We start from the raw sequence: 461,373 nt of genomic DNA, 5'->3' as shown, positions 1-461,373 counted from the left end.
TGCTATTTCTTCAGATGACAAAGAAGTTGGCCAATTGATCGCTGAAGCTATGGAGCGCGTTGGTAACGACGGTGTTATCACAATTGAAGAATCTAAAGGCTTCTCTACTGAACTAGAAGTAGTAGAAGGTATGCAATTTGACCGTGGATATGCTTCTCCATACATGGTAACTGATTCTGATAAAATGGAAGCAGTTCTTGAAAATCCATATGTATTAATTACGGATAAAAAGATTTCTAGCATTCAAGAAATCCTACCAGTATTAGAGCAAGTTGTTCAACAAGGTAAGCCATTATTACTAATCGCTGAAGATGTTGAAGGTGAAGCTCTTGCAACTCTAGTTGTGAACAAACTTCGTGGTACATTCAATGCAGTAGCTGTTAAAGCTCCTGGATTTGGTGACCGTCGTAAAGCAATGCTAGAAGATATCGCAATCCTAACTGGTGGTCAAGTTATCACTGAAGATTTAGGTTTAGACCTTAAATCTGCTGACATCACTCAATTAGGTCGCGCTTCTAAGATTGTTGTAACAAAAGAAAATACAACAATCGTTGAAGGTGCTGGTGAGTCTGATAAGATTGCATCTCGCGTTAACAATATCCGTGTTCAAATGGAAGAAACTACTTCTGAATTTGACAAAGAAAAATTACAAGAGCGCCTAGCTAAATTAGCTGGTGGAGTTGCAGTAATCAAAGTTGGTGCTGCTACTGAAACTGAGTTAAAAGAACGCAAGCTTCGCATTGAAGATGCTCTTAACGCAACTCGTGCAGCAGTTGAAGAAGGTATCGTTTCAGGTGGTGGTACAGCACTTGTGAACGTATATAACAAAGTAGCTGCTATCGAATTAGCTGGAGACGAAGCAACTGGTGTAAACATCGTTCTTCGTGCATTGGAAGAGCCAGTACGTCAAATCGCTCACAACGCTGGTCTTGAAGGATCTGTAGTTGTTGAACGCTTGAAAAACGAAGAAATCGGAATTGGCTTCAACGCAGCGACTGGTGAGTGGGTAAACATGATCGACGCTGGTATCGTTGACCCAACTAAGGTAACTCGTTCTGCACTTCAAAACGCAGCATCTGTTTCAGCTATGTTCTTAACAACTGAAGCAGTAATTGCTGACCTACCAGAAAAAGATGCTCCTGCAATGCCTGACATGGGCGGCATGGGTGGAATGGGCGGCATGATGTAATTAGGGTTTTAAAACCCTTTTATATCAACATTCCGCAACATGTAGTTACCCAAAGGGTAACAAATGGGTAACATAGGGTAACAAAAAAATTAGAGGTTTTCCATGAGTTGAGCAAACTTGCGGGAAGCCTCTTTTTTCATGCTCTTAGTAACATGTAGATAAACGTGTTTTGTAGTATCATCATCTTTATGTCCGAGACGTTCCATGATTTCTGGTAAACTTAATCCAGCTTCAGCAAGTAATGTAGTATGAGTATGTCTCAGAGAGTGGGGTGTTAACTCTCGAGTAATCGTTTCAGCATTTTGTCCTTCAGATGGGATTAACGTAGCTTTGTTATCGGGCTTGTTTCGGTTAAGTCCTGCAATCTTTAATAAACGCTTCATACGATTCTCAATAGTCTTTACTAACTCTGGATAACCAGGATTAGTTTCATCCATTTTTGCAAACACAAAATCCTCATCGTGGTACTGTTTACGAAGTCTCATACGGACCTTATTTTGTTCAGCTTGGAGCTTTTTAAGTAAAGCTAGAACTTTTGAATCCACATCAATCGTCCGTTTAGCTGATTGTGTTTTAGGAGGCACCAGTTGATACTTCCTAATGTTGTTCGTTGGATTATAAAGAGTCTTTGTAATTGAAATTGACCCTTCATCAAAATCAATGTCTTTCCACTTTAACGCGCAAAGTTCTCCCACACGCATTCCCGTATAGGCTAATAACATAAAAATTGGATAATCTCTTTCTAATCCTTTTCCTTTCGCTGTTTGCAAGAATTTTGAGAGCTCCTCCTTTTCCATGTATTTTGGTAGCTCATCTTCTTTTTCTAACTCCTCTATGGATTTGGCTGTTTTTGGTACATAAGCAAACTCAGTAGGGTCTTTTTTAATCAATTCCATCTCTATGGCTTTCTTAAAAATCATCCGTCCAGTACGATGCGCACCATCCATCGTATTATCAGCAAAACCTCGTTTTTTTAAGTCATTTAAAGCATCCTGATACTTTTTACGGGTGATATCTTTTAATTTTAATTTCGCAAAATAATCCAATAAACGCTGAATTTCATGTTTTCGAATACGAATAGTGCCTGGTTTTTTCGGCTTGCCTGATGTTCTATAGATTTCTAGCCACTCATAAGCGAATTCTTCAAATTTGATGTTTTTTTCTTCCACATAAGTTCCTTGCGTTAGTTCAGCAAATAAAAGAGCTGCAGCTTCCTGAGCCTCCGTTTTGGTGTTGAAGCCGCCTTTCTTTTTCTGTTTTCTTTTTCCTGTTTTCGGATCGGTACCTACGTCAATGATGTAAGACCATTTGGCGCCACAAGAGCATTTTTTGGTTTTCTTGCTTTCGCCTTTAGAATCAACGCATTTACAATGCGGTTTATAAAAATGTCCTTTCATAATAAATCCTCCTTTACTTTGGCCAAAATTTAACTTCAACTACTTTTCCTAGGATATGAACATCCTTAGCGGGAATAAGCTGTGGTTCCATTGATGGGTTTGATGGAATTAGCATACACATATGACCGTGACGTTTTACTCTTTTTAAAGTAGCATGATCACCATTTATAGCTACAACTGCAATTTCATGCGGATGAACTTCTTCTTGTTTCGCAACTACGACAACATCACCATCGTGTATCCGATCTCCAATCATGCTGTCGCCTTTGACCCTAAGAGCAAATCCTTCTTTCCCTCGCAAAACATTAGGGTCGACTAATGTGTATTCTGCCAAACTCTCAATCATTTCAATAGGTTGTCCTGCCTGGATACTCCCGAGGACTGGGATTTTTAACATTGATTCAAGACTGTATGGCATAGAGTTTTCAGCAACAATATCATGTTTCTCCTTTTGATGAGCGGCTGTTTGTTTCTGCTTATCCATAAAATTTCCGATGGATGCCCAGAAATCAATTACATCAGGTGCATTCTCTAACTCTTCTTGTTCTTCATCGGTCATATGGAAATACCCTGGGTATTTTTTCATAAGTGCCATAGCTTTAATTATTACTTCATCATCAATAAGCATAAGGATATCTCTGACACTTGGATGGGAACCGTAAATAAGACCTGCCCATACCAAGCGTAGAGGATCTCCCCCAGTAATCTCTGCGAAAGCTTGATTTACTTCTTCTGACGCTGCATATTTTGGATCTTTCCGTAGTTTAGATATATAAGTTCTATCTACCTTGACACCTTTTTCTTTTTTCATTTTCTCCGCTATTTCAGATAAACTCATTCCGCTCCGATTAATGTATAAATCAATTAACTCTGGATAATTCATAACTTTTCCGCCTCCATATTTGATAACTATTGATAATTTTAACATATTGTTGACTTTTTAATCAACGTTTTTATAAATAAATGATTATTTAGTCATTGACTTTGGAAAACGTTGGTTATAACATGATAAATATAAATAGTGACTAAATAATCAACAGTAGAACAAACAGTCACACAGGTCCAGAGAAGGAGGTGCAAAAATGAAATATCATACTTTGTTAAGAAGAGCGATTGAAAAGAAGGGGATCTCACTTACCCAAGTATCCTTCCGTCTAGCCAAAAAAGATATCTGTTTGGATAAATCAGTCCTCAGCAAGCTTCAGAATGGAAAACTTCCACCGGCTAGAGACGAGATAAACATAGCCTTGGCTGAAATTCTTGAAATAGATGTAAACCAATTTAGATTAGCTGCAGCTAAAGAAATAATTCCCAAATCGTTGTTCGAACTCATTAAATCAGCAGGTTAATAAAACAGGAAAGGGTGTAACGAATGAAGGAAAAAACGTTGGAAGAATACCCGGAGATTATGACTGCCTCTCATATCGCAAGTTATCTTCATATATCACGTAGACGTGTGTATGAACTATTAAAGTTGTCCCCTGCAAACGGGGGAATTCCATGCATTGAGATTGGGATTTCAAAACGTGTGCTAAGAGAGGATTTAATGAAATGGATTGAAATGCAAAAAGTATCTTAAAGGATGGTGAGAAAAGTGGCACAGGAAAAGTTTCCAGTAGCCAAACACTTAAACGTAAATGAGTATTTGTTACTCTTGAAAGTTTATGCAGCTCACAATCGTAGCATGGGTTTAGAGAAGAGAAAGAAATATACACTCTCCAATATTGTAAAGGTTGAAAAAAACATAAAAGAAAATTGTTTAAATGTCCACTATGATAATGGCGACTGGTGGCATTATTCAGCAAATGGTACTTGGTATTAGAAAGAAAATACGAAGGAGTGAATGTAGCTTGTTAAAATATTTAAATACGTTCGAACGATGGGTATTTGGTATTTGGGCGTTATTAATAGTGCTAAAGTGCATAAGTGATATTACATCGTAGTTCGAACAAATTGGAGGTTAATTACCTCATTTCTTTTTAACCACTTGGCGAAATTTGAGGAACGATTTAATGAATAACTTTAAGGAGGTGAACATAGTGAAAGAAATCGACAAGTCGCTTGGAAAGGTTTATCCAGTTTTAGGCATGGTAATGTTTGCGACTTTGATGTTAGTTTTCGCTTTTGGCAGTTGGTGGAACTAGTAATTTCCTAGATACATAGAAAGGTAGGTGACAAAGTGGACAAGCGTAAATCATTGCTCAATGAAATTATGAAAGTAGCTTGTTTGATTGAAATTTATGACAACCGAAAGCATTATGTTTTATCAGCATTTTACCGTAGGGTTTATCAGGATTTGATTGATCAAGTTGTATAAGGAGGGGTGGAAATTGGGGAAAGTACACGTTTGGTATATGACTGAGGAAGAGCGCCTAGCTTATATTGCTAAACATCCAATTGTGCCTACAGAAAAGCCTAATGGTACTGATTTTGCAACCATTAAGGAAATGAAGTGTAAGAAAGGCAGAACTAAAATATTGAACAATGTGGCTGAAGCTAAAATCCACCAAATGTTTATTAGCGGAGATCCACTAAAGGAAATCGCTGAATCGGTTGGGTTAAGTTATGCTACTGTTCAAAAATTCATCACATTAGAACGGAAAAATGACCCTGATAAATGGCCAAGGAGATATTAGAAAGGGGTGAATAAAGTGGATATTAATGAGATCCATTCAAAATTTATTAAAGGTGAAAAAATTTCAGTGATTGCTTATCAGTTTGGAGTAAGTGAAAGACGTATTCAACAACTAATAAGTGAACAACGCAAACTAGCACCTTCTAAATGGCCATCAAGAAGGAATAGAAAATCAAATGTTCATTTGTTTCATGTATACGAATGTAGTGATTGTTCAGTGACTTTTGCAGTCGAACAAGCTTATGAAGACCAATCGGATGTATGTTGTCCAATTTGCTGGACGGATACCAACCTTAGAGATGTAGCTTCAGGAGAAATGAAAATAACATGACCCACCAGCTGCAACTGATGGGCCCAAAATAACAAATCTCAAAATCATTATAACACGAAAGGGGTTATTCCTTAAATGGCACCGAAAACAATTGATTTACCATTAAGTGCTTTAGCTAATGGAGCTATCCAAGAAAAGTTGGATGGTGAATTAAAAAAGGTATTTGAAAATATCCACGACCCTAACACGAAGGCTGAGGACAAACGTACTGTCACAATAAAATTGGAGTTTGTGCCTGATGAAAATCGTCAGACTGTGAAGGTTAATAGCAATATATCTATAAAGTTGGCAAATGTGAAGGATGTTTCCATGACTGTGCTAACAGGTAAAAACCTAACCAATGGAAAGATTGAAGCAAAAGAACTTAAGTCCAGTGTACCAGGTCAAACCTATTTAGATCCGGATGATTTAACTCAAAAGTCGGATGTAGGTGTACCAATCGATGTAATTGAGCGTGAAATGAATAGAAAAAATGTAATTAATCTACAAGCGGAGAGAGGGTAAATAAAAATGATAAAAGAAGCAATTAAATACTTATTAGACCTGTCAGTTATGCCACATGACCGATTCGTGACTATCGAGGATTCCGAAGGGAATGAACGCAATTTCGTGACCGATTGTGAAGGGAATTCTAAAGAGATTAAACCATTATTGATTCGTGCAAATGAGCCACTTCTTGTTAATACACTTACTGGTTTAGTTGAATACCTAAAAGCAAATGTTGAGCGAGTTAATTCGAAATTTTACTTGCAAGTATTTGATGAAAGAACAGTGTACCTAAAAGGGGTTCTTGATAGGAATGGAGATAGGGAAACACTCGTTGTTGCCAATGCTATTGTACCTAGATTTAGTTACGGTCATTTTCTTGACACAGAAGAACTTATCATTGCTTTTCAATCAAAATTTACTCAGACACATGATCGGGATTTGATATTGAAAGTTGTAGGTAACATCAAAGAAGAAAATGTTCGTGAGACTGGAGATAACGGAATCTCCCAAGCGGTCACAATTAAAACAGGAGTTGCTTCAGCTGATGATGTTTTAGTACCTAATCCTGTTAGATTAGCACCATATCGTACCTTCTTAGAGGTAGAACAACCGGCTAGTGATTTCATTTTCCGCATGAAAAAAGGTCCATTGGGTGCGATTTTTGAAGCTGATGGCGGAGCTTGGAGAAATCAAGCGATTGTAAACATCCGAGAGTATTTAAAAGAAGAATTATATGAAGAAATCGATTCAGGAAGAATCACTATCATTGCCTAGGCGAAGGGAGGAGAAACCATTGATTAAAATCAACAAACTTGAAATAGAAAATGTAAAACGTGTTAAGGCTGTAAAAGTTGATTTTACACCTACTGGATTGAATTTAATTGGCGGTAAAAATAATCAAGGTAAAACTAGTGTGCTGGACACCATCGCCTGGGCTCTTGGGGGTAACAAATATCGTCCAAGTAAAGCCGAACGTGAAGGTAGTGTTATCCCACCGTATATACACCTTGTATTGTCGAATGGATTGATTGTTGAACGCAAAGGAAAAAATAGTGAACTCAAAGTAATTGATCCGAATGGCCAGAAAGCAGGGCAACAGTTACTAAACAGTTTTGTCGAGGAATTAGCCATCGATTTACCTAAGTTCATGAATTCGACTAGTAAGGAAAAAGCAAACATTCTTCTTCGAATTATTGGTGTAGGGGACAAGCTTTTTGAATTGGAAAGACAAGAACAAGAAATTTATAATCAGCGTCGCACAATCGGGCAAATCGCTGACCAAAAAGCAAAGTTTGCTAAAGAGCAACCATACTATCCTGATGCACCAAAGGAACCTATTTCAGCTTCGGATTTAATTAAACAACAACAAGAAATCTTGGCTAGAAACGGAGAGAACCAAAGGAAGCGTCAAAACCTTTCGCAATTACAAGCTCTACGAGAAAGTCAAGGTCAAGAAATTGCCAGGCTTGAAGCTCAATTGATCCAATTAAAAGAGGCTTATATGCAAACTGGTGAAGATTTAGCAATTGCTCAGAAAGATGCATTGGAATTAATCGATGAATCTACAGAGCAATTAGAAGCAAATATCCAACAGATTGATGAAATTAATAGAAAAGTCCGTGCAAATCTCGATAAGGATAAAGCGGAAACTGATGCAAATGAATATCGAGCACAGTATGAAAAGCTTTCTACAGCTATCGAAGAGGTTCGTAAGCAAAAGACAGACTTGCTCTCTAATGCTGATTTACCGCTTGAAGGATTATCTGTTGAAGATGGGGATCTCATATACAACGGTCAGAAATGGGACAACATGAGTGGAGCTGACCAATTACGAGTATCCACAGCCATTGTTCGTAAATTAAAGCCTAACTGCGGTTTTATCCTTCTGGACAAGTTAGAGCAGATGGATATAGATACTTTAAATGAGTTCGGTCAATGGTTAGAGCAAGAAGGTTTACAGGCAATTGCAACTCGAGTAAGCACAGGTGAAGAATGCTCCATCATAATTGAGGATGGCTATGTTGCTGGACAGGAGAACGTACCATTCCAAACACCACAACAGCCACCAGTTGTTGAAACTAAAACTTGGAAAGCAGGTGAATTCTAATGGAGGTTATCAGCGGAAAAATTGAGAAAGCAAAAAAAGTCGTTTTGTATGGTCCTGAGGGAATTGGAAAATCATCTCTTGCTGCACAATTTCCTAATCCTATTTTCATAGATACAGAGGGTTCAACTACAGAGTTATTGGTTGACCGTTTGAAAAAGCCATCTAGTTGGACTGAATTAAATCAACAAGTTGAATGGGTGAAAGGGCAAGTAGGAAGATTCAAAACACTTATCATCGATACAATCGATTGGGCTGAGATGCAATGTACTGAATTCGTTTGTGCTTCACATAACAAAAAAGGTGTAGAGGATTTTGGTTACGGAAATGGATACGTCTATGTGAAAGAAGAGTTGGGAAGATTCCTAAATAAGTTAAGTGATGTAGTTGAAGCAGGAATCAACGTTGTTTTGACCGCACATAGTCAGATTGTTAAATTCGAACAGCCAGACGAAATGGGCTCCTATGATCGTTATCAGTTAAAGCTTGGGAAGAAGACAAGTTCACAAACTGCACCATTGGTAAAAGAGTGGGCAGACATGGTGTTATTCATTAATTACAAGACGTATAGCGTCGCTGTTGATGATAAAGGCAAAAAGCATAAAGGGCAAGGTGGGGTACGTACAATTTTTGCTACTCATCATCCTGCATGGGATGCTAAAAACCGTCACGGGCTACCTGATGAGTTTCCTTTAGATTACGCATATATTGCTCATATTTTTAACGGACAATCGCAAGCACAGATGAATGTGGCTCCAACAACACCGACACCAACACCGGTTATGCAGGAACCACAACAAGCGCCTATACAACAACCAACTCAGCCAACGCAAGTTGAGCATCAACAATCCGCACCACAACCAACTGTGGTAAACATTGATCCAGCTATTCCGGCATCGCTGCGTGACTTAATGCTACAGAATGGAGTATCTGAGGAAGAAATTCAAGTTGTGGTTAGTCAAAAAGGTTATTACCCGATGGGAACACCCATTTCTAATTATGACAAAGGTTTTATTGAAGGCGTTCTTGTAGGAGCGTGGACACAAGTTTTCGGCATGGTACAAGAGTTTAGAAAAACTCTACCATTCAATTAAAAATTTATCACATAGGAGGAAATACAAATGAGTCAAGAAATTGAACGCGAATTAGGTTGGGATGATGAGATAGAAAAGGAAGGTGGCAGTTTTGTCTTATTGCCAGCTGGAGATTATAACTTTACGGTGGAAAAATTTGAACGAGGCAGATTCCAAGGTAGTGAAAAAATGCCACCTTGTAATCAAGCTAAATTAACTTTGACAATCCACAGTTCAGAACATGGTAATGTAACTATATTTCATAATCTAATGTTGCACACCAAAACGGAAGGTTTCTTATCTAATTTCTTCACTGGAATTGGACAAAAGAAACCGGGCGAAAGATTAAAAATGAATTGGAATTTGGTAACCGGAGCAAAGGGTAGATGCAAAGTTATTCAAAATAAATATAAATCCAAAGGTGAAGAACGAGTTAATAACCAAATTGAAACATTTTATCCTTATGAAGATTATTTAAAGCATAGTGGCGGTGCTCAGCAACCAATGCAGGGATATCAACAACCGATGCAACCACAGCAACAGCTAAATCAAAGCTATCAACAACAGCCACAACAACCAATGCAACAGCAGCCTAATATGCAGCAATCGCCATTCCCTACAGGTAATCAACAAGGCGGATGGGCGCCAGGGCAATTTTAGGAGGTAACCAATGAAACTTAGAGACTATCAACAAACTGCTCGTGAATCCATTCAAAAAGAATGGGAACAGGGTATTAAAAAAACATTACTGGTCTTACCTACTGGATGCGGAAAGACAATTGTTTTTTCAAAAGTCATTGAAGACCGGGTAAAAAAGGGCGAGCGTGTTCTCGTCCTTGCCCACCGAGGCGAATTATTAGATCAAGCAGCTGATAAATTGGAGAAAAGCACAGGTTTAAAATGTGCAACAGAAAAAGCAGAGCAGACCTCAATAGGTAGTTGGTACCGTGTAGTTGTCGGTAGTGTTCAAACAATGATGCGAGAAAGTCGGTTAATGAAGTTCGACAAGGATTTCTTCGATACCATCATTATCGATGAAGCACATCACTGTATATCGGATAGCTATCAACGTGTATTGAATTACTTTGAATCTGCAAATGTATTAGGTGTAACAGCTACTCCTGACAGGGGGGATATGCGGAACCTTGGCGCATATTTTGAAAGCTTAGCTTTTGAATATACCTTACCTAAAGCAATCAAAGCAGGATACTTAAGTCCAATTAAAGCATTAACCATTCCTTTGACATTAGACTTATCCACAGTTGGTCAACAGGCTGGGGATTTCAAAACGAGTGATTTAGGTACAGCATTAGATCCTTACCTTGAATCAATCGCGGACGAAATGTGGAGAGTCGCCAAAGATAGAAAGATAGTAGTCTTTCTTCCCTTAGTGAAAACAAGCCAAAAATTTACGGAAATTTTAAATGATAAAGGCTTTAAATCAGCAGAGGTCAACGGAGATTCAAAAGACCGAGCAAAGGTTTTAGAAGACTTTGACAAAGATAAATACAACGTTTTATGTAACTCAATGTTATTAACAGAAGGATGGGATTGCCCATCAGTCGATTGTGTAGTAGTCCTTAGACCAACAAAAGTAAGAAGCTTATACAGCCAGATGGTTGGGCGCGGTACCCGACTTCATCCTGGAAAAACTGAATTATTGTTACTCGATTTTCTTTGGCATACAGAACGCCACGAACTTTGTCATCCAGCACACCTAATTGCAGAGAATGAAGAAGTGGCCAAAGCAATGACTAAGCAGATTGAAGAGGCTGGTGTTGCACTGGATTTAGAAGCTGTAGAAAAACAAGCAGCTGAAGATGTAATCGCTCAACGTGAAGAAGCACTTGCTAAACAACTGGCAGAAATGAAACGTAGGAAGCGTAAGTTAGTGGATCCTCTCCAATTTGAAATGAGTATCCAAGCAGAGGACCTTTCAAGTTATGTTCCGTCCTTTGGTTGGGAAATGGGACCGCCTAGTGAGAAACAAATCAACACTTTAGAAAAGCTTGGAATCCTTCCTGATGAAATCGATAACGCTGGTAAAGCTACTAAACTATTGGAACGTTTAGATAGAAGACGTGAACAAGGCCTAACGACACCAAAACAAATTCGTTTCTTAGAGCAAAGAGGATTCGAACACGTAGGCACATGGCAATTTGAAACGGCCAAGAAATTGATTGACCGTATTGCAGCTAATGGTTGGAAAATTCCTGCCGGAATAAATCCAAAAGAATATCGTGAGGCATAATAGATAAATTTTGAAATAGGAGAGGTTCAAAAATGACTTATGTAATGAGCAAACGTATGTATAAAGAATTCACAACTGGTAAAGCATCCATTTCACACAAACAGCTAATTGAACACATTAACAACACATTCGGGCTAAGAGGACAAGTTGTAGACGTAAAGGTATCGAAGTAACCAAAAGGAGGAAATGAAAATGCCAGAATCAGCTTTTGATGGGACTGTTTTAGAGGGTAGAGAAAGAAGATATACAGTCTTAAACGAAAGAGATATTAAAAAATATGCTACAAAAAATCAGATTGAATTATTGAATGAAACCTTAGATGACGTACTTACCAGTGTAGAAATCGGAAGAAAAAATGATGGTAAAAATGCTTATAATAGCTACATCATTATCAATGTTGATGAGCCTTATATTGATGAAATTGTTGCTGTTATGAAAAAACACGGACATATGGTTTAAAGTCGCTATCCGATGAAATTAACATACATGCTGCAAGAGGAAGTTGGTGAATCACTTGGAACGTAAATTGAATCTACTCGCATTATTAGAATACGTGGATCCTGCTTTTCTTGATTATCAAGAATGGCTAAATGTAGGGATGGCACTTAAACATGAAGGATATACAGCAAGCGACTGGGACGAGTGGAGCAAACGGGATGGAGCACGTTACCATCCCGGTGAATGCTTCAAAAAATGGACTTCATTTGAGGGCTCAGGTGTAACAGGAGCTACAATTACACAGATGGCCAAAGATAATGGCTGGGAACCGCGTTCGTCACAGAAAGAAGATCATGAGTTAGATTGGAACGATGAAATTTCAGGTAATGATGATTATGTTGTTGTCGATAAGAACTGGATTGAAGGACAAGAAATCAGTGAGCCAACTGAATGGAATCCAGTACGTGAAATCACTCGTTATTTAGAAACTTTATTTCAATCTACTGATAATGTCGGATACGTAACAGAAACATATCAAATCATCGATGAAAAAACAGGAGAAATTATTTATAAGCCAACTTCTGGTGCTTATGATCGTACAGCTGGCCAATTAATCGAAGCATTAAATAAATGCGATGGAGATATAGGAAGTGTCCTTGGCGATTACAAAGAAGAAGCAGGAGCCTGGATTCGATTTAACCCATTGGATGGTAAAGGTGTTAAAAATGCGAATGTATCCGATTTTAGATACGCATTAGTTGAATCTGACAACATGGAAATCGAGAAACAAAATGCAATTTATCGCGAGTTAGAATTGCCGATAGCCATCATGGTTCACAGTGGTAGAAGAAGTATTCATGCAATCGTTCGAATTGATGCTCCAAATTATGAAGAGTATCGAAAGCGAGTAGATTACTTATTTAATGTTTGTAAGAAAAACGGCTTAAATATCGATACCCAAAATAGAAATCCATCTCGTTTAAGTCGTCTTCCTGGTATAGTCCGGAATGGTAAAAAACAATTTATTATTGATACCAATATCGGAAAAGCAGATTGGGATGAATGGCACGAATGGATTGAAGATTTAAATGATGATCTTCCTGATATGGAAACCTTAACGGAATTTTGGGACGACATGCCTGAGTTGGCTCCTCCATTAATCGAAGGAGTACTAAGACAAGGACATAAAATGTTGATGGCTGGACCTTCGAAAGCAGGTAAGTCATTCGCATTGATTGAATTGTCCATAGCTATCGCAGAAGGAACTAAATGGCTAGGATGGCAATGTACCCAAGGAAAAGTCTTATACGTAAACCTAGAATTGGATAGAGCCAGTGCCTTACACCGATTTAAGGATGTATATCGTGCATTAGGATTAAGACCAAACAACATTGATAATTTAGACATTTGGAACTTGCGTGGTAAGTCCGTTCCAATGGACAAGCTAGCTCCAAAATTAATTCGTAGAGCGCAAAAGAGGGGATATATCGCGGTTATCATTGACCCTATTTATAAGGTGCTGACAGGTGATGAAAACAGCGCGGATCAGATGGCACATTTTACGAATCAGTTTGACAAAATAGCTACTGAATTAGGTTCAAGTGTTATCTATTGTCATCATCACTCTAAAGGTACACAAGGCGGAAAGAAATCAATGGATAGAGCAAGTGGTTCAGGAGTGTTTGCACGTGACCCTGACGCTTTAATCGACTTGGTTGAGTTAGATCTTACAGACGATTTAATTAAGCAACAGGAAGGTGCAGCAGCTGCTTCCATCTACGCAAATCACATAAAGCTAGTTAATTATGATTACTTCGACGAACATGTTGGAATCGATGACCAACAGAGCGTATCGCAAATGAATACACATGCTAAACGAGTGTTAACTCCTGAACGACTGGAACAAGTAGAATCGGAGATTACAAGAGTTGTCGAAAGTATTCGTGTCCGCTCAGCTTGGCGAGTGGAAGGTACATTGCGTGAGTATCCAAAGTTTGCGCCAGTTAATATGTGGTTCCAGTATCCAGTGCATAAAGTTGATGATACAGGAATCTTGAAAGATATTCAGCCAGAAGGTGATGCACCTGCTTGGAAGAAGAATTTCACCAAGAAAAAGAGTCCAGCAGATAGAAAAAAAGAACAACTGGAAGCTTTGGAAGTAGCATATGAAGCATGTGGAATTGATGAAAAAGTAACTATAAAAGCATTAACCGAGTATATGGGAATTTCCGAAAAATCGGTTAGAAGACGAATAAAAGAACACGGAGATTTCTGGGTAGATGATGGTGAAGTTGGTCGAAAAACAACTTAAGGGACAAGGTCAAAGTCGAAAGTTGTCCCTGTCCCTACAAATGGACAAACTCGATATTTGTCCCTACTCTCTAACAGGGACATTCTCGAAAAACTTCGACTTTGACCCTACGAGGGACAAACTCGATAAATTACCGACTTTGACCCTAGGGACAGACAACCTATATATATATATATATATAAAGTTCGGTGTCCCTCCCTACGGTCGAGGGGAAAGGAAGGTGGGCTTAAGCGCTGCCCACCCATCCTTCCTTCCCTTGTCCTCGACAAAGAAAAAATCTTAAGAGATTAAACGAAATGATTACGATTTAGAAAGAGGATAAAATTTCATGAATGAGTTAACTAGTAAAATTCGTAAATGGGCTATTGATAGAAAAATAGATAGTGCAGATCCAGAAAAACAAATTCTTAAGTTAGGCGAAGAGTTTGGAGAACTTTGCCAGGGGATGGCAAAGAATAAACCGGAGCAAGTAATAGATTCCATTGGCGATATGTATGTGGTCTTAACTATTTTAGCCATGCAGTTGAATGTTGATATTCAATATTGTGTTCAAATGGCATATAACGAAATTGCTGATCGAAAAGGGAAAATGGTCAATGGAGTTTTCGTGAAGGAGGCAGATTTAGAATGAGTTATCCTGAACATTTGCATGAACTTATTGCTGTCGATACTGGTGAAGATATTTATGAGGATTACAGCGATTTAGGCATGATTGAATTCTTTATGCCGATGGTTCCACCAACTACTACTCATCAGCAAAAGCAAGTAACAGTTCGAAACGGCAAGCCAGTGTTTTATGAACCAGAGGACTTAAAAGCAGCTCGAGCGAAATTGATGGCTCACCTTGGTCAACATGTTCCATTAGAAAAATATACAGGTCCAATAAGGATGATTACGAAGTGGTGCTTTCCGATAACAGGAAATCGTAAAGATGGTCAATACAAACACACAAGACCTGATACGGATAATCTACAAAAATTGTTAAAAGATTGCATGACTACTAGTGGATATTGGGAAGATGATGCGCTTGTAGTTTCTGAGATAACCGAAAAGTTTTGGGCAAAGGTTCCAGGTATCTATATTCGAATCGAGGCGATTTGATGGATTACAAAGTGTTTTTTGCTGAAATAGCTGATTGGATTAACAACTGCAACAAGTATGCTATGAGACACGGATTGGATAGCGAGGTCTTCTGGCGATGGGTTGCTACTTCTCTAGGTGAGTTAAGCAATAAGTACAATAACAATCCATTGGTACAAGCACAAACAGTCATGTTATACATGTGGCTTATGGATGTTTATGAGAATGCAAAGGGGAATTCAAATGGATCGTGAGTCAATGATTTTTCAAATTATGATGAATACAAGATATTCCGAAGAGGCTTTAGAAAAAATGACGAATGCTGAACTAGAAGAGCTCTATCAGGTAAAAGTTGAAAAAATATAAAAAATGAGGTGAAGCAATGGGTATCTTATACAACTCAGTTAAGGCTCACCAAGAAATGAAACAGAAAAATGTAATTGACCGCTTAGAGGGACTAGGAGTTAGGCAAAATCGTGATGGTGTTGATATTTATGAATTACAATATCGCGAACTAGTAATGCTACTTGCTTTGCAAGAATTTCGTGACATCAATGCGGAAAGTGATTCGAACAAATGGTTTTGAATCAAGTCTCTATTGTTGATAGTAGGCCAGAATGGATGAGAGTTGAAGACGGAGAGTATGCGTGTAGACGTTGCTCTCTTTACAAACATTGTTCTTCACGTTATGGACTTGAATGCAATAGATTAGGAGGTTCGGAGATTCCTAAGGTAAGGAATGACCGGAGTGGAAGAAAAGACAAATCCTGTGGTAATCGTAAAGGTAAGGCAAGAAGGGTGCGATGAAGAAATGAATCCTATTGATCAAATAAACACAATTATCGCAAATCAAAAGACTGTATCTACAACAAAGCTTGTGCCGATTGTTAAAGCATTTGCAAAAATGTATATCAATACTGTCCAGAAGATGAACAATCAAAAGAACACCATCAATGAATTGAACAAAAAATATCAGCAAGCAAAGCACAAAGCGGATAAGCGCTTAGAAGTAGTCGAGCAATACGAACGATTAAAAATCCATCATAGGAACCTAGAAAGGGAATATAACCTTTTACTCGAAAAGATGGGGAAATGAACGAAATTGCGACATAAAGGGGAGAAGAATAAATGAACTATGAGTCAATGTGGAAAGGTATGAAATCGACATACGAACAGCGATTATCCAAGTTGGAAGCAGAAGGTAAGAAAGGCAGTAATGCTTGGATTAGTGCTAAACGTTTTGTAGATGTAATGACTGGATTTGACCTAAACCAACCTGTGAGTGATGGTATGGAAGAATACCATTTCAGACGTTTCAAACAAGGGATGTAATGTCGCAATCCGAAAAATTAGTGAAATAGGTAGGTGAAGAAATGGAAGTTATATATGCAAATCCATGGTGGACAACACTTTGGTTAGTTATTATGTTTGGCTTTATCAGCGAGATAGGAAAAAACAGGAGGAAAGACGATGAGTAACACTAAATTCCGCCTTACTAAAAATCAACTTGAGATCATTACTCAAGAAGTTATAAAGCAGATCTCTACTCAACAAAAAAAGCTTCAAAAACAAGAAAAGGACTGGCGTTTAAGAAACACCAAGTTGCTTTTAGAAAATTACGATAGATTAAGAGACCATTGCGATGATATTGACCAGCAGAATGAGGAATATGCGCATACAATATTTAACTTAGAGGAATTGACTCTAGAAAGTTTGATGAAATACAGGCTTAAAACCGCGAAAATGATGAGGCATTTTGAAAGGATGCTTAAACACTACGAAGCTGACTGCGAGTATGGGACCGAAGAAGAGCAACGAAGGTACAAGGTGATTTATCACAGGTATCTTAGTGAAAATCGAATCACTGTACAAGGATTATGCGAGCTGTACAATGTTGAACAGGGTACAATTTACCGAGATACAAAGCTTGCAATTAACGACATATCAGTTCTTCTATTTGGGGTTGTAGCCCTTGATATAACTGGGGTTAACCCACGTTAAAAAAATGTTGAAAAAAAGCGAAGTATTTATGTGTTATTATGATAGTGTGAGAAAATTGTAAAAGCGCCAATACTATCAAAAGTGTTGGCGCTTTTTCCATACAGAGGTGTGAAAGTTGCCAAGTAAGCCGTTAAAGCCATGTAATTCACCTGCTTGTAATAAGCTTACATCCGAAAGGTACTGCGAGGAGCATAAAGATTTAGTCAATATATCAAAACGTGAACGAGATAGGTATTATGACAAATACAAACGTGATAAAAAATCGGATGCTTTTTATAAAAGTAAGGAGTGGGAGAAAGCAAGGGAACAAGCACTGAGACGAGATAAGGGACTTTGTGTGCACTGCCTACAACGTAAGTTGATAACCTTTGCGGAAATGGTAGACCACATCATACCGATAAAAATTGCATGGCATTTACGAGTGTATCTCGATAACCTACAGTCCTTATGTAATCAGTGCCACGCGGTTAAGACCGCAGAGGATAAGATAAAATACAAAGGGCTGATAAAGTGAGACATTAGAAAGAATGGACAAGCTTAGAAGTGAATTGTGTTAAATGTATAAACAACAAAAACAATTAGGACATAGGGGCCCCTGAAAAAGTTTTTTAAGGGTCTACGCTGACCGCTCGCCCCCATCCACGTGAATTTTTTTCGCAAAATGAAATTTTTTAGGAGGTGAAACTTTTATGGCAGGAAGACCAAGTAAACCAGTCCAACTTATCAAACTTGAAGGAAACAAGGACAGAAGGACAAAAGCTGAACTTGAACATCGGGAGAAAATGGAGAAGGCACTTTACACAGGAACGAACTTCAAAGAGTCACCTGTCGTGAAAGCAGATCCTGTTGCCCATAAAGAATTTTTGAGATTGAAAAAGCTTTACAAGAAAATAGAATATGTAGACGGTCTGGATGAACAAATCATTAACCGCTATTGCATGCTGGTTAGTCAGGAAAATGCTATGCAGGAAATGATAGTGAAAACAAAACATGATGGTGAAAAAATAGATCTATTCAAAGCGATAAACAAAACAAGAGACGCTCTTCTAAAACTCGAGGATCGGCTTTTCCTAAATCCAACAGCACGGGTCAAAGCTATCCCAAAAGCCCCACCTGAGAAAGAAAAGCCATCTGCGATGGCCGAATTCCTGAAAAGACGTGGATCAAGTGGCTAGGCTAGACAAGAACAGAGCCCTGGAACCAATTGAATTTTTGCAAATGCTAAAAGCGGTTGACGATTTTTACGGTCAGCCGTTTTTGCTTTTAGACTGGCAGCATAACGTCATATGGGATGTCTACGGTACGGTAAACGAGGAAGGGTATCGCCAATACAGGTATGCTTACCTTGAAGTACCAAAGAAAAACGGCAAGACTACTCTCATTGCAGGTCTAGGTCTTTATCACTTAACGTGTGACGGACCAATGGGTCAAATATATTGTTGTGCCGCAGATAGGGCCCAGGCAAGTTTAGTTTACAAGGCAGCAGTTGCAATGATTGACCAGGATGAGGAACTTGCAAAAATCCTAAAGGTCACAGACAGTCGGAAAGAAATACTGAACATTGAAACGGGAACAATCTTAAAAGTTCTTTCCGCAGAAGCTTATTCCAAACACGGAATAAACCCAACAGTGGTCATATTTGATGAATTGCACGCGCAACCAAATCGTGAATTATGGGATGTAATGACGTTTGGAGCAGGTGCAGCACGTAAAGAACCTTTGTGGTGGGTAATCACAACAGCAGGGAATGACCCCGATCGAAACTCCATCGGTTGGGAAATCCATGAACAAGCGGCAAAGATTCGCGACGGGGAGTTAGAAGATCCTCATTGGTATGTCAAAATTTTTGGAGCCTCCGAGGAGGCGGACATATTTGATGAAAAGGTGTGGTTTGAAGCAAACCCATCGCTTGGGCACACCATAAGCATAGAATCAGTAAGACAAGAGGCGTTAGCAGCTCGCAATAGCGAAGCAAGCGAACGCCTTTTTCGTTGGCTCCGTTTAAATCAATGGGTATCGTTGAAACGAATAGGCTGGCAGCCTTTAACGTTGTGGGATAAGACAAACCAGGATTCAGACCACATAAAGAAAAAGTGGGATATTTCAGAGCTAGTTGGTAAAAAGTGTTACCCAGGCCTCGACCTCTCCAGTACAACAGACATCACGGGAGCTGTATATCTCTTCCCTCCTCAAGAAGGTATCCCGGATTGGAGATTCATTCAAGAAGCATGGATCCCGGAGGATAACATGAAAGAACGCGTTAAAAGAGATGGAGTTCCGTATGACAAATGGGTAAATCAAAAATTCTTATATGCCACACCAGGAGATGTAGTTGATTATGACTTTGTAGAAGCTAGGATTCTTGGAGCTAATAAGCAGTATGACATACACACCCTAGGAACGGACCCGTGGAATAGTCGGATGTTAACACAAAGACTCATGCGCGGGGGCATAAATGTGGTCGAGGTACATCAAAACATGGCAAATATGAGTCCTGCCATGAAGATGATCGAACAACTAATGAAAAGAGGGTTAATGTCACACGAAGTAAATCCACTTGCTCGGTGGTGCTGGGGGAATGTGGTCGTTGCAGTGGATGGAAATGAAAACATTAAACCTATGAAAAACAAGTCGAAAGACAGAATTGACGTCACCGTCGCATTAATTAATGCCATGGCCACAGCGATGCTGTTTGAAGAAATTTCGCTAGTTGATTTAACAGAAGCTACTGAAGATTATCTCAAAATGATGGGATGGTGAGGGAGGTGAAAACTTGGCTTGGAAAATGTTTGGTTTTTTAAAAAGAAAAATTAAAAATGAAACCATTGATATGAACAACCCACTGCTTTTGCAATGGTTGGGAATAGATCCGGACACACCGAGGGATAAATTATCCGAAGCAACTTATTTCGCCTGTATGAAGATCATGGCCGAAAGTATGGGTAAGCTGCCTTTGAAAATGTATCAAAGCACAGACAAGGGCATCGTCAAAAGTGATAAGTCTGATATGTTCAACATATTAAGATTAAGACCGAACCCATACATGACAAGTGCAGTTTTTTGGTCTACGGTGGAAATGAACCGAAACCATTACGGTAATGCTTATGTTTGGTGCAGATATGAAGGTCCTCGGCTAAAAGATTTGTGGATTATGCCCAGTAAAGATGTTCAATTGGTCTTTGATGATGCAGGTGTTTTCGGAGATAAAGACAAGCTATATTACCAGTACAATGATAGCCGAACGGGAAAACAGTATGTATTCAGCGATAGAGAGGTTATGCACTTTAAAACCTCTATGACATTCGATGGAATTAGTGGTATGCCCGTTAGGGAAATCCTAAAAAGCACTGTGGAGGGGGCTCTTGAAAGTCAAAAATTTATGAACAACCTCTATAAAACTGGATTAACCGGAAAGGCTGTTCTTGAATACACTGGCGACCTAGACAGTACAGCAAAAGAGAGATTGGTTAAAGGCTTTGAAGAGTTTGCGAATGGTTCTAAAAATGCAGGTAAAATCATCCCGGTGCCATTGGGAATGAAATTAGTCCCTTTGAATATTAAACTCACAGACTCGCAGTTCTTCGAGTTAAAAAAGTACAGCGCCTTACAAATTGCGGCCGCTTTTGGTATCAAACCAAATCAAATAAATGATTATGAAAAGTCAAGTTATGCTTCAGCAGAGGCGCAAAACTTGGCTTTTTATGTTGATACGCTTCTTTTTCCTTTAAAGCAGTATGAAGAAGAAATCACATTTAAGACGTTGAGTGAGAATCTCATTGAATTGGGCTATTTTTGGAAGTTTAACGTGGGTGTTATCCTCCGAGCAGATATTAAATCGCAAATGGAGGCATTATCGAAAGGTGTAAATAACATGATCTACACTCCTAACGAAGCTAGGGGTTATTTAGATCTGCCATCAAAAGATGGCGGCGATGATTTATATGCCAATGGAAACTACATCCCTATTACTGATGTTGGTAAACAGTATGGCGGAGGAGGTGATTAAAAATGCCAAAGACAATCAAAATAAAAGGACCCATCGTATCACGGGATGTTAAATGGATTTATGATTGGTTTGATTATGATTCAACTACATCCTCAGATGTTGAAAACGAACTTCCAACAGATGGATCACCAATTGAAGTTCAGATTAATAGTCCTGGCGGATATGTTGATGAGGGGAGTGAGATTTATTACTTATTAAAAAACTACAAAGGTCGTGTCACAACAGATGTTGTGGGCATGGCAGCTTCTGCCGCATCTGTAATTGCAATGGCTGGCGATACAGTACGTATTGCACCAACTGGGCAAATAATGATTCATAACGTTTCTGGCGGCGCTAGAGGAGATTATAGAACATTGCAACATGAAGCAAACGTACTCGAAAACTTCAACAAGTCAATCGCGAATGCATATATTTTAAAAACAGGTTTGTCCCAAGAAGAATTACTGGATTTGATGAACAAAGAAACTTGGTTGAATGCTCAACAAGCTAAAAAAATGGGCTTTGTTGATGAAATCTTGTTTGAGAATGAAAATCGATTGGTTGCAAGTGATCAATCGGGCATGATCTCACCTGAAATCATCAGCAAAATGAAAAATATGAAGGACAAACTGCTGGATAAAAATGTTGATGATCACATCCCGTTAACTGGAGATGACAATCTTAATACTGATCTAGAATTTGCTAAAGCAAAATTAAAAAATACTATTTTAGGAGGCTATAAATATGCCAAAAAGTGTTGAAATGAAACAAGAATTACAAGCTTTAATCAATAAATCGAAGGCACTACTTAATAGCGAGGAGGCGACTCTTGAAGAAATCCAAAATATTAATAACGAAATAGAGACCCTTCAAGCCAAAATTGCTGTACAGGAAAAAATTGAAGCAGATGAAAAGGCAGCTATGGTAGCTAAAAAACCTGAACCCGTTGCACCAAAGGCGCAAGAAGATCCTACAACGAAATTTATTAACGCTGTTCGCACCCGGTTTAAGAATGCTATGAGCGAAGGTAGTGGAACAGACGGAGGTTATACAGTTCCACAAGATATCCAAACCGCTATTAATGAATTGCGCGAAAGTAAAGACGCACTTCAAACTTTAGTTACCGTTGAACCTGTAAATACATTAAGCGGTTCTCGTGTTTTCAAAACACGCTCACAGCAAACAGGATTCGCAGAAGTTGCAGAAGGTGGAAAGATCGCTGAAAAAGCAACTCCGAAATTCACCCAACTACCATACAGTGTTAAAAAATACGCTGGATTCTTCGCATTAACAAATGAATTGCTGAAAGATAGTGACGCAGCTATTCGCCAAACTTTAATCCGTTGGATTGGAGACGAATCAAGGGTTACTCGTAACCAATTAATTCTTGCGGAACTTAAGAAAAAAGCAAAAACAGCTATCACTGATGTTGATGGCATTAAAAAGGTATTAAACGTTACTTTAGATCCAGCTTTCCGTTACACAGCAACAGTAACTACAAACCAAGATGGATTTAACTGGTTAGATACTCAAAAGGACGGTCAGGGTAGTTACCTTCTACAACCTTCTGCAGTATCTCCAACAGGAAAACAATTATTTGGAGTTCCTGTGGTAGTTGTATCAAACAAAGACCTTCCGAGCGACAATACTGCTGGGACAAAGGCGCCATTTATTATTGGAGACTTGAAAGAGGCTGTTGTATTATTTGACCGTCAAACTACCGAAATCATGGCATCAGATACCGCTATGGACGCATTTGAAACTGACCGCACTTTATTCCGTGCAATTGAGCGTGAAGAAGTTAAAACTCGCGATGCTGAGGCATTTGTTTACGGCGAAGTTGATGTTACTCCAGAAGTTTAATAAGAGCGGCTCCGGCCGTTCTTCCCTTTTGAAAGGGTGATTAGATGATTATTCAATTACAAGAAACTAAAAACTGGCTCCGAATCGATGGAAGCGAAGAGGATGCACTTATCAGTCTTTTAATCGACGCTGCTGAAGAGTATTTAAAGAATGCTACTGGCAGGAAGTTTGACAGCAAAAACAATCAAGCCAGGCTCTTTTGTCTAGTCCTCGTAACAGATTGGTATGAAAACAGGGACTTGATTGGAGCAAAGGTAAGTGAAAAAGTGCGTTTTTCCATTCAGTCTATGATGGTTCAATTGCAAAATATGACGGAGGTGACAGTAGATGGCTAAAAAGAAAGTTGATGTTGAGGAAATGACTTATAAAGTTATTAGCCCTTTCCGAGACAAAAGTACTCAAGAAGTTTATAACATCGGGGATACTTACGAAGCAGATGAGAAACGAGCTGCAGAATTAAAGGGTTATATCGATGAAAAGTCTAGCGAGTAGACTTAACAAGCGAATCACCGTTTTGCGCGCTCCAGATCCAGAAATTGACGTAGATGAAGCTGGACAACCTTTAGATGATTTCATCCCTGTTGCAAAGGTTTGGGCATCCATAGAACCTCTTCGCGGGAGAGAATTGTTTGCTGCACAGCAAGAAAATGTAGAAGTTACCACACGGATTCGAATCAGGTATCGAAAAGGAATCGACCGGACCATGATCGCAAGATTTGAAGATTCAGAGTTTGAATTCCTTTATGTTATTCATGTGAACTTTGAGAAAAAAGAACTTCAAATCATGGCGAAGGAGCGGCAATAATGGCAAGACCTGTACGTCAAAATAATCGAATGCGGCTTAAGGTCGAAGGAGTAGAAGAGCTCGTTAAAATGCTCCGGAAAGCTGATGAAGAAATTCAGAAGGAACTGAACGATCTTGTTTCAGAATGTGCCGAGATTGTATTTCGTGAAGCCGATGCAAGAGTACCGATAGGAGCAACGAACAGAACGCGGGACTCGTTAAGGATTGAAGTAGGGAAAAACAATAACGGAGTTTTCTATGCCAATGTGGTAGTCGGAGCTCGAGATGGAGATACCACAGAAACGAGTTCTTTCTACGTTACTTTTTATGAACTTGGTTCTAGCCATCAGCCGGCACGACCATTTATGAGACCGGCTTACGATAAAAGTAAGGTCAAAATGAGAAAGCACCTGATAGATGGTCTACAAAAAATCATCTTGAGACAAGGAAGGTGATAACTTGATAGAAACAGATTTAAGGGATTATCTTTTGACGCATGATTCATTAACAGCTTTAATTGGAAACAAGCTTTATCCTGGGTGGATTCCTGAAAATGCAAAAATGCCATCAGTAGCATATTTGGGGGTTTCAGGAGTTAGGCACCACGACATTGACGTAGCTTATCCGAGATACCAATTTTCTTGTTTTTCTCCAAGGTATCTAGAAGCCAAGGCAATAGCTGCTGAGCTTAGAGAGATCTTGCAACGATTCAAAGGGAAAATGGGAAATTCAAATATTATTCAGGTGGCATTTCAAAATGAATACGAAAACTATGAAAAAGATACAAAGCTTTATCATATAGCAATAGATTTTAAATTTATATATTGGGAGTGAAATAAATGGCAAGAGCAATGACTACGGTTCAACAACGAAATACAATTCGTTTTGGTTCTGCTAAGTTTGAAGTTGGTGAAACAGAAGAAACGCTGGTTGATTTAGGAGCGATGAGGGGTATTAGCTTTGAAGAGTCCTGGGACGAGATGCAGGTTAAATCAGATAACGCGGGAGTAATTGTTGCTGGAATTACTAACCACCAGGCTAAGATTGCCGGGGATTTAATGGAAATCAATCTTAAAAACCTGTCTATATTACGTGGTGGAATTGATAAGTATGAGGAAGTTGCAGCAGACGCAGAATCAGGGAAGAAAGCAGCCGTTAAACTTCTTTCTGGTGGAGTAAGTACATTTAGTCCGCGAGTCGTTAAAATTACTAACTATAACGATAAAAACGAAGCATTTAGCATTACTGTTTTTAAGGCAAATACAGCAACGGGATTAAACATAACATTCCCTGAAGCTGACGGAGAAGATCCAGCTATGACTCCTATCGAGATGGTTGGTACATTAGACGTTTCGAAAGCTATTGGAGAGCAGTTGTTTGAAATTTATGACGAACAAGGTGTTATTCCTACAGTATAAGCACTCATTAATATGGGTGCTTTTTTATTTATGAAAGGGTGAAATCAATGGCACAAGAAATTTTAGATTTAGACAAATTAGTAACTGCTGAGAGAGTAGTTCGTTTATCGGGTAAAGACATAGACGTTTCAAAGATTCCCTCACGAGTAACCTTAGAAATTGCAGCAAAATCAGATGTTCTTAAATCGGGTTCTAGCGAAAGTTTCCCTCTTATGTTGGATATGGTCGTGAAAATTTGTAAACCGTCTCAACCTGATATTACGCAGGATTGGATTATTGACAATACAAGTTTTGAACAACTGATGGCACTCCTCGATTTTATCTTAAAACCAATTACTGATCGAGCAGCAACAAACGGAAAAAACGCGGAAAGCCCGAGCCAATAGAGCTTGGGCGTATTTTTGCGAGAATGGGGTCAATGTATGCCTGGGCAACACCTGACCATTTGTTAAATAACATGTCAATAGAACAAATTCTCATGTACTACGATTACGGTATAGAGCATGAGACAAATAAAGCAAACATCTTAGTCAACCGAATAGCGGTTGGCTTATTTGGCGTTGAAGACAAGAATCCAAAAAAACGGGATTATAATGATTCTCCAGATAAAGAAGCTTTTTATAAGCATTATGGTGATCGTATCAAACGACCGGAGGTGAAAGAGGTATGAGTCTATTAGGAAATCTTACAGTAGGTATCCTGGGGAATATGGGGGGACTTTCGAACACATTTAAACAAGCTCAATCTGAAGTAGAAAAGTTCGGTAAAAAGATGGAGAGTGTTGGCAAAGATTTAACCTCAATCGGCTCCTCTCTTACCATGATGGTCACTGCACCTATTGTCGCTGTTGGTGGTTCTGCTACTAAACTTGCAATCGACTTTGAGAGTGCTTTTGCAGGAGTTCGAAAAACTGTGGATGCAACGGAAACGGAGTTGGCATTATTTAAACAGGGCATTCGAGATTTAGCTAAAGAGATTCCCATCGCGGCAACTGAGATAGCTGGAATTGCAGAGGCAGCAGGACAGTTAGGCATTAAAAATGAAGCAATTCTAGGATTTACACGTGTCATGGCTGATTTGGGTGTTGCGACAAATATGAGCTCTACTGAAGCAGCTACAGCCCTTGCAAGACTTGCAAATATCACTCAAATGCCCCAAGAGAATTTTGACAGATTGGGTTCTGTCATCGTAGCCCTTGGAAACAACTTAGCCACAACAGAATCGGAAATCGTAGAAATGGGATTAAGATTAGCTGGAGCGGGGAAACAAGTTGGAATGTCCGAAGCTCAAATACTAGCTTTTTCAGGGGCTTTATCATCCGTGGGAATTGAAGCTGAAGCAGGAGGATCTGCATTTTCCAAAGTCATGGTTGAAATGCAACTTGCCGCTGAAAAAGGTGGAAAAGGACTAGATAACTTTGCGAAAGTTGCGGGCATGAGCGCAGGTGATTTCCAGAAGGCTTATAAGGAAGATGCAGCTGGCGCCATGATTAAGTTTATAGAAGGTCTATCAACCGCAGAAGAACGAGGTTTATCTGCAATTGGAATTTTAGACGAGATGGGAATTACAGAAGTTAGATTAAGAGACTCGTTATTACGTGCAGCCGGGGCATCAGATGTATTTACTGGGGCACTCGATTTAGGAACTCAGGCATGGGAAGAAAACAACGCCCTTACAAAAGAGGCAAGTGAACGTTATAAGACAACAGAATCTCAACTGAAAATATTTTGGAATCGAATAAAGGATATTGGAATTACAATTGGAGATGCTTTAATTCCTGCTCTTTTATCCACATTAGATGCAATGGATCCGTTAATAAAAATGTTAGAAAGAGCAGCTGAATGGTTTAAAAACCTTAATCCCGGAATTCAAACAGCAATCATTGCAATGGCTGCAATCGCGGCTGCAATTGGTCCGGTTTTAGTAGTTGCCGGGATGCTAATCTCAAGTGTAGGTTCAATAGTAACAGCATTCGCAGGACTTAGTGGTGCCCTAGCAGGCGTAGGTGGAATTATGGGTATTATTACTGGTCCAATTGGACTAACAGTTCTTGCAGTTGTGGGACTAGGTGCAGCACTGATTGCATTATGGAAAAACAGTGAAACTTTCCGAGAAAACGTGATTGGGATTTTTAACAAAGTAAAGGATACAGCAATTCAAGCATTTGGTATAATCGCCTCATTTGTCGGTGAAAAGATTGCTCAAATCAAGAAATTTTGGGACCAAAACGGTGCGCAATTTTTAGCCGCGGTAGAGAATGTATTCAACGGTATTATGGCTGTGGTTGAATTTGTAATGCCAGCTATTAAATTCTTGATTGAGATGGTGTGGACGGCAATTAAGCAAGTAATTAACGGTGCACTAAATGTGATCATGGGCGTGATAAAAATTTTCTCTGGCCTATTCACAGGAGACTTTTCAAAAATGTGGGAAGGAATAAAACAACTGTTCTTTGGAGCGATTGATGTAATTATTGGATGGATGACCTTAACCTTTGTCGGAGGATTAAGAACGCTTTTGACAAATTTATTAAAGACAGGATTAAATCTTGTCAAAGGATTGGCCGATGGAATAGTGAATTTTTTCAAGAGTTTTTCAACAACAGGACAGAATTTAGCAAAAGGTTTAGTTGATAATGTAGTAAACTTTTTCTTGAATTTACAATCCAGCATAAGCATTATTTTTAATTCAATCCGTAGTTTGGGAGCTTCTATATGGAACGCAATTAAAAATACAATCGTTGAAATTGCAAAAATTATATGGGACTTGGTAGCTAGCAGGTTCACTTCTATGGTATCAAGTATTAGGAATATTTTTGGAACAGTTAGAAGTACAATTAGCAGCATTTGGGACAACGTGATGTCATTCTTTAGAGGCATCAACCTAACAAAGATTGGAGCAGATATCATAAGAGGATTAATAAATGGTATTGGTTCTATGGCATCCGCAGTATGGGAAAAGGCAAAAAGCATAGCGAGTGGAATTGGAAGCACTATTAAAAATGTTCTCGGTATTCGTTCGCCTTCTCGTGTATTAATGGGACTTGGAGAGTTCGCTGGTGAAGGATTGGCCTTAGGTATGGATGGTATGTTATCTAAAATACAATCATCTGCTAAAGCAATGGCGAATGCAGCCATACCGAATATCGCTCCTATTGACATGTCATTAAATGCAAATGGGGGAAGAGGAAGTTCCCCAGGTACAAATGGAGCATCACCATTTAACATTGTGATTCAACCGGCTCCAGTTTACCTTGACGATTATTTAATAGGTGAAATTATGCTCAATCATGTGGACAACCGTCTTAACACTAATGCTCAAATGTTACAGTATATGAAAGGAGAGAGGTAATGAATTTAATCCAGATATGGGACATGAATAATGTAAAAATAGACGTGTCTAAGTATGGCTTAATGGGTTTAAAGCTTAATATTCCCTCTCCTTCATATGAGGTTACGAGAGAAAATATCGACGGCAGACCCGGTGCAGTTACTCTTGGCCGGAATTTGTCTCCAAGACCTCTTAACGCAGAGTTTCTGGTAACTGCTAAGGATTACGCTGATTCACTTTTGTTACGAGATGAACTTTTTAGTTTATTTAGCAAAGGCAATCAGTTTTATATCGGCGAAGTGTATCAACCTGGGAAACGTTGGTTTGTGGAGTGCACAACACAGTGGGACCCCGAAAGGCTAAATACCGAAAATATGACTATTGATATTCCTTTGATTGCTGAAAGTGGAATGGCTGAATCAGTCGGAACAACCTTGGACCCATTTACATTTGACACGAATCTCTGGCAAATCGGGCAAGGGTTACTTGCGGATGAATTAAAATACAATCATTCTGTGGGCGTATTTGATATATACAACGCAGGGGAAAAGATAGACCCACGATACATGGATCTAGTGATTGAATACAAAGGAGCTTCCACAAATCTAACCATAAAGAATGAAACCACAGGTGATGAGTGGATTTATACTGGAACATCGTCCAGCAGCGATGTGATTAAGCTCAATGGAGTGCGCTCTGAAAAGAATGGACTAAGTATATTCAGAAATACGAATAAGCGGTTAATCACACTTAATCCAGGTTGGAATGGATTTCGATTAACAGGAACAAGCGGAACTTTCGAGATTTCATTCAAGTTCCGCTTTTATTATTTGTAAAAGGAGGCTAAACAGTGAGCAGATTTCCAAAATTATTAACTGGTCTCTTTCGTGAGTTTAGGAACTCCTACAATGAAGGTGTGGACCTTGTAGAAAAAGATATAAATAAAGCGGTAGGTGATTCTACATCTGCTTTAACAAAAGCGACTACAGCTGAAACCAACGCAAATGAAGCCAAGACAACAGCAGACACCGTAAAAGAACAATTTGACCGTATTGTTGCTGAAACAGGAGAAAGTAACGCAGAGATTGTCCAGGCTCGTGGCGGAGAGGTAAATTTGAATGCTCGTTTAGAAAAAGTTAATGCGCACTTGGCACACACAACGTCAGATTTACAAAGTAGAGAAATTAATATTATGTTTCCACCATCCCCATTAGTGGGGGCTAAAATGGATGGTGTAACAGATGATACTGTAGCTATTCAAAATTTAATTAATTCTTTAATCAATAACGGAGCAGGCCAAGGAAAAATTATTGTTCCGAAAGGTACAGCAATTATTTCCAACATTGTATTACCACCCGGCATTGTATTAACTGGTGTTGGTAGACATACCTCTATTTTAAAAGGTAAAGTTGGCAGTACTGGTAAAATGGTTACAGACAACGGGAATGCTGCTAAAATTATTATCACCGACTTACAATTACATGGTAATAATCAAAACTACTTAAAATTGTTGGATTTAGGAAATAACGGAATACAATTTGGAACAGAAGGTTATATTGAAAACCTTTTTGCTAGGGATTGTCCAAGTGCGGATGCTTATGATATTAATGGAAATGTTGCATTCTTGAATAAGTTATCAATTCTTTATTGCAAAAGTGGTTTGGTTTTAAAAGGCGCATCTAATCGTGTTAGAGATATTGTTACTTTAGGTAACACAGCGTATGGTATTCAGAACAGCTCTGTATATTCTCTATTTGACGGAATTGAAGTTGAAGCCCCTAGCGCAACATGCGTACCATTCAGCACAACTTCGGCAGACATTACAATAAACTCATTATTGGTTTCGATTGGATCAAATACCCACATTGAGAATCTTGTCCACTTAAACACTACTGAAATGCGATTTTCATTGCAAGGGTTATCAGTATCTTTGGTAAGTGGGGCTACTTATGGAGCGTATATTCTTCATAATGGACTACAATTTTTAAAGCGTGGAGATTATGAAGGAAAGGCTTTTAATTACATTCCTGAAGTTACACAGTTATATCGAATAAACGAAAGTGTAGCAAGTGGTTTAACAAACAGGACTTTACAAATACAACAAGGTCACCCTTCTATGTTGATTGGAGTACAAAATGATATTGCCGATGATGTAACAATCGTTTTAAGTGGCTCAGCAGTTAATACGCAAGGAAAAAAATATGTTATTCAAAACAGTTCCGCTAATAAAACGGTGTGGGTGCGTGGCTCTAATTCTATGTTTATCATTGTTGGTAGTCAAAATATTTCAATGGACACTGCACTAGGATTTCCAGTTAGACCAAGAGCACAATTGACAATAGATTTGGCGACCGGGCAATTATCACAGGCAATAGCAACATACTCTGGCACATACGGAGCAATAGGAAGCTATCCGACAACTGGAAAGTGGTTTGCTGGCGAGGTTATTCACAACCAGTCTAGTCAACTAGGTGTTTCAAAATATTATTCCAAACAATGTATTAAAACTGGCGATTATGATGGAACACCACCTGTATGGGAATTTATTAATAGGGTTTAATTTTCGCAAATGGAACAAAGAGCGACATAAAGGCACTCATGAAAATGGGTGCTTTTTTATTTTGAAACGAGGTGAGAACACATGCTCACAGTGCGCGATTTAATGGGGAATGAGGAACTTTTAACCGACTTTAAGGAGCTAACACTCAATCGTAAAGTGAACGGTGAGAAGGTCATTTCCTTAACCATTTTACCGACACAACACAATGAACATTCCTTTCCAAAGGTGGAAGAAGAATCAATACTCACATTCAACAATGAGGAATATGTCATAAAAAAGGTATCTGGACGAGGAATCGGAAACACCTTTATCAAACGTGTTGAAGCTATCCACAAAATCTATGTCGATTTGATTAACAAACAACAACCACGCATACACAATGGATCTATGACCTTTGCCAATTATTTATCATTTGTTTTCGATGGAACAGGGTATACATTTAGTATCATTGATTCGTTTAATGCTCAATCGTTTGAAAATCTAGGTAATGATAACCGATTAGCTTTACTACAAAAAGGGCTAGAACGGTATAAAGCTGAAATGGATATTTGGAGTACAAATATAAGGTTCAAGAAAAAAGTTGGAAATGATACAGACATTCAATTTAGGTATGGTCACAATATCAAATCAATTGAAAAGAATGTGGATACAACCAACTTAGCGACTGTGATACGTGGTACTGGCGCAGAAGGGATATCGGCTTATTACAGAAGTCCAAATGCTGATATATTCGGGGAAATTGACGCACCACCAGTGAATGATGAACGATTTACAAGCCAAGAAACTTTACTCGAAGAAATGAAGGCACGACTAGAAGATACACCAGAGTTTAGTATCACAATTGATTTTGTGGATTTGAGAGCTGCAGGGTATCCGTGGACTGTCCCGAATGAAGGTGATAGGGTATTTATCATTTATGAACCGATGAATGACTTGTTAATTGAAACTCGTATTCTTGAAATTACAGAAGTGTATGATGTGAATTTTAATGTTATCAAGACAAATGTTACATTAGCGAATTATAAAAAGACATTCGCAGGAACTATGTTTGATAACGTCAATAAGCGCTTAAGAGACATTGTAAACGATGATGGGATAGTACGTTACAATGCACTTGATGAATGGGTGAAAATTGCTACAGAAGCCATCAAAAGCGCTCAAACTGAGTTAGTATTTGAAAATGGTATTATTGCGAGGGATAAAAACAATCCTAATTTTTTAGTTGTACTTAATTCCAATGGATTAGGAATAAGTCGTGATGGTGGTCAAACTTTCAAAGATGCTATCACGTCAGAAGGGTTTGTCTTATCAGCTGGAGCTATCGGTCAATTAAATGCAAATAATATTCAAATTGGTGCTGCAACGACATTTGAAGAAGGATATGACCCTACCAAAATTGTAGGAGTTAATCTTTTACTCAATAGCAGTTTTGAAAAGGATAATCCGGACATTGTACAATGGAAATCGCAATTTGTGAACAGTGTATACATTGGGCTAAATGAACCTAGCGCTTATAAAGGTGAAAAAGTTTTGTTCATGGACTCAAATGGTGGGGATGTACACGTTGCAACAAACATGTTTGTTAAATTAGAAGAAAAAACGTGGTATACAATTTCGTATTATTACCGACTAGCTGGGCATGTAACAGAATCGTCTAGTTATATATATATAGATGGCAACTCCGTTAAACTACCATTCACTGACGGGGTATCAAATGACAAAGTATGGAGAAGGTCGGTTACTCAATTTTACAATGATACAGGTAAGGAAATGCAATTAAGGTTTGGCTATTGGTGTGATGGGTATTCATGGGCAAATTTTGATGCGGTTAAGGTAGAGATGGGGAGAGTTGCAACGCCATATTCACCATCCTTAGATGAAACAGTTAGAGAAGATTTACGATTAACAGCACCTTTACCAACAAGCTTGACACTTAATCAAGATGGGATAAGGGCCACTACATCTAATCCGAATAAATACGCACAAATGGACTATAGAGGGTTTTATGCGAAACAAGGCGCATTTGCAGTGGAACGACCTGACGGTTATTTGTCTGTTCAGGATGGAATCATGCAACATGGATTTGCTGTTCAAGGTTCAACACCAACTTTTAAAACAGCAAATGTGGAAGAAATAGGACAATTCTATAGGACAGCCACACAGAACAGATTTGAGAACGTGCAGCGTTTTACCTTCAAACACGATAGTCGATACTTGCGAATTATCGCTAATATGTCAGTAGACGGTGGGACAGATATGGGCAATGTTGGTTATATCAACTTTGATGTATTCAGTGATGACGAAACGCAAAATATAGCTACAGCAACGGTAACGGAAACTAGGAAACATGCAAATCAAGGGTATCGGAAAGAAGTATTAATTGACTTAGGTGTGCCAACAGGTCAAATATTGGTCTGTTATTGGCGGATGAATTCGAGCAAAAGTTATTTCACGTATGGTTCTGTGAGATATATTGCACAGGAGGGGTAAACATGGGTGTGTCATTTTATTGTGATGTGGATGAAAATGGGAAGATAATTGAGAGCTTAATTGGAGATAGGATTATTCCAATGAAACAATATGACTATTTCTTTTACATCACAGGCAAAAGTTTAGAAACAGTTTTGCAAGAATTACCTAATTATAGAGTGGTAGATCGTGAATTAGTTTTTGAACCAAGTCCTAATGAATAGGGCTTTTTATTTTGCTTTGAAAGGGTGAGGGTAATTTGACAATCGAAATAGGGGTTTTAATTGCAGTTGTATCAGTAGTATTTAGCATTCTTGGTTACACACTCAACAAATCAAAAGAAACAAAATCTGAAAGTAGGCAGGATGCAAAAATTCAAGCGCAGCTCGACTACATTGGCAAAGGCGTGGATGATATTCGCATTGATTTAAAAGCCAATGAGAAACAACTAGTGCACCTGGGAGAACGTGTAACCCGGGTAGAAGAGAGTTCCAAACAAGCTCATAAACGCTTAGATAAAATTGAACAAAAGGGAGATGAATAAAATGTTTGAATTAGCCGTAGTAATAGCGGTCGTCATCGCTTTAACCGAATTTTTTAAAAGATTGGAGTTTGTGCCAAAGAAATACTTACCTGCAGTTACCTTAATTATAGGTTTACTAGCAGGTCTTTTTTATGTGGATGTACCAACTATACAAGAAAAAATAATGTATGGCTTAATGATCGGATTATCAGCTGCAGGTTTATTTGACCAAACAAAAATTATAAAAAAATAAGGGAGATGGTAAGTATGGCAGTGTGGATTGATGATTTTATCCCAATTAACCAATATTCAAGACCTGGAAATAAATTAACCGCACGAAAAAAAGGGATTTTGCATTTTACCGCTAATCCCGGAGCGCCTGCTAAAAATCACGTCACCTATTTTGGCAAGTCGCTAATTGAGCAAAATAATAAATTGCCTAAGGATAAACAACGTTACGCATCAGCACACATTTTTGTAGACAAAAAAGAAGCTAGATGTCTAATCCCATTGGATGAGGTTGCGTTTGCTGCTAACGATGGGAACTATCGTGGAGTACCTGAGCTAAGACCAAATGCAAATTTTTTATCTATCAGTGTGGAGATGTGCCAGGAGCCAGACGGAGCGTTTCACCCGGATACAATTAAAAGGACAGAGGATGTATTTGTTGAACTGTCTAAAATGTTTAATTGGGATCCATTAAAAGACATTGTCCGTCACTACGATGTCACCCATAAAAACTGCCCAGCGCCATGGGTATCAAATCCACAAGAATTTGTTAAGTTTAAAGAAAGGGTGAAAGCGAAAATGTTACCATCAGTAGATGTAACAATCGTTAAAAACAGTGAATATGTCGGTAAAAAGTTAATCGTAAAAAATGATGGACTATGGTTCTATAACACTCCACGATGGGAAATTTGCGATGGTACATCAGACAAAGGACACACGTTTACGATTACAGAAGAATTAATTGTAGACGGTAGAAGAATGGTAAAGTGTCATGATGGCAAATACCGCACAGCAGACCCTAACTTTGTGGATGTTACGCCTAAACCGCTTGATTGGCCATACAGTGTACAGGTTGAAAACATCACTCATAAAGAAGCGCAGGAGATTGTGAGTATGCTGCAATCAAAATATAAGAGTGCGAAAATCTACGGTGTACCAAAGTAATGCGAAATGAAGAAAACTTAACTAAAGGATTGTTGTGGGGAGCATTACTAAGTGTTCCCCTGTGGTTGTCGTTCTTTGGATGGGTAAAACTAATTAAAATAGCCCTCACTTAATTGTGGGGGCTTTTAAAAAGGCAAATTATCCGGTGGCGGAATCCTCTTTATTTGCCTGGTCAAATCTGTTATATCTTTATTTCCCTCATATAGCACCTTCTTAATGAATGTTTCCCTATACCCTGTTTCCTCAATAATACTCTGTATGTACTGATAAGCTACGATGGCAACCGCTAAATCAGGATTCTCTTTATATTCTTTTGGATTGATATTAAAAGGACCACCACTTCGAAGTTTGCTACCTTCAATATTCAGAAATACATCAATGTTTACCTTCACTGAACCTCACCGTTAATAGTAACTTTTGTCGCATTCATAGCACCAGCAACACCAACCACATTATCTACTCCTAAATCAGCTGATGCATATCCATCACCAGACAAAGGACCCCACACTTCTATTTCATCGCCCTCAGTTGCAGTCATTTCATATGGTGGAAAAATAGGCATGATATAACCTTGTTCATTTTTTACTAAAAACGCATTTTCCAAGCTCGTTATTCCTTCTACTTTTTCAATTTTAACCAATTCCCCTTTGAAATGATAATTCATACCTTTGAATTTTTCTTCTGTTTTATCGTAAAGCATAGCACCTGGTTTAGCCGGAAATTCTAAAGCATTCGCCTCAGCTTCAACGATAGGATCAGTTTCTTTTGTTTCTTCTTCTGGAGTACTGTCATCTTTATTTTTTTGAACATCATCTTGAGTTTGCTTAGGTGTTTCCTCTGTTACAGGCTTTCCATTTTCATATCTGGTACATCCACTAATGAGTAATAAAGCGATTAATAAAATAATAAATTTTTTCATTCTTCGTCTCCTTCCAATACTTCATAAAGATCATCAGTTTTACAATTAAGCAATTTCGCCAAAATAAATAATTTTGGGACGGTAGGGTAACTTTCTCCTTTTTTGATTTTGCGAAGCTGATGCTGTTTTACGCCTAGCGCCTCTCGAAAAACTTCGTCGCGTAGACCACTTTTGATTATTAGTTCTTCAATATTACTTTTCAGATTCATAGACATCACCGTCTAATTATTTCTATTTTATGCATGGAAAACCCTTTTATTATTTTTAATCACGTTATTTGTAATTATTTTTTACATGTACAGGCATTTTAATTCACATGTGCCCATATAGTGTTATCAAGTAGGGTAGGAACTAGAGGAAACCTACTTACTCAACTACTTCGGAAAGGGAGATTAATATGAGAAAAACAATGAAAATTGAGGTTGCTAAAAAGGTTTTAGAAGGAAACCAAAAAGGGAAAATCTTTTTAACGAATGAAGGGAGAAAAGTATTGTTAAAAGTTGTTGAAAGGAAGGGTTAATAATGGGGATGAAAAAAATATCTCTTGTACTGAATACGGAAGATCCAGAGCAAGCGAAACTCTACGATTTTGTAAAGCAACTACCAAACGGAAATAAGCGCAATTCCAGCGCTTTTCTACGTCTCCTTGTAGATAGAGCTTATCAGTCTTCAAAAGTGGAAAAGAAGCATGTAATTCGCAATCAAGGTGGGATAAGTATAAAGCTTGATTAGGTAGGAACTAGGTAAGAACCCAGTAAGAATTGAGTAAGATGTAAAAAAAGATAGAGAGCGCCTAAGTCTCTGACACTCTCTAATGTCAGAGTATGCGAGGGAACCTAAAAAATTGCTAGTACGCTTGAAATTTGAGGAGGAAAATTTATGTTTTCTAAAACTAAATACATGTCCGTAGGGCAGTTTGTCCGTAATGAAAAGGAAGATGCCTTAACAAAGTTGAAACGTCATTTCGATAAATATGGGGTTGTTTATAAAATAGTTGGAACCACAATTATCATCTTTGTAGCTGGTGGTGGTTTTGATTTTGCATCTGCAAGTAGCGGCATCGATGTGGAAGCTAAAAAACTCTATTATGAGTTAATCGGTATTGGTAAATGGTTGATCATATTTAAAGGCGGAATCGATATAATTAAGGCAGTTTCAAATGGTGAATTTGATTCAGCAAAAAAACACTTCTTCAGTTATTTGCTAATTTATTTATTCTTACTCGGTTTACCTTATGGAATGGATAAAGTTGACCAGGTGTTTAGAAATATCTCAAGTTAAGGAGTGAATGAAATGGATGAAAAAATCATTTGTGAATACTGTGACCAGGATATTTTGGATGAACTCTACTTGACCGAACACGGGGCGATGCACGAAGAATGTTTGCATGACTATATCATTGACCAATCCACACACTACACCCTACAAGAATATATAGAGAGAATAAATAAGATTAAAGAGGAATATGGGTTATGAAGTTCAAGCTTACATCTGGATTCGGTGAAGTATCTCCTATTCGTAATTGGAAACCTCACACAGGGATTGACCTTGCAATGCCAGAAAATACAACACTGAGGAGTATAAAAGAAGGTGTGGTCGATAAAGTGTACACTGGAGAAAGTTCATTAGGTAAAGGTATAAAAATCAATTTCAATGATGGCACACAAGGAATTTACGGCCACATGAATGAAGTGAAAGCTAAGGTAGGGGAATATGTTAGTCCTGGTGAAGTAATCGGTCTATCAGGTAATACAGGAAATTCCACAGGAGCTCATTTACATTTTGCATTAAAAGAGAATGAACAGTATGTAGATCCTGCTCCAGTAGCTGAACAATTAGCAGAAATAAGCGGTAATGTAAGTCCTGGCATTATTACGAAATTATTGTCAACTAGTGGAGGAGAAACTTTGAAAGAAAAAGCAGCTGACGTTACAACAGATATCATACTTGGTGTTTTAGATGCTCTTAAGGATTTACTCTTAGGTGCAACCTTAATCGGAGCAGGGTTATTAATACTACTTAAAGTTGCTGGTTGGAGAGACGGTGGAAGGTGGGCAGGTGTATTGATTGTCGCTAATATCCTTATAAAATTTCTTTTTGGGATGTATTAAAATTGGAGCAACTTCTTGACGCGACTTTAAGTAATCAATTTATGGAAAGGGTGAAAAAACCATGACGAATCTGCTTTTTATTTGCGCGTTATCCACTGGATTTTATACCTGTTTTCTACTAAAACAAGAAACTGAAATAAAGGTAGTTAGAAAGGTTGGTGCTAATAAGTGAAATCAATTAGATTAACTCATTACGTCCAAATAATAAAACCTGAATATGTTTTTCTGAAGCTTACTCCTAATAATTCAATCCGCAACAATTCTACCCACAAATTAGCTAAAGCAATATCCTCACTATATAAAAACATTATCCAAAACATAAAAAAAGAAGATGCAAAAATAATCAAAGTCCTGGGCAGAGAGTTTCTGCTTGGGACTAAATATTCTTTTGAATTAAATTCGAAAGTAGCTTTCTTAGTTTATATTGAAAAGAAAAAAGTGGAGTTTTATTTCATCATTCCAAAACATTTTTTATCAGTCATTAAGGAAAAAATGACAGATTCCTGGACGAATATAACCTTAAAAAAAGTTAAAGAATTACCTACCTTTTCATTGTCAGCTGCACGATATCAAATGGCATACACAAAAGAAGATGCTTTAAGTTTAGCAACGGATAGAAGGAACAATGACCTTCTTCATTCAAAGCTAAATATTGTGGACGTAATGGAAGAAGGCGACAAAGTAGGAGTATTCTATAACTTCATTCCAACATCACAATTCAGTTGGAGAAGTACTTATGAGAATACGATCAATAAGGTGAAAAGAAATTTACCAACAGACCGAAATAAAATGGGCCTTTCTTATGCTTTAAAGTTAGTCATTGGAATAGTCTCTTCTCTTGTGGATGACATCGGAGAGGCAATAGGGGGAGAGAATAAGTCAAAGAAAAGGGATGAAGGTATTAACTTACTTGGGCAAACCTTAGAACGTTTAAATGGCGGTAAACAGATAAGTGATGCTACTCGTAAAAAAGCTACCGCGACAATTGTAAATACTCAAATTGCGGTAATTAGTGAGAGTAAAGATAAGTTGAGACAGAGAAACAATGCCAGGAGTATTTCACAAAGTTTCGAAACCATTTCAGATGATAATCGACTAGCACCTAAACCATTAAAACCTTTTAACTATACGGATTACAATATCAAAGCAGAAATAAACAAAGTAGGGGACCTTGAAGCACAAAATTTCCTGACAGTTGCCGGGAGAGATATCTTAGAAAAATATAACTTTATTGAAAAAGTAGAAACGCAAGAAACGGAAGTCCCGGAAGATTTACAAAAAGGTGTTATGCGTATCGGTACCAGCACATATAGAGGTCGTAAACAGGATGCGTTTCTATCCACAGATAAAGAATTCAAATATTTATCACTCATTCTTATTGGTCCTAATCGTGCAGGTAAGTCTACATTAATTGGGAACCTAGCTTATGATACAGTAAAAGCCGGAGAATGTACGATTATTTTTGATTACATCGGAAACTGTGAGTTAAGTGATGAAGTTGCGGCTCTCTTTCCACAAGATAAAGTTTTGAATGTGGAATGCAATGATTTTACAAAACTCCAGGGTTTAGGATATAACGAGGTTGAAGTAAGTGCGGATCCGTTCATACAATATGATAATGCTAAAAAACAAACCACACAGTTAATGACATTGGTTAATTCGATTAATACATCAGATACCCATTTATCGCCTAAAATGGAGCGTTATTTAACGAGTGCAGCATTAGTTGTATTCATTACTGGTGGAAGTGTGAGAGATGTATTTCAAGTGCTACAGGACCATAATGCCAGGCATAAATTTTTAAGTAAGGTGCCAAAAAATCAATACGATAACATGCATGAATATATGGTAAGTCTTACAGAATTAAATGAGTACGATAAAGAAGGGGGATTAATGGGAACAAAACTAAACTTAATTGTAGGTATTATTGACCGTTTGAACAAACTAAAATCCAACACATATATGGAGCTCATGTTGAAAAAATCCACAGAGAATAACTTCAATCTTGTGGAGGAAATGCAGAAAAGCCAATTAATTTGTATTCGGATGCCTGAACACATGTTTACCACAGATAATGAAAAGGATGTGTACTGCACTTATTGGATTACGAAAATATGGATGGCTTTACAAATGAGGAAACAAAAATACAAAGGCAATCGCGATCAGATGACGAAGGTTAATTTGGTCATTGATGAATTATATCAGGTTGAGAATACGGAAAAATTCCTAACAACCAAACTGAGCCGATTGCCTAAATTTAATATCAAGCCTATACTAAGCTGCCATTACTTGAACCAAATTAAAACCATACGTCCAGAGTTAAGGAGCGCAAGTGCAAGCTATATGTTAATTGCCGGATGTGATAAAGAGAATTTTAAAGAACTCCAGGATGAATTGAAACCATTTGAACTTGAGGATTTAATGTCACTAAAAAGGTTCCATTCATTGAATTTGATTAAAACAAAGGATGGATATGGCAGGTTTATTACGAAATTGCCTGGACCAGTAAATAAAATGGCAGGTATGGGTGAGGGTCTGCCCACATTAGTTTTATAGTCTCTCAAAACCTCACCCAAAACCTCCCCGTAATCTTTGGTAGATTATACTTTACTGTCCTGTCTAATAGTAATTATGAACGTTCTGTTAATAACAAATATTTCCTGTAATATTTACGACAAAAATCTACAAATTTTGCCATGAAACTATGGTAAATATATAAGAAAGATAATAAAACTTGCTCAAAAACTTGCCTATATGGCAAGTTTTACCCGGCGGGAGGGTGAATAAACCCACCTAGAGCCGGTTATCTTCCTCGATCCATTCGTAGAAGTCTTCTGCGTGACAATTTAGGATTCTAGCTGCCAAGACAGCATTTTCGTAACGCATATCTCGTTGATTTTTGATCCAGCGCGAGACGGTTGACTCGTTCACACACATTCTTCGCGCAAATTCTGCTGGAGTCATGTCTCCTAGCAGTGAAGACAATCGGCATCTCCCTCTACGGAGTGCCATGAATTTCCTCCTTATCCAATATGTTTAAATTATAACTTGGATAAAGCAAGGATTCAATTTGAAAAGGGAGAGAATACAATGCAACAAAGACGACTGCCCAGATTTCTAAATGCTCAACACATTCAGGACATATTGAAAATTTCATCGGCTGAAGCTAATCGTTTATTAGATTTAAATATTTGTCCTTTAATTATAATCGGCAATACCAAAAGGATTATGGCCGAAGACTTTTTTATGTGGCTAGAGGTGAATCAGAGTAACAAATGGGTAACATAAAGGTAACGCAAGGTCGTGAATAGTTGTAAACTATCGTTAAAGATATTACACCTTAACTATTAAAAAACCGCTCTACAGAGCCATTTTATTAAACATCGTTAAAGATATTACAGGAGTTAGAGTTATGGGCGGCATGATGTAATCATCATAAAGCCTTGATAATTTATGGTTTTTAAGTGAATAAAAGAAAAATGCTCATACATTTAAGAATAGTAGTAAAAAGTGCTTGTTTTTTATAAAACCATTTTATTAGAGAAGGTCTTTCATTAGTTTACAGAACTGATGAAAGGCCTATTCTTTTATATTGTTTATATGAATAAATGTTCATTGCTTTTTGAATTAACATCTGTATTACTTAGACATTGGTGAATCTCTTTTATTGTAAAATTAAAAAAGCATGAGCCCGGTTCAATATCGAACTCACGCCTTTAAAAGTGTTTAAAACCTTTATTTAATTTTAAAGGCTAAACCCATAAAGTACTTTTAAAATGATTTAATTATTGTTTCTGTTAATTACTTTCAATTAACTTATTAAGCTGTTCTACTTCTTTTCGAATACTAATGGTTGGTTCCCATGAATCTATAAGGTTGATAGCCTTTAGGTTTGATTTTAGCGCTTTTGTATAATCTCCTTTGCGTGATAACAATTGAGCCATCCCATAATGATAATAAATTAACTCAATTTGATTCGCCTTATTTTTGTCATAGAGAATATGATCAAAAGCTGCTTTTGCCTTATCGAATTCGTCACAATTCACATAGGCGACACCAAGATGAAAATAGGCTTCAATCGTTTTTTCACCGCCATAGATTGAGCTGATTTCGTTGGCCGCTTCGTATAATTGGATTGCTGCTTCAAAATTTCTATGCAATAAGCATAGGTCTCCTCGAACTAATAAAACTCGATGCTGAATAATAGGTGTAGTCTGTACATCCTTTACTTTTTCTAAAATAGCTTCCGCTTTCTCTCGTTTATTTGCTTTTAAAAATAGTCGCGATTTTAAGGTAAGTCCCCAAACCTTTAAGTCGTAAACATCCGTATGATCAGAATTTAAATGCTCGAGTATTTGAAGACCGGCTTCGATTTGTTGAAGGGCTCCGTCCAAGTCATTGACTTCTATAAGTGCCCAACCTAATGTATCAATTCTAAAAAATGCTTCAAGTGTCTTTCTTTCTAATTGATTGGCATAATCAGCCGCTTTTAGTCCATATTCGATTCGTAATGGCAAGTTAATCCGACTTAAAAAATGACTTATCCGGATGATGAGTTCAATTAATAGCTCCTTTTTTTTAGCTTGACTTGACCACTCTAAAACCTTAAGGATGTTCGGCCATTCTTTCTTAATTTGCTCCAAGTCACGACCGAGAAGATAACTCCAATAAACAGAATTTGGCTGTTCTCGTTTTAAATGTGTTTCTAAGTAATGAATATAATAATGGCCCCATCGAATGCGCGCTTCCTTTTCAAAATCTTGATTCTCAGACAAGTGCTGTTCGCCATAAGCTACGACAGTTTGATGTCCGAGATAATATAAATCCCCTTCAACACGTTCTGGTTGAATTAGGGCATGGTTCCGCATTTGTTCAACCGCATAATGAAACTTTCGAACATCTAATCCCGCAGCTGCAGCCCAGCTCTCTTCATCAGGAGGTTTGCTGAAAAAGCATAGCACCTGCCATAGTCGCTGAGTACTTTCATCACATCGTTTCCATGTGCGCCCGAAAAGGAAGTCAAAAAGTTCTAACAGGGAGTAGCCCGCTTTGCCTAGCTCGTGAATTAGTTTCTGAGTTGGAATTTCATTATCTGAAATATACACTATGCTCAGAGCCATCGCTTTAGGATTTCCAGCGGTTGCTAAAATTAACTGATGCTTGATTTCAGGGGAAGTCGTTAATAACTGCTCTATTTTTTTTCGTTTCATTGGAGAATTACATGTTTGTAAGTAACGATTTATTTCATAAGAAAGAAAATTAAGAGCTTCCTCTTTTTCAAGGCCTTTAAGCTGAATGGTCACCATTTCTGGCAAGGCATCCATGTATCTTAGATTTAAGTTCTCACGAGATGTAAGAATTACCTTTACACCTTGAGGAAGATTAGTAATGAATTCGTGTATTTCACTTTCGGCGGTATCGATGCTATCTATAATAAACAAAACAGGCTCATTCCTGGAATAATGAGCTAATGCATTACGGACAACGAAACGTTTTTCATTAATCGATTTATCTATTTGTTCCACACGCCCGAGTTGATAAGCAATTGTATTTAAAAAATCACCAAAGCTTAATCCTTTCCAATCTGCACTAACCCAGATAATACATTTAAATGTTGGCCAATCTACGCCAAATCTTACAGTACCCCCGTAGTAGTCCCTGGCACAAGCATAGGCTACCTCAAGGGCAATTGTCGTTTTTCCCATACCAGCCCATCCGGTAATTAAACAAACTGGTGAAGTAGAAAGAAGCCAATGACGGATTGCTTCCACATCAAGTCTTCGTCCGATAAAGTTACTTGTCAAGCGTGTTGGCAAATTATGCGATAATGGTTGTTCTTGATACGTATTCGTGTCACTGTCTTGTATATCCTGAAACAATCGTGTCACTACTTTTTCAATATCTTCATCAAGAGGTGCACCGAATGACCCATCATTTCGTAACGTTATTGCTTTTTTTAGACATGACGTTACCCATACACGTAAGGCGGGACTGATAACAGGTATCGTAGTGGTCTCGAGTAGTTCGGTAAACCATTGACTATTCATATCCGTTTTTTCAAGTATGATCCAGAGAATCCCGAATAACTTTCCGTCGTCAATCCGGCCAGGAATATATTTTGCGCCCATTTGTCCAATCCAGCTTTTTATTGTGTTGGAAGAGACACCTAGCTGGTAAGCGATTTTATCTAAATAAGATTGTCCTGATGGATTAGTCTCATTTTTTTTTCTTAGTATCTTATAATCAGGATGGAGTTTTAAGGATTTAACACCTAAAGATAACAGTTCCGCGAATTTTTTCTGGTCTTCAAGTTCAGCCATAGTAGTAACCCACCTCCTAATGTCTTCATTTTACCAATAAATCTCTTTTTGTATATGAAAAACCTAAAAGTAAAAAGTACAGTGATACTGTACTTTTATACAGTATCAAAAGCTACTCGAACCTTGGATAAACATGTAAAATTATTTTTTGTAAAATAAAAACCAGGCATGTATGCACTTACATCATGACATTAAGAGACATCATCGTTAGCAAGAAAAGAATAAATGGATGTACTTGTGAAAACAAGATGTAGTTATCAAAATTTTAGTCATGTATAGACGAGTCTGATGCAGAAAGGAAATTATCGATGAATAACACAGTACCGAAAAACATGAAAGCAGCTGTCATGCACAGCATGAGAGAAATTAGCATTGAAACATTACCTATACCTGAAATCAACCGTGATGAAGTTTTGATTAAGGTCATGGCCGTTGGAATCTGTGGTTCAGATTTACATTATTATACCCATGGCAGAATTGGCAAATACATTGTGGAGAAGCCATTTATCCTCGGTCATGAATGCTCAGGTGTAATTGCCGCTGTTGGATCGTCTGTAAATCAATTTAAAGTTGGTGATCGCGTGGCGATCGAACCAGGTGTAACCTGCGGACATTGCGAAGCGTGTAAAGAGGGCCGTTATAACCTTTGTCCAGATGTACAGTTTTTGGCAACACCACCGAATGACGGTGCGTTTGTCCAATATATCAAAATGAGACAAGACTTTGTCTTTTCGATTCCAGACTCGCTTTCTTTTGAAGAAGCTGCATTAATTGAACCTTTTTCTGTCGGTATCCATGCAGCTAATAGAACAAATCTCCAACCTGGATCAACGATTGCGATTATGGGAATGGGACCAGTCGGGCTAATGGCCGTTGCTGCTGCCAAAGCATTTGGGGCAAGCACTATCATCGTAACTGACTTGGAGCCTTTACGGCTCGATGCTGCAAAAAAAATGGGTGCAACTCATGTGATTAATATTCGAGAACAAGATGTTCTAAATGAAATCTCTTGTATTACAAATAGCAGAGGAGTTGACGTTGCTTGGGAAACAGCTGGAAATCCAGCAGCGCTAAAATCCGCTCTAGCTTCTGTGCGCCGGGGTGGAAAACTTGCGATTGTCGGTTTACCTTCACAAAATGAAATACCTCTTAATGTGCCATTTATCGCTGACAATGAAATTGATATTTATGGCATTTTCCGATATGCAAATACGTATCCAAAAGGGATTCAATTTCTGGCTAACGGTATGGTTGACACTATGCATCTTATAACAGATCGCTATTCATTAGCAAATACTGGTGAAGCGATGGAACGAGCACTCAATTATAAAAATGAGTGTTTAAAAATCATCATCTATCCAAATGACTAACCTGTCCTTAATGATAAATATTTCCGATACTTAGGAAAAAGGACTCACTTTTTAATTTAGTAAAGTCTAAATCTTTTGGAGCGGATTAATGATGATAGTTAATCCTTCTCCAAAGCTAATTAAAAAGATTGCAAGTGAAGTGAAACCTCGAATATTCAAAAACTAAGTGTTACTTTTTATGGAAGGAGGAATTGAGAGATTGGTTTACCAGATCCAACTTATCGAATTGAATAATTCTAATGTAAATGAATTTTGAAACGGTTTCTGGAGGTGTAGATTGTGATAGAAACAGAACAATTACCGGTAGTAAAGTCTAAAAACAATGAGAAATCTAGTGCGGGCTTACCCTGGTTAGAACGAATTGGATACGGAATGGGAGATATGTCATATAATATTGTGTTCCAATTTGTTAACGCGTATCTCCTATTCTATTATACGGACGTCAGTGGGATTCATCCCTCGGTGATTGCAACTTTATTTCTAGTAGTAAGAGTTTTAGATGCGATTTTCGATCCAATTATGGGAGTTATTTTAGATAAGACCAACACGAGGTGGGGAAAAGCAAGACCATATTTATTATGGGTCTCACTTCCTTTTGCAATATTTACTTTCTTGTGCTTTACAACTCCTACCTTTGGACCAACTGGAAACATTGTCTATGCGTACATTACATATATTTTACTCGGTATGTCCTTTAGCATGCAAACGATTCCAGTTAACAGCTTAACTGGGCGGATTACAAATGATGTCCAGGAAAGAACAGTATTAACGACAACACGTATGATATTGGTTTATATTGGGATCCTCCTTTCCATTGCATGTGCAACACCACTTGCTACAGCTTTAGGTGGGGAGAATCAAGCATTTGGATTTCAGATGACGGCTTTAGTCTACGCGATTGTCAGTATCGTTTTGAACCTTTTTAGCTTTTTTACAGTTCGAGAGCGAATTGTTCCGAAAAAGAGTGAGAAGCATGGGTTGAAAATGACTTTATCTGTTTTGTTTAAAAACAAGCCTTTGTTAATCCTTGCTTCATCATTTTTGGCGTTTGCCATTGGGTTTAATATTAAACTCAGTACAATGGTGTACTACTTTACGTACAATGTCGATCAAAAGGGACTAGTGTTCTTTGGAACTGTTTTATTTTTTGGTGCAGCGTTAATTAGTAACTTATTTATACCTGTATTTTCTGAAAAATGGGGTAGAAAGAATGTGATGATTATATCGGCCGCTATATCTCTTATTTCGTATATCGGGCTACATTTTACTCCCTATTCTTCGATCACCTTCATTTTAATTTGGTTGTTTGCTTCAGGATTTTTTACTACTCCATTGAATACGCTTGCTTGGGGTATGATTGCAGATTGTGTCGATTATGCTGAATGGAAAACTGGAGTTCGGGCAGATGGGGTTGTTATTTCAAGTATGAGTTTTACGAATAAATTAGGAGTTGCACTTGCTGGGTCGTTTTCTGCAATTTATTTAGGGATAGCAGGATATATTCCCAATGCAGATCAAACAGTAACTTCACTAAACGCTATTAAAAATATGAATGCATTGATACCAGGACTTTTTATTTTACTTTCCATCATAATCATCTGCTTCTACCCTTTGACCGAAAAAGTATATAAAAAGATGATTTCAGATTTGGAGCAAAGGTCTAACTAGGAGTGAATATCGTTATTCATTAATAAAAAGAGATGAAATCTTTCTTCGACTAACATAAATTTAGAATAAGTAAAAGAGTGTGATATACGTGCAAAATAATAGAAGTAAAAATCTTTCAGTTGTATGTGTTGGTGAGTTATTAATTGATTTTTTTTGTACTGAAGTTGAAGTTGATTTAATAGAGGGACGCCAATTTTTAAAAAGTGCTGGCGGTGCACCGGCAAATGTATCAGCTGCGATAGCAAAATTAGGTGGAGACGCAGCGTTTAGCGGAAAAGTAGGAAAGGATCCGTTTGGTTATTTTTTAAAACAAACATTGAATACTGTAAATGTTGATACATCCATGCTTGTCATGGATAAGAAAGCCGCAACAACGCTGGCCTTTGTTTCATTAAAGAAAAATGGAGAGCGAGACTTTGTCTTCCAAAGGGGAGCAGATGCTCTGTTAACAATGGAGGATATAGATCAAGATAAAATAAGTGAAGCGAAAATTCTCCATTTTGGTTCCGCAACGGCTATGTTATCTGATCCATTTTGTACAACCTATTTAAAGCTTATGTCCAATGCTAGGGATTTGGGTCAATTTATATCTTTTGATCCCAACTATCGCGGCGATTTATGGAAGGGAAGAGTCAATGAGTTTGTTACATTCTCAAAAAAGGCGATAGCTTTAAGTGATTTTGTTAAGATAAGTGATGACGAGCTAGAGATAATCACAGGTACTAAAGAGTATGAAGAAGGTGTTAATAGCCTTCATGCAATTGGAGCAAAAATTATAGCGGTTACGCTAGGTAAAAGAGGAACACTGCTGTCTAATGGAAAGAGAAAAGAAATTGTAAAAAGCATTCCAGTTACATCAATTGATTCTACAGGAGCAGGTGACGCTTTTGTCGGTGCAACCTTATTTAGATTAGCGAACACTGATCATATTAAATCTATTAATAATGATTTTGAGCAGCTACGTGATATTGTGACTTTTTCGAATAAGGTTGGAGCTCTCGTTTGTACAAAAATAGGAGCGATTGAAGCACTGCCTTTTATTCAAGAGATAGAAAGTTCTTTGTTTCAACAAGTATGAAGGAATTTAACAGAGATTAATACAAAATTTTATTAATCTCTGTTGTAAAAAATGCTCATAATTTTGCTCATAGACATTTTTTTCTCTATATTAAGATATTTTAAGTGAAAGATGAAAACCTATAATATCAATGAATTTTATAAAACTATTTATCTCTATTAAAAGCCATGATGAATGGGCGGCATGATGTAGACGACTCCTGAACCCTTTGATCCTCAAGGGTTTGTGAGTAATAAATTGCTTTTGGCAACATTTCATAAAAAATAAAAAACATCCTTCGCCATTTAACGGGTGTGAAGTGACCCCTAAAAGTTAGACACGGTTATTTCATAAGGCAGCTTGAGTAAAATGAGTTCGGTATTGCACCGGACTCATTTTTAATTTTGCCTTTATCCGTTTCGTATTATAGTAGTTGGAATATTTTTCTGATGTTCTACACTTTCAAATTCCTTTGAGTAGAGGAACTCCGACTTCATAATGCCAAAGAAGTGAACGACATATCGTTATTTTGAGGATGTATTTTTTGAAAAGCGTTTATTGGGGAGCTAACCATAAAATTGGTTAATTATCTATGTTGTTGTTGATTATACCATGGAATGGCCAGAAATCAATTGTGATGCATTTAGAAAAGAAGTTCATAGATGGGGATGAACGAGCATTGCAAAGATGTGTCACTATGGTAAATGTTGTCTCATGAAATGTTCCATTGCACGGATCGAGTTCGAACTAATGACATGTTCAATCAGGCAGGCTTCCCGATCGGCAATATCCTTATCTATTTGTAGAATATCTATAAAAAATTGTTTAACAACTTTATGTTTGTGAAATATCCCATTTGCATATTCGTATCCCTTAGGAGTAAGATGAATTTCTTTGTAACGTTCATTGTGAACAAGTCCAAATTGTGAGAGCGTAGCCATCGCCCGATTTGTGCTTGCCTTGGTTACCCCGACCTTATCAGCAATATCGGAGAGACGAACGCCTACTCCCTCCTTGGACAAAAGGAAAATAGTTTCCAAATAATCCTCTAAAATGGAACTTAGCTTCATATAATTTAACCTCCAATGAATGAATTTTCCCTTGTGATGATTTTCGATATTGGCTTGGCCACCTCTTTTCACTAACTAAAAATACATCATTTTTTAGTGAAAGTAAATAACCTCACAGAGATAGGTGAGGCAATTCCCCCCCTATTTTGTAGGGCTACGCCGTTCGCACGATTGAAGTAGGGGGTATCCTTGCCTATTTATGATGAAAGTAAGATTTACAGATGACCTCTTTGCTGTTCAAGTAATTTGCGTATCCTTGCTTTATATGGATCCTCAGGTATATTAACAGATGTTGTAGCATATACCTTTGTCTGACAACTGAGCCGCATACCTTCAGAGATACTATCTTCACCTAGTTTGTATCTTTCTATATCAACCACACTAGATACGCCTTCCTGATTTTCGATAAAAACTTTACATGTTGTACAAGAGGCTCTACCGCCACATTTGTGTCTCAACGCTACTCGACCCTGTTTTGCTGCACGTAAAATTGTATGTCCACTCTGGATATTCACTTCTTTCACCATATCATCCGGACCATTAAATATAACCTTTATCATTTATAAACTCAGACTCCTCGTATTAACAGTTTACTTAAACAAAGGGCATATTTGTAGAAATTTCCCTATAACATTCATTGCGAACAAGTCCAAATTAAAAAATATTGCTATCACCTGATTTGCACTTTCCCTCAATCCCTTGACTTTCTCAGTGATATCTGTGAAGTGAAGGCCTCTAACTTCTACAAAAGGAAAATGACTTGCTAATCATCCCCTAAAGCTGAATTCAGCTTCATATTAATTTGATTTCCCCTGAATGTATTTTTCCTTGAGCTAGTTTTCGGTATTGGTTTGGGAGCAATCCGATATGCTTTCGGAAAAAGTCTGAAAAGCTACGTGTTTTTTTGTAACCTAGTTTTCGGGCAAGTTCTCCAATGCTAATTTGCGAATGTTCAAGCGCGTGCTTGGCTTCTTGTATTCTCTTTTTACACATGTATTCGGAAATCGTGCAATTGTACGCATCTTTAAAGGAATATTTCAGTTTGCTTGGAGACATACAGGCTAATTTCGCCAGCTGCTCAATTTGGATACGGAAGTCACCATATTGATTATCAATATAGTTGACGACAGCGGTAACCCCGACTTGATCCTGTTCTGTAAGTAGGGTTTTCTGTGTCCCTGGATGATGGCTGTGGTTTACGATAAGTGCCAGCATCTCAGCTACCTTACTTTCGTAATAAATTCTTCCTGCAGCATTGCTCCCAGTAAAATTCATGATTTGTTTGAGAAGTAAGATAAGCTCAGGGATATGGAGCAACCCGTTATGATGCTCAAGCGCAGTCACAATTTCCTTGTATTCATCCGGAAAGATTTTACTTAAGTAGTGTTCATAATAAGTTGGAGAGAGAACAATACATATGTTACGCACAGCTTCTTGCTTTGGAATGATGCTTTTAAAAACTTTCGCATGACTTCTATACCCTAATAGATATGGGGAGTTGAAGACCGCCTGCTTATCCGCATAGAGCGGGGTCTCATAATATCCGAAACTGATAAAGTCGAATTGCGGGTATTCGAACGGAACGGCTTCGTAAAAGCAAAAATCCATGGCTTGAATAAAAAAATGACCTGTTTTGGCGTAAACCCATACCGTTCCTTCTCCTATGGATGGATCAAGGGAAAAGAGAACGCCGGGCTTTGTATGAAATTGAGAATCAACGAAAAAACCAATCATTTCTAGATAGGCCGTATACTCACTTTCAATTGTAAATGGACGCTCCGGGTGCACGATTACACGCTCCTTTCTACATTTAGTGACGGTGAAAGATAAATCATGTGCCGCTTGAAGACAAAAGTGCTTTGATACTATTGTTTATGAATTTGATGGAGTGTTAAAGTTAGAGTGTTCTAACTTTGTAGGTAGTATAACAAATATTGTATGAAAAACAAAGGGGGTACAAAGAGAAGGTGGAATGGTAGGGAATCGGTTATTTTGCTTGTTTTTTTGTAGGTAAGAAACTATCAAACTTTATTCCGCTGCATAAGTGCAACTAAGGCATTCGCAATAAAGTTTGTATTCTAGTGGGTAAGGCTTCTTAGAAAGAAATGAACGCTTTCGTAAAATTCCCTTCATCGAAGGCGAAATTTTCTAAAGAGTTTATAAAAAATTCATATAGTGAGGAGAAATAATGATGCAAGTACAAAATAAAGCAATCAACAATGAACATATAAATAAAGAATCTAACAATAAGTGGGAAATGAGAGATTATATCACTTTAGCTATTTTCAATGTGGTGATGCTTGTTATCCTTACCATCATCACTTCACTTACGAACACGTTCTCTTTCTTGATTGGCGGAGGAATCGCTGCACTTGTCAACGCTCCCATTTACATGGTCATGTCCAATAAAATCAACAAGAAGGGGATCTTACTCTTTTCTTCGATCATTCTTGGCTTGTTTTTTTTAGCTTTTGGTTTTTTATATTATCTGATTACGATGGCGGCTATAGGTATCCTTTGTGAACTGATCATGTGGGGGAAGGACGCCTATAAAAACACGTTCCGAAATGCCATCGGCTATAGTATTTATAATGTCGGCTACTGCCTTTGCGGTGTCGTACCGCTTGTCTTTTTCAGGGAACAATATGTGGCCACATTGGAGCAAAGTTATTCACAGGTACAGCTAGATGATCTGTTGCATTACTATGGATCGCCCAGCTGGTTTTTAATCATTTGCATCATCACTGTTCTAGGGGCGGTTGCCGGTTCTTTCATTGGACATCTATTGCTAAGAAAGCATGTGAAAAAGGCAAAGTTGGTATGACAAAACTGGATCCAAGGACACATTTGGTTATATTGATTTTGGCAAGTATTCTATCAATGCTTGTGAGCAGCCCGTTGGAAGTACATTTGATGGTCGTTGTAAGCGCTTTGTATTTGTTATGTCATAAACGGATCAGGCACACGGTTTATTTTGTCCTAACTTACTCGGCATTTATGGCGATTATTTCTATTTTGCCTAACATGACGGGAACGTTGATTATCATCTTTTATACATTCGCGCGAATGATGCCGATGATCATGATTGGAGCGGCACTCATGCATTCCTCTCCCAGCAGTATCATGTGCGCGTTTGAAAGAGCGTACGTACCTAAACCAGTTTTGATCATGATTTGCATCTTGATCCGTTTCTTCCCTGTTATTTTTCTCGAAGTGATAGCAATTCGGGACGGCATTCGGGCCAGAGGTATTTTCCCACACTGGTATAGCGTCATACGACATCCGGCTATGGCGTATGAGTGTTTCTTTATGCCACTCATCGTCCGGTGCCTGAAATTGTCATCGGAGCTTGCCTCTTCTGCAGAGCTAAGGGGGATTGAGTGCAGCCGCCGCAGAACCTCGATCCACCCTGTAGGATTTAAAGCTGTCGACAGCATGGCGGTAGGGGGATTCGCTTTGTTAAGCGTAGCGATTTATTGGGTGGGAGGGGCTATTATATGATTGAACTGAATGGTGTTACCTTCCGCTATGGAGATGGGGACGGAGGTTTCAAAAGCGACACCGGCGTAAACAATATCGAATTGACGGTAAGAACCGGAGAGTGTGTTGTGCTATGTGGTCGTTCCGGTTCCGGGAAAAGTACGATTTTACGTCTTGTAAGCGGGCTTGCCCCAAGTTTTTATAGCGGGAGTCTTACCGGTAAGGTGAAGATTGGAGGATTAGTTCCTGCTGACTTAACGCCGGAGGAACGTACGAGACTGCTTGGGGTCGTGTTTCAAGATCCGCGAAGCCAGTTTTTCATGGAAAATGTGCGCGACGAATTGGCGTTTTCAGCTGAAAATCTCGGGCTTCCCCCGGATGAGATTATTCACGGGGTTGAGAAGCAGGCGAATTTGCTCGGTGTTGCCCACTTGCTCGATCGATCTCTTAACCGGTTATCTAGCGGGCAGAAGCAGCGTGTAGCTATCGCCGCCGCGTCTATCCTTTCGCCGCCGCTTTTGATATTGGATGAGCCCACAGCGAATCTGGATCATGAAGCGACACAAATCTTGATTGAAATGTTGGCAAAGCTTAAACAAACCGGTACGACACTGCTCATTAGCGAACATAGAATTCATTCGTTATTGCCCGTTGCCGATTCGTTTGTGTGCATGGACAAAGGCGAAATTGTTCAGACATGGACTAAGGATGAATTTTCCTGGCTTACCTATGAAGATGTTCGTCCATACGGCTTGCGTCATCCGGATATGATAAATATTGCATCCGCGCGCAAATTAGATGAAGTACCCGTGACTGAGCTTGCACTGGAAGGTAAGAAATTAAGTTACCATTACAAAAGAAACAGTGACGGGATTAAGGATGTAGACATCTCACTCCCGAAGGGAAGTGTTACTGCACTTACAGGAGACAATGGCGCGGGTAAGACGACGTTGTGCAAAATTCTATGCGGTCTACTTAATCAGCATGAGGGAACAATCTGCGGCGAAGGAAGTTCCTTATCAGCCGGGCGAAGGCGCGCCTCCAGCTATTTTGTCATGCAGGATGCGGACTACCAGCTCTATGCAGATAGCGTAGGAAATGAAATGGTTTTGGGCAGACATCTAGATGATGCGCTTCGCATAAAGGCGTATGAAGCGATGGAGGCATTTGGTTTGAAGGACCTTTGGGATCGGCACCCCGCCTCACTGTCTGGCGGGGAGAAGCAGCGGGTCACTCTAGCCGCGGCCTACTGCTCAGATGCTGAACTGATCGTACTGGATGAACCAACCAGCGGACTCGACGGTGACGGAGTTCTTAACGTTGCCGTATGGGTGAAAAAGCTTGCGCGAGCAGGGAAAACAATCATCATCATCACACATGACCGTATTCTTTCCTATCTTGCATGCGATCAAATAAAAGAGCTGAAAAAGGAAACCGCTGAGAGGAGAGAAACATTGAAAAATAACAAGAAGGCAGGTATTTCCAGACTTCTGGAGCTTGCGGGTGAAAAGAAGTCACTTCTTGTGTGGTCGGGAATACTGTCTACGCTAAGCGTATTTTTAATGTTGGTACCGTATTTCTCTGTATATGTTGTGATGGCTGAATTATTGAAGCATGCATCGGATCTTTCAGCAGTGGATGGGGCGTATGTCATCCGATGGGCTTTATGGGGAGCCGGCGGAATGGTGTTCGGGTATTTCTTTCTGTATGTAGGGGGAATGTGCTCGCACATAGCCGCATTTCGTATCCTGTATGGGATCAGGAAGAAACTATCGGATCACGTTGGTGCCCTACCGCTTGGCTACTTTAATAAAAATGCCACAGGAAAAATAAAAAAAATCGTGGAACATGATGTGGAAAAGATTGAGCTGTTTATTGCTCACCAATTGCCCGATTTGATCAATACGCTAGTCATGAGTACCGCAATGGCAATAGCTATGTTCTCATTCAATGTTTGGCTTGCTTTGGCATGCATCATCCCCATTCTGATCGGATTTGGCTTTCAATACTCCATGATGGCTGGAAAAAAAGCGAAAGAGGGGATGAAGGAATATTTTGATGCGCTAGAAAATATCAATTCCTCTTCCATCCAGTATATACGGGGCATGCCTTCTATTAAAGTCTTTGGGCAGACGGTTCGTTCTTTTCGGAAATTCCATCAAGACATGCTTCTCTATCGTGACTTCAGTGTCAAGTATACCGATAATTTTCAAAACGGCTATGTTTTTTATAAAGTCATTCTGCTATCGCTAGGAACCTTTATCTTGCCGGTAGGAATGTTATTTATAAGCGGAGATCCCAAGAATGTAGCATTTGCGGCAACACTGATGTTTTTCCTCGTGTTGGCACCGGGTATCTCTACGCCAGTCTTTAAGCTTAACAGTTTTGCATCCACCTTTAATGTAATTGTCGAAAGTGTTAGGCGGATTGACGGGATATTCGCAGAAGCGGTTATAAAAGAGCCGGAAACTTGTCTTACGCCGTCTGCCTATGATGTTCAGTTCCACAATGTCTCCTTTTCTTACAGCAACCAAGGTGAAGAGGTGTTGCAAGGCATCAGTTTTACTGCGGCACAAGGAGAGATTACCGCCTTGGTGGGTCCGTCCGGTTCTGGAAAATCTACCATCGCCCAGTTAATTCCCCGATTTTGGGACGTGCACAAAGGAAGGATCACCATTGGGGGTGTAGATATCAGGAAGATGAAAACAAATGACCTTATGGATACTTTATCTTTCGTGTTTCAGGATACTTTCCTGTTTTCAGATTCCATCTACAATAATATTGCCGTGGGTAGACCTTCAGCTACAAAGGAGGAAGTCTATGCGGCAGCCAAGGCGGCTCAGTGTCACGAGTTTATCCAAGATCTGCCAAGGGGCTATGATACAAAAATCGGTGAAAGTGGCGTGTATCTTTCGGGAGGAGAGGAACAGAGGGTTTCTGTAGCAAGGGCCATTCTAAAAAACGCACCTATTCTTGTGTTGGATGAAGCGACCGCTTACGCGGATCCGGAAAACGAATTTCATATGCAACTTGCTCTGCAGGAACTGATCAAGAGCAAGACGGTGCTGATCATAGCGCACCGCTTGACCACCATCCGTGAGGCCAACCAGATCGTTGTATTGAATGGAGGGCAAGTCGATGATAAAGGGACCCATTACGAACTGTTGTCCCGTGGTGGTTTATACAAAAGCATGTGGGATGCTTATACGCTTTCCGCGGAATGGAATATTGATCGATTGCAGGAAAGGGTGGCGTCCGATTGATGATCAAACAACTGTACTATATTACGGCGGGCAATCCCCGAAAAATGTTGAAGTCCATTCTTTGGACGTTGTTGGCTAATATGGCGAACATGTTCCCTTACGGTTGCCTGGCCTTAGCAGTAAGTGTGATTTACACCTACCATAGTGGAGAGCAGCAATTTCTGCATACACAAAGTCTGTGGTATGCGTGGGAGGGCATGGTATTATGCCTTGTTTTAGTATTTGCATGCGAGCGAATGGCATATCGTTCTATCTATCGAAGCGCCTATGAGTCTTCCGCCGAAGGGCGTGCGAAACTAGCCGAACATATTCGAAAGGTTCCCCTTGGCTTTATTATGAGCAAAGGCTCTGGAGAATTGGGACATACGATGATGAATGATTTTACCCAACTGGAAAATACGGTGACAACCAATGTAGCGCAGCTTATAAGCGGTGCAATGGTACCGATTCTCGCTTTTACCGGACTAACTTTTTTGGACTGGCGAATGGCGGTGGCGATGTTTGCCGGATTTCCTGTAACTATACTTATCCTTTGGGGAGTCTCCAGTTTGGAACGCAAAATCGGCAATAGTCATGCTCAAGCTAAGATCGTTCAAGCTAACAATTTACAGGAATATCTCTATGGCATGAAAATCATCAAAGCCTATAACTTGCGCGGTGAAAATTTTAAAATGTTAGAACAAGCTTTTTATCGTTTTATGAAAGAAAGTATAAAGTTGGAAGGTGGGCTTGGCCCATTCTTCCTGGTCGCCATTGCCTTCATGCAAACAGGGTTGTCATTAATGACGATTACAGGTGTTTATCTCATTTTGGGTGGAGAAATAACAGTACCGCTGTTTGCCGTGTTTTTGCTGATGGGCACCCGTATTTTCGATCCGCTATCGGCTGCTATTATGCGCCTGCCAGCATTTAAATATGATGCCATGGCAGGTAAACGTATTGTAAGTTTACTGGAGGAGCCAGTCATGGAGGGAAATCAGGAACCGCCTGAAAACCACGATATCCGGCTTGAAAATGTGACGTTCGCTTATAACGATCATATCGTATTGGATCAGGTTACTGTTGGGATGGAAGAAAATTCGTTAACCGCTATCGTAGGCCCGTCGGGAAGCGGGAAAAGCACATTGTTACGACTAATTGCGCGGTTTTATGACCCTCAGACAGGGAAGGTACTGTTCGGGGGCATGGATGAACGCGAACTGGATACCGAAAAATTAATGAAAAAAATATCTATGGTATTTCAGGATGTCTATCTGTTCCAGGATACAATTCGCAATAACATCCGTTATGGGCGGGAAGACGCTACTCAAGAGGAAATAGAGGCGGCTGCCAAGGAAGCCTGCTGCCATGATTTCATTATGAAGCTGCCGCAAGGGTATGACACAATGGTAGGAGAAGGCGGATCTACTCTTTCCGGCGGGGAGCGTCAACGTATTTCCATCGCGCGGGCTATGCTCAAAAATGCACCGGTGATTTTGCTCGACGAGGCCACCTCCTCCCTTGATCCGGAAAACGAGGTAGAAATGCAAAAAGCGATCAATCGCCTGATTCAAGGGCGTACGGTTATTATGATCGCCCACAGGCTTAAAACCGTTGTGAATGCAGACAACATCATCGTGATGGACAGAGGCAAAGTAGTAGAACAAGGAAGACATCGAGAGCTGGTTGCAATGGATGGCCTTTATAAAAAACTTTGGGATTTGCAGAGTAGAACGGTAGGATGGAAATTAGCTACTAAACAATAAAAAGTATGCGTTGTTTTCGAAACCATGGGAAGCAAAGTGAGGCAGAGTGTTCAACTTATTGTATATGGATGGTTCATAAGCATTGATTTTGTAATGTTTATGAACATCCTTTATATAGGAATTTATACAAACCTGTCTATATTTATATATAGTTTACATTCAGAATACATTCACTGACCAAATATTACATTCAAAAAGGTATACTTAATCTCGTTATACATAAACGCAAAAATAGCCGTTTTTTATTTTCTTAAACGACCACCTTCTAAGCAGGTGGATTTTGACATAAATGTCATCGACTAAAGTTGCTCTTCAGGCTGAAGTCTTGCTCAAAGACCTTTAATGGCTTCATATAAAGAGTATCAATGTACACGCTGGCTTGTGCAAGTTAGTTTAGGGAAAGATCCTATGACTGAAAAATATAAAAGTACTACTAGAAGAGGATTCCAAAAAGCTACAACTATGATACTTACCAGATTTTATATTATTTCCAGCCACGATATTTATCATATTCTTCGCCTGGTTATAAAAATTTAAATCCTTTAATACGTATAAAAATAAAATGAACCAACAGCCCAATCAACGGCAACACGATAATCCAAGTCCAAGTCCAAAAGCTCCCTAAGTAAAAATGAGAAATTACTGTAATTCCAATAAATCCTCCATATCGGAGAATAAGTACGTATAAAGGGTCTTTTCTAACAAACGAATAGAACAACAACCTGCCTAACAACAGAATGCTTAAAACAACGAAAATTTGAAGAAAAAGCATTTTCTGCCACCTCACTTTTGTATTTAGGAAACAAATTTTCCTTTGGTTAAATTTTATTTAATTATAACTATAATAGCTAATAGTAAACAACTCTTTAATGCACAATTCGACCATTATGGCACAGTTAAAAATGTGAGATAGAGTAGGCATGAAGAAAATGAATTAGTGGATCTATATAAGATGGGATTGATGGGTTAGTTTCTGAATTAGATGGGTTTCTGTTTGATTTCGAAAAAATAGATACGAAGATATCCTATTTTAACAAGTGGTTCGAAAATTACACATATCGCAATTGTGGTGTCCATTTTCATTTCATGGATCTCTTTTACTGGGTTCGGAATGTTTTATAATCAAAGAAGCATTACAACAAAAGTAAGTGTTTCTAATGTCAAAAATTATGCCTTTCCGGACACGGGAAGAATGTGAACAGGAAAAGAAGGATATGCAATTGGCAGAATGGGAAGCGTATTTGGTATAGAAATAAGAAATATTGAGACGGTTCCGACAAAAGGAGAGACGGCTTATTTAGACAATGAAAAAGAGGAATAAAACACTGTTACTGTTAACGAATTATGTGTTTAACAAGTTTTTGTGCGATAACGGCAACAATTTGACAACATTTCAGCAACAATTCATATAACAAACAGTATAAATTGGTAGAAGTAATCTTGTTATAAAGAGTCACAAATGCTTGTTCTGTTAGTGATTATATGACTTTATAGTCATTTATATAATTGAGTGTGGTAGGGGCGGCATGATGTGATAGCTTCTCAATCCCTTGTTCCATAAGGGTTTCTGTGAATTTTGCTAACAAAATGCTAACATAGTCAAATAAAATTAGAGGCTTCTCACTAGTTTAATTAACTAATGAGGAGCTTTTTTTGTTCTAATTCTAAATTTCACTACTAAGTTTTCGGAACTTAAAACAGAAGGGTGTTACCTTGATTTTGGGATTAAATTGTGATTTAATAATTATAATAAATCGTAATGATTACTATTTTCGGTATGGAAAGAGAGGTATTATTTTGGCTAAAAAATCAAAGGTGGCAAAGGAAAGAAAACGCCAACAGCTTGTTGAGCGATATGCAGAATTAAGAAGAGAGTTGAAAGAAAAAGGAGATTATGAAGCCTTAAGAAAGCTTCCGAGGGACTCTTCTCCAACACGTCTGAAAAATCGTTGTGAAGTAACCGGTCGACCACGCGGGTACCTTCGTAAATTTAAAATGTCAAGGATTGCTTTTCGTGAATACTCTCATAAAGGGCAAATACCTGGTGTTAAGAAATCAAGCTGGTAAAGTAAGGTCTTTTTTAAAAAAAAGAATATATTGGAGGTAAATGAGCATGAAAAAAGGAATACATCCTAATTATCATAAAGGTTGTATATATGGACACAACTAGTGGTTTTAAGTTTTTATCTGGATCAACATCTACATCATCTGAAACCATTGAGTGGGAGGATGGTAACACATACCCATTAATAAAGGTTGAGGTTAGTTCTGATACTCATCCTTATTATACTGGTAAACAAAAGTTTTCAGAACGTGGCGGCAGAGCTGACCGTTTTATGAAAAAATATAATATGAATAAGGAATAAACTGTATGCTTATAGTGGTTCTAATAATCACTATAAGCTATTTTTAAATTGACCTAAAATGTGAGGTGATTGTAGTGAATGACCATTTAATTGAATTGTTATTAAAGAGTGTAGTAGCTACCTTGCCAAAAGAGCATCGAGAGCTTTATGAGTATATTGTGGATTTAGAGGATAACTTGGCAAGTAAGTCAAAAACCTCTCAAGAATTCATGTCTCTTCTTGTTAAACATTCTCCACACAAGCAGGCAGCTAGGCATTTTAACCTGGGATATGGAGAGACGATAAAGCTTATGAGAGAAATCGAAGGCGAGATTGATAGAGGAATCAGTATAAGGTTGAAAAATAAGAAGTGGATAGATTTTACGGATAAAGTAAGGCAACAAGAAGGAAAAGAAAGTGCGGACAATACATTTTATTTCCTATCAATTGTGTAATATATATAGATTTTTCATTCTGAAGAGGTGGAAAAAAGATGAACAAAAAAATTCCAGTAACAGTATTAAGTGGCTACTTAGGCTCAGGTAAGACTACTCTCTTAAACCATATTTTAATGAATCGAACCGGACAAAAAATTGCGGTCATCGTAAATGACATGAGTGAAGTTAATATTGATGCAGAGCTTGTCAAGCAAGGTGGTGGGCTTTCACGTACAGATGAAAAATTAGTTGAAATGTCAAACGGTTGTATATGCTGTACGTTGAGAGAAGACTTGTTAATTGAAGTTGAAAAGCTAGCAAAACAAGGCGATATTGATAGTATTATCATAGAATCTACTGGAATAAGTGAACCCGTACCTGTGGCACAAACATTTTCCTATATAGATGAAGAGCTAGGAATTGATTTGACTCGGTTTTGCACGTTAGACACAATGGTAACGGTAGTTGATGCAAATCGTTTCTGGAAGGATTTCCGATCAGGTGAATCCTTGCTAGATCGAAAGGAAGCAATTAGTCTTGAAGATAAGCGTGAAATCGCAGATTTACTGCTAGATCAAATTGAGTTTTGTAATGTTCTTCTATTAAATAAATGTGACTTAGTAGAATCCGAGGAGTTAGATAAACTAGAAAGTGTATTGACTACTTTACAGCCACATGCACGGCTCCTTCGAACCGTTTATGGTGAGGTTAAGCTTGAGGACGTTGTGAATACAGGTTTATTTGACTTTGAACAAGCCAGTTCTTCAGCGGGGTGGATTAAGGAATTAACAGAGGGTCATCATAACCATACATCTGAGACAGAAGAGTATGGTATATCTTCTTTCGTCTATTCTCGTCGTTTACCATTTCATTCTGAGAGATTTCATGCATTTATTCACTCCTTACCAGAAAGCGTTGTTCGTGCGAAAGGTATTGTATGGTGTGCAACTAGGAACGATATAGCACTGCTAATGTCCCAAGCAGGACCATCAGTAAGTGTTGAACCTATTTCCTATTGGGTTGCATCACTATCAGATGAACAACAGCAGGAAATCAAAAGACAAAATCCTAGTGTTTTAGATGATTGGGATATTGAATTTGGAGACCGTCATACGAAATTAGTATTCATCGGAGTCGAACTTAACCCTAATGAGATTAGTAGAGAATTAGATAAATGCTTGTTAACAGCAGAAGAGTTTGACCGAGATTGGTCATTGATGAGAGACCCATTTAAGTGGAATTTACAAAAAGCATAAATAGGAGAAAACTTTATGATTTTATCTGGATATTCGATACAGCAAAAGTTAGAATCAAAGGAACTATCTATTCATCCAATTAACCAAGAACAGATTCAACCTGCTTCAATTGATTTACGTCTAGGAGAACATTTCTTAGTGATTGATGAGCATGCTAATCATCATATTTCAATGGATGAGCCTGCAAATTACAGAGAGATAAAAACAAAGGATAAAATTGTTATTCCACCGCATTCTTTCTTACTAGCGACAACAGTAGAGGTTGTGGAATTGCCCAATAACCTTACAGCATTTGTAGAAGGAAGAAGTTCAATAGGACGGCTTGGCTTATTTATACAAAATGCAGGGTGGGTAGATCCTGGATTCAAGGGTCAGATCACGTTAGAGTTATATAATGCCAACCGTTTGCCAATTGAGTTAACTGTAGGCCGAAGAATCTGTCAGTTGGTTATCGCTACGGTAGACCAGGAGGCTTCTCCTTATGAGGGAAAATATGTAAATCAAACAGGGGCAACAGCAAGTAAGGTTTATCGAGATCCTGAAGTAAGGAAATAGTTTAATGAGTATACAATAAACAAAGAAAGAGGTATAGACCGCTTAAGCTACCTATACCTCTATTAAATGTCTTTTCTAATTTCTCTTACGACATGTGCAATTTCAGGAATAATGAGCTTAATCATTGCTAGTTTTACTGCTCCACTTGACCCAGGAGTAGAAAAGATAGCTGTATCGTTATATACACCAGCAATCGCTCTACTAAGTATTGCTGCAGAACCTATGTCTTCGTTATAACTAAGCATTCTAAAAAGTTCACTAAAACCGACAATTTCTTTTGTTATAATACTTTTTATGGTTTCAATCGTAACATCGCGTTTGGCTATTCCTGTCCCACCATTTAAGAGAACAACATCAACATTTTGATCACCACAGCCTTGTATAATTGCAGAACGTATTTCTTCCTCCTCGTCCTTTACAATTTCATAGTTGATAATCTGATGCCCATTTTCTTCTAAATACTTGTACATTAAGATTCCACTTTTATCGGTTTCTATCGTTCTAGTATCACTCACGGTAATGATTTTACAATTTACTTGTTTTGGTGCCTCACTCTTGTGTTCAGATACACTCACTCTTGTCACCTCAATTAATTATAACTGTAAAAGAAGGAAGTGCCTAACTATGGTCACTTCCTCCTTTAAGTATGCGAATTTACTTTAAAGCTTTTTCAAGTGTTTCGATGTTTTTACGCATTAAACTAAAGTAGTCTTCACTATTCTCAATATCCTCTTGAGTTAGGACGGAAAGATTATGTAAACGAAGAGGTTCAGCTTTAATTTCCTTACGTATAATCTCTGCGATCTTAGGTGTTACGTTCTGTTCAAAAATCACATATTGGATTTGTTTTTCTTTTGCTATTTCAATGATTTTTTTAAGCGCTTTTTGAGATGGTTCATTACTAGGGGATAGACCTGCTACCGCAATTTGGTGAATCCCGTAAGTTTCTTCCCAATAGCCATAAGCTGCGTGTGAAACAAGTATCTCCGGATTTACCTTTGAATCAACGAGTTGATGAAACTCGGAATCTAACTTTTCAAGTTCTTCTTTTAACACATTAAAATTAGTTTCAAATGTTTCCTTCTCAGTAGGTATTAACTCAATTAATGCATTTTTGATATTTTCAGCTAAATGGATAGCACGATAAGGATCTAGCCATACATGCGGATCGTAATCTCCGTGGTGATGGTCGTCATGCCCATGTTCATAGTCATCATGATGTTCTTCGTTATGCCCATGCTCGCCACTTTCGTGGTGTTCATGATCGTCATGTCTATGTGCAATGGCTTCAATACCTTGTGTTGCTTCAACTAATAAAGTGTCTTCAATTTTTAATGCTTCTGCAATTTTCTCAGCATAGAGTTCCATACCTAACCCATTAAAAATAAACGCTTCTGACTCTGCAATATCCACCATTTGTTTTGTTGTTGGTTCATACGTATGTGCATCTGCACCAAGTGGAATTATACTTTTTACCTCCACAAATTCACCACCTATTTTTCTGGTGAAATCCTCTAATGGAAAGAGTGTAGTATAGATTGTTAGTTTTTCACGTTTTTCCGAGTTTTCATTGAGGTCAGTGTATTCTTTAGATGAATTGATCTGTTCTTTTGTAGTACAACCTGTAAGAAGAGTAAATAGAACTAAGATAAGGACAATTAAATTAAATTTATGATTCGCGTTAACATCTCCTTTCAGTTATGTATCTTAACGTAATGTGTCTTGTTTGTAAATAGTAATAATTACGATTTAGGTTAAATATAATAAGAAGGTATTAAAGCAATCTTTAGTGGAGGTTAAAGAATGAAGAAAATTCCTGTGTTAATTTTAAGTGGTTTTTTAGGGAGTGGAAAAACAACACTTCTAAAACAATTACTCCAAACATGTGAAGAGAAGAGAATTACTCCTGCAGTCTTAATGAACGAGATAGGAAAGACAGATATGGATGGAGAAATACTTCTTGAAAAGAATAAACAACAAATCATTGAAAAGTTATTGGATGGTTGTATTTGTTGCAGTAAAAAAAGTGAAGTTGCTAATTCAATTAAAAAGCTCCTTGAAAATAAACCGGATGTTATTTTTATTGAATTGACAGGAGTGGCTAATCCTGAAGAAGTGGTAGATTCATTGACAGAACCTGAATTAATAGATTATCTATATTTAGAAAAAGTTATTACGGTCCTCGATGGAGAGAATGTTCTTGAGTATAATAGTATCTTTGGGTCAGTTCGAGAACTAGTCCAAACAACAAGACGGCAAATTGAAGTTGCTGATATTTTGATAGTAAATAAAATAGATTTAATTTCACAGTCTCAACAGGAGAAGGTAAAGAAAGTAATAAAAAAACAAAATACTATATCACCTGTTTATTTTACGTCATATAGTGAAGTGAATCCAAATCTCTTGTTAACAGGTATAAAGGATAGTAATAGTAAATTACCCTCACATCGAAGTAGGCATTCACACTTTCGTGAGGAAAATAAACATGATCACACTTATAGGCAAAAGAGATCCTATTCACGAATAAATACACTTACTTTGGATTTTAATCAACAAATGAAACCTGCTAAAGTCGATAAATTTTTAAAAAAGTGGCGACCAAACTTATTGAGAGCAAAAGGGTACATTCCTTTAAAGGATGGGTGCTACTTACTACAACACGTTATGAAAAGAACTTATTTGGAACCATCAGAGCACATAGGAAGACATTACTTAGTCATGATCGGTATTGACCTTAATAAAGAAGAAATAGAAAGTGAATGGGCAAAACTAAATGCATAGTGATTAAAGACAACAAAGGAATTATTCTTTTGTTGTTTTTTTTGTGATTAAATCGTAATTATTCAGATTTAGGTGACATGTTCCTACCTTGTCCGCATATATTTTTAAGAAAATATTAATAGTTGGAGGAGCAAATGATACGACGTATTGAACAAAACTTAGCAGAAATAATAGGTTATATTATTCTAGCTTCCGTATTTTACCTTGTAATACTCAATGAACCCTGGACTATTACAGCAATAAAGTTGCCTGAATCCCTTTTAGCTTTTAACACGATTTTCCTTAGTATTTTAATTGAGTCGATTCCCTTTGTGCTAATTGGTGTTTTATAGCGGGTCTAATACAAGTCTTTGTTACAGAAGAACATATAAAAAGGCTGATACCTAAAAATAAATTTATGGCAGTAGGAATGAGTTGTATGTTGGGAGCCCTATTCCCAGCATGTGAATGTGGAATCGTTCCAATCGTAAGAAAGCTAGTTTATAAGGGAGTTCCCATATTTGCAGGGGTGGGCTTTCTTCTAACAGGGCCTCTTATAAATCCTATTGTTATTGCTTCCACCTATATAGCCTTTGGACAGGATGTAAGAATCGCCATATTGAGAATGGGTTTGGGTCTTTTAATAGCAATGGTTATAGCCACAATCATTAGTCTTCTCTTTAAAGGAAATCAATTAAAAAAATCTGCTAGCCTACTTGAATTGGATCAGTCAACAATTCGTTTTCCCGTCTCTTTGCGAATAAAAGCTATGTTTATACACTCCATTGATGAGTTTTTCGATGTGGCTAAGTATTTAATCATTGGAGCAATGCTGGCTGCTTTTGTTCAAACCTTTGTTTCTACAAATTACTTGGCAGGAATAGGAGAAGGAATTGTATATTCAACAGCAATTATGATGGGGCTTGCTTATTTTGTATTATTTAGTACTTTAGGTAAGTTAACTAGAACGAAATTTGTTATGTCCTAAAATGCTATTCTTGATTATTGACTCCGTTATTTACAGAAACAATTATTCTATTAAATATGTTGCATTTTTACAATAAAAGAAGGTGCTGCCTGTTATATAAAGACTCATCTTTTTTTGTTCTATCCTATTTCAAAAAATTCCTTTTGTAATATTCTTATAAAATTAATGTAATATATAGCATTTTACAACCAGATGAAATCATGATATGTCCTTTTGTTATAAAAATAAAGCCGGACGTTATTCTATAGGATTGAGACGAGGTACAAACTTATGTCTATCCTTAATTATTGAACGTATTAATGTAATAGATTCTCAATCTCTTGGTATATATAGATTTGATTGTGATTTGCTAACAAAATACTAACATAATTAAAATAGTTTCTCGTAAGTTATTTAACTTGTGAGAAGCTTCTTTATGTCTTCAATAAATGTAAATACATATAGTTCTTTAATAGAACATTGCATTCAATTCGAGGATGCATCATAGAATTTTTGTGGATTCGTTATTTGGCTGTACCTAACCCAATAATAATAACTTGAATAATGTAACAATATTATATACAATGTTAATCGTAACGATTACGATTTGTGCGAGGGAATAGAAATGCTTGAATGGATTATTGTAGGTGGAGGCGTTCACGGTTGTACGGTTGCTACTTATTTAATAAAAAGTGGTGCTTCTCAGGTTGAGGATATATTAATTATTGATCCTAATGAAGCTCTTTTATATAACTGGAAATGTAATACGGACAGAATAGGGATGGAATACTTGCGTTCTCCAGGTGTTCATCATATTGATGTGAAGCCCTTTAGCTTAGAGCAGTTTGGAAAACAGCTTGGTGATGAAAAAGGGTTTTATGGACATTACAAACGGCCCTCCTTAGATCTGTTCAACGACCATTGTAAGAAGATATTGAAAGAGACAAAGATGGAACAATCATTTTATCAAGGAGAAGTAGTAAGTGTTAAACGTCATGGGCAGGGATGGAACGTACAAACAGATAAAGGTACAACTTTTTCTGGAAAAAGAATCGTTGTAGCCATTAGCACTAGTGGACAGCCAAATATACCTGAATGGGCTCAAGATTTAAAGCGGGCTTCTTCAAATCATTTACAACATATTTATCAAAAAAGTAACTTAGACTTAACGAATCTTAATCCACCAATTGTTGTAGTTGGTGGAGGAATATCTGCCGCACATACAGTCATTAAGTTGTGCAATCTATATCCAGGAAAGGTTACATTGTTAAAACGTCACCCATTCCGCATACACGACTTTGATAGCGACCCAGGATGGCTTGGTCCAAAACATATGCGGACATTTAAAATGATTCCTGATTATGATGAGCGAAGACGCGTTATTCAACACGCTCGCTATCGAGGTTCGATACCGAAAGAGCTTCATTTAAAAATCCGTAGCCTCGTAAAGGAAGGAAAGCTTTCTATCGTTGATGGGGAAGTAAACACAGTCTCGAAAATTAACAAAAACCATAACTTCTTAATACATCTTGATCAACAGGAGAAATCAATTAAGGCTAACTCCGTCATTCTAGCAACTGGCTTTCAATCTTCATTGCCAAATCAAGGCTGGTTAAAGAAATTAATCGTTGAGGAAAAATTAAGTTGTGCTAGTTGTGGATACCCAATTGTAAATGAAAGTCTAGAATGGTGTTCTCATTTATATGTGGCTGGGCCGTTAGCGGAGCTTGCAATCGGACCAGTTTCAAGAAATATATCAGGGGCTAGAAGAGCAGCTGAAAGTATTGTAGGGAATTATATCAACTAAATCGTAATGATATTGATTTTCGATAAAGAGAGGGATAGTTAAATGAAACATAAAATACCTGTTACCGTCCTAAGTGGATATTTAGGTTCTGGAAAAACGACTTTACTAAACCATATTTTAGCTAACAAGGAAGATAAAAAAATTGCCGTCATTGTCAATGATATGAGTGAAGTAAATATTGATGCTTCACTAGTAAAGCAAGGTGGTTTTTCGAGAACAGAGGAAAAGTTAGTTGAACTGCAAAACGGTTGCATCTGTTGTACCCTTCGTGAAGATTTAATGATTGAAGTAGAAAAGTTAGTGAAATCTGGTCATATTGATTATATCGTAATTGAATCAACTGGTATTTCAGAACCGATTCCAGTCGCGCAAACTTTTACTTACATGGATGACGAGCTCAATATAAATCTTACAGAATCCTGTAGACTCGATACGATGGTAACGGTTGTGGATGGGAATCGCTTCTGGCATGATTTTGCTTCAGGTGAAAGCCTCTTAGATCGAAAAGAAGCAACGGATGAGACAGATACAAGAGAAGTTGTTGACTTACTAATTGATCAAATAGAATTTGCTAATGTTATTTTATTGAATAAGATTGATTTAATAAGTGAAGAGGACCGCCAAGAGCTACATGCCGTTTTACAAAAGCTGAACCCAGATGCGAAAATAATTGATACCGTTCAATCCAAGGTAGCATTAAATGAAATATTAAATACCCATCTATTTGACTTTGAAAAGGCTAGTCAAGGTGCTGGATGGATAAAAGAGCTTAATGAAGAGCATACACCCGAAACAGAAGAGTATGGAATAAGCTCATTTGTTTATAGAAAAAGAAAGCCATTTCATCCTGAAAGATGGAGAGAATGGTTAGAGGCCTGGCCCGTTGATGTCGTTCGTGCCAAAGGTTTTTTCTGGTTAGCTTCAAGAAATGATATGGCTGGATTATTATCACAAGCTGGAACATCATTGATTTTTCAGGGAGCGGGAGAATGGGTGGCTGCTTATTCAGAAGAAGAGCGGAAGCGTACTTTACAAGAAGAGCCTGAGCTATTAGAAAGATGGGACGAAAAATATGGTGATCGCATGACAGAGCTAGTGATGATCGGCATTGACATGAACCATCAAGAAATTTCGGATTCACTTGATAAATGCTTATTAACGGATAAAGAAATGGAAGAAGATTGGTCAATCTTTATAGATGAATTACCAGCATTTTATGTAGGTGAGTAATAGTTAAGTAAACGAAATAATTATAAAGCCAGTTCAAAAGCCATGTCTTATATTTTATGAAAGGTATTGTTGTGTAAATCAAAACCATAACAATACCTTTTTATGTCATTGGTTTTAAATTGATGTGGAGGTTTTGGAATGAACTTAAATCAAGTGTATCGTCAGGTTGTTATGGAACACTACAAAAATAAGCGTAGCTTTTATGAGATGGACATATACACGCATAAAATTCATTATAAAAATCCAACGTGTGGTGATGTAATGACCATGTATGCAAACATGGAAGAAGATCATATTAAAGAGCTGTCTTTTATTGGGGAAGGGTGTTCGATTAGCATGGCCGCTTCGTCAATGTTTACAGAGATAGTGAAAAATAAAAGTCTAGAAGAGGTACTAGAGATTTCAAATCTATTTGAACAGATGATTAAAAACGGGTGTAAAATAGATGATGAAAGATTAATGGATTTAATAAGCTTAGAAGGTGTTCATAGTCTACCAGCAAGGTACAATTGTGCCCTAATGCCATTTCAAGCATTTAGCAAATTAATTATGGATAAGGGAGTGTAATCAAACGTGAATAAAGTGGAAGTGTATATATTATCAGGCTTTTTAGGTAGTGGAAAAACGACACTACTACAAAATTTATTAATAGAAGAAAAAGGGCGTGGTAGAAACGTAGCCGTTTTAATGAATGAATTTGGAGATTTTTCGGTAGATACCAATTTAATTGGGGATAAAACACCTCTTAAAGAATTACTAAAGGGATGTATTTGTTGTACGATGAAAGACGAAGTTGAAATTCAACTTCTTTCCTTATATCAGGAACATAAGCCAGATGTTATTTACATTGAAACAACAGGTGTTGCACATCCAATTGAAGTATTAGATGCATGTATATCCCCTGTCATTGCACCGTATATAGAAATGAAATCAATAGTTACGGTACTTGATTTAACAAGATGGCAACAGAAAGAGAAATTGAATCCACAGTATGAAAGACTTTTAGTTCAGCAAGTAGAGCATGGAGATAATTTAGTTTTAAACAAATCAGAACTGCTATCTGTCCAGGAATTAAAAAGATTAAAAGACGAGTTGCAGAAAGTAAATCCTTTCGCAACCATTCATATGACCAATTATTCAAATGTAGCCTTATCACAGATTACTCAAAGGGATTCTACGTTTGACAACAAAAAAGAAGAAGTTCATGCAAAAGATCACCTACAAGTTCAGACAATGACGTATCAATTTGCAGTTCCTATTGAAATGGTAAGACTAGAAGAATGGTTTAAACAAATGCCAGATTCTATATTTAGGGTAAAAGGCTTTGTAAAATTCACTTCCGACCCTAATGGAACATATGTCGTACAGTATGCTTACGGTGTTCCATACTATATAAAGGAGCCAATAAACTTTCCTACAAATATTGTAATTATTGGCTCTAACCTTAACAAAGAAGAGATATATCATGAGCTAAATCAATTAGAAGAAACTCATAGCAAAAAGTGATAGGCGAGAAACCTATCACTTATTACTATGAGTCTACTTTAATGCTATATCCAATGCTTCGATATTTTTTCTCATTAAATTTAAATAATCCTCACCATTGGCGATATCCTCATCTGTTAAAACGGATAGATTATGAAGATAAAGAGGTTCTGCTTTAATCTCTTGACGAATAACCTCTGCAACTTTTGGTGTTACATTTTGCTCAAAGATCACGTATTTAATTTGCTTATCCTTGGCAATATCTATGATTTTCTCAAGTTCCTTTTGAGAAGGCTCGTTAGTAGGGGATAGCCCTGCTACAGCAATTTGATGAATGCCAAAGCTTTCTTCCCAGTATCCGTAAGCTGCGTGTGACACAATCATTTCAGGATTTTCTTTGGACTCTGCTAGCTGATGGAATTCTTCATCTAGCTTTTCAAGTTCACTTTTTAATGTAGAAAAATTGCTTTCAAATTCTTCAGCTGCATCTGGCTTTAACTTAATAAGGGCATCCTTAGTATTTTCTGCTAGTGTAATTGCGCGGTGTGGATCTAGCCAAACATGGGGATCATAATCACCGTGGTGATGATGACCATGCTCATCTTCGTGTGAGTGTTCTTCACCTTCGTGATGCTCATCTTCGTGTGAGTGTTCTTCACCTTCGTGATGCTCGCCTTCATGTGAGTGTTCTTCACCTTCGTGATGCTCGCCTTCATGTGAGTGTTCTTCGCCTTCGTGATGCTCATCTTCATGAGCGTGCTCTTCGCCTTCATGATTCTCATCTTCATGTCCGTGTGAATGCTTAATCGTTTTAATTCCATGCGCAGCTTCAACCATTAATGTTTCTTCATCCTTTAAAGCTTCTGCAATCTTTTCTGCATAAGTCTCCATACCAAGCCCGTTGTAGATGAAGGCATGAGCCTCCCCGATATTAATCATTTGCTTTGTTGTTGGCTCATATGTATGAGCATCTGACCCAGGGGGGAGAATGCTTTCTACCTCTACATACTTACCACCAATTTTTTCAGCAAAGTCCTTGAGTGGAAATAAAGTAGTATAGATCTTAAGTTTAGTTTCCTCCTGGTTAAGAATATCTTCAGAGTTGTTTGTCGTTTCAGTTGTTTTATTTTCTGAATTACAACCGGCGCAGTTGGAGGAGGACACATGGTTAGAAGTTGAAGGAACTTTATATGTAACCACCTATAATGGAGTACAAATCCCTTCTATAAGAACGACAAAATGGAAAATAATTGAGCAACCCACAGAGCCATATGTTTACCCAGTTCTAACAAGGTAGAGGCGTTCTAAAAAAATATTTTGTGTGAAATGCTAACATTTTGCTAACGCAATCCGGAGAATTAAGATAACCCCTCGTTAAAGATGTTACAGTGAAAAATTAGCAAAACCTTTATATAACGCACTCTAAACACACCAAGTTAAAGATATTACACACTCTCACCTTAGGGGCGGCATGATGTAATCAAGTCCTCCAGCCCTTGATATATAAGGGTTTTTAAGTAAGATGAGAGTGGAATGCAACATTTTGCTACATTGAGGATATTAATCGAGGCTTCTCATAAGTTCACTGAACTTTTGGGAGGCTTATTTTTTCATAATTTTAGGCTTCTCATTAATCGGTTCAAATTGATGAGAAGCCATTTTTGGGGGGTTACATGTACGGTTTGTGACCCTAAAGGTCTCATCCGTGCTGGGAACACAAAAAATCAGCCGGAAAAAATTTAATCTTCTTGGCTAATTTGTTAATAAGCATGAATCCGCACGACTTTTTATAGTGCATTCATTTCTTTAATCAATTCCGATATACTTTTCACTTTTCTTCCATTATATTCGGTATACTCCGATTCATATAAATCAATATATACCGTTTGCATCCCAATTTTAATGGCTGGAGCAATATCATTTATATAATTATCACCAATGGATAATCCTTTTTCAGGTCGAATTTTAAACTTTTGTAAGAGGTTTAAAAAATGTTTCTTTGTATCTAGCGGTTTATTTGCTTCTGTGATGATAATTTCAAATATGTCCTGCAAATCTAAATTTTGAAGAATGCGATGTACATTTTCTTTCTGGCTGTTCGTCATTAGCACTATGTTTTTCTTTTCTTTTAAATGTATAAGTGCCTCTCGTAAACCAGTGATTTTGGTTAAATGAAACTGATCTGTTGCCATAAAGTTTTTCGTTTGAACATAGGCTGATTGTGTGTCTTTTATGCCAAAATGCTTTGCACAAACATTTGGGAGCCACCATCCGTCACCAATGGCGATTATTGTATCAGAATCAAAATTTATTGATTGCGGGTAAAGCTCTTGTATTAAATCGGCTTCCAATTCTTTTCCTTCCCAAGTCCATGCCTTTACAACCGTTGATTGAACTGGATCTAATTTTAATACATATTCACGAACAACATCGTATACTTTTCCTATTGTTACAACATGTTCTCCAGAGACTATCTTTTCGTATTCTTTTGTAAAAAGGGGCTGTACATCTTTTGGCAGCTGCTTTTTTAATTGTTCCGAATAATAAAAGAAATGATCTGTATCCTCGTATAAAGTGCCGTCAAAATCAAAAATGACTAATTCCGCGTTTTCTATTATACTTCTTTCCATTGTTACCTCCAGTATTTCTCTAAAAAATTATCCACTAGTATATTGTCAGCATAAAAGCTCTAAAAATATATGAGAATTTAATGGGAATTCAAGATAAAATTGTATGAGGTTGATTTTGTTAATAATTGCTTAAAATTTATAAGAAAGTTGATTTTATAGGCGATATTAATCATTTTTATAATTATAATGAAACTCAATGGCATTACAGATGAGACAATACGCATAAATAGAACAAGTACTAAAATTAATTAGATTGAATAAGATATAGCTGGCAACTGTAACAGACCACATGCCCCATCGGCTAACATTTTGCTAACGCAATAAAATAGAAAACGGTAAAATTCCGTTAAAGATATTACACCTCAGATTAACAAAACCTTGATATACCGACTTTTTGCACACAGCGTTCAATATATTACAAACCTTCATCTTACGGGCGGCATGATGTAAGGCTTTTAAGCCATACATTTGAGAAATAGTTATTACTATTTTTCGCTCAATTTTTACTTCATTCTGATAAGTAGTCATGGAATAAACTTATATCAATATCAATAACCACTACCTATAAAAATTAGGGAGTGGTTTTTTGTGTTGTTAAAATTTGCGTATCAAGATTTTTTGGGTGACCGACGTTTCAAGAACACAACCAAACAGAATGTCTCTAAGCCTAATACAGCAAGTGTCGAGGACAATGCTTGGATATTATGTAAAAGTTGCAATATTGCTAAAGGGACAAAGATTATTATTGAAGTTATAAAAGAAGTCCCAAGCCAGATTTTAGGACCAATGCTCTTACAGCAATATGCCAAACGAATTGTAGAAGGTTTATTTGAAAAAGTAACAATTACTATTGGTTTTTGCTGTTTTCATGTTGTATGTTCCTCCTGAAGTTTTATTTTTATTTCGGTCGTTCATCCACCGGCAGAAAGAAACATAACCATTCCATGGAAAAAAACAATAGATAAAAATTGGAGGGAATAATAAATAGGCTCTATGATTAGTAACAGAGACCTAAAAGAAACATAATTTGTTAAAGAGAGTACACATCGTAACTAATGATTTCGTTTATACAGAACTATCATTGACTTTTCCACTCTCTATTCATGTTTAACCAAAATAATTAAATTCAATGGGGAGGAAAGAAATATGTTACAAAATGAGCTACAAGGGTTGGCAATCGACCCTTACCAAGTTGGTCAGTTAGTTCCTTTAGATCTTCAAAGCCAAGACCTGCATACGATGAGCAGGCGTTGTGGAGGCTGTGGCTTCCGATGCGGCGGCTTCCGTTGTGGAGGTTGTGGCTTCCGATGCGGCGGCTGTTTCGGCTTCCGTTGTGGCGGCTGTGGCGGCTGTGGCGGCTGCTTTGGCTTCAGCTGTTTCGGCTTTGGCCTCGGTTTTGGCGGCTGTTTCGGTTTTATTTAATTCTTTTGGCAGTTTGAGCAGTTTGGAGCCGTGTAATTTCCTAAAGAAAAAATTAATTTTGTTAATCAAAAATGCCCTTGCGTAATTTGTCGCAGGGGCACTTCTTTACTGTTTATCATATTGGACAAAGAATCGTACATAAACTAATAATGCATATTTATATGATTATGAATAAGGAGGGGCTATATGACAAAACTAGACTCGTCCTCACGTCTGAAGGTCAAAAGGGATACTTTTTTTCTTCCAGATCCACATGGCGGTGTGTATTTTAGAAACAACTTAAGCACATTCCGAATGGAAGGTAATACAATCTATCAGTGGATTGAAAAATTAATTCCCTCGTTCAATGGAGAGCTTACATTGGGAGAATTAACAGTGGGATTAACTGCTCCTTATCGGGACAGGGTGTACGAAATAGGAGAAACGTTGTACACCAAAGGTTTTGTACGGGATCTAAGCAAAGAGGCTCCTCATCAATTAAATCGAAACGTTCTTGAAAAGTATGCTACACAAATCGAATTTATAGAGAATTTTATGGAATCTGGTGCGTACCATTTTCAAGAATATCGTCAGGCGAAAGTTCTGGCTGTTGGCTCTGGGCCCTTTATGGTTTCATTGGTTTCCGCGTTAATCGAATCAGGTCTGCCCAAAATAAATGTTATGGTCACAGATTCCATTCCTACCAATTGGCAGAGGCTAGATGAACTGGTGCAAAAGGCACGTAAAACCGATTCTGAAGTCGAGATAAAGAATGTACCCTTTCATAAAGACGCGGGGAGCAGTTTCTGGAGAGAAGCAATTCAGCCCTATGATTGTATTCTATACGTCTCGCAGGATGGCAATATAAATGAACTAAGGGATGTTAATCTGGTTTGCAAACAAGAAAAGAAGGCATTTATGCCATCCATCTATTTAGACCAGGTGGGGCTATCTGGTCCATTTGATCAAACGGATACAGATGTATGCTGGGAGTCCGCATGGCGCAGAATCCATCACTCAGCACTAAAAAAAGATCAACCGCCTCAATCCTTCTCTTCAACAGCGGGATCGATTCTGGCAAACGTTTCAGTATTCGAATTTTTCAAAAGGGCTACAGGGATTGCAGATTCCAATGAGAGTCATCAAATTTACATGCTTGATCTTGAAACCCTGGAAGGAGACTGGCTTTACTTCATCCCACATCCATTGGGTACGTCTACACGTGATACTCTAAGACAGGTGGAAGATTTTGATTTCCGCCTTGAACAGGAAACGGATCGAAATGAACAATCGAGTGACCTCTTAGAGTATTTCAGTCGATTAACGTCAGAGGAAATAGGAATTTTCCATACCTGGGAGGAACGAAATTTACCCCAACTTCCACTTGCACAGTGCTATGTTCAAGCTGTTAACCCCTTTTCAGAGGGACCCGCAGAGCTACTTCCTGAAGTTGTCTGTGCGGGACTAACACATGAAGAAGCAAGAAAAGAGGCCGGGCTTACGGGCATTGAAATGTATGTTTCACAAATGATAAATATGCACGATGTGGGATACAAACATCAGAAGAATAAGGTAGGTGCGAACATACCTGAGGAATTTATAGGGATCGGTGCTGGAGAAACAATCGCAGAGTCTGTTTGTAGAGGCCTTCAAGTATGTTTAGGTGAAGAATTGAAAAAGAGGAAGGTCGATCAGCAGAGTACGGTTTATGGTATTAAGTTGGGAGCAATAGAAGATAAGAGATGCAGATTTTATTTTAATGCCCTGACTACCTTAAATGGTACTCCAACAATTGGTTTCAAAGAGGATGTACTAGGCTTTCCTGTGGCGTGGGTAAGGTCGAATGGCCGTTTGTACAAAAGTGCAGGTTTAAATACAACTTTGGCATTACGTAATGCATTGGAACAAGCGCTTTTGGAAGCTCAAAACCAAGTGAATTCTACAGTAAAGCAAGAGATGGAGTCAGAGGTTTTTCTAGAAAAAAACGAAAGCAAACTGGATATCCCATCTTGTGATGAAATTACGTCTCGGGAGCTATTACAATCGTCTATTCATATATTAAAACGGAACCGCATGCGGCTAGTAATCTATGACTTTGCCTTTGAGCCTTTTTTAAAGCAAGAGCTGGCAGGGGTGTTTGGTGTTCAGGTTCAAGAGGGGGGATCCTAATGGCTGCTTATATACTTATAGATGGTGAGGGTCTATTAGCGGAATATGTCTATGATCAATTGTCCCCAAATTATATTGTTAGGCGCCAAAGCATTCTTGAAGAGGTTCCCGAAAATACAGAATTAGTTCTTGTACTGCACGATACCTGGAAACCACACGTTCATCAAAAAGCCGAAGAGAGGTTAAGGGCCCTAGGTATTCCATGGCTTCGAGGTTTCGTTTCGTTTGGTGAGGGAATCATTGGTCCATTTGTACGACCTGATGTACCGGGATGTTCTCAATGTGCTGACATACGACTTATGTTAGCTGGTCCTGATCGCCAAGAAATGTTGGGGCTTCGGATGAAAATGGCAGCAAGTGAAGGTTTACTCCGTGATGCATGGGTATCACGAACCGGACTATCGCAAATGGCGATCTTGATTAGCAACGAAGTGATGAAGATTCTTCAAGGAGAACAAAGCTGCCTAGGAGAACGGGTGTTCATTACAAATCTAAAAATGTTAACGATCTCCAGCCACTTTTTCTTGCCAGATCCGTTGTGCGCTATGTGCAGTCTAATACCTAAGGACACATCTGAATTGGCTTACATTAAGTTAGAACCCAGCCCTAAATTGAATCCTGCTGGTTACCGATGCCGTTCGATGGATGAATTAAAAAACGTGCTAGTCAAAGATTATCTGGATTATCGTACTGGTATCATGAATGGGAAAATGCAGGATTTCAGGCTACCGTTCGCTGACGTTTTAGTGAACATGCCGTTGTTTGTGGGGGATGAGGGAGTAGCAGGTAGATCTAATTCTTATGAAATGAGTGAGCTAACTGCTATTTTAGAGGGTTTGGAGAGATATTGCGGAATCGAACCTCGAGGCAAAAAGAAGGTAATTCGTGATAGCTATCACAATTTGGCGGATAAAGCATTAAATCCTGCAAAGGTAGGTTTGCATGGGGAGGAACAGTATGCAAAGCCAAAATTTCCATTTAAACCATTTCATCCTGATCAACCAATGAATTGGGTCTGGGGATATTCATTTTTACAAGAACGCCCTATTCTGGTTCCAGAGTTACTGGCCTTTTACAGTTTGGGATATGGAGAAGGATTTGTTTATGAGACTTCCAACGGCTGTGCATTAGGAGGGAGTTTAGAGGAGGCCATTTTCCATGCAATTATGGAGGTCGTTGAGCGAGACTCATTCTTATTAACCTGGTATGCACAACTCCCACTTCCCCGCCTTGACCTTAGTTCTGCGAACGATAAAGAATTGCAGTTGATGGTTAGCCGGATTCGTGAAGTCGCTGGGTATGACCTGCTTTTTTACAATGCGACAATGGAACATGAGATTCCGTGCGTTTGGGCAGTGGCAAAAAACAGAAGTTCCAAGGGTGCAAACCTCATTTGTGCAGCAGGAGCTAATCCTGATCCTGTAAAGGCAGTAAAAAGTGCGATTTACGAACTTGCAGGAATGATGATTAGGAATGACGAAATCTTAGACAAAAATCGACAGAAATATGAAGAAATGTTACAGAATCCGTTTGCTGTACGTACCATGGAGGACCATGGCATGCTATACGGGCTGAAAGAAGCAGAGGAGAATTTAAGTTTTTTATTGGATGAAAATCGTCCTTTACGTACATTTGATGAGGAATTTAAATGTCCGTTGGTGAATGCTGATTTGAAGGATGATGTTGAGGATATTCTAAATAGGTTCCGAAGGTTAGACCTGGAAGTCATTGTGGTTGACCAAACATCACCTATAACCAAAAGGAACAGCTTATTTTGTGTAAAGGTATTAATTCCTGGAATGCTGCCAATGACATTTGGACATCACCTTACACGTATAAGAGGTCTTGACCGGGTACTCAACGTACCTGTGAAACTCGGGTTTAAAAAGCAACCGTTAACATATGAACAGTTGAATCCATATCCCCATCCATTTCCATAACTGCAAGAGTAGGAGGGTTTCAGGTTGGAACTAGATACATTCCTATACAATCTGCATTTTGACACTGATAAACTTCTTACGTCGGATTGGCAACCGGATTGGGAAGACGCACCACTTCCCTATAAACTGTACCGTGGCTTACCAGAGATTCCACTTACCGCAGATGTACCGTTAACCCTCAAAGGGAGAGAAGTTAATTCAATACCAAGCCTAGAGGAGTTTGGTCATTACTTATGGTATGTATTTGGTCTTACTCGATACTCTCAAGTTCCTTTCATTGAGGGCACCGAGGAAAAACCTACTGTAAGCTACGCCCAGTTGTTTCGCAGATTTGTTCCCTCTGGTGGAGCGTTGTATCCCAATGAATTATATGTGTACTTAAAGTTGGAGGATGTACCAGAGGGAGTTTACCACTACGATGTTGCACACCATCGCCTTTTATTGCTACGAGAGGGCAACTACGATTCTTATCTATCCAGAAGTCTTGGAAATCGTTATAATCTTTCAGATTGTTTTTGCACTGTTTTTGTATCGACGGTTTTTTGGAAAAATTTTTACAAATACAATAATTTCTCTTACAGGTTACAAGGGTTAGATGCAGGCGTGCTAATTGGGCAATCGTTGGAAGTTGCGGATAGGATGGGGTTCTCAACACGGGTATGTTATCAATTTCTAGATCGTTCAATCAATCATTTGCTTGGGCTATCTGAACAGGATGAAAGTGTATATGCTGTGATCCCATTATCTATTTATAATGTTGACCAATTTAATATAGAAAAAAATATTTCTGCAACGGAATTGTCAAGGGAAGTTCCGTTGCTCAAGCATGTAACATATAACCGTTCAAAGAGAGTCATTGATTACCCAGTACTGAAAGAGATCAATGAAGCGTCGATGTTGGAAGCAACACATTCATTTGTGAACATAAAAAAAGATGATCCTCTTAACAATGCATTAGGTACAGAGTTAATCATACTGCCATTTACGGAGGCGATGTCATACGATTTAGCATCCGTCTGCAGAGAGAGGCATTCTCCTGATATTGATTTTATGATAGGGAAAGTCAGTCAAACAACAGTATCCACTTTGTTAAATGAGACTTTATCATTTTCATATCAAAAAGACCTTGACAATACCCAGGGGAATCATGATACTGGTTTAAATTTGTATGGCACTTTTTATAACGTGGAAGGTGTTAAAGATGGTGCTTACGCCTATGACAAAGGTGCACATGCACTTCGGAGAATATCTAAGGGGGATTTCCGGGAGTATATACAAAATTGTTTAACAACGCCTATTGTAAATCTGTTTCAAGTTCCACTCTGTCTGCATGTTGTTGGAGACAAGGACCACTACAAAAAGGAACTGGGCTATAGAGGATACAGAATTCAACAGATGGAAGCAGGTATACTCGTGCAAAGGCTGCTCTTGACAGCATGTGCCCTAGAGTTGGGGGGACACCCACTATTAGGATTCGACTCGAACCAAAGTGATGAACTTTACGGGGTCAATTCGATAGGAAAAACAAGCCTTATCCAAATCCCTGTCGGTCCATATCGTTCCCGCGTCTGGTTAAAAGGGAGTTTGAATAGCTAAGATAGCCAGGAGTAATGAACATTTTGGAATTAATTCAAGTGAATTTGAATACTTCAAGGATTGGACTGGTGAAAATAAGGAGATTATCCATTTCCTAGTTGGAGATTTTGATTGAGCTTTTTTAATTTTTACAGCAAAAAACAGGATAGCCCTATTGTTAAAATTTCTTGTACCTCAATAACCATAAAAAGGATTAAATCTTAAAAACTTTGGTTGGCTTCAGTCTTACAGTTTTATAAAATTTAATGGGGTTTTAAAATAAAGCAATTATTGTATTACGTTCTCTTGACCTGCCGCCAGTTCAGAGCTTCCTAGTTCAATTAGGAGCGATTTTTTTAATGTTTTGTTGAATAATAAAGCGTAATAATTGCAAACATTAGATTTTAAAAAGTATATGAAGGTGAACTTAGCTACATCCATAATGAATTGGATTTCTACAATCAATACACCAGTCATGCGGAGTGTGTGAACAACTGTTTCAGAATATCTGCTTGAAATTGCTAACATTTTGCTAACGCAATCTCATGAAAAACGGTAAATTCTCGTTAAAGATGTTACACCTCAGATTTCTTAAAACCCTGATATCCCGTACTTTTCATACTCATCGTTAATGATATTACACACTCTCACCTTACGGGCGGCATGATATAATAAGCCGCTTCACCCCTTGATATATAAGGGTTTTTAAGTAAGATGAGAGTGTGATGTTAACATTTTGTTAACATGATGTTTTTAGCGGAGGCTTCTCATGAGTTGAGCAAACTTGTGGGAAGCTTCTTTTTTCATTTCTTGGGTTACATGGAGTTACACATTTTTTGTGATTTGATCATCGGAATGGCCTAGTCTATCCATGATTTGTTCAAGAGAGACACCAGTTTCGGCAAGAAGTGACGTATGAGTATGCCATAATGAATGTGGTGTTAACTCATAATATAGTTCTGCAATCCTAAGTAGCCTCGCCATTCTGTTTTGAACGGTCTTAATGACAATAGGATAACCAAATTGCCGTTCCATTTTGGCAAAGATAAAGTCTTTGTTATAGTAAGCTTTCCCTAATCGCTTAATGACTTCCTCTTGAACTTTTTTATGTTCCCTTAAAGCGTTTATCACCTCTTCATCGACAATGATTTTACGTCGTGATTTTCTCGTCTTTGGGGTGACTAGCTGATATTTAAGAGTATTGTTATTAGGATTGTAATATGTTTTGTTAATGCTGATCGTATTATTCCTAAAGTCCACACCCTTCCATTTGAGGGCAACCAATTCGCCAACTCTGATTCCTGTGTACGAAAGGATAAGAAACATCAAGTTATCATGTTCAAGACCATGATTCTTGGCTGCAGGCTGTTGAATTAGCCCTTATTTTAAAAAATATAGGCACGAAAAAAGGGTGCAGAGCTATATGGCTCTGGGCCCTTGTTAAGATACGAATATATTTTTCTCTACCTTTTGTTCTCAATGCACAGACACCTAAAACGATGAAATTATCCAATACTGCAATCGAAGATTTAATTTTAGAAGTATATGGCGGGTCAACGGACTTATCCCACGTCCCAAATCTAAGTCTAATCTACCATTTTCCGTTGATTTATACATTCTACTATTCTTATATAATATAATACCAAAGTAAAAAGGTGTAGATGTGTTATTTGATTAGATAATGAAATCGTAATATAGAGGAGAGATGGTTTGATCATGATAGTTTTGAAGAAACGTTTTTTTGCACAAGCAATGGTTTTATTGATGGTAGTATCATTAGTATCTCCAACATCAACAGTCTTTGCGCAAGGGGATCGTACACCACCGACATTAAATAGTTTTGCAGTTTCAGCTAAAGAGGCCACGGTTGATGACCAAGTTAAGATATCGGCAGATGTGACAGATGATTTATCGGGGGTTAAATCTGTAAGGGTGTTTTATGATAATCCGAAAGACACGGGTGGTAAACTTGTTAGCCTCTATTATAACTCTGCAACTGGAAAATATGAAGGGAATTTCAACGTCGGTCAGTATGATGCTGAAGGTAAATGGAAAATAAGTACCATCTCTGTATGGGATAATCAAAGGAATGACTATGAATATATAAACCAAACATCCCCCTTCAGTGATTATAATTCTGAAAGCCGCGATTTAAGCGACTATGATATCCATGTATATGGAACCAATTCAGACGTTACACCGCCAACAGTAAATAGTTTTACAGTTTCAGCTAAAGAGGCTTTCGTTGGTAATCATGTTAAGATGTCGGCAGATATAACAGACGATTTATCAGGGGTTAAATCTGTAGACGTGAGCTATCGTTTTCCGAACGGGGGTACTAGATCTATGGGCCTCTACTATAACTCTAAAACTGGAAAATATGAAGGGACTTTCCCCGTCAATAAGAATGATGCTGAAGGTGAATATAAACTAGAAAAAATCTATGTATGGGATAATCAAAATAATTCCATTGCTTATTATAACGAAAAATTAACTTATATATACCGCGATTTAAGCTATACATCCACTTATGAGGACCGCGATTTAAGCGATTATTCTATTAAAATAGTCCCATCCGATCAAATTAGCCCTGTAACAAAAATGGAACTAAAATCTTCTTTACCAAAGGCTAATGAATGGTACTCAAGTGATGTCAAAGTTTCATTAAATGCTACTGATGATAAATCGGGAGTTGCTAAAACATTATATAAAATAAATGATGGTGATTGGAGCCAGTATACCAATGCGTTCGAATTACAAAACGAAGGCGTAAACACAGTTGAGTATAAGAGCGTTGATAACGCAGGTAATGTTGAAGAAACTAAATCCATTGAGGTAAAAATCGATAAAACAGCACCAACATTAACCGTTTCTTTTGATCAATCTGTTATCACAAATAAAAACCACAAGTTGGTTCCAATAAATGCTTCGGTCAAGGCAGTCGACAATTTATCTGGAGTTGATTCATATGAATTGGTATCGATTGTAAGTAATCAACCGGATCACGCTAAAGGTTCTGGAAATACAACTCAAGATATACAAGGCGCTGAATTCGGGACATCCGATCTAAACTTCTTAGTACGTGCTGAAAGAAGTGGCAGTGGAGACCGTGTTTATACTATTACTTATAGAGCAACCGATAGTGCCGGAAACTCAGTTACTGCGTCTCAGGAAATTGTGGTAAAACACGATAATTCTAAGAAGTAAAAGCTATGTGTATATTTCTCCTAAATTGGTTGAGGAACACAGGATTGAAAATTGTGACAAGGTGGGTTATATCAAAAAGAGAAGGTTCAACAAGATGAAAAACACATGGGTTTGGACAGTTGAAAAATAACTTCTGTAGAGAAAAATGAACAAACGGAATAATGGGATGAAGAGTATTAGGATTATTCCCGCTAACAAAGGAAAAAAAGCTGTTCGAGATGTTTTCACTGACGTAGACATCTAAACCATCATCTTGTAAATAATTGTTTTAAATTACTCTATGAAGTTGTTAATATTTTGCTAACGCAATCCCATAAAAGGCGATAAATCCTCGTTAAAGATGTTACACCTAACAATATCCAAAACGTTGATTTACCGTACGTGTTGCACTCAACGTTAACAATATTACAGACTCTCGTTTTATGGGCGGCATGATGTAATAAACATCATACAGCCTTGATATATAGGAGTTTTTAAGTGGAATAAAGATAAATGCTCAATTTTTTCACTGAAACCATTTTATTTAGAGAAGGTCTTTCATCAGTGTACTAAACTGATGGGAGGCCTTTTCTTCCATATTGGCGGTCATATGAGCATAGATATTCATCGACGTATTAATATCTGTATGTCCAAGCCACTATTGTATTTCTTTAATCCCTACTCCAGCTCTTCCACAAGCATTATGAAAAGGTCAAGTGACTTTATAAAAGAGTCTGGGGCCAGTTATCGAATAAAATAACGGCCTAAAAGATTGCCAACTAGGAAAACCAGAATCAGGATGAGACTAACCGGAAGACTGGTAAATAGTAAATGCCAGTCCATCTGTCCATCTTTGACTAAAAAATAATATGTAACGAGGCAGTAAGGGATAAGGAGGAACAGTGACGTTATGATGCCAGGCGTGTAGCCCCTGAACATGATGGTTTGAACAATATGCATTAATGCCTGCAAAACAAATAAATTAAGAATGGCTGTAAATAAAAGAAAGCTCCCACCGTTAGATGAAAAATGAGCGGTCATCACTGTAGTGAATGAGATAATCAGTAAAATCCATGCAGCCGAAACAGCAAGCTGGGCAGCGGTCGAACCTAGTTTCTCCCTCATTCTTAATGTTCGTTCAACAAAGTTAGTTTTGGGATAGTTGTTTTTGTTAGCAGCCATGGAAGATTCAATGGTTATGATCTCTTCTAAGTCGTGGAAAATAAATATGATAGGAAACAACCAAATTAATGTTTTAAGATCTAAAAATTGGTGGAGAGCCCCTAGCATCTTTTGTCTGCCTCCTTTTAGTTGGTAAGATTTCGTTTTTCTCCAAGGTCTGCCGTCCGATGTGGTTTGTTCATTTTATGGGACAGGATATAAAAGTATGCCAAAGGTCACTCAATTGATTTTATGAATAGACAAATCCTTAATTAAAATTTTCGTGTGACAACCCCGTTAGGAGCTGCCCACCAGCTAATTTTTGATAATGGGCCAGGGAGAGCAAAGGAAAAATATATTCATAACAATGATAATTGAGATAAAAGGCCCCTGCCATTCCCCTTCCTTTTGGGTAAGTCGTCGTCCATTCTTTTTCTTTTTTATCCACTAAAAAAGCTGCACCGTTTTCAATTTCAGGTGTAACTCCAGTTGCGGCAGAGATGAGTGTGTCAAGGGCCCAAGCGGTATGAGTGCGGGTACTTTCGCCCAATGGCACATAAAAATTTTGGATATCACTTTTACAGGATTCTCCCCATCCCCCGTCGGAATTTTGAATTTTCCGCAACCAAGTTAGAGCCTTTTGAATAGCTGGATGATTCGTAGAAACTCCAACTGCTACCAATCCCGTTACAGCCGCCCATGTGCCATAAATATACGCGCCCCATCGCCCCACCCAGGAACCATCGGAATTTTGATGCCGCAACAGCCAACGAATCCCTCTTTTCACCATGGGATGGTGATGATCCAAATGGGTAAAGTTTCCGAAGAACTCTAAAGTCCTTCCCGTTAAATCAACTGTCGACGGATCAATCAATAAATCTTTTCCGCCTTCTATCGGTAACAAGTTCAATACTTTTTTGTTCACATTCTTTTCGAATGCCGCCCAACCGCCGTCATTGTTTTGCATAGAAATGAGCCAGTTTACTCCACGATCCCATGCTTGCCGGCAATCCACTTGCTCTATGGCCAAAGTACGTATCGCCCTCAGTGCTGCTGTTGTGACGTCAATATCTGGATGGATCGTGTTCATGTCTGCAAACCCCCAACCTCCCGGTAACAGGTTCGGCTCATGAATGACCCAATCTCCGTATTTGAGATGCTGACGGGAGAGAATGTAATGATTTGCTTTTTGAACAGTGTTGGATGAATAGGGAACTCCGGATTCTTGTAAAGCATAATTAATTAAAGTCGTATTCCAGACCGTAGCCGTCGTGTACTGGCAGTGAAGTTCTCCGTCAATCCCGCAGGTCATCGCTTTTAAACCTTGCACGGCACGAGTAATGACCGGATGTGTATTTGAATACCCTCTCGCCAGTAAGGCAAAAATCATTAGAAAAGTGGAGCTGAAATAATTACAAAAGGTGCCGTCCGGTTCGATTCGGTCCAGCATATATCTTTCGGCGCGATATAATGTCAATTCTCGAAGGTTTCCATGGTATTGCAGAGCCTGAATTCCCTGTTTAATTAATTTGAACACCGAGCGGACCTCTTCTTCTTGATCCTCTGTAAAAAAACGAACATCTCTTTTTTGAAACAAATCGGACAGATCGGGTGATCTTGGCGTTTTCCTACGAAAATTTGTATTGGCGAGGATTAAAAAAGGGATGATGTTGGCTCTTCCATACACGGAGAGATCAAAAAGATTGATTGGAAAGGAGTCTGGTAAAAGCATCACTTCAATATTAATGGGGAAGTGGGGCCACTCACATTGTCCTGTTAGGGCCAACATGATTTTCAAAAACATATGGACCTCTGTGGCCCCTCCGTTGGCCAAAATAAACCTTCGTGCTGCTTGGATTTCTGGGTCTTTTAGATCCCGGTAACCAGAATAAAGAAGAGAATAATAAGCTTCCACGGTGGATGTCAGATTCCCTTTTTCCTCATCATGAAACAGCTTCCAAGATCCATCTTCCTGCTGTTTTCCGGCGATACGTTTCACCAATTCTTTTATGAACTCTTCATCATTTATCTCCAATGTCCGTAATAAGATAATCATACTGCAGTCTGTTGCGATTCCGGTCTCGAAAGGATAACGCCAGGCACCGTCCTCTGATTGGTCCTGGACGAACTGATTGGCGATTCTGTTAATTTCCTTATATACCCGATGCCTCATATTACATATCCTCTCCAAAAAATTCATCTTTGTATTGTATTCATATTACTTGAGCAACTTGAATATGCATCTTTTGATGGGGAGGACTGAAACAGTCAAAATGAACTTTGAAAAGGATGATGCCATTTTGCCGGACTCTTTATCAGATGTAAAAAAAGAATTGAAAAAAAAAATGAAAAAAAAATCTTCCTTCCCTCTACCCCGTTTATCAGAGTATGATAAAAAATGTATACACCTTATAAGAGAAAAGACGAGACAATTTAACCAAAACAACGTAACACGGACGCAGGCTTATTATCAGTTTTACCTTCAGTATCCTGAAATACATTGGGCCCTTCTTGGCCATATGGTATCGCGAAACGTCGGTTGGAACATGACGGATTTAAAAGGAGAATTGCTTACAAAACTTCTTCCTGAAAGGGATCAGAAAGCCATTTTTTCCTTTTTGGAACGTGGCAGTTGGTTGATTTTTCAAGATGTGTATCCTCAATTTGGGGTTTATGACCTGAGTGTGAGGCGTAGCCAAGAGATGTTCCATCTTTTACCTTTTTTACACACTTCCACATTCATGGAGACGATGTGGCGTTATTTTTGGCGCAGCGGGGATAGCTATACGTTGGCGATTGCCATGGTGATAAATGAACAAAGCTATTTGGAAAAAAGATTAATTCAAAATAATCATTTCAAAAAAACCGTAACCGGTACGGTCAGCTTCAAAATGTATGATTTTTTGCGATTGAATAACATTCTTTTTCCCTACTATGCGGGGGAAATAATGGAGAAACCTTCACTTGTTGGCGCCACCTCACGGCATTTCACTTCACTCCACGAAAGAATTTTAATCGGGAAAGATTTGTATTCCCAGCTTTTTCAGCACGAAGAGATTTTGGCGGGGGTCTTGAAATGGGTACATAAATGTCCTCACACGGGCTCACGGAAAGATTATTGGCCTGATTTGTTTAATGATATTAATGAATCTTTTCCCCGTTCCCTTTATAAACGACGGGTCAAGAATTGCTTGTTGAGAAAGGGCGCAAAGCGGTTGTACAGTCCGCCTTTAAAATACGCCTGGCCAAATACCCCCCATGAAGAAGCGAAGAGCGAAGATTGGTTTGGGGATTGGCATGTTCTGGATTATCTTCATACAGAAGTCAGTTTGAATGAAGATGTTTTAAATAATTATTGTAAAACCCTTGAAACAATTGAACTTGCAATTATGGCGAAGGAAGCCATTCTGTTACGAGAAGAAGAATAATCATACGAGCGGTGGCCCTGACACTGTTCAACTGATGCCAGTGTAATGTGGAATGATTAATTTATAGATTGTCATGAAAAATTCACCTAATATCTCCCTCAGTAAAATCGCTCTTAATCAAGAAGGCCTTCCATCAATTCACTGAATTGGTGAGAGGCCTTTTTTTCTAATTCTGAAAGATAATCGGAACTTTACGAATCTCCTTGGATTTATATACTAACTGCAAATGTCTACGCATAAAGTTTGTATAAATATAATAACATTGCTTAAGGCAAGTATAGATGTCATTATGGTCAAATCCATTTACATATAGGGGGGGGAATATGTTTAAATACTTTTCTTTTATAAAAAAACAAAAACAAAAACAAATAAACCCTCTGTTATTAACAAAATTAGATCGAATTATTGAGTTATTAGAACAGAAAGAAAAGGAAAGTGAAGCAAAATCAATTCAGATTGAGCATGTTCAAATTGATCATTTAGAGAACCTTACCTTTCAGTTAGATAATCTTGATATTGACGAGTTAAGCGGAAAGTTGATGATTGGAAACAATATTATGAGTAAGGGCGATTTGTCTGAATCACTTGATCTAAAAGTGAATAGTAATTTGTTAAAAAAAGAATCTTTATCAGAAACCTCCGCCCCCAAGGAAGAGATTGTGAAAACCTCTAAAGGGTATCGCTTCCGAAACGATCCTTAGATAAATGATTTGCAAACTTCAATGATCTACACATAGATTCATCACTTTTCAATATTTGTAATTTTAATGTCTTGGTCATCGATAATCCCATCCACTCCATCTTGGTCATCTACGTAATTGACATTATGTCTAATCTGATTTTCATGCCCATATAGATTACCTATCGAATAATTATTTTTGTTATTACCATCTATTCCATTTATATGTCCCTTTCCAATACTCAAGGAGTTATTATTCGTCATTGCATTAACGTTTACACTTTCAAGGGTAAGATTCGTTGTATGATTGTCATTTGGCTGTTCAACGTGCAAATTTATGTCACGGTCATCAATGGGGGTATCTACAATATCAGGATCATTTAAAATTAACGTATTGTGAAGGAGCAGATTAGACTGACCACTAATACTTCCAATTACCCGATTCTCTTTTCCGTGGGCACTCCAGCCGATCGCTGAGTTCCGCTCTCCAATAAATATACCTGACTGCCTTTGCATCGTTTGTACATGTATATCTCCGGTAAAGTTAATATGTTTGGAGTTTATCATATAAGGTTCACCACGTTTGAACAATTTTCTAATTCGTTTATTGTACTGTATGTTTAAGGAATTACAATGTTAATATGGTCCGAAAAAAAGAGAGTGACATTCCACTGGAAATTTGAATACCTTACATAAGAAAAGTGGGCAATAGCCACTATACGATACAAATGGCTGCTGTGTAATAAGTATCAAGTAAAAGGAGAAACGGATAACATGCTTAAAATAAAGCTGGGGGACATTAAAGTAACAAGTCTTGGTGATTCTTCAGGTTTTTTTCTTGGAGAAACAAATACACATAAAAATTTTCGTTCAAGTAAAGTGATTACTGAAATCGTTGGAGACTTATCCGGAAAGGAAAATACATTGATTAACAACGAATGGGTTAAAGATACTCTAGAATGGGAGGAGGAATAGATTTATGGAATCAGCTATTTTATCCCCAACCTTCAAGATTGGCACGATTAAAATTGGCGTAATTGAAAGTGCTTCGTGCTTTAGCATCGGAAACAATTTTATTGAAGACTTTCAAAATAGTAAACAGCATAACCAGGGACTTGGTAATATTCATGGTGATAAAAATAACCTTGCTCATATGAAAGCATCACTATCAAAATACGAGCAAAGTCCGACATCAAAAAAACAACAAGAACAAGAGAAAAATCAAAACCCTCATAACCATACTAAAAAACAACAAACCCTTGGTTAATAAAAGGGTTTGTTGTTTTTTAGATTTTATCAATAAATCTATATTTTAAACAGCTTAGACATTTCCTCCAAAATTAGGCTTAATGTCCTGATCAAAGATTACTCCGTCCATTCCTTCAAAGCTATCTGCAATACTATTAAGATTTCCTATGTTGGCATTGCCAATACCATACATACCAGCAAGGTTTAGATTTTGTTTTCTGTTGGCATCCATACCATTAACGACTAATTCACCAACTTGCACGACTGAGCTTGGTTGGGGAGAATTGACATTGAATATTCCTAAATTGATAACTGAAGGCACATTTTTTCCTCCCATTCTGTTCTACTTATAAGTCATCTTATGTAAGGATAAATACTTTGTGACGGTCCCTAATATCACAGATCATAATAAGAATCCATATCAGGTATAGCTCTGGTCTAAAAGACATCATTTGGCTTCAATATATCTCCGGATTTCAGCTCAATCGTTTTGTTTATTAACTCTTCCGTTTGTCCAAATGAGGTGCCACCAAACTCAACAACCATCAATTCTCCTTTTTGATCCTCAATGTCATCTTCGGCAAATAGCTCCTTTTAAAAGTAGGGCAAGTTTTTTGTGTTATAATTTGATTTTTGGATAACTTCTGATAGAAAAATAGACAACAACAAAGAGGTGGCAGCATGAAAGGTCGAACTCATTTAACAATTGGATTAGGTATAGGAGCGTTGGCGTCTGTTAGCCAATCACTTGAAACGATGCCTGTCATTTTAGTTGCATCAGGATTGGCTTCGCTTGCTCCTGATTTAGACGGAAACAATCTATTAAATAAGCGTGTAACGAAGACGGCTAAACTAATTAAAAAAGTCGGGGCATTTGTCGGTATAGCATTAATGATCCTAGCATTGGTTGCATACTTTTTAAATGTAAATGACTTGTCTTTTTTAGATGAAAAATGGTTTACAGAGCAAAATAAACTTCTTCTTTTCGGATGGGGAGCAGTCATTATAGGTCTTTCCCTGAAGAGCCAGGAAACGTTGAAAAATATTCTGATGAGCATCTTAAGTTTATTCCTTTTATACTATGCATTTACGAATGAGTTGTGGTGGTTGGTTATGTTTGCCTTATACATAGGGGGCGCAGGTTGGTTTCCACACCGAGGTCTAACGCATACGATTTGGGCATTGGCTTATTGGTGGTATATGTCCTATCTGTTACAAGTTAGCACTGGGGTGGACAGTTTGGCTCTTATTTCCACTATAGCTTATCTTTCGCATCTTATAGGAGATATGCTAACGAAAAAAGGGGTTAAATTTCTATATCCACTTACCAATAAAGTATTTAAAATGCGTTTTTAAAGCAATAAAAAAGAAGATGAATGCTACATTTTGTAGAGAGTCATCTTCTTTTATTATTCCTTGAACTGTTTGTTTTTGTGTGTAATATCTTAAATTTTAATATCAATCTTTGCGGTTTTCTTTAACTCTTCAACCTGTTGTGCAAGTTTTTCCTGCTGTTTTTGTTGTTGAAGAGATTGTTCGATTTGCGGTTTTACTTCTTCGAGTTTTGGAATTTCTTGTCCAGTACTCTTTCCTTGTTCTGCAAATTGATTATACATTTTTTGAATTTCTTCATCGGTTATTTCACCAACCGGTACTTCTTTTTCTACGTACTGTTGAAGCTTAATATCGTCAGCTATTTGAGTTTCAAATGTTTTCATATCCATGCCGGACTTTTTAAGAGCAGTCTCGAATTCTTCCTCTGTTTTAAACTGTTTTTTTATTTCGTCTAGCTTCTTATTAATTTCTGCATCAGAAACGTTATAGTTTTTTTTATCTGCATCTTGAAGAAGAAGAGTTTGTCCGATTAAGCTGTCAATCGTTTGGTTTTTGGCTTGCTCTGCAGCCTCTTTAGAAGTTGGATCTTGTCCCATTTGCTGCATGAATCCTTGAACAGATGCTAAAGCGCTATTATAGTCGCTTCCTGAAATTTTTTGATCATTCACGATGACAACAGTTTTCTTTTCATCTATTTGCTGTGCTTCTAATTTCTTTTGCATTTCTTCCATTTGCTTTTGCTGTTGCTCCAGCTGAACGGTTTCCGCTGTTTTTGCATTATTTTCTTTACTTTCATCATTTCCTCCGCACGCTGCTAAAACAACGGCCATTAGACCGGTTACTAATGTAAATATCATTTTTTTCATAATCGATCTCCTTCCTTAAGCTAGAAGTATAATTTCTCCTAAAAAAATTACCTAGTGTGCATTATAAAGTTAATCTTATGAAAAATAAACAATACGCGGTCTTTTTTAATATTTAAAACAGGATTGAAACATTTTAACCTGATTGCAATACGCCATTCGTTCATTTGGCGAAAACTAGTGTTACTTAAGAACTCACCTGTATTTTCCAAAATATTATGGTTGTTTTTATTTGAAAACCCTCTCAATTCCGAACGTTAATTAATATTTTAGAAAAAACATCCGTTTTTCGTTGACAGGTAGAATTTATGATGTTACTATGAGTGAGTAAAAATTAAATATTATTCTCGTATAATATTGGGGATATGGCCCGAAAGTTTCTACCAAGCTACCATAAATAGCTTGACTACGAGGTTGCGTATATAAAAATGGAGATAAACGTATGCTTTATTTCCGTTCTCTACCTTCCTACAAGTCAAGCACCGGTATAACTCGGTGCTTTTTAATTTTTACAGAAATAATACAACATGACTTACAGAGGAGGATCATTTCGATGAAAAACACAAAGAAAATCGTAATGATATTATTTATTGCTTTAATGACTGCGGTTATGGCAGCATGCGGAAGTGACTCAGCTAATGAAAATGAGGCTAAGTCTGAAAACGGTGAAGAAGGATTAAAAATTGCTATTGTAACAAGCCCTTCAGGCGTGGATGATGGTAGTTTTAATGAAGATAACTATAATGGAATTTTAAGCTTTATTGAGAAACATCCAACAGCAACAGTTAAGGCTGTTAAAGAAGAAACTGGTGACCCAGCTGCGGCTGTACAAGCTGTTGCTGATATTGTGGCAGATTATGATGTGATTGTAACACCTGGATTTCAATTTGCTGGTGTTTCAAGTATTGCTGTAGAAAACCCGGATAAAATTTTTATTTTAAATGACTCTGAGCCTGCACCTGTAGGTGACCAAACAGATTTCGATAATATCTATGCAATGAACTTTGCTGAACAAGAAAGTGGTTTCTTTGCAGGAATGGCTGCAGCACTTGAAACAAAATCAAATAAAGTAGCGGTTGTAAATGGAATAGCTTATCCGTCAAATGTAAATTATCAATTTGGCTTTGAATCAGGTGTAAATTATGTGAATAAGGTGTATGGAAAAAATGTTGAAATGGTTGAATTATCAGGTTATGCAGGAACTGATGTAACAGGTGCTGATGTTGGTGGTAACTATGCAGGATCTTTTGCAGATGAAGCTACTGGTAAAGTGATCGGAAATGCGTTAATTAAACAAGGTGTAGATATCATCTTTGTTGCTGCAGGTGGTACTGGTAATGGTGTATTCACAGCAGTTAAGGAAGCTGAAGGCGACGTAAAAGTAATTGGTGTAGACGTTGACCAATTTGATGATGGTGTAAATGGTTCTGAAAATATCGTATTAACATCTGCTGTTAAATTCATGGCGATGAATATCGAAAAAACCTTAAATACTGTTGAAGATGGAACTTTTAAAGGTGGTAATGTCGTTCTTTATGCAGATACAGATTCAACTGGTTTTATTAAAGAAGAAGGTCGTCACCAATTATCAGAGGATACACTAAGCAAAATGAATGAAGCTTACGAATTAGTGAAAGAAGGTACAATCGTACCTGCATCTAACTTTAATGATCATACTCCAGAAGAGTTTCCAGGGCTATAAGATTAAAAAGAGCACAATAACGAAGTGAATCATGAGAAGTTTATCATTTCCTCATTTTAGAGGAATGATGAACTTCTTTTATTTCCTATTATTGTGATAAAGGAGAAGAATGATGTCTGATTATATTGTAGAAATGAAACATATAACCAAACGATTTCCTGGAATAGTAGCGAATGATGATGTATCCATTGGTATTAAAAAAGGTGAAATTTTTGCTTTACTTGGAGAAAATGGTGCAGGTAAATCAACATTGATGAGTATTTTAGGTGGTATGTACGAACCCGACGAAGGAGAAATTTTTATTCGTGGAGAAAAAGTGAAAATTAGCTCACCTAATCATGCCGCAAAGCTTAACATCGGAATGGTCCATCAACATTTTAAGTTGGTCTCTGATTATACAATTACCGAGAATATTATCTTAGGGGTTGAGCCAATTAAAAAATTTGCAGGGCTCTTTCCGTACGTAGATCTTCGAAATGCGAATCGTAAAATTGAAGAACTGTCTAAAAACTTTGGCTTAGAAGTGGATCCGACGAAAAAGATTGCCGATCTTACTGTCTCAATGCAGCAACGGGTGGAAATTTTAAAGGTGCTTTATCGTGAAGCAGAAATCCTTATTTTTGATGAACCAACTGCAGTCCTAACGCCACAAGAAATTGAATTCCTACTAGGTATTATCGAAGGTCTTCGAAATGCTGGAAAAACCATTATCTTAATCACACATAAATTAGATGAAATTAAAAAAGTGGCCGATCGATGTGCGGTATTGAACAAAGGTAAATTAATTGATGTGTTGGATGTAAAGACAACATCGGTTAATCTTATGGCTCAATTAATGGTCGGTAGAGAGGTAAGCTTTGAATCTGAAAAAGCACCTGCTCAGTTTAAAGAAGAAGTATTAAAGGTCGAGCATCTAACCATTAAAAATGAAGATGGATTTGAAGTCGTGAAAGATGTTTCCTTTACCATACACGGTGGCGAAATCTTTGCTATTGCCGGAGTTGCAGATAATGGACAGGTTGAAATCGCGGACGCTATCGCTGGATTAACAAAGGTTAGCAGCGGGAAAATATTCCTTGATGGTAAGGACATTACTAACGAAAGTATAAGAAACAGAACAGAAGCTGGAATCTCTTATATACCTGAAGATAGACAAAACTTTGGACTCGTATTGGATTTTGATTTATCAACGAATCTAGCCTTAAAGCAGTACTATAGGGAGCCATTTGCTAGTAAAGGAATCTTGAAAACGGAGGAATTTGAGCAATTTGGTAGTCAGTTGATTGATAAATTTGATATTCGAAGTGGCCAAGGTAATAAGACACAAGTTCGTTCGATGAGTGGTGGTAATCAGCAAAAAGCCATTATTGCTCGCGAAATCGAATTACAATCGCCACTCATGATTTTCGTTCAGCCAACTCGAGGAGTAGATATTGGAGCGATTGAGAACATCCATAAAATGATCATTCAACAACGGGATCAAGGAAAAGCGATTTTACTTGTTTCATTAGAGTTAGATGAAATTATGAATGTAGCGGATACCATAGGAGTTATATATAATGGCCAACTTCAAAAGGTTGCTAGTAGTGAATCATTAACGACGAATGAAGTCGGCGAATATATGATGGGGGCAAAGCATGAGTAAAGATAAAAAGAAAAATAACTTAAGTTATCGTCTTTTACGACTTATAAGTAATGAGAAATGGCAACCTATCTCAATTCCGTTAGTCTCCATACTAATAAGCTTTATTGCGGCGGCTATTGTTATCCTGTTAATTGGTAAAAATCCGTTACAGGCATTTTACAACTTACTTCAAGGAGCAGGGATCATGCCAAAGCCTTCCTATGCAGGATATAAGAGCATGTTAACTGATTTTTTAAGTTTGCTAAATGCGATGACGCCGCTTGTGTTTGCCAGCTTAGCGGTTGCAGTTGCGTTTAGAGCGGGGCTATTTAATATTGGGGTTTCTGGTCAAATGCTCGTCTCTGGTTTTTTAGCGACGATTATCGTCGGTTACAGTGGTTTAGATGCCATCCTTGCAAAGCCGCTTGTGTTAGTAATCGGAATTGTCGCTGGCGGATTAATGGGAGGATTAGTAGGATGGCTAAAATATAGGTTTAATATAAATGAAGTCGTATCTACGATTATGCTAAATTATATTGCGCAATATGTCATAAGCTTTTTTATTCAAATGTATTATGTCGATCCTATTTCAAGACAATCAAAATATATATCAGATGAAGCAAGACTGACTTTAGTTAATGTTGATATAGCTAACTTAAAAATGGATATTCCATTAGGCTTTCTGTTGGCCATTATTATCGCTATTTTAATAAAGTTTTTCTTAGATAAGACAGTAGTAGGTTTTGAAATTAAAGCTGTAGGGTCTAACCGCAATGCGGCAAAATATGCAGGCATTAATGTCGGACGAAATACAGTCTTAGCCATGACGATTTCAGGAGGATTGGCTGGTCTTGCAGGTGTCACCTATTATTTAGGTTATTTTGCTTCCATCCAACCAAAAGTATTATCAAGTATCGGTTTTGATTCCATTGCTGTATCACTTTTAGGAAACTCTCATCCAATTGGTATTATCTTTTCTTCATTTTTAGTATCTATCATTGATCAGGGAAGCACGTATATGAGCTCACAAGCGGGTATCAGACAAGAAATTTCTTCTGTTATCATCGGGTTAATCCTATTGTTTAGTGCATGTGGTGCTTACATGAAATATAAAGTCAGCCGTTTGAAGGAAAAAGAAGTGGAACGAAAGGAGATTGAATCATAATGGATACAATAATTATTGATGGATTATCCTTTGCTCTGCCTCTTTTTATCATCGCAATAGGCGGTATATATAGTGAAAAGAGTGGTATTACGAATCTAGCACTTGAAGGTTTTCAAGGGTTCGGTGCGTTCATCGGGGCGCTATCAGCTGTTTTAATCGCTAATGCTTCTGGTACAGATATTCAAAATCTATTTTACGTGGCGTTACTATTTTCAATGATTGGTGGAATGGCTTTTTCTATTATTCATGCGGTCCTAAGTATTAAGTTTAAGGCTGATCAAGTAATCAGTGGTGTTGTAATTAATATTTTGGCGTTAGCATTAACGACTTTCTTAACGACTCAAATAAATGCAATCGTATTTGGCTCGGCCTCGGACAAGTTCCGTTTAGGTGTATCAGAGCGTTTTACGATTGAAGGTTTAGCCAATATACCAGTAATTGGTGCGGTCTTTACGAATGTATATCCGTTTGAAGTGATTATTATCGTGATTGCCATTTTTGCTTGGTATCTTTTATATAAGACAAAATTCGGTATGCGTCTAAGAGCAAGCGGGGAAAATCCTCATTCAGTAGATGCAGCTGGTGTAGATGTTGCGAAAGTTCGATTTTCTGCTGTGCTTATATCCGGTCTATTATCAGGCCTAGGCGGCATGTGTTTTGCCTATTCCATTTCAGCTAATTTTTCTTCAAATATTTATATGGGATATGGGTTCTTAGCCATCGCTGCATTAATTTTTGGGAACTGGCGGATTCTCCCTACTTTAGCGGCTTGTCTATTATTTGGTTTTGCAAAATCTGGAGGCTCGTTTATTGCTCAGTCAATGGCATTACCAAGTAGTTTCACGGATTTATTCATGATTTTACCGTATGTATTAACGTTATTATTACTAATCTTTTTCTCTAAATCGAATCGTGCTCCGAGAGCATTAGGTGAAATTTATGATAAAGGAAAAAGGTAGATAATTTTATAAAGTCATATTGGCTTCTCATAAGTTGATAAAACTTGTGGGAGGCTTTTTTTCTATTAATCATTAAATGGAAACGTATAGAAATTGTCATCGAACTCGTTTCTTCACCCTGTAAGCCAATTATGTGAAATAAAATGATAGATTCGATATACTAGATATATAACTAATTCTAATGTTTTTTAGAATATAGTTTCTATAAAAACTAATGTCTAAGTAAAAATCAGAAAGGTGGAAATTAAATGAATACGTTAGTAGCAGAAAAAAGAAATAGTACTAAAAAGTCTAGTTTGAAAAAATTGAGAAGTGATGGGAAAATCCCTGCTGTTGTTTATGGAAGTGATATTCAAACAGAATCCATTGCGGTTAACAATGTTGATTTAAGAAAGGTAATAAAGAGCGCTGGAAGAAATGGTATTTTCGCACTAAATCTTGATGGGAACTCAAAGAATGTTATTTTAAGAGATTACCAACATAACCCTGTAACGAAAGACGTCCTTCATGTCGACTTTCTTCAAGTTGATAAGGATACGGAAATTGATACTAAAGTGAATGTGATTTTAAAGGGAACCTCAAATGGAGAGAAATCTGGAGGAGTTGCGAAACAATTTCTTTACGAATTGGACATTACAGCAAAAGCGAATGATCTCCCTGATTTTATTGAGATTGACATCACTGAATTTGAAATTGGCCATTCCGTTCGAGTAGCAGATATTAAAAAGGAATATAGTAAATGCACGATCAAACACGAAGATGATGAAACGATCGTCACAATTGATTATATTAAAGCACAAACAAATGAAGAGGATGAAATGGGTGAAGTTGAAGTTTCAGGTGTCTAATCCTAGCAATCTAACCTGGTAAGTTGAAAATAGGACAATAAGACAGACCCAAAACTACAACCCAAAACACTTGTTGCGACCAAGTGTTTTGCCGTTTATAAGTGTAAACAAAGCCAATAATGATATCAATACTTTTGTAGAAAAAAATTTCTTTTTTGATTAGTCTATAGTAGCAGATTTTCCTTTTTTTCTATAGATTTTCCTTAAAGAATTCAATCATAAAAGACTACTTCCTAAATTCAAGGAGGTAGTCTTTTTTCGTGAAATTTGTCAGTTTTTGTAGGTTAAAACTGGAAATAGACTACTTGACCAGGGGGTGTTTTGTAAGAGATAATACTCGTGAGTAATATAATTTTAATAAAGATAAAAGGCGGCATTATCATGGGACAACGTGGGAGACAGAAGGGGTCAGTTGGGATCAAAAGCAAAGAGGCAATCCTTATGGTTGCAGCAGAAGAATTCGCAGAACATGGATTTCACGAAACGAAGGTCAGTACGATTGTAAAAAGGGCTGGACTCACACAGCCTAGTTTTTATCTCTATTTCTCAAGTAAAGAAGCTATTTTTGAAGAGCTCGTACATACATTTCGTAACAAATTAATCATGCTAACCCAGAGTAGCAGACTTGAACCCGATTTGGATACAAACATACTACCTTCCAAAATAGCTAAAGGTCTTAGTGGGATCTTTGAATTTTTTAACGACCATCGTAATTTGACGAAGATTGGATTTTTTATCGCAAGCGAATCGGAGGAAATTAAGCGAGTTATTGTAAATCATATCACTGAGAATCTTCTAGCAGAACAACAGGATAACTACTTTCGACAAGAGATAGAAATGCAAACCGTTGCAGAGTGCTTAATTGGGGCCATTGAGCGACTTACCATCACGAAATTATTCACAGATGAAAAAAATCCACAACAACTAGCAAATGAAATAGTGGATATCTATTTGTATGGCTTACAAAATCACGAAACCAACTAATAATATATTGGGGGATGGGTAAGATTAAAACGGCAAATAAGGGCGATCTAGTGGAACTTGACGGGGAATGGGTAGAATTAATCATCGAAGCTAAAAATATGGGGATGAAGCTTGAAGATGTGTTGGCTTTTTTTGAAAAAAGGATGAAAGATGGGACCCAAGAAACAGTCAACGATCGTACCTAGCCAGCAATGTATAGCAGATAGGACGTTGCAGATAAAGTCCAGCTATCAACTTAAAGCCAGTCCAAACATTAATAGGTATCACACACTCTCATCTAAATAAACCTCAGTTTCCTTCTTCAATGAAGAAAGCTGAGGTTTTTCTATTGACAAAACCGCTTTCTTTAGCGGATGTGTTACAATAAGGGGAGGTAACCAAATCTCTTGGGCTTAAAACTGATAAGGAAAATGAGGGCGAGGGATTAGCAAACATGCATACTGTTTTTACATATATTGTTACCCTTATTGCAATAGGGATTTCCGTGTTTATTTCGCTTTTTTTTAAGGCTGAACTAGAGCGAATGTTTCGTGAAAAAACGAGTGTGATCGCTTTTCATATATGTAATATACTTATTGTATTAATGGTGTCATTTGCGTTTTATGCAGTATTTACGATTTATATATTTGAGAAGGATTTAAACCTATTGCTTCAAATGCTTATTAACTTGTTCATCATCCTACCTATTTATATCATTGGGAATATCCTGTTTGAAAAAAATAAATTTAAGTTTCGTAAATACAGACCGGCTGAGGATGGAAAAGTGCTTGTGATCAACGAAAAATACTTACAGAAGAAAAAAAGATAGTTTTTAATAGAAGGAAAATGGAAACCAGATACTCACATCTGGTTTTTTGCTATTTTCCGAGATAATTTCCATATAAATTGGCATGTGTCTGGTCATAGCTGAACTAAATAGGGGACTAAGGTACTATCGAAATACTACATATAGCATATTTTGATAAAAATACTGAAAATTTCTTCATATTTGGAGGATATGAAAGGATATGGGAGGATTTTTGAAGGATAAATAATTTCGGCAACCTGAGGTTTTGAAATCATGAAATATGCTAGTTTATCACGAGATATGCTACATTATCAGGTTTGTCCTCATTTTATTATTCCTCTATACTTTTAATATAGACCTTGGGTTCACCCATGTGAAACCAACAAATATCTTTTCCCTCCAAGATCAATAGTTCAAAAGAAGTATCCTCGAAATCTTGCGAAAAATGTAGCCTTTAATATATCTCCTACATTTTTCACCTGACTGATTAATTAATTGTCACCTTTCTATTAATCTAATCACATCGTGCAATTGTTGTATAAGTTTGGAGAAATCCGTAGCGTCAAAAAATGAATGAATATTCATTTTTAGTGAGTTGTCTTTTCTATTAAACTTTAGTAAATAAATCTGTTTACTAATAAATGAAACAAAAAGGGGAGAAATGAAGAATGAGTCGAAAATTATTAATACTATTAGCCGTTTTACTACTCGCGTTAGTTGGATGTAGTAGTGAGGGGTCTTCAGGAGATGGAGAACCAGAAAAAATAGATAAAATTGTGCTTGCTGATGCTGGTTGGGATAGTATTCGCTTCCATAACAGTATTGCACAAAGAATCCTAGAGGAAGGATTTGGCTATCAAACAGATGTTACAGCGGGATCGACTGCTGCAACACTTGAAGGCTTACGTCAAGGTGACATCAATGTGTATATGGAAGTTTGGACTGACAATGTCAAAGAGCTTTATAAAGAAATGACAGATGCTGGGGATATTGAAACAGTAGCTACTAACTTTGATGATAATAGCCAAGGGTTTTATGTTCCCACTTATTTGATTGAAGGGGACAAAGAAAGAGGAATCGAGCCGTTAGCTCCAGATTTAAAAACAGTTGAGGACTTGAAGAAATACCCTGAATTATTCCCTGACCCAGAGGATTCAAGCAAAGGTCTTATCGTAGGTGCTCCTACAGGATGGGCTGTTGGGGAAACAATGTCAGTTAAGGTTGACACATATGGCTTAGGAGATACGTTTAACTATATTAGTCCTGGTTCAGATTCAAGTGCAGTTGCAACGTTAGTTGATGCATATGAAAAGGGCGAAGGATGGGTCGGATATTACTGGTCACCAACATGGGTAACGGCAAAATATGATCTTACTCTTTTAGAAGAACCAGAATATAACGAAGAACAATGGAATGAAGACTTTGGCACTGCATTCCCACCAAATGATGTTGTCGTAGCTGTCCACAAGGATATGCCTGAACAAGCACCAGAGGTTGTGGAGTTTCTAAAAAACTATAAAACGAGTAATGACTTAACAGAAGAAGCTCTTAAATATATGAATGAAAATGATGCATCTGCTGAAGAGGCTGCCCAGTGGTGGATGAAGCAGCATGAAGATGTTTGGACTTCTTGGGTTTCAGAAGATGTCGCTGAAAAAGTAAAAAAATCATTAGAGTAATTTCGTTGTTGTAGTAGTTGGTGTTCGCCAGCTACTACAAATTTATTATAGTAAGAGATTTTGTGAAAAAAGTGAGGTGAATGGTTACATTATGTAACCTACTTATGGGTAGTTTTCCAGAAATACGATGGGAATTTATTGGTGAGTATGTAGAAAAATTTATTAAGTGGATTGATACAACGTTCGAAGGGTTTTTTGATTTCATACATCTAATTTCCTCTCAAACTATCAATGGAATAAGTGGATTTCTTAATTTCATTCCATGGTGGCTCTTCTTAATTATTATTTTCCTTTTAGGATGGCGTTTTAAATCTGTTCTTTCTGGTGTGTTATATGCTTTCTTTATATTTTTAATTGGAACGTTTGGATTATGGGATGTATTGATGATCACGATTGCGATTGTCTTAACATCGGTTCTCATATCCCTCATTATTGGAATTCCACTAGGGGTGTGGATGGCATTTAGTAAAGGATTTTCCATTGTCATGAAGCCGATTTTGGATGCGATGCAGACCATGCCAAGTTTCGTTTATTTAATTCCTGCGATTTTCTTCTTCAGCCTAGGAAATGTTTCAGCAGTATTTGCAACGTTAATTTATGCGTTGCCGCCTGTTATCCGATTGACGGAGCTAGCGATTCGCAATGTGGATAAAGATGTGATTGAATCTGCCCAATCATTCGGATCATCAAGATGGCAAATGCTTACGAAGGTTCAATTACCACAAGCACTTCCAACGATTATGGCAGGGGTAAACCAAACAACCATGATGGCACTTGCGATGGTTGTTATTGCATCAATGGTTGGTGCGAAGGGACTTGGTGAACAGGTTCTGATTGCGATTAATCGCATTGATATGGCACTTGGATTTGAAGCGGGTATCAGTATCGTGTTTCTAGCTATCATTATTGACCGTGTGACATCAGGGGTAGCGAACTCTTTCCAGAAACACAGGAGGTCTGAATAAGCATGGAAATGAAAATTAAAATAGAGAATGTCTCAAAAATATTTGGTCCAAAACCAAAATCCGTTATTCCGATGATTGAAAAAGGAATGAGTAAAAAAGAAATTTTAGAAAAAACCAATCATACCGTTGGTGTGTACAATGCATCAATGGAAATCAAGAAAGGTGAAATCTTTGTCATCATGGGACTATCCGGAAGTGGTAAGTCGACATTGATTCGCTGTTTTAACCTTTTAAATAAACCAACATCCGGATCTATCTATGTAGATGGGGAGGATATTGTTCGTTATAGTTCTTCCCAGTTGAAGAAGTTCAGACAGGATAAAATCGCCATGGTGTTTCAGCACTTTGGGCTATTCAGTCACCGAACGGTATTGGCGAATGTGGAATATGGCCTAGAGATCAAAAATGTCTCAAAGGAAGAACGCAGAGACATTGCGTTAAAAAATATTGAAAGTGTCGGACTAAAAGGATATGAGGATAAATATCCAGGAGAGCTTTCTGGTGGGATGCAGCAGCGCGTGGGACTTGCACGAGCACTTGCAAATGACCCAGATATCCTCCTAATGGATGAACCTTTTAGTGCATTAGACCCACTCATTCGTCGAGAAATGCAGCTTGAGCTTTTAGAACTTCAGGAGAAGCTTCAAAAGACGATTATTTTTATAACACACGATATCAATGAAGCTTTTAAACTTGGAGACCGTGTTGCGGTGATGAAGGACGGGGTAGTCGAGCAAATCGGTACACCGGAGGAAATTATTGAGACCCCTGCGAATGATTATATATCCGAGTTTATAAAAGATATTGACCGCTCTAAGGTTTTACAAGCGGAGCATGTTATGATTCAATCTAATGCGCTGATATCCCTAAAGGACAGTTTACAAGTAGCGGTAAAAGAAATGCAGAAAAATGGGATCTCAAGTGTATTCGTTGTGAATAAGCATAGACGCTTAGAGGGAATTGTGACTATTGACGATTGTATCGATGGGATCAAGGAAAAGAAGACACTGTCTGATGTGATTCGGGACGATATTTTTACAGTATCAAAGGATGAATATATCCAAGACATCATTCCAAAGGCATTGGAAACAAAGTTCCCGTTAGCTGTTGTTGACGAAGACCAACGACTAGTAGGAATCATTCTCCGGGTTCATGTGCTTTCTAGTCTCGTTTAATAGAATACAAGCAAACTCTGGCTCAGATTGTTTTTATAATCTGAGTCTTTTTTGATTAACTGGAGCAGCTATCAAAACTTATGGAACGATGTTTATTGAATTTAGGAATCGTCTATATTCGCTTTTATAATTAGTGTGTGAATAGTATAATAGTTACATATATTGTAAGAGATACGAGTTTTTAGGGGGACGGAAAATGGCGCAGCTTGACACGTTACATCCAGTTTTAGGAAGAGTTATCGAAAATATCGAAAAAGTTATGATCGGAAAAAGAGATGTGGCCACACTAAGCTTGGTTGCATTATTAGCGGAAGGCCATGTTTTACTAGAAGACGTGCCAGGTGTAGGGAAGACAATGATGGTGCGTTCCCTCGCGAAATCCGTGAGCGCGGAATTTAAACGAATTCAGTTTACGCCCGACCTATTACCATCGGATGTAACTGGAACGTCTATTTATAATCCAAAAGAACTCCAGTTTGAATTCAGACCAGGTCCGATTATAGGTCATATTGTACTAGCGGATGAAATCAACCGGACATCTCCGAAGACACAATCTGCTTTACTAGAAGGTATGGAAGAAAGTAGCATCACAGTTGATGGAGTAACAAGACCTTTACCAAAGCCATTCTTTGTCATGGCCACACAAAACCCGATTGAATATGAAGGAACATATCCACTTCCAGAAGCACAGCTCGACCGTTTTCTATTAAAAATGAAAATGGGTTATCCGTCCGTAAATGAAGAAATTGAGGTTTTAAATAGAGCTGAAAGGTCTAAGCCAATTGAGCAGCTTGAAGCAGTCATTACGCTTGAAGAGCTAAGAGCCCTACAAAAGGAAGTAAGGGAAGTCTATGTTGACCAAACCATTAAAGAATATATCGTAGATTTAGTTAGCCGAACGAGAGAGCATAGTTCAATTTATCTAGGGGCTAGTCCACGTGGTTCGATTGCATTAATGAAGGCAGCTCAGGCGTATGCTTTGATTCACGGCAGAGATTTTGTGATTCCAGATGATATCCAATACCTTGCACCATATGTTCTACCACATCGACTCATTTTAAAATCGGAAGCAAGATTCGAAGGAATGACGACCGAGAAGGTAGTGACGAAAATTATTGAAAGAACGCCGATTCCTGTGCAAAGGTCGTTGAATCGTTGATGAGGAAACTATTTCGAAAGCTAAAAGAAACGGGTAAGCTCGTAAATATCTTCCTTCTCATTGTAGCAACTTTTGTATATGCGATGTTTCAAGGTGGGTTTGTCAGCTGGTTTCTATTTTATAGTTTTATCCCCTTTGGGCTATATTCCTTTGCTTTAAGTATCTATCCTCTTAAGGATTTTAAACTGGTTCGTCACATCAACCAAACAGAATATGTGGCAGGGGAAAAATTTGAAGCAACGATTGAAATTAGGCGAAAGATTCCTTTTCCATTAATGTACCTAATTATTGAGGAACTTCTCCCACCACAATTAAAAAAGTATGAGCAATCCAAGCGGTCAAAGGTCATTCTTTTTCCGTGGTTTAAAAGGGAATTGACCTATAAATATGAATTCGATTCAATCCAGAGGGGAGAGCATATATTTGAAGGAATTCGTATCAAGACGGGAGATTTGTTCGGACTGATAGAAAAGGAAGCTATTGCACCGGTTCGAGACCAGTTTCTAGTATATCCACAGTACGTAGATATGATATATCGACAGCTTGAGAGTCGATTTGAACAAGGGATGACATCTTCACATGTAAGATTACAGCGAGATACAGCAATTGCGGTTGGTGTAAGAGACTATACACCAGGGGATCGTTTTTCATGGATCGATTGGAAGGCATCAGCAAGACGAAATAATATTATGACGAAGGAATTCGAGCAGCAGCAAAGCCATGATGTTGTTTTATTCATGGATCGAACGAAGTCCAATCATTTTGAACAGGTTGTCACCTTTACAGCCTCCCTTACAAAAGCTATTTTGAGAAAAGGTGCCCAGGTCTCATTTATCTCCGTTGGGGAGGATCAAGCTGTTTTTCCTTTAAAAGATGGCGAATCCCAGCAGCAAGTGATTTATTACCACCTAGCAAAGGTAAAAGACGATAGTCCTCTACCATTCTCACAAATTGTGGAGTCGGAGATGAAAAAAATCTACCAGCCTGTAACCTTCATGCTTGTTACAAGTGAACTAAGCAAGGATACGATTCATTTAGTTGGCAGATTTACAATGAGAAATGCAGATCTGCAAATGTTCGTCATCAAAGAAAAAGGAACTCAACTAACACAGGATGAGATTAGTGTCCTTGGAGCCATTCGAAAGCATAATGTGTTTGCAAAAGTCGTATATGAAGGGCATTTTGCAGACATTTTCCATGAGGTGAGAAAATCATGAAGCCTAAAATTCCAGCACAACGTGATATTCGGAACCTATTATTGAATGTATTTGGCTTTCTTTTGTTGTGGGAATGGCTGCGACCACTTAAGACTGTGACAGATACGCAGGAGACAGCCGGGTTTGTCATTTTTATTGGGGCATGCTTTCTATTGTTATTTTTACGAGTGCCGTTTTTACTAGGTGCATTCATTAAGGTTTTTCTAATCGTGTATATGATTCACTCGCTCTATTTTAAAGAAAATTTTTTAGATATTACATGGTTGGGTGAACTTGTTGCCGATATTATAAAAAATATTGGGCTCATGTTTCAAGCGAATTGGTGGGGAATGACGCCGATTTTTCGGACGCTTCTCTTTAGTATTTTGCTTTGGTTAATGAGTTATCTCCTTCATTATTGGTTTACTCATCAAAAAAGAATCCTTTTGTTTTTCGTGTTGACCATCATTTATATCACGGTGATCGATACTTTCAGCCCTTATAATGCCCAAATGGCAATCGTTCGAACCGTGTTAATTGGATTCTTCATGCTCGGGATCCTGCAATTTGAGCGTTTAAAGGATAAGGAACTTTCGAAGCATGTAAGCATCGGAAAAAAATGGGCAATTCCTTTAGCTGTTTTTATTCTGTTTTCTACATTTATAGGATACGTCTCCCCGAAGGCTTCACCTCAATGGCCAGACCCGGTTCCATTTTTAAAAGGATATGGACAGGAGAATGCCAATGGTTCGATTAACGGGGTAAAGAAAATAGGCTATGGTACGAATGACCAAAATCTAGGTGGTCCCTTTATTGCCGATGATACGGTCGTCTTTACAGCAAAAACTGAAAAACGCCATTATTGGCGAGTCGAAACCAAGGATACTTATACCGGGAAGGGCTGGAGATTATCAGGGCAACCGGAAAAGGACATTTTTTACGATGAGAATACAGCTGTAAAATGGTATGAGGAAAAAACAGAAGTAGAGGAATTCGAATCTCAAATTCAAATGGATCTAAAATATTCACATATTGTGTATCCGTTAGGATTGACATCTGTTGAGGCAGATCCGGATACCCATTTTAGTGTCAACACATTATCCGAAAAAATCTCGACTTACAAAGGCAATAATGAAGTTAAATTGGAACGCTATTCTCTTCATTATGAGTATCCGAAATACTATATTAATCACTTAAAAGAGGTTACGGAGCCGGGTAGGATTGAGCAGATTGACCTTTTTAGAGAAAGGTACATGCAATTACCAGATAACCTCCCTGAACGTGTAAAAGAACTTGCTGTCGAAATCACAAGTTCACATACAAACCGGTATGACAAAGTAAAGGCGGTCGAAAATTATTTTCAGTTAAATGGGTTTGCATATGATACCCAAAATGTCGCCATCCCAGGAACTAACGAAGATTATGTAGACCAGTTCTTGTTTGATACAAAAGTGGGCTATTGTGATAATTTTTCAACTTCAATGGTCGTTTTATTGAGAGCAGCTGACATTCCTGCAAGGTGGGTTAAAGGCTATACAGAGGGTGAGCGAGTCGAAGTAAACACCTATGAAATCACGAACAATAACGCGCACTCTTGGGTTGAAGTTTATTTTCCGGAGTTTGGTTGGGTACCCTTTGAGCCAACCAATGGATTTAGTAACGCTAATCTATTTTCCTATGATTTAACGATGACTGGAAACGAAAATAGTCAAACACCACAAACAACACCAATGGAAATTCCTGAGGAAAAAGAGGCGGAAGAAACGGTGGCGACACCTGTTTCAGAAGACACGGATAACAGCATCTTTGAAAAACTCGGGGATGCCTTCTCATGGAAATATGTACTGATTTTCTTCTTGAGCCTTTTCTTGATTGCATATGTCTTTTATAAGACGCGAAAAAAGTGGATGCCATACCTATATATTTGGATGTACAAAAACGCCAAAGATGAAGAGGTGTATTTTAAAGCCTATCATGCGTTGCTTAAACAACTAGAACGTGTCGGCCTCCCAAGAAAAGACGGTCAAACCTTGAGGGAATATTCGCTCCAAGTCGATCGCTTTTACAAAGGGCATGAAATGGAACAATTAACATTAAGCTATGAACGAGCCTTATACCGTAAAGACAACGCCTATAAGGAATGGTCAATGTCCGTCGAATTATGGGAAAATTTAATTAAAAAGATATCATCTTGACCAATAGATACCTGCTTGATAAAATTATCACAAATTCAATAGAAATACCTTCGTATATCCTCGATAATATGGTTCGAAAGTTTCTACCAGACCACCGTAAATGGTTTGACTATGAAGGCAGCTATTCTATTTGTGTACGTGAACTAGAATTCTGCCTTTTAATAGGTAGGATTCTATTTTTTTGCATAATATCAGATGGATATATTACAAAATATAACGAGGTGATTTTGTGAATAACGTTCAAGAAATGGTCGTTGTTTTAGATTTCGGAAGCCAATACAATCAATTAATCACAAGAAGAATCCGTGAGTTTGGTGTCTATAGTGAGCTTCACCCACATACGTTGACAGTTGAAGAAATCAAGGCGATGCAGCCAAAGGGAATCATTTTATCTGGTGGTCCAAATAGTGTCTATGATGAAAACTCATTTAGATGTGATGAGAGAATTTTCGATTTAGGCGTGCCTGTATTAGGTATTTGCTACGGAATGCAGCTTATGACACAACACTTTGGTGGCCGAGTAGAAAAGGCTCATAATCGTGAGTACGGAAAAGCAACCATTAATGTTCAAAACGAATCTGCTCTTTTTTCAGATATCCCTAATGAACAAGTGGTGTGGATGAGCCATGGCGATTTAGTTGTTGAAACACCAGACGGCTTCACTGTCGATGCGGTAAGCCCATCTTGTCCAATTTCAGCTATGAGTGATGCTGAGCGCAACTTATATGGGGTTCAATTCCATCCAGAGGTTCGTCATTCTGTCTATGGAAATGACCTTCTGAAAAACTTTGTATTCGGAGTTTGCGGATGTTCAGAAAGCTGGTCCATGGAAAACTTCATTGAAATTGAAATGGAAAAAATTCGTCAAACCGTTGGTGATAAAAAAGTTCTTTGCGCACTTAGCGGGGGTGTAGATTCTTCCGTTGTCGCTGTATTAATTCATAAAGCAATCGGTGATCAATTAACATGTATGTTCGTTGACCACGGTCTTCTTCGTAAGGGAGAAGCTGAAAGTGTGATGAAGACGTTTAGCGAAGGTTTCCATATGAATGTAATTAAAATCGATGCGAAGGACCGTTTCTTATCTAAGCTAAAAGGCGTAAGTGATCCAGAGCAAAAACGTAAAATCATTGGTAATGAGTTTATCTATGTGTTTGATGATGAAGCTGCCAAGCTAGAAGGTATTGATTATCTTGCACAAGGAACTCTTTATACAGATATTATTGAAAGTGGAACAGCAACGGCACAAACCATCAAATCACATCACAATGTTGGTGGACTTCCAGAAGATATGCAGTTTCAATTAATTGAACCACTTAATGCCTTATTTAAGGATGAGGTTCGCGCATTAGGTACGGAGTTAGGTATTCCAGATGAAATCGTTTGGCGTCAACCATTCCCAGGACCTGGGCTAGGAATTCGCGTGTTAGGTGAGATAACAGAGGATAAACTTGAGATTGTTCGTGAATCAGATTACATCTTACGAGAAGAAATTAGAAAAGCAGGTCTTGAGCGCGAAATTTGGCAATACTTTACCGTCCTTCCAGATATCCGAAGTGTTGGAGTAATGGGAGATGCAAGAACATATGATTACACAATTGGTATCCGTGCTGTTACTTCAATTGATGGAATGACATCAGACTGGGCTCGTATCCCTTGGGAAGTTCTAGAAGTCATTTCAACAAGAATAGTGAATGAAGTTAGTCACGTAAACAGAGTTGTGTATGATATTACAAGTAAACCGCCAGCAACAATTGAGTGGGAATAATTTACGAACAATATAAAATAAAAATGAAATAATGTTCGTTTATTTTATTGACTCTCTAGGTACATTGTCATATAATAAAATCGAAATAAAGATTTTGTTGAAATACGTCGTATAATCTTGGGGATATGGCCCAAAAGTTTCTACCAGGCTACCGTAAATTAGCTTGACTACGAGGTATAACAGATAATGAAGAGAGTCAATTAACTATGATTCTTCTTTTCTATCGTTATCCTTAACGTCAAGCGCTTCAGAGCATTCTCTGGAGCGCTTTTGTGCGCTTATTCTATAAGTTACTCAATTCTTTTACGACAATACCGATCAAAGGGAGAGGGAATCATATGAAAAAGTATTTTCAATTCGATGAGCTTGGAACTTCTTATAGACGAGAAATTATAGGCGGAATCACAACGTTCTTATCGATGGCTTATATTTTATTTGTTAACCCATCAATTTTATCATTAAGCGATGTAACAGATTTTCCTGATGCATTAAGAATGGATGCAAACGCAGTATTCGTTGCGACAGCTCTTGCGGCAGCACTCGGTACAATGATCATGGGTGTCGTTGCGAAATACCCTGTAGCCTTAGCTCCAGGTATGGGGCTTAATGCATTCTTTGCTTACTCTGTTGTACTAGGAATGGGAATTTCGTGGCAAACTGCGTTATCAGGCGTTTTAATGTCAGGTATCGTATTAGTTCTCCTAACATTAACTCGTATTCGTGAAAAAATTATCGACGCCATCCCACAAAACTTAAAATTAGCAGTTGGTGCAGGGATTGGATTGTTTATTACATTTATTGGTCTTAAAAATGCAAACATTGTAATTGCTGATCCTGCTACTTTAGTAGCATTAGGTGACTTATCAAATGGAAACACATTATTAGCTGTTTTTGGTGTTGTTATTACCGTCATTTTAATGGTTCGAAAAATTAATGGTGCAGTATTTATCGGTATGGTTATTACAGCGATTGCTGGGATGCTTTTCAATTTAATTGATGCTCCAGACAAAGTTGTGAGCTCAGTACCAAGCTTAGCACCAACATTCGGAGTGGCATTTTCGCACTTCGGAGAAATCTTCAATATGGATATGTTGGTTGTTATCCTTACATTTATGTTTGTAGACTTCTTTGATACAGCAGGAACATTAGTTGGGGTAGCAAACCAAGCGGGAATTATGAAAAATAATAAACTTCCACGTGCAGGAAGAGCCTTGGTTTCAGATTCAACTGGTACAGTAATCGGAGCCATCTTAGGAACATCTTCAACTACATCTTATGTTGAATCAACAGCAGGTGTTGCTGCAGGTGCAAGATCAGGATTTGCTTCAGTTGTAACAGCAGTATTATTCTTATTAGCTCTATTCTTCTCTCCGCTTTTAGGAGTGGTAACACCAGCCGTTACTTCACCAGCATTAATCATCGTTGGTGTTCTAATGGTTGCAAGTTTAGGTGATATTGAATGGAAGAAATTCGAGATTGCGGTTCCGGCGTTCTTAACAATCGTGACAATGCCATTAACATCTAGTATTGCAACAGGTATTGCGATTGGCTTCATCTTTTATCCAATAACAATGATGGTAAAAGGAAAAGCGAAAGAAATTCACCCAATCATGTACGCTTTATTCTTCATCTTTATTTTATATTTCATTTTCTTAGTTTAAAAAAACCAGGGACACTAGATTTAAAATCTGGTGTCCTTTTTTTATTTGGATCAAACTTTGACCGTGTTATCTTACGATATTTGTCGGGTTGTGGGAGAGTGCAGTGGAATTGGTCGAAAATCCCAGAATAATTTAGGTTGACGGTGAAAACTAAACTTGGTATATTAATTAAGTCGCTGCTACAGCGCCTTGAAAAATAATTCACCATTTAAAAGGTGTTGACATAGACTTTTAAAGATGTTATATTATAAAAGTCGCTGATGAACAGCGGGTCAAAAAGTTCTTTGAAAACTGAACACAATACAAGCGTCAACGTTAATTCTAAGTAACAAAACTTATTGAGCAATCAATACTCTTATTGGAGAGTTTGATCCTGGCTCAGGATGAACGCTGGCGGCGTGCCTAATACATGCAAGTCGAGCGAACCTGAGGGAGCTTGCTCCCAAAGGTTAGCGGCGGACGGGTGAGTAACACGTGGGCAACCTGCCTGTAAGACTGGGATAACTTCGGGAAACCGGAGCTAATACCGGATAACATATGAGACCACATGGTCTCGTATTAAAAGATGGCTTCTCGCTATCACTTACAGATGGGCCCGCGGCGCATTAGCTAGTTGGTGAGGTAACGGCTCACCAAGGCAACGATGCGTAGCCGACCTGAGAGGGTGATCGGCCACACTGGGACTGAGACACGGCCCAGACTCCTACGGGAGGCAGCAGTAGGGAATCTTCCGCAATGGACGAAAGTCTGACGGAGCAACGCCGCGTGAGCGAAGAAGGTCTTCGGATCGTAAAGCTCTGTTGTTAGGGAAGAACAAGTATCGTTCGAATAGAGCGGTACCTTGACGGTACCTAACCAGAAAGCCACGGCTAACTACGTGCCAGCAGCCGCGGTAATACGTAGGTGGCAAGCGTTATCCGGAATTATTGGGCGTAAAGCGCGCGCAGGCGGTCCTTTAAGTCTGATGTGAAAGCCCACGGCTCAACCGTGGAGGGTCATTGGAAACTGGGGGACTTGAGTGCAGAAGAGGAGAGCGGAATTCCACGTGTAGCGGTGAAATGCGTAGAGATGTGGAGGAACACCAGTGGCGAAGGCGGCTCTCTGGTCTGTAACTGACGCTGAGGCGCGAAAGCGTGGGGAGCGAACAGGATTAGATACCCTGGTAGTCCACGCCGTAAACGATGAGTGCTAAGTGTTAGAGGGTTTCCGCCCTTTAGTGCTGCAGCAAACGCATTAAGCACTCCGCCTGGGGAGTACGGTCGCAAGACTGAAACTCAAAGGAATTGACGGGGGCCCGCACAAGCGGTGGAGCATGTGGTTTAATTCGAAGCAACGCGAAGAACCTTACCAGGTCTTGACATCCTCTGACACTCCTAGAGATAGGATTTTCCCTTCGGGGACAGAGTGACAGGTGGTGCATGGTTGTCGTCAGCTCGTGTCGTGAGATGTTGGGTTAAGTCCCGCAACGAGCGCAACCCTTGATCTTAGTTGCCAGCATTTAGTTGGGCACTCTAAGGTGACTGCCGGTGACAAACCGGAGGAAGGTGGGGATGACGTCAAATCATCATGCCCCTTATGACCTGGGCTACACACGTGCTACAATGGATGGTACAAAGGGCAGCAAAACCGCGAGGTTAAGCCAATCCCATAAAACCATTCTCAGTTCGGATTGCAGGCTGCAACTCGCCTGCATGAAGCCGGAATCGCTAGTAATCGCGGATCAGCATGCCGCGGTGAATACGTTCCCGGGCCTTGTACACACCGCCCGTCACACCACGAGAGTTTGTAACACCCGAAGTCGGTGGGGTAACCGTAAGGAGCCAGCCGCCTAAGGTGGGACAGATGATTGGGGTGAAGTCGTAACAAGGTAGCCGTATCGGAAGGTGCGGCTGGATCACCTCCTTTCTAAGGAAACTGAAGTTCTACGAACTTCATAAAAAGACGCTTTGTATTGTGGTCAGTTTTGAGAGTGCTTTTGTGCTTTCAAATTCGTTCTTTGAAAACTAGATAACGTAACAAAACATTCATTGAAGTAGTAAAAGTTCTTTAAAACTTAAAGGTGAATGAGAAGCGAGAAGGTCGAGGAACCGATTGAGGAATCACCGGAGCGTACTTTAACGTACGTGAGGATGATGACGACAAGCGGTGACGAAGAGATTCGAAGCTTATCAAAGCCGAATAGGTTAAGTTATGAAGGGCGCACGGTGGATGCCTTGGCACTAGGAGCCGATGAAGGACGGTACTAACACCGATATGCTTCGGGGAGCTGTAAGTAAGCATTGATCCGAAGATTTCCGAATGGGGAAACCCACTGCTCGTAATGGGGCAGTATCCTTACCTGAATTCATAGGGTAAGCGAAGGTAGACCCGGGGAACTGAAACATCTTAGTACCCGGAGGAAGAGAAAGCAAATGCGATTTCCTGAGTAGCGGCGAGCGAAACGGAAGATAGCCCAAACCAAGAGGCTTGCCTCTTGGGGTTGTAGGACACTCTATACGGAGTTACAAAAGAGCGAAGTAGACGAAGCGACCTGGAAAGGTCCGTCAGAGAAGGTAACAACCCTGTAGTTGAAACTTCGTTCTCTCTTGAGTGGATCCTGAGTACGGCGGGACACGTGAAATCCCGTCGGAAGCTGGGAGGACCATCTCCCAAGGCTAAATACTCCCTAGTGACCGATAGTGAACCAGTACCGTGAGGGAAAGGTGAAAAGCACCCCGGGAGGGGAGTGAAAGAGAACCTGAAACCGTGTGCCTACAAGTAGTCAAAGCACATTTATGTGTGATGGCGTGCCTTTTGTAGAATGAACCGGCGAGTTACGATCCCGTGCAAGGTTAAGTTGAAGAGACGGAGCCGCAGCGAAAGCGAGTCTGAATAGGGCGATATAGTACGTGGTCGTAGACCCGAAACCAGGTGATCTACCCATGTCCAGGGTGAAGTTCAGGTAACACTGAATGGAGGCCCGAACCCACGCACGTTGAAAAGTGCGGGGATGAGGTGTGGGTAGCGGAGAAATTCCAATCGAACTTGGAGATAGCTGGTTCTCTCCGAAATAGCTTTAGGGCTAGCCTCGAGTTAGAGTCTTGGAGGTAGAGCACTGATTGGACTAGGGGCCCTCATCGGGTTACCGAATTCAGTCAAACTCCGAATGCCAAAGACTTGATTCTCGGGAGTCAGACTGCGAGTGATAAGATCCGTAGTCAAGAGGGAAACAGCCCAGACCACCAGCTAAGGTCCCAAAGTATACGTTAAGTGGAAAAGGATGTGGAGTTGCTTAGACAACCAGGATGTTGGCTTAGAAGCAGCCACCATTTAAAGAGTGCGTAATAGCTCACTGGTCGAGTGACTCTGCGCCGAAAATGTACCGGGGCTAAACGTATCACCGAAGCTGTGGATTGTTCTTACGAACAATGGTAGGAGAGCGTTCTAAGTGCAGCGAAGTCAGACCGAGAGGACTGGTGGAGCGCTTAGAAGTGAGAATGCCGGTATGAGTAGCGAAAGAGGGGTGAGAATCCCCTCCACCGAATGCCTAAGGTTTCCTGAGGAAGGCTCGTCCGCTCAGGGTTAGTCGGGACCTAAGCCGAGGCTGAAAAGCGTAGGCGATGGACAACAGGTTGAAATTCCTGTACCACCTCATTACCGTTTGAGCAATGGAGGGACGCAGGAGGATAGGGTAAGCGCGCTGTTGGATATGCGCGTCCAAGCAGTTAGACTGGTAAGTAGGCAAATCCGCTTACCGTAAGGTTGAGCTGTGATGGCGAGGGAAATAAAGTACCGAAGTTCCTGATTCCACACTGCCAAGAAAAGCTTCTAGCGAGGTAGAAGGTGCCCGTACCGCAAACCGACACAGGTAGGCGAGGAGAGAATCCTAAGGTGATCGAGAGAACTCTCGTTAAGGAACTCGGCAAAATGACCCCGTAACTTCGGGAGAAGGGGTGCTTTTTAGGGTGAATAGCCCTGAAAAGCCGCAGTGAATAGGCCCAGGCGACTGTTTAGCAAAAACACAGGTCTCTGCGAAGCCGCAAGGCGAAGTATAGGGGCTGACACCTGCCCGGTGCTGGAAGGTTAAGAGGAGGGGTTAGCGTAAGCGAAGCTCTGAATCGAAGCCCCAGTAAACGGCGGCCGTAACTATAACGGTCCTAAGGTAGCGAAATTCCTTGTCAGGTAAGTTCTGACCCGCACGAAAGGTGTAACGATCTGGGCACTGTCTCAACGAGAGACTCGGTGAAATTATAGTACCTGTGAAGATGCAGGTTACCCGCGACAGGACGGAAAGACCCCGTGGAGCTTTACTGCAACCTGATATTGAATTTTGGTACAGCTTGTACAGGATAGGTAGGAGCCTTGGAAGCCGGAGCGCCAGCTTCGGTGGAGGCGTCGGTGGGATACTACCCTGGCTGTATTGAAATTCTAACCCGAAGGCCTTATCGGCCTTGGAGACAGTGTCAGGTGGGCAGTTTGACTGGGGCGGTCGCCTCCTAAAGAGTAACGGAGGCGCCCAAAGGTTCCCTCAGAATGGTTGGAAATCATTCGTAGAGTGTAAAGGCACAAGGGAGCTTGACTGCGAGACCTACAAGTCGAGCAGGGACGAAAGTCGGGCTTAGTGATCCGGTGGTTCCGCATGGAAGGGCCATCGCTCAACGGATAAAAGCTACCCCGGGGATAACAGGCTTATCTCCCCCAAGAGTCCACATCGACGGGGAGGTTTGGCACCTCGATGTCGGCTCATCGCATCCTGGGGCTGTAGTCGGTCCCAAGGGTTGGGCTGTTCGCCCATTAAAGCGGTACGCGAGCTGGGTTCAGAACGTCGTGAGACAGTTCGGTCCCTATCCGTCGTGGGCGTAGGAAATTTGAGAGGAGCTGTCCTTAGTACGAGAGGACCGGGATGGACACACCGCTGGTGTACCAGTTGTCCTGCCAAGGGCATAGCTGGGTAGCTATGTGTGGAAGGGATAAGTGCTGAAAGCATCTAAGCATGAAGCCCCCCTCAAGATGAGATTTCCCATAGTGTTAAACTAGTAAGATCCCTCGAAGATGACGAGGTTGATAGGTCAGAGGTGGAAGCATGGTGACATGTGCAGCTGACTGATACTAATCGATCGAGGACTTAACCAAAATGATGAATGTAGGAGCGTTATCTAGTTTTGAGGGAATGAATCCTTCAACATAGTCTAGTGGCGATAGCGAAGAGGTCACACCCGTTCCCATACCGAACACGGAAGTTAAGCTCTTCAGCGCCGATGGTAGTTGGGACTTTGTCCCTGTGAGAGTAGGACGTCGCTAGGCACACTAAAGATCAGCCGATATGGTTGGTCTTTTTTTGTGTTGTTTTTTTGAGTGGAATTGTTGGGAAATTGTGGTTTACAGAACGTAGCTGTTTGATGTTGTTTTATGGGAAATAGTAATGGAAAGTTAGGAATCGTTCCCGTTTTGAGATTGATTTCAAGTGAATGGTAACGAAAAGGAAGTAATCGTGTCACTTGTGGGAATGTGATGAAGGAAAGGGTAACGGAAAGTGCTGATTCGTTCCCGATTCATGTGTTAGATGAAGGAATAGGTAACGCAAGCTCATACACTGCTTGTTAAGATTGTCATTTTTAATAACTGCATAATGATGACCAAGCGAACGACATAAAGAGGTTCTTAATTGTAAAAGATTAGGAAACACTAATCCAGCAAACATCGCTACCGGTATATCACCCACCCGCAAAACGATAACTGGTATACCTCAAACAGTATTACCGGTATATCACCCACCCGCAAAACGATAAATGGTATACAGCAAACCCCATTAGCGGTATACCACCCACCGCAAACCGATAACTGGTATACCACAAACAGCATTACCGATATATCACCCACTTGCTAAACGATAACTGGTATACCGCAAACAGTATTACCGGTATATCACCCACCCGCAAAACGATAACTGGTATACCGCAAACACCATCAGCGGTATATCACCCACCCGAAAACCAATAACTGGTATACCGCAAACAGCATTACCGGTATACCACCCACCCGCAAAACAATAAATGGTATACCACAAACCCCATCACGGGTATACCACTCGCCCACAAAACAATAACTGATATACCGCAAACCCCATAATGTGTACATTCTCCACTCAAAAAGGAAGTCACTCTCACCCCCGGTTTTATATAATCCTCAAAACATTATTATTGAAACCAAGCCATCATCCATTTCGTATAAATACATATAGAATAGACAATTAGGAAGAGGGTGTTCTCATGCTAGCTGGATTTATTATATGTTTTCTTGTTGGCCTCTTTTGTATTTTTATGGGGTATTTGATTTGGAAGAAGAAGCAGCTATCGCTTATTGCAGGTTATAATGAAGAAACATACAAAGGGGATAAGGAGAAGCTAGCAAAAGTGGTTGGCTTATTTACGATCTTCGTTGGACTGCTTACTATATTATTGCCATTTGGACTTGAGTTTGTTAGTGAGCTCTTTGGATTGCTGTTTGGTGCCGTCATTACGATTGGTTCGATTGCTCTTATTATATATGTAAACAAATTAAATAAGCCAACTGATCCGAAATAAAAATCCCCCACTATGATGTGAGGGATTTTCCCATTCCATTCATTCATTTATTATCTCGATCGACAACCTCGATTTTCTTTCTGGAGTCGTCTGGTATTTGTTTGTGGAGATGAACGAATAGAAGTCCTCTCTTGTAGGTTGCTTTAATCCGGTCTTCTTTTACAGTGTAGGGGAGCTGAATTTCGCGTTCGAAATTTCCTTGAAAAATGCCTTCTTGCAGGATATCAAAACCATTAAAGTTCAAATTGATTTTTCCTTTTACTTCTAGGGTTTGATGTTTGACATAAATATCAACATCCTCCACTTTTGCGAGCCCTGGTAGGCTCAATACGACTAGAAGTTCATTTTCACCTTGATAAATGTTTAGCTGAGAATGGGCGTTATCGAAAAATGGGGCGAATCCGCTCCAGAATTCATCACCAAAAAAATGGTCCCATTGCTTACGCCATTCATTCATATTTTTAAATTGGTCCATTTTCATAGGCGGTCCCTCCTTAAATTTTCGTCATTTACGTACCATAGAATATGGGAAAAAGGGTTGGTATGTGCCTATAAATAAATTCATGATATTATGTTTAGGGAGTTTCCTTAAGGGGAAATGTTTAGTACAATGAATACTTTGGTAAGCTAAGTGAAGGAAGAATTCCTAAGGGGGAGTTAAATTGTTACAGAATGCGTACGTCATGGTCCTTATTATTTTAGTCATTAATATTGTATATGTTTCCTTTTTTACAATGCGGATGATCCTGACAATGAAGGGGCAGCGTTATTTGGCTGCGTTAATCAGTACAGTTGAAGTAGTTATTTATGTCATTGGACTTGGTTTGGTACTTGATAATTTAGATCAGATTCAAAACTTAATTGCATATGCAGTTGGATATGGACTTGGCGTAATTGTTGGAATGAAGATTGAAGAAAAGCTTGCGCTTGGGTATATAACAGTAAATGTGATTACAAAAGAATATGAATTAGATTTACCTAAACTTTTGCGTGATGAGGGGTATGGAGTTACGACCTGGAAGTCCCAAGGAAGGGAAGGCGATCGATTGTCGATGACGATTTTAACCCCACGCAGATATGAGATGAAATTATATAAAACCATTACAGATGTGGATCCGAAGGCATTTGTCGTTGCCTATGAACCAAAGTCCATTCACGGCGGATTTTGGGTCAAGGCTGTAAGGAGAGGGAAGCTTGAATCATGAGTAAACCAAAGAAGCAAAAATTTGAGGTCATGGAAAATGAGACAATTGACCAATGCCTTGACCGAATGCTGGCTGAAGGGTATTTTCCTGTTAGAAGAATGGAGGAACCTGTGTTTCAGGAGGTTAAGCGTAATGGGGAGATTGTCGTTGAACCATGCGGAAGAAAGATTGTTTTTGAAGGAAAATTGCAGTAAAACACGAACGTTTAAAATAACGACCGGATAAAATGTTCGATATTAATTGACAACCCAATAAAACTGTTGTTAAGATTAGGTTAGATAAAATACCTCATATAATCTTGGGAATATGGCCCATAAGTTTCTACCCGATAACCGTAAATTATTGGACTATGAGGGAAAAGTATAATCATACCTATTCTTGACATGGAATGCCCAGGTAGGATTGCTTTCCCCTTTTCGGAAATCAGTCCTATCTGGGCATTTTTCTATTTAAAGGAGGATCTTATGAATCCAGTAGTTGGAGTAATAATGGGAAGTACTTCAGATTGGGAAACAATGAAGGTAGCTTGCAATGTACTTGATGAGATCGGAATTCCTTATGAAAAAAAGGTCGTATCTGCTCATCGAACACCAGATTTAATGTTTGAATATGCGGAAACAGCGAAGGAACGAGGTATTAAGGTTATTATTGCAGGAGCAGGTGGTGCGGCGCATTTACCAGGAATGGTTGCGGCGAAAACAACTTTACCTGTTATCGGAGTTCCCGTTCAATCAAGGGCATTAAATGGACTCGATTCTCTTTTATCCATTGTACAAATGCCTGCTGGAGTGCCGGTTGCAACAGTTGCAATTGGTAAAGCAGGTGCAACGAATGCGGGATTATTGGCGGCTTCCATTCTTGGAACATCCAATCCAGAATGGGATCAAAAGCTGGTTGAAATAAGAGAAACTAGAAAGATTCAAGTACTAGAAAGTAGTGATGAACTTGAATAATCGAATTTTACCAGGGCAAACTATAGGAATTATTGGTGGAGGACAGCTAGGCAGGATGATGGCCATTTCGGCTAAGGAAATGGGATTCTTCGTTGCCGTCCTAGACCCAACACCAAATTCACCATGTGGGCAGGTAGCAGATATTGAAATTACCGCCAATTACGATGACCTTGAAGCAATTAAACAGTTAGCAAGTGTGAGTGATGTAATCACTTATGAATTTGAAAATATAGATTATGAGGCTTTAACATGGCTTGAAGAAAATGCGAATTTACCTCAGGGCAGTCATTTATTAAAAATCACACAGGATCGTGGTACAGAAAAGAGTGCGATCCAGGAGATTGGGTTGCGTGTGGCTCCGTTTCTTCTGATTGAAAATGAAGAGCAATTAGCTGAGGCTGTTGAGACAATCGGTGTTCCATCCGTTTTAAAAACATGTCGTGGTGGCTATGACGGAAAAGGTCAGTTTGTTTTGAAAAAGAGAGCGGATGTCAAAGAGGCAGCAAACCTTCTTGTGTCTGGAATGTGCATTTTAGAAGCATGGGTACCCTTCGAAAAAGAAATATCCGTAATCGTTACAAGAAACTTGGCAGGAGAGGCTAAAACGTTTCCAGTTGCAGAGAATATTCATGTTGATAATATCCTGCATCAATCCATTGTTCCTGCAAGAATCTCAGAAAAAACAGTAGCCAAAGCAAAAGAAATGGCGCTGAAACTCGCTGAAGAATTTCATTTGATAGGAACATTAGCGGTTGAAATGTTTGTGACAGAGGACGGAGAAATCTATATCAATGAATTGGCGCCACGTCCTCATAATTCTGGTCATTATACCATCGATGCTTGTGAGACGTCACAATTTGAGCAGCATGTTCGTTCGGTTTGCAATTGGCCGCTAGGAGAAACAACCCTCTTACGCCCGGTTGTCATGACCAATATTTTAGGTGAGCATCTACATCCTTTACTTGAAAAAGTATCCCTTTTATCTAATGTGAAGGTTCACTTATATGGAAAGAAAGTAGCAAAAGTGAAGAGAAAGATGGGGCATGTTACCGTCTTAGGTAATACAACGGAAGAGGCTTTAGAAAAGTCGAACTCCTTGCAAATTTGGAGCGGTTCACAATTTACCCGTGTTTTAAGATGAGGAGGATACTACATGATTGGTCGTTACACTCGTGAGGAAATGGGGTCCATTTGGACGGAAGAAAATCGGTTTCGTGCTTGGCTTGAGGTTGAAATTTTAGCTTGTGAGGCTTGGGCAGAGTTGGGTGAGATTCCGAAAGAAGATGTTGCCCTTATCCGAAAAAATGCATCCTTTGATGTCGAAAGAATTAAAGAAATTGAAGAGGATACAAGACATGATGTCGTGGCGTTTACACGTGCCGTTTCGGAAACGTTAGGTGATGAAAGAAAATGGGTCCATTACGGATTGACGTCTACAGATGTTGTTGACACTGCCTTATCTTATGTTCTTAAACAAGCAAATGATATTTTACTAAAGGATATTGAAAACTTTATCACTATTTTAGCTGAAAAAGCGAAGGAACATAAATACACGGTCATGATGGGACGTACCCATGGTGTTCATGCCGAGCCTACGACATTTGGCTTGAAACTTGCTTTGTGGCATGAAGAAATGAAGCGAAATCTAGAGCGTTTCAAGCTAGCAGCTGATGGCGTTCAGTTCGGAAAAATTTCAGGCGCAGTTGGTACGTATGCGAATATCGACCCGTTTGTAGAAAAGTATGTTTGTGAAAAGCTTGGCATTTCACCTGCACCGATATCTACACAGACCTTACAACGAGATCGTCATGCTGCGTATATGTCGACATTGGCGCTAATTGCTACTTCGATTGAAAAATTTGCAGTTGAAATTCGTGGCTTGCAAAAGAGTGAAACAAGAGAAGTGGAAGAGTTTTTCGCAAAGGGTCAAAAAGGTTCATCTGCAATGCCACATAAACGAAACCCGATTGGTTCAGAGAATATGACAGGAATGGCTCGTGTGATTCGTGGGTATATGATGACAGCCTATGAAAATGTTCCACTCTGGCATGAGCGTGATATTTCACATTCCTCAGCCGAGCGTATCATTTTACCGGATGCGACGATTGCATTGAATTATATGTTAAACCGTTTTGGAAACATTGTGGGAAATTTAACGGTATTTCCAGAGAACATGAAACGCAATATGGACCGTACACTTGGTTTGATCTATTCACAACGTGTTCTTTTGGCGTTAATTGACTCAGGTTTAACAAGAGAAGAGGCATATGATACGGTTCAGCCAAAAGCAATGGAAGCTTGGGAAAAACAAGTTCCGTTCCGTGAGTTAATTGAGGCAGAAGAAAAGATTACAAGCCGATTAACACCAGCCCAAATTGATAACTGTTTTGATTATAACTACCACCTTAAGCATGTAGATATGATTTTTGAACGCTTAGGTTTATAAACCGTGCCAGTCACTAATCTGAATTTTGAGGGGGAGGAGTCCAAAATGGACCTAAAAAAGCTTAGTTTGCTATATGAAGGAAAGGCTAAGAAACTTTATCAAACTGCTGAAGAATCTATCGTATTAGTGGAATACAAGGATGAAGCCACAGCTTTTAATGGGGAAAAGAAAGCACAAATCGTTGGTAAGGGCCACCTAAATAACGAGATTACAAGCATGCTATTTTCAAAGCTTCATATTGCGGGAATCAGAACACACTTTATCGGAAAACTTTCGCAAAATGAACAACTCGTTAAACGTGTTTCGATTATTCCACTGGAGGTAGTCGTTCGAAATGTGGTTGCGGGAAGTTTTTCAAAGCGAGTGGGTATTGAAGAAGGAACAAACTTAAAGAAACCAATTGTTGAATTTTATTATAAAAATGACGACCTCGGTGATCCACTTGTGAATGAGGATCACATTGATGTCCTAGAACTTGCAACAAAGGAGCAAGTACAGGAACTTAAAGAACAGGCACTTAAAATTAATGACGTATTACGTACCTTCTTTTTAGAACTTCAAATCAGATTAGTAGATTTTAAACTTGAATTCGGTGTAACGAAGGACGGAGAGATACTATTAGCAGATGAAATTTCACCTGATACTTGCCGTTTTTGGGATCTTGAAACGAATGAAAAATTTGATAAGGATGTATTCCGAAGAGACCTTGGTAATTTAACGGATGCTTATACTGAAATTTTAAACCGACTAGGGGGACGAATTGCATGATGTACAAAGTAAAGGTTTATGTGACATTACGAGAAAGTGTTTTAGATCCACAAGGAACGGCTGTTAAGGGGTCCTTGCACCAATTAAATTATAAAGAAGTTCAGGATGTTCGGATTGGAAAATATATGGAGTTAACGATTGATAAATCAGTTGTGGACCTTGACCAAACAGTAAAAGAAATTTGTGAAAAGCTATTAGCAAACACGGTAATTGAGGACTACCGTTATGAGGTTGAGGAGGTTGTCACACAGTGAAATTTGCCGTAATCGTGTTTCCGGGCTCTAACTGCGATGTTGATATGTTTCATGCGATAAAGGATGTGCTTGGGGAAGAAGTTGAGTATGTATGGCATAGTGCCACGAGTCTTGAAGAGTATGACGGCATTTTGCTTCCAGGTGGCTTCTCTTATGGAGATTACCTGCGTACTGGGGCACTTGCTCGTTTTTCAAATGTGATGGATGAAGTCGTAAAAGCAGCGAAGGCAGGTAAGCCAGTTCTTGGTGTTTGCAACGGATTCCAAATTTTATTGGAAGCAGGCCTTTTACCGGGTGCGATGCGCCGTAATGAAAAGTTAAAGTTTATGTGCCGTCCGGTTGAACTACGCGTTGAAAATAATAAATCGATGTTTACTTCTGAATACGAAGCGGGTGAGGTTATTACGGTTCCCATTGCCCATGGTGAAGGAAACTATTATTGCGATGAACAAACACTTGCTAGATTACGTGCGAACAATCAAATTGCGTTCACGTATCACGGGTCAAATCCAAATGGGAGTATTGCAGATATCGCAGGTATTACAAATGAACGAGGTAATGTACTCGGAATGATGCCTCACCCAGAGAGAGCGGTTGAGGATTTATTAGGTAGTGCAGATGGAATTAAGCTATTTCAATCAATTGTGAAAAATTGGAGGTTAGCAGCACATGTCGTTACTTCTTGAACCAAGTCCGGAGCAAATTAAAGAAGAAAAAATATATAGTGAAATGGGTTTAAGTGATTCAGAATTTGAGTTAGTCGAAAAGATTTTAGGAAGACTTCCAAACTATACAGAGACTGGGTTGTTCTCGGTTATGTGGTCTGAGCATTGTAGCTATAAAAACTCAAAGCCTGTGCTACGAAAGTTTCCAGTAACTGGTGAGCGCGTTCTTCAAGGACCTGGTGAAGGTGCCGGAATCGTTGATATTGGTGATAACCAAGCGGTTGTTTTTAAAATTGAAAGTCATAACCACCCATCAGCGGTTGAACCTTATCAAGGGGCCGCAACAGGTGTGGGCGGAATTATCCGTGACGTATTTTCAATGGGAGCAAGACCGATTGCACTATTAAACTCACTTCGTTTTGGTGAGTTAACCTCACCAAGAGTGAAATACTTGTTTGAAGAAGTAGTGGCCGGAATCGCTGGTTATGGAAATTGTATTGGAATTCCTACAGTTGGTGGGGAAGTTCAATTTGACTCTTCATATGAAGGAAATCCACTTGTAAACGCAATGTGTGTTGGATTAATCAACCACGAAGATATTCAAAAAGGCCAGGCAAAAGGTGTTGGCAATACAGTCATGTATATCGGCGCGAAAACTGGCCGTGACGGAATCCATGGTGCAACTTTTGCTTCTGAGGAACTTACAGAGAATTCAGATGCAAAGCGCCCAGCAGTACAGGTTGGAGATCCTTTTATGGAAAAATTATTGCTTGAAGCTAGTTTAGAGATTGTAAAATCAGATGCATTAGTCGGTATTCAAGACATGGGTGCAGCAGGTTTAACGAGCTCATCAGCGGAAATGGCAAGTAAAGCTGGCTCAGGAATTGAAATGAATCTTGACCTTGTCCCACAACGTGAAACAGGAATGACTGGGTATGAAATGATGCTTTCTGAATCACAAGAGCGGATGTTAATTGTTGTTGAAAAAGGCAGAGAGCAAGAAATTCAAGATATCGTCAAAAAATATGACCTTGAAGCTGTCGCAATCGGAAAGGTAACAGACGACAAACAATTTCGCCTCGTACACAAAGGCGAAATTATCGCAGACGTACCAGTTGATGCATTAGCAGAAGATGCGCCTGTCTATTATAAGCCTTCTAGTGAACCTGCTTCCTATCGTGAATTTAAGGAAATGAAGGTGGAAGCTCCAAAGCTTGAAGATATAGGCCAAACACTTTTAGACTTACTTGCACAGCCTACAATCGCAAGCAAGGAATGGGTTTATGACCAATACGACTACATGGTGCGTACAAATACAGTGGTTGCTCCAGGTTCAGATGCTGCTGTTGTAAGAATCCGTGATACCAAGAAAGCACTGGCGATGACAACAGATTGTAACTCTAGATATCTCTATTTAGATCCTGAAGTTGGTGGCCAAATTGCAGTAAGTGAAGCAGCTAGGAACATTGTTTGCTCCGGTGCCGCACCACTAGCAATTACAGATAACTTGAACTTTGGAAATCCAGAGAACCCAGAAATATTTTGGCAGATTGAAAAAGCAGCAGATGGAATTAGTGAGGCTTGCCGAGTGCTGAATACACCAGTGATTGGTGGAAACGTGTCACTCTACAATGAAACGAACGGGAAAGCTATATATCCAACACCAGTGATTGGTATGGTTGGTTTGATTGATGATGTTTCCCATATTACGACTCAGGAATTTAAAGAAGCAGGCGATCTTGTTTATGTCATCGGTGAGGCGAAAGAAGAATTCGCGGGAAGTGAACTTCAAAAATTAATCCATGGAGAAATTTTTGGTCAGGTTCCTGAACTAGATTTAGAGATTGAAAAAAGAAGACAAAAACAACTACTAACTGCAATTCGCGCAGGTGTAATTGCTTCAGCGCATGATGTAGCAGAGGGTGGCTTTGCTGTTGCATTAGCGGAAAAGTCATTCGGTGCAAAAGGCTTAGGTGTGAAGGTACAAATCAAAGGCGATGCGGTAACAGAATTATTTAGTGAAACACAGTCTCGTTTTATCGTGTCTGTAAAAAAAGAAAACAAAGAAAAATTCGAACAGCTAGTAAAGGCAAGTCTTGTTGGAGAAGTAACAGCTGATGGAACGTTTATCATTGAAGATCAAACTGGTAAAAAAATTATGAATCTACCAGTTGATGAATTAAAACGGACTTGGAAAGGAGCTATCCCATGCTTGCTGAACTCAAAGGCCTAAACGAGGAATGTGGTGTATTTGGGATCTGGGGACATCCAGACGCAGCCCAAATTACGTACTATGGATTACACAGCTTACAGCATCGTGGTCAAGAGGGGGCCGGGATTGTTGTTAGCAATGGTGAAAAGCTTCGTATTGTAAAAGGGGAAGGCCTTGTGAACGAAGTTTTTGGCAATGGCGGGCTTGAACAACTACAAGGAAAAGCTGCGATTGGGCATGTTCGTTATGCAACAGCAGGGGGCGGGGGCATTCAAAATGTTCAGCCCCTCCTCTTTAATTCTCAAGTCGGTGGGCTTGCAATTGCCCATAATGGAAATCTTGTAAATGCCAATGACTTAAAACATCAGCTAGAAAACCAAGGGAGTATTTTTCAAACAACCTCCGATACAGAGGTTCTCGCTCATTTAACGAGAAAAAGCGGTTATACCAAAATCAAAGATCGAGTTAAAAATGCATTAACGATGTTAAAAGGGGCCTATGCGTTTTTGGTTATGACTGAAAAGAAAATGATAGTTGCCCTTGATCCAAATGGCCTTCGTCCGTTATCACTTGGTAGAATTGGCGATGCTTGGGTAGTAGCTTCAGAAACTTGTGCATTTGACATTGTGGGAGCAAAATTCGAAAGAGACGTTGAGCCAGGCGAACTAATCGTTATTAACGATGAAGGCATTCATTCTGAGCGTTTTTCATTAGTGACCAATCGTGCGATGTGCAGCATGGAATATATTTATTTTTCTCGACCTGATAGCAATATTAATGGGATCAATGTTCATACCGCTCGTAAAAATTTAGGGAAACAGCTTGCCATTGAAGCTCCGATTGAAGCCGATGTTATAACTGGAGTACCTGATTCTAGTATTTCAGCTGCGATCGGATATGCAGAGCAGTCAGGAATTCCGTATGAACTGGGTCTAATTAAAAATCGATATGTGGGTAGAACGTTTATTAAGCCTTCCCAATCACTACGTGAACAAGGGGTAAAAATGAAACTCTCGGCTGTTCGAGGTGTTGTTGAAGGAAAACGTGTAGTCATGGTTGATGATTCAATTGTACGTGGGACTACAAGTCGACGAATTGTTACCATGCTTCGTGAAGCGGGTGCAACTGAAGTGCATGTTTGCATTAGTTCACCGCCAATGAAGAATCCGTGTTTCTACGGAATTGATACCTCAACACATGAGGAGTTAATTGCTTCTTCACATTCAGTTGAAGAAATTCGTGAACTGATTGGAGCAGATACATTAACGTTTCTAAGTCCGGAAGGGTTAGTAAAAGCAATTGGCAGACCGTTTGAAGGCGAAACGCGTGGACAATGTATGGCGTGTTTTACAGGGAAATACCCAACGGAAATCTTCCCAGATACGGTATTACCACATGAAAAAGTTTTCAGCTAACAGAAGGTAGAGGTGTTCAAAACAATGGCAAATGCTTATAAGCAAGCGGGAGTAGATATTGAAGCAGGCTATGAAGCTGTTTCCAGAATGAAAAAGCATGTCGCAAAAACAGTTCGCCCTGAAGTAATGGGTGGACTTGGTAGCTTTGGTGGTATGTTTGACCTTTCAAAAGTCAATGTGAAAGAGCCTGTTTTAGTTTCGGGCACGGACGGTGTTGGTACGAAGCTCATGTTGGCTTTTATGATGGATAAGCACGATACGATTGGAATCGATGCAGTTGCAATGTGTGTAAATGACATTGTGGTTCAAGGAGCAGAGCCCTTATACTTTTTAGATTATATTGCATGTGGAAAAGCAAAACCTGAAAAAATCGAACAGATTGTAAAAGGAATTGCAGATGGCTGTGAACAAGCGGGTTGTGCATTAATTGGCGGTGAAACAGCTGAAATGCCGGGCATGTATAGTGAGGATGAATATGATCTTGCGGGTTTTTCAGTAGGTGTTGCTGAGAAATCAAAGCTTGTAACAGGAGCTTCTATTAAGCCTGGTGATGTTTTAATTGGTCTTTCCTCCAGTGGCATTCACAGTAACGGCTATTCACTTGTACGTAAGGTGTTACTTGAAGATGGCGGGCTAGATCTTGCGAAAAACTATGGAGAAATCGGTCGTCCATTAGGGGAAGAACTTCTACAGCCTACAAAAATTTATGTGAAATCCTTGTTAAGAGCAATGGAGACATTTGAAATTAAGGGAATGTCCCATATTACTGGTGGAGGTTTTATTGAAAATATTCCTCGGATGCTACCAGACGGTGTGGGGGCGGAAATAGATTATGGCTCATGGCCAATTCCACCCATTTTTGACCTCCTTAAAGAGACAGGTAACCTTAATCGAAAAGAAATGTTTAATATTTTTAATATGGGAATTGGGATGGTTCTTGCTGTTGAAGAAGAGATTCTACAGGATGTGATTGGGCTTCTTGAAGAGCAAGGAGAAAAGGCATTTATTATTGGTCGTATAAAAGAAGGAAACGGTGTAACCTTTGGTGGAGGAGCACTTGTATGAAAAAAATAGCAGTTTTTGCATCAGGCAGTGGCACAAATTTTCAAGCGATTGTGAATTCAATTAAGGAAGGAAGGCTTGCAGCCAAAATTGAATTAGTAGTTTGTGATAAGCCGGGTGCAAAGGTGATTGAGCGGGCCTCAAAGGAATGGGTGGAGACTTTTGTTTTTTCACCAAAAGAATATCCACAAAAATCATTATTTGAAGCAGAAATTGTAGAAAAACTGCGTGCGAAAAATGTAGAATTAATAGTGTTAGCTGGATATATGAGATTAATTGGGGATACACTTTTACAGGCGTATCGTAATAAAATCGTGAACATCCATCCGTCATTACTGCCTGCATTTCCGGGTAAAGATGCGATTGGTCAGGCTTATCAAGCAGGTGTCAACACGACTGGCGTTACGATTCATTATGTCGATGAGGGCATGGATACGGGGCCAATCATTGCACAGCGGGAACTAGCAATCGAACCAGGAGATACGTTAGAAAGCATCGAAGAAAAAGTACATGAAATCGAACATGAATTTTATCCGCAAATCCTGCAATCTCTTGTAACAGCGAAGAGCGGGAATCTACAGTAAGGAGCGAATTAACGTGACAATTAAACGTGCACTTGTCAGTGTTTCAGATAAACAAGGTCTTGTTCCATTTGTAAAAGGCTTAATTGAAAATGGGGTTGAAGTTATCTCAACAGGCGGAACAAAACGTACTCTTGAAGAGGCAGGACTTACCGTTATCGGAATTTCAGAAGTAACCGGCTTTCCAGAAATCATGGATGGGCGAGTAAAAACCCTTCATCCCAATATTCATGGTGGACTTCTTGCAGTTCGAGATAATGTGGAACATGTTAAACAGCTTCAAGAACATCAGATTACACCGATTGATTTAGTTGTTGTAAACCTTTATCCATTCCAACAAACGATTGCAAAGCCAGACGTTCAGTTTGAAGATGCGATTGAAAATATCGATATCGGTGGACCATCTATGCTTCGTTCTGCAGCTAAAAACCACAAGTATGTAACAGTTGTTGTTGACCCACAGGATTACGACGGCGTTTTAGCAGAAATTACGGAAAAGGGTGAGGTCGCAGCACAAACAAAGCTTCGCTTAGGGGCAAAGGTTTTCCGTCATACGGCAGCTTATGATGCAGTCATTGCTGAATTCTTAACAAATGCAGCGGGTGAGGAAAGTCCAGAATCCTTAACGGTTACGTATGAGAAGAAACAAGACCTTCGATATGGAGAAAACCCACATCAAAAGGCTGCATTCTATAAAAAACCATTAGGTACGCCTGTTTCCATTGCGTCTGCCACACAATTACACGGAAAAGAACTATCTTACAATAATATTAATGATGCAGATGCTGCACTACAAATCGTCAAAGAGTTCAAAGAGCCAGCAGCAGTAGCTGTAAAACATATGAACCCTTGTGGAGTAGGAGTGGGAAATACATTAGAGGAAGCATATCAAAAAGCATATGAAGCAGATTCTACATCTATTTTTGGTGGAATTATCGCGGTTAACCGTGAAGTTGACGCACAAACTGCTCATAAATTGCGCGAGATTTTCTTAGAAATTGTTATTGCCCCATCATTTAGCGAAGAAGCTTTTGAGATTCTTTCTTCAAAGAAAAACTTACGTCTACTAACAGTTGATTTTTCCGATGACAAGAAGGCCCTGAAGAAGCTTGTGTCCGTTCGTGGTGGATTGCTTGTTCAGGATGAAGATGCATATGGCTTAGATGATGCAACCATTTCTATTCCGACAAAACGTGAACCAACTGAGCAAGAATGGGCTGATTTAAAGCTTGGCTGGAAGGTCGTAAAACACGTGAAATCAAATGCAATTGTCTTAGCAAAAGACGATATGACAATTGGAATTGGTGCAGGTCAAATGAACCGTGTTGGGTCAGCGAATATTGCGATTACTCAAGCAGGTGAAAAGGCAAAAGGATCAGCACTTGCATCAGATGCCTTCTTCCCAATGGGTGACACAGTTGAAGCTGCAGCAAAAGCAGGTATCACAGCAATCATCCAACCAGGTGGATCAATCCGTGACGAAGAGTCCATTCAAAAAGCAGACGAATACGGAATCGCAATGGTCTTTACTGGAGTACGTCATTTCAAACACTAAGATCATTTAAATCCAATCATTATGGGGTGAATAAATGAAAGTACTAATCGTGGGTCGTGGTGGCCGTGAACATACGCTTGTCTGGAAGGTTGCTCAAAGTCCCAAAGTAGACACAGTTTATGCGGCACCTGGTAATCCAGGCATGAAGGATATTGCTACCTTAGTCAATATCGATGAAAATGATTTTGACCGTCTAATTGAATTCGTTAAGCAAGAACAAGTCGATCTTACTCTAGTCGGTCCCGAGGTTCCATTAATCAATGGGATTGTCAATCGATTTCAGGCAGAAGGCTTAGCCATTTTTGGACCAACAAAAGAAGCGGCTCTGCTTGAAGGTAGTAAATCGTTTGCGAAGGAAATCATGAAAAAATACAAGATTCCAACGGCGGAATACGAAACATTTACCTCTTACGAAGATGCTAAACGATATATCCTAGAAAAAGGTGCCCCAATCGTAATCAAAGCAGATGGCTTAGCTGCTGGAAAAGGTGTGACAGTTGCTCTTACCTTAGATGAGGCCTTATCAAGTGTGTATGACATGCTTGAGGCGAATAAATTTGGCGAAGCAAGTGCTCAGGTTGTGATTGAAGAGTTTCTAGAAGGAGAGGAATTCTCATTAATGGCTTTTGTGGACGGAAAAAAAGCCTATCCCATGGTTATATCACAAGACCATAAGCGTGCCTTTGATAATGATGAGGGTCCAAACACAGGAGGGATGGGTGCCTATTCTCCCGTTCCGCAAATTTCAGAGGAAGTTGTTCAAACAGCGATTGAAACGATCATCAATCCAACCGTTAAAGCGATGGAAGCCGAAGGAAGAAGGTTTACGGGCATTCTTTATGCGGGCTTAATTTTAACTGTAAATGGACCAAAGGTCATCGAATACAATGCTCGTTTTGGCGACCCTGAAACACAGGTAGTTCTCCCACGTTTAGAGTCTGATTTTATTGAAGTGGTCGAAGGACTGCTGGAGCAAAAGGAGATAACCCTTGAGTGGTCTAACAAAGCAACTCTAGGTGTCGTGCTTGCTTCAAAAGGCTATCCAGAAAGCTATGAAAAAGGGGCAATCATTGAAGGGTTAAACAACGTAGATAAAAAAATCTCCGTTTTCCATGCTGGAACAGATAGGGTGAATGGTCAATTTGTTACGAATGGCGGAAGGGTTTTAACCGTTGTTGCAAGCGGTGAGAGCCTTGAAGAAGCCCAGGATATTGTCTACCAAGAAGCGGGAAAAATTCAGTGTTCAAATCTATTTTACCGAAAAGATATCGGGAATAAGGCTCTAGCTCATAGCTCAATGAGCGATGCTAAAGCGCAATTCGTGTAATTAACGCGCAGTCCTGATTATCTAACGCGCAATTAACCTATAGTAGAACGCAAAAAAGGTAAGAGGGACGCCCTCTTACCTTTTTTAAGATGGATTTACTGGAGGAAGCTGTTTTTGTAGTTCTGGCTCTTCTTGCTTCCTTTCAACATATTCATAAAAGAGAGCTGTTAGCGGGCAAAAACGTGTTATCCCCTCAGCTACCTTCATTCCCCCAAGCATTGCAACCACAATAAAGCTTTCGCGCCATGGGCGTTTAACCATTTTTGCTGTTGCCCATGCCAGCATCGTAAACCCACAAGTGATTCGAATTAACGCATTAATCATCCCAATATTTGGTTTCATTTGATTGACCCCTTTACATATCTTTACAAACAAACTTAAAAATTTTTACAAATTTTCACAAAGTCTTTAATGCAGTAAATCGATTAATATGGTACTATAATGTAAAGCGCTTCCATGAGGCTTTAAGCTGAGATAGGAGAGATGGTTAATGGTTGGGCAACGTTACCGCTGGAAAAATAAGCAACTTCGAGAACATGTTGCTGTCATAGATGGAAAAAAATCACCAACGATTCTATTAAAAAATGTCACATACTTAAATCAACTATTAAGAAAATGGATTAACGCACATATTTGGATTTACCAAGATCGCATTGTGTATGTTGGTCAACAGTTACCATCAAAACTCACCGACTGTGAAGTAGTGGAGTGTGATGGGAAATTCGTTGTGCCAGGTTATATTGAACCTCATGCACATTCTTTTCATTTATATAATCCCCACTCATTTGCTCAATATGCATCCCAAACAGGGACAACAACTATCATCAATGACAACTTAGTACTTGCGTTACAAACGACAAAAAAGAAAGCGTTTTCTTTTTTGGAGGAAATGAAGAAACTTCCTGTAACGATGTACTGGTGGTGCCGTTACGACCCTCAGACTGAAATTCATCATGAGGAACAAGCTTTTTCGAACGGGAATGTACTAAGCTGGATAGAACATGATTCAGTTGTTCAAGGTGGAGAATTGACAGGATGGCCAAAGCTGCTTGACGGCGATGACCTTATGCTACATTGGATTCAAGAAACAAAAAGGATTGGAAAGAAAGTTGAAGGGCATTTCCCTGGAGCTTCGGAAAAAACATTAGCCAAATTGATGCTATTAGGTGCTGACAGTGATCATGAATCAATGACAGGAACCGACGTGTTAAATCGTCTACTACAAGGATACACCACTTCGCTACGATACTCATCGATTCGTCCGGACTTGCCTAAAATTTTAGACGAAATTCATGAAATGGGCATTGATCAGTATGATCATTTCATCTTTACGACCGATGGTTCACCGCCTGCTTTTTACGAGCAGGGAATCATTGATAATATGATTAAAATTGCCATTGAAAAAGGCGTGCCAATCATAGATGCGTACAATATGGCGACAATTAATGTGGCAAGACATTATAATATTGAGAACCTCCATGGTATGATTGCAACAGGAAGAATCGCAAACCTTAATATTTTATCAACAAAAGACAATCCGACTCCTGAATCCGTTCTTTCTAAAGGAGTTTGGTTAAAGCGAGATAATAAAGACCAGAATGCGTTTCCAGAATTTCCATGGAAGAGCGAAGGTTTTTCAAATCTTTCTACAAACTGGGATCTAACGCTAGATGATCTTCAATTTTCCATGCCATTTGGAATGAAGATGGAAAATGCGGTTATTATGAAACCATATTCCATTTCCATCGATGCATCTTATGATGAGCTTTCCATGGATCATGATGAGAGCTTTCTAATGCTAGTGGACAGAGAAGGGAAATGGCGTGTAAACACAATCGTAAAAGGTTTTGCAAACCGAATTTCCGGATTTGCAAGTTCTTTCTCAAATACGGGTGATTTTGTATTAATTGGTAAAAATAAAAAGGATATGCTTCTTGCCTTTAATCGAATGAAGGATATAGGCGGTGGAATGGTTTTAACAGAAGGGGGGATCGTCCTGCACGAAATCCCATTAGATATAGGTGGAGTGACATCATCAAAATCTGTGGTAGAATTAAGCTCGCTTGAAAAAGAATTCGTCCGATTAGTCCGGGAACGCGGATATAATCATAGTGATCCGATCTATACGTTAACATTTTTATCGTCTACTCACTTGCCATATATTCGCATCACACCTCAAGGGATTTATGATGTCATGAATAAAATAGTACTCTTTCCGTCAATAATGCGTTAAAATATAAAAGGATTTAACCAAATACGCCAAAACGCATGAGATTTAATTTTAACAAAGGTTGTGTGCTCGATCATGAAAAAGACTTTATACATTTTAGGAATTGTCCTATTACTTCTAACCGCAGCATGTAGTAATAAAGAAGAAGCTTCAAAACAGCAGGATGAGCATGAACCAAAACAAACTGAACCGGTTGCAAAAGAAGAACCGAGCCAAGAGTTTGAACATGTTTTTCCGTTAACAGGGGTACAGACAAATGATGACATAAACAATCGTCCATTTGCTGTAATGGTTAACAATCATCCGCAAGCACGTCCCCAATCCGGTTTACACATGGCCGATGTCGTCTATGAAGTGTTAGCTGAAGGCGATGTTACACGCTTCCTAGCGGTGTTCCAAAGTGAGAAACCAGAGATAATTGGACCTGTTCGTAGTGCGAGAGATTATTATATTGAGTTGAGCAAAGGCTTTGATGCCTTATATGTGGCCCATGGATGGAGCCCTGAAGCCCAACAAATATTGAACAGCGGCAAGGTCGACAACATAAATGGTATGGTCTATGACGGCACTCTGTTTTGGAGAGCTGACCATAATGTTGCTCCCCATAACTCGTATATTTCATTTGAAAATATCGTAAAAGGGGCAGATAAACAAGGATATACAATGGAAGAAGAGGTTCCAAGCTTTGTATTTTTATCTGAGGACGAAGAAAATGGAATCGAAGGAACACAAGCTGAACATGTTCGAGTGTCCTACTCATCAAGAGATATTTTTGCTGCTGTCTATGATTATAATCAAGAAAAAGGCAAGTATGAGCGATATAGCGGTGGCGATCAAACAGTTGACCGAGAAACGAATACTCCAGTGCTACTTGATAATGTGTTAATCGTTGAAATGAATCATCGTTTTATTGATGATTATGGTAGACGCGCCATCGATGTGACCTCTGGAGGTAAAGGCTATTTACTTCAAAAAGGTAAAGCCCAGGAAATTGAGTGGAGAAATGTTGATGGACGAATTGTTCCTTTTGTGAATGGGAAAGAAATTGGCTTTGTTCCAGGAAAAACATGGATTAATATTATTCCAACAACACCAGGAATTGCGGGCGCCGTTTCGTTTGGGAATTAGAAGAACATTTTAAAAAGGGAGATACTATCTATATGCAAATTGATAAATTACGTGGTAAAGAACTTGATCAATTATTTAATGCAATCCTTTCATTAAAAGATCTAGAGGAGTGCTATCGATTCTTTGATGATTTATGTACTGTAAATGAAATTCAATCATTGGCTCAACGCCTTGAAGTTGCAAGAATGCTTCAAGAAGGAAACACGTACCATAAGATTGAAACGGAAACAGGAGCTAGTACGGCGACTATTTCACGTGTCAAACGATGCTTAAATTATGGTAATGATGCCTATCAAATGGCACTAGACCGTGTAAAAGAAACGGAAAATCAATAAACATTGAGACGAAAGTCGGAACCTTGGGGTTTCGGCTTTTTTCTTTGAGGGCAAAAATGATAAAAATAGTATTCATAATTTATAAACAGTATTTTTTAATTAAAAACAGTATTTGTTTGATTAACAACAGTATTTCTAAATTATCAACAGTAAAATAGAAATTATTTGAAATCCACCTAGGTATTAATAGATGCGTGTAGTTTTGTTATAATGGAGGAATGGAAAGATGAATGGAGGATCTTCATGTACGACTTTAGAGAATGGAGACATGTTTTTAAGCTGGATCCGAACAAGGAAATCAGTGAGGAACATTTAGATGCAATTTGTGAATCTGGTACAGATGCCATTATCGTTGGCGGAACGGATGGGGTGACACTAGACAATGTCCTTCACCTTATGTCTGGAATCCGACGCTATACGGTACCTGTTGTTTTAGAAATTTCGAACATCGAGTCAGTTACACCTGGCTTTGATTTATATTTTATTCCAACCGTTTTAAATAGTAGTGATACAAGATGGATGATGGGACTGCACCATGAGGCGGTTAAGGAATATGGAGATGTAATGAATTGGGATGAAATGATAATGCAGGGGTATTGCATCCTCAATGAAGATTGCAAGGCTGCTAAGCTAACGGGGGCCAATGCCTCCTTAAGCAAGGATGAGACGATTGCTTATGCAATCATGGCGGAGAAAATGTTTTCGCTCCCTATCTTTTATTTAGAATATAGCGGGACTTATGGCGATAAGGAAATCGTTGAGGCCGTAAAAAACAACCTAGAAAAAACAAAACTGTTTTATGGCGGGGGAATCAAGACGCCTGAGCAAGCAAAAGAAATGGCTCAATGTGCAGATACTGTTGTTGTTGGGAATATTATCTATGAAGATATAAATACAGCCTTAAAAACAGTACAAGCTGTTAAGGGATAAACGTGGAATTTTATATGGAAATCGGCTAAAATAGAACATATGTACGAATCGGAAAGGAACGGTGAAGACATTGCAATTTATCAGCAATAAATTATTAGCAGGATTAAACGAACAGCAGCAAGAAGCCGTTAAAGCAACAGATGGTCCACTTCTAATTATGGCAGGTGCGGGGAGTGGAAAGACTCGGGTTCTAACACACCGTATTGCATATTTAATGGTGGAAAAGCAAGTAGCACCTTGGAATATATTGGCGATCACCTTCACAAACAAAGCAGCTCGTGAAATGAAGGAACGTGTTCAAGCGATTTTAGGCGGTGCTGCTGAGGACATTTGGATTTCAACGTTCCACTCTATGTGTGTTCGAATTTTACGAAGAGATATCGATCGCTTAGGGTTCAACCGCAATTTTTCAATATTGGATACAACCGACCAGCTTTCGGTTATCAAAAATATTTTAAAAGAGAAAAACATCGATCCGAAGAAATTTGATCCACGTTCGATTCTTGGTACGATTAGCAGTGCGAAAAACGAATTACAAACACCTGAAGAGTATGAAAAAACAGCAGGTGGCATGTATGAACAAATCGTGAGTGATGTCTATAAGTTGTATCAAAAAAGACTTCGTAAAAATCAGGCACTCGATTTTGATGATCTCATTATGATTACGATCCAGCTTTTCAAGCGGGTTCCAGAAGTGCTCGAATTCTATCAACGTAAGTTTCAATACATCCATGTGGATGAGTATCAGGATACGAACCGCGCTCAGTATATCCTAGTTAAACTCCTTGCATCACGTTTTAAGAACTTATGTGTTGTTGGTGATTCCGATCAGTCCATCTACCGTTGGCGTGGCGCAGATATTGCCAATATCCTTTCATTTGAAAAAGACTACAAAAATGCAAAAGTGATTCTTCTTGAACAAAATTACCGTTCAACGCAACGAATCCTAAAGGCTGCAAACCAAGTCATTCAAAACAATATGAATCGTAAAGCAAAAAATCTTTGGACTGAAAATGATGAAGGGAATAAGATTTTTTATTACCGTGCTGACAGCGAGTCAGGAGAAGCACAATTTGTGGCAGGAAAAATACGCGAACTTGTAAATGGCGGAAAACGTTCCTATAAAGATATTGCGATTTTATATCGAACCAATGCCCAATCCCGTGTAATGGAGGAAGTATTACTCAAATCGAATATCAACTACCAAATTGTCGGCGGGATTAAGTTCTATGACCGTAAAGAAATCAAGGATATTTTGGCATACTTACGTGTGATTGCCAATCCAGATGATGATATTAGTTTAACGAGAATCATTAATGTGCCGAAACGTGGAATTGGCGCAACCTCTATTGATAAAATTGCAAACTATGCGATTGCACAGGACCTTTCCATTTTCCAAGCATTACAAGAGGTTGAGCAGATCGGATTAAGCGCGAAAATAACCAATTCGTTACGTGAGTTTCGCGATTTAATTAATAATTGGGACCAAATGCAGGATTATTTATCGGTAACTGAACTGGTTGAGAGTGTGTTAGAGAAAACCGGTTACTTAGAAGCCTTAAAGACGGAAAAAACACTTGAATCGCAAAGCCGAATCGAAAACATCGAAGAATTTTTATCTGTTACACAAAACTTTGAGAAGGCAAACGATGATAAGAGTCTTGTGGCGTTCTTAACCGATTTAGCATTGGTAGCAGATATTGATAAACTTGAAGAAGATGAAAATGATAAAAATAATGCAGTTGTCCTCATGACCTTGCACTCAGCAAAAGGCCTTGAGTTCCCAGTTGTCTTTTTGATGGGATTGGAAGAAGGAGTCTTTCCACATAGTCGATCCCTAATGGAAGAGGCTGAAATGGAGGAAGAACGCCGACTTGCTTATGTTGGAATCACAAGGGCAGAGGAAGAGCTATATATATCGAATGCTCAAATGAGAACTCTATATGGTCGGACGTCAATGAATCCAGTATCACGATTTATTGCGGAAATTCCAGAAGAGCTTCTTGAAGATTTAGGTGCACAACGCAAACAGCAAATGCGTACTCCGTTTTCTTCAACATCATCACCTTCTAGGCAGCCTGAACGAAGAGTCTTCTCAAAACCACTTGCACAGTCAACGGGTGGAGATGAAATTGGCTGGAAGGTTGGCGACAAGGCTGAGCATAAAAAATGGGGAATTGGTACGGTTGTTAGTGTAAAAGGAGAAGGGGAATCAAAGGAATTAGACATTGCTTTCCCTAGTCCAACAGGAATCAAACGATTGCTTGCAAAATTTGCTCCAATCACCAAATCACATTAGGAAAGAGAGGATTGGATGAATGGATAAAACAACAGCACAAGAACGCGTTCGTGAGCTTCATGAGCTTTTAAATCAGTACAATTATGAATACCATGTGTTGGATAAGCCTTCTGTACCGGATGCGGAATATGATCGGTTGATACGGGAATTGATCCAACTTGAGGAGGATTTCCCGGAATTAAAGACGGGAGATTCGCCTACTGTCCGCGTCGGTGGACAGGTTCTTGAATCCTTTCAAAAAGTAGAGCACCAAATTCCGATGTTAAGTCTAGGAAATGCGTTCAATGAGCAGGATTTGCGTGATTTTGATCGCCGTGCTAGACAGGCAGTGGGTGACTCGATTTCCTATGTGTGTGAACTAAAGATAGATGGTCTTGCTGTGTCACTTCGCTATGAACAAGGGCGTTTTGTCCAAGGGTCAACACGTGGTGATGGAACAATTGGAGAAGATATTACCGTTAACTTAAAGACCATTCGATCTATCCCTCTTCGTTTAAAGAAGCCACTTGATATTGAAGTGCGCGGGGAAGCGTTTATGCCTAGAAAATCATTCGAAAGGCTAAACACTAAAAGACTCCAGAACGAGGAAGAACCGTTTGCAAATCCACGGAATGCAGCGGCAGGTTCATTAAGACAACTCGACCCGAAAATTGCTGCAAGTCGCAATCTCGATATCTTTTTATATGCCATTGCAGACACAACCAATTTGGGGGTTGATTCACATAGTGAAGGGCTTAATATGCTTGATGAAGTTGGCTTTAAAACAAATCCAGAACGCAGAAAATGTGCGACTATCGAGGAAGTTCTCGAATACATCACAGAATGGACAGAAAAGCGCCCATCCCTTGCGTATGATATTGATGGAATTGTGATAAAGGTTGATTCTTTTGATCAACAGGATGAGCTTGGCTTTACAGCGAAAAGTCCACGTTGGGCGATTGCTTATAAGTTTCCGGCAGAAGAGGTTGTTACAAAATTAATAGATATCGAATTAAGTGTTGGGAGAACGGGAGTCATTACGCCAACAGCAATCTTAGAACCAGTTCGTGTTGCGGGTACAACCGTTCAGCGGGCATCCCTTCATAATGAGGATTTAATCCGGGAAAAGGATATCCGCATTGGGGACTATGTTGTTGTGAAAAAAGCGGGAGACATCATTCCGGAGGTTGTGAATGTTCTTGTCGAAAAACGGACTGGCGAAGAGTCAGAATTCTTCATGCCGACACACTGTCCTGCCTGTGATAGTGAGTTAGTCCGCTTAGAAGGAGAAGTCGCTTTACGCTGTATTAACCCTAAATGCCCTGCCCAGATTAGGGAAGGCTTGATTCATTTCGTATCCCGTAATGCGATGAATATTGATGGTCTCGGAGAAAAGGTTATTTCGCAATTATTCGATGAAAAATTAATCACCGATGTAGCTGATATCTACACATTGACAAAGGAACAGCTAATTAATCTTGAGCGCATGGGTGAAAAATCAGCTGATAATTTATTAACTGCGATTGAGGTATCGAAATCGAATTCTTTAGAAAAGCTTTTATTTGGTTTAGGAATTCGCCATGTCGGGGCAAAGGCTGCAAAGACCCTAGCTCAACATTTTGAAACAATGGAGAAGCTACAGGTTGCAACTCTAGAAGAACTGACAGCCATTAACGAAATAGGTGAAAAAATGGCAGATGCCGTTGTCACCTATTTTGAGCAATCAGAGGTACATGAACTTTTAAATGAACTGCGTGAATATGGAATTAATATGGAATATAAGGGTCCTAAGCTTGTATCAGTGGAGGATAGTGATTCCTATTTTGCTGGTAAGACCATCGTCCTCACAGGTAAGCTTGAGCAACTAACTAGAAATGAAGCCAAAGCAGAAATTGAGGCCCTTGGGGGAAAAGTGACAGGTAGTGTAAGTAAAAGCACAGATCTTCTAGTTGCGGGTGAAGCAGCAGGTTCTAAGCTTACAAAAGCACAAGATTTACAAATTGAGATTTGGGATGAGGACAGACTGGTACAAGAACTAAGGAAGTAAGAGGTGTCGAACGTGAGAAACCTATACATTCTAGGTTTGGCGATGCTGCTTCTCTTATCTGGATGTGCGCCAAAATTTGATCAAGAGACAGAGGTCGTGCAGGATTCAGATAAAAAAGCGGAAAAGGCGATTATACCTAGATATAATATTTCAGATTCTTATTATAAAGCGGTTATCCCTTATAAAACAGGAAAAGCTCGAGGGATTGTCGCGGCATACATTAACAATCGTTTGGATATTGATGAATTTGAGACGGGATTAATGCGAATCGCTCAAGATTCATTCCCGTCCGATAAATACTTTTTTCAAGAAGGTCAACATTTAGAAAAAGATACGGTACAAGACTGGTTAAAGAGAAAACGAACCGATGCTCAGCAAAAAGCATATGAAGTGGCAGTGGCAAAAGACCCGAAAAAACCTAAACCATTACCAAACGAAGGGCTAAACCCAATTTTTGATACATCAAATGAGGATCCGGGATATGAAGCGGCGATGAAGAAGAGCCCGATTTATATTGGGACAATTGCCGAGCAGAATTATTTAATTAAAAATAACGAGGATAAGTTAGAGGTTGGGGGGATTGTGATTGGGATAGGTATGAACTCCCACCAATATTATAATCTTCCTGCCTCAATGGGTGGCTATCCGAGAGATGTAGAGATTTCAGATGCTGATATTGAAAGAGAAGGTAAAAAAGCAGCTGAGGAAATCATTAACCGAATTCGAACTAATAATGAATATGCAAGTATTCGCGATATTCCGATCGTGGTTGCTTTATTTAAACAAGAGGCAGCTAGTTCTGTTGCTCCGGGTAACTTTATTATGAAGGCAAAAGTGGACGCGAACTCCTCTAAAATTGGGAAATGGGAAACCATTAATGAAAAGTACTATTTCTTCCCATCAACCGAGGCAAAAAACAATTATCCTGATGATGCATTAATGGTACAAAATTTTTCAGACGCCATTGCTGATTTTTTCCCAAATTTCACAGCAGTTGTCGGAAGAGGCTTTTACAAGGATGAAGAATTAAAGGAGCTAACGTTAACCATTCCGATGCAATTCTATGGAAAAGCAGAGGTAATTGGATTCACCCAATATGTAACAGGTCTCATTATGGAGCATTTTGATAACTATATATCACTTCAGGTGTATATCGAATCTGAAAGTGGTGCAGAAAGTGTTATTGTAAGGGATGCAGGTGAAAGCGAACCAATCGTACATGTGTATAATTAAACCAGAGAAAACAAGATCTACTATTTGCGGTAGTTCTTGTTTTTTCATTTTGTAGTCGTCATTTTTAACAACTGATCGAAAATTGTCGAACTTCGTAAAGTTTAGATTATCATTTGAAGAAAGCGCTTTATTTTAGTAGAATGAGATTGTTACATTTAAACACTAAGGGAGGCGGAGTAGAATGGTAGTACCATATAAACATGAACCATTTACGGACTTTTCAATTGAAGAAAATAAGAAAGCGTTTGAGGCCGGCCTTAAAACTGTTGAAGCATATTTAGGTAGTGATTATGATTTAATCATTGGTGGTGAACGCATCTCAACCGAAGATAAAATCATCTCTGTTAACCCTGCAAACAAGGAAGAAGTAGTGGGGCGTGTTTCAAAAGCTAATCGTGAGTTAGCCGAAAAGGCCATGCAGGTTGCATATGAAACGTTCCAAACATGGAGAAAATCAAGCCCGGAAATGCGTGCTAATATTCTTTTTAAAGCTGCAGCGATTGTACGTCGTCGCAAACATGAATTTTCTGCAATTCTAGTAAAAGAAGCAGGTAAGCCATGGAACGAAGCGGACGCAGATACTGCTGAAGCGATTGACTTCATGGAGTACTATGGACGTCAAATGTTGAAATTAAAGGATGGAGTTCCAGTAGAAAGCCGTCCAATTGAACATAATCGTTTTACTTACATCCCGTTAGGTGTTGGGGTTGTCATTTCGCCTTGGAACTTCGCGTTTGCGATTATGGCTGGCATGACAACAGCTGCTTTAGTTTCCGGTAACACCGTACTACTTAAACCAGCTAGTACAACTCCAGTCATAGCAGCGAAATTCATGGAGGTTCTTGAAGAAGCAGGACTACCTGCAGGGGTTGTTAACTATATTTCAGGAAGCGGTTCTGAAGTTGGTGACTACCTAGTCGATCACGCGAAAACTCGCTTTATTAGTTTTACAGGTTCACGTGATGTAGGTCTACGAATCTATGAGCGTGCTTCCAAATTAAATGAAGGTCAAATCTGGCTAAAACGTGTCATCGCAGAAATGGGCGGTAAAGATACAATTGTTGTTGATAAAGAAGCAGATTTAGAACTTGCGGCTAAATCCATAGTGGCATCTGCATTTGGATTCTCTGGACAAAAATGTTCAGCATGTTCACGCGCAGTAATAGTAGAAGATGTATATGATGAGGTTCTAAACCGTGCGGTTGAATTAACAAAAGAATTAACTGTAGGTGACCCTACACAAAAGGGAACATTTATGGGACCAGTTAATGACCAAGGTGCGTATGACAAGATTATGAGCTACGTTGAAATTGGAAAGAACGAAGGGAAACTTCTTCATGGTGGAGAAGGAGACGACTCGAAGGGCTGGTTCATCCAACCAACAATCTTCGCTGATGTAGCGGAGGACGCGCGTATCATGAAGGAGGAAATCTTTGGGCCTGTTGTGGCATTCTGTAAAGCACAAGACTTCAACCATGCAATTGATATTGCCAATAACACAGAGTATGGATTAACAGGTGCAGTGATCTCAAACAACCGAGAAAATATTGAAAAAGCGAAAGAAGACTTCCATGTGGGTAATCTTTACTTCAATCGTGGATGTACAGGTGCGATTGTAGGCTATCAACCATTTGGTGGCTTCAATATGTCTGGAACAGACTCAAAAGCAGGAGGCCCAGACTACCTAATCCTTCACATGCAAGCAAAAACAACTTCAGAAATGCTGTAAAAATGAAACTCCCACTCTTATCGTAGAGTGGGAGTTATTTAAATATGAATTTAATTGCTTATTCTGTATCCTCTTCTGCTCCATCTTCTGTCTCTGTTTGATCGGATTGTTCTGTATCTGGTTGCTCTTGATCAGTATCAGTGTCTTCACTGCTACATGCTGTCATTAAGAAAATTGCTAGTAGGGATGCTCCAATTTTAAACATTAGGTTTTTTTTCATTGGTTACTCTACCTCCAGATAATAGTGTTATTTTTTGATTGGCTGACCAAGCTGCCAATCTAGATACAATATACAACAGACAATCCAGTAAAAGACTTGTTTTACAGTAAATATACAAACTATTTACATTTTATAGAAAATGATAATGAAAACGTTATTTAAAGTGGTAGAAATGTCTCTTGACTTAATGAGAGCAAACAAAAAGGGCGCGGAGAATTCACCGCGCCGACCTTATCTACTTTTAATGGTGATGATGTCCTTTTTTAGGATTAGTGATTACAAATTGTTCTTCAGGAACGTAGAAAAATTGGATCCAAATACCATCTAAAAATTCTGCATCCCTTGTATCTAGAAGGACTTCAACATCTTTATCGGTTTTAACAATTTCGTCGTGCTCTGTTGGATTATCAAATTGAAGGGCATAATGGGCGTGGTTGCCATGATGTTCTGTGATGACAACACGAAGCATTTTTCCTTCAGATTCTTCACTTTCGAGCATCTTCTTCATTATTTTTGCCGCATTACGATTAATTTTTACATTCATCCTGATTCTCCCATTTCCAAGTAAAATTTTATACTACTTATTTTCTCAGTATTTCTGAAAAATAACAAATATATAGCTTTTTTTCGAAAAAAGTTCAATTTAATTTTATTAGTTTTCATGAATAGATATTAGATTATTAGATTCATATTGCAAATTTAATCTAAAATGTTGAATAATTATACATTCGTAATTTAATTACCGAATATTCAATCTGTTCAGTAAACGATATTGTGTTACGATTAATTAGTGTTTTTTGTAATGTGCAGTTATTATCGAAAAATAGGAATTATCATGAAATTGTATATAACTGCATAAGGATAGAAAAAACAAAAAAGTGGGGTGGAAGTGTGGAATTTAATTTAACAGGTGCTACATGGTTTTGGTTGTTCGTGCCGATGCTTTCGTTAATCGTACTATCAACAATCACATTATTTACTGACAAAGGAGAGGATGTCTAAACATGGATATTAATCCACAAACGTTAACAGCCATTATTATTTATCTAATAGGGATGCTAGTCATTGGCATTCTGGCTGCTAGAATGACGAAAAATCTAACAGACTATGTCCTAGGAGGAAGACGACTAGGTGCTGGAGTTGCTGCATTAAGTGCCGGATCGTCTGATATGAGTAGCTGGCTCATGCTTGGTTTGCCTGGAGCATTGTATGCCGGTGGAATGGGTGAAATTTGGCTTGCTGTTGGTTTAGCAGTTGGAGCTTACCTTAATTGGCAATTTATTGCGAAGCCATTCCGAGTGTATACAGAGGTATCAAAGGATTCGATTACGGTACCGGATTTTCTTGAGAACCGATTCCGTGACCATTCAAAGCTTCTACGTGTTATTTCCGCGGTTGTCATCTTAGTGTTTTTTACCTTCTATACTTCTGCAAGTCTTGTCGGTGGAGCAATTCTTTTAGAAAGCTCATTTAAGATGGACTATGAACTTGCCTTATGGGTTGGAGCCGGTGTTATCCTTTCCTATACATTCTTTGGTGGTTTCTTAGCTGCAAGCTGGACCGATTTTGTTCAAGGAATCTTGATGTTCTTAGCATTAATCATAATTCCAATTGTAACTATCTTTGAATTAGGTGGATGGGGAGAAACAGTGAATAAGATTGGAGCGATTGATCCAGCTTATTTAGATGTCATGTCTGGAGCAACAACATTAGGAGTTATTTCACTATTAGCATGGGGCCTAGGTTATTTTGGGCAGCCACATATTATTGTTCGATTTATGGGAATTAAGTCAACAAAAGAAATTCCGAAAGCCCGTTTTATCGGGATGACATGGATGGTCTTATCGTTATTTGGTGCAATCTTTATTGGTTTTACAGGTATTGCGTATTTTGCTGATACCCCACTAGATAATGCAGAGACGGTATTCATTGTCTTTTCACAAGTGTTATTTAACCCATGGGTGGCTGGATTCTTATTAGCAGCAATTCTTGCAGCTATCATGAGTACGGTTGATTCGCAATTGCTTGTTTCTTCAAGTGCCTTGACACAGGACTTCTATAAAGCCATCTTTAAAAAGAATGCTAGTCCAAAAGAAGAAATGTGGGTTGGTAGAATTGCAGTTCTTGTGATTGCCGTAGTTGCTATTTTCCTAGGTTATGACCGTGATAGTAAGGTGTTAGATTTGGTGGGTTATGCATGGGCCGGATTTGGAGCTGCATTTGGTCCTGTTATCATTCTCTCCCTATTCTGGAAACGGATGAATCGTTGGGGAGCGTTAGCCGGAATGATCGTAGGAGCAGTTACAGTCGTTGTCTGGAGTATTCTTTCTACACCTAAATTGAATGAGGCTGGAGAGGTTATAAGAGAAGCTGTCATTCCATTTAGCTTGTATGAAATCGTTCCAGGTTTCCTACTTGCCCTAATTTCGATTATCGTCGTCAGCTTAGTTACAAAAGCACCATCCCAAGAAATCCTAGATGAATTTGACGATGTAAAAGAAAAACTGAAAAACGCATAATTTGATAGAATAAAAAAGAGGCCGTTCCTTTTACAGGTAACGGCCTTCTTATGTTTAGATTCCTAATCCTTCAAGGTATTCATTTACTTGCTCCGGAGTTTTTGCGTTCGCACTATGTAAGTGGCCAAGCTTTTCTCCGCCTTTATAATAAAGGAGACTTGGGATACCCATCACATCATACTTTTCAGCGATTTCAGGGAACTCGTCCTTGTCCATGCTGTACCAAGGAACACTATTGTGTGTGTCAAGAACCTCACCAATGAACGCTTCTAGGCGTCGGCAATCTGGACACCATGTTGTATCGAATTTTACAATAGCCCCTTCAGATTGAATAATCTCATTAAACTGTTCGACAGAAGTAATTCTTTCCATTTCTATCCCTCCACATCCATTAATTGCAACTTTACTATATCAAATTCCTAATCGAAAAGAAAAATAATCTGCCCGACCTCCATTTTTCGTGTTGGTTCTTTTCAAAATCGGGAAGAATGAGGGAGGAATTGTTGCCGAACGCCTGCAATTTTTGATATTATCAGTATATTGTATGGACGGTGGAGGTGAAGGGAAATGTCGAGGATTTCGATTGAAGAAGTAAAACATGTTGCAAACTTAGCACGTTTAGCCGTAACGGAAGATGAAGCAAAGATGTTCCAACAACAGTTGGATGGGATTATTTCATTTGCAGAGCAATTAAATGAATTAGATACAGAAAATGTGGAGCCAACTTCACATGTACTGTCTGTGAAAAATGTGATGCGTGAAGATGTCGCAAAAGAAGGATTACCTGTTGAAGAAGTATTAAAAAATGCACCAGATGCAAAGGATGGTCAATTCCGTGTACCATCAATCATTGAATAAAGGGGGGAGAAAGGATGTCACTTTTTGATCATAAAGTCTCAGAATTACATTCACTTTTACATAAAAAAGAAATTTCAGTTTCAGACCTTGTGGAAGAGTCATTTAAGCGAATCAACGCGGTTGATGATAAGGTACAAGCTTTTTTAACATTAAATGAAGAAAATGCAAGAGATTATGCAAAACAATTAGATGAAGCGCTTGGAAATAGCGATGAGCTGGGTCTATTATTTGGTATGCCGATTGGTGTGAAAGACAATATCGTCACAAAAGGCCTTCGTACGACGGCAGCAAGTAAAATTCTTGAAAACTTTGATCCTATCTATGATGCAACAGCTGTCCAAAAGCTTCAGAAGGCTCAAACGGTTACGGTTGGTAAATTGAACATGGACGAATTTGCAATGGGTTCATCGAATGAAAACTCTGGATTCATGGCAACAAAGAACCCTTGGGATCTCGAACGTGTTCCAGGAGGTTCTAGTGGTGGCTCGGCAGCTGCTGTTGCAGCAGGAGAAGTCTTATTCTCACTCGGCTCCGATACAGGTGGTTCGATTCGTCAACCGGCAGCTTTCTGTGGTGTGGTTGGTTTAAAACCTACGTACGGAAGAGTATCACGTTTTGGTTTAATCGCTTTTGCGTCGTCATTAGATCAAATTGGTCCGCTCACTCGCACAGTTGAGGACAATGCTTATCTTTTACAGGCGATTTCTGGAGTGGATCCAATGGATGCGACTTCTGCTAATGTAGACGTACCGAACTACGTATCAGCACTCACTGGTGATATTAAGGGTTTAAAAATCGCCGTGCCAAAGGAATACCTCGGTGAGGGTGTAAATGAAGAAGTCCGTCAATCTGTTCTTGATTCCTTAAAAGTTCTTGAAGGGCTAGGTGCAACTTGGGAAGAAGTTTCACTTCCACATTCTAAATATGCACTTGCTACTTATTACTTACTTTCCTCATCAGAGGCATCTGCAAACCTTGCTCGTTTCGACGGGGTTCGTTATGGATATCGTACAGACAATGCCGAAAATCTGATTGAAATGTACAAGCAAACAAGAAGCGAGGGCTTTGGGGACGAGGTAAAACGTCGTATCATGCTTGGAACGTTTGCTCTTAGCTCAGGGTATTATGATGCTTACTATAAAAAAGCGCAGAAAGTTCGTACATTAATCAAGAAAGACTTTGAAGATGTATTTGAAAAGTACGATGTGATCATTGGACCTACCACACCGACACCAGCATTTAAGATTGGTGAAAACATGGAGGACCCACTTACTATGTATGCCAATGATATTCTAACCATCCCAGTAAACCTAGCGGGTGTACCAGGAATATCAGTTCCATGTGGTTTTTCAAATGGATTACCACTAGGACTCCAAATTATTGGAAAGCATTTTGATGAAAGTACCATTTATCGTGTTGCAGATGCGTTTGAAAAAGCAACCGATCATCATAAACAAAAACCACAATTGTAAGGGGGGAAAACAAAAATGAAGTTTGAAACAGTTATCGGGTTGGAGGTTCACGTCGAACTGAAAACCGAATCAAAAATATTTTCAAGCGCGCCAAACGAATTTGGGGCTGCTCCAAATACAAACACAAGTGTCGTTGAATTAGGATACCCAGGTGTTCTTCCGGTTGTTAATAAAAAAGCTGTTGAGTGGGCAATGAAGGCTGCTATGGCTTTAAACTGTGAGATTAATCAGGAAACAAAATTTGACCGTAAAAACTATTTTTATCCGGATAATCCAAAGGCCTACCAAATCTCTCAATTTGATAAGCCGATTGGTGAGCATGGCTGGATTGAAATTGAAGTGAACGGTGAAAAGAAAAAGATTGGGATTACTCGTCTTCACCTAGAAGAAGATGCTGGTAAGCTTACTCACTCTGGTCGAGGCTATTCATTAGTCGACCTGAACCGTCAAGGAACACCATTGATTGAAATCGTATCAGAGCCAGACATTCGTACACCAGAAGAAGCATATGCATATTTAGAGAAATTAAAATCAATTGTCCAATATACAGGTGTGTCCGACTGTAAAATGGAGGAGGGCTCACTCCGTTGCGATGCCAACATCTCATTACGTCCTGTCGGTCAACAAGAGTTTGGAACAAAGACAGAGTTAAAGAACCTGAACTCATTCGCATTTGTTAAAAATGGTCTTGAGTATGAGGAAATTCGCCAAGCAGAAGTTTTATCTGCAGGTGGTGTGATTGAACAGGAAACACGCCGATATGATGAATCGTCAAAATCAACGATTTTAATGCGTGTTAAGGAAGGTTCTGATGATTACCGATACTTCCCTGAACCTGACTTAGTGGAACTTTATATTGACGATGAGTGGATGGAAAGAGTTCGTGCAGAAATTCCTGAGCTTCCAGACGTTCGTAAAAAACGTTATATTGAACAACTTGGTCTACCGGAATATGATGCAGCTGTACTTACTGTTACGAAAGAAACCTCAGATTTCTTTGAAGAAACAGTTGCGAACGGTGCAGATGCAAAGCAAGCATCAAACTGGATTATGGGTGAGGTTTCTGGTTACCTAAATGCGGAGCAGAAGGAATTACATGAAATTGCCTTAACGCCAGCGAGTCTTGCAGGCATGATCAAGCTAATCGAGAACGGAACGATTTCTTCTAAGATTGCGAAAACCGTTTTTAAAGAATTAATTGAAAATGGCGGAGAGGCAGAAGCAATCGTGAAGGAAAAAGGCCTCGTTCAGATTTCCGATGAAGGTGCGTTAACAAAGATCATCGTGGAGGTTATCGCAAACAACCCACAATCAGTAGATGATTATAAGAGCGGAAAAGGAAAAGCAATCGGCTTCTTAGTCGGTCAAGTCATGAAACAAACGAAAGGACAAGCTAACCCACAAATGGTTAACAAAATCCTTGTTGAAGAAATGAATAAACTATAATTGCGAAAGGGACCTGCTGAAGAGCGGGTCTTTTTTTCGTGTGCGCCCGGTAGGGGGGAGGACTAAGTGTACATATTTGGTTGAAATAGCACTAGGCATGTGCCGCAAGACTGTTCTAGCGGTACACGCTCGGCTCAAATATCACAGTAGATGTGCCGTAAGCTATGCTTCGGTAGACCGGCCAGCTAGACCTCAACAAGAAGCTTGTGATAAACACAGAAAACGCGAATTCCCCAAAGTTCACAAATAACTAGAATAAACATACGTTTTGATTTTCATTGATTTTAGTAAGGAAAAAACCTATGATATCAAAAAGGAGAATTTTGGAAAGGGAGAGAAAAGAATGAACCCATTGCTTATAGAGTTTCCAGAAGAATTTACGACGGAAAGACTGATCATCCGTATGCCCAAACCGGGAGACGGTAAAGTTGTACATGACGCTATTATGGCTTCAATAAATGAGCTTAAACCGTGGATGCCATTTGCTCAAAAAGAGCAAACGGAACAAGATATAGAATTGAATATTAGATCTGCACATATATCCTTTTTGAAAAGAGAGGATTTAAGATTACTAGTCTTTTTAAAAGAAACCGGGGAATTCATTGCATCTTCTGGATTACATAGAATTGATTGGGCTGTCCCTAAGTTTGAAATAGGATACTGGATTGATAGTCGTTATAGTGGAAAAGGCTACATGACTGAAGCGGTTAAGGGAATTGCTGAGTTTGCTTTCAATGAGTTGAATGCAAATAGAGTTGAAATAAGGTGTGATGAAAAAAATAGGAAGAGTCGAGCGATTCCAGAACGGTTAGGGTTTACTTTGGAAGCTATCTTGAAAAATGAGGATGTATCTCCTGTAACAAATGAATTAAGAAATACATGCATCTATGCAAAAATAGTGTAAGAACCTTTACATGTGGTAGCACAAAAGGCATTGCTTACTAGCAATGCCTTTAATCACTCGATTCAAATCTTACATATAATCTTCAACCAACTCATAGCATCTTACTTCTGTAAGATCAGCCAGTACAGCCACATATTCTAAATGTTCCTGCGTACCACCTTTGTATTTTAGTGATGCTTCTAATGCAGAATCATCTCTATATTTTAGCCAATTCCGTTGCTCATTTCTCAATTGATCCATCTCTTCTGATGAAAGTTGCCCTTTTAGGACTCCATATACTTCATTCAACAATTCATCCCAAGCTTCCCATCGATCGTTTTCCACTTTTTTTAGAGCGAAGGTGGATGTATCGGTTGCTTCCATTTCATCGGTTTCTTTTTTAGTATCATTTAATTTTTTTAGATACTCTTCCTTGAAACTGGCTGTCGTATTTGAAGCTGGTTTTTCTTCTTTTTCGGTTACAATGTTTGATGTATCTTCTTTTTCGTTTGTATCAATATTACTAGTATCAGTGGAATTTGTTTGAGTGTTGTCTGTGTTTGAAGCAGTTTCCGTTGAATCTGTTTTAGCAGTATCATCTTTTTTAGTTTGAGATGTCTGCTCATTTTGGGATGGTTTGTCTAACTTGGTACCTGATTCTTGAGATGAGTCTTGACAAGCCGCCAACAAAATCACAAATACAACTGTCAGTATTGTGAATAAATTTCTTCTATAAAATTTCATGGTAATGGCTCTCCTCCTGTTACGAAAATATCCAATCCATACATATTTTAACATAACATCTTAGTATTCCTTTGCTAAATTGTCATTTTTTGTTTGAATATGGCAGGTATGGAGGAAATGAGTTGTTCAGATTTAAAAAATGACATTTATTTGAAACCTTCTAAGAGTGCTATTCGTAAACTAAGTATATGATTTTTTTCCGAGGGGGTAATGATGATGGAAGACGGTTTTATGTTTTATGTAATCGGTGGCATTCTTCTTCTTTACGTGTTAGTGATGATTCCGATTCAGTACCGAAACATAGCGGCGACGAAGGAAGAATTCAAAAGAACGAAAAAAAGCCATAACGAAACATACGATGATATGTCCTTTGAAGAACAGCAATTACAATTCAATCTTCAAGGAAATCTTATAAATCTACCATCAACCTTAATCGCAACCTTAATCTATAAACTAAAACATCGAAATAAATAACGTGATCGGCAGACCTTCAGTGTTGAGGGTCTTTTTTTATGCGAAAAAATTTTTTTCTAAAAACTGTAGGGTATAGTAGGTGTTAGTTCGTCTAAATGGGTAGACAGAGAGAAAGGGGGAGAGTGCAATTCAAGATGAGGTTCTGATTGAGAAGGCAAAAGCAGGTGATGAGCATGCCTTTCGCTTACTCATTGAAAAATATAAGAATCTAGTATTCAAGGCCATTTATCCTGTTCTTCGTCATGAAAAGGATGCAGAGGATGCGGCACAGGAAGTATTCTTAAAAATCTATTATGCACTCCCCCAATACAGTGCACAGGGCTTTAAAGGATGGATCACCCGTATTGCAGTAAACCATGCTATTGATGTGAAACGGAAGAAGCAGAGGCAAAATGAATTGATTTTAGAGCCAGATGATCTTCCAGCACTCTCTTCATCGGAGGAAAGTGTCGTTATCCCACTTTTACGGAAAGAACAACGTGAATTGGTCAAAAACCGGTTACACGATATGCCTGCGAATTATCGCGAGGTGATCGAAGCCTATTACATAGCGGAAAAAAGCTATAAACAAATCGCGATTGAACAGCAGCTTGAGGTAAAAACAGTTGAAATGAAGCTGTATCGAGCCCGAAATTGGATGAAAAAACATTGGAAGGAGGATGATTTTAAATGAGGCATTTCAGCAATGAAGAGTGGTTGTCGTATATAAAGGATGAGATGGAAGAACCGAAGCGGGAAGAACTCGAAAATCACCTATTCTCTTGCGACCAATGTTTAGAAATCTATATGGAATTAGTGGAATCCCAAGCAGAGGAGTTACCTGCCCTGGATAATGATCGCTTTACAGATGAGGTAACCGCAAAGCTTCCACTACAAAAAGAAAAGCTAAGGAAGTCGTTTTTACAAAGTCCGATTTTTCACTATGGAGTTGCCGCAGTTGTGACATTGACTCTGATGTCAACCGGGGTATTCCAGAGTATGACAGGAATTATCGGTACAGTTGAAGCATCTAGTTTTTCAGAGCAAAAACAATCTGTTTCAAATCATTTGATGGAAAAAGCATTATCGCTGTTTGACATAATCGAAACAAGTCATGAGGAGGGAGAAAAATGAGTTATAATCCAGTACTAGCCTTTTTTCTATCATTTATTCCAGGTGTTGGCCATTTTTACGTGAATCGAAAAGTAAGAGGGTTTCTCTATGGAGTGGGAACCGTTGGCTCCGTTTTAATAGGAATCTTTGGCACATTTATGGTAGGGTATGAGGACCCATTTTTTGTTGGGCTGATCTTTGCATTTTTCGTTGGAGTAATCAATGTGCTCGATATGATCATCTTCCTATTGCGAAATAACAAGCATAATCAACATCAGCAAGTGATTCAATCAGAAGAAGGGCAAGTCGTTTCAGTTCGAACTGATGACTCAGATCGTTTTTATACGATTATCCTTTCATTTATCCCAGGATTGGGGCATTTTCAGCTAGGCTTGATTAATCGTGGTTTAACTTTTCTAATTGGTTTTTTTGGGTTAGGAACGATGGTTGTATTTATTTCAGTGTTTACAAATCAAGGGGCATTCATGGTGTTTCTTGGTGTTCTCCCAATTATTTGGGTATATAACATGTTTGATGCAGTTCAGCTTGTAAGTAAAAAACAGCGTGGAGAAGAATTGGTCGATAAGACAATTTTAGAGGATTTTGAGGAAACAAGACGGGAGCAAGGACGTAAAAGCAAAACGCTCGCAACGGTTCTTGCGATATTCCCAGGAGCTGGGCATTTGTATCTTGGCTTACAAAAACGGGGGATACAGCTGATGGCGGCCTTTTTATTCGCTATATACATTTTAGATGTGCTTCGCCTATCCTTGTTCTTGTTTTTAATCCCAATCATTTGGTTTTATAGCTTCTTCGATGCCCTTCAGAAGGTGTCAAAGCATGGCGAAGAGGAGCTTGAGGATGTTCCCGTGGTCTCCTACATTGTCAACCACCAAAAATGGGTTGGATTCGGTTTAATTGCGCTAGGACTCTATTATTTACTAGTAAATGTTCTCCTACCTACTGTTGGTCCAATGGTTGCGAGAATGTTTCATTTTGATATTCAACACTTCTACTACTCATATTTTCAGGGCACGATCATCTGCATCCTCTTAATCGGTGGTGGCTTGAAGCTTATGGTAGGCAGTAAAAAACGGAAGGAGAATGCGTAATGAGAAAATGGCGTGTTGGTTCTGTGTCAATGGGATTGTCTTTGATTTTACTTGGTGTTCTCCTTTTTGTATCACAAATAAAGGGAATGCCAATGATGGAGCCACTGCTAGTATGGTGGCCGATCATTCTAATCGTCTTAGGAATTGAGATTGTCGTCTATCTCTTTTTATCAAAACAGGAAAATCCAATCGTAAAATATGACTTTTTAAGTATTGTATTTGTAGGGATTATTGGAACGATTGGGATCGGCTTTACTCTGTTGTCATCTGTAGGATTGGTTGATAAGGTTGAAGGTGCGATTGGGGCAGAGCATCGTTCAATGGATTTGCCAGTTGTAGAGGAAAAGATATCAGGTGACATCAAACGAGTGGTCCTTGAAACGAATGGGGTAACAAGTAAAATTGAAGGCTCCGCTAAAAATGAATTACATGTGTTTGGAGTTTACCAAGCAACGGTTCACCCAAAAGCTGAGCCGATCATTTCGGAAACGAGTGATTATGTATTTACGAAGGCTGTTGGTGACACAATGTACGTGACATTGAAAGAACCAGCTGAACAAGCGAGCCCTTTTTCCACGTATACAACTGTAGAGCCAACGGTTATTGTGCCAAGTTCAATTCATTTAGAGGTTCGTGGCCAACAAAATCATGTTTCACTTTATCCTGGTTCCCTTGAAAATAACTGGGTGGTAGACGGAGCATCGAATGTATCAGTTCATGTAGATGAAAAGAGTAATATTCTGCTGTCTGCTATTTCAAATAATGAACTAGAAAATGGAAATATGACGTGGGATAAGATTGACACAACTGAACGAGGCGGGATTGATGAGGTTTACGAGGAAAGTACCCAAGAAAAATTGTACAAGGGCACAAAAAAACTAGGGGAAGGAACTTACAAGCTATCCATTTTTAATAGCGACCTAGTGACTGTTAATCTTGTTGAAAAAATGTAGGAATGATGAAAAGTGCGTTTTGGTTTTGGCCAAGCGCATTTTTAAATAAAAGAATTTGGGCAAGCTGGGTAACCTATTTTTGAATATAGATGAAATAAGAAATAACTGTGAAAAAATGGATTTTTTTGCTAGTGTCAAAATTGATAAAATTGATTGGATAGGCTATGATATAACATAGATGTTTGATTATCTTATTTAGGATGATGAAAATGAAGAGGGCTCGAATTATATATAACCCAACCTCAGGAAGAGAGTTGTTCAAACGACATTTGCCTGAGGTGTTAGAGAAATTAGAAAGAGCAGGGTATGAAACTTCATGCCATGCCACAACTGGAGCAGGAGATGCAACCAATGCTGCACGAATTGCAGTTGAAAGGAAGTATGACCTTGTGATCGCTGCTGGTGGAGATGGAACGATCAATGAGGTTGTGAACGGCTTAGCAGAACAGGATTACCGCCCAACCTTAGGTATTATTCCAGTTGGTACAACAAATGACTTTGCTCGAGCGATTGGAGTGCCTCGAAATATTGATGGTGCTTGTGATGTAATTATAGAAGGAAACTCTGTTCCGATTGATATAGGTCGGATAAATGATAAATATTTTATCAATATTGCCGGCGGAGGAAGGTTAACTGAGTTAACCTATGAGGTGCCAAGTAAGCTTAAAACGATGCTAGGACAGCTTGCGTATTATTTGAAAGGGATGGAGATGCTTCCATCCATTCGTCCAACCGAGGTTAGTGTTGAGTATGATGGTAAGTTGTATGAGGGCGAAATTATGTTATTCCTCGTTTCCTTAACCAATTCTGTCGGAGGCTTTGAAAAGCTTGCTCCAGATTCATCACTCAATGATGGTCTGTTTGATTTATTAATTTTAAAAAAGGCAAACTTAGCCGATTTCATAAAGGTAGCAACGCTTGCCATTCGTGGAGAGCATATCAATGACCCGCATGTGATATACACAAAGGCAAATCGCGTTAAGGTCAATCCAACTGAAAAGATGCAAATTAATCTTGATGGAGAATATGGTGGCTTACTACCTGGCGAATTTGTGAATTTGTATCAGCATATAAATGTATTGGTTTCGAAGGAAAAAGCAGAGAAAATGGAAAAAGAATAAGTAGAGAAAAATCTGGCCTCAGGTCAGATTTTTTTTGCTCAGTCTCTAAGCGTAATTGGAATCGTGCCACGTATATATAACAACCACATTGGCACAACTGCCCCCCAGTATGTTACAATCAGTTCAGCATTTTGAACGTAAAGGAAGAAAACATAATGACAAAACTGAAACCGCCAGTTGAAAAAAATACATTTTATGATGTCACATTTGAGGATCTCACTCATGATGGAGCGGGAGTGGCGAAAATCGAGGGCTTTCCGATTTTTGTTCCGAATGGCCTACCAGACGAGAAAGCGAAAATCAAAGTCATCAAGGTGCAGAAAAACTACGGGTATGGTCGGCTAATTGAGCTTTATGAAAAAAGTAAATTTCGAATAGAGGCTCCTTGTCCGATATATAAAGAATGCGGAGGCTGTCAGCTTCAGCATGTAAGCTATGAGGGTCAGTTGGTAGCAAAACACAAACAGGTCCAGCAAGTGTTATCTCGAATTGGAAAGCTCCTGAATATCAAGGTTCATCCAGTTCTTGGAATGGAAAATCCTTGGCGTTATCGGAATAAGGCGCAGGTTCCAGTAGCAGACAGGGAAGGTGGGCTTGTAGCAGGGTTTTACCAGCAGCGTAGCCATGAAATAATTGACATGGAATCGTGCCTCATCCAACAAGAAAAGAACGATCTGGTCGTGCAAACAGTAAAAACTATTTGTGAGAAGTATGGGATTCGGGCCTATGATGAAAAAAACAACAAGGGTACACTTCGCCATATTATGGCTCGTTATGGTCTTGTCTCAGGTGAAATAATGGTCGTTCTTATCACGAGAACGAAGGAGCTCCCCCAGAAAAATAACATCATCTCGGATATTACTACCAAGGTACCTGGAGTTAAATCAATCGTGCAAAATATAAACCCCAAACAGACGAATGTGATATTTGGAAATGAAACAAATGTCCTTTGGGGCGAAGAATATATATACGATACTATTGGTGATATCAAATTTGCTATCTCGGCTCGGTCTTTTTATCAGGTTAATCCTGAGCAAACAAAGGTGCTTTATGATAAAGCATTGGATTATGCGGAGTTAACGGGTGAAGAAACTGTTATTGATGCCTATTGTGGGATAGGGACAATTTCGTTGTTTCTAGCTCAAAAAGCTAAAAAGGTGTACGGTGTCGAAATTGTTCCAGAAGCGATTGAGGATGCGAAGCGAAACGCAGCACTTAATAATATTCACAATGCAGAGTTTGCGGTAGGAGAAGCTGAGGTTGTCATCCCGAACTGGTATAAGGATGGGGTTAAAGCGGATGTAATCGTTGTTGATCCTCCACGTAAGGGCTGTGATGTTGCATTATTACAAACCATTTTAAACATGAAACCACAGAAAGTCGTGTATGTTTCCTGCAACCCAGCAACACTTGCAAGGGATCTACGGATACTAGAAGACGGTGGATATGAAACGACCGAAGTACAACCAGTCGATATGTTCCCACACACTGTTCACTGCGAAGCAGTCGCAAAGTTGGTATTAAAACCTAATTAGGTGAGGAGATCCTGTTAAATATTGGAGGGGTTAGAATGGCGAACTTAAAATTAAAATCTAAAATTCTTGAAATTGTAGATAATCAAATCAAAATAAACGACCCGAAGATTACAAAAGAAACAATGGAAAGGTTAACGGAGTTGGGCTTCTCAGAAATAGAGTCTAAAGAAATGATAGGCAGAGTGCTTGTCGAGGAAATGTACGATATCCTAAAAAATAAAGTGCCTTTTAATGAAAAACGATATTCCGATAAATTAAATATGCTTCCGTAGTTCCTTGGTTAAAATTGCAAAAAACAATCTGTACTAATCGGCTATTTTTGCGAAAACCCATTTTCAAACAATCGTTTGTTTAATGGGTTTTTTCTGTTATATCAACGTTTCTCAAATTCAATCAAACGTTTGTTTGAATTAAAATGGCCATGACGAGCAGCACAAATTGCTTGCTGTACTAGTCTACTTTATAAGTTGTAAGTAAATAAGATATGAAGAGAAAAGGCCTGTATCGTAGGGGATGCAGGCCTTTTCTCTATGTATGGGTCAACATCCCTCATAATTTTCACATTTTACATAGAATTAAGTGCCTGAGTACGGGAATTATAGTAGCAAAAGGAGGTTACATAACATGGATACAGCTTATAAAGGTACAAATAAAATGATTATTGGGATTGTGTTTGGGGTTATTACATTCTGGCTATTTGCCCAAGCAATGGTGAATGTAGTCCCTGCTGTACAAAAAGATTTGGGAATATCACTAGGAACACTGAACATTGCCATCAGTTTGTCAGCTTTATTCTCAGGTATGTTTATCGTTGCTGCAGGTGGTCTTGCTGACAAAATAGGGCGTAAGAAGATTGCGAATATCGGGTTTATTTTAAGTATTATCGGTTCACTGTGTTTAGTTATAACACAAGGATCTGCGTTGCTCATTCTTGGTCGTGTGATTATAGGTCTATCAGCGGCATGTATTATGCCATCTACTATCGCATTAATGAAGGCTTATTTTGAAGGGGCAGAACGTCAGCGTGCATTAAGTTATTGGTCAATCGGCTCCTGGGGAGGTTCGGGAGTTGCTTCTTTTGCTGGTGGAGCAATTGCCACGTCATTAGGTTGGAGATGGATTTTCGTTTTTTCGATTATCTTTGCAGTCGTTGGTATGTTTTTGTTAAAAGATACACCAGAAAGTAAACAACCATCTTCGGGTAAATTTAAATTTGATTATACTGGCTTAGCTATTTTTATTGTGACAATGATTGCCTTGAACATATTTATTACGTACGGTTCAGATTTAGGATGGACAAGTCCTATTTCTCTTGGCCTTGTTGCAGTAACCATTATAGGTTTACTTATTTTCATTAAAATAGAGAAAAGCAAAGACATCGTCCTTATTGACTTTGCCGTGTTTAAAAATGCACCGTATACAGGTGCCACCGTTTCGAATTTTTTACTGAATGCAATTGCAGGTACCTTAGTTGTTGCAAATACGTATGTACAAGTAGGACGAGGTTTCAGTTCATTCCAAACTGGAATGCTGTCATTAGGTTATTTAGTTACTGTGCTCGCGATGATTCGTGTTGGTGAGAAAATTTTACAAAAAGTAGGAGCGAAAAAGCCGATGATTTGGGGGGCGGTAATTACGACGGTTGGCGTAGGGTTAATGGGCTTAACATTTTTACCAGGCTTTTCTTATACAATAGCTGTTTTTATTGGATTTGCTTTATTTGGACTCGGTCTTGGTATTTACGCGACTCCATCAACAGATACATCTGTATCGAATGCTCCGGCTGATAAGGTTGGCGAAGCAGCTGGTGTTTATAAAATGGCAAGTTCGCTAGGTAGTGCATTTGGTGTGGCGATTTCTACAGCAGCTTACGCGGCGATTGCAGCATCTGGCAACCTTGAGTGGGCAGCTACAGTAGGTATCATTGTCAATGTGATTTTTGGTATCCTATCAATTATCTCGATAATGGTCATGGTTCCAAAAGATGCAGGTAAAACAGCCAAAGAAGGAAAATCAAATCTTAATTCTAAAAAATCAACAACTCGAGAGCCTGTTCCAGAATAACTGAGTAAAAGGAGTATAGGACAATGAAAGAAAAATTAATGGAAATGTTAGAATCTCGCAAGGATGAAATGATTGAAATTCGTAGACACCTACATGAAAATCCAGAGTTATCCTTTAAAGAGGAAAAAACCGCTCAATATATTCTTGATTTTTATAAGGGGAAGGACGTAGAAATTCAATCAAATGTTGGAAATGGTTATGGAATTGTTGTAACAATAAAGGGGGGGAAGTCAGGGAAAAACATAGGTTTACGTGCGGATTTTGATGCACTTCCAATTGTTGAGGAAGCGGACGTTCCTTTTAAATCAAAAAATGAAGGCGTCATGCATGCATGTGGTCACGATGGTCATACAGCATACTTACTAGTGCTTGCGGATTGCTTAATCCAATTAAAAGATGAAATACCAGGAACAATTAAAATTATTCATCAACACGCGGAAGAAGTTCCGCCAGGTGGGGCAAAAAGTATTGTAGAATCAGGTATTCTTGATGATTTAGATAATGTATTCGGAATTCACTTGCTTCCACTAGGTCCTGCAGGGGTAGTAGGGTATCACGCAGGATATTCTTTCAACGGTAGGGCTTACATGAAATTAAAAGTCCAAGGTAGAGGTGGACATGGTTCATCACCACATCTGGCGAATGATGCAATTGTGGCAGGCGCTTATTTTGTAACAGCGGTCCAAACGATTATTAGTCGTCGTTTAAGTCCATTTGAAAATGGTGTCATTACGATTGGCTCATTTGATGGAAAAGGAACCTTTAATGTCATTAAGGATAGCGTCGAGCTTGAAGGTGATATACGTTATATGACAGATGAAACAAGGGAAAAAATTGACCATGAAATTAAACGTCTGGCAAAGGGTCTTGAAGAAGAATTTGGGGTAACATGTGAGCTTACCTATGAAAATGATTACCCACCTCTATACAATGATCCTGAAGTAACTGAAAAAGTCGCGGAATATCTAAAAAATGCAAATGATAAAGACATTAAAGAAGTAAAGGAATTCCCAGCGATGGCACCTTCTGAAGACTTTGCATATTATGCAAAAAAATTCCCATCTTGCTTCTTCTATATTGCATGTACACCAAAGGGTGAAAAGGATCCGTATTTCAATCATCATCCTAAGTTTGATATTGATGAAGATGCGCTCCTTGTTGCAGCAAAAGCAGTGGGACATGTTGTTTGTGGATATTACGAGCTAAGCTAAAAATAATCTGTACTAATCGGCTATTTTCGAGAAAACCCATTTTTAAACAAACGTTTGTTTAATGGGTTTTCTTAAGATTTTCAACGGTTTGCAAATGCAATCAAACGTTTGTTTAAATAAAATAAGTGGTATGAAGCAGGACGGAATCCGTTCTGTACTAGTCATAAATTGACGATAAATTGTCAATTCCAAGCCAACTCATTCTCTTTTTGAAAAACTTGTTCTATAATGAGGTGGGGTGAAAGGCATGGCTCGTGAGCGAAAATTTACAACTGAGGAATTATTTCAGATAACTGAGGAATTGCTTCTAGCACATCATTATGAAGGGTTCCAGTTTAGTTTGGTGGCGGATCATTTACAGGTTTCTCGTGGGGCCATCTATAAGTATTTTGAAAACAAGGAAGAATTGATTACGGAATATATGCTTTTTAAAATGGAGCAATTTCTTCATGAGCTCAAAGAAATCAACACAATTGAGGGGTTCCATGCTCAGTTTGATTTTCTTCTGAATCTCATGTTTAAGAATCCGGAGCTTCATCAATTAATAGAAATTGGTAAACGTGTTCCGGTCGATACAAACGCAAAAGTGAAAGAAAATATAATGAGACTCGAGGGCTACCATCTTAAAATGTACCAATATGTCCAGGGGTTTGTTGAGGCGGGAAAATCCGAAAACTTACTCAACACAAATATACCGGAACCTTTGATATTAGGATACATTTTTCAATCAATCGCTATTCCAAATCATTTTGGTATTCCGCATGAGGTGTGGGTCGAATCGATTAAGCAAATAATTTGTCATGGAATCTACAAAGATTTTTAATTGACACAGCTGTCACTATAAAAGATAATTAACGTGACAACAGTGTCATTTTTTTTGTTATAAAGTGACGTTGGTGTCACTTTGAAAATATAGACTAAGGAGTTGAGTCGTTCTGAAACAGATGCTACAAGCCATTACAGATAAAGTTTCCACAAAAAGAGGAATGTGGATTACATTAGCTACCTGGTTTATTATTACGATGGCATTGGCTGTTTTTGCACCAAACGCAAAGGATTATGAGGTTACAAGGATCGATTCTTTGCCTGAAGATGCAAAATCCGTACTTGCCAAAAATAAGGTGGATGAGTATTTCAAGGATAGTGATGGTACGCCAGGAATATTAGTCTTTCAAGCGAAGGAAGGTCAAATGGAATTTGCAGACCTTGTTAATGTATTCAATCATATCGAGGAAGCAAATATTTCAGGGGTTGAGCAGGTAGTTCCGTTGGCTTCTTTACCACCACAGGCTGCTGTTGGATTTTTCTCGGAAGATCAAACAACTGCACTACTTCCAATCATATTCGATTCTTCGCTCGAAACAAAGGAAGTGCGGGATTCAAAGGATCAAATTATTAAAGTTGTTAAGGAAAATACAGATTTAACGTTGTATGTAACAGGGCCTGCAGGGATTGCAACTGACTCACTCGATTTGTTTTCAAGGGCAGACCTTGTGTTAATTCTTTCAACAGTTGGCCTAATTTTGATTTTATTAATTGTGATTTATCGTTCACCACTTCTTGCGTTAATACCGTTGTTAGCTGCAGTTTTTGTCTATGAAGTTGTGATGCAAACGCTCGGTATATTAGGGAAGGCTGGCCTACTATTAAGTAATCAAACGATTTCAATCATGTCCATTTTATTATTTGCAGCGGTGATTGATTATTCGCTCTTTATTTTTTCTCGATTCCGTGAAGAATTGAAGGGCCATGAAAATAAATATGATGCAATGCGTTCTGCAATGAAGGAAACAGGGATGCCGGTCTTTTTCTCTGGAGGAACGGTTTTAGCAGCAATGCTTGTTTTATTCTTTGCTGAATTCGGAGATTATCGTAATTTCGCGCCGACCTTTGCGACAACGATGGTCGTCATTATGCTTGCATCGATCACATTAGTGCCAGCTCTATTTACACTTTTCGGTCGTAAGTCTTTCTGGCCAAAGGTTCCGAAGGTTGGCGATGAAAAAGTTAAAGACAATTCTATCTGGAGTAAAATTGGTAGGATGGTGGTCAAAAAGCCAGGGCTATCTGTTGCAATTATTGGCATTTTCCTATTAATCTCTGCAGCCAATATGTTCAACCTCACTTATGAGTTTGATACGATGAAGTCCTTTCCAGAAGATATGCCATCTCGACAAGGGTATGAATTGATTGAGGAGAAGTTCGCAAAGGGTGATCTTGCACCATCAACAGTCTTGTATGAAGGAAAAGAAGCATTAACCAAGGAAGAACAAGATGCATTACGAAATGAGTTGCTAGAACAAGAACTTGTAAGTGATGTAAGGATTAATGGATTAGCTAAGGATAATAAAGTAGTAAACTTCAGCTTAACGTTTGAAGAAGGACCATATGATGTCAAAACAATTGATGCGATGGAACAGATGATCAATAACTCTGACACAGTCCTAGCAAATGCAAATGTAGCCGGAGAACTTTATTTTGCAGGCGAAACGGCGACAAAAGTAGACGACCGAAATGTGAACAACAGAGATGTCATTATAATTGTGTTGCTAGAGACAATCTTGATTTTTGGGATGTTAATTGTGTTAACGAAATCCTTTAAAATGCCAATCTATATGATGGGAACAATCTTAGTGTCATTTTTAGCAGCGTTAGGACTAGGGATGTTCTTAACAAACCTATTCTTTGATATTGATACGATTAGTAACAGGGTACCATTGTATTCGTTCGTGTTCCTTGTTGCACTTGGTATTGACTATAACATCATGCTTATTTCCAGATTCCAGGAGGAGCGGAGAACCCATTCTGTTAAAGAAGCTGTACAAATCGCCGTATCCAAAACAGGCGGAGTTATCTCGTCAGCTGGAATCATATTAGCGGCAACATTTGCTGTTCTGATGACACAGCCGGTTCAATTGCTATTTGTCTTCGGTTTTATAGTTGCAGTGGGGATATTATTAGATACCTTCTTAATTCGTGGAGTGCTATTACCAGGTTTAATTGTTTTATTAGAAAAAGACAAAGCGGTAAGTAAGGAGAATAATTGATATCCATAAAGAAGGCTATTATCGACCGTGATAATGGCCTTCTCTTTGTGTTCCGTCCCAATACATGCTTTATTAATTTAATTCATTGACATATATAAATTAATAGTCTAATATAATTTCAGAAAAACCTAGGTGTTTACTCGGTATTTCTCTATTTTCTATAAAAAACAACTGTAGTGGGGGGAACAACAAATGAAAAATAAAAAAGTTGGAATCATTTTTCTGCTTTTTGTATTAGCTTTTGCATTGATAGGATGCAGCAATGAAGGGTCCAAAGATAAAGAAGGGGCTTCTGGAGATAAGAAAACCTATAAAGATGAGATAAATATTGCAGTAACGGCGCAGCCTCCAACATTAGATTCTGCCATGACTGTATCACAGGTTGCTTTAGATATAGCTGGCAATGTATTTGAAACACTTTATACATTAAATAAAGATTATGAGCCAACACCAATGTTAGCAAAATCTGTTGATGTAAGTGAAGATGGTAAAACATATACTTTTACCTTAAGAGAAGGAATTAAATTTCATAACGGTAAAGAAATGACTTCAGAAGATGTGGTCGCTTCAATGAATAGATGGTTGGAAAAATCATCTCGTGCGAAATCCCTTTTGGCTAACGCAAAATTTGCAGCAGAGGGACCATACACAGTTACATTAAGTTTGGAAAATGCGACATCTGACGTGTTAATTGTGATGTCATCGCAATCTAATTTCCCTGCAATTATGCCAAAAGAAATCATTGAGTCAGCTCCTGCTGAAGGGATAACTGAATATATCGGAACAGGTCCGTTCAAATTTGAGGAGTGGAAGCAAGACCAGTACATCCATTTGGTCAAATATGAAGATTACCAATCTGTTGAAGAAGAGCCAAGCGGATTTGCTGGTAAAAAAGAAGCATTTGTAAATGATGTGTTTTATCATTTTGTAACAGATCATTCAACACGTATTGCAGGTATTCAAACAGGTGAGTACGATATCGCTGACAGCATACCAACAGAAAGCTATGAACAGCTTAACAGTTTAGATCACGTGGAAGTTCACACTTTTGTTGGTGGGACACTTACACTATTTTTTAATACGAACAATGGCGCTTTAGCTGACGTTAAAATGAGACAAGCAGTAAATACCGCATTAAATATGGATGAAATTATGATGGCAAGCTTCGTAAACGAAGATCTTTACACATTAGAACCAGGTTATATGAATCCTAATGCAGTTCAATGGAATACGGATGCTGGTAAGGATGTATATAACCAAGCAGACCTTGAAAAAGCAAAAACCTTATTAAAAGAAGCTGGTTACAAAGGCGAGGAAATTACGCTATTAACAACAGGTGACTATGCTGAAATGAGTACTGCAACAACTGTTGTTCAAGAACAGTTAAGACAACTAGGTATGAATGTTAAAATCGATAGCTTCGATTTTCCAACTTTCTTAGAAACTAAAAATGATTTCACAAAGTGGGATATCTTTATTACAAGTAATGGTTATCAGTTAACTCCTCCACAGTTGTTAGCTGTTAATCCTGACTGGGCAGGGCTAAATGATCCGAAGGTTACCGAATTAATTAAAGCGATTAGACAAGCCCCATCAGAAGAAGAATCTTCAGCAAAATGGGATGAATTACAAGGTTATCTATACGAAACCCTATCTTCAACTGCTATCGGACAGTACAAGAGTATTCTTGCCACAACTGATAAACTTGAAGGATTCGAAGTGTTCGAAGCACCAATCATCTGGAATACAAAAGTAATTGAATAGAACATTGATTTTAAAAGAGTACAAGGTCCTCCAATGCCTCATTGCATTGGAGGACTATGTGTTCTATTATATTTTTCATATTTTAAAAGGGGGAATCTCCTTTGATTAGTTATATTATCAAAAGAATAGTATCACTTATACCAGTGTTGTTTGTTGTATCAGTGGCCATTTTCCTCATTGTCCATCTCACTCCTGGTGATCCGGCTGCTGCCATCCTAGGAATCGAAGCATCAGAAGAACAAATTCAAAAATTGAATGAGGAAATGGGACTAGACCTACCAATCTATCAACAGTATGTGAACTGGGTTACTGGAGTTCTTCAGGGGGATTTTGGTGATTCTTATTTTATGAATGAGCCAGTGACAGAATCGATTCTGAATCATCTAGGTCCCACTGTATCACTAGCGATTTTAGCTGAAATTGTTTCTTTACTTCTTGCCATTCCAATTGGAATTATCGCAGCGTATCGCAGGGGCTCTGTTACCGATCAATCACTAATGATTATTTCCTTATTAGGGATGGCCGTTCCAAGCTTTTTACTTGGATTATTACTCATGTTAACGTTCGGTGTGTATTTACAATGGCTTCCAGTAGCTGGTTATGATCCGTTAAGTGAAGGTTTATGGAATCATATTAGATATTTGATTCTTCCAGCAATTGCCTTAGGAACGATACAAGCAGCACTTGTTGCTCGCATGACCCGTTCATCGATGCTTGAGGTATTAAATAAGAACTTTATTAAAACTGCTCGGGCCAAAGGAGTGAAAGAAAGGAAAGTAATATTCAAGCATGCACTACGAAATGCATTCCTGCCTATTCTTACTGTAATCGGCCAATCCTTTGGTACATTAGTGACAGGTGCAGTAGTTGTAGAAACGATTTTTAACTTACCGGGCTTAGGTCAGCTTATTATTAACTCAATTGAAAGAAGAGATTTTGCTGTTATACAAGGTGTCGTATTATTCGTTACGTTAATATATGTGTTTATTAATCTTATCGTTGATTTACTTTATGGTGTCATTGATCCAAGAGTTAGGCTCGATAAAAAATAGAGGGGAGGTTTGACCAGGTGGTAATAGATCGAGAAAACAAATTCCATGAGATGAAAGTAAACTTAAAAAAGCAACAGCGCCAATTAATGGTAAGAAGGTTTTTCTCAAATAAATTAATGGTCATTGGAAGTGCCATATTTGTTGTCTTAATTCTGGTTTCGCTAATAGGTCCTTCCCTTATGTCTTTTGATCCATATGAGATGAAAGTATCACAAAGGCTACAAGCACCTGGTGCGGAGCATTTACTAGGTACGGATGAGTATGGTCGTGACCTTCTAACCAGGATTATCTATGGTGCTAGAGTGTCAATTGGAGTAGGTTTGGCGGTAACAGTTATCTCATCAATTTTAGGTATGATTATTGGACTATATGCAAGTTATTATCGAGTGTTGGATCATATTTTAATGCGCATTTGTGATGGGTTAATGGCTATTCCAGGGATTCTTTTGGCGATTGCTTTAATGGCAGCATTAGGACCATCAGCAATGAATGTCATTATTGCTTTAAGTATCGTGTTTACCCCAAACATTGCTCGGATTGTTCGTTCTTCTGCTTTAGTAGTGCGTGAACAAACTTATATCGAAGCGATGAACGCGCAAGGTGCAAGTACATTCCGTATTATATGGAGACATATTGCTCCAAACACCATATCACCGCTTGTTGTGCAAGCAACATTCGTTTTTGCTGAAACCATTATCTCCGAAGCTGCACTTAGTTTTCTAGGGGCAGGGGTACCGGTACCCGACCCGAGTTGGGGAAATATTTTACAGGCTGGTAAACTAGTCATTTTTAAGGCTTGGTGGATGGTTGTGTTCCCGGGTATTGCGATTATTTTATCTGTATTAGGTTTAAATCTTCTTGGCGATGGGTTAAGAGATTTAATAGACCCACATTCATCAAAGAAAAAATAGGAACCTATTTGAATTAAACATAGATTATAAAAAGGAAGGTATATTCATGGAGAAGCAGCCTTTATTAAACGTGAAAAACCTAAGAACTCATTTTCATACAGAGCGGGGGCGTGTAACTGCTGTAGATGGAATCAGTTTTCAAGTGGATAAAGGTGAGATTCTTGGTGTCGTTGGGGAATCTGGATGCGGAAAAAGTGTCATGTCCCAGTCAATCATGAGATTATTTGATGAAAAGTATACTGCAGAATATGAAGGTGAAATCGAACTTAGTGGGCAGAATTTGCTAGACCTGCCAATCTCACAGATGCAAAAAATTCGCGGAAATGATATCTCCATGATTTTTCAAGATCCACTTAGTTCATTAAACCCCGTATATACAATTGGTGATCAAATTTCAGAATCAATTTTGTTGCACCAGAACGTGACGAGAAAAGTGGCGACCGAAAAGGCAATTGAAATGTTAAGGCTCACAGGGATACCAGCACCAGAAAAGCGGGTGAATGAATACCCACACCAGCTTTCAGGTGGTATGCAGCAACGAGTAATGATTGCGATGGCTTTATCTTGTCAGCCAAAATTATTAATTGCAGATGAACCGACGACTGCCTTAGATGTTACCATCCAATCTCAAATTTTAGATTTAATCTTGGAGTTAAACGAAAAACTTGGAATGGGTGTCATTTTTATTACGCATGATTTAGGGGTTGTCTCTGAAATATGTACCCGTGTAATGGTAATGTATCTTGGTCAGGTTGTAGAGGAAACGGATGTAGATAGCCTTTTCTCAAAACCGCTTCATCCATATACAAAAGGGTTAATGAAATCTATTCCTCAATTAGAAGGGGATCGGTCGCAAAAACTTCATGTAATTGAGGGTAGTGTACCTTCATTAGATAATATTCCAAAAGGATGTCGTTTTGCTGAGCGTTGTCCATTCGCAGATGAACTTTGTAGAGAAAGTACTCCGGAATTAAGAACATATGATGGAGATAAAAAAGTAAGATGCTGGCATTTTGAGAAAATTGCCCAACATGAGGAGGGATAATATGACTCTTCAATCTACTAGTGAAAATGAGCCGATTTTAGATGTTCAAGGTATTAAAAAGTACTTTCCTGTAACCGGGCCACTTGGACGTTTGGGTGGAATTAAGGGTAAGGTTAAAGCAGTAAACGATGTCTCGTTTAAAGTTTTTAAAGGTGAGACATATGGGCTAGTTGGAGAATCAGGAAGTGGAAAGAGCACAACAGGTAGAACGGCGATGAATTTAATAAAGCCAACTGCGGGAAAGGTCTTCTACAAAAATAAAAATATATTTGATTTATCTAAGAAAGAACTTCGCCCCGTGCGTAAAGAGCTTCAAATGGTTTTCCAGGATCCGTTTTCTTCACTGAATCCTCGCATACGCGTTGGTGATACATTGGAGGAACCTTTGGCGATTCATTCATTATTGGCAAATAAAAATGAACGTCGCGAACGGGTATTTGAAATTTTAGACAAAGTAGGAATGCAGGCTGAACACTATTACCGCTTTCCACACGAGTTTTCAGGTGGTCAACGTCAGCGACTTGGATTAGCGCGGGCTTTAATATCAAATCCGGAAATTATCATTTGTGATGAGCCTGTATCCGCATTAGATGTTTCCATACAATCACAGGTAATTAATCTATTACAACAACTACAGGATGAATTTCAACTTTCATACCTTTTCATTACCCATGATATTAGTGTGGTTCGCCATATCTCTGATCGAATCGGTGTTATGTATTTAGGTAAAATTGTGGAGGAGGCTCCGACAGAAAGTTTATTTGAAACTCCACTTCATCCTTATACACAGGCATTATTTTCTGCAGTACCAGGTAAGCATCGAGCGCGAAAAAGGGAAAGAATTGTATTGAAGGGGGAAATCCCTTCGCCTTTAAATCCTCCAACTGGTTGTATGTTCCATACTCGGTGTCCGTTTGCAAATGATATTTGTAGAACAGAAATCCCTCAAAAAAGAGAGATAGCTCCAAACCATTATGTTGCTTGTCATTTGTATGAGTAAATAACATAACTAGACTAGTAGCGATAGAATTTTATGAATGGAGGAAAATGATATGGCTTTTATTAAAAAAGAAAATGGCAGTTTTGGGATCTACAATGAGGAAGGACTTCAGGTAGAGGGGAGCTTTACCCCGAATTCGAATGGATTAAACCCTAAGGAGTTATTAGAAGCATCGATAGGAATGTGTTTGACAATCGTTATTCAAAGAATGTTTGAGAGGGACGGTGTTGAGGTTAACGATGGTGAATTCTCCGTAGAAGTTACAGGTATTAAAGCAGCAAACAGTCCTTCTCGCTTTGAAAAGTTTAATGTGTCGATTACACTTCCCGACCGGTTATCAGATGAATATAAACGTAAAATTATCGTTTCCGCAGAAAGAGCATGTACAATCAGCAACACTGTTACAAGAGGTGCTCAGGTTAAAATTAATTGATTTTTACCAATAGGAATGCGCTGTTAAAAAAGGCCTGCACCGGAGATGGTGCAGGCTTTCTGTCTTTTTCTAACTCTTCATTTTTGGATCTAGTGCGTCACGAAGACCATCACCCATAAGGTTAAAGCCTAATACGGTTAACATAATAGCAAGCCCTGGGAAAATAAGTGTCCAAGGCGCTTGTTGAATATAGCTTCTTGCATCACTAAGCATTCTTCCCCATTCAGGCTCTGGAGCTTGTGCACCTAAACCTAGAAATCCTAAAGCGGCTGCTTCAAGTATGGCTGTTGCAATTCCGAGCGAGCCCTGAACGATAATGGGGGTTATGCTATTTGGAAGGATATGTTTTAAAAGAATGCGAGAATCTTTCATCCCAATAGCCTTTGCCGCCATGATATATTCTTCTTCTTTGATACTAATAACCTTTGAACGGACAAGACGTCCAAAGTTAGGGACGTTTATAATGGCAATTGCAATTAGTGCGTTTTGAAGGGATGGTCCTAAAATTGCAACAATTGCAATGGCTAATAGGATGCTTGGGAATGCTAGCAAAATATCAAATGTTCTAGAAATCAGCATATCAACCCATTTTCCATAGTAGCCAGCAAGAATACCAAGTAAAGAACCGATAATCGCAGAGGCTAATACTGCGAAGAATCCAACCCATAACGAGATTCTTGCACCAAAAATAATTCTTGAGAAAATATCTCTCCCTAAGTCATCCGTCCCAAACCAATGATCTGCGGATGGGGGTTGCAGACTATCTGCTAGGATTGATTCTTTATAGCTTTGTGGAGCAAGAACATCTGCGAAAATTGCTATTAAAATAAAGAAAGCAACAATCCCTGTACCAACAAGTGCTAAGCGATTCTTTTTAAATCCCTTCCAAGCATCTTTCCAAGGAGAGACTACTGTATCGTCATTCCGTTGGACTGATACATTTGATTCTTGTTGAGGAGCCATTTCAGCCATGTGCAATTCCACCTCTTTTCCATTATTGATATTTAATGCGTGGATCAAATACTGCGTATAGTAAGTCAACAATTAGGTTAATAAATACGAAAATCGCTGCAATGAGTAATACGCCTGATTGAACAACAGGGTAATCTCTAAAAGAAATAGCTTCATAAATATATCTTCCGATACCAGGCCAACTGAAAATAGTTTCAGTAAGGATAGCTCCACCTAGAAGAAGTCCCATTTGGAGTCCAATTGTAGTTAAAACCGGAATAAATGCATTTTTTAAGGAGTGTTTATAAACAACCCAAAACATTTTTTGACCTTTTGCTCTTGCTGTTCGAATATAGTCTGAACGCATCACTTCTAGCATGCTCGATCTTGTCATTCTTGCAATAATCGCCATAGGGATTGTTGCTAATGCTATGCTTGGTAAGATTAAGTGTTTCAATGCAACAACAAATTGATTAAAATTCCCTTGGATTAACGTGTCTAGTAAAAATAAGTGCGTGATTGGTTCAATTGGATCACGAATATTCTCTCTTCCTAGTGAAGGTAACCAGTTTAGCTCAAGGGCGAAAATCCATTGTTCCATTAACCCGAGCCAAAAGATAGGAATGGAGACACCGATAAGAGCAAGAACCATCGCTGTATAATCAAACCATGAGTTTTGAAACCATGCACTAATGATTCCAGCATTAACACCAATCACAACGGCAATAATCATGGCAACGAGTGCAAGCTCAAAAGTCGCAGCTAAAAATGGCCAAATTTCTTCAGAAATAGGTGAGCGGGTGCGAAGTGATTCTCCTAAATCACCATGGAGTAAATCACCGATGTACGAAAAATATTGTGTATACCATGGCTCGTCCAGCCCGAGCTGCTGAGTTAATGCTTCTTTGGCAGCGGGTGATGCTTTTTCACCCAATATAGCATCTGCTGGGTCACCAGGGATAAGCCGTAGCATAAAGAACACGATAAGAGACATTCCGATTAAAACCGGAATTAACATGAGTAAACGGCGAACCGTATATGAAAGCATTATGTTCACCCCTTTTGATGGATAAGTTTGTGTTCAAAAAAGGAGGATGAAAAGGAGCCTGTCATCTTGATATGAAGTCACTCTATTCGATGTGTCATTTTCACCGGACCTTTGAACAACATCTATAAAGGGGAGTAACAAGACTCCCCTTCTTAACTATTATTCAAAATATACGTTTGTAAATTTGTCTACACCTGTAGGATGTGGAATAAATCCTTTTAGGCTGCTGCTAGCAGCTAAAGCTGCACGTGCGTGTGCGATTGGAATCCAAGGAGCATCAGTATGAATGATTTCCTGGGCTTGTTTATACATGTCATTTCTTTTTGCATCGTCTGTTTCAGTTTGTGCTGCAATAAGAAGATCATGTAACTCTTGGTTTGCATAACGTGAATAGTTATTTCCGTCAATGCTATCTTGGTCTAATAATACATATAAGAAGTTATCTGGATCACCATTGTCACCAATCCAACCTGCAAGGTAAGATTGTGCTTCGCCGTTTTGAACTTTTTCAAGGAAGGTTGTCCAATCGTATGTGACGATTTCAACTTCTACCCCAATTTTTGCAAAGTCAGCTTGAATGGCTTCAGCAATCTTTTGTGGTTCAGGCATATAATCTCTTGGGTTTGTGAATGTCCAAAGCTCCATTTTGAAACCATCTGGATATCCAGCTTCAGCAAGAAGTTCTTTTGCTTTGTCTAAATCATATGCATATCCTTCGATTTCGTCATTGTATCCTGGCATAAATGAAGGATAAGGGTTAACAGCTGGATCTGCGTTACCCGCATAGAATGTATCGATGATCGATTGTTTATCAACAGCATAGTTAAGTGCTTGACGTACTGTTGGATTATTAAATGGTTCCATTTCAGTGTTAAAACCAAAGTATCCAATGTTCATACCTGGACGTAATAATACTTGCAATGCAGAATCGCTTTCGATTTGTGAAACGTCACTTGGATTTACTCCATCCATTAGATCGATTTCACCTGTTTTTAAAGCAGTTAGACGAGCTGAGTTATCTGGAATGACTCTGAAAATAACTTTTTCAAGTTTTGGAGCTCCTGCCCAATAATCTTCATTTCTTTCAAGAGTTATAGTGTCATTACGTTTCCATTCTTTGAAAACGAATGGTCCAGTACCAACTGGATTCTCACCAAATTTATCGCCTTGTTCTTCAATAGCTGTTGGACTAGCAATTCCAAATGGACCCATTGCTAGGTTGTTTAAAAATGGTGCTTGTGGGCGTTTAAGTGTGAATTTTACAGTATAGTCATCCACTGCTTCAACAGATTTAATGACATGTCCTTCGTCATCTTTAAAGCCACCAAACATAGCAGCGTAGTATACGAATGCACCATCTGTGCCACCGCTCATCCAACGTTCAAAGTTGTAAACAACAGCATCTGCGTTGAAATCTGTACCATCATGGAATTTTACACCTTCTTTTAATGTGAAGGTATACTCTAAAGAATCATCAGAGATTGTCCATTCAGTTGCTAAAGCAGGCTTAACCTCTGTAGTTTCCTCTTCATAATCTAAAAGAGTATCAAAAATGTTTTCAGTAACTTTTAGTGATTCACCATCAGTTACAACACCTGGGTCAAGTGAAGTTGTATCAGCTCCACGACCATAAATTAATGTAGTTTGCGCTTCATCTTTAGCAGATGATGAAGAATCGCCACTATTTGAGTCTTTGTTGCCACAAGCCATTAAAACAGCTGAAAGAGCAACAAAAAGTACTAACGTTTGTAAGAAACGTTTTTTCATAATTTTCCCCTCCAAAAATGTTTATGTTGGGCAGCGATTTATGCTGCCTATTTATATTTGCTCTTCTCCATGAAGATGGCAAGCTGTAAAGTGACCTTGCTCTACCTCTTGGAGAGTAGGAACAACCTGTTTACAAATATCCATTGCCTTTGGGCAACGTGTATGGAACGGGCATCCAGTAGGTGGATTTGATGGACTAGGTACATCACCACTTAGAATAATTCGTTCCTGCTGATGCTCTGGATCCGGAATAGGGACAGAAGAGAGCAAGGCTTCCGTATATGGATGCTTAGGAGATTCGTATAATCGATCACTATCGGTTAACTCTACGATTCTTCCTAAATACATCACTCCAACACGATCGCTAATGTGGCGGACAACGCCTAAGTCATGGGCAATAAATAAATATGTTAAATCAAAGTCCTTCTGTAAATCTTCAAGTAGATTTAGAACCTGAGATTGAATGGAAACATCAAGAGCTGATACAGGTTCATCTGCAATAATAAGTTTTGGTTTAACGGCTAAGGCTCGGGCAATACCAATCCGTTGTCTTTGACCTCCGCTAAATTGATGTGGGTATCGTTTAGCGTGATAGGAGTTTAAGCCAACAATTTCTAGTAGTTCCTGGACTCTTTTTTTTCGTTCTTGCCTATTTCTAAGTCCATGAACGATTAAAGGCTCTTCAATTATTTTTTCAACAGTATGCCGTGGGTTTAGTGATGCAAAAGGATCCTGGAATACCATTTGGATATCTTTTCTCATCTTTCTCATTTCTGAATTAGAAAGAGTCATTAAATCCCTATCTTCAAAAATAATTTTTCCGCCAGTAGGCTCAAGTAGTCGCATAAGCATACGGCCAGTTGTTGATTTTCCACAACCACTTTCCCCAACTAATCCGAGTGTTTCTCCTTTATGTAGTGTGAAGGATACGCCATCAACTGCTTTAACTGCACCTGTTTGCTTTTGAAGGACTCCACTATTAATCGGAAAATGTTTTTGTAGGTCTTTTACTTCCAATAATGTTTCGGACATTCTTTTCTCCCTCCTTTACCGTTTAATGTGATGCATCCTGTAGGAGTAAAGCCTTTGCTTCCGTTTCATGTAGATGACATCTTGCACGTTGGCCATTTCCGACATCTAGTAAACTAGGAGCAACTTCTCTACACTTATCAAATGCATATGGGCATCTTTCTGCAAAATGGCAGCCCTTTTTAATAGAACCCGGGATTGGCACACTGCCAGGTATAGAGAATAGACGGTCTTTTTTAGTTCGAACGTCTGGAACAGACTCGATAAGCCCTTTTGTATAAGGATGCTGAGGATTTTTAAAAAGGGACTTAGTATCGCCTTCTTCAACAACCTTACCTGAATACATAACGGCTATCCTGTCACACATTTCCGCAACGACTCCAAGGTCATGTGTAATCATAATGATAGAAGTATTCGTTTCTTTATTTAGCTTTTTCATCAACTCCAGGATTTGAGCCTGGATGGTCACGTCAAGGGCAGTGGTTGGCTCATCCGCAATCAAAATTTCAGGTTCACAGACCATTGCCATCGCAATCATGACTCTTTGACGCATACCCCCGGATAATTGGTGAGGATATTCATCTATTAATTCGTTTGCCCTTGGAAGTCCAACAAGGTTTAACATCTCAATTGCTCTCATTCGGGCTTCTTTTTTCGAAATCTTATTGTGTATTAAAATAGCTTCAATTAATTGATTCCCGATTGTGAATACAGGGTTTAATGATGTCATTGGCTCTTGGAATATCATTCCGATTTTATTTCCGCGAATTTGTCTCATTCGCTTTTCCTTTGCGAGAACAAGATCTTCTCCGTTAAATAAAATTTCACCGCCAACTATTTTTCCTGGATGCTGCACGAGTTGCATGATAGAAAGAGAAGTTACACTTTTACCGCAACCAGACTCACCGACGATTCCAAGGATCTCACCTTTTTTTAAGTAAAGATCAACCCCGTTTACAGCAGGAATTTGTCCACTATCAGTAAGAAAGTGGGTTTTTAACCCTTTTATTTCTAGAATAGTATCTTCCATAATATCCACCCCTTTCTATATTGGGATACTAATTAAAATTTTTGTAATATATTAATAACAAAGTATAATTATACACCTCGCAATCAGAATTTCAAGAAAAATAAATCGATTAAAAATGATATAAATCTTTTAATAGAGAGAAAAATCGCTTTATTATCATAATGAAATCGCTTAAGTAAATTTTATTGTTATTTCAGAATAAAATATTATGTTAATATTTAATATTATTAGAAAAGTATTAAAATGAAAAAAGGAAGGAGACGAAGGGAGGAGGACAAAAAAATCCCCTTATGTTTCGGATACATAAGGGGTTTGCTTTACTTATTTAATTCTGCGCCATTTTGAATTCTAAGAAAAGCTGGTTGTAGATGGCCAGATTCTTTTTGCCTAGGTTTTCATAAACTTCGAGCCTCTCTGTAAGCTCAGGTGACGGGTAGAATCGCTCATCAGTCACCATATCTTCAGGCATATATTGCAGTGCTTCTTTGTTTGGCGTAGAGTAGCTCACATATTCTGTGTTTTGCGCTGCGACTTCCGCATCCAACATAAAGTTAATGAATTGGTGGGCACCCTCAATATTTTTCGCGGTCTTTGGAATCACCATATTATCAAACCATAGGTTCGAGCCTTCGCTTGGCACCACATAGTCGATATCTTCATTTTCCCACATTATGTCAGCAGCATCACCTGACCATACAATCCCAATTGCCGCCTCTTCATTTTGGATGAGGACTTTTCCTTCGTCACCAACAATGGCTTTGACATTTGGTGTAAGAGTGACGAGTTTTTCTTTCGCTTCTATTAAGTGATCAAGATTTGTATCATTGAGTGAATACCCAATAGAGTTAAGCCCCATTCCCATGATTTCTCTAGCGCCGTCGACCAAGATAATTTCATTCTTTAAGGAAGGATCCCAAAGGTCATTCCAACTAGTAAACTCTTTTCCGTCAAGCATTGTTGGATTAAACACGATTCCAACGGTTCCCCAGAAATACGGAACAGAGTATTTATTGCCTGGATCAAAAGCAAGATCCATGAAACGCTCATCAATGTTTTTTAAATTTGGAAGCTTCGAATGATCAAGAGGGATAAGCAAGTCCTCTTGGCGCATTTTATCAATCATATATTCAGATGGAACTGCGATATCATACGTTGTCCCACCTTGTTCAATTTTTGTCATCATCGCTTCATTGGAGTCAAAGGTTTCGTAAATGACCTTGATTCCAGTTTCCTCTTCAAAGCGGTCAATTAATTCTTCGTCAATATAATCTCCCCAGTTATAAATCGTCAAGGTGTTCCCACTTGCAAGGCCTTGAGACGAATTTAAATAATGGATCAGATAAAGAAGACCAGCTGAGACAAGCACGATTGTTAAGAAAGCACGGATGAGTTTCGTCATTTCCGAACCCCCAATCCACGTGTATTACCACGTTGTGCGATAAAGTAATAGCCGACAGCAAGCAGCATTGTGAAGATAAATAATAGAGTAGACAATGCATTAATATTTAATGAAATTCCGCGGCGTGCAAGCGAGTAGATTTCAACGGAAAGCGTTGAGAAACCATTGCCTGTCACGAAAAAGGTAACTGCGAAATCATCAAAGGAATAGGTTAGTGCCATGAAAAATCCTGCGAAAATCCCTGGTGTAATATAAGGGATAATGACCTTTGTTAAGACTTGCCACTGGCTTGCCCCAAGATCCTTTGCTGCGTCGATTAAACTTGGGCTCATTTCCTTTAATTTAGGTAATACCATGAGTACGACAATTGGAATACAGAAGGCGATATGTGAAAGCAGTACAGAATAAAAGCCTAATTTAATTCCAGCCATAGTTAATAAAATAAGGAAAGATGCACCAATGATAACATCTGGACTTACAATTAAAACGTTATTTAAGGACAATAACGTATTTTGAGTTTGTCTTTTTCTCACAGAGTGAATCCCAATTGCCCCAAGCACCCCGATAATCGTTGAAAAGAGTGCCGATAGCAAGGCGATCACAAATGTATTTAACACAATGATGAGTAATCGTGTATCTCCAAATAGCTCCTTATACCAATCCAAGGTAAAACCCTCGAAATTGTTCATCGTGCCGCCACTATTAAAGGAGTAATAGACCAAATAAAAAATCGGTGCGTATAAAATGAAGAAAATAATAAATAGATATACTTTTGAAGAGATGGTAAGTTTATCTCTCATTTTTAGCACCTCGTTTCTTGCGGTTTCCAGTCACTACCATAATTAGTACCATGAAAATAATAAGGAAGACAGCAATGGTCGAACCCATGCCCCAATCCTGTGTGACGAGAAACTGTTGTTCAATAGCAGTACCAAGTGTGATCACTTTGTTTCCTGCAATTAATCGAGTAAGCATGAATAATGATAGGGCAGGAATAAAGACAACCTGGCATCCTGATTTTACACCCTGAATCGTTAATGGAAAAATGACACGACGAAACGTTGTCCATTTTGATGCTCCAAGGTCTCTAGCAGCGTCCAATAGACTTGGATTTAACTCATCTAATGAGTTAAAGATAGGTAAAATCATAAATGGAATAAAAATATAAACAGATACAAACACAAAGCTGAAATCAGTAAATAATAACTGTCTAGAGCCGATACCCAGTACTTCAAGAATCGCGTTGGCAGTTCCATAGGCTCCAAAAATCCCAATAAAAGCATATGCTTTTAATAGAAGATTGATCCAAGAAGGAGCAATGATGAGAAGCAACCAAAGATGTTTATGCTTCGTTCTAGTGATTAAATAGGCTGTAGGGTATGCGACCAATAATGAGACAGCTGTTATTAAAAAGGCATACCAAAATGAGCTTAATGTCATCTTTAGATAAGTTGGTGTGAAAAATGTTTTGTAATTTATTAATGATAGATTTCCCTCTATATCAAAAAATGAATAATAGAGAACAAGTGTAATCGGAGCAATAACAAATACAAGAATCCATAGTGCATAAGGGATAAAATATATATTGCGAGTCAGCTTATTTTCCATGGCTTTCCCCGTCCACATATGCCTCTAAGCGACGATCATATTCTTCCTCTGTTTCACCAATCCGCATAACATGAATCGCCTCTGGATCAAAGTAAAGTCCGATTTCATCGCCAACTTTAGCTTTCTTTGTAGAGTGTACAAGCCACTCATTTCCATCCTTATCAAAGCCGCAAATTTCATAGTGAACCCCTCTAAAAAGCTGAGAATCTACAACAACTTGAAGCTTTCCTTTTTCAACAGAGGTTATTTCTAGATCTTCAGGACGGATGACAATTTCAACAGGCTCATTGTCTGAAAAACCTTGGTCAACACAATCAAATGTCTTTCCAACGAATTCAACTAAAAAGTCTCGATGCATTTTTCCTTTTACGATATTCGATTCTCCGATAAAATCAGCGACAAAGCGATTGATGGGTTCGTCATATATATCGATAGGGGTGCCACTTTGTTGTATGTCTCCTTTATTCAATACAAATATCTCATCAGACATAGCAAGTGCCTCCTCTTGGTCATGTGTGACAAAGATAAAGGTAATACCAAGTCGCTTTTGAAGGTCACGGAGTTCATATTGCATTTCTGTACGGAGCTTTAAATCAAGTGCTGACAATGGCTCATCCAATAAAATAATCTCAGGCTCGTTCACAATCGCTCGAGCAATTGCCACACGTTGTCTTTGACCACCCGACATTTCTCTAATTTCGCGGTTTTCATAGCCAGTAAGATTGACAAAGCTTAGGGCTTCTTTCACTTTTTTATCGATTTCAGATTGCTTCATTTTTTTTATTCGTAAGCCAAAGGCAACATTTTCATATACATTAAGATGTGGAAATAAAGCATAATCCTGAAACACTGTATTAACCTGACGCTTATTGGCAGGTGTGGTGTTTACTTTTTTGCCATTAAAATAAACCTCTCCATCTGAGGGTTCGATAAATCCTGCGATCAAACGCAAAATCGTTGTTTTTCCACATCCGGATGGACCAAGAAGGGTATAAAACTTTCCTCTTTCAATTTCAAAGCTGACATTGTTAAGGACAGGTGGGTCATTGTCATATTGTTTCGTCACATTTTTAAATTGGATAATAGGTATACTGGTCATAGCAACCCCCTTCTTTCTATATAAAATAAGGTAATAGTTTTTGTGTAATCCGGCATAATTATACACGAATCGGCAAAAAATTCAATAACATTCATAAAGTCAAGTGTAAAAATATAAATGGAGTGATCGTATATAGACCGAAAAAAGAATCTAGTAAATTGGTAGTAGGAATAAATTAACATTTTTAGAAAAAGGTGAGGTTAATTTCATTGACCAAATGTGAAAATAGAAATATAATTATAGTACAATTTGAAATAATCTTTCTTTAAAGATAATTGTATAAAGGAAAGGCAAATTCATTGAAAGATGAAGACGCAAAACTATAGGGGCTTAGTCCAGTTGGACATGCCAGCCAGTTGCCGAGTAAAACTCGTATCGTAAGAGCGAAGATTAATCGGTGTGTGATTAGTCTTTTTTTTTATACCATTAAGTATATTGTTGTTACTATTTTACTAGATTTTTGGATAAATTAGCATGTTCAAAAGGAAGGGGAAAAGGACCGCGTCGACGAAACGCCATGACCAGTGCCATTTTCAACCGGTTTTTTGAACATTCTTTAAAAAAATTTGGAAGTGATTATGCATGAAGAAAACCATCCAGAATCTGAACGTACTAAGAAAACTGAGTGAATTAGTCGAAAAGGTTGGTTTCGAAAAGAACCTGATTTCTGACGAAACTCGTAGCTTTTTTGACGAGATTGGTCAGGAACAAGAGGAACAAAAGATTACTAGCACCCTTTTAACCCAACTCCAACAAATGAACGAACAAATGGAAAATATGCATTGGATGAACAAGCATTACCGTATCCTTCATGAATTTGCCCAAATTTGCAGCAAAACTTTAAATGAAAGCGTTCTTCTTCAAAAGTCCTACGAGATGGTATCACGCGTTATGCCAACGGACTCGTTTTATATTGCCCTGCACAATCCTGGTGATGCACAAATTCAAATGATTTTTATTATGGATAACGGTGAACCTGCCCCACCAAGTACCGTGGAGTTTGGTGAAAATTACACATCAAAGGTTATAAAAACACGAGAAATCGTTCACCTCAAGCATCGAAATCAAAACATTGAGTATGATACGAAAATGGGAGAAGGAGAGCAAGACACAAGGTCTTGTTTATTCGTACCAGTTGTGATGGATGATCAAGTAAAAGGTGTCATTTCAGCACAAAGCTATAGGGATTTCGCCTATCGGAAGGAACACGAGGACCTTTTGCAAATGATCGGTGCTCAAGTTATCAATTCGATTGAAACAGCACGATTATACGGAAAAATTTACACAATGTCCCGCACAGACGAATTAACAGGTTTAAAAAACCATCGTGCTTTCCATGAGGATTTAGGACAATTAATTCGAAATGATGATGGCGAGATTACAGTTATGATGATCGATTCTGATGATTTAAAGCAAGTAAATGACCGCTTCGGCCATGATGCGGGTGATTTATATTTAAAAATACTTGCAGACGGCATGAAAACACTTTGCAATGATAAGATGGAAGGCTATCGATATGCGGGGGATGAGTTCATGATTCTTATTAAAACCCGCATTGATTTGGGTGTGAAGGACATCTACTATAAGTTAAACGAGTATTACTCGGAACACCCACTCATCGTTGATGATGAAAAAATCACCGTTTCAATCAGCACTGGTGTTGGTGTCTATCCGTATAATGGAACAACTGTGGATGCGTTGAAGAAGGCAGCAGATCAAGCCCTTTACGCTGCAAAAGAGAATGGAAAAAATCGAATAGTCGTGGCGAATTAAAAAAGCTCATCCATTTGGATGAGCTTTTTTAATTTTAGTTAATATGGGCAATGATGCCTTCTTCATCGTCTAATACAAGCTTGATTCCTGCATATGGGTCTCGATTCAGAAATTCTCCAAGCCATAAACGAATCGCTTCGATTAGGTTTGCCATGATGAGAACCTGTTTGCGATCGTTGACATATGCTTCAGCGGAGAACCCGTAGTCATCATCATACATAAGCTCTACTTCGACTTCTTCTGGCTTTACTTGTTTTTTCAAGCCAATATAAACACAAACCGCATTAATAATTTCTTGTTCAGAAAGAATTAACGTCTCCATGGGTCTGCCTCATTTTTCTTACGATCTCTAATCATCACGAAGATTTTACGAATGATGACAATCAGAACATAAATCGCTATAACGTTAATCATTAATCCTAAAAATGAGCCGAGCATTCCCATTCCACCTAGAAGACCACCAAACAGGAACCCTGCAAGTCCACCAAGCATAAGGCCTTTCATTAATCCACCAGACATGAATCCACCTTTAGGATTTGTAGTAGTAGACTTGTTTGTCACATTATTATCTGCCTTTTTCTTTTGTTGTTGTTGGAAGTTGGATTTATTTGTGTTTCCTATATTATTATTAAACCCTCTCTTACCTGACTTATAGCCTTTTGCTTCAACAGTTGTTGTTTGGTCTTGGAAGACAAAGTTTCCAAGTGGCGAAAGAATCAGAGTAAGTGCTACCATAGCCGCTAAAACCTTTTTCATATAAATGTGTACCTCCATAAGTTAGTATTGATATTTTTACTATTATAACCTAATATCGTGAAATTCTCTTGTAATTCACCTTCCTCAGTTTTCTACTTTATATACGATGATAAAGGGGGAAGGTTTCATTTTATGGATAAAAATGATGTTGGTAAATTGTAACAAAATCATTAAGGCTAAAAGTTTTTCAATAGAAATTTAAAATAAAGAGTTGATATAAAAAATCCCTTTTCAGGTCGTTTTCACTATAGACGCAGGTAAAAGATGGTTTTCTTATCCTAAGGGCTATAAAAATGGTATAGTATATTTGTAGGAATAGAAGGCAGGAAAGAGGATATATAATGAAAACAGAAGTGCAGTTACAAAAAACATCCCTCATAGCTGATCTTAAATCCCTTTTTAAGGCAGGAGTTTTACTAGCGAATGTTCTACCTGTGTTTTCAGGATTTTGGTTAGCCATTTATTTTACGGGTGCATCATTTCAGGAAAATTTAGGATTGTTTCTATATACAATGGTTGGAAGTACGCTCGTTATGGCGGGGGCTCTAATCATAAACAATTGGTATGATGTTGACATCGACACAGTCATGGACCGTACAAAAAAACGACCAACTGTAACTGGTCATTTTTCATTGAACTTTGTATTGGCTTTAGGCATTATTTGTACAGTATTAGGATTCGTTTCTCTACTTTTCACCACCTATGAAGCCGTCTTTTTTACGTTTGTGGGCTGGTTCACGTATGTCATATTGTACACAATGTGGTCCAAGCGCAGATTTACGATAAATACTGTGATTGGGAGTGTATCAGGCGCCGTTTCTCCATTAATGGGCTGGGCTGCTGTTGCACCGATTGATCATACTGTCCCAATTGTGCTCTTTTTGATTTTATTTGTGTTTCAAATGCCGCATACGTATGCAATTGCGATAAGAAAGTATGACGAATATAAGGCTGCAAACGTTGCGATGCTCCCGGTCGTTCGGGGGTTTGAGGTAACGAAGAAACATTTTCTGTTCTGGGTTATTTGTCTGTTTCCACTACCCTTCTTTTTAGGCGAACTAGGAAAGGTTTTTGTCGTCCTTGCGACTTTGCTTAATATCGGGTGGATCATCTTGAGTATTAAAGGTTTTTCTGTCAAGGATGATATAAAATGGGCTCGCTGGAATTTCCTTTATTCCGTGAACTATATCTTAATTATCTTCCTATTAATGGTCATTGTTACATTGCCAAAGTATCTTGGGTGAAATCAATTGAAACCTCGCTGCATTATTGATGTGGCGGGGTTTTTTTCGTTTTTTATACAGCTGTTGAAGGGCGATAGAGGATGCTTCAGTAGAAAGCGGTCTAGAGCACCATCTGCCTCCTAATAAAAGGAAAGTGTGAACCCTCAAGGTGGTTCAGAGTGCCACCAACCTCCTAATAAAAGGAAAGGGCGTACCCTCAAAGTGTCCTAGAGTGCTATCAGCCTCCTAATAAAAGGAAAGGGCGTACCCTCAAAGTGTCCTAGAGTGCTATCAGTCTCCTAATAAAAGGAAAGTGCGAACCCTCAAATTGTTCTAGAGAGTCAAGCCCTTAATTTTGTGTAAAATTAATTCTATGGCTAACAATATTTATCAGGATATTAGATTTATTTGTGTTAAGGGATTGATTTGTATTGGTTGGAAGGGGGTACCCCCTTCCAACCAATACAAATTTCGCGCGCTTCGCGCTCTATCTCTTTTTGATAGGTAGTTTTTTCATCAATTGTTTCTCTTCGTAGTCCATTAATACAGCTCCAATTAGGCGAAAGGCAGATTGAGTGTTAGGAAAAATTCTTATGACTCTTTCTCTTCGCCGGACTTCTTGGTTCAATCGTTCCAATGAATTTGTACTGTGTATATAAGGATGATATGGAGCTGGCTCGTTTAAATATTGGATGGCATCTTCGAAGCCTTCTTCTAAAATTTGTATTGCTTTTTTAAGTTTAGAATTTTCCTGATAGCTTTTTATAAACTCATCCTTAAATGTGCAGGCGTCTTCTCTTGTCACAGCTCCGAAAATTCTTTTTATATCAAAGATTACCTGTGCCATGTTCTTCTTTGGAAGATCCCCCAAAATATTGCGTTTAAAATGGACAGTGCATCTTTGCCAAGAGGTTCCGATGAATTCGCGTTGAATAGCCTTTTTTAATCCTTCATGAGCATCTGATATTACTAGCTTTGGTGATTGTAATCCACGTGATTTTAAATCTTTGAAAAAACCTTGCCATGCATCAAAATTTTCTACATGATCTACTTTTAGACCAATAACCTCTCTTTGATGTTTTTCATTTATAGCAGTAGCAATATAAACTGCTTTCGACACTACCCGGTGATGTTCGCGGACCTTGATGTACATGGCATCAGCGAAAATATACGGATAGTACATGACATTTAATGGTCGATTTGCCCATTGATTCACGATAGGCTCCAGTTTCTCTGTAAGAGATGAGACGAAGGACTTCGATACATTTTCACCACAGAGCTGCTTTACAACCTTAGTTACGTTTCCGGTTGATACCCCGTTTATCACCATTTCTAACATAGAAAGAACGAAAGCTTTGTCACATCGTTCATACTTTTCAAATATGGATGGAGAAAAGTCGCCTTCACGTGTACGAGGAACACGTAAAGTAATTCGTCCATTAGCTAGTAGTAAATCACGCTCATAATATCCATTACGATAATCACGACGGGTAACAGTCCGTTCATAAGCTTCTGCCTGTAGGTATTCATCACGTTCTTTTTCCATTAATTCATTAAGTACTAAAACTATGGAAGCTTTAACAACTGCTTCGATATTAGAATTCATAACAGCATCTTTTAAATTGTCCAAATTAAGGGTAAACTGAAGTTGAGTCAAGATTAATTCCTCCTTATGTTTTCGTCGCTGATAACATTGTGGCCAAATGGAATTAATTTGACTCATTTTCTTTTTACACAATTATACGGACTTAATCTTCTAGAGTGCTGTCAATTTCCTAATAAAAGGAAAACGCACACCCTAAAACATTTCTAGAGCACCACCAATCTCCTATATAAAGGAAAATGTCTACCTCCAATTGTCACAAGATTCTCCTGTTACTTACATTAACCGAGTGAATAACCACAAGAAATTCAATCACATCCCATCCCAAAAACCAAAACATTCGAAAGGCAAATTCAGATGTCACAAAAACTGACCATCAATCGTCTTGATTATAAAGAAAACAGTGGGAGTGAATATTTATGCAAATTGAAGAAAAAACGTGGGATTGTGTCATTATTGGTGGTGGGATCGCTGGGCTGACTGCTTCCATCTACTTAGCGCGGGCTGGAAAGTCTGTGTTAGTCTTAGAAAAATCAAAAACACTTGGTGGGAGAGGGCGAACAACGAATAAAGTGGATTCATATTTAAACTTTGGTCCACATGCGTTGTATTCGAAAGGGAAATCAATAGAAATCTTAAATGAACTGGGCATTGAAATAGATGGAGGCATCGTCCCAACGAAAGGAAAGATCCTTCATAATGACGAAATTTATGATCTTCCAGCCACAGCTATTAGTCTCTTAACAAGCCCATTATTAAATTGGAAAGCTAAGAAAGAGCTGTTTTCTTTTTTCATTAAATATAAGAAAATAGATACAAGTAGAATTAAAAATATACCATTACGTCAGTGGCTGCAGCATAAGATGAAGAATGAAATGGCCAGGCAACTCATTTTAATGCTATCCCGTTTAGCTACGTATTCGAATGAACCAGAACTGATAAGTGCTGGTACAGCCCTAAAACAGCTTCAATTAGGAAACGCAATTTACTTACATTACGGCTGGCAAAGTATGATAAATGCTTTGGAAAAAACGGCAACCGAAGTAGGAGTCCATTTTCGAACAAACCAAAATGTTAAAAAGGTTGATGGCTCATTTCCACAATTCACAGTGCACACAAACGACGAAACGATTACTACCCACCATGTACTATCAACTTCAACTCCTCATGAAACAGCCAAAATGTTTTCAGAACATGAAAACACTCCTGATATAAAAAATAGCATTCCTGTTCAAGTAGCCTGTATGGACCTTGTTTTATCAAGATTACCAAACCCTCAAATTGATTTTGCGCTGGGGTTAGAAGACCCGTTTTATTTTTCAAATCATTCCAGAATAGCGAAATTAAGTGAACGAGACTACCATGTTGTTCATGTTATGAAATATACAAACACTGATGAGAATACAGAAAGAGAACTATACGATTTTATGGATAAAGTCCAGCCGGGCTGGAAGGAGTATGTTGTCTTTAAACGATATCTTCCTAGAATGACCGTTTCAAATGGTTTAGCTTTAGCCAATCAAAGCAAAAGACCATCACCAAAAGTTGACCAAATACCTGGGTTTTATATTGCGGGGGACTGGGTAGGAGATGGAATGCTTGTAGATGCTTCGTTTCAAAGTGCTAGGAAAGCTGCTCAATTAATCCTTGAAAACACACGATAAAAGGTGGTTTGCTAAAATGCTGGATGAACTGTTTTATCAGCAACATAAGCCTCTCTTGTTTTCGATTGCCTATCGAATGACAGGCACGATTACAGAGTCTGAGGATATTATCCACGATGTTTTACTAGATTTTGAGAGGACTGATCATTACAAAATCGAGAATACAAAAGCCTATCTTTGTAAAATGGTGACCAATCGCTCCATTGATTATTTAAAATCAGCCCGAAAGCAAAGAGAGGTATATGTAGGACCGTGGCTACCTGAACCACTCATCATCTATGATGTTGATCCGATGCATGCCGTTTTATTGCAAGACAATCTTTCGTATGCGCTTCTATCTTTAATGGAACAACTTAGCCCGGTTGAACGAGCGGTGTTTGTGTTGAGAGAAGCATTTGGATATGAATATGATGACATTGCTTCTATTATTGAGAAAGAGGTAGCGAACTGTAGAAAAATTATTAGTAGAGCAAAGAAAAAACTAGATTATAGGGATGACGTAGAAGATTTGCATGTCAATCAGGAGAAACTGCAGCAGTTGGTTCAATCTTTTCTACTTGCTGCTACAACAGGAAATATGGAGAACTTGCTTAGTATGCTCGCTAATGACAGCGTCCTCTATTCAGATGGTGGAGGTAAGGTCAAGGCTGCAGTAGTACCTATCAAAACGAAAGAACGAGTTGCCAACTTTATTTTAGGGCTCATTCGAAAGTTTGGACAGGATGCTCAATTGGAGATCGAATTAGTAAACGTCAATAGACAAATCGGCATATTGATCAAAAGAAATCAACAACCAGAAAATGTGGTATGCTTTGAAATAGAAAACAATCAAATTACACAAATCTTTTCCATTCGCAATCCTGAAAAACTAACATATGCCATAAGTGGATATCAATTTTAATTAGCAAACAACGTTGTAAGGAGACTACCATGGAAGATCAGTATTTCGATGCACTTTTACATGTAAAAACAAGTGGGGGACAAAAGGGGTTTAGTTCATCTGTACATTATTATCGCTATGAGCCGACACCGTATGAAGGACTGGCTGCTTTGTTTGAACACTATCAATTAAAAGAAACAGATCGGGTTGTTGATTTTGGTTGCGGAAAGGGACGGCTGCTTTTTTATATTCATCATCTATTTGAGGCAACTGTTGTTGGAGTGGAGATTGACAAAAGCTTATATCACGATGCCGTTCAAAATCGAGACCGTTATGCCAAGAGGTCAGGTATCCGCAAAGAAGAGATTGAAATTCATCATTGTGCCGCACAGGATTATGAAATTCATCCACTCGATAATCGATTTTACTTTTTTAATCCTTTTTCCATTCAGGTTTTTAAGCATACGATTTCCAATATTCTACGTTCCTATGAGAAGGATCCACGTGGAATAGAGGTTATTCTTTATTATGGATCTACGGATTACACCTATTTTTTGGAGAATAATACTCCATTTCAGATAAAGAAAGAGATTATCATTCCAGAGTTATTTGAAAAAAACACATACGAGAGATTCATGGTTTATCAACTAGGATAGGCAGCTTCCATTAAAGGGGAGTTGCCTGTTTTTATGTAAAAATCTGTATGTTCACCAATTTGTCATTTTTGATTTTGAATGAACAATAAAGGGAGGGAATAGTTTCTGAAAACCAGTAATGGTGAGCGATTTTTGAATTTAAAGAATGTTTTTAAGGACGGAAAAAAGCCTGTTTTTTCGTCCTTTTTTTTATGGGTGTATTAAAAATAACACTTTAAGTGTGATTCAGTTCACAACATTGAGAATGGTTCCTAATTATGATGTAAGTAAGAAGAACATAAGGAGGTTGAGTTGGATGGGAGCTTCAAAAGTTAACCAAAACAAAAAGGCAGACGGGGGATACCAAGGTCGTTTAGTTGGGACTTGGATTTCAGTCGGTGTTGTTGGAGCAGTCATTCTTTTTACGTATATAGTACTATTCGGCCTATTCATGTCTAGATTCTAGGAGGGGTAAAAATGAAAATGCATCTTGATGAAAAAATATGGCTTACAATCAGTTTCGGTATGATCATGGCATTCATGCTTATCACTGGCTACCAAACCTTTGCATTAGAAATGGGACCGCCAAGTCATATGGAAACAATCGATCCTCAGAAAGTTGACGAAACAGCACCATTTGACAAACCAGGTGTATATCAAATTGGTGAAAACGAATATGAAGTAGTGATGACATTAGAAGTATTCGCCTTTAATCCAGGAAACATTGAAGTACCAGCAGGTTCAAAGGTTCACTTTACGATGACATCAAAAGATGTTGTTCACGGATTCGAAGTCGCAGGTACAAACTTAAATGCAATGGTAATGCCAGGACAAATTCAGAAAATCACTCAAACGTTTGATGAACCTGGTGAGTATTTAGTTCTATGTAACGAGTATTGTGGTGCAGGTCACCAATTAATGGCTACTACAATTACAGTGAAATAAAGGAGGGGAGACCATTGGCAACTATATTAAATAACTCAGATTTGACCTTTAAAGAAAAGGCAAACAAGGTTTTAGGTGTAAATCCACAGGACGCAAAAATCTCAAAATCCTATTTATCAGTAGCATTTATCGCATTATTATTAGGTGGACTTTTAGGATTAGTACAAGGTTTAAACCGTGCAGGTCTTCTAGAATTGCCAAGTTGGCTTAACTATTATCAAGTACTAACAGCACACGGTTTATTATTAGTAGTGGTAATGTCTGCATTCTTTACAATCGGTTACTTCTACGCTGGTCTATCACATGAATTAGGTGGATTGCTACCTAAGGTGAGAAAAATGGCGTGGGTTGGTTTCTGGACGAAGATCGTTGGTATCGTACTAGTAGTTATACCAGTCTTAATGAATGAAGCGTCTGTTATGTACACATTCTATCCACCAATGGCGGCACACCCTGTATTCTATATCGGGTTAGCATTAGTGGTGGTTGGTATTTGGATCTTAGCAGCTGGAGCTTTTATGCAAGTGGCAAACTGGAGAAAGAATCATAAAGGTCAACATTTACCAATCCTTTCTTTCTTTGCAACAGGTGTATTTATTCTATTAGTCGGAGCAACAGCATTTGTCGCAGTTGAAGTATTATTCTTGATTCTACCATGGTCACTTGGATGGGTAGACACAATTAACGTAATGGTTTCTCGTACATTATTCTGGGCTTTTGGACATACAGCAGTTAACATCTGGTATTTAACAGCAGTATCAGCATGGTATGTAATCGTACCAAAAATTATTGGCGGAAAACGTTGGAGTGACACACTCACTCGTGTAGTTGTTATCGCATTAGTTATCATGAACATTACCGGTGGATTCCACCATCAAATCATTGACCCAGGAATTAACTTATCAGTAAAATTCCTACACGTATTCATGAGTTTGGCTATCGGTTTCCCATCATTAATGACGGCATGGGCAATGTTTGCAGTATTTGAGCGTACAGGTAGAGCAAAAGGTGGAAAAGGCGCATTAGGATGGTTCAAGAAATTACCTTGGGGCGATGTTCGCTTCTTATCCCCATTCATCGCGATGGCAGCCTTCATCCCAGCTGGTGCAGGTGGTATTGCTCAAACAACAAACCAACTTGACCAAGTCGTTCACAACACAATGTGGGTCGTAGGACACTTCCACTTAACACTAGGTATGTCAGTCGTAATGACTTTCTTTGGAATTAGTTACTGGTTAATCCCACATATTTCAGGTCGTGTAATGACAAAAGGAATGAATAAATTAGGTGTTGTTCAAACCATCATTTGGACAATTGGTATGATTTTAATGTCAGGCTCAATGCATACAGTTGGATTACTCGGTTCACCACGTAGAACATCTTTCTCAGACTACTTTGGTAGTGCGCAGGCTGCAGGCTGGGAACCATTTATGATGGTTGTTGGTATCGGGGCAACCTTATTATTAGTCGCAGTAATCATCCAAGTATATGCAGCATTTAACATGATGTTCTTTGCACCAAAAGGGGTAACAGAATTCCCAATCGCCGAAGTAGAAGAAAATGCTTCAAAAACTCCAGTTTGGACAGAGCGTTGGGGATTATGGGTAGTGCTAATGATTCTCGTCATCGCAATGGCATATGTACTACCACTAACCGATATGATTGTAAATGCACCTCCAGGATCACCACCATTTAAGACTTGGTAAGCCTGAGGTAACGCACAAATAGAAAGAGGTAGCGAAAACAACGGCTATCTCTTTCTATAATTAAAGGAAAAATAGAAATAGGATGTGATCTTCGTGATCAAAAAAAATCGGAAGACATTCGCTTGTATTTTCATATTATTATTTGGATGTGTACTATTCTATACGGGAACCGATGGATTTCAGGCATTTACTGAAGAAACAGCAAGAGTTAATCAGTTAATAGAGGAAAAGCCAACATTTCCAGATGTAACTTTTGAAGATAGCGAGGGACGAACATATCCTATTTCTGAGTTTCAAGATAAATTTGTATTTATCACATTTTTATATACATCTTGTACAACGGTTTGTCCGCAATTGGAAATGAATATGGCACAGGTTTATGAGCAAATCCCACAAGAATACCTTGGAAAAGAGATCGTGTTTTTAAGCATAAGCTTTGATCCAACTAGAGATGACCCAGCAACCTTGAGTAAGTATCGAACCTATTTTGGATCAGACGGAGAAACATGGAGAATGGCAAGGATTTCAGACGAAAACGAATTACAAACCCTTCTTGATGAATTTGGTGTCATTGTCATCCCAGATGGAAGAGGAAATTTTACACATAACTCAGCTTTTTATTTAGTAGATGGGAGCGGTTCTTTGATTGATGTCATGGATTATCGAGAAATCGATGCAGCGGCTGCCAAAGTCATTAGCATCTTAGAAACAGAAAAGGGGGAATAAGCTATGAAACAATTTTTGATCGGACTAGGACTCTTATTCGTATTAGCTCTTCCCCCGGTTGCTAATCTCTTGGAGTCTATCATGATTATCCATATGCATATGCAGATGCCATCAATCGTAATTGCTGGATTTTTTATGGCAAAATTATTTCAACAAAATTTCCCAAGTTTTTTTGAAAAATGGAATCAAGATGGAACACCAGGAATTCTGTTATTCATTGTAATCATGGTGTATTGGACAATACCAAAAACGATGGACGAGACATTAAACTTTACAAGTATGGAAGTGTGGAAATTTTTAAGTCTATCTTTCTTAGCGGGTGTACCGTTACGTGATAGTTGGAAGAAGCTAACTGATCGAGCCAAAAACATTGTGTTTATCTTTTTTACCGTAAAGTATTTAGGTATGGGTGTATTATATATCAATATAAATAATCAATTATGTAATAATTACCTCGTAATCGATCAAATCACTCTGGGCTGGGGATTTATTACAACAGCAATTTGTATTTTAATCTATCTGGTTTATAATAATTTCACTGACCAATCAATATATAAGAATAGTTAAAAGAAGCTGCTTTGTGGCTTCTTTTTCGTTGATTGCCCCCTTTTTAATTCAAAAGATTACATTTGACATCTCTAAAATTAAGGTTCAGAATAATAGCAATATAGACAAAAAAGAGGGTGGAAATGTTGACAAAACGATTTGAGACAAAATTAATACATAGTGTAAAAAAAGGCAATCTACCAATTCGAAGTAAAGTTACACCCATTTATCAAACATCCGCTTTTACATTTGATAACCTTGAGGATTTAGAAGGGTATTACCAAGGTGAAGGAAATTATTTATATTCGCGTATTGGAAATCCAAATCCGGATGAGTTAGGCCAGATGGTAGCAGCCGTGGAAGGTGCACCAGCGGGGATTGCCACATCTTCAGGATTATCTGCAATTTTAGCGGGCATCCTTTCTGTCGTGAAGAGTGGAGACCATATTGTTGCAGCAGACGATGTGTATGGTGGAAGTTTTCACCTTTTACATGAAGAGCTAAAACAGTTTGGAGTTGAAACAACCTTTGTTTCTTTTGGAGACCTTGAACTAGTAGAAAAAGCAATCCAGCCTAATACTAAAATGCTATACACTGAATCGATCACAAATCCACTTTTACGTGTAGAAAACCTACCAGCAGTTGTGGAACTTGCAAAACGCAACGACTTAATTACAGTAGTAGACAATACATTCGCTACACCATTCCATTGCAACCCATATGAACTTGGTGTAGAGCTTGTCGTACATAGTGCGACTAAATATATTGGGGGACATAGTGATATAACTGCTGGAGTAGTTGTGGGAAGAGAAGATTTGGTAGAAAAAGCGCGTGCGAAAGTTACGAATTTAGGTGCAAATGTAAGCCCATTTGAAGCATGGCTAACGACTCGTGGCTTAAAAACATTAGCGGTTCGCATGCAAGTACAATCTTCAAATGCTCGTAAGCTTGCGGATGCGTTACGTAACAATGCGAATATTGCGCGTGTGTATTATCCATTTGAGGAGGAATCCACAGGTTTTGGAGCAATGGTATCTATAGAGCTTGCGAAAACGGTTGATGTAAGTAAGTTTTTCAGGTCAATCGGATGGGTTAAACTTGTTCCAACGTTAGCTGGAGTAGAGACGACTGTAACACATCCTCTCAAAACATCGCACCGTGCATTACCGCCAGAAGCACAGGAAGCATTGGGGATTACAAATGAACTTGTGCGAATCTCTGTAGGAATCGAGCATTACGAGGACATTATTTCCGTCTTTGAACAAGCAATTGAAAAATCTTTAAAATAAGTAACAAGAGTATCCATGAAGAATGGATACTCTTTATTTGATTGGAATCAAAATGTTCATAAACACAAAAAGGATATCTATTAGCATCCTTTTTTCTAAAATAACCTTGTAAGTTCTTCGGTAGTATAATTTCCCCTAATACCCGGTTTTTGCTCAAGATAACGTATGATTTCCTCGTTTGAATTGTCCTCTTTTAGACCTGTAATAATGGTCTCCAAATATCCCATGGAAGGTTTATTAAATGTGACTTCATCTGCATTCCAAGGGGCAGTAAACGTAAAAATTGGATAGCCACCGTCATCACCGAGATATAGGATTCTTCCATACCAAGCTTTTTTGCGAAAAACCATCGACCCGGATTCCTTCACCTTCTGTAAATCAATATCAAACTCAAGTCCACTGTTCTCTTGTTGCAGAACATCGAGAAACTGTTCAGACGTGATCAAATACTTTTTACTATAGGTTACAGCTTCATCGTTTGGGGTTCCATCTATAAAAGCAACACCCTTTGAATCCCATCTCCCAGCTTCCTTCGCAAAATACAATGGGTAAGGAATGGTAAACATACCTTCATCGATTGGAGATGAGGGATCCTTACAACCAACCTCAGTTTCGGTAGAGCCCTTAGGTCTTCCTCCTTTTATGTAACAAAGGAACCGGTCCCTGTTTATATTAGATCCGTAGCTTGCATACCAGATATATTGTTTCATCAACGATCACCAACCTTTATATAATCATATATCATATTAATCTATTTAAATAGTACCTACAAAATCTATCATGCCTTTCCTTTATTCACCAATAATTTATGCGTTCGACCTTTTTCTACTCATTTCCCGAGCAATAATTGTATATTGATGCGGGAATATGATGGTTTTTATAGAAAATCAGCTACAAGGGACCAGGAGAACCGTCCCTCTGGATCCCATATTTTTTTAGGCGGTATTGGAGGTTTTGGCGGCTCATCCCCAGTGCTTCGGCTGTTTTGGTGATGTTATAGTTGCATTGTTGTAGGGATTGTTTTAAGTATAGGGTTTCGATTTCTTCCATGTATTTGTCTAGCGGTTGAATGTCTGTTATTTCTGTGATTTTTGGGTTTGATGTATTTGCCATTTCTGGTTTGGAATGTGTCTTTTTTCGAAAATGCAAGGGGAGATGATTATAGGAAATGGTATTCTCATAGGTGATAACATTCAGTGCTCCCTCAATAATATGCTCTAGCTCCCGAACATTTCCCGGCCAGTCGTATTCCATAAAAACCTGTAATACTCGATCCTCAATCTTCGTCACATTCAATCCAAATAGATGATTATATTTTTCCACAAAGGTGTACGCAAGCTCACGAATGTCTTCCTTCCGGTTTCGGAGTGGTGGGATAAACAGGGTTACAACACTTAGTCTGTAATACAAGTCCTTGCGTAGTCGTCCTTCCGAGATGGCATCAATGGGATCCTCGTTCATCGTTGCAAGGATTCGGGCGTCGACTTTTTTATCTTTCGTATCACCAACTCGTCGGACCGTTTTTTCTTGGATAACGCGCAAAAGCTTTGCTTGTAAGGCTGGATTCAGTGAGTTGATCTCATCTAAAAGCAAAGTCCCACTATTTGCTTGCTCAAATAAGCCAGGGCGATCAATTGCCCCAGTGAATGCTCCTTTTTTTGTGCCAAAAAGGATGCCTTCAATTAAACTATCCGGTAAAGCAGCACAATTTTGAGAGATGAAAGGAGCAGAGGACCTGTTGCTTCCATTGTGAATACTTTGGGCAAAAAGCTCTTTTCCAGTTCCAGTATCTCCAATGATGAGAACAGAAGAGCTTGTCCGAGTTGCTCGCTTGCTAGCCTCAATGACTTCTGTGAGAGCAGCACTACTTCCTATGATGCTATCAAATGTATAATGTGTATCACTTCTTCGATTCATATTTTCACGAAGGAGTTTCTCTAGTTTTGTCACATCACGAGCAATTTCCATCGCCCCAATTCGTTTTCGGTCATCCATAATCGGAATGGTGTTGTTAATAGTGGTAATTTCCTGACCGCGATTATTGTAATACGTCTGCTTTGCATTTTTTATAGGCTCACCATTTTTAAGTACTTGGAGCAATGTGCTGTCTTCGTTTTTATCAAACGAAAATACATCAACAAGTTTCTTATTCAAAACATCATGTTGGTTCATTCCTTCAATTTGCGCCATCTTTTGATTGTAGATGATGGTTGTTCCATCTATGTCTACAACATGGATGCCAACATCAACTTCGTTAACCAACTGTTCAGTCGCCTTTCTTTTTAATAGCTCAGCCTGTTTCATGTTATCTCCACCTTTTCTTTTATTATAAAAGAAATAAATGAAAGCGCATATATTTTTTGCGTTTTTACAGTGAAACGAAAAGATATTTTGCATAAAAACGAGTCTGTCGCAAACGAATTTTGCGTATTACAAATTAATATGAAAATATCTTAAATTCTTTATCTAGTCATAAACTGTTTTTGGTCATGAGAAACCTCAGCAACATGCAGCTTTAAGGCCGGCATGGCTGATTCGTCAAAAAGTTTGGCATGATTTTTGCATAAGATAAATGGTAGGAAGCTATTCTTATGGACTAATGAAAAATGGAGGATAAATAGATGACTCAAACGAAAGTAAACTCAAAAGCAATCATTGAACAAACAGAAAAATTTGGAGCAAACAACTATCACCCACTACCAATCGTGATTTCAAAAGCAGAGGGTGTATGGGTGGAAGATCCTGAAGGCAACAAATACATGGATATGTTAAGTGCCTATTCAGCGGTTAACCAGGGACACCGCCATCCTAAAATTATTCAAGCTTTAAAGGAACAAGCAGATCGCGTAACATTAACATCCCGTGCTTTTCATAATGACCAGCTCGGTCCTTGGTATGAATTAATTTGTAAATTAACCAATAAAGAAATGGCGCTTCCGATGAATACGGGGGCAGAAGCTGTTGAAACAGCTATTAAGGCTGCTCGCAGATGGGCATATGATGTTAAAGGTGTGCAAGAAAATCAAGCTGAAATCATCGCTTGTATTGGGAATTTTCATGGTCGGACGATGACGGCAGTATCCTTATCATCAGAGGAAGAGTATAAGCGTGGATTTGGTCCGATGCTACCGGGAATTAAACTTGTTCCTTATGGTGACATTGAGGCGCTAAAGAATGCCATCACTGAACATACAGCAGCATTTCTGATTGAGCCGATTCAAGGTGAGGCTGGAATTATAATTCCACCCGAAGGTTTCCTCAAGGAAGCGTATGAAGTCTGTAAACAAAATCAAGTTCTTTTTATTGCGGATGAAATTCAAGCTGGACTTTGCCGTTCCGGAAAAATGTTTGCATGTGAATGGGACGGAGTAGAACCTGATATGTATATTTTGGGGAAAGCATTAGGTGGTGGTGTGTTTCCGATATCCTGTGTAGTAGCAAACAAGGATGTACTAGGTGTGTTTAATCCGGGTTCACATGGATCTACTTTCGGTGGAAATCCAATGGCTTGTGCGGTGTCCATAGCCTCAATGAATGTATTATTAGAGGAAAATCTAGCTCAACGTTCACTTGAACTTGGCGACTATTTTCTAGACCGATTAAAAGAGATAAAAAATCCAAAGATTAGAGAGGTACGAGGTCGCGGTTTATTTATTGGAGTTGAACTAACAGAAGTAGCACGTCCATATTGTGAGGCTTTAAAGCAAGAAGGCCTGCTCTGTAAAGAAACGCATGATACGGTCATCCGATTTGCTCCACCTTTAATTGTAACGAAGGAAGAGTTAGATTGGGCAATCGAACGAATTGTGAAGGTTTTAGGATAGAATGAAAAAGGATCAAGACTTTTTGTTTTGATCCTTTTTGTTTTCTTAAGGCATTTCGTCCTCTTTTACTCGGTTTTTAAAAGCTTCATGTGACACAATTCCTTCCATTTGTTCAAATTGTCGACTGTGGTCTTTTTCCTCACTAATGCTGTTCTTTGGAAAGTTGCCAGGATGGCCTTTTTCTTTATGGTTAAAGCTTTTTCCACGACCCATATCCATTTCTCCTTTCAGATTCTTTCCAGTGTAGTTTTTGCATTCCTGTGTTTTGTATGTATTTTACTTTATCTGAAAAAACGCGGAAGTGGAACTTAGCTCCTAATATTAGATAAAAGCGGGAGAACCAAACCAGTACCGTAGAAAAAACAAGGGCTGCTCCTTCTTTTGCATTTAGGATATACTGATATACTAATACTAGATTTTTAATTTGAGGGGAGTTTTAACAATGAGCGAAAAAGACGCGCAGTTTTACATATCACATCTGGGGCTTGAGCCACATCCAGAGGGAGGGTTTTATAAGCAGACTTTTGCTTCAGATGTGATGGTCGATACGGAGCAGGATAACCAAAGAAAATTGTATACGAGTATATATTTTCTACTAGGATCTGAGGATATATCCCATTTACATCGATTAAAATCAGATGAGCTCTGGTATTACCATGGTGGTAGCTCTCTAACAGTCCATATCATTGACGAGTCAGGAGAATACAAAGAAATGCAGCTTGGGCTTAATCTTGACAAAGGAGAGGTTCCGCAAGTTCTCGTGCCTAAAAATTCAATATTTGGCTCTTCGGTTAAAGAAGAAAATACATTCTCACTTGTAGGTTGTATGGTTTCACCTGGATTTGAATTTGAGGATTTTGAATTATTTACACAAGAGGAACTACTTAAGGAATATCCACAGCATGAAACAGTGATACGCAAGCTAGCGCTTGAGAAAAAATAGAGTAGAATAGTAAAAATGCCATTATTCGATATATAACAGCTAAAATATAGATGGATGAATTCGATTTAAACAAACGTTTGATTGAATTTTCAAGTGCTTGATACTATTGGCTTAGGTCGCCAAACAAACATTTGTTTGAAATGCATGTTGCAAAATGAAACAGATTGTTTTGAAACCATATTTCAATAATATGAAGAACGCCTCCCCGACAATGGGAAGGCGTTTTTTACTTTTCTTTGACAAGATAAGGACGGTCCTCTTCCCAATGAACATGAACTGGGAGATTGAAGAAGTTTGAAAGAATATCACTTGTAATGATTTGATTCGTTTGGCCAGAAGCAAATACTTCGCCATTTTTAAGAAGCAATGTTTTCGTAAATACGGGAAGAATTTCTTCCACATGATGGGTGACATAAATAATGGTTGGCGAATCCCCTTTATGGGCGAGTCTTTCAATTGATTCTAATAATTGTTCTCTTGCAATAAAATCCAACCCATTTGTAGGTTCGTCCAAAATGAGAATCGATGGATTTGCCATTAATGCGCGCGCAATCAGTACTCGTTGTTTTTCACCTTGTGATAGAGTTGCATATTCTCGATTTGCATACCCGATACACCCAAGCTCCTCAAGTAGTCCAATTGCTTTTTCTCTCATTTTGTCTGTAGGTATTTCATACAAACCGATGGACGCGAAGGCTCCACTTAAGACAACCTCGAACGCGTTATCAGTCGGGTAGAATTTTTGCTGTAAAGAGGAGGAAACAAAGCCAATATTCTTACGAAGTTCCTCACCAAGATACACCTTTCCAAATTCAAACCCCAGAACTGTTGCTGTTCCACTTGAAGGGAAATTGTAGGCATTGATTAAATCCAATAATGCCGTTTTTCCAGAACCATTCAAACCGTATAGTACCCAATGTTCCCCTTGCTCAATTTGCCAATTAATATGTTGTAGAATAAGCGCATTGTCACGTCGAAGTGTAACATCTACTAAATCCAAAACCACTGTAATCCCTCCTTACGTATAAAATAATAATATCAAATAATTCTGATAAAAGTTAGCCGTGAAGTTTCACAAAATATGGGTCAAAATATAATCCCTTTACACAATCTTTACAGGAAATTTACAATGCTTGTTTATAATTTTATTTATATAGGTAAAAAGACATGGAGTTTGGGGGTTCTACACTTGGGAAAAAGGTTGCGTAAAGAAAAAATGCTAGATAAAGAGAATAACGGCAAAAAACGGTTCATGAAGGGATTTTTACAACGAATTAATTTGAGTGCCCGATTATTTATCCTGTTTGTTTCTTTACTCGTGATATCTGTAGTGACAGTTGGAACAGTCTCATACATAAAGGCAAAAGATACGACAATTGAAACAATTGAAAATCGATTAGTACGTGAAGCAGAGTTTATGAGCTATATTGCAGAAAGTTTAAAATTTGTTTATGTCGGTAAAGACGATTACGATTATTTTATGCAGCAGTTAAATGGGAATGTTCGAGTACAGCAGAAGAAGCTTGAAGCAGATGGAATCGAGGCGGAGTTTTTCTTTATTCAAAACCAAGAAGTAGTCCCTTTCAAGGTAAGTAAAGATGCCATTCCGGATTTTTCAGAAAAAACAATCAAAGAACTTGTTGAACGCAAAAATGGTGTCCTTCATGAAAAGATTAATGGCGAAGATTACACAATCTCGTTCCTTAACATTAAGGAGATAGATGGAGTTTATGGAATCCTCATCCCTACGAAATCCTATACAGGGCCGATCGACCAAATGGCTTATTTTACATTACTTGTAATGGCAGTTAGTATCATTGTGATGACGGTTGTGATTATTTTATTAGTGCGAACAATAGTTAAGCCTTTAAGTGCATTACGAAATACGATGAAAGAAGTAAGGGATGGGAATCTCAAGCATTCAGTCGATATACGTACAACGATTCCTGAAATTACTTCATTGCATAAGAGTTATAATGCCATGATTGATCAAATGAGAAGTATGCTTAATGAATTGAAGACGTCAACGAAAGAATTAGAAGCAACGGGTGATGAATTAAATGATTCATCTAAGGATGCTCTAGAATCTAGTCATCAATTAATCTCAGCGATTGATACAGTAAGACAAGGGGCAGAACATACAGCAAGTAGCTCTGAGGAGAGTGCCATCAGCTTCAGGACGATGTCAACTCGGATAGAGGATATCATGACAAACATGAAAACTGTCATCAATAGCTCAAAGGATATGAATCTTACAGCTGACCGCGGTGGAAAAAATATAGGACAGTTGATTTCATCAAACCAATCATTTGAAGGGGACTTTAACCGTCTCACCAAAACCATCCGAGAAGTGAAAGACTATTCACTCGAGATTACATCACTTGTTGAATTAGTAACAGAAATAGCGAAACAAACCAAATTATTAGCATTAAATGCCACGATTGAAGCAGCACGTGCTGGTGAAGCCGGGAAAGGCTTTGCCGTCGTCGCACAAGAGGTTCAGAAACTTGCAGAGCAATCAACGAAAGCGACAGATGAAATTTCAACTGCAATCGGAAAAATGGAGTCTATTACATTACTTGCTTCAAAGGAATTTGACCAAATGCTGATCCAAATTAATTCCAATCTTCAATTGGCGAATGATTCTAAAATCTCCATTAATGAGTTAATGCAAGGGATTTATGAAGTAAGTGGAAACATTGAAGTTATGCAGGAAGAATTAACAGGCCTCGAGAGCATTGTTCCAGAACTACAGCAATCTGTTACGCAATTCTCATCTGTGTCACAAGAGACATTAGCGAGCGCCGAAGAGATGTTAGCTTTTAGTGAGAGTCAAGTTCAACAAATGGAAAATACAAATAGAGTGGGTAAAAGACTTCATAACCTGTCAAAATCACTATCAGAAATCACTCAGCGTTTTAACGTTAAGTAATGTAAAAGTTCAGGTCATTCGACAAATTTTCTTGTCGAATGGCCTTTTGTGCTAGCGGGACTTTTTGATGTATACTTTTTATATAACGTTTTTGATAGGAGAGTTTCGGTTATGGCTTATAAAAAGGTTCGTTGGGGAATTATTGGTTGTGGAAACGTGACTGAAGTGAAGAGTGGTCCTGCATTTCAAAAAGTCGCGAATTCTGAGTTGGTTGCGGTGATGCGAAGAACAGGTGAATTAGCGAAGGATTATGCTGTGAGACATCATGTGCCGAAATGGTATGACAATGCAGATGAGCTAATTCAAGACCCAGATGTGGATGCTATTTATATTGCAACACCGCCGGGATCTCATAAAGAATATACACTGAAGGCTGCACAGGCTGGCAAGCCCGTGTACGTTGAAAAGCCAATGGCACTAAATTATGAGGAATGTGTAGAAATGATTGAAGCCTGTAAAGAGGCAAATGTTCCATTATATGTCGCCTACTATCGTAGAGCACAACAAAGATTTTTAAAAATAAAAGAGTTGCTGGAGAATGGAGCGGTAGGGGAAGTACGATTTGTATCAACCACACAATACCGGATGGCAACTGAAGATCCAAATGCTTTGCCATGGCGAGTACAACCAAAAATTTCAGGTGGGGGATTATTCTTTGATTTAGGAAGCCATACCCTAGATATATTAGATTTCTTGCTAGGACCGATTAAGGAAGTACACGGATTTGCTTCAAATCATGGCGGTCGTTACAAAGCGGAAGATATTGTAACGGGTACCTATTTATTTGAATCTGGAATTCATGGTGTTGGCAATTGGTGTTTTACCGCATTTCAAGAAGAGGATATGAATGAAATCGTAGGTAGCAAAGGAAAAATTACATTCTCTACTTTCGGAAATGAGCCAATTTTGTTAACAACTGCGAACGGTACAGAAGAGTGGAGTTTTGAGCGCCCTCAGCATGTTCACCAACCACTTGTGGAAACCATTGTAGCAGAATTGACAGGTAAAAGTGGAGTTTGCACAAGCACTGGTGAATCGGGTGCACGAACAAATTGGGTAATGGGCGAAATGGTAAAAGGGTATTATTCAGCTAAATAAAAAGACGAAAGGCGTCCGGTTAATCGGTCGCCATTTGATTGTTTCCAAAAAATTCTTTGAAATGTATAAGTTGCATGGTCCATTTTTCATAAGATTATGATAAAATAGTTGATATTATTATCAGAATAATATAAGATTTCGATTATTACTAAAGATTTATATCAAACGAAAGCTGGGATTAACATGACGACAGATTTTAAACTTGACATCACCCTTACAACTCAGAAGAAAGAGATTCCTCCATTTGACCAATTGGTGTTTGGAACAAGCTTCACTGACCATATGTTTATGTGGGATTACACAGAAGGAAGCGGATGGCACGATGCTCGTATTGTCCCGTATCAATCTATTCCATTAGATCCTGCAGCGACTGTTTTTCATTATGGTCAATCCGTATTTGAAGGATTAAAAGCCTATCGTACAAAGGACGAGGAAATTTTATTATTCAGACCGGATCAGAACATGAAGAGATTCAATAAGTCTAACCAGCGCTTAGTTATGCCGCAGTTTGACGAAGAATTTGCCCTTCATGCTTTGAAGAAGCTTATTGAAATCGATAGAGATTGGGTTCCAAATCTTCCTGGTACTTCCTTGTATATCCGTCCATTTATGATTGCTACGGAAGCACATCTTGGCGTCGATCCGGCTAAAAACTATAAATTAATGATTATCTTATCCCCAGTAGGCTCTTATTATAAAGAAGGTATCAATCCTGTAAAAATTGCAGTAGAGAATAAGTTTGTTCGTGCAGTTGCAGGTGGAACAGGTGATGCAAAAACAGCTGGTAACTATGCTGCAAGTTTATTGGCATCAGAAATTGCAGGTGAAAATGGATACTCCCAAGTATTATGGCTTGACGGTAGAGAGAGAGAATATATTGAAGAAGTAGGCAGCATGAATATCTTCTTTAAAATTAACGGAGAAGTAATTACGCCTGCATTAAACGGTAGTATTCTAGATGGAATCACTCGTAAGTCAATTATTGAACTCTTAAAATACTGGAACATCCCTGTAACAGAACGCAGAATTTCGATTAGCGAAATCCAAGAGGCTTATAATGAAGGTATTCTTGAAGAAGTCTTCGGAACTGGAACAGCTGCTGTAATCTCCCCGGTTGGTGAGCTTTTCTATAATAATGAAAAACTGGTCATTAACAATGGTGAAACAGGCGCGTTATCGAAAAAATTATATGACACCATTACCAGCATTCAAAACGGAACAGCAGAAGACGTGTTTGGATGGACTGTAAAACTATAAAATGTTAAAAATAGTGTTTACCCGATGGGGTAGGCACTATTTTTTTTTGACATTGGAAAAGTGTCTGACTAAACAAAAAGGTTGACTCCATATTCTAATAAGCTATTCTCTTTAGCAGATATAAAAAATATTAAAGCAGCGTATTTCTGAACAGAAATAACAATGATTTTTTGTGTTTGTCTATATTTGTAAATAAAGTGTAACTTTTTATATCTTGTTACGTCTTTAAGGCAAACAATTTTAAGTAAGAATTCGATTTAAACAGGTGGTGAAGTGAGTGGGAGAAGATAGCTCATTAGAAAAGTTAAATGAATGGTACTTCAAATATAGTGTTGATATATATCGATATGTTTTAATGCTGACTGCTGAACAGGAGCTAGCAAAAGATATAACACACGATACCTTTATTAAGGCATTCAAGTACATGGAAAGTTTTAGAGGGGAAGCAAGCGAAAAAAATTGGTTGTATCGAATTGCACATAACACGACCATCGACGAAATACGAAAAAGGAAGCCGTTACGATTTATCGTCAATACTTACGCTTCTATTGCAACAAATGACTATCTTCCAGAAAAAGTAATACAGTTAGGGGAAAGTGAAGAACAGCTTTATCGTTCGCTTCAAAAGCTAAAAAGGGCGTATCGTGAGGTAATCATTTTAAGGAAAATAGAAGAACTAAACATCCGTGAAACAGCTGAAATATTAAATTGGACCGAATCTAAAGTGAAAACTACTTTGTTCAGAGCATTAGAAGCCTTAAGAAAACAAATGATTAAGGAGGGCTATGAGCATGAAACTATCTGAAGAAGAAACGATATACGATGGTGCTTTAAAAAGTTTTCAAAATATCAAATTAACAGCTCAAGAGAAGAGTGAAATCCACCTGAAGATGTTAGAATCTGTAGAAAAATCAGATCGTAGGAAAATAAGGTGGCACATACGTCCAATATTCAATGTCATTTTAGCTGGAATATTATTATTTATTGGAGGATACTTCCTAGTAAGCAAAGTTATCCTTTCAGAGGAAGGTAAGATAGGTCAAGAAAACGTAAAGGTTCCATCTTCATATACTGATATTGAAAAGCAAATATCAGATGTATTACAAACACCTGTGTACATTCCATATCATGAGAATCTTCCATTGAGAACAGCTATGTTTATTATGGAAACAACTAGCACGGAAGAAGGAGAGGTACTAGAACGAAAGCACGGAGCAGCTATTATTGGTTATAGTACCATAGAAGCGGACCAAGCTGATGCAGCAGAATTCGAGCGATTAAAAGAACAGGGACGACCTAAATTAGCACCTTATGAGGTTATTTACGGTGATTTTCTAAAAGCGGAAAAATACGAAGTTACCATTGCCATTATGTCCGAAAAATCTAGTCGAAAAGACCTGATATATTCAGTTTTGTATGGTGAAGAAAGAATAATAGCTGGCCAAACTGTTAAGTACAGAGTAGTTGATACGGGATTACCACTTAACGACAAAGCATACCACTTCAGCTTTAAACTAAATAATGCAGTTTATGTATACAACTTCCCTGTAAAAAATGTAACTGAAGAGGCTGCATATACATTTGTTGAAAAATCATTAAAACAAATTCTAAAAAGATAGCCTAAAAAGAACCGTCATTTAGACGGTCTTTTTGGTTGTAGCAAATATTAATAGAAATTATGAAGAAATGTACTTATGCTAAAGCCTTGTATTCTAAAAGAAAACCAACCAATAAATATAAGAAGCAATGAGCAAACCTACATATGTCCACGATAGGATTCGTTGCCATGTTTTTGAATGGAAGCTTGTAAACAGAAAGGTGATAGGTACTAAAGTCCAAGGTAACAAGACTAATAGACTTAATAAAAACAAACCGACCGAAGTGCCGAGTGATTCAACTCCAAACGACATTTGAGCAACATAGGCAGATGCTCCTAATCCAATAGGTGAAAGTAGAAGTAGGAAACAGCTTTTAAGTTTGAAGGTCGAGAAAAATGTGCTGAGAGATTCTGTTTCAAATATGCGGAATTTAAAATGTGAGAGTGGTTCGCGCAGTTTTTCAGGAACTAATTGCATTTTTCATCACTCCTACTAAAATGGGTATCTGAATCTAGTATAAAAGAATCCTTTAAGATATTTTATATACAAAACAGTTAAAAGTTTTACATATATTCTATTATATTCCATTTTAGTAGATTTATGAATGTTAATTTTGATATATCATACCCTTGCTGTGCCCACTTTTTGAGGCTGAGGATATGATTACTTGTTAATCGTACCGTCACTGATTCTACTCTGGCGATTGAAGGCACGATTAAGGTCTAATCGTACCCTCGTTGATCTCACTCAGGAGATTGAAGGCACGAATAAGGATTAATCGTACCCTCGTTGATCCCACTCGTAGTGATTGAAGGAACGAATAAGGTCTAATCGTACCCTCGTTGCACGCACTCGTAGTGATTGATGGAACGATTAAGGTCTAATCGTACCCTCGTTGATCTCACTCAGGAGATTGAAGGCACGAATAAGGATTAATCGTACCCTCGTTGTTCCCACTCGTAGTGATTGAAGGAACGAATAAAGGCTAATCGTATCCTCGTTGCACGCACTCGTAGTGATTGAAGGAACGAATAAGGTCTAATCGTACCCTCGATGCACGCACTCGTAGTGAATGATGGAACGAATAAGGTCTAATCGTACCCTCGATGCACGCACTCGTGGAGATTGATGGAACAAATAAGGCTTATTCATACCCTCATTGATTCCACTTGTACCGATTGAAGGTACGATTACAACATGGTCGCACCCATATTAACATACTCGCCAAAATTAAAATCTAAAAATTTGCATCGAAAACAACATTATTAAATAATGGAGGTAGTTAATAAACAGTTACAAGTAAGAAATACATAAAATTGGGGGTACAGACATTGGAAATAGGAATTAGTACTTTTGTGGAGACAACACCGGATCCGCAAACAGGTGAGGTCATCAGTCATGCACAAAGAATTCGTGAAGTTGTAGAGGAAATTGTGCTGGCGGATCAAGTAGGCTTGGATATTTTCGGAGTTGGTGAACATCATCGAGAGGATTACGCGGCTTCAGCTCCAGCCATGGTGCTTGCAGCGGCTGCGTCACAAACAAAGAAAATCCGTTTAACAAGTGCGGTTACTGTGCTTTCTTCTGCAGATCCGGTTCGCGTGTTCCAGGACTTTGCAACACTTGATGCCATTTCAAATGGCCGCGCTGAAATCATGGCTGGAAGAGGATCCTTCATCGAATCCTTCCCACTTTTTGGATATGACTTAAAGGATTATGATGAGCTTTTTGAAGAAAAATTAGATTTATTGCTCCACATTCAAAGGTCAGAGAAAGTAACATGGCAAGGGAAACATCGCCCGTCTATCAATAATCGCGGAGTTTATCCACGACCTGTTCAAGATCCGTTACCAATCTGGATTGGAAGTGGTGGAAACCAGGAATCAGTTGTTCGTGCAGGATTATTAGGGTTGCCATTAGTGTTAGCAATCATTGGTGGTAGACCGGTTCAATTTGCACCACTTGTTGAATTATATAAGAGAGCCGTTGCTCATGCCGGTCATGACTTTTCAAAATTAGCAGTTGCCTCACATTCTCATGGATTTGTTGGAGAGACGATGGAAGAAGCAGCAGAAAAATTCTTCCCATCAACCGCACAAGCGATGAGTAAATTAGGCCAAGAGCGTGGCTGGGGCCCATATACTCGTGAAAGCTTTGATTTTGCTCGAAGCTTTGAGGGTGCATTATATGTAGGTGACCCTGAATATGTTGCCAATAAAATTATTCACTTGCGTAAAAATGTAGGGGTTACTCGCTTTATGTTGCATTGCCCTGTTGGAACAATGCCACACGACGATGTGATGCGTTCCATCGAACTATTAGGAAAAGAAGTGGCACCACGCGTTAGAGAAGAAGTAGCAAAGTGGGAAGCCGAAAACGAAGTGAAGTAAGGATGTAGAGGAGAATATAATGAGTAATCTATCTCATAAGCAGTTAGCAACTGAATGCTTCAACAAAGTGTGGGACTTACTTGAAAAACCTGAACGCACAGAAAATGAAACAGAGGAAATGATTCACCTATGTCATGCTTCGTTTTGGCATTGGACACAGGTACCAGATCATACCGACCAAAATCTATCGATAGGATATTGGCAGCTTTCACGGGTTTATGCAGTAGCTGAAAACGGAGAACAGGCCTTATACTATGCAAAGCGTTGTGTAGAAATTAGTGAAAGTGTGGAGTTAGCCCCATTTTATATAGGGTATGGGTACGAAGCATTGGCAAGATCATATATCTTACTAAATCAAAGAGGTCAAGCTGAAGAAGCCATTAATCAAGTAAAGAGCTACACAGAACTTGTGAAAATTGAGGAAAGTAAAAATTTATTACTAGAAGATTTAGCAGATCTAAGGAAAAAATATCATTATCTGTATGAATAATTCATGTAAAATATTGGGATATTACTACCTGAGGTGAATCATATGAAAAAAATAGTAATATCCCTGCTTACTCTTGTCATTTTTTTCCCATACCATGTCGGTGCCGCATCGAATGTGGAATGTCCAAATGTGGGCCAGCTAGAAAATACCACGATTATTTATAAGGATGAGCTCTTGAAGGCATTAGAAACCATTGTCCCTCGTACGTTCGGTGATGGTGATTACTTAAATCACTATGCTGACTGGGAAGTCGTTACAGCACAGCCATTAGATGAAAAGGTAGCAAAGGAATATCAAATGTCCTCCAAGTATTGTGGACAAGAAGTTGCGGATAAGTCTTGGTTAGTAACCTTACATTTCCCTAGATGGGAAGGAAAAAGTGACGTTGCATCAGATGGTCAAATCTTTGTATCAAAAAGCAAAGATAAAGGTTGGTTCGTCTGGTACCGAAATCAATAGAGAAGATTAAACAAAAGAAAGCGTAAATCCGAGTAGAGGATTTACGCTTTCTTTCAGATTTGAAGATCAAATGACTCTTAAATTTTTCGTTCCATGATTGTAGACACTTCTTTAAAACCAAGATCTTCATATAACTTTTTCGCGTAGTTTCCTGAAAATACATTAAGTTGAACCTTACTCAATCCTTCACTTTTTAAAAAGGTAAAAGCTTCTTTACATAGTATTTTAGCTATCCCTTTATTACGATACTTAGGCAGAACATATATTTCAGGGATGATTCCAATCATTTCATCTGTATTAATATCAACTGAACTACCTACTCCGATCCAGCCTAAGACCCTATTGTTTTCAAGACAAATCAAGTAATATCCTCCATTGGATAGAAATGGTGAAATTAATTCTAATGCCTTCTTTTTCCTTTGTTTAACATGCCCCATCGTAGCTTCTTTTAATACCTCCAAAGAATGATTGAGTATTCTTTGGGTTTCATCGTAAGTGGCTCTTCGAATCTGCATTGTTATCCCTCCCTTGTAAAAATACAATTATTTATGTTTGTATTCTGAGAATATGAAAAATATACCTATACGACTAAAACCCATATCCCAAAAATCGAATGACGTCCTTCACCATTTGATAAATTTCCGCGCTTGTCTTAGGACACCTGACCTCTGCGAAACTTAAATTCTCACATAAGATGATAATTATCTAACAGGTTTGGGGGTGAAGTATCGTGTCTGTCGGATATTATCATTCTTTGTGTCATAGATACAGAGGAAGGGCTGTTGAAATAAGAATGCGGGATGGAAGGGTCCATCGTGGAGTTATTCATCGTGTAACTGGTGACCGGGTATATCTCCGTCCAATTGGTCCACGAAGAAATTTTGGAGGCTATGGCTACGGCTATTATGGCTGGGGATGGGGTGGATTTGGAGCTGGTCTTGCCATCGGTGCGATTGCAGGTATTGCCCTAGTTGGGGCGCTCTGGTGGTAGGTTAGTAAGATTAACGATTAGTAAAAAGCAACTGAACATTACGTTGGAGGGCATTTCCCGTTCCTACTGAGACAGGATTGTCCTTCAATGATAACTTTTTCATTAAAACGAAAAAATTGTAGAAAGTGGGGAGATGAAAAAATGGTGTATGGAAGACCAAGACGACCTGTTCCATTTAGACCCAACAGTATAGGTAGACCACGAAGACCATTCACTAATTCGCAGCCATCAAATATTTCTAGTCTAATGTCCCATTTTCAAACATCCGATGGAAAGCTTGATTTTAGTAAGATCTCTACTACAGCGGGACATATGAAAAAGATATATGGTCAAATGAGTCCCTTACTGTCCATGTTTTTGAAAAAATAAAGAATAGGTGGAGTATAGATGAACTACACATATCTCGATAGTTTAGCGACATACGGAGTTGGGGGGGCTCACCCTGGTGGATTACAGCTTACCAAGCAACTATTAGAAAGGGAAACAATAAATCGTAAATCAGCTATACTTGATGTTGGCTGTGGAACCGGCCAAACAGCAGCATTCATTTTCATGCAATATAAGTGCAACATAACAGCAGTAGATATCAATAAAGTGATGGTGAATAAGGCCAAACAAAGATTTCAATCTTTGAGTTTACCAATCAATGTCGTTAAAGGGCGGACTGAAAAATTGCCTTTTGAAAATGGGATTTTCGATTTTATTCTCTCGGAGTCCGTGACAGCATTTACCAATATTCCTACTAGCCTTACAGAATATAAAAGGGTACTAAAGCCAAATGGTGTATTATTGGCGATTGAAATGACAGTTGAACCACATTCCTTCACAGAAAAGGAAAAAAAGTTTATTTGTGACTTTTATGGTGTGTCCGATTTATTAACCGAGGCAGACTGGCGTCATTATTTTCAAAAATCAGGCTTTCGCAATGTAACAGTTGAAAAACACAGTCATCATTTTGTTCCAGAAGACATTATGTATGCAAATGATTTTATGCTTTCAAAACAAATCAATGAAAAACATCATGAAATTATTGCACAGCACCAAGAAATCGTAAGTAAATACAAAGATAAATTAAACTTTAGAGTATATAGGTGTACGGTCTAATTCCCTATCACGAGAAAACGCTTGGAAAACCAAGCGTTATTTGTGTGAGGCGATTTATATTTACTACAAGAGAAAGGATTTTCTTTCGTTCATAAATTGAATAAATGCTTAAGAGTGTGTTATTTTTTCCTTTCCATTGCTTCTGCGGTTTGTTTTACCATTTGATGCCCAAAAACTGCAACACCAGCTGCAATGACTCCATTGAAGACTGCTTCTGCTGTAAATCCAAATAAAACGGCACCTCCTACTAAGGAAACCCCTAATAAGATCCATGTAATCGACCAATTCGGAATAGTAGGCGTTTGTTTTAAGAAAAATCCAATTACCCATAACACAGGGACCAACATATAATAATTTTCATTTAAAAATTGTAGCAAGTCCAAGGTTGTCACCTCCTTTCATGCATCGTATGAACGAGAAGAACAAAGTGCTTGTTCGTATATCCTACTTGTAAAAATATTTTTGTGAGTGAATACTCATTTTTTATTGACTAAAATAAAATCAAGGGTGATAATGTGAGTAATCACTCACTTTTTTGTTGCGTATAAGATCCTTAGTAGGGATGAAGGTAAAAGGGAGGTAGTTTAATGATTAATACGGTGGAAATTGAAAAGGTAAGTAAAAGCTTTGGTAAAAAAGTTGTGTTAAACGAAATCGACCTTACCATCGAGGAAGGAACGATTTATGGATTTATAGGTCCTTCAGGGGCGGGTAAAACGACATTAGTGAAAATGATTGTTGGGATGGATTCACCTGACGCTGGATTCATTCAAGTATTAGGGAAGAAAATGCCGAATTTAGAATTGCTGCAGGATATTGGCTATATGGCCCAATCTGATGCACTCTATACAGAGCTAACGGGGAAGGAAAATCTCGCATTTTTTGCTTCACTTTATAAATTAAATCGAACCGAAACAAAAGAACGAATTGCGTATACAGCTAAATTCGTTAATCTAACGGATGACCTAAATAAAAAGGTCTCTACCTATTCTGGTGGGATGAAACGCCGTTTGTCACTTGCCATCGCCTTAATTCAAAACCCCCAAATTCTTATTTTAGATGAACCAACTGTTGGGATTGATCCAGAGCTAAGGCTGACGATTTGGAATGAACTATTTCGCTTAAAAAAGGAAGAGGGCAAAACGATAATCGTCACTACTCATGTCATGGAAGAAGCAGATCGTTGCGATTATATTGCAATGGTCCGTGATGGTCGAATTTTAACAAGAGGTACGCCGACAGAATTGAAAGAAACATACCATGCAAGTAATTTTGATGAAGTATTTTTACAGGCGGGGAGGGTGAGACAATGAGAACCATCGCCCTTATTAAAAGAATCTTTCAGCAGCTTCTTCGTGATAAGCGAACATTAGCATTATTATTTGTTGCGCCACTTTTAGTCTTATCCCTTATGTACGTTATGTTTAACGGTGATACTGTAGAGCCTACATTAGGTGTTGTTGAGGTTGATGAAAAAGTGGTTACAGCTTTAAAAGAGGTAGATATTCAAATTGAGGAATTCAGCCGATCCAGTAATCCCAAACAAACCATAATCGATCACAATCTCGATGGGTTACTTGAAATGGAAAACAACGAAGTCATTCTCACATTAACAAATAGTGATCCATCAACCGCAAAAACCTTACAAATGAAGGTGAATCAAGTATTTGCCGCACAGGCACAGGAAAAATTAGTAAAACAGGTACCTTCAATCGGAAGCATTCCTAAAATTGATTTAGAAACAAACTATGTGTACGGAAATAGTGATACGATATTTTTTGATGTGCTTAGTCCAATCTTGATTGGCTATTTCGTATTCTTCTTTGTATTTCTCATTTCAGGAATTGGATTGCTCAAGGAGAGAACATCAGGCACCCTAGAGAGATTGATGGCAACACCTATTCGAAGGGGAGAAATTGTGACTGCCTATTTAGTTGGCTTTGGAATCTTTGCTATCATCCAAACTGTGATTGTTGTGTTCTTTACCATTCACGTGTTAGATGTTGTGCTAGTAGGCTCAATCTAGATTGTCATCCTTATAAATTTATTGTTAGCTTTAGTTGCTTTATCATTAGGCATATTATTGTCGGCATTTGCTGCTTCAGAATTTCAAATGATTCAATTTATTCCAATTGTCATTATCCCACAAATATTCTTCTCTGGAATTTTCCCTCTTGAGGGAATGGCAGATTGGCTTCAGCTCATTGCAAAAGTCATGCCTATTTATTATGCAGCAGATGCATTAAAGGGAGTAATGTACCAAGGCTTAGGATTCGCTGATATCAGTTTGGACCTTTTAGCATTAGTCATATTCGCTACTGTTTTTATCATATTGAATGTATTTGCGTTGAAAAAATACCGCGCATTGTAACGAAGGAAGTGAAAGGGATTTGTCTAAAGATAATCTATTAGATGCTATAATTGAACAAACAAAAACATCCAAAAAACCAACTGAAAAGCAACAGAAAATCGCTGAAACAGCCATAAAAATGTTTGCTGACAAAGGATATGCCAATACATCTACAAGTGAAATCGCAAAAGCTGCAGGGGTAGCTGAAGGAACCATTTTCCGCCATTATGGTACAAAGGATAATTTATTGCTGTCGGTGATCATTCCATTTTTAAAAGAAGCTTTACCGGGAATGGCTGAGAAAGTATTTAAAGAGGTATTAACCGAAGATACTGTTCATTTTGAAGATTTTTTAAGAAGGATCATCAAAAACAGGATGGAATTTATCAGTGAAAATCAAGAAATCTTTCGAATTATCGTCAAGGAATTATTATACAGTGAAGAGTTAAAGAAGGAATTTCTTCCCTATTTCTCTGCTAATGTGATGAGACGTGCTGCACATGCATTCGAACTTTTTAAAAGCCGTGGTGAAATAAAGGACCTACCTACAGATGCCCTTTTAAAAATGTTTATGACAACATTTGGTGGATTTCTTGTTACGCATTTTGTTCTTTTACCATCTCACGACACACTTGATATCGAACAAGAAACCGAAAACCTTGTCCGTTTTGTTATGGATGGAATCCGAATCTAAGAAAAGCGATGCCCAATAAATCCGCGGGGCATCGCTTCTTTTTACATGGATATAGATGTTGTTGTTTTTTTTCGACTGGATGTTTCTTTCTTTCCATGCATGAAAAAGTAAAGAAAAATACTCACCAATGCAACCATGCTTAAAATAGAATAAAGCTTGCTGTAGCCGGTTATCGGAACGAGAAAACCTAATAAATAAGGACCAAATCCAAGACCTGCATCTAAAAAGATATAGAAAGTCGAAGTTGCAAGTCCCATGCGATGTGCTGGGGTTAACTTGATCGCGACAGCCTGCGTGCATGATTGCATATTCCCAAATCCAAGCCCAATAAGCGCACCAGAAATAAGAAGTGTGACGCTGTTATGAGCGATGCTTAAAAGAAACATTCCGATTGCAAGGATAATAAAGGCTGGATACATGACATAGTTTGCTCCCTTTATATCCATTAAGCGTCCAGTGAAAGGACGTGAAACAAGAACCGCAATTGAATAGACAAGGAAGAAAAAGCTTGCCGCTGTTACTAAGTCAATTTCAATCGCATAAAAATTGATGAATGAAAGAACACTTGCATAACAAAGTGAAATCGCAAATGTAACAAATGCGATTGGAAGTGCCTTCGGTTCCACGTAATTAGCAACCCGGAAGCCTTTTTGCTCTTGATTTTGATTTGTTGTGTTTTCAATTGGTGGTACATACAAAATGAAAGAAGTGAGTAGACCTATGACGCCAATCCCAAGACATAATCCGAAGATAACCGGGTAGCTCGTATGCTGAGACATAAACAAACCAATAAATGGACCGATTGCTGTTGCTAATGTTGCACTCATACTGAAGTAACCAATTCCTTCACCTCTGCGTTTAGGTGGAATGATCTGTGCAACAATTGTACCTGTTGCGGTGCTTGCGATACCGAGTGTAATCCCATGAATGAAGCGATTGATAAGAAGAAAAGTGATTCCGGCATGTACGAAGTATAAGAAGGTCGTGATGATAAATAAAATTAAACCAATAAATAATGTCTTTTTTCGACCAATCAGATCGATGTAACGTCCTATAAATAGGCGGCCAATAAGTGTTCCGACAATAAAAATTCCGGTGACAAGTCCCGCCTGACTCGTAGAAGCACCATATTCATCGACTGCATAAACCGCAATGATGACAACTAATAGGTAAAAAATAAATGTTAAGAAAAAATTGATGGAGGAAACGATAATAAAATCCTTCGTCCACAGTTTTTGATTATCCAAGTTGTAACTCTCCTCACTTTATTAGATTGTTGCGAATGGCCTTCAGAACATGTACAGCTTCAAGTAGTTCCTTCTCAGAAACACCCTTTATTATTTCCTGTTCAAATTGATCAACCGTCTTCCGGACATCTTGATAAACCTTTTTGCCTAAAACGGTAAGCTGCATTCTCTTTTCTCGCTTGTCTTTACCAGGAATGTGCTCCACATATCCAAGTTCTTCTAAACGATTAATGGTTCTTGTAACCGTAGGCTTTTCAACGCCAAGATAAGTAGAAATTTCCACAAGTGTGGGAGAACCAAAATTTACAATATAGTAAAGAATGGACCATTGCGCCCGATAAAGCTGATGTTTACTAAGCTCAACATTCAGCTGACTTTCAAAAGGACGATACAATTGTGTTAGTTGCTGAAAGAATAATTGAAATGTCTCTATGGGAGTTCACTCCTTTTAGAAAAATAGTTATCGAGGGTAACCATTTGATAATGGTAACAGAAAACACTGTAATAGTCTATGGTAAAACAATGAAATAGTAAAAGGGCGTTGTATAACTGTTTCCAGTTTACACGCCCACTAATGTCGCTAATCCACTATGAGTCATGAACACGATTTTCATGCTCTGTCACTCTACTAATAAAAAACAATGCAACCATTAAGCTACCTGCTGCAGCTAAAAACAACACACTAAATCCAAACAGGTCAATTAAATAACCTAGAGCCGGTGGGGATGTAATAGCTGCCAGTGAGGAAACCAAATAATATAGCCCCGTTCTCGTTCCAAAGCTTTTCTCACTCCCTGTAGAAACAATCAAAGGGTAGGCGTTAATATTAACAAAAGCCCAAAAGATGCCTCCTAAAAATAAAATCGCTCTTAAATAAAACACCGATACAACCCAATTCAACAGCAAAAATGAAACAATTAATCCGATCACTCCGAGTAGAATCACGTTTTTCTTCCCAATTTTCGCACCCAGTAGACCGCTCGGAATCGCGGAAATGACAAAGCTTAATGAAAAAAATGTTAACGAAAACGCAGAGGCACTTTTGGAGAGGCCAATTTCGTTCACTCCATATAAGGTAAATAAAGCCTCCATTCCCTGGATTGCAATAAACCAAAAAAAGATCGCGGCTAATAGATAAAGAGTAGAAGAGTTCAATTCTTCTTTGTAATTAATTTTCGGGACAGTTGTTTCTGTATAAGAAAGGGAATCGCGGTGTTCTTTGATATGTTTAAAAACAATCCATAAAGTGATTAAAAAGATGATGGAAACGGCGATAAAAGGAAGGGTTTCGTCAAAGCTAAATAAATACGAGCCGATACTAAACGCTAAGATTGCCCCACAGCCACCCATAAAGTTGATGATTCCATTCGCCTTTGTTCGTTTATGTTCAGGAGTGATATCTGGCATTAACGCAATTGTCGGGGACCGAAACACCGCCATTGACAAGTTCATACATAACATGAAGATGAGTAAGGAAACTAAGCCGGTGTGAAGGGGAATCAGTGTATAGAAAAGGGCAGCAAGTGGAACGCCAATAAGTAAATAGGGCATCCTGCGCCCAAAACGAGTCCGAGTTCGGTCACTCAGCTGACCGATATATGGCTGTAAAAAGAGAGCGATATAATTATCGATGGTCATTAGAAACCCAATCAAAGCCGTACTCGTAATAAAATTATCAAGAAAAAAAGGAACAAATCCATTATATAAAGACCACCCAAGACTAATGCTAAAGAAGCCAAACCCTAACAGCCATGTTTTTCTCATATGCGCTCTCCTTGATGTGAAATAAAAACAGTAGTACTAATTTATGCGTAGGAGTAGTCCTTTTTGCATGTTTTCTATTTGCAAATACAGAGGTGTTTCATTTGTTTAAAGCATGAAAATATTGTATCGTAAGTGTGATATGTGAATGCAGACAAAAGTAAAATAGAAAGTAGGAATTTGAAGTGAAAGAACGAAGTCTTATCTTTTTTGACATAGATGGAACACTCTTGAACCATAAAAAACAACTGCCAGCCTCAACAAAGGAAGCCATTTTTAAACTAAAGGAACTTGGGCATGAAGTAGCCATTGCTACAGGTCGCGCTCCATTTATGTTCGAAGACCTGCGTGAGGAGCTCGGAATCGGAACGTACGTTAGCTACAACGGTCAATACGTCGTGTTAAATGGAGAAGAAATTTTCACAAATCCATTGAATGAAGAAGCCCTTTTACAGCTAACAGAAACAGCACTTGCCAATAATCACCCTATTGTTTACATGGATCACGAGGACATGAAGGCAAATGTTCCAGAACATGAATTTATTACGGAGAGCATTGCAACTTTAAAAATCAAAAGCTTTCCTACCTATGATCCAAAGTATTATGAAGGACGTAAATTGTTCCAATCGCTACTATTTGTCCAAGAAGGAGAAGAAGTGCAGTACGAAGAAGGGTTTAAGGACTTTGACTTTGTGCGCTGGCACCCAGTTTCTGTTGACGTCCTCCCAAGTGGCGGGTCAAAAGCAAAAGGGATTGAAAAGCTTGTTGAGAAATTCGGAATTCCAGAAGAGCGAGTATATGCGTTTGGTGACGGATTAAATGATTTGGAAATGCTCACCACGATTCACAATAGTGTAGCGATGGGCAATGGGGTTGACGAAGTTAAGGACGTTGCCAAATATGTAACGAAGTCCGTTGAAGAAGACGGCATTTTACACGGACTACAAATGGTTGGATTGTTATAAGGATGGAAGAAGATCGAGATATTCTTGATCTTCTTTTTTATGGTTTTGTAAGAAAATTAGGGATTTCAATGTCAATCTTTGTTTGTTTATTTTATAATAGAAATAGAGTTTATTTCGATTAACGAAACATTATCAAAAGGGGGAATTGCAAAATGGCATTATTGCGATCTGAGGTGCCTGTTGAACAAACGTGGAACCTAGAAGATTTATTTGAAACAGACGAGGCCTGGGAGAGGGAACTTTCGTCAGTCCAATTGGATATCCAAACCGTTACACAATACAAGGGACGTGTTGGTGAAACAGCAAAATCCTTGTTTGACTGCCTAGTAGCAAAGGATGCTCTGCAGGAAAGAGTGATGCGGGTGATGAGCTATGCCGACCTACATATATCGGTTGATGGAACCAACTCCGTGTATCAGGCAAACGCGGCCAGAGCAGCATCCTTACTTTCAAATGTGAGAGCTAGTCTATCATTTATAAAATCAGAATTGCTAGCACTAGACTCAGAAACGATTCGTACATACATAAAAGAAGAAAAAGGGTTGGAGGAATTTGAGAAGACGTTAGCAGATATCCTTGAAGCAAAGGAACATACTCTATCACCAGATGCTGAGGAAGTATTAGCTGCTTTTGGTGAGGTCATGGATTCTCCATATATGATTTATCAAAGAAGTAAAACGTCAGATATGCAGTTTTCGCCATTTACGACGGATGATGGGGTCGAGCATCCACTCACCTTTAATTCATTCCCAAAATATGAGGACTCAGCGAATACGGAACTACGTCGTAAGGCATCCGCTGCTTTTGCTGAAACATTGGATAAATATAAAAACACTTATGCGGCTACATATGCCACAGAGGTGAAAAAGCAGGTGATTGAAGCTCGTTTACGCGGGTTTGGGTCTGTAACAGAGATGCTTCTTGATGAACAACAGGTTACAAAGGAAATGTACCATAATCAGCTAAAGACAATTCAAACTGAATTAGCACCTCATATGCGTCGCCTTGCAAAATTAAAGCAACGCGTATTAGGACTCGAGAAAATGTACTATAGTGATTTAAAGGCACCGCTTGATCCAGATTTCGACCCTGAGGTCACATATGAGGAGGCTTCAAGGTTAGTGCTAGATGCCTTACAGGTGATGGGAACAGAGTATGTTGAAATTATGGAAGAGGGAATCCATAATCGTTGGGTCGACCTAGCCGATAATATTGGAAAACGATCGGGTGCGTTTTGCTCAAGCCCGTATGGCGCCCATCCGTACATTTTAATGACATGGAATAATTCGATGCGTAATACATTTACCCTTGCTCATGAACTGGGACATGCTGGGCACTTTGTGCTAGCGGGGCGCAATCAACGTATTTCAAATACACGTCCTTCTCGCTATTTTATTGAGGCGCCTTCGACAATGAATGAGATGCTTCTAAGTAGATATATTTTGGCTCAGTCAAATGATGAGCGCATGAAACGCTGGGTGATTTTACAATCATTAGGTACCTATTACCACAATTTTGTGACACATATTCTTGAGGGTGAACTACAGCGACGTATATATGAGTTAGCTCACGAAGGCACCCCTATTACAGCCAACATTCTCTGTGAACAAAAAACAGAGTTACTTTCCGCATTCTGGGGAGAAGAAGTCGAAATGGATGAACTAGCTGCACTAACATGGATGCGCCAGCCACATTATTATATGGGCTTATATCCATATACGTATTCCGCGGGGTTAACCGCTTCAACAGCTGCTTCTCAAATGATTCAAGAGGAAGGCCAGCCCGCGGTAGATCGTTGGCTATCAGCATTAAAAGCGGGTGGAACACTAAAGCCCCTACAGTTAATGAAACTTGCTGGAGTGGACATGTCAACACCAGAGCCAATTAAAAAAGCTGTAGCTTATGTTGGTTCATTGGTGGATGAGCTTGAAAAAAGCTTTTAAATTAATTCAGCAGAAGTCAGCTACTTCTGCTAAATTAATTTAAAGTCTCCGGCGGATGCCACAGATTTTCAAAGGAATCTATTCGAGCAAAAGATCAAAGACTAAGAACGCCACATCCTGTGACAATGTCTTTGTGACCCACATCATGTGGGCCTAATAAAATCTGGGCGCAAATACGCCAAAGCGTATTTGATTGATTTTTACGTGTAAAAATGGAATGGCAACATAATCTAAGGAAAGTTGAAATTTCATGTTAGCCCAATGATTCATTTGTTTGCCTTTGTAGTACAATAGTAGTAATAATGCAGAACAAATAAAATGGGGGATTCACATGGACGATATGGAAAAGCATTATTCGGAAGAGAAGTTTTGGGAAAAACTTAAAAAGTTTGCTCTAAGAGCAGGTCATTCTGTGGTATATACGGCGCTTTTGCTTTACTATGTGCTACAAAAGCCGAATCTACCTGCAAAAGCAAGGGTGACAATTCTTGCTGCGTTGGGCTATTTTATTTTTCCGGTTGACCTCATTCCAGACATCGCTGCAGGTATTGGTTTTACAGATGATCTTGGCGCTTTAGGTGTTGCGCTTTTCCAAGTAGCCATGCATATTGATGAAGATGTCAAAGCAAAGGCTAAAGCAAAGCTTGTTGATTGGTTTGGTGATGATGTCGATACCTCAGATGTAGATGAAAAACTTTAGAATATATTAGCGACAGAACTACCCTATTTTGCATGGGGTAGTTCTTTTAGTAAGGTGATGGAACGTGGTGTTTTTGGTTCATAATGTAGCATCCCTTTTTCCTTGAGACGATCAAGGTATGCCTTGATTGTGCTTGTTGAGCTCACAGATGTACAAAGTCTTGAAAGCTCACGCATCGTCGGAGCTTTGTGGTGTTTCATCATATATTTAACGACTTGTTCATATATTTCTTGTTCCGTATGTTCCATCCTCATTTGTAGTGTTCTAATTTGCAAATTTCACATCTCCTTTGTTCCTTGGTACGGCTGCTGATAAAATGCTATCTATTTTAAAGGTTCTTTTTTTATTGCGAAGCAAGCAATAGGCTTTAATTGTGGTTTCTTGGATTTCCAATACTTGAATGTTGCGTTGGGTAAGAACTCCATTTTGAGACATATAGATGATTTCGATAGGTGTGTGTTGAAGCAGGGCACGCTGTAAAATCCCGCGCATGTAATCATCTCCTTTTTTATATTATATACGAACATACATTCTATTATCAACAAAAACAAGAACGTTTATTCGTATTTCTTGTTAAAAGTTTTTGGAACAAGCATGAAATAGTCGTTTCGTGGTTTTGCGGTACAAGCTCGAGGGGAAAAACGCGTAAGCATGTCCCGCAAGCAAGGTTTTGCGGCACAAGCTTGAGGGGAGGAACACGTAAGCATGTCCCGCAAGAGAAACATTGCGGGAAATGCTCAAGGGAAAAACGCACAAGCTTGTCCCACACAAGAGCGACCTCACGAAAACACCCGCCTCCCAACAGGAGGCGGGCCATAAAATACAAACCTATGTCCACCGATAATATTCTTTAAACCAGTTCACAAATTTAGTAAGGCCTTCTTCTATTGAAATCTTGGGTTGAAATCCGATCGCTTCATGCAAATCAGTAATATCAGCGTACGTTTCTTTGACATCCCCACGCTGCATCGGATACAACTGGATGTTAGCTTGTTTTCCAATTGCTTTTTCCAAGGTCCTAATGAAATTAATTAGGCTTACTGGACTGTTATTGCCGATATTATAAATTTTATAGGGGGCGTTGCTTGAGCTAGGATCTGGATCCAATGGGTCCCAGTCAGAGTTTTTAGATGGGGGGTGGTCGAGTAAACCAATAATCCCATCCACAATATCATCAATATACGTAAAATCCCTGCGCATGTCACCATTATTAAAGACTTTGATAGGTCTGCCTTCTAAAATATCTTGTGTAAACAAATAATAGGCCATATCGGGGCGCCCCCAAGGTCCATATACAGTAAAAAAACGGAGCCCGGTAATTGGTATATTAAAAAGGTGGCTATAGGAGTGAGCCATGAGCTCATTTGATTTTTTCGTAGCAGCATATAAGCTTACCGGATGGTCAACAGAGTCTTTAGTTGAAAACGGAATGCTCGCGTTTGCTCCGTATACCGAGCTTGAGGATGCAAACAGGAGATGGTCAACAGGATGATGGCGGCAGGCCTCTAAGATATTGAGGAAGCCTACTAGATTTGAATGGACATATACTTGCGGATGCTTGAGGCTGTAACGAACACCGGCCTGTGCTGCAAGATTAATCACTATATTGATTTGCTCTCTTGTAAACAGCTCATGTAGTTTCCCGGAATCTGCCAAATCCAGTTGATAGAATATGAAATTATTATGTTGCCTAAGCTGAAGGAGGCGTTCCTTTTTTAAGCGAACATCGTAGTAGTTGTTGAGATTGTCAACACCGATGACATGATATCCCTTTGCGAGTAGACGTGTTGATAAATGATAGCCAATAAAGCCTGCAGCTCCAGTTACAAGAATGCTCATAATTCTCTAACCTTCCTTTGTTAAAGGAATGGGGGTTTTGGTCCATTCATGATAGGTTTTTAAATCTAGGCTTTTCACTTGCTCTAAAAACGCCTCAAGAAATCCTCTTTCATGTAAATCTTGAAATAACTCGAGTGGACGATTTTGGTTACGCGTAAATGAGTACACATGGTCAACCATTTTAAAGCCATTCTTTGTAATAATAATATGGCGCAGTGGTGCATCAATTTGATTGAAGCCTTCCTTTTTCATGTGTGTAAGGATATCCAGTAGATTTCTTGTAACCTCTGCTGGAAGCTTGGTTTGTTTTTTTAGATACGTATTTAGGTCTGGTCCAGATAGATATTCCATCACAACATAATTTTCCTCTGCCTCGTATACCTTTGGAATGAAGGATAAGTGCTGGCAAGATAATAAAACATCTTGTTCTTGTTGAGCATGATTGGTTTTTCCATAAACCTTGACACAACGGTCTTCTGATAATCGATATACAGCACCCTGATGCCCTTTTCCAATCAATAGCTGTGAATAGGAGCTATCGACCTTCACACTATCACCCCGATCGGGTTGTATGAGCATTTTTTTAAAGCTTATTTTTTGATTAAAATAGCTGTCCCACTCTTTGTAAGTGTCAGGTGCTAGTTTTTGGACCTGCATGAGAAAGGATTCCTTCAAAAGGAGTAATTTTAAATCGCGAATTAATTTAATCGGCACAGGATGATCTCGTTTAAATGCATTCACATGGTCGACTACCTTCAATTCATCGTTTACGACGAAGATATGGCGAAGTGGGGCGTCTATCATTGTAAATTTGGATTTTCTAAACCCTTCTAGCATCTGTAAAAGTTTCTTCGTGATTTCTTCGGGCATGAACATGCTTCCAAGAAGATAGTCTTTTAAGCTAGGTCCGTTTAAGTATTCCATCACCACATAATTTTCTCCTGTTTCATAGACCTTTGGAATGAAGGGGTTCTTTTTGGCTGTTTTTAAAGCCTCCTGTTCCATTTTGGCTTTAAAAGGGTCTACAAAAATTTTCACACATGTATTCTGGGAGAGCTTGAAAACAGCGCCTTGAGCCCCCTTTCCAATGAGAGGGTATGAGGTAGGATTATGGATTTTTAGTGTTTTTTCAGGTTTTGTTACAGTTATTGAAGTAAAGTCATTCATTTTGATCCTCCTAATAGTTCATCATAGAAGCGAGCTTGCTGCTTAAGTTGGGCAGTTAATTCGAAGTTTTGTTCTACTTTTTGACGTGCAGCAGTTGCGAAGGGGAGCCATAATGATTGGGTAGTTAGCATGTGTTCTAGTGCGAGTGCAAGTTCATCAATATCGTTTTCTGGCACTAAGAAACCATCTACATTATGTGTCACCAGTTCTGGAATTCCTGCATGTGTCGTTGAGATGACGGGTATCCCAGTTGCCATTGCTTCCTTTACTGTATTTGGAATTCCTTCCACGTCTCCGTTAGTTGCAGTTAGACTTGCCGCGCAAAAGAGGTCTGCCTTTTTCATGTGTTCATGTACTTGTGCTTTTGGTAGATGTTGTAGCAATCGAAAGGAATCACCTAAATTTAATTGGGATGCCAATTGTTTGAGGTAATCTTCTAACGGTCCACGACCGATAAGTGTAAGGGTTGCATTTGGGAATGATTGACGGATTTTAGCAAACGCTTGGAGCAAAACATGGTGCCCTTTTTTTTCTACTAATCTCCCAATTGAGAGTATATTTTGTGTGCCGGTTATTTCAGGTGACCGAAATTGAAATTGGTTAAGGTCCACACCTCCGTATAACACTCTGATTTTCTCTTCGGGGCAGCCCCATTCAATCATTCTCTCAGCTAAAAAATGGCATACAGGGAATAACATTTCTGTTTGCTTAAAAAGCAATTTCATATGATCTAAATAGGTGAAATGCTGGTCTGCCAAGGTTCCATCACGCCCTCTAATGCTTGTGACCATGGGTAAGCCTGTTTTTTCCTTAAAAGGTAGCAAAAGAATTCCAAGTTGTCCGTGATGGGCATGTATAAGCTTTATCTTTTGTTTTTTAACAAAATTCTTAGGTGATTCAATTTCATTTAAATAGTAAACATTATCATTTAAGAGGGACATATCTACCATATATTTCGGCTGTCTTACAACATGAATATAATCATAGTCAGGCACATTTCTGATTTGTGGAATGTATTGGGTGGGGTCTACACGTAAGTTTAAGTGCATAGCAGTAGGCAAATCTATCGACTCCTTCCATTTTTGTGGTAGTCTTTTCCATTACTCTATGCACAATTGTACGTAGTGTTTGGACAAAATTCCTAGATTAAGAGGGTACAAATGTGGAAATAAAAAAACACCAGGTTGATAGCCTGGTGTTTTACGGTTTTGTGGTCATGTTTGGAGTAGTCTGTTGGGTGGGTTCTACAATTCTTTTTCCTTGGACACCGCCCGTTTCCAGCAAATGAATGATTTTTTCAAGATGCTCTTCTTTTTCAACAACAACGAAATTAACCAATGGAAAAAATCCTTTTACCTTAATCGTTAGCTTGTAGCTAAAATTCATCCGGTCATTAATGCCATACAAATCATGCCAACGCACAATTCGTTCAACCTCATATTCCTTGACTCGGCTATAAGAAAAATACCGACCCTGTAGGATAATGCCCTTTGGTAATATAAAAAGATTCCCACGGTGGCGAATAGCACTGATAATGGCAAAAAAGAGATACGCCATCGAGAAGAAGGAGGACCCTAAAAAATCAGTTGTAAGGATGACAATCAGTAAACCCAAAAGGACCAAGATTGCAACAACGGTTCCCCATTTGACAAATTTATAAGATCTAGTTGATTTAGAAAGTTGTTCCATTTCCTTATACTCAGTAGGAATAAGGATCCCACGAAATTCCTCTTCTGTTTGTGGAAAAAGAGCTTCTTTCGAAAGATCAACAGCCTTTTTGATACTCATTCTATACTGTATTAAGTAATACACTCCTAGTATGTAAACAATGGTGAAAAAGATATTGAGAAACAAGCCATCACCCACCTGAAATTAACATTATTTTCTATCTTTATTTTTTCATAAAAATGCCCGTTTGAAAAGGAAAACAGACCACATTGATGTGGTCCTTCATGTTCCTATGCTTGTTTTGCGTCTTCCACGATGTGGTACAGCAGGTGGGCAAGGTGATGGATTGGTCCATATTCTTGCTCTTCGTCTTCGGATTCTTCTTCTGAGAACTCAAGGTCATTGAGATACAATGCCATAAATTCATAAAAATCCTTAAGCTCAAATTCGAAACAGTAGGATGGATCTTCACTTTCTTCTTCATATTGGAGGGCAAGGTAATGGATATTCCCCTCGGCATCTTCACCATCGAAAAAGACAAAAAATCCAATATTCGTATCTAGCTCAAATAGGTGTCTTGTGCCACCTTCCGTTACACGATTAAAATCTTCTTCTTCAAGAATATCGACTTTCATTGCTTCAACTGCATCTTCCTTATGAAACGAAACAGAAATTGACTTCATTGATTACACCTCCTTGGTATCCTCTATAGAATGTACAGAAAAAAGCAAACAAAATCAAACAGGTTATAAAAGTTATTTCAATATAGTTGTTAAACTATTCGTAATTTAGTAGACTTTATATATATTTCTAATTTTTGTAAAAGGAACGAAAAAACCTATGAAAACTTCACTTTTAAACAAGGTATCTAAGCAACTCGCATTGTGGTGTATTTCAACCGTTTTGCTTTTAATCATTATCTTTATTCCACGAGATGTCATATTTGAAACTAGTAAATATGGAGATATACAAAAAATTGTATATGACTATAGTGTGGAGCAACATGTTGGTAATATAAAAGACTTTTTTGCATTTTTTCAAGAAAATCACGGTTTAGGTTTTTATTCTGATGGAGATACAGTTGAGTCTCATGTGTTAAAAACGTCAGGAAGAAGTCTTTTGCTTATTATTCCGGCTATTTTCATCGGTTTCTTTTTAGGAATTATAAAAGGGGTTATTGATTATTTACTAAAGAATAAAAAAACTGGAGTGGGGAGTGGGATGACGTGGTTTATGTTATCTATTCCAGACCTCTTTTTTATGATAGGAATCCAGCTCTTACTCATGTTTTTATATGAAATTGGACTATTCCTGCATATTGATTTATATGGGCATGAAAAGCTCGAAAACGTCATTGTGTGTATTCTATTTTTAGCCATGTATCCTTTATTTCTAATCGCCAATATTACATATACGAGTCTTGTTGAAGAGGAAACAAAGGATTACATTAGAACGGCCAAGTCAAAAGGAATTTCTCGCTTTAAAACGATTACGTTACATATGTTGAAAAACGCCTTGCAGAAAATCAACGTAAATAGCAATACGATGACTTTATACGTCTTATCCAATTTATTTATAGTGGAATTCCTTACGAACTATCGAGGAGCTGCCTTTTATTTTTACAAGGCAATCGCGGCTCCAAGAAGATTTGTAGAAGGAACCAGTTTCCATATGAATACTAATAGTGCAGTAGGGTTTGTGCTCGTATTTACCCTCATTATCCTACTTTCGAATCTGTTATTTCTATGGTTAAGTCATTTGGTATCACCGAAAGGAAAAGAAGCATGAAGAATCCATCACTTACAATTGGAACAATTATTTTAAGTTTTATCGTAATGATTGCTATTTTTGGACCGTATCTTCCGTTTGTTGATGAAGATTTAACGGAGCATTTATACCTAAAATATGAAGATGGAACAATGGTAACACCACCGTTTTCACCATCAAAGGAATTCCTGTTAGGAAGTGACCGAGAAGGTGTTGATTTGTTAAGCAGACTTGTCATTGGTACCAGAGAAACACTTCTTATTATCTTTAGCGTAGTAATCATCCGGATGTTGCTTGGGACATTTTTGGGGATTGGGGCTTTTTATTCACGTCTTCTAAAAGTGGTTTTACAGGTTTGGCATCAGTTATTTTCATATATTCCCTCTATTTTGCTGCTTGTCATGATTGTAGGGATCCCTTTCTTTTTATACTCTCCGAACCGACCGTTTTGGTTTATCCTTGTTTTGGCATTAATTGAGGTTGGTAGAGTAGGAGATGTCATTTTTAAATATGTGAGTGATATTGCCGCTAAGCCTTATTATGAAGCGGGCATTGTTGCGGGTGGTTCTCCGTTTCGTTTATCACAACGTTATTTCTACCCCAATATGAAACCGCAACTCATAACTCTTATTGCAAATGAGTTAGGACGTACTTTGTTTCTAATTGCCCAGCTTGGGATTGTTGGGATTTTTATTAGTGTCGCATTTGAAAATGATGCATCTGGTACCATTTATGCCGTAAACACTTCGGATTCCTGGCCATTGGTACTCTCGACCATTCTAAAAGACATGTGGGGTGTGAAAATCATTCCATTCAGTGCTATTTTCTTAATTTCCATTACAGTTCTATCGTTTTATTTAATTGGAAACGGGCTAGTGAAGAAAACAAATAAGTAATGATTAAGGGGTACATCCGTATTTTAGAAGAATGATAGTTTTGAGGTATAGATATGAAAAAACTTGGCTATCCTTCTTAAAGAGGTGAGAGACGGATGAAGATGACAATTGCACTAATCCTATCGTTTGGAATACTAGCCGGATTTTTTTCAGATAATGAAGCTACTCAAGGAAATGATCTTGGAGATATAAAAGAACTCGCGGACAAAAATAGCGTTGAAATTTCATCATGGATGGCTTTATCTCGAAGCAAGGTTGGACAAGCAAATGATCTAAAGGAAATGAAACATCAAATTGAACAATTCATGAGCAATCATGATTCATATAGCTGGAAAAGTATTCTTGAAGAAGATAGTCATTATGTATGGCAGGGTAAAAAAGAAAATGAACACGGAATAACTGAGTCGATTAAGCTAAAAGCTTATCTATCAGGCGGAAAATATGAAATTGCGGTTACCAATGAAGCGATAGGAACAAAATTAACTGCAGAGCAAATTAACTGGGTTAGCGAAACTTTCGAGGATAGCAAAACTTTTTATTCCATATCAGGTGTACTGTCTTCTAAAAACCAATTAAGTTTGGTTTTGGGAGAATTGATTGAAGATGCACAAGCAAAAGTGGTGGAACAGCTTCAGGAAGATACCTTTGTTTCTGTTTCAGCCTACTCGAAGGTTTTTGAATCGGAGTTAATGACGTCCGAACAAGAAAAAATTAACCTGCAGGTTGGTCTTAGAGCAGACATAGAGAATGAAGAAATCGATGTCACAATTGGAACACCGATTATTACAACGGAATATTAAAATTGAGGGCTTGGAATTCCAAGTCCTTTTTTCTTTACAAAAACTTTACAGAATCTTATCGTTCCAATGAAAGTCCAGACTTTATAATAAAAATAGACATCTTGTTAACTATGTACAAAGGTAGGAGCCCATGGAGACAAATCATTTACGCAATTTTATACACTTTCTTGCTTTTTTAAAAAACAAAAGGGCCACATTATACCAAGAATACAAACGGGACGAAGAACTTAAGGTTCTCATGCATAAGTCAAAAGTAACAACCATGTTTCAACCCATACTCTCACTCGAGGAAGGTTCTACTGAAGGCTTTGAAGTATTGAATAGACCTGAAAGTACTGTGCATTTTCCAACAACTGAAACCTTTTATGACTATGTAGGGGAAAGCTCTTATGTGGTTATGGTAGAACAATTTTTACGCAATCTTTCAATTGAACGATTTGCAGAACAGATAAAAAAACAAAATGAATGTAGGAATCCACTTGTGTTTCTTAATATCCAAACACAGGTATTGGCAGACCCATGTTGGCGGAGTGGGATCACGATGGAATTGCTTAAAAAACATAATCTATCCCCAAGCCAAATTGTATTAGAGTTAACAGAAAAACAATCGGTCAAAAATTATCATCAATTTAAAGAATTGATTGAACATTATCGACAGCAAGGCTTTCGAATCGCGGTTGATGATGCGGGGACTGGGTATAACAGCTTACAGACGCTTGTATATCTTAAGCCTGAATTTATTAAGCTCGATAAGTCACTTATACGCAATATTCACTGTCACCGAGAAAACCAGCACTTAGTAAGATTGTTGGTAAAATATGCAATGCAGGTAGGAACGAAAATTATTGCGGAAGGCATTGAAACTGATGATGAACTTGAGTTTTTGCAAAATCTTGGGGTGCATTTGGGACAAGGTTTTGCACTTGGAAGACCCAATCAAAAGCTGCAACAAGGAACCATGCCTAAAGTCAAAAAACATCATCAATTAGCGTTAACACTATAAAAGAGAAGACCCTTGTTTAAAAAAGAGTCTTCTCTTTTATTTGTTCTTCATAATCTTCTAAGGTAAGATAGATGCTATTTTTTGTGGTTTTGCAGTAGCTTTTTACTTTTGCTGATTCCAAGCTTAATTGTTCGAGGGATGTAATGGGCCGCTTTCTATTTTGAACAACGGCAATTGAGATGCTTGCCAATGGTAACTTTTCGAAGACACCCTGCCTACTTACGCCAGATACATATCCCTTGATAAGATCCTCTTGTGTATAGAATATCTTTAGTGAGTCAGTAAACTGTGCAATAATGCTTTCACAAATGGGTTGATAGTGATGATGTGGTATAGTTGCAATGAAGTCGTCTCCACCAATATGTCCAATGAAAGAGGGCTCATTTTCAGCGGTCATGACAGCATCGCTAAGAATCATTGCTGTTTCTTTAATTAACTCATCACCCTTTGAAAATCCGTATGTATCGTTGAAGGCTTTGAAGGAATCGATATCAATATATAACACACTAAACTTTTTATAGGTTAGGACCTCTTGTAATGTTTCTTTGATTACATTGTTTCCGGGTAATCCGGTTAATGGGTTAGAGTAGCGTGCATTTCTTATCTGAATTTCTGCAAGCTTCATTATGAGTTCGCGAATACTAACGGTTCCAAATAAGTTGTTTTCCTTTGTTACAATCACGACATCATATAAATGCTCCAATTTTCGATTCATGGCCAAAGTACTTACTTCCGTTAAAGATAAATGATAATCCACGATTAAAATTTCTTGATCCATGACTAAATCAATCGTTCGTTTCATAAAGAGGTCAAATCCATATTTGATGGAGAGCCTTTGAAAAAAGTGAGTTTTCATTACCAGCCCTACTGGCTTTTGATCCGAGCAAACAACAATTCCCTCGATAGCAGTCTCTTTTTCGAATATCGTATAAACTTCCTCACATTTTGTTGAAGGAGACACTATGAAACTTTCTATCGCAATTTCTCCTATCACAATGTCCATTTAACAGTCCATCTCCTATACTATTATTTTTTCTATTTTTATAGGAATAGAGAAATAATACCAATTACCTATAAATAGATTATCAGTCTCCTATTAATAATTTAATGTAACAACGTTAATGTTTTGTAAATAATGTATTAATAAAAAAAAGGGGCTGTCCCATAAGTCCTAAAAAATTAGGCAAGGGAGAAAAACGAGTCGTTTTTCTCCCTTGCCTTTTTTGGTTTTTCGATTCTTCTCTAAAAGTAGCTGGCGGATGCCTGCTACTTTCAGTATGTTGTGGGCTAATGCCACAATTCCAAACTCAACATGCACTTTGTCGAGTCCCCGTAACGAAAACCTGCGGAACGACCTATTGCCCTTGATGTGACCGAACACACTTTCTATTTCAACTTTACGTCGAGCGTAGATTGCGGCCTTTTCTTCACATTCAAGGGCTGCCTTAGCCTTGGCTTTCATTTCTTCAAAAATGGTATTCCGATGGACCTGACGATTACCTTTTGCTTTTGTGCATTGTGCTTTTAGTGGGCAATCTGTACAATCTTCACATTCATATATTTTGAAGCTTTGCTCGTAGCCAGACTGATTCTTTTTGTTCAGGTTTTTTTAAAACGACACTTTCATTCCGTTCGGGCAAATAAAACAGTCATCTTCTTCCACATAAGTCCAGTTTTTTGCGTTTTTGATATCTTTTTTATATTTGCGTGTTTGTTCCTTTAAATAGCTCCCATAAGGAATAAGAAATTCGAATCGTTGTTCTTTCTCATCACCAACGGCATATACATAATTCTCTTCACTACCATAACCTGCATCTGCACTCACTACTTTAGGCATTGGTAGAGAGGATTTGGCTAGTTTCTCCATGTGTGGAATTAAATAACGTGTGTCCGTTGGGCGTTGATGGATTGAATAGTGTAGAATAAACTGTTTTTCAGTTCCTACTTGTACGTTATATCCATGCTTAAGTTGGCCATTTTTCATATGATCTTCTTTCATTCGCATAAAGGTGGCATCTTTGTCCGTTTTCGAATAACTATTACGGTCACCGAACACTTCATTTTGTTCCTTATATTTAGTCATGCGAGGTATGAATTCCTCACGGATTTGCTTGATTGTTTTCTTTAATTGACTGCGTTCTTGTCTTTTTTCTTTACGAATGTCCTTATCCGTTTCGCTATCAATTACTTCTGTTAGTACCTCAACTTTTTCCTCGAGTTTTTCGGCAACTTCTACTAATTCTTGTTCAGTAATTTCTTGTTCTTGATCTGTTGATTGCTGTTCTAGTTGTGTTTCTGACTACATTAATTCATGGATATGCTGAAGGGTTTCCTTCATTTTTCCTTTTAATTTCTCCTCAAAATTTGAAGTAGCCCGTTTCCATACAAAACTATACTTGTTGGCATTGGCTTCAATCTTAGTGCCATCCAAAAAGTAATTTTCGAATGTTATGTAGTTCTCTTCGATCAACTTGTGAATCATAGCTTCGAATAGCTCATCCATAAAGTCTTTCATGCGTCCCCCGCGGAACTCATTAATTGTACGGAAATCTGGTTGTTGCATCGCTGACAACCACATGGCCGGGATACTTTCAGTTGTTAATTTTGCGATTCCACGACAAGAATAAACCTTTTGCGAGTAGCCGTAAAGGATGATTTTAAGCATCAATTTAGGATGGTAAGGACTTCTGCCGCCACCTACATAGTACGAAAATAGTTTCTCATCAGGTATAACCTCAACCATTTCGTTTACTACACGGGCTTCATGATGTTCTGGAATAAGAGATTCGATATCATAAATCATTTGAATTTGTCGATTATCGTAGGGTTTAAATGTAGGAGATAATTGTCTTGGATTAGCTTCTTTTGGTTTTTCACTTTCTTGCTTTTCAACTTTTTGAACTTCCAGATTCTCCTCCGCGTACTCTGGAAAAAGGGAAGGTTGCATGTTATAATTTTCATTAGTAATCAATTGATTGCTCATAAAAAATCATCCTTTCTGGAATGTTGTGTGGTAACTTCATTTTACTAAAAAGGATGATTTTTTTGTGTAGTTTTTTAAAAAATTGGTGTTAATACGACTGAATTTTGTAAACTTGTTGATTGTAGCGGAAGGTACGAGACTCCTGCGGGAAAAGCGTGGCCAGGGGAGACCCCGCAGGAGCTTGCGACGAGGAGGCTCCCGGACCGCCCGCGGAAAGCGAGTACCTGCAGCGGAAATCAACAACCATTTATAAATAAATATATCCAAAAACAAAAAATGAGGGGCTATCCTCAAATGTCATTTTTCAATGACTTTTCGGACAGCCCCATTTTTTATGCAATCGTAGCAGTATGTTCTAGGTTTTCAGCAGCTGTCGTAACGTTTGACATAGCTTGACCGAATTCATTAATTGTTTCAGTTATATGTGAGATTTCAACACTAACGCTTGATATAGAATCTAGAGATGTATGGATCAACTCCATAATTTTATTAAATGCCTCATGGGCTATTGATGATTTTGTGATACCTTCATCTACTACTATATTTACATCAGTCAATGATTGATTAACGTTGTCGGTATACTCGTTTGAAGAAATGATTAATTCCTCTATTTGACTAATAGAATTTTTCGTTTGTACTGCTAATTTTCGTACTTCATCCGCAACTACTGCAAAGCCTTTGCCGTATTCACCTGCTCTCGCTGCTTCAATTGCTGAGTTAAGGGCAAGTAAATTTGTTTGGTCTGCTATGGTTTGTACAATACCTATTACACCTTTAATTTGTTGTGTAGATTCAACAAGATTATTTACCATATTATTCATATTATGTATATGAGTCTTGATAGATTGAATGTGGTTTACTAATTCATGTAATTCTCTTTGCCCTTCACTAACGACTTGTTGAGTCATTTTACTTTGCTCATTCGTTTTAGAAACAGCTTCATTTACCTCATTACTATTCTCAATTAGGGTATCGACGGTAGCCGTTGTTTGTTCTACTGTAGCCACTAATTCCGAACTAACCTCAAGTATTTTATTTTTTACTCCATATCGCACATTTTCATATTCCGTTTTACGCTGGTTCTCATTTTCAATCTCGTACGCTTCTAGAACGAGCTGTTGCTCAAAGCTTAGTATTTTTGTAATCGCAATGATAATTACCTTCAATTCTCCTTGGTGTCTAATATTTTCAAATAGCAATTCAATAATCGACTTCTGTAAATTTTGGAAGGCTCCCATATACCATTCTGGTTTAAGACCTATATGATAATGGATCTTAGCTACTCGAATTCTCTTTTCTATAAATTCCTCATCTAGATCAGCATTAAACATTTCAATGATATGCCTTTTTAATGTGTTTCTTAGACTTTCCACAGTACTATGTTTTTCGATGATTCTTTTTAATTCATTATTTTCAAGGACATTGTTATAAAAATCATTTACTAATTTCTCGATATGTCCCTGAATAATGGGTTGCATTTTAGCAATAATATGTAATTCCTCATTCGTTAGTCTTATCATATCTAGCTTCGTGAGTGTCTTTTTATCTACTACTTTAATTTTGTTTTTTTCACTACTTACTCCTTCGAGAAGGAGAGGCTCTTTTCTTTTTCTCCAAGCAATTCCCATTAGAATTCCCCCAATTTCTATTAGGTTGGTTGCGCTACTAGCTCAGAATTTATCCAAGCGTCCATCGTACAGATAAATCTTCCAAGCTCCCTTTATTTTAACTATATACTTAATTAGCTAGTTATATATGATAGGTACATTGACAATAATTTGAACAGAACGTTAAGTTTTTGTTAATCAAGAAAATGCATAAAACAATGGAGGTTATTCATTGAGAAACAAGAGTGAATTTTTATGACTTTTTTAAATCTTATGTTAAATTAATAGAATGAATAAACTTCGAAGAAAGGATGAACATAATGTCACTTGAGAGTGTAAAAGAGCATTTTAAAAAATGGAACCGTGAAAAGGATGTTATGGAGTTTGAAACAGTCAGCGCAACAGTTGATCAGGCTGCTGAAACAATTGGTGTTGCTCCCGAAAGGATTGCGAAAACCTTATCTTTTCGCGGGGAAGGCGATACAGCCATTTTAGTCGTCGCAGCGGGTGATGCAAAAATTGATAATAAGAAATTCCGTCACACCTTTGGATTCAAGGCTAGAATGCTGTCTGCAGACGAAGTCGTTGAGCAAACTGGACATGTAATTGGCGGCGTATGCCCGTTTGGACTTGCGAACGATCTTGACGTATATCTTGATGAGTCTTTGAAGCGTTTTACAACCGTATTTCCTGCGTGTGGTAGCATTAACTCAGCTATCGAATTAACATGTGATGAGCTATTCCAGTATGCAGAAGCAAAGGAATGGGTAGATGTGTGCAAAGGATGGCAAACTGAAGATACCAAGGATAAGGTAGCGGTACATAACGAATAAGTGGGTCAGAGGGACAGGTTCGTCGTCCCACCATATTTTAACTGGGGCAATGAACATATCCCTAGATTTCGAGGAATTCTCTTCATCGAGATAATGAAGAGGGAATCGCGTCGGAAGGACCTGGGAAATCCTGTTCATCACACTTAACTGCCCCTGTGTCCCATCAGTTTGCCAAGAAAGCTTAAATTGAATATCGAGCCCACGTAAAGTTTATTGGAACAAAACGAACCCACCTAACATACTCTGCTATGTAAGCCCAGATAGACTAAAAACATAGGAGGGTTACAGATGTTTCATGCAAGGTTGGTTCAATATACATTAGGAACTGGACAGAGACTAGTCGCAGAGAAGCTAACAAAAGAATTTGATAAAGAAAGTAGATACTTAATGGGATTTAGAGGAAATGTTTATTTCTTTGATGATTCCTCTGGTGAATATAGAGTAGTAAATTATTGGGATACGAAGCAAGATGCTGAAGCCGCCCATAAGGTAATCTCTCCTAAACTAGAAGAAGTGTTACAGAAGTATACGAATGAAAAGCCTATTTATCGGTTCTTTGAAATTTTTGATGCGATTGACGATGGAGATATCATCGCCTCCCATACGATTACCAAATGAAAAAGAGCTTGAAACCCAAGCTCTTTTACTTAATTCACTAGCCCTATCGATTTTAATCCGTTGAATACTCCAGAATTCTCAACGTCTGTTGTTTTATATTTGGCATAGGAAAATAAATCAGGATTAGCGTTCCCCATTGCAAATCCTGAACCAACTGCAGACAGCATTTCTTTATCATTCATGCCATCTCCAAATGCGGCTGCTTGCTCAGGCAGAAGTTGGAGTGCAGACAAAACGGCTTTAACTGCCACCCCTTTGTTAACCTTCTCACGAATCACATCACGACAGTTTTTCATACCTTCCACATTGACAGAAGAAAGATGAATACCGTTGATATGTTCAAACTTCTTTTCTGCATGTTCCTCGGTTGTAATAATGGTTGAACCTAAAATTTCTTCTTTGTGCATGTCGTCATACAACGCATTCTTTTTTAGATGGAAAGTCTTGATGAACTCTTTTACAATGCCTGATTCCATGCTAGGGAATATATTTTTATTTTTAGAGTACAGGACAATATCAAAGTTATTTTCTTGTGTCGTCTTTAATAGGTTGTCGACTAAGCTAGGGGGAAGAGGTTCGTTAAAGAGTGTTTTGTCATTATGTACGGCAAATGCTCCGTTGTAGGCAATATAGGATGAAACGGAAAGTTCATCACCAATATCCGTAATTTCATGAAGGGGTCTTCCGGTTGCAAGAAATACCTCAATCCCTTTATCTTTAAGCTGAGCAACTGCATTTTTTGTTGATTGCTCGATTGTATCGTCCGGTCGTAAAATCGTTCCATCTATATCAAGAAAAACAATTTTTATATCAGGCATTTAATTTCTCCTTTTTGAATTAGTATACCATGTTGGTTAGTTTGAAACCTGTTTGCGAGTTTATTCGTATAAGTAAGTATGAAGGAGGGACGGACATGCGAGCAAAGATTGGTGGCCTCATTTTTTTAGTCGTATTTATTTTTATTTTTCCGATTCAAGGACTTGCTGTCGATTATTGGATCAATGATGTGATAATGGATGCGTACCTGCAAGATGATGGGACTGTTCATGTAACCGAAGCCCATACATTCGAATTTGATGGGGAATTTAACGGGATCACCCGAACCGTTATTCCGAAAAAGGGGAGTTCGATAAAGGATTTTTCCGCATCTGAAAATGGGGAAGAGTTGCGAGTTGAAAAGGAAGACGACCTCTATAAAATTCATCGTAAGGGGAAAAACGAGACAATTACTGTCAAACTCACCTATACGATTAAGAATGGAGTAGAAATTTATAAGGATGTAGCACAATTTTATTGGCCGTTTTTTGATAACAGGAATGAATCAACCTATGAGAATTTAGTCATTACCATTCATCCACCTCAATCAACGAGCAATGTGATTGCATTTGGTTATGATGAGGCATTTCAATCGGAATCGGTTCAATCTGATGGCTCGGCCGTGTTCCACTTCGGAGAGGTTCCAAGTGAAACAAATGGGGATATCCGCGTTGCCTATCCTGTTGAATTGTTTTCAGGGGCAAACTATGTCACTGCTGATAAGCCGATGAAAGAGGAAATTGTAAATGATAAAAATCAACTGCTGATAAAAGCACAAGAAAGAGCTGAGACAAAAGAAACTCTTTCAAAGGTTGCAATTGTGTTAGTTCCAATTTTTACTTTCTTCTTTTTAGTGATAATTGTTCGAAATCGATTTGAAGGAAAAGCAAAACTTGCAGCAGTTAAAAGTGAAATGCTCAATCCCAGTGCACTTCCAAAACAGGTGATGAGCTTACCAGCAACCATAGTCTTTACAAATCATAACTATCTACCACAGGGGCAATCAATGGCCGCAGCATTATTGGATTTGGTGAGAAAAAAGATGGTAAGACAGGTTTCAGATGAAAAATTTCAGCTCATGAATCAGGAAGCGGCATTGCCACATGAAAGGATTTTAATAGAGTGGTTATTTGAAAAAATAGGTCGGAATGGTGTGTTTGACTTTTCAGACCTCCAGTCCTACTCAAAAAACAAAAAGAACTCTGGAAATTACTCAAGTTTCCAAATGAAATGGGGAGAGGCTGTCCGGAATGAAGTGAAGGAGCACCATCTCTATGAGGATAAGTCTAATTTCAAATTATTCCTAGGCCTATTAAGCATTGTACTAGTTCCATTTCTATTCTTGTTCCCGATGTATGAGTTATTTTCATGGTTTGTCTTAACATTGATTTTGTTTGGTGGAATCATTATTTACTTGATTGCCTATCGTCCAAAGAATAGAGAAGGACTTAAGATTTTTCATGAGTGGTTGATGTTTAAAGGAAACTATAAGGCTTTGTCACCCGATGAGTGGAAAAAATGGTCAGAGGATGACCAGATGCGCGCCTATATTTATGGGCTAGGTACGGGGGATAAAGGAATGATGAAGCAGAATGATGATTTGATATTCGCTCTTAATAAACCGTACCGCTATGAAAGTGGAGGATTTTACCCGTATTCCGTGTATTCTTTCGGATATGTCGGACCAAACGCCTCGGCCCAGTTCGAATCTGCGAATGATTCTATTGGAACCGGCAGCAGTTCTAGTAGCAGCAGTGGCGGAGGAACCGGTGGTGGCGGAGGCGGATCTGGGGCTTTTTAGTAGGTGAGTATGCATCTCAAGGATCCTTAGTGGAAAAAAGTAGCCCTGGAAAGTCCTTCATAAGCAATTAAAAAGCGGCAGCCAAAAGGCTTCCGCTTTACCTATTTTTAATACAATTTTCCCTGACGATACAGTACAGTCGAAAGTCTCATCACAGAATGGATATAACAATTTTGTCGCAATGTGAAGGTATCACCAAAGAATGCCGGTAAAATAGAATCCAATGTTCCTTTCATTTTCTTAAAGAGCTGACTAAAAACTTCTTCCTCTGAATAAAATTGAGTTTCACGGCCTTGTAGCCATTCCAAGTAGGACACAATAACCCCACCAGCATTTGCAAGAATGTCCGGGATAATCAGGACACCTTTTTTACTTAAGAGGTCGTCTGCATCACTTGTTATCGGAGCATTCGCACCCTCAACAATAATCGGTGCCTTCACTTTTTCCATATTGTCTGTACGAATTTGATCTTCTAACGCAGCCAGGATGAGACCATCTACATCGAGGTAAAGAATAGCTTCTCTGTCTAGTATGTCTGCCTTTACTCCCGCAATAGTCAATTCCTCGACTGAAACAGGAAGATCACCCTTGTTTCCTTTTGTGAATTTTACGAGGGCTGGAATATTTAAACCATCCTCATTAAATAAGGTAACATTCCGGTCGCTAACCGCGACGACTTTATTTTGAAGATAAGAACATTGGTACGCTTCTAGTGCGGCAACTGAACCAACATTTCCAAAGCCTTGAACAGCCAGTTTCATTGGTTTATTTTCAAACTTTGTAACTGCGTTTGCAAAGATGCTATCAGTAGTAGTGAGAAGAATTTTTTGGCTCTGAGGAAAGTCGTGAAACAGATAACGGAAGGTAAAATATACCCCTTTCCCAGTTGCCGCACGTCTACCTAAAGAACCTCCGTTGACCACGCTTTTTCCTGTAAAACTACCTCGATATGGGCTACCAGGTCGAATGCTTTTGTATTCCGCCATCATCCAGTCCATCTCTCGTTCACCAGAACCCACATCTGGTGCTGGGATATCCTTATCAGGACCGAGACTGTCGGCAAAGTAACGAACATATTTTTGACAAATCAAATGAAGTTCTTTTTCGGATAGTGTTCTAGGATTGACAACAAGGCCGCCTTTTCCGCCACCAAAAGGAACATCATGGAGTGCATTTTTTAATGTCATCAGGGATGCAAGATTAATCACTTCATCCTCATTGACTGTTTCATGGAACCGGATTCCGCCCTTATAAGGACCTAAAGCATTATTATGCTGTACGCGATAGGCTGGTATTCGAACCACCTGACCATTTTCTAACGGGATTCTTAAAAAAGACTTATGTACATGATTCGGAGTTGAAAGTATGGAGGCTAACGAGGTAAAAATTGCTCCCGGGTTTTTCCTGTTAATTCTGGAATAAACGTGTCATCTGTCATCAACGCGTCTAATGAATTTTGGACAATTTGTTTTGTTTTATTCAATTTCATTCTTCCTTTTGTTTGAAAGCGCTTCTCCTAAAAGTGTAACATGTGGACAAGCTCTGTGTCCCAACATATGTTTACATAGGGAGTATGCCTGACAATTGATGTCTTCCAAACCCACTCTTGACGATTTCCTTAGACTCTTATAAGATATGAAAGGATACCCGAATTCATCGGGAGAGGTTCATAGCTCAAAACCCTCTATAAAAAACTATGGATACATGACATTATGCCATGTCCATATAGGACGTGGCTTTTTTCGTATTTTTATCCATCCTAGTTTTTGCAAAATAGATTGGTAGTAGGTGAATCTCTCTTTAAGGTGTTGGGAAAACATTTTACAGGGAGGTTTTTTTATGTCTGGAAGAAGTCATGAAGAAGGATTGAAGGATTTAACTTTACTGGGGAATCAAAACACAAAATATAGTTTTGATTATGCACCAGAGGTTTTGGAGGCGGTCGATAATTTACATGTGGACCGCGATTATTTTGTCAAGTTCAATTGCCCGGAGTTTACAAGTCTTTGCCCATTAACTCATCAGCCGGATTTTGCAACGATGTACATCTCGTATATCCCTGATAAAAAGATTGTAGAAAGTAAGTCTTTAAAGCTGTATTTATTTAGTTTCCGTAATCATGGTGATTTTCACGAGGATTGTGTAAATATCATTATGAATGACCTTATTAAACTACTAGATCCACGTTATATCGAGGTGTGGGGGAAATTTACTCCACGTGGAGGGATTTCAATTGATCCTTGGTGTAACTATGGAAAGCCAAGTACGAAATATGAGGAAATGGCCCAGTTTCGCTTGATGAACCACGACCTCTATCCTGAAAAAGTAGATAACCGATAAGGGAAGGGAATAGCTATGATTTTATACTTAAATGGAATATTTGTAGGACTTTTAATTTTGGCCAATATTGTAGCGGTTAAGCTTTTTAGTGTGGGTACATTTTTGATGCTTCCAGCAGCGGTGATTGTGTACATTTTTACCTATCCAATCATTGATGTCATCGTGGAAGTGTACGGAAGACAAGAAGCACAACGAACTGTTAAAGCAGGTCTGTTTACTCAGGTGCTTGCTCTTATCTTTATTACAATCACGATCCAATTACCAGCAGCACCAGTGTTTGGTGCTCAGGATTCATTTGAAACGATCCTAGGTGGAAGTTTCCGTGTCATTTTAGCAAGTTTGATTTCGTATGCAATTAGTCAAAATCTAGATGTATTTGTGTTTAATAAATTGAAGAAGAAGCATGGTCCCAAAAAACTTTGGCTACGAAACAATGCTTCCACGATGGTAAGCCAATTAGTGGATACTTCTATTTTCATCACAATTGCTTTTGTAGGAATGATGCCAGTTGGCGCATTAATAGGCTTGATTTTTACTCAATACATTTTTAAGTTTTTTGCTGCTATTCTCACAACACCACTGGTCTATTTGTTAGTGGGAATCGTGCGAAAAAAAGAATCTCCAACCGCTGTTCAAGGGTAATAACAAAGAACCGTTTTCAGCGGTTCTTTTTGTTTGCACTTTTTTAAACATTCAAATATGATAATACATATCAGATTAATAGGGATTTGGGAGGCCGTACTATGTCTAAAAAAATATTTATTATCCATGAAAATGATGAGTGGACTGCTCATTTAACAAAACGTTTAGATGAGCTACAGCTTCCATACGAGGCTTGGCATCTTGATAAGGGGATCATTGATTTGACGTCTGAGCCACCCGAGGGAGTGTTCTACAATCGAATGAGTGCCTCCTCTCACACAAGGGACCACCGATTTGCTCCCGAGTTAACAGGTGGGATATTAGACTGGCTTGAACACCATAATCGTACGGTGTTTAATGGAAGTAATGCATTGCGTCTAGAGTTAAGTAAAATAAAACAGTACACAGCCCTTGAGGCAAATGGGGTTCGCACTCCGAAAACAATCGGGGCAGTCGGCCGTGAACAAATTATCGAAGCAGCTGAAAAACTAGGGACAACACCATTTATCACAAAACATAATCGGGCAGGAAAGGGGCTTGGCGTTCAATTATTTCAAACTGTGGAATCATTGAAAGCATACGTGAACAGTCCCGCATTCGAAGAACCGGTTGACGGTATTACGCTTATTCAGGAATATATCCAATCACCAGAATCCTATATTACAAGAGCTGAATTTGTTGGCGGAAAATATGTGTATTCTGTACGGGTTGATACGTCTGAAGGGTTTGAGCTTTGCCCGGCAGATGCATGTCAAATTGGCGATTTGTTTTGCCCAGTTGGGGAAGAAATAGAAGTTCGTCCTAAGTTTGAAATAACAGAAGACGTTGACCCAGCTTTGATAAAGCGGTATGAAGCTTTTCTAAAAGCTGTAAAAATCGATGTAGCTGGAATCGAGTTTGTGAAAAATGCCGCTGGCGAAATATTCACCTATGACGTTAACACAAACACAAACTACAACTCCGATGCCGAAGCCAAAGCAGGCAAATACGGAATGCTAGAACTTGCCAAATTTCTTGGAAAAGCTTTGTAGGACCGCAGGGACAGTTCTTCTGGTTCTTTGTTATATTGTACGCAAAGAGAAACAAAGGGTAGCCATAATCGCTACCCTTTGTTTGTTTTTACCGCATAAATTTTAAATAAAATATACGCGATGGCTGACAGGAATATACCTGAGATATAAGGTAAACCAACTGAGACTGAGTAGAGCAAGCCACCTAAAATAGGTCCAAGAATTCTTCCGAGTGAATCGAAGGAAGACAATAATCCTGTAACACTTCCATGGCCAGTCTTGACACGCTTTGTTAATAAAGCCGATACTGCAGGGCGAATAACGCCATTTCCAACCCCGAAAATTGTCAGGAATATTGCGGCAGTCAGGAAATTTTTCGTGAATAAAATAAGGAAGAAACCTATCGCAGACACGAATATCCCGATTTGGATGACAAAGCCTTCACCGAAGCGCTTTGTCAATCTTCCAACTAGCCCACCTTGAACGATCGCTCCGGCGAGCCCCATAATCATAAAAATATAACCTAGTTCAGTTGTTCCTAAACCAGCTTTTTCCGCGGCGAAGTAAGCAAAGGTAGCCTCAAGACCAGACAGAGATAATGTGATAAATAGTGAAAGGAAAAACAGAACAGATTCCGGACCGTTGAGTGCTTTTAAGAGGCCTGTTCTTTTTCTCTCTGTTTTGTGTCTTTCCTCTTTTGGCAATGATTCTTTAAGAACGAACATCACGAGGAAAAAAGTTAATAAGGATAAGGTTCCCGCAATATAAAAAGGCATCTGTAAGTCCGTTTTTGAAAAAATGCCACCAATCGCTGGTCCAAAAATAAATCCAAGACCAATCGATGCACCAATGACACCCATTCCTTTTCCACGATCTTCCTCAGACGTAATATCGGCTGCATACGCCATGACGGTCGGCATATTTGCAGCTGAAAGGAAGCCACCGATGATTCTAGCTGCAAAAAGCATCCATAGCTCTGTAGATAAGGCCATTAAAAAGAATGAAACAGCAAGGCCGAAAATGCCAATCATGATAACTGGCTTACGTCCAATCCGATCAGAAATTCTTCCCCACATGGGTGCAAATAAGAATTGCATTAAGGAATAGACAGCCATTAGCAGACCTAATTCAGTTGGTGAAGCACCAAGGTCTTCTGCATAAAAGGGGATAACAGGAATAATGATTCCGAACCCGACATAAACCAAAAACATAACAGCAAAAAGAATCGGTAACGCTTTTTTTGTATCCAAATTATGTCACTCCAGTATGATAGCTTACCTTCCTATAATAAATTAAATGAGAACAATTTGCGAGTCGTTGAAGGGGAGGAGTTATAAAAAATTAACAAAAAAAGCACCTTCATGATGAAGATGCTTTTGTAGGAACTTGTCTCTTTTACATAATACGTCTTACATGACCATTGAAGTGACTTTTCCAGTAACCATGTGTCATATCAGCAACGCCAACCCCAGTAGAGGTTTGTGAACCGATAAATTTACCGCCGCCAATATAAATTCCAACATGACCATCTGTTTTATACGTATTAAAGAATACTAAGTCACCAGGTTTCATGTCACTAACTGAAACTGCAGTACCTTGGCTTCTTAATGCACTTGTGCTAGAACCAACACTTACCCCAGCTTGTGAGAATGCCCAGTGTACAAAGCCTGAACAGTCAAAACGACCGTTTGCAATGTCATAAGCACTTCTTCCACCGCCAAATACATATACCGAGTTACCAATGTACTTATATCCTGCATTAATGACAGTACTGATTGATCCTGTTACCTTTGGTGTTGAAGTTGGTACTGCAGGAACAGATGCAGTTGATGTTGATTTAGATGTTGATGTCGAAGTAGTTGATGTATTGGTAACAGCAGGAGTAGCTGTAATCATACTTGCACGAAGTTCTTCGATATCGGCTAATGTTTTTTGTTCTTTAGATTGTAAGGCAGCCTTTAAGGCGTCATTTTGAGTTTTTTGTTCTTCAATTTGACCCTGCATTTCTACCAATTCTTCTTTTTTATCTTTTAAAGAAGTTAGTGTTTCTTGAATGGTATCTTGTTTATCTTTTACTAGATTGATAGCTTCCGCTTGTTCGTCGATTATTTTTTGGTCAGCCTGCATAATTGTAGAAACTGCACTTACACGATTAATAAAATCTGAGAAGTTTTGAGCACCAAAAATAACATCTAGGTAACTAATTGTTCCACCAGATTCCTGCATCATGCGAGCACGCTCTTTAAGGATTTCATTACGTGCTTCAATTTCTTTTTCAAGTTGGTCAATCTCAGCTTGAAGAGTATGTACTTGTTCTTCAGACTTTTTAATTTCCGCTTCTGTTTGAGCGATCATTTTACGGTTATCTTCAATTGCTTGGTCAACTTTTGCAATTTGTGCGTTTAATTTTTTCAAAGCATTTTGCGTTTCGGTAAGATCACTTTGAAGGGTACTCATCGTATTTGCACTAGTTTGTATCACATATGGAGAAAAGGCACTTAGCATTAAAGTGGCACTTAAGGTTACGAGTGTCTTTTTCAAAATTATTCCTACTTTCTTACTAATCTACTTAGTCTATTACGTAGTTTTTACTATCCCATAGTATCATATATTTCTATGAATTTCTCCATTTGTCGCGAAATTGTTACATAATGTTAAAATTGTAATATTTCAAAACTCAATAGAATAAAGGATTGTAATAAAGGAACCCCACTTTTAATGTCGAAATTAATTTTGTAATAAACGAAATGTTATCTGATAGATTGTTGTGGAATTATCCTACTTTGGTCGGGTGAGAGGGACATCATTCCTACTATAGACTGGTATTAAGGGGGGAAGGGATTGATTTTGAAATCCCTTGAAAGGGGTGGATAAGACGCTAAATAAAGATATGTCTGGAAAATAATAGATCCACTAGCGTCTTGAATTCACCTAGATCTCTTCAAACTGTTTGATTCTATTTTTTATGTGATTAGGAATAGGTGCTGACTTTTTTGTAACATTGTTGTAATTTACTTGTACTGTTTCCGATTCAATAAGAATATCGTCATCGCGTTTGATAATGGTTTCAAGGGTAAGGCTTGAACCGCCTACTTTTTTCACACGAACATACACCTTTATTAAGTCATCTAGTAATGCTGGTTTTTTGTACTCAATCGTGCTTTTAACAAGAACCGGCTCAAACTGTGAAGACTGGGGATTTGTAAGCCAATCGGGACTTAGTATTTCACGCATGTACTCAGTAAAGCCGATATCGATATATGTAAGATAATGCGCATTAAAAACAATTTTTTGTCCATCGATTTCAGAATATCTGACACGAATGGTATGTGAGAATTTAAAATTTTCCATGTGGGATACCTCCTTTTTAAAGAGTATATTCTGCAAAGCAGGTTCTTTTCCTGCATAATGGAAAGTAAAAGATTGATAACATAGAAAGGTCGTACATGAAAATGAATTTTACACACATGAAGGGGATTTTACAGTCTTATGTAGTTGCGAGTGTTGGGGGCGTATTGTTTTATTTGTTACACTTTCCAATTCCGTGGATACTCGGACCAATGACGTTCATGATTTTATACAAAGCGATTACTCATAAAAAAATGGTTGTATCAACAAGGTTGTATAACGTTGGGCTTGCAACACTGGGAATTTACTTTGGATTATCCTTTACCAAGGAAACATTTGTTATCGTATATCCCTATATCATTCCATTTTTATTCACGACTATTTTGCTACTAACAGTTAGTGTTCTAAATAGTATTTTTGTGACTCGTTTTATTAAAATTGACCCGATGACAAGTGTTTTTGGATCGATTCCTGGGGGACTTTCAGAGATGGTAGCGGCAAGCCATTCGTTAAAAGCAAATTCCGCAATGGTGACAATATTTCAAACGGTGCGCTTGCTAACGGTCGTATTTATGGTTCCGTTTATTGTAACCCATTGGTTCATCGCGGGTGCAGGGAATGCATATGAGGTGACAAAAAATATTAGCAGTGTTCCGTTCTATGCATATTTATGGTTTGGGTTAGCACTATTGGTAGGGTGGCTCCTTCGAGATAAGCTGCCAGCGGCTTATGTCATTGGGCCACTCGCGGTTACAGCGATTTTTGGTGTCACAGGAGTAGGCCTGCCAAGTATCCCATCATGGTTTTTGATTCTTGCCCAAATTACGGTTGGAATGAGGATGGGGAATAATATCAATTTGAGAGATTTAAAGATTGGTGGAAAATATTGTGGGGTATATTTTGTACTCACAGTGTTTTTGCTAGCAATATCATTTGGATTAGGGTATATCTTTGCTATTTTCTCAGACTTGGATTTACCAACAGCACTCTTAAGTTTGGCACCAGGTGGCCTAGTAGAGATGGTGTTAACGGCTACAGCCATCGGAGCAGACCCAGCTGTCGTCAGTTCACTACAACTAATCCGTCTGTTATTCATCATATTACTTGTTCCTAGCTTTTTAAAATGGATGTTTACTAGGAAGGAAAAAGCAGCTGCTTGATAAAAAAAGGATTCAAACAAACGTTTAATTGAAGTCTGCAGCCCTTGAGGGGTAATGGGTGTGCTTTAAACAAGCGTTTGATTGAAAACTCTCTGACTTTGTAAGCAAAAATTCAAACAAACGTTTAATTGGAAATTGAAACCCTTGTGTACCAAGGGATAGAACGCTAAACAAACGTTTGATTGAAAAGTATTATGTCAACTAAAACGGTGAATGAAAGCAAAAAAAGGAGCCATCTCAAAATGGCTCCTTTCTGCGAATAAATTAAGCTCCCCATTCCTCTTTTGAAGGACCATAAACACCAGGTACCTTCAAATCTGCTTGACGCATGAGGATTGTCATTTGTCCACGGTGGTGAATTTGGTGGGTATTCACCATTTTAAGCGTTGCCCCTTTTGGCATTTGTTGACCAAAGATATCCGCTACTTCTTTTAAGCTTTCGTCATTCCATTGTTCTTTCACTGCAGAAATGAAATTTTCACTCGTTTTTCTGTAGCCATCAGCAATTTCTTTGGCAGAGGTTGGTACTGCCTCACCGTTTGCACCTTCAAACTGGAGTCCAGTTAGTGAAACAATATGATGAAGTGAAGTCACAACATGCCACGCAAGCTCACCTAATGTGCGATGGCCAGGCGCAACCGCTTGTGATAAGGATTCATCGGTTAAAGCATCTAAAATTTTTTGTGTTGCTCCGCCTTCGTATTGCCAATCTTGAACAAACTCTTCAATTGTATGGTACATATGTATCCCTCCTAAAAATATGGTTACTATCATTATACTTCATGCACATATAAAAACCATTTTAAACGATTTTATTAAAGTTAATGTTTTATCATTCAAATGCTTGTAAAATAGAAGTGGATACTAGATTTATACGACAAAGGGTGTTGTAGTGTGAAGGATATAACAATTGGCTCACTCTTAGACGTGATTGGAGAATTGTTCTCTGACGAAATTTCGATAGCGGTTTCAAATACAAAGGAATATGTCTATTATCGGCCAAGTAAACGTATTGATCTCAAAATAAAACCAGGTGATAAGGTAAAAGAGGGGACCATCGCCTATAAAGCAATTACTTCCAAACAAAAGGCTTCCGAATTTATCAATCGGGATGTATTTGGTATTCCTTATCATGGAATGGCTGTACCCTTTTTTCATGGTAATGAGTTAGAGGGATGTGTCACAGCAATCTACCCTGCCTTAACAGATGGAAAATCGGTTGTGACCGTGAAATCTCAGGATGGCTGGATTCCCATCCCATTTTCTGAATGTCTGTATCTAGAGGCAAAGGATAAGAAGACTCATGTATACACAAAAGACTTCTCTGGAACACATAAATACTCCCTACAGGAATTCGAATATACTTTGCCAAAGGATTCTTTTATCCGATGTCACCGGTCGTTTATCGTGAATGTTAATCAAATAAAAGAAATTCACCCTGATACTCATTCCACGTTCGTCCTAGAAATGAACAATGGAGCACGAGTCCCAGTCAGTCAAAACTATTCCAGCTATTTTCGAAAACTGTTAGGGTTCTAATTTTCTAGAAAAAGAACAAATCTGCTGCTTTAGGGATTTGTTCTTCTTTTTTATCGGATTTTATTGTTCTTTACTCCAGAAATCCCTAATCATGTGGTGATTCCTTGTAAAATTATCTTAATATTCAATTTCATAAAGGGGATGGGAGAAATGAATAACAAACTAGATCGCATTAAGGATACCCGTCTGCATGACCGTGTTGTAACACCGGAAGAAGCGGCAAAATGGATCGAGGACGGTATGACGTTAGGACTAAGTGGCTTTACACGTGCGGGTGATGTGAAAGCGGTTCCGTTTGCACTTGTAAAACGAGCTGAGACCGAACCATTAAAAGTAAACGTATATACAGGAGCATCATTAGGCTCTGATGTTGATAAATTATTTGCAGAAGCAGGAATTTTGGGTAAGCGTTTACCGTTCCAGGCTGATCCAACAATGAGGAAGGGTATTAACCAAGGGGACTTCTTATTTGTAGACCAACACTTATCACATACATCAGAATTAATACGCTCAAATGTAATGGATGTGGACATTGCAATTTTGGAAGCGGTTTCGATAAAAGAAGATGGTTTAATCATTCCAACAACGTCAATCGGAAACTCATTAACATTTGCTCAGCATGCAAAATCAATTATCGTTGAAATCAACCTTGCCCAAACACCTGAGCTTGAGGGAGTTCATGATTTATATGCACCTGGCAAACAGGGGAAGAGAGAGCCGATTCCTTTAACAAAATCAGATGACAGAATTGGCCTGCCTGGAATTAAAGTGGATGCTGATAAAATAAAAGGAATCGTGTTTACAGAACAAACTGATTCACCTTCAACAATCGTGCCACCTGATGAGGAAACAGAGATCATGGCACAGCATCTATTAACATTTTTACGTAAAGAAATTGAAGCAGGACGTTTAACTGAGAAGCTTGCACCTTTACAATCTGGTATTGGCTCTGTAGCAAACGCGGTTCTTCACGGTATGCTTGATTCGGAGTTTGCAGAATTAGAGGTTTATTCTGAGGTATTACAGGATGCGGTATTTGACTTAATGGACGCCGGTAAAGTAAACTTTGCTTCCTGCTGTTCGATCACTCTATCAGAAGAAAAAATGAAAAAAGTATTTGCGAACTTTGACCAGTATCGAGACCGCTTGATCATGAGACCTCAGGAGATTTCAAATCATCCTGAAATCATTCGTCGTCTCGGACTAATTTCCATCAACACAGCCTTAGAACTTGATATTTACGGAAACGTGAATTCAACCCATGTGCTTGGGACAAAGATGATGAATGGAATAGGTGGGTCTGGTGACTTTGCTCGAAATGCACGCCTTGCGATTTTCGTCACGAAGTCCATTGCAAAAGGTGGAAACATTTCAAGTATCGTTCCGTTCGTTTCCCATGTCGACCATACAGAGCATGATGTGGATGTTATCGTTACAGAGCAAGGATATGCAGATTTACGTGGCCTCGCACCAAGAGAACGTGTAGAATTGCTCATCGAAAACTGTGCACATCCAAAGTATAAACAGCAGTTACGTGAGTATTACCAAGAAGCCCTAACCAGAGGCGGTCAAACACCTCACGTACTAGAAAAAGCATTTTCGTGGCACACAAATTTTGCCCAAACAGGCACAATGCTGCAAAGTGAATTAGTGGAAGCATAAAATGAATAGTAGCCGTATAAAGAAGAAATTCTTTATGCGGTTTTTTTATAGGTCAAAAGTAATATGTCCCATGATTTGAAATCATGATACGATTAACAAAAAAGTGATTAGAGAAGAGGGGTTAGATGAAGCAAATCAAGGCATTTGTTGGCTGCTTTTTCATCGCAGTGTCGGCGTTTTTGTATGCCACAAAACACATTACTGCTGCGATCATATCATCCAATATCAATCGCCCGGACGTAAATTATTATGAAGGTGCCTATAAGCTCGTCGGTTTCGGCATCAATTTTTGGATCATTATATCCTTGCTGGTTGGAGTCGCTATTATCATAAGCCTACTCACACAAGGAGTCGCACTCCCATTTAAAAAGAAACAACCAATCCAAGAAAATCCCCACCAGTGAATGGATGGGGATTTAGTAACGAAAATTTTAAAAAGGCTTTAAAATCATTAATGCAATGACAATCAAAAAGATCGTGTTCTCAGTATGCTCCACTCTAAATAGAGCCTTTGCCAAAGGATAGTATTCTGCAGGAATGTCATCCCCTTGATGTGATTCCAATAACGCTTTTACTGGTTTTGATTTAGGCGTAAGAGCAAATGGTCCCATTGCCAACGCAACAAGGAAGAGTAGTAAACTTGTTATGTACCACCCCATTTTAAACAGATATGGATGAATCGCCCCCATTAAAAGTCCGGATACAAGCAGGAGAATACCTCCAATCATGACAAAAATATGGAGTTTATGTCTGATTGCGTATGAATGTCGAAGCTCGGTCATTGTGTCTCCTGACTTCACAACGGTTGTTAAAATAAAGCCAGGTCCCATTCCAAGGATGGCTGAAAAAATATGTATGAAAACAAGTACTTGATAAATGACATCCATTCGATGGAAACCCCCATTCACAACATATTTCACTATTAATGATAGCACCTTACTAAAAATAACAAGTGATATTCCTCACAATTCTCCATTCATTATCTTACTATTTTGTGACAGTGGGTTTCCAGTAAGAAATACGTGATATAATAGAAAAAGGTTTTAGAAAGGTAAAGAAGGGGGGCAATATTGATGAACAGAATCACGAAATTTTTATATATTGTTTTAGGTTTTCTTTTCTTGGTTCTTGGAGCAGTAGGCATTGTGCTGCCACTCATTCCAACAACGCCCCTGTTACTGCTTGCTTCCTTCTTTTTTGTAAAGGGATCGGACCGCTTTGATCGTTGGTTTAAAAGCACTAGTTTATATAAAAAGTATTTAGAAGGCTTTGTGAAGCGACGTGAAATGACGCTAAGGCAGAAGCTAACAATTCTATTAACCGCAGATGCAATGATAGCAGTCCCGTTTATTATTCTTGATAGCATAGCCGTAAAACTACTTTTAGTCGCGGTTGTTATTTATAAATACTACTACTTCATCACAAAAATAAAAACCGTAGCACCAGAAATGAGTGCAATACAGGAACAGGCACTTGTTGAAAAAACAAGCCATAAATAAACGTTAAAACCCTTGTCCATCATAGCGATGACAAGGGTTTTCTATTAATCCTCTAGCTTGCTAAACTCGTGTACCCACACTTTCATCTGAGGGAGCCATGGCATTCCCGGATGGTATGATAGAATCGACTCTTTATATTCATCAACCGTGTTGAAGCCTTCTCTTTTTGCGTCTTCATCTGTTAGCTCTCCAAGGGATTGCTCGTATACGTGGTCAATTCTAAATGATTGACCTTCAAGGGTCATTATTTCCCCAACATCGGCATATCTGCCATTTCTACGTGTAGCTGTTTTTTTACCTTCAAGAACCTTTTTAATGTCCGACTCCATTGTGACAAGACGGTCAATAGAACATGTTTTAGCTGGTAGTTCATTATTAGGTGTAGTCATTTCCAAGCTCCTTTCGATTCACGTTATGAACGAATGATTTTTTTACCATTCACCTTTCATTATAACAGTGTGTCAATTAGGCTGTCTTTCGGTCAAAATACCTTCTTAAGCCTTCCCCTAAAATGGTGAATGTAAACATCGTAAAGGAGATTGCTATACATGTCCAAAATGGGATCCAAATGGAACTGAGCATGTCTTTTTTAGCTTGCCCAAGTAAGGTTGGCCAATTTAGACTTGTGTTAATCATTTCCCCAACACCATAATTCGTTTGAACAAACACTTGGGAAAGGAACACGCCAAAAATGCCAAGCTGCGCAATTAATAAGCAGGTTCTTCCGATATCAATAAAGAAATTAACCATGATTGCTGGATATGTATTCGGTAAAATATTACCTAAAGCAAGTCGAAGCGGGGAGATTCCAACGGTGATTCCAGCCTCAATATAAGGCTTCCTTACAATTCGTTGTGTTTCCTCACGAATGATATGACTTACTTTTCCTACCTCAATTAATGCTAATAGTAAAACCGACCACCATAACCTGTTATCGTTCATAACAAGTGCTGGTATGGCTAATAAAAGCAACGCAGAAAAAATGATTGGAATACTTGAAAAGACATTATTCCAAGTTGTAACAATCCAGGAAATCGGATTGTTTTTTCTGGTAGCGAGTAACCCAAGCGGGATTGCAATCAGGTAGCGGAGGACAACTATTCCGATAATGATTTTTAGTGTGTCCTTTGCGCCAACAATTAAAACACTTAACAAGTCTCTTCCTTCATGGTCAGACCCAAAAGGAGGCTGCTGTTCAGGGGTGAATGGTGCTTTAAGTAAGTTCTTTCCACCATCTAAGAAACGAATTCTGCCCTCTTCGATACCTTCTTTTACATACGGGAAATGAGGCCCGACAAACGTAACAATAAGTAAAATACCTAACATAATTAGGCCAGTGATTAAAAACCAATTTCGATTCAACTTAGAACACCCCCTTATTTCGGATCCAATCTCATTTTGATGACTTGACTAATAATATGGGCAACCATCACCAGCATGAGGAAACTTATACAAATCCCAATGATTAACCCACGTTCATCGGCCCCGCCACCCGGTGGGATGAAATTTGTATAGCCAATTGCAGTAAACAAACGATAAGCAGCGCCCTGATAACCTAGTAAATATTCGACAACCAATAAGTTTGATAGAACAAACACCATTATCGATTGTAGATGACTTGAAACCGTGATGAAACATGATCTCATCATATGGTTAAAGAGAACTTTATTTTTTGTAAATCCTTTAGCGAATGCTACTTGAATATATGGTTCGCGATCCTGGGTCAGTAGGGAAACAGATGTTATTCTCGCAACATACAGCATCGGCGCAATGGAGATAAGAATACTAGGTGCAATAAACTTCCACCAAGCCTCGGTACCCATAATGCTAAAATCAGGAACATATAATAGGATAAAATAGCTTAAACAGATGGTGATAAAAAAGTCTGGTACCCCCGATAAAAACCAAGTGGCGCCACTTCCTAAAAAGCTTTTTTTCGTATTTGTAAACCGGTAATCCAGTATCCCCTTTAATACCCCGAACACAATACTAAGAATATATCCAATCAAGATAATCTTGAGGCTTCTTGGAAAAAATTTTGCGATTTCATCCTCGGCTGTTAGGGTCGCAAACTTTGTGCCTCCAAGACTTTTATTCTCATATACATTCTTTAAAAACGTACTTACATTTGTAGCATATTCCTTCAAATTAAAATGATAGGAATACACAACGGTCATCGCCTTACCTTCCACTTCAATACTCGGTTCGCGAGGGAAAAGAACGAATAAAAACACACATAAGAACACACATATATAGATGACAAAGATCTTCCCAAACTCTTTGACAACCCCCACAAAAACACCTCTCTTTTAGAAAATACCTACTATTTCAAATATATTCGAAATTCCAGTTCCTGTCACCACCCGTTTTGTCCCGCATTAACGGGCAGTAAATCCCTCCATGGTCGGATAACTGCCCGTAAAAGCCCGATTGGTTCAACTAACAATCAGTGGGAGAAAAAGCAGACTAAGAGGGTTATGTCCTGTCGCAACGTCTGCACTAGCACTTCCTGTGCGTCGATAAAACCTCACTGATTGAAGTTTCACTTTATGTCGAATGATTTAGTTCTATCGTCCTGCTAGAGGTTCATAATATGTAAGGAGTAAGGCGCAGATAGTGGAGAATTGTCAATTCAATGTTTCTTTTAGACTATCAATGTGCTAATATAGTAAAAAAATGAATTATTTAAATTTTATAAAAATAGAAAGGGGTTACATTCGTGAAAAAAGTAACGGTTTTTTCAATCTTGCTTGTTTTTCTTTTCTTAGCAGCCTGTGGAACGAGTGATACGAGTGGGACAGGCGGAGAAAAAGAGGGAGAAGACGCAGGTAAAAAAACACTTAAGGTCATGACAGATGCGGCCTATGCACCATTCGAGTTCATGGAGGGGGACAAAATTGTTGGTTTTGAAATCGATGTTCTAAACGCTGTAGCTGAGGAAGCAGGTTACGAACTAGATATCAAACATACTGGTTGGGACCCCATTTTCGTTGAATTAAACAAAGGGTCTTATGACATGGCAATATCATCGATTTCAATTACCGAAGACCGTGAGAAGGAATATCTTTTTACGATACCTTTCTTCTTATCAACAAACAAGATCATGATTCCAGAAGATAGTGACATCAAAACGGCTGAAGATCTAAAGGGGAAAAAGGTAGCAGTTCAGGCTTCTACAACAGGCCATTTTGCAGTTGAAAAGGTATTAGGTGAAAAGCATCCTGATATTAAAGCTTTTGAAAATAATAACCTAGCAATCCTTGAACTTGAAAGTGGTGGTGCGGAGGCAGTTGTAGCGGATAACGGTGTTATTGAATACTATGCTGCGCAAAATCCAGACAAAAAGCTAAAGGTTGTTGGAGACAAGGATACGTTTGATGCGGAGTTCTATGGAATGATGTTCCCTAAGGGCAGTGACGACTTAAAAGCCGATTTTGATAAGGCAATTGAAGCTGTTATTGAAAGCGGAAAATACACAGAAATATATAAAGAATGGTTTGGTGCAGAGCCAGATTTAGAAGCACTTAAGGCAGAACAAGAAGCGTCAAAATAAGGAGAGCAAAATTGCGTAACGACAACAACGTGTTACGCAATTTTTGCCTTTATATTTAAAAGATAAGAAAGTATAAAATTTTTACGTAGTTTTCGATGTCTAGCTCCAGGCGCCATCGGCTCGAGGTCATAAGCCATTCGCTTCGGAAGGCAAGAAGCGCCTTCTGTCAGCGCTCGTCTTATGCTTGTCGCCGATAGGCGGGCGCCTTGCGCTTTTCTTAGTACCGATAATTTAATCATACAGGGGGACGCAGCATGGATTTTAAGTTTGACATTCTCATTGACTACCTTCCCTATTTTGGACAGGGGACATTGCTTACCATCGGTTTATCGATTGCTGGTATTTTGCTTGGGACAATCCTAGGCTTATTTATTGGGCTTGGAAAAATGGTTCGAAATAAATGGGTGGCGTTTCCATTTGTTTGTTATGTGACGTTCTTCCGTGGGACACCACTTCTCGTTCAAATCTTTTTAGTTCACTTCGGAGTTGTTCCATTATTTTTAGGCGGAACAAACGGAATTGTTGCAGGTGTGATCGCACTTACTTTAAACGCGTCCGCATACATAGCAGAAATTTTTAGAGCGGGCATTCAGTCCCTTGACCGTGGACAAATGGAAGCCGCACGATCTTTAGGTATGACACATGCACAAGCGATGAGATACGTCATTATCCCGCAAGCCTTTAAGCGGATGATTCCTCCATTAGGAAATGAATTTGTGATTCTCATAAAAGACTCATCCCTTCTTTCAGTAGTTGCGACTCCAGAAATCATGCATTGGGGACGGATGATGATGGGACAGCATGCCCGCGTGTGGGAGCCATACTTAATGGCAGCCTTCATTTATTTAATTCTCACTCTTTCATTAACCATTCTATTAAACTATCTAGAAAAGAGGTTGAAAACTGAATGATTAAAATAGACAATATTAAGAAATCGTTTGGGGAAAATGAGGTGCTCAAAGGAATCTCCGTCGAAATCGAACCTCAGGAGGTTGTTGTAGTGATTGGACCCTCAGGTTCTGGAAAATCAACCTTCTTACGCTGCATAAATGTATTAGAAACAATCAATGAAGGGCATGTCTATATTGAGGGAATCGATATTACAGATAAAAAGACAAACATCAACCAAATTAGAACGGACGTCGGTATGGTGTTTCAGCAGTTTAATCTTTTCCCTCATAAAACGGTGATGGAAAACATCATGCTTTCTCCGTTAAAGGTAAAAAAGGTCTCCAATGAAAAAGCATATAATAAAGGGATGGAACTTTTAAAAAAGGTAGGTCTTGCTGAAAAAGCAGATGCCTATCCAGACTCCTTGTCAGGTGGACAAAAACAGCGAGTGGCGATTGCGAGAGCACTTGCGATGGAGCCGAAAATTATGCTATTTGATGAACCGACCTCTGCTCTTGATCCTGAAATGGTTGGTGAGGTTTTAGAGGTTATGAAGCAGTTGGCGCGAGAGGGAATGACCATGGTTGTTGTGACCCACGAAATGGGTTTTGCGCGTGAAGTTGGTGACCGTGTCCTCTTTATGGACGATGGCTATATCGTGGAGGAAAACAAACCAAAAGAACTGTTCGAAAATCCTCAGCATGTTCGTACAAAAGCATTTTTAAGTAAAATACTTTAACCCTGGCACGTGGTGTGTCAGGTATTTCTTTGATAGGGAGGCTGAAAAATGGACATGATTGAAAAAGCGATTGTGGTTGCAAGTAAGGCACATGATGGGCAATACCGAAAGCTCACCAATATTCCATACATCACACATCCACTTGGTGTCGCTCTGATTTTAATGAAAGTAAATGCTCGTGAGGAACTGATAGCAGCTGGAATCCTACACGATACGGTAGAGGATACAGAGCTTACTTTAGAAGATATAAGAGACGGTTTTAGTGATGAGGTTGCAAAACTTGTGGAAGGTTGTTCAGAGCCCGATAAATCTCTACCTTGGGAAGCAAGAAAAGAGCATACCATTTCATTCCTACGGACGGCTTCCGAAGATACTCGAACAGTCGTATGTGCGGATAAACTTCATAATATCCGGTCGATTATCCACGATTACCAAGAAAAGGGCGACCAAGTTTGGGAAAGGTTTAGTCGCGGCAAGGAAAAACAAGAATGGTATTACCGAAACATCGTCGAAAGCCTAGGTCATGCCTCCACATTTCCATTAATAGAAGAGCTAAAAAAAGAAGTCGATACATTGTTTGGTTAAAATGTAATGTCTCAAAGGATAACTTTGGGGCTTTTTTTATTGTTGACCAATGTGGTCATTGAGGAATATAATGGAATTGACCAGTTTGGTCAATGATAAATGGAGGATTTACCATGCATTCAAAATTTTTCAACTTAGATCAAGAAAAACAGGAACGAATTTTAAATGCAGCCACAAAAGAGTTTGCTGAAAAAAACTATGCAAATGCATCCACAAATGAGATTGTGAAGCAAGCTGGTATTTCGAAGGGGCTGTTGTTTCATTATTTTAAAAACAAAAAAGAACTTTATTTGTTTTTATATGACTATTATTTAAAGTTAATGGTCAATGAATTATTTGCAAATATTGATCTAGATGAACCTGATATTTTTAACAAATACCGCAGCATAACACTGATTAAATTCGAACTAATGAAAAAACACCCAGAGATGTTCAACTTTATTAGGTTTGCTTTTGAAGAAGATTCACCTGAAATCAAAATTGAACTAGAAAAAAGGAACAAGGATGTCCTAAAGAGTAGTTACTCGAGGTTGGCTAATTCGATTGACGTTTCAAAATTTAAAGAAGGAATCGACGTTCAAAAAGCGATGAATATTATTTTTTGGTCACTTGAAGCTTTTGGATACCAAAAGCAAGAGCAAACAAAGGCTATTCCATTAGACCAATTAAATAGTGAAGACTTGGTTAAAGAAATGGACGAATATATCGAAATGCTAAAACAAGCATTTTACAAATAATGTTGGGAGTGGTCAGTAATGAATGTAATTGAACTTCAGAACCTAACAAAGATGTATGGAAAAACCAGGGGAATCGAGGATATTAGCTTTCATGTTGAGGAAGGGGAGATCTTCGGGTTTATCGGACCGAATGGAGCTGGGAAATCGACAACAATCCGCACCATGCTATCACTCATATATCCAACAAGCGGGAGTGCTAAAATTTTTGGAAAGGATTCAGTCCAGTTCACATCTGAAATCAAAAAGGAAATAGGCTATCTACCATCAGAAGTTTTTTACTATGACAATATGAAAGTGAAGGATTTGCTCAAGTATTCTGCCAGTTTTTATAAAAAAGACTGCACGAAGCGAATGAAAGAGTTGGCGGAAATTATGGAACTCGACCTGAATCGTAAAATTGATGATTTATCTCTGGGAAACAAGAAAAAGGTAGGGATCGTTCAGGGACTGCTACACGAACCAAAGCTTGTGATCCTTGATGAACCGACGAGTGGGCTTGACCCACTGATGCAGCAGCGCTTTTTTGATTTGCTAGAGGAGGAAAATAAAAAAGGGGTAACGATTCTTTTCTCCTCTCATATTTTGAGTGAAGTTCAACGTCTTTGCGATCGAGTTGCCATTATTAAAGAAGGAAAAATTATCACGGTTGAGAAGATAAGTACATTAAAAGATAACAATTTTAAGAGATTTACAGTTGAAACAGCACAACCAATAGATAAAAGCTATTTTTCCATTCTGGGTGTAAATAATTTAGATGTGAATAACAATGAAATAAGCTTCTTGTTCAAGGGTGATATCAATGCAGTGATGGAGAAAATCGCTGGAATCGAGATTACGAACTTATCTGTTACGGAGCCAGACCTTGAGGAGATCTTCATGCATTATTACGAGAAGGAGGCCTAATCCGTTATGAATGTCTTTTTTCATGAAGTAAGGGCCTATCGAAAAACGACTATCATTTGGACGTTGTCACTAGTCGGGGTGATGGCATTGTTCATGTCCATGTTTCCGACAATTGCAAAAGATATTGAAGAGTATCAAAAGGTATTAGATGGTTTTCCTGACGCAATGAAACAAGCATTAGGGCTCCAGGTGGAAACCTTTGGGTCTGTTCTTGGATTCTACTCCTATGTGTTTGTGTATATCAGTCTATGCGGGGCGATCCAAGCAATGAATTTGGGTACGGCCATCGTATCAAAGGAAGTAAGAGAGAAGACAGCTGATTTCTTACTAACCAAGCCAATTACTCGAAAAGCCATTTTAACAGCAAAAATGGTAGCGGCGTTCACTTCGATTATGTTTACAAGCCTTATATACATTCTTGCGTCGTGGCTAGTGGTAGCTGTAGTTGCGACGGATGACTATAGTATAAAAGCATTTTTTCTAATTTCCCTAACCTTGTTTTTATTGCAAGTTATTTTTCTAGGGATTGGAATTTTTCTATCTGTATTTCTTCCTAAAATTAAATCGGTTCTCTCGGTTTCGTTAGGGACGGTTTTTGCATTTTTTATTATTGGCATGCTTAGTTCAACAGGAGGAGATGAGTATAAACGGTATTTGTCTCCTTTTAAATATTTTGATTCCTCCTATATAATCGAGCACACAAGTTATGAGGGAGTGTTTTTATTAGTAGGATTAGGAATCGTGTTAATTGCGACCATTGCAAGCTTTTTCCACTATACGAAAAAGGATATTCATTCCGTTTGAGGAAGGAGGTTTTTACGATGAATATATTTTTAAGGGAACTGAAAGCGTATCGTAAGTCCCTCTTAATTTGGATCGTTGGCATTGTCCTGCTTGTTATGATGGGAAAGACGGAATACTCCAGCCTTTCTACTTCAGGTCAATCCTTGAATGAGCTAATTGAGTCGATGCCAAAAGCGTTGCAGGCGCTTATGGGGACAGGGACGTTAGATGTATCGACGCCGATTGGGTATTTTTCAATTTTATATGTATATTTGCTATTGATGGCAACAATCCACGGGGCAATGATCGGCGCGTCAATCATTGCAAAAGAAGAGCGAGATAAAACCTTTGAATTTCTATTTGTAAAACCTATTACTCGAACGAAGGTCATTACGATGAAACTTATGGCTGGATTTGTTAACCTTGTCGTTTTTAATGTTGTTACAACTGTTGCGACGATCCTCCTATTCGAAATGAATAATGAAATTGCGGACATATTAATGTTGATGGGTGGGATGTTCATTTTACAGGTTTTATTTTTAATGATAGGCTCTGCTCTTGCTTCTGTTATTCGTAATCCGAAACGTGCAGCACCGATTGCAACGGGAATCTTACTGTTGACCTTTATTTTATCGATTGTGATTGATTTAAGTGAAAAATTAGAGGTCCTCAAATTCATTGTGCCATTTAAGTATTTCTCCGCGGAAAATATGTTGACTGGGGATGGGTTTGAAGCGGTGTTTGTGATTATTTCCCTTAGCTTAATCGCCATTCTCACCGCAACAACGTTTATTTTTTATAAAAAGAGAGATTTGAACGTATAAAAAAGGAGCTTTTATAAGCTCCTTTTACGCATTTTTATAGGTAAGATTGATCATCGGTACGCCTAAAAATCGCTTAATAGCTATGGCACATGCACCCATTTGAACGGCTTTCTTTCCAAAAGTTGAAACTGACAATTGGCGATAATGGATAATAGAAGAGTTTAGGTGTTCTTCTATTTTTTTGATCGAGTCCGGGAAAAGACGAAGGATTTCTCCATCAAGTACAATGGTATCTGGATTATACATATTAATCATGTTATTTAAACCAATCGAAAGATAGTATATAAAATGCTCAAGATGTTCAATGATGTCATCGTCACCTTCCTCGATTAGTCTTTGCAAATCATCGTATGTAAAGGAAGAAAGGTCTTTTTCAGCTTTAATATTTTCAAGGAATACAATTTCTGAGGCATATTGTTCCCAACAGCCTTCATTGCCACAAGGACAAGGTCTACCATGTGGGACAACGATCATATGACCGATTTCACCAGCGAAGCCGTCATTTCCTCTAAAAAAATGATTATCCACAATCATACCAAGCCCAATGCCAGAATAAATCGTGGTACATAGAAGGCTGTTGGTTTCATGATGGTGAAAGACTCTTTCAGCAAAAGCGGACATATTTGCGTTATTTTCAATTTGGATGTTGAGCTTGCACGCTTTTTCAAGGTCTGCTTTTAAATCGACAGACCGCCACTGGAAGCGAGGCACGAAATGAATTTTTTCATCCTTTCCAACAAGTCCATGAATGGCAATGACGACGCCGATAATGCCGTAACGGTTATCATTGAACTCTATATCCAATAAATTAATTTGTTCAATTAAAATGTGCAAAATGTAGTCATAGTCTAGACTAGTGCAATCCATTGTTTTTTCAAAAATAGGTTTTCCGAGCAGGTCTGAAATGGTAAAGGAGATTTGTCCGTAATCCACATCAATTCCAAGCGCATAGCCTGCATTCGCGTTTAATGAAAGCATAATGGGCTTTCTCCCAACACTATTATGCTCAAGCTGCGTTTCGATAATTAAGTCTTCATTTAGTAAGTCAGCAACCTGTGCAGAGACTGTCGCCCTAGTAAGTGCTGTAGCTTTGGAAATGTCAGCCCTTGAGATCATACCTTCTTCGACTATTTTCTCGAGAATAAGCGAACGATTTATTTTTTTAATATATGCTGCATCTCCGGTAATCATACAAATCCTCCATTTGCAAGTAAGTACAATTAATTTACGATCGTTAAAAGAAGATTTCATCATTAAGTTACACATAATTATAAGCAATATGTGTATTTTATTTGATGGCGCTTTCATAAAAAGAAAGTTAGATTTGAATTAATTGTTTAAGCTTAGATAATTGACGAATAAAGATAAGGGTGGTACATTATTAATGTTATAATTTGTTTAGTGAACGAATTAATTATACATCTTATTTTAAAGATTGAAAAGATTGGATTTTTTAGGTAGGGTATAACAATATAGAATTATTATTTTAATAGTTTAGGAGTGTGGTTAAATGAAGACAGCTTTAAATAACAAAGAACTAGATTTGTTAGCAATTAACACGATTCGTACGCTATCCATCGATGGTGTAGAGAAAGCCAATTCTGGACATCCAGGTATGCCAATGGGTGCTGCACCGATGGCTTACACTCTATGGGCAAAAGAAATGAATCACAACCCTGTAAACCCAAACTGGTTCAACCGTGATCGCTTTGTTTTATCTGCTGGACATGGTTCCATGCTTTTATATAGTCTATTACATTTATTTGGTTATGATGTAACAATGGAAGACCTAAAGAACTTCCGTCAATGGGGAAGCAGAACTCCAGGACATCCTGAGTTTGGACATACTCCTGGTGTTGAAGCAACTACTGGTCCACTAGGACAAGGTATTGCAATGGCTGTTGGTATGGCGATGGCTGAAAGACATCTTGCTGAAACATATAACAAAGACAATTATGAAATCGTTAACCACTTTACATATGGAATTTGTGGTGACGGTGACCTCATGGAAGGTGTTTCTGCAGAAGCGGCTTCACTTGCGGGTCATTTAAAATTAGGTCGTCTTGTCGTAATGTACGATTCTAATGACATTTCATTAGATGGTGATTTAAACCTTTCTTTTTCTGAAAGTGTTGAAGATCGTTTTAAAGCATACGGATGGCAAGTAATCCGTGTTGAAAACGGAAATGATATGGATGAAATTCAAAAAGCGTTACAAGAAGCAAAAGCGGATTTAAACCGTCCAACTTTAATTGAAGTTAAGACAACAATCGGTTTCGGTTCTCCAAATAAAGGAGGAAAATCTACATCACACGGTGCTCCACTAGGTAAAGATGAAGTTGCTTTAACGAAGGCTTCATACGGATGGACTTATGAAGAGCCATTCTTCGTTCCGGAAGAAGTACGTGAGCACTACAGCCAATTTGTAGAAGCTGGCAAACAAAAAGAAAGTGTATGGAATGAATTATTTGCAGAATATAAAAAAGAATACCCTGAATTAGCGAAGCAATTTGAAATGGCATTAAATGGCGAACTACCTGAAAACTGGGAAGCTTCACTTCCAAACTTTGAAGCTGGAACTTCATTCGCTACCCGTGATGCTTCAGGTAAATCATTAAATGCTGCTGCTACTGCCATTCCACAATTAATCGGTGGTTCAGCAGACTTAGCAGGTTCAAACAAAACGTTAATCACTTCTGAAAAGAACTATGCAATCGACAGCTTTGCTGCTCGTAACATCTGGTTCGGTGTTAGAGAATTTGCAATGGGTGCTGCACTTAACGGTATGGCACTTCATGGAGGAGTAAAAGTATTCGGAGCTACCTTCTTCGTATTCTCTGATTACCTCCGTCCAGCTATTCGTCTTGCTGCTCTAATGAAGCTACCTGTAACTTATGTGTTTACACATGATTCAATTGCAGTTGGAGAAGACGGCCCAACACATGAGCCAGTTGAACAATTAGCTGCATTACGTGCAATGCCAGGTCTTTCAATTTTACGTCCAGCTGATGCAAAAGAAACTGCTGCAGCATGGCGCTTAGCGATTGAAAGTACTGACACACCTACAGCACTTGTCTTAACTCGCCAAGGTTTACCAACTTTAGAGCTTGACAGTGAAGCTGTATATGAAGGTGTTAAAAAAGGTGCTTATGTTGTTTCTGAAGCAAACGGAGAAGTTGCGGGTCTATTACTTGCAACAGGTTCTGAAGTTTCATTAGCTATTGCAGCCCAAAAAGAATTAGAAAAAGAAGGCATCTTCGTATCTGTAGTAAGTATGCCAAGCTGGGATCGTTTCGAAAAGCAATCTGCTGAGTACAAAGAAAGTGTTCTTCCAAAATCTGTGAAGGCTCGTCTTGGTATCGAAATGGCTTCTCCACTTGGATGGAAAGAATTCGTTGGCGACGAAGGTAAAGTTCTTGCTATTAACACATTTGGAGCATCTGCACCTGCAGATAAAGTTCTTGCTGAGTATGGCTTTACAGTAGAGAACGTTGTAAAGAACTTTAAAGAAGTTCTTTAATATAGTAGTTTTTACTAAATGCATTTGACTCGCCTTTCGCGAATAGGTGAGTCAAATGTGCTTAAAATATCTGTGATACAATAAAGTTACTGGAGGGAAAAAGAAATGAAATTTTTTATCGATACAGCTAACCTAGATGATATTAAAAAAGCATACAAAATGGGTGTTTTATCTGGTGTAACAACAAACCCATCACTTGTTGTAAAAGAAGGCGTTAAATTCGAAGACCGCATTGCTGAAATCCTTCAAGCTGTGCCAGAAGTAGAAAGCGTATCTGCAGAAGTTTCTCCAGATGCTGAAACTGCTGAACAAATGATTGCAGAAGCAGAAGAGCTTCTAAAAATCAACGGTGGCGACAAAAACATCACAATCAAAGTTCCAATGACTGTGGCTGGTTTAGAAGCAACTCGTTACCTATCTAAAAAAGGCGTTAAAACAAACGTTACTCTAATTTTCACTATGAACCAAGCGTTATTAGCAGCTCGCGCTGGTGCAACATATGTATCTCCATTCTTAGGTCGTCTTGACGACATTTCTGAAGATGGTGTACAACTTGTTGAAAAAATTGCTGAGCTCTTCCGTGTTCACAACTTAGATTCTCAAATCATCGCTGCATCTGTAAGACACCCAGACCACGTTACTCGCGTAGCATTAGCTGGTGCTCACATCGCAACGATTCCATACTCTGTAATTGAGCAACTTACTAAGCACCCACTTACAGACCAAGGTTTAGAAAAGTTCGCAGCTGACTGGGTAAAAGCTGTAAAATAATTTAGATAGTCAGTTTTGAAAACCCCGATTCGCTATGGTTTGATGCGGATTGGGGTTTTTTGGTGCTTTGATGAGGATTTAAGTTTTATGAGAGGCTGCTGATTCATGGAACTGGTTATCATAGAGATGATGAAGACCTAAACGCAGCTGCAGATTCGGATAACTGGTTATCATAGAGGGAATGAAGACAAAAACGAGGCTGCAAATTCGGATAACTGGTTATCATGAAGGGAATGAAGACAAAAATGCGGTTGCAGATTCGGAGAACCGGTCATCATAGAGAGAATGAAGACCTAAACTAGGCTGCAGATTCGGAGAAGTGGTTATCATAGAGATGATGAAGACCTAAATGCAGCTGCAGATTCGGATAACTGGTTATCATAGAGAGAATGAAGACCTAAACGCAGCTGTGGATACATGGAACTGGTTATCATAGAGTGGATGAAGCCCAAAAATCGGCCGACGAAACAGAAAAACGGTCATCATCAAGTGGATGATGACCTAATCTATCGGATAGACCACACGAAAAGGTCATCAGCATAATAGAAGCCTTAACACGCGCGTGGGCTAAAAAAATCCATCATCAAAATTGATGATGGATTAACTATCATTCTATACGTATCCAGGGAAGTAATTTTTGTTTTATTCATAATAAGTCCATTGCCGCACCCCCACACTTTTAAAATTGTTTTTGAGTATCTTTTGAATTTTTCTTTTTGTGGGATTACCACCACACCACTCATAAACAACATTAGTCGTAATCTTTTGGTCCGGAAAGAGTATCATAAATTCGTGAACGGTTCTTAATACAGCGTCAGCAACCACTTCACTATACCCGCATTTTTTACATTTGCATTTTCGACCTTCAATAACGATTGAAAATGAATCGCACACTTTACAAGTAATTCCTTTATGTAGCTGCTCATAATGATAACTTGGAATCTTAGAATAAGGAGATTTTGTGATATGTAAGGAAACTAACAGATCAGCAATTCTTTTCTGTTTTTCATTTATTTTTGAGGGGGTTGTATCTAATGCCCTTAAGTAATTATTGAGCTGCGTTGGAAAAATGGCTTGTAAATTTAGGGGTGCTTGGTAAAGAGTAAAAGTAGGGTGGTTAAAAACAACTGAAGCCTCAATTGGTAGGTGACATCCGTGGGTGCGAAGAAATTGGCTTAGTAACGATTCGCTGCGATTCAATTGGAGTAAGGGATTGCTAACTTCATGCTTGGGTTTTTTATATAATTTATTCGACTCATAATAGTAGTCCCCTTCATAATATTTAACCTCATAAGTGTGGATTTTGCTATCGATCAAAATAAGGGTATCAATTTGGAATGTTGTATTATTCACCTCGAGTAACAAATCATTGAAAATTAAGCAGTCGCATTGAAGTTTTTCTGTCAAAGAGTCGAATAATAGTTCACCTTCGTAACCCTTTTTTAGATTTACATAATATTGCTTGTCCTTGTTGGATAATTCAATTCGCTTGTTTAAAATTTCAAGAGTAACTATTTCATCAGATTTGGTACGGTGTTTATAAATCATAGTCCACTTCCTTTTCTCGTATTTAAGTACATTATATTTAAAATTTAGTAGATTCAAAGCAAAAAAATTATGATTGAAACCAATCAATTCAAGGCAATATAAATCAAAGTAGTGTAATAAATGGATGGTGTTTGAGATGGTAAAGGCCTATTCGTGGCTTACTTTTTGTGTAGTCGTTTGGGGAAGTAATTTTATATTTGGAAAAATGTTAGTTTTACATTTTTCACCAACTATACTAACGATGTTAAGATTATTGTTTATTGTTCTTTTATTAGTAGGTTTATCTTCATTCAATAGACAACGGAAAATGAATAAATCGGACTTTGCTTCCGTTTTTATATTAGGGATAGTTGGTGTTTTTATAAACCACTGGTCCTTTTTTAAAGGATTGCAAACAGCTGATCCAACCACTTCTGCATTAATTTTAGCCACGACTCCCATTTTAACAGGGGTCTTAGCTGCAATTTTTTTAAAAGAAAAATTAACAATCCGTATGTTCATTGGCTCAGTTGTAGCGATTATCGGTATTTATTTTGTTGTAACAAAAGGGGCATTTACTTCCATTCATGTTGATAGAGGACTTTTATGGATAGTTTTAACCATGGTCACATTTGCGATTATGATTATTATGACAAGACGATTATCTACCAGAATGTCGCCACTTGCCATTACGTTATATTCAAATATAGTGGGTTTATTTGTATCAATTCCATTTGTATTTATATTAGACTCTCCACTAAGGATAAGCTCAAATTTTTCTGATTGGGCATTGTTAATCGTAACGGCTATTGTTGTACATGGAATTGCGAATCTGATCTGGAATAACTATATTCGCTATGTTGATGCATCGAAGGCTTCGATATTATCTAATTTGGAACCTTTTGTTGCGATGGTAATGGGATTCTTACTATTAGCAAAACCAATAACGGGTGCGGAAATAATCGGCTCCCTATTTATCGTAGGGGGTGTGATATTATCTACATATCAGCGAAGAATGTCTACATAAAAGCCTGCCCTGGGGCAGGCCATTCAAACTTTATTTCGGCACAACAAGCTCTAACCTAGTGCCTTTTCCAACCTCAGACTCCAACGTAATGCTTCCGCCAATGCTTCGGGCACGTTCTTCCATGCTGAAGAGACCGACGCCGTTTCCTTTTTCATCAGAAGTAAAGCCTTGACCGTTGTCAATCACTTCGACGACAACGTAAGACTCTTTTTCGTGAATCTTTACAACCGCGTCGGACACATTGGCGTATTTCGCGATATTCGTTAAGGCCTCTTGGACAACGCGATAAATCGTTGTTTCCTTATGAATATCAAGACGCGACTTTAATGTACATTCAAAATCTACATGAATGCCATAATGCTGGGAATAATTTTCGACATATTTTCGTAAAGCTGGCACAACACCTAAATCGTCCAGAACAGAAGGGCGAAGTTCCCAGGCTAGGCTACGAATATCCTCCATCATAAAAGAAACATCTTGCCGTAAGTGCCCAAGACGTTCATCTGGTTTTTCACTAAGCAGTTGATCGAGTTGAATTAATAACGAAAACATACTTTGTCCAATTCCATCGTGGAGTTCTCGTGAAAAACGTTTCCGTTCTTCTTCTTGGATACTGATTACCCGCGTCATCATACTTTTTAACTCTTCCTGGGTTTCCTTTAAAGCAGTGACCTCGTGACGAACAGCCAAATATTGATTGGGGCGTCACTGCATGATCGTCAACAATCAGTAGTTTAACCACAATAATCCTCCCCATTTCACAATATTCTTATTATACCATGTTAGCGAACCATTTTTTAGTTCAAGAAATTGTTATAAATAAGGGGTTTTTCCTTCAAAGATAGGGAGGTTCCCTGATATGTTTTAAATCACAGTTCTTCTACAATAAGTATAAGTTAATTGATTGAGGAGGAGTTTGTATGCAGGCAAAAGCTGCTGCCGTGCAAAAGAAGCAGTCACCGGCTTATAACAATGCATTTGCTTCAAAGTTTGCCAAGTCCATGTTTTTATCTATTCTAGGGCTGGCCATTTTAACATTTATCGGTACAAGGATGTTTACACATGTTGATTTAAACCTTTATGGCTATATGGTTGGAACGATTGTTTTTATAGGAGGCTTCTTTTATCGCTTCATTGCGTGGGGAGAAAGACCACCAACCAAGATCATCATTAAAAAAGGCATAAAACTTATATTTCGAAAATCTACCCCAAAAACATCAGTTGAGCATTTAGGTACATACAATTTCATCTGGAATAGGGGAATTTACCGATGGACTCAGCACGTTTTAATTGGTTGGGGCTGTATCCTTTCTTGCTTGGTTACATTTCCACTAGTCTTCGGTTGGATGTACTTCACAATGGATGACAATGGTTATTACAACATTATCGCGTTGGGGATGCAAATCATGACGGTACCTGCAGATGGTATCATCGCGAACCTTTCTTATAATGCGCTAAATATTACGGCAGTTATGGTAATCTCAGGAGTTTGCATGGCGCTTTACCGCCGTGTGAAAAACTTTCAAGCGAAAGCAGAACAAAAATTCATTTATGACTTGATGCCACTTTATATGCTTTTGTTCGTAAGTGTTACCGGTTTACTTTTAACCTTCATGAACATTTTCTTACATGGCGCAGGGCAGCCTGTGATGTCGATGATTCACCAATGGTCGGTCATTATGACTTTGATCTACTTACCATTTGGAAAACTGGCTCATATTCCATTCCGTCCAATGAGTGTCTTGGCGAGAAACTATCGTGAGCATTATACCGAAAAAGAACCGAAGCAATGTAAGGTTTGTGGAGGAAGCTTTGTTTCAGTAGAACAATCACAAGATGTCATCAATGTACTTGATGTGAACGATATTCATTTTAAAACAAAAGAAGGTCATCATTTAGCTGAAATGTGCCTTCCATGTCGTAGAAAATACCGGATTGCACAATTTTCCGGCTTCCCGACCCACGAGGTAAAAGTCAAGGAGGCAAATCAGAATGCAAAGGGATAAATTTTTTAAAGAAATCGAAAATGTCATTCATCCAAACGAAAAATTAATTAAAACGCATTGTAGCTATTGTGGCATGCAGTGCGGAATGAACCTGAGAGTCAATACAGCTACAAATAAAATTGTTGGAGTTGAGCCGCGTTATGACTGGCCAGTAACCGTCGGAAAAATGTGTCCGAAAGGAGTTACCGCATACCAGCAAACAAATCATAAGGACCGAATCTTAAAGCCACTCATTCGCGATGACGCCTCATTAAAAGGGACAAAAAATGGCTTTCGTGAGGCAAGTTGGGATGAGGCATACGAGTTAATCGTAAAAAACTTCACGAAGCTTCAAAAGGATTATGGAAAGGACTCATTATCCGTCTTCAGTGGCGTGTCCATGACGAACGAAAAATGTTATTTGACTGGGAAGTTTGCTCGTGTCGCTTTAGGTACTCGCTACATCGACTACAACGGACGTTTCTGTATGTCGAGTGCAGCCGGCGGATTCCTTCGTTCCTTCGGGGTTGACCGTGGATCAACACTTCCATGGACTGACATTCATGAAACCGATTGTTTATTTATTGCCGGAAGTAACACAGCAGAGTGCCATCCAACCTCCATGTTCCGTGTTTGGAACGTACAAGAACGAGGCGGATACATCATTGTTGTTGACCCGCGTGAAACACCTATCGCAAGAAGAGCGGATGTACATCTTGATTTAAAACCAGGAACTGACTTAGCATTAGCAAACGGAATTTTACATTTACTAATTAAAAATGGATATACAGATGAAGAATTTATCGCCAATCACACGAATGGCTTTGAAGAGACGAAGGAACTTGTGAAGGAATTCACACCTGAATATACGAGTCAACTCACTGGAGTGGCACCTGAAAAAATCATTCGTGCCGCAGAAATATACGGAAAAGCTCCAAATGCTGTCGTTATGTTTGCTCGTGGAATTGAGCAGCAGCATAAAGGTGTGGATAATGTATCGGGCTATACGAATATGGCGCTAGTCACAGGTAAAATTGGTCGACCAAAATCAGGTGTTGCGACATTCACAGGTCAAGGAAACGGTCAGGGTGGACGTGAGCATGGTCAAAAATCAGACCTATTACCGGGTTACCGCAAACTGACAAATCCACAACACGTAAAAGAAGTTTGCCAAGTTTGGGGAATAACACCGGAAGAAATGCCACAACCAGGTGTTTCTGCCTATGAAATGTTTGAGCTAATGGAGCAAAAAACGATTCGTGGATTATATCTTCTTTGCTCAAATCCAGCAGTCTCTGCACCAAACTTGAACTTTGTGAGAAAAGCTCTTAAAACACTAGACTTTATGGTATGTGCAGACTTTTACTTATCAGAGTCAGCAGAGTTTGCAGATGTCGTACTTCCATCTGTGACATGGTCTGAAGATGAAGGAACGGTTACAAATATCGAAGGGCGAATCATTAAAATTAATAAAGCCCAAGAACCAATTGGTGAATCAAAGCCTGACTGGCAAATGCAGGCTGAGCTTGCAGAGCGTCTTGGAAGAGGAAAATATTTTTCACACTTAAAAACAGCTAGAGATGTTGCAGATGAATTCCGCCTTGCAAGTAAGGGTGGATATGCCGATTACTACGGGGCAACATGGGATAAAATCGATAAGCAAGACGGGGTATTCTGGCCTTGCCGTGATGAAGAAGACAAGGGAACACCACATATGTTCCTCGATAAAAAATTCTATCATCCAGATGGAAAGGCTAAGATATGTGCATTGCCATACCGCCCACCGGCTGAAGAACCGGATGAAACATATCCGCTTCGCCTAACAACAGGACGTGTCGTGTACCACTATTTATCTGGTAACCAAACAAGACGGATTCCATTCTTACACGATATGTGTCCGGAACCATATGTTGAAGTTCATCCAGAAACAGCAGCAAAATACGAGATTCAGCATGAAGAACGAGTTCGCCTATTTACAAGAAGGGGTGAAAGTATTTATAAAGTAAAAATTACAGAAGCCATCCGAAAAGATACCGTGTTTGTTCCATATCATTTCGGTCACGAGGAATCTATTAATCTACTGACAATTGCAGCGCTTGATCCAATCTCAAGAATGCCAGAATTCAAGGCATGTGCTGCTCAGATTGAAAAACTAGTTGTAAAGAAGGTGCAGTAAATGCAAAAGAGGCTTTACTTAGAACTTGAAAACTGTATCGGGTGCCGCTCTTGCCTTGCGGCTTGTACGCAATGTGGTGGGCATGAACAGCGTAATAGAAACTATGTGTATGACGTTAACCCACTTGTGAATAGGCAAACCATGCCTCTTATGTGCCTTCATTGTGTAAACCCAGCATGTGCAAGAAGCTGTCCGGCACAAGCGATTCAAATCCATGAGTCAGGTGCTGTGCTATCCGCACTTGTTGAAAAATGTATTGGCTGCCAAAACTGTACAATTGCTTGTCCATATGGAATTCCAAAATTCGATGAAGAACAAAACCTAATGTACAAATGTGACCTATGTATTGATCGGTCAAAGGATGGGATTCCACCAATGTGTGCAAGTGTTTGTCCATCAAACACGATTCAATGGTTGACAGATGAAGAAATTGAAGCGAAAAAACAGAAACATAATCTCGACAACGGAAAATGGGTTACAAGCATGCCGCTTGAAGGAGAAACAAACGTAAAGATTAGTTTACCTGGTATCTTACAGGGCATTGAGAAGTTATTTTAAATATGTGTTCAAAAAGGAGGATGAAGAGGACCGAGATTTTCAAGGCGGTGCAGCTTTGAGGACCGGAGCGTTTGTAGTTAATACGTGAGGACCGGAGAAGCAAGCCAACGCAGAAAATCGATGCGTCATATTCACCGGACTTTTTGAACTTCCCCTAAGGAGTGATGGGAATGCCGTCTGATAAAAATAATAAGATCCCTTTTAATGAGGATAATTACACGCATAATATTAACCGCAATAATGAACGAAGCCTTGACCGCCGTGGTTTCATGAAGACATTGGTTGGAGCTGCTGGAGTGTTTGCGATTTCGTCGTTGCCATGGGGGGCTGTGGCCGCAAAGGAATTAATGGGACTTGGTGATAAAGAATACACCCATAAAAAAATTATTGATGTGAATAAATTGGCAGTTGGGGATTCAACAAATTTTACCTTCCCCGGCGACCATGATGATGCGATTTTAATTAGGCTTTCTGATACTAAATATGTAGCTTATCAAAATGCCTGCACCCATCTTCGCTGCCCGGTATTTTGGGTGAAGGAGGAAGGACAAATGGTTTGTCCTTGTCACCATGGCTTCTTTGATGCCGAAACTGGCGCACCAACTGCTGGTCCTCCGCGACGTCCATTACCGGAAATTCAAGTGAAGGTGGAGAACGGTGCAGTCTATGCAGTGAGGGTGAAACGTTATGAAGCGTAGTTACCTAGGCGTCCTGGTCCTATCTGTCATCTTGTTTTTGAATATCATTTTTACACAAAAAATGGTTCACCAATATTTTTACGAAAATTATGTAAATACGCTCATCTTTTGCGGCCTAAACATCGTGTTGTTCCCGGTCGCATGGGTTGTCTATAAAAAGTTGAAAAAGGCGTGACAAACATGAACAGCGAAACCTATCTTGATTTTTGTTTTATTAGAGAGGCAACCGGAAATTTTACAGATGAAATCAATGAACTTTTAACAAAACTTTTTAAAGGTATACGGTTGAATTGGTATTTGGAAGAAAAGACCGAAGAGGGCATTGAGATTGTGATTGCTGAGGTGAAGGGCATGAGCAGATGGCAATCAGAGGAGGAAGTTACTGAGTACATCGAAACGCATGCCGAGGAAGCCTTTTGGTCTTATCTCCAAGGCTATAAAATGTTTATCTATCCTGCAAAGAAGGGGTGCAGCAGCTGTGGAGTTAACTGAAATCAAATATTTAGAAACGTTTATCTCGGAAGAAATGGAAGTCTCCATTTTGGATGAAGACGGGGATGACAAAGCCCCGTTTGTGAAAAAGGAAATAGTTAAAACGGAGCTTTGTCCTGATGGAACCCACCTTCGAATTTATTTTGACCGACTCCAGTTTTTTGCTGTGCCGTTAACAGCTGAGGTAGCCATAAGCGATGACTTATGGTCAGCCTTTGATCAGCAAGCGGGACTAACCTATGTCGTTAAAAAAGGAAGTGATCATAATGGTTAAAAAAATTCAACTTCCCTTACAAACTTTAAACCTGATCGTTGGTTTTATGGTCTGGGTACTTATTTCATCCCTTTTACCGTTTATGAAAGAGGATATTGCAATCCCAGCGAATCAATTAGCATTGGTGACTGCAATTCCGGTAATCCTTGGTTCAATTCTGCGAGTTCCACTTGGATACTACGCGAACCAATTTGGTGCAAGAAAGATCTTTTTACTTAGTTTTGTTCTATTATTGTTTCCAGTTTACTATATTAGTATAGCGAATTCGGTAACTGACCTATTAATCGGGGGACTCTTCCTTGGGATTGGGGGAGCAGTGTTCTCAGTAGGTGTAACATCCCTACCAAAGTATTATCCGAAGGAAAAACACGGATTTGTTAACGGAATCTACGGTGCAGGGAACCTTGGAACCGCGATTTCCACGTTTGCAGCACCTGTAATTGCGACCAAAATTGGTTGGTCATTAACCGTTCAACTTTATTTAATCATTCTAGCAGTCTTTATTTTGGCAAACTTTTTATTAGGAGATAAAAAGGAAGTAAAGGTTCAAACTCCATTGATGGAACAAATCAAGGGTGTCTATAAAAATGAAAAACTATGGCTTTTAAGCTTATTCTATTTTCTTACATTCGGGTCTTTTGTGGCTTTTACCGTGTATTTACCCAACTTTTTAGTGGAGAATTTCAGTTTAGATAAAATCGATGCAGGTCTAAGAACAGCAGGTTTTATCGTGCTTGCGACTATCATGCGACCAATCGGTGGTTGGCTTGCCGACCGTTTCCATTCTCTAATACTATTAATGTTTGTGTTCGGATGCTATACCGTATCTGCTATGATTTTGTCATTTGCTCCATCAATCGGCTGGTACACGGTCGGATGCTTAACGATTGCTTTCTGTGCGGGAATCGGAAATGGAGTTATTTTTAAATTGGTGCCAATGTATTTCCAAAAGCAAGCGGGAATTGTGAATGGTATTGTTTCTGCAATCGGTGGACTAGGAGGATTTTTCCCGCCTATTCTCTTGGGAATTCTCTACCATGTAAATGGACATTACGCAATTGGATTTATGGCCTTATCTGAGGTGGCATTAGCAAGTTTAATTCTTGTGATATGGATGTACTATAATGGACGAATGGAGCTTGCAAAACAGATCATCGATCATACGGCTGAAGGAATCATGGTTACCGATTTGCATGGAAAAATCATTTCTGTAAATCCAGCTTTCACGACGATTACAGGTTTTTCTGAAGAGGAAATTATCGGGAAAACGCCAAACATCTTAAAATCAGGTAAACAAACAAAGGAATTTTATCAAGAGCTCTGGAAGAGGATTGAAACAGAAGGCTTCTGGCAAGGGCAAATTTGGAATAAACGCAAAGACGGCTCAAACTATTTACAATGGCTAACAATTAGCGCAATTAAAAATGACTCCGGGGATATCGTACAATACGCGGGTATGCTTAGTGATATGACCGGAAAACGAATTAAAGAAGGCTAAAATCAAATACGCCTTGGCGTATTTGCGCCCGATTTTTTAGGCCCACACGAGGTGGGTCACAAAGACGTTGCCACAGGATGTGGCGTACTTAGTCTTTGATCTTAAGCTCGAAAAATTTCCTTTGAAAAATCGTGGCATCCGCCGGAGGCTTTAACTTTATTCAGTCCAAGTATGAACCTCTACTTTTAGCTTTTTGTGCTTTTTCATGTTTTTCTGCTATAAAAGTAAGGAACTTCCACTGAATAAAGTTAAAAAAAATGAATCCTTTCGTGGGATTCATTTTTTTATTGCTGCAATTTCATCTGCTACCCTTTTTAAGTGCTCTACTTGTTCTGTTGTGTATTTTACTTCAGTGCGTGAGCCGATTAGAAGGACTGCTCCAACCTTGCCATTCATATGGATGGGGACAGCGACAGCTGATACTAGGTTTTCAGCAAGCATGATTGGGTATTGAAGTCGAGTACGCTGTCGGTCAGGAGTATCAATATCCAAAATCATGGTTGTACCGAAACGGACAACAGAGCCTGATAACCCTTTGCCAGGTCGAATCACCATGTTTTTAAAGCGGTTATTTGTATAACCATGTGCATATTCCCAGCGGATTGTCTGATTCCCTTGATCAACATGTGCAATCGCAGAGAAATCACTTGAGGTGTTCATACACAAATCATGAAGTTTTTGTTCAATTTCCACTTGTATCGCTTCCATGAGAATCTCTCCTCGACTACTGATGGTGATTTCTTTATATCAACGAAAAATATATTTAGTCCTCCTATCTATTGTAAATCTTTTTAATGTCTTTGTATCTCAGGGAATTCCCTTAACTTTATTGCTTTAAAAGATGATATTTAGACCTGTTTTAAGGGAATTTCCTATGTAGGTGCTTGACTAGGGGAAAATCACTGAAGATTAAATAGGGGAATTTGGAAGAAAAGTTCAGGACTTCCCCCGATACCTTGTTATAACTATTAGCCGTATGATTATAGTATAAAGTCATGGCGGGGGGATTCAAAATGGCAATGATTATTCGGGAATTAAATAACGAGATTCCTCACATAGAGTCAGTTAATGAAAGCATCGACCAATTTCTATCTGAACAAAACTTAAATAAATTAAAGAGCATAATGCGTATTCGAAATGTAGCGGCAGGAACTCACCTTTTTTGGGAAGGTGAAGAAGCAGAAAAAATGTACTATATCATCTCGGGAAGAGTGAAGCTTCGTGCATCCTCAGAACGCGGAAAGGACTTCTTATTATCGATAAAAGAAAAAGGAAGTCTAATTGGTGAATTTGGTGGTTTTACTGAAAAGCTATACTACAATTACCGTGCTGATGTAGAAGAGGAAACGGAAATTGGCATTATCCATATGAGTGATTTGAAAAAATTATTATACCAATTCGGCAATTTTGCAGTTGAATTCATGAGCTGGATAGGCTGGACACAGCGCATTATGCAAAACAAATTGTACGATTTCCTATTCCTTGATAAACAAGGTGCACTGGCAGCGACATTAATCAAATTAACCACAATACATGGTGTCAAATGCAAAGATGGGATCCTGATTGCAATCGAGTTAACAAACAAGGACTTAGGTGATTTCATCGGTACCACTCGTGAAAGCGTTAATCGTCTCTTAAATGGCTGGAAGCGGGAAGGGATTGTTGAAATGTATGACCATAAAATAGTCATTTACCGCATGGACCGGCTATATGAACTTAGCGAGTACTCTGGTGGTGTTCAATAGGAACACAGGTAGGGACACAGGGACAGGTTCCGCGTCCCATATTTAAAGAAGGTGACCAATATGAGGTCACCTTCTTTGTGTTTAATTAGAGAACAAACACATTATATTCTTTTTAAAGAACAATTTTGAGAGAAATAGAGTAAAAAAGAGATTTAAAGAGAAAAATGGTCATTATATAGAACGAATGACCGATTTCAAGTGTTTTCAATATAGGTTGTTCGATATATGATAAAACTAGTTTATTATAAAGAACGAATGGGAATTTAGGAGGAAAAGAAAATGAAGAAAAGTTTTAGGTACCATTGCAAATAGCTTTTTTACTAGTGGGCTTTGGTTGTATTCAATGTTAGAATTGAGGTGTTTTCGTGAGGATTTTTTCATTAGTAGAAAACGAAAGAATGATTGAAATAGTTGAATCAAGTTTGGAAGATAGTGAGTTTCAAGTGGAATGGTTAGCGCACGAGGCAAAGCTTTACGAAAAGCTACGAATGTACAAGGAGTCCCTTGTCTTTTTGCCGGAATCCTATTTGTACAATATTTATGAAGTGGGCTCCTTTATTACGAGGCATCTCCCAGAAAGTAAGGTCGTGCTAGTCCTAAACTCCGAAGACGAGTTTGACCCGGATCAAGCAGGAAAGCATGACGTGTTATTCCTTGAATCTGACCCTGATGACCTTCAGCATAGCATACTCTCACTCATATACACATTTAAAGAAAATCTGAAAACGAATGTTTATAAGTAAAATATATGCGCATGGCTTGGGCAATCAATCCCTGAATCCATGCGCTTGTTTTATTTAAATCACTGCTTTTATTCGTGTTTTCGACTTTGTGTTTTTTTGCCAAAGAATTGTAATGAATAACGTGACCATAAGAAGTAAAAGACCTAGAACAAATGGATAAATGATCTGGACGTCATATAATAATCCACCAAGTGTTGGCCCTAATATATTTCCAATGCTCATGTATGCATTGTTCATTCCCATCGCAAATCCTTGTTCGTTACCTGCAAGCTTAGAAATCAAGGTATTTAACACTGGACGTAGGATAGAAGTCGCAAGGAAGATGAGCAACGAAATGCCAAAAAAGAGTTCAAAACTGTTCGCAAATAATGAAAGAAGGAAGCCGAAAGCAGCTACAGTAATAAAAATGTTTAAGATTTTTCCTTCTCCAAAGCGAGTGACCATACGATCCACTACAAATAATTGAACAATTACACTAACAAGCCCTGTGGATGTAACCATTAATGCGATGTCCTGTGGGGTTGCGTTGTATTGGTTATCAACAAACAGACCAATAACTGATTCAAATGCCATCAAACCGAAGCTCATGACAAGTGTGATAATCAATGGAATGAAAAATGGCATCCGTACGGAGCGTACAAGCTTTTTTGCCATGGTTTCATCATCAACTGGCATGAAACCTTCTACCTTTTGTTGGCTTTCCTTTAGGACTGCAAAAGAGAAAATAACCGACACTAGCGAAACCAATGCGGAGATTAAAAACGGAAATTTTATCCCATAGTCTGCTAAGAATCCACCAATTCCAGGTCCCACAACAATTCCAAGTGACATAGCAGCTGATATATAACTATTCCCTTTTGCACGTTGTTCCATTGTTGTAATATCAGCTACATAGGCAAATATAGCTGGAATGAGAAGGGCTGCACCGATTCCACCAACAATTCGAGATGCATACAAGAGCCATATCGAATCCACAAAATAAAAAATAAACATGGAAAGTGTTAAACCTGTTAGTCCGTAGATTATCATTTTTCTACGGCCATATTGGTCCGTCCACTTTCCAGCGATTGGTGAAAAAATAAATTGTGCTCCTGCAAAAATGGCAATCATAAGGCCAGCTGCTTTTCCTCCCTCATTAATCGATTCAAGATAAGCAGGTAAAATGGGAATAATAATTCCAAAACTCCCGATTGCGATAAACATATTGATCATTAAAATGATCATTTTTTTTCGTTGATCCGCCGTCATCGATCCACCTCTTTTTATTTATGATAAAGTCATTACATTTCTAATCTATTTTTCAATAACTATACTAAGTTATTACATCTTCAAGTAGATGTCAAAGAGAATATGTACCAAAAATTCGACAAAGTTTGGATAGACAAGCATGATGAGACAAAAGGGTATAATAAAAGAAAAAACGAGGTCGTTCTAATGAAGAGTTTTGCTAATTTTAATTTAAGTGATGAGATTGAAAAAGCACTTTCGGGTTTACAGTATAAAACACCTACTACTATTCAAGAGAAGGTCATTCCAGTTGCTTTGCAAAAAAAGGACATTGTTGGGAAGTCAAAAACGGGTAGCGGTAAGACAGCAGCGTTTGCGATTCCGATTTGTGAATTAGTACAATGGGAAGAAAACAAGCCGCAAGCTTTAATCTTAACTCCGACTAGAGAGCTTGCTGCACAGGTGAAGGAAGATGTTATCAACATTGGTCGGTTTAAGCGAATAAAGGCTACCGCTATATTCGGAAAACAATCCTATGAACGACAAAAGCTAGAGCTGAAGCAAAAGACGCATGTTGTGGTAGGGACACCAGGTAGGGTGCTAGACCACCTTCAAAAGGGAACTCTGTTTGTGGACCATCTAAAATTCCTCGTGATTGATGAAGCGGATGAAATGCTGAATATGGGTTTTATTGAACAGGTAGAGGCTATTATCAAAAAACTACCAGAAGATCGAGTTACGATGTTATTTTCAGCAACTTTACCGGAAGATATCGAAAATCTTTCGGCCCGATATATGAAAACACCAACGTATATCAATGTAGAAGAGACTGCTCAAGCAACTGTTGATCATTTTTTAATGAAAACAGAGGAAGAAGACAAGCTTCCCTTATTAAAGGCTGTTACGATTGTTGAAAATCCGGATAGTTGTATTATCTTTTGCAGGACGCAGCAGGGCGTGGACGAGTTGTATCGAAAGCTGAAAAAAGCCCATTATTCCTGTGACAAACTCCATGGAAGCATGGTCCAAGAAGATCGTTTCGCCGTTATGGATGATTTTAAAAAAGGAATGTTTCGCTACTTAGTGGCTACTGATATTGCCGCACGGGGAATAGATGTTGAGAACATTTCCCTTGTCATCAGTTTTGATGTTCCACAAGACAAAGAACGTTATGTTCACCGAATCGGAAGGACAGGTCGTGCGGGTAAAACTGGGAAAGCCATTACCTTTGCAACATCTAGAGAAGAGAATTTAGTTAAGGAAATCGAAGAATACATTGGCGAAGAAATTAGGAGGATCGAATCTCCAAGTCATACCGAGGTCACTCGTGCAAAGTCAGCTTTTGAGGAGAAGATGAACACTAAGCCACGACCTAAGCATGATAAAGCAGAGCAAGTCAATAAAGGTATTGTAAAGCTCTATTTTAATGGTGGAAAGAAAAAGAAGCTACGAGCGGTGGATTTTGTAGGGACGATTGCAAAAATCCCTGGGGTAACCGCTGAAGATATTGGGATCATTACCATCCAGGAAAACGCAACATATGTAGACATCCTAAACGGGAAAGGATCCCTTGTTCTAGCGGCAATGAAGGATACCGCAATAAAAGGAAAGCAGTTAAAGGTGCATGTCGCTAGATAGGTACAGTATCCGCCTCTCATTTGTTTTTGCTGATGGGACAGTGAACCTGTCCCTCTGACCCATAAACAGTAACATGCAAAAAAGGGATTTTCCAGTATTTGTAGAATAGATATTATCTATATTCTATAGGATGAGAGGTTGGATGGTGTGGGGATATTTTCGAAGAAACCTGATTTTGTGATTCCTTCTAGCGGGATACAATCCGTTGAGGAAATTACTGTTGGAGGCATTAAGCAAACCATTTTAATTCAAGCAGTTGATGTGTCAAAACCAGTTCTCCTGCTTATTCATGGCGGTCCTTCGTTGCCACTGCCAGGAGTTTCTTCCAAGGGTCGGGACTATACGATTGTGACAAATACGCAGGAACTCGTTAAACACTTTGTTGTTATATTTTGGGATCAGAGGGGGACAGGAAAATCTTATCACAAGGAAATTCCACAAGAATCTATGACAATAGAACAATTTATTTCGGATGCCAATGAACTAACAGACTATTTACGGGACCGATTTAAGCAAGAAAAGATTTTCCTAGCCGCACATTCCTGGGGTACTACGATTGGTTTAAATTTAGTATCTATGTATCCTGAAAAGTTTTATTCGTATATTGGATTTTCCCAGATTATTAGTTGGACGGAAAATGATCGACTCGCTTTGAAATGGCTAAAGGAAGAAGCGAAAAGACGTGGAAATAAGAAAGCAATTGTTGAATTAGAAAATGTAGGTGAGCCCCCTTACTTAGAAAGTTTTGACCAATGGAGTCTTATTCGAAAGTGGCAGCGTATTTTTAATACTTTGGTTTATCAAACTGAAAATGCACCTGGGCTATTTACACTTACAATGGATATGGTGAGATCTGATGAGTATTCGCTTAAGGATGTGTATCATACATACTATAAAGGATTTAAGCTTGTTTACTCGCAAAGTTTCATAGAGGAGCTAGCTACGAATAATTTTATGGAAACAGTTTCTGAACTTCCTATACCTGTTACATTTATTCACGGCAGACAAGATTTTCATGTGAATGGAAGTTTAGTAGAGGAGTTTGTAAATCGGCTTGATGCACCAAAAGGAAAACGTATTGTATGGTTAGAAAAGTCAGCCCATGCTTTTCATCCAGATGATACAAGGTTAAATGAACAAAATTTAATAGAAGAGCTGCAGCATTTGGAAATGAAGTAGTTTTAAGGAATGGAGCATCCGGTAAATGCTCCATTTTTTTGGTGTCACCTCAAGAGATATCCCTTTCAACGAATCCGTTCTAGAATTCCCTTGAACTAATTCTTTCCTGATTTTTATGTTGAACACAGACATGCAGGCAGGAATACTCATAAAAGGAGCGAGGTATTGGTATAATGGGGAATAACTAAGATGAACGATGAAGGGGAGGACCGGGTATGACGAAGCCGAATATGGACGATTATCTTCAACAGGGCATACACGGAGCGAAGGAAATAAAGCCAGAGGAACGTAAAAAGTTTCTTGGAACCATTCGAGAACGAGTCGAATTTGCACTAACACAGTCTCAGGTTAGAGAAAATAAAGTATACAAGGAGATTGAAGAGGCTTGTAAAAAGAACAACAAAGTACATATGTACTTGAATGGCCATATAAGTTATCGCTTTTTGTCCAAGTATGTGAAACTGGCGGGGGCAAATAACATCGAGTACACCATTGTAACAAACAAAGACTATAATTCAGATCTTGGGCTTGTCCTCGCGTTCGATCATGCGATTGACAAAGAAGACATCTATATTGGTTATAAAGTTAAACCAGATTTGACACCACCGAAAAACACCGAGAAAAAAGGACTATTTTCACTTTTTAAAAAAGCTTTAAAAAGTAAGTAACGGGCTCAGTACTATAAGTCACAAGCAAATGATAGGTCAACTATCATATATATTAAGAGTTTTAACGGTACAAGAAAAAGCATGGAATGTCCATGCTTTTTTATGTGCTTTTGTATAGAGGGGCGACGTAAACCCTATGCATATAAACATAAAGCTCAGGTTAAGCTTTATTATGAAAGAAACTCCAAATCGGTAAGTTCAATGTTCTATTCCCACTAACAAAGCCTTGCACGAAAAAAGTAAACATAATCGAGGTTTCCTAAGATGGAATTACAGAAAAAACAATTTTTAAATAAAAATTTATCGATCCTAACTTGGAAATTATCTATAGGCTCGATTATATCTTGGGAATTAGCCGAACTCTTAGGTTCCCATCATCCTTATTTAGCTCCACTTACTGTCATCCTAACTATCCAATCTACAATGGATAAAACGATTAGCCTTTCGATAAAACGTATGATTGGAACGATAATCGGAATTTTTGTTACGGTATTAATAGCAAAACACTTACCTGTTGAGGGTTGGGTCTTGGGAATGTTAATCCTATTAGGGTGTTACATCTCCATGTATTTAAAATTGGACAAAAAAGTTCTCCATCAGGTATCACTTACGATCTTATTTGTTTTTGTTTTTGAACATCAATCAAAGAGCTACGCCACTGACAGGTTGAGAGACTCATTTGTCGGTGTATTAGTTGCCGGGATCCTTCAATTGGTTTGGTTCCGGATATTTTCACGAAAAACGTAAATAGACGGGATTTTTCCAGTTGTCCTACTAACGGTTGTGAAATCTTTTGCGAATCATAATTATCATAACACCGAGTATGAATGCACAAACCCCATTAAACAACACGAGCTTCATATTTGCTTCCCAGTGTATAACGATTTGACCTACCAAAGTGATAAATAAAATGATTAGTAATACGAATAGCCATTTAGACTGAATTGATTTCATTGATGCTCCTCCACTAAATAACTTAAATCCATCTTTTTTCTTTCGCGACGGTTACAGCTTCGGTGCGGTTTTTTACGCCCAGCTTATTAATGATCTCTGATATATAATTACGGACAGTACCGGGAGATAAAAAGAGTTGTGCTGAAATTTCCTTTGAAGTTTTCCCTTCTGAAGCCAATCGCAGTACGTCCTGCTCACGTTCAGTAAGAGGATTGTCTTCTTTCATACTACCGAATATTAATTCAGGAGCAAATTCACGTTTGCCCTTCATCACACTCCGAATAGACTCTGCAAGTTCATCAACCGAGCCATCCTTTAACATATAACCATGTACGCCGATTTTAACGGCTTTTTCAAAATAACCCGGACGAGCAAATGTCGTTAAGATGATGACTTTACAAGTTGCTAAACTCTTTTTTGCTTCTTCAGCCACTTCAAGACCGCTCATATACGGCATTTCGATATCCATGAGACAAATATCAGGCTTGAGGGAGAGAATTAACTCTAATGCCTCTTTGCCATTTGAAGCCTCGCCAACTATTTCAATATCATCTTCAAAGTCTAATAAAGAGCCTAATGCTCCTCTGAGCATTCCTTGATCCTCGGCGATTATTACTCTAATCAAGAACCAACACCAGCCTTTTTCTCTTTAGCGATAAGCGGAATCGTGATAATGAGCTTCGTCCCATTTTGCGATGTAATTTTTAAAAAACCGTCTAGTAAACGTAGTCTTTCATTGATTCCTTTTAACCCGTTACCTTCAGCCGTTTTTTCTTCAAGACCTTTTCCGTTATCATAGATGGAAAGTTCAAGTTTACCCGGCAAATTTAAAAGTTGGACAGTACAACTAGTGGCTTGGCTATGTTTGACAACATTTGTTATGCCTTCCTTCAGACACAAACTTAGGATGTTTTGTGTCAGCAATGGGACGTCCTCGAGCTTTGAATCTCCATTAAATACAAATGAAATACCTGCTGCCTGCAAAATAGTCTCCGTTTCAATGAGTTCCTCTGCGACTGTAATGGCCCTCATGTCAGACACTAATTCTCTCACTTGTCTAAGTGCAGAGCGGGAGGTGCGTTCAATTTCCTTCGTTTCAAGCTTGGCTTTTTCAAGATCCTTGCTGATCAATTTATGAACAAGTTGACTTTTTAACGTAATCATCGATAGTGTATGTCCCAATGTATCATGAAGATCCCTTGCAATCCTCAATCTCTCTTCTCGCTTCACGAGTTCTTCAATTTGTTCATTGGCTTCTTCCAACTTTTTTTCTAGCTCCATACGGCTATTCATAGAACGGATGCCGAAAGGGGAGAGGAACATAATTACAATAAAAATCGCACTATAATAGAGGTCTTCTAGAACTAGTGATTCCCAACGAACGATGATGGGAAGAAGGATTGCACCGGCTAATAACCCTAAGCCACATTTAAAAAACCGTTTATTCTGATACCAACCTATAAAATGGGCTGAAAAGAATCCTAAAAAAACATTATATAGATTATAAAAGATTGCTAGAATAACAATAATGAAAATTTGTACGACCAGCCAGAATGTGTATGCTTTTATAGAAGATGAGTTATAGAGCTGCCGGTACGTCACAAGGAACAATAATAAAAGACCAATCCCGACAATCTGCTTCCAACCTTGTTCGTAAAATACATAATAAGCAGGTAAGGCTAGATACACTAAAAAAATATAGGGGAAGAACCCATACCTTGCAGGAAAGACCCTAAACTTCCTTAAATGATGAAGCATTCAGTTGACCACCGCCACTTCCTGTTTTCTTCTTGTATATCCTGATAGTAACACGAATAGGAGAAGATACCCAATCAAAAGTGCGAAATTAAGCCAATGCGGATGACCACCGCGAACAATTTCCCAGGCGCCGCTGCCAAAATGATAAGATGGGAGCCATTTTCCAATGCTTTGTACGAAGTTCGGCAGGATTTCCATCGGCATCCACATACCACCACTTATGGCGAGCACCATATAAATCATATTCGAAACACCCGAAGCAGTATCTACTCTTTTCATCGTTCCAACAAGTGTCCCTATTGCGAGAAAAGGCAGTGAACCGAATAAAATCCATAATCCAGCCATGATCCAATCTAATGCAGAGAGAGAAACGCCGTTAATGAGTGCCCCAGCAGTAAAAATAATGATGATTGAAAAAATATGAATCGCGGTTTGCCCCACCATTTTTGCTGCGAAATATGCTTGGTCAGACAAAGGGGTAATTCTCATAAACATGGACCAGCCTTGTTTTCTTTCCTCAACAAGCCGGATCCCGAGTGTCATAATGGCAGAGCCCATCACACTAAACGTCGTCATTGACATTAAATAATGAGCCTTCCATAACTGCTGATCATCCATTCCTGAATTAAAGACTCTCGTGAAAACAAAATAAAAAGCAATCGGCATGAACAATGACCAAAATACATAATAAGGATTTCTGAAAATCCTCAAAATCTCAACTTTACATTGCATGAAAAAACCGTTCATTTTTAGATAGCCTCCCTTTTTTCAACCAATTGTTCAAATGCATCTTCAAGGCGACCGCGGTCGATTTCGATATTTTGGACGGGGAGCTTTTGACTAAATATAGAGGCCAAAACAGCATCTGTATTGTCAGTTAATAAAAAGATCCGACCGTTCTTTTCATATACATCCGTTACATGGGCAATGGTTTTCATTTTTTCATAGCTTATTGCGGAAAGGGGACTAAATGAAACAGATTGTTTTAACAGCCTAGTCTTTATTTTATCAGGGGTTCCGTCAGCAACAATTTTTCCTTCATGAAACAGAACAACTCTTTCAGCGATGTCGTCGGCTTCTTGTAAATAATGGGTAGTGAAAATGATGGTTTTTCCACGATTTTTCAATTCGTTTATGGTATTCCAAAACAGTTTTCTTGAGGTCACATCCATGCCGACTGTCGGTTCATCAAAGAAAAGGACATCGGGATTACCTGCCATAGCGAGTGCAAAGCCAAGACGGCGTTTTTGACCACCAGAAAGTTTATTGGCGCGTTTTTGCAATTCATCCTTCGTAAAGCCAGTAAACTCCACTAATTCCTCATAGGGTAAGGCTTTTGGATAATAGCTTCTGAATAGTTGTATAATCTCCGAGACCTTTAAAGCGTCGATCACACTAACCTCTTGTAGCAAAGCGCCGATTCTTTCACGGGTGGCTTTTTCCTTTGGTGATTTTCCGAATACCTTAACATGACCCTCGGATGGCTCTAATAATCCTAACAACATCATCATTGTGGTCGTCTTTCCTGCACCATTTGGTCCTAGAATGGCAACAACCTCACCCATTTGAATGGAAAGAGAGATTTTATCGACGGCTGTTTTGTTTTTAAACAACTTACTAACCTGGTTTAGTTCAATAATCGGTTCCATAAAAACACCTCCACCATTATTGTAAAACGCTAGAACAATCTCGGTTAGTGGAGAATGTCATCAACTTAGATGACTTTTGTCATGTGTATAAGGTAGATAACCCAGATTTGAGATAATTCGCTCCGGGTTGTGATTGCCCGAAATAGAAAAAAGGGAAAGTTCTCAAGACACCTCCATATATTATAAAGAAGATAAAATTGGGGGTGAAAAAAATGAACATTATAGGGAAGAGTGTTATTCGAAAAGAAGCCTTTGACAAGGTGACAGGAAGAGCAATGTATACCGCTGATGAACGATCCGCCCACACACTTCATGTGAAGATGAAAACAAGCCCATATGGACATGCAAAGATGGTATCAATAGACGATACATTAGCCAAAAATATCCCAGGTGTAAAAGCAATTATCCTTGGGAGGAGTGATTTTCCGCTTACGGGGGAAGAAATAAGGGATCGTCCTCCACTTGCAGTAGAGAAAGTAAGATACTATGGAGAACCTGTAGCTCTTGTTGTGGCAGAGCGTCCGGACATTGCTAAAGAAGCAGCAGAGTTGATTGATATAAAATATGAATTACTACCCGTCATCCATAATCCATCAGAAGCCCTCAAAGAAGATGCTCCACTCATACACCCAAACTTGAGTAATTATGAAACGATAGGAACAGCTTATCCTACACCTAATTCCAATATATCCAATACGACAAAAATACGGAAAGGGAACATGAATCTAGGTTGGAAGCAATCGGAAGTGATTGTTGAGGGAACGTATAAGTTTTCTCCATCTAGCCATTCAGCGATGGAAACGAGAAGTGCAACAGCAGAAATTAAACCAGATGGTTATGTTTACATTACGACTTCCTCACAAGCACCCTTTATGGTGAAAAAATTACTGAGTATTTATTTTAAGATAGAGGTTGGAAAAATTGTTGTCGAAACCCCTTTTGTAGGTGGAGGTTATGGAGGAAAGGCCCCTGTTCAATGGGAAATCCTTGCATATCTTGCATCTCAAGCCGTCGGAGGAAGGCGTGTACAACTTACATATACACGAGAAGAAGATTTAACGACTGCACCATGTCATGTTGGTTTAGAAGCGAAAGTAAGAATTGGAAGTACCAAGGAAGGAATTATAAAAGCGGCTGAAATGGTTTACCTTTTCGATGGCGGGGCCTATTCCGATAAAGCGATTGATGTAAGCCGTGCTGGCGGAGTGGATTGTACAGGACCGTATCATATCGAAAATGTATGGTGCAATTCATTTTGCATATACACGAATCACCCATATGGAAGTCCATTTAGAGGGTTTGGTCATTCGGAGGTACTATTTGCGTTTGAACGAACAATGGATAAACTATCAAGAAAACTAGGAATGGATCCTCTTGAGTTACGAAAGAGAAACGCGATTCTTCCTGGGCACACCACTCCGACACAGGTTGTATTAAACAGAAGCAATGTTGGAAATTTACCAGCATGTATTGATCGCTTAAAAGAACTGATTAACTGGAATCAGGGACAAATGGAAGAAGTAAATGAAAGAAAAATTCGGGTTAAGGGGATTGCGTGTAGTTGGAAAACATCTACTATTGATCCGGACGCTAGTTCCGGTGTTATCCTTACTTTTAATCCAGATGGAAGTATTAATTTAATGTCAGGTGTAGTTGAAATTGGAACAGGGACAAAGACCGTTCTGGCTCAAATTCTTGCAGAAAGATTGAAACTAAGCATTGATAAAATACATGTAAGAATGCAGATTGATACACAAACGACCCCAGAGCATTGGAAGACAGTAGCCAGTAGAGGGACTTTTATGGGTGGAAGAGCAGTATTAGAAGCTGCGGAAGATGTGATTAGACAAATAAAGGACATTGCAGCTTGCGTATTAAGGGTTTCGACAGAAGACCTTGAAGTAGCCGACGGTAAAGTGTTCTTACGTGATGATCCGAAAGTAAGTTTGGATTTTAAAGAAGTTGTCTATGGATATACTTTTCCAAATGGAAATACAATTGGTGGTCAAATTATGGGTCACGGAAATTATGTAATAAGAAGAATGACAAAATTAGATCCAAATACAGGCGCTGGTCAACCTGGTCCGGAATGGACTGTAGCAGCCCACGCGGTCGAAGTAGAATACGATAAAAGAGATTTTACATACCAACTCAAAAAAGCCGTAACGGTAGTGGACATTGGAACCGTCTTGAATCGTAAAGCAGCAGTCGGTCAAGTAATGGGAGCTATGAGTATGGGGTTAGCTTATGCGGGTAGAGAAACCTTTATTTTTGATCATTTAGGCAGAGTCACAAACCCACAGCTTCGAACCTATAGACCTATTCATTACGGAGAAAATCCGGACTATCTTGTAGATTTTGTGACTACACCCCAGATAGACGCTCCCTATGGGGCGAGAGGGGTTGGGGAACACGGAATATTGGGAATGCCAGCAGCACTAGCTAATAGCCTGACTCTTGCAGCGGGTGTCGAACTAAATGAACTGCCAGTGACACCTGAATTAATTTGGAGATGTAAGGGGGAGGAGATTTGATATCCTATGATTTCGAGTACCACAACCCCAAAACGTATCAGGAAGCAGTACGTTTATTCAATGAGTCAGATAAAGAGGGAAAATCCCCCATGTATTATTCGGGTGGAACAGAAATTATTACACTAGGGAGATTAAATATCGTAAGAACTGGTTCTGTTATCGATATTAAAAATATCCTTGAATGTAAGGTTCACGAGTTAAATGAGGAGTTCCTTGTATTAGGTGCATCTCTCTCGTTAACAACTATTGAGGAGAAGAACCTATTTCCGTTATTGAGTCAAACTGTTAGTGAGATTGCCGACCGTACAGCGAGAAATAAGATTACAGTCGGTGGGAATATATGTGGTCAGATTTTTTATCGGGAAGCGGTATTGCCTTTTTTATTAACGGATAGCACCTTAATTATTGCAAACAACCAAGGCATAAGAAGCGTTCCTATTTCAGAAATCTTTAAGGAGCAGCTTTTATTAAAACGAGGCGAGTTGCTTATGCAAATAAAGACAGAACGAAAATTTTTAGAAGTGCCCTTTTTTACCATAAAGAGAAGACGCCAATGGAATACGGGATATCCTTTACTGACTGTGGCTGCGCTTAAATTTGAACAGGACATTCGAGTTGCGATTAGTGGTCTTTCACCTTTTCCCTTTCGTTCCTATCAAATAGAAGATGCGTTAAACAAAACAGAGCTTTCCTATAAAGAGAGAATAGAACTTGCCATTAACAGCCTAAACGTACCAATCTTGAATGACACGGAAGGCACTTCACGTTACAGAATTTTTGTATTAAAAAATATCCTTTATGATGTGTTACAAACATTAGGAGGAGAGGAAAATGAAGCCATCTGAATTCAAAAAAAGCTCAACGTTACGAATAAATGGTGAGGAATCAGAGGTATCCTTTCGCATGTCAGCGACTCTTTTAGGTGTTTTACGCTCTAAATTAGGGTTTACGGGGGCGAAACCCGGCTGCTTAAATGGTGACTGCGGAGCATGTACGGTTATCATTGATGGGATTGCTCAAAAGTCCTGCCTGAATTTGGCGGTAGAGTCGATTGGTAAAGAGATTGTTACAATTGAAGGTTTAGATTCGCCGATTCAAGGGGCTTTTGTAGATTGCTTTGCTTTTCAATGTGGATATTGTACACCGGGTTTTATAATGAATTGCCATGCTTTATTAGAATCAAAGAAGAACCCTTCAGATGAAGAAATAACGAAGTGGCTCGAATCAAATATCTGTCGCTGCACAGGTTATTTAGAAATTGAGAAAGCGGTCAAATCTGCCATAAACTTTTCGCATGATCAGTAGGTATGCAGAAAGTTGGTGAGAAAACATGCATGATGTTTTTCAAGTAATAGAACAGGCAATAAGGAGTACTCAACCTAGTGTAATGGCCACAATCATTCATGTAGAGGGCTCTGCTTATCTAAAGGAAGGCACCTCTATGTTATTTTACGAGGATGGAAAAAAAGTTGGCATGATTAGCCCAGGCTGTTTAGAAGAAGATTTGAGCTATAGAGTGAAAGAAGTATTCAATGATGGGAAAAGCCAAACGGTTGTTTACGATTCGACCGCAGAAGATGATGTCATATGGGGACAAGAAATTGGCTGTGGCGGAGTAATTTATATTTTACTAGAAATGGTGGATGTTAGCCTAAAAGAGAACTTAAGAAGAGTTCGTGCTCAACTGAAAAGTGGGATAAGGGTGTTACATGTAATCAAATTTGCTTCGAATTTTACCGTTGAATTTTCAGGATACCGTACAGAAAAAGGAGAAGTGATTGGTGATAACAGAATAGAAACCATAGATACTAGCAAATGGCCCACTAAATCAGGTTTGATAAATCTAATATACTACCATACCTATATTCCGGGAAAACGTCTGATCATCTTTGGAGCTGGCCCCGATGTAAAACCATTAGTGGAATTAGCGGCACAAACAGGGTTTTCTGTAATTGTTTGTGATTGGCGTGAATCACTCTGTAACAGAGATCACTTTCTACAAGCCGATGATTTCATAGTTGGATTTCCAAATGATGTTTTTCAGAAGCTTACCTTCACTCATGAAGATTTTGTTGTCTTAATGACTCACAATTTAAAAAGGGATAAAGAAATTGTGTCCTTCCTATTAAAAAAGAAACCACGATATTTTGGTATTTTAGGATCAAAGCATAGAATTAATTTATTGTTTGGTCAATCTAGCAAACCTCCATGGGCTTCAGCCCCCGTAGGCTTACCTATTGGAGCAGAGGGAGCTACTGAAATAGCCATAAGTATACTGGCTGAAATGATTTTAGTAATGAGAGGTGAAAAAGGGGAGGTAGGTGCTATAAATGAAAGTGGTGGGCATTTACCTCGCAGCAGGAAAGAGTAGTCGAATGGGAAAAAATAAATTATTGCTCGAGTTTAGGGGGCTCCCATTAGGTTCGATTGCACTTAAAAACGCCCTTGATTCTGCTATCGATTATGTTCTTGTAGTCACCAACGAAAATGATCCATTGTCATGGGTTGATTCATCTATGTTTTCAAAACCATATCAGAAAAGATGGACGAAAATTCCTTCAAAAGAGAGCAAAGGGGGCCAGTCTTACTCCATAAAAACTGGCTTGAAGGAAGCAATAAAAATGAATGCAGATGCAGTGATTATTTTGCTCGCGGATCAACCATTCGTAACCTCCCAAATGATTGATTTTCTAATAAAGGCATATGGGTTAGAAAAATCAAAAGAAATTCTTGGGTACAGGAATGAGAATGTCGTGTATCCTCCCATCCTATTTTCGAAAAAAATGTTTCCGAAACTTATGGAATTGCACGGGGATATCGGTGCAAAAAAAATAATCGCCAATTTTAATAATAAGATTTTATTTGATACCGAGATTGATAAAGTAAGAGATGTCGATACGCCCGAAGATTATGAAGCCATCAAAAAATTCGAATAACTAACTGGGTTAAGGTGTTATTTATAGGTTTAATGTAATACCTATATAGAATGCCTTATTTTTGCTGCCATAAATCTATAAGGAACTTCCTGTTTCTATCTGCAAAAAATATGTTTGATTTTCTTGGAATTCCATAAACTAGGGGAAATGTAAAATGGAATGTTTGGAGGAGGAGAACGAAGAATGAGGACGCAAAAGTTGCAGCTGCCACTTCAAACGGCAAGTTTGGTTGTTGGATTTATGGTGTGGGTGATTCTGTCATCCTTGATGTCGAGTATAAAGCAGGATATTCCTTTATCGGATAATCAAACAGCAATAGTCACCGCTGTTCCAGTTATTTTAGGTTCTCTGCTCAGAATTTTATTAGGTTTTTGGACAAACCGTTATGGAGCTAGATGGTTGTTTTTTATTGGTTTTATCATCCTGATCCTTCCGATTTTTTATATTAGTATTGCGGATTCTATGTTTGATTTAGTTCTTGGTGGACTAATCATCGGGGTTGGAGGAGCCTTGTTTTCAATTGGCGTTACCTCTTTACCGAAGTACTACCCGAAGGAACGTCACGGGTTTGTGAACGGGATATACGGTGCAGGAAATATTGGGACAGCAATCACTTCTTTTGCAGCCCCTGTGCTCGCAGTAAACATTGGGTGGCAAAGCACGGTTCGATTATTTCTCATCCCTGTTATTTTATTTGCACTCTTAAACTTTTTACTAGGTGACCGCAATGAGCCTAAAGTCAATAAACCATTGAGTGAACAGATTAAAAGTGTGTATAAAAATGAAAAGCTTTGGTTCCTCAGCCTATTTTATTTTGTCACATTTGGTTCGTTTGTGGCGTTTACTGTATATTTACCGAACTTTTTAGTTACTTATTTTGGGTTAACAACAGTTGACGCTGGCTTACGCACGGCTGGATTTATTACACTGGCAACTCTTATGCGACCAATTGGAGGATGGCTTGGTGATAAGTTCAATCCCTATTTAATTTTGTTCATTGTTTTTAATGTGATCACTTTTGCAGGAGTACTTCTGGCTTTCACACCAGATATAGTTTTATACACAATCGGTTGCTTGCTTGTCTCCATTTTTGCGGGAATTGGAAATGGAACGATTTTTAAACTAGTACCATATTATTTTTCAAAGCAAGCTGGGATTGTCAACGGAATTGTGTCGGCCATGGGGGGTTTAGGTGGATTTTTCCCACCCATCGTGCTTTCGATTGTGTTTGGTATGACAGGACATTATGCAATTGGATTTATGTCGCTTGCCATGTTTGCACTATTAAGCTCTGTATTCGTTGTGTGGATGTTTTACACTGAAAAAATTCAGCTTGAAGCAAAGCTTATTGAGAATGTAGCCCAAGGGATGATGGTCACAAATCCAAAGGGAGTCATTCAAAAAGTCAACCAAGCTTTTACAACGGTTACCGGATTTGCGCCAGAAGAAGCAATCGGAAAGACACCAAGTATTCTACGTTCTGGAAAGCATGATGCGGCATTTTACGACCAGATGTGGAAGTCAATACGCAATCAAGGGTATTGGCAGGGCGAAATTTGGAATCGGCGCAAAAACAAAGAGCTCTATCGAGAATGGCTGACCATAAGTGAGGTGAAAAATGAAGCAGGTGAGGTCAAATACTACGTCGGCCTCTTCAACGACTTAACTGAAAATGAGACATGAACAAGAGCTGAGGGAGACTTCAGCTCTTATTTGTGCTTTGGAAAATGTGGAAACCGGGTTATAGCGCAAATATCGAAAATAAAGCGCAAATCCACCAAGCTAACGTTCAATTATCGAAAATAACGCGCATATCCGCCGAGCTAACGCGCAAATATCGAAAATAACGCGCAAATCTCTGACCGCCGACGAAAAATCTCAGACGAGACGCAAATTCCGTGGCCGCCGATGCAAATCCCCAAACCGACTCCCCTCATTCCCCCTCATTTATGACAATTTTCGACCAAATGTAAGCTAAGAAGTTTAACGAGACTCAAGATGGAAAGGATTAAGAAGAAAGTTGAAATTAGAAAGGATGAACATAATGGCAACAGGACCAAGTTTACGAAAAACAGATGCTCATTCAGCGATTCATGAGGCCGCTTTACATGAAGCGAAGGAGCTCAGAAATCTATTTCGGAAGTGTATTGAAGAAGGAGATAAAGAAAAAGCCCTTCAGGTTGCAGAGGTGGCAATCGACCATTGGGAATCTAGAACTCTGAAACATGCTGATTCAGAAGAAGAAGGTTTATATAAAGAAATGATAGAGAATAATCCGAAGCTCGAAAAAATCGTGAATCAATTAACACGAGACCATGATTTAATGCGTCGAATCGTTGCAACGATGAAGAAAAGCTTGGAGACAGAAGAGGCTGATCATCGCATGATACCTCTCTTGGATAGCTTAATTATTATTGATGAGATCCATAACGATGATGAGATGAATAAATTACTAGCCAACAACGAATAATAAAATGAAAAATTAGGAAATAGAGGAAAGGGGATGAAAATGGGTAAAAAAGATGTAATTGAGGAAAAACTGCTAAGGTTTGCAGCACCAAACTTATATCAAATGATGGTTGATACTTTTTCCGCATATAACATTCATTCCTACGATATCTATGCAACTGTAATAAAGCAAGAAAAAGGCTATGATCTAACATTGCGATTCTCTCAATCCTTTTCGCAATCTGTCACTACTTTTATAAGTTTTGAGCAGGCAAAAGATCCAGATGAAGAGATTACTTCTTTTCTCAAAGAAACAGCTGAAAAATGCAAGAACCAGTTGATATCAGACTATTACAAGATGATTAAAATATAGGGATGTAGTTTTCGATGTCTAGCTTCAGGCGCCATCGGCTCGAGGTCATAAGCCAATCGCTTCTGAAGGTAAAAAGCACCTTCTGTCAGCGCTCGTCTTATGCTTGTCGCCGATAGGCGGGCGCCTTGAGCATTTCTAAATAAAAAAGGAGTTGGTTTGTTGTTTTCGATGGAGAATGACGCAATGTTAATTGATGATCGGGAAGATTTGATTGCGATTATCCGGATGAGATTTGGCGATATTCCTGGGAAAATGATTGAAGAAATCTATGAAATTCAGGATATGAGTACACTTCAGCGTCTCATCTTAGCGGCAGCAAATGCATCAAGCTGGATGGTATTTCTTGAAGAATTTCAAGCAGGTACACAAAGCTTCAGGTTAGTGGGTGAGGACTTTAACCCATTGGCAAAAAATATAAAGGGAAGGGATGGAGACATTGGCAAAGCAGAATAGTCTCTTCCACTCGCTAAAGCATTTAGTGCGTGGAGAGCGTATAAACGATGGTTGGACAGAAGAAAATCCACGCCCGCGGGACTGGGAATCAATCTACCGCCAACGTTGGGCTCATGACAAGATTGTCCGTTCCACGCATGGTGTGAATTGTACGGGTTCATGTAGCTGGAAAATCCATGTCAAAGACGGGATTATTGCCTATGAAACTCAGCAAACAGACTATCCGACAACTGGGGACAATTTCCCAGACTACGAGCCCCGCGGATGTCCACGGGGTGCGAGCTTCTCATGGTATACATATAGCCCAACACGGGTGAAATATCCGTATGTACGAGGTGACCTCCTCGCTCTTTGGAAGGATGAAGTCTCAAAGGCTGATAATCCGGTACAAGCCTGGGAAAATATCGTGAGCAACCCTGAAAAGCGAAAGGCTTATGTTTCTGCACGTGGTAAAGGCGGATTTGTTAGAGGTAACTGGAAGGACGTCTGCCAAATCATCGCAGCATCTATCATTTATACCATCAAAAAATACGGACCAGACCGGGTCGTAGGGTTTAGCCCGATTCCGGCTATGTCGATGGTGAGCTACGCAGGTGGTGCAAGATTCTTATCCCTAATCGGAGGAACCATTCTTAGCTTCTATGATTGGTATGCAGATTTACCGCCAGCATCACCACAGGTGTGGGGTGACCAGACCGACGTTCCGGAAAGCGGTGATTGGTACAATACGAAATACTTCATTATATGGGGGACTAACATTCCACAAACGAGAACCCCTGATGCCCATTTTATGGTGGAAGCTCGTTATAACGGTACAAAGGTGGTCGGAGTTAGCCCGGACTACGCGGAATATGACAAGTTTGCTGACATTTGGCTTCCTGCAAAAGCGGGGACAGATGGTGCACTTGCAATGGCCATGACTCATGTTATTTTAAAAGAATTTTATGTGGATCAAGAAACGCCATACTTTAGTGATTATGCGAAACAATACACGGATTTACCGTTCCTCATTACCTTGGGTAAAAAAGGAGAAAACTATCGATCCGACCGGTTCCTGCGTGCATCTGATTTTTCCGATCAACAAGAGCTTGGTGAATGGAAAACTGTGGTTTGGGATGAAAACTCAAATCAAATCGCGATTCCAAATGGAAGCCAAGGCTTCAGATGGGATAGCAGCACAAAATGGAATCTTGATATGACAACGGAGGATGGTACGAGTATCAATCCGAAGTTAAGTTTTATGAAGGAATCCGATGAAGTCGTATTGGTAGAATTCCCTTATTTCGCAGAAAAAGAGGGCGGAAAAGTGGTTCGCGGTGTACCAATTAAACGAATGAAGGACCAATCTGGTAATGAACTGATTGTGACGACCGTTTATGACCTAATGCTTGCTCACACCGGTATAAACCGAGGACTTCAAGGTGATTATCCGACTGATTATAATGATGCAGCTAGACCATATACACCTGCGTGGCAGGAAAGCATTACGGGTGTGAAAAAGGAACACGTCATCCAGGTAGCGCGTGAATTTGCAGAAAATGCAGCTCTAACCCAAGGTAAATCGATGATTGCGATGGGTGGAGGAACAAACCACTGGTTCCATAGTGACCAAATCTATCGCGCCATTTTAAATCTTGTCCTATTAACAGGTTCACAAGGTGTCAATGGTGGCGGCTGGGCTCACTATGTGGGACAAGAAAAAGTTCGTCCACTAGAGGGCTTTTCCCAAATTGCCTTTGCGAATGATTGGGTGAAAGCACCGCGTTTAATGAATGGCACATCGTTTTTCTATTTTGCAACCGAACAGTTCCGTTATGAATATGATTTTGATGATAGTGAGACAGACTGGGGCAGCAAATATTCCAACATGCATCCGGCTGATTTTAATGCGATGTCAGCACGTCTTGGCTGGTTACCAAGCTTCCCAACACTATCGCAAAACTCATTGGATGTCATGAAGGAAGCTCGTTCAAAAAATAGTGATGACCAAGCTGTGATTGATGACATAGCCAAACAACTCGTCGATGGAAAACTTGATTTTGCGATTGAAAATCCAAATGACCCACGGAACTTCCCGAGAGTATTCTTTAATTGGCGCTCCAATTTATTAGGTGACAGCGGGAAAGGTCATGAGTATTTCGTCAAGCATTTAATTGGCTCAAAGGATACGATTTTATCAGATCCTGAGCAATCTTGGCAACCAAAGGATGTCAAGATTTCAGAAAAAATACCTGAAGGAAAGACGGATCTCTTCATTAGTATGGATTTCCGAATGACCAGCTCTGGACTGTTCTCTGACATTATCCTGCCTGCAGCAACTTGGTATGAAAAACAAGACATAAGTACAACAGATTTACACCCATTCGTCCATCCATTTAATGCAGCAATTAGCCCACCTTGGGAAACAAGAAGTGATTGGGATGCATTTAGGGAAATTGCAAAAGTCTTTTCAGAGCTTGCGAAAGATCATTTGCCGGCACAAGAGGATCTCGTCATTTCACCCCTTGCCCATGACACAATCAATGAAATTGCTCAACCTTTCGGAAAAGTGAAGGATTGGCGTAAAGGTGAAGTGGAAGGAATTCCAGGAAAAACAATGCCAAACCTCAATTTCGTGAAACGTGATTATCCGAATGTGTATGACATGTGGATAACTGTCGGACCGAATATTAAAAATGGCTACGGTACGAAAGGGGTTAAAATCCCTGGGGATAAGGTCTATCCATCCTTATTGGACCGACTAGGACCTTCAAAATCACAAGGGATTGGAAAAGGTCTTCCTTCCTTGTATTCCGATGTGAAAGCCATTAATGCGATTCTTCTTATGTCAGGAGCGACAAATGGTAAGCGTGCGGTTGAAGGTTGGAAATCGATGGAGCAAAAGACAGGGAAGAAGCTGGAGCATATTTCAGAGGCGCGAGAGGAAGAGGACTTTACATTAGATGCCTTGACCATCCAACCGAGACAAACCCTTTCAACACCTGTTTGGAGTGGGCTCGAAAGTGATGGCCGTCGTTATTCACCATTTACGGTTAACAAAGAGTACCACATTCCGTGGCACACTCTTACAGGACGACAAAGCTTCTATTTAGACCATGAAGTGATGCTTGATTATGGTGAAGGTCTGCCGCTCTATCTTCCGCCTATTAACAAAGGTCCTTTTATTAAGGGTGAAAAAGAGGTCGAGAATCGAGGGAAGTCCATTACTCTTCGATACATGACACCTCACCAAAAATGGGGAATCCACACGATGTTCACAGATACCCGCAACATGGTTCAGCTTTTTAGAGGCTGGCAGGTTGTCTGGTTGAATGAAGAGGATGCTGCTGAAATCGGGATTAAGGACAACGATTGGATTGAGTTATATAACCGGAACGGCGCCGTTGTTGCAAGAGCGGTTCTAACTTACAGAATGCCGCGCGGAGCGGTCTATATGCACCATGCCCAAGACCGCACAATGGGAGTGCCAGGAAATACAATTAATAAAAATCGTGGTGGAACACATAACAGCGTGACCAGAATTTATCCAAAGGCAACACATATGATTGGTGGTTATTCACAGCTAAGCTATGGCTTCAATTATTATGGACCAACAGGTAGCCAAAGAGATACGTTGACAATTGTTCGCCCATTAAAGGAGGTCGATTGGCTTGAGGATTAAAGCACAAGTGGCAATGGTGATGCACCTCGACAAATGTATTGGCTGTCATACTTGTTCTGTCACATGTAAAAATGTATGGACCAATCGACCAGGAATGGAGTACGTCTGGTTCAATAATGTTGAAACCCGTCCAGGACCAGGGTACCCGAAAGAATGGGAAAACACGGATCGCTTTAAGGGTGGATGGACATTAAGAAATGGGAAGCTACACCTTCGAGCTGGTGGTCCAATTTCCAAATTGGCAAACATTTTTTACAATCCAAATATGGCAGAGTTTGATGATTTTTATGAGCCATGGACTTATGATTTTGAACATCTTCATTGGGCTGAAAAAGGGGAAAATATTCCTGTAGCGCGCCCAAAATCAATGATTACAGGAAAATATATGGATAAGCCGGAATGGGGACCAAACTGGGATGATGACCTTGCAGGTGGTAGTGAAGTCGTCCCAATGGACCCTAATGTGCAGAAGCTTCAAGAGCATATTGCGATGGAGTATGAAAAAACATTCATGATGTATTTACCACGAATTTGTGAGCATTGCTTAAATCCATCCTGTGTTGCCTCCTGTCCATCAGGTGCACTTTACAAAAGGGATGAGGATGGCATTGTTCTGGTTGACCAGGATGCGTGCCGTGGCTGGCGTTTTTGCATGAATGGTTGTCCATACCACAAGGTGTACTATAACTGGAATACGCATAAAGCAGAAAAATGTAATTTCTGTTATCCACGTACAGAAGCGGGTCTACCAACCATTTGTTCCGAAACATGTGTAGGTCGAATCCGCTATATCGGGGTTGTTTTATATGATGCTGATCGTGTGAAGGAAGCAGCTTCTGTAGAAGACCCGAAGGATTTATATGAATCACAGCTCTCTGTCTTTTTAGACCCATTTGACCCAGAAGTGATTGAAAAAGCCCAAGAACAAGGAATTAATCAAAGTTGGATTAACAGTGCGCAGGAGTCACCCGTGTATAAAATGGCGATGAAGTGGAAGATTGCATTGCCATTGCACCCTGAATATCGCACCATGCCTATGGTGTGGTATGTGCCGCCACTTAGTCCAATCATGAACCATATCACGAACGAGCAGTCATTAAGTGCAGATGGCTATATTCCAGCTGTGGATGACATGAGAATCCCGATGGAGTACTTAGCATCTATTTTATCAGCAGATGATACGAGTGTTATTCGCCGTGTCCTACTTAAAATGGCTGCGATGCGTGTTCACATGCGGGCAAAAACAGTTGGAGGAATTGATGGTGAGTCAATGAACAAGCTTTTAAAGGAAGCAAAAACGACACCAGAAGAGCTTGAAGAAATGCAGCGCTTATTAGGGGTTGCCAAATACAATGAGCGCTTTGTGATTCCGACCGGTCGCCGTGAAATGGATGAAGACCTCCATTATAAGCAAGGCGCATGTAGTATTGAGGATTTAGCTCCTCCAGAAGGAATGGTGACATATCCATTTGAAAGAAGTGGAAATCAATGACCAATGAAGCAAAAGCTATATTAATGATGATGTCCCGAATCCTTGATTATCCGGATCAAGCCCTTCTTGAAGGGTATCCGGATATCGAGGATTATGTGAATGAAGAAGTAGGTTCTGTAAAAATGAGAAATGAAATCTTAGAAAGAATTGCACCTCTCTCTAAGATGCCATTGCTTGAATTACAGGAACTCTATGTAGAGACCTTCGATTATAAGGATAAAACAGGATTATATTTAACAGCACATGAATTAGGGGATAGCCGAAAACGAGGAGCAGCATTAATTAAGCTACAAAAGCTAATCGTCGAAGGTGGATTTGAATATCACGGTAAGGAAATTGTGGATTATATCCCGATGCTGTTTGAACTTTTAGCACATGCACCAGAGGGTGAAAACTTTGAACGGTTATACCGCCGCTTAGCCTTCGCTGTTGATCGAATTCATAAGAACCTTTTAAATTCGAATCCTTACTACCGGATTATTGACCTATTAATGATGTTTGTCTTTGAAGCACCAGAAGCAGAAGAAATCACTTTGTTAGAAAATCAGCGTGAAAAAGCCGATTTAGAAGACCTTCCATATCCAATGTTTTATCAATAATGTTCATAACTCTGTGGATAATGTGGACAATGTGGATAAAAAGGATGCTTTTATGTGGATAACGTGGATATTGTGGAAAAAGAAAATGGGTGATCTTTCAACACTATCCACAAAAGGATCCACAGGCTGTGGAAAACAAATGTTCTTATGTGGATAAGTTTAATCTTTGCTTCATGAAATTGAAAGGAGGTCATTGAATGGAATTACATTTCTGGTGGACAGCATATCCTTATTTATGCGCAGCAATCCTTGTCGTAGGGTCATTTTATCGGTTTGTGTTTCGAGGCAAAAGCTGGACGGCACCATCTACAGAAATCTTTGAGAAAAAGTGGCTGCGCTACGCTTCTGTGATCTTTCACTATGGGATTATTTTCGCCTTTATTGGTCATGTAATGGGGATGCTGATTCCTCTCGAGTTTTACAATGCAATCGGAATCGACGACCATACATATCACCTTTTTGCCATAGCCGGAGGAGGCGTTGCTGGGCTTATGGTGGTGATTGGATTAGTTCTATTTTTGATTCGAAAATTTGTAATTGAACGCGTTCATGTCCATACGTCAGCAGGCAGTTATTTTACAATCATTCTGTTGCTTATCATTGCTGGTTTGGGGACGTACATGACATTGGTGTATAACACAACCGTAGCGGCATATGAGTATCGGGTTTCAATTGGGCCGTGGTTCCGTAGCTTATTCACATTAAATCCACAGCCCGAATTAATGCTTGGGGTTCCTACTCTGTTTAAAATTCACGTCATTCTGTCATTCTTGTTATTTGCATCAATTCCATTTACAAAGCTCGTTCATATGTTTAGTTTTCCATTGCGCTACCCAGCGAGAGCACCACAGCAATACCGTTCGCGCGATGGCTATTCGAAAAATACTCGTCAAAACTAAGGGGAGGGCTAACCTCCTCTTTTTTATTTCCTCAATATCTAAATTCATCCCCAATTTTGACCCCCGTCAAAGTTTCTCTTTCTAGTTACACTTACAATAAAGCTGTAAACAAATTGGAGGAAAACAGTTCTCTGTAATTGTGTCAACTTTAGGAATCATAGGTGTTTTAACAAGGTAGTTTCTCCTAGTATCTGGTATGTTTAAAGAAGACTTCCATCCAACAGTGCGTGTTACCGATCATTAAATAAAGGAGAGAAGATGAATGTCCTATCAATCTTGTAATCACGATGAGCACATGAAAAACTCATGTATTTCAAGGGTACCGATTTTCAACCATTTGACTGAAAACGAAATGGCTGAAATTTCACAAGTTGCGGTGAGCAAACATTTGAAGAAAGGTGAGCTTTTATTCCATTCAGATGAACTCTCCGAACAACTTTTTATTGTCCATAAAGGCTTTGTAAAAATGTACCGAATTACGGAAAACGGGAAAGAACAAATTATCCGATTTGTTGAGGAAGGAGACTTCATTGGCGAGCTATCCCTCTTTTCAAAAACGATGACGACTAGCTTTGCAGAGGCAATGGAAGATACGGGGTTTGCACCATCAAGCAACAGGACATTCATCAATTACTCCTACGTTATCCAACCATTTCATTAAAAATCTTAGAGGAATTCACGAGTCGTCTCCATGAAACGGAAACACTCATTGAAAAATTAAATTCGCAAGATGTGGAAAAGCGCGTAGCAGGCTATTTAGTCGAGCTTATTGAAGGGCAGGAAGAAGCAACGAAGAAGATTGAACTGCCGATTCGCAAAGGAGACCTCGCATCCTATCTTGGAACCTCACAGGAGACTCTCAGTCGAAGGCTTTCAGCATTTCAAAACTAAGGCTTAATTGAGTTAAAAGGACAAAGAAAAATCATCATCAAACAACTAGACGAGCTAAAGAAGAAAGCAAACAACTAAAAAACAATGCCATTCTCGTATATAATTGCCTTCCGGACGAAACGGAAGGCTTTTAAAATGGTTTGGCCGATCTAAAATTGACAATTTCCAAATCATGATATAAAATTATCTTGAATTCAAGATAACTCAATTAAAGATAATGCGCTCGAAGCGAATATTCCGACCTTATTGTTGGAAACTAAATTAACGAATGATAAAAGGAGATAGAAACTATGAAAACAGCAGGCATACATCATATTACTGCCATTGTTGGACATCCCCAAGAGAATGTCGATTTCTATGCTGGTGTTTTAGGACTGCGTCTTGTGAAAAAAACAGTCAATTTTGATGACCCAGGTACGTATCACTTTTATTTTGGAGATGACGTCGGTAATCCAGGTAGCATTATAACTTTTTTCCCGTGGGCAGATGCATATCAAGGTAAAATTGGCGATGGACAAGTGGGAGTAACAACCTACGTAGTTCCAAAGGGAGCACTTCCTTTTTGGGAATCAAGGTTAACCAAGTTCAAGCTCTCGTATAAAAAAACAGAGCGTTTCGGAGAACAGTATCTCCAATTTAATGATATCCACGGTCTGCAGCTTGAACTTGTAGAACGAGAAGAAGGAGCAAACAGTAAGTGGGAATTTGGAGACGTGACCTCTAATGTTGCAATAAAGGGCTTTGGTGGTGCGGTTTTATTTTCCTCACAGCCTGAACAAACTGAAAAACTTCTATCAGTAATGGGACTAGAGCGCATTGGTGAGGAAGGAGATTTTCTTCGCTGTAAAGCTGAAGGTGACATTGGAAATGTGATTGATGTAAAACGAACCCCAGGTGAAAAAGGCAAAATGGGTGTGGGGATCGTACATCACATTGCATGGCGTGCAAAGGATAATGAGGAGCAATTACAGTGGCAACAATACATTGCCGATCATGGCTATGGGGTAACACAAGTGCGCGACCGAAATTATTTTAATGCCATTTATTTTAGAGAGCATGGTGAAATTTTATTTGAAATTGCGACAGATCCTCCGGGATTTGGAATCGATGAGGAATATGAGAAAATGGGTTCAGAACTGAAGCTACCTCCACAATATGAGCCACACCGTCAAAAAATAGAAAATGTCCTGTTACCATTTGAAGTAAGAAATCTGGATTAAAAGGAGATTAAAAATGATTTCAATTGATCCAAATAAGAGTTCGGAAAGGGACAATTATAAACTGTTAATTGGCAGCATTATCCCTAGACCCATTGCATTTGTAACTTCGCTATCAAATACAGGTACGCTAAACGGTGCACCTTTTAGTTATTTTAATATAGTATCATCCAATCCACCTCTCATTTCATTATCGATTCAACGGAAAGAGGGAATTATGAAGGACACGGCTCGAAATATTTTAGAAGGAAAAGAGTTTGTCGTTCATATCGTGGATCAGAGTAATGTAGAAAAAATCAATATCACCGCAGCAAGTCTTCCACCAAATGAAAGTGAAATTGAGCTGGCCAAACTAACTCCGGTTGAAAGTACAACTATAAAAGTTCCGGGGATAAAGGAAGCCAAAATTCGAATGGAATGTGTGTTGGAGCAGGCAATCGAATTAGGCGGTCAGGAACAGCCTGGTTGTGATTTGCTCATCGGTAAAGTGGTCCAGTTTAATGTCGATGAGGAACTATATAACAACGGCCGAATTGACCAAGAAAAACTAGGAGCGGTAAGCCGTTTGGCAGGAAATTATTATGCGAAAATAGGAAACGTGTTTGAAATCGAGAGACCAAAGTAAGTTAAGATTGGTCTCTCTTTTCCTTTTTAGGTTTAATCTTTCGTGGCGTATAATTGATGTCCTCCGAAGAATATACAGAAACGATAATCGTTCCGCCATTAACCCTTGCTCGTATTAAAATCGGTTGATTGTATGTATTTTTAAAAAGAAAATCAGGTCCATACCAGCTTACTGTAGCATCGCGTCCTGGAGGTACATAGCCAACACGTTTGCTGTGGGAATAGCGCTTAACGATCTCAACACCGGCAAGGTCGACAGCATTGAATAGGGTCGACGAGGTTTGGCAAATTCCACCACCGATTCCTTCAATCAATTCACCTCTAATGATTTCAGGAGCAGGCTGATATCCTCTGGCAGCGGTTCGCTTGCCAACAACCTTATTAAAGGAGAAGGTTTCATTTTGAAACAGCACATAACTATCAATGGCCGCAGCCGAAAGAGCAATATTTGTGGCACGCTCTTTATTAGAAGAATTAAAATGCGTCACATATTGTCCAATCTTTTTTACCCGAATGGTTGATAAAAGTTCGCTATCTACACGTGGATAAATTCGCTCAATAGGAACCTCAATAAAATCCTTTTTTCCAAAAAAACTAGAGAAAAACAATTTTGTGAATTTATCCTTATTTAATTTCACGCCTACATGTTCCTTGACGATATCACCTGATTTACCGATCTTTGCGTCCTTTGGTTCCTCGTATACTTGCTCATCTAAATAAGTTAGAAAATCTGTGAATTTTTTGGTGTCCAATGTAGGAACACCGAGCAATGGAAGAGAATATTCAGCACGATTCACGGTCGCGATCGGATCCCCTTTATAGGTTATGTATACATGATCCTGAGGCTGGAATTGCTGAACAGAAAAGAAAAGCATCATAGTCCACAATAATTTCAGTGTCCCCACCACCCTTACGAACATCATTTTTTATAGTATGGTTGGATATTTGAAATTCCATTAATAATAGGGAGAATTTTTTTTGTTTGAGATTGTAACAAAATGTTCAAATTCGAAAAAACACCTGTGATATGCAACACATCAAGGTTTGGAACACTTATGTTAAGGAAATTTGTATTTGCCAAAAACTTCCTTCCTGATTTTGTAACAACTTTTTAAAGTTTTGATGTTATCATCATTTACACAGTGGAAAAAATCAAAAGAAATTATTTTGGAAAAATAAACTTTTAGCTACAGTTTTTCAATATATTACGAAAAAAACAAGTAGCTAAAAAAATTTTGACAACTTTGTGAAGTTGTACACAATTTCTGTATAACGATCATAGTTGTTAAATTAGAGCATCCATTCGGAAAGGAGTACTTTTATGAAAATCAAATGGTTTTTCTTATCGATGGTTATTACTATTGCCACAGTGCTAACAGGCTGTGAACCCGTAATGGTCCTTGATCCAAAGGGTCCACAAGCTGAGAGGCAAGCCCAAGATATCCTACTTTCAATTGGAATCATGGCAGTAGTAGTCATTGTCGTTTTCGTATTGCTAGTATATATGCTTGTTAAATATCGAGCTTCAAAAATGCCAGAGGATTACGAACCACCACATATTGAAGGAAATCCTTGGGTTGAAGCCATTTGTATCGGTATTCCAATTTTAATCGTTGGTTATCTTTCAATTGTTTCTGTACAAAGTAACTACATTGTCGAGTCTGCACCAAAAGGTTACGAAGACCAAGAACCATTGGTGATTTATGCATCATCTTCAAACTGGAAATGGCATTTTAGCTACCCAGAAGAGGATATTGAAACAGTCAATTACTTATATGTTCCAACAGACCGACCACTTGAATTCAGACTTTATTCTTACGGACCAATTACAAGCTTCTGGATTCCACAGCTTGGCGGACAAAAATACGCCATGGCAGACATGATTACGACATTGCATCTTGCTGCAGATGAGCAGGGTGAATTAATGGGACGTAACGCAAACTTCAGTGGTAAAGGATTTGCAGAAAACACTTTTAGTGTAAAGGCAGTTCCTGAAAAAGACTTTGAGGATTGGGTAGACGAGGTTAAAGAGACTGCCGAGCCTCTTACCGAAGAAAAATTCGATGAGCTAATAGAACCTGGCCATCTTGGTCAAATGACGTTTACTGGAACTCACCTAGAATTTGCGCCACCACCAGAACATGATCATGGATCAGCAGATTCTGAAGAAGGTCACGAGGAAGGTCATGACGAGCACGAAGCTCATTCAGAGCATGAAGGGCATTAATATTTAGAAATGCTGCTCTTCACGGATAAAAGTTTCAGGGAAAGTCATTGAATTGTCTCTGATACAGTGTCTCGAGGACAAAAGTTGTGATTGAGGTCTTCGAAATGTCTCTGACACCGTTTCTCGAGGACAAAACAAACAGTGTAAAGCAGGAAAATGTCTCTGATACCACGTATCAAGGACAAAACAAACGGTGTGATGCCGTAAAATGTCTCCGACAGAGCTTCTCACGGACAAATCACGAGGTTAAAAATAAATAAATGTCCTTGATACTATATCTCGAAGACAAAAACGAACTATTCATTAAAGAATGTCTTTAAACATTTTAAATCAATACATTTTGAACGCCGAATTCACTTCATTTGAAAGGAGTAACAACGGATGGAATTTTTCGAACGATTTGCCATACCACATCCTAGTCCAGCCATCTATGCAGCAATGGTCGCAATTGGACTTACCGTAATCGGAATTGTCGCCGGTTTATCCTATTTTAAAAAATGGGGCTATCTCTGGCGCGAATGGTTAACAACCGTTGACCATAAACGAATCGGGATTATGTATTTAATTTCTGCCTTGATCATGCTTTTCCGCGGTGGGGTAGATGCTGTTATGTTACGTGCGCAGCTAGCAACACCAGAAGCGAAGCTGTTAGACGCACAGCACTATAATGAAATTTTTACAACGCATGGTGTAATCATGATCATGTTCATGGCGATGCCGTTTATCATGGGATTCATGAACTATGTTGTACCATTACAAATTGGAGCGCGTGATGTGGCATTCCCACGCTTAAACGCAATCAGCTTCTGGCTCTTTTTTATGGGGGCAATGTTATTTAACATCTCTTTCGTAATTGGTGGATCACCTGATGCAGGTTGGACTTCATATTTCCCACTTGCAGGAAATGACTTTAGTGAATCAGTTGGTACGAACTATTATATGATTGCCTTGCAGATATCGGGTCTTGGTACCTTAATGACAGGTATCAATATGATAACGACCATTTTAAAAATGAGAGCACCTGGCATGACATTGATGAAAATGCCAATGTTCACATGGTCAACTCTTATTGCCAACCTAATTATCGTAACAGTTTTCCCAGTTTTAACAGTTGCCTTAGCAATGGGAACAATGGACCGACTTTTCGGAACGCATTTCTTTGCAAGTACGAACGGTGGAATGGATATGCTTTGGGCCAACCTATTCTGGGTTTGGGGACATCCTGAGGTATATATCTTAATCCTACCTGCGTTTGGTATTTACAGTGAGATTATTTCAACTTTCTCAGGAAGAAACCTATATGGCTACAAATCAATGGTTGGTTCTATGGTCATCATCTCAGTACTTTCATGTCTAGTTTGGGCGCACCATTTCTTTACAATGGGGCAGGGGGCTGCATCAAACAGCTTCTTCTCAATTACAACAATGATGATTGCTGTTCCAACAGGTGTGAAAATCTTTAACTGGTTGTTTACATTATGGAAAGGTAAAATCCGTTTTACTGTTCCAATGCTTTACTCAATTGGTTTTATTCCGTTATTTACAATCGGTGGGGTAACTGGAGTAATGCTTGCGATGTCAGCAGCCGATTACCAGTACCACAATACAATGTTCCTTGTAGCTCACTTCCATAACACAATTATTCCAGGTGTTGTGTTTGCGATGCTTGCGGCACTCACCTATTACTGGCCAAAAATGTTTGGATTTATGCTTAATGAACGTATCGGAAAATGGACGTTCTGGTCACTTGCAATCGGATTTGTCCTTGCATTCTTCCCAATGTACATCACTGGATTAGACGGTCAAGCTCGTCGTATGTACACATACTCAGAAAGCACTGGATTTGGTCCATTGAACATGGTTTCGTTCGTCGGTGCGGGTATTATGGCGATTGGATTTATTCTGATTGTATATAACGTGTATTACAGTATCCGTTACGCACCAAGAAACATTGGCAGTGATCCATGGGATGCACGTACTTTAGAGTGGGCAACACATACACCAGTTCCTGAGTATAACTTTGCGTTAACACCAAGTGTGAACTCTAGCGAACCATTCTGGGATGACAAAAAGAAAAAGCACAAGCTATTCCCAGGTGAAATTGAAAAAATTCATATGCCAAACAATAGTGGACTTCCGTTCATCATGTGTAGCATCTTCTTTGTATGGGGCTTCTCATTCGTATTTGCGATTTGGCCGCTATTGATTGCTTCAACAATTGGTATATTTGGATGTATGGCATACCGTTCATTTGAAAAGGATCCTGGGCATTACATTCCAGTTGATAAGATTAAAGAAACAGAAGAAAAACTTGGAGGTGCTAAACTATGAAACTTGGACACTCGCAACCTCTTGAATATAGTACGCACCAAAACGAATTAAATATTTTTGGCTTCTGGGTTTTCCTTGGTGCTGAAATTATGCTGTTCGCAACATTGTTTACATCTTATTTTACATTAGAGAACCGCATCGGAAGCGGTCCGTCAGGTGCAGAGATTTTTGAAATCACACCTGTATTAATCGAAACCTTATTACTTTTAACCAGTAGTTTTACAATCGGTCTTGCGGTTCATGCCATGCGTATTGGCAGAGTGAAGGCAATGATGAGTTTCTTCGCGGTCACATTGATTCTAGGTTTAACTTTCCTAGGTGTTGAAATCTACGAGTTTGTACACTATGTCCATGTAGGAGCAGGTCTACAAACGAGTGCATTTACGGCGATGTTGTTAACAACTTTAGGAACACACGGACTTCACGTGACCTTTGGATTATTTTGGGGAGTGATGATTCTTCTCCAAATTAGAAAACGGGGTTTAACTGCAGAAACTGCTGGTAAATCATTCATCTTTTCTTTGTATTGGCACTTCCTAGATGTAGTCTGGATTTTCATCTTCAGCTTCATCTATTTGAAAGGAATGATGTAATATGAAAGAACTTTTTCCAGCAAAACAAATAAATGGCTTTGTCTTTTCATTGCTTCTTACAGTGATTGCTCTTTCCGTGTACTTCCTTGACCTATCCTTTACAGTAGGTATTACAATATTGATTGTTACAGCATTTGTGCAAGCATTGGTACAGCTCGTTGTATTCATGCATGCGGGTGAAACAAAAGATCGTTGGGCTATTTACGCAAATGTCTATTTCATGATTTTTATCGCGTTAATTACAATTTTCGGTACACTATTCCTAATGGTATGGGATATGTAATAGATTTTAGAGTGTCTTACGGGGCACTCTTTTTTTTGTGCGAAAATAAAAAGCCTAGCCGATTATGAACGGCTAAGCCTATAGTTAATGAATGAATTATTTAGTCTTGTTTTGTCCCCTGTGCCTTCAGTAACATTTCTTCAGATGCGATTAAAAACAGCCCCATTAAAAAGACAAATATGGCCCCCATAACCGTTCCGATTCCAATCGGTGTTAATATGCTGGAACCGCTCCCAAAAAATCCTAGACAAAAAATAATGATACCGGCAATAAGCACTGTTCCCCCAAAATACTTAACAGCCTCAAGCATAGTAGTTTTCATTTTTCCTCATCCTCCTACTATAAATTATTCACTTTGTTCACAAAATTGTCAAATACTTTTCACTAAATGTTCAAAAATGTATTTTGCCAGGGAATTTGGGTGGTTAAGAGTTCTTGCGATACACGCACGGAGACATTTTACCCAAGTATGTGACGTAATGTGGTTTTTGCGGTACATGCTTTAGCAGAAATCCCGCAAGCATGTGCCGCAAGAATGGTCTAGCGGTACAAGCACTAGCAAAAATCCCTCAAGCATGTGCCGCAAGAATGGTCTCGCGGTACAAGCTTTAACAAAAATCCCTCAAGCATGTCCCGCAACAGTGATCTAGCGGTACAAGCTATAGCAAAAATCCCCCTATGATGTGCCGCAACAAAGGTCTTGCACTACACGCTCGACCCCAATCAACCCAACCATGTACCGTTACGGCATTCTAATGTATGTTGGCTTTCGAAGAGGGAAATTTATACCGAAGTCGTCCAATGAGCTTTTACAAAATGTATATGTTACCATAGTGAAAAATAACCTAAATGAGGTGTCAAAATGAAAATTGAGGTATGGTCGGATTTTGTATGTCCGTTCTGTTATGTAGGAAAGCGTCGCTTAGAACAAGCGCTTGAGCAATTTCCACATCGAGACGAAGTTGAAGTAGAATTCAAAAGCTTTGAATTAGATCCAAATGCAAAGCCATATTCAGGACAAAGTATCCATGAATTGCTTGCTTCAAAATACGGAACTAGCGTTGCACAGGCAAAGCAAATGAACGAAAATGTTGGGGAGCAAGCAGCAGGTGTTGGGCTAAACTATAATTTTGATACAATGAAACACACAAATACATTTGATGCTCACCGCCTTGCAAAATTTGCGGCAACTGAGGGGAAAGAAAAAGAAATGACTGAGATTCTCCTTCACTCTTATTTCGAAGAAGGAAAACTCATTAGTGACTATGAGGTACTAGCTGATCTCGCAGAGTCTGTAGGATTGGATCGCGAAGCTACACTTGACGTGTTAAAAGACGAAAAGAAATTCGCAAATGATGTACGAATTGACGAATCGCTTGCGCAACAAATTGGTGTTACTGGTGTTCCGTTTTTCGTAATCAATCAAAAATACGCGATCTCTGGTGCGCAGCCAACTTCCACCTTCCTTGGTGCTCTTCAGCAGGTATGGACAGAAGAAAATTCTGCAGAGTAATGAAGTAGCAGTCTTATAGATGAGAGTTATCGTATCAAAAACGTGCAGAGCCTATAAGGTTTTGCACGTTTTATTTGCTTAAAAAAAGGAATCAGGCACCTCAATACGAATATATAGTAAGGTAAAAGAAAAAGGGGTGGTTCTAATTTCATTTCGGTTTGATTTTGATGTAAGCCTTATATCCATGATGACGTTCCTTATTGGGTGGGGTACGATTGTATTTTTTTCATATAGAATTTATAAAAAACAAGAAGAGAAACCAAAGCTGTGGAAGATCATTCTTGTTTTACTTGTTGGACTTTTTACATTTTCTTTTAATATGAACCTATTTGAAACACTTATGAAGATACCTATTTTACCGTTAGGTGTATGGATTCTTTATTTTATCTTGAGATCAAAAGAGGGGCGTTGGGAGAGATATCGCCAATATGCCTGGCTTGGTTTTCTCGCAAACTTTCTTTTTGTCATAATGACTTTGGCTTCGGTGGGCCTGCAGTATGTGATATATCCTCCAGGTAATATAGCAACCTATGTTTCCGAAGTGGAAAGTGCGAAAATTATCAATACCCACCCAGCCGCAAAGGATGTTATATTGCAAAAGGATATAGTTATGAAACAACTGTCTACCATGCAACAAACGGAATTTTTTAGTGATCAGTGGTACGAGGAAACATATATGTACGGAGAACCAAATACAAGAAAAGAACGATTTCCATACCAAGTGATTGGAGTACAAGGAAAATGGGGAAGCAATGTACCTACAACGATTTTCATTGAAGAAGATGGGAAAGGCCTATTAATCGCAACCCCTAAAAAACAATATTATTTTCGCTCCGATGTCGTCTTTTTAAAAGGGGTGTAAAATGAATGAAACGTAAAATGATAATAGGACTAATAGGTTTAGTTGTTCTTCTTTTCTTGATCTATTATTTCTACTTAGCTAAGCCCACTACCTTCACCAAAACTGATACTTTTAAACGGTATTCTGAAGTAAATGAGGTCCTTGATGTTATTGAGATAGATGAAAGGCGTGTTTTTGTGCCGATTGTTACAAATGAAAACAAATATGGTATGACTCTTTGGCTGTGGAAAAATCATAAATGGAATAAGGAATTTGATAGTACCGTAGGTGGCCCTAGGGTTATCAAGTTAAAGAGTACGGATCCGAGTTCCTATAGGGTATTTTGGAATATTCACCCTAGTGATCAAATCAGTTATGGAGAATTTTATCTGCTACGGGATCGCAATTATCTTATTACTGAAGGAATTGACAATTATTATCCAAGGCTTCAAATGAAGACCATCCTAGATTTTAAAGAAAATCCATACGGGATAATAGATCTTCCTAAAGAATGGCAGAGCGTGATAGAGGCTTCTCTCAAAGTGGAAGAAGCGAAACAACCAGATTCCATTTTTCAAAACATGTTTCCTGTCATTCAGGATGTGTATTTTGGCTGGATTCCGTATAACAATGAAAATAAAAGGCAAGACTCCCGTGCTACCATGGTTGGTGGGGGTTCATGGGGCGGCAGTGTGGATTTGCAGCATGTGGGAGAAATCCAGGAAGAAGATCTCGAGTATTTTAAAATAAAAGAATAATCATACATGACTGTTCTTTTTCGAGCTAAATTGAGAGGAGGGGAAACTTCCTAATGTACATGTCTATGGTCATCTTATGTCTGATTTGGGGATTTAATTTTGTTGTCATGAAATTGGGGAACGGTGTTTTTCCTCCTGGGGAATTTGCTGCATGGCGGTTTTTAACAGGATCCATTGTACTCTTAGGTCTGTGCTTCATAAAACGAATACCACTGCCTAATAAGTCCGATCTTAAGTGGTTTATTCTATGTGGAATCCTTCAAACCACATATTTTAACATTGCGATTCAAATATCACTTAACCACATAAGTGCAGGTCTTACCTCTGTTCTTACATACAGTATGCCGCTTTTTCTATCGATCATGGCGCATAAGTGGATTCCTGATGAACGGCTAACAGTTAGAAAGACGTTCGGAATTGTAATAGGCATCGTGGGTTTATTTCTTGCGATGAATATCCATTTTGGAGGATCCATGTGGACGGTTTTATTAGCCTTAAGCTCCGCTATATCTTGGGCGATTGCGAGTTTGCTATTTAAAGTGAAATTAAAACATTGTGATACCATTCAATTTACTACTTGGCAGATGACGATCGGAGCGGTGGGATTATTGGTATATACTCTTTCATTTGAAACGGGTAATTCACAATGGGGACTCATGCCTGTGGTTTATATTTTGTTTTCAGGAGTTGCTGCCTCTGCCTTAGCGTTTGTGATGTGGAATCATATTTTAAGACGTACAGAAGCAAGCAAAGCATCGATTTCTTTATTACTTGTACCGATCGTGGGAGTCATTTCTGGATACATATTTTTGGATGAAAGCTTAAGTGTGGTATCGTTAGCGGGAATTTTGCTAGTATTAGTAGGAATATGGTTTGTAAATAGTAAAAACATACAAGAACACCATATTAACGTACCGAGAGATTTTGATAAAGCACAGTAGGGGTATACTAAAAAAATGAAAAAGAAAAAAGGAGAATATGATTATGGAAAAAATAACACCATTTTTAATGTTTCAGGAGGGCAATGCAGAGGAAGCAATGAATTTTTATACGTCACTCATTGAGGATTCTGAGATTACAAATATTGTTCGGTATGGAGCAAATGGACCGGGTGATGAAGGAACAGTCATGCATGCCACTTTTACGTTAAATGGCCAAGAGTTTATGTGCATTGATAGTAATGTCAAGCATCAGTTTACATTCACTCCTTCATTTTCAATTTATCTAACATGCAGTACGGAAGAAGAAATCGATACTCTTTATGAAAAGTTAAAAGAAGGCGGAGGAGAACTCATGCCTCTAGGTAATTATGGTTTCAGCAAAAAATTCGGCTGGATTAACGATCGTTTCGGAGTTTCCTGGCAACTAACTTTAGCTTAAAAGAAAAGTCAAAACGCTTAGGCACCCATGTCTAGGCGTTTTTTGGTTACATTTTCTTCAAATTTTTTCTCGAAAAGCGCTAAATGTTGGAGTATAATATATTTTGTTCAAAATGTAAGTTGTGGAACGGTAGCATTTGGTAGTAATCAACACTTACATTATAATAAGATAAGATTCAATAGTTGAAAGCGAGTGTTCAAGATGGGACGTAAATGGAACAATATTAAGGAAAAAAAAGCTTCCAAGGATGCGAATACAAGTAGAATCTACGCAAAATTTGGACGTGAAATCTATGTAGCAGCGAAACAAGGTGAGCCTGATCCTGAGTCAAACCAACATTTAAAAGTCGTTCTTGAGCGTGCGAAAACATACAGTGTACCAAAACATATCATTGACCGCGCCATTGAAAAAGCAAAGGGTGGTTCAGAGGAAACGTACGATGAACTACGCTATGAAGGCTTTGGACCAAATGGATCAATGGTGATTGTGGATGCTTTAACAAATAACGTCAACCGTACAGCTTCAGATGTACGTGCCGCTTTTGGTAAAAATGGAGGAAACATGGGTGTCAGTGGTTCTGTAGCATATATGTTTGATGCAACTGCTGTTTTCGGTATCGAAGGAAAAACCGCTGATGAAGTACTAGAATTGTTAATGGAAGCAGATGTAGATGTACGCGACATTCTTGAAGAAGAAGATGCTGTCATCGTGTATGCGGAGCCAGAACAATTCCATGCAGTTCAAGAAGCTTTTAAAAACGCTGGAATTACGGAGTTTACAGTAGCTGAATTAACAATGCTTGCACAAAACGATGTAACCCTTCCAGACGATGCAAAAGAAAAATTCGAAAAAATGATCGATGCATTAGAAGACCTTGAAGACGTACGTCAGGTCTACCACAACGTCGACCTAGGTGAATAATCAACAAACGCAGACCTTCTGTGGGACAGATTTACCGTCCTAACGTAGGTCTGTTTTTTTGGGACGGAGGGACAGGTCCATTGTCCCAACCGTCTCTTTTTTTGTAAAAAATTTTTCGAACATTGAAACTTTCTGGTTTTTAATGCGTATTTGTTTAATATAGATTCCTTAAAAAAGGGGGAAGGTTAATGTATCCAGGAGATGCAATGTTCAATGCTGTCCCAATTTTTGTAATGATTATGTTCGTTGTTGTGATTGGACTCATTATTTTTAATATGGGAAAAGGAATCAGTCAGTGGAAAAAGAATGAAGATTCACCCAAACTTAGTGTTCCTGCCCTTGTAAAAACAAAGCGCACACATGTGAGCAGACATACCCATCATCATTCGGATCCACATCACCACGATCATGTTTCTTCATCCACGAGTTACTTTGTTACATTTGAGTTTGAGAGTGGGGATCGAACTGAGTTTAAGGTTTCTGGTGGTGAATATGGTCAGCTTGCTGAAGGTGATATGGGGAAACTAACATTTCAAGGAACGCGATATTTAGGGTTTGAAAGACTGAGAGGATAAAGGATTTTGCCGCTTTTTCTAGAATTATAGGGTAAGAGGGGGAATACCATGTCAATTGAACAGTTTTTAAATGAACAAAATAAAGCAATCCACGAGTTACATATTAATGGTGCAGAAGCTTCATGGATGGCAGCGACCACCGGTGAGGAAGAGTGGAATGCGAAGTCAGCGGAAGCGGACACTGCTTATAGTGTTTATTTTTCAGATGCGGAGCGTTTTGAGAAGGTAAAAAAATACCTAGAACAAACAGAAGACCCTGTTCAAAAGCGCCAACTGGAAATCTTATATTCACACATGCTTGAAAACCAACTTCCAGAAGACAAGCTGAAGGAAATGGTTCACCTATCAACGGAATTAGTTGGCGTGTTTAACACATTCCGTGCGACATTAAATGGAAAGCAAGTATCCGAAAACGATGTCCGTCAGATTTTAATCAAAAGCAATGATCTTGAACTAAGGGAACAAGCGTGGCATGCAAGTAAACAAATTGCGAAAGAAGTTGAAGAAAAATTACTCACACTTGTGAAAAAACGCAATGAAGCCGCTCGTTCACTAGGTTTTGAAAACTTCCACCAAATGAGCTTCAAATCACAAGAGCTTGAACGTGAAGAAATCTTTTCGATATTTACAAAGCTAAAGGAACTTTCTGATGAGCCATTCCGTCAGGTAAAACTGGAGATGGATGAAGAGCTTGCAGAACGATTTGGTATTAAGGTTGAAGACCTTCGACCATGGCATTATGCCGATCCATTTTTCCAAGAGGCCCCACCATCTAAGGAATTGGATTTAGATCCGTTTTATGAAGGGAAGAATCTTGAGGAATTATCAACACAGACTTTCGCAAAAATGGGCATGGATATCACAGATATGCTTCAAAAAAGCGATTTGTATCCAAGAGAGAAGAAAAACCAGCATGCATTTTGTACCGACATTGACCGAGAGGGTGATGTCCGCGTCTTAAGTAATAATGTGCCATCCGATTATTGGTCCAATACAATGCTCCACGAATACGGGCATGCGGTTTATTTTAAATATATCGATCGGAGCCTCCCGTTCTTATTGCGCAGTCCGGCACATACATTAACAACTGAGGCGATTGCGATGTTATATGGTCGCTTCGGTAAAAATCCGGAATGGCTCCACCAGTTTTTAGGATTGGATCAAGAGCAGGTGGATGAGTTAAAGTCACTTATTGATAAATCTTTACGCCGTCAAATGCTCATCGCGGGCCGTTGGATTATGACGTTTGTGTTCTTTGAACGCGAACTTTACGAAAACCCTGATCAAGATTTGAACCGTTTATGGTGGAAACTTGTGAATGACATTCAATATTTGACACCGCCTGAAAATCAAGATTATCCGCATTGGGCTGCGAAGATCCATTTTACGTTAGTGCCAGTGTATTACCAAAACTATCTGCTTGGTGAGTTAACAACTTCCCAGCTTCAGCGCTATATTGAGAAGAACATCTCAACAGATCTTTTCACAGAAAAAGTGGGGAATTTCTTGTTGAATGATTTCTTTAAACCAGGTGCGTTATACAATTGGAATGAAAAAATTGAAAGAGCCACTGGAGAAAAACTAAATCCACAGCATTTTGTCGATCAGTTTGTTGCAGTGAAATAAAGTGAAACCCATTCATTGGGGGCCTCATCCCCTAATGAATTTTGATAGCAGTTAAAGACACATATGTATTTAAATTGTTAGGGAGACCCTAGAATGAGCGAAATAGATAAAAGAAACCGATTAAGAGAAGAACCATTCACTTATCAAATTACGAAAAAAGGAATGGTTATCATCTATTATGCAGGAAAGCAAATTAAAATAATAAAGGATCGGGAAGCTGAACGACTTATAGCAAAGATAAAAGAAGTTGAAGATGACAACATAAAAATACAGTTACTGCTTGCTAAAATTACGGGCAACTTTAAACGAGGAAACGAGAAACTTGATAAAAAGAACAAAAATTAAATGTTGCCTTTTTTCTGAAATGTGACAGGTAATCCTAAGTCTTCTCCTATGTTAAAATCAAAGGAGGGTGTCGATGCTCTTTTTTTGGTGCGAAATGTGCAATTTGTAGTAGGAAAATCAAACCTTTGCGAAAGTATGTCGATGATAAAGGGAATACAATAAAGGTATGCATACCTTGCTCAGAATACGCAGAACGACGTGCATACAAAATCAGAAGGTAAAGAAGGATGAAGTAGTTTGTACTTAACAGTAAAGGAAACAGCAGAATATTTATCTATTCCAGAAGAATTAGTGAAAAAGCTTATTCAAGAAAAAAAGGTGCGTGCCCTTTTTGACGGCGAACAGTACCTATTGAATAAAGACCAATTCAATGCAACGATGGAGCAACTTGAAAAATACAAAAAGCTTTACGAAGAATGGCTAAGCGAACCAATTCCAGAGGATATAGATGTGAAGGACGAGGATTGATTGGGACACGAGGTTTCGCATCCCATCAATCTTTACAAGGGGCAGAGCGACTGTCCCTAATATCCTTTTTTATAATCCACCACATTCTTCGGTAGTACTCCACCTTGGGCATAGCTCTTCAAATTGGGGATAAAGATATCTTCAATCACACGCTTTGTATAATGTTCAGTTGAACCAGATGTATGTGGTGTCACAATCACATTTTCAAATTCCCATAGTGGGCTGTTCTCATCTAGTGGCTCTTTCGTAAACACATCCAGCCCAGCTCCAGCGATCTCACCGGAACGCAGTGCTTCAATCAACTCATCCTCAACGACGATCTCGCCCCGTCCAATATTAATGAAAAATGCAGAAGACTTCATTTGCTTAAATTCGTTTGCTCCAAATAAATGATGAGTTTCACTCGTCAAAGGTAATGTTACAACAACGTAATCACATCTTGGCAGAACCTCTGACAGCTGGTCTGTCGTATACATTTCATCGACGAAATCCTCTTCACGTCCTGAATGGCGCACACCAAGAACTGTCATTCCAAATGCTTTTGCAATCTTGGCCGTCTCTTTCCCGATGTGTCCTACACCCATGATCCCAATTGTTTTTTCATGAATCTCAAGCTTCATATCAGAATGGTGCCATTTTTTATCCTGCTGATTTTTAACATATGTATGAATTTTCCTTGTCAATCCGAGCATTAAGGCAAAAATGGTTTCCGAAATCGGATATGCATGAACCCCATTGGCGCTTGTGAGCAGAATGTGTTTCTTCTCCATTTCGGTAAGAGGCATGCTGTTAACACCCGCACTCCAGCTTTGCAGCCAACGAAGCTTGGAGTCTGAAAAAATGCAATGCTCCGCAATCTCCTTTTTCCACCCGACAATCACCTCGGCATCTTTTAAATGGTCTAACCAAACAGATGAATCACGCCCAGCAACAATCTCCCAGCTAGGAATGATTGCCTGGATTTGATCGAGATGAGACTGCTCGATATTTTGAGTAATAACTAGCTTTGACATGGTGTTCCCCCCAATCCCAGAATTGATTTAATTTTATAATAATACAGACAAGCTTGCTTTACCAGCATTGGATATGGGGTGGGTTCAGAACAATTCGGATGAGAAGGCGTTCTGGAAGGTTGCTATTTTCCTAGAATTAAGAGGCTGCTGGTACTCCAGACGTGTTGGAGAGCAATTGTTTTCCAAGAATTAGTGGATTGGTGGTGCTCGAGCTGTGATGGAGGGGCATTGCTTTCCTGAAATTAGGAGATTGGTGGTATTCTAGACGTAATGGAGTGACATGAATTTCCAGGAATTAGGATGAAGGTGGTACTCGAGCTGCGTTGGAGGCGCTTGACTCTCCATATATTAGGAGGTTGGTAGCACTCCAGTCAAATTTGAAAAGATGCCTCTTTCCAGTAACTAGAGTGTGGACGCACTCAATCTATTTTAGAGTAGCTAGTTCCCTGATATGAAAACATCAATTTTTACGACCCACCATTTTTGACCAAATTTTGTTGAAATTGTGGCTAAAATGGTAATTTCACCAATTTGTGAAATATTTCACATGACAACCAACCCTACCCGTTGTATGATGAAGGTGTAAAGAAGTTTGTTCAGTAGTGAGCAATCCAACTCAGACAAACACGTAATCAAAAAACACATTTAAAAACCTTGTAATGGAGGTCATTGATAATGAAAGCATGGGCTGGTTTTAAAGAAGGAAAATGGCAAAAGGATATTGATGTACGAGATTTCATTTTAGAGAATTTCACACCATATAGCGGGGATGAAGCATTTTTAAAGGGGCCAACTGAAGCAACGAACGCTCTTTGGGAACAGGTCATGGAATTGACAAAACAGGAGCGCGAAAATGGTGGAGTACTGGATATGGATACAAAAATTGTATCTACGATTACTTCACATGGGCCTGGTTACCTTGATCAGGAAAAAGAAAAAGTGGTAGGTGTTCAAACAGATAAACCGTTTAAACGCTCTCTTCAACCGTTTGGTGGAATTAGAATGGCAGTTGATTCTGCAAAATCTTATGGATTTGAAATCGATGAGGAGATTGTCAAAATCTTTACTGAGTATCGAAAAACACATAACCAAGGTGTGTTCGATGCTTATACACCAGAAATGAGACTTGCGAGAAAAGCGGGAATCATCACTGGCCTGCCTGATGCATATGGTCGGGGAAGAATCATCGGGGATTACCGCAGAGTGGCATTATACGGTGTTGACCGACTCATTGAAGATAAGAAGAAAGACCTTCTTGAAACCGGAAATGGAGCCATGACTGATGACATTATTCGTGACCGGGAAGAGCTTTCTGAGCAAATTCGTGCCCTTCAGGAACTGAAGGAACTAGCAAACACATATGGCTATGACATATCTGAACCAGCTACAAATGCAAAAGAAGCTTTTCAATGGCTATATTTTGCTTATCTAGCTGCTATAAAAGAACAAAATGGGGCTGCGATGAGTTTAGGGCGTGTGTCTACATTCCTAGATATCTATATCGATAGAGATCTAGCAAACGGAATGTTAACAGAGGAAGAAGCACAGGAAATTGTTGACCATTTTGTAATGAAACTCCGACTCGTGAAGTTTGCGAGAACACCAGATTACAATGAACTATTTAGTGGTGACCCAACCTGGGTGACAGAATCACTAGCAGGTGTAGCAATTGATGGTCGTCCATTAGTTACGAAAAACTCGTTCCGATTCTTGCATACATTAGACAATCTTGGACCAGCACCAGAGCCAAACTTAACGGTCCTTTGGTCTGTGAACCTACCTGAAAGCTATAAAAAGTATTGTGCGAAAATGTCTATAAAAACTAGCTCTATCCAGTATGAGAACGATGATATCATGCGTGAAACGTATGGTGATGATTACGGCATCGCGTGCTGTGTCTCTGCAATGGCAATCGGTAAACAAATGCAGTTTTTTGGTGCTAGAGCGAACCTTGCAAAAGCATTACTTTACGCAATCAATGGTGGGATCGATGAAAAGCTGAAGATTCAAGTAGGACCAAGCTACTCACCGATTACTTCTGAGTATTTGGACTATGAGGAGGTCCTTCAAAAATATGATGTCGTGCTCGAATGGCTTGCAGGGCTTTATGTTAACACTTTAAATGTCATTCACTACATGCATGATAAATACAGCTACGAACGTTTGGAAATGGCACTCCATGACAAAGAAGTTTTACGTACGATGGCATGTGGAATTGCGGGGCTCTCCGTTGTTGCGGATTCACTAAGTGCCATCAAATGTGCCAAAGTTAAAACAATTCGTGATGAAAATGGAATTGTCGTAGATTATGAGATTGAGGGAGACTTCCCGAAATACGGCAACAACGATGACCTTGTCGATGACATCGCGGTTGAACTTGTAAAACGTTTTATGACGAAGATTAAAAAGCATAAAACCTATCGCAACTCTGTTCACACTCAATCCATTTTAACGATTACATCTAATGTAGTGTATGGTAAAAAGACAGGCAACACACCAGATGGCCGTAAGGCAGGGGAACCATTCGCACCAGGCGCTAACCCACTTCACGGTCGTGACACGAAGGGTACACTAGCATCCTTAAGTTCTGTTGCAAAGCTACCTTATGAATACGCCTTAGATGGCATTTCTAATACTTTCTCTATCGTTCCAAAAGCACTAGGAAGAGAGGAAGAAGCGAGAATCAGCAATCTAGCTGGCTTACTTGATGGATATGCGATGAAAAAAGGACATCACTTAAATGTGAACGTCTTTGATCGCGAAACATTATTAGACGCAATGGAGCATCCTGAGCTGTATCCACAATTAACGATTCGTGTATCAGGATATGCCGTGAACTTTATCAAACTAACAAGAGAACAGCAAATTGATGTTGTAAATCGTACATTCCACGAAAGTATGTAAGAAATAAGGAGGACGAAAAGCATGAACGGACGCATTCATTCCATTGAAACCTGTGGGACTGTAGATGGACCAGGACTACGATATGTCATTTTTACTCAGGGGTGTTTGCTCCGTTGCCAGTTCTGTCATAACCCTGATACCTGGAAATTAAATAGGGGAAAGGAAATAAGTGTTTCAGAGATTATCGATGATATCAAAACCTATCTTCCTTTTTTTCAGGCATCAGGTGGCGGTGTAACCGTAAGTGGTGGTGAGCCCTTGCTACAACTTGATTTTTTAATTGAACTTTTTACAGAATGCAAGAAGCTTGGGATACACACCACGATCGATAGCTCTGGTGGATGCTTTACTCGTTCTCCACAATTCATGGAACGATTAGAGAAGTTGCTCCCACTAACCGATTTGATTTTACTCGATATTAAGGAAATCAATCCGGTGAAGCATAAGGAATTAACCGGCATGAGCAATGAGCATATCCTTGATTTTGCACAATATTTATCAGACAAAAATGTTCCCGTTTGGATTCGCCATGTGTTAGTTCCGACAATAAGTGATAATGACGAGGACCTTACGAACCTATCAGCGTTTATAAAAACCTTAAAAAACGTGGAAAAAATTGAGGTTCTTCCGTATCACAAGCTCGGAATATACAAATGGGAAAGCCTCAGTCTTGAATACAAACTTAAGGATGTCGAACCCCCAACCGAAGAACGCGTCAAAAACGCAGAAAGAATACTAGGGTCATAGGGACAGGTTCCTTGTCCTACCATATATTTACAGGGGTAGTGAACCTATCCCCTCGTCCATTAAGAGTATGAACATCGTTTTCATACTCTTTTTTTATTGCAGGAAAAAGAGAAGATAGTGAGAAATGTAAAAGGATGAAGTTTTTTAAAAAAAGGTTGAAACAAAATAGTCATTGATACGACTTATTCTTGATTGGGGGCGAGGCATTGGAGAATATGTCATTTGATATAGAAAAAATCTACGACATGTATTACCGGGATGTTTATCATTTTGCGTTGTTTTATACAAACAACCGTCAGGAAGCGGAAGATATTACACAGGAAACCTTTATTAAGGTCATGAAAAACATTGGTAGCCTACAAAATCCAGAACGAATGAAGACATGGATTTTTTCGATAGCAAAGCACACGGCAATTGACCTAAAGCGAAAACAAAAATTCATTCAATTCTTACCGGACTGGATTTATGAAAAGGAATCCGGGGAAGCAACACCTGAAAAGAAAGCCATACAAAAAAATGATTGGGAAGAGCTGCAAGAAGCACTCATAAAATTAAAGCCTACCTATCGGTCTATGATTATTTTACGTGGATTAAAGGAATTGTCTATCAAAGAAACGGCCGAAATCATGGGATGCAGTGAAAGAAAGGTACGTGTCGACTATCACAGGGCGATTCAACAAATGAAAAAGCATGTTCAAGTACATGAGGAAGGGTGGGGACTGAATGAACAATCGAAATGATGAAAAATGGTTACAACCGTTAAAAAATCGTCCTGACCTCGAACCGAATCCAATTTTTGCGAAGAAACTGAAAGAAACCCTGAAAGAAAACCAAACCATAAAAAGAAGAAACTTTTCAGGGGTAAAAATGTGGCTTCCACTTACAATGGCCGTCATGTTGTTCTCCATCATAACGGTGTCATATGTGAAGAGTAATCCTGACCAAGGTCAGCGGCCAGTCGAAACCGAAGAGCCAACCAATGTAGTTAATCAGGATTTTGATGCATTGCTTACTGACAATCCTGCGTATCAACCATTTTATAACTCCGTGCTTAAGGCAACCGGAATCGAAGAAACAGGTAAACTAGTTATCAATTTTTTCGAAGCATTGCATGTGGAAGATAAGGAATTCCTTAAGGGAAATGTGTTTTTTGTGGCGAATCCCGAAAAAGAAGTGGAGGCTTTACTCGATTTTTACAAGGGAATGGATGTGAGCTCTTTAGCTGTTAACTCGTTTAAGGAAAGTCAGGCTGAACCTAGTGTGGAAATAGTCTTTTCCTATAAACAAAATGATGAGGAAAAACTTCATCACATTCTAGTCAACTACTTGGAAGAAGGTAATGCAGAAATTTATGCTCCCCTTGATGACTATGTACCAGAAACTGAAAATGATCTTGAACTTAATGAGCAGGAGAGGACCGCATACGAAGCATTCAAAGTTGACCATAATCCTGAGGCACTAAAAAGTCTCGGACCGATTAGTGTGGCGAAAATCTATATCCAAGCTAATGCAGATGGTGACCAAGAAACATCTTATGCATTATATACAACAAGAGAGGACCGAGTCATGTGGTCAAAGGAAGAGGATAAGAAGTACTGGGAACAAGAAAATCGAGAAACAATAGACCCTGAAAATGTCAAGAAATCATATTACGGATTAGGGTCAGGAACCTTTCAACAAAAAAATGAAATAGAAGGCTACATTTCATTCCGTACTAAAAATGGAGACATGGGCTTCCAAATGGTAAAAGACGAAAACGGCGTTTGGAAGGTTTCTTTTATGCCGATCCAGTAGGGACAAGGGGACTGGTTCAGCGTTCCCCCATATTTTTTCAGGTACACTGAACCTGTCCCTGTGTCCCAAATTTATATTAGTCTGAATCCTTCATCAAATAGATAATCTTCGGCTTCATCATAGGAACCGAATGCTTCTTCTAAGTTTAAGCCGGAATATACATTCCACCATTCATCTTCGAGTACGAGCAACAGGGTTTGTCCCTCATCATTCACCCAGCGTTCCTCTTGCCCTTCGCCTATGATGGCATTTTCCCTAGCTAGAGGGGAATTAGCTGAGAGGGATTGAATGGATTCCTTCACAATTTTTCGTAACTCAGCTTCAGAGAAATCACGGATATTAATAAATCCCTTTTCATCTACATCATAGTTTTGAAGGTTTCCGACATATACGAACCCATTGCCATTTGGATGAAGATGCTGAACGACAATCTTCTTCTCAAAGATACTGTCATTATAATGAAAATTTACTCTTCCTAATGATACATTTTTGCGCTCCAACTCAGGGAATGATTCAACGATTTTAAGTTTTTCCTCGAACGATAACATATGTATGTCCTCATTTCTATTGTAATATTTCTTTTACGCGCCCAACCTGACCATCTTCGAGTCGGACTTTGATCCCATGAGGATGAAAGCTAGACTTTGTTAAAATATCTTTGACAGTACCTTTTGTCAGTATACCTGTTCGTTGGTCTTTTTTTAACACAATTTGCACCTGAGTTCCTGGTGTTATATCTGCACGATTTTGCCCATTCATTCCAAAAATCCTTCCATTCATTATTTGTTCATTTAGTTTACCTTATATTTCAGAATTTATCTTCAAAAAAAAAGAGATGACCTCAAGAGTCATCTTTTGGGACAAGGGGACAGGTTCATCGTCCCACCATATTTTTCCTGGGACAGTGTACCTGTCCCTCTGGCCCAATCAAAACAATTGGATTGGGTGCATGGAGGAGTCAAGTGCTTTAAACTCATAGCCTTGTTCTTTTAAATAGTCTAGTAGTTTTGGTAAATGCGCAAGTGTTTCAGGGCGTTCGTGAAGTAAAATCACGATTGGCTGATTTGCACGATTCAGTTTATTTAGCTGATCAATCACGCTATCCACATATCGGCTATCTCGAAATTGCCAATCACGGCTATCAATATTCCAATCCCACATCTTATAACCTGCCGTCTCAACAGCAGCTTTATAGTCGTCTGTCATGTAGGGTGAACTTCCAAACGGCGTCCGAATGAGATCTGTTTCAATACCAGTGAGTTCTAAAATTGTCTGTTGTGTTTGGTCCATTTCTCCCACAACAGATTTAGATGATTCATAGAATTTATTTTTATCATGGGTTACGCCATGGAGGCCAACACTGTGCCCCTTATTAACCATTTCTATGACAGCATCCGGATAATGTTTAATATTGTTGTCTAGCATAAAAAAAGTTGCCTTCGCATCATATTGATCAAGTAAAGCAAGGATATCCTTTGAAACCTTATGAGGACCATCGTCAAATGTAAGATATACCGCCCTGGATGGTGGGGCTGGTGTTTCCTTTGGTGCTTCCTGTTCTTCTTCGACTTCCTGTTCATCAACTACTTCGGGAGTTGTTGGATTCACGGTAACTGGAGCTGGTTCGACTGTAGGTTCTGTTGTAGGTGCAGGTTCTTCCTCAGTGGACTTTTCTTCATCACCATTGCTTTTGGGTTTGTCATCTACTTTTAGATCATCATCTATTGGTTCAATTTTTTCTGGAGCTTCGACAGGTACTTTTGCCTCAATAGCCGGTTCAGATGCATCTGCTTCCAGCAAAAACTTTGATTTTAGTAGAAAAAAAGAATAAAAGAGTAACAACACAATCAAGCCAAACAATGCAATAATTTTAACAATGCTGCCCTTCCCCGTCTTCTTTGTGCTCGCCATTAAGCATACCTTCTTTGCTGTGATATTCTTCACTATATATGACGTCTTGTATTGCAGAAAGGTTTCAATATTATTACAACATTTTTACAATAACAAGGATTATCTTACCATAAGGAATGGGTGTGGGGAAGAAGAAAGTCTGGTAAAAAAAGGTTTTTGAGAAATGAAAGCTCGTAGGCTAATATAAAACTTGTTCTGAGCAAAAAAATAGTTAATAATCCACTTATAAGCATTTTTAGATGAAGGGGGATTCTCAATTTGAAAATCAGAGTTTCAGCGGTGCAATATCATCTTCACACCATTCGTACCTTTGATGAATTTGCAGCTCAATGTGAGCATTATATAAAAACAGCAATGGAGTTTGACGCGGAATTTATTTTATTTCCTGAATTTTTTACAACACAGCTTTTATCCATTGGTAGGGAGGATGGCACAAGCCTAACAATTGACGACCTCCCAAACTTTACAGGTCAGTACCGAGCGCTTTTTACAAAGCTTGCCAAACAATATAATGTGCACATCATTGGCGGAACACATGTTATCCGCAAAGGTGACCACCTCAATAATGTGGCTCATTTATTTTATCCAGATGGCAGGGTTGCGGAGCAGGCGAAGCTGCATATTACACCGACAGAAGTACATGAGTGGAATATGTCACCAGGTGAGGACTTTCAAGTGTTTGATACGGAGAAAGGACGCATTGCGATGCTGACTTGCTACGATATTGAGTTTCCTGAAATTGTTCGAATGGCAAAGGCAAAGGGTGCTGATGTGATCTTTTGTCCGTCTTGTACGGATGACCGTCACGGCTTCCATCGTGTACGTTATACAAGTCACGCTAGAGCAGTGGAAAACCAAGTATATGTTGTGGGGACAGGTACGGTCGGCTCTCTGCCAACTGTTGACTTTATGCGTGCCAACTTTGGTCAAGCAGTGGTAATCACACCAAATGATATCCCGTTCCCACCTAAAGGGATTTTAGTTGAGGGTGAAGTGAATAACGACATGATCGTGACTGCAGACCTGGATTTAGACCTTCTATATGAAGTGCGTGAACGAGGCTCTGTTACAACATGGCGCGACCGTAGAACAGACCTTTACACGGATTGGCATTAACTTTATTCAACTGAATAAAGTTAATGCCTCCGGCGGATGCCACGATTTTTCAAAGGAAATTTTTCGACAGGGGTCGAAAAAAATCGGGCGCAAATACGCCAAGGCGCATTTGATTAAGAAGGAGAGTGATTGAGATGGATTATAAACGAATAACAAGCATCAATGACCCGTTATTTTTTAAAATGCATGAATTAATGAAGAATGTGTTTCCGAAAGAAGAAGTTCTAGATTTCGAGCTTTGGAAGGAGCCACTCGAAGACCCAAGTATTCGAGTCTTTGTTGCGGTGCATGAGAATGAGGTTGTTGGAGCAACTGAATACCGTTATTACCCTGATTGGAATATTGCAATGACTGATTTTACAATCATTGGCCAACCTGGTTTAAGCATCGGTCGCTTCTTAGCGCAAAATCGCAGCAAGGATTTACAAGAGCTTGCTAAGGCAAATGGTAAAGAACTTTTCGGTATGTTTGCTGAAATCTATGATCCATATAAAGTAGCTCATTATGAGTTTGGAACTGTGAAGCCGATGGACCCATTCGTTCGTCGTGAGGTTCTTTCCCACCTTGGGTATAAACGGATAGATCTTGATTATGTTCACCCGTCTTGGAACAATGATGGCGAGGCAGTAAAGGGGCTTGATTTGTGCTTCATGCCAAGCGATGAAAACGTCAATGAACTTCCAAGCCAGTTAGTTGTTGATTTCTTAACAACGTATTATACCGTTCTTCCAAACAAACCATCCGAATGGCTTGAAATGGTAAACGGATTAAAGGAAAAAGAAACAGTAGAACTATTTCCGTTATAAAAAGAGGTCCATATTTAAATCTTCCACGGTTTAAATATGGACTTTTTTTGTCGGAAATTTGTCTGAAAACCAACATGTGATATAAATCATATTCTATGGGGCGCGCGGGGATTTACAATGAACATAGAAGAGTATGTTTGGAGAGGGATTGTGACTTTCTGAACAAACCAATATCCAAAAAGCTGGTGATATGGTGATTAGTCAAATTTTAGATGGTTTTAGTTTTCACTCCCAATGGAACGGGGGAGTCATCTTTTTTACCTTGATTTTAATTGTCTTATATATGTTTCTATTACCAACTCCAAAGGAACACCCAAAAAATAAATTGATTGCGTTTGCAGGAAGTATGTTATTAATTCTTTTTGCTGTCGGTAGTCCGTTGAATCTATTGGGACGCATGCTGTTTCGCGCCCACATCATCCAGATTGTCGTCGTCCTTCTTATTGCAGCACCGTTACTTGTGATTGGAATAAAGACAAACTTGTTAAAAAAAATGTTAAAAAACAATGGTGTGAAAAAAGTATATCGCTTTCTCACTCATCCAGTGTTCGCGATTATTTTATTTCATGGTTTGTTTATTGGATACCATGTTCCAGTAGTGTTTGACTGGATACGAACAGGATATTTTACAAACTATTTCTTTTTGGTTGGGTTAATTTTAGCGGCTGCGCTCTTATGGTGGCCAATCATCGGACCAATTAAAGAAGAAGATAAAATGACCTTTAAACAAAAGCTCATCTATATAGTGGTCATTATAGTGCTATTTGTGCCAGTGACCCTCTTTTTATGGCTATCAAATACCGAGCTATACTCCGTATACAGTGACACCAGTCAAATGCTTGCAGCGTTAGCTTTATGTATGCCTTTCGGTGAGGAGATTCCACCAGATTTATTGGAAACATTGCTCCCATATCCACCTATAAGTGAACAAAAGAACGGAGCAATTATTCTATTTATCTCACAAGCTTTGATTTTTGGCTTAAGCACGCTATGGTTGTATATGAAAAAAGGCAGGAAGTAAATTCCTGCCTTTAGCTATTTTTAGTGTAGTTTTCCGATATAGGTTAAGTCTGAAACTTCGTTTGAGTCGGTGGAGCCATCAAGGATTTTTCGAATATCCTGGAGGGCATCCAGCAAACTTATTGTTTCCCCTTTTTTACCGGTAAAAGCTTCGGCTACATAAAAGGGCTGGGTCAAATAGGCCTCAAGGCGTTCACCGCGCTTGTAAGTTTGAACCTCTGTTTCCGGAAGCTTCTCAAGCCCGTGCACAGTCACAAGTGAGCGTAGTTCTCGGTATCTACGAAGTAGTTTTTTGGCACGCTGTTGGATTGTAAAATGTGTTTGGTCTAGGTGCGCCCCTTCAAGAACGGAAGAGGTAGAGTATACTGGGTTAACGGCAGGAAATTGATGTCTAGCAGTGAGGTCAGCGTCAAATTGCCATAATGTTTCAAGCGGTCCAAAAGGTACATCCTCGTCAACAACATCACCTTTTAAATCAACAAGGATGGTTGTGACAGAATCTACACCGATTGAATGCAATTTTTCTTGTAGGGTTTGAATTTCTCCAGTGATGACATGAGAGCGATCTGCTGCAAAGGCGACTTCTTTTGTCTTTCCTAGCTTTGCGATTTCTTCGTACGCTTCTTTAATTGTTCTAACCTGGATTTGAACTTCATCTAGAATATCGTTTACTTCTGGATGATCTCCTTCCGGTAAAAGCAAAACGGTTGCAAAATCATTATTACGTAAACGATGAAATAATTCTGCAAGTACTACTAGCTGCCCCATTCCAGGACGAGCAACAAGACCGACCGTACCACCTTTTGCTAATGGTGCAAAGACATCAAGCGTTTTAATCCCAGTTTCAATCATTTCAATTTTCTCCCCTCGAATTAATAATTCATCCAAACTACATTCAGCTAAATCAGCAAGTGCCACTAATGTGCGCACTTCTGCACGACCAACGGGAATCTTTCCAGTACACAGATTTGAAACAGTGGCCGGACGTAATCCTACAGAGCGTGCTGCAGTTGTTAAATTGGGTACTCTTCTGCGAAGCAATGATACATTAAGTCGAATATCTTCCAAATTTTACACCTCCTGTTACTTTTTAGAGTAAACTAAATTTCGTTTGAATGCAATAGATTATTTCGCTATAGAGTAATTTTTTTTACTCTTCCTTGTTGAGCGGTTGCTAACGCCGATAGAAACGAATTATCGTCGATAGAATGAAAATAACGCCGATAGAATCAAATTTTTCGCCGATAGAACAAAAATAACGCCAAGAAATCTTCGATGATTGTCCATTAAAATTAAAAGTGACCCCAGCGATAGAACGAAAAAGGAGTAACCATACCCTCACAAGCGAAAAGTGAACCGAGTGATGGTAAGAAAAAGGCTTAATCGTACCATCACTTTCGAAAAGTGGACTCAGTGTTGGTAAGAAAAAGGCTTAATCATACCCTCACTCTCGAAAAGCGAACTCAGTGATGGTAAGAAAAAGGCTTAATCGTACCCTCACTCTCGAAAAGAGAACGCAGTGACGGTACGAAAGAGGTGTAATCGTACCCTCACTCTCGAAAAGAGAACGCAGTGACGGTACGAAAGAGGTGTAATCATACCATCACTTTCGAAGAGTGAACGCAGTGACGGTACGAAAGAGGAGTAATCATACCATCACTTTCGAAAAGTGAATCGAGTGATGGTAAGAAAAAGTAGTAATCGTACCATCACTTTCGAAAAGTGGACTCAGTGATGGTAAGAAAAAGGCTTAATCGTACCCTCACATGCGAAAAGTGAACCGAGTGATGGTATGAAAGAGGAGTAATCATACCCTGACACTCGAATAGTGACCCCAGTGATGGTATGATAAGGGCGTAATCGTACACTCACACTCGAAAAGAGAACACAGTGACGGTACGAAAGAGGAGTAATCATACCCTCACTTTCGAAAAGCGAACTCATTGATGGTAAGAAAAAGGAGTAGTCGTACCCTCACTTTCGAAGAGTGAACTCATTGATGGTACGAAAAAGAAGTAACCATAACTCGTGCAATCGCCCTCAAAAAGCAGGTTCAGTTTGGGTTCACAAGCATATAGCCGTACCCGAACCGAACAAAACTATCCATCCCAATGGTGTAAACCCAAGAAAAATCTCTACAATCCCTTCAAACCAACAGCCCTCAAGAATACACCCACCATCCAAACCTCATACTAAACCAAAAACGAAACTAGAAGGAGCTATCATGACCGAAATCCTACCACAATCATTTTTTCAGCAACCAACATTAGAACTTGCCAAAGCTCTGCTTGGCTGCAAGCTTGTAAAACACACTGACCAAGGCTTCACATCAGGATACATTGTCGAAACGGAAGCCTATAAAGGTCCAGAAGATCGAGCGGCACACTCATACCAAAACAAGCGGACAAAGCGGACAGAGGTGATGTTTGGAAAGCCTGGATATGTCTATACCTATCAGATGCATACCCATTGTCTCGTAAATGTTGTTTGCAGCGAAATCGACAAACCTGAAGCCATTTTAATCAGAGCTGTTGAACCAGTTCAAGGAATTGACCTCATGTATGAACGCCGTGGGCAAATGCCAGCCACAAATCTAACAAACGGTCCCGGAAAACTAACAAAGGCATTAGGGATCACAATGGAGGATTATGGCCGCCCATTTTTTGAGCCCCCCATCTATATAGAAAAAGGCTATTTGCCGGAAAACATCTCTACCGGTCCCCGAATAGGCATTGAAAATACTGGGGAGGCCAAGGAGTATCCATGGCGATTTTGGGTCACGGACAATCCGTATGTATCCCGCAAAAGATAAGGGTTTGCTCACAGTGAGCAGGCCCTTTTTTCATCTAAAGCTTACTTCCTCTAAGCCTCAGGTCCTAGTGAAAAATATAACTGTGGCTCATTATAGCAAAACAAGAATCAGGATAAGATTGAATCATGAAAGGAGGAAGTAAACATGAAAAAGTTCGGATTGTTTATTCTTGGAGGTATCGCAGCGATTGTGCTTTTATCACATGTAGGCCCGATGATTGGTCTAGCGATCAGCTTAGCGATTCTGTATTTTGCATTTAAAAAGTTTATGAAAACTGACTCAACAGTAGGTAAGGTGATTTGGGCGATTATCGGAGTTCTCGCACTAACAGCATCCGCTTCAAATGTTCCTGCAATTTTAGGACTTGTGGCTGCATACATCCTTTATGTTGTCATTAAAAAATGGAAAAAAGAAAAGCACCAAGTCGTTACTGAATCATCTGACCCATTCACAAACTTTGAAAAACAATGGGCTGAATTAAACAAACATTAATTTTAAAAGCAATCCACCACATTAAAAAAGGAGAATGATACAAATGGCAAATTTATTAACTCGTATTAAGGACACAATTTTAGCAGATTTTCATGGCATCTTAGATGAAAAAGAACAGAAAAATCCGATCGCATTGCTTAATCAATATTTACGTCAATGTGAGGCGGAGGTTGAAAAGGTACGCAAGCTTGTAGAGCGTCAGCATTCCCTTAAGGATCAATTTGCGAGAGAACATCGTGAGGCAGCTGCTCTTGCTGAAAAACGTAAATACCAAGCGGGTGTGGCTCAGCAAGCAGGCGAAACAGAATTATATGAATTCGCGGTTCAGGAGCAAGTTGCCTATGAAGAGCGCGCTGCTAAATTACAGGAAGCCTTACAAAATGCAGGAGCAGAGCTCATTGGGCTTGAGAAGAAATATGAGGAAATGAAACATAAGCTAAAGGATATGCATATTAAGCGTATGGAACTTATGGGACGCGAGAACATTGCACGTGCCAACCATCGTATGAATCAAGTGCTAGACACAAATGCATATACAAATAAAACATCAAGGACTTTTGAAGAGATGGAATCTTATCTTGATCGACTTGAAAATCAAGTAAATTCCTCTTATCATCGCACCACAATTGATGCAAGAATCGCTCAGCTCGAAAAACAAGTAAAAAATGAAGAAACAGATTCTATTTCCTAGTGGAAACATGGTATTCTAAAGAAGACGTAGACAAACTACGTCTTCTTATCCCAATTTACGAATAATTCAATGCATTCAATGGAAGGGAGGCTCCGAACCTTGTTAAATAAAATAAAATCAGACAATCTTAATGCCTTTATTCTCTTTGGAATTATTTTATTAATTATCGAAATTACATTTTTTAATGGCGGGGTCATTTTCTCTTTTATCATATCGTTTGGATGTATTTATATTGGTCGTAAAAAATTGCCGCGAACCTTTGGAAAAATCCTGTTTTGGTTTGGATGGATTAGTTTAGCTCTTACCATTTTAGGTATGATGACAGTCAAATTTTTAATACTGGCAGTTCTGATCTATTTACTCATTCAATTTTTTCAATCAAAGAAAAACCCTCAATATATAAAACCAGAAATAAAAGAATCACAAAAATCATCCGCACAGGAACCGATTTTAAAACGTCAGCCATTGTTCTGTAACAACATCTTTGGTCAACAAAAAACTCCGGAATATGTATATGAATGGAACGATGTGAACATTCAGTCCGGAATTGGCGATACCATTATTGATTTGAGTTACACCGTACTTCCAAAGGGGAATCGGTCATATTTGTTCGAAATGTGATTGGAAATGTTCAGGTCTTTGTTCCATATGAGATTGAGGTTAAAATCCATCACTCCGTTCTTTACGGTGCAACCACAATTTTTGAAAATCATGACGCAAAAACGCTGAACCAAACCTTACATTATCAGACTGAACAATATGATTATGCCGAACATAAGTTAAAAATAATAACCTCAGTTGGCGTCGGGGACCTTGAGGTGAAACGAGCATGAGTACCGTAAAAAGGCAAATGATTGTTGGTATTTGTGTCGCGGTGTTTTTATTTGTAGTATCACATGTCATCATGTTTATGGCATTTCCGTTAGCTAATTGGGCTGAACTTTGGCAAACACAACTGATGGATTTGCCTTATATCATTCTTGCCATAAGCCTTAGCTTAATAGCTGGACTTGTTTTTGGTATGATCTCGGGAGTGATATGGAGAAAACAACTGCTCTCTGTATCTGATGCAATCTATCAGATTGAACAAGGAAGGGCGCTTCCTGATACTCCCGAAAACCAAATGGTAGAGGTTGCTACGATTTGGGAACGAATAAAAAAGGTTCAAACCCATATTGCTGAACAAACAAAACTCTCTCAAAAACTTGCGAATGAAAAAGCGGAGGACCAAGAAAAGCGTATGCAAAAAATTGTGTCCGAGGAACGTAATCGGTTAGCTCGTGAACTCCATGATTCCGTGAGTCAACAACTTTTCGCAGCATCCATGATGATGTCGGCAATTAATGAGTCAAGGACAAACACGGATGATCGTGAGGCCAAACAGTTTAAGCTTGTTGAGGAAATGATTCAACAATCTCAGCTTGAAATGAGGGCGCTTTTACTCCATTTACGTCCTGTTGCATTAAAAGGAAAGACGCTACAGGAGGGGATAGGGGAGCTATTAGTTGAACTTGCACAAAAAGTACCAGTCGCCATTGAAAAGAAAATTGAGGATTTCCAAATTGATAAAGGGATCGAGGACCACTTATTCCGTATTCTACAAGAATCAGTTTCAAACACCCTCCGACATTCGAAAGCAAATCAGTTAGAAGTCCTGTTAATTAAAAGGGATGATTTTGTTATTTTACGGATTGTTGATGACGGAATTGGATTTGATGTCGAACAAGCGAAGACAGGCTCCTATGGGCTCCAAAATATGTATGAACGTGCAGTCGAAATTGGTGGCACGATGCGAATTGTAAGTCTTAAAGAAAAAGGAACTCGGATAGAAGTGAAAGTACCAATGCTAGAGGGTGATGATAATGATTAAAGTACTATTTGTCGATGATCATGAAATGGTAAGGATTGGGGTATCATCCTACTTATCAGCACAGCCAGATATTGAAGTTGTTGGAGAAGCAGATGACGGGAAAATAGCGGTTGAACTCGCATTAGAGCTTCGACCTGATATTATTTTAATGGACCTCGTGATGAAGGAAATGGACGGTATTGAAGCAACCAGGAGAATCATTGAAAGTTGGCCGGAAGCTAAAATCATCATCGTAACAAGTTTTATTGATGATGAAAAAGTATATCCAGCACTCGAAGCCGGCGCAACAAGCTATATGCTAAAAACCTCAAAGGCAAGTGAAATCGCTGAAGCGGTTCGCAAGACGCACCATGGCCAATCGGTTCTAGAACCAGAGGTTACGGGAAAAATGATGGTCCGGATGAGACAAAAGGACACCCATCTTCCGCACGAGGAGCTAACAAACCGTGAAATGGAAATTCTACTTTTAATTGCTGATGGGAAAACAAATCAAGAAATCGCGGATGAACTATTTATCGCCTTAAAAACCGTCAAAGTACACGTAAGCAACATTTTAAGTAAGCTCGAAGTTCAAGATCGGACACAAGCCGTCATTTATGCATTTAAACATTCCCTTGTAAAATAAGACAAAATTATATAAATTTCGACAAAAAAGCACAGATTACTACCTGTGTTTTTTATTTTTTGGTAATATAGATAAAAGAGATATAAGTCATTTTACCTTGTATAGGCAAAAAGACCTATTTTTCATTTGCCATATTTTATACGATAAAGGAAGATTTTTATACCGAAACTACTATTCAGTTTGTAGGTCAGATGGTATATACTTGAAAAGTCGATAATTGACGAATCTCGTCTGTGACTTTAGTACCTTTTTTGTAATTTAAAAAGGATTTTTGCATATATATATAGAAATATAAGGGAAAATGGAGAAAAAGAGATGCAGAAGATGAATAAAAAATCGGTATTTTTATATGAAGAAAAAAGGACTGTAACCTGGTTTAGTACATTATTTTTTATAATACTAATTGGCTATGATATCTTTTATTACTTTATTTATCCTAGGTATGATTCAGTAATATCTTTGGGTTTCCCAAATAATTTTGTATATGTTATGTATTTTTTTATTTTGTTACTGATTCCTTTACTTATTTTTAATAATAAGAAAAATAAGCAGAATTATACTAAATACTATTTTTTCTTTACTTATGCAATATTAAGTTTCTTTAATGAACTAATCACTTATTGGAATAAACCAGAAGTGTTTTCTAGTGGCAATGCAGTGGAAGTTTTTTTGGTACTATTTTCTCCAATTTTTATTAATAAAAGATATTTTTGGGTAGTTTCTCTGGGGATTACAATTAAATATTTATTATTAGGTTTATTCCTAGGAACAACTACTGTTGCAATACCGATTGTGTTAACAGTTGTACTTGCTATAATAGCTTATATATTCCTAAATAGGTTCAACAGTTATGTATCTGCATTAAGTACAGCATATGATCAACAAATGGAAGGCATTGTAAAAGGTGTCATTGCAGCCCTTGAACTAAAGGATCCATATACAAGGGGTCATAGTGAGCGGGTAGCAAAATATGCAATGGTATTGGCTAAGGAACTGGGAGCTTTCTCACAGGACGAATTGAAATCATTTAACTATGCCTGCCTGTTACATGATATTGGAAAGGTGAATATACCAGATTCAATATTAATGAAGCCTTCGAAATTAACAAATGAAGAATATGAGATTATTAAAACACACCCAGTTGTTGGTGAAGAAGCTGTTAAAAGTGTAGAAGGTCTTGGCTCTAGCTTAAGTATTATAAGATCACATCATGAAAGATGGGATGGGAAAGGTTATCCAGATCAACTTAAAGAAATAGACATTCCGTTAAATGCTAGAGTAACAGCTATAGCAGATGCCTTTGATGCAATGACTTCATCAAGATCATATCGAGGAGCATTACCTGTTGAAGAAGCATATAATCGAATTCTTGAAGGGGCCGGCACTCAATTTGATCCAAACCTAGTAGCAATATTTAAAACAGTGTACCCGCAATGGATTGATATACAACGAGAATCATAGAATAATACTTTATAATTAGGAGGTGAAAACAATGAAAATCAAAAAGCTAAATAAAATCAAAGCTACTTGTTGGTGGTGTGGATTTTTACCTGGTGGACCTAGAGGTTAATTTATGAGAAAGGATGCTTACAAAACGGGAGCATCCTTTTATTATGAATAAAAAAGGGTAGGTGTGAAGATTGCAATTAACTACTGATTCTATTCTAAGTTTACATGAGTTAGAGATTCGAAAAGATAAGAAACATTATATTATTGAAGATTTAGTAACTCACGAGTTTTATGAAATGCCAGTAGTCTGTATCGATGCAATTGAGTTGATTAACAACGGATTGTCGCTTGGTGAAATCGAACACCTACTCAAAGAAAAATATCCTATTGAAGAAGTCGATTTACTAGACTTTGGCAACCAATTGCTAGATTTAGATTTAGTCAATATGGTAGATGGAACAAAAGTAAGTGTAGAAAAGGCACGTATTCGTGAAGATTTAGGGCTTACATGGATTTCGCCCAAAATAGGGAAAATTTTCTTTAATCGGTTTACTCGCTTTTTCTATCCATTACTTTTATTAGTAAATATCATGCTTTTTTTTAGTCATACCAATCTTTTTCCAAGATACCAAGATTTATTTGTTTTTGATACGATGATGTTTAATATTCTTTTGTATGCGGGAATTTCGATGGTATTAATCTTTATACACGAAAGTGGACATGTTTTGGCGATTCGCTCGTTCAACCTTCCAACCCAATTGCAAATTGGAAATCGATTATTTTTTGTTGTGTTGGAAACAAATCTAACAAAAGCTTGGAGTCTTTCTTCGAAGGATCGGAATCTCTTATTTTTAGCGGGGATTTATTTTGATAGTGTTATTCTTTTTATTACATTAATCTTAAAGATGACGCATCCATTTTCCTCTGGACTGATGAATGGGATTATAGGATTAATTACCTTTGATGTTGTTATACGAATCATTTATCAGTGCTGTATTTATATGAAAACAGACCTTTATTATGTTTTTGAAAATAATACCGGAAATTATAATTTGATGGAAAGTGGTATTGAATTTATAAAAGGTATTTTTGCTAAAAAACAAATAGAACAAAAAAATAGAGTGATTATTTCTTATTCCTTTTTCTTTTTGATTGGAATATTATTGACCTTCACGATGTTTGGTTTTTACTATATACCGCAATTAGTTTATATGATGTCAAATGTACTACCAGGGTTTACTGAACCTGTGTCAACTCTTAGATTCTGGGATGCTGCAGTTTTTTGTGTACAGTTTTTAATCTTGTTTATATTGCTTTTCTATTCATTATCTAAAAAATACGGAAATAGGAAAAAATATAGGACTATATACTCAGGTGAGGAAAATAATATATAATAAAACATATAATGCATCTACTAAGTGAGGATTAATATGTCTTACCTAAATCATAGCTCTCTTCTTTTACATGAAGAGAAGAAAGCTTTACGTCTATATTTACTATTGTTCTATATTGTTTTGTTTATTTATGATTTTATCTATTATTATTTATATCCAATTGTAATAAATGGAAAACAAGGTTTACCTACTGTACTGGGATTTTGGATTTATATTATTATGATTGGTCTACTTCCTATTTCATATTATTTGAAGAAAATATATAGACTTTATTCCATAAAATACATTTATGTAATGACCTACTATGTAATTACAACATTTGATGATGTGCTTACCTTTGCTGGAAATGCTGGAGAAACCTATGTGAGTGGGAATGCAGCTGAAATCGCGCTTTTACTATTTTCTCCAATCTTTATCAATAAAAAATTCTTTTTGACGGTTTCGATTGGGATTATAGTGAAATATAGTTTGATTGGTCTATTATTAGGAAATGGTACTGTGATGGCTCCAATCGTGTTAATATTAATGTTTGCGCTCATCGCGTACATCCTCCTCACCCGTTTCTACTCTTACATTAAGGCCTTAACAGAAACACACGAGGAACTTCGAGATAAGGAGAAGCTTGCGTTTGTAGGGCAGATGGCAACGACGATTGGACATGAGATTCGGAATCCCTTGGCATCTTTAAAAGGGTTCACGCAGCTTCAACGTGAAAAGCATAAAGAGGATGATCTGCAGTATTCGATTATGGAGCAAGAAATCGACCGAATTGATTCCATCTTGACTGATTTACTTGTGATCGGGAAGCCGCGACAAATCAATGTGGCCCCTTGCAATTTGAAAGAACATCTTGGATATGTCATTTCAATCATTGAGCAATCTGAACAAGGGAAAAATATTGAGGTTGATCTGAAGATGGATGAGTCATTTCCGCTCGTCGAATGCGATGAGAAACAAATGAAACAGGTCTTCTTAAATCTCATTAAAAATGGGTTTGAGTCCATGCCAGAAGGCGGGAAACTCTCAATTATAGGTAGTCAAATTGATGAGAATAAAGTGTCCATTAAGATTTGTGATGATGGATGTGGAATTCCAAGGGACATACTAGAAAAGCTGTTTCAACCATTTTTTACAACAAAAGACTATGGAACTGGGCTAGGATTAATGGTGTCTAGAAAAATCATCGATGAACATCAGGGGAAAATTGACATCGAGAGTATAGAAGGAAACGGAACAACAGTAGAAATCATATTGCCAATTACCCAATAAGCCAGCTCACAGGAGTTGGCTATTTTTTAGAAACAAAAAACAGGATCACCAGGTCCTGTTTTACTCTCTGCTTTATTTTATTCCGGTCTCTGTTTCTTCGATGCCTTTGTTTTCAATCCAGATTTTGATATGTGTTAAAATGGAGAATGCAAAAAAGAAATTCATTGCGAGCACGCTTACTAACAGGTGGATATCTCCAAAATAAATGCCAGTATATCCTTTTAATTTGATTACAATAAAGCCTTCAAAGAGCAACAAAAAAACGCTTAAGAATGCGGCTACCCCTGCACGAATCATGTCCTATTCCCCCTTTATTGATTTTTCCAATCTATATGTATCCACGATTTGTGGATAATTTGTGAACTTACTAAAATTATACACTACTTTTGTATGATACGTAAGATGAAAGCGCTAAAAATTGTATTCTTTAAAGGGAAAAAATAGGTTGCCTTCGTATTTCGCGTATACTATAATCAAAATTACGTCTTTGTTCGGAATACTTTGTTCTTTTCACTATGGGTTAGCAGCTAATTCATGGTTTTTTTGTACGCTAAATTGGAGGTGGTTGGATGACGGAGGAGAAGCACCAGGACTTTGAGGTAGAGGTAGAGCGTTTAGATTTTACGAAAAAGTATATGGATATTGTTATTCAGGCTTCAGAGTCAACCGAGGAAAGTTTTCGCGAAAAATTGAAGGGTGCCCTTGATGGTGTTGATTTCAAAGATAGTAGTTTGAGCTATTTAAACATGTTAACGAATTCAACCTTGCTAAGAAGGACCAATGAAGAGGTACGGAACCTGAAAAGGAACAGGAACAAGCCTTATTTTGCCCGAATTAATTTTAAAAGGGAAGAAACGGGAAATGAGGAGATTCTTTATTTTGGAAAGGTTTCTCTTTTTGATAAGGAAACCCAGCTTCCAATTATTGTAGACTGGCGCTCACCAGTTGCGAATATTTATTATGATGGCCGCCTTGGGGAAGTCTCGTATGAAGCAGAGGGTGAGGAATATAAGGGGTATTTGTCCTTAAAGCGTCAGCTCATCATTGAAGAGGGAGAGCTCGAGGAAATTCGGGATGTTGATTTAACAACGACTGATGAACTCCTTCAAAAGTCATTATCTGAAAGTGCAAGCAATCGTCTAACCGATATTGTGTCCACCATTCAAGAAGAGCAAAACAACATCATCCGTGCCGATCTGAACAAGCCGATCATTGTTCAGGGAGCAGCAGGAAGTGGAAAAACAACGATAGCCCTACACCGAATCTCGTATTTTATTTACACTTACGCTGAATATTTTTCACCAGACCAACTCATGATTCTTGCACCAAACCGACTTTTCATCGATTATATTTCAGAGGTTCTGCCAGAGCTCGGTGTGGATCATATTCAACAGACAACCTATGTGGACTATGTGAAAAAGTGCCTTGGAAAGCCGATTAAGCTCACAAAGCCAGATGACAAACTGCTTGGATTTATCCATGAAGACTTTAAAAATCCAGATATGATGAAGTGGATTTCGGCATTCAAAGGTTCACTCGAGTACCGAGATATGCTTGAACATTATGTGGAGGATATTTTAAGCTCATTGCTGCCGCAGGAAGATTTCTTTGTCTCAAAGTTTCGCCTATACAAAGCGAGGGATATTCACCATTTGATGACCTATGAATATCGCTATCTTCCCTATTATAAACGAATTGATAAGGTAAAAAAGGTGCTTCAAAATACGGTGCGGCTTCAAAAAAAGAATATGCTTCATAAGGTTACGAAGTTTTATGATGATAAGCTGGATAGCGTTTTTTTTAAAACAAAAATTGATTCGGAAAAACGACGTCGTTATGTGACGAAAGCGCTTGATAATAAGGCTGAACTCATCGAAGAAATCACGAAGCAATCTCGTACAGCAGTGAATGCCTATATAAAAGAGCTACCACATCATGATGTCTTCTATTATTTTCAAAGATTTGTGTCGGAACTTTTTCCTACTTATGCTTCCGGGTTCCTGACCGAAGAGCAAATTCAATTTTTTATGGATTATCAAAAACAGCTCCAGAAATCGAAGCAATATGAGCTTGAGGATTTAGCTGGGCTTCTCTATTTGAAGGCGAAATTGTACGGTGTGAAGAAGGAATTGAAGGCTCGTAATGTCGTCATTGATGAGGCGCAGGATTATAGTTATTTTCAGTTATCAGCCTTAAAAACAGCTCTCGAAACAGATATGTTCACGATAGTGGGTGATTTAGCCCAAGGAATCCATTCTTATCGGGGGATCAACAATTGGCAGCCGGTCCTTGATGAAATCTTTCCTCGAGCGACTTATAAAACCTTGCAAAAAAGCTATCGGACCACCATTGAAATTATGAACACAGCAAATCAGTTACTAGAGATATTGGAGTTGGACTTACCAATGGTTGAGCCGGTTGTTCGACATGGGGAGAAGCCTGCTTTTCATCAAATGAACGGAGCGGAAAAAGAAAACGTGAAGGCACTCACAAAGATTATAAAAAAACTTTACGATGAAAATATGAAAACAGTGGCGATCATCGGTAAGACCAATAAGGAGTGTCAGAAGCTAGCGAAAACGTTTAAAAAGTATAGTGACCTTCCAGTTCAGCTTTTAAAAGAAAATGAAGAGATTAAAAAGGAAGAAGTCGTGGTCGTGAGTTCTCATTTGTCGAAGGGGTTAGAATTTGACTCGGTGATCGTCTATTCAAATGAGGAGAAATTTTACAACAATGAAATTGACATTAAACTTCTATACGTCTCCATGACTCGACCATTGCACCGATTGCATTTTGTTGGCACCGACCTGGCCGATTTCCTGCTGGATAACGTGGACGAGGAATTGTATGAAAAAACGCAAACCACCTGATTAGGTGCTTTGCGTTTCTTTAATTAGAATACTTTTGTTGTCCAGGATTCAACATTCCACACATCTGTGACGACATCTTGATAAAATTCTGGCTCATGGCAGATGAGGAGGATGGTTCCTTTGTATTCTTTTAGAGCTCGTTTTAGCTCATCCTTCGCGTCGACATCAAGATGGTTTGTCGGCTCGTCAAGAAGGAGGATATTTGTGTCTTTATTGATTAGCTTACAAAGACGTACCTTCGCCTTTTCGCCACCACTTAGCACTTCAACCTTGCTTTCAATATGCTTTGTCGTAAGGCCACATTTAGCAAGTGCAGCACGAACTTCATATTGGTTGAAGGAAGGGAATTCACTCCAAATTTCTTCAATACATGTATTATAGTTTGCTTCTTTAATCTCTTGTTCGAAATAGCCAATTTCTTGATTTTCTCCAAGCTCAACTGTTCCGGAAAGCGGTGTGTTCATGCCAAGAATGCTTCGGAGCAGCGTCGTTTTCCCGATTCCGTTTGCCCCCACCAATGCAATCTTTTGACCTCTTTCCATGCGAAGGTTAAGCGGCTTTGAAAGTGGTTCATCATACCCGATGACAAGATCCTTCGTTTCAAAAATAAGTTTGCTTGATGTTTTTCCAATTCTAAAATTGAATTCTGGCTTTGGTTTTTCTTTTGCCAGTTCAATGACTTCCATTTTATCGAGCTTTTTCTGACGAGACATCGCCATGTTTCTAGTGGAAACACGTGCCTTGTTACGGGCAACGAAGTCTTTAAGTTCAGAAATTTCCTGTTGCTGCTTTTTATATGCAGACTCAAGCTGTTGCTTTTTCACTTCGTATACCTTCTGGAAGTTATCATAATCTCCAACATAGCGATTTAGCTCCTGATTTTCCATGTGGTAGATCAGATTAATGACGCTATTTAAAAATGGAATATCATGTGAAATCAGGATAAACGCATTTTCATATTCTTGGAGATAACGTCTTAACCAGATAATATGCTGTTCATCTAAATAGTTAGTGGGCTCATCCAATAATAGAATGTCAGGCTTTTCAAGCAATAGCTTCGCAAGTAGGACCTTTGTGCGTTGACCACTTCTTAAATCCTGAACATCACGCTCAAGACCGATATCCTCAAGACCCAATCCACGCGCAATTTCATCGACCTTTGCATCGATGACGTAAAAATCATTATTTGTAAGGGTGTCTTGTATGATTCCAACATCCTCAAGCATTTTTTCAAGCTCCTCAGGAGTGGCGTCACCCATTTTTCCGTAAAGCTCATTCATTTCTGCTTCCATATCGAATAAATACTGGAAAGCACTGTTTAACACATTACGAATCGTCATTCCTTTTTGAAGGACAGTATGCTGGTCAAGATACCCAATACGCACATTCTTTGACCATTCAATCTTACCTGCATCAGGCTCAAGCTTCCCGGTGATGATATTCATAAACGTTGATTTACCTTCACCATTTGCCCCAATTAACCCGATATGTTCACCCTTCAAAAGACGAAACGAAACATCATTAAAAATCGCACGATCACCAAAACCATGGCTCACATTAGAAACTGTCAATATACTCATCTATTTAACACCTTTTTCTAGGGACCAGGGGGACGGTTCCACTGGTCCCTTGTTTTCAAAAAATTTAAATAAATAGGGACCAATAGAACCGTCCCTATGGTTCATATACCGATTATAAACGAGAAATGAAGGGATTGGGAAGGGTACTTTATTTAGAAGTAAAGTAAAATTTTTCTTTTGGTCAAATAATCTGCGGACTTGTCTCATATTTATATAGTACGGAAAAAAATAAATAAGGGGCTACAGGATGAAGACATTTTTTAAAGGGACATTGTTATTGGTTATCGCTGCATTTATTGGAGAGTGTGTGGAATTTTTGATCAATCTCGTTCTAGCAAAGGAACTTGGTGGGCATGGAATGGGATTATATATGACAATCCTGCCATCCATTTTTTTAGTGGTCATTTTAGCTAGTCTTGAGCTGCCTGTGTCGATTTCAAAATTTATTGCCGAAAAAGAGGACAGGTATCACCGTAGCATGTTAAAACATGCGACCGTATTAACAACGGTATTTACAGCAATTATTATGTCCTTGGCATTTGTGATTTTGCCTGTAATACCTTTGTTCGATAATTACCATCCATTTGTGAAGTGGTTAGTCATCATCTTTATCCCGATTGTTTCATTTTTATCGATTGCCAGGGGTTATTTTATGGGAATTCAATCTATGGGGCAAATTGCCTTCGCAAACTTCCTGCGTAAGGCTGTACAATTAATATTGTTAGTGTTTATTTATCAATTGCTTGAATTTGAAATACAAACTTCCATTTTAATCGCTCTATGTACCATTGTCGCAAGTGATTTAATCGTGTTTGGATATTTAGGCTTTGAGTATATTGTTCACTACCGTAGATTGGGTCATGGACCAACATCATCTTTAAGTGGAAAAGTAGTACGGCGAAATTTACTAGCTGTTTCCTTGCCAACTACCGGGATGCGAATATTTCATGCGATTTCACATGCAGTTCAGCCATTTCTGATCAAAGCAGCCTTATTAAAAGCAGGTATGTCTATAGATGTGGCTACCGAGCATTTTGGATTAATGACGGGGGTCGCCTTAACGATTGGCTTTTTCCCTGCGTTCATCGCACATTCATTGCTTATTGTGTTAATACCAACGGTGTCAGAAGCATATGCAAAGCGGGATATGTCGATGCTACAATCCTTGCTCCAGCAGGTGATGAGAATAACCATTCTATACGGCATACCAGCTTGTGTCATTTTTTATTATTTCGCGCAGCCGCTCACCCATATTTTCTTTGAATCATCGTCGGCGACTGTCTATCTGCAAATGCTATGGCCCTATTTTTTGTTCCATTTCTTCTTAATTCCAATGCAGGCGTACTTAATCGGATTAGGATTATTGAAGGATGCATTCATTCATAATGTATGGTCAACCGTGGTGTCCTTTGGTATCATGTTCGCTCTAGGTTCTCTCCAAACACTCCAAATGGAAGGGATTATTATCGGAATGAATATGGGTGCCGTGCTACTGGCTTTAATGCATTACGTCACCATTTGTCGAAAAATTGGTGTCTCGGTGGTTTCAACAAAGTTTTTGAGTACAACTGCATGATTTAATTTGTTTGTTATTCAATGAACTTCGTGATATAATGAGCAAGATTAATGTCTAGCAGTCATTAATCACGTTTTTTATGAATAAATTTAACTAGTAAAATTTAATAATACATTTCGTTAAGAGTGGTAAATGGTAGAATACGAATAAGTCTAACCATGGCCTAACTTCTATTTGTGTAGAAGTTAGGCCATTTTTTATTGTGTTTTAGGAGGATTAGGGTTCGCATGTCGATGAGAAACATTACAAAACAGGAAGAATTAACGCAGATTAGCAGCTATGTAAGTAAACTAATAAAATCAAAATTTGGAAAAGGACCAGAAACTTGTTTTACGTCCATTTCGGATCAATATATTGTCATTCATATTAAAAAGTTTATGACAAAAATTGAAAATGAACTTGTAAAAAAAGAGGATTTTGCAACTGCAGGTAAGATTCGAACACACATCATGGAGGAACTTTTGGACCCAATACAGGAAACGTTGGGAGAAATTTGTGATAAACCTATCACAAAACTTTACCAAGACTGGAATTTTCAAAAAAACTCTGGGGTATTGCTTGCCGTCGTGAAATCAGAACAGAAGATCGAAGTAGAGAATTCACTTGAATTTATGTTGCTTCGAAAAGAAATCAGTAAGCAAAGTGAATTTTATCAATATCAACCAAACGAACAGAGCTTAACTAAGATTGGTGATACGATTTATATCATAAGAACTGCAGGATATTTACTGCCAATTGAAAGAATCCTTATCGAAAAAGGTATGCACATCCTTAAGGAAAGAGAAAATACGATCCGAAAAAGATACGATGCAAATCGACATCGATTTAATAAAATCATCAACAATGAAATTCATGATATTTTTATGATTTGGGATTACGAAAAAGATGAAAACTATAAAATCTTTTATTGTAAGTAAGGTTGTTTTCATAATTCCCACCCAAATAGCCCAAACTATGTGGTAAACATGGAATTGAAAGGGAAACAATGCTACAATAATGAAGGCTGATGAATATGAAGTCATTAGTTATTGTGGTGAGTTCCTTAAAGGTGGGAATCACTTGAATTTACAAGAAAAATTGAAATACATAAGCAGTTACACAAGCAAGCTCCTCCGAAATAAATTTGGTAGGGGACCTGAGTCATGTTCTGCAGCAACTGCAGATCGCTTTTTAGTCCTGCATATACGTGGTTTTGTTTCTCCAATGGAAGAGGTTCTTTTAGAGGAAAATCAGATTATTCAGGTCGATCATGCAAGGGACGTTGTGATCAATAGCATTTTAGACGAATTAAAGGGTGTATACCAGGTCACCCTTGAAACAGAGGTAAAGGGATTTTTTCATGATTGGAACTTTCCGAATAATAATGGCGTCATTATCGCAGAGCTGGTTGATTCATTACTGCCAATGGAAAAGAATAAGGAAGTCAATTTTTCACTTCTTGAAACTGAAGTCGATCGGATTAGTCTACTTGTAGAAAAGACACCTGATCATATATTTAGTTTTCAAATTTCTCCGAAAATATTTATCGTGAAGCGTGAGGGGATCTTGGTTCCGATTGAAAAAGCGCTAATCGAGGCAGGCTTTGAAAATGAGCTCCATTTTACAAAGGACGAACTTGAAAAAAGCTATTTCCACCGCTATGGAAAATTTGATCAACTATTTCATCGACCGGTTACCGACATATTTATTGATTGGAATTTTAAGAATGATAACAGCTTAATTTGCTTTGTTTTAAAATAAAGATGGTAAATGTGAGGATGTCTTATGGACACGCCTTCGTCATGGCCTAACTTCTATTGGAGTTAGGCTTTTTTCATTTTTTTAGGAAAAATAAAGAAAAAGGTTGGAGAATAAATGGGAGTTAGAAGATGGAAAGCGTTAAATTTTGCAGTTTTTTTATGTTGTGTAATTTTGATTTTGGGTAAGGTCTTTTACATCGGATTGTTGAATCGATTGGAACCGTATCTGTTACTGATTACACTTGGTGCCTCACTATTATCAATTTATGAAGCACGAAAAAATCGAGAGTTCCGCTTTTTGGTGGAGAATGCCCCATATGCGATCCTTCTAAAACGCGATGGGAAAATCATTTATATCAATGATACGGGTAAATTTCTAATAGGCGCGGATGAAGAAAAATCAGTTATCGGGCATCAACTAGATGACTTTATTCAGTACAATCCTGAAAAGTCGACTAGGAAAGTTGAAAAAGGACATAAATTTAAGAAGATAACCGAGGGTAAAATTGACCATCTTGTATTGGGCGAAATCGATGTGGAAATAAAAATGATGCCGATTACGTTTCAAGGAGAAAGCTGTGAATATATTGTCATCCGAGACATAACAGAGGTAAAAAAGAGTGAGGAACTCATCCAACAAACGGATAAGCTTTCAATGGTGGGAGAGATGGCAGCTGGTATCGCCCACGAAATTCGAAATCCACTCACAAGCTTAAAAGGATTCGCCCAGCTTTTGCAGGCTGAAAAAACAAACGCCTATTCCGAGATTATGGTATCTGAAATTGAACGAATTAATACGATTGTCGATGAAATGCTGTTGCTCGCCAAGCCGAAAAAGCTGCAATTGCGAGAGCAGAAAATCACAAATATCCTAAATGAAGTTGTGTTCCTATTAGACACCCAGGCAATTCTACATAATATCCAGATTAAGACCACCTATCATGATCTTAAAGGTGCGTGCATTAATTGTGAGGAGAACAAGCTAAAACAAGTGTTTATTAACATCTTAAAAAATAGCATTGAAGCGATTGAAGATGGAGGGCTCATCGATATTTCACTGTATTCAAAAGGAGGAGATGCGATGATTCGAATTACCGACAATGGTTCTGGGATTCCGGTAGACAAGCTTTCGAGGATTGGAAAGGCCTTTTTTACCACCAAGGAAAAAGGGACCGGACTCGGCCTCATGATTTGCCAAAACATCATTCAAGAACACGGCGGCCAAATGACAATCGACAGTATCGAAAACGAAGGAACAACTGTAGAAATATCATTGCCTATTATCGAAGAAGGTCTTCAAATCAACTGAAGACCTTTTTGTGTTATTTTGGGGAATTTGGGATGAGGTGAAGGAGAGATCGTCCGCTGGTGTGGCCGTTTTTCATTGGTGTGATGAAGGACGGAACGCATGCTGAGTTTGTGCGAATGTACTTCAGTGGGTGTATGAAGACCCGAACGAAGTGAGAGTTTGCGCGGAAAGTCCTTCATCGGTGGAATGAAGACCCGAACGGGGGTGGAGCACGCGGTGAAAGTCCTTCATAAAATTTTTGAAGTTGAAAATGAGCTCAACTCTCCACTGAAACCCTCCTCATTGAGGCAATGAAGAGGAATCCGAACTCAGAATTTCCTCGAAATCCTCTTCATCAATGCAATGAAAAGGAAACCAAACTCAGATCTTCACCAAAGTCCTTTTCATCAAGGCGATGAAAAGGAACCCGAGCTCAGATTTTCATCGAAATCCTCTTCATCAACGCTATTAGACCCCAACCCTACCGAAACGCAACCACATCCTGCATGAAAATTTCTTCACCGGAGTAGGGAAGTCCCAAACCCCGCACAAAACCCCTTCACTCAACTTACTCGTCCTCTGATTCTAACGACTTCACCACTTTTAACCCACCGTCTGAACCATTCTCAGCGATATGCTTCAACATTGATAGCTTGTTGTTCCAGAATTGGTCGAAATAGGAAAGCCATTCGTGTAGCTCTGAAAAAGATTCAGGCTGAAGGCGATAGCGTTTCTCTCTTCCGACTTTCTGACCACTCACTAAATTGGCCTCAGAAAGAATGTGGAGATGCTTTGCTACAGCCGTTCGGCTCATTGAAAAATGACTGGTGATTTCCGAAATAGGCAATTCTTTTTTAGAAAGGAGACGAAGTACCTCTCTTCGTGTGGGGTCAGCTATTGCTTGGAAAACATCATATTTTTGAGCTGATTCAGCCACTAATTTGTCGCCACCTTACGCAGCTTTTGTACGATACCTGCCCAACCGCCATTCATTGTTTCACGAACTTCAGCTGCTGACCTTTGTGCTTTTTCAATATTTTCTTCAGAATCCTTCCAGCCACCATGGATGAGGGTGAATTCTGTTTTGCCATCAATTTCTTTTAATAGGAACTGTACAAACCAGCCTTCAGTATCCCATGAAAATGTAAGGCGATGTGGTGGGTCGACTTCTAACACCTTGCAAGGAGAAGGTCCGAATGGAGATTGGATATGAAACTCGTGTCCTTCCTCCGCAACCAAATTATTTGGCATAAACCACGTTCCGATTGCCTCGCCAGACGACACAAGATCCCAAACTTTTTGAATAGGTGCTTCAATTAATACGGTTTGTTTTATATCAGGTACAGATGCCATAAATCATTCTCCTTTTAAAATTAAAATAAAACCATTTGGTTTCGTATTTTGATTATACGAAACCAAATGGTGTTATGTCAAGATGATTATATTGGAATAGTATGCGCAATTTTTAAAAATAACATGTTGGATAATTGTGGCGGTTTTGTAAGCAAGATTCATAGCTCAATTATTGAATGTAACAAAAAATAGGAGTATGCTAGATTATGGAGTGAAAATTGAACTATTTTACTATATTAATTGAGGGGGAATTTCCCTATGGATATGCTAACGATTCTTGGACTAGCTATCTCTTCTGGAGCGACAATCGCTTTATTGAAAATCATTGCAATTGATATTATTTTATCTGGAGACAATGCTGTTGTAATTGCAATGGCAACGAGAAACCTTCCTAAAGATCAGCAAAATAAAGCGATCTTTTGGGGAACAGCAGGGGCTGTTATTTTACGTATTTTATTTGCAGCCGTCATTGTATACTTATTAAAAATTCCATTTGTGAATGTGATCGGTGGAGTACTACTTCTATTCATCGCCTACAAGGTATTGGTAGAAGAAGAGGGAGACGCACATGTAAAGTCTTCAACTGGTATTATGGCAGCGATTGGTACGATTATCATGGCAGATGCGGTAATGAGTCTGGATAATGTTGTTGCGGTTGCAGGTGCTGCAGACGGACACATTGGCATGATTGCACTTGGTGTTCTTATCAGTATTCCGATTATGATCTTTGGGTCTAAATTCATTGTTAAAGCCATGAACAGATTTTCTTGGATTGCTTATATTGGAGCAGGTATTCTTGCCTGGACTGCAGGAGAAATGGTATTGAAGGACAAAGGGCTAACCAACTTCCTTCACATTGAACATGGACCCGTAACATACCTAATCGCTGCAGTATTAACCATCCTTGTCCTAGGACTTGGCTATGCCAAAAACAAAAAAATCGCAGCAAAACGAGAAGCATTACAACATACAGCTTAATAAAACAAAAAAGCCACAGGGACGGTTCCTGTGGCTATATTTTTTATACTTAAACAGGTACAGCAGGGGACCAGTAGAACCGTCCCTCTGGTCCTTATTTTGCGATTTTGTGAAGTTTGTGGATGATGCTTAGGGAACGTCCTGTTCCGATGGCAACAGATTCAAGCGGGTTTGGTGCAAGGTGGACAGGAACAAAGATTTCCTGGCTAAGCCACTCCTGTAGACCATTTAATAACGCACTGCCGCCTGTTAAAATGATTCCGCGGTCGACAATATCACCACTTAATTCTGGTGGGCAATCCTCTAATGTTGCGCGGATTGCTTCTAAAATATGAAGTAATGATTCTTTTAATGTTTCTTGCACTTCAGTCGAGCGTAATGAAATGGTTTTAGGAAGACCTGTAACAAGGTCACGACCACGGATTTCCATTGTTTTTACTTCATGATCAATAAGGGCATAGCCGATTTCAAATTTAATTTGTTCAGCGGTATGTTCCCCAATCAAGACATTGTATTTTTTTCGTACATATTGAATGATATCATCATCAAACTGGTCACCACCAATTCGCACGGAGTTACATGTTACGACCCCGCCAAAGGAAATAATCGCGACTTCTGTATTACCTCCGCCGATATCGACAACTACGTTGGCTACTGGCTCATCAACAGGTAAATCTGAACCAACTGCTGCGGCTACTGGCTCTTCGATTAAGTAAACCTGCTTAGCACCACATTGTCTAATCGCGTCCTGGATCGCACGTCGTTCAACTGAGGTTGACCCAGAAGGTGTACAAACGACGACATTCGGCTTACGAATCGAGTACCCAATTTTTTGACTAACTTTCTTCATAATATGACGAAGCATGTCAGCAGTCACGTTGAAGTCTGCAATCACACCCTTTCGTAAAGGGCGAATTGTCACGATTTTTTCAGGTGTTTTTCCAATCATTCTTTTTGCATCTGTACCGACAGCGATGACATTGTTAGTTTCCGTGTCAAGAGCCACAACGGATGGCTCATTAATGATGATGCCTTTATTTTTAGTGTATACCAAAATATTTGCAGTTCCTAAATCAATTCCTATTTCCATATTCGAAAACATATTATCTCCATCCTTCAAAGAGTTTGGTGGTTATATCCTAATAGCCATGAAACATTCGTCTGGAATACTTAAGCTATTCTTTTTAAAATTGGTGAGTAGTCATATTAACCCACTTCACCTTATAAGGATTCATGAAAATGTGTCGATTTTTGGGGGTTGTTGTCATATTGTAAAAAATGAAACATAGGAGAAATATAAGTGAAGAATGGCAATTTGTTCAAAATACACGTAAAATAGTAATAGATGAATCACTCCAAAAAAAGGAGGGCGAAGACAATCGATTTTTCAAATATTATTTCAGAGGATAAAATTCGCAAGGCCTATAAGGATGGAGAATTTGACAACCTTCCTGGTTACGGCAAGCCGCTTAAGCTTGATGATGATTCCGCGATTCCAGAGGAACTTCGCATGGCCTATCGCGTCATGAAAAATTCCGGTTTCATTAATGAGGAGACGGAAATTAAAAAAGAGCTACTCACCATAGAGAATTTACTTGATAATTGTGAAGATGAGGAGCAGCGAGTTATCTATCAGAAAAAATTAAATGAAAAACAATTTCGCTTAAACCAAATCTTAAAAAATAGAAAGACTTCGCATTCAGCTGTTTTCAAAGACTATCAAATGAAATTGCATAACAAATTCAAATAAAGTAGAAGGGGCCAAAACATTGCGTTTTGCCCTTTTTTTTGGAGGGAAAGAAGTAATGAAAGAAAATATAGTATTAAAACGAATTTATGAGCCTGCTAGCGAGAAGGACGGAAAACGGATATTGGTAGACCGCATCTGACCACGAGGGATTTCAAAGGACAAAGCACAGCTTGATATGTGGATGAAGGAAATTGCCCCAAGCACGGAGCTTCGCAAGGAATTTAACCATAAACCTGAACGATTTGAAGAGTTTAAAGAGCAATACATAAAAGAATTACAGGAAGACGACGAGAAAAAAGCGGCAATTCAAGAATTACTACGCATGATCGGGGAAGAAAAAGTGACTCTTCTTTTTGGTGCAAAGGATGAAGTGCATAACCAGGCGGTTGTCCTTAAGGAAGTGTTGGCTCGTGAAGTGGAACAAAAAATTTGAAAATAGGTTAGTGGCAGTAAATTTTAGATAATGGCAGTATTTTTAGAATAGTGGCAGTAAACGAGGAACCACAGCTTCTCAATACCAAGGTGCCAGCTCTATTGTATTAAATTTGACCAACTTGTATATACAAGTTAAACTACAACTATAAATAAGATTTTTTATTTATGAAATAATACAAGAATAATTACTATTTATGGTGGTGTAGCAGTTGAAACAGCCTTGGTGGAAGAAGTCTGTCGTTTATCAAATTTACCCAAAGAGTTTTAATGACACAACTGGAAATGGTGTGGGTGACCTACAAGGGATCATCGAAAAACTCGACTATTTGAAAGCATTAGGTATTGATGTTATTTGGTTAACGCCAATTTACAAATCCCCGCAACGTGATAACGGGTATGATATTAGTGACTATTTTGCGATTCAAGAAGAATATGGCACGATGGAGGATTTTGACCGCTTGCTTGAAGAAGCTCATTCTCGCGGCATTAAACTTATTATGGACATCGTGGTCAACCATACGTCAACTGAAAACGAATGGTTTAAGAAATCTCGTGAATCAAAGGATAATCCATATCGAGATTTTTATATTTGGAAGGACCCAAAGGACGGGCAATCGCCAAACAATTGGGAATCAAAGTTTGGAGGAAATGCATGGGAGTATGACGAAAAAACAGGCCAATACTACCTTCATCTTTTTGATGTGACACAAGCCGATCTGAATTGGGAAAACGAAGAAGTTCGTCAAAAAGTCTATGATATGATGACGTTTTGGTTTGAAAAAGGGGTGGATGGCTTCCGTCTAGATGTTATCAATTTAATTTCAAAAGACCAACGCTTCCCAGATGATAATGGCTCAGTGGCTCCTGGAGATGGTCGAAAGTTTTATACTGACGGCCCGCGCGTCCATGAATTCATGCATGAAATGAATAAGCAGGTTTTTTCGAAATACGATAGTATGACGGTTGGTGAAATGTCTTCAACAACAATTGACGATTGTATCAATTATTCGAATCCTGAACGCCAAGAGCTAAGTATGACCTTTAATTTTCACCATTTAAAAGTCGATTACCCAAATGGGGATAAATGGACGGTTGCGGATTTTGATTTCCAAGCGTTAAAAAGAATCCTTTCCACTTGGCAGGAGGAAATGCATAAGGGTGGGGGCTGGAATGCACTATTTTGGTGCAACCATGACCAACCGCGCATCGTTTCGAGATATGGAGATGATGGCAAGTATTTAACAGAATCAGCAAAAATGCTTGCGACAACGATTCATATGATGCAAGGGACTCCTTATATTTATCAGGGGGAAGAAATCGGAATGACCAATCCGAAATTCGACGATATTTCGGAATATCGCGATGTCGAGTCCCTCAATATGTACAATATTAAAAAAGAACAGGGCATGAGCAACGAACAAATCATTGAGATTTTGAAACATAAATCACGTGATAATTCACGTACACCTGTACAATGGGATACATCTGAGCATGCTGGCTTTACAAGTGGCACACCTTGGATTAATGTCGCTGCCAACTATAAAACCATTAACGTGGAAAATGCGTTAGAGGACAAAAATTCGGTCTTTTATCATTATCAAAAATTGATTAAGCTCCGTAAAGAATACGATATTATCACATACGGGGATTATGAGCTATTACTTGAAGAAGACCCTCAAATCTTTGCATATGTAAGAAACGGTGAAAATGAGAAACTCCTTGTTGTAAATAATTTTTACGGGAAGGAAGCAAGATTCGAGATTCCTGAAAAGATTGAGTTGGAAAACTACACAACGGATCTTCTCATTTCTAACTATGGAGACTACCAAACTGATATTTCAAAGGGGATCAGCTTACGTCCATACGAATCCGTGGTCTATCATTTAACTGCAAAATAAAAGTGTAGACGTTTTGCCTACACTTTTAGAGCCATGCCTGCAATCGGGTGTGGCTTTTTTAAAAGTCTTGATCTTTTGGGAGTGGGTCTATTCTAGTGGTATCGTCGTGATCCATTGATGATGCAACAAAGTAAAACCAGAATCCAGCGGAGATAAAATACAACGAAGCTATCCCAATAAGTGTTAGCCATAGTCCTAACATGTGTATTCCCCCCTTTAGATTGGGGCTGAAGAAGATAGAGCGATGAAGTCTGGGACAATGTACCTGTCCCCATGTCCCTACTGTGCCCCTTTGTATACGTATATGCAGAGGGAAGTGGTTATTGACCGAATCTTTAGAAATTTAGAGATGCGTGTGTATGGGATAATCGTCATTTCACGGAATATGCGTCTTGCAGCAGATATTTGCGTCCCGGTCCAGAAATATGCGTCCTGCAGATATTTGCGTCGTCCTGTGGCAATTTGCGTCAACGGGCAAATTTATGCTTCTTGGCGCGAAGATATGCGTCATTTCACTAAAATATTCATCTTCCCGCCAATATTTGGGTCAATCAGCGAATATATGCAGTTTCCCACGAATATTTACATCCCTGTAAAACCATCCCAAACAAAAAAGCGACCGTCATGGCCGCCATTTTAGTCTAGTTCCAGCGCCTAGCCCCTCGAGGTCATAAGCCAATCCGTCAAGAAGGATAAACTGCATCCTTCTCGCCGGCTTTTCTTATGCTTGTTGGACTTGCACAGGAAGTGCTGACTTCGACGTTTGCCACAGGACGTGGCAGTAGTTAGTCGAAGTTCCACTTTCAAGGCGCTTGTACTTTTTTTCCTATGTATTATTTATTTTTGCGTAAGCTTCCGAGTTCTTCAACGAGTGCTTGCATTTCATTCGGGCTAAATGAGTTCTTTCTCATGGTGAGGTCGTAGATGTCTTTTAATTCCTCGTACATTTCTTCATCAAAATGGGAAGGCTTAATGGCACCAAGGTTAAGGACTTTCAGCTTTTCTTTGATTTTTTCAATCATAAACTCTACATTTTCGACCGACTTTTGTGAGAGATCCATGTTTTCATCCTTTCAATTTTCAATGTATTCTTATTGTAACACGTTTCTGCTATCATTTAATATGGTAGCATACGGAAAAAAAGATCATGAAGGAGAATTACATAATGATTAAAGTTTTATTTGTGTGTTTAGGGAATATTTGCAGATCACCGATGGCGGAGGCCATTTTTCGAGATATGGTTGAAAAGGAAGGGCTCACCAATGACATTCAGGTAGATTCAGCGGGTACTGGTGACTGGCACATCGGAAATCCGCCGCATAAAGGCACGCAAACCATTTTAACTAAATATAATGTGTCGTTTGAAGGAATTAAGGCGCGCAAGGTAGTCTATGAGGATCTTGAGCAGTTTGATTATATTATTGCGATGGACTCTGACAATTTAAAGAATCTAAAAAAAATGACTGGTACGGCTCAAACGGGTCAGATGAAAAGGCTTCTTGATTTTGTAGAAGACAGCAAGGTTGTAGATGTACCTGACCCGTATTTCACGGGGGATTTTGATGAAACGTATGAGCTTGTGAGCAATGGGTGCAAGCGTCTTTTAGATGTCATTAAAAAAGAAAATTTTGTTGGGAAGGAGTAATCCAAAATGGCAAAACGCAATAAAATGGTGGAGGGCATGGTCATTGGGGCTGTCCTTGGAGCAGCGATTTCTTTATTTGATAAGGAAACAAGAGAGGAGTTTTTACATACTAGTAAAAGAGTTAGTCGAAAAGCAGTAGATGTGATGAAAAATCCGCAGGGGTATACAGAGCTTGTAAAGGACCGATTTAACACGGTTCGTACAACGATTGAGCAAGTGGCGGAGGATGTTCGCATCGTGACCTCAAGGGTTAATGAAATCGTCGAAACGACACCAGAAATCGTTGAAGCAGTGAAAGAAACAAAAGACGCAATTTCTAATAAAACGGAAGGTGTGAGGGACGATAATATAGAGAGGTGAAAAGATGACCCAAATTCGAACGGTAGATTTGCGGTTTATTAAGGAATTAATTTTGCGATATAAGGAAGATGAGGTAGGTAGTCTTTCAGCAGAGCTTGCTTATTTTTTCTTGCTTTCTCTATTCCCGTTTTTAATCTTTCTAGTGACACTTATTGGGTATTTGCCCATTTCCCAAATCGATGTGTTGGAGTTTGTAGCGCAGTACGCACCCGAGGGTACTGTTGCTATGATTGAAGAAAACTTAAATTACATTGTGGGTTCGCAAAAAGGCGGGCTGTTATCCATTGGGATCATCGGTACATTATGGTCGTCCTCCAATGGAATTAATGCGGTCGTTCGTGCGTTTAACAAAGCCTATGATGTGAAGGAAACACGGAACTTCTTTTTCACAAGAGGAATCTCAATCTTATTAACTTTTGGGATGATTTTTGTCATTATTGTTGCTTTGTTATTACCGGTCTTTGGAAAACAAATTGGGATTTTTATCTTTTCATCGTTTGGCCTGTCTGATGAATTTTTAGATATTTGGAACGGAATTCGTTGGATTGTGAGTGCGGCGATTCTATTTATCGTGTTTACCTTTTTGTACTGGGTCGCGCCTAACCGACCGTTAAAGATAAAAGAGATTATTTCTGGCGCCTTTTTTGCGACCTTTGGGTGGATGTTTGTTTCGCTTGCATTTTCCTATTACGTGAACAGCTTCGGGCATTACTCTACGACGTATGGAAGCCTAGGAGCTATCATTGTGCTGATGATTTGGTTTTATTTGTCGGCGATGATCATCATCATCGGTGGTGAAATCAACGCGATTCTAAATTGCCATCGCATCAGAGATGGCCGCTGATTTTTCCGGAAGTTACCTTCATGAAAAGAAGGTAGCGAGAGATAATAGAGGTGTAAGTACAATATAAGGAGGCCTCAATTATGTCTAAAAAAGACGGCGGCACAAAACAAAAGGGAAAGAAAAATAGCCCAAAACAAAAAACAAGCAGTTCTGCTAACGGCAGCAACGGCTATCATTAGAACCAGTAGGCAGTTCCACTGGTCTCAAAGGAACCAGAGGGACGGTTCCACTGGTCCCCAAAACTCAAAAAAGGACTTGGCCGCTAGGGTCAAGTCCTTTCCTCTTATGACTTTAACAATCGAAGCCCGTTTAAAATAACAAGTATTGTGCTTCCTTCGTGACCAATAACTCCAATTGGGAGGTCAATGACTTGAAAGAAGTTAGACACAATCAGTAGCATAATCACAGCGATTGAAAAAATAACATTTTGTTTAATAATCCGATTCATGCGTTTTGAAAGCTTTACGGCTTCCGCGATTCGTGGAAGGTCGTTTTTCATAAGAACGACATCAGCTGTTTCAAGGGCCACGTCGGTTCCCTGACCCATCGCAATCCCAACGTTAGCCGTTGCTAAAGCAGGTGCATCATTGATTCCATCTCCGACCATCGCAACGGTCTCGTATTTCGAAATCAATTCTTTAATGTGGTCAACCTTTGTTTCGGGCAAACATTCGGCAATGTATTGGTCAACATGGCTTTCCTTTGAAATGGATTCTGCGGTTTTCTCACCATCACCAGTTAGCATAACCGTAAAAATTCCTAGGTTTTTCAAAGCAGAAATAGCTGAAACCGTATCATCACGGACAACATCCTTAAGTGCAAGAATTCCGGCAATGTCGTCACCTGTTTTTACATAAACAATCGTTTTACCTTCAGTAGCCAATTGTTTCGCAACCCCATTTTTAAAAGCACTAGCTGCTTCATTTCCGACAAGCTCAGCTTTACCGATTAGCCAAGTAGCTTCATCTACTGTTGCTTTTATCCCAAATCCTGGAATATCCTCGATTCCGTGGATTGAAAGCAGCTCTTGACTATTCGACTTAGCATGTGCCACAATAGCTCCTGCTAATGGGTGAGTCGATTGATTTTCAATGGAAGCAACCACTTGTAAAAATTCACTCTGTTCCATTGAATCCCCTACAATGATGTCAGTCACAACAGGCTTTCCTTTTGTTAATGTTCCGGTTTTATCAAGCGCAATTGCTTTTAGGTTTCCAAGTTGCTCTAAGTGTGCACCGCCTTTAAAAAGTATTCCGCGTTTTGCCCCATTTGAAATTGCCGATAGAGTTGCTGGCATAATGGAGGCAACAAGTGCACATGGGGAGGCAACAACTAGTAAAACCATCGCCCTGTATAAGGTTTCCGTCCATGTCCAATCTAGAAGGAAGTGAGGTAGAAACATCATGAAACCAACTGCTATTAAAACAATTTTCACATACTTACCTTCAAATTTTTCGATAAAAAGCTGTGAAGGTGATTTTTCAGTTTGTGCTGCTTGGACAAGTTTAATGATTTTTTGGAATAACGAATCTTCATTTGGCTTTGTCACTTCAACAATAATAGAACCACGTAGGTTAACCGTTCCTGCAAAAACCTCATCGCCTAGGGATTTGTGGACCGGAATTGATTCACCGGTAATGGCAGCCTGGTCCACGTTTGTCTCACCTTTTAAAAGCTTTCCATCAGCTGGAATGCTTTCACCTGGCTTAACCAAAATGGTATCCCCGATCTGAAGGGAGGAAACATGGACAACCTGCTCAATCCCGTTTTGAATAAGAGTAGCTTCTTCAGGCTGCATTCCCATGAGAGAAGAGATCTCCTTATGGCTCTTGTTCATCGTATAGGTTTCAAGAGCCCCACTTAATGCGAAGATGAAGATTAAAATGGCCCCCTCATTCCAGTAGCCAATAATGGCAGAGCCAATTGCGGCAAAAATCATCAGCATTTCCACATTTAATTCCTTTTCAGCGATTGTTTCTGAAATACCTTCCTTAGCCTTTGCGTAACCACCTATCACAAATGCAAGAAGATACAAAACGATTGAAGCCGTATTTTGTTCGAAATGACTTAATATCCATGCAATCGCAATTAACACACCACTCGTTAAAGCTGCGATCAATTCCCCGTGAAGCTTTACTTTTTCAAGGAATGGGGAAGGTTCCTTTTCTGTTTTGTATAGTTGTTGTCCTGAAGCTGTTTTTACTTCTGTACTCATTTCATTCGCCTCCGTTTTCTAATTGAGAAAAATAATCATTTATCGATATCTAATTGAGAATTAAAATCAACTTATTTTCGCTAATTGAGAAAGGGAATCACACTCATTTAGCTGTTTAAACAAGAAAACTGCAATCATTTAGATAGCAGCACTTAATTTTATTGATTTTCACTTTATAATTATTATTAATTATAACATAATGCATGGATTTTAAAAGTCTTTTTTATAATTATTTTAAATAAGTTCGCAAATAGCGGCAAAAGATAATAATTTATTGAAAAACAATAAATGATCGGGTACACTAATCAAAGAGAAAAAATAGGTGAGGTGTTTTTGATGGAGGGAATCATGAGGCTAAAAGAACGAGGGAATACACTCTTTTTAAAAGTAGCAATCTTTTTTATGGGAATCGTTGTGTTGGCGTTATGTATTTATTGGCTACCTTGGGCTGCGAATGATTTAGCAGTCAAAAATGCAGAGTTCGCGTATTTGAAATATCCACTATTAATTGGAATCGAAGTGACCTTGATCCCGTATTTATTTGCGCTTTTTCAGGGCTTTAAACTACTAAGTTATATTGATAAAAATAATGCTTTCTCTCATAAATCGGTAAAATCTTTAACGATCATAAAATATTGTGCGGCGATCATTAGTGCATGGTACGTCATTGGCTTCTTTTTCGTAATCTCACAAAATGCAGGTCATCCAGGTGTCTTGCTTATTGCATTGGTCATTATTTTTGCATGTTTTGTTGTGTCTGTTTTTGCAGCCGTACTTCAAAAGCTATTGAAAAATGCCATTGAAATCCAAGAAGAAAACGACTTAACGGTTTGAGGTGAATACAATGGCAATCATTATTAATATAGACGTAATGCTCGCAAAACGAAAAATGAGTGTAACCGAGTTATCAGAAAGGGTCGGAATCACGATGGCGAATCTGTCCATTTTAAAAAATGGGAAGGCAAAGGCGGTTCGATTTTCTACATTAGAAGGGATTTGCAAGGCCCTGGACTGCCAGCCTGGCGACATATTAGAATACAGACCAGATGAACAAGAATAAAAACTCGCCAAGCGGCGAGTTCTTTTTCTATACCATTATTCCACAATTTCTTCGAAGTGATAATACGTTGTGTCATAGATATGCTCGATATCTGCATCTGTCATATACATGAGCTCCATTTTATCGATACCTTTAACCTTCTCAATAAACTCAATCATGTTTTTGCGTTCTTGCCTACTCATAACAATCATCTCCCTTTTCATTTTTCGTCCTGCACATCTGTTTTAATACAGTGTATTATAATTAATTGTATTATATAACAGATTTTCGAAAAACGTCAACGAAATTCTGAAAAATAGGCAAAAATTCATATGCGAAAAAGGAAAACTGCTGGTGTCCACTGATCGTCGCTAGGTCATACAAAAAAGACTCCCCTACAAAAGGAAGTCTCAACTTTCAACCGTTTTAGGAGCTGTTTTCGAACCAAAAACACCTATCACAATAAAGATGACAAACAAAATGGTCCCGATGACATTGAAAAAGCTAATGCTTTCAAAGTACTGAATAAACAAGCCGCCGAAAAACGGTCCAACCAGGCTACCGATGCTAAAAAAGATGCCGCAAAGAAGGTTACCCGTTGGAAGTAGATTTCTTGGCATTAAATCTGTCATATAAGAGATACCGAGTGAAAATGTGGAGCCAACCGCCATCCCAGCAAACGTAATGCAAAGCCAAAGTCCAACATGAGAGTGTTCTAGGAAGCTTGCAGCAGTAAAACCTACAAATCCTAAAAATAGGACAATCGTTAAAATATTTCTTCGTCCATATTTGTCGCTTAGAATTCCCAAAGGAAGCTGGGTAATGATGCTACCAAGAGCAAATGACGTTAATAAAATGGATACAAACGTAACCTGTAAATCAATGCGTAATCCGTACACAGGGAAGCTACCGTTTAAGGATGACTCTAAAAATCCGTAGGCCATTGGTGGTAAAAAGGCAACCCATGCATATTTCCAGGCTTTTGAAAATCGGTTGATCGTTTCTTTAAAGGAGTTCACACCCAAATCTGTTTCAGGAAACTCATTTTTTAATAGGAATAAAAAGAACCACCCGATTAAACAAAGGATTGAAGACAGGATAAAAGGCAATGCTTCATTGATATGGATTAATGGTGTCATTAATGGACCTGTGGCAAAGCCTAGCCCAAAGAACAAGCCGTATAACGAGATGTTCCTTCCGCGCTTTTCCTCTGGCGAAAACGATGTAATCCATGTTTGAGTTCCAAAGTGCAGGGCATGGTCCCCAATCCCAATCAAGAGTCGCAATGCAAACCAAAACCAAAACGATTTCCATAATGGGAATAAGGCGAGGGATATAACCACAAGCAATCCGCCAAATAGAATAACAGGTTTATAGCCATATTTGCGCAATGGGTATTCCATAAAGGGTGATACAAATAAGATTCCGATATAGAGGGCGGTTGCATTTAATCCATTTAAGGTGGATGATAGTCCGCTATTTTCAAAGATAACCGCAATCAAAGGCAGCAGCATTCCCTGGCTAAACCCCGAGACCGCCACTATACTTACTAATATCCAAAAACGCAATTTCATGTTGTTTTCCCCCAGTTCATTTTCCAATCTAATCATACAAAAATAATCTAGGGTTGGGAATTGAAAAGATTTAACAATAGTCAGAAGGGCAAAAATTCTAAGCAGTAAATTTTATAGTGAAAAGAGTCTTCATTATTACATTGACAGTTGAGTAAGAGTAGTTTTATATTTAAAATAAATATTCATAATTTTATGAATAATAATTCGTTTTGGTTACATAATATCCTACTTCATCGCAGACGTCCTGGTTTTACAAGTGTTGTGCTCCAACCTAAATTGAAAGGGGACTGAAAATAAGATGAGAACAAGCACTATAGCTGAGGCGGTCCGTCGTACGGCCGCACGCGTGCCACGTAATATTGCCGTTGCATTTGATAACCGGGAGTGGAGTTACCGTGAACTCGACATGGCGGTTACCCGTATCGCGCGCCAACTGTGTGAGCAGGGGGTGGAAAAGGGAGACCGAGTGGCTGCTTACGGTAAAAACTCCGATATTTACGTACTGTTGTTTTTAGCAACTGCACGTATGGGAGCCATCCACGTTCCGGTGAATTTCCAACTCCGAGCCGGAGAACTCGATTACATTCTAAGTGATTCCGATCCAGCTCTCATCATTGCTGACCGAGAACTCGCTGATGCTATCTCTCAGAATAAGTCAAACAGTCATCGCAAGGTCCTGCAATTTGAGGACGAACTCATGGACTGGGTTTCGAGTACCGATAACCGTCCTTTAAAAGATGATGAGTTCGATGTGGAGGACACGGATATCGCTCAGCTACTCTACACGTCGGGCACCACTTCGGATCCAAAGGGAGCAATAATGACACATCGTGCCCTGATGCACCACTACATGAGCTGCATCCAAGGTCTGGACATCAAGGAGTCAGACCGTGCGCTCCACTGCCTGCCTCTCTACCATTCCGCGCAGATGCATGTGTTCATGCTGCCGGCACTGTTGGTGGGGGGCTGGAACAAGGTGCTTTCTGCTCCCGTGGCTGGTGCTGTACTTGAAACGATGGAGCAGGATGCAATTACATCGTTCTTCGCTGCTCCAACCGTTTGGGTTTCAATCGCGAATCACCCTGAGCTAACCTCTCGAAATCTCGAGAATCTTCGGAAGGCCTATTATGGAGCTTCAATCATGCCAGGACCAATACTCGAACGGCTCCAGAAATGTCTGCCAGAGCTCGGGTTTTACAACGTGTTCGGTCAATCTGAGATGGGTCCTGCATGTACAGTCCTGCGTCCTGAGGAGCACGCGGACCATCCTGGTTCCGCAGGAAGACCGATGCTCTTCGTTGAGGCGCGCGTCGTGGATGATGAGGGTAATCCTGTGCCCACCGGTGAACTCGGAGAAATTGTATACCGTTCACCCCAGCTTTGCCTTGGTTATTGGAACAAAAGGGAAGCGACGGAAAAGGCGTTTTCCGGGGGTTGGTTCCACTCGGGAGATCTTGTAAAGATGGACGAGAATGGATATATCGAGGTAATTGATCGAGTGAAGGATGTCATCAACACTGGCGGTGTGCTGGTGGCCTCCCGTGAGATAGAGGACTGCATCTATGAGCTACCACAGGTTGCAGAGGTTGCAGTTGTCGGTGTACCTGACGAAAAATGGATTGAGGCTGTCACTGCTTTCGTTGTCATCAAAGCTCCAGTGTCTGAAGAGGAGATCCTCCAGCATGTCAGGAACAATTTAGCTAGCTTCAAGGTCCCGAAACAAGTTGAGATCGTGAAGGAGTTGCCGCGAAACGCCAGTGGAAAAATTCTAAAACGCCAGCTGCGCAATGTCGGAGGCTCAAAAAGCGCTACGTAAGTCTTTGTTTATTTGGGAGCAATGTCAATTAAGATATTGCTCTTTTTTATTTTTAAAATATTCCCTTCCTTAGCCGACCACGATTTACTCTTCTAATTGTGGGTCCCTCATGAGATTTTAAAATTATCCAAAAATACTATGAAGGAATTGATTTTCTTTTCATTTGGGGTAGAACAAGAGTAAACTAATGATAACTTACGAGAATGGGGGAATTTTTCATGATCTTTAAAATGAAGGAAGTTGGCTTTTACACAGACGTGGAATACGGGGAATTACATGTTGCTGGGGATGAAGCATATGGGTTTAGACCCTATCAGCTTTTAGTGTCTTCAATTGCAGTTTGCAGTGGTGGCACGCTTCGAAAAATTCTCGAAAAAAAGAGAATGCAGGTGGAGGACATCGCCATTCATACAGAGGTTGAACGAAATGAGGCAAAAGCGAATCGAGTTGAAAAAATTCATCTCCACTACATCATAAAAGGTGCCGATTTAAATGAACAAAAAATTGAGCGTTCTATCGAGATTGCTGCCCGCAATTGTCCAATGGCACAATCGGTAAAGGGAAGCATTGAAATTACAGAGACTTTTGAAATCATTGATGAATAAAAACACCATAAAAGAACATAATTTTTATAGAGATTAAAAACTACGCAAATTCTGGGCGTAGTTTTTTTAGGTTAAAGGAAGGTTGTGGCACGATGAATCGTCTTTTTTTAATTATGGTTGTGATTGGTGTTCCACTTTCAGTGATTGGTAGCCTCCTGCATTGGCCAGCTGTTATCATGTTTGTTGTCTACTGTTTAACCATTATTGCGCTTGCTGGATTTATGGGTAGAGCGACCGAAAGTCTTGCGATAGTTGCCGGGCCAAGGGTTGGTGGTTTGTTAAACGCCACGTTCGGGAATGCAGTTGAACTTATAATTTCTATTTTTGCATTAAAGGCTGGACTTGTTACAGTTGTACTTGCCTCGCTTACTGGTTCAGTACTTGGCAACCTTTTACTCGTTGCAGGACTTTCGTTTTTCGTTGGAGGTATAAAGTTTAAGCGACAAAGATTTAATGTCCATGATGCCCGCCATAACTCAGGGCTGCTGATTTTTTCCATCATTCTAGCGTTTGTTGTTCCAGAGGTTTTTTCAATGGAGATGAATGATCAGGATACATTTACGTTAAGTATCGGTATTGCGATCATTTTAATTCTGTTATATTTAGCTGGGTTGTTCTTCAAGCTTGTTTCCCATCGTGGGATTTATCAACAGGATTCCGAACAGGTGGAAAAGGAAAATGAAGAGCATGAGGAGCCCGAATGGGGGAAGTGGAAGGCTCTCATTATTCTAGCGTTAGCCACGGTTGCTGTTGGGTATGTATCTGAAAAACTCGTTCATACCTTTGAGGTTGTGGCGGAAAGCTTTGGTTGGAGTGAAATTTTTATCGGGATTATTATCGTAGCAATTGTTGGTAACGCAGCTGAACATGCTTCTGCCGTTATGATGGCGTATAAAAATAAAATGAATGTTGCCATCGAAATTGCCATTGGCTCAACCTTGCAGGTCGCCATGTTTGTGGCACCACTCTTAGTCTTGATTTCATTGTTCCTTGATACTCAAATGGCGCTTGTGTTTTCAATGCCAGAATTAATTGCAATGATCACCGCGGTATTTTTAACGATTTCCTTAACAAATGATGGGGAAACAAACTGGTTTGAAGGTGGTACATTGTTAGCGGCGTATGCCATTATGGGGATTGGGTTTTACCTTTTATAAAGTACAAAAAAACGACTCTGTGCAGCTTTGATCTACACAGAGTCGTTTGTTTCCTTATGACTATCTTCTAAGTACTTTTTAAGGGATAACTCTCAATGGTGTTTTCTTCGTCCGTCAATTCGATAGCATACCCCCTGTCGTTAAAGGTATGGTCTCCTTATCCCTCCTTCAAGTAAGGTATAGTTCATTATATTTACCTAAGATTAAAAATATTCAGTTAAAAATAAAAATATCGATTAATTTTTTGGTGTCACTTATAATAAAGTACAATGTTTTCATTATATGGAATTTAAGGGAGTACATCTATGTTAACTAGACGAATTGCTTTTTTTTGTATTGGGTTGTTTATCTTAGCACTGGGAATCAGTTTAATGATAATTGCAGATATTGGTGCAGGGGCTTGGGATGCGCTTAATGTCGGGCTATCCGAAACCATTGGCCTCACTGTCGGCACCTGGGTCATGATTGTCGGCATTTTAGTCATGTTTGTAAATGCACTATTACTTCGTGCGCGACCTGTATTTTTATCGATTGGAACCATCATTTTAATCGGCTTTTTTATTGATTTTTGGTTGTTAAGCGCGTTGGTCGAATGGAATTTGGAAGGCTTAGTGGTCAAGGTTCTTACTTTACTAGGGGGACTAGTGATCGCTTCGCTTGGAATCGCCATTTATTTGCAGGCAAAGTTTCCACTTTCGCCACTCGATAACTTGATGCTTGCGATCAGTTCACGATTTAAACTAAAGTTTGGGATTTCAAAAACAATAGCAGAAGCAACAGGGTTGATTTTGGCGCTTTTGGTTGGGGGACCGATAGGGATTGGAACTTTGGTCGTTACATTTGGGATTGGTCACATTATCCAGTTCTTTTTTCCGTATTGCGAGAGGTTGATGGAGAAGGGACTTAGTGGTTTCAGGGGGAATTTGGGCTAAAATCGATAGTATGAAAATCTCAAGAATTGTCCTAAAGAAATGCCAGAAACCCATCTTAAGTAGTTCAGATAATGTAGAGAAAACTTTAAAAAACAGTTTAATTAGCACATTAAAACTCATTAGTTTTGGAAAGAAAATAACATGTAAATTACACATAAAAACGCTTGGGTTTCCAAGCGTTTTTTGCCTACATATCTTACCATATCTTTCATTTTTGGCTAAAATAAGGACCTAGCCAACCTGTTTCGTGTGTGAGTACAAAAGTCCAACGAAATTGTTTATCTACAATATACATATCTGTGCCGATTTCATCAATAAAGTCATCGGTATGAAACGTTGAAGCATTTTCAAGCAGTAATGCGTAATCAGAATGTTGGAAGAAGACATAGCATTTATTTTTTCTTTCATTGTTAAAAGCGACTTCAGCTTTTACACCTTCAAGACAATCCTTCTTTTCATAACTGAAAAGATGCCACAGATAGCTACCAAAACCTCCATCATCTAATAAATAAATTTCTTTTTTCTCATTCTCGTTTAGATGATTGGCGAAATTATTTTCCCATTCCTTTCGTAAATATGTTCCCCATTTTGGTATTTCTATTACCTTAATGTTTTTATTTTTAAGTTTATCTACTATATCCATTTAGCACCTCTAAATATTCACTAACCAATTTAAATTATCTTAGTTATTAGCACCTATTTTAGCACCTGAATTTCAAGAGTGACAATAACCATTGTCACTCTGTCAGTTAGCACACTAATTCATCTGGCATCTTTTTTAACCAAATCCCTCAAAAATTTACTAATAAAAGGATGGATAATCTGTAAAACCTTCGAAAACACTAAGCACAAAGCCAAGGAAAGGAGTACCGTCTATGAAACGAAAATTAGTTTTTATAGTTGCCGTCATGTTGATATTTGGTTTATTTGCAGGAACTGTAATGGCGGAAGGTACCAATAAATCGAAGGGTGATAAAGCAGATAAATTCAAAATTCCTAGTTCTGTTTTAGACATTTCACAGGATAATACCTATCCGAACCCAACACAGGATTTGCCATATCTCCAGCCAAGTAAGCTCACAAAAGAGCTTATTAATAGTGCTGATGTAGAAATAGAAAATCCAGACCTTATTCGTATTTTAAATGAGTCGGCCATCCAAACGTCACCACTTGCGCTTGGATACCGTGCGACCATTTACTTAGGTCAGTGGCCACTTAACTATGAATCGTCTGAAACAAGCACAAATTGGGAGTATGAAAAAATCAATACAAACTACTATGACAATCGGGGTGGAAAGACTCCATTTAAAATCCATTACAAACAAGAAATGCAGAAGATTGTCAGAGGTGGATTAACTGCAGAAATTCAGGATGCTGACGAAGTAAAGAAAATGATGTTAATCGAGGCGTCAAAAAAGTCGAAGCTTCCACTTTCCTTTACAACGATTATTGGTGGTGCAACCAAAAAGGATCAAGTCTATAATGTACCTCCGAAAAGGCTAGGATATTTATATGCCTATGCGCCGGCAGTCAATGAAAAAGGGAAGGTTACATATGGTGAAGTCTACCTTGTTTTAAAAGGAAGCAAAAAGGCCATTGTTGTTAAAAACGTAACCCACCAAGGAATTGGCGCCTGGATACCTGTCCAAGACCACGTTTCCTATGGATTCCTCGTTTCAGAAACTCCGAGATAAAAGAAATTCGGGCGTTAAGTGGGCGCCCGAATATTATTATGTTATTTTCACTACGTGTTATATAATAAAAAAGATTGAAAAACGAAAGGAACGTTGTCACTTGGGAAACGCAATACAAGATAAGGACCAACAAATAGTCTATTTAAAAAATCGCCTGAATATGTTTTTAGAGGTGATTGACTCGATGGACCCTGAATCCACTGATTTAGAGGACATCGACCGCCTCATTGAGATGCTCGATGATTTGGAAGGCAAATATGAACGGTTTAAGAAGGATTGGAAGGAATAATGATGTTTGGTGGACGCTCAGGTCGGTGCTGGGCGTTTTTTGTTTTTCGAGGTGAGGGGACGGTTGCTGGAAAAGGGTGAATCATGCCCGATTGGCGAAGTAAAGGAGCCAAAGGGTAACGAAAAAGTCGTAATCGTGCCCGATTGGCAAAAGAGGAGAGTCAAAGGGTAACGCAAAAGTCGTAATCGTGCCCGATTGGCGAAAGAGGAGAGTCAAAGGGTAACGCAAAAGTCGTAATCGTACCCGATTGGCAAAAGAGGAGAGTCAAAGGGTAACGCAAAAGTCGTAATCGTGCCCGATTGGCGAAAGAGGAGAGTCAAAAGGTAACGCAAAAGTCGTAATCATACCCGATTGGCAAAGAAGGAGAGCCAAAGGGTAACGCAAAAGTCGTAATCATACCCGATTGATAAAAGAGAAGAAGCAAAGTGTAACGCAAATGACGGAATTCGTAGAGATGAGCCGAGCCTTTTGAAGAATGGTTGGCCACGCTAAACACAAACAGTGGATTCCGCTTTGAAATCCACTGTTTGTGTTCTAGTAGGGGGCCACAAGAACCGTCCCTCTGGCACCTTGTCACTGGTCTTCGCCTTGATTCTTGGTCTCGAGTGTTAGGCCTTCGACGACGACGTCTTCATCGATTTCCAACAATAAGCAGCGTTTGCCTTGGTACATGATGTATTTGACGTATCGTAATTCTTTTGGACTTAATGTAAGCTTGGCCACTTTTGTGTTGATTTTGATAGATTTTGGAACGAGGTTCGCTGCTTTGAATTCATGATGCTCATCATCAATGACACTTTTAAACGCATGTTCCACTTTTGCTGTGTCCACATCTTCTACACCGCTCACCTTCAGGATGCGCTCGACGTCCTGGTAGTTGATCATCGGTGGCTCGCTTTCTTCCTGTTCCTCTTCTTCTTTTTCTTGAACAAAACGGTCGATTTCCTCGTACACGTTCGAAATAACCTCAGATTCTACCGTTTCACCGATGACATTTTTCAAGATCATCTCGAAGCCGATCTTATCATCTTCTGCGGTCATGATATCTTCACAATTTAACACATCGGAAATGAAACTATAACTAGGCTCGTTTGCTTTCCCGGCAGCATAAAGAATATGATTCACGTCAGCTGCATTGTCGTTAAACGCGGGGAAAAGGAAACCTGTTAACGGAGCGGTCAAGTTAATAACCGGATCCAGAACAGTATTTGATTTGAACGTTCTTTCAATATAATCAAAGACCAACGTCTTTTTCGGTTGATCAATTTTATTTAAGGTGCACAGAATGAGAGGGCTAAAATAAACCTCATCTGAGCCACCTTGTTCTGATTCAGGGTCACGTTTGCGTGTCGGCTTACGGTATTCTGCACGTATAAATGTAACTACTGTGTCAAACTCATAAACCTTAGTAGCATACATTTTCTCCACGATCTGCAGCATTTGCTCGATCCAATCTTCGGTATCTTCGAGTTGTAACCCGTCATATAAAAGGTCTCGTGTGCTATTCTCAGCATCGTGCTGGAACTTCAATTCAAACAATTTCGTATCGAGCTGTCCAGCCAATGTCTTTTTAAAGTTATCTAAAAATAGTTCCTGAGCTTCCTGTTCTAATAGCTCGAATGGCTGACAAATATGGTGATAAATCTCATTGGATTCTTTTTTAACATACACATTGAAAATTTCTTTGATGTGTAAGTATTGATTATTTAACTTAAATTGCTTGCGGATGTTTGCGATGTCTTTTTTATTCATTAATCTCAACTCCCATTTTTTGATTATACATGTATGACTTCAAAATTGTAATGATTGATTTTTTACCAGGTGTATGAGCACGACTGAGCCACAAACCCATATACATAACATAAAAAAACAAACAGGGGTAGATATCAGTGGGCATGCAAAATAGTAAATTCAGGTGGGTTATTTTTGCTTCTGTACTGTTTACATATGTAGTGATGTCAGCCCAACGAACCGCACCCGGACTGATTACAGACCAATTGATGACGGACTTTCAGGTCACCGCAACAACAATCGGGCTCTTAACCAGCATTCAATTTTTTGTATACACAGGGTTGCAAATGCCGATGGGAATCTTTGCAGACCGCTACGGCCCTAATTTTTTCCTCATTATCGGTGCTATCCTAACAGGTATTGGGACGATTTTGTATAGCCTTGGAACCCATGAATTTATCCTCTTTTTTGCAAGAATCCTAACAGGGGTAGGAGATGCAACAATTTGGGTGAATTTAGTCCTCATTTTAAGCAAATGGTTTAACGAGAAAGAGTTCACGCGGCTTATCGGTGTTGCGGGAATGACCGGGAGTCTCGGATTCCTGATGGCAACTGTTCCTTTTTCAGCATTGATTGTCTTACTTGGCTGGCGTGGAGCCTTTCTGTCAGGCGGAATCTTGTTATGTTTGTGTGGAATTTTTCTTTATGTTGTCCTTGTAAAAAAACCAAACCAACCGATAATTGAGAAAAATGAAGTCAGCAGTGAAAAAACATCGGTTTTGCTAAGTCGAATTTTTTCAAGTCGGCAAGCATGGGCATTGTTTCTTTGTCACTTCGGGCTTGTTGGAGGATATTTAGGCTTTATCGGCTCATGGGCAGTGCCTTACGGAATGAACGTATATGGCTTGACCCGTTTAGGCGCAAGCCAGCTTATTATGTATAGTTTAATTGGGGCACTAATAGGTGCTCCATTGATCGGTTGGATTTCAAGCAGATTAGGCATGATTAAAAGACCGTATCTCTTTTTTCATATGGTTACTGTTTTGTGTTGGTCTATTTTCCTTCTATTTCGTGAGGGACCTCCATTATTCTTGCTCATTACTCTTTTTATTATCATTGGATTTGCGTTTGGCTCTAATTCCTTAACCTTTGCAACTGTACGCAAAACCTTTCCGATAAGTGAATCAGGCATGGTGTCTGGATTTGCCAACACGGGTGGATTTTTAAGTGCGGTCCTACTGCCAGCCTTCTTTGGCATTGTGTTGGACCATTTTACATCTGGATACTATTTCGGTTTCATCATTCCCTTGATTTTTTCAATCGCAGGTTTAATTGGGGTGAATTTAATAAAAGAATAAAAACTGGAATCGTTTGCAAATCCCTTTCCGAAAAAAACTTCTAGGAGTATAATGAAAATTGTGATTATAGATAATATCGGGGATATAAGGGAAAGGGGAATACAGATGGATAAGCTACAACAAAGTATGTACAAGTTAATTGTAGAGACATCAACAAGACTTCCAAAGGATGTACGTAGAGCGGTTGCTCGTGCAAAGGCGAGTGAAAGTGCCGGTACTCGTGCTGCTATGTCTCTTTCAACCATCACCAACAATATTTCAATGGCAGACGTAAACGTTTCACCAATCTGTCAGGATACAGGTCTACCAACTTTTAAAGTGAAAACGCCTGTTGGGGTGAACCAATTAAAAATTAAAGCGGCTATTCGCGAAGCAATTGTTGAAGCAACAAAGGACGGAAAGCTACGTCCAAACGCAGTTGACTCATTAACTGGTAAAAACAGTGGGGACAACCTTGGCGAAGGTGTGCCAGTAATTAAGTTTGAACAATGGGAAAAGGATTACATCGATGTTCGCCTTATTTTAAAAGGTGGCGGATGTGAAAATAAAAATATTCAATACAGCTTACCATGTGAATTAGAAGGACTTGGTCGTGCTGGACGTGACTTAGATGGCATTCGTAAGTGTATCATGCACTCTGTATATCAAGCTCAAGGCCAAGGCTGTAGTGCAGGTTTCATCGGTGTTGGTATCGGTGGAGACCGTACGTCAGGCTACGAGTTAGCGAAAGAACAGCTTTTCCGCTCAGTTGAGGATGAAAATCCAAACGAAGATCTTCGCAAGCTTGAAGAATATGTGATGGAAAATGCGAATAAGCTTGGAATCGGAACAATGGGCTTCGGCGGTGAAACAACTCTACTTGGTTGTAAAGTGGGCGTCATGCACCGTATTCCAGCAAGCTTCTTCGTATCTGTTGCGTACAACTGTTGGGCATATCGGCGTCTAGGTGTCACTCTTGATGCAGAAACAGGTGACATTAATGAGTGGTTATACCAAGATGGAGAAGAAATTGATTTCTCAAAAGAACAAGAAGAAGTGCAAGAAGTAAAAGCTGAAACGCGTGAAGTTGTGCTTCAAGCACCAATCACTGAAGAACAAATTCGTGAGCTTAAAGTTGGGGATGTAGTGCGAATCAATGGTCGCATGTACACAGGTCGTGACGCTATCCATAAGCATCTTTCAGAAAACGATGCACCAGTAGATTTAGATGGTCAAATTATTTACCACTGTGGTCCCGTTATGCTTAAGGATGAAGATGGCAACTGGCACGTGAAAGCGGCTGGTCCAACAACGAGTATTCGTGAGGAGCCTTACCAAGGCGATATCATGAAAAAGTTTGGAATCCGTGCGGTAATCGGTAAAGGTGGAATGGGACCTAAGACACTTGCTGCACTTAAGGAGCATGGTGGAGTTTACTTAAATGCAATTGGTGGAGCTGCCCAGTATTATGCAGACTGCATCAAGTCTGTTGATGGCGTTGACCTCATGCAGTTCGGTATTCCTGAAGCGATGTGGCATCTATCTGTTGAAGGCTTCACAGCCGTTGTGACAATGGATTCACATGGCAACAGCCTACACGAGGACGTTGACAAATCTTCATTAGAAAAACTAGAACAATTCAAAGAGCGTGTATTTGCTTAAAAATGGATTAGTGCCCGTTACGTTTTGGCGTAGCGGGTTTTTTAGTGTTGTGTCCGATATTACCAAGCAACCCCATAATTTTTTTCCACCCCCAACAAAACATTTTGGCAATCTATTCCTGCATGAACTCCCTTAATGTGGTAAAAACTAACTCTACTACTAACGGAGTTTTAGGAGGTTTTATTTTTGAAAAGGCTTTGTGGCATACTTCTTCTTTTGACTGTTACCTTTTCATTGGCTGTTGCTCCACAGGTTGCAGCAGCTTATTCTAACACACCCATCCATTGGGGCTTCAAAAAGAGCAAAAACCATGAACCTGCCTCAGCAGGTGAGGAGTATGATAAACTACTCGCAAAATATGGCGCTTTTTATATTGGGGATACTTCAAAAAAAGACATCTACCTTACGTTTGATAACGGCTATGAAAACGGCTATACCGAAAAAGTCCTTGATGTGCTAAAAGAGAAAAAGGTTCCCGCGACATTCTTCGTCACAGGGCATTATTTAAAAGATCAAGCTGATCTCGTCAAACGAATGGCAAAAGAAGGGCATATCGTTGGGAATCATTCATGGTATCATCCGGATTTAACAAGAGTAAGTGACGAACGACTTCGAAAAGAATTAGATTCCGTTCGGGAGGAAACAAAAAAGCTAACTGGTCAAGATGTGACGTATCTTCGTCCGCCACGAGGTATTTTTAGTGAACGAACATTAGCTTTATCCAACAATCTTGGTTATCAAAATGTATTCTGGTCGCTTGCCTTCGTCGACTGGCATATCAACAGCCAAAAAGGTTGGGAGTATGCTTACAACAACATCATGAGGCAAATTCATCCAGGTGCGATTCTTTTGCTACATACTGTATCGAGGGACAATGCCGAAGCGCTTGGAAAGGTAATCGATGACCTACGTGAAGAAGGTTATACCTTCCGAAGCTTAGATCAGTTAATGGCGGAAAAAACGATTAGGGAAGAGCTATTATTTGACCTAGACTGACAAAAAAGGACTTAGAATGGCTGTCTAAGTCCTTTTTCGATTACATATATTGGGTCTGCGTAAAATCTTGTGTAAGTAATATTCAACAATCTTCGCAAGGCAAGAAATAATAGGTATGAAAAAATATAACCTGGCAATACTATAATTGCCTTTTACCATAAAACAGGATAGGGCAATGCAGAAGTGCAACCTGAGCGGTTTTATGGTTTTTACACTAAAACGGACGGACTTGATCTGTCCGTTATTTTTGTCCGTTTTAGGGAAAACAAATGCGTTAAACTTCAGGGGTTTGGGGACAGAGTCCCCAATTATGATGTTTGGTTCAATATCTCAAGCTGGCTCAAGATCATGTCCCAATTACGGTAACGCATCGTCCATTTTTTGGTAATGTTTTGAGATGCTAAATAAAGCATCTTTCTTAAACTATCATCATTAGGAAAAATAGACTTTGTTTTTGTCACTTTCCTAAATTGACGATGTAGTCCTTCGATAATATTCGTAGTATATATTATTCTCCTAATTTCTGGAGGATATGCAAAGAAGGTAGCTAAAATATCCCAATTTTCTTCCCATGATTTTACGGCAGATGGATACTCTTTACCCCATTTTTCTTTAAATTCTATGAGCCTTTCCATTCCCGATTCCTCGTTGATGGAAGTATAGATTAATTTTAAGTCAGCGACAAATTCTTTTAAATGTTTATAAGAAACGTATTTTGTACTTGAACGAATCTGGTGAATGATACAACGTTGAATACTAGCGAAAGGATACACAGCTTGAATGGCCTCTCTAAACCCTGTAAGCCCATCTACGCAGAAAAGATTAACTGTTTTAACGCCTCTCGTTTTCAAATCGTTCAACACACCTAACCAAAACTTACTACTTTCATTTCCACCAACCCAAATACCCAATATTTCCTTATATCCTTCATTGTTAATTCCCAAAACAACATAAGCTGCCTTCGAGACAATTTGGTGATTATCCCGAATTTTATAATGAATGGCATCCATAAAAATAAAAGGATAATAGGCTTCAAGTGGACGGCTCTGCCACTCATTTACTTGTGGCATAATCTTTTCACTAATCTTACTAACTAGCTCTGAGGAAATCTCAATATTATAGAGATCCTTGACTTGTTCCTTGATATCCCTTGTAGACATACCATGAGCGTAAAGGGAAAGAATCTTTTCTTCTAGTCCGTCCACATTTCTTTGGTATTTGTCCAAAATTTGCGGCTCATACGAGCCATTTCTGTCTCTAGGAACATTTACTTCAACTTCACCAAATTGTGTTTTTAGTTTCCGTTTTGTTGAACCATTTCGATAATTATTAGGTCCATCATTTCGACGTTGATGCTTTTCATAACCCAGTTGCTCATCAATTTCACATTGGAGCACTTCCTCCAATACATCGGAAAACATTTCTTTGATCGTTTCCATGATTTGATTGGTACTAGTGAATTTTTGTTCCTTTACAATTTCTCTGATTAATTCCTTTGGTAATTTCATGTAGAAAAAACCTCCTTGGCAAAAATTATTTATCCTAATTCTTGCCAAGGAGGATTGATTTGAAACCTATTTACACAACTTTTTCCGCACCGTCCATATATTTTTTAACTAATTCATAACATCTTTCTTTGGTCACACGAGCTTGTGTGTTTACTTTAACTAAAGGCTCCATGGTGCCACCTTCATATTGAGCGGCTTCTTCACTTGCTATTCGATATTTCTCTTTAATCCATTGACGCTGATCTTCCCGCAGTTTATCCATTTTTTCAGTTGGAAGTTGTTTCTCTAGTTCTTTCCAAATTTTATTAAGTTCGCCGTCCCATATTTCATAGATTCCTGCAGCGATATCTTCCATCTCAATTTGTGTTTCACCCTCAGGCTTGTTTTCAATTTCTTCTTCAATCGCAGCGAGTTCATTTAAATATTGCTCCTTAAGAGCACTATTTTCCGATGATCCTTCGACACTAGTATCCGGCGACTCTGCATCCGCACTTTCATCTGAAACATTTGTCTCTTTACTTTCTTCCGCATCAGCTTTCTCACTTGGCTTTCCAGAGTCCGCCTCATTTACCACACTCTTAACTGGTTCTTCCGGCTGAGAACTGGTTTCCTTATCTGGTTTCCCACAGGCCGCCAACAATACGAACAAAATAGTCAACAGTACTAACTTTTTCATTGCAAAAACTCCTTGTCATTTTGTTCTTATGTATAACTACTTAACATTATCTTCAAATTATAGCCTAAAAACAATAAAAGAGCTGTAGATTCAGCTCTTTTTACGTATTTCCTTTTTCTTCCGCCACGGTTTTACATAGGAAATGATGAAAATAAAAGTGGTAACAGCTATCTGAAAATAGACTGCATATTGTCTGATTACGTGATTTTGAATGAATTCAGGATTGGTCAGGGCTACTTCTCGTTGTGTTTCAAGCAATTCCATATTTGTGACCATAAGCTTGTCTATAATAAAGATCCCAACAATCGTTTGAATGATATAGAGCACGAATTTCGTGCCAACCCAGCGATGCTTGAAGAATCCCCAGTTTGTAAAAAATCCATAGATAAGTCCCACTACTAATGTGCCAATTGCCCCCCAGCGCACAATATGATCACTGATAATTACGATCGTTTTATATCCAAGATAGGACTCATTAAATTCTGTAAAATCAAGATAAAGATTTAATGAAAGAGAACTTAAAATGCCTCCGAAAAATAAAACGACTAGAAAAACGTGGATAATTTTTAGCCATTTCATCCCTTTAGGTCCGATTTTTTTCATGTTACATTCCTCCTAATGTGAGCAACATTTATTTTACGCTCAGGAGGATCATTGAAAAATGTACCACAGAAGTAATTTTCGCTACAACGGAGGTCCTATATTCCACAAATTTGAAATAGAAGGTAAAATGGAGAAAGGCACTTTTAACTTTATTCAGCTGAATAAAGTTAAAGCCTCCGGCGGATGCCACGATTTTTCAAAGGAAATTTTTCGAGCGGGCTCGAAAAAAATCGGGCGCAAATACGCCAAGGCGCATTTGATTGTAGGGGGAATCACCATGAATGCATACATTCTTTTACTAATAGCCATTATGAGTGAAGTGTTCGGCAGTTCGATGCTGAAAGCAACAGATGGCTTCAAAAAATTCCTGCCTTCAATGGGAGTCATGGTCGGATATGGTCTAGCATTCTATGCTTTATCACTAACACTAAAGACACTGCCACTCGGTGTGGCATATGCAATCTGGGCCGGAGTAGGGACCGCACTAACCGCATTAGTCGGAATCATCCTCTATAAAGAAACGATTGATATGAAAAAAATTCTTGGATTCCTGTTAATTATTGGGGGAGTCATTTTACTCAATATTGGAGGGGGTCATTAAATGAAGGGATATCTAGCATTAACCATATCAATTATATGTGAGATCTTTGCAACCGCCATGTTAAAAGTGTCAGATGGATTTACCGTTCTATTTCCGTCAATCGGTGTTATCGTGGGATACGGACTCGCATTCTATTGTTTATCCTTATGTCTTAAAACTCTTCCACTAAGTTTGGCATATGCGATTTGGTCTGGGGTCGGAACCGCACTAACGGCTATCATCGGAGCGCTTGTGTGGGATGAGGTGTTTACCGCTCTAAAACTAGCAGGTATTGTCTTCATTATCGGCGGCGTCATTTTATTAAACACTTCGAAAAAAGAAGAAGTGGAAAATGAAAATCCGAAAGCCAATGCGCTTTAATAAAGGCGCATTTCCTTTTATAATGTAAGGGAATACATAATAAGGGGGAGTAGGACATGGTTGGAGAATGGGAAAATGCCGAACCAGGCGTAAAACGAAAAATATTCCCACCGGGTGAATCGGTGATGATGATGGAAGTTCACTTTGAAAAGGGTGCAGAAGGCTATCAACACAGCCATCCACATGAGCAGCTCACGTATGTCATGAAAGGAAGTTTCCAGTTTACCATCGAAGGTGAGCAAACGACGGTTTCCCAAGGAGAAACCATTTTTATTCCAGGAAACCATAAACATGGGGTTGTAGCGTTAGAAGAAGGTATTTTACTAGATACCTTTACACCGCTTCGTGAAGATCTATTAAACAAATAAACATACGAATCCTCTTGCGTGCAGGGGGATTTTTTTTGCGCTCAAATGGTATAATGTGTACTAACACTTATGAATTGAGGTTGGTACCATGTGGGAGAAAACAGTGCATGTACAGCCACCATATGATTTTGATCGTGTCCTAGAACGGCTATCGATAAATCCGACTAACCAATTGAATAAAGATGAACGCTCTGTGAAGGTGCCTTTTTATATTAAAAATGAACCCGTGGTTATCACGGTTAAAGCAACTGGTACAACAGATGAACCAAGTTTCGTAGTCACAGGCTATCATAAAGATTCAATGGAGTATGCGTTGCAGCGAGTGTCTCACATTTTTCAATGGGACGTACCGCTTCAGGAAATCCAAGAACATTATCTACAAACAGACCTTAAAGATATTTTCTTAGAACATCGTGGAACACCATTGGTCTTAGATTTCGATCCGTATTTTTCCTTGATGAAGTCTATCATCCATCAGCAACTCAATATGACTTTTGCACACACACTCACATCAAGATTTGTGACCACATTTGGCGAAGAAATCGAAGGAACGTGGATTCATCCTCGCCCTGAAAAAATAGCTCAGTTGTCTGTTTCAGACTTGAGGGAGTTGCAGTTTAGTGGTCGGAAGGCGGAATATGTCATTGATACATCGAAATTGATTGCCTCCGGAGTGCTAACCCTTCCGGATCTTCAAGCAAAAATCGATGAAGAGGTCATGGACACGCTCGTAAAAATTCGCGGAATTGGAAAATGGACGGCAGAAAATTTTCTTTTATTCGCATTGGGACGACCAAATCTCTTCCCGATGGCAGATATCGGAATCCAAAATGCCATCAAAAAATTATACAATCTTGAAAAAAAGCCAACCTATGAACAAATGGAAGAATACAGCAAGCCATGGGAGCCATACTTAAGCTATGCCTCCTTGTATTTATGGCGAAGCATCGAATAGAAAGTTGTGTGTAATGATGAAACAACAAAAAGAAAACCAAGCAAAATTACAGGTGGGACAAACTTTCCCCCTTACAATAAAAAGACTCGGAATCAACGGAGAAGGCGTCGGCTATTTTAAAAGGCAGGTCGTTTTCGTACCGGGGGCGCTACCTGGTGAAGAGGTAGTTGTCGAAGCAACGAAAGTTCATCCGAAATTCTCTGAAGGCAGGATTAAAAAAATCCGCAAAAAATCAGAGCATCGCGTAAAACCACCATGTCCAATCTACGATTTATGTGGCGGCTGTCAGCTGCAGCATTTAGACTATCGTCAGCAATTAAAAGAGAAGCGGGACATCGTCGTTCAAGCTTTTGAACGATATAGTAAAACACCAATTGAAAAGCTCAATATTAAAGAAACGATTGGTATGGAAAACCCATGGAATTACCGAAACAAGAGTCAGTTCCAGGTTGGAATGGAAAAGACAAAGGTGATAGCTGGACTTTATGGACTGAATTCACACAAACTGATTGATATTGCAGACTGCATGATCCAACATCCAGCAACAAGCAAAGTCACTCAAACCGTAAAAATGATCCTTCAGGATTTAAAAATATCAATTTATAATGAACGAAATCGTAAAGGGCTCGTCCGCACCATCGTCACAAGAGTAGGCGTTCAATCGGGAGAAGTACAGCTTGTCTTAATTACAGCAGAAAAAGAAATCCCGCGAAAAAACTTATTAATCGATGAAATTACAAAACGTTTGCCAGAAGTAAAGTCGATTATCCAAAACATCAATGGACAAAAAACGTCACTCATTTTTGGCGACGAATCGATTCACTTACACGGAAGCGAGGTTATCCAAGAAACACTAGGAGACCTTTCATTCGAGCTATCTGCTCGTGCATTCTTCCAGCTAAACCCAGAGCAAACCGTCAAATTATATGACGAAGTAAAAAAGGCAGCTCAATTAACAGGTAAGGAAAAAATCGTCGATGCATACTGTGGAGTCGGAACGATTGGATTATGGCTTGCAGACGGAGCAGCCGAAATCCGCGGAATCGAAATCATCCCAGAAGCCATCGAAGACGCAAGAAAAAATGCCAAAAAACATGGCTTTGGGAATGCAACCTATGCCGTAGGAAAAGCCGAAAAACTCCTACCAAAATGGGTAAACGAAGGCTGGCGCCCAGACGTTATTGTCGTCGACCCACCACGTACCGGCTGCGACGATCAATTCTTACAAACCGTATTGAAAGTGAAGCCGAAGAAAATGGTGTATGTGTCTTGTAATCCATCAACTTTAGCGAAGGATATTCAAGTATTGTCGAAGCTTTACAAGGTTGAGTATGTGCAGCCGGTTGATATGTTTCCGCATACGAGTCATGTAGAAGCGGTCGCGAGGTTGGAGCTGAAATTGTAACAAACCATTAAAAACTTTAAAGATAAGATAGACTTTTTCCGCAATTCATCCATAGTTAAAATAGAAATTGTGTATAAAAGTGTGAATAAATACCCCATCAGGGTTTCATATCAACAATTGAGAAAAAAGTGTGAAAAAAGCTCGAAAAAACGAAATGATTTTAAAAAGAAAAAGAATGTGAATTAGTTAAAGAAACTCTTAACCAAATTCACGTTCTTATTTATTTTAATTACTTCTTAAAAATTTAATAATTTATAGGTAAGGTTCAAAAACAACGAGAATAGATAAAGGGAGTTTATAGCTAGAAGTAAGGGTATTACGGAGCTTTTAATGGGAAAACAGAATTTAAAAATTTAAAAGATGCAATAAGCCAATTACATTGGGGGGCAGGACCTGCTCTTGTATGAGGTCTATGTAAATGTACCTCTAAGCAGGAATTTATAGCCTATATTCAAACCTTAAGCTTGGACTTGACACTTATTTGATAATATAGGAAATTATTACTAAAGGAAAATATATTAGGAGGATATAAATATGGCGAGAAAGGTAAGAAGCGATTGCACTGTAGGAACATTTGAGAAGAAAAATGGCCTTCCCCCCGGAACGATTAGAAATCCGGATGGCAGAGACACTAGAAGTGATAAAAAGATTGGAACAATCCGGAAAGAGTCTGAAAAACGAGGTAAATAAATGCTATGGAGGAAATAAAGACACTAAGTTATGGGGCTAATGCTACTAAGTTCGATGCAGAGATTTTTGGAGACAACCTTATGATTATTATGGGGCCAACTAAAAAGACTTCGATGAAATTTAAAGTTAGCGATATTGATAGGATTATAGCTCATTTCAACGATCGAGATTGGTTCCGTTTTGACGGCTCGATGGAAAAAACGACTCCTGGTGGGCTCCGCTATTTCTTTGAGACGGAACTTAAGCGCCCTCCTAAACTAGCAAGTCATGTTGCAGCTTGGATGGTCCACAAGGGATTGCTTGAACATAGATACACTGGCAACAGAAATGTGGTTGAAATGCGGATTAAAAAAAACAACTTTTTATAGTCAACGAATAATGATTTCTCAAATTAAAGGGCCTGACCCCCATCGTACTAAAGCGTTTGCACACTGGGGGTCAGGTCCTTCTTTTCGGCAGCTAAGAAGAGTTTAGGTTCGGTATTAACAGTGTTTCGTGTAGATGATTGGGGAAGCGAGATTGAAAAACTATTAGAGTACCCTTTTTTTGAGCCTGAGGAAACAGATGAAGTTGAAGAAAGTGAAATAATAGAAGACCTGGTTAATAAAGCCTTGGTCATGGTACAAGACAAAGTTGATAAACTTGACCCATGGCAAATGCAAGACCTGGTTGGAGGACTTTTACAAGCGATGGATTACAACATTCAGGTAAGTCCAAAGGGCCCAGATGGCGGTGTAGATGTATTAGCATATAAAGATGCCTTTGGATTTGAAAAGCCCATTATTAAAGTCCAAGTAAAGCATCGTAAGTCTTCTGCATCCGCACCAGAGATTCAGCAGTTATTAGTGGCAAATCCAATTGATGCTAATAGTTTATTTGTTTCAACAGGTGGATTTACTTCACAAGCTGAAGCGGTAGCTAAACATAATTCTGTGAGATTGGTAGATCTGCAGGAATTGGTTGATTTAGTTGTGAAGTGGTATGAGAATATGCCGAATGATGTTAGGCATTGTTGCCGTTGTAGAAGATGTATTTGCCAGATCAGAATTAAGAAAGAACAGTTCAACTATCAAAATTAGTAGAATCAATTTATTACTAAATAGATAGAGATTGTTTTAAAAATTGGGGGTTTTTAAGTGGAGTTTAGTATATATAAGCAATTCGTTACCAGAGAGAACTTTATTGCTGATTTGATAGAAAAGGGGATGGAACGAGTAGGAGAGTCTATCAACTATAATAGCACTAGAATTATTGATGGTGAAGAAAAAAATGCCTCAATGAGAGTTGATTTCTTTTTTAAATTAGATTCTGAGGATTTGGTGGAAATAGAGTGGGCTAAGTATTGGGGGGGCTATTTTGGAGATAATTCAAAAAATACTAAGTCAGTTGAATCGGCTTTTGGTATGATCATTATTGAAATAGAAGGAAACGTATTTGCTATATCTCTTGGAAGGGGACACAGCTACGCAAGTAATACAGCAGATATGGATTTTGGGTTTGATATAGCAGAGATAATACATGATGAAAGTTCAATAGAAATAAAGTCTGCGAAATTTTTTAAGCAAACTAAAAACAAATCCCTTACCCAATATAATGTTAATTCATTTGTAACGTCAGAAATCGGAGAAAGTCATGAATTGCTCGTTAGTAAGATTAGTTTGAAAGAAAAATACTCGGAATTTTTATTACATGAGTATGAAGATAAAATGAAGTTTGGCTCAGCAGTAAAACTGAATGTCAATGACTATAACCCTAATGATATTTTGGATATTGTCCATGAGTTACACTTTTTATTATTAAATGAAGAAAAGTCAGGTAGTTTACCAAGAATGAATTTTCTTAAAAACAATGAAGATAATGTACCAATGATTGCAGATTTAAATAGAAGCTTACTTAATGGAATATTAGAGGAAGATTCTAGTGTTACTTTATCATATTATATAGAAGATGATGGTGATATTTTTATAGAACCTGCTAATGATGACCAGATTGAGATAGTCTATAAAAAAAGTTATATCATAGATTCATATACTATTGAAAGTATTGCAGCTATCTTAATTGAGACAGAATGTGATGATATATCTAGGGTTTCAATTAGACCAGCTTCAAGAAGGAATAGACAACTTCCTTTGATGAGGGTATTGGATTTTATAACGGAATATCGTGGTAAGAATTACTGTCTATATAAAGGAAAATGGGCTAGTTTTAATGAGTCATATATGGAATTTATTGAACGTGAAATTCTTAAGGTTAATGAATTTGTTACGTATGATGAAAATTATAATCTTCTAGATACGGTAGTGGAAAGAGGAAGAGAGATTCAAGCTGCTAGCCCTGATATATATGATCAAGTTACATATACAGAATATCCTTATAACATATATTTAGAAAATGAATATAGATATACGTTACTAGATAGAAAAAGCCTACATAGAATCTTTAAAAGTGTTGAATTTGCAGATTTATACAGTCAAGAAAATGATGAGTTAATACACGTTAAAATAGGTAATACCCCAGAATTACGATATTGTATTCAACAATCATTACACAGTGCTGATATCTTTAATATTCACAGGGATGTACTAGAGGAATATGATATATATAAAATTAATACTGTATCGATGCTGTTTGTAACGAAAATTTCGAGCATTTTTCAACAAGATGGATCTATAGACTTTTCAAAAATTAGATCTATATACTTTAAAATTGAAATTATAGAATGGCTAACAAAAATGCGCACACTAAATTATACCCCACGAATAATAGTTGCAAAAGATTTGCGAGGAGCAGAAAATCCAGTGACTCATTCAATTTAGAAAGGATCTTTCACTCTCTCAACCATTCAGCTACTGAAAAAAACAAACAACAATCAACTATTTTATAAATTATATTTCAAGTCATATCCATTTGATAGTAAGCATTATAAGGATACAGGGTATGTTATTAAAAAAATAGAAGGTGTTAGAAATGGTTAGTTTTATAAAAAGAGAAAACATACTGTTATTAGAATATGAATCAGGTAATGGAGTAAAGTGGATATTTGATAGATTCAACGAAGGTTATCCCTGTAGAATAAAAAGGACGTTTACATTCCGTGAGGAAGATGTTTTTTATGATGACGACGAAATAGACAATGAACATCAGGTGCTTTTTAAGATAGGTACATTAGACGGGGAATATTACAAGATTAATGGTGAAGTACTTGAGATAGACATAAATGTATATATTGAGAAGAATATAGATCTCAATAAGGAAATGTTTATTGCCTATCAAAATATTTCTATTTTTAAAAGAATAAGCATGATAGTAAGAGAGGATATTAGAATAGGAAATGGTGAAGAAGACTTACCTATCACCGTATTTAAGGAGCTAATTAAAAAGTTCCCCAATACTACAGAAATGAAGCAGTACTATCTAGCACGCATAAGCAGTGTTGTAAAGGATTATTTTGATAATTCTATTGATGCGGAGGTGAAGTATGAGAACTATATGAATCGCTATGTAGAGAGCCATATAGGTGAGAGTTTATTAAATAAGTTTGCTGAACAAGAAAAATTAAAATATTTATCCATTCAAGACAAATTGGAAGAAATGCTCGAAAATGAGGTCACTTACAGTGAAAAACAGTGGCAAATAGAAATTTTAGACATAATTCAACTAATTTACCCTAAATATGTAAAGGCTTTTAGTGAAGTTGGGTTTAAAGATATATATCAAAATAAGACAAGACGTTTAGATTTTCTACTGGTTGATACCAATGGGAATATAGATATAGTTGAAATCAAAAAGCCATTTAACAGAAGTATTGTCTCACACAGAAAATATAGAGATAATCATATTCCTTTAAAGGAACTTTCAGGCAGTGTAATGCAAGTAGAGAAATATCTTTTTTATTTGAACAAATGGAGTCGCAAAGGAGAGGAAGAGTTAAACAGAAAATATGCAAGCGAATTACCAAAAGATCTTGAGATTAAAATAACAAATCCCAGTGGAATGATAATTATGGGGCGTGAAAAGAATCTAACACCAGAGCAACTTTGGGATTTCGAAATCATTAAGCGACAATATAAAAATGTTATTGATATCTTATCTTATGATGAATTAATTGCACGATTAGAACAAATAGTTAATAAGTTTTCAGGTGATTAGTGTTACTAAGAATAAGGGGGTATCTAAATTTATTTAAATAGTGTTAATTAAGTTGATGGGTATAACGGTACAATGGTTTTTTTGAGGGAGGAATAAACATTGAATCATAAGAAGGTATATATTGACTTCTATCATTCTTTATATGAAGATGATGGTTTAACAACCAAGGAATTAGTCCATTTAAATTCCATGGATATTAATACAGATATCGATATTGGAAATGTAGTAGAACAATTAAAGTTACTTATTTTTAAACAGTATGGTGACGGACTTTTTATTCAGGCTGAAGAGTTTGAAAACCTGTGCTATATAAATATTATAATTATGTTTGGAGAAGACCATAACCTTCTGGCAGAATATCTTGGTACTATTCATAGGTCAGAAGAAGTTAAAGTGAATAAGATTACAGCTCCTAGCCAGGGGAATTTTCTTTCAGTAGATTACTTCTTTAATCAGGAAGAAACTAAAGATCTTAGAAGATTATTAAATAATTTGGGTATAGAATCAAAAGTATATTTTATTGAAAGAAAAGCATTTGAAAGGGGAGCGGGAGACTATCATGAAAATGTCATCCTTTCGTTCCTGGCTGGTTCAGCTGAGGCAATTGGTAATAGGGTAACTAATCTATTAATGGATAAATTCGGTAACCACAATCCTCGACTTACCAACTTTAATACTGACAATATTTTAAGCCATATCTCAGAAGAAACTGGTATTAATAAACAAGATTTACATTTAACTAAAATAGAAAATATATCAAATGGCAGAACAGAGATCAACATAACTAACCGATATAAAAGTATAAAGGTAATATACGATAAGGATGCAAAATCAATAAATTATGAAGTTATGGATAAAACCCAAACTATGATTTAAATATCATTATGGATAACAAAGTGGATAATGAAAGTGTCTGTAACTTAGTAAAAGAGTCCCTACACATATTATTAATTGTATATCCCTTTACAATAAGGGCAGCGGTCAATTGTTAAATTTGCTACCCTTTTTTAGTTGTAAAGCTATTCGGTGTTTTTCTTGAATAAGTAAATCGCCAAGCTATTCTTCAAATAATCTGTTTTTAATTTCTATAGTATGTACGGGGTGTAATTCATTATATTTGTAAATGGAAGCAATGATCACTTGGTTTTCGGAAAACTCCGCCATTAGTATATTCATAGTCTCACTAATATTTTCCTGATCTACTTCACGGCCGCTTGGTGAATCAAGAACTATTGGTAATTTGGTGCCTAAAATTTTTTGAATCTCTAAAATATAGGCCATTTTAAATGAAAAAACTACTTTATGTAAAACTGCCCCACTTAATGATTTTAAGTCAGAAGTAAATATATAATCTGTATTAGGGTTTATAACATCAATGATCCCTAGATTTTGTGCAAATCTAGTTATTGATTTATGTAAGTTATCAACAATAATATTATTTACTTTAGTCAAATCTAGGATGGACTTCTTTAGCTCTTTATTCTTATTACTTAATTGATTTATTATTTTTCTAATTTGTTCCGGATTGATTTTTAAATGAGCTATTTGACTATCAAATTTCTCAATTTCAGACTGAACATCAATTAGATTATAGGAGTCTGTGAGTCTCTGTTTTAACTTAGATAGCTCTGTATTAATGGTAGCAAGTTTTATCTTTACCATGTTATAGCGTGTATCAATATATCTTTTATTGTCATCAAAATGTAAGATGGTATTTCTAGTAACTGGAATAGTTTTTCCTGTATCTTCGTCCTTAACCACTAATTTCATTTTTTCAATAAAGTTAGTGAACTGATTATTTTCTCTTTTAACTTCTTCAATAGATTTTAACTTATTTTCCAATTCATTTTTATCAAAAATAAGTAATTGAATTTGGTTCTCTAACTCAGATGTGTAGTTAGGGAAGTCAATATTATTAGCAGATTCAGCAAGGTGTTCTTTGTAATCAATAATACTTTGTAGTTGTTGATACTTCTTTAATTCCAATTCTACTGCTATTTGCTTTTCGCGTAACTCTGTTACATCTCTATTTGACAACCCTTGTACTAGTTCTTCAATATTAAAATGAATACCTCCAATTACTATCCCTCTATTTAATAAAGTCCACCCCTTGTCCTGATCCATATAGATTGCCCCTAGGATGTTTTTCAAGATTGCTTCGTTTGTTGTACCCCAAATGAGGCTATGTAATTGTACTTCTTCATCTGGTAATAAAAATGAATAACTATCTGTGTTATTAATATTAAGTGTGATAAAGTTGTTTTCCCTAAAAGTCTCCATATTTTCATTTTCGGTATCGAAATTACACCTTACAGCGCAATTTTGAAATTTTATCTTTTTAGTACCAGGTATGTTATAACCTAGAGCATAAAACAAAAACCTTAATAAAGTGGATTTCCCTACACTATTCGTTTTACTATGTATCAAGTTAAAATTGGATTTGAAATTAAATCTTTTTGTAAATCCTTCGTACTCTACGAGTAAGTAATTGATCTTCATAATAATCCTGCCGCCTCCTTTACACTATTAATTGTATAGCGATTTTTTAGGATTTTAATAATTACTAACTTAGCGACTCCTTCTTTTATTTCTGGTTCAACTAATTCATTAATAATAAGAGAGTCATAGATAAGCCATTTTGTTTCCACAAAGTTTTCAAAGGCCTGTTTTCCATTTAACTTACGATTTGAATTTCTAAACTCATTAAAATCATTTATAACTTGGGTAATAAATTCAAATTGCTCAGTTTTTTTGTTTATGAATGCGTTGTACTTTCTATCTATTTCATCAATTTCTCCTAAATCATAGTCATCAAAAAAATCACTATAATATGATTTTGATGATTCAATTACCACTACAGGCCATATCAATTCTTCTTTTTGTAATTGTACTATTCTAGTTGCACTGTTTTGAAAGAATATACTTTGCCAATAATCCATAACATCTTGAGCTACTCCATCAGGTGCACTTATTTTGGCATTAACTAAAAATTTCTTTACAGCTTCGTAAACTATTCTATATCTTGTTTCGTAATCATTGCCGAAAAAAGGGAATGCACAAATTTTAAGTTTGTTATAGTCCAAATTGGATATGTCTAATTGGTGATTCTTAATAACGCTAACAATATATTTGTCTATAATCTTCCTTGCGTGATCATTCAATTCTGTATAAGAATATATTGTGAAATGCTGTCCCCAATAGTAATCTAGACCTTTGTTTTTAAGTGGATTCATTATATTTGATATATAAATTATTTCTTCATAATCACTTTTGTTGGTAGCATTTATTAAAGTCTTTAGTGAATCATTTAATTTTGATAGTGTATTTGTACTTGGAGTTGGATCTTCTTGCGATTTAGCTTGTGCAAAAATTCTCTTGCTATCTTTCAGATATAGCTCAATATCATCAATATTACCTTCGACTTTTATGGATTCTAAATCTTTAATATGTTTAAGTGCTAATAAGATTGCTGCATTACTTTGGAAGTCCCAACCAAATGCAGATGCTGTTGCATTTGTATTAATTACTATTGATGAGTGCGTTGAATTTACCATATTTATCACCTCATTTGTATAAAAAAGTATTAAAATAAATTATTTCAATACTTTACTACTATTATAAAGGAGCATGTTGGAAATTTGCACCAATTAGCAAAAAGTTTTAAATATATTATTGGTCGAAATGTTTCACACGACAAAAAAGGTAGTGATAGATTTAATCACTACCTTAGTATTAAAATTAAATTAGTTTTTTACCCTACAAACCGGTACGGTGAACCGTAACATAAGTAATATTTTCAGGTAAACACACAACTACACCGTTCTATCTGCGATCCACTCAAGCCACGCCGAAGCGGTAGCGCTGTTGGAGTTATCCTAATTATATTAAAAGAACGAATTTCAATTTTGTGAAATGCGTTCTTTTTTGCTTGTTAAGGTGAGTGTATCTCCCAACTAACTTAAAATGATGAAATAAGAAATGTCGTATGAATTGGCAAACGTTAAGAATCTATTCACGCAACATATGAATATACCTATTTCTAAAGTTTCTTAGGTGTCGATTTCTTTTATAACAAACCCTCTTGCAAAGGTATTAAAAATACGTATGAGACGATCTGTCATTTCAGCGGGTGTCACATCAAAATCCCGCGCAATCCAGTCCATAATTAACCCCGCCGTACCATATGCCATATAACGCTTTTGGTGGTAATCATCAACAGCAGACACATCGTATTGAATATCAAATTTATTTTTCAATAAATTAAATATCGCTTCAGGCAGTTGCTGGTGAATGTGTGGCAAGGTGTCTTCTAAAAGTAATAATGTAAAGTAATCGCGGTGATCGTAAATATAATACAACAAATCGAAGGAGTTTGTTGTTAACTCTTTTACTTTTACCTGACTATCGCTTTGGTATTTAGACATGCTGAAATACTGAATGGCTTCAAACATTTCATTCATTAACTCTTCAACCAGCTCATTTATGTTTTGATAATACACATAATAGGTAGTTCGATTATATTGCGCATACTCAACGATGTCCTTCACCGTTACAGCACTAAATCCCTTTTTATGTACCATTTCAATAAATGCCTTTTTTAAGAAATTCTTTGTCCTTATTGCTTGGGTGGAATTGGATTTCATCATATTACTCTCCTATTAGACAGATTTGATGAAAATGTTGGTTTCTTCAACATTATAGCAAATATTAAGGATGGTTTACAGAAAGCGAAATCTAGTAAACTATAAGTGTAGCTAGAATTATTTGAAAATACGATTTAACAATTTGGAGGAGATAGTATGAGAGGTTGGCTATTTTCAGGTACAAATAAACCACTAGAATTGATTGAAAAAGAAGATCCGAAAGCGATTCCAGGACACGTTGTAATTGACGTGAAAGCTGCTGGTTTATGCCATTCAGACGTTGCAGCATTACAAGATCCAGGTTGGATGCCACTTTTCCCAAATGGTCCTGTTATTATGGGGCATGAGTTTGCTGGGGTTGTTATTGAAGTAGGTGAAGGTGTTGAAGGTATTAAAGTTGGAGACCGTGTTGGGGCTAACCCAATGAATAGAGAAACAAAAGTAACTGCTGGGTACACCTATGACGGAGGATATGCAGAAAAAGTACGTGTTCCTGCTAACCAATGTGTGATTATTCCTGAAGGCGTTTCCTTTATAGAAGGGGCAGCTTCTACAGATGCAGGAATCACAGCGTATCGTGCTCTTTTCAGTATTGGACAAGCAAAAGAAGGTACAAAATTAGGAATCATCGGTATCGGTGGACTTGGTCAATTTGCTCTACAAATGGCATTAATTAAAGGTTGTGAAGTGTACGCTACCGATGTATCTCCAGAAGCTCGAAAACTTGCTGAAGAACTAGGAGCTAATAAAGTTTACGACACTGTTCTAGATATGAAAGAAGCAGAATGTGATGTCATTGTTGACTTTGCTGGTTTTGGACAAACAACTTCTGATGCATTAGAAGCGGTAAAAGTTCAAGGAACAGTTGTCATTGTTGGTATGGGTAAATTAGAATCAAATATCAACACGTATTTAATGATTACAAAAGAAATTAAGCTTTTAGGAAGCAATGGTGGGTCCGTAGAAGACTTAAAAGGTGTATATGATTGCTTCGCTACTGGAAAAATGAGCCCAGCTCTTATCACAATCCCGTTTGAAGAAGTTGATAAAGGTATAGAAAAACTCAAAAATCATGAAGTAAAAGGACGCTTAGTAGCTGTCTTTGAATAAATGTAGTTTTCTTTATAAAGGTAGAGATTGGGATAAAACAATTCTCTAAAATGAAAAAGCCTGTGAAAATTTCACAGGCTTTTATATTTTTAGCACACAAATCTAAAAATAGCATAATAGCAAACAATTAAACGGCCAGACCCCCATTGTACTAAAGCGTTAACGCACTGAGGGTCAGGCACTGTTTTTATAAATGAATTACTTTATATCAATCTATAGGCTTAGAGGAGATTTTCCTTTAAGTCTTTTTGTTCACTAATTTGCCACAAAAAAATTTCAAAACGGATGCCCCTTTTTTACCACCACCTCTCTATAACAACGGTGAAAGGGTGGTGCATTCATGTGAATTTAAAATCGGGCATAATTGATCGGTTTGAAGACTATTCAAATTTTAGTAGTTTACAGGAATTCAACAGACATATGGAGATGTGGATGCTTCAATATAAGGATGATTTTTCAAAAGGTGAGCTTGTTGGGTTAAAACGCCTTACTCGTTATTCAGCAAAGGTTCCAGGGGTTTGCAATGCAAAGATTGGTACGATGTTGAAGTCCATCCATGAGGACTACAATGGAAATGGCGTGTCCCGTTCTACTTTTAAACGTATGATTCAAAAAGCGGTAGCTTTAGGTATTTTCACAGTTTATGAAACCGAGCGTAAGAATGGCTCACAATCTAGCAATCTTTACGTGTTTAATCGTTATCCTGAAATGACCTCAACCTATCATGAACCACCTAAAAAGGAAATGTTGAACCACCCTAAAGAAACTAGTAATCCTTTTAAAACTAAACAAAATATAAAAGAACGTAAGGACGCTCCTCTAGATTTCACATTTACGAGTGATCGAGTTCCTGTTTCCTTTTTGGAAGCTGTAAAACCATTTTTCCCTGATGCAAAAATAATCGAGGAATATTGGAAAATGGCAACCATTGTAGCTAGTAAAAATAACCGTGACTGTGAATGTGTAGATATGATTGAACTATCGATCAAAGCCTTCAAACAAATGCTTATCAAGCTAAAGAGAAATACTGTTCATAATCCTTTTGCCTATTTTTATGGAGTGTTATCCCGTAAATTGGATGAGTTATACTATAGGGAATTGGAAGAAGCGGAGGAATACTTCACGGAAAGTATGAGCAAGCAGCGAAAAGAAGCATCCAAAAAATCTGAGCTATTTTCGTTACTTCTGGAAGTCTTGCCGCTTGCTTAGAAGGCATACGGAGAGGTTACAAAGACTAATAGTGGTGTAATCGATGCCTTTATTGAATGTGTACATCTTGATCTAGCGCCACTTTTAATAGGAGGTTGCTGCAAAATAACATGTTAATTTGGGGTGTTATTTTACAAGGTATGACGTATACTATTTATAAGGGGATGATGACTATGACAAATATTAAGCCGGTTTCAGATTTAAGAAATTACACAGAGGTACTCAATGAAGTAGCAGAAGGTAGTCCAGTTTACTTAACTAGAAACGGACGTGGAGAATATGCAATAGTAAAACTTGAGGAATTAGATAAATTAAAAGCTGCAGTCAAATTATTTACAAAACTAGAGGCCGGAGAGAAATTAGCCAGAGAACAAGGATGGTTGTCTTCAGATGATGTTGAAGCGCACCTAGGTTTATAATAATGCTAAAGGTTGAATATTCACCAGCTGCATTGGAAGACTTACAAAATATCCGTAATTATATTTCTAATGATTATGGAGAGGATGTTACGATAAAAGTCCTGAAAAAGATTACATCCGATATTAGAAGACTTGAACAATATCCGTTTTCAGGTATTGATTTGGGAAAGGTCATTAATGTTCCAACAGAATACAGATATTTGTTTTCGGAAAAGAATTATGTATTTTACCGTCTTGAGTTAGATAAAATCCGAATTATACGTGTGTTAAATGAAAGGCAGAATTACATGCAGCAATTATTTGGAATTAGTTCTGAACCTATTGAAGATTATAAGAATAACAATGAATAATTTTAGATAAAAGCAGTCGATAAGACTGCTTTGTTTTATAGGGGAGAGGTGAATGCCCCCAGTAAGCTAAAGCATTAACGCACTTGGGGTCAGGCCCCTTCAGCAAGAATCAAATATCAACACCTACTTAATGATTACAAAAGAAATTAAGCTTTTAGGAAGCAATGGTGGGTCAGTAGAAGACTTAAAAGGTGTATATGATTGCTTCGCTACTGGAAAAATGAGTCCAGCTCTTATCACAATTCCGTTTGAAGAAGTCGACAAAGGTATAGAAAAACTGAAAAATCATGAAGTAAAAGGACGCTTAGTAGCTGTATTTGAATAAATGTAAGTTTTCTCTATATAGGTAGAGGTTGGGATAAAACAATCCTCTAAAATTTCACAGGCTTTTATATTTTTAGCACACAAATCTAAAGATATCATAATAGCAAACAATTAAAGGGCCTACCCCTATCGTACTAAAGCGTTAGCGCACTGGGGGTCTGGCCCTGCTTTTCATGTTTACCCATTTTTCGTGAGGAATATTCGTGATCCCCCTAACTTATTACAGCAAGATTTGGAAAGTTTAACTATACAAATTTTGTTATCTTATTATTAATCAAACAACTTTATAAATTTGAAAGGGGCATAAGAATCTATGGTTTTTTATTTATTCAATATTAAAAATCTGAATCAATAGGCAGTTTTTTGATAGGAGTATAGATATGGTAGTCGGAATTAAGATTATGAACGTTATCAAAAACTTGAATAAGTTCGATATGTGAATTCTCAGATTCCTGCTTGGAGATTTTTAAAAATCTTGCAAAATCAGTTTTTAAAACATCACCTATGTCAAGTAGATCACCGAAATATTTGAACTTTGCACAGAAAAGTTGTGGTATATCGACGGTGAAATAGTAGGGTTTATCTATTTGTATATCATGTGGGATCCCGACCAGAACCTTGAAACGGTTTGAATTTGGTTGACAGTCTGAATAGATGACATAACATGATCCATTTATTGTTTCATCAATGTTATTTAGTAGCATTTTTGAATAAGAGCGGATCTTCGACTTGTAATCATCAGTTGCCAGGTCCACTTCAAAAACAATGCCACTCACCCTGACTGTATCGAATTCCGTTAGGGTGAAATTAGTGACAATATCCCCATTGATGTTTTTGATGTGTCTTTTAACCACTGAAGGTACTGGCACTTGAGATATGGTCTTATCTTTTACTCTTAGTGAACTTGGAGTTATACCGTACTGCCGTTTGAAAGCGCGGGTAAATGATGATTGAGTTCCAAAGTTTAGTTGATAAGCAATATCCGTTAGAGATAAGCTATCGTTTTGTATTAATGCTAGTGATGCATTCAATCTTCTGGATAGTATGTAATTGTTAAGTGAATAACCCATCATAGCTGAAAAAAGTCTATGAAAATAGTATTTGGACGTGTTGGAGGCATTAGCAACAGAGTCTAATGATAAAGGTTGTTGTAGATTCTTTTCAATATAAATCAAAGCATCCTCAATTACTTCATAATGGTCCATAATAACCCCTCGTATTAATCGCTTTTTGAATGTTCTGAAATCAGTATACCATAGGATAATCACTAAGTAGCTATATTATTTTTTTCAAGGGAGGTAAATTTGATGACACGAGATCGTGTGAATGGAATCATAATGGGTATTTTATATATAGTAGCTGCGGTCACTTCAATCATAGCTGTTATCTATTATCAACCAGTATTGTCAGAACAATGGTATATGTCTGTGGTAGATGGATTTGAAACGAAGGTTTTGATTGGAGTACTAAATGATCTGTTTCTTGTAGTAGCTGCTGTTGGGACGGCTGTCATGCTGTTTCCATATCTTCGTCGTTGGAATGAACATATTGCTTTAGGTTATCTTTGTTTTCGATTTATGGAAGCGGTTTTTATCGCAATAGGTTTGGTAAGCATATTAGGTTTACTGCATCTTAGTATGCATTATGAAGCAGGCAACTTAGATAGTGAAAGTCTTCATGCTTTAGGTTTTATGTTACAATCTTTTCATCGTTGGACTTTTATGTTAGGTCCAAATTTGATGTTAGGTTTAAATACAATCATGTATAGTTATTTATTTTTCAGAACAGGTTTAGTGCCAAAGCCGTTAGCGCAATTTGGGATGATAACAGCCATTTTGGTATTCATAGCAGGTTTACTAGACATGTTTGGTGTAGTAGAGCCTATCTCTACAGCAAAAGGACTCGTTGCTCTACCTGTGGGCGTTTATGAGATGAGTTTAGCTGTTTGGTTAATTGTAAAGGGATTTCATAATCAAAATCTTGAAAAACTATAAGCGAATTAGTGTTTAAATTACAAGTGCCTGCTCCGCAGTAAACTATTGTGATAATATACTGCGGGACGGGTTTCTTTTCTGAGAAATTGGAGTATGTGTCTTGTAATCCGACTACATTGTGGCGAAGGATATTCAAGTATTGTCTAAGCTTTCATGAAGTTGGCTATATGGATATTCACTGTCATTCGAATTAGGGTGTTCGCTTTGGTACCTCAATTAAAAAATCACGTTCCCTAAGTTTAAAAAGTGTTCTTAATCCGAAGGTTTTTTCCGGTATTTTTCCGGTGACCTTCGGATTTTTTATGCGAAAAACGGATGGAAAACACGCGGGAAATCCAATTGGTACTCGTAAATGTTCAAGCTGTTTATAGGTTTATATCAATCGCTTCTGTCTATTCCGTTTTAGTCCTTATCTCTTTGTTCAATTACCCTTTGACACTTTCATGTAAATGGATCATTAATACTCCATTTGGATAAAAATCTTATTTACAAAGAATGGTAATCGTTGTATAGTTGTATACATGAGTAATCAACCGTACAATTAAGATGAACAACAGAAATATTTGGAAAGGAGTGTTCCTGTTGAAGCCAATATTAGATGAGTCGTTACCCATCTTTCAGCAAATTGCAGAAATAATAAGAAATAACATTATAGAAGGGCAAATAAATGAAGGGGAAAGAGTTCCATCTGAAAATGAACTGTCCAATTTTTATAACATCAATAGGGCCACTGTCAGGAAGGGATTGCAAACATTGGTAGATGAAGAAATCATCTACAAAAAACGTGGAATTGGAATGTTTGTTATGGGAGGAGCTAAAGAAAAATTGTTAAATGAAAGGAAAAAACATTATAAAAAGGAATACATCTTGCCACTACTGGAAGAAGCAAAACGGTTGGGACTAAGTGTTGATAAAGTAATTGAATTAATAATAGAGGAGGAGAATAAATGATTCGAGTTGAGAATGTCACCTATAGTTACGGAGATACATCGGTACTAGTAGATCTTTCTTTCAAAGCCATGGAACCTGGGATTTCTGCAATTTGGGGGCGAAATGGGGCTGGGAAAACGACACTTATGAAACTTCTGGCTGGACATGAAAGACCGAACAAAGGAATAGTAGAAATTAAAGGAATAGCTCCCTACAACCGTGCAGAAGCTGTTCAACATGTATGTTATATGCAAGAGGATCATCCATTTAGTTCCATTTGGAGTGTAAAAGATGCATTAAGGTTTGGAAGTTATTATTATACCAATTGGAATGAGGATTTGGCACAACGTTTGTTAAAGACCTTTCGACTGAATGAAAAGAAAAAAATATCTAAACTATCAAAGGGAATGAAGTCCTCTCTACAGTTTATCATAGGAATTTCGAGTCATTCAGAAATTACAATTCTCGATGAACCAAGTAACGGATTGGATGCAAGTATGCGGAAGAAAATGTATCAGTCTTTACGGGAAAGTCATGATGAACATCCGCGCTTAATACTTTTGTCTACTCATCATATTGAAGAAATACAACCTATATGTGAATCACTTGTTGTTATACATGATAAAAAAGTATTGTTACATGAAAATATGGATGATATTAGAGAGTACGGGATATGGTTAGCAGGAGAAAAAAATAAGGTGGAAAAAGTAGTAGATGGACAAAAAATATTAGAAATAAACGAATTAGGCTCAATGATTAAAGTGATGATTGACGTACCATACAACGAAGAATGGAAAGAAATTGCATCCTCACATGGACTTTCGATCGAAAAAGCAAAGTTGCAAGATTATTTACTAAATAAAACAGAGGAGGAATAGGGATGAAATCGTTATATGGAACAGTGCGGTTGGTATCAGAAGAAGCCTTATTTTTCTACTTTGGAAAGCTATTGTTTCTCTATATTACTATTCCCTTGACATTAATTTGGCTCCTTATTGGCTATTTATTTGGAATTGGAAATGAGGTACTTGCTGCGATTTCAGGTCCAACTTATTTCTTGATAGCATTCTTTGGAATTGGTGGGTTTAAGTCGCTGTATCCAGTAGCAATTGGATTTGGAAGCACAAGGAAACAATTCCTCAAAGTGTTCTTTGGCATTAGTATATTAGGAGTTGTTTTAAGTATATTATTTCTAAATATATTGCAACTTATTTTAAAAACTGTTTTCTTACAATGGGATATAACTGCAAATATCTTACACCCAGGAGTATTCTTAGTTAATCAATACCAATTTTTCACGTATCTATGGATTGATCTAATGTTTGGGTTGTTTCTGGTTGGAGTTCCTTTTTTATTGTACTGTATTAATTTTAGGTTAGGAATGCGAAAGAGTATCATCGTTCTTATGTTGCTGGCGTTTATTGCAATGACTCTTTATTATGGTGGTTATTTAAAAAATAGTATGGATTGGTTTTTAGGTTTAGATTTAGATGCTCTAAGAATGACACTAATAAATTTATTAGGTTTAAGTGGCATTGGAGCATTACTATTAACCTATCCTATCATGAGAAATGCTTCCTTAAAGCCTAAATCAAGGAAAGAATAACTGGCTAATTAATGAAAAAAGTGAAACAAATTTTGTTTTACAGAATTAAGCTTAGTATCATTGGGTTTAGCGTATTTTAGTTGAATAATGATTTAAATTTGTATTCCCTCAAACAAAAAAGTTTGGGGGAATTTCTTTAGGGTCAAACTTTTACAAAGAAATTAGAGTTCTACGTATAGATTTATAGTTTTTCAAAAATATAGGTTTGCAGATAGAATATATAAGTATAGGAAATATATGGGTGTGATAATATGGGGTTAGGAGTATGTACTTAGAGAAAATTTATCTGAGAATCAGGCAATTAGATCAAAAATAGAAGCCTTCAGGCAACATGCAAACTAAAAGAGGAGGTACGTACATGGATGTTTCATATATTGTTGAACGAATTAATGCTCTTTTTAATATAACAAATAAGGAAGTCTATTCTAGTGAATCGGGGATTACATACCAAACAGATAAAAAAGTAAAAAAGATAGGGTACTGTGTGAACCTAACGCTTGAAACTGTCGAGGAAGCAAGAATTCGTGGAGTGGATATGATGGTGACACACCACGATGCATGGGATGAAATATTTGGATTGAGAGAGGCATGCATAGAAAAACTAACAGAGTATGGTATAAGTCATTATTATAACCACTTGCCACTTGATGACTGTAACTTTGGGACAAATGATAGTTTAGTAAAAAAGTTGAATTTAGAAATTGTTAAAAGAACCCACGAATGGGAAGGGCTATATTTTGGTAGAGTAGCAGAATATGATCAAGAAATGGAATTTAATGAATTTGTGGAAGCTATTGAAAATCTACTTGAGGAACCAGTTAAATATTGGCGGTTTAATGATAAAAAGGTGAAGCGAGTAGGCTTAGTCTGTGGGAATGGGGCGCCAACAATTTGCCTAAAGGAAGCAGTTGAAAATGAGTGTGATGTGTACATTACAGGTGAATGTAATTTGTATACAATTCAATATGCGCAGTTTAAAGGGATAAATCTTATCGTTGGGAGTCATACTTTTACAGAATTCTTTGGAATCGAAAGTTTAGCATTGAAATTGAATGAGAGTATAAAGGATCTTGAAGTAGTGAGACTTAATGAAGAGCATTATGAAACGAATATAAAATAAGTAATAATAACAGGGAAACACGTCAAACAGGTCGTATGGCGGATGCCAAGGGGTGTATTTGGAGAAGGTTGTTTTTTGAAACTTTGTTTACTTCTTTCGAAGACAAAACACTATGGCGAAAGTACTGAAACATCTTTGAGGCATTCGTTCAAAGACAAAGCACTAAAGCAAAAACGCCGAAATGTCCCTGATGCGCACCCCCAAAGACAAAACACTAAAGCGAAAGCACTGAAATGTCTCTGATGCGCACACTCAAAGACAAAACACTATGGTAAAAACGCCGAAATGTCTCTGAGGCTCACTCTCAAAGACAAAACACTAAAGCGAAAGCACCGAAATGTCTCTGATGCGCACCCTCAGAGACAAAACACTAAAACGAAAGCACTGAAAGGTATGTGAGGCTCACTCTCAAAGACAAAGCGCTCAGGCTAAATCACCAAAAGGACACTGCAATTGATCCAATCTTCTCATTATGGGAAAACTTGACATGAACCTTGCAAAAAGAGCCTTACAAAATGAAGGGGATGCAAATGACAACAACGAAAATGTATATCAAAGAATGGCAGCATGCCCTGCAGCTAGAGATTAATCATTTAAAAAGGTTTGGCGGAAGCCGCTATTCTGTAACAAATGGAAGACTGTTATCAAACGACAGCCCCTATAAATACTATTTTGATACTGCATTCCCTTTAAGGATACCGGTTGGCTCCTCTATAAAATTAGAATGGGGTGCGATGAAAAGCAGTGGAAAGGTGCTTTCCTCTGAAGGAAAGGGAATTATTCTTGCATTGGAACATAATTTTGGCGACCTCATCCCGGATGCCTATCTTCTCCATGACCCATGGGAATTGCTTGAACAGTTAATAGAACGCTTGGATGAAATCAAAAAAAACAAACAAAAGCGGATACGAGTGAAGAGATTAATGAATCCTTCCATGGAAACGAAACATCCAAAGGAGAAGATTAAGAGTAGTGTCCATGAATTGATTTTGAGATCAAAATACAATCCTGCCACATTCGTCTGGGGGCCACCAGGTACTGGAAAGACGTACACCTTAGCCAGAACTGCAGCCAATAAATATTTTCAAAAGAAAAAAGTATTGATTTTATCGCATAGTAATCAAGCGGTCGATGTATTGATGAGTGAAATGACAGATTTTATTAAAAGGAAAAAAAGATTCAGAGAAGGGGATGTGCTTCGGTACGGTGGAAATATAGGGGAAACGCTATCTGCCCATCACGAAATTACCACAAATCAGCTTATTGAAAAGCAGGACCCACTCCTTGCCAAGGATAGAGAGCGACTGGTTGAAGAAAGGTACCACTTAAAGCAAGACCTGGCCACTTCATTCAGTAAACGAGATTCGGATCATCTACTAGAACTAGAAACGAAGTTTTCTAAGATACTGGAGAAAATCAGAAGGAAAGAGGTTCAATTAGTTAAAGATGCCTTCATTGTCGGTACGACACTTGCAAAGGCAGCAAGTGACAGTGCTATTTATGAAGTGAATTACGATATCGTTATCCTCGATGAAGCTAGTATGGCCTATGTTCCCCAAGCTGCTTTTGCAGCATCCATGGGAAAGCGAGTTATTATTTGTGGTGATTTCATGCAATTGCCTCCGATTGCGGGAAGCCGGAATCCACTCGTGGCCGAATGGCTGAAAGAGGATGTCTTCCATAAGGCTGGTGTAGTGGAATGGTTACATAATGGGAAGCTTCACCCTCAGCTTTTTTTATTAAAAGAACAGCGCAGGATGCACCCTGATATTTCAGCGTTTACCAATTGGTATATCTATCATTCTCTAGTTGAAGATCACCAAAGTGTTTATAAAAGCAGAAATCATATCACTGGCCTTCCCCCTTTTAAAGGGCAAGCTTCTGTGCTTTTAGATACAAGTTTCACTGGAATGAATGGTGTGAGCGATAGAACAACTAATTCAAGATTCAATCTATGGCAACTATTACTTTCTTTTCAATGTATCCATGAAGCCTATATAAGCGGCGCTACATCAATCGGGTATGTGACACCATACCGTGCTCAAGCTAATCTGATGGAACTGCTTCTTGAAGAGGTCTATGTGAAGGAACGTAGCGGAGCGGATATTATCGCAGCCACTGTACACCGATTCCAGGGGAGTGAACGTGATGTGATGATATTTGATACGGTTGACAGTGCCCCACAAGATCAGCCAGGTATGTTAGTCACGGGCAAGGACAGCAAGCGTTTGATTAATGTTGCCATTACAAGAACGAAAGGAAAATTCATTCAGGTCAGTGACAGAAATTTTATCGAAGGGCATGTTTTTAAAGGGAAAACGTTAAGACAACTTGTTGACCATCAGGCGCGGAACAATCAAACGGTCACAATGAATGAGATTGGTTCTTGGGTTCGAAACCAACACCCAAAGTTAAGGTGGATTCATGCACGAAAGGTAGAAGTTATTTTTCAAGATTTGAGATCGGCAAATTCATCGATTACAATCTGCCTGCCGGAGGGAATTAAGCTATCAGAGGAATGGAATCAGCAATTGGAAAACAGAGAAAAACGAATAAAGTTAACTGTTATTTCCAATCAAAAGTGGGGCAAGTGTGATTTCTGGTTAGAAAAAAACTTTTCATTTCCATTTGTGATTATCGACGATAAAGTATTGTGGCTGGGTCTTCTGTTCGAAGGTGTAAAAGGGATACAGCCCCCTTATGTGGCAGCTCGGCTTAGTTCGAGTAAATGGTGTGAATATTTGTTAAAACAGATGTAGTTTGATGTTTTAGACCGGTAACCAAAATTTTTGCTTTGGTATTTCAGCAAAGGGCCAGACCCCCATCGAGTGCACTGGGGGTCTGGCCCTGCTTTTCCCTAAATAAAGGAATTATTGTAAATCAGCTACAAGACGACCTTTTACCTCACCGCGTTTTAGTTGTTCTAAACCATTGTCGATTTCTTCAAAGGTAGTTGTCGATAAAGCTGGATCAAGCTCACCTGTTGCCATTAGTTCGTAAACGCCGGCTAAATCATCTACGCCTCCACCCATTGAACCTAATAGTTGTACATGTTTTAAAATTAGTGAATTCGTATTGATTTCAGATTGTAAACGCCCCATACCAACCTGAACGACACGCCCATGATCAGCTACAACATCGATAGCACCTGCTGTTGTAGTACCAAAACCTGCAAAGTCCACGATTAAATTTAAGCCTACATCTGCAAGTTCTCTAATATCAGAAACTACTTTTTTAACACCAAGTGATTCAGCTAGTGGCCAAACATCTTGTTTAACTTCTGCTGCGTATACTTCTGCCCCTTTTAGAACAGCAATACGAGCACCGATTTGTCCAAGACCGCCAATACCAATTATACCCACTTTTTCTCCTGGCTTGATTTGACCTACTGTAACAACTGCATGGTGGGCAACATTACCAGAATCCGTACCTGCAGCAGCTTTGATGAAGTCAACAGAATCAGGAATTTTTACAGTGACATCAGATGGAATCGAAATTTTTTCTGCATATGCCCCATTACGGTAATAGCCAATATTGGAAGGAGGACCTGAAGGAATTCCTACACGATCGCCAACTTTCACATTTGATACACCTTCGCCAATTGCGGATACGACACCGGCAGCCTCATGTCCAAGTACGACTGGTAGATTTGGAAAATTAACAATCCAATCTGGGTCTTCAAGTGCTGATACATCTGAATGACACAATCCAGATGCTTTTATATCAACCACAACTTCCCCTTTTGCTGGAGTTGGGTCGGGTACTTCAGTTAGCTCTAATGGTTGATTTGTACCTTTAAAAATCCATGCTTTCATAAAAAAACTCTCCCCTGTTATCATTTTATTCGTGTGATTGTAAATAGGTATAAGCAAAATAAGTGTAAAATATAATCAAAGTCCTTTCAAATTGAAAAAAGCGAAACTAGACAATTCCTGATAAAGTGTCTAAAAAAGTTAATAGAGGTGAGATAATGGCAGAGTTTCAATTTTTGGATAAGCGCGTGCAGAAAACAAAACAAGATCTATACAGTGCTTTTTTTGAATTACTGAAACAAAAAAAATATGTACAAATTACGATCAAAGATATTATTGAATCTGCGGGATGTAGCCGAGGAACATTTTATACACATTATAATAATAGAGATGATTTATTAAATGAGATTATTCAATTTCTATTTAAAGAAATGACTAAGGCTTATCGTAGTTCATATATAAATAAAAAGTCGATTAATATACAAAGCTTAGTAGACGAGCCGCTAAATTTATTAAATCATTTTATAAAGTATGGAGAATATTATCAATTGTTACTTGGTGATGCTATTCAAATTAATTTTCGTGATAGAATAACGAATCTAATTATAAATCTTTACCTAGAGGAATTTGATATTCAAAGCACAACAGATGAGAAAAAAGTAGAAGGGAACTTATTGAAACGATATTGTGCATATGGATTAGTTGGCTTAATTTTGGATTGGATTAAAGATGATTTTCCAATTGAACCAAAAAAATTTTCAGTAGAGTTAGTGAAGACATTTCAATATTCACTTGGAACGGTTCTAATTAAGAATTGAGAGCGGCAACAAGCAACTCAAAAGATAGTTGAGGAGGTACGTACATGGATGTTTCATATGTTGTTGAACGAATTGATTCTCTTATTAATGTAACAAATAAGGAAATCTATTCTAGTGATTCGGGGATTACATACCAAGCAGAAAAGAGCAAAGGGCCAGACCCCCATCGTACTAAAGCGCTAGTGCACTGGGGGTCAGGCTCTGCTTTTCTTGAAGCGAATATAAGATATAATAACAAAGAAATACGTATATCTTAAGGAGAAAGCAATGAACAATTATAAATTAACCATTCAGTATGATGGTGGCCGTTACAAGGGGTGGCAGCGACTTGGTAATGGTGATAATACGATTCAAGGGAAGATTGAAAATGTATTAACAGAGCTGGCAGGAGAAAAGATTGAAATCATTGGATCTGGAAGAACGGATGCAGGTGTACATGCTCTTGCTCAGATCGCTAATTTTAAGATGAGCAAAAATGCAACCGAAGATGAAGTGATGCAGTATTTAAACAGATATCTTCCCAATGACATTAGCGTTTTGGATGTTACGGTAGTTCACGATCGTTTTCATGCACGCTATAATGCGAAAGATAAAACCTATTTATATAAAATTTGGAACGAGCCATATACACATCCCTTCATGCGAAAGTACAGTATGCATGTAGAAGAAAAGCTTGATATCGAAAAAATGAGAAAAGCATCTCAATTTTTTATCGGGCAGCATGACTTTACTTCTTATTCCAATGCAAAGTCGAAGAAAAAGTTGATGGTGCGTGAAATATACTCACTTGAGATAAAGAAAAATGCGGGCTTTATCGAAATCAAAGTACGAGGCAATGGCTTCCTTTACAATATGGTGAGAAAAATTGTAGGAACGTTAATTGAAGTTGGATTAGGTGAAAAAGATGCTGCTACAATACCAAGTATTCTTGAATCTAAAGAAAGAATTCAAACAGGTCGTATGGCGGATGCTGAGGGGTTGTATTTGGAGAAGGTTGGTTTTTAAACCTTTTCCTTCTTTTTTTTCAACAGAGCTTTAATCACGAGCATCCCGTTGCTACATCTACTGGTGTGACCCACAGTACACTCCTTCATTCTCAAAATTTTAACTATTGCAAAATATGTGGTATAGTATAAAAATATTTATCTAACAAAATATGATTCGTATGAATGCCAAAAAGTAAAAAACGTATAACAGGTTAATTAAACCTATTGGGAACACAGCGAGGCTACCCTGCCTTGGGTTTAGTGAGTGAAACGAACAGGTGAAATGCATCCTGATTTTTCAGAAAAGGTGGAATAGTGAAATTGGTCATTAGAAGACGATAGTTTATACGATTACCTAATATTTTTGAACTACTTAGAAAAGGATTCAAGCAAATTGTGACATTAAAAGAGAAGGGCTGAATTACATATGAATAAAACTCTAAGAGATAGTAGTATTATTGGACTTGCGCTGTTTGCCACATTTTTTGGGGCCGGGAATTTAATTTTTCCACCCTTTTTAGGGCTACAGTCCGGGACGGGCTGGTTTAGCGGCAGCATCGGATTCATTATTTCAGGGGTCTTTTTCCCTATAATGGCGATTTATATTATCGCTTATGCAGGTGGTACTGTAGACCAATTGACTAAAAAAGTGCATCCTAAGTTTTCGCAATGGATACTACTAGGCATCATGTTATTTTCAAGCTTTATCGCCATACCGAGAACGGGGGCTGTTACCCATGAATTAGGTTTTCAGGCAGTTTTTCCATCGATTCCAGCAGCACCTATTGTTATCATTTTTTTCGCGTTAACTTATTACTTTGTCAATGACAGGAACAATGTTATCGATAAAGTGGGAGCTTTTTTAACACCTGCATTAGTTGTCATTTTAATTGCTATCATCATAAGTGGAGTCATAAATCCAGTTGGACAACCAGTGGACACAGACATTTCAAGTAGTTTTGTTAATGCATTTCTTGGCGGATATCAAACTGGGGACTTATTAGTAAGTTTTATGGTTGCAAGTGTGTTTATTTCACATATTGTTGGTAAAGGATACCGGACTGAAAAGGAAAGAAATAAAATGATCGCATTTGCCGGGCTCATCGCCTTTATCTTTTTAGTGCTCATCTATTCGGGTCTTTTATATTTAGGAGCTTCAGTTAATGGGATGTATCCTCAAAACATAGACAGGGCTGAACTATTATTAGGGATTGTAGAATCGATATTAGGTAAAGGTGGGCTGTACGGATTAGGGATCGTGGTGGCATTAGCATGTCTGACTACTGCGATTGGCTTGACTACAGCTGTTGCTCAATTTTTTGATCGTTTCACAAATGGGAAGCTAAGTTATAAAACAACGGCGGCCATCGTTTGCGTCCTTGGCATTACCATTGCATTATTAGGTGTAGATCGAATCGTATTTATAGCAACACCGCTTTATGAGGCAATCTATCCGATTTGTATCGTGGTCATATTGGTTGGGATTTTCCATAGGCATTTACCAAACGCTGCCTCCTTTCAAGGTGCCGTGTTATTAACAGTGATTATTAGCGTAGCTCAAGCTATGACAGCAGCTATAAATATACCATTTGTATCTCGTTTAATTGGGATGATTCCATTGAGCAGTAATGGGTTCGCATGGTTAATTCCAGCAATCATTGGATTCATCGGTGGAGCAATAATTGGAAGGTTTATAGAGAAGGAGAAAGCTACAAAGCAGTCGATTGCTAGTTAAAACAATAAACCAATCTTGCCTGACAACAGTGTTTAACTGGTTATGTTACACTGTTTGCCAGGCATCTTTTTTTGTGGAGGTTTCTGTGAAACAAAAAATGGGGTGTCCCGAGCACTCTTGCAATCCGATTTCCCATAAACATACATTGCCAAAACCCTGACAATGCAATAGGATATACTTATTTGTGGAATGATTTTTAGGAGTTGACACCATGAAATGGATTTTTCAGAAGAAATGGTCAGTTATAGGGATTGCAATTTTTTGTTCGCTTTTGTGGGGAAGTGCTTTTCCTGTTCTAAAGGTGAGTTATGAGGAACTGCAAATGTCGCCCGATGATGTAATCGCTAAGGTTGTATTTGCGGGAATACGCTTTTTGCTTGCGGGTTTGCTCGTCTTAGGATTTTTATTAATCATAAAGCCGAAAAGAATAGTGGTTTCGAAAAGGAGTTTTCTCATTCTCCTTTTACTGGGTGTAATTCAAACAGCCCTACAATACTTTTTCTTCTATAATGGATTAGCAAAAGTGTCAGGTATGCAGGGGGCTATTTTGTCGACTGTTGGAACTTTTTTCACTGTTATACTAGCTCACTACTATTATAAAAATGATCGATTGAATTGGAAAAAGTCAATTGGTCTACTTGCTGGTTTCACTGGAATTGTGATAGCAAACTGGGGACAAGAGCTTAGCATAAGTTTTCAGTGGGATGGCGAAGGATATATGATTCTAGCAGGACTTACTGGTGCGATTGCAACCATTATGGCCAAGGAGCTAACAAATGGTATTGATCCTTTTGCCATTACTGGATGGCAGTTGAGTCTAGGTGGACTAATCATGCTTATTATTGGTCTACCGATGATGCATACAGGATCAATCACTTTTACACCATTTGGATGGGGACTATTAATCTACTCTGCTGTACTCTCAGCTGTTGCGTTTGGCCTCTGGTATTCGTTGTTAAAATATAATCATGCAGGTGAAATTACAATATATAAGTTCATTGTACCGGTTTCTGGAACGATCCTGTCTGCTATTTTCATACCAGGTGAAAAATTAAATCTGTATATTCTAGTGGCGATTGCCATGGTTGCGATCGGGATTATTGTTTTGAATTATCGTGGAAAAGGGAATAAAGCTAATAAGAAAACTGAAAAAATTGCATCATGACCCATAAAGGCAGTAATGACTACTATTTGTAAAAAAGGGAGCTTAAAGAATGGATAATAACGATATATTAATTCGGTTGAGATATGCATTGGAAATTAAAAATAAACAAATGGCAGAGATTTTTAAACTTGGTGGCATGGAGGTATCGGTACCAGAGGTAGTAAAGATTCTCACAAAGACATACGACGATGATGATTATGAGAATGAAGATCAAATAAAATGTACTCACAGTATGTTAGACTCCTTTTTAAATGGGCTTATTATTTACAAAAGGGGAAAACAAGAGCCGAAACCAGGACAGCCGAATCCACCAGAATCTCCTCTAAAGACAAGTGGAAACGTGAATAATCTCCTTTTAAAGAAAGTTAAAATCGCACTGGCTTTAACGACTGAAGATATGCTAGATATTTTTGATTATGTAGGGTTAAGGGTAACAAAAGGAGAACTAGGTGCTTTATTACGAAAAGAAGGTCATAAGAATTATAAAGAATGCGGAGATAATTTCGCCAGAAACTTCTTAAAAGGGCTAGCTATCAAATACAGGGGAGAAGGCTATTAAAAGATACGACAATAAAGTGAAAAAGAAAACTGGTTGGTTTTATTAAACTGAAAAATACCCGTTCATTAAAAAATGATATGCAATTTGGAGAAGGTGATTTCTGTAATCAACAGGAGTCATCTTCTTTATATTTCATTAATACTTGAGATAATAGCCCTCTGTTAAACATTGTGGGTCCAGCAAAAATAGCCAGTAATTATTTTACAGATACCTCCTACGTTATAGAACACTAATCATCTAGGTGAATATCTTGGTAAGGGAGGTGTTTTATATGAGGGACTCGATCAAGAAAATAGCTAAACAGTTTATCGTTTCCCACTATCCTGAATCCGATATCGTCTGGGTAGGTGGAAGTGCAGTTTCTGGAAATATAACGACAGAATCTGATATAGACTTAATTATTATTGATGAAACAGAAACACCAAGACTTGAATGTTATCATTTTCTTGGGTGGAAAATAGAAGCATTTATTTACACGGCTTTATCATTAGAGTTTGAATTTCAAACAGCTAGATATAGAGGAATGCCCACCATCATTAAAATGTGTGCCGAGGGTCTACTTATAGAAGATAAACAAGGGAATGGAAAGGAACTCCAAAAAGAGGCAAAAACCCTTTATGAACAGGGTCCACGACCATGGGATGAAGACAAAATAAATGATGCAAGGTATCAAATTACCGATTTTTTGTCAGACTTTAGAAGTTCAGAAGACTTTGCGGAAAGTTTATTTATTTTAAATAAGGTAATAAATACGTTAACTGAACTGATTTTAAGGGCAAATGGCAAATGGCTTGGTGAAGGAAAGTGGATGGTTAGATGCCTTAAATCATATGATAAAGATATGTGTGAAAAACTGATTGAATCTACAAAGACATACATGAATACAAATGATAAAACGGAACTCATTTCATTCATTCAATCTACACTTGATCATTATGGTGGAGAATTGTTTGTGGGTTACAAAGGATACTTTTAGACTCTCAATATGAAATAATTCACCTGAATTTTAGATTTCTCCATGTTTGTCTCAGTCCCCGAGCCCCTTTGTGGCATAACCTATATTATCATTTGATAAAGGAGGAGTTTTATTATGCCATTTTTCGTAGGCGGTCCTCGTTTCCGTTTCCGTCGAGGTCCCTTTTTTGGTCCTCGCTTTGGCTTTCGTCGCGGTCCCGGTTTTCGTTTTCGCCGGGGTAGATTTTTTTATTAAGAGTGGTCTTTTCTTTTGATTGAAACAGAGGGACGGCTCTCTCGTTCTTTTATATTTTCCATCCCAATAACAACATATCTAAAAGTCCAATGAAAAGAGAAAAGAGGTTGATTTCCTACTATATGTAGAGAATCAACTTCTTTTCATTCATATTAATAGACCAGTTCTTTATACAAGTACGGTATTGGAGTTGAACACTCAAACTAAATTTATTGTAACGCTAGAAGTTGTTTGTTTTAATAACTTGCTGGTAAGCTATCCGGAGCCTATGCCCAGCATATTACAAAAAAGGTCCCATCTATCTTTTTAATCAAAGGTAAAAATTAACTCGTATAAAGAAGGAAGGACAGACAAGTAAATAGAATTTAATTTGGTATTTTACATACTATTCTGAATCCCTCTTGGGGAGGAATCTAGTGGTGCGCACGTCCAATAAGCAGTCATTAATATGTAGTAAAAAGTACAGAAGGGAATTAGGTATTAATATTAATTATGCCACATATTTTGTGGTTTTTTCTGGTATTTTGTTTAAGTATGTTGAATGTATAATATTTTTGTCATATTCTGTAAAAGACTAATTTATTATATGTAGTTAATAAGTTCTATATCGATAAATGCAAACTTATCTAAAGGTAAGGACGCAAAGCCACGAACCTAAAGCAACAATGCAATGGTAGTCGGGTTACCTAAAATAGTAGAGAGAAAAAGATAGCTCCCGTTTTTCGGTGCAGTTATCTTTTTTTCTAATTAACAATGACTAAAGTATTGGGTATAACTTTTATGGTATAAACGACAATTATCCTTCCCTTAAAGAGTATAGGAACCCCTTCCTAATTGAAATAAGAATACCTTCCTATATGAATAGGAAGGTAAGGTGATTCTTTTTGTTGACAAATTACGGCAAAATTAGCATATAAGCACCAATAGTAAGAAAGTTTTATATACATTAACATTATTTCACTTTAGATAACCTAGAGATATAATCCTGAAACTTTTCCGATCTATTATTAACATAAACGCTATGGTCTTATTAGCTTCCGAATATAGTTTGTTATAGAAAGATATACCTTAATTAATAGGGGGATATGAATGGCGAAACTATCTTTTTTTAAGCAGCTAACTATGTTTTCAAATAACGATGTATATTTATCAAAGGGAAACATGGAAAATGATTTATTCTTAATAAAAAAACTTATCGATAATCATCCACATCCGGTCTTGGCATTCGACGAGAAAGGTAATCTACTGCATTTTAACCAGTCAGTCATTAAGACATTTGGATATAGTGAAAAGGAATTACCAAGTAAATTACTACAGTATTTATATAGCAATGACAAATACAAAAGAAAGAAATATTTTCAACTTGTTTTGAATGGTAATGTACAAAATTATCAAACTCCAATCTCACATGCAAACGGAAATATAATCTATACCGATGTTAATCTAATACCTGTAAATAATAGTGATGGGGAAGTAACTATGATTTATGCAGTTGCTAAAGATATAACATCTTACGTCAAACACGAGAAAGAGTTAGTAAAAATCAAAAAAAGCCTTGAATTAGCGCAAAAAGTAGGGGAAATCGGTAGCTATGATTATGACATTATTGAGGATGAAGCCTATTGGTCGAATCAGATGTTTGTGCTATATGGAATTGAAAATATAGAGGAATTTGTACCAACCTTTGATAGTATTGTAGAACTTGCTCATCCCGATGATCAGGAAAAATTTAAAACAGCCATTCTATCGGCTATTGAAGAAAGAAGAAATTTTAGTTTTGAATTTAGAATTCTTCGTAAGGATGGGACAACTATTCATGTATATAACCAAGCAGATGTAATCTTAGACGAAAATAGGAAGCCAGTTCGATTTATAGGTACCGTTCAAGATATTACAAAAAGAAAAGTGATCGAACAAAAGCTCAAAGATAACGAAAATCAGGTTGAACATATTTTTGATAATTTGGATGCAGGCATTTGGTCATTTGATATAAAAAAAGGTAACTACAATTTGATATCTAAAGGAGTAGAGGCGATTACAGGTTATTCTCCTTCTGACTTCGGTAATCAAATTACCTGGGATTCACTAATCCATCCGGACGATTATACTGAGTATCATAATAAACAACTAAAAAAGTTAAAAGGTGAAAATCTCTATCATCAATACCGGATTATTCATAGAAATGGGGATGTTGTGTGGGTTCAAGATCAAACATTGCCTGTTCTTAACAAAAATGGTGAAGTCATTAGGTTTGACGGGATTATTACAAATATTACAGACCAGAAAGAATATGAAAAAAGAATTCAATATTTGGCTTTTCACGATTTTTTAACGCAACTACCAAATAGGATGCTTTTTGAAAATAAAATAAATGAGTTAATCACAGCTTCAGATCATGTTAAAAAACACTTTTCAATTCTTTATTTAGATTTAGACCGTTTTCGAAATATAAATGAATCACTAGGGCACCAAATTGGGGACAAATTACTATCTGAATTTAGTCAAAGAGTGAATATGTTATTAAGCAAAAACTCTTTATTTGCAAGATTAGGTGGAGATGAATTTGGACTTATTTTTTGGAATTACGAAGACTCAGACTACCCGATTAATGCTGCCAAATTAATCATTGACTGTCTCGATCTCCCATTTTTCATTGAAGATTTCGAATTACTTATAACCACAAGTGTTGGAATAAGTACATTTCCCGAGAATGGGACTACCATGGAGGAATTAATAAAAAATGCGGATGCAGCTTTGTATAGGGCAAAGGCAAGTGGCAAAAATACGTATCAGATTTATTCTTCCTCATTAAGTATTAATTCTTTCAAACAGTTTTATCTTGAAAGGGACTTAAGAAAATCGATTGAGAGCAATCAATTAGTCGTATATTTCCAACCAAGGGTTGATTCAAGTACAGGGAAAATTGTAAGTGCTGAAGCTTTAGTGCGATGGGAACACCCCATATGGGGACTGGTTTCTCCAGTTGAATTCATTCCACTCGCAGAAGAAACTGGTTATATTAATGAAATTGGAGATTGGGTATTGGACCAGGTATGTAGGAATATCACAAAATGGAAACAGCAAACTCTCGCAGTGGTGCCTATATCTGTTAATATATCAGCGCAACGGTTTTTAAAAAGCGATTGGAAAGGGAAATTTGGTACTATTTTAGAGGAAAACATTATAGATCCTTCTTTAATTGAAATTGAAATAACTGAAACAACCATGATTAAACATGAGGAAGCCGTTAAAATAGCAATACATTATATTAAAAGTCTTGGGTTTAAATTAGCGTTAGATGATTTCGGGACTGGATATTCCTCTATTACTTATTTAAAGGACTATCCGATCGATACAATTAAGATTGACCAGTCTTTTATTAAACACATTGCAAAAACTAATAATGTAGAAACGATTATTAAATCTCTTATTTTTATGGCTAAAGGTTTGAATATGAATGTTGTAGCTGAAGGTGTGGAAACAATCGAGCAATTGTCATTTCTGAGACAGCAGGAATGCCAAGAAATTCAAGGATATATTTTTAGTAAACCCGTTCCAGAGAAGACTTTTCAAAAATTATTAAAGAAAATGATTTTGAAGCCGACCTTTAATAGCAACACAGCAACGTTCTCGAACAGAAGGCGATATTACAGGATTAATCTTTTATTTCCGCTTAGTTCACAAATGACACTCACCTCTATACTTGGAAATAAGGTTCAATTAGGAAGTACAGAGGCCTTAATTGAAGACATTGGACCAGGTGGGTTACGGTTTTTATCAACTATTCATTTACCTGTACGGCCAGATATAACGTATCAATTCCATACAAAGATCATGGATGAGATGGTTACCTTAAATGGACATGTGGTTTGGAAGGAAGAAGTTAAGGGTATATTCCAATATGGTCTCAAGTTCATAGTTGATGAGAATCAAAGAGATCAGCTTGTTAAATTCCTTAATCAGTTTTCCACGCAGTTAAGAAATAATCCATTTGTACCTAATTGCAATTTTGTCAAAGAGGAAAAAATAAGTTATTTAAAAAAAGTAGTCACAAAGAATAATTCAAATGAACTAAACTAATTAATTTTAAGGTGGGGTGTCTTATAATGATAAAGGATAACTTTCAAACAAAAGAAACAAATCTTAAAGTGGAAAATTTAAATTTAAGACAAGTTTTAAGTGAAAGTTACGATTTATATGCACTCCATAATTTAGATTATTTTCAGTTAGTTAATAAACTGGATTCCCTTTTAATCGAATACTATGAAGATTTACTCCTTAACTTAATTACCATTTCGAGAGAAAAGTTGCTAAAGATTTCCGAACAAAAAGGAATCAGAAGTCAAGAAACAATTACGGAGAGCCAGAGACTTGATAAACTCATTATACAATATCAAAAGCTTCAAAAACTTTAACTTATTATTACTTGTGAAAGGGGATGACGAAATTGAGAAAAACCATATTGATTGCTGATGATTCCTTATTTATGAGAAATTATTTAAAAAGTTTAATAGCTAGAGAAAACTATAAAGTCATCTCGGAAGCTAGTAATGGTGAAGAGGCTATCATTAAATATAAAAAATGCTTACCCGATATCGTTTTTATGGATATAACAATGCCCAAAGTCAACGGTATCGACGCACTAATAGAAATAAAAAAACTCGATCCAAATGCAACAGTAATTATGTGTTCTTCGTTGGGACAAAAATCATTTATTACAGATGCATTAAAAAATGGAGCTGCGGATTTTATCATAAAACCTTATTTCAATAATCTTCATGATATATTAAAGAAAATTGAATACCACTCCACATCAACCAGATTGATAGTAAAGTAACAAACTTCATCATATAGGTATATGAAGTTGCTGAGATAAGGAGTAAGGGAGGATAACTTTGGAACTTCAAAAATATAAAAGTCACCTGTTAAATAATATAAACGAAAAATTGTCAGAATGGTTTGGTTTAAATGCAAGTGAAAAGGTTTCGAATGGAGAGGTATATCGCTTTATTCATTCCATAAAAGGAACATCAGGGACACTTCAAATGGACCATCTTATGTTACTCGCGGAGAGTCTCCTAAATAAAATGGATTCCAATAGTGATGATGTGTGGAATCAAGACGAATTACAAAAATTTTTGTTGCCATTAATTGAATTTACTTACGAATATGAAAACCAAGAAGAACTAACCTATTTAGAAAATGAAACTACACATCTTGATGCACCCTTAATTCAAATTATTGATGATGACCCTTCTATGCTAATGATGTTAAAAGAGGCGCTGGAAGAAAAAAATTGGATCGTGATGGCCTATTCCAATCCGAGACAAGCTGTTAAGCAGTATTTTGAAATGCAACCGGATTGTTTAATCTTAGATCTTCAGTTACCTAATCAAAATGGATTTGAAGTTCTTAAAGAGATTCAGGAATATAATGATAAATATTTTGTTCCAACCATTATGATTAGCGTACAAAATGACAAACAAACGCGAATAGAAGCATATCAAAAAGGGGCAGATGATTTTATCACGAAACCCATTGATCTTGAAGAATTTATCGTAAAGGTCAATCGTCATATAGAAAGGAAAAAAATCTTTGAACAATATGTATTGATTGACGAATTGACTCAAGTTTATAATAGAAAATTTCTTAATGATAGTTTACCTCGCTTTTTTCAGAATTTTAAAAGGTCAAAAGAGCCTTTTTCTATTAGTATCATTGATATTGACCATTTTAAAAAAATTAATGACACATACGGACATCTAATGGGTGATAAAGTACTAAGGGATTTTGCTCAGTTTTTAAAACAGAATATACGTAGTTTAGATATGTTATATCGTTATGGTGGAGAAGAATTTATCATTGTATTTCCAAATACCACGAGTGAAGATGCAACAAAAAAGTTAACACAATTAAACAATGACTTTTCCAAAACCATTTTTACAAGTGAAGACCAAAGCTTTTCAGTCACATTTTCCGCTGGGGTATTTATGGTTACGGATGAAACTCTAGCAGAAAAAGAAGCGATCAAAGCCGCCGATAGTTTATTATATGAAGCGAAAAGAAATGGTCGAGCTAGAGTTGAGTGCTCACAGATGTTAAATACCTATAAAAAAGATGTTCTCAATGTATCGGTGGTAGATGATAATTTCATTATTCGAACTTTGGTAGCAAATGCATTAGAGTCTTTATCATTTGAAAATATAGAACTAAATATCAAAGTGTTTGAGGATGGTCCATCCTTTTTACAATCAACACATGCGCATGAAGATGTTAATCATTTATTGATTCTTGACGGAGTGATGCCGAATATGGATGGGATCGATGTTCTTAGAAAAGTAAAGGTAGGAAAAGATTTTCTAAGATATAGAGTGATTATGCTTAGTGGTCGGAATAGCAAAGATGATGTAAAACAAGCTTTAATGCTTGGGGCAGATGACTATATCGTAAAACCACTTAATATGGCTGATTTCCAAGTAAGGATTAGAAATATGTTAGATAGATTGTACTAGTTTGTTATACTTATATAATTTATTTTATCAAAATGGGGTGCTTATCAATTGAAGAAAATATTACTAGCTGAAGATGAGGAAGTCCTACGCATGTTAATTGCTGATACATTGGAAGACGAAGGTTATACGATTGTAGAAGCAGCAGATGGTGGTGAGGCTGTGGACTTATTGGAAACCAACCATTACGACTTGATCATTTTGGATTATATGATGCCAGTTTATACGGGTCTTGAAATTATTGAAAAGATAAGAACTGCAGAAACAAACCAACATTCGAAAATTTTGATGCTGTCCGCTAAAAGCCAATCTTATGAACAAGAAAAAATTAAACAAGCTGGTGCCGATTATTTTATGGCAAAACCGTTTAGTCCAATGAATCTTTTAGAACTGGTTGAGGAAATTCTGAATGAAAGTAATTGATTATATTAACCAATCAATATCCCGTCAAGTACTCGGTTTGATGGGAATTTGTTTTCTTTTCTTTATCACGGGTACGATATTTTTATTTCATTTTCAAAAAAATATTCAAAATGAATATGTTGGTCAAAGGGAAAGCATTGAAAGTAAACAAGAAATAATCAGTACTATTTATGAAAAATTTAATGCCGATATTTTAATAGTAGGAAACTCAATCTCTTTTAAACTGCCTGATCATCCTGAAATGGTTGACAACGAAGCTGGTATACTAATCACACAGAAAGATGAATTGCGAAAACTACTTGTTGGGGATGATGAAAGGGAATATTTTCGTGAAATCGAAAGCTTTATAGATTATTACCATTCTGCGATTGTTCCTAGAATCACAGATGAATATGGGAAAACGGATGATCCAAGAGTAGATATTATCGACGAATACAACTACACAATGGTGGAAGGTTTTTTCAATCAGATGAATGAGTTTCGTACTTTACTTGAAGAGGAACTTTCCATGAATGCTGATACATTTAATGAGAAGAACCGTCTCGTAATCAACAGCTTCTATATACTGTTTGTTGCATTTTTCCTTATTCTTCTATTGGTATCAAGAAGGTTTGTTTTGAAAATTAGTAGGCCATTGTCAGAATTTACTTTCTCTGCAAATGAAATTGCGGCTGGCAGGGATGCTGTGATAAAAGCTGATGCCAAGCGTAAAGATGAATTGGGTACTTTATTTATTGCCTTTCAAAAAATGGCGAAAAGTATTCAAGATAAAGAACAAGATTTGGTGGCCCATAACGAAGAACTTTTAGCCCAACAAGATGAACTTCAGGCGCAACAAGAAGAACTAAGAGCCACTCTTGAATTTTTAACGGAAAATGAGCAAAAATTGAAGACAAGAAATGATTTAATTAATGGTATTTCTTCTTCACTTGATAAAAAGGACGTGCTCCAAAGTATTGTTAAAAGTATGGTGAAAATCACCAAATCAGATAAAGGGATTATCACTTATTTACATGAAGACTCCTTTGCTTCCATTGGTATTTCTGAAGGCGGGATCAATCAATTTAGAAGTCATTTGGATAGCGGCCTTATTCAGCGGGTTGCTGCAGAAAAAAAGGCAAATGTAGTTAAACGTGACCAGAATCCTGAGGAAAAGGGCTATCATGATGTAATCCAATATAGTTATGATTTGTATATACCTATAGTGTCAGATTCTCATGTGATAGCCATCATGGTGTATACAAGGTTAGGTACTCCTTTTTCATCAAGTGAAATAAACGAATATGAAACACTTTCCAAACAGATCGCCATTTATCTCGAAAAAATAAAGATGTTTGAGGAGTCAGAAGACGATAGGAAATTAAACCAAGATATTCTAAATACGGTTGAAGAAGGAATACAATTAATCGATAGGGATAGGGAAATCGTTCAGGTAAATCAAAATTTGTATAAAACTTTTAATGGTATACAGATTGAAAATTTATTAGGTTTAACTTGGAGTCAATGGAGTCAATTGATGGCTGATCAAGTACAAGAAGATCATTTCATTGAATCTCTAGACGAATTAATTAAGGCTGCAAATCATCAACCAGAAAAAGAGCATTCATTTATATATAGGAAAAAGGATAGCAAGCAAGTCATAAGGGTATATTGCAGAACTAAAAAGCACGGTGAAGAAGAGTTTGGTTCGTTACTCGTCCATCGGGACATCACAAAAGAATTTGAAATTACACAAATGAAGAATGAACTTGTAAGCACGGTAAGCCATGAATTGAGAACACCATTAGCAAGTGTTCTAGGTTTTACAGAATTGCTGCTTACGAAGGATCTGAAGCCTGAGAGGAAAACCAAATATCTGCAAACAATCTACAATGAAGCGAAAAGATTAACTGCCCTTATCAATGATTTTCTAGATATTCAACGAATGGAATCAGGAAGACAAACCTATGAAAAAAACTACATCAATATGAAAACAGTTTTAGAAAATGTGATTGAACTTCAACAAGTCAATACAACCGTACACACCATTACTTTTTCGAATGAATTGGATGATGCAGTCATATTGGGTGAACAAAATAAGATGGAACAAGTATTTACTAACTTGTTGAGTAATGCCATCAAATATTCCCCGAACGGAGGAAATATCAATATCCGTCTTTATGGCAATAAGCGGACTGTTTCTATTGATATTAAGGACGAAGGACTTGGTATTCCTGAAGACGCGCTGCCAAACTTATTCCAACCATTTTACAGAGTTGATAATTCCGATCGACGCAGGATAGGCGGTACAGGTCTTGGGCTTTCACTTGTAAAAGAAATTGTCAAAGCACATGGTGGTTCAATTACAGTTGATTCACTATATGGAAAGGGAAGTACGTTTACAACTCAATTTCCAAGAGTAAAAGTTCAAACAAGGAATAAAGAAAAACATGAAAATAACGATATTAGTGATATCTACAATCCTCGTTATAAGATCATGGTGATTGAAGATGATCTGAACCTCTCAGAACTGTTGAAACATGAACTGCGTGATTGCGGGTTCTATGTAGAACAATTTACACGAGGTGAAGAAGCACTAGAAAAAATGAAAATCGATCCTCCAGATGCCGTTGTGTTAGATATTATGCTTGAAGACCGAACTGATGGATGGAGTATTATGAAGGAAATGAACGAAAACAAAGAGTTAAAAAGTATTCCTATTTTTGTTTCATCTGCCCTTGATGAAAAAGAAATTGGTTTTTCTCTTGGTGCAAAGGAATATCTCATCAAACCATATAAACCAAGCCAGTTATCAAAACTAATTATGCAGACACTTTTAGAAAATGAAAAAGACGGGCAAATTATGGTATCCCATGCAAAAAGAAAAGAAAATTTAAAGAATGCTTGATGTATTAACATGATATCTATTATCACGTGTATATTTTCGACCAGGGACTCATACAGACTTGTTAAAAAGGTTTGTCGAAGAAAGAAAGTAGAAAAACCATCGCCTAGTTGAACGGGCGATGGTTTTTCTATTAAGTATCTTAGTATGTCCTCTATAGGAATGCCCTTCCTCTTATTTAATATCAAAAGAAAAGCGACCGTCGTAATTCACTAAAAAAGATACGAGTTCAATTTATTATACTATAAGAATGGAAAAATATAGTCTCATTTACATTTATATTAAGCTACACCCAACATTAAGTATGATATTCTATAGACAGATATGTCGAAAATATGTTTATTTTGGGGTGAAGGGATGATATCGGCGGAAAAAATAAATATACTCTTGGTGGATGACCGCCCGGAGAATCTATTAGCCTTGGAAGCTATTATTGAGAGAGAGGATTATAACTTAATTAAAGCTTATTCCGGAGAAGAGGCGTTAAAGTATTTATTGAAATTCGAGTTTGCTGTTATATTACTGGATGTTCAAATGCCAGGAATTGATGGGATTGAAACTGCTAAAATTATCAAAGCACGAGAGAAAACAAAGAATATTCCACTATTATTTATTACGGCTAATAATATGGATTCGGACCATATTTTTAAGGGATATTCTGTTGGGGCAATTGATTATATCCTTAAACCTGTTGATCCTATTGTATTAAAAGCTAAGGTAGATGGCTTTGTCGAGATCTACACAATAAAAAAACAGTTAATGAAGCAAACAGAATTATTGTCTAAAAAAAATAGTGAAATTGAATATATTGCATTACACGATTATTTAACAGGTTTACCCAATCGAAGATTGTTTCAGGATGAATTAGTTTCTTGGGTAACAGAAGCAAAAAAAATGAATCAAGAAATTGGGGTTATTCTTTTAGATATTGATTACTTCAAGTATGTAAACAATTCACTTGATTTTAATACAGGTGACCGAGTGCTTCAAGAAATTTCGAAAAGATTAAAAACAACGGTAAGAGATAAAGACTTTATTGCAAGATTTGGTGGAGATGAATTCTCCATTATTTTACCGAAAACAGATCGTGAAGAAACACTAGAAATTGCTACCAAGGTATATCATGCCTTTAATGAGCCATTCTACATTGATAACTATGAATTGTTTTTTACTGCTAGCATTGGATTGAGTATTTTTCCTTATGATGGAGAAGACCCTGTAACCCTAATTAAGAACGCGGGCACGGCATTATTCCGCGCAAAAGAACAAGGGAAAAATAACTATAAAGTGTATCACTCTGGCATGAATCTTCAATCATATCGCTTATTTATTATGCAAAACGATTTACGTAAAGCGATTGAACGAAATGAACTTTCACTTGTTTTTCAACCTCGCATGGAAATTGAGACAGGAAAAATTAAGAGTGCTGAGGCCTTGTTGCGTTGGAATCATTCAAGATGGGGAGCAATCCTTCCTGGTGAATTTATCCCACTAGCAGAAGAATCAGGTCAAATTGTTGAATTAGGAGAGTGGGTTCTGCTAACCGTTTGCAAGCAAATAAATACGTGGACAGAAATGGGATTAACACCAAAAAGGATTGCAGTTAATTTTTCTGCACAGCACTTTCTCCAAAAGGACTTAGTAGAAAAAATCAACCAGATTTTAGTTAAATATAACGTAAGTCCAAAGATGCTTGAAATTGAAATCACAGAATCAGTCATCTTAGGTAACGAAGCTGTAGTAGCTAAAACACTTAATCAATTAAATGATATGGGAGTAAAGGTAAGTATTGATGATTTCGGGACAGGTTATTCGTCACTTAGCTATTTAAGACGTTTCCCGATCCATGCATTAAAGATTGATAAAACTTTTATTGATGAAATCACCGGGGTCTCACCTGAAGACATAGTATTGACAGAGGCAATCATTTCCCTAGCTCATAATTTGAATATGTCGGTGATTGCTGAAGGGGTAGAGACAGAGCAGCAAGTGGCAGCCCTGCGAAAATTTAAGTGTGAAGAGATTCAAGGCTATCTTTTAAGCCCTCCTTTAGCCCCTGATAAATTCGAAGAGTTTCTGTCAACCCATAATGAGACTGCTTGTACGCTAAAGGATGGGAATATTTTTTCAAATGATTTATCTCCAATTGGAGATTTACATGACCTTGGAGCGATACAAAATCCCAAAATAATCAGTGCTGCAATCCAAATCACAAAGGATACATTTTCGATTACAGCTAGAGAAATGGACGTGTTTGAGTTGCTTTTAGCAGGTCTAACCAATAAAGAAATTTCTGAAAAACTATTTATTAGTGAACATACCGTGAAAAATCATATAACAAGGATTTTCCAAAAATTAAATGTGACTGATCGTGTCCAGGCCATTGCATTAGTCTATCAAACATGCTTTGAGTTCGGAGAGCTACAGACAAGTAAATAATCGTTACGCAGAAAGGACCCCATAAATGAAGATTAGAACAAAATTATTATTAGGGCTTAGTACATTACCCATTCTTCTCATCGTTCTTATTGCGATTGGGTTGTCTCAAGTTTCGAGTCTTAATAAAATGAATACCACATTACAGTCGAACTATGAATTAACAATTCTAGCAGAAGAAACTCATCGTGGAATAAAGGATGAAGGGATCCGCCTACGGAATCTCGTACTTTTTAATGATGAGGAAACGATTCAAAAAGAAATAGGAAAATTGCAGGAATTGAATCATTCTATTTTAAAAAATATCTCGTTACTTGAGGAAAATATTGAAACCGAGGAACAAAAGACTCTAGTGCAGAAACTTAAAGATACAAATGCTGACTTTAATGCTTACCAAACTGAGTTAATCAATCTTGTGAATTCCGGGAAAAAAGCCGAAGCGCTAGATATAATTGATGAGAGTTCAGTCGAACACCATGAACAATTTTTTGAGGTTCTTTCAGAAATAACTGATTCTTTAGAAGAAGCACAGGAATTGTCATTACACAATATCGTTTCCCAGTTTCAACGCGAACTCATAATCAGTTCACTTATCTTAGTTATTAGCGTTATTTTAATCATGAGCCTTCTATCAAAGAGTATTTGGACACTATCTTCAAAGTTAAAAAAGGTTTCAACTATTATGAAACAAGTAGCGAATGGCAGTGCTAACCTTAGTACAAAGGTTGAAGTGATTGCCAATGATGAAATTGATGAAGTAGCAAACTCATTTAATAGAATGACAGATTCGTTACAAGAACAAAAGAAAATAGACCAAGAGTTAACATGGGCAAAATCAAATATTGCAGAAATCACGACAAGTCTAACTGGTATAAATGACTTAGAGACATTAGCACAAACTTTTCTCTCTAAGACGGTACCATTAGTAGAATCTAGCCATGCTGTTTTTTACGTCAAGGATATGGAAAAAAATGAGGACGAGCAAGCCTCTTTTAAACTTCTTGCATCATATGCTTTTAAGGAACGAAAGAATATTTCAAATCGGATTCGTTTAGGAGAGGGATTAATAGGACAAGCCGCTCTTGAAAAATCTCCGATTATTTTAACAAATGTCCCTTCAGACTATATACGAATAAGCTCAGGCTTAGGTGAGGCATCACCTCTAAATATATACGTACTACCGATTGTTTTTGAGGGGGATGTAAAGGCAATAATCGAAATTGCTTCTTTCAAATTATTTAGTCATACTCAACAGAGCCTTCTTGAAGAATTGATGAATGGTCTAGGCATTATCATCGAAAGTGTGATGGGAAGAATTAGACTCGCTACATTACTTGAGGAATCTCAAGCTTTAATGGAGGAAGTTCAAGCACAATCTGAAGAATTACAGGCACAGCAAGAGGAACTAAGAGCTACGAATGAAGAGCTTGAGGAACAAACACAAGCCCTTCGTCAGTCAGAGGAAAAGCTTCAAGTTCAACAAGAGGAGCTTGAACAAACAAATGCAGATTTAGAAGAAAAGGCAAAGAGCCTAGCGGATCAAAATAAGAGATTCGAACAAACGAATAGAGAGGTTGAGGCAGCAAGAGCGGAGCTAGAGGAACAAGCAAAGCAGCTTGCTTTAAGTTCAAAATATAAGTCTGAGTTTCTTGCAAATATGTCTCATGAGCTAAGAACACCATTAAATAGCTTACTCATTTTATCAAAGCTATTAACGGATAATTCGGAGGGTAACTTATCCGCAAAACAAGTGGAATATTCGAAAACAATCTACTCAGCAGGTAATGATTTACTAGCACTAATTAATGATATCCTGGACTTAGCAAAGATTGAATCAGGAAAAATGGATGTAAATCCGAGTCAAGTAGCAATTGAGGATTTAGCTGATTTTGCAGAAAGAGGCTTCCGGCCAATCGCAAATGAAAAGGGTCTAAAGTTTACGATTGATGTGAAGAAAGGTCTTCCTTCTTATCTGTATAATGATGAACAAAGGATTCAACAGGTATTAAGAAATTTATTATCAAATGCTTTTAAATTCACTCAAGTAGGAGAAGTTAAATTAGAAATTTCCTCTTATCCGAAAACCAATGGAAAGCCCAATTTTGCTTTTTCTATAACCGATAGCGGCATTGGAATTCCAGCCGAAAAGCAAGGACTTATATTTGAAGCATTTCAGCAAGCAGATGGTACAACTAGCCGCAAATATGGAGGAACTGGATTAGGATTATCGATAAGTAGGGAAATTGCGTCTCTTTTAGGTGGAAACATAATATTACACAGTGAAGAAGGAAAAGGGAGTACCTTTACATTTATCGTAGGGGAATACCAACATGGAACGGATCAGCACGATGCAATTAAGGAAATTGCCACAACAGCTGAACTGTCAATTGTACCATCGCCAAAAAGTGAAAAAACGTCAATGGTTTCTAAAGAAGTTCCGGTTGTCGATGAAAATAACCAAATCAAAAGACTCTTAATTATTGACGATGATCTCATACAACGAAATGCTCTTATGGAATATATAGGTTCTATGGACATCATCATCAAAGCTGTTTCTTCAGGGCACGAAGCAATTGAGGAATTAAAGGTCAATTCCTTTGACTACATTATTTTAGATTTAGGGTTACAGGATACGAATGGATTTGATTTATTAGCGAAAATTAAGAGTTCCCATCATCATGATGATGTTAAAGTTTTAGTCTATACAGGACGTGATTTATCTTCAAAAGAGGAAATTTTCTTAAATAAGTATGTTCATCGAATTATCATTAAGGATGAGCATTCCCCGCAAAGGTTGAAGGAAGAGATTTCATTGCTTTTAGAATGCAATTCATCAATTAAAGAAATATCGGAAATACCTTCAACTAGTTCCGTTAAGGACCATACAGGACTTCTTGGAAAGAAAATTCTTCTTGTTGATGATGATGTCCGAAACGTATATGCGATTTCAAGTGTTCTTGAAACATACGGTATGAATGTAGTCTTTGCTGAAAATGGAATCGAAGGAATCGAATTATTGCAACAGCAACCAGACATTGACCTTGTGTTAATGGATATCATGATGCCTGAGATGGATGGTTATGAAGCAATTAAAAGAATTAGAAAATTATCCGAATTTACATCGTTGCCGATTATTGCATTGACTGCAAAGGCAATGAGGGAAGACCGTGAGAAGTGTATGGAGGTAGGGGCATCTGATTATATTGTCAAACCGATAAATCCTGACCAACTTATTTCGTTAATGAAGGTTTGGTTATATCAATAGGAAAGGGCCTCTTAAACTATGAATAATCAAAATGATCAAATAGATAATATTGAAACAAAGGATAGCTCAGATCTTGAGAAAATGGAAATTGAATTATTGCTACAGGGTCTCTATAAATGGTGTGGATATGATTTTCGTTGCTATGCATACAATTCGATAAGAAGAAGAATTCAGCATCGTGTTGAGGCTGAAAAATTATCAAGTATAACAGGATTGCTCGAAAAAATTCTGCATGATCCTGCTTGCTTACGAAGATTGATATCGGATTTCTCCATCAATGTAACAGAAATGTTTCGTGATCCTTTATTCTTTTTAGATTTTCGAGAAAAAGTTGTACCATTGCTACGAACATACCCTTCCATTCGAATCTGGCATGCAGGATGCTCAACGGGTGAAGAGGTTTATTCAATGGCAATCCTTCTTCTTGAAGAAGGGCTCTATGAGAAAACGAAAATTTATGCGACAGATATTAACGCAGATGTATTAAAGATTGCAAAATCAGGAAGATATCCATTAGAGAATATGAAAAAGTATACGAAAAATTACTTGCAAGCTGGGGGACATCATGCTTTTTCAGATTACTATACTGTTACAGATAATGGGGTAAAGTTCCATTCGCATCTATCTAAAAATGTTATATTTGCGCAACACAATCTTGTTACAGATCAATCTTTTAACGAATTTCATGTGATTTTTTGCAGGAATGTTCTCATCTATTTTAATAAAGAATTGCAAAAGAGGGTTCATAATTTGTTTTATGAGAGCCTTTCGATGCTCGGTGTTCTAGGCCTTGGTGATAAGGAAACAATTTATTATACAGATAAAGACGATTATTACGAGGAAATTAGCAAGAAACAAAAATTGTACAAAAAGGTAAAGTAATTTGATAAGGGTTGCTGTTTACACCCAGCAACCTTTTACGATATGTATCTCACATCAGAGCGACTAAGCGGTTGCGAATTTGGTATTACGAGACTAAGAGGGAAAAGGGTACGATCCTAGACCTTTTTTTGTGAAAATCATATGGAATATAATAGAGAATGACTTTCTATTAAGTAAAAAAATACCAGTTCTTGAAGTCTTTACTAGTAAGTTTGTTAAGGAAATCAAAAATCCCGGTTATTCCACAAAAGGAATCCGGGATTTTATTTTTGTCAATTTCCAATAAACTCTGTATTTTTCGCCGTTTCTATGTTTATGTATAACTATCTTAAAATATTATTGTGTGCACTGAAATTTGTAGGGGGAAAATAATAGATGAATTTTAAACTACCAAAAAAACCAATTGTAACCGCAGCAACGATTATTATCTTTGTGTTCGTTATTTCTGGAGGAGTGTTTGCATACGACCATTACAATTATAAACAAAACATAGCTAAGGCTGAAGATCGTTTATCGGATTTACATAACGAATTAACTTTAATCAAAGATCAAGCAGACCTTCTTAAATCGGATACGCCTGGTTTTTTAAAAGCAGATTTAACACAAAAGGAAATTGATGAAGTAAAAAGTTCATTAAATACATTTAAAAATCCAAAATTTGACTTTGATATCAAGGAAAACAATCTATCGACTAAAATCGAGAAAATGAATACGGAGAAAGAGTCATTAATGATAGAGCTAGAAGAAATGAATCACAAATTTTCTATTCAAGAAAAAGTTAATTCTTTGTTTGGTGGAGAAGAAAAAGCAATGAATGGAGATACAGTTTCTCAAAACCTAGTCATTGCTGATGATTTAAATGCAGAAAAAGTAATAGAGATTAAAAACATGGTGGTTGTTGATGATGAAGCAGAGGATGTAAATGAATGGAAAACCACTATAAACAATTTAGTAAAAGAAGCAGAAACACAAATAAATCAAATTGAAACAGTAACAAAATCGTTAGAAATCTATAAAGATGGCAAAGTAGCAGAAGGAGTAACAAGAAAAGAGTATAATTCGATCAAATTAGAGGTAGAAAAGGTGAAGAATCAGAAAGCTAAAAACTATTTAACTGAAACGCTAGCAAAAATAGACCTTCACCTTAAAGAGCAGGAGGAGGCAGAAATAGCGAAAGCAAAAGCGGAAGCTGAGAAACAAAAAAGAGAAAAAGAGAGTATTACGGAGCAAAAATCCGATAAATCTTCAGCAAAGTCCAACAGCACTTCAACATCCAGCACTTCAAAAATAGTGGAGTTAAAAGTACCTTATCTAAATCAGTATCTAGCTAATGCTCCTATGGGGTGTGAAGCGGCTGCCCTATTGCAGGCATTACAGTACAAAGGATATGCCAAAAATTATACACTTGGAAGTTTCTTAGAAGAAATGCCCGTTGATCAAGAGGGAAATCCAAATAACGGATTCGGTGGAACACCTTATAAAGTAGTAAGTGGGGTTTATCAATCGATTTATCCGGCTCCATTAAGTAAATGGGGAAGTAAGTATGGTAGTGTTTCCAATATTACGGGGAGTTCAGTAGAGAATCTTAAAAAACAATTAGACAATGGAAATCCAGTGATTGTTTATGTAACCATGAATTGGGGTTCACCACAATATGGTCAATATTTTTGGGGAACAGGTATCGATAATGCGCACGTTATGACATTAAGTGGTTATAAGGACGGTTATTATCATGTGACAGACCCAGCAGCCGGAAAATACTGGGTAAAGGCAAGTGCATTTGAAGCCAGTTATAATTTAACCAAATATGCGGTTGTCGTTTATTGATATGAACGAATAATTTAGTAGAGATTACTAGATAGGTAAGTTTAGTGTGATCAGAGAATAATTCCATTAACACCGGTAATCAAGTGGTGAATTTATAGAGGCTTTTCAAAAGTTTCGTTACTTTTGGAGGCCTTTTTTTAGTTATCTTTTAATAGTTCAAGAGAATAAAATTTCATTTTACCTCACAATAAAATATGCTGTCAACAAGAAAATTGTGATATTTTTTAAAAAATGTTATAATAGTTGTACAATTATTAATTCAATCTCCTTTTTTAAAAAAACGAAGAAAAATTCAAACAGTCGTGTGAGTTTTAAAAGTAAGTAAGTTGAATAAAATGATCCATTTACTAACTAAAAGTAACGGGTTTTTTTATTCTACAAGGAGGACTAGAAAATGAATCTAATCAATAAGAAAGTTACACACAAGCGTTTTGGCATGGGTAGTATAGTGAATCATAATGATTCTAGTATTGAAGTACATTTTGATTCGGAAAATAAAAAGTTTGTTTTCCCTGATGTATTTGAAAAGCACCTAAAACTGCATGATAAAAATATTGCTAATTCACTTGAAAAAATGATACAAGAAAAGGAAGCGGAACGAAAGCAGGAAGAATGGAAGAAGGAAGAGGAAAAAAAGCTTTACCGAAAAAAATTGGAACTTCGCTTGGAACATGAAAAACTTATGAAAAATCATAAACTTCATCCCGAATCACAAATGGTTTTTTGGTGTGATCCAGAAGAACAGAATACTTCTTTCTTAGAGTGGAAGGTATTTTCAGGAGAAATCAAGAGTGGGAATAACAAGGGGAAGCCAAACAAACCCATCCGTTTGCACCAAAATAGCGCTGTTCTGTTAACATCAGTTGATCCTGGAATGCCTGAAAAAGACAGACGTATCTTAGGTGTTTATATGGTGGATGAAGGTTTTATCGGTAAGCTTTGTGAAGATGGAAATATTCCTGCTCATTCAGAATACAGACTCCAACTGACAGAACAGGAATCGGATCAGATGCTTTTCTGGGATTACTATGTAAATGAAAAGTTCCCCCACAAAATGACATGGAATACAGGTAAATACCGTTATTTTGATAATTCATGGATGGCTCAAATTTTGCTTGATATTATTTCGTTGAAAAGTGACCCAAAGGAACGAGAGCTTGCACAACAATTTTTTGAACATTTTTGTAAAATGAATCAGATAATCGAGCAAGAGTTACCAAAGCCTAATGGCGCATTAAAGCGTATTTAGACGATATCCCAAAGATAATAAGCACTAACATGCGAACTATGTCTGTTTTTTTTATGTGGTAGCGTGTTTGGTGTTGGTATAATCAAAGCAGTTGTTATAGACAATCTCTATACCTACTGCTTTTTTGTAGTTGCTTTTTTTTAGAAAAAGTGGACAAAAAGCAGGAGAAAAGGAAAAACTTTATTTTAAGAAGGGTTTACGCAGGATTCGGAGGATGAAAAGGAATGAACGATGTAAAATTAAGGCCATTAGAACGAGTTGACTTAGGATTTGTCCACAAATTAAATATTAATGCAAACATCATGTCTTATTGGTTTGAGGAGCCATATGAGTCATTTGTTGAATTACAGGACTTGTATGATAAACATATTCATGATCAGGGTGAAAGAAGATTTATTGTCCAAAAAGGCGATGAAATGGTGGGATTGGTTGAATTAGTAGAGATTGATTATATTCACCGTAGGGCAGAATTCCAAATTATTATTGATCCGAATCATCAAGGAAATGGATATGCGAAGTCTGCAACATATCTCGCAATGGATTATGCGTTTTCTGTATTAAATATGTACAAATTATATTTAATCGTGGATAAAACAAATGAAAAAGCCATTCATATATATAAAACGTTAGGTTTTCAGTTTGAAGGAGAACTAATCGATGAGTTTTTTGTTGACGGTGAATATCATAATGCAATAAGAATGTGTATGTTTCAACATCAACATTTTAATAGGGGTTCTTGAGATTATTAATTATGATTCAAGCAACTACCCCATTTGAAGTGAGGTGATGGGAAAATGAACATGGAAGGTCAGGAAGTTCAAATAAAAAGTGATGTAATGAAAAATAATACAAAGCATGAATTAATCGAATCAGCACACAAAATTCGGGAAGAATTATTACAATCCATTCGAAAAGCAGATCAGAAATTTGTTGCCCAATATATAAGTGTAATGAATGAGTTTCTAAGAGGAGACACAGACACTTTAGATATTATTAAAAGAGTTCCTAGGAATGAATTACGTGCATTAAAAAACATATTACTATCGCATAATACGCTTTACAGTTATTCAGCGGAGAAAGGTGGCTTAAGTGCATGGCAATGTCATTACCTTTCTGAAAAATACGCGATTATGGTTGAGAATGGCAAATCAATATCGGAATTGGAAGAAATACATAAGAGAATGTTAGAGGAGTACTCAGATCCTTCTATTCGCTTAATAACACTTGAAAAAGCAACAATTGCTGAAAAAGTTGAGCATTTTATTATGATGAACTTTTCAGAGGACATATCTATTGAGGAAATATCACGTAAGTTACATGTTCATCCTTCCCACCTAATGCGCACTTTCAAAAAAGAAAAAGGAATGACAATCAGTCATTTTCGAAATTTGATAAGGATTCAGGAAGCAAAGGATCTATTAACTAATTCTAATCTTTCTTTAATAGAAATCAGCTTTATTGTAGGTTTTAAAAATCAACAATACTTTTCCCGTGTTTTTAAAGAGGAAGTAGGCGTAACCCCAAAGGAATATAAACGAAATAATAGTAAGTAGAGCTTTTAATCAACTTGATAAGGTTTGATTAAAAGCTTTTTTATATTATGCAATTTTAGTGCAAAATGAAGCTATTTTATTGAAAAAGTAGTTCGGTATTTTGCGCTAAAATTATATTAGATGAAAATGAAACGCTTTCAAAATTTAAGGAAAGAGGCTGATAAAAGAAAGTAAATAAATATTTACGTTATTAGTTAGTATAGTAAACAAATATAATGAAATGTATCAACTCTTTGGAAGTTTAGTTAATTTGAATTTAATTCAAAATCTATTTTATTTACAATTGGGGGTTTCAACATGGAAAAGAAACAGGTTAGAAAATTTGGTTTCCGTGATCAATTTGGATACATGTTAGGGGATGTTGGTGGAGGATTTGCAAACCTTTACATTGGAGCGTTTTTCCTTTTATTCAGCACCTCCGTACTTGGAGTAAGTCCATATTTCATGGGAACATTGTTTTTAGTTGCAAGGATATTTGATGCAGTAACAGATGTTTTGATGGGAAGTATTCCAGATAGATGGAGATTAGGTAAGAGTGGAGATAAATTTTTACCATATATTAATATTTCTAAGTGGTTACTTGCAGCATCCATCTTAATTACATTTGCTGATGTCTCAAGTTGGTCATCAACAGCTACTCATGTATGGGTTGTATTTGTTTATCTATTCTATGGAATCGCATACACAGCTGATTCAATTCCTTATGGTTCATTAGCAGCTGTTATTACAGATGATCCAATTGAACGTACGAAATTATCACGTGCTCGTTCTATTGGTGGAATGGTAGTTGGAATTGGATTTTTATCTTTTGTCCCTATGTTTATCTATGATAAATCTGGGAATCTAGTACCTGAGATGTTTTTCTACATTTCGATCGTATTCAGTATTCTTTCTGTGCTAGCATATACAGGACTTGTTAAACTAACAACAGAACGTATTCGTGATGATAGACCAGTAGGAACAAAACCTGATTATAAATTTTCAGAAGCTTTGAAAGCTGCTTTTAAGAATCGCCAGTTATTAGGAATGATGGTAGCAAGCGTTGGTTCATTAATTATGATTAATGGTGTTCAGCAATTAGCTGCAATTGTGTTCTCAGAATACTACAACAAGCCAAGTGCATTTGCGATTAACTCATTCTTACAAATGGGAGTTACACTGGTATTGTTCATTTTTGTCCCAACACTAGTTAAAAAGTTTGGTAAACGTAATATGGTCATTAGTACTGCAAGCTTTAGTTTAATAGCTTCTACACTGTTAACCATTTTTATCATTGAGAACGTTTACGTTTATATAGTAGCTTATAATATCGCAACAATCGCAAATATGGTTTTTGTTATGATTGTATGGGCACTTGTTACAGATTGTTTAGATTTTACAGAACTTCAAACGGGTAAACGCTATGACGGAACACTTTATTCCATTTATTCTTTCTCACGTAAAGTGGGTATGGGTGTTGGTTCTGCACTTGGTAGTTATGCTTTAGGTTGGGTAGGATTTGTGTCTGGACAAACTTCTCAAAGCCAAGAAGTGGCAGAGGGTGTTTTACGTATGTATAATGGATTACCAATTTTATCTTTTCTCTTAATGATTATCGGGATTGCGTTGATTTTTAACTTGAATAGCACGAAGGCTCAAGAAATGTATACGACTTTAAAAGAAAGAAGAGCACAAAACTAATTAAATATGACAATGAAGTTGATCTTGATAACTTATTTATATAACTAAGTAAAAGGGGATGCTATTCGATGAGAACTCGGTTCCTATCTAAATGCACAAATGCGGAAGTTGAAGAATACCTACAACAGAATGATCTGATTTTTGTACCTGTGGGTGTAACAGAAACACATGGAGCATTGCCGCTTGATACTGAAACGGTTATTGCTGAAGCGCTGGCGTTAAAAATGGCAGAGGCAACAAACGGTCTCGTTCTTCACAACCTTCCATATTTTTTCGCTGGTGGAACAGCGATGGCTCGTGGAACAGTTAATATTAGCGTCAAAGAAGGTATGAGATATTTAGAAACAATAGCTAAGTCACTCTTAAAACAAGGTTTTCGAAGACAGGTATATGTAACATGTCATGGCCCTGCTTATCTAACCGTAAGTGGAATGATTCGTGACTTCTTTGATGAAACAAAAGTACCCATTCTTTATATCGACATGGTGAAAGCAACTGATAGTGTTAAAGATTTAAGCTTTTCATTTATGGAGAAATTCAATGATATTAGTATTGGAGCTTACAAAATCCTTGGTAGATTGGAAGACGTTCCGATGAATGTTCCTGAATCTAACTCAGTGACATATGATGTACAAAGTATGATAAACGGCATGAGTAAAAACCCAGGCAATGCACTTGGAAAATATGCATTGCAGTCAGGGGCAATTGGTTCATACTTTGATAAAGCTTCTGATCATCTACCAACACCTCTTATTACATCTGAAAATCATCGTGAAGAATTAGCTCAATCAGGTGTTCTTGCAATTGAAGAATTTATTGAGAAATTAGATATGCCAACCATTGTGGAGCTATTACGAAAAACAGATGAGTATACACAAAACGACAGTCTACCAAAATATGGTGAATGGTTATGATCTTGGAAAAAACGAGAATACATTTTCTCGTTTTTTTAGTGGATAAAAATATGAGTATTTTGTATCCAACTGCAGCTTAATTTTATTTCTTCTTAGAGTTCCTATTTTAGTTATCGGTAAACACTGCTATATCAATATGTCTGCGACCACCACTCAAGCCAAGTTGAATCGATCTCAAAGGTAGAAATTGTAACACCAAAATTATAAAACCCTGAATTCGCACAAAAATTTTCTGTGAATTCGGGGTTTTATTTTTTCTTAATTGCGTGTTTTTTTACGGTTCTTTAATTAACGTTCATTAGACTACTAGACAATAGTTAGAAAGGGAGCTTTAAGAGGTTAAACGAATGATTTCAATAACTTATAGACAACATAAAGAGCAAGGGAGAGATTGAGTTGTTAAACGAATGATTTCAATACTAGACAACATAGAGAGTAAAGGAGAGATTAAGATGTAAACGAATGATTTCAAAACTAATCTACTACATAGAAAATAAGGGAGATATTAAAATGATAAGACGAACTATGTCAATTTTTTTTGCAGCAATGATCTTCATGTCTATGTTAGAAATTCCTGTTAATGCGGAGAACGTTGGGACCAAGCCCTGGATGAACACCAAGCTATCTGCAAAGGAGCGAACCGAGCTGCTTCTCAATGCGATGACGTTGGAACAGAAGATTCAGCAAATCGCCATCTCGCGCTTCAATGAGAACAACACCGGTGAGCCGGTCGTTATAAAAAGGGGAGGTAAAAACAAGTACATGAACGGCGTATTCCCGCCTGAGGGTACCCTGCCCGGGTGTGAGTGGCAGGACACCGGAAGGCAAATTCATGGAATCGAGGAACTGGGTATCCCCACAGTCCGCATGACAAACGGTGGTACGGGTGTGAAGGGCGGATCATGTGGCAATGACCCAGTGGCGACAGGCCTGCCGTCCACCGAGTCTATGGCCGCCACCTTCAACCGTGGGCTGAACTATGAGGCAGGCCGAATCCTCGGTGAGGAGACACGTGCCTTCGCGCACCAAGTGATGCTTGGACCAGGCATGAACCTCGTGCGACACCCGTACGGTGGCCGGAACTATGAGTACTTCAGTGAGGATCCGTATCTGACGGGTACGCTGGCGACCGAGCAGGTCAAGGGCATCCAAAAACAAGGAGTCCAAGCCCAACTCAAGCACCTAGCTGGCAACGAGCAGGAAACCGAGCGATGGACGATGGGTGTTCAGGTTCCCTCAAAGGCGATGAATGAGTTATACATGCTGCCATTTGAGATGACTGTCAAGAATGCTAACCCAGCCTCTGTAATGTGCTCGTTCCCTGATGTCAACGGCACCTATGCCTGTGACAGTTCTGAATTGCTCCAAGATGCCTTAAGGAGGAACTGGGGCTTCAATGGTTGGGTTATGAGTGACCGTCGCGCGATTCACGACACGGTTGCTGCCATCAAGGCGGGGACGGATGTCGAGCTCGACTGGGCTCCGCAGTACTACACTCAAGAGAATATCAAGAAGGCCATCGACTCGGGTCAGGTGACCGAGGCTGACATTGACAATCTACTTCGTCCGCGGTATATCAAGATGATTGAGTACGGCCAAATGGATAAGCCCTTCAATAAGTTCATGCCAGAGATTGTCGATCTGAATGTCAACGGCGCTAGCGCACGGAAGATGGCAGAGGAAGGTTCCGTACTATTGAAAAACAATCGCGGCTTCCTGCCACTGAACGGAAAGCCGAAGTCAATCGCGTTGATTGGCGTCGAGTGGTTCGCTGGTATTGCCAAAATGTCCCCGCGCTCCGTTCGGGACAACAACGAGAACGTTGTGACCTCTTATACGGTCACACCAAAACAGGGTCTAGAAAATGTCATCAAGGAGCGGGGTTACAACACCAAGGTGACTTACAACGATGGTCGTGACCCAGAGGCAGCTGCAAAATTGGCCGCCGAGTCTGACGTCGTGCTTCTCATGATTGGCGACAACCCGCATGAGACCAAGGACCGTGAGACACTCGGCTTCCCGCGTATCGACCTCGATAAGAACCCGGATCGAGTGGACTGGGTGGAGCAGGAGCCGATGATTGACGCGGTTCTGAAAGCTAATGCAAAGAACACGGTTGTAGTCCTGAAAACTTCTGGTACGGTGCTCATGCCGTGGCTGGATAAGGTCCCTGCAGTTCTCGAAGCTTGGTACCCAGGTATGGAGGATGGCAATGCTGTCGCCAATCTGCTCTACGGTAAGGTCAATCCGTCCGGCAAGTTGCCTATGACGTTCGGTGCCACTGAGCGTGAGGCCGCCTTCGCGACCGAGAAGCAGTACCCTGGAACCCGCCAGGACACTGGCAAGCCAGGAGGACCTGGTCCGTACGGTAACGGTTCCGACCAGTTAATTGCCCAGTATACAGAGGGCCTGGAGATGGGCTACCGCTGGTACGAGGCCAACAACGTGAAGCCAGTCTTTCCATTCGGGTATGGCCTGTCGTACACGACCTTTAAGTATGGCGACCTTAAGGTGATGAGGATCCGCGGCAGCAAAGGCTCGTTGTCTGGTATTGACGTATCCTTCACTGTTACAAATACCGGTAAAGTTGCCGGCAAAGAAGCGGCACAGGTCTATCTGACCCTACCGAAGGAGGCGGGGCAGCCGTCCAAACGACTCGTCAACTTCGAGAAGGTTGATCTTAAGCCTGGTGAGAGCAAGCGAGTGACTCTACGGATTAACTTGGCTGACTCTAACCACCCGTTCTCCTATTTCATTCCGAAAGAACCGGACAATCTGGCGAATTGGGCTGATGGCGAGTGGGCTACCGCTGACGGAAAATACCGCGTGCATGTCGGTGGTTCCTCGGCAGATACGCCACTGGAGAAGGATGTACCCTTAAATTTCAAACTCGGTAAGGCAGGTAAAAAGGGTAAGGGAAAATCCCGTGAGTAGGCCCATTGTTATGGGGTGACGTCTGTTAGTGGTTGTTATGTATTACGAAGATAGAGAGCCCGCAGGCTCGGCAAATCAAGCCGAGTCCAGCGGGCTTTCTGCTTTTCTAGACGACAGAGGTTTAATACCATATTTCAGGTCGCTTTGACTTTATATCACCATTTGGACAGCCGCATTAATCATAAAAACTTTATTTTCAGCAGTATCATTTCTATAATGAGAGGTATTATGGAATAGAGAAGAGGGATTTACATGAATATTCTATGGGATTTTGACGGAACATTGTTTAATACGTATCCAGCCCTTGTCAAAGGATTTATCCATTTAAGTGGCAAGGATTTGGAGCCAAACGAAGTTCTGAAGTGGCTCAAGGTCAACTCGAAAGTAGCCTTTCAGCATTATGGAATTGAGGAAAGTCAGCGTAAGGAATACATCAAACTATATAATCAGTATTCCTTTAACAGCCAGCCATTTGAGCATTTAGAAGAGGTTTTACAGGTGGCTGATGACAATTTTATCGTCACGCATCGTGATAAGGAGTCCACTTTGTTACTTCTGGAAAAATTTAAGTTATTGCATTACTTTAAGGTAATTGTGTCAGTCGAGGAAGAAGGCTTTACCCGAAAACCACATGCAGCATCATATCAACATGTGATCAAGGACTATCCAATTGATTTGGTGATTGGCGACCGTGAGTTAGATTTAATACCAGCTAGAGAATTAGGTATCAAGACCGTTGCCTTTGAAAATCCGGATATTGAGGCGGACTTTCACCTAGACACCTATGCTGATTTCAGTACGAAAGTCTTACCTTTTTTATAAAAATAGCGGAAGATTGAATAGAAAAGTGGGGGATATATAATGATGAAAATTGGGGTTATTGGACTTGGAGACATTGCACAAAAAGCCTACCTACCAGTTTATAGTGGATTAAAAGAGATAGAGTTTCACTTTTACACAAGAAACCAAGAAAAGTTACGAACAATTGCTACCCAGTATCGGTTTGAACATATTCACTCCGACCTCGAATCTTTGGTTGATAGTGGTATTACGGGTGCATTCGTCCATTCGTCAACATCCTCGCATGAAGAGATAGTTGAATGGCTTCTCCATCGCGGAATTAATGTGTTTGTGGACAAGCCCATTACGGACAATTATGAAGGTGCCAAAAGGCTTGTTGAACTAGCGGAGGACCGAGGTCTTATTCTGATGGCGGGATTTAACCGTAGATTTGCCCCTTCATATGTAAGTTTGAGGGAAGTTGCACAGCCAAATATGGTGGTTATCCAGAAGAACCGCAATAATCTTCCTGGAGAGCCTAGGACATTTATTTTTGATGATTATATCCATGTTGTGGATACGATGAGGTATTTGTTTCCTCACCCGATTAAGGATATCATCGTGAACGGACGTATGGAAAATGGCGCCTTATACCATGTTGTGATTCAATTTATTTCACAAGCTGGCACGGCGATCGGCATCATGAATAGGGATAATGGAACAACTGAGGAAATGGCTCAAGTTATGGGTCCGTTGGAGAAGCGGACGGTCACAAACGTATCGAACTTAGTCATTTCGAAAGGGATGGAAAATAGTGAGGTTCGGAGCAGTGATTGGGAACCAACTTTGGTTAAAAGAGGGTTTGAGCAAATGGTGAAAGATTTTATTCAGGCCGTTAGAACAAATTCAGAACCTTCAATCTCAGCATGGGATGCACTCGAAACCCATGAAATTTGCGAAGAGATTCTATCGAAACTAGTGGAAAAGAAGGAATAGTGCACATGAGGTTGAGTGATTACTTGGAATACACAAGAAATCCCACGGCGATAATAGCTGTGGGAAATTTCTACATAGACTAAAGAAATAGGTTTTATAATAAACTACTATCTTGGTTCAATAGGTGTTTCGATTTGTGCATGGGCTTCAATTACCTCAGCTGCATCAAATAAAGTATCTTCTCGGAAACGCCTTCCTAATAGCTGAACGCCAACTGGTAGACCATTTACAACAGCAGTTGGAACCGAGATAGCTGGAAATCCGAGCACTGGGATTGCCATCATAGACCATTGTGCATCCATACAGCGCCTCATGCTTTCAACACTTTGTATATCAGCATCTTGTTCAAAAGCCTGTTCAGAAGAGACAGGCATGAGCAGCAGTGGATATTTTTGCAAAAACTCTTGAAGTTGAACAATTAATGTTCCTCGACGAGCGTAGCCCTTAATATAATCGGATAGTCCAGGTTCTTCTCCCCACCATTCTTTTGCGTTAGCAAAATAATTAAAAGCTGCCTTTTTCATTCCTTCGTCTCCATACTGCTCTACAAGTGAGATATTAGTTCTGAAATCCTCCAGCACTAACAAATACCAAAGTCTATATGCCTCAGCAAATAGAGGAAGGTTTACTTCTTCGACAACATAACCAGCTTCCGTCAACTGATTAGCTGCATCAGTCAAAGCCTGATTGACAGCTGATGATGGAGTGGAAACACCTACATCACGTAAAAGACCAACTCGAATTGGCTTTTGAAGAGGTTCTCCCAATAATGGAACCGAAGAATGGAGTGGATCACGTGGATCAAATTCACTCATGCTTGTAAGGGCAAGACGAAGATCTGCAACGCTTCGTGCAAGAGGTCCATCTGTTGCCATTAATTGGGTAGAAGGTGCCTGATCGCCACTTGGAGGACCAGACCAGCCAGGTATTCTTCCCATTGTAGGACGGATTCCAGTAATTCCACAGGCATATGCTGGATGACGAACAGAACCGCCAATATCATTTCCATGCCCAATTGGCATCATTCCAGATGCGATAGCTGTAGCTGCCCCTCCGCTTGAACCACCAGGTGTACGTGACTTATCCCAAGGGTTTAGGGTTCTTCCATGTAAATCATTATTTGTAAACCATCGAAAACTAAATGCAGGCGTATTGCTGCGGCCAACAATCACAGCACCCGCCTTTCGTAAGTTCGCTACTGGGGGACTGTCTTTTTCTGCGATATTATCTTTAAAAGCGACAACACCGTCTGTTGTAACATGACCAGCTTGGTCTACATTAATTTTTGTCGAAACAGGCACACCGTGTAAAGGTCCAAGTGGTTCTCCTTTTTTTACAGCAAGATCTGCCTGGTCAGCTGCAGCAAGTGCCTCTTCCGTATGTACTTCTACTAGGGCATTAAGTACTGGATTTACTTCCTCAATCCTGTCCAAACAGCTTTCTACAGCCTCACGGGAAGAAATAAGTCTTGTTCGAATTCCATGGGCTAAATCTGTTGCAGACCAGCGCCATAATTCGGCTTTACCTTTATTGTGTAATACAGTAGATTCATGAGCTTGTAATGATGATTGTTCCATACTATATCCCCGCCCATCCAATAATTTATATATTTTTAATAAAATAAAATTTTAATGCCATAATGTAATAAAAATTAATTAGGTTCTTGTAGAATAGGGGTAATCCTAGGGTTGTTCACCAGTGAGGGGTGCTAATGTCCATTATTCCATTCCGCATTAGGAATTACGTCTTTTGTATTTATTTCCAAAATCATAGACCATCTTTTTGTAACTATCAATCTAAAAACGTAGAGTGTTATTGGATGTTAAGATCCCTCCTTTATGTAAATTTGGAATCGTAAGTAAAGTTTTAAATATTGATATCACAACCATTCTGAGTATTATTAAAATTCATTATATTGCAAATTAGGAAATAAATAAAGCGATTTCATTAATGTTTTTTCGACAAGCGTTATAAAATCGTAATGGATAAATCAAACGAGTTACTTGGTTTTTGCTCAAGAGCTCTTTTTCTTTTCTAACATTGGCTTATGTAGAGATTTATAGGGTAAGCTAGATTATATCTATGAAACTAAAAATAAAATCCAGAAAGGAGGACAAAATGTCAAAAGTAAAAGATGAAATCATTTTAAGAGGGCTTAAAGAACATAATTTAAAAAATATCGATTTAAATATACCGAAAGAAAAAATCATCGTATTTACCGGCCTTTCAGGATCAGGTAAGAGTTCGGTTGTATTTGATACATTGGCAACTGAAAGTAGAAGACAAATGACGTTGAATTATCCTCTTTATGTCAGAAATCAAATGCCAAGGTACGAAAGACCCCACGCTGATCTTATGCAAAACTTAAGCCCAGTTGTTGTAGTGGAACAACGACAGATAGGAGGCAATTCCCGTTCGACTGTTGGTACCTATATGGATATAGATCCATTACTTAGACTATTGTTCTCGAGAATTGGAAAGCCCTCAATCGGTTCTGCCACCGATTTTTCGAGTCAAAGTTCTTTTGGTAGATGTCCAGAATGTGGTGGGTTTGGGGAGGTCATTGCACCAGACTTAAATAAGATGGTCGATTTCGATAAGTCACTTCGGGATTATGCGGTAAAATTTAAGCCATTATCTCCTTCAGGTTGGCAAGGGAGATGGATGATGACGGGTGGATTATTCGATCCAGATAAACCAATCAAGGACTACTCGGAAGAAAAACGCCGCTTGCTCTTATATGGTCCCACGGAAGGTGAAAAAGTCTATGCGCCGTTTCATACAAAAAATGGACCTCAGGATCATGAGTGGGATGGGCTATTGCCTCGATTTACGCGCCTTTATATCAATAGAGACATCTCAAAGCTGAAAGAAGTATCCCAAGATGACGTTTTAGCAGTGTCAACACATTCTTTATGCCCAACCTGCCAAGGCTCAGGTCTAAATCCAATGGTCTTAGAATGTAGAATAAATGGATTGAATATCGCGGAATATGATCAATTAGAGCTTCCGGAATTACTTAAGGAACTTAAAAATATGAAAGAGCCGATGGGGGAATCGATAGCACAACAAGCAATCCCGCATGTAAAACAACTAGTTGACATGGGACTCGGATATTTAAGTCTATCAAGAAAAATGGGCACCCTGTCCAGTGGGGAAGCTCAAAGGGTAAAGATTGCTCGTCATTTAGGGAGCAGCCTAAATAACATTACATACATTTTTGACGAACCAAGTGCCGGACTTCATCCAGAAGAAGCAGATTTGTTGATCCAGATGCTAACTAGGTTAAAAGACCAACATAATACTGTAATCGTAATTGAACATAATCTATCAGTCATAAAAATAGCAGATCAAATCATAGAAATGGGACCGGGGGCAGGAGTAAATGGTGGCGAAGTTGTCTATCAAGGTAAATTAGAAGATCTCAAAAACTCTCCAACTGCAACCGCTCTAACCCACAAGGTAAAAATAAATAAAAATCCAAGGGAAATAAAAAGTTATTTTCCACTAAATAAAGCAAGTATCAATAACTTAAAAAATATTAGCTTACAGATTCCTAAAAATGTCTTAGTCTCTATATGTGGAGTTTCAGGTTCAGGTAAAAGCTCCTTAATGTTGGAAGCGTTCGCGAACAAGTATCCTGAAACGATCAAGGTAGGACAAGGCAGCATAGGAATTTCTAACCGTTCGACCTTAGCTACATATATGGGGATAATGGACGATATTCGTGCGGTATTTTCAAAAGAAACAGGGCAACCAGCGGGTTTGTTTAGCTTTAACTCCTTAGGAGCATGCCCTATCTGCAAAGGAAAAGGAGTCATAAAGCCTGACGTAGCATTTGCAGATCCGGTGACAATCCCCTGTGAAACATGTGGCGGTACGAGATATTCAGAGGAAGCGCTTATCTATCGCTATCAAGATAAAAATATAGTAGAAATTTTAGATTTAACAATCGACGAAGCTATCCATTATTTTAAACTACAAAAGATCATAAAAAGAGTGCATACGCTAAAAGAAGTAGGATTAGGGTATTTAACTTTAGGGCAAACGACAAGTTCGCTAAGTGGAGGAGAAATCCAACGTCTAAAACTCGCAAGCCACCTGCAAAAGGAAGGTCAAATCTACCTGTTAGACGAGCCATCCTTAGGACTACACACAGAAGATAATGAAAAGCTCTTAGACGTATTTCAAAATCTCGTAAACAGAGGTAATTCTGTTATCATCATCGAACACAATCTAAACTTTATAGCTGCAAGCGACTGGGTAATAGAATTAGGTCCATCAGGGGGAAAACAAGGCGGACAAGTTATATTTGAAGGCACACCAGAAGAGATGTTACATGCAGACACATTAACAGCGAAATGGGTAAAGGATGGAGTTATCACATATATAAATTAAAATGGGGAGGTAACTATGAATATCGGTGTAATTGGTGCGGGAGCAATTGCTACTTTTTTATTGAAAGAAGTTAATCAAAATCAACATGAAAATCTACGGATTAAAAATATTTTGGTGAGGAATAAGGAAAAGTATGAGGGGTTGGAGTCAAATTTTGGTGTGAAGTTGTTTACTGACCTCCAAGCCTTTCTTGATTCGGAAATTGATATTGTGGTGGAGGCAGCGAATATACATGCAGTGAAAACCTTGTTGCCATCGGTTATTAAGAAAAAGGATGTGGTGTTAATAAGTGTAGGCGCTCTTGCAGATGAAGCCCTGTTGACAGAACTAAGTAATCTTGTAAAAGAATATAAGAATGTAGTTCACCTGCCGTCTGGTGCAATCGGCGGTTTGGACTTATTGCAAAATGCACACGCCCTTGGCACGGTTTCAAGCGTTTCACTGACAACTCGGAAGCCTGCCAGATCGCTCATGGATGATGACATCAACGAAGCAAAGGTTGTATTTGAGGGGAAAGCGATTGATGCCATTAAGCAATTTCCGAAAAACATGAATGTCTCCATTGTCCTGTCGTTGGCAGGGGTAGGAATAGAGAAGACGCGTGTGTGTCTAGTGGCCGATCCACATATTGAAAAAAATATTCATCAAGTGGAGATCAAGGGAGATTTTGGGGAAGCAACATTTTCGATTACGAATAATCCACTTCCAGATAATCCAAAGACAAGCTATTTAGCAGCAATGAGTATCCTTGGGACATTAAATAGAATGAATGAAAAACTAAGAATCAGTGGATAACTTAGAGCGAGCCTTAAAGGTTCGCTCTTTTTTCACTATGTTAAAAGTTATCTCTTAGCACGTATGACAGCAACACCTAAGAGTAGAATTGGAATAAGTAACTGAACCGTTAAGAAATAAAAGGGCACAGTTGTCCCCATTCCTCGTATCATTTCCTCAAACGAGGGAATTGACCAGATTGAAAAGATAATAATTAAAAAACCAATTGGTAATATAAACGGTTTATAACTAGGCAGTGTTAACCACTGTGATGTACCAAGCACGAGCATATAAAAAAAGGCAGAAAGTTGTACAAATCCACCAAGAGCCCAAAAGGCGATGACGATTGCTTCAATATGTTCAAAAAAAGAACCAATACTTATATATCTTGCAGCCTCAAATACAGGGAAATATAGGTTAGAAAGAATTTCTCCAAATAATAAAAGATTCCCTAGATTAATAAATACCATAGTTAAGACACTGGCAATGACAGAAAACATTCCCCATTTCAAAACCTTTTGTTGATTCGTTAATAAAGGAATCAGGAATGACATTAATGAAAATTGACTTAACCAGGCATGTGGTGCAATGGAACCTTTAATGGAGGGCATAACCCCATCTTGCATGATTGGGAACATATTTTTTACATTTAAATCAGGGATTAGAAAGAAATAAATCAGAATATAAAGAGCTAACACAATCGGCATAAAGATAGTAGCACATCTTCCAATCGTTTCAATGCCCCCGTGGACAGCAATCGCGCAAGAAAGGGCAATACTACCAGTAACAAAAATGATTGGCGTTTTATGCAAAAAAGCACTTTCAATAAACTCACCATATTCCCTAAATGCGATAGCAGTATCGTGTAATAAAAAAAATAAGTAAATGAACGCGATGATTTTGCCTAGGGTGCGACCAAGAATAAGTTCACAATATTCGATTAGTGTTTTCCCTGGATAAAGCTTAGAAAGCTTTACAATAATCATGACAATGAGAAAGCCACTCAAAGAACCCCATATGGGGGATAACCACAAATCACGCTTTGCATGCTGTGCTGTGATATATGGAATGTAAAGTATAGACGTGGCTACAATTGTTGCATACATAATGAGGGATAACTCTAAATAGGAAATTCTACCTTTTTCAATCATGTTTGTTCATTCCTTTTCTAAAAGGAGTCTAATTACCAAAAGGGTTCAAATGACTTAAAGATGAAATCGATTAATTGCCCAGGTCCCGGCATTTCTGGAAAGTTAACAAGCAAAATCGCAAGAATCCAGTTAAGCAGCATCAACGAAAAAAAGACCATTCTTCCTTTTCTTCCACTTTTCTTTAACTTGGGCCATTGGTATAAAAAAATAAGCACCAATATAACGGTTACCCCTAATACCCCTCCAATCCTCATTGTTCAACACCCCTTTGACTTTGTCCGGTTGCCAAACCGTTTCTTTCGATCTTTACCTTCGTTTCAAAAGAAACGACCACTTCTGGGAAAATTTCATTCCATTCGTCTTTCTTTTGCTTCCATATTTGTGGATATTCTCTCTGAAATTCATCAGCGAAGCCGAAAATATCAGCATTTAACTTTTCCTGAACTTCCGAGAAAGCTAAACGTTCTCTTTGTTCAATCTCATCTCTAACCTTTTGCTCAGCTTTTTTTATGACCTTGGGATTGAATAATTTTACTTTTGTCGTATTTTGTATAACCTCAAGATCTACGTTTGTTTTGATGTGCATACTCCATCTTCCATTCTTTATGGAAGGGATCAACTCCGTATGGCTTCTTATTAAATGTAAGGAGATGTGGCCATCTTCGTCTTCAAAAGCAATCGTAATCACACCTGATTTAATCTCATTTCTCGGCCAAAGAATCCCCCTTGTTTCTTTATCATCTAATCTACCTACCATTTTTCCTTCCTTAAAAATGGCTACTCCATTAATGATTGGGATTTCTTTTTTCTTTGAATCCATTAGTGATGGTGGAAGTTCTTCGACCCATGGAAGTACGGCTGGAGCTGATTCACCTGATAGCATCTGCGATAAATCCTTTACTGTTACTTTTACACCTATATGTGTTTGTACGATTTTACGTAGTTGTTTTGCGGCGTCTCTTTCCAATTCAGGTATGGCCCCCAAGACAGTCTTTGCCCTTCCTTTTGAAACAAAAACATCGGCACGTATGCGAGGTTCCGAGTGCCGCAACCAAAAGTCAATTTGATCACTTATCCCTGCCTTTGCTAATTTTTCACCAATAATGAGCACCTCATTTTGCCCCCAAAAAACCTGCCTTGTCAGTTCTTCCTGGAGTCGTGCCATCGCATCAGCAATGGTTTCTCCTTCAGCTGACCTAACAAATGACTGATTGCTGCTGGAACCGCTGGACATCCCGGATTGTTGTCCGCCTTGTGATCCTTGAGGGATATATATTTGGGCCGATAATTCGATATTGTTGTTTTCGCCCTTATCTATCCCAGCTGCCAAAATGAGAGCTAAATCATTCACCTCCGTGCGGTCCCAACATCCTGTTAGGAAAATCGAGTTCAAGGTAAGCAGAAGTATTAAAGTCATAGCCTTCTTAATAGGTCTGTTCATACAACTCAACTTTCGTCTCCACCTTTGCTTGGACCGGGCTTTAGATTACTGGACTGACGCTCTAGGTTACCTGCATCCTTTGAAAAAAACTCAGGTCGTGTATCCATGGCCCACCACGGGGCTCGAATTAGGACATCCTTTAAATTTTGAATCTTAAGCGGCGCTGTCGAATTGAAATATGGTACACCAAAGGACTTTAGGGTACACATATGTGCGACAATTGCGGTAATACCGAGCATGACCCCTAATAAACCAAACATTCCGGCAAGAATCATGATGGGAAAGCGCAGGATCCGAATCGATATGCCGGTCGCATATCTTGGCATTAAAAACGATGCCACACCTGTAATGGCAACTACCATGACCATCGGTGATGAAACCAGTCCTGACGCCGTCGCCGCTTGACCAATGACCAGGGCTCCAACAATACTAACAGCAGCGCCAACCTGTTTTGGTAATCTTACACCAGCTTCCCTTAGTGCCTCAAAAGTGACTTCCATGATAAATGCCTCGATTAATGCCGGAAAAGGGATTTGTTCGCGGCTTTGAGCAATGGTTAATAGCAGTGTGGTTGGAAGCATTTCCTGATGAAACGTTAAGATCGCCACATATGCTGATGGTGCGAGCAAAGCGATAAAAAAGAATAAATATCGCAGCCAACGGATCAAGGTACTGATGTAGAACGGATTATAGTAATCTTCAGGTGCCTGCATCAGACTTGCAAACGTACAAGGAGCAATTAATGTAATAGGGGTGCCGTCAATCAAGATAACAACACGCCCTTCCAACAGGCAGGCACCTGCTACATCCGGCCGTTCCGTTGTTAAAACTTGTGGGAAAGGAGAATACGGGTAATCTGCAATCATTTCCTCAATATATCCACTTTCTAATATGCCATCAATCTTGATTCGCTTTAGCCTGCTTGTCACATCATCAACTAAAGTACTGTCCGCAATTCCTTCGATATAAGCAACGACGACTTGTGTATCTGTGTAACGGCCAATATCCAATTGTTTCATTTTTAATAATGGATGACGAATTTTTCTACGTAAAAGGGAGGTGTTTACTCTTAATGTTTCAATAAAACCTTCTCTAGGTCCGCGTATGACTGATTCTGCCTCTGGTTCCATAATACTGCGTTTTTCCCACTTCGGAAGTCCAATGGAAATTCCCTTTGTTTCTTTTTCAATTAAAATAATCGAGTTACCCATTGAAATTTGTTTAAAAATATCATTAATCGAGTAAATGTCCTTAAGGTCGGAAACCGATATTTCCTTTTTTGATTCTTCAAATATGGCACCTTGTTCATGGTTTTTCATCTTAATAAGTGGCATAAGCACATGCTGATCGACCTCTTCAGTATTAGAAAGACCGTCTATGTAAAGAAGAACCGCATTAATGCTACTACCGATACTAAATTCACGAAATACTACATCAGAGCAATCTTTATATACTGTTTTTAGTACTTCTATATTTTGATTTAACTCTGAATGTAGAGGAATTTCCGGTAATGTATCTATCGATTCATTCAGTTTTATATTTCGAAAAGGGTCTTTTTTTTCCCATAATCCCAACAACTTCATTAATTGGTTCTCCTTGGTAGGTTTTAAGTGTATTATTTGCACAATCTGTAAAGGTTATGCCAATGTTCCAATTTTTGGATTCATAGAAGTTTGGAGAACTTTTTCGTGCAAATCCTCAAAGAATTCCCTCGAAAGTTAGTAATTGTTTTCCATGAACAACCTTTGAAACAAGAATATGCGGATCTTCTCTGTGACATCCAAAACGTACATTTGATAAAAAGTACCTAAGCATGGTATAAGTGTAAAAGAAGCAGAAACATTTTTGCTTTTTAATTTTGGGACAAGAGTTGAACCTAGTATCCCATTATGAAAGGAATTGTATTTGAACATGACAGATAATTTTTGGCGTGAATTACCACGGCCATTTTTTATACTAGCACCAATGGAAGATGTGACAGATGTTGTTTTTCGCCATGTTGTGAGTGAAGCAGCAAGACCGGATGTGTTTTTCACAGAGTTTACAAACACGGTGAGTTATTGTCACCCAGAGGGAAACCAAAGTGTGCGTGGCCGATTGACTTTTACAGAAGATGAGCAGCCCATTGTGGCTCATATATGGGGAGATAAGCCCGAGTACTTCCGTGAAATGAGTATTGGAATGGCGGAGCTTGGCTTTCGTGGAATAGATATCAATATGGGCTGCCCTGTCCATAATGTGGCATCGAAAGGAAAGGGAGCTGGTCTGATTCTCCGTTCGGAAGTTGCAGCAGAGTTAATCCAAGCAGCTAAAGCAGGAGGATTACCTGTAAGTGTAAAGACAAGGCTTGGTTACACGGATGTAGACGAATGGCGCGACTGGCTAACACATGTTTTGGAACAAGACATTGCGAATCTTTCTATTCATCTCCGTACAAGAAAGGAAATGAGTAAAGTAGATGCGCATTGGGAACTGATTCCGGAGATTAAGAAACTTCGTGATCAAGTGGCACCAGATACCCTTTTAACGATCAATGGGGATATTCCTGACCGTCAAAAGGGCCTGGAGCTAGCTACTCAATATGGCGTTGATGGGGTTATGATAGGGCGTGGTATATTTAAAAATCCATTTGCCTTTGAAAAAGAGCCAAGAGAACATAGTAGTCAGGAATTGCTCGATCTCTTAAGATTGCACCTTGACCTCCATGATAAATATTCAAAAATAGAGCCACGTTCATTCAAACCTCTACATCGCTTTTTCAAAATCTATGTCAAAGGATTTCGAGGGGCAAGTGAATTAAGAGTTCAATTGATGAGCACAGAATCAACTGATGAAGTTCGTGCATTGCTCGATAACTTTGAATTGGAAAAATGTGATGGGACTTTAGAACAGTAGATGTACCTTCAAAAAGTTATCGCTTATAGTAAGTAGTAAATTGGCGGGTGTGAACGGTATTGAACCGAATTCATTCCCGCCGATTTTTGTTTGAACTTCACCCTTCTAAAATTATATTTACGGTTGGGTGGTATACCGTTGATGCCGTTTGCGGTATATCAACTATCGTTTAGGTGTTGGGTGATATACCGATAAGGCCATTTGCGGTATATCATTTATCGTTTAGGTGTTGGTTGGTATACCGATAAAGCCGTTTGCGATATATCAACTATCGTTTAGGTGTTGGGGGATATACCGATAAAGCCATTTGCGATATATCATTTATCGTTATACGGTTGGGTGATATACCGGTGATGCCGTTCTGTGGGATAGACTCAACATTTAAATTGCAAACATACCCATAAGGGTATATAATGAGCGTAAGAAGACAAATAGAATTACTTTCAATAAAAGGTAACAAAAGAAGGGAGGCTTTAACGTGTCTGATAACCTCAATCAAAAAAGGGATTGCGCCACAACCGGTTCCTGAGGAATTAGTCGACCTAACGTTTCTGAAGAAGGAAAACCGGTAAGAAAACCGATTCCCATATGACCAGGGACATTAGTCTGGCTCCTGGGAGGAGCCATTTACCTTATTTATTTAGTAATTCGAGAACACACTTGACTTTAGTCATAAGATGAATTGAACCTTTTTTGTTTTCATAACCGTACATACGTTCTATAATAAGAGTAACTATTTTCCAAAGGAGGTGTACATTTTGAATCGACATAAAGCCTATAAATTTCGCATCTATCCAACGAATGAACAAGCAGTTTTAATCAATAAAACCATTGGTTGTACTCGTTTCGTGTTTAATCATTTCTTAGGGAAGCAAAAAGAAAAAGATGCTTATTGGTATATAGTTGAACTGATGGTTCAAAATGGTCAACTTCCCACTAACAACTGGAAAGGCTCATTTTTTAATAAAAATGAGTCGATTAAAGCTGTCAAAGAATTAAAACAGCATTACTCCTTCTTAAAAGAAGTAGACAGCATTGCCTTGCAGAAATCCGTTGAAAATCTCAATGATGCTTATACTCGTTATTACAAGAAACAGAATGGCTCACCACGTTTTAAAAGCAAAAAGAACCCTGTGCAATCCTATACAACAAAATATACGAATGGAAATATTGCGATTGTCGGCAATAAAGTAAAATTGCCAAAATTGGGTTTGGTTCGTTTTGCCAAATCAAGAGACGTGGAAGGTAAAATTCTGAATGCTACGATTAGACGCAACTCTTTGGACAAATACTTTGTATCCATCGTTGCAGAAGTGAACATTAAACACCTTCCAAAAACCCAAAAGGAAGTCGGTATTGATCTTGGGTTGAAGGATTTCGCTGTGTTTTCTCATAAAGAAAAAATTGAAAATCGCCATTTCCTACGGAACATGGAACAAAAATTAATCAAGGAACAACGTACCCTTTCTCGTAGAATAGAGGGTTCTTCGAAGTGGCAACAACAAAAGGTCAAAGTCGCTCGACTTCATGAGAAAATCTCCAATCGAAGAAAGGATTACTTGCACAATACTTCTACACAATTGGTCAAAAACCACGACCTGATTGTTATAGAAGATTTGCAAGTAGCCAATATGCTAAAAAACCACAAATTAGCCAAAGCCATTAGCGATGTCTCATGGGCTGAATTTCGCACGATGTTGAAATACAAATGCAACTGGTATGGGAAGCAACTTGTTGTAGTTCCTAAGAACTTTCCAAGCAGTCAGTTATGTTCTTGCTGTGGCTATCAACATAAAGAAGTGAAAAATCTTCAAGTACGTCAGTGGGTATGTCCATCTTGTCATGCACAACATGACCGAGACCACAATGCAAGTATCAATCTACTTGCCGAAGGGAAATGTCTCTTAACAGCATAAACACTATAGAACCGTAGGGACTACGGGGATAGCCTACTCACCTTGCTCCATAAGGAGTAATAGCGTAGGAATCCTATGACTTTAGTCATGGGAGGTTCAAAAAGCATTCAGCTAAAGTAAACCTTAAGTTTCAAAAATACGATTAAAAAGGAGAATCTATTTATGAACCATATTACCGTCTATACAACAAACACATGCCCTTATTGTGGGATGATGAAAAACTTTTTAAATGAAAATGGACTGCCTTTTAAAGAGGTAAACGTACAGAAAGATCCGGTTGCTGCAAATCGTTTAGTTAAAACGACAGGACAGATGGGAGTTCCCCAAACTGAAATTAATGGCCAATGGGTATTAGGATTTGATCCCGAAAAAGTTATGCAATTGGTAAAGCAATAATTTAGTTTGTAGTGTTATAAACAATATCGGATTGCAAACTCTATCCTTATAAGGAGAAGGAGGTGAATTCATGCTTCAAATTACGCATGCTGCTATATCAGTGATTAAAGATGAAGTGAAGGATGTTCTTGAAGAAGGTAAAAAGCCATTTATTCGCTTAGAAATGGGAATTGGCTGAGGGGGACCACAGCTTCGTCTGACTCTGGAAGAGTCGGCTTTAGATAGTGATGAAATCACTGAACAGGATGGAATTCAATTTTTAGTAAACGAAAGAGATAAAGTGTATTTCGAGAATACAAAACTTGATTACGTCAAAGCATTATTTGGCGGTGGACAATTTAAGGTCCTCCGAGTGTAGGGACTTTGAAAGTCACACTTTTGGTTAATATATAAGCCCAAATGAGTTATGAATATAAGCCAGACCCCAGTTAAGTGTGTGCAATGGGGCTGGTTTTTTGCATTTCTGTGAAATAATTAAGTATCCAGACCGATGAATAGACGGAAAAATTTCTCCTAATCCGTAAAAAGCACTGAAAAAAGCCTAATTAGACGGAGAGATTACGCTTATCACTCTAAAAATTTGAAAAATAAGTACTTTTGCATTGGTTTACCGGAAATCCTCCTCTTAATTAAGCCAATTTGAACTCCATTCGGAATTCACCCGGAAATCCTCCGCCTATCATTTTCAGCAGTTCCTCATTAACGGCAATACAACTCACCAAGTGTATGTTGCTACCTGTTTGTACAATGTTTGTATAATATACCACAATAAACATTGTACAATCCGATGAAATAGTTATATTATTATTACTAAGGGGGGGATCCATTTGATCAATTGCAGGAATTGCTTTCCAACGAGTATTTGCTATGAAATAGTAATTGATGGTGAGAGGAATCAAGTTTATATTCCTGATATCATTAAGCAACTAAAGAGAAATAACATGCTCATTCATGAGGAAAAGACTTCTTTCTTGATTAAAGAGGAAGGAATCGTAGAGTTATATGAATTTTTTACAGATCATTTAGATACAAGTTCAATACGTTTTCGAGTGGATAAAGAAAAATGGAGACCTATTCATGAAGTCGAAGAGTTAATTCAATCGCAATGGATAGATAAGGTTATACGTGAACAGCTAGTTACTTGTTATTATCAACCTATAGTTGATGTAGAAGGAAAAGTATATGGATATGAAGCTTTATCTAGGTTTTTTGATGAAGTAGGGAACCTCATACCACCATTAGAAGCATATAAAGCTGCAAAACTTAGAAATAGAATGTATTCATTAGACCGGGTTTGCCGTATGAATGCCGTACGACAATCTAGCCTTTTAAATAAGAAGGTGTTTATTAATTTTGTGCCGACTTCCATCTATTCACCAGAACACTGTCTAAGATCTACCGTCCAACTTGCACACCAACTTGGTATTCAACCGTCCAACTTTGTATTTGAAGTAGTTGAAACAGAGCAAGTCGAGGATTTAGAGCATCTGAAAAGAATATTGTTGTACTACAAAGAAAAAGGGTTTAAATATGCTTTGGACGATGTTGGGGAAGGATTTAGTTCAGTTGAAGTCCTTAGGGAACTAACACCTAATTATATGAAGTTGGATATGCGGTATGTACAGGGGGTTTCAAAGGATACAGATAAACAGGAAGCGGCCAAACACTTTTTAAAAGCAGCCATTCAAGTCGGTGCCATACCGCTTGCTGAAGGGATCGAAGAAAAGGACGATTTTCAATGGTTAAGGAATATTGGATATCAGTTATTCCAAGGATATCTATTTGGAAGGCCGACTCCTCATATAAATAACGACATACATAAGGTGGAGAACAATGGAAAATAACATAAATATAAAAAATAGTACACAGGTTTTAAACAGTGATGCTGTTTTGTCTGCGTTAGAAACCAGTTTAGCAATGATTGAATTCAATCTAAATAAGGAAGTAATTTGGGTAAATGATAACTTTGCCAATACCTTAGGCTATACAGTTGATGAAATGATTAGTATGTCACATAAGCAATTTTGTACAGATGAATTCGTCTATAGTAGAGGCTATCAAGAATTATGGGAAAACCTTCATAAAGGATTTAAGTTTCAAGAGAAAATTCAAAGGGTAGGTAAAAGGGGAGACCTTTTATGGCTTGAAGCAACCTATATACCTATTTTTAATGAAGAAAAGAAAGTAGAGGGTGTATTAAAAATTGCTACGGATATTACAGAACGAGAAAACAGAACTGGAGATATTATTACAAAATTAAAAGAAATGCCTGAAGAACTAGTCGAATTGGTGGTGACTAATTCAATTGAGCAAATAGAAGCGTTACATTCGTTAAAAAGTCAAACAGAATTAATAAGAGAAGTCTCAAAATTAATACGTAATATCTCAGCGCAAACGAATATGTTGGCAATAAATGCTGCAATTGAAGCGGCACACGCTGGTGTACATGGAAGAGGATTCAAAGTAGTTGCTGATGAAGTCCGCAAATTGGCTGGTAATGTTTCAGAATCTATTAATCAAGTAAATAATAATGTAGATCACATCATTTTTGAAGTTACAAGAGTAGGTGATATAACAGAAAATTTACAAAGAAGTGTTAAGGAAACAAAAAGTAGATTCCAAAAAACAATCAGCGAATTTGAAGGTGTGGCTATTAATTAGTAAAAAGCTCATCAAAGAGGTGAACAAGAATACGCTGTTTGGCTCAGTAATACAGCGCTCTATTTTTGTTCATTTTTATTCACAAACAAAATATCTTGAATTCAAGAGTCTTTAAATTGACCTAAATTAACATTTAATGCTACTATAAAGTCATTCTAGAAGTCTCACAATTCCTTAATCCAATAGAATTAAGGTAATTGCAAACATTAAAGGAGTTTAATGAAATGGAGAACATGAATAGTACCCAAAGTTATGTAGATAAATCCATAAGCTCTGATATAGAGAAACAAAAACAAGTAGAAGAACAAAACGAAAAATATCGATTGATAGCTGAAAATACAACAGATTTAATTAGTCTCATTGAAGTAGACGGCTCATTTCAATATACGTCACCTTCATTTGAGGCTATATTAAACTATGACTTATCTACCATCACACATCTTAATTTTTTTGATTTAATCCATCCAGACGATCAGGCGATGGTTAACAAGGAAATCAGGATCTTTTGCAAGAGGAAGAAAACGGTCCGACATATTGAAATTCGTATCCGCGATAACAAAGGAGAATACATAGATATAGAGGCGAGTTTTAGTGTCATTGATAAATCATCATTTTCTAAAAATGATTTAATTCTCATTGTCATGCGTGATATTCGATTTAGAAAGATTTTTGAACAAAAAATATATCATCTGGCTTTTCATGATGCATTAACCAATCTGCCGAATCGACGTTCTTTTATGAACGAATTGAATAGGGAAATTCTCGACAGGAAAAAGTTGAACACGCCATCTAAAATGTCGGTTCTATTTATTGATCTTGACAATTTTAAATCGATTAACGATCAGTGGGGCCATGATGCAGGCGATCAAGTTTTAATCGAAGCAGCAAGAATAATAAAAGATGCAATTCGCCCAAGCGATCTAGTAGGTCGTGTAGGTGGAGATGAATTTATCGTATTGTTAAAGGATATAAAAGATGAAGAGGATTTAAAAAAATATGTAAATCAAATCATAACGAAATTTAACTCCCCGATCACGATTTCCGGGCAGGAGTATATCTTGACATGCAGTATTGGGGTTGCTACTTATCCTAATGACGGCACTGCTTCGAGAGAATTAATTAAGAATGCAGATGATGCTCTCTATAACGTCAAAAATACAGGGAAGAATCATTATTTACTCTTTAATAGTAAAATTAAAAATGAATCGTTAGAACGCAGATTGCTTGAAAATGCTTTGAGAAATGCGATAAAAGAAGAACAATTTTATTTAGAATATCAGCCCAAACTAAATATTTCTACCAATCAATTAATTGGAATGGAGGCACTGGTTCGATGGAAACATCCTGAGTTAGGTACCATTCCACCTGGAAAATTTATATCATTGGCTGAAGAAACGGGATTGATTGTGCCATTAGGAGAATGGATTTTTCGGGAAAGCTGTAGGCAAATGAAGAAATGGCAAGAAAATGGCTATCAATCATTGGTTATTTCGGTTAACGTATCCATCCGTCAGCTAGAGGATCCTCATTTTATCAAAACAGTTAAGAAGATCTTAAAAGAAACAGATTTAGACCCAAAATGGCTGGAAATTGAAGTAACTGAGAGTGTTTTTATGGATGTGAATGATGCTGCCTCCGTACTTGAGGAAATTCGCCAGTTGGGGATTCAAATTTCAATTGATGATTTTGGAACGGGATATAGTTCGCTTAGTTATCTCAAGCATCTTCCGATTGATACCTTGAAGGTTGACGCCTCATTCATTAAAGATATTCATGTGAATGAAGAAAGCAAAGCCATTGTAAAATCCGTATTAACACTGGCAACGACTTTGGGTTTAAATGTCATTGCAGAAGGAATCGAAATTCAGGAACATGTCAATGAATTAAACAAAGATGGTTTATTGTTTGGACAAGGTTTTTATTTTAGTAAACCATTGAATAGTCAGGCATTTGAGGAATATCTGTTAAGAGAAATAAATTCTTGAGAGGAACCGTAATTCCTGTCATTAAAAGTAGAAGAAGCAACGTCATTTGACGTTGCTTTTGATCAATTCATATTAAACTTGTCATCTACAACTGGCTCAACATGCACATGAACATCTTGAACGTTATGTTCCTTTATTAATGTGACCTCTACTTTTGTTGATATTTCATGTGCCTCGGTAATATCTAAATGATTCGGAACAGATATGACAACATCCACAACATTGCTATTTCCATATGTTCTTCCCTTAATATCTTTTACTTCTAGAACCCCGTATATGTTCGAAATGGTCTGTTTGTATTCGGCTAAATCCTCTATATCAAAGCCATCCGTTAAATAATGAGAAGATTCTCGGAAAATGTCCCATCCAGTTTTACAGATTAATAAACCTACTATAAATGCTGTCACTGGATCAAGCCAAGGTATACCAAGTTGGGAACCTAAAATACCGATTGCGGTACCAATACTAACCCATGCATCAGAGAGATTATCTTTAGCAGCAGCCATAACGGCATGACTTTTTACTTTTTTAGCTAGATTTTTATTATATCGAAATACCAATAACATAATAAAAGCGGAAATAAATCCAGTCCAAGCTGCTATCATATCAGGTGATTCATGGTTACCATTAAAAATAGAAGATGCTGCACCATATAAAACTTGAACCCCGACAACCATCATGATTAAAGAAGCAATTAAGGACGAAACTGTTTCGGCTTTCCAATGGCCATAAGGATGATCATCATCAGCGGGTTTTTGAGAAAACTTTAAACCAATTAAAACTGCAACTGAAGCAACGATATCAGTTGTGTTATTTAAACCATCAGCCTTTAGAGCTTCTGAATCGGCCATGTATCCTATGATTAATTTCAAAAAAGATAGCAAGATATATACAGCAATGCTTAAAATTGCACCACGTTCCCCTAATTTCAAATCTTGATACCTCTGCTCCATTTCTCTTCCTCCAAAAATTAACATTGAATCTTATTGTAACAAAGGGGTTTCGTGTTAGTCTATGGCAACGTTTTTGTGAAATAGCAACAATATAACTGGTTAGGAAAGAGTTTTTCCCAAAAGAAAAACTTAAGAATTCTTAAGGATTTTTGCTCCTATTTCTTAAGGTTTGAATTTTAAAGTTGGACTATAAATTCAACCCATTGGAGTGATGAAGTATGAAAAACCTGCTTTTCTTATTTCAATATATAGGTAATCCAAAGACGGTAGGAGCAATTAGCCCTAGCTCAAGGTTTCTAGGCGATAGGATGGTCGAAGGAATCAATTTTCAGAAGGCGAAATACATCATTGAGTATGGACCGGGTACTGGTGTATTCACTGAAAAATTGCTAAAGAAACGTAATCCTGAGGTAATCGTTTTGTTAGTAGAAAGCAATAAAGAATTTTATGTGGAGTTGAAAGAAAAATTTAATGGGGAGAGAAATCTTTTTATTGTAAATGGTTCAGCTGAAAATATTGAGCAATACATTCAGGATCACGGCATTCCCTATGCCGATTACGTTATTTCAGGTCTCCCTTTTGCAAGTTTACCAAAACAGGTTTCAAGGAATATTTTAAAAAATACCAGAAGGATTTTAAAAAAGGATGGACAATTTATTACTTTCCAATACACTAAATTTAAAAAGGCATTTATTGAACAATTTTTCCAAGAGATAAGTGTTAAAAGAGAATATAGGAATTTCCCGCCAGCTTATGTTTTTAGTTGTGCCATGTCAGAGAAAAGTGTGGAGGATATCCATGGAGTCGAGAATTCTTATTGTTGATGATGATAAAGA

Annotated in this window: 448 protein-coding genes, 3 rRNA genes, 12 pseudogenes and 7 riboswitches (2 of these 470 cut by a window edge); of the genes and pseudogenes, 346 read left to right on the top strand and 117 right to left on the bottom strand. The window is 38.4% G+C overall.

The window, feature by feature from the left end:
* On the top strand, nucleotides 1–1,189 hold the 3' portion of the coding sequence (groL, locus tag ABC371_RS03735; protein ID WP_116354372.1) for a chaperonin GroEL. Its footprint begins 440 nt before the window's first position; 1,189 of the gene's 1,629 nt are visible here — the last part of the coding sequence; its start codon lies off the left edge, out of view; it ends in the stop codon at nucleotides 1,187–1,189.
* A gap of 89 nt (nucleotides 1,190–1,278) precedes the next feature.
* On the opposite strand, the gene ABC371_RS03730 is transcribed toward groL, so the two are convergent.
* Both ABC371_RS03730 and ABC371_RS03725 read right to left on the bottom strand, forming a co-directional pair.
* Nucleotides 1,279–2,586, bottom strand: coding sequence for a tyrosine-type recombinase/integrase (locus tag ABC371_RS03730; protein ID WP_412895643.1), 1,308 nt, complete (start codon nucleotides 2,584–2,586; stop codon nucleotides 1,279–1,281).
* A gap of 13 nt (nucleotides 2,587–2,599) precedes the next feature.
* Entirely contained in the window at nucleotides 2,600–3,469 is an 870-nt protein-coding gene (locus ABC371_RS03725; RefSeq protein ID WP_412895642.1) for a S24 family peptidase, read from the bottom strand.
* 199 nt (nucleotides 3,470–3,668) lie between these two features.
* On the opposite strand from ABC371_RS03725, the gene ABC371_RS03720 reads away from it, so the two are divergent.
* The 44 genes from ABC371_RS03720 to ABC371_RS03505 all read left to right on the top strand — a co-directional run bounded on the left by ABC371_RS03720 (nucleotide 3,669) and on the right by ABC371_RS03505 (nucleotide 35,404).
* Nucleotides 3,669–3,935 carry a helix-turn-helix domain-containing protein gene (locus ABC371_RS03720; protein ID WP_412895641.1) on the top strand — a complete coding sequence of 89 codons (267 nt, stop codon included), beginning with the start codon at nucleotides 3,669–3,671 and terminating at the stop codon, nucleotides 3,933–3,935.
* Nucleotides 3,936–3,958: 23 nt separating this feature from the next.
* A complete protein-coding gene (locus ABC371_RS03715; protein ID WP_412895640.1) occupies nucleotides 3,959–4,165 on the top strand; it encodes a helix-turn-helix domain-containing protein in 207 nt (68 codons plus the stop codon).
* Between the two features lie 15 nt (nucleotides 4,166–4,180).
* Nucleotides 4,181–4,408 carry a hypothetical protein gene (locus ABC371_RS03710; protein WP_412895639.1) on the top strand — a complete coding sequence of 76 codons (228 nt, stop codon included), beginning with the start codon at nucleotides 4,181–4,183 and terminating at the stop codon, nucleotides 4,406–4,408.
* Between the two features lie 357 nt (nucleotides 4,409–4,765).
* Nucleotides 4,766–4,903, top strand: a complete 138-nt coding sequence (locus ABC371_RS03705; protein ID WP_412895638.1) for a hypothetical protein — start codon at nucleotides 4,766–4,768, stop codon at nucleotides 4,901–4,903.
* A gap of 13 nt (nucleotides 4,904–4,916) precedes the next feature.
* Nucleotides 4,917–5,222, top strand: a complete 306-nt coding sequence (locus ABC371_RS03700; RefSeq protein ID WP_412895637.1) for a hypothetical protein — start codon at nucleotides 4,917–4,919, stop codon at nucleotides 5,220–5,222.
* 15 nt (nucleotides 5,223–5,237) lie between these two features.
* On the top strand, nucleotides 5,238–5,552 hold the full coding sequence (locus ABC371_RS03695; RefSeq protein ID WP_412895636.1) for a hypothetical protein: 315 nt from the start codon (nucleotides 5,238–5,240) through the stop codon (nucleotides 5,550–5,552).
* 75 nt (nucleotides 5,553–5,627) lie between these two features.
* A complete protein-coding gene (locus tag ABC371_RS03690) occupies nucleotides 5,628–6,056 on the top strand; it encodes a replication terminator protein (protein ID WP_412895635.1) in 429 nt (142 codons plus the stop codon).
* A 6-nt stretch (nucleotides 6,057–6,062) separates the two neighbouring features.
* Entirely contained in the window at nucleotides 6,063–6,815 is a 753-nt protein-coding gene (locus ABC371_RS03685; protein WP_412895634.1) for a hypothetical protein, read from the top strand.
* Between the two features lie 19 nt (nucleotides 6,816–6,834).
* Entirely contained in the window at nucleotides 6,835–8,148 is a 1,314-nt protein-coding gene (locus ABC371_RS03680) for an AAA family ATPase (protein ID WP_412895633.1), read from the top strand.
* Entirely contained in the window at nucleotides 8,148–9,239 is a 1,092-nt protein-coding gene (locus ABC371_RS03675) for an ATP-binding protein (protein ID WP_412895632.1), read from the top strand. Before ABC371_RS03680 ends, ABC371_RS03675 begins: the two co-directional genes overlap by 1 nt.
* Nucleotides 9,240–9,266: 27 nt before the next feature.
* Nucleotides 9,267–9,878, top strand: coding sequence for a hypothetical protein (locus ABC371_RS03670; RefSeq protein ID WP_412895631.1), 612 nt, complete (start codon nucleotides 9,267–9,269; stop codon nucleotides 9,876–9,878).
* A 10-nt stretch (nucleotides 9,879–9,888) separates the two neighbouring features.
* Complete coding sequence (locus tag ABC371_RS03665) at nucleotides 9,889–11,469, top strand: DEAD/DEAH box helicase (protein WP_412895630.1); 1,581 nt, start codon at nucleotides 9,889–9,891, stop codon at nucleotides 11,467–11,469.
* A gap of 32 nt (nucleotides 11,470–11,501) precedes the next feature.
* Nucleotides 11,502–11,642, top strand: a complete 141-nt coding sequence (locus tag ABC371_RS03660; RefSeq protein ID WP_412895629.1) for a hypothetical protein — start codon at nucleotides 11,502–11,504, stop codon at nucleotides 11,640–11,642.
* Nucleotides 11,643–11,661: 19 nt separating this feature from the next.
* The gene (locus ABC371_RS03655; protein ID WP_412895628.1) at nucleotides 11,662–11,928 is read left to right on the top strand and encodes a hypothetical protein; all 267 of its coding nucleotides are present in this window, start codon (nucleotides 11,662–11,664) and stop codon (nucleotides 11,926–11,928) included.
* Nucleotides 11,929–11,974: 46 nt separating this feature from the next.
* Nucleotides 11,975–14,218, top strand: coding sequence for an AAA family ATPase (locus ABC371_RS03650; RefSeq protein ID WP_412895627.1), 2,244 nt, complete (start codon nucleotides 11,975–11,977; stop codon nucleotides 14,216–14,218).
* Between the two features lie 328 nt (nucleotides 14,219–14,546).
* Nucleotides 14,547–14,849, top strand: coding sequence for a MazG-like family protein (locus tag ABC371_RS03645; protein WP_412895626.1), 303 nt, complete (start codon nucleotides 14,547–14,549; stop codon nucleotides 14,847–14,849).
* Entirely contained in the window at nucleotides 14,846–15,319 is a 474-nt protein-coding gene (locus tag ABC371_RS03640) for a RusA family crossover junction endodeoxyribonuclease (RefSeq protein ID WP_412895625.1), read from the top strand. The genes ABC371_RS03645 and ABC371_RS03640 overlap by 4 nt, the downstream gene beginning before the upstream one ends.
* Before the next feature lie 222 nt (nucleotides 15,320–15,541).
* The gene (locus tag ABC371_RS03635) at nucleotides 15,542–15,664 is read left to right on the top strand and encodes a hypothetical protein (RefSeq protein WP_412895624.1); all 123 of its coding nucleotides are present in this window, start codon (nucleotides 15,542–15,544) and stop codon (nucleotides 15,662–15,664) included.
* A gap of 16 nt (nucleotides 15,665–15,680) precedes the next feature.
* Nucleotides 15,681–15,884: a hypothetical protein gene (locus tag ABC371_RS03630; RefSeq protein ID WP_412895623.1), complete on the top strand. Its 204-nt coding sequence runs from the start codon at nucleotides 15,681–15,683 to the stop codon at nucleotides 15,882–15,884.
* A gap of 162 nt (nucleotides 15,885–16,046) precedes the next feature.
* On the top strand, nucleotides 16,047–16,394 hold the full coding sequence (locus ABC371_RS03625) for a hypothetical protein (RefSeq protein WP_412895622.1): 348 nt from the start codon (nucleotides 16,047–16,049) through the stop codon (nucleotides 16,392–16,394).
* Nucleotides 16,395–16,453: 59 nt separating this feature from the next.
* Nucleotides 16,454–16,630, top strand: coding sequence for a hypothetical protein (locus tag ABC371_RS03620; RefSeq protein WP_412895621.1), 177 nt, complete (start codon nucleotides 16,454–16,456; stop codon nucleotides 16,628–16,630).
* Nucleotides 16,631–16,768: 138 nt separating this feature from the next.
* A complete protein-coding gene (locus ABC371_RS03615) occupies nucleotides 16,769–17,299 on the top strand; it encodes a hypothetical protein (protein ID WP_412895620.1) in 531 nt (176 codons plus the stop codon).
* Between the two features lie 115 nt (nucleotides 17,300–17,414).
* A complete protein-coding gene (locus tag ABC371_RS24720; protein WP_488192738.1) occupies nucleotides 17,415–17,813 on the top strand; it encodes an HNH endonuclease in 399 nt (132 codons plus the stop codon).
* Between the two features lie 175 nt (nucleotides 17,814–17,988).
* Complete coding sequence (locus tag ABC371_RS03605; protein WP_412895619.1) at nucleotides 17,989–18,474, top strand: P27 family phage terminase small subunit; 486 nt, start codon at nucleotides 17,989–17,991, stop codon at nucleotides 18,472–18,474.
* A complete protein-coding gene (locus ABC371_RS03600) occupies nucleotides 18,467–20,059 on the top strand; it encodes a terminase large subunit (protein ID WP_412895618.1) in 1,593 nt (530 codons plus the stop codon). The genes ABC371_RS03605 and ABC371_RS03600 overlap by 8 nt, the downstream gene beginning before the upstream one ends.
* A 25-nt stretch (nucleotides 20,060–20,084) precedes the next feature.
* Entirely contained in the window at nucleotides 20,085–21,305 is a 1,221-nt protein-coding gene (locus ABC371_RS03595) for a phage portal protein (protein WP_412899268.1), read from the top strand.
* A gap of 2 nt (nucleotides 21,306–21,307) precedes the next feature.
* A complete protein-coding gene (locus tag ABC371_RS03590) occupies nucleotides 21,308–22,045 on the top strand; it encodes a head maturation protease, ClpP-related (RefSeq protein WP_412895617.1) in 738 nt (245 codons plus the stop codon).
* Complete coding sequence (locus ABC371_RS03585; protein WP_412895616.1) at nucleotides 22,029–23,147, top strand: phage major capsid protein; 1,119 nt, start codon at nucleotides 22,029–22,031, stop codon at nucleotides 23,145–23,147. Before ABC371_RS03590 ends, ABC371_RS03585 begins: the two co-directional genes overlap by 17 nt.
* Before the next feature lie 44 nt (nucleotides 23,148–23,191).
* The gene (locus ABC371_RS03580; protein ID WP_412895615.1) at nucleotides 23,192–23,482 is read left to right on the top strand and encodes a head-tail connector protein; all 291 of its coding nucleotides are present in this window, start codon (nucleotides 23,192–23,194) and stop codon (nucleotides 23,480–23,482) included.
* Nucleotides 23,475–23,639, top strand: coding sequence for a hypothetical protein (locus ABC371_RS03575; protein WP_412895614.1), 165 nt, complete (start codon nucleotides 23,475–23,477; stop codon nucleotides 23,637–23,639). The genes ABC371_RS03580 and ABC371_RS03575 overlap by 8 nt, the downstream gene beginning before the upstream one ends.
* On the top strand, nucleotides 23,620–23,952 hold the full coding sequence (locus ABC371_RS03570) for a phage head closure protein (protein ID WP_412895613.1): 333 nt from the start codon (nucleotides 23,620–23,622) through the stop codon (nucleotides 23,950–23,952). The genes ABC371_RS03575 and ABC371_RS03570 overlap by 20 nt, the downstream gene beginning before the upstream one ends.
* Nucleotides 23,952–24,386, top strand: a complete 435-nt coding sequence (locus ABC371_RS03565; protein WP_412895612.1) for an HK97-gp10 family putative phage morphogenesis protein — start codon at nucleotides 23,952–23,954, stop codon at nucleotides 24,384–24,386. Before ABC371_RS03570 ends, ABC371_RS03565 begins: the two co-directional genes overlap by 1 nt.
* A 4-nt stretch (nucleotides 24,387–24,390) precedes the next feature.
* Nucleotides 24,391–24,765, top strand: a complete 375-nt coding sequence (gp17, locus tag ABC371_RS03560; protein ID WP_412895611.1) for a tail completion protein gp17 — start codon at nucleotides 24,391–24,393, stop codon at nucleotides 24,763–24,765.
* A 5-nt stretch (nucleotides 24,766–24,770) separates the two neighbouring features.
* Nucleotides 24,771–25,349, top strand: coding sequence for a hypothetical protein (locus ABC371_RS03555; protein ID WP_412895610.1), 579 nt, complete (start codon nucleotides 24,771–24,773; stop codon nucleotides 25,347–25,349).
* A gap of 47 nt (nucleotides 25,350–25,396) precedes the next feature.
* Entirely contained in the window at nucleotides 25,397–25,735 is a 339-nt protein-coding gene (locus ABC371_RS03550; RefSeq protein ID WP_412895609.1) for a hypothetical protein, read from the top strand.
* 23 nt (nucleotides 25,736–25,758) lie between these two features.
* Nucleotides 25,759–26,019 (top strand): hypothetical protein, encoded by a 261-nt coding sequence (locus ABC371_RS03545; protein ID WP_412895608.1) that lies wholly within the window; start codon nucleotides 25,759–25,761, stop codon nucleotides 26,017–26,019.
* Nucleotides 26,016–28,700, top strand: a complete 2,685-nt coding sequence (locus ABC371_RS03540; RefSeq protein ID WP_412895607.1) for a phage tail tape measure protein — start codon at nucleotides 26,016–26,018, stop codon at nucleotides 28,698–28,700. The genes ABC371_RS03545 and ABC371_RS03540 overlap by 4 nt, the downstream gene beginning before the upstream one ends.
* The gene (locus ABC371_RS03535) at nucleotides 28,700–29,515 is read left to right on the top strand and encodes a phage tail family protein (RefSeq protein WP_412895606.1); all 816 of its coding nucleotides are present in this window, start codon (nucleotides 28,700–28,702) and stop codon (nucleotides 29,513–29,515) included. Before ABC371_RS03540 ends, ABC371_RS03535 begins: the two co-directional genes overlap by 1 nt.
* 14 nt (nucleotides 29,516–29,529) lie before the next feature.
* Nucleotides 29,530–31,239: a glycosyl hydrolase family 28-related protein gene (locus ABC371_RS03530; protein WP_412895605.1), complete on the top strand. Its 1,710-nt coding sequence runs from the start codon at nucleotides 29,530–29,532 to the stop codon at nucleotides 31,237–31,239.
* Between the two features lie 81 nt (nucleotides 31,240–31,320).
* Nucleotides 31,321–33,729 (top strand): phage tail protein, encoded by a 2,409-nt coding sequence (locus ABC371_RS03525; RefSeq protein WP_412895604.1) that lies wholly within the window; start codon nucleotides 31,321–31,323, stop codon nucleotides 33,727–33,729.
* Between the two features lie 2 nt (nucleotides 33,730–33,731).
* Nucleotides 33,732–33,932 (top strand): hypothetical protein, encoded by a 201-nt coding sequence (locus ABC371_RS03520; RefSeq protein ID WP_412895603.1) that lies wholly within the window; start codon nucleotides 33,732–33,734, stop codon nucleotides 33,930–33,932.
* A 35-nt stretch (nucleotides 33,933–33,967) separates the two neighbouring features.
* A complete protein-coding gene (locus ABC371_RS03515) occupies nucleotides 33,968–34,252 on the top strand; it encodes a hypothetical protein (RefSeq protein WP_412895602.1) in 285 nt (94 codons plus the stop codon).
* A 1-nt stretch (nucleotide 34,253) separates the two neighbouring features.
* Nucleotides 34,254–34,484 carry a holin gene (locus tag ABC371_RS03510; RefSeq protein ID WP_412895601.1) on the top strand — a complete coding sequence of 77 codons (231 nt, stop codon included), beginning with the start codon at nucleotides 34,254–34,256 and terminating at the stop codon, nucleotides 34,482–34,484.
* A 14-nt stretch (nucleotides 34,485–34,498) separates the two neighbouring features.
* Nucleotides 34,499–35,404 (top strand): peptidoglycan recognition protein family protein, encoded by a 906-nt coding sequence (locus ABC371_RS03505; protein ID WP_412895600.1) that lies wholly within the window; start codon nucleotides 34,499–34,501, stop codon nucleotides 35,402–35,404.
* Nucleotides 35,405–35,529: 125 nt separating this feature from the next.
* Here ABC371_RS03505 and ABC371_RS03500 read toward each other — a convergent pair whose 3' ends face one another.
* The 3 genes from ABC371_RS03500 to ABC371_RS03490 are packed head-to-tail and all read right to left on the bottom strand — an operon-like array spanning nucleotide 35,530 to nucleotide 36,532.
* A complete protein-coding gene (locus ABC371_RS03500) occupies nucleotides 35,530–35,796 on the bottom strand; it encodes a hypothetical protein (protein ID WP_412895599.1) in 267 nt (88 codons plus the stop codon).
* Nucleotides 35,793–36,323: a hypothetical protein gene (locus ABC371_RS03495; RefSeq protein WP_412895598.1), complete on the bottom strand. Its 531-nt coding sequence runs from the start codon at nucleotides 36,321–36,323 to the stop codon at nucleotides 35,793–35,795. Before ABC371_RS03495 ends, ABC371_RS03500 begins: the two co-directional genes overlap by 4 nt.
* Nucleotides 36,320–36,532 (bottom strand): helix-turn-helix domain-containing protein, encoded by a 213-nt coding sequence (locus tag ABC371_RS03490; RefSeq protein WP_412895597.1) that lies wholly within the window; start codon nucleotides 36,530–36,532, stop codon nucleotides 36,320–36,322. The genes ABC371_RS03495 and ABC371_RS03490 overlap by 4 nt, the downstream gene beginning before the upstream one ends.
* 188 nt (nucleotides 36,533–36,720) lie before the next feature.
* Between ABC371_RS03490 and ABC371_RS03485 the strand changes: the two genes are divergently transcribed.
* The 6 genes from ABC371_RS03485 (at nucleotide 36,721) to ABC371_RS03460 (ending at nucleotide 40,990) form a co-directional block, all read left to right on the top strand.
* Nucleotides 36,721–36,843: a hypothetical protein gene (locus ABC371_RS03485; RefSeq protein WP_412895596.1), complete on the top strand. Its 123-nt coding sequence runs from the start codon at nucleotides 36,721–36,723 to the stop codon at nucleotides 36,841–36,843.
* A gap of 8 nt (nucleotides 36,844–36,851) precedes the next feature.
* Nucleotides 36,852–37,055, top strand: a complete 204-nt coding sequence (locus tag ABC371_RS03480) for a hypothetical protein (protein WP_412895595.1) — start codon at nucleotides 36,852–36,854, stop codon at nucleotides 37,053–37,055.
* A 147-nt stretch (nucleotides 37,056–37,202) separates the two neighbouring features.
* Complete coding sequence (locus tag ABC371_RS03475; RefSeq protein WP_412895594.1) at nucleotides 37,203–37,604, top strand: hypothetical protein; 402 nt, start codon at nucleotides 37,203–37,205, stop codon at nucleotides 37,602–37,604.
* 12 nt (nucleotides 37,605–37,616) lie between these two features.
* Nucleotides 37,617–37,799: a hypothetical protein gene (locus ABC371_RS03470; protein ID WP_412895593.1), complete on the top strand. Its 183-nt coding sequence runs from the start codon at nucleotides 37,617–37,619 to the stop codon at nucleotides 37,797–37,799.
* Nucleotides 37,796–38,434, top strand: coding sequence for a M23 family metallopeptidase (locus ABC371_RS03465; protein ID WP_412895592.1), 639 nt, complete (start codon nucleotides 37,796–37,798; stop codon nucleotides 38,432–38,434). The genes ABC371_RS03470 and ABC371_RS03465 overlap by 4 nt, the downstream gene beginning before the upstream one ends.
* A gap of 168 nt (nucleotides 38,435–38,602) precedes the next feature.
* On the top strand, nucleotides 38,603–40,990 hold the full coding sequence (locus tag ABC371_RS03460) for a type IV secretory system conjugative DNA transfer family protein (RefSeq protein ID WP_412895591.1): 2,388 nt from the start codon (nucleotides 38,603–38,605) through the stop codon (nucleotides 40,988–40,990).
* A gap of 237 nt (nucleotides 40,991–41,227) precedes the next feature.
* Here ABC371_RS03460 and ABC371_RS03455 read toward each other — a convergent pair whose 3' ends face one another.
* A complete protein-coding gene (locus tag ABC371_RS03455) occupies nucleotides 41,228–41,446 on the bottom strand; it encodes a helix-turn-helix domain-containing protein (protein ID WP_412895590.1) in 219 nt (72 codons plus the stop codon).
* 785 nt (nucleotides 41,447–42,231) lie between these two features.
* Nucleotides 42,232–44,754: a tetratricopeptide repeat protein gene (locus ABC371_RS03450; RefSeq protein ID WP_412895589.1), complete on the bottom strand. Its 2,523-nt coding sequence runs from the start codon at nucleotides 44,752–44,754 to the stop codon at nucleotides 42,232–42,234.
* 308 nt (nucleotides 44,755–45,062) lie between these two features.
* On the opposite strand from ABC371_RS03450, the gene ABC371_RS03445 reads away from it, so the two are divergent.
* The 3 genes from ABC371_RS03445 to ABC371_RS03435 all read left to right on the top strand — a co-directional run bounded on the left by ABC371_RS03445 (nucleotide 45,063) and on the right by ABC371_RS03435 (nucleotide 48,870).
* On the top strand, nucleotides 45,063–46,124 hold the full coding sequence (locus ABC371_RS03445; RefSeq protein WP_412895588.1) for an NAD(P)-dependent alcohol dehydrogenase: 1,062 nt from the start codon (nucleotides 45,063–45,065) through the stop codon (nucleotides 46,122–46,124).
* Between the two features lie 279 nt (nucleotides 46,125–46,403).
* Entirely contained in the window at nucleotides 46,404–47,792 is a 1,389-nt protein-coding gene (locus ABC371_RS03440) for an MFS transporter (protein WP_412895587.1), read from the top strand.
* An 88-nt stretch (nucleotides 47,793–47,880) separates the two neighbouring features.
* Nucleotides 47,881–48,870: a carbohydrate kinase family protein gene (locus tag ABC371_RS03435; protein ID WP_412895586.1), complete on the top strand. Its 990-nt coding sequence runs from the start codon at nucleotides 47,881–47,883 to the stop codon at nucleotides 48,868–48,870.
* 327 nt (nucleotides 48,871–49,197) lie between these two features.
* Here ABC371_RS03435 and ABC371_RS03430 read toward each other — a convergent pair.
* The 4 genes and pseudogenes from ABC371_RS03430 to ABC371_RS03415 all read right to left on the bottom strand — a co-directional run.
* Nucleotides 49,198–49,367, bottom strand: a pseudogene (locus ABC371_RS03430) (IS3 family transposase); the annotation flags it as partial.
* A 177-nt stretch (nucleotides 49,368–49,544) separates the two neighbouring features.
* On the bottom strand, nucleotides 49,545–49,919 hold the full coding sequence (locus tag ABC371_RS03425) for a metal-dependent transcriptional regulator (protein ID WP_412895585.1): 375 nt from the start codon (nucleotides 49,917–49,919) through the stop codon (nucleotides 49,545–49,547).
* Nucleotides 49,920–50,134: 215 nt separating this feature from the next.
* Entirely contained in the window at nucleotides 50,135–50,479 is a 345-nt protein-coding gene (locus tag ABC371_RS03420; protein WP_412895584.1) for a 2Fe-2S iron-sulfur cluster-binding protein, read from the bottom strand.
* A gap of 232 nt (nucleotides 50,480–50,711) precedes the next feature.
* Nucleotides 50,712–51,707: a helix-turn-helix transcriptional regulator gene (locus tag ABC371_RS03415; RefSeq protein ID WP_412895583.1), complete on the bottom strand. Its 996-nt coding sequence runs from the start codon at nucleotides 51,705–51,707 to the stop codon at nucleotides 50,712–50,714.
* A 400-nt stretch (nucleotides 51,708–52,107) separates the two neighbouring features.
* Here ABC371_RS03415 and ABC371_RS03410 point away from each other — a divergent pair, with 400 nt between their 5' ends.
* The 5 genes and pseudogenes from ABC371_RS03410 to ABC371_RS03390 all read left to right on the top strand — a co-directional run bounded on the left by ABC371_RS03410 (nucleotide 52,108) and on the right by ABC371_RS03390 (nucleotide 58,407).
* Nucleotides 52,108–52,743, top strand: coding sequence for an MptD family putative ECF transporter S component (locus tag ABC371_RS03410; RefSeq protein ID WP_412895582.1), 636 nt, complete (start codon nucleotides 52,108–52,110; stop codon nucleotides 52,741–52,743).
* A complete protein-coding gene (locus ABC371_RS03405) occupies nucleotides 52,740–53,420 on the top strand; it encodes an energy-coupling factor transporter transmembrane component T family protein (RefSeq protein ID WP_412895581.1) in 681 nt (226 codons plus the stop codon). Before ABC371_RS03410 ends, ABC371_RS03405 begins: the two co-directional genes overlap by 4 nt.
* Nucleotides 53,417–54,811 (top strand): annotated as a pseudogene (locus ABC371_RS03400) (ABC transporter ATP-binding protein); the annotation flags it as partial. The gene ABC371_RS03405 and the pseudogene ABC371_RS03400, both read left to right, overlap by 4 nt.
* 150 nt (nucleotides 54,812–54,961) lie before the next feature.
* Nucleotides 54,962–56,662 carry an ABC transporter ATP-binding protein gene (locus ABC371_RS03395; protein ID WP_412899267.1) on the top strand — a complete coding sequence of 567 codons (1,701 nt, stop codon included), beginning with the start codon at nucleotides 54,962–54,964 and terminating at the stop codon, nucleotides 56,660–56,662.
* Nucleotides 56,662–58,407: an ABC transporter ATP-binding protein gene (locus ABC371_RS03390; protein ID WP_412899266.1), complete on the top strand. Its 1,746-nt coding sequence runs from the start codon at nucleotides 56,662–56,664 to the stop codon at nucleotides 58,405–58,407. The genes ABC371_RS03395 and ABC371_RS03390 overlap by 1 nt, the downstream gene beginning before the upstream one ends.
* 523 nt (nucleotides 58,408–58,930) lie before the next feature.
* Here ABC371_RS03390 and ABC371_RS03385 read toward each other — a convergent pair.
* Nucleotides 58,931–59,179 carry a hypothetical protein gene (locus ABC371_RS03385; RefSeq protein ID WP_412895580.1) on the bottom strand — a complete coding sequence of 83 codons (249 nt, stop codon included), beginning with the start codon at nucleotides 59,177–59,179 and terminating at the stop codon, nucleotides 58,931–58,933.
* Nucleotides 59,180–60,204: 1,025 nt separating this feature from the next.
* Between ABC371_RS03385 and rpsN the strand changes: the two genes are divergently transcribed.
* The 5 genes and pseudogenes from rpsN (at nucleotide 60,205) to dcd (ending at nucleotide 63,000) form a co-directional block, all read left to right on the top strand.
* On the top strand, nucleotides 60,205–60,474 hold the full coding sequence (rpsN, locus tag ABC371_RS03380) for a 30S ribosomal protein S14 (RefSeq protein WP_412895579.1): 270 nt from the start codon (nucleotides 60,205–60,207) through the stop codon (nucleotides 60,472–60,474).
* A gap of 46 nt (nucleotides 60,475–60,520) precedes the next feature.
* A pseudogene (locus ABC371_RS03375) lies at nucleotides 60,521–60,773 on the top strand (type B 50S ribosomal protein L31).
* A gap of 74 nt (nucleotides 60,774–60,847) precedes the next feature.
* The gene (locus ABC371_RS03370) at nucleotides 60,848–61,207 is read left to right on the top strand and encodes a hypothetical protein (protein WP_412895578.1); all 360 of its coding nucleotides are present in this window, start codon (nucleotides 60,848–60,850) and stop codon (nucleotides 61,205–61,207) included.
* A 38-nt stretch (nucleotides 61,208–61,245) separates the two neighbouring features.
* A complete protein-coding gene (locus ABC371_RS03365) occupies nucleotides 61,246–62,445 on the top strand; it encodes a GTP-binding protein (RefSeq protein ID WP_412895577.1) in 1,200 nt (399 codons plus the stop codon).
* A 15-nt stretch (nucleotides 62,446–62,460) separates the two neighbouring features.
* Complete coding sequence (dcd, locus tag ABC371_RS03360; protein WP_412895576.1) at nucleotides 62,461–63,000, top strand: dCTP deaminase; 540 nt, start codon at nucleotides 62,461–62,463, stop codon at nucleotides 62,998–63,000.
* A 62-nt stretch (nucleotides 63,001–63,062) separates the two neighbouring features.
* Here the strand turns inward: dcd and ABC371_RS03355 are convergent, their stop codons facing one another.
* Nucleotides 63,063–63,575, bottom strand: coding sequence for a MogA/MoaB family molybdenum cofactor biosynthesis protein (locus tag ABC371_RS03355; protein WP_412895575.1), 513 nt, complete (start codon nucleotides 63,573–63,575; stop codon nucleotides 63,063–63,065).
* 79 nt (nucleotides 63,576–63,654) lie between these two features.
* On the bottom strand, nucleotides 63,655–64,650 hold the full coding sequence (locus tag ABC371_RS03350; protein ID WP_412899265.1) for a metal ABC transporter solute-binding protein, Zn/Mn family: 996 nt from the start codon (nucleotides 64,648–64,650) through the stop codon (nucleotides 63,655–63,657).
* Between the two features lie 153 nt (nucleotides 64,651–64,803).
* Between ABC371_RS03350 and ABC371_RS03345 the strand changes: the two genes are divergently transcribed.
* The 7 genes from ABC371_RS03345 to ABC371_RS03315 all read left to right on the top strand — a co-directional run bounded on the left by ABC371_RS03345 (nucleotide 64,804) and on the right by ABC371_RS03315 (nucleotide 71,270).
* Complete coding sequence (locus ABC371_RS03345) at nucleotides 64,804–65,781, top strand: CobW family GTP-binding protein (RefSeq protein ID WP_412895574.1); 978 nt, start codon at nucleotides 64,804–64,806, stop codon at nucleotides 65,779–65,781.
* 134 nt (nucleotides 65,782–65,915) lie between these two features.
* Nucleotides 65,916–66,113, top strand: a complete 198-nt coding sequence (locus tag ABC371_RS03340; protein WP_412895573.1) for a hypothetical protein — start codon at nucleotides 65,916–65,918, stop codon at nucleotides 66,111–66,113.
* Nucleotides 66,110–66,748, top strand: coding sequence for a permease (locus ABC371_RS03335; protein WP_412899264.1), 639 nt, complete (start codon nucleotides 66,110–66,112; stop codon nucleotides 66,746–66,748). The genes ABC371_RS03340 and ABC371_RS03335 overlap by 4 nt, the downstream gene beginning before the upstream one ends.
* A 604-nt stretch (nucleotides 66,749–67,352) precedes the next feature.
* Nucleotides 67,353–68,534, top strand: a complete 1,182-nt coding sequence (locus tag ABC371_RS03330) for an NAD(P)-binding domain-containing protein (protein ID WP_412895572.1) — start codon at nucleotides 67,353–67,355, stop codon at nucleotides 68,532–68,534.
* A 42-nt stretch (nucleotides 68,535–68,576) separates the two neighbouring features.
* Nucleotides 68,577–69,764 carry a GTP-binding protein gene (locus ABC371_RS03325; protein WP_412895571.1) on the top strand — a complete coding sequence of 396 codons (1,188 nt, stop codon included), beginning with the start codon at nucleotides 68,577–68,579 and terminating at the stop codon, nucleotides 69,762–69,764.
* Between the two features lie 138 nt (nucleotides 69,765–69,902).
* Entirely contained in the window at nucleotides 69,903–70,331 is a 429-nt protein-coding gene (gene sufU / locus ABC371_RS03320) for a Fe-S cluster assembly sulfur transfer protein SufU (protein WP_412895570.1), read from the top strand.
* Nucleotides 70,332–70,337: 6 nt separating this feature from the next.
* Nucleotides 70,338–71,270: a CobW family GTP-binding protein gene (locus tag ABC371_RS03315; protein ID WP_412895569.1), complete on the top strand. Its 933-nt coding sequence runs from the start codon at nucleotides 70,338–70,340 to the stop codon at nucleotides 71,268–71,270.
* A gap of 33 nt (nucleotides 71,271–71,303) precedes the next feature.
* On the opposite strand, the gene ABC371_RS03310 is transcribed toward ABC371_RS03315, so the two are convergent.
* Nucleotides 71,304–72,449: a metal ABC transporter solute-binding protein, Zn/Mn family gene (locus tag ABC371_RS03310; protein ID WP_412895568.1), complete on the bottom strand. Its 1,146-nt coding sequence runs from the start codon at nucleotides 72,447–72,449 to the stop codon at nucleotides 71,304–71,306.
* On the opposite strand from ABC371_RS03310, the gene ABC371_RS03305 reads away from it, so the two are divergent.
* The gene (locus tag ABC371_RS03305; RefSeq protein ID WP_412895567.1) at nucleotides 72,400–72,546 is read left to right on the top strand and encodes a TIGR03943 family putative permease subunit; all 147 of its coding nucleotides are present in this window, start codon (nucleotides 72,400–72,402) and stop codon (nucleotides 72,544–72,546) included. The two genes, ABC371_RS03310 and ABC371_RS03305, sit on opposite strands and share 50 nt — an antisense overlap.
* A gap of 490 nt (nucleotides 72,547–73,036) precedes the next feature.
* On the opposite strand, the gene ABC371_RS03300 is transcribed toward ABC371_RS03305, so the two are convergent.
* On the bottom strand, nucleotides 73,037–73,879 hold the full coding sequence (locus ABC371_RS03300) for an HAD family hydrolase (RefSeq protein ID WP_412895566.1): 843 nt from the start codon (nucleotides 73,877–73,879) through the stop codon (nucleotides 73,037–73,039).
* 588 nt (nucleotides 73,880–74,467) lie between these two features.
* Here ABC371_RS03300 and ABC371_RS03295 point away from each other — a divergent pair.
* The 5 genes from ABC371_RS03295 (at nucleotide 74,468) to ABC371_RS03275 (ending at nucleotide 80,985) form a co-directional block, all read left to right on the top strand.
* The gene (locus ABC371_RS03295) at nucleotides 74,468–74,767 is read left to right on the top strand and encodes a hypothetical protein (protein ID WP_412895565.1); all 300 of its coding nucleotides are present in this window, start codon (nucleotides 74,468–74,470) and stop codon (nucleotides 74,765–74,767) included.
* A gap of 258 nt (nucleotides 74,768–75,025) precedes the next feature.
* Complete coding sequence (locus ABC371_RS03290) at nucleotides 75,026–75,301, top strand: heterocycloanthracin/sonorensin family bacteriocin (RefSeq protein ID WP_412895564.1); 276 nt, start codon at nucleotides 75,026–75,028, stop codon at nucleotides 75,299–75,301.
* Between the two features lie 186 nt (nucleotides 75,302–75,487).
* Nucleotides 75,488–77,449 carry a putative thiazole-containing bacteriocin maturation protein gene (locus ABC371_RS03285; protein WP_412895563.1) on the top strand — a complete coding sequence of 654 codons (1,962 nt, stop codon included), beginning with the start codon at nucleotides 75,488–75,490 and terminating at the stop codon, nucleotides 77,447–77,449.
* Nucleotides 77,449–79,389: a TOMM precursor leader peptide-binding protein gene (locus ABC371_RS03280; protein WP_412895562.1), complete on the top strand. Its 1,941-nt coding sequence runs from the start codon at nucleotides 77,449–77,451 to the stop codon at nucleotides 79,387–79,389. Before ABC371_RS03285 ends, ABC371_RS03280 begins: the two co-directional genes overlap by 1 nt.
* 24 nt (nucleotides 79,390–79,413) lie before the next feature.
* Nucleotides 79,414–80,985, top strand: a complete 1,572-nt coding sequence (locus ABC371_RS03275) for a SagB family peptide dehydrogenase (RefSeq protein WP_412895561.1) — start codon at nucleotides 79,414–79,416, stop codon at nucleotides 80,983–80,985.
* An 804-nt stretch (nucleotides 80,986–81,789) separates the two neighbouring features.
* On the opposite strand, the gene ABC371_RS03270 is transcribed toward ABC371_RS03275, so the two are convergent.
* Complete coding sequence (locus ABC371_RS03270) at nucleotides 81,790–82,293, bottom strand: site-specific integrase (RefSeq protein WP_412895560.1); 504 nt, start codon at nucleotides 82,291–82,293, stop codon at nucleotides 81,790–81,792.
* Nucleotides 82,294–82,680: 387 nt separating this feature from the next.
* Between ABC371_RS03270 and ABC371_RS03265 the strand changes: the two genes are divergently transcribed.
* Together ABC371_RS03265 and ABC371_RS03260 are read left to right on the top strand one after the other, a co-directional pair.
* Complete coding sequence (locus ABC371_RS03265) at nucleotides 82,681–84,171, top strand: OmpL47-type beta-barrel domain-containing protein (RefSeq protein ID WP_412899263.1); 1,491 nt, start codon at nucleotides 82,681–82,683, stop codon at nucleotides 84,169–84,171.
* A 7-nt stretch (nucleotides 84,172–84,178) separates the two neighbouring features.
* The gene (locus tag ABC371_RS03260) at nucleotides 84,179–84,301 is read left to right on the top strand and encodes a hypothetical protein (RefSeq protein WP_412895559.1); all 123 of its coding nucleotides are present in this window, start codon (nucleotides 84,179–84,181) and stop codon (nucleotides 84,299–84,301) included.
* Nucleotides 84,302–84,694: 393 nt separating this feature from the next.
* Here ABC371_RS03260 and ABC371_RS03255 read toward each other — a convergent pair.
* The 3 genes and pseudogenes from ABC371_RS03255 to shc form a co-directional block, all read right to left on the bottom strand.
* Nucleotides 84,695–84,838: pseudogene (locus ABC371_RS03255) on the bottom strand (site-specific integrase); the annotation flags it as partial.
* 56 nt (nucleotides 84,839–84,894) lie between these two features.
* Nucleotides 84,895–85,440, bottom strand: coding sequence for an HXXEE domain-containing protein (locus ABC371_RS03250; protein ID WP_412895558.1), 546 nt, complete (start codon nucleotides 85,438–85,440; stop codon nucleotides 84,895–84,897).
* A gap of 139 nt (nucleotides 85,441–85,579) precedes the next feature.
* Nucleotides 85,580–87,484 carry a squalene--hopene cyclase gene (gene shc / locus ABC371_RS03245; protein WP_412895557.1) on the bottom strand — a complete coding sequence of 635 codons (1,905 nt, stop codon included), beginning with the start codon at nucleotides 87,482–87,484 and terminating at the stop codon, nucleotides 85,580–85,582.
* 100 nt (nucleotides 87,485–87,584) lie between these two features.
* Between shc and ABC371_RS03240 the strand changes: the two genes are divergently transcribed.
* On the top strand, nucleotides 87,585–88,739 hold the full coding sequence (locus ABC371_RS03240) for a DUF2515 family protein (protein WP_412895556.1): 1,155 nt from the start codon (nucleotides 87,585–87,587) through the stop codon (nucleotides 88,737–88,739).
* A 323-nt stretch (nucleotides 88,740–89,062) separates the two neighbouring features.
* Nucleotides 89,063–89,440, top strand: a complete 378-nt coding sequence (locus ABC371_RS03235; RefSeq protein WP_412895555.1) for a hypothetical protein — start codon at nucleotides 89,063–89,065, stop codon at nucleotides 89,438–89,440.
* Between the two features lie 41 nt (nucleotides 89,441–89,481).
* Here ABC371_RS03235 and ABC371_RS03230 read toward each other — a convergent pair whose 3' ends face one another.
* Nucleotides 89,482–89,985, bottom strand: a complete 504-nt coding sequence (locus ABC371_RS03230) for a hypothetical protein (RefSeq protein WP_412895554.1) — start codon at nucleotides 89,983–89,985, stop codon at nucleotides 89,482–89,484.
* Nucleotides 89,986–90,192: 207 nt separating this feature from the next.
* Here ABC371_RS03230 and ABC371_RS03225 point away from each other — a divergent pair, with 207 nt between their 5' ends.
* A complete protein-coding gene (locus ABC371_RS03225; protein ID WP_412895553.1) occupies nucleotides 90,193–90,393 on the top strand; it encodes a hypothetical protein in 201 nt (66 codons plus the stop codon).
* A gap of 4 nt (nucleotides 90,394–90,397) precedes the next feature.
* Complete coding sequence (locus ABC371_RS03220) at nucleotides 90,398–90,685, top strand: hypothetical protein (RefSeq protein WP_412895552.1); 288 nt, start codon at nucleotides 90,398–90,400, stop codon at nucleotides 90,683–90,685.
* Nucleotides 90,686–90,739: 54 nt separating this feature from the next.
* On the opposite strand, the gene ABC371_RS03215 is transcribed toward ABC371_RS03220, so the two are convergent.
* A complete protein-coding gene (locus ABC371_RS03215; protein WP_309536326.1) occupies nucleotides 90,740–90,988 on the bottom strand; it encodes a hypothetical protein in 249 nt (82 codons plus the stop codon).
* 359 nt (nucleotides 90,989–91,347) lie between these two features.
* Here ABC371_RS03215 and ABC371_RS03210 point away from each other — a divergent pair, with 359 nt between their 5' ends.
* The gene (locus tag ABC371_RS03210) at nucleotides 91,348–92,022 is read left to right on the top strand and encodes a metal-dependent hydrolase (RefSeq protein WP_412895551.1); all 675 of its coding nucleotides are present in this window, start codon (nucleotides 91,348–91,350) and stop codon (nucleotides 92,020–92,022) included.
* 89 nt (nucleotides 92,023–92,111) lie between these two features.
* Here ABC371_RS03210 and ABC371_RS03205 read toward each other — a convergent pair whose 3' ends face one another.
* On the bottom strand, nucleotides 92,112–92,867 hold the full coding sequence (locus ABC371_RS03205) for a SurA N-terminal domain-containing protein (protein ID WP_412895550.1): 756 nt from the start codon (nucleotides 92,865–92,867) through the stop codon (nucleotides 92,112–92,114).
* Nucleotides 92,868–93,191: 324 nt separating this feature from the next.
* Nucleotides 93,192–93,293: riboswitch (purine riboswitch) on the top strand.
* Between the two features lie 124 nt (nucleotides 93,294–93,417).
* Between ABC371_RS03205 and ABC371_RS03200 the strand changes: the two genes are divergently transcribed.
* From ABC371_RS03200 to ABC371_RS03105, 20 genes are all read left to right on the top strand, one after another.
* On the top strand, nucleotides 93,418–94,566 hold the full coding sequence (locus tag ABC371_RS03200; RefSeq protein ID WP_412895549.1) for a BMP family lipoprotein: 1,149 nt from the start codon (nucleotides 93,418–93,420) through the stop codon (nucleotides 94,564–94,566).
* A gap of 112 nt (nucleotides 94,567–94,678) precedes the next feature.
* Nucleotides 94,679–96,211, top strand: coding sequence for an ABC transporter ATP-binding protein (locus ABC371_RS03195; RefSeq protein WP_412899262.1), 1,533 nt, complete (start codon nucleotides 94,679–94,681; stop codon nucleotides 96,209–96,211).
* Entirely contained in the window at nucleotides 96,204–97,355 is a 1,152-nt protein-coding gene (locus ABC371_RS03190; protein WP_412895548.1) for an ABC transporter permease, read from the top strand. Before ABC371_RS03195 ends, ABC371_RS03190 begins: the two co-directional genes overlap by 8 nt.
* Nucleotides 97,355–98,314, top strand: coding sequence for an ABC transporter permease (locus tag ABC371_RS03185; protein ID WP_412895547.1), 960 nt, complete (start codon nucleotides 97,355–97,357; stop codon nucleotides 98,312–98,314). Before ABC371_RS03190 ends, ABC371_RS03185 begins: the two co-directional genes overlap by 1 nt.
* Before the next feature lie 248 nt (nucleotides 98,315–98,562).
* On the top strand, nucleotides 98,563–99,162 hold the full coding sequence (locus ABC371_RS03180; RefSeq protein ID WP_412895546.1) for a 50S ribosomal protein L25: 600 nt from the start codon (nucleotides 98,563–98,565) through the stop codon (nucleotides 99,160–99,162).
* Between the two features lie 339 nt (nucleotides 99,163–99,501).
* The gene (locus ABC371_RS03175; protein WP_412895545.1) at nucleotides 99,502–100,146 is read left to right on the top strand and encodes a TetR/AcrR family transcriptional regulator; all 645 of its coding nucleotides are present in this window, start codon (nucleotides 99,502–99,504) and stop codon (nucleotides 100,144–100,146) included.
* A gap of 14 nt (nucleotides 100,147–100,160) precedes the next feature.
* Entirely contained in the window at nucleotides 100,161–100,331 is a 171-nt protein-coding gene (locus ABC371_RS03170) for an anti-repressor SinI family protein (protein WP_412895544.1), read from the top strand.
* A gap of 248 nt (nucleotides 100,332–100,579) precedes the next feature.
* Nucleotides 100,580–100,954 carry a hypothetical protein gene (locus ABC371_RS03165; protein ID WP_412895543.1) on the top strand — a complete coding sequence of 125 codons (375 nt, stop codon included), beginning with the start codon at nucleotides 100,580–100,582 and terminating at the stop codon, nucleotides 100,952–100,954.
* Between the two features lie 647 nt (nucleotides 100,955–101,601).
* Nucleotides 101,602–102,612 (top strand): ABC transporter substrate-binding protein, encoded by a 1,011-nt coding sequence (locus ABC371_RS03160; protein ID WP_412895542.1) that lies wholly within the window; start codon nucleotides 101,602–101,604, stop codon nucleotides 102,610–102,612.
* Nucleotides 102,613–102,716: 104 nt separating this feature from the next.
* Nucleotides 102,717–103,577 (top strand): ABC transporter permease, encoded by an 861-nt coding sequence (locus ABC371_RS03155; protein ID WP_412899261.1) that lies wholly within the window; start codon nucleotides 102,717–102,719, stop codon nucleotides 103,575–103,577.
* Between the two features lie 2 nt (nucleotides 103,578–103,579).
* Nucleotides 103,580–104,752, top strand: coding sequence for a quaternary amine ABC transporter ATP-binding protein (locus ABC371_RS03150; protein ID WP_412895541.1), 1,173 nt, complete (start codon nucleotides 103,580–103,582; stop codon nucleotides 104,750–104,752).
* A 196-nt stretch (nucleotides 104,753–104,948) separates the two neighbouring features.
* On the top strand, nucleotides 104,949–105,911 hold the full coding sequence (locus tag ABC371_RS03145; RefSeq protein WP_412895540.1) for an AAA family ATPase: 963 nt from the start codon (nucleotides 104,949–104,951) through the stop codon (nucleotides 105,909–105,911).
* Nucleotides 105,911–107,128 carry a DUF58 domain-containing protein gene (locus tag ABC371_RS03140; protein WP_412899260.1) on the top strand — a complete coding sequence of 406 codons (1,218 nt, stop codon included), beginning with the start codon at nucleotides 105,911–105,913 and terminating at the stop codon, nucleotides 107,126–107,128. The genes ABC371_RS03145 and ABC371_RS03140 overlap by 1 nt, the downstream gene beginning before the upstream one ends.
* Entirely contained in the window at nucleotides 107,125–109,302 is a 2,178-nt protein-coding gene (locus tag ABC371_RS03135; protein WP_412895539.1) for a transglutaminase TgpA family protein, read from the top strand. Before ABC371_RS03140 ends, ABC371_RS03135 begins: the two co-directional genes overlap by 4 nt.
* Nucleotides 109,303–109,332: 30 nt before the next feature.
* Nucleotides 109,333–109,434, top strand: a riboswitch (purine riboswitch).
* A gap of 115 nt (nucleotides 109,435–109,549) precedes the next feature.
* The gene (guaA, locus tag ABC371_RS03130) at nucleotides 109,550–111,070 is read left to right on the top strand and encodes a glutamine-hydrolyzing GMP synthase (RefSeq protein ID WP_412899259.1); all 1,521 of its coding nucleotides are present in this window, start codon (nucleotides 109,550–109,552) and stop codon (nucleotides 111,068–111,070) included.
* 87 nt (nucleotides 111,071–111,157) lie between these two features.
* A riboswitch (purine riboswitch) is annotated at nucleotides 111,158–111,260 on the top strand.
* Nucleotides 111,261–111,408: 148 nt separating this feature from the next.
* Nucleotides 111,409–112,731 carry an NCS2 family permease gene (locus tag ABC371_RS03125; RefSeq protein WP_412895538.1) on the top strand — a complete coding sequence of 441 codons (1,323 nt, stop codon included), beginning with the start codon at nucleotides 111,409–111,411 and terminating at the stop codon, nucleotides 112,729–112,731.
* Nucleotides 112,732–113,086: 355 nt separating this feature from the next.
* Nucleotides 113,087–114,636: ribosomal RNA gene (locus ABC371_RS03120) — 16S ribosomal RNA — on the top strand.
* A gap of 276 nt (nucleotides 114,637–114,912) precedes the next feature.
* Nucleotides 114,913–117,843, top strand: a 23S ribosomal RNA gene (locus ABC371_RS03115).
* Between the two features lie 55 nt (nucleotides 117,844–117,898).
* A 5S ribosomal RNA gene (gene rrf / locus ABC371_RS03110) occupies nucleotides 117,899–118,014 on the top strand.
* The 16S, 23S and 5S rRNA genes sit together here, the layout of an rRNA operon.
* A 965-nt stretch (nucleotides 118,015–118,979) precedes the next feature.
* Nucleotides 118,980–119,294, top strand: a complete 315-nt coding sequence (locus ABC371_RS03105) for a DUF3784 domain-containing protein (protein WP_412895537.1) — start codon at nucleotides 118,980–118,982, stop codon at nucleotides 119,292–119,294.
* 43 nt (nucleotides 119,295–119,337) lie between these two features.
* Here the strand turns inward: ABC371_RS03105 and ABC371_RS03100 are convergent, their stop codons facing one another.
* Nucleotides 119,338–119,775 carry an Hsp20/alpha crystallin family protein gene (locus ABC371_RS03100; RefSeq protein ID WP_412895536.1) on the bottom strand — a complete coding sequence of 146 codons (438 nt, stop codon included), beginning with the start codon at nucleotides 119,773–119,775 and terminating at the stop codon, nucleotides 119,338–119,340.
* Between the two features lie 181 nt (nucleotides 119,776–119,956).
* Here ABC371_RS03100 and ABC371_RS03095 point away from each other — a divergent pair, with 181 nt between their 5' ends.
* The 14 genes from ABC371_RS03095 to purD all read left to right on the top strand — a co-directional run bounded on the left by ABC371_RS03095 (nucleotide 119,957) and on the right by purD (nucleotide 133,737).
* Nucleotides 119,957–120,499 (top strand): DUF2179 domain-containing protein, encoded by a 543-nt coding sequence (locus ABC371_RS03095; protein WP_412895535.1) that lies wholly within the window; start codon nucleotides 119,957–119,959, stop codon nucleotides 120,497–120,499.
* On the top strand, nucleotides 120,496–120,693 hold the full coding sequence (locus tag ABC371_RS03090; protein WP_412895534.1) for an NETI motif-containing protein: 198 nt from the start codon (nucleotides 120,496–120,498) through the stop codon (nucleotides 120,691–120,693). The genes ABC371_RS03095 and ABC371_RS03090 overlap by 4 nt, the downstream gene beginning before the upstream one ends.
* 74 nt (nucleotides 120,694–120,767) lie before the next feature.
* Nucleotides 120,768–120,869: riboswitch (purine riboswitch) on the top strand.
* Between the two features lie 94 nt (nucleotides 120,870–120,963).
* Nucleotides 120,964–121,452, top strand: a complete 489-nt coding sequence (gene purE / locus ABC371_RS03085; protein WP_412895533.1) for a 5-(carboxyamino)imidazole ribonucleotide mutase — start codon at nucleotides 120,964–120,966, stop codon at nucleotides 121,450–121,452.
* Nucleotides 121,445–122,593, top strand: a complete 1,149-nt coding sequence (gene purK, locus ABC371_RS03080; protein ID WP_412895532.1) for a 5-(carboxyamino)imidazole ribonucleotide synthase — start codon at nucleotides 121,445–121,447, stop codon at nucleotides 122,591–122,593. Before purE ends, purK begins: the two co-directional genes overlap by 8 nt.
* A 12-nt stretch (nucleotides 122,594–122,605) precedes the next feature.
* On the top strand, nucleotides 122,606–123,898 hold the full coding sequence (purB, locus tag ABC371_RS03075; protein WP_412895531.1) for an adenylosuccinate lyase: 1,293 nt from the start codon (nucleotides 122,606–122,608) through the stop codon (nucleotides 123,896–123,898).
* A gap of 45 nt (nucleotides 123,899–123,943) precedes the next feature.
* Complete coding sequence (gene purC / locus ABC371_RS03070; protein ID WP_412895530.1) at nucleotides 123,944–124,666, top strand: phosphoribosylaminoimidazolesuccinocarboxamide synthase; 723 nt, start codon at nucleotides 123,944–123,946, stop codon at nucleotides 124,664–124,666.
* Complete coding sequence (gene purS / locus ABC371_RS03065) at nucleotides 124,666–124,920, top strand: phosphoribosylformylglycinamidine synthase subunit PurS (RefSeq protein WP_412899258.1); 255 nt, start codon at nucleotides 124,666–124,668, stop codon at nucleotides 124,918–124,920. The genes purC and purS overlap by 1 nt, the downstream gene beginning before the upstream one ends.
* Nucleotides 124,917–125,606, top strand: coding sequence for a phosphoribosylformylglycinamidine synthase subunit PurQ (gene purQ / locus ABC371_RS03060; RefSeq protein WP_412895529.1), 690 nt, complete (start codon nucleotides 124,917–124,919; stop codon nucleotides 125,604–125,606). Before purS ends, purQ begins: the two co-directional genes overlap by 4 nt.
* On the top strand, nucleotides 125,590–127,818 hold the full coding sequence (gene purL, locus ABC371_RS03055) for a phosphoribosylformylglycinamidine synthase subunit PurL (protein ID WP_412895528.1): 2,229 nt from the start codon (nucleotides 125,590–125,592) through the stop codon (nucleotides 127,816–127,818). The genes purQ and purL overlap by 17 nt, the downstream gene beginning before the upstream one ends.
* Entirely contained in the window at nucleotides 127,794–129,212 is a 1,419-nt protein-coding gene (gene purF / locus ABC371_RS03050) for an amidophosphoribosyltransferase (protein ID WP_412895527.1), read from the top strand. The genes purL and purF overlap by 25 nt, the downstream gene beginning before the upstream one ends.
* Before the next feature lie 24 nt (nucleotides 129,213–129,236).
* A complete protein-coding gene (purM, locus tag ABC371_RS03045; protein ID WP_412895526.1) occupies nucleotides 129,237–130,277 on the top strand; it encodes a phosphoribosylformylglycinamidine cyclo-ligase in 1,041 nt (346 codons plus the stop codon).
* Nucleotides 130,274–130,858: a phosphoribosylglycinamide formyltransferase gene (gene purN, locus ABC371_RS03040; protein ID WP_412895525.1), complete on the top strand. Its 585-nt coding sequence runs from the start codon at nucleotides 130,274–130,276 to the stop codon at nucleotides 130,856–130,858. Before purM ends, purN begins: the two co-directional genes overlap by 4 nt.
* A 13-nt stretch (nucleotides 130,859–130,871) precedes the next feature.
* Nucleotides 130,872–132,410, top strand: coding sequence for a bifunctional phosphoribosylaminoimidazolecarboxamide formyltransferase/IMP cyclohydrolase (gene purH / locus ABC371_RS03035; protein ID WP_412895524.1), 1,539 nt, complete (start codon nucleotides 130,872–130,874; stop codon nucleotides 132,408–132,410).
* Nucleotides 132,411–132,444: 34 nt separating this feature from the next.
* Nucleotides 132,445–133,737: a phosphoribosylamine--glycine ligase gene (purD, locus tag ABC371_RS03030; RefSeq protein WP_412895523.1), complete on the top strand. Its 1,293-nt coding sequence runs from the start codon at nucleotides 132,445–132,447 to the stop codon at nucleotides 133,735–133,737.
* Between the two features lie 84 nt (nucleotides 133,738–133,821).
* On the opposite strand, the gene ABC371_RS03025 is transcribed toward purD, so the two are convergent.
* The gene (locus ABC371_RS03025) at nucleotides 133,822–134,079 is read right to left on the bottom strand and encodes a YgaP family membrane protein (protein WP_412895522.1); all 258 of its coding nucleotides are present in this window, start codon (nucleotides 134,077–134,079) and stop codon (nucleotides 133,822–133,824) included.
* 148 nt (nucleotides 134,080–134,227) lie between these two features.
* Here ABC371_RS03025 and ABC371_RS03020 point away from each other — a divergent pair, with 148 nt between their 5' ends.
* From ABC371_RS03020 to pruA, 8 genes are all read left to right on the top strand, one after another.
* The gene (locus tag ABC371_RS03020; RefSeq protein WP_412895521.1) at nucleotides 134,228–135,970 is read left to right on the top strand and encodes an adenine deaminase C-terminal domain-containing protein; all 1,743 of its coding nucleotides are present in this window, start codon (nucleotides 134,228–134,230) and stop codon (nucleotides 135,968–135,970) included.
* A 72-nt stretch (nucleotides 135,971–136,042) separates the two neighbouring features.
* Nucleotides 136,043–137,095 (top strand): DUF3048 domain-containing protein, encoded by a 1,053-nt coding sequence (locus ABC371_RS03015; protein ID WP_412895520.1) that lies wholly within the window; start codon nucleotides 136,043–136,045, stop codon nucleotides 137,093–137,095.
* A 32-nt stretch (nucleotides 137,096–137,127) separates the two neighbouring features.
* Nucleotides 137,128–137,430: a YerC/YecD family TrpR-related protein gene (locus ABC371_RS03010; RefSeq protein WP_412895519.1), complete on the top strand. Its 303-nt coding sequence runs from the start codon at nucleotides 137,128–137,130 to the stop codon at nucleotides 137,428–137,430.
* 243 nt (nucleotides 137,431–137,673) lie between these two features.
* Nucleotides 137,674–138,360 (top strand): heptaprenylglyceryl phosphate synthase, encoded by a 687-nt coding sequence (gene pcrB / locus ABC371_RS03005; protein ID WP_412895518.1) that lies wholly within the window; start codon nucleotides 137,674–137,676, stop codon nucleotides 138,358–138,360.
* A 70-nt stretch (nucleotides 138,361–138,430) separates the two neighbouring features.
* Nucleotides 138,431–140,659: a DNA helicase PcrA gene (gene pcrA / locus ABC371_RS03000; RefSeq protein ID WP_412899257.1), complete on the top strand. Its 2,229-nt coding sequence runs from the start codon at nucleotides 138,431–138,433 to the stop codon at nucleotides 140,657–140,659.
* Between the two features lie 19 nt (nucleotides 140,660–140,678).
* A complete protein-coding gene (gene ligA / locus ABC371_RS02995) occupies nucleotides 140,679–142,685 on the top strand; it encodes an NAD-dependent DNA ligase LigA (protein ID WP_412895517.1) in 2,007 nt (668 codons plus the stop codon).
* 12 nt (nucleotides 142,686–142,697) lie between these two features.
* Nucleotides 142,698–143,918: a CamS family sex pheromone protein gene (locus tag ABC371_RS02990; protein ID WP_412895516.1), complete on the top strand. Its 1,221-nt coding sequence runs from the start codon at nucleotides 142,698–142,700 to the stop codon at nucleotides 143,916–143,918.
* A gap of 181 nt (nucleotides 143,919–144,099) precedes the next feature.
* Entirely contained in the window at nucleotides 144,100–145,647 is a 1,548-nt protein-coding gene (pruA, locus tag ABC371_RS02985; protein WP_412895515.1) for an L-glutamate gamma-semialdehyde dehydrogenase, read from the top strand.
* Between the two features lie 58 nt (nucleotides 145,648–145,705).
* Here pruA and ABC371_RS02980 read toward each other — a convergent pair whose 3' ends face one another.
* Both ABC371_RS02980 and ABC371_RS02975 read right to left on the bottom strand, forming a co-directional pair.
* Nucleotides 145,706–145,867 (bottom strand): hypothetical protein, encoded by a 162-nt coding sequence (locus ABC371_RS02980; RefSeq protein WP_412895514.1) that lies wholly within the window; start codon nucleotides 145,865–145,867, stop codon nucleotides 145,706–145,708.
* Nucleotides 145,868–146,108: 241 nt separating this feature from the next.
* Nucleotides 146,109–146,411, bottom strand: coding sequence for an iron-sulfur cluster assembly accessory protein (locus ABC371_RS02975; protein WP_412895513.1), 303 nt, complete (start codon nucleotides 146,409–146,411; stop codon nucleotides 146,109–146,111).
* Between the two features lie 460 nt (nucleotides 146,412–146,871).
* On the opposite strand from ABC371_RS02975, the gene putP reads away from it, so the two are divergent.
* A complete protein-coding gene (gene putP, locus ABC371_RS02970) occupies nucleotides 146,872–148,386 on the top strand; it encodes a sodium/proline symporter PutP (RefSeq protein ID WP_412895512.1) in 1,515 nt (504 codons plus the stop codon).
* A 54-nt stretch (nucleotides 148,387–148,440) separates the two neighbouring features.
* Here putP and ABC371_RS02965 read toward each other — a convergent pair whose 3' ends face one another.
* Nucleotides 148,441–148,758 carry a thioredoxin family protein gene (locus ABC371_RS02965; protein WP_412895511.1) on the bottom strand — a complete coding sequence of 106 codons (318 nt, stop codon included), beginning with the start codon at nucleotides 148,756–148,758 and terminating at the stop codon, nucleotides 148,441–148,443.
* 195 nt (nucleotides 148,759–148,953) lie between these two features.
* On the opposite strand from ABC371_RS02965, the gene gatC reads away from it, so the two are divergent.
* The 4 genes from gatC to ABC371_RS02945 all read left to right on the top strand — a co-directional run bounded on the left by gatC (nucleotide 148,954) and on the right by ABC371_RS02945 (nucleotide 153,066).
* Entirely contained in the window at nucleotides 148,954–149,244 is a 291-nt protein-coding gene (gene gatC / locus ABC371_RS02960) for an Asp-tRNA(Asn)/Glu-tRNA(Gln) amidotransferase subunit GatC (RefSeq protein ID WP_412895510.1), read from the top strand.
* Nucleotides 149,245–149,258: 14 nt separating this feature from the next.
* A complete protein-coding gene (gene gatA / locus ABC371_RS02955; RefSeq protein WP_412895509.1) occupies nucleotides 149,259–150,716 on the top strand; it encodes an Asp-tRNA(Asn)/Glu-tRNA(Gln) amidotransferase subunit GatA in 1,458 nt (485 codons plus the stop codon).
* A 15-nt stretch (nucleotides 150,717–150,731) separates the two neighbouring features.
* Nucleotides 150,732–152,162: an Asp-tRNA(Asn)/Glu-tRNA(Gln) amidotransferase subunit GatB gene (gene gatB, locus ABC371_RS02950; RefSeq protein ID WP_412895508.1), complete on the top strand. Its 1,431-nt coding sequence runs from the start codon at nucleotides 150,732–150,734 to the stop codon at nucleotides 152,160–152,162.
* Nucleotides 152,163–152,505: 343 nt separating this feature from the next.
* A complete protein-coding gene (locus ABC371_RS02945; RefSeq protein ID WP_412895507.1) occupies nucleotides 152,506–153,066 on the top strand; it encodes a GNAT family N-acetyltransferase in 561 nt (186 codons plus the stop codon).
* Between the two features lie 69 nt (nucleotides 153,067–153,135).
* Here ABC371_RS02945 and ABC371_RS02940 read toward each other — a convergent pair whose 3' ends face one another.
* A complete protein-coding gene (locus ABC371_RS02940) occupies nucleotides 153,136–153,789 on the bottom strand; it encodes a lysozyme inhibitor LprI family protein (protein WP_412895506.1) in 654 nt (217 codons plus the stop codon).
* A 210-nt stretch (nucleotides 153,790–153,999) separates the two neighbouring features.
* Here ABC371_RS02940 and ABC371_RS02935 point away from each other — a divergent pair, with 210 nt between their 5' ends.
* The 18 genes from ABC371_RS02935 (at nucleotide 154,000) to ABC371_RS02850 (ending at nucleotide 172,603) form a co-directional block, all read left to right on the top strand.
* Nucleotides 154,000–154,263, top strand: a complete 264-nt coding sequence (locus ABC371_RS02935) for a DUF3949 domain-containing protein (RefSeq protein WP_412895505.1) — start codon at nucleotides 154,000–154,002, stop codon at nucleotides 154,261–154,263.
* A gap of 127 nt (nucleotides 154,264–154,390) precedes the next feature.
* The gene (locus ABC371_RS02930) at nucleotides 154,391–154,936 is read left to right on the top strand and encodes a sigma-70 family RNA polymerase sigma factor (RefSeq protein ID WP_412899256.1); all 546 of its coding nucleotides are present in this window, start codon (nucleotides 154,391–154,393) and stop codon (nucleotides 154,934–154,936) included.
* Nucleotides 154,933–155,376, top strand: coding sequence for an anti-sigma factor family protein (locus ABC371_RS02925; RefSeq protein ID WP_412895504.1), 444 nt, complete (start codon nucleotides 154,933–154,935; stop codon nucleotides 155,374–155,376). The genes ABC371_RS02930 and ABC371_RS02925 overlap by 4 nt, the downstream gene beginning before the upstream one ends.
* Nucleotides 155,373–156,467 (top strand): hypothetical protein, encoded by a 1,095-nt coding sequence (locus ABC371_RS02920; RefSeq protein WP_412895503.1) that lies wholly within the window; start codon nucleotides 155,373–155,375, stop codon nucleotides 156,465–156,467. The genes ABC371_RS02925 and ABC371_RS02920 overlap by 4 nt, the downstream gene beginning before the upstream one ends.
* Nucleotides 156,467–157,420, top strand: coding sequence for a hypothetical protein (locus ABC371_RS02915; protein ID WP_412895502.1), 954 nt, complete (start codon nucleotides 156,467–156,469; stop codon nucleotides 157,418–157,420). The genes ABC371_RS02920 and ABC371_RS02915 overlap by 1 nt, the downstream gene beginning before the upstream one ends.
* A gap of 209 nt (nucleotides 157,421–157,629) precedes the next feature.
* Nucleotides 157,630–158,541, top strand: coding sequence for a diacylglycerol kinase (locus ABC371_RS02910; RefSeq protein ID WP_412895501.1), 912 nt, complete (start codon nucleotides 157,630–157,632; stop codon nucleotides 158,539–158,541).
* Nucleotides 158,542–158,696: 155 nt separating this feature from the next.
* On the top strand, nucleotides 158,697–160,076 hold the full coding sequence (gene rlmD, locus ABC371_RS02905; RefSeq protein ID WP_412895500.1) for a 23S rRNA (uracil(1939)-C(5))-methyltransferase RlmD: 1,380 nt from the start codon (nucleotides 158,697–158,699) through the stop codon (nucleotides 160,074–160,076).
* Nucleotides 160,077–160,111: 35 nt separating this feature from the next.
* On the top strand, nucleotides 160,112–160,348 hold the full coding sequence (locus ABC371_RS02900; RefSeq protein ID WP_412895499.1) for a hypothetical protein: 237 nt from the start codon (nucleotides 160,112–160,114) through the stop codon (nucleotides 160,346–160,348).
* A gap of 352 nt (nucleotides 160,349–160,700) precedes the next feature.
* A complete protein-coding gene (locus tag ABC371_RS02895) occupies nucleotides 160,701–162,140 on the top strand; it encodes an MFS transporter (RefSeq protein ID WP_412895498.1) in 1,440 nt (479 codons plus the stop codon).
* Nucleotides 162,141–162,163: 23 nt separating this feature from the next.
* Nucleotides 162,164–163,351: an amidohydrolase gene (locus ABC371_RS02890; protein ID WP_412895497.1), complete on the top strand. Its 1,188-nt coding sequence runs from the start codon at nucleotides 162,164–162,166 to the stop codon at nucleotides 163,349–163,351.
* 247 nt (nucleotides 163,352–163,598) lie between these two features.
* Nucleotides 163,599–164,174: a TetR/AcrR family transcriptional regulator gene (locus ABC371_RS02885; protein ID WP_412895496.1), complete on the top strand. Its 576-nt coding sequence runs from the start codon at nucleotides 163,599–163,601 to the stop codon at nucleotides 164,172–164,174.
* Nucleotides 164,175–164,286: 112 nt separating this feature from the next.
* The gene (locus tag ABC371_RS02880; RefSeq protein ID WP_412899255.1) at nucleotides 164,287–166,398 is read left to right on the top strand and encodes an MMPL family transporter; all 2,112 of its coding nucleotides are present in this window, start codon (nucleotides 164,287–164,289) and stop codon (nucleotides 166,396–166,398) included.
* Nucleotides 166,399–166,590: 192 nt separating this feature from the next.
* Nucleotides 166,591–168,162, top strand: a complete 1,572-nt coding sequence (locus ABC371_RS02875; RefSeq protein ID WP_412895495.1) for an ABC transporter substrate-binding protein — start codon at nucleotides 166,591–166,593, stop codon at nucleotides 168,160–168,162.
* 101 nt (nucleotides 168,163–168,263) lie between these two features.
* Nucleotides 168,264–169,214: a nickel ABC transporter permease gene (gene nikB, locus ABC371_RS02870; protein ID WP_412895494.1), complete on the top strand. Its 951-nt coding sequence runs from the start codon at nucleotides 168,264–168,266 to the stop codon at nucleotides 169,212–169,214.
* A 50-nt stretch (nucleotides 169,215–169,264) separates the two neighbouring features.
* Complete coding sequence (locus ABC371_RS02865) at nucleotides 169,265–170,125, top strand: ABC transporter permease (protein ID WP_412899254.1); 861 nt, start codon at nucleotides 169,265–169,267, stop codon at nucleotides 170,123–170,125.
* 46 nt (nucleotides 170,126–170,171) lie between these two features.
* Nucleotides 170,172–171,170, top strand: coding sequence for an ABC transporter ATP-binding protein (locus ABC371_RS02860; RefSeq protein WP_412895493.1), 999 nt, complete (start codon nucleotides 170,172–170,174; stop codon nucleotides 171,168–171,170).
* Nucleotide 171,171: 1 nt separating this feature from the next.
* Nucleotides 171,172–172,170: an ABC transporter ATP-binding protein gene (locus tag ABC371_RS02855; RefSeq protein ID WP_412895492.1), complete on the top strand. Its 999-nt coding sequence runs from the start codon at nucleotides 171,172–171,174 to the stop codon at nucleotides 172,168–172,170.
* Nucleotides 172,171–172,222: 52 nt separating this feature from the next.
* Nucleotides 172,223–172,603: an OsmC family protein gene (locus ABC371_RS02850; protein ID WP_412895491.1), complete on the top strand. Its 381-nt coding sequence runs from the start codon at nucleotides 172,223–172,225 to the stop codon at nucleotides 172,601–172,603.
* 69 nt (nucleotides 172,604–172,672) lie between these two features.
* Here the strand turns inward: ABC371_RS02850 and nikC are convergent, their stop codons facing one another.
* The 9 genes from nikC to ABC371_RS02805 form a co-directional block, all read right to left on the bottom strand.
* On the bottom strand, nucleotides 172,673–173,575 hold the full coding sequence (gene nikC / locus ABC371_RS02845; protein ID WP_412895490.1) for a nickel transporter permease: 903 nt from the start codon (nucleotides 173,573–173,575) through the stop codon (nucleotides 172,673–172,675).
* A gap of 22 nt (nucleotides 173,576–173,597) precedes the next feature.
* On the bottom strand, nucleotides 173,598–174,602 hold the full coding sequence (locus tag ABC371_RS02840) for an ABC transporter permease (protein WP_412895489.1): 1,005 nt from the start codon (nucleotides 174,600–174,602) through the stop codon (nucleotides 173,598–173,600).
* 159 nt (nucleotides 174,603–174,761) lie between these two features.
* A complete protein-coding gene (locus ABC371_RS02835) occupies nucleotides 174,762–176,369 on the bottom strand; it encodes an ABC transporter substrate-binding protein (protein WP_412895488.1) in 1,608 nt (535 codons plus the stop codon).
* A gap of 51 nt (nucleotides 176,370–176,420) precedes the next feature.
* Nucleotides 176,421–177,401, bottom strand: a complete 981-nt coding sequence (locus ABC371_RS02830; protein ID WP_412895487.1) for an ABC transporter ATP-binding protein — start codon at nucleotides 177,399–177,401, stop codon at nucleotides 176,421–176,423.
* 22 nt (nucleotides 177,402–177,423) lie between these two features.
* Complete coding sequence (locus ABC371_RS02825; protein WP_412895486.1) at nucleotides 177,424–178,428, bottom strand: ABC transporter ATP-binding protein; 1,005 nt, start codon at nucleotides 178,426–178,428, stop codon at nucleotides 177,424–177,426.
* Nucleotides 178,429–178,753: 325 nt separating this feature from the next.
* Nucleotides 178,754–179,827 carry an ABC transporter substrate-binding protein gene (locus ABC371_RS02820; protein WP_412895485.1) on the bottom strand — a complete coding sequence of 358 codons (1,074 nt, stop codon included), beginning with the start codon at nucleotides 179,825–179,827 and terminating at the stop codon, nucleotides 178,754–178,756.
* Nucleotides 179,824–180,627 (bottom strand): ABC transporter permease, encoded by an 804-nt coding sequence (locus ABC371_RS02815; protein ID WP_412895484.1) that lies wholly within the window; start codon nucleotides 180,625–180,627, stop codon nucleotides 179,824–179,826. The genes ABC371_RS02820 and ABC371_RS02815 overlap by 4 nt, the downstream gene beginning before the upstream one ends.
* Complete coding sequence (locus ABC371_RS02810; protein WP_412895483.1) at nucleotides 180,617–181,435, bottom strand: ABC transporter permease; 819 nt, start codon at nucleotides 181,433–181,435, stop codon at nucleotides 180,617–180,619. Before ABC371_RS02810 ends, ABC371_RS02815 begins: the two co-directional genes overlap by 11 nt.
* On the bottom strand, nucleotides 181,425–182,534 hold the full coding sequence (locus ABC371_RS02805) for an ABC transporter ATP-binding protein (RefSeq protein ID WP_412895482.1): 1,110 nt from the start codon (nucleotides 182,532–182,534) through the stop codon (nucleotides 181,425–181,427). Before ABC371_RS02805 ends, ABC371_RS02810 begins: the two co-directional genes overlap by 11 nt.
* A 279-nt stretch (nucleotides 182,535–182,813) precedes the next feature.
* A riboswitch (cyclic di-GMP riboswitch) is annotated at nucleotides 182,814–182,898 on the top strand.
* A gap of 218 nt (nucleotides 182,899–183,116) precedes the next feature.
* On the opposite strand from ABC371_RS02805, the gene ABC371_RS02800 reads away from it, so the two are divergent.
* Nucleotides 183,117–184,307 (top strand): sensor domain-containing diguanylate cyclase, encoded by a 1,191-nt coding sequence (locus ABC371_RS02800; protein ID WP_412895481.1) that lies wholly within the window; start codon nucleotides 183,117–183,119, stop codon nucleotides 184,305–184,307.
* Between the two features lie 34 nt (nucleotides 184,308–184,341).
* Here ABC371_RS02800 and ABC371_RS02795 read toward each other — a convergent pair whose 3' ends face one another.
* Together ABC371_RS02795 and ABC371_RS02790 are read right to left on the bottom strand one after the other, a co-directional pair.
* Complete coding sequence (locus ABC371_RS02795; protein ID WP_136379827.1) at nucleotides 184,342–184,629, bottom strand: YxcD family protein; 288 nt, start codon at nucleotides 184,627–184,629, stop codon at nucleotides 184,342–184,344.
* Nucleotides 184,617–185,063: a hypothetical protein gene (locus tag ABC371_RS02790; RefSeq protein WP_412895480.1), complete on the bottom strand. Its 447-nt coding sequence runs from the start codon at nucleotides 185,061–185,063 to the stop codon at nucleotides 184,617–184,619. Before ABC371_RS02790 ends, ABC371_RS02795 begins: the two co-directional genes overlap by 13 nt.
* A gap of 341 nt (nucleotides 185,064–185,404) precedes the next feature.
* Here ABC371_RS02790 and cyoE point away from each other — a divergent pair, with 341 nt between their 5' ends.
* Nucleotides 185,405–186,307 carry a heme o synthase gene (cyoE, locus tag ABC371_RS02785; RefSeq protein ID WP_412895479.1) on the top strand — a complete coding sequence of 301 codons (903 nt, stop codon included), beginning with the start codon at nucleotides 185,405–185,407 and terminating at the stop codon, nucleotides 186,305–186,307.
* 466 nt (nucleotides 186,308–186,773) lie between these two features.
* On the opposite strand, the gene ABC371_RS02780 is transcribed toward cyoE, so the two are convergent.
* Nucleotides 186,774–187,943: an IS256 family transposase gene (locus ABC371_RS02780; RefSeq protein WP_412895478.1), complete on the bottom strand. Its 1,170-nt coding sequence runs from the start codon at nucleotides 187,941–187,943 to the stop codon at nucleotides 186,774–186,776.
* A 365-nt stretch (nucleotides 187,944–188,308) separates the two neighbouring features.
* Between ABC371_RS02780 and ABC371_RS02775 the strand changes: the two genes are divergently transcribed.
* The 9 genes from ABC371_RS02775 to ABC371_RS02735 all read left to right on the top strand — a co-directional run bounded on the left by ABC371_RS02775 (nucleotide 188,309) and on the right by ABC371_RS02735 (nucleotide 196,280).
* The gene (locus tag ABC371_RS02775) at nucleotides 188,309–189,553 is read left to right on the top strand and encodes a phytoene desaturase family protein (protein ID WP_412895477.1); all 1,245 of its coding nucleotides are present in this window, start codon (nucleotides 188,309–188,311) and stop codon (nucleotides 189,551–189,553) included.
* Between the two features lie 16 nt (nucleotides 189,554–189,569).
* Nucleotides 189,570–190,454, top strand: a complete 885-nt coding sequence (locus tag ABC371_RS02770; RefSeq protein WP_412895476.1) for an RNA polymerase sigma-70 factor — start codon at nucleotides 189,570–189,572, stop codon at nucleotides 190,452–190,454.
* A gap of 29 nt (nucleotides 190,455–190,483) precedes the next feature.
* Nucleotides 190,484–191,089 (top strand): SAM-dependent methyltransferase, encoded by a 606-nt coding sequence (locus ABC371_RS02765; RefSeq protein WP_412895475.1) that lies wholly within the window; start codon nucleotides 190,484–190,486, stop codon nucleotides 191,087–191,089.
* Between the two features lie 295 nt (nucleotides 191,090–191,384).
* The gene (locus ABC371_RS02760) at nucleotides 191,385–191,534 is read left to right on the top strand and encodes a cytochrome c oxidase subunit 2A (protein ID WP_412895474.1); all 150 of its coding nucleotides are present in this window, start codon (nucleotides 191,385–191,387) and stop codon (nucleotides 191,532–191,534) included.
* An 11-nt stretch (nucleotides 191,535–191,545) separates the two neighbouring features.
* The gene (locus tag ABC371_RS02755; protein WP_116354698.1) at nucleotides 191,546–192,013 is read left to right on the top strand and encodes a cytochrome c oxidase subunit II; all 468 of its coding nucleotides are present in this window, start codon (nucleotides 191,546–191,548) and stop codon (nucleotides 192,011–192,013) included.
* 14 nt (nucleotides 192,014–192,027) lie between these two features.
* Complete coding sequence (locus ABC371_RS02750; protein ID WP_412895473.1) at nucleotides 192,028–193,719, top strand: cbb3-type cytochrome c oxidase subunit I; 1,692 nt, start codon at nucleotides 192,028–192,030, stop codon at nucleotides 193,717–193,719.
* Nucleotides 193,720–193,812: 93 nt separating this feature from the next.
* Complete coding sequence (locus ABC371_RS02745) at nucleotides 193,813–194,445, top strand: SCO family protein (RefSeq protein WP_412895472.1); 633 nt, start codon at nucleotides 193,813–193,815, stop codon at nucleotides 194,443–194,445.
* A gap of 3 nt (nucleotides 194,446–194,448) precedes the next feature.
* Nucleotides 194,449–195,012: a hypothetical protein gene (locus ABC371_RS02740; protein WP_412895471.1), complete on the top strand. Its 564-nt coding sequence runs from the start codon at nucleotides 194,449–194,451 to the stop codon at nucleotides 195,010–195,012.
* A gap of 122 nt (nucleotides 195,013–195,134) precedes the next feature.
* Nucleotides 195,135–196,280 carry a trans-sulfuration enzyme family protein gene (locus ABC371_RS02735; protein ID WP_412895470.1) on the top strand — a complete coding sequence of 382 codons (1,146 nt, stop codon included), beginning with the start codon at nucleotides 195,135–195,137 and terminating at the stop codon, nucleotides 196,278–196,280.
* A gap of 95 nt (nucleotides 196,281–196,375) precedes the next feature.
* On the opposite strand, the gene ABC371_RS02730 is transcribed toward ABC371_RS02735, so the two are convergent.
* Together ABC371_RS02730 and ABC371_RS02725 are read right to left on the bottom strand one after the other, a co-directional pair.
* Nucleotides 196,376–196,990 carry a hypothetical protein gene (locus ABC371_RS02730; RefSeq protein ID WP_412895469.1) on the bottom strand — a complete coding sequence of 205 codons (615 nt, stop codon included), beginning with the start codon at nucleotides 196,988–196,990 and terminating at the stop codon, nucleotides 196,376–196,378.
* A 181-nt stretch (nucleotides 196,991–197,171) separates the two neighbouring features.
* On the bottom strand, nucleotides 197,172–198,584 hold the full coding sequence (locus tag ABC371_RS02725) for a sigma-54 interaction domain-containing protein (RefSeq protein ID WP_412895468.1): 1,413 nt from the start codon (nucleotides 198,582–198,584) through the stop codon (nucleotides 197,172–197,174).
* A 317-nt stretch (nucleotides 198,585–198,901) separates the two neighbouring features.
* On the opposite strand from ABC371_RS02725, the gene ABC371_RS02720 reads away from it, so the two are divergent.
* The gene (locus ABC371_RS02720; protein WP_412895467.1) at nucleotides 198,902–200,104 is read left to right on the top strand and encodes an ornithine--oxo-acid transaminase; all 1,203 of its coding nucleotides are present in this window, start codon (nucleotides 198,902–198,904) and stop codon (nucleotides 200,102–200,104) included.
* Between the two features lie 45 nt (nucleotides 200,105–200,149).
* Here the strand turns inward: ABC371_RS02720 and ABC371_RS02715 are convergent, their stop codons facing one another.
* Complete coding sequence (locus ABC371_RS02715; protein WP_165439160.1) at nucleotides 200,150–200,317, bottom strand: hypothetical protein; 168 nt, start codon at nucleotides 200,315–200,317, stop codon at nucleotides 200,150–200,152.
* 229 nt (nucleotides 200,318–200,546) lie between these two features.
* Between ABC371_RS02715 and ABC371_RS02710 the strand changes: the two genes are divergently transcribed.
* Nucleotides 200,547–201,047, top strand: a complete 501-nt coding sequence (locus ABC371_RS02710; protein WP_412895466.1) for a cupin domain-containing protein — start codon at nucleotides 200,547–200,549, stop codon at nucleotides 201,045–201,047.
* 226 nt (nucleotides 201,048–201,273) lie between these two features.
* Here the strand turns inward: ABC371_RS02710 and ABC371_RS02705 are convergent, their stop codons facing one another.
* Nucleotides 201,274–202,053 (bottom strand): ABC transporter ATP-binding protein, encoded by a 780-nt coding sequence (locus tag ABC371_RS02705; protein ID WP_412895465.1) that lies wholly within the window; start codon nucleotides 202,051–202,053, stop codon nucleotides 201,274–201,276.
* Nucleotides 202,054–202,299: 246 nt separating this feature from the next.
* On the opposite strand from ABC371_RS02705, the gene ABC371_RS02700 reads away from it, so the two are divergent.
* From ABC371_RS02700 to ABC371_RS02680, 5 genes are all read left to right on the top strand, one after another.
* Nucleotides 202,300–203,979 (top strand): methyl-accepting chemotaxis protein, encoded by a 1,680-nt coding sequence (locus ABC371_RS02700; protein WP_412899253.1) that lies wholly within the window; start codon nucleotides 202,300–202,302, stop codon nucleotides 203,977–203,979.
* Between the two features lie 111 nt (nucleotides 203,980–204,090).
* Nucleotides 204,091–205,077, top strand: a complete 987-nt coding sequence (locus ABC371_RS02695) for a Gfo/Idh/MocA family protein (RefSeq protein WP_412895464.1) — start codon at nucleotides 204,091–204,093, stop codon at nucleotides 205,075–205,077.
* A 183-nt stretch (nucleotides 205,078–205,260) separates the two neighbouring features.
* Entirely contained in the window at nucleotides 205,261–206,334 is a 1,074-nt protein-coding gene (locus ABC371_RS02690) for a branched-chain amino acid aminotransferase (RefSeq protein ID WP_412895463.1), read from the top strand.
* 277 nt (nucleotides 206,335–206,611) lie between these two features.
* Nucleotides 206,612–207,139 carry an RNA polymerase sigma factor gene (locus ABC371_RS02685; RefSeq protein WP_412895462.1) on the top strand — a complete coding sequence of 176 codons (528 nt, stop codon included), beginning with the start codon at nucleotides 206,612–206,614 and terminating at the stop codon, nucleotides 207,137–207,139.
* Nucleotides 207,126–207,953: a hypothetical protein gene (locus tag ABC371_RS02680; protein WP_412895461.1), complete on the top strand. Its 828-nt coding sequence runs from the start codon at nucleotides 207,126–207,128 to the stop codon at nucleotides 207,951–207,953. The genes ABC371_RS02685 and ABC371_RS02680 overlap by 14 nt, the downstream gene beginning before the upstream one ends.
* A 93-nt stretch (nucleotides 207,954–208,046) precedes the next feature.
* On the opposite strand, the gene ABC371_RS02675 is transcribed toward ABC371_RS02680, so the two are convergent.
* A complete protein-coding gene (locus ABC371_RS02675) occupies nucleotides 208,047–208,409 on the bottom strand; it encodes a hypothetical protein (protein ID WP_412895460.1) in 363 nt (120 codons plus the stop codon).
* Between the two features lie 854 nt (nucleotides 208,410–209,263).
* Between ABC371_RS02675 and ABC371_RS02670 the strand changes: the two genes are divergently transcribed.
* From ABC371_RS02670 to ABC371_RS02660, 3 genes are read left to right on the top strand one after another with little or no spacing between them, the layout of a single operon-like run.
* Nucleotides 209,264–210,322, top strand: a complete 1,059-nt coding sequence (locus tag ABC371_RS02670; RefSeq protein WP_412895459.1) for an LLM class flavin-dependent oxidoreductase — start codon at nucleotides 209,264–209,266, stop codon at nucleotides 210,320–210,322.
* Nucleotides 210,323–210,341: 19 nt separating this feature from the next.
* Complete coding sequence (locus tag ABC371_RS02665; RefSeq protein WP_412895458.1) at nucleotides 210,342–210,812, top strand: hypothetical protein; 471 nt, start codon at nucleotides 210,342–210,344, stop codon at nucleotides 210,810–210,812.
* Nucleotides 210,813–210,854: 42 nt separating this feature from the next.
* Nucleotides 210,855–211,271, top strand: a complete 417-nt coding sequence (locus tag ABC371_RS02660; RefSeq protein WP_412895457.1) for a hypothetical protein — start codon at nucleotides 210,855–210,857, stop codon at nucleotides 211,269–211,271.
* 77 nt (nucleotides 211,272–211,348) lie between these two features.
* On the opposite strand, the gene ABC371_RS02655 is transcribed toward ABC371_RS02660, so the two are convergent.
* A complete protein-coding gene (locus ABC371_RS02655; RefSeq protein ID WP_412895456.1) occupies nucleotides 211,349–211,786 on the bottom strand; it encodes a GNAT family N-acetyltransferase in 438 nt (145 codons plus the stop codon).
* Between the two features lie 215 nt (nucleotides 211,787–212,001).
* On the opposite strand from ABC371_RS02655, the gene ABC371_RS02650 reads away from it, so the two are divergent.
* The 3 genes from ABC371_RS02650 to ABC371_RS02640 all read left to right on the top strand — a co-directional run bounded on the left by ABC371_RS02650 (nucleotide 212,002) and on the right by ABC371_RS02640 (nucleotide 213,366).
* Nucleotides 212,002–212,262 (top strand): hypothetical protein, encoded by a 261-nt coding sequence (locus ABC371_RS02650; protein WP_412895455.1) that lies wholly within the window; start codon nucleotides 212,002–212,004, stop codon nucleotides 212,260–212,262.
* A gap of 87 nt (nucleotides 212,263–212,349) precedes the next feature.
* Nucleotides 212,350–212,631, top strand: a complete 282-nt coding sequence (locus ABC371_RS02645; RefSeq protein ID WP_412895454.1) for a YppG family protein — start codon at nucleotides 212,350–212,352, stop codon at nucleotides 212,629–212,631.
* An 18-nt stretch (nucleotides 212,632–212,649) separates the two neighbouring features.
* The gene (locus ABC371_RS02640; protein WP_412895453.1) at nucleotides 212,650–213,366 is read left to right on the top strand and encodes a class I SAM-dependent methyltransferase; all 717 of its coding nucleotides are present in this window, start codon (nucleotides 212,650–212,652) and stop codon (nucleotides 213,364–213,366) included.
* A gap of 119 nt (nucleotides 213,367–213,485) precedes the next feature.
* On the opposite strand, the gene ABC371_RS02635 is transcribed toward ABC371_RS02640, so the two are convergent.
* Entirely contained in the window at nucleotides 213,486–213,758 is a 273-nt protein-coding gene (locus ABC371_RS02635; protein WP_412895452.1) for a phage holin family protein, read from the bottom strand.
* Between the two features lie 195 nt (nucleotides 213,759–213,953).
* On the opposite strand from ABC371_RS02635, the gene ABC371_RS02630 reads away from it, so the two are divergent.
* The 3 genes and pseudogenes from ABC371_RS02630 (at nucleotide 213,954) to ABC371_RS02620 (ending at nucleotide 216,410) form a co-directional block, all read left to right on the top strand.
* On the top strand, nucleotides 213,954–214,679 hold the full coding sequence (locus ABC371_RS02630; RefSeq protein WP_412895451.1) for an ABC transporter ATP-binding protein: 726 nt from the start codon (nucleotides 213,954–213,956) through the stop codon (nucleotides 214,677–214,679).
* Nucleotides 214,676–215,737, top strand: a pseudogene (locus tag ABC371_RS02625) (ABC transporter permease). Before ABC371_RS02630 ends, ABC371_RS02625 begins: the two are co-directional and overlap by 4 nt.
* A 19-nt stretch (nucleotides 215,738–215,756) precedes the next feature.
* A complete protein-coding gene (locus ABC371_RS02620) occupies nucleotides 215,757–216,410 on the top strand; it encodes a TetR/AcrR family transcriptional regulator (protein ID WP_412895450.1) in 654 nt (217 codons plus the stop codon).
* Between the two features lie 41 nt (nucleotides 216,411–216,451).
* Here the strand turns inward: ABC371_RS02620 and ABC371_RS02615 are convergent, their stop codons facing one another.
* From ABC371_RS02615 to ABC371_RS02605, 3 genes are all read right to left on the bottom strand, one after another.
* A complete protein-coding gene (locus tag ABC371_RS02615) occupies nucleotides 216,452–217,657 on the bottom strand; it encodes an MFS transporter (protein WP_412895449.1) in 1,206 nt (401 codons plus the stop codon).
* A 13-nt stretch (nucleotides 217,658–217,670) separates the two neighbouring features.
* Nucleotides 217,671–218,051, bottom strand: coding sequence for a MarR family winged helix-turn-helix transcriptional regulator (locus ABC371_RS02610; protein WP_412895448.1), 381 nt, complete (start codon nucleotides 218,049–218,051; stop codon nucleotides 217,671–217,673).
* A gap of 194 nt (nucleotides 218,052–218,245) precedes the next feature.
* The gene (locus ABC371_RS02605; protein ID WP_412895447.1) at nucleotides 218,246–219,421 is read right to left on the bottom strand and encodes an SLC45 family MFS transporter; all 1,176 of its coding nucleotides are present in this window, start codon (nucleotides 219,419–219,421) and stop codon (nucleotides 218,246–218,248) included.
* 182 nt (nucleotides 219,422–219,603) lie between these two features.
* On the opposite strand from ABC371_RS02605, the gene ABC371_RS02600 reads away from it, so the two are divergent.
* The 3 genes from ABC371_RS02600 (at nucleotide 219,604) to ABC371_RS02590 (ending at nucleotide 223,026) form a co-directional block, all read left to right on the top strand.
* Nucleotides 219,604–220,383 (top strand): Cof-type HAD-IIB family hydrolase, encoded by a 780-nt coding sequence (locus ABC371_RS02600; protein WP_412895446.1) that lies wholly within the window; start codon nucleotides 219,604–219,606, stop codon nucleotides 220,381–220,383.
* 152 nt (nucleotides 220,384–220,535) lie between these two features.
* Nucleotides 220,536–222,326: an oligoendopeptidase F gene (pepF, locus tag ABC371_RS02595; RefSeq protein WP_412895445.1), complete on the top strand. Its 1,791-nt coding sequence runs from the start codon at nucleotides 220,536–220,538 to the stop codon at nucleotides 222,324–222,326.
* 331 nt (nucleotides 222,327–222,657) lie between these two features.
* On the top strand, nucleotides 222,658–223,026 hold the full coding sequence (locus ABC371_RS02590; protein ID WP_412895444.1) for a YkvA family protein: 369 nt from the start codon (nucleotides 222,658–222,660) through the stop codon (nucleotides 223,024–223,026).
* A gap of 23 nt (nucleotides 223,027–223,049) precedes the next feature.
* On the opposite strand, the gene ABC371_RS02585 is transcribed toward ABC371_RS02590, so the two are convergent.
* The 7 genes from ABC371_RS02585 to ABC371_RS02555 form a co-directional block, all read right to left on the bottom strand.
* Nucleotides 223,050–223,301, bottom strand: coding sequence for a LexA family protein (locus ABC371_RS02585; RefSeq protein WP_412895443.1), 252 nt, complete (start codon nucleotides 223,299–223,301; stop codon nucleotides 223,050–223,052).
* Nucleotides 223,291–223,518, bottom strand: coding sequence for a hypothetical protein (locus ABC371_RS02580; RefSeq protein ID WP_412895442.1), 228 nt, complete (start codon nucleotides 223,516–223,518; stop codon nucleotides 223,291–223,293). The genes ABC371_RS02585 and ABC371_RS02580 overlap by 11 nt, the downstream gene beginning before the upstream one ends.
* A gap of 336 nt (nucleotides 223,519–223,854) precedes the next feature.
* Nucleotides 223,855–224,865, bottom strand: a complete 1,011-nt coding sequence (locus tag ABC371_RS02575; RefSeq protein ID WP_412895441.1) for an NAD-dependent epimerase — start codon at nucleotides 224,863–224,865, stop codon at nucleotides 223,855–223,857.
* 6 nt (nucleotides 224,866–224,871) lie between these two features.
* Nucleotides 224,872–226,032 carry a hypothetical protein gene (locus ABC371_RS02570; protein ID WP_412895440.1) on the bottom strand — a complete coding sequence of 387 codons (1,161 nt, stop codon included), beginning with the start codon at nucleotides 226,030–226,032 and terminating at the stop codon, nucleotides 224,872–224,874.
* The gene (locus tag ABC371_RS02565; RefSeq protein ID WP_412895439.1) at nucleotides 226,029–227,093 is read right to left on the bottom strand and encodes a glycosyltransferase; all 1,065 of its coding nucleotides are present in this window, start codon (nucleotides 227,091–227,093) and stop codon (nucleotides 226,029–226,031) included. Before ABC371_RS02565 ends, ABC371_RS02570 begins: the two co-directional genes overlap by 4 nt.
* Before the next feature lie 139 nt (nucleotides 227,094–227,232).
* Nucleotides 227,233–227,886: a hypothetical protein gene (locus tag ABC371_RS02560; RefSeq protein ID WP_412895438.1), complete on the bottom strand. Its 654-nt coding sequence runs from the start codon at nucleotides 227,884–227,886 to the stop codon at nucleotides 227,233–227,235.
* 104 nt (nucleotides 227,887–227,990) lie between these two features.
* Entirely contained in the window at nucleotides 227,991–228,383 is a 393-nt protein-coding gene (locus ABC371_RS02555; RefSeq protein ID WP_412895437.1) for a cytosolic protein, read from the bottom strand.
* Between the two features lie 157 nt (nucleotides 228,384–228,540).
* Here ABC371_RS02555 and ABC371_RS02550 point away from each other — a divergent pair, with 157 nt between their 5' ends.
* The 4 genes from ABC371_RS02550 to ABC371_RS02535 all read left to right on the top strand — a co-directional run bounded on the left by ABC371_RS02550 (nucleotide 228,541) and on the right by ABC371_RS02535 (nucleotide 232,166).
* Entirely contained in the window at nucleotides 228,541–229,488 is a 948-nt protein-coding gene (locus ABC371_RS02550) for an ABC transporter permease subunit (protein WP_412895436.1), read from the top strand.
* Complete coding sequence (locus ABC371_RS02545; protein WP_412895435.1) at nucleotides 229,485–230,363, top strand: ABC transporter permease; 879 nt, start codon at nucleotides 229,485–229,487, stop codon at nucleotides 230,361–230,363. Before ABC371_RS02550 ends, ABC371_RS02545 begins: the two co-directional genes overlap by 4 nt.
* Before the next feature lie 95 nt (nucleotides 230,364–230,458).
* On the top strand, nucleotides 230,459–231,163 hold the full coding sequence (locus tag ABC371_RS02540) for a YwmB family TATA-box binding protein (RefSeq protein WP_412895434.1): 705 nt from the start codon (nucleotides 230,459–230,461) through the stop codon (nucleotides 231,161–231,163).
* A 130-nt stretch (nucleotides 231,164–231,293) separates the two neighbouring features.
* Complete coding sequence (locus tag ABC371_RS02535) at nucleotides 231,294–232,166, top strand: EAL domain-containing protein (RefSeq protein WP_412895433.1); 873 nt, start codon at nucleotides 231,294–231,296, stop codon at nucleotides 232,164–232,166.
* Between the two features lie 16 nt (nucleotides 232,167–232,182).
* Here ABC371_RS02535 and ABC371_RS02530 read toward each other — a convergent pair whose 3' ends face one another.
* The 6 genes and pseudogenes from ABC371_RS02530 to ABC371_RS02505 all read right to left on the bottom strand — a co-directional run.
* On the bottom strand, nucleotides 232,183–233,169 hold the full coding sequence (locus tag ABC371_RS02530) for a GGDEF domain-containing protein (RefSeq protein ID WP_412895432.1): 987 nt from the start codon (nucleotides 233,167–233,169) through the stop codon (nucleotides 232,183–232,185).
* Nucleotides 233,170–233,337: 168 nt separating this feature from the next.
* Complete coding sequence (locus ABC371_RS02525) at nucleotides 233,338–233,769, bottom strand: transposase (RefSeq protein ID WP_412899252.1); 432 nt, start codon at nucleotides 233,767–233,769, stop codon at nucleotides 233,338–233,340.
* Nucleotides 233,770–233,775: 6 nt separating this feature from the next.
* Nucleotides 233,776–234,249, bottom strand: coding sequence for a transposase (locus tag ABC371_RS02520; RefSeq protein ID WP_412895431.1), 474 nt, complete (start codon nucleotides 234,247–234,249; stop codon nucleotides 233,776–233,778).
* 216 nt (nucleotides 234,250–234,465) lie between these two features.
* Complete coding sequence (locus ABC371_RS02515) at nucleotides 234,466–235,149, bottom strand: transposase (RefSeq protein ID WP_412895430.1); 684 nt, start codon at nucleotides 235,147–235,149, stop codon at nucleotides 234,466–234,468.
* Between the two features lie 332 nt (nucleotides 235,150–235,481).
* A complete protein-coding gene (locus tag ABC371_RS02510; RefSeq protein WP_412899251.1) occupies nucleotides 235,482–235,970 on the bottom strand; it encodes a methyl-accepting chemotaxis protein in 489 nt (162 codons plus the stop codon).
* Nucleotides 235,971–236,243: 273 nt separating this feature from the next.
* Nucleotides 236,244–236,669: pseudogene (locus ABC371_RS02505) on the bottom strand (protoglobin domain-containing protein); the annotation flags it as partial.
* Between the two features lie 407 nt (nucleotides 236,670–237,076).
* On the opposite strand from ABC371_RS02505, the gene ABC371_RS02500 reads away from it, so the two are divergent.
* Nucleotides 237,077–237,589 (top strand): YbaK/EbsC family protein, encoded by a 513-nt coding sequence (locus ABC371_RS02500; RefSeq protein WP_412895429.1) that lies wholly within the window; start codon nucleotides 237,077–237,079, stop codon nucleotides 237,587–237,589.
* Between the two features lie 288 nt (nucleotides 237,590–237,877).
* Nucleotides 237,878–238,207, top strand: a complete 330-nt coding sequence (locus ABC371_RS02495) for a hypothetical protein (protein ID WP_412895428.1) — start codon at nucleotides 237,878–237,880, stop codon at nucleotides 238,205–238,207.
* 29 nt (nucleotides 238,208–238,236) lie between these two features.
* Here the strand turns inward: ABC371_RS02495 and ABC371_RS02490 are convergent, their stop codons facing one another.
* On the bottom strand, nucleotides 238,237–239,025 hold the full coding sequence (locus tag ABC371_RS02490; protein WP_412895427.1) for an HAD family hydrolase: 789 nt from the start codon (nucleotides 239,023–239,025) through the stop codon (nucleotides 238,237–238,239).
* 95 nt (nucleotides 239,026–239,120) lie between these two features.
* Here ABC371_RS02490 and ABC371_RS02485 point away from each other — a divergent pair, with 95 nt between their 5' ends.
* Nucleotides 239,121–240,824 (top strand): DUF2207 domain-containing protein, encoded by a 1,704-nt coding sequence (locus ABC371_RS02485; RefSeq protein WP_412895426.1) that lies wholly within the window; start codon nucleotides 239,121–239,123, stop codon nucleotides 240,822–240,824.
* Between the two features lie 107 nt (nucleotides 240,825–240,931).
* On the opposite strand, the pseudogene ABC371_RS02480 reads toward ABC371_RS02485, so the two are convergent.
* Nucleotides 240,932–242,313 (bottom strand): annotated as a pseudogene (locus ABC371_RS02480) (Glu/Leu/Phe/Val family dehydrogenase).
* A gap of 167 nt (nucleotides 242,314–242,480) precedes the next feature.
* A riboswitch (PreQ1 riboswitch) is annotated at nucleotides 242,481–242,528 on the top strand.
* A 135-nt stretch (nucleotides 242,529–242,663) separates the two neighbouring features.
* Here ABC371_RS02480 and queF point away from each other — a divergent pair.
* From queF to ABC371_RS02465, 3 genes are all read left to right on the top strand, one after another.
* Complete coding sequence (gene queF / locus ABC371_RS02475; RefSeq protein ID WP_412895425.1) at nucleotides 242,664–243,164, top strand: preQ(1) synthase; 501 nt, start codon at nucleotides 242,664–242,666, stop codon at nucleotides 243,162–243,164.
* 15 nt (nucleotides 243,165–243,179) lie between these two features.
* The gene (locus ABC371_RS02470; protein ID WP_412895424.1) at nucleotides 243,180–243,806 is read left to right on the top strand and encodes a queuosine precursor transporter; all 627 of its coding nucleotides are present in this window, start codon (nucleotides 243,180–243,182) and stop codon (nucleotides 243,804–243,806) included.
* A 101-nt stretch (nucleotides 243,807–243,907) separates the two neighbouring features.
* Nucleotides 243,908–244,837 carry an ATP-grasp domain-containing protein gene (locus tag ABC371_RS02465; RefSeq protein ID WP_412895423.1) on the top strand — a complete coding sequence of 310 codons (930 nt, stop codon included), beginning with the start codon at nucleotides 243,908–243,910 and terminating at the stop codon, nucleotides 244,835–244,837.
* A gap of 71 nt (nucleotides 244,838–244,908) precedes the next feature.
* On the opposite strand, the gene ABC371_RS02460 is transcribed toward ABC371_RS02465, so the two are convergent.
* From ABC371_RS02460 to ABC371_RS02450, 3 genes are all read right to left on the bottom strand, one after another.
* A complete protein-coding gene (locus ABC371_RS02460) occupies nucleotides 244,909–246,066 on the bottom strand; it encodes an MFS transporter (protein ID WP_412895422.1) in 1,158 nt (385 codons plus the stop codon).
* A 145-nt stretch (nucleotides 246,067–246,211) separates the two neighbouring features.
* Nucleotides 246,212–247,357, bottom strand: coding sequence for a coiled-coil domain-containing protein (locus ABC371_RS02455; RefSeq protein ID WP_412895421.1), 1,146 nt, complete (start codon nucleotides 247,355–247,357; stop codon nucleotides 246,212–246,214).
* A 390-nt stretch (nucleotides 247,358–247,747) separates the two neighbouring features.
* Entirely contained in the window at nucleotides 247,748–248,167 is a 420-nt protein-coding gene (locus ABC371_RS02450) for an acyl-CoA thioesterase (protein WP_412895420.1), read from the bottom strand.
* Nucleotides 248,168–248,262: 95 nt separating this feature from the next.
* On the opposite strand from ABC371_RS02450, the gene ABC371_RS02445 reads away from it, so the two are divergent.
* Nucleotides 248,263–249,324, top strand: a complete 1,062-nt coding sequence (locus ABC371_RS02445) for an AbrB family transcriptional regulator (protein WP_412895419.1) — start codon at nucleotides 248,263–248,265, stop codon at nucleotides 249,322–249,324.
* 264 nt (nucleotides 249,325–249,588) lie between these two features.
* On the opposite strand, the gene ABC371_RS02440 is transcribed toward ABC371_RS02445, so the two are convergent.
* Nucleotides 249,589–250,065 carry a DinB family protein gene (locus ABC371_RS02440; RefSeq protein ID WP_412895418.1) on the bottom strand — a complete coding sequence of 159 codons (477 nt, stop codon included), beginning with the start codon at nucleotides 250,063–250,065 and terminating at the stop codon, nucleotides 249,589–249,591.
* A 153-nt stretch (nucleotides 250,066–250,218) separates the two neighbouring features.
* Between ABC371_RS02440 and ABC371_RS02435 the strand changes: the two genes are divergently transcribed.
* From ABC371_RS02435 to ABC371_RS02425, 3 genes are all read left to right on the top strand, one after another.
* Nucleotides 250,219–250,863, top strand: a complete 645-nt coding sequence (locus tag ABC371_RS02435) for a LytTR family DNA-binding domain-containing protein (RefSeq protein ID WP_412895417.1) — start codon at nucleotides 250,219–250,221, stop codon at nucleotides 250,861–250,863.
* A 150-nt stretch (nucleotides 250,864–251,013) separates the two neighbouring features.
* Nucleotides 251,014–252,525 (top strand): succinyl-CoA:acetate CoA-transferase ScpC, encoded by a 1,512-nt coding sequence (scpC, locus tag ABC371_RS02430; RefSeq protein ID WP_412895416.1) that lies wholly within the window; start codon nucleotides 251,014–251,016, stop codon nucleotides 252,523–252,525.
* Nucleotides 252,526–252,650: 125 nt separating this feature from the next.
* A complete protein-coding gene (locus ABC371_RS02425) occupies nucleotides 252,651–252,929 on the top strand; it encodes a hypothetical protein (RefSeq protein WP_412895415.1) in 279 nt (92 codons plus the stop codon).
* A gap of 27 nt (nucleotides 252,930–252,956) precedes the next feature.
* Here ABC371_RS02425 and ABC371_RS02420 read toward each other — a convergent pair whose 3' ends face one another.
* Nucleotides 252,957–253,412, bottom strand: coding sequence for a DUF2269 family protein (locus tag ABC371_RS02420; RefSeq protein ID WP_412895414.1), 456 nt, complete (start codon nucleotides 253,410–253,412; stop codon nucleotides 252,957–252,959).
* Nucleotides 253,413–253,598: 186 nt separating this feature from the next.
* Between ABC371_RS02420 and ABC371_RS02415 the strand changes: the two genes are divergently transcribed.
* Entirely contained in the window at nucleotides 253,599–254,024 is a 426-nt protein-coding gene (locus tag ABC371_RS02415) for a YbaN family protein (protein ID WP_412895413.1), read from the top strand.
* A gap of 44 nt (nucleotides 254,025–254,068) precedes the next feature.
* Here ABC371_RS02415 and ABC371_RS02410 read toward each other — a convergent pair whose 3' ends face one another.
* The 3 genes from ABC371_RS02410 to ABC371_RS02400 all read right to left on the bottom strand — a co-directional run bounded on the left by ABC371_RS02410 (nucleotide 254,069) and on the right by ABC371_RS02400 (nucleotide 256,318).
* Entirely contained in the window at nucleotides 254,069–254,413 is a 345-nt protein-coding gene (locus ABC371_RS02410; protein ID WP_412895412.1) for an ASCH domain-containing protein, read from the bottom strand.
* A gap of 76 nt (nucleotides 254,414–254,489) precedes the next feature.
* Nucleotides 254,490–255,386: an ABC transporter permease gene (locus ABC371_RS02405; RefSeq protein ID WP_412895411.1), complete on the bottom strand. Its 897-nt coding sequence runs from the start codon at nucleotides 255,384–255,386 to the stop codon at nucleotides 254,490–254,492.
* Between the two features lie 14 nt (nucleotides 255,387–255,400).
* On the bottom strand, nucleotides 255,401–256,318 hold the full coding sequence (locus tag ABC371_RS02400) for an ABC transporter permease subunit (protein ID WP_412895410.1): 918 nt from the start codon (nucleotides 256,316–256,318) through the stop codon (nucleotides 255,401–255,403).
* Nucleotides 256,319–256,743: 425 nt separating this feature from the next.
* Between ABC371_RS02400 and ABC371_RS02395 the strand changes: the two genes are divergently transcribed.
* From ABC371_RS02395 to ABC371_RS02360, 8 genes are all read left to right on the top strand, one after another.
* Entirely contained in the window at nucleotides 256,744–257,577 is an 834-nt protein-coding gene (locus ABC371_RS02395; protein ID WP_412895409.1) for a basic amino acid ABC transporter substrate-binding protein, read from the top strand.
* A gap of 254 nt (nucleotides 257,578–257,831) precedes the next feature.
* Nucleotides 257,832–258,488, top strand: coding sequence for an amino acid ABC transporter permease (locus ABC371_RS02390; RefSeq protein ID WP_412895408.1), 657 nt, complete (start codon nucleotides 257,832–257,834; stop codon nucleotides 258,486–258,488).
* The gene (locus ABC371_RS02385; protein ID WP_412895407.1) at nucleotides 258,485–259,207 is read left to right on the top strand and encodes an amino acid ABC transporter ATP-binding protein; all 723 of its coding nucleotides are present in this window, start codon (nucleotides 258,485–258,487) and stop codon (nucleotides 259,205–259,207) included. Before ABC371_RS02390 ends, ABC371_RS02385 begins: the two co-directional genes overlap by 4 nt.
* A gap of 48 nt (nucleotides 259,208–259,255) precedes the next feature.
* On the top strand, nucleotides 259,256–259,792 hold the full coding sequence (locus ABC371_RS02380; RefSeq protein WP_412895406.1) for an HD domain-containing protein: 537 nt from the start codon (nucleotides 259,256–259,258) through the stop codon (nucleotides 259,790–259,792).
* A gap of 113 nt (nucleotides 259,793–259,905) precedes the next feature.
* Nucleotides 259,906–260,529 (top strand): TetR/AcrR family transcriptional regulator, encoded by a 624-nt coding sequence (locus ABC371_RS02375; protein ID WP_412895405.1) that lies wholly within the window; start codon nucleotides 259,906–259,908, stop codon nucleotides 260,527–260,529.
* 18 nt (nucleotides 260,530–260,547) lie between these two features.
* Nucleotides 260,548–261,432, top strand: coding sequence for an ABC transporter ATP-binding protein (locus ABC371_RS02370; protein WP_412895404.1), 885 nt, complete (start codon nucleotides 260,548–260,550; stop codon nucleotides 261,430–261,432).
* Nucleotides 261,433–261,438: 6 nt separating this feature from the next.
* Nucleotides 261,439–262,236, top strand: coding sequence for an ABC transporter permease subunit (locus ABC371_RS02365; RefSeq protein ID WP_412895403.1), 798 nt, complete (start codon nucleotides 261,439–261,441; stop codon nucleotides 262,234–262,236).
* A gap of 17 nt (nucleotides 262,237–262,253) precedes the next feature.
* On the top strand, nucleotides 262,254–263,039 hold the full coding sequence (locus tag ABC371_RS02360; RefSeq protein WP_412895402.1) for an ABC transporter permease subunit: 786 nt from the start codon (nucleotides 262,254–262,256) through the stop codon (nucleotides 263,037–263,039).
* A gap of 24 nt (nucleotides 263,040–263,063) precedes the next feature.
* Here the strand turns inward: ABC371_RS02360 and ABC371_RS02355 are convergent, their stop codons facing one another.
* Nucleotides 263,064–264,230, bottom strand: coding sequence for an ROK family protein (locus ABC371_RS02355; RefSeq protein WP_412895401.1), 1,167 nt, complete (start codon nucleotides 264,228–264,230; stop codon nucleotides 263,064–263,066).
* Between the two features lie 319 nt (nucleotides 264,231–264,549).
* Here ABC371_RS02355 and tkt point away from each other — a divergent pair, with 319 nt between their 5' ends.
* Together tkt and fsa are read left to right on the top strand one after the other, a co-directional pair.
* Complete coding sequence (gene tkt, locus ABC371_RS02350) at nucleotides 264,550–266,559, top strand: transketolase (RefSeq protein WP_412895400.1); 2,010 nt, start codon at nucleotides 264,550–264,552, stop codon at nucleotides 266,557–266,559.
* Nucleotides 266,560–266,664: 105 nt separating this feature from the next.
* Nucleotides 266,665–267,330, top strand: a complete 666-nt coding sequence (gene fsa, locus ABC371_RS02345) for a fructose-6-phosphate aldolase (protein ID WP_412895399.1) — start codon at nucleotides 266,665–266,667, stop codon at nucleotides 267,328–267,330.
* 642 nt (nucleotides 267,331–267,972) lie between these two features.
* On the opposite strand, the gene ABC371_RS02340 is transcribed toward fsa, so the two are convergent.
* A complete protein-coding gene (locus ABC371_RS02340) occupies nucleotides 267,973–268,878 on the bottom strand; it encodes a nuclease-related domain-containing protein (protein WP_412895398.1) in 906 nt (301 codons plus the stop codon).
* Nucleotides 268,879–269,014: 136 nt separating this feature from the next.
* Here ABC371_RS02340 and ABC371_RS02335 point away from each other — a divergent pair, with 136 nt between their 5' ends.
* The gene (locus ABC371_RS02335) at nucleotides 269,015–269,884 is read left to right on the top strand and encodes a DMT family transporter (protein WP_412895397.1); all 870 of its coding nucleotides are present in this window, start codon (nucleotides 269,015–269,017) and stop codon (nucleotides 269,882–269,884) included.
* 30 nt (nucleotides 269,885–269,914) lie between these two features.
* Here the strand turns inward: ABC371_RS02335 and ABC371_RS02330 are convergent.
* Nucleotides 269,915–270,589 (bottom strand): annotated as a pseudogene (locus ABC371_RS02330) (sensor histidine kinase); the annotation flags it as partial.
* 215 nt (nucleotides 270,590–270,804) lie between these two features.
* Here ABC371_RS02330 and ABC371_RS02325 point away from each other — a divergent pair.
* From ABC371_RS02325 to ABC371_RS02295, 7 genes are all read left to right on the top strand, one after another.
* Nucleotides 270,805–271,890, top strand: coding sequence for a hypothetical protein (locus ABC371_RS02325; RefSeq protein WP_412895396.1), 1,086 nt, complete (start codon nucleotides 270,805–270,807; stop codon nucleotides 271,888–271,890).
* On the top strand, nucleotides 271,877–274,045 hold the full coding sequence (locus ABC371_RS02320; protein WP_412895395.1) for a molybdopterin oxidoreductase family protein: 2,169 nt from the start codon (nucleotides 271,877–271,879) through the stop codon (nucleotides 274,043–274,045). The genes ABC371_RS02325 and ABC371_RS02320 overlap by 14 nt, the downstream gene beginning before the upstream one ends.
* The gene (locus ABC371_RS02315) at nucleotides 274,046–274,603 is read left to right on the top strand and encodes a 4Fe-4S dicluster domain-containing protein (RefSeq protein WP_116353515.1); all 558 of its coding nucleotides are present in this window, start codon (nucleotides 274,046–274,048) and stop codon (nucleotides 274,601–274,603) included.
* Between the two features lie 170 nt (nucleotides 274,604–274,773).
* Nucleotides 274,774–275,301 carry a Rieske (2Fe-2S) protein gene (locus ABC371_RS02310; protein ID WP_412895394.1) on the top strand — a complete coding sequence of 176 codons (528 nt, stop codon included), beginning with the start codon at nucleotides 274,774–274,776 and terminating at the stop codon, nucleotides 275,299–275,301.
* A gap of 180 nt (nucleotides 275,302–275,481) precedes the next feature.
* Entirely contained in the window at nucleotides 275,482–275,793 is a 312-nt protein-coding gene (locus ABC371_RS02305) for a hypothetical protein (RefSeq protein WP_412895393.1), read from the top strand.
* The gene (locus tag ABC371_RS02300) at nucleotides 275,780–276,067 is read left to right on the top strand and encodes a hypothetical protein (RefSeq protein WP_412895392.1); all 288 of its coding nucleotides are present in this window, start codon (nucleotides 275,780–275,782) and stop codon (nucleotides 276,065–276,067) included. Before ABC371_RS02305 ends, ABC371_RS02300 begins: the two co-directional genes overlap by 14 nt.
* Nucleotides 276,060–277,565 (top strand): nitrate/nitrite transporter, encoded by a 1,506-nt coding sequence (locus ABC371_RS02295; protein WP_412895391.1) that lies wholly within the window; start codon nucleotides 276,060–276,062, stop codon nucleotides 277,563–277,565. Before ABC371_RS02300 ends, ABC371_RS02295 begins: the two co-directional genes overlap by 8 nt.
* Before the next feature lie 276 nt (nucleotides 277,566–277,841).
* Here ABC371_RS02295 and ABC371_RS02290 read toward each other — a convergent pair whose 3' ends face one another.
* A complete protein-coding gene (locus ABC371_RS02290) occupies nucleotides 277,842–278,273 on the bottom strand; it encodes a GAF domain-containing protein (protein WP_412895390.1) in 432 nt (143 codons plus the stop codon).
* A gap of 305 nt (nucleotides 278,274–278,578) precedes the next feature.
* On the opposite strand from ABC371_RS02290, the gene ABC371_RS02285 reads away from it, so the two are divergent.
* Both ABC371_RS02285 and ABC371_RS02280 read left to right on the top strand, forming a co-directional pair.
* Nucleotides 278,579–279,310 carry a Crp/Fnr family transcriptional regulator gene (locus tag ABC371_RS02285; RefSeq protein WP_412895389.1) on the top strand — a complete coding sequence of 244 codons (732 nt, stop codon included), beginning with the start codon at nucleotides 278,579–278,581 and terminating at the stop codon, nucleotides 279,308–279,310.
* A 365-nt stretch (nucleotides 279,311–279,675) separates the two neighbouring features.
* A complete protein-coding gene (locus ABC371_RS02280) occupies nucleotides 279,676–280,053 on the top strand; it encodes a hypothetical protein (RefSeq protein ID WP_412895388.1) in 378 nt (125 codons plus the stop codon).
* A 54-nt stretch (nucleotides 280,054–280,107) separates the two neighbouring features.
* Here the strand turns inward: ABC371_RS02280 and ABC371_RS02275 are convergent, their stop codons facing one another.
* Nucleotides 280,108–281,301: an MFS transporter gene (locus ABC371_RS02275; RefSeq protein WP_412895387.1), complete on the bottom strand. Its 1,194-nt coding sequence runs from the start codon at nucleotides 281,299–281,301 to the stop codon at nucleotides 280,108–280,110.
* A 186-nt stretch (nucleotides 281,302–281,487) separates the two neighbouring features.
* Between ABC371_RS02275 and ABC371_RS02270 the strand changes: the two genes are divergently transcribed.
* From ABC371_RS02270 to ABC371_RS02255, 4 genes are all read left to right on the top strand, one after another.
* Nucleotides 281,488–282,918, top strand: a complete 1,431-nt coding sequence (locus tag ABC371_RS02270) for a DEAD/DEAH box helicase (RefSeq protein WP_412895386.1) — start codon at nucleotides 281,488–281,490, stop codon at nucleotides 282,916–282,918.
* A gap of 147 nt (nucleotides 282,919–283,065) precedes the next feature.
* Complete coding sequence (locus tag ABC371_RS02265; protein WP_412895385.1) at nucleotides 283,066–284,097, top strand: alpha/beta fold hydrolase; 1,032 nt, start codon at nucleotides 283,066–283,068, stop codon at nucleotides 284,095–284,097.
* Nucleotides 284,098–284,312: 215 nt separating this feature from the next.
* On the top strand, nucleotides 284,313–284,765 hold the full coding sequence (locus ABC371_RS02260) for a YueI family protein (RefSeq protein WP_412895384.1): 453 nt from the start codon (nucleotides 284,313–284,315) through the stop codon (nucleotides 284,763–284,765).
* Nucleotides 284,766–285,029: 264 nt separating this feature from the next.
* On the top strand, nucleotides 285,030–285,512 hold the full coding sequence (locus tag ABC371_RS02255) for an FUSC family protein (RefSeq protein ID WP_412895383.1): 483 nt from the start codon (nucleotides 285,030–285,032) through the stop codon (nucleotides 285,510–285,512).
* A gap of 27 nt (nucleotides 285,513–285,539) precedes the next feature.
* On the opposite strand, the gene ABC371_RS02250 is transcribed toward ABC371_RS02255, so the two are convergent.
* The 5 genes from ABC371_RS02250 to ABC371_RS02230 are packed head-to-tail and all read right to left on the bottom strand — an operon-like array spanning nucleotide 285,540 to nucleotide 289,126.
* Nucleotides 285,540–285,719, bottom strand: coding sequence for a hypothetical protein (locus ABC371_RS02250; protein ID WP_412895382.1), 180 nt, complete (start codon nucleotides 285,717–285,719; stop codon nucleotides 285,540–285,542).
* A gap of 22 nt (nucleotides 285,720–285,741) precedes the next feature.
* On the bottom strand, nucleotides 285,742–286,344 hold the full coding sequence (locus tag ABC371_RS02245) for a response regulator transcription factor (protein WP_412895381.1): 603 nt from the start codon (nucleotides 286,342–286,344) through the stop codon (nucleotides 285,742–285,744).
* Entirely contained in the window at nucleotides 286,341–287,477 is a 1,137-nt protein-coding gene (locus ABC371_RS02240) for a sensor histidine kinase (protein WP_412895380.1), read from the bottom strand. Before ABC371_RS02240 ends, ABC371_RS02245 begins: the two co-directional genes overlap by 4 nt.
* Nucleotides 287,478–288,224 carry an ABC transporter permease gene (locus tag ABC371_RS02235; RefSeq protein ID WP_412895379.1) on the bottom strand — a complete coding sequence of 249 codons (747 nt, stop codon included), beginning with the start codon at nucleotides 288,222–288,224 and terminating at the stop codon, nucleotides 287,478–287,480.
* A 2-nt stretch (nucleotides 288,225–288,226) separates the two neighbouring features.
* Complete coding sequence (locus ABC371_RS02230) at nucleotides 288,227–289,126, bottom strand: ABC transporter ATP-binding protein (RefSeq protein WP_412895378.1); 900 nt, start codon at nucleotides 289,124–289,126, stop codon at nucleotides 288,227–288,229.
* 212 nt (nucleotides 289,127–289,338) lie between these two features.
* On the opposite strand from ABC371_RS02230, the gene ABC371_RS02225 reads away from it, so the two are divergent.
* From ABC371_RS02225 to ABC371_RS02145, 17 genes are all read left to right on the top strand, one after another.
* On the top strand, nucleotides 289,339–291,660 hold the full coding sequence (locus tag ABC371_RS02225; protein WP_412895377.1) for a xanthine dehydrogenase family protein molybdopterin-binding subunit: 2,322 nt from the start codon (nucleotides 289,339–289,341) through the stop codon (nucleotides 291,658–291,660).
* Nucleotides 291,657–292,505: an FAD binding domain-containing protein gene (locus tag ABC371_RS02220; RefSeq protein WP_412895376.1), complete on the top strand. Its 849-nt coding sequence runs from the start codon at nucleotides 291,657–291,659 to the stop codon at nucleotides 292,503–292,505. The genes ABC371_RS02225 and ABC371_RS02220 overlap by 4 nt, the downstream gene beginning before the upstream one ends.
* Nucleotides 292,492–292,965, top strand: a complete 474-nt coding sequence (locus tag ABC371_RS02215) for a (2Fe-2S)-binding protein (protein ID WP_412895375.1) — start codon at nucleotides 292,492–292,494, stop codon at nucleotides 292,963–292,965. Before ABC371_RS02220 ends, ABC371_RS02215 begins: the two co-directional genes overlap by 14 nt.
* A gap of 25 nt (nucleotides 292,966–292,990) precedes the next feature.
* Nucleotides 292,991–294,031 carry an XdhC family protein gene (locus ABC371_RS02210; RefSeq protein ID WP_412895374.1) on the top strand — a complete coding sequence of 347 codons (1,041 nt, stop codon included), beginning with the start codon at nucleotides 292,991–292,993 and terminating at the stop codon, nucleotides 294,029–294,031.
* Nucleotides 293,991–294,596 (top strand): nucleotidyltransferase family protein, encoded by a 606-nt coding sequence (locus ABC371_RS02205; RefSeq protein WP_412895373.1) that lies wholly within the window; start codon nucleotides 293,991–293,993, stop codon nucleotides 294,594–294,596. Before ABC371_RS02210 ends, ABC371_RS02205 begins: the two co-directional genes overlap by 41 nt.
* 183 nt (nucleotides 294,597–294,779) lie before the next feature.
* Nucleotides 294,780–296,279 carry a nitrate/nitrite transporter gene (locus ABC371_RS02200; protein WP_412895372.1) on the top strand — a complete coding sequence of 500 codons (1,500 nt, stop codon included), beginning with the start codon at nucleotides 294,780–294,782 and terminating at the stop codon, nucleotides 296,277–296,279.
* A 361-nt stretch (nucleotides 296,280–296,640) separates the two neighbouring features.
* A complete protein-coding gene (locus ABC371_RS02195) occupies nucleotides 296,641–297,066 on the top strand; it encodes a hemerythrin domain-containing protein (protein ID WP_412895371.1) in 426 nt (141 codons plus the stop codon).
* 39 nt (nucleotides 297,067–297,105) lie between these two features.
* Nucleotides 297,106–297,417 (top strand): hypothetical protein, encoded by a 312-nt coding sequence (locus ABC371_RS02190; protein ID WP_412895370.1) that lies wholly within the window; start codon nucleotides 297,106–297,108, stop codon nucleotides 297,415–297,417.
* Between the two features lie 168 nt (nucleotides 297,418–297,585).
* The gene (locus ABC371_RS02185; RefSeq protein ID WP_412899250.1) at nucleotides 297,586–297,870 is read left to right on the top strand and encodes a hypothetical protein; all 285 of its coding nucleotides are present in this window, start codon (nucleotides 297,586–297,588) and stop codon (nucleotides 297,868–297,870) included.
* Nucleotides 297,854–301,531, top strand: coding sequence for a nitrate reductase subunit alpha (locus tag ABC371_RS02180; RefSeq protein WP_412895369.1), 3,678 nt, complete (start codon nucleotides 297,854–297,856; stop codon nucleotides 301,529–301,531). The genes ABC371_RS02185 and ABC371_RS02180 overlap by 17 nt, the downstream gene beginning before the upstream one ends.
* Nucleotides 301,521–303,023, top strand: a complete 1,503-nt coding sequence (narH, locus tag ABC371_RS02175; RefSeq protein WP_412895368.1) for a nitrate reductase subunit beta — start codon at nucleotides 301,521–301,523, stop codon at nucleotides 303,021–303,023. Before ABC371_RS02180 ends, narH begins: the two co-directional genes overlap by 11 nt.
* Nucleotides 303,020–303,622 (top strand): nitrate reductase molybdenum cofactor assembly chaperone, encoded by a 603-nt coding sequence (narJ, locus tag ABC371_RS02170; protein WP_412895367.1) that lies wholly within the window; start codon nucleotides 303,020–303,022, stop codon nucleotides 303,620–303,622. Before narH ends, narJ begins: the two co-directional genes overlap by 4 nt.
* A 197-nt stretch (nucleotides 303,623–303,819) precedes the next feature.
* Nucleotides 303,820–304,521, top strand: a complete 702-nt coding sequence (narI, locus tag ABC371_RS02165) for a respiratory nitrate reductase subunit gamma (protein WP_412895366.1) — start codon at nucleotides 303,820–303,822, stop codon at nucleotides 304,519–304,521.
* A 262-nt stretch (nucleotides 304,522–304,783) separates the two neighbouring features.
* Nucleotides 304,784–305,182: a Crp/Fnr family transcriptional regulator gene (locus tag ABC371_RS02160; RefSeq protein WP_412895365.1), complete on the top strand. Its 399-nt coding sequence runs from the start codon at nucleotides 304,784–304,786 to the stop codon at nucleotides 305,180–305,182.
* A 71-nt stretch (nucleotides 305,183–305,253) separates the two neighbouring features.
* A complete protein-coding gene (locus ABC371_RS02155; protein ID WP_412895364.1) occupies nucleotides 305,254–305,412 on the top strand; it encodes a helix-turn-helix domain-containing protein in 159 nt (52 codons plus the stop codon).
* A 290-nt stretch (nucleotides 305,413–305,702) separates the two neighbouring features.
* On the top strand, nucleotides 305,703–306,632 hold the full coding sequence (locus ABC371_RS02150; protein WP_412895363.1) for a ring-cleaving dioxygenase: 930 nt from the start codon (nucleotides 305,703–305,705) through the stop codon (nucleotides 306,630–306,632).
* 13 nt (nucleotides 306,633–306,645) lie between these two features.
* On the top strand, nucleotides 306,646–307,254 hold the full coding sequence (locus ABC371_RS02145; RefSeq protein WP_412895362.1) for a flavin reductase family protein: 609 nt from the start codon (nucleotides 306,646–306,648) through the stop codon (nucleotides 307,252–307,254).
* 1 nt (nucleotide 307,255) lies between these two features.
* Here ABC371_RS02145 and ABC371_RS02140 read toward each other — a convergent pair whose 3' ends face one another.
* Nucleotides 307,256–308,131, bottom strand: a complete 876-nt coding sequence (locus ABC371_RS02140) for a VanW family protein (RefSeq protein ID WP_412899249.1) — start codon at nucleotides 308,129–308,131, stop codon at nucleotides 307,256–307,258.
* A 443-nt stretch (nucleotides 308,132–308,574) separates the two neighbouring features.
* Between ABC371_RS02140 and qoxA the strand changes: the two genes are divergently transcribed.
* The 4 genes from qoxA (at nucleotide 308,575) to qoxD (ending at nucleotide 312,687) form a co-directional block, all read left to right on the top strand.
* Nucleotides 308,575–309,480, top strand: coding sequence for a cytochrome aa3 quinol oxidase subunit II (gene qoxA / locus ABC371_RS02135; protein ID WP_412895361.1), 906 nt, complete (start codon nucleotides 308,575–308,577; stop codon nucleotides 309,478–309,480).
* 381 nt (nucleotides 309,481–309,861) lie between these two features.
* Nucleotides 309,862–311,811, top strand: a complete 1,950-nt coding sequence (gene qoxB, locus ABC371_RS02130) for a cytochrome aa3 quinol oxidase subunit I (protein WP_412895360.1) — start codon at nucleotides 309,862–309,864, stop codon at nucleotides 311,809–311,811.
* Nucleotides 311,808–312,404 (top strand): cytochrome aa3 quinol oxidase subunit III, encoded by a 597-nt coding sequence (gene qoxC / locus ABC371_RS02125; RefSeq protein ID WP_412895359.1) that lies wholly within the window; start codon nucleotides 311,808–311,810, stop codon nucleotides 312,402–312,404. The genes qoxB and qoxC overlap by 4 nt, the downstream gene beginning before the upstream one ends.
* A gap of 1 nt (nucleotide 312,405) precedes the next feature.
* Entirely contained in the window at nucleotides 312,406–312,687 is a 282-nt protein-coding gene (gene qoxD / locus ABC371_RS02120; RefSeq protein ID WP_412895358.1) for a cytochrome aa3 quinol oxidase subunit IV, read from the top strand.
* 100 nt (nucleotides 312,688–312,787) lie between these two features.
* Here the strand turns inward: qoxD and ABC371_RS02115 are convergent, their stop codons facing one another.
* Nucleotides 312,788–313,009, bottom strand: coding sequence for a hypothetical protein (locus ABC371_RS02115; RefSeq protein WP_412895357.1), 222 nt, complete (start codon nucleotides 313,007–313,009; stop codon nucleotides 312,788–312,790).
* Nucleotides 313,010–313,549: 540 nt separating this feature from the next.
* Here ABC371_RS02115 and ABC371_RS02110 point away from each other — a divergent pair.
* The 10 genes and pseudogenes from ABC371_RS02110 to ABC371_RS02065 form a co-directional block, all read left to right on the top strand.
* Nucleotides 313,550–314,194: pseudogene (locus tag ABC371_RS02110) on the top strand (DsbA family oxidoreductase); the annotation flags it as partial.
* A gap of 142 nt (nucleotides 314,195–314,336) precedes the next feature.
* Complete coding sequence (locus ABC371_RS02105; RefSeq protein ID WP_412895356.1) at nucleotides 314,337–315,062, top strand: hypothetical protein; 726 nt, start codon at nucleotides 314,337–314,339, stop codon at nucleotides 315,060–315,062.
* 5 nt (nucleotides 315,063–315,067) lie between these two features.
* Nucleotides 315,068–315,799: a hypothetical protein gene (locus tag ABC371_RS02100; RefSeq protein WP_412895355.1), complete on the top strand. Its 732-nt coding sequence runs from the start codon at nucleotides 315,068–315,070 to the stop codon at nucleotides 315,797–315,799.
* A 53-nt stretch (nucleotides 315,800–315,852) separates the two neighbouring features.
* Nucleotides 315,853–316,740 (top strand): DMT family transporter, encoded by an 888-nt coding sequence (locus ABC371_RS02095; protein WP_412895354.1) that lies wholly within the window; start codon nucleotides 315,853–315,855, stop codon nucleotides 316,738–316,740.
* Nucleotides 316,741–316,783: 43 nt separating this feature from the next.
* On the top strand, nucleotides 316,784–317,179 hold the full coding sequence (locus ABC371_RS02090) for a VOC family protein (protein WP_412895353.1): 396 nt from the start codon (nucleotides 316,784–316,786) through the stop codon (nucleotides 317,177–317,179).
* A 201-nt stretch (nucleotides 317,180–317,380) separates the two neighbouring features.
* The gene (locus ABC371_RS02085; RefSeq protein WP_412895352.1) at nucleotides 317,381–318,100 is read left to right on the top strand and encodes a YebC/PmpR family DNA-binding transcriptional regulator; all 720 of its coding nucleotides are present in this window, start codon (nucleotides 317,381–317,383) and stop codon (nucleotides 318,098–318,100) included.
* A gap of 188 nt (nucleotides 318,101–318,288) precedes the next feature.
* Nucleotides 318,289–318,675 (top strand): DUF2500 domain-containing protein, encoded by a 387-nt coding sequence (locus ABC371_RS02080; protein WP_412895351.1) that lies wholly within the window; start codon nucleotides 318,289–318,291, stop codon nucleotides 318,673–318,675.
* Between the two features lie 48 nt (nucleotides 318,676–318,723).
* Nucleotides 318,724–320,301 (top strand): M2 family metallopeptidase, encoded by a 1,578-nt coding sequence (locus ABC371_RS02075; RefSeq protein WP_412895350.1) that lies wholly within the window; start codon nucleotides 318,724–318,726, stop codon nucleotides 320,299–320,301.
* Nucleotides 320,302–320,394: 93 nt separating this feature from the next.
* Nucleotides 320,395–320,646 (top strand): hypothetical protein, encoded by a 252-nt coding sequence (locus ABC371_RS02070; protein ID WP_412895349.1) that lies wholly within the window; start codon nucleotides 320,395–320,397, stop codon nucleotides 320,644–320,646.
* 237 nt (nucleotides 320,647–320,883) lie between these two features.
* Nucleotides 320,884–321,114, top strand: coding sequence for an excisionase family DNA-binding protein (locus ABC371_RS02065; protein WP_136379463.1), 231 nt, complete (start codon nucleotides 320,884–320,886; stop codon nucleotides 321,112–321,114).
* A gap of 56 nt (nucleotides 321,115–321,170) precedes the next feature.
* Here the strand turns inward: ABC371_RS02065 and ABC371_RS02060 are convergent, their stop codons facing one another.
* Complete coding sequence (locus tag ABC371_RS02060) at nucleotides 321,171–322,127, bottom strand: D-2-hydroxyacid dehydrogenase (protein WP_412895348.1); 957 nt, start codon at nucleotides 322,125–322,127, stop codon at nucleotides 321,171–321,173.
* A gap of 675 nt (nucleotides 322,128–322,802) precedes the next feature.
* Between ABC371_RS02060 and pflB the strand changes: the two genes are divergently transcribed.
* From pflB to ABC371_RS02040, 4 genes are all read left to right on the top strand, one after another.
* Nucleotides 322,803–325,031, top strand: coding sequence for a formate C-acetyltransferase (pflB, locus tag ABC371_RS02055; protein WP_412895347.1), 2,229 nt, complete (start codon nucleotides 322,803–322,805; stop codon nucleotides 325,029–325,031).
* Between the two features lie 21 nt (nucleotides 325,032–325,052).
* Complete coding sequence (pflA, locus tag ABC371_RS02050) at nucleotides 325,053–325,778, top strand: pyruvate formate-lyase-activating protein (protein ID WP_412895346.1); 726 nt, start codon at nucleotides 325,053–325,055, stop codon at nucleotides 325,776–325,778.
* 215 nt (nucleotides 325,779–325,993) lie between these two features.
* Nucleotides 325,994–326,518, top strand: coding sequence for an RNA polymerase sigma factor (locus ABC371_RS02045; RefSeq protein ID WP_412899248.1), 525 nt, complete (start codon nucleotides 325,994–325,996; stop codon nucleotides 326,516–326,518).
* Nucleotides 326,502–327,572 (top strand): hypothetical protein, encoded by a 1,071-nt coding sequence (locus ABC371_RS02040; RefSeq protein ID WP_412895345.1) that lies wholly within the window; start codon nucleotides 326,502–326,504, stop codon nucleotides 327,570–327,572. Before ABC371_RS02045 ends, ABC371_RS02040 begins: the two co-directional genes overlap by 17 nt.
* 71 nt (nucleotides 327,573–327,643) lie before the next feature.
* Here ABC371_RS02040 and ABC371_RS02035 read toward each other — a convergent pair whose 3' ends face one another.
* From ABC371_RS02035 to ABC371_RS02025, 3 genes are all read right to left on the bottom strand, one after another.
* Nucleotides 327,644–328,120 carry a hypothetical protein gene (locus tag ABC371_RS02035; RefSeq protein ID WP_412895344.1) on the bottom strand — a complete coding sequence of 159 codons (477 nt, stop codon included), beginning with the start codon at nucleotides 328,118–328,120 and terminating at the stop codon, nucleotides 327,644–327,646.
* Between the two features lie 16 nt (nucleotides 328,121–328,136).
* The gene (locus tag ABC371_RS02030; protein ID WP_136379457.1) at nucleotides 328,137–328,331 is read right to left on the bottom strand and encodes a YwbE family protein; all 195 of its coding nucleotides are present in this window, start codon (nucleotides 328,329–328,331) and stop codon (nucleotides 328,137–328,139) included.
* Nucleotides 328,332–328,499: 168 nt separating this feature from the next.
* The gene (locus ABC371_RS02025; RefSeq protein ID WP_412895343.1) at nucleotides 328,500–329,483 is read right to left on the bottom strand and encodes a polysaccharide deacetylase family protein; all 984 of its coding nucleotides are present in this window, start codon (nucleotides 329,481–329,483) and stop codon (nucleotides 328,500–328,502) included.
* A 258-nt stretch (nucleotides 329,484–329,741) separates the two neighbouring features.
* Between ABC371_RS02025 and ABC371_RS02020 the strand changes: the two genes are divergently transcribed.
* The 3 genes from ABC371_RS02020 (at nucleotide 329,742) to ABC371_RS02010 (ending at nucleotide 332,426) form a co-directional block, all read left to right on the top strand.
* Nucleotides 329,742–330,599 carry a carbon-nitrogen hydrolase family protein gene (locus ABC371_RS02020; RefSeq protein ID WP_412895342.1) on the top strand — a complete coding sequence of 286 codons (858 nt, stop codon included), beginning with the start codon at nucleotides 329,742–329,744 and terminating at the stop codon, nucleotides 330,597–330,599.
* A 134-nt stretch (nucleotides 330,600–330,733) separates the two neighbouring features.
* Nucleotides 330,734–331,405: a GNAT family N-acetyltransferase gene (locus ABC371_RS02015; protein ID WP_412895341.1), complete on the top strand. Its 672-nt coding sequence runs from the start codon at nucleotides 330,734–330,736 to the stop codon at nucleotides 331,403–331,405.
* 190 nt (nucleotides 331,406–331,595) lie between these two features.
* The gene (locus ABC371_RS02010) at nucleotides 331,596–332,426 is read left to right on the top strand and encodes a cytochrome c oxidase assembly protein (protein ID WP_412895340.1); all 831 of its coding nucleotides are present in this window, start codon (nucleotides 331,596–331,598) and stop codon (nucleotides 332,424–332,426) included.
* Between the two features lie 20 nt (nucleotides 332,427–332,446).
* Here ABC371_RS02010 and ABC371_RS02005 read toward each other — a convergent pair whose 3' ends face one another.
* A complete protein-coding gene (locus ABC371_RS02005) occupies nucleotides 332,447–333,493 on the bottom strand; it encodes an ATP synthase beta subunit C-terminal domain-containing protein (protein ID WP_412895339.1) in 1,047 nt (348 codons plus the stop codon).
* Nucleotides 333,494–334,649: 1,156 nt separating this feature from the next.
* Between ABC371_RS02005 and ABC371_RS02000 the strand changes: the two genes are divergently transcribed.
* The 9 genes and pseudogenes from ABC371_RS02000 (at nucleotide 334,650) to ABC371_RS01960 (ending at nucleotide 343,027) form a co-directional block, all read left to right on the top strand.
* The gene (locus tag ABC371_RS02000; RefSeq protein ID WP_412895338.1) at nucleotides 334,650–335,237 is read left to right on the top strand and encodes a DNA-3-methyladenine glycosylase; all 588 of its coding nucleotides are present in this window, start codon (nucleotides 334,650–334,652) and stop codon (nucleotides 335,235–335,237) included.
* A gap of 144 nt (nucleotides 335,238–335,381) precedes the next feature.
* A complete protein-coding gene (locus tag ABC371_RS01995) occupies nucleotides 335,382–335,729 on the top strand; it encodes a lmo0954 family membrane protein (protein WP_412895337.1) in 348 nt (115 codons plus the stop codon).
* 43 nt (nucleotides 335,730–335,772) lie between these two features.
* Nucleotides 335,773–336,420 carry a PspA/IM30 family protein gene (locus ABC371_RS01990; protein WP_412895336.1) on the top strand — a complete coding sequence of 216 codons (648 nt, stop codon included), beginning with the start codon at nucleotides 335,773–335,775 and terminating at the stop codon, nucleotides 336,418–336,420.
* A gap of 78 nt (nucleotides 336,421–336,498) precedes the next feature.
* Nucleotides 336,499–337,253 (top strand): annotated as a pseudogene (gene liaF / locus ABC371_RS01985) (cell wall-active antibiotics response protein LiaF).
* On the top strand, nucleotides 337,250–338,290 hold the full coding sequence (locus ABC371_RS01980) for a sensor histidine kinase (RefSeq protein ID WP_412895335.1): 1,041 nt from the start codon (nucleotides 337,250–337,252) through the stop codon (nucleotides 338,288–338,290). The pseudogene liaF and the gene ABC371_RS01980 overlap by 4 nt, the downstream one beginning before the upstream one ends.
* A complete protein-coding gene (locus ABC371_RS01975; RefSeq protein ID WP_412895334.1) occupies nucleotides 338,283–338,915 on the top strand; it encodes a response regulator in 633 nt (210 codons plus the stop codon). Before ABC371_RS01980 ends, ABC371_RS01975 begins: the two co-directional genes overlap by 8 nt.
* A gap of 315 nt (nucleotides 338,916–339,230) precedes the next feature.
* Entirely contained in the window at nucleotides 339,231–340,376 is a 1,146-nt protein-coding gene (locus ABC371_RS01970; RefSeq protein WP_412895333.1) for an HD-GYP domain-containing protein, read from the top strand.
* Nucleotides 340,377–340,555: 179 nt separating this feature from the next.
* Complete coding sequence (locus tag ABC371_RS01965; protein WP_412895332.1) at nucleotides 340,556–341,758, top strand: hypothetical protein; 1,203 nt, start codon at nucleotides 340,556–340,558, stop codon at nucleotides 341,756–341,758.
* A gap of 36 nt (nucleotides 341,759–341,794) precedes the next feature.
* Nucleotides 341,795–343,027, top strand: coding sequence for an ATP-binding protein (locus ABC371_RS01960; RefSeq protein WP_412895331.1), 1,233 nt, complete (start codon nucleotides 341,795–341,797; stop codon nucleotides 343,025–343,027).
* Nucleotides 343,028–343,099: 72 nt separating this feature from the next.
* Here ABC371_RS01960 and ABC371_RS01955 read toward each other — a convergent pair whose 3' ends face one another.
* A complete protein-coding gene (locus tag ABC371_RS01955; protein ID WP_412895330.1) occupies nucleotides 343,100–343,324 on the bottom strand; it encodes a hypothetical protein in 225 nt (74 codons plus the stop codon).
* Nucleotides 343,325–343,596: 272 nt separating this feature from the next.
* Between ABC371_RS01955 and helD the strand changes: the two genes are divergently transcribed.
* Nucleotides 343,597–345,897: an RNA polymerase recycling motor HelD gene (helD, locus tag ABC371_RS01950; protein ID WP_412895329.1), complete on the top strand. Its 2,301-nt coding sequence runs from the start codon at nucleotides 343,597–343,599 to the stop codon at nucleotides 345,895–345,897.
* Nucleotides 345,898–345,920: 23 nt separating this feature from the next.
* Here the strand turns inward: helD and ABC371_RS01945 are convergent, their stop codons facing one another.
* Nucleotides 345,921–347,477 (bottom strand): ABC-F family ATP-binding cassette domain-containing protein, encoded by a 1,557-nt coding sequence (locus tag ABC371_RS01945; RefSeq protein ID WP_412895328.1) that lies wholly within the window; start codon nucleotides 347,475–347,477, stop codon nucleotides 345,921–345,923.
* Between the two features lie 247 nt (nucleotides 347,478–347,724).
* On the opposite strand from ABC371_RS01945, the gene ABC371_RS01940 reads away from it, so the two are divergent.
* The 4 genes from ABC371_RS01940 to ABC371_RS01925 all read left to right on the top strand — a co-directional run bounded on the left by ABC371_RS01940 (nucleotide 347,725) and on the right by ABC371_RS01925 (nucleotide 352,101).
* Entirely contained in the window at nucleotides 347,725–349,053 is a 1,329-nt protein-coding gene (locus tag ABC371_RS01940) for a polysaccharide biosynthesis protein (protein WP_412895327.1), read from the top strand.
* A gap of 227 nt (nucleotides 349,054–349,280) precedes the next feature.
* A complete protein-coding gene (locus tag ABC371_RS01935) occupies nucleotides 349,281–349,970 on the top strand; it encodes a Na-translocating system protein MpsC family protein (RefSeq protein ID WP_412895326.1) in 690 nt (229 codons plus the stop codon).
* 142 nt (nucleotides 349,971–350,112) lie between these two features.
* The gene (locus ABC371_RS01930) at nucleotides 350,113–350,793 is read left to right on the top strand and encodes a Na-translocating system protein MpsC family protein (RefSeq protein WP_412895325.1); all 681 of its coding nucleotides are present in this window, start codon (nucleotides 350,113–350,115) and stop codon (nucleotides 350,791–350,793) included.
* Nucleotides 350,794–350,907: 114 nt separating this feature from the next.
* Entirely contained in the window at nucleotides 350,908–352,101 is a 1,194-nt protein-coding gene (locus ABC371_RS01925; RefSeq protein WP_412895324.1) for an ATP-binding protein, read from the top strand.
* A 547-nt stretch (nucleotides 352,102–352,648) separates the two neighbouring features.
* On the opposite strand, the gene ABC371_RS01920 is transcribed toward ABC371_RS01925, so the two are convergent.
* Both ABC371_RS01920 and ABC371_RS01915 read right to left on the bottom strand, forming a co-directional pair.
* A complete protein-coding gene (locus tag ABC371_RS01920; protein ID WP_412895323.1) occupies nucleotides 352,649–353,017 on the bottom strand; it encodes an ArsR/SmtB family transcription factor in 369 nt (122 codons plus the stop codon).
* On the bottom strand, nucleotides 353,017–353,433 hold the full coding sequence (locus ABC371_RS01915; RefSeq protein WP_412895322.1) for an SRPBCC family protein: 417 nt from the start codon (nucleotides 353,431–353,433) through the stop codon (nucleotides 353,017–353,019). Before ABC371_RS01915 ends, ABC371_RS01920 begins: the two co-directional genes overlap by 1 nt.
* Before the next feature lie 258 nt (nucleotides 353,434–353,691).
* Between ABC371_RS01915 and ABC371_RS01910 the strand changes: the two genes are divergently transcribed.
* The gene (locus tag ABC371_RS01910) at nucleotides 353,692–354,411 is read left to right on the top strand and encodes a TerC family protein (RefSeq protein ID WP_412895321.1); all 720 of its coding nucleotides are present in this window, start codon (nucleotides 353,692–353,694) and stop codon (nucleotides 354,409–354,411) included.
* 94 nt (nucleotides 354,412–354,505) lie between these two features.
* Here the strand turns inward: ABC371_RS01910 and mreBH are convergent, their stop codons facing one another.
* Complete coding sequence (mreBH, locus tag ABC371_RS01905) at nucleotides 354,506–355,513, bottom strand: rod-share determining protein MreBH (protein ID WP_412895320.1); 1,008 nt, start codon at nucleotides 355,511–355,513, stop codon at nucleotides 354,506–354,508.
* 243 nt (nucleotides 355,514–355,756) lie between these two features.
* Here mreBH and ABC371_RS01900 point away from each other — a divergent pair, with 243 nt between their 5' ends.
* From ABC371_RS01900 to treC, 3 genes are all read left to right on the top strand, one after another.
* The gene (locus tag ABC371_RS01900; protein ID WP_412895319.1) at nucleotides 355,757–356,161 is read left to right on the top strand and encodes a DnaJ family domain-containing protein; all 405 of its coding nucleotides are present in this window, start codon (nucleotides 355,757–355,759) and stop codon (nucleotides 356,159–356,161) included.
* A 148-nt stretch (nucleotides 356,162–356,309) separates the two neighbouring features.
* Nucleotides 356,310–356,594, top strand: a complete 285-nt coding sequence (locus ABC371_RS01895; protein WP_412899247.1) for a DUF488 domain-containing protein — start codon at nucleotides 356,310–356,312, stop codon at nucleotides 356,592–356,594.
* A 211-nt stretch (nucleotides 356,595–356,805) separates the two neighbouring features.
* On the top strand, nucleotides 356,806–358,494 hold the full coding sequence (gene treC / locus ABC371_RS01890; RefSeq protein WP_412895318.1) for an alpha,alpha-phosphotrehalase: 1,689 nt from the start codon (nucleotides 356,806–356,808) through the stop codon (nucleotides 358,492–358,494).
* A 58-nt stretch (nucleotides 358,495–358,552) separates the two neighbouring features.
* On the opposite strand, the gene ABC371_RS01885 is transcribed toward treC, so the two are convergent.
* Together ABC371_RS01885 and ABC371_RS01880 are read right to left on the bottom strand one after the other, a co-directional pair.
* Complete coding sequence (locus tag ABC371_RS01885) at nucleotides 358,553–358,696, bottom strand: hypothetical protein (RefSeq protein WP_412895317.1); 144 nt, start codon at nucleotides 358,694–358,696, stop codon at nucleotides 358,553–358,555.
* A gap of 631 nt (nucleotides 358,697–359,327) precedes the next feature.
* Entirely contained in the window at nucleotides 359,328–359,555 is a 228-nt protein-coding gene (locus tag ABC371_RS01880) for a DUF1128 domain-containing protein (protein WP_412895316.1), read from the bottom strand.
* Between the two features lie 104 nt (nucleotides 359,556–359,659).
* Between ABC371_RS01880 and ABC371_RS01875 the strand changes: the two genes are divergently transcribed.
* The 3 genes from ABC371_RS01875 to ABC371_RS01865 are packed head-to-tail and all read left to right on the top strand — an operon-like array spanning nucleotide 359,660 to nucleotide 361,343.
* On the top strand, nucleotides 359,660–360,139 hold the full coding sequence (locus ABC371_RS01875) for a low molecular weight protein-tyrosine-phosphatase (RefSeq protein ID WP_412895315.1): 480 nt from the start codon (nucleotides 359,660–359,662) through the stop codon (nucleotides 360,137–360,139).
* A 6-nt stretch (nucleotides 360,140–360,145) separates the two neighbouring features.
* Nucleotides 360,146–360,499 carry a YtxH domain-containing protein gene (locus ABC371_RS01870; protein WP_412895314.1) on the top strand — a complete coding sequence of 118 codons (354 nt, stop codon included), beginning with the start codon at nucleotides 360,146–360,148 and terminating at the stop codon, nucleotides 360,497–360,499.
* Between the two features lie 4 nt (nucleotides 360,500–360,503).
* A complete protein-coding gene (locus ABC371_RS01865; RefSeq protein WP_412895313.1) occupies nucleotides 360,504–361,343 on the top strand; it encodes a YihY/virulence factor BrkB family protein in 840 nt (279 codons plus the stop codon).
* Nucleotides 361,344–361,626: 283 nt separating this feature from the next.
* Here ABC371_RS01865 and ABC371_RS01860 read toward each other — a convergent pair whose 3' ends face one another.
* Nucleotides 361,627–363,558, bottom strand: coding sequence for a heavy metal translocating P-type ATPase (locus tag ABC371_RS01860; protein ID WP_412895312.1), 1,932 nt, complete (start codon nucleotides 363,556–363,558; stop codon nucleotides 361,627–361,629).
* A gap of 348 nt (nucleotides 363,559–363,906) precedes the next feature.
* On the opposite strand from ABC371_RS01860, the gene ABC371_RS01855 reads away from it, so the two are divergent.
* Together ABC371_RS01855 and ABC371_RS01850 are read left to right on the top strand one after the other, a co-directional pair.
* A complete protein-coding gene (locus tag ABC371_RS01855; protein WP_412895311.1) occupies nucleotides 363,907–364,392 on the top strand; it encodes a DUF2975 domain-containing protein in 486 nt (161 codons plus the stop codon).
* Between the two features lie 10 nt (nucleotides 364,393–364,402).
* Complete coding sequence (locus tag ABC371_RS01850) at nucleotides 364,403–364,618, top strand: helix-turn-helix domain-containing protein (protein ID WP_136379025.1); 216 nt, start codon at nucleotides 364,403–364,405, stop codon at nucleotides 364,616–364,618.
* Between the two features lie 35 nt (nucleotides 364,619–364,653).
* On the opposite strand, the gene ABC371_RS01845 is transcribed toward ABC371_RS01850, so the two are convergent.
* Both ABC371_RS01845 and ABC371_RS01840 read right to left on the bottom strand, forming a co-directional pair.
* Nucleotides 364,654–364,800 (bottom strand): BH0509 family protein, encoded by a 147-nt coding sequence (locus ABC371_RS01845; protein WP_412895310.1) that lies wholly within the window; start codon nucleotides 364,798–364,800, stop codon nucleotides 364,654–364,656.
* A 207-nt stretch (nucleotides 364,801–365,007) separates the two neighbouring features.
* On the bottom strand, nucleotides 365,008–366,171 hold the full coding sequence (locus tag ABC371_RS01840) for an MFS transporter (RefSeq protein WP_412895309.1): 1,164 nt from the start codon (nucleotides 366,169–366,171) through the stop codon (nucleotides 365,008–365,010).
* Nucleotides 366,172–366,469: 298 nt separating this feature from the next.
* On the opposite strand from ABC371_RS01840, the gene ABC371_RS01835 reads away from it, so the two are divergent.
* The 4 genes from ABC371_RS01835 (at nucleotide 366,470) to ABC371_RS01820 (ending at nucleotide 370,681) form a co-directional block, all read left to right on the top strand.
* Nucleotides 366,470–367,987 carry a fatty acyl-CoA synthetase gene (locus ABC371_RS01835; RefSeq protein WP_412895308.1) on the top strand — a complete coding sequence of 506 codons (1,518 nt, stop codon included), beginning with the start codon at nucleotides 366,470–366,472 and terminating at the stop codon, nucleotides 367,985–367,987.
* 218 nt (nucleotides 367,988–368,205) lie between these two features.
* Nucleotides 368,206–368,592 (top strand): OsmC family protein, encoded by a 387-nt coding sequence (locus ABC371_RS01830; RefSeq protein WP_412895307.1) that lies wholly within the window; start codon nucleotides 368,206–368,208, stop codon nucleotides 368,590–368,592.
* 92 nt (nucleotides 368,593–368,684) lie between these two features.
* Nucleotides 368,685–369,749: a calcium/proton exchanger gene (cax, locus tag ABC371_RS01825; protein WP_412895306.1), complete on the top strand. Its 1,065-nt coding sequence runs from the start codon at nucleotides 368,685–368,687 to the stop codon at nucleotides 369,747–369,749.
* A 305-nt stretch (nucleotides 369,750–370,054) separates the two neighbouring features.
* Complete coding sequence (locus ABC371_RS01820) at nucleotides 370,055–370,681, top strand: YczE/YyaS/YitT family protein (RefSeq protein ID WP_412895305.1); 627 nt, start codon at nucleotides 370,055–370,057, stop codon at nucleotides 370,679–370,681.
* A gap of 208 nt (nucleotides 370,682–370,889) precedes the next feature.
* Here the strand turns inward: ABC371_RS01820 and ABC371_RS01815 are convergent, their stop codons facing one another.
* Nucleotides 370,890–371,324 carry a DUF4275 family protein gene (locus ABC371_RS01815; protein WP_412895304.1) on the bottom strand — a complete coding sequence of 145 codons (435 nt, stop codon included), beginning with the start codon at nucleotides 371,322–371,324 and terminating at the stop codon, nucleotides 370,890–370,892.
* A 232-nt stretch (nucleotides 371,325–371,556) separates the two neighbouring features.
* Between ABC371_RS01815 and ABC371_RS01810 the strand changes: the two genes are divergently transcribed.
* Entirely contained in the window at nucleotides 371,557–372,375 is an 819-nt protein-coding gene (locus ABC371_RS01810) for a YfkD famly protein (RefSeq protein ID WP_412895303.1), read from the top strand.
* 100 nt (nucleotides 372,376–372,475) lie between these two features.
* On the top strand, nucleotides 372,476–372,664 hold the full coding sequence (locus ABC371_RS01805; protein WP_412895302.1) for an SE1561 family protein: 189 nt from the start codon (nucleotides 372,476–372,478) through the stop codon (nucleotides 372,662–372,664).
* Between the two features lie 573 nt (nucleotides 372,665–373,237).
* Here the strand turns inward: ABC371_RS01805 and ABC371_RS01800 are convergent.
* The gene (locus tag ABC371_RS01800) at nucleotides 373,238–374,416 is read right to left on the bottom strand and encodes a DUF4317 domain-containing protein (RefSeq protein WP_412895301.1); all 1,179 of its coding nucleotides are present in this window, start codon (nucleotides 374,414–374,416) and stop codon (nucleotides 373,238–373,240) included.
* 137 nt (nucleotides 374,417–374,553) lie between these two features.
* On the opposite strand from ABC371_RS01800, the gene ABC371_RS01795 reads away from it, so the two are divergent.
* The 3 genes from ABC371_RS01795 to pdaA all read left to right on the top strand — a co-directional run bounded on the left by ABC371_RS01795 (nucleotide 374,554) and on the right by pdaA (nucleotide 378,390).
* On the top strand, nucleotides 374,554–375,753 hold the full coding sequence (locus ABC371_RS01795) for an MFS transporter (protein ID WP_412895300.1): 1,200 nt from the start codon (nucleotides 374,554–374,556) through the stop codon (nucleotides 375,751–375,753).
* 105 nt (nucleotides 375,754–375,858) lie between these two features.
* Entirely contained in the window at nucleotides 375,859–377,394 is a 1,536-nt protein-coding gene (locus tag ABC371_RS01790; protein ID WP_412895299.1) for a fumarate hydratase, read from the top strand.
* A gap of 216 nt (nucleotides 377,395–377,610) precedes the next feature.
* Complete coding sequence (gene pdaA / locus ABC371_RS01785; protein ID WP_412899246.1) at nucleotides 377,611–378,390, top strand: delta-lactam-biosynthetic de-N-acetylase; 780 nt, start codon at nucleotides 377,611–377,613, stop codon at nucleotides 378,388–378,390.
* Between the two features lie 308 nt (nucleotides 378,391–378,698).
* Here the strand turns inward: pdaA and ABC371_RS01780 are convergent, their stop codons facing one another.
* From ABC371_RS01780 to ABC371_RS01770, 3 genes are all read right to left on the bottom strand, one after another.
* Nucleotides 378,699–379,898, bottom strand: coding sequence for an IS256 family transposase (locus ABC371_RS01780; RefSeq protein WP_412895298.1), 1,200 nt, complete (start codon nucleotides 379,896–379,898; stop codon nucleotides 378,699–378,701).
* 70 nt (nucleotides 379,899–379,968) lie between these two features.
* Nucleotides 379,969–380,574 carry a lysozyme inhibitor LprI family protein gene (locus ABC371_RS01775; protein WP_412895297.1) on the bottom strand — a complete coding sequence of 202 codons (606 nt, stop codon included), beginning with the start codon at nucleotides 380,572–380,574 and terminating at the stop codon, nucleotides 379,969–379,971.
* A 90-nt stretch (nucleotides 380,575–380,664) separates the two neighbouring features.
* Nucleotides 380,665–381,177, bottom strand: a complete 513-nt coding sequence (locus ABC371_RS01770; protein ID WP_412895296.1) for a DUF2269 domain-containing protein — start codon at nucleotides 381,175–381,177, stop codon at nucleotides 380,665–380,667.
* A 277-nt stretch (nucleotides 381,178–381,454) separates the two neighbouring features.
* Between ABC371_RS01770 and ABC371_RS01765 the strand changes: the two genes are divergently transcribed.
* From ABC371_RS01765 to ABC371_RS01715, 11 genes and pseudogenes are all read left to right on the top strand, one after another.
* Complete coding sequence (locus ABC371_RS01765) at nucleotides 381,455–381,778, top strand: DMT family transporter (protein WP_412895295.1); 324 nt, start codon at nucleotides 381,455–381,457, stop codon at nucleotides 381,776–381,778.
* Entirely contained in the window at nucleotides 381,779–382,138 is a 360-nt protein-coding gene (locus tag ABC371_RS01760) for a DMT family transporter (RefSeq protein WP_412895294.1), read from the top strand. It begins immediately after the preceding gene.
* A 56-nt stretch (nucleotides 382,139–382,194) separates the two neighbouring features.
* A complete protein-coding gene (locus ABC371_RS01755; RefSeq protein WP_412895293.1) occupies nucleotides 382,195–382,506 on the top strand; it encodes a cupin domain-containing protein in 312 nt (103 codons plus the stop codon).
* A gap of 88 nt (nucleotides 382,507–382,594) precedes the next feature.
* Nucleotides 382,595–383,461, top strand: a complete 867-nt coding sequence (locus ABC371_RS01750; RefSeq protein ID WP_412895292.1) for a DNA-3-methyladenine glycosylase family protein — start codon at nucleotides 382,595–382,597, stop codon at nucleotides 383,459–383,461.
* Nucleotides 383,462–383,474: 13 nt separating this feature from the next.
* The gene (rlmD, locus tag ABC371_RS01745) at nucleotides 383,475–384,866 is read left to right on the top strand and encodes a 23S rRNA (uracil(1939)-C(5))-methyltransferase RlmD (protein ID WP_412895291.1); all 1,392 of its coding nucleotides are present in this window, start codon (nucleotides 383,475–383,477) and stop codon (nucleotides 384,864–384,866) included.
* A 534-nt stretch (nucleotides 384,867–385,400) separates the two neighbouring features.
* Nucleotides 385,401–385,556, top strand: a complete 156-nt coding sequence (locus ABC371_RS01740; protein WP_180271637.1) for a hypothetical protein — start codon at nucleotides 385,401–385,403, stop codon at nucleotides 385,554–385,556.
* Between the two features lie 80 nt (nucleotides 385,557–385,636).
* A complete protein-coding gene (locus ABC371_RS01735; protein WP_412895290.1) occupies nucleotides 385,637–385,924 on the top strand; it encodes a hypothetical protein in 288 nt (95 codons plus the stop codon).
* A gap of 87 nt (nucleotides 385,925–386,011) precedes the next feature.
* Nucleotides 386,012–386,580: pseudogene (locus tag ABC371_RS01730) on the top strand (restriction endonuclease); the annotation flags it as partial.
* 112 nt (nucleotides 386,581–386,692) lie between these two features.
* Nucleotides 386,693–388,372 carry a DUF6119 family protein gene (locus ABC371_RS01725; protein ID WP_412895289.1) on the top strand — a complete coding sequence of 560 codons (1,680 nt, stop codon included), beginning with the start codon at nucleotides 386,693–386,695 and terminating at the stop codon, nucleotides 388,370–388,372.
* Nucleotides 388,373–388,523: 151 nt separating this feature from the next.
* Entirely contained in the window at nucleotides 388,524–389,705 is a 1,182-nt protein-coding gene (locus ABC371_RS01720) for a Shedu immune nuclease family protein (RefSeq protein WP_412895288.1), read from the top strand.
* Nucleotides 389,706–389,804: 99 nt separating this feature from the next.
* The gene (locus tag ABC371_RS01715) at nucleotides 389,805–390,581 is read left to right on the top strand and encodes a hypothetical protein (protein ID WP_412895287.1); all 777 of its coding nucleotides are present in this window, start codon (nucleotides 389,805–389,807) and stop codon (nucleotides 390,579–390,581) included.
* 180 nt (nucleotides 390,582–390,761) lie between these two features.
* Here ABC371_RS01715 and ABC371_RS01710 read toward each other — a convergent pair whose 3' ends face one another.
* From ABC371_RS01710 to ABC371_RS01700, 3 genes are all read right to left on the bottom strand, one after another.
* Nucleotides 390,762–392,204 carry a hypothetical protein gene (locus tag ABC371_RS01710; RefSeq protein WP_412895286.1) on the bottom strand — a complete coding sequence of 481 codons (1,443 nt, stop codon included), beginning with the start codon at nucleotides 392,202–392,204 and terminating at the stop codon, nucleotides 390,762–390,764.
* On the bottom strand, nucleotides 392,201–393,259 hold the full coding sequence (locus tag ABC371_RS01705; protein ID WP_412895285.1) for a hypothetical protein: 1,059 nt from the start codon (nucleotides 393,257–393,259) through the stop codon (nucleotides 392,201–392,203). Before ABC371_RS01705 ends, ABC371_RS01710 begins: the two co-directional genes overlap by 4 nt.
* A gap of 495 nt (nucleotides 393,260–393,754) precedes the next feature.
* On the bottom strand, nucleotides 393,755–394,351 hold the full coding sequence (locus ABC371_RS01700; RefSeq protein ID WP_412895284.1) for a TetR/AcrR family transcriptional regulator: 597 nt from the start codon (nucleotides 394,349–394,351) through the stop codon (nucleotides 393,755–393,757).
* 153 nt (nucleotides 394,352–394,504) lie between these two features.
* Here ABC371_RS01700 and ABC371_RS01695 point away from each other — a divergent pair, with 153 nt between their 5' ends.
* The 5 genes from ABC371_RS01695 to ABC371_RS01675 all read left to right on the top strand — a co-directional run bounded on the left by ABC371_RS01695 (nucleotide 394,505) and on the right by ABC371_RS01675 (nucleotide 397,761).
* The gene (locus ABC371_RS01695; protein WP_412895283.1) at nucleotides 394,505–395,458 is read left to right on the top strand and encodes a zinc-binding dehydrogenase; all 954 of its coding nucleotides are present in this window, start codon (nucleotides 394,505–394,507) and stop codon (nucleotides 395,456–395,458) included.
* A gap of 342 nt (nucleotides 395,459–395,800) precedes the next feature.
* Complete coding sequence (locus tag ABC371_RS01690) at nucleotides 395,801–396,667, top strand: hypothetical protein (protein ID WP_412895282.1); 867 nt, start codon at nucleotides 395,801–395,803, stop codon at nucleotides 396,665–396,667.
* A 173-nt stretch (nucleotides 396,668–396,840) separates the two neighbouring features.
* On the top strand, nucleotides 396,841–397,086 hold the full coding sequence (locus tag ABC371_RS01685; protein ID WP_412895281.1) for a type II toxin-antitoxin system prevent-host-death family antitoxin: 246 nt from the start codon (nucleotides 396,841–396,843) through the stop codon (nucleotides 397,084–397,086).
* Nucleotides 397,087–397,088: 2 nt separating this feature from the next.
* Nucleotides 397,089–397,436 carry a type II toxin-antitoxin system RelE/ParE family toxin gene (locus ABC371_RS01680; protein ID WP_412895280.1) on the top strand — a complete coding sequence of 116 codons (348 nt, stop codon included), beginning with the start codon at nucleotides 397,089–397,091 and terminating at the stop codon, nucleotides 397,434–397,436.
* Nucleotides 397,437–397,566: 130 nt separating this feature from the next.
* Nucleotides 397,567–397,761: a hypothetical protein gene (locus ABC371_RS01675; protein ID WP_412895279.1), complete on the top strand. Its 195-nt coding sequence runs from the start codon at nucleotides 397,567–397,569 to the stop codon at nucleotides 397,759–397,761.
* 334 nt (nucleotides 397,762–398,095) lie between these two features.
* Here ABC371_RS01675 and ABC371_RS01670 read toward each other — a convergent pair whose 3' ends face one another.
* On the bottom strand, nucleotides 398,096–398,965 hold the full coding sequence (locus ABC371_RS01670; RefSeq protein ID WP_412895278.1) for a helix-turn-helix transcriptional regulator: 870 nt from the start codon (nucleotides 398,963–398,965) through the stop codon (nucleotides 398,096–398,098).
* Nucleotides 398,966–399,067: 102 nt separating this feature from the next.
* Between ABC371_RS01670 and ABC371_RS01665 the strand changes: the two genes are divergently transcribed.
* The 6 genes from ABC371_RS01665 (at nucleotide 399,068) to ABC371_RS01640 (ending at nucleotide 406,169) form a co-directional block, all read left to right on the top strand.
* Nucleotides 399,068–399,754, top strand: a complete 687-nt coding sequence (locus tag ABC371_RS01665) for a DUF4386 domain-containing protein (RefSeq protein WP_412895277.1) — start codon at nucleotides 399,068–399,070, stop codon at nucleotides 399,752–399,754.
* 573 nt (nucleotides 399,755–400,327) lie between these two features.
* The gene (locus ABC371_RS01660) at nucleotides 400,328–400,705 is read left to right on the top strand and encodes a GntR family transcriptional regulator (RefSeq protein ID WP_412899245.1); all 378 of its coding nucleotides are present in this window, start codon (nucleotides 400,328–400,330) and stop codon (nucleotides 400,703–400,705) included.
* A complete protein-coding gene (locus ABC371_RS01655) occupies nucleotides 400,702–401,562 on the top strand; it encodes an ATP-binding cassette domain-containing protein (RefSeq protein ID WP_412895276.1) in 861 nt (286 codons plus the stop codon). Before ABC371_RS01660 ends, ABC371_RS01655 begins: the two co-directional genes overlap by 4 nt.
* Nucleotides 401,563–401,564: 2 nt before the next feature.
* Entirely contained in the window at nucleotides 401,565–402,290 is a 726-nt protein-coding gene (locus ABC371_RS01650; protein WP_412895275.1) for a hypothetical protein, read from the top strand.
* 358 nt (nucleotides 402,291–402,648) lie between these two features.
* On the top strand, nucleotides 402,649–403,410 hold the full coding sequence (locus ABC371_RS01645) for a Nif3-like dinuclear metal center hexameric protein (RefSeq protein ID WP_412895274.1): 762 nt from the start codon (nucleotides 402,649–402,651) through the stop codon (nucleotides 403,408–403,410).
* A gap of 530 nt (nucleotides 403,411–403,940) precedes the next feature.
* Entirely contained in the window at nucleotides 403,941–406,169 is a 2,229-nt protein-coding gene (locus tag ABC371_RS01640) for an AAA domain-containing protein (protein ID WP_412895273.1), read from the top strand.
* 111 nt (nucleotides 406,170–406,280) lie between these two features.
* Here ABC371_RS01640 and ABC371_RS01635 read toward each other — a convergent pair whose 3' ends face one another.
* On the bottom strand, nucleotides 406,281–407,225 hold the full coding sequence (locus ABC371_RS01635; protein ID WP_412895272.1) for a zinc-binding dehydrogenase: 945 nt from the start codon (nucleotides 407,223–407,225) through the stop codon (nucleotides 406,281–406,283).
* A gap of 155 nt (nucleotides 407,226–407,380) precedes the next feature.
* Between ABC371_RS01635 and ABC371_RS01630 the strand changes: the two genes are divergently transcribed.
* From ABC371_RS01630 to ABC371_RS01510, 25 genes are all read left to right on the top strand, one after another.
* Nucleotides 407,381–407,980 carry a TetR/AcrR family transcriptional regulator gene (locus tag ABC371_RS01630; RefSeq protein WP_412895271.1) on the top strand — a complete coding sequence of 200 codons (600 nt, stop codon included), beginning with the start codon at nucleotides 407,381–407,383 and terminating at the stop codon, nucleotides 407,978–407,980.
* 44 nt (nucleotides 407,981–408,024) lie between these two features.
* Nucleotides 408,025–408,237: a hypothetical protein gene (locus ABC371_RS01625; RefSeq protein WP_412895270.1), complete on the top strand. Its 213-nt coding sequence runs from the start codon at nucleotides 408,025–408,027 to the stop codon at nucleotides 408,235–408,237.
* 10 nt (nucleotides 408,238–408,247) lie between these two features.
* Nucleotides 408,248–408,985, top strand: coding sequence for a tRNA pseudouridine(38-40) synthase TruA (truA, locus tag ABC371_RS01620; protein ID WP_412895269.1), 738 nt, complete (start codon nucleotides 408,248–408,250; stop codon nucleotides 408,983–408,985).
* A gap of 408 nt (nucleotides 408,986–409,393) precedes the next feature.
* The gene (gene brnQ, locus ABC371_RS01615) at nucleotides 409,394–410,701 is read left to right on the top strand and encodes a branched-chain amino acid transport system II carrier protein (RefSeq protein ID WP_412895268.1); all 1,308 of its coding nucleotides are present in this window, start codon (nucleotides 409,394–409,396) and stop codon (nucleotides 410,699–410,701) included.
* Nucleotides 410,702–410,912: 211 nt separating this feature from the next.
* The gene (locus ABC371_RS01610; protein WP_412895267.1) at nucleotides 410,913–411,866 is read left to right on the top strand and encodes a DMT family transporter; all 954 of its coding nucleotides are present in this window, start codon (nucleotides 410,913–410,915) and stop codon (nucleotides 411,864–411,866) included.
* 49 nt (nucleotides 411,867–411,915) lie between these two features.
* Nucleotides 411,916–412,425: a YehS family protein gene (locus ABC371_RS01605; RefSeq protein WP_412895266.1), complete on the top strand. Its 510-nt coding sequence runs from the start codon at nucleotides 411,916–411,918 to the stop codon at nucleotides 412,423–412,425.
* Between the two features lie 271 nt (nucleotides 412,426–412,696).
* The gene (locus tag ABC371_RS01600; RefSeq protein WP_412895265.1) at nucleotides 412,697–413,401 is read left to right on the top strand and encodes a nucleotidyltransferase domain-containing protein; all 705 of its coding nucleotides are present in this window, start codon (nucleotides 412,697–412,699) and stop codon (nucleotides 413,399–413,401) included.
* Nucleotides 413,402–414,240: 839 nt separating this feature from the next.
* Nucleotides 414,241–414,325: riboswitch (cyclic di-GMP riboswitch) on the top strand.
* A gap of 399 nt (nucleotides 414,326–414,724) precedes the next feature.
* Nucleotides 414,725–417,715: an EAL domain-containing protein gene (locus tag ABC371_RS01595; protein ID WP_412895264.1), complete on the top strand. Its 2,991-nt coding sequence runs from the start codon at nucleotides 414,725–414,727 to the stop codon at nucleotides 417,713–417,715.
* A gap of 26 nt (nucleotides 417,716–417,741) precedes the next feature.
* The gene (locus ABC371_RS01590; protein ID WP_412895263.1) at nucleotides 417,742–418,050 is read left to right on the top strand and encodes a Spo0E family sporulation regulatory protein-aspartic acid phosphatase; all 309 of its coding nucleotides are present in this window, start codon (nucleotides 417,742–417,744) and stop codon (nucleotides 418,048–418,050) included.
* 23 nt (nucleotides 418,051–418,073) lie between these two features.
* A complete protein-coding gene (locus ABC371_RS01585; RefSeq protein ID WP_412895262.1) occupies nucleotides 418,074–418,472 on the top strand; it encodes a response regulator in 399 nt (132 codons plus the stop codon).
* Nucleotides 418,473–418,530: 58 nt separating this feature from the next.
* On the top strand, nucleotides 418,531–420,147 hold the full coding sequence (locus tag ABC371_RS01580; protein ID WP_412895261.1) for a GGDEF domain-containing response regulator: 1,617 nt from the start codon (nucleotides 418,531–418,533) through the stop codon (nucleotides 420,145–420,147).
* Nucleotides 420,148–420,195: 48 nt separating this feature from the next.
* The gene (locus ABC371_RS01575; RefSeq protein ID WP_412895260.1) at nucleotides 420,196–420,567 is read left to right on the top strand and encodes a response regulator transcription factor; all 372 of its coding nucleotides are present in this window, start codon (nucleotides 420,196–420,198) and stop codon (nucleotides 420,565–420,567) included.
* A complete protein-coding gene (locus ABC371_RS01570) occupies nucleotides 420,554–423,454 on the top strand; it encodes a hybrid sensor histidine kinase/response regulator (RefSeq protein ID WP_412895259.1) in 2,901 nt (966 codons plus the stop codon). The genes ABC371_RS01575 and ABC371_RS01570 overlap by 14 nt, the downstream gene beginning before the upstream one ends.
* 354 nt (nucleotides 423,455–423,808) lie before the next feature.
* Entirely contained in the window at nucleotides 423,809–425,890 is a 2,082-nt protein-coding gene (locus tag ABC371_RS01565) for an EAL domain-containing protein (RefSeq protein WP_412895258.1), read from the top strand.
* A 25-nt stretch (nucleotides 425,891–425,915) separates the two neighbouring features.
* Nucleotides 425,916–429,152, top strand: coding sequence for a response regulator (locus ABC371_RS01560; protein WP_412895257.1), 3,237 nt, complete (start codon nucleotides 425,916–425,918; stop codon nucleotides 429,150–429,152).
* Nucleotides 429,153–429,170: 18 nt separating this feature from the next.
* The gene (locus tag ABC371_RS01555; protein WP_412895256.1) at nucleotides 429,171–430,034 is read left to right on the top strand and encodes a CheR family methyltransferase; all 864 of its coding nucleotides are present in this window, start codon (nucleotides 429,171–429,173) and stop codon (nucleotides 430,032–430,034) included.
* A gap of 375 nt (nucleotides 430,035–430,409) precedes the next feature.
* Entirely contained in the window at nucleotides 430,410–431,861 is a 1,452-nt protein-coding gene (locus ABC371_RS01550; protein ID WP_412895255.1) for a C39 family peptidase, read from the top strand.
* Nucleotides 431,862–432,255: 394 nt separating this feature from the next.
* Nucleotides 432,256–433,110 (top strand): malate synthase, encoded by an 855-nt coding sequence (locus tag ABC371_RS01545; RefSeq protein WP_412895254.1) that lies wholly within the window; start codon nucleotides 432,256–432,258, stop codon nucleotides 433,108–433,110.
* 224 nt (nucleotides 433,111–433,334) lie between these two features.
* Nucleotides 433,335–433,850, top strand: coding sequence for a spermidine N1-acetyltransferase (gene speG, locus ABC371_RS01540; protein WP_309535933.1), 516 nt, complete (start codon nucleotides 433,335–433,337; stop codon nucleotides 433,848–433,850).
* Between the two features lie 54 nt (nucleotides 433,851–433,904).
* Nucleotides 433,905–434,663 carry a helix-turn-helix domain-containing protein gene (locus ABC371_RS01535; protein WP_412895253.1) on the top strand — a complete coding sequence of 253 codons (759 nt, stop codon included), beginning with the start codon at nucleotides 433,905–433,907 and terminating at the stop codon, nucleotides 434,661–434,663.
* Nucleotides 434,664–434,960: 297 nt separating this feature from the next.
* Nucleotides 434,961–436,343 carry an MFS transporter gene (locus ABC371_RS01530; protein ID WP_412895252.1) on the top strand — a complete coding sequence of 461 codons (1,383 nt, stop codon included), beginning with the start codon at nucleotides 434,961–434,963 and terminating at the stop codon, nucleotides 436,341–436,343.
* A gap of 68 nt (nucleotides 436,344–436,411) precedes the next feature.
* Nucleotides 436,412–437,257, top strand: a complete 846-nt coding sequence (locus ABC371_RS01525; RefSeq protein ID WP_412895251.1) for a creatininase family protein — start codon at nucleotides 436,412–436,414, stop codon at nucleotides 437,255–437,257.
* 510 nt (nucleotides 437,258–437,767) lie between these two features.
* Complete coding sequence (locus ABC371_RS01520) at nucleotides 437,768–440,191, top strand: beta-glucosidase (RefSeq protein ID WP_412895250.1); 2,424 nt, start codon at nucleotides 437,768–437,770, stop codon at nucleotides 440,189–440,191.
* A gap of 252 nt (nucleotides 440,192–440,443) precedes the next feature.
* Nucleotides 440,444–441,013: an HAD-IA family hydrolase gene (locus ABC371_RS01515; protein WP_412895249.1), complete on the top strand. Its 570-nt coding sequence runs from the start codon at nucleotides 440,444–440,446 to the stop codon at nucleotides 441,011–441,013.
* Between the two features lie 39 nt (nucleotides 441,014–441,052).
* Nucleotides 441,053–441,967 carry a Gfo/Idh/MocA family protein gene (locus tag ABC371_RS01510; RefSeq protein WP_412895248.1) on the top strand — a complete coding sequence of 305 codons (915 nt, stop codon included), beginning with the start codon at nucleotides 441,053–441,055 and terminating at the stop codon, nucleotides 441,965–441,967.
* A gap of 107 nt (nucleotides 441,968–442,074) precedes the next feature.
* On the opposite strand, the gene ABC371_RS01505 is transcribed toward ABC371_RS01510, so the two are convergent.
* Nucleotides 442,075–443,544 carry an amidase family protein gene (locus tag ABC371_RS01505; RefSeq protein ID WP_412895247.1) on the bottom strand — a complete coding sequence of 490 codons (1,470 nt, stop codon included), beginning with the start codon at nucleotides 443,542–443,544 and terminating at the stop codon, nucleotides 442,075–442,077.
* Between the two features lie 541 nt (nucleotides 443,545–444,085).
* On the opposite strand from ABC371_RS01505, the gene ABC371_RS01500 reads away from it, so the two are divergent.
* Both ABC371_RS01500 and nadX read left to right on the top strand, forming a co-directional pair.
* Nucleotides 444,086–446,365 carry an ATP-binding cassette domain-containing protein gene (locus ABC371_RS01500; protein ID WP_412895246.1) on the top strand — a complete coding sequence of 760 codons (2,280 nt, stop codon included), beginning with the start codon at nucleotides 444,086–444,088 and terminating at the stop codon, nucleotides 446,363–446,365.
* Nucleotides 446,366–446,380: 15 nt separating this feature from the next.
* The gene (gene nadX, locus ABC371_RS01495) at nucleotides 446,381–447,160 is read left to right on the top strand and encodes an aspartate dehydrogenase (protein WP_412895245.1); all 780 of its coding nucleotides are present in this window, start codon (nucleotides 446,381–446,383) and stop codon (nucleotides 447,158–447,160) included.
* A gap of 47 nt (nucleotides 447,161–447,207) precedes the next feature.
* Here nadX and ABC371_RS01490 read toward each other — a convergent pair whose 3' ends face one another.
* The 4 genes from ABC371_RS01490 to ABC371_RS01475 are packed head-to-tail and all read right to left on the bottom strand — an operon-like array spanning nucleotide 447,208 to nucleotide 451,314.
* The gene (locus ABC371_RS01490; RefSeq protein WP_412895244.1) at nucleotides 447,208–448,290 is read right to left on the bottom strand and encodes a GerAB/ArcD/ProY family transporter; all 1,083 of its coding nucleotides are present in this window, start codon (nucleotides 448,288–448,290) and stop codon (nucleotides 447,208–447,210) included.
* Between the two features lie 32 nt (nucleotides 448,291–448,322).
* Nucleotides 448,323–448,544 carry a hypothetical protein gene (locus tag ABC371_RS01485; RefSeq protein WP_412895243.1) on the bottom strand — a complete coding sequence of 74 codons (222 nt, stop codon included), beginning with the start codon at nucleotides 448,542–448,544 and terminating at the stop codon, nucleotides 448,323–448,325.
* On the bottom strand, nucleotides 448,541–449,731 hold the full coding sequence (locus tag ABC371_RS01480; RefSeq protein WP_412899244.1) for a Ger(x)C family spore germination protein: 1,191 nt from the start codon (nucleotides 449,729–449,731) through the stop codon (nucleotides 448,541–448,543). Before ABC371_RS01480 ends, ABC371_RS01485 begins: the two co-directional genes overlap by 4 nt.
* Before the next feature lie 5 nt (nucleotides 449,732–449,736).
* The gene (locus ABC371_RS01475) at nucleotides 449,737–451,314 is read right to left on the bottom strand and encodes a spore germination protein (RefSeq protein WP_412895242.1); all 1,578 of its coding nucleotides are present in this window, start codon (nucleotides 451,312–451,314) and stop codon (nucleotides 449,737–449,739) included.
* Between the two features lie 328 nt (nucleotides 451,315–451,642).
* Here ABC371_RS01475 and ABC371_RS01470 point away from each other — a divergent pair, with 328 nt between their 5' ends.
* From ABC371_RS01470 to ABC371_RS01440, 7 genes and pseudogenes are all read left to right on the top strand, one after another.
* Nucleotides 451,643–452,626 (top strand): tRNA dihydrouridine synthase, encoded by a 984-nt coding sequence (locus ABC371_RS01470; protein WP_412895241.1) that lies wholly within the window; start codon nucleotides 451,643–451,645, stop codon nucleotides 452,624–452,626.
* A gap of 758 nt (nucleotides 452,627–453,384) precedes the next feature.
* Nucleotides 453,385–454,542: an IS200/IS605 family element RNA-guided endonuclease TnpB gene (gene tnpB / locus ABC371_RS01465; protein ID WP_412895240.1), complete on the top strand. Its 1,158-nt coding sequence runs from the start codon at nucleotides 453,385–453,387 to the stop codon at nucleotides 454,540–454,542.
* 162 nt (nucleotides 454,543–454,704) lie between these two features.
* Nucleotides 454,705–454,938: a glutaredoxin family protein gene (locus tag ABC371_RS01460; RefSeq protein ID WP_412895239.1), complete on the top strand. Its 234-nt coding sequence runs from the start codon at nucleotides 454,705–454,707 to the stop codon at nucleotides 454,936–454,938.
* An 827-nt stretch (nucleotides 454,939–455,765) separates the two neighbouring features.
* Nucleotides 455,766–456,782, top strand: coding sequence for an EAL domain-containing protein (locus ABC371_RS01455; RefSeq protein ID WP_412895238.1), 1,017 nt, complete (start codon nucleotides 455,766–455,768; stop codon nucleotides 456,780–456,782).
* A pseudogene (locus ABC371_RS01450) lies at nucleotides 456,772–457,161 on the top strand (PAS domain-containing protein); the annotation flags it as partial. The gene ABC371_RS01455 and the pseudogene ABC371_RS01450, both read left to right, overlap by 11 nt.
* A gap of 42 nt (nucleotides 457,162–457,203) precedes the next feature.
* On the top strand, nucleotides 457,204–457,599 hold the full coding sequence (locus ABC371_RS01445) for a methyl-accepting chemotaxis protein (protein WP_412899243.1): 396 nt from the start codon (nucleotides 457,204–457,206) through the stop codon (nucleotides 457,597–457,599).
* Between the two features lie 224 nt (nucleotides 457,600–457,823).
* Nucleotides 457,824–459,584 carry a putative bifunctional diguanylate cyclase/phosphodiesterase gene (locus ABC371_RS01440; protein ID WP_412895237.1) on the top strand — a complete coding sequence of 587 codons (1,761 nt, stop codon included), beginning with the start codon at nucleotides 457,824–457,826 and terminating at the stop codon, nucleotides 459,582–459,584.
* Nucleotides 459,585–459,646: 62 nt separating this feature from the next.
* On the opposite strand, the gene ABC371_RS01435 is transcribed toward ABC371_RS01440, so the two are convergent.
* Nucleotides 459,647–460,537 carry a cation diffusion facilitator family transporter gene (locus ABC371_RS01435; protein ID WP_412895236.1) on the bottom strand — a complete coding sequence of 297 codons (891 nt, stop codon included), beginning with the start codon at nucleotides 460,535–460,537 and terminating at the stop codon, nucleotides 459,647–459,649.
* Between the two features lie 218 nt (nucleotides 460,538–460,755).
* On the opposite strand from ABC371_RS01435, the gene ABC371_RS01430 reads away from it, so the two are divergent.
* Nucleotides 460,756–461,361 (top strand): class I SAM-dependent methyltransferase, encoded by a 606-nt coding sequence (locus tag ABC371_RS01430; RefSeq protein ID WP_412895235.1) that lies wholly within the window; start codon nucleotides 460,756–460,758, stop codon nucleotides 461,359–461,361.
* Nucleotides 461,336–461,373, top strand: partial view of a response regulator transcription factor gene (locus ABC371_RS01425; RefSeq protein ID WP_412895234.1) — the 5' portion only. It continues 649 nt past the right edge of the window; only the first 38 of its 687 coding nucleotides appear in the window; it begins with the start codon at nucleotides 461,336–461,338; the stop codon falls past the right edge of the window. The genes ABC371_RS01430 and ABC371_RS01425 overlap by 26 nt, the downstream gene beginning before the upstream one ends.

It is taken from the genome of Bacillus jepli, from assembly GCF_047238305.1.
Classification (GTDB): Bacteria; Bacillota; Bacilli; order Bacillales; family Bacillaceae_L; genus Ferdinandcohnia.
The sequence above is the reverse complement of the archived record's forward strand: the minus strand, read 5'-3'. Positions and strand labels throughout refer to the sequence as shown.

Excerpts from the sequence above, each read along its gene's own strand:
- ABC371_RS01700 (WP_412895284.1), bottom strand. The coding sequence starts at position 394,351 with ATGATGAAATCCAATTCCACCCAAGCAATAAGGACAAAGAATTTCTTA.
- mreBH (WP_412895320.1), bottom strand. The coding sequence starts at position 355,513 with ATGTTTTCGAATATGGAAATAGGAATTGATTTAGGAACTGCAAATATT.
- ABC371_RS01990 (WP_412895336.1), top strand. The coding sequence starts at position 335,773 with ATGGCAAATTTATTAACTCGTATTAAGGACACAATTTTAGCAGATTTT.
- ABC371_RS01860 (WP_412895312.1), bottom strand. The coding sequence starts at position 363,558 with ATGAGTACAGAAGTAAAAACAGCTTCAGGACAACAACTATACAAAACA.
- ABC371_RS02580 (WP_412895442.1), bottom strand. The coding sequence starts at position 223,518 with ATGCGCGGGATTTTACAGCGTGCCCTGCTTCAACACACACCTATCGAA.
- ABC371_RS03550 (WP_412895609.1), top strand. The coding sequence starts at position 25,397 with ATGGCACAAGAAATTTTAGATTTAGACAAATTAGTAACTGCTGAGAGA.
- ABC371_RS03145 (WP_412895540.1), top strand. The coding sequence starts at position 104,949 with ATGGCGCAGCTTGACACGTTACATCCAGTTTTAGGAAGAGTTATCGAA.
- ABC371_RS03345 (WP_412895574.1), top strand. The coding sequence starts at position 64,804 with ATGAAGAAAATTCCTGTGTTAATTTTAAGTGGTTTTTTAGGGAGTGGA.
- ABC371_RS02145 (WP_412895362.1), top strand. The coding sequence starts at position 306,646 with ATGATTTCAATTGATCCAAATAAGAGTTCGGAAAGGGACAATTATAAA.
- ABC371_RS03665 (WP_412895630.1), top strand. The coding sequence starts at position 9,889 with ATGAAACTTAGAGACTATCAACAAACTGCTCGTGAATCCATTCAAAAA.
- ABC371_RS02270 (WP_412895386.1), top strand. The coding sequence starts at position 281,488 with ATGAAGAGTTTTGCTAATTTTAATTTAAGTGATGAGATTGAAAAAGCA.
- ABC371_RS01680 (WP_412895280.1), top strand. The coding sequence starts at position 397,089 with ATGCTAAAGGTTGAATATTCACCAGCTGCATTGGAAGACTTACAAAAT.
- ABC371_RS02820 (WP_412895485.1), bottom strand. The coding sequence starts at position 179,827 with ATGACGAAACTCATCCGTGCTTTCTTAACAATCGTGCTTGTCTCAGCT.
- ABC371_RS03670 (WP_412895631.1), top strand. The coding sequence starts at position 9,267 with ATGAGTCAAGAAATTGAACGCGAATTAGGTTGGGATGATGAGATAGAA.
- ABC371_RS02150 (WP_412895363.1), top strand. The coding sequence starts at position 305,703 with ATGAAAACAGCAGGCATACATCATATTACTGCCATTGTTGGACATCCC.
- ABC371_RS02095 (WP_412895354.1), top strand. The coding sequence starts at position 315,853 with ATGTACATGTCTATGGTCATCTTATGTCTGATTTGGGGATTTAATTTT.
- ABC371_RS03660 (WP_412895629.1), top strand. The coding sequence starts at position 11,502 with ATGACTTATGTAATGAGCAAACGTATGTATAAAGAATTCACAACTGGT.
- ABC371_RS02035 (WP_412895344.1), bottom strand. The coding sequence starts at position 328,120 with ATGTTATCGTTCGAGGAAAAACTTAAAATCGTTGAATCATTCCCTGAG.
- ABC371_RS02315 (WP_116353515.1), top strand. The coding sequence starts at position 274,046 with ATGCAAAAGAGGCTTTACTTAGAACTTGAAAACTGTATCGGGTGCCGC.
- ABC371_RS02360 (WP_412895402.1), top strand. The coding sequence starts at position 262,254 with ATGAATATATTTTTAAGGGAACTGAAAGCGTATCGTAAGTCCCTCTTA.
- ABC371_RS01815 (WP_412895304.1), bottom strand. The coding sequence starts at position 371,324 with ATGGATATAGTAGATAAACTTAAAAATAAAAACATTAAGGTAATAGAA.
- ABC371_RS01530 (WP_412895252.1), top strand. The coding sequence starts at position 434,961 with ATGGAAAAGAAACAGGTTAGAAAATTTGGTTTCCGTGATCAATTTGGA.
- ABC371_RS01640 (WP_412895273.1), top strand. The coding sequence starts at position 403,941 with ATGACAACAACGAAAATGTATATCAAAGAATGGCAGCATGCCCTGCAG.
- ABC371_RS02660 (WP_412895457.1), top strand. The coding sequence starts at position 210,855 with ATGAAAAAAATAGTAATATCCCTGCTTACTCTTGTCATTTTTTTCCCA.
- ABC371_RS01835 (WP_412895308.1), top strand. The coding sequence starts at position 366,470 with ATGAGAACAAGCACTATAGCTGAGGCGGTCCGTCGTACGGCCGCACGC.
- ABC371_RS03620 (WP_412895621.1), top strand. The coding sequence starts at position 16,454 with ATGAAATCGACATACGAACAGCGATTATCCAAGTTGGAAGCAGAAGGT.
- ABC371_RS03690 (WP_412895635.1), top strand. The coding sequence starts at position 5,628 with ATGGCACCGAAAACAATTGATTTACCATTAAGTGCTTTAGCTAATGGA.
- ABC371_RS02530 (WP_412895432.1), bottom strand. The coding sequence starts at position 233,169 with ATGGACATTGTGATAGGAGAAATTGCGATAGAAAGTTTCATAGTGTCT.
- ABC371_RS02980 (WP_412895514.1), bottom strand. The coding sequence starts at position 145,867 with ATGAAAAAAAACCTAATGTTTAAAATTGGAGCATCCCTACTAGCAATT.
- cyoE (WP_412895479.1), top strand. The coding sequence starts at position 185,405 with ATGAAAACAGAAGTGCAGTTACAAAAAACATCCCTCATAGCTGATCTT.
- ABC371_RS02465 (WP_412895423.1), top strand. The coding sequence starts at position 243,908 with ATGTCTAAAAAAATATTTATTATCCATGAAAATGATGAGTGGACTGCT.
- ABC371_RS01685 (WP_412895281.1), top strand. The coding sequence starts at position 396,841 with ATGACAAATATTAAGCCGGTTTCAGATTTAAGAAATTACACAGAGGTA.
- ABC371_RS02720 (WP_412895467.1), top strand. The coding sequence starts at position 198,902 with ATGACTCAAACGAAAGTAAACTCAAAAGCAATCATTGAACAAACAGAA.
- ABC371_RS02235 (WP_412895379.1), bottom strand. The coding sequence starts at position 288,224 with ATGAACGGTTTTTTCATGCAATGTAAAGTTGAGATTTTGAGGATTTTC.
- ABC371_RS02275 (WP_412895387.1), bottom strand. The coding sequence starts at position 281,301 with ATGACGGCGGATCAACGAAAAAAAATGATCATTTTAATGATCAATATG.
- ABC371_RS02860 (WP_412895493.1), top strand. The coding sequence starts at position 170,172 with ATGGAGAAGCAGCCTTTATTAAACGTGAAAAACCTAAGAACTCATTTT.
- ABC371_RS02515 (WP_412895430.1), bottom strand. The coding sequence starts at position 235,149 with ATGAGCAATCAATTGATTACTAATGAAAATTATAACATGCAACCTTCC.
- ABC371_RS02205 (WP_412895373.1), top strand. The coding sequence starts at position 293,991 with ATGAAAGTGGTGGGCATTTACCTCGCAGCAGGAAAGAGTAGTCGAATG.
- ABC371_RS02935 (WP_412895505.1), top strand. The coding sequence starts at position 154,000 with ATGATGATGGAAGACGGTTTTATGTTTTATGTAATCGGTGGCATTCTT.
- ABC371_RS02500 (WP_412895429.1), top strand. The coding sequence starts at position 237,077 with ATGTCACTTGAGAGTGTAAAAGAGCATTTTAAAAAATGGAACCGTGAA.
- ABC371_RS01910 (WP_412895321.1), top strand. The coding sequence starts at position 353,692 with ATGGATATGCTAACGATTCTTGGACTAGCTATCTCTTCTGGAGCGACA.
- ABC371_RS01515 (WP_412895249.1), top strand. The coding sequence starts at position 440,444 with ATGAATATTCTATGGGATTTTGACGGAACATTGTTTAATACGTATCCA.
- ABC371_RS03675 (WP_412895632.1), top strand. The coding sequence starts at position 8,148 with ATGGAGGTTATCAGCGGAAAAATTGAGAAAGCAAAAAAAGTCGTTTTG.
- ABC371_RS02440 (WP_412895418.1), bottom strand. The coding sequence starts at position 250,065 with ATGTACCATACAATTGAAGAGTTTGTTCAAGATTGGCAATACGAAGGC.
- ABC371_RS02025 (WP_412895343.1), bottom strand. The coding sequence starts at position 329,483 with ATGGCGAGCACAAAGAAGACGGGGAAGGGCAGCATTGTTAAAATTATT.
- helD (WP_412895329.1), top strand. The coding sequence starts at position 343,597 with ATGACGGAGGAGAAGCACCAGGACTTTGAGGTAGAGGTAGAGCGTTTA.
- ABC371_RS02015 (WP_412895341.1), top strand. The coding sequence starts at position 330,734 with ATGGATTATAAACGAATAACAAGCATCAATGACCCGTTATTTTTTAAA.
- ABC371_RS02410 (WP_412895412.1), bottom strand. The coding sequence starts at position 254,413 with ATGACTACACCTAATAATGAACTACCAGCTAAAACATGTTCTATTGAC.
- ABC371_RS03325 (WP_412895571.1), top strand. The coding sequence starts at position 68,577 with ATGAAACATAAAATACCTGTTACCGTCCTAAGTGGATATTTAGGTTCT.
- ABC371_RS02250 (WP_412895382.1), bottom strand. The coding sequence starts at position 285,719 with ATGAAATCAATTCAGTCTAAATGGCTATTCGTATTACTAATCATTTTA.
- ABC371_RS03015 (WP_412895520.1), top strand. The coding sequence starts at position 136,043 with ATGAAAAAGACTTTATACATTTTAGGAATTGTCCTATTACTTCTAACC.
- cax (WP_412895306.1), top strand. The coding sequence starts at position 368,685 with ATGAATCGTCTTTTTTTAATTATGGTTGTGATTGGTGTTCCACTTTCA.
- ABC371_RS01955 (WP_412895330.1), bottom strand. The coding sequence starts at position 343,324 with ATGATTCGTGCAGGGGTAGCCGCATTCTTAAGCGTTTTTTTGTTGCTC.
- ABC371_RS02060 (WP_412895348.1), bottom strand. The coding sequence starts at position 322,127 with ATGTCAAAGCTAGTTATTACTCAAAATATCGAGCAGTCTCATCTCGAT.
- ABC371_RS03385 (WP_412895580.1), bottom strand. The coding sequence starts at position 59,179 with ATGCTTTTTCTTCAAATTTTCGTTGTTTTAAGCATTCTGTTGTTAGGC.
- ABC371_RS02115 (WP_412895357.1), bottom strand. The coding sequence starts at position 313,009 with ATGAAAACTACTATGCTTGAGGCTGTTAAGTATTTTGGGGGAACAGTG.
- ABC371_RS03575 (WP_412895614.1), top strand. The coding sequence starts at position 23,475 with ATGGCTAAAAAGAAAGTTGATGTTGAGGAAATGACTTATAAAGTTATT.
- ABC371_RS03330 (WP_412895572.1), top strand. The coding sequence starts at position 67,353 with ATGCTTGAATGGATTATTGTAGGTGGAGGCGTTCACGGTTGTACGGTT.
- ABC371_RS02010 (WP_412895340.1), top strand. The coding sequence starts at position 331,596 with ATGGTGATTAGTCAAATTTTAGATGGTTTTAGTTTTCACTCCCAATGG.
- ABC371_RS03395 (WP_412899267.1), top strand. The coding sequence starts at position 54,962 with ATGTTGGTACCGTATTTCTCTGTATATGTTGTGATGGCTGAATTATTG.
- ABC371_RS01735 (WP_412895290.1), top strand. The coding sequence starts at position 385,637 with ATGATTATTATGGGGCCAACTAAAAAGACTTCGATGAAATTTAAAGTT.
- ABC371_RS02760 (WP_412895474.1), top strand. The coding sequence starts at position 191,385 with ATGGGAGCTTCAAAAGTTAACCAAAACAAAAAGGCAGACGGGGGATAC.
- ABC371_RS03225 (WP_412895553.1), top strand. The coding sequence starts at position 90,193 with ATGCTTAAAATAAAGCTGGGGGACATTAAAGTAACAAGTCTTGGTGAT.
- sufU (WP_412895570.1), top strand. The coding sequence starts at position 69,903 with ATGAACTTAAATCAAGTGTATCGTCAGGTTGTTATGGAACACTACAAA.
- brnQ (WP_412895268.1), top strand. The coding sequence starts at position 409,394 with ATGAATAAAACTCTAAGAGATAGTAGTATTATTGGACTTGCGCTGTTT.
- fsa (WP_412895399.1), top strand. The coding sequence starts at position 266,665 with ATGAAATTTTTTATCGATACAGCTAACCTAGATGATATTAAAAAAGCA.
- ABC371_RS03475 (WP_412895594.1), top strand. The coding sequence starts at position 37,203 with ATGTTTTCTAAAACTAAATACATGTCCGTAGGGCAGTTTGTCCGTAAT.
- ABC371_RS02420 (WP_412895414.1), bottom strand. The coding sequence starts at position 253,412 with ATGGATGTCATTTATCAAGTACTTGTTTTCATACATATTTTTTCAGCC.
- ABC371_RS02840 (WP_412895489.1), bottom strand. The coding sequence starts at position 174,602 with ATGCTTTCATATACGGTTCGCCGTTTACTCATGTTAATTCCGGTTTTA.
- purS (WP_412899258.1), top strand. The coding sequence starts at position 124,666 with ATGTACAAAGTAAAGGTTTATGTGACATTACGAGAAAGTGTTTTAGAT.
- ABC371_RS02725 (WP_412895468.1), bottom strand. The coding sequence starts at position 198,584 with ATGAAACAGGCTGAGCTATTAAAAAGAAAGGCGACTGAACAGTTGGTT.
- ABC371_RS02900 (WP_412895499.1), top strand. The coding sequence starts at position 160,112 with ATGGCGAACTTAAAATTAAAATCTAAAATTCTTGAAATTGTAGATAAT.
- purL (WP_412895528.1), top strand. The coding sequence starts at position 125,590 with ATGTCGTTACTTCTTGAACCAAGTCCGGAGCAAATTAAAGAAGAAAAA.
- ABC371_RS01555 (WP_412895256.1), top strand. The coding sequence starts at position 429,171 with ATGAATAATCAAAATGATCAAATAGATAATATTGAAACAAAGGATAGC.
- ABC371_RS03240 (WP_412895556.1), top strand. The coding sequence starts at position 87,585 with ATGAACTTTGAAAAGGATGATGCCATTTTGCCGGACTCTTTATCAGAT.
- ABC371_RS02690 (WP_412895463.1), top strand. The coding sequence starts at position 205,261 with ATGACGACAGATTTTAAACTTGACATCACCCTTACAACTCAGAAGAAA.
- ABC371_RS03285 (WP_412895563.1), top strand. The coding sequence starts at position 75,488 with ATGACAAAACTAGACTCGTCCTCACGTCTGAAGGTCAAAAGGGATACT.
- ABC371_RS02865 (WP_412899254.1), top strand. The coding sequence starts at position 169,265 with ATGAAAGTAAACTTAAAAAAGCAACAGCGCCAATTAATGGTAAGAAGG.
- ABC371_RS03465 (WP_412895592.1), top strand. The coding sequence starts at position 37,796 with ATGAAGTTCAAGCTTACATCTGGATTCGGTGAAGTATCTCCTATTCGT.
- ABC371_RS01600 (WP_412895265.1), top strand. The coding sequence starts at position 412,697 with ATGAGGGACTCGATCAAGAAAATAGCTAAACAGTTTATCGTTTCCCAC.
- ABC371_RS03485 (WP_412895596.1), top strand. The coding sequence starts at position 36,721 with ATGAGAAAAACAATGAAAATTGAGGTTGCTAAAAAGGTTTTAGAAGGA.
- purD (WP_412895523.1), top strand. The coding sequence starts at position 132,445 with ATGAAAGTACTAATCGTGGGTCGTGGTGGCCGTGAACATACGCTTGTC.
- ABC371_RS03250 (WP_412895558.1), bottom strand. The coding sequence starts at position 85,440 with ATGCTAGGGGCTCTCCACCAATTTTTAGATCTTAAAACATTAATTTGG.
- ABC371_RS03480 (WP_412895595.1), top strand. The coding sequence starts at position 36,852 with ATGAAAAAAATATCTCTTGTACTGAATACGGAAGATCCAGAGCAAGCG.
- ABC371_RS01960 (WP_412895331.1), top strand. The coding sequence starts at position 341,795 with ATGTCTTACCTAAATCATAGCTCTCTTCTTTTACATGAAGAGAAGAAA.
- ABC371_RS02965 (WP_412895511.1), bottom strand. The coding sequence starts at position 148,758 with ATGGAAAGAATTACTTCTGTCGAACAGTTTAATGAGATTATTCAATCT.
- ABC371_RS01560 (WP_412895257.1), top strand. The coding sequence starts at position 425,916 with ATGAAGATTAGAACAAAATTATTATTAGGGCTTAGTACATTACCCATT.
- ABC371_RS03405 (WP_412895581.1), top strand. The coding sequence starts at position 52,740 with ATGACAAAACTGGATCCAAGGACACATTTGGTTATATTGATTTTGGCA.
- ABC371_RS03365 (WP_412895577.1), top strand. The coding sequence starts at position 61,246 with ATGAACAAAAAAATTCCAGTAACAGTATTAAGTGGCTACTTAGGCTCA.
- ABC371_RS02045 (WP_412899248.1), top strand. The coding sequence starts at position 325,994 with ATGTCATTTGATATAGAAAAAATCTACGACATGTATTACCGGGATGTT.
- putP (WP_412895512.1), top strand. The coding sequence starts at position 146,872 with ATGGATATTAATCCACAAACGTTAACAGCCATTATTATTTATCTAATA.
- qoxA (WP_412895361.1), top strand. The coding sequence starts at position 308,575 with ATGAAAATCAAATGGTTTTTCTTATCGATGGTTATTACTATTGCCACA.
- ABC371_RS01500 (WP_412895246.1), top strand. The coding sequence starts at position 444,086 with ATGTCAAAAGTAAAAGATGAAATCATTTTAAGAGGGCTTAAAGAACAT.
- ABC371_RS02920 (WP_412895503.1), top strand. The coding sequence starts at position 155,373 with ATGAGTTATAATCCAGTACTAGCCTTTTTTCTATCATTTATTCCAGGT.
- ABC371_RS02490 (WP_412895427.1), bottom strand. The coding sequence starts at position 239,025 with ATGCCTGATATAAAAATTGTTTTTCTTGATATAGATGGAACGATTTTA.
- ABC371_RS01830 (WP_412895307.1), top strand. The coding sequence starts at position 368,206 with ATGATCTTTAAAATGAAGGAAGTTGGCTTTTACACAGACGTGGAATAC.
- ABC371_RS02355 (WP_412895401.1), bottom strand. The coding sequence starts at position 264,230 with ATGATTACCGGAGATGCAGCATATATTAAAAAAATAAATCGTTCGCTT.
- ABC371_RS03505 (WP_412895600.1), top strand. The coding sequence starts at position 34,499 with ATGGCAGTGTGGATTGATGATTTTATCCCAATTAACCAATATTCAAGA.
- nadX (WP_412895245.1), top strand. The coding sequence starts at position 446,381 with ATGAATATCGGTGTAATTGGTGCGGGAGCAATTGCTACTTTTTTATTG.
- ABC371_RS01765 (WP_412895295.1), top strand. The coding sequence starts at position 381,455 with ATGAATGCATACATTCTTTTACTAATAGCCATTATGAGTGAAGTGTTC.
- ABC371_RS03140 (WP_412899260.1), top strand. The coding sequence starts at position 105,911 with ATGAGGAAACTATTTCGAAAGCTAAAAGAAACGGGTAAGCTCGTAAAT.
- ABC371_RS02605 (WP_412895447.1), bottom strand. The coding sequence starts at position 219,421 with ATGAGAAAAACATGGCTGTTAGGGTTTGGCTTCTTTAGCATTAGTCTT.
- ABC371_RS02390 (WP_412895408.1), top strand. The coding sequence starts at position 257,832 with ATGGATTTTAAGTTTGACATTCTCATTGACTACCTTCCCTATTTTGGA.
- ABC371_RS03230 (WP_412895554.1), bottom strand. The coding sequence starts at position 89,985 with ATGATAAACTCCAAACATATTAACTTTACCGGAGATATACATGTACAA.
- qoxC (WP_412895359.1), top strand. The coding sequence starts at position 311,808 with ATGAAACTTGGACACTCGCAACCTCTTGAATATAGTACGCACCAAAAC.
- ABC371_RS02195 (WP_412895371.1), top strand. The coding sequence starts at position 296,641 with ATGGCAACAGGACCAAGTTTACGAAAAACAGATGCTCATTCAGCGATT.
- rlmD (WP_412895500.1), top strand. The coding sequence starts at position 158,697 with ATGACAAAACTGAAACCGCCAGTTGAAAAAAATACATTTTATGATGTC.
- ABC371_RS02200 (WP_412895372.1), top strand. The coding sequence starts at position 294,780 with ATGAGGACGCAAAAGTTGCAGCTGCCACTTCAAACGGCAAGTTTGGTT.
- purF (WP_412895527.1), top strand. The coding sequence starts at position 127,794 with ATGCTTGCTGAACTCAAAGGCCTAAACGAGGAATGTGGTGTATTTGGG.
- ABC371_RS02370 (WP_412895404.1), top strand. The coding sequence starts at position 260,548 with ATGAATGTAATTGAACTTCAGAACCTAACAAAGATGTATGGAAAAACC.
- ABC371_RS03645 (WP_412895626.1), top strand. The coding sequence starts at position 14,547 with ATGAATGAGTTAACTAGTAAAATTCGTAAATGGGCTATTGATAGAAAA.
- ABC371_RS01850 (WP_136379025.1), top strand. The coding sequence starts at position 364,403 with ATGGCAATCATTATTAATATAGACGTAATGCTCGCAAAACGAAAAATG.
- ABC371_RS02815 (WP_412895484.1), bottom strand. The coding sequence starts at position 180,627 with ATGAGAGATAAACTTACCATCTCTTCAAAAGTATATCTATTTATTATT.
- ABC371_RS01605 (WP_412895266.1), top strand. The coding sequence starts at position 411,916 with ATGGATAATAACGATATATTAATTCGGTTGAGATATGCATTGGAAATT.
- ABC371_RS03020 (WP_412895521.1), top strand. The coding sequence starts at position 134,228 with ATGGTTGGGCAACGTTACCGCTGGAAAAATAAGCAACTTCGAGAACAT.
- ABC371_RS03390 (WP_412899266.1), top strand. The coding sequence starts at position 56,662 with ATGATCAAACAACTGTACTATATTACGGCGGGCAATCCCCGAAAAATG.
- ABC371_RS01445 (WP_412899243.1), top strand. The coding sequence starts at position 457,204 with ATGCCTGAAGAACTAGTCGAATTGGTGGTGACTAATTCAATTGAGCAA.
- ABC371_RS02975 (WP_412895513.1), bottom strand. The coding sequence starts at position 146,411 with ATGAATGTAAAAATTAATCGTAATGCGGCAAAAATAATGAAGAAGATG.
- ABC371_RS01875 (WP_412895315.1), top strand. The coding sequence starts at position 359,660 with ATGATTAAAGTTTTATTTGTGTGTTTAGGGAATATTTGCAGATCACCG.
- ABC371_RS03160 (WP_412895542.1), top strand. The coding sequence starts at position 101,602 with ATGAGTCGAAAATTATTAATACTATTAGCCGTTTTACTACTCGCGTTA.
- ABC371_RS02255 (WP_412895383.1), top strand. The coding sequence starts at position 285,030 with ATGGAATTACAGAAAAAACAATTTTTAAATAAAAATTTATCGATCCTA.
- ABC371_RS02210 (WP_412895374.1), top strand. The coding sequence starts at position 292,991 with ATGCATGATGTTTTTCAAGTAATAGAACAGGCAATAAGGAGTACTCAA.
- ABC371_RS02225 (WP_412895377.1), top strand. The coding sequence starts at position 289,339 with ATGAACATTATAGGGAAGAGTGTTATTCGAAAAGAAGCCTTTGACAAG.
- ABC371_RS02540 (WP_412895434.1), top strand. The coding sequence starts at position 230,459 with ATGAAGATGACAATTGCACTAATCCTATCGTTTGGAATACTAGCCGGA.
- ABC371_RS03635 (WP_412895624.1), top strand. The coding sequence starts at position 15,542 with ATGGATCGTGAGTCAATGATTTTTCAAATTATGATGAATACAAGATAT.
- narJ (WP_412895367.1), top strand. The coding sequence starts at position 303,020 with ATGACCAATGAAGCAAAAGCTATATTAATGATGATGTCCCGAATCCTT.
- gatA (WP_412895509.1), top strand. The coding sequence starts at position 149,259 with ATGTCACTTTTTGATCATAAAGTCTCAGAATTACATTCACTTTTACAT.
- ABC371_RS01525 (WP_412895251.1), top strand. The coding sequence starts at position 436,412 with ATGAGAACTCGGTTCCTATCTAAATGCACAAATGCGGAAGTTGAAGAA.
- pcrB (WP_412895518.1), top strand. The coding sequence starts at position 137,674 with ATGTACGACTTTAGAGAATGGAGACATGTTTTTAAGCTGGATCCGAAC.
- ABC371_RS03195 (WP_412899262.1), top strand. The coding sequence starts at position 94,679 with ATGTCTGATTATATTGTAGAAATGAAACATATAACCAAACGATTTCCT.
- pflA (WP_412895346.1), top strand. The coding sequence starts at position 325,053 with ATGAACGGACGCATTCATTCCATTGAAACCTGTGGGACTGTAGATGGA.
- ABC371_RS03715 (WP_412895640.1), top strand. The coding sequence starts at position 3,959 with ATGAAGGAAAAAACGTTGGAAGAATACCCGGAGATTATGACTGCCTCT.
- ABC371_RS02495 (WP_412895428.1), top strand. The coding sequence starts at position 237,878 with ATGTTTCATGCAAGGTTGGTTCAATATACATTAGGAACTGGACAGAGA.
- ABC371_RS02855 (WP_412895492.1), top strand. The coding sequence starts at position 171,172 with ATGACTCTTCAATCTACTAGTGAAAATGAGCCGATTTTAGATGTTCAA.
- ABC371_RS02030 (WP_136379457.1), bottom strand. The coding sequence starts at position 328,331 with ATGAATGGGCAAAATCGTGCAGATATAACACCAGGAACTCAGGTGCAA.
- ABC371_RS02850 (WP_412895491.1), top strand. The coding sequence starts at position 172,223 with ATGGCTTTTATTAAAAAAGAAAATGGCAGTTTTGGGATCTACAATGAG.
- ABC371_RS02675 (WP_412895460.1), bottom strand. The coding sequence starts at position 208,409 with ATGCAATTAGTTCCTGAAAAACTGCGCGAACCACTCTCACATTTTAAA.
- ABC371_RS02790 (WP_412895480.1), bottom strand. The coding sequence starts at position 185,063 with ATGAAAAAGGTTTTAGCGGCTATGGTAGCACTTACTCTGATTCTTTCG.
- ABC371_RS02715 (WP_165439160.1), bottom strand. The coding sequence starts at position 200,317 with ATGGGTCGTGGAAAAAGCTTTAACCATAAAGAAAAAGGCCATCCTGGC.
- ABC371_RS03290 (WP_412895564.1), top strand. The coding sequence starts at position 75,026 with ATGTTACAAAATGAGCTACAAGGGTTGGCAATCGACCCTTACCAAGTT.
- ABC371_RS03205 (WP_412895550.1), bottom strand. The coding sequence starts at position 92,867 with ATGAAAAAAATGATATTTACATTAGTAACCGGTCTAATGGCCGTTGTT.
- ABC371_RS02335 (WP_412895397.1), top strand. The coding sequence starts at position 269,015 with ATGGTAAAGGCCTATTCGTGGCTTACTTTTTGTGTAGTCGTTTGGGGA.
- pepF (WP_412895445.1), top strand. The coding sequence starts at position 220,536 with ATGGCATTATTGCGATCTGAGGTGCCTGTTGAACAAACGTGGAACCTA.
- ABC371_RS03025 (WP_412895522.1), bottom strand. The coding sequence starts at position 134,079 with ATGAAACCAAATATTGGGATGATTAATGCGTTAATTCGAATCACTTGT.
- ABC371_RS01590 (WP_412895263.1), top strand. The coding sequence starts at position 417,742 with ATGATAAAGGATAACTTTCAAACAAAAGAAACAAATCTTAAAGTGGAA.
- ABC371_RS02885 (WP_412895496.1), top strand. The coding sequence starts at position 163,599 with ATGGCTCGTGAGCGAAAATTTACAACTGAGGAATTATTTCAGATAACT.
- ABC371_RS01935 (WP_412895326.1), top strand. The coding sequence starts at position 349,281 with ATGTCGATGAGAAACATTACAAAACAGGAAGAATTAACGCAGATTAGC.
- ABC371_RS02520 (WP_412895431.1), bottom strand. The coding sequence starts at position 234,249 with ATGACTAAATATAAGGAACAAAATGAAGTGTTCGGTGACCGTAATAGT.
- ABC371_RS02710 (WP_412895466.1), top strand. The coding sequence starts at position 200,547 with ATGAGCGAAAAAGACGCGCAGTTTTACATATCACATCTGGGGCTTGAG.
- ABC371_RS01925 (WP_412895324.1), top strand. The coding sequence starts at position 350,908 with ATGGGAGTTAGAAGATGGAAAGCGTTAAATTTTGCAGTTTTTTTATGT.
- ABC371_RS02535 (WP_412895433.1), top strand. The coding sequence starts at position 231,294 with ATGGAGACAAATCATTTACGCAATTTTATACACTTTCTTGCTTTTTTA.
- ABC371_RS03235 (WP_412895555.1), top strand. The coding sequence starts at position 89,063 with ATGTTTAAATACTTTTCTTTTATAAAAAAACAAAAACAAAAACAAATA.
- ABC371_RS01870 (WP_412895314.1), top strand. The coding sequence starts at position 360,146 with ATGGCAAAACGCAATAAAATGGTGGAGGGCATGGTCATTGGGGCTGTC.
- ligA (WP_412895517.1), top strand. The coding sequence starts at position 140,679 with ATGGATAAAACAACAGCACAAGAACGCGTTCGTGAGCTTCATGAGCTT.
- ABC371_RS02895 (WP_412895498.1), top strand. The coding sequence starts at position 160,701 with ATGGATACAGCTTATAAAGGTACAAATAAAATGATTATTGGGATTGTG.
- ABC371_RS02805 (WP_412895482.1), bottom strand. The coding sequence starts at position 182,534 with ATGACCAGTATACCTATTATCCAATTTAAAAATGTGACGAAACAATAT.
- ABC371_RS01750 (WP_412895292.1), top strand. The coding sequence starts at position 382,595 with ATGTGGGAGAAAACAGTGCATGTACAGCCACCATATGATTTTGATCGT.
- ABC371_RS03170 (WP_412895544.1), top strand. The coding sequence starts at position 100,161 with ATGGGTAAGATTAAAACGGCAAATAAGGGCGATCTAGTGGAACTTGAC.
- purB (WP_412895531.1), top strand. The coding sequence starts at position 122,606 with ATGATTGGTCGTTACACTCGTGAGGAAATGGGGTCCATTTGGACGGAA.
- dcd (WP_412895576.1), top strand. The coding sequence starts at position 62,461 with ATGATTTTATCTGGATATTCGATACAGCAAAAGTTAGAATCAAAGGAA.
- ABC371_RS01740 (WP_180271637.1), top strand. The coding sequence starts at position 385,401 with ATGGCGAGAAAGGTAAGAAGCGATTGCACTGTAGGAACATTTGAGAAG.
- ABC371_RS01915 (WP_412895322.1), bottom strand. The coding sequence starts at position 353,433 with ATGGCATCTGTACCTGATATAAAACAAACCGTATTAATTGAAGCACCT.
- ABC371_RS01810 (WP_412895303.1), top strand. The coding sequence starts at position 371,557 with ATGAAACGAAAATTAGTTTTTATAGTTGCCGTCATGTTGATATTTGGT.
- ABC371_RS01650 (WP_412895275.1), top strand. The coding sequence starts at position 401,565 with ATGAAATCGTTATATGGAACAGTGCGGTTGGTATCAGAAGAAGCCTTA.
- narI (WP_412895366.1), top strand. The coding sequence starts at position 303,820 with ATGGAATTACATTTCTGGTGGACAGCATATCCTTATTTATGCGCAGCA.
- ABC371_RS02740 (WP_412895471.1), top strand. The coding sequence starts at position 194,449 with ATGAAACAATTTTTGATCGGACTAGGACTCTTATTCGTATTAGCTCTT.
- ABC371_RS02415 (WP_412895413.1), top strand. The coding sequence starts at position 253,599 with ATGAACAGAATCACGAAATTTTTATATATTGTTTTAGGTTTTCTTTTC.
- ABC371_RS02765 (WP_412895475.1), top strand. The coding sequence starts at position 190,484 with ATGGAAGATCAGTATTTCGATGCACTTTTACATGTAAAAACAAGTGGG.
- ABC371_RS03190 (WP_412895548.1), top strand. The coding sequence starts at position 96,204 with ATGAGTAAAGATAAAAAGAAAAATAACTTAAGTTATCGTCTTTTACGA.
- ABC371_RS01780 (WP_412895298.1), bottom strand. The coding sequence starts at position 379,898 with ATGAAATTACCAAAGGAATTAATCAGAGAAATTGTAAAGGAACAAAAA.
- ABC371_RS01845 (WP_412895310.1), bottom strand. The coding sequence starts at position 364,800 with ATGAGTAGGCAAGAACGCAAAAACATGATTGAGTTTATTGAGAAGGTT.
- ABC371_RS03585 (WP_412895616.1), top strand. The coding sequence starts at position 22,029 with ATGCCAAAAAGTGTTGAAATGAAACAAGAATTACAAGCTTTAATCAAT.
- ABC371_RS03570 (WP_412895613.1), top strand. The coding sequence starts at position 23,620 with ATGAAAAGTCTAGCGAGTAGACTTAACAAGCGAATCACCGTTTTGCGC.
- ABC371_RS02085 (WP_412895352.1), top strand. The coding sequence starts at position 317,381 with ATGGGACGTAAATGGAACAATATTAAGGAAAAAAAAGCTTCCAAGGAT.
- ABC371_RS01520 (WP_412895250.1), top strand. The coding sequence starts at position 437,768 with ATGATAAGACGAACTATGTCAATTTTTTTTGCAGCAATGATCTTCATG.
- ABC371_RS02100 (WP_412895355.1), top strand. The coding sequence starts at position 315,068 with ATGAAACGTAAAATGATAATAGGACTAATAGGTTTAGTTGTTCTTCTT.
- ABC371_RS03490 (WP_412895597.1), bottom strand. The coding sequence starts at position 36,532 with ATGAATCTGAAAAGTAATATTGAAGAACTAATAATCAAAAGTGGTCTA.
- ABC371_RS02775 (WP_412895477.1), top strand. The coding sequence starts at position 188,309 with ATGCAAATTGAAGAAAAAACGTGGGATTGTGTCATTATTGGTGGTGGG.
- ABC371_RS02260 (WP_412895384.1), top strand. The coding sequence starts at position 284,313 with ATGACGAAGCCGAATATGGACGATTATCTTCAACAGGGCATACACGGA.
- ABC371_RS03420 (WP_412895584.1), bottom strand. The coding sequence starts at position 50,479 with ATGATAAAGGTTATATTTAATGGTCCGGATGATATGGTGAAAGAAGTG.
- ABC371_RS02730 (WP_412895469.1), bottom strand. The coding sequence starts at position 196,990 with ATGAAACAATATATCTGGTATGCAAGCTACGGATCTAATATAAACAGG.
- speG (WP_309535933.1), top strand. The coding sequence starts at position 433,335 with ATGAACGATGTAAAATTAAGGCCATTAGAACGAGTTGACTTAGGATTT.
- ABC371_RS01710 (WP_412895286.1), bottom strand. The coding sequence starts at position 392,204 with ATGAAGATCAATTACTTACTCGTAGAGTACGAAGGATTTACAAAAAGA.
- ABC371_RS01975 (WP_412895334.1), top strand. The coding sequence starts at position 338,283 with ATGATTAAAGTACTATTTGTCGATGATCATGAAATGGTAAGGATTGGG.
- ABC371_RS03510 (WP_412895601.1), top strand. The coding sequence starts at position 34,254 with ATGTTTGAATTAGCCGTAGTAATAGCGGTCGTCATCGCTTTAACCGAA.
- ABC371_RS01430 (WP_412895235.1), top strand. The coding sequence starts at position 460,756 with ATGAAAAACCTGCTTTTCTTATTTCAATATATAGGTAATCCAAAGACG.
- ABC371_RS01800 (WP_412895301.1), bottom strand. The coding sequence starts at position 374,416 with ATGAATAAAAAAGACATCGCAAACATCCGCAAGCAATTTAAGTTAAAT.
- ABC371_RS03425 (WP_412895585.1), bottom strand. The coding sequence starts at position 49,919 with ATGAAGCTAAGTTCCATTTTAGAGGATTATTTGGAAACTATTTTCCTT.
- ABC371_RS03605 (WP_412895619.1), top strand. The coding sequence starts at position 17,989 with ATGGCAGGAAGACCAAGTAAACCAGTCCAACTTATCAAACTTGAAGGA.
- ABC371_RS02185 (WP_412899250.1), top strand. The coding sequence starts at position 297,586 with ATGGAGAATGACGCAATGTTAATTGATGATCGGGAAGATTTGATTGCG.
- ABC371_RS03540 (WP_412895607.1), top strand. The coding sequence starts at position 26,016 with ATGAGTCTATTAGGAAATCTTACAGTAGGTATCCTGGGGAATATGGGG.
- truA (WP_412895269.1), top strand. The coding sequence starts at position 408,248 with ATGAACAATTATAAATTAACCATTCAGTATGATGGTGGCCGTTACAAG.
- ABC371_RS02450 (WP_412895420.1), bottom strand. The coding sequence starts at position 248,167 with ATGGAAAATTTTAAATTCTCACATACCATTCGTGTCAGATATTCTGAA.
- ABC371_RS02575 (WP_412895441.1), bottom strand. The coding sequence starts at position 224,865 with ATGAGCATTCTTGTAACTGGAGCTGCAGGCTTTATTGGCTATCATTTA.
- ABC371_RS02590 (WP_412895444.1), top strand. The coding sequence starts at position 222,658 with ATGGACGATATGGAAAAGCATTATTCGGAAGAGAAGTTTTGGGAAAAA.
- ABC371_RS02915 (WP_412895502.1), top strand. The coding sequence starts at position 156,467 with ATGAGAAAATGGCGTGTTGGTTCTGTGTCAATGGGATTGTCTTTGATT.
- ABC371_RS01720 (WP_412895288.1), top strand. The coding sequence starts at position 388,524 with ATGGTTAGTTTTATAAAAAGAGAAAACATACTGTTATTAGAATATGAA.
- ABC371_RS01485 (WP_412895243.1), bottom strand. The coding sequence starts at position 448,544 with ATGAGGATTGGAGGGGTATTAGGGGTAACCGTTATATTGGTGCTTATT.
- ABC371_RS02445 (WP_412895419.1), top strand. The coding sequence starts at position 248,263 with ATGAAAATGAATTTTACACACATGAAGGGGATTTTACAGTCTTATGTA.
- ABC371_RS03655 (WP_412895628.1), top strand. The coding sequence starts at position 11,662 with ATGCCAGAATCAGCTTTTGATGGGACTGTTTTAGAGGGTAGAGAAAGA.
- tkt (WP_412895400.1), top strand. The coding sequence starts at position 264,550 with ATGAAGACAGCTTTAAATAACAAAGAACTAGATTTGTTAGCAATTAAC.
- ABC371_RS02290 (WP_412895390.1), bottom strand. The coding sequence starts at position 278,273 with ATGGAAGCGATACAAGTGGAAATTGAACAAAAACTTCATGATTTGTGT.
- ABC371_RS02305 (WP_412895393.1), top strand. The coding sequence starts at position 275,482 with ATGAACAGCGAAACCTATCTTGATTTTTGTTTTATTAGAGAGGCAACC.
- ABC371_RS02075 (WP_412895350.1), top strand. The coding sequence starts at position 318,724 with ATGTCAATTGAACAGTTTTTAAATGAACAAAATAAAGCAATCCACGAG.
- ABC371_RS01820 (WP_412895305.1), top strand. The coding sequence starts at position 370,055 with ATGTTAACTAGACGAATTGCTTTTTTTTGTATTGGGTTGTTTATCTTA.
- ABC371_RS01630 (WP_412895271.1), top strand. The coding sequence starts at position 407,381 with ATGGCAGAGTTTCAATTTTTGGATAAGCGCGTGCAGAAAACAAAACAA.
- ABC371_RS02325 (WP_412895396.1), top strand. The coding sequence starts at position 270,805 with ATGCAGGCAAAAGCTGCTGCCGTGCAAAAGAAGCAGTCACCGGCTTAT.
- ABC371_RS03615 (WP_412895620.1), top strand. The coding sequence starts at position 16,769 with ATGAGTAACACTAAATTCCGCCTTACTAAAAATCAACTTGAGATCATT.
- ABC371_RS03100 (WP_412895536.1), bottom strand. The coding sequence starts at position 119,775 with ATGAAAATGGACCAATTTAAAAATATGAATGAATGGCGTAAGCAATGG.
- ABC371_RS01475 (WP_412895242.1), bottom strand. The coding sequence starts at position 451,314 with ATGAAGTTGTTGGGATTATGGGAAAAAAAAGACCCTTTTCGAAATATA.
- ABC371_RS03525 (WP_412895604.1), top strand. The coding sequence starts at position 31,321 with ATGCTCACAGTGCGCGATTTAATGGGGAATGAGGAACTTTTAACCGAC.
- ABC371_RS03220 (WP_412895552.1), top strand. The coding sequence starts at position 90,398 with ATGGAATCAGCTATTTTATCCCCAACCTTCAAGATTGGCACGATTAAA.
- ABC371_RS02795 (WP_136379827.1), bottom strand. The coding sequence starts at position 184,629 with ATGGAGACGTTAATTCTTTCTGAACAAGAAATTATTAATGCGGTTTGT.
- ABC371_RS02800 (WP_412895481.1), top strand. The coding sequence starts at position 183,117 with ATGAAGAAAACCATCCAGAATCTGAACGTACTAAGAAAACTGAGTGAA.
- ABC371_RS02665 (WP_412895458.1), top strand. The coding sequence starts at position 210,342 with ATGAGTAATCTATCTCATAAGCAGTTAGCAACTGAATGCTTCAACAAA.
- rlmD (WP_412895291.1), top strand. The coding sequence starts at position 383,475 with ATGATGAAACAACAAAAAGAAAACCAAGCAAAATTACAGGTGGGACAA.
- ABC371_RS01585 (WP_412895262.1), top strand. The coding sequence starts at position 418,074 with ATGACGAAATTGAGAAAAACCATATTGATTGCTGATGATTCCTTATTT.
- ABC371_RS03090 (WP_412895534.1), top strand. The coding sequence starts at position 120,496 with ATGAGTAAACCAAAGAAGCAAAAATTTGAGGTCATGGAAAATGAGACA.
- ABC371_RS02835 (WP_412895488.1), bottom strand. The coding sequence starts at position 176,369 with ATGAAAAAACGTTTCTTACAAACGTTAGTACTTTTTGTTGCTCTTTCA.
- ABC371_RS03455 (WP_412895590.1), bottom strand. The coding sequence starts at position 41,446 with ATGGCACTCCGTAGAGGGAGATGCCGATTGTCTTCACTGCTAGGAGAC.
- ABC371_RS03565 (WP_412895612.1), top strand. The coding sequence starts at position 23,952 with ATGGCAAGACCTGTACGTCAAAATAATCGAATGCGGCTTAAGGTCGAA.
- ABC371_RS01535 (WP_412895253.1), top strand. The coding sequence starts at position 433,905 with ATGAACATGGAAGGTCAGGAAGTTCAAATAAAAAGTGATGTAATGAAA.
- ABC371_RS01480 (WP_412899244.1), bottom strand. The coding sequence starts at position 449,731 with ATGAACAGACCTATTAAGAAGGCTATGACTTTAATACTTCTGCTTACC.
- purM (WP_412895526.1), top strand. The coding sequence starts at position 129,237 with ATGGCAAATGCTTATAAGCAAGCGGGAGTAGATATTGAAGCAGGCTAT.
- ABC371_RS02910 (WP_412895501.1), top strand. The coding sequence starts at position 157,630 with ATGAAGAGGGCTCGAATTATATATAACCCAACCTCAGGAAGAGAGTTG.
- ABC371_RS02375 (WP_412895405.1), top strand. The coding sequence starts at position 259,906 with ATGCATTCAAAATTTTTCAACTTAGATCAAGAAAAACAGGAACGAATT.
- ABC371_RS02385 (WP_412895407.1), top strand. The coding sequence starts at position 258,485 with ATGATTAAAATAGACAATATTAAGAAATCGTTTGGGGAAAATGAGGTG.
- ABC371_RS03590 (WP_412895617.1), top strand. The coding sequence starts at position 21,308 with ATGCCAAAGACAATCAAAATAAAAGGACCCATCGTATCACGGGATGTT.
- ABC371_RS01595 (WP_412895264.1), top strand. The coding sequence starts at position 414,725 with ATGGCGAAACTATCTTTTTTTAAGCAGCTAACTATGTTTTCAAATAAC.
- ABC371_RS02550 (WP_412895436.1), top strand. The coding sequence starts at position 228,541 with ATGAAAACTTCACTTTTAAACAAGGTATCTAAGCAACTCGCATTGTGG.
- ABC371_RS03185 (WP_412895547.1), top strand. The coding sequence starts at position 97,355 with ATGGATACAATAATTATTGATGGATTATCCTTTGCTCTGCCTCTTTTT.
- ABC371_RS01855 (WP_412895311.1), top strand. The coding sequence starts at position 363,907 with ATGAGGCTAAAAGAACGAGGGAATACACTCTTTTTAAAAGTAGCAATC.
- ABC371_RS01885 (WP_412895317.1), bottom strand. The coding sequence starts at position 358,696 with ATGTTAGGACTATGGCTAACACTTATTGGGATAGCTTCGTTGTATTTT.
- ABC371_RS01460 (WP_412895239.1), top strand. The coding sequence starts at position 454,705 with ATGAACCATATTACCGTCTATACAACAAACACATGCCCTTATTGTGGG.
- ABC371_RS02140 (WP_412899249.1), bottom strand. The coding sequence starts at position 308,131 with ATGATGCTTTTCTTTTCTGTTCAGCAATTCCAGCCTCAGGATCATGTA.
- ABC371_RS01440 (WP_412895237.1), top strand. The coding sequence starts at position 457,824 with ATGGAGAACATGAATAGTACCCAAAGTTATGTAGATAAATCCATAAGC.
- ABC371_RS02365 (WP_412895403.1), top strand. The coding sequence starts at position 261,439 with ATGAATGTCTTTTTTCATGAAGTAAGGGCCTATCGAAAAACGACTATC.
- ABC371_RS02735 (WP_412895470.1), top strand. The coding sequence starts at position 195,135 with ATGTTGACAAAACGATTTGAGACAAAATTAATACATAGTGTAAAAAAA.
- ABC371_RS01995 (WP_412895337.1), top strand. The coding sequence starts at position 335,382 with ATGAAAAAGTTCGGATTGTTTATTCTTGGAGGTATCGCAGCGATTGTG.
- ABC371_RS02240 (WP_412895380.1), bottom strand. The coding sequence starts at position 287,477 with ATGCTTCATCATTTAAGGAAGTTTAGGGTCTTTCCTGCAAGGTATGGG.
- ABC371_RS03280 (WP_412895562.1), top strand. The coding sequence starts at position 77,449 with ATGGCTGCTTATATACTTATAGATGGTGAGGGTCTATTAGCGGAATAT.
- ABC371_RS01565 (WP_412895258.1), top strand. The coding sequence starts at position 423,809 with ATGATATCGGCGGAAAAAATAAATATACTCTTGGTGGATGACCGCCCG.
- ABC371_RS02000 (WP_412895338.1), top strand. The coding sequence starts at position 334,650 with ATGACCGAAATCCTACCACAATCATTTTTTCAGCAACCAACATTAGAA.
- ABC371_RS02645 (WP_412895454.1), top strand. The coding sequence starts at position 212,350 with ATGATAACTTTTTCATTAAAACGAAAAAATTGTAGAAAGTGGGGAGAT.
- ABC371_RS01490 (WP_412895244.1), bottom strand. The coding sequence starts at position 448,290 with ATGATTGAAAAAGGTAGAATTTCCTATTTAGAGTTATCCCTCATTATG.
- ABC371_RS03210 (WP_412895551.1), top strand. The coding sequence starts at position 91,348 with ATGAAAGGTCGAACTCATTTAACAATTGGATTAGGTATAGGAGCGTTG.
- purC (WP_412895530.1), top strand. The coding sequence starts at position 123,944 with ATGGACCTAAAAAAGCTTAGTTTGCTATATGAAGGAAAGGCTAAGAAA.
- ABC371_RS02925 (WP_412895504.1), top strand. The coding sequence starts at position 154,933 with ATGAGGCATTTCAGCAATGAAGAGTGGTTGTCGTATATAAAGGATGAG.
- ABC371_RS02295 (WP_412895391.1), top strand. The coding sequence starts at position 276,060 with ATGGTTAAAAAAATTCAACTTCCCTTACAAACTTTAAACCTGATCGTT.
- ABC371_RS01505 (WP_412895247.1), bottom strand. The coding sequence starts at position 443,544 with ATGGAACAATCATCATTACAAGCTCATGAATCTACTGTATTACACAAT.
- ABC371_RS01610 (WP_412895267.1), top strand. The coding sequence starts at position 410,913 with ATGAAATGGATTTTTCAGAAGAAATGGTCAGTTATAGGGATTGCAATT.
- ABC371_RS03545 (WP_412895608.1), top strand. The coding sequence starts at position 25,759 with ATGGGGTCAATGTATGCCTGGGCAACACCTGACCATTTGTTAAATAAC.
- ABC371_RS01635 (WP_412895272.1), bottom strand. The coding sequence starts at position 407,225 with ATGAAAGCATGGATTTTTAAAGGTACAAATCAACCATTAGAGCTAACT.
- ABC371_RS02190 (WP_412895370.1), top strand. The coding sequence starts at position 297,106 with ATGGGTAAAAAAGATGTAATTGAGGAAAAACTGCTAAGGTTTGCAGCA.
- ABC371_RS02890 (WP_412895497.1), top strand. The coding sequence starts at position 162,164 with ATGAAAGAAAAATTAATGGAAATGTTAGAATCTCGCAAGGATGAAATG.
- ABC371_RS02320 (WP_412895395.1), top strand. The coding sequence starts at position 271,877 with ATGCAAAGGGATAAATTTTTTAAAGAAATCGAAAATGTCATTCATCCA.
- ABC371_RS02485 (WP_412895426.1), top strand. The coding sequence starts at position 239,121 with ATGCGAGCAAAGATTGGTGGCCTCATTTTTTTAGTCGTATTTATTTTT.
- ABC371_RS03595 (WP_412899268.1), top strand. The coding sequence starts at position 20,085 with ATGTTTGGTTTTTTAAAAAGAAAAATTAAAAATGAAACCATTGATATG.
- nikC (WP_412895490.1), bottom strand. The coding sequence starts at position 173,575 with ATGGCTGAAATGGCTCCTCAACAAGAATCAAATGTATCAGTCCAACGG.
- ABC371_RS01510 (WP_412895248.1), top strand. The coding sequence starts at position 441,053 with ATGATGAAAATTGGGGTTATTGGACTTGGAGACATTGCACAAAAAGCC.
- guaA (WP_412899259.1), top strand. The coding sequence starts at position 109,550 with ATGGTCGTTGTTTTAGATTTCGGAAGCCAATACAATCAATTAATCACA.
- ABC371_RS03200 (WP_412895549.1), top strand. The coding sequence starts at position 93,418 with ATGAAAAACACAAAGAAAATCGTAATGATATTATTTATTGCTTTAATG.
- ABC371_RS03010 (WP_412895519.1), top strand. The coding sequence starts at position 137,128 with ATGCAAATTGATAAATTACGTGGTAAAGAACTTGATCAATTATTTAAT.
- ABC371_RS02340 (WP_412895398.1), bottom strand. The coding sequence starts at position 268,878 with ATGATTTATAAACACCGTACCAAATCTGATGAAATAGTTACTCTTGAA.
- ABC371_RS02380 (WP_412895406.1), top strand. The coding sequence starts at position 259,256 with ATGGACATGATTGAAAAAGCGATTGTGGTTGCAAGTAAGGCACATGAT.
- ABC371_RS01940 (WP_412895327.1), top strand. The coding sequence starts at position 347,725 with ATGAAGACATTTTTTAAAGGGACATTGTTATTGGTTATCGCTGCATTT.
- ABC371_RS03125 (WP_412895538.1), top strand. The coding sequence starts at position 111,409 with ATGAAAAAGTATTTTCAATTCGATGAGCTTGGAACTTCTTATAGACGA.
- ABC371_RS02285 (WP_412895389.1), top strand. The coding sequence starts at position 278,579 with ATGGCAATGATTATTCGGGAATTAAATAACGAGATTCCTCACATAGAG.
- ABC371_RS02655 (WP_412895456.1), bottom strand. The coding sequence starts at position 211,786 with ATGCAGATTCGAAGAGCCACTTACGATGAAACCCAAAGAATACTCAAT.
- ABC371_RS01655 (WP_412895276.1), top strand. The coding sequence starts at position 400,702 with ATGATTCGAGTTGAGAATGTCACCTATAGTTACGGAGATACATCGGTA.
- ABC371_RS03730 (WP_412895643.1), bottom strand. The coding sequence starts at position 2,586 with ATGAAAGGACATTTTTATAAACCGCATTGTAAATGCGTTGATTCTAAA.
- ABC371_RS03265 (WP_412899263.1), top strand. The coding sequence starts at position 82,681 with ATGATAGTTTTGAAGAAACGTTTTTTTGCACAAGCAATGGTTTTATTG.
- ABC371_RS03630 (WP_412895623.1), top strand. The coding sequence starts at position 15,681 with ATGGGTATCTTATACAACTCAGTTAAGGCTCACCAAGAAATGAAACAG.
- ABC371_RS03450 (WP_412895589.1), bottom strand. The coding sequence starts at position 44,754 with ATGGCTGAACTTGAAGACCAGAAAAAATTCGCGGAACTGTTATCTTTA.
- ABC371_RS02825 (WP_412895486.1), bottom strand. The coding sequence starts at position 178,428 with ATGGAAGATACTATTCTAGAAATAAAAGGGTTAAAAACCCACTTTCTT.
- ABC371_RS01840 (WP_412895309.1), bottom strand. The coding sequence starts at position 366,171 with ATGAAATTGCGTTTTTGGATATTAGTAAGTATAGTGGCGGTCTCGGGG.
- ABC371_RS01705 (WP_412895285.1), bottom strand. The coding sequence starts at position 393,259 with ATGGTAAATTCAACGCACTCATCAATAGTAATTAATACAAATGCAACA.
- ABC371_RS03340 (WP_412895573.1), top strand. The coding sequence starts at position 65,916 with ATGATACGACGTATTGAACAAAACTTAGCAGAAATAATAGGTTATATT.
- qoxD (WP_412895358.1), top strand. The coding sequence starts at position 312,406 with ATGAAAGAACTTTTTCCAGCAAAACAAATAAATGGCTTTGTCTTTTCA.
- ABC371_RS01435 (WP_412895236.1), bottom strand. The coding sequence starts at position 460,537 with ATGGAGCAGAGGTATCAAGATTTGAAATTAGGGGAACGTGGTGCAATT.
- ABC371_RS03640 (WP_412895625.1), top strand. The coding sequence starts at position 14,846 with ATGAGTTATCCTGAACATTTGCATGAACTTATTGCTGTCGATACTGGT.
- ABC371_RS02770 (WP_412895476.1), top strand. The coding sequence starts at position 189,570 with ATGCTGGATGAACTGTTTTATCAGCAACATAAGCCTCTCTTGTTTTCG.
- ABC371_RS01770 (WP_412895296.1), bottom strand. The coding sequence starts at position 381,177 with ATGAAAAAAATCGGACCTAAAGGGATGAAATGGCTAAAAATTATCCAC.
- ABC371_RS02700 (WP_412899253.1), top strand. The coding sequence starts at position 202,300 with ATGAAGGGATTTTTACAACGAATTAATTTGAGTGCCCGATTATTTATC.
- ABC371_RS03720 (WP_412895641.1), top strand. The coding sequence starts at position 3,669 with ATGAAATATCATACTTTGTTAAGAAGAGCGATTGAAAAGAAGGGGATC.
- queF (WP_412895425.1), top strand. The coding sequence starts at position 242,664 with ATGTCTGGAAGAAGTCATGAAGAAGGATTGAAGGATTTAACTTTACTG.
- ABC371_RS02695 (WP_412895464.1), top strand. The coding sequence starts at position 204,091 with ATGGCTTATAAAAAGGTTCGTTGGGGAATTATTGGTTGTGGAAACGTG.
- ABC371_RS03725 (WP_412895642.1), bottom strand. The coding sequence starts at position 3,469 with ATGAATTATCCAGAGTTAATTGATTTATACATTAATCGGAGCGGAATG.
- ABC371_RS01755 (WP_412895293.1), top strand. The coding sequence starts at position 382,195 with ATGGTTGGAGAATGGGAAAATGCCGAACCAGGCGTAAAACGAAAAATA.
- ABC371_RS02425 (WP_412895415.1), top strand. The coding sequence starts at position 252,651 with ATGAAGCAAATCAAGGCATTTGTTGGCTGCTTTTTCATCGCAGTGTCG.
- pruA (WP_412895515.1), top strand. The coding sequence starts at position 144,100 with ATGGTAGTACCATATAAACATGAACCATTTACGGACTTTTCAATTGAA.
- ABC371_RS02630 (WP_412895451.1), top strand. The coding sequence starts at position 213,954 with ATGATTAATACGGTGGAAATTGAAAAGGTAAGTAAAAGCTTTGGTAAA.
- ABC371_RS02830 (WP_412895487.1), bottom strand. The coding sequence starts at position 177,401 with ATGTCCGAAACATTATTGGAAGTAAAAGACCTACAAAAACATTTTCCG.
- ABC371_RS01550 (WP_412895255.1), top strand. The coding sequence starts at position 430,410 with ATGAATTTTAAACTACCAAAAAAACCAATTGTAACCGCAGCAACGATT.
- ABC371_RS02510 (WP_412899251.1), bottom strand. The coding sequence starts at position 235,970 with ATGAATAATATGGTAAATAATCTTGTTGAATCTACACAACAAATTAAA.
- ABC371_RS01545 (WP_412895254.1), top strand. The coding sequence starts at position 432,256 with ATGAATCTAATCAATAAGAAAGTTACACACAAGCGTTTTGGCATGGGT.
- ABC371_RS03300 (WP_412895566.1), bottom strand. The coding sequence starts at position 73,879 with ATGGAAAGAAGTATAATAGAAAACGCGGAATTAGTCATTTTTGATTTT.
- purE (WP_412895533.1), top strand. The coding sequence starts at position 120,964 with ATGAATCCAGTAGTTGGAGTAATAATGGGAAGTACTTCAGATTGGGAA.
- ABC371_RS01570 (WP_412895259.1), top strand. The coding sequence starts at position 420,554 with ATGAAAGTAATTGATTATATTAACCAATCAATATCCCGTCAAGTACTC.
- ABC371_RS03165 (WP_412895543.1), top strand. The coding sequence starts at position 100,580 with ATGCATACTGTTTTTACATATATTGTTACCCTTATTGCAATAGGGATT.
- ABC371_RS02875 (WP_412895495.1), top strand. The coding sequence starts at position 166,591 with ATGAAAAATAAAAAAGTTGGAATCATTTTTCTGCTTTTTGTATTAGCT.
- ABC371_RS01760 (WP_412895294.1), top strand. The coding sequence starts at position 381,779 with ATGAAGGGATATCTAGCATTAACCATATCAATTATATGTGAGATCTTT.
- ABC371_RS01865 (WP_412895313.1), top strand. The coding sequence starts at position 360,504 with ATGACCCAAATTCGAACGGTAGATTTGCGGTTTATTAAGGAATTAATT.
- ABC371_RS02940 (WP_412895506.1), bottom strand. The coding sequence starts at position 153,789 with ATGAAATTTTATAGAAGAAATTTATTCACAATACTGACAGTTGTATTT.
- ABC371_RS02310 (WP_412895394.1), top strand. The coding sequence starts at position 274,774 with ATGCCGTCTGATAAAAATAATAAGATCCCTTTTAATGAGGATAATTAC.
- ABC371_RS02470 (WP_412895424.1), top strand. The coding sequence starts at position 243,180 with ATGATTTTATACTTAAATGGAATATTTGTAGGACTTTTAATTTTGGCC.
- ABC371_RS02040 (WP_412895345.1), top strand. The coding sequence starts at position 326,502 with ATGAACAATCGAAATGATGAAAAATGGTTACAACCGTTAAAAAATCGT.
- ABC371_RS03180 (WP_412895546.1), top strand. The coding sequence starts at position 98,563 with ATGAATACGTTAGTAGCAGAAAAAAGAAATAGTACTAAAAAGTCTAGT.
- ABC371_RS01695 (WP_412895283.1), top strand. The coding sequence starts at position 394,505 with ATGAGAGGTTGGCTATTTTCAGGTACAAATAAACCACTAGAATTGATT.
- pflB (WP_412895347.1), top strand. The coding sequence starts at position 322,803 with ATGAAAGCATGGGCTGGTTTTAAAGAAGGAAAATGGCAAAAGGATATT.
- ABC371_RS03410 (WP_412895582.1), top strand. The coding sequence starts at position 52,108 with ATGATGCAAGTACAAAATAAAGCAATCAACAATGAACATATAAATAAA.
- purN (WP_412895525.1), top strand. The coding sequence starts at position 130,274 with ATGAAAAAAATAGCAGTTTTTGCATCAGGCAGTGGCACAAATTTTCAA.
- ABC371_RS03445 (WP_412895588.1), top strand. The coding sequence starts at position 45,063 with ATGAATAACACAGTACCGAAAAACATGAAAGCAGCTGTCATGCACAGC.
- ABC371_RS01675 (WP_412895279.1), top strand. The coding sequence starts at position 397,567 with ATGATTACAAAAGAAATTAAGCTTTTAGGAAGCAATGGTGGGTCAGTA.
- ABC371_RS01645 (WP_412895274.1), top strand. The coding sequence starts at position 402,649 with ATGGATGTTTCATATATTGTTGAACGAATTAATGCTCTTTTTAATATA.
- ABC371_RS01970 (WP_412895333.1), top strand. The coding sequence starts at position 339,231 with ATGCAGAAGATGAATAAAAAATCGGTATTTTTATATGAAGAAAAAAGG.
- ABC371_RS01980 (WP_412895335.1), top strand. The coding sequence starts at position 337,250 with ATGAGTACCGTAAAAAGGCAAATGATTGTTGGTATTTGTGTCGCGGTG.
- ABC371_RS02080 (WP_412895351.1), top strand. The coding sequence starts at position 318,289 with ATGTATCCAGGAGATGCAATGTTCAATGCTGTCCCAATTTTTGTAATG.
- shc (WP_412895557.1), bottom strand. The coding sequence starts at position 87,484 with ATGAGGCATCGGGTATATAAGGAAATTAACAGAATCGCCAATCAGTTC.
- ABC371_RS01775 (WP_412895297.1), bottom strand. The coding sequence starts at position 380,574 with ATGAAAAAGTTAGTACTGTTGACTATTTTGTTCGTATTGTTGGCGGCC.
- ABC371_RS03150 (WP_412895541.1), top strand. The coding sequence starts at position 103,580 with ATGGAAATGAAAATTAAAATAGAGAATGTCTCAAAAATATTTGGTCCA.
- gatC (WP_412895510.1), top strand. The coding sequence starts at position 148,954 with ATGTCGAGGATTTCGATTGAAGAAGTAAAACATGTTGCAAACTTAGCA.
- ABC371_RS01900 (WP_412895319.1), top strand. The coding sequence starts at position 355,757 with ATGAATCACTCCAAAAAAAGGAGGGCGAAGACAATCGATTTTTCAAAT.
- ABC371_RS02640 (WP_412895453.1), top strand. The coding sequence starts at position 212,650 with ATGAACTACACATATCTCGATAGTTTAGCGACATACGGAGTTGGGGGG.
- ABC371_RS01470 (WP_412895241.1), top strand. The coding sequence starts at position 451,643 with ATGACAGATAATTTTTGGCGTGAATTACCACGGCCATTTTTTATACTA.
- ABC371_RS02755 (WP_116354698.1), top strand. The coding sequence starts at position 191,546 with ATGAAAATGCATCTTGATGAAAAAATATGGCTTACAATCAGTTTCGGT.
- ABC371_RS01670 (WP_412895278.1), bottom strand. The coding sequence starts at position 398,965 with ATGGACCATTATGAAGTAATTGAGGATGCTTTGATTTATATTGAAAAG.
- ABC371_RS03135 (WP_412895539.1), top strand. The coding sequence starts at position 107,125 with ATGAAGCCTAAAATTCCAGCACAACGTGATATTCGGAACCTATTATTG.
- gatB (WP_412895508.1), top strand. The coding sequence starts at position 150,732 with ATGAAGTTTGAAACAGTTATCGGGTTGGAGGTTCACGTCGAACTGAAA.
- ABC371_RS02090 (WP_412895353.1), top strand. The coding sequence starts at position 316,784 with ATGGAAAAAATAACACCATTTTTAATGTTTCAGGAGGGCAATGCAGAG.
- ABC371_RS03535 (WP_412895606.1), top strand. The coding sequence starts at position 28,700 with ATGAATTTAATCCAGATATGGGACATGAATAATGTAAAAATAGACGTG.
- ABC371_RS02680 (WP_412895461.1), top strand. The coding sequence starts at position 207,126 with ATGAAACTATCTGAAGAAGAAACGATATACGATGGTGCTTTAAAAAGT.
- qoxB (WP_412895360.1), top strand. The coding sequence starts at position 309,862 with ATGGAATTTTTCGAACGATTTGCCATACCACATCCTAGTCCAGCCATC.
- ABC371_RS03495 (WP_412895598.1), bottom strand. The coding sequence starts at position 36,323 with ATGAAAAAATTTATTATTTTATTAATCGCTTTATTACTCATTAGTGGA.
- ABC371_RS02070 (WP_412895349.1), top strand. The coding sequence starts at position 320,395 with ATGAGCGAAATAGATAAAAGAAACCGATTAAGAGAAGAACCATTCACT.
- ABC371_RS02570 (WP_412895440.1), bottom strand. The coding sequence starts at position 226,032 with ATGAATGACTTTACTTCAATAACTGTAACAAAACCTGAAAAAACACTA.
- ABC371_RS02945 (WP_412895507.1), top strand. The coding sequence starts at position 152,506 with ATGAACCCATTGCTTATAGAGTTTCCAGAAGAATTTACGACGGAAAGA.
- ABC371_RS03520 (WP_412895603.1), top strand. The coding sequence starts at position 33,732 with ATGGGTGTGTCATTTTATTGTGATGTGGATGAAAATGGGAAGATAATT.
- ABC371_RS03555 (WP_412895610.1), top strand. The coding sequence starts at position 24,771 with ATGGCAAGAGCAATGACTACGGTTCAACAACGAAATACAATTCGTTTT.
- ABC371_RS03105 (WP_412895537.1), top strand. The coding sequence starts at position 118,980 with ATGCTAGCTGGATTTATTATATGTTTTCTTGTTGGCCTCTTTTGTATT.
- ABC371_RS01625 (WP_412895270.1), top strand. The coding sequence starts at position 408,025 with ATGGATGTTTCATATGTTGTTGAACGAATTGATTCTCTTATTAATGTA.
- ABC371_RS02230 (WP_412895378.1), bottom strand. The coding sequence starts at position 289,126 with ATGGAACCGATTATTGAACTAAACCAGGTTAGTAAGTTGTTTAAAAAC.
- ABC371_RS02545 (WP_412895435.1), top strand. The coding sequence starts at position 229,485 with ATGAAGAATCCATCACTTACAATTGGAACAATTATTTTAAGTTTTATC.
- ABC371_RS02160 (WP_412895365.1), top strand. The coding sequence starts at position 304,784 with ATGTCCTATCAATCTTGTAATCACGATGAGCACATGAAAAACTCATGT.
- ABC371_RS02555 (WP_412895437.1), bottom strand. The coding sequence starts at position 228,383 with ATGAAGTCAATTTCTGTTTCGTTTCATAAGGAAGATGCAGTTGAAGCA.
- ABC371_RS01945 (WP_412895328.1), bottom strand. The coding sequence starts at position 347,477 with ATGAGTATATTGACAGTTTCTAATGTGAGCCATGGTTTTGGTGATCGT.
- ABC371_RS03470 (WP_412895593.1), top strand. The coding sequence starts at position 37,617 with ATGGATGAAAAAATCATTTGTGAATACTGTGACCAGGATATTTTGGAT.
- ABC371_RS02810 (WP_412895483.1), bottom strand. The coding sequence starts at position 181,435 with ATGGAAAATAAGCTGACTCGCAATATATATTTTATCCCTTATGCACTA.
- ABC371_RS03580 (WP_412895615.1), top strand. The coding sequence starts at position 23,192 with ATGATTATTCAATTACAAGAAACTAAAAACTGGCTCCGAATCGATGGA.
- ABC371_RS01880 (WP_412895316.1), bottom strand. The coding sequence starts at position 359,555 with ATGGATCTCTCACAAAAGTCGGTCGAAAATGTAGAGTTTATGATTGAA.
- ABC371_RS01665 (WP_412895277.1), top strand. The coding sequence starts at position 399,068 with ATGACACGAGATCGTGTGAATGGAATCATAATGGGTATTTTATATATA.
- ABC371_RS02215 (WP_412895375.1), top strand. The coding sequence starts at position 292,492 with ATGAAGCCATCTGAATTCAAAAAAAGCTCAACGTTACGAATAAATGGT.
- ABC371_RS01790 (WP_412895299.1), top strand. The coding sequence starts at position 375,859 with ATGGATAAGCTACAACAAAGTATGTACAAGTTAATTGTAGAGACATCA.
- ABC371_RS03685 (WP_412895634.1), top strand. The coding sequence starts at position 6,063 with ATGATAAAAGAAGCAATTAAATACTTATTAGACCTGTCAGTTATGCCA.
- ABC371_RS03155 (WP_412899261.1), top strand. The coding sequence starts at position 102,717 with ATGGGTAGTTTTCCAGAAATACGATGGGAATTTATTGGTGAGTATGTA.
- scpC (WP_412895416.1), top strand. The coding sequence starts at position 251,014 with ATGAATAACAAACTAGATCGCATTAAGGATACCCGTCTGCATGACCGT.